Source organism: Marinactinospora thermotolerans DSM 45154 (assembly GCF_900167435.1).
GTDB classification, from domain to species: domain Bacteria; phylum Actinomycetota; class Actinomycetes; order Streptosporangiales; family Streptosporangiaceae; genus Marinactinospora; species Marinactinospora thermotolerans.
In genome coordinates this window covers 1-453422 of the sequence record NZ_FUWS01000004.1, presented here as the reverse complement: position 1 = coordinate 453422, position 453422 = coordinate 1, and the positions used below count along the sequence as shown (strand labels likewise).

The 453422-nt window shown below is 72.0% G+C and carries 427 protein-coding genes and 11 pseudogenes (1 of these 438 running past the window's edge); 207 read left to right on the top strand and 231 right to left on the bottom strand.

Features of this window, described 5'->3' with window-relative positions; all coding sequences use genetic code 11:
* Positions 1–570 carry the 5' portion of an AAA family ATPase gene (locus tag B5D66_RS09915; protein ID WP_078761344.1) on the bottom strand. It extends 477 nt beyond the left edge of the window, so the window shows 570 of its 1047 coding nt (coding positions 1–570); it begins with the start codon at positions 568–570; its stop codon lies off the left edge, out of view.
* Positions 571–719: 149 nt separating this feature from the next.
* Here B5D66_RS09915 and B5D66_RS09910 point away from each other — a divergent pair, with 149 nt between their 5' ends.
* Entirely contained in the window at positions 720–1520 is an 801-nt protein-coding gene (locus B5D66_RS09910) for a hypothetical protein (protein ID WP_235000897.1), read from the top strand.
* A gap of 89 nt (positions 1521–1609) precedes the next feature.
* A complete protein-coding gene (locus B5D66_RS09905; protein WP_078761343.1) occupies positions 1610–1966 on the top strand; it encodes a hypothetical protein in 357 nt (118 codons plus the stop codon).
* A gap of 447 nt (positions 1967–2413) precedes the next feature.
* Here the strand turns inward: B5D66_RS09905 and B5D66_RS09900 are convergent, their stop codons facing one another.
* Both B5D66_RS09900 and B5D66_RS09895 read right to left on the bottom strand, forming a co-directional pair.
* A complete protein-coding gene (locus B5D66_RS09900) occupies positions 2414–2605 on the bottom strand; it encodes a hypothetical protein (protein WP_200813589.1) in 192 nt (63 codons plus the stop codon).
* Between the two features lie 319 nt (positions 2606–2924).
* Positions 2925–3608, bottom strand: coding sequence for a DsbA family oxidoreductase (locus tag B5D66_RS09895; protein WP_078761341.1), 684 nt, complete (start codon positions 3606–3608; stop codon positions 2925–2927).
* A 163-nt stretch (positions 3609–3771) separates the two neighbouring features.
* On the opposite strand from B5D66_RS09895, the gene B5D66_RS09890 reads away from it, so the two are divergent.
* A complete protein-coding gene (locus B5D66_RS09890) occupies positions 3772–4059 on the top strand; it encodes a 4a-hydroxytetrahydrobiopterin dehydratase (RefSeq protein WP_078761340.1) in 288 nt (95 codons plus the stop codon).
* Positions 4060–4072: 13 nt separating this feature from the next.
* Here B5D66_RS09890 and B5D66_RS09885 read toward each other — a convergent pair whose 3' ends face one another.
* Positions 4073–5677: an AMP-binding protein gene (locus tag B5D66_RS09885; protein WP_078761339.1), complete on the bottom strand. Its 1605-nt coding sequence runs from the start codon at positions 5675–5677 to the stop codon at positions 4073–4075.
* Positions 5678–5852: 175 nt separating this feature from the next.
* On the opposite strand from B5D66_RS09885, the gene B5D66_RS09880 reads away from it, so the two are divergent.
* Entirely contained in the window at positions 5853–6863 is a 1011-nt protein-coding gene (locus tag B5D66_RS09880; protein ID WP_078761338.1) for an acyltransferase domain-containing protein, read from the top strand.
* Positions 6864–7133: 270 nt separating this feature from the next.
* Here the strand turns inward: B5D66_RS09880 and B5D66_RS09875 are convergent, their stop codons facing one another.
* Complete coding sequence (locus B5D66_RS09875; RefSeq protein ID WP_078761337.1) at positions 7134–7544, bottom strand: SMI1/KNR4 family protein; 411 nt, start codon at positions 7542–7544, stop codon at positions 7134–7136.
* Positions 7545–8209: 665 nt separating this feature from the next.
* The gene (locus B5D66_RS09870) at positions 8210–9589 is read right to left on the bottom strand and encodes an FAD-binding oxidoreductase (protein ID WP_200813588.1); all 1380 of its coding nucleotides are present in this window, start codon (positions 9587–9589) and stop codon (positions 8210–8212) included.
* A gap of 189 nt (positions 9590–9778) precedes the next feature.
* Between B5D66_RS09870 and B5D66_RS09865 the strand changes: the two genes are divergently transcribed.
* A complete protein-coding gene (locus B5D66_RS09865) occupies positions 9779–10930 on the top strand; it encodes an MFS transporter (protein WP_159457248.1) in 1152 nt (383 codons plus the stop codon).
* 102 nt (positions 10931–11032) lie between these two features.
* Here B5D66_RS09865 and B5D66_RS09860 read toward each other — a convergent pair whose 3' ends face one another.
* Both B5D66_RS09860 and B5D66_RS09855 read right to left on the bottom strand, forming a co-directional pair.
* Entirely contained in the window at positions 11033–11860 is an 828-nt protein-coding gene (locus B5D66_RS09860; RefSeq protein WP_078761336.1) for an arginase family protein, read from the bottom strand.
* Between the two features lie 165 nt (positions 11861–12025).
* Entirely contained in the window at positions 12026–12586 is a 561-nt protein-coding gene (locus B5D66_RS09855) for a hypothetical protein (RefSeq protein ID WP_078761335.1), read from the bottom strand.
* Positions 12587–13330: 744 nt separating this feature from the next.
* Between B5D66_RS09855 and B5D66_RS09850 the strand changes: the two genes are divergently transcribed.
* The 5 genes from B5D66_RS09850 to B5D66_RS09830 all read left to right on the top strand — a co-directional run bounded on the left by B5D66_RS09850 (position 13331) and on the right by B5D66_RS09830 (position 18259).
* Positions 13331–14653 carry a DUF418 domain-containing protein gene (locus B5D66_RS09850; protein WP_235000896.1) on the top strand — a complete coding sequence of 441 codons (1323 nt, stop codon included), beginning with the start codon at positions 13331–13333 and terminating at the stop codon, positions 14651–14653.
* 107 nt (positions 14654–14760) lie between these two features.
* Complete coding sequence (locus tag B5D66_RS09845; protein WP_235000895.1) at positions 14761–15783, top strand: tyrosine-type recombinase/integrase; 1023 nt, start codon at positions 14761–14763, stop codon at positions 15781–15783.
* A gap of 176 nt (positions 15784–15959) precedes the next feature.
* On the top strand, positions 15960–16760 hold the full coding sequence (locus B5D66_RS09840) for an exodeoxyribonuclease III (RefSeq protein WP_235000894.1): 801 nt from the start codon (positions 15960–15962) through the stop codon (positions 16758–16760).
* 55 nt (positions 16761–16815) lie between these two features.
* Positions 16816–17568, top strand: coding sequence for an alpha/beta fold hydrolase (locus tag B5D66_RS09835; protein WP_078761332.1), 753 nt, complete (start codon positions 16816–16818; stop codon positions 17566–17568).
* A 34-nt stretch (positions 17569–17602) separates the two neighbouring features.
* Positions 17603–18259, top strand: a complete 657-nt coding sequence (locus tag B5D66_RS09830) for an HAD-IA family hydrolase (RefSeq protein ID WP_078761392.1) — start codon at positions 17603–17605, stop codon at positions 18257–18259.
* Positions 18260–18399: 140 nt separating this feature from the next.
* On the opposite strand, the gene B5D66_RS09825 is transcribed toward B5D66_RS09830, so the two are convergent.
* Positions 18400–19353 (bottom strand): MBL fold metallo-hydrolase, encoded by a 954-nt coding sequence (locus B5D66_RS09825; protein WP_078761331.1) that lies wholly within the window; start codon positions 19351–19353, stop codon positions 18400–18402.
* Between the two features lie 374 nt (positions 19354–19727).
* On the opposite strand from B5D66_RS09825, the gene B5D66_RS09820 reads away from it, so the two are divergent.
* Positions 19728–20417, top strand: a complete 690-nt coding sequence (locus B5D66_RS09820; protein ID WP_327308243.1) for a helix-turn-helix domain-containing protein — start codon at positions 19728–19730, stop codon at positions 20415–20417.
* A 227-nt stretch (positions 20418–20644) separates the two neighbouring features.
* Entirely contained in the window at positions 20645–21991 is a 1347-nt protein-coding gene (locus B5D66_RS09815) for an amino acid permease (RefSeq protein WP_078761330.1), read from the top strand.
* A 13-nt stretch (positions 21992–22004) separates the two neighbouring features.
* Here the strand turns inward: B5D66_RS09815 and B5D66_RS09810 are convergent, their stop codons facing one another.
* Complete coding sequence (locus tag B5D66_RS09810) at positions 22005–22970, bottom strand: EamA family transporter (RefSeq protein WP_078761329.1); 966 nt, start codon at positions 22968–22970, stop codon at positions 22005–22007.
* Positions 22971–23221: 251 nt separating this feature from the next.
* Between B5D66_RS09810 and B5D66_RS09805 the strand changes: the two genes are divergently transcribed.
* The gene (locus B5D66_RS09805; protein WP_078761328.1) at positions 23222–23713 is read left to right on the top strand and encodes an NUDIX domain-containing protein; all 492 of its coding nucleotides are present in this window, start codon (positions 23222–23224) and stop codon (positions 23711–23713) included.
* Between the two features lie 573 nt (positions 23714–24286).
* Here B5D66_RS09805 and B5D66_RS09800 read toward each other — a convergent pair.
* Complete coding sequence (locus B5D66_RS09800; RefSeq protein WP_078761327.1) at positions 24287–24706, bottom strand: ankyrin repeat domain-containing protein; 420 nt, start codon at positions 24704–24706, stop codon at positions 24287–24289.
* A 240-nt stretch (positions 24707–24946) separates the two neighbouring features.
* Here B5D66_RS09800 and B5D66_RS09795 point away from each other — a divergent pair, with 240 nt between their 5' ends.
* From B5D66_RS09795 to B5D66_RS09785, 3 genes are all read left to right on the top strand, one after another.
* Positions 24947–25399 carry a hypothetical protein gene (locus B5D66_RS09795; protein WP_144390056.1) on the top strand — a complete coding sequence of 151 codons (453 nt, stop codon included), beginning with the start codon at positions 24947–24949 and terminating at the stop codon, positions 25397–25399.
* Between the two features lie 501 nt (positions 25400–25900).
* Positions 25901–26581 carry a DUF4166 domain-containing protein gene (locus B5D66_RS09790; protein WP_078761325.1) on the top strand — a complete coding sequence of 227 codons (681 nt, stop codon included), beginning with the start codon at positions 25901–25903 and terminating at the stop codon, positions 26579–26581.
* Positions 26578–27222 carry a TetR/AcrR family transcriptional regulator gene (locus tag B5D66_RS09785; RefSeq protein ID WP_078761324.1) on the top strand — a complete coding sequence of 215 codons (645 nt, stop codon included), beginning with the start codon at positions 26578–26580 and terminating at the stop codon, positions 27220–27222. The genes B5D66_RS09790 and B5D66_RS09785 overlap by 4 nt, the downstream gene beginning before the upstream one ends.
* Here B5D66_RS09785 and B5D66_RS09780 read toward each other — a convergent pair.
* Positions 27219–27869, bottom strand: coding sequence for a winged helix-turn-helix transcriptional regulator (locus B5D66_RS09780; RefSeq protein ID WP_078761323.1), 651 nt, complete (start codon positions 27867–27869; stop codon positions 27219–27221). The two genes, B5D66_RS09785 and B5D66_RS09780, sit on opposite strands and share 4 nt — an antisense overlap.
* A 103-nt stretch (positions 27870–27972) precedes the next feature.
* Here B5D66_RS09780 and B5D66_RS09775 point away from each other — a divergent pair, with 103 nt between their 5' ends.
* On the top strand, positions 27973–29190 hold the full coding sequence (locus B5D66_RS09775; RefSeq protein ID WP_078761322.1) for a pyridoxal phosphate-dependent aminotransferase: 1218 nt from the start codon (positions 27973–27975) through the stop codon (positions 29188–29190).
* A 51-nt stretch (positions 29191–29241) separates the two neighbouring features.
* Here the strand turns inward: B5D66_RS09775 and B5D66_RS09770 are convergent, their stop codons facing one another.
* The 9 genes from B5D66_RS09770 to B5D66_RS09730 form a co-directional block, all read right to left on the bottom strand.
* Positions 29242–30687 carry a hypothetical protein gene (locus tag B5D66_RS09770; RefSeq protein ID WP_078761321.1) on the bottom strand — a complete coding sequence of 482 codons (1446 nt, stop codon included), beginning with the start codon at positions 30685–30687 and terminating at the stop codon, positions 29242–29244.
* 35 nt (positions 30688–30722) lie between these two features.
* Positions 30723–31952, bottom strand: coding sequence for a site-specific integrase (locus tag B5D66_RS09765; RefSeq protein ID WP_078761320.1), 1230 nt, complete (start codon positions 31950–31952; stop codon positions 30723–30725).
* Positions 31949–32416 (bottom strand): hypothetical protein, encoded by a 468-nt coding sequence (locus tag B5D66_RS09760; protein WP_078761319.1) that lies wholly within the window; start codon positions 32414–32416, stop codon positions 31949–31951. The genes B5D66_RS09765 and B5D66_RS09760 overlap by 4 nt, the downstream gene beginning before the upstream one ends.
* 414 nt (positions 32417–32830) lie before the next feature.
* Positions 32831–33151 carry a hypothetical protein gene (locus B5D66_RS09755; protein WP_078761318.1) on the bottom strand — a complete coding sequence of 107 codons (321 nt, stop codon included), beginning with the start codon at positions 33149–33151 and terminating at the stop codon, positions 32831–32833.
* Positions 33152–33194: 43 nt separating this feature from the next.
* Positions 33195–33836: a hypothetical protein gene (locus tag B5D66_RS09750; protein WP_200813586.1), complete on the bottom strand. Its 642-nt coding sequence runs from the start codon at positions 33834–33836 to the stop codon at positions 33195–33197.
* 185 nt (positions 33837–34021) lie between these two features.
* Positions 34022–37585, bottom strand: a complete 3564-nt coding sequence (locus B5D66_RS09745; protein WP_078761389.1) for a TM0106 family RecB-like putative nuclease — start codon at positions 37583–37585, stop codon at positions 34022–34024.
* A 101-nt stretch (positions 37586–37686) separates the two neighbouring features.
* On the bottom strand, positions 37687–38358 hold the full coding sequence (locus B5D66_RS26455; protein ID WP_078761317.1) for a septal ring lytic transglycosylase RlpA family protein: 672 nt from the start codon (positions 38356–38358) through the stop codon (positions 37687–37689).
* 415 nt (positions 38359–38773) lie between these two features.
* On the bottom strand, positions 38774–39703 hold the full coding sequence (locus B5D66_RS09735; RefSeq protein WP_078761388.1) for a ribonuclease Z: 930 nt from the start codon (positions 39701–39703) through the stop codon (positions 38774–38776).
* A 518-nt stretch (positions 39704–40221) separates the two neighbouring features.
* The gene (locus tag B5D66_RS09730; RefSeq protein WP_235000893.1) at positions 40222–41379 is read right to left on the bottom strand and encodes a protein-tyrosine phosphatase family protein; all 1158 of its coding nucleotides are present in this window, start codon (positions 41377–41379) and stop codon (positions 40222–40224) included.
* A gap of 205 nt (positions 41380–41584) precedes the next feature.
* On the opposite strand from B5D66_RS09730, the gene B5D66_RS25445 reads away from it, so the two are divergent.
* A complete protein-coding gene (locus tag B5D66_RS25445; RefSeq protein ID WP_078761316.1) occupies positions 41585–41773 on the top strand; it encodes a hypothetical protein in 189 nt (62 codons plus the stop codon).
* Positions 41774–41890: 117 nt separating this feature from the next.
* Here the strand turns inward: B5D66_RS25445 and B5D66_RS09720 are convergent, their stop codons facing one another.
* Positions 41891–43609: a SpoIIE family protein phosphatase gene (locus B5D66_RS09720; protein ID WP_078761315.1), complete on the bottom strand. Its 1719-nt coding sequence runs from the start codon at positions 43607–43609 to the stop codon at positions 41891–41893.
* A 559-nt stretch (positions 43610–44168) separates the two neighbouring features.
* On the opposite strand from B5D66_RS09720, the gene nirB reads away from it, so the two are divergent.
* From nirB to B5D66_RS09700, 4 genes are all read left to right on the top strand, one after another.
* Entirely contained in the window at positions 44169–46676 is a 2508-nt protein-coding gene (gene nirB / locus B5D66_RS09715; RefSeq protein WP_078761314.1) for a nitrite reductase large subunit NirB, read from the top strand.
* A 3-nt stretch (positions 46677–46679) separates the two neighbouring features.
* Positions 46680–47051 (top strand): nitrite reductase small subunit NirD, encoded by a 372-nt coding sequence (gene nirD, locus B5D66_RS09710; RefSeq protein WP_078761313.1) that lies wholly within the window; start codon positions 46680–46682, stop codon positions 47049–47051.
* Positions 47048–48211: a uroporphyrinogen-III synthase gene (locus tag B5D66_RS09705; RefSeq protein WP_078761312.1), complete on the top strand. Its 1164-nt coding sequence runs from the start codon at positions 47048–47050 to the stop codon at positions 48209–48211. The genes nirD and B5D66_RS09705 overlap by 4 nt, the downstream gene beginning before the upstream one ends.
* 62 nt (positions 48212–48273) lie before the next feature.
* Complete coding sequence (locus tag B5D66_RS09700) at positions 48274–48960, top strand: sirohydrochlorin chelatase (RefSeq protein ID WP_235000892.1); 687 nt, start codon at positions 48274–48276, stop codon at positions 48958–48960.
* Between the two features lie 28 nt (positions 48961–48988).
* On the opposite strand, the gene B5D66_RS09695 is transcribed toward B5D66_RS09700, so the two are convergent.
* Entirely contained in the window at positions 48989–49531 is a 543-nt protein-coding gene (locus tag B5D66_RS09695) for an SDR family NAD(P)-dependent oxidoreductase (RefSeq protein ID WP_268805292.1), read from the bottom strand.
* Entirely contained in the window at positions 49456–49761 is a 306-nt protein-coding gene (locus B5D66_RS26315; RefSeq protein WP_268805289.1) for an SDR family NAD(P)-dependent oxidoreductase, read from the bottom strand. The genes B5D66_RS09695 and B5D66_RS26315 overlap by 76 nt, the downstream gene beginning before the upstream one ends.
* Before the next feature lie 158 nt (positions 49762–49919).
* Here B5D66_RS26315 and B5D66_RS26055 point away from each other — a divergent pair, with 158 nt between their 5' ends.
* On the top strand, positions 49920–50798 hold the full coding sequence (locus B5D66_RS26055) for a hypothetical protein (protein WP_235000891.1): 879 nt from the start codon (positions 49920–49922) through the stop codon (positions 50796–50798).
* A 105-nt stretch (positions 50799–50903) separates the two neighbouring features.
* On the opposite strand, the gene B5D66_RS09685 is transcribed toward B5D66_RS26055, so the two are convergent.
* Both B5D66_RS09685 and B5D66_RS09680 read right to left on the bottom strand, forming a co-directional pair.
* Positions 50904–51173 carry a hypothetical protein gene (locus B5D66_RS09685; protein ID WP_144390054.1) on the bottom strand — a complete coding sequence of 90 codons (270 nt, stop codon included), beginning with the start codon at positions 51171–51173 and terminating at the stop codon, positions 50904–50906.
* Entirely contained in the window at positions 51109–51351 is a 243-nt protein-coding gene (locus B5D66_RS09680) for a hypothetical protein (protein WP_078761310.1), read from the bottom strand. Before B5D66_RS09680 ends, B5D66_RS09685 begins: the two co-directional genes overlap by 65 nt.
* 210 nt (positions 51352–51561) lie before the next feature.
* Between B5D66_RS09680 and B5D66_RS09675 the strand changes: the two genes are divergently transcribed.
* From B5D66_RS09675 to B5D66_RS09670, 3 genes are all read left to right on the top strand, one after another.
* Entirely contained in the window at positions 51562–52035 is a 474-nt protein-coding gene (locus B5D66_RS09675) for a carboxymuconolactone decarboxylase family protein (RefSeq protein WP_078761309.1), read from the top strand.
* 424 nt (positions 52036–52459) lie between these two features.
* Complete coding sequence (locus B5D66_RS25440; protein WP_159457247.1) at positions 52460–52627, top strand: hypothetical protein; 168 nt, start codon at positions 52460–52462, stop codon at positions 52625–52627.
* A 53-nt stretch (positions 52628–52680) separates the two neighbouring features.
* Positions 52681–53580, top strand: coding sequence for an alpha/beta fold hydrolase (locus B5D66_RS09670; RefSeq protein ID WP_078761308.1), 900 nt, complete (start codon positions 52681–52683; stop codon positions 53578–53580).
* A 463-nt stretch (positions 53581–54043) separates the two neighbouring features.
* Here the strand turns inward: B5D66_RS09670 and B5D66_RS09665 are convergent, their stop codons facing one another.
* Positions 54044–54709 carry a DUF5701 family protein gene (locus B5D66_RS09665; protein WP_078761307.1) on the bottom strand — a complete coding sequence of 222 codons (666 nt, stop codon included), beginning with the start codon at positions 54707–54709 and terminating at the stop codon, positions 54044–54046.
* 98 nt (positions 54710–54807) lie between these two features.
* Between B5D66_RS09665 and B5D66_RS09660 the strand changes: the two genes are divergently transcribed.
* A complete protein-coding gene (locus tag B5D66_RS09660) occupies positions 54808–55527 on the top strand; it encodes a TetR/AcrR family transcriptional regulator (RefSeq protein ID WP_078761306.1) in 720 nt (239 codons plus the stop codon).
* Positions 55528–55792: 265 nt separating this feature from the next.
* Complete coding sequence (locus tag B5D66_RS09655) at positions 55793–57037, top strand: cytochrome P450 family protein (protein WP_078761305.1); 1245 nt, start codon at positions 55793–55795, stop codon at positions 57035–57037.
* Between the two features lie 16 nt (positions 57038–57053).
* On the opposite strand, the gene B5D66_RS09650 is transcribed toward B5D66_RS09655, so the two are convergent.
* From B5D66_RS09650 to B5D66_RS09615, 8 genes are all read right to left on the bottom strand, one after another.
* The gene (locus B5D66_RS09650; RefSeq protein WP_078761304.1) at positions 57054–58487 is read right to left on the bottom strand and encodes an FAD-dependent oxidoreductase; all 1434 of its coding nucleotides are present in this window, start codon (positions 58485–58487) and stop codon (positions 57054–57056) included.
* Entirely contained in the window at positions 58484–60571 is a 2088-nt protein-coding gene (locus B5D66_RS09645; protein ID WP_078761303.1) for a molybdopterin oxidoreductase family protein, read from the bottom strand. Before B5D66_RS09645 ends, B5D66_RS09650 begins: the two co-directional genes overlap by 4 nt.
* Positions 60568–61935, bottom strand: coding sequence for an MFS transporter (locus B5D66_RS09640; protein ID WP_078761302.1), 1368 nt, complete (start codon positions 61933–61935; stop codon positions 60568–60570). The genes B5D66_RS09645 and B5D66_RS09640 overlap by 4 nt, the downstream gene beginning before the upstream one ends.
* Positions 61936–62309: 374 nt before the next feature.
* Positions 62310–62849, bottom strand: a complete 540-nt coding sequence (locus tag B5D66_RS09635; RefSeq protein ID WP_078761301.1) for a GNAT family N-acetyltransferase — start codon at positions 62847–62849, stop codon at positions 62310–62312.
* 333 nt (positions 62850–63182) lie between these two features.
* Positions 63183–64076, bottom strand: coding sequence for a metal ABC transporter permease (locus tag B5D66_RS09630; protein WP_078761300.1), 894 nt, complete (start codon positions 64074–64076; stop codon positions 63183–63185).
* Positions 64076–64843, bottom strand: a complete 768-nt coding sequence (locus B5D66_RS09625) for a metal ABC transporter ATP-binding protein (RefSeq protein ID WP_078761299.1) — start codon at positions 64841–64843, stop codon at positions 64076–64078. The genes B5D66_RS09630 and B5D66_RS09625 overlap by 1 nt, the downstream gene beginning before the upstream one ends.
* Positions 64840–65796, bottom strand: coding sequence for a metal ABC transporter substrate-binding protein (locus tag B5D66_RS09620; protein ID WP_078761298.1), 957 nt, complete (start codon positions 65794–65796; stop codon positions 64840–64842). The genes B5D66_RS09625 and B5D66_RS09620 overlap by 4 nt, the downstream gene beginning before the upstream one ends.
* Before the next feature lie 101 nt (positions 65797–65897).
* A complete protein-coding gene (locus B5D66_RS09615) occupies positions 65898–66587 on the bottom strand; it encodes a metal-dependent transcriptional regulator (protein WP_078761297.1) in 690 nt (229 codons plus the stop codon).
* A 372-nt stretch (positions 66588–66959) separates the two neighbouring features.
* On the opposite strand from B5D66_RS09615, the gene B5D66_RS09610 reads away from it, so the two are divergent.
* Together B5D66_RS09610 and B5D66_RS09605 are read left to right on the top strand one after the other, a co-directional pair.
* Positions 66960–67517: a hypothetical protein gene (locus tag B5D66_RS09610; RefSeq protein ID WP_078761296.1), complete on the top strand. Its 558-nt coding sequence runs from the start codon at positions 66960–66962 to the stop codon at positions 67515–67517.
* A complete protein-coding gene (locus B5D66_RS09605) occupies positions 67514–67774 on the top strand; it encodes a hypothetical protein (RefSeq protein ID WP_078761295.1) in 261 nt (86 codons plus the stop codon). The genes B5D66_RS09610 and B5D66_RS09605 overlap by 4 nt, the downstream gene beginning before the upstream one ends.
* 36 nt (positions 67775–67810) lie before the next feature.
* Here B5D66_RS09605 and B5D66_RS09600 read toward each other — a convergent pair whose 3' ends face one another.
* Positions 67811–69466, bottom strand: a complete 1656-nt coding sequence (locus B5D66_RS09600; RefSeq protein ID WP_078761294.1) for an FUSC family protein — start codon at positions 69464–69466, stop codon at positions 67811–67813.
* Positions 69467–69508: 42 nt separating this feature from the next.
* Between B5D66_RS09600 and B5D66_RS09595 the strand changes: the two genes are divergently transcribed.
* Positions 69509–70003, top strand: a complete 495-nt coding sequence (locus B5D66_RS09595) for a MarR family winged helix-turn-helix transcriptional regulator (RefSeq protein WP_078761293.1) — start codon at positions 69509–69511, stop codon at positions 70001–70003.
* A 22-nt stretch (positions 70004–70025) separates the two neighbouring features.
* Here B5D66_RS09595 and pabB read toward each other — a convergent pair whose 3' ends face one another.
* Positions 70026–72185 (bottom strand): aminodeoxychorismate synthase component I, encoded by a 2160-nt coding sequence (gene pabB, locus B5D66_RS09590; RefSeq protein WP_078761292.1) that lies wholly within the window; start codon positions 72183–72185, stop codon positions 70026–70028.
* A 144-nt stretch (positions 72186–72329) separates the two neighbouring features.
* Here pabB and B5D66_RS09585 point away from each other — a divergent pair, with 144 nt between their 5' ends.
* A complete protein-coding gene (locus B5D66_RS09585; RefSeq protein WP_327308224.1) occupies positions 72330–72947 on the top strand; it encodes a DsbA family protein in 618 nt (205 codons plus the stop codon).
* 42 nt (positions 72948–72989) lie between these two features.
* Here B5D66_RS09585 and B5D66_RS09580 read toward each other — a convergent pair whose 3' ends face one another.
* A complete protein-coding gene (locus tag B5D66_RS09580; RefSeq protein WP_078761291.1) occupies positions 72990–73493 on the bottom strand; it encodes a hypothetical protein in 504 nt (167 codons plus the stop codon).
* Positions 73494–73580: 87 nt separating this feature from the next.
* The gene (locus tag B5D66_RS09575) at positions 73581–74246 is read right to left on the bottom strand and encodes an excalibur calcium-binding domain-containing protein (RefSeq protein ID WP_078761290.1); all 666 of its coding nucleotides are present in this window, start codon (positions 74244–74246) and stop codon (positions 73581–73583) included.
* Positions 74247–74432: 186 nt separating this feature from the next.
* Here B5D66_RS09575 and B5D66_RS09570 point away from each other — a divergent pair, with 186 nt between their 5' ends.
* Together B5D66_RS09570 and B5D66_RS09565 are read left to right on the top strand one after the other, a co-directional pair.
* Positions 74433–75068, top strand: a complete 636-nt coding sequence (locus B5D66_RS09570) for a VOC family protein (RefSeq protein ID WP_078761289.1) — start codon at positions 74433–74435, stop codon at positions 75066–75068.
* 249 nt (positions 75069–75317) lie between these two features.
* Complete coding sequence (locus tag B5D66_RS09565) at positions 75318–75533, top strand: hypothetical protein (protein WP_078761288.1); 216 nt, start codon at positions 75318–75320, stop codon at positions 75531–75533.
* 481 nt (positions 75534–76014) lie between these two features.
* On the opposite strand, the gene B5D66_RS09560 is transcribed toward B5D66_RS09565, so the two are convergent.
* Positions 76015–76731 (bottom strand): Atu4866 domain-containing protein, encoded by a 717-nt coding sequence (locus B5D66_RS09560; protein WP_078761287.1) that lies wholly within the window; start codon positions 76729–76731, stop codon positions 76015–76017.
* A gap of 137 nt (positions 76732–76868) precedes the next feature.
* On the opposite strand from B5D66_RS09560, the gene B5D66_RS09555 reads away from it, so the two are divergent.
* On the top strand, positions 76869–77717 hold the full coding sequence (locus B5D66_RS09555; RefSeq protein WP_078761286.1) for a helix-turn-helix domain-containing protein: 849 nt from the start codon (positions 76869–76871) through the stop codon (positions 77715–77717).
* A 178-nt stretch (positions 77718–77895) separates the two neighbouring features.
* On the opposite strand, the gene B5D66_RS09550 is transcribed toward B5D66_RS09555, so the two are convergent.
* A complete protein-coding gene (locus tag B5D66_RS09550) occupies positions 77896–78414 on the bottom strand; it encodes a DUF4291 domain-containing protein (RefSeq protein WP_078761285.1) in 519 nt (172 codons plus the stop codon).
* A gap of 52 nt (positions 78415–78466) precedes the next feature.
* Between B5D66_RS09550 and B5D66_RS25010 the strand changes: the two genes are divergently transcribed.
* Entirely contained in the window at positions 78467–78649 is a 183-nt protein-coding gene (locus tag B5D66_RS25010; RefSeq protein ID WP_144390052.1) for a hypothetical protein, read from the top strand.
* Between the two features lie 561 nt (positions 78650–79210).
* Here the strand turns inward: B5D66_RS25010 and B5D66_RS09545 are convergent.
* Positions 79211–80101 carry an aminoglycoside phosphotransferase family protein gene (locus B5D66_RS09545; RefSeq protein WP_078761284.1) on the bottom strand — a complete coding sequence of 297 codons (891 nt, stop codon included), beginning with the start codon at positions 80099–80101 and terminating at the stop codon, positions 79211–79213.
* A gap of 482 nt (positions 80102–80583) precedes the next feature.
* On the opposite strand from B5D66_RS09545, the gene argG reads away from it, so the two are divergent.
* A complete protein-coding gene (gene argG / locus B5D66_RS09540; RefSeq protein ID WP_078761283.1) occupies positions 80584–82032 on the top strand; it encodes an argininosuccinate synthase in 1449 nt (482 codons plus the stop codon).
* 321 nt (positions 82033–82353) lie between these two features.
* On the opposite strand, the gene B5D66_RS09535 is transcribed toward argG, so the two are convergent.
* Positions 82354–82578, bottom strand: a complete 225-nt coding sequence (locus B5D66_RS09535) for a DUF397 domain-containing protein (protein WP_078761282.1) — start codon at positions 82576–82578, stop codon at positions 82354–82356.
* A 702-nt stretch (positions 82579–83280) separates the two neighbouring features.
* Between B5D66_RS09535 and B5D66_RS09530 the strand changes: the two genes are divergently transcribed.
* Together B5D66_RS09530 and B5D66_RS09525 are read left to right on the top strand one after the other, a co-directional pair.
* The gene (locus tag B5D66_RS09530; protein ID WP_159457246.1) at positions 83281–83622 is read left to right on the top strand and encodes an STAS domain-containing protein; all 342 of its coding nucleotides are present in this window, start codon (positions 83281–83283) and stop codon (positions 83620–83622) included.
* 827 nt (positions 83623–84449) lie between these two features.
* A complete protein-coding gene (locus B5D66_RS09525; RefSeq protein WP_078761280.1) occupies positions 84450–85418 on the top strand; it encodes an ArsR/SmtB family transcription factor in 969 nt (322 codons plus the stop codon).
* A 139-nt stretch (positions 85419–85557) separates the two neighbouring features.
* Here B5D66_RS09525 and B5D66_RS09520 read toward each other — a convergent pair whose 3' ends face one another.
* Both B5D66_RS09520 and B5D66_RS09515 read right to left on the bottom strand, forming a co-directional pair.
* Positions 85558–85998: an NUDIX domain-containing protein gene (locus B5D66_RS09520; protein WP_235000890.1), complete on the bottom strand. Its 441-nt coding sequence runs from the start codon at positions 85996–85998 to the stop codon at positions 85558–85560.
* Positions 85999–86243: 245 nt separating this feature from the next.
* Positions 86244–87518, bottom strand: coding sequence for a cytochrome P450 family protein (locus B5D66_RS09515; RefSeq protein ID WP_078761279.1), 1275 nt, complete (start codon positions 87516–87518; stop codon positions 86244–86246).
* A 1217-nt stretch (positions 87519–88735) separates the two neighbouring features.
* On the opposite strand from B5D66_RS09515, the gene B5D66_RS09510 reads away from it, so the two are divergent.
* The 3 genes and pseudogenes from B5D66_RS09510 (at position 88736) to B5D66_RS09500 (ending at position 90461) form a co-directional block, all read left to right on the top strand.
* Positions 88736–88984, top strand: coding sequence for a hypothetical protein (locus B5D66_RS09510; RefSeq protein WP_078761278.1), 249 nt, complete (start codon positions 88736–88738; stop codon positions 88982–88984).
* A gap of 492 nt (positions 88985–89476) precedes the next feature.
* Positions 89477–89980, top strand: a pseudogene (locus B5D66_RS09505) (flavoprotein); the annotation flags it as partial.
* A gap of 148 nt (positions 89981–90128) precedes the next feature.
* Positions 90129–90461, top strand: coding sequence for a hypothetical protein (locus B5D66_RS09500; RefSeq protein WP_078761276.1), 333 nt, complete (start codon positions 90129–90131; stop codon positions 90459–90461).
* An 81-nt stretch (positions 90462–90542) separates the two neighbouring features.
* On the opposite strand, the gene B5D66_RS09495 is transcribed toward B5D66_RS09500, so the two are convergent.
* Positions 90543–91916: a sugar porter family MFS transporter gene (locus B5D66_RS09495; protein WP_078761275.1), complete on the bottom strand. Its 1374-nt coding sequence runs from the start codon at positions 91914–91916 to the stop codon at positions 90543–90545.
* 292 nt (positions 91917–92208) lie between these two features.
* Between B5D66_RS09495 and B5D66_RS09490 the strand changes: the two genes are divergently transcribed.
* The 3 genes from B5D66_RS09490 (at position 92209) to B5D66_RS09480 (ending at position 94587) form a co-directional block, all read left to right on the top strand.
* The gene (locus B5D66_RS09490; protein WP_078761274.1) at positions 92209–92769 is read left to right on the top strand and encodes a TIGR03086 family metal-binding protein; all 561 of its coding nucleotides are present in this window, start codon (positions 92209–92211) and stop codon (positions 92767–92769) included.
* A 79-nt stretch (positions 92770–92848) separates the two neighbouring features.
* Positions 92849–93811 (top strand): TIGR03557 family F420-dependent LLM class oxidoreductase, encoded by a 963-nt coding sequence (locus tag B5D66_RS09485; RefSeq protein ID WP_078761273.1) that lies wholly within the window; start codon positions 92849–92851, stop codon positions 93809–93811.
* A 527-nt stretch (positions 93812–94338) separates the two neighbouring features.
* The gene (locus B5D66_RS09480; protein ID WP_200813585.1) at positions 94339–94587 is read left to right on the top strand and encodes an Lrp/AsnC ligand binding domain-containing protein; all 249 of its coding nucleotides are present in this window, start codon (positions 94339–94341) and stop codon (positions 94585–94587) included.
* An 85-nt stretch (positions 94588–94672) separates the two neighbouring features.
* Here the strand turns inward: B5D66_RS09480 and B5D66_RS09475 are convergent, their stop codons facing one another.
* Positions 94673–95446 (bottom strand): APH(3') family aminoglycoside O-phosphotransferase, encoded by a 774-nt coding sequence (locus B5D66_RS09475; RefSeq protein WP_394330047.1) that lies wholly within the window; start codon positions 95444–95446, stop codon positions 94673–94675.
* A 380-nt stretch (positions 95447–95826) separates the two neighbouring features.
* Between B5D66_RS09475 and B5D66_RS09470 the strand changes: the two genes are divergently transcribed.
* From B5D66_RS09470 to B5D66_RS09460, 3 genes are read left to right on the top strand one after another with little or no spacing between them, the layout of a single operon-like run.
* Positions 95827–96648, top strand: a complete 822-nt coding sequence (locus B5D66_RS09470; RefSeq protein WP_078761271.1) for a DUF742 domain-containing protein — start codon at positions 95827–95829, stop codon at positions 96646–96648.
* 13 nt (positions 96649–96661) lie between these two features.
* Positions 96662–97927 (top strand): styrene monooxygenase/indole monooxygenase family protein, encoded by a 1266-nt coding sequence (locus B5D66_RS09465; protein ID WP_078761270.1) that lies wholly within the window; start codon positions 96662–96664, stop codon positions 97925–97927.
* A 26-nt stretch (positions 97928–97953) separates the two neighbouring features.
* Positions 97954–98655 carry a methyltransferase domain-containing protein gene (locus tag B5D66_RS09460; protein WP_078761269.1) on the top strand — a complete coding sequence of 234 codons (702 nt, stop codon included), beginning with the start codon at positions 97954–97956 and terminating at the stop codon, positions 98653–98655.
* A gap of 82 nt (positions 98656–98737) precedes the next feature.
* Here B5D66_RS09460 and B5D66_RS09455 read toward each other — a convergent pair whose 3' ends face one another.
* The 3 genes from B5D66_RS09455 to B5D66_RS09445 all read right to left on the bottom strand — a co-directional run bounded on the left by B5D66_RS09455 (position 98738) and on the right by B5D66_RS09445 (position 105516).
* Positions 98738–101689 (bottom strand): type I polyketide synthase, encoded by a 2952-nt coding sequence (locus B5D66_RS09455; RefSeq protein ID WP_159457245.1) that lies wholly within the window; start codon positions 101687–101689, stop codon positions 98738–98740.
* A gap of 486 nt (positions 101690–102175) precedes the next feature.
* Positions 102176–104242 (bottom strand): acyltransferase family protein, encoded by a 2067-nt coding sequence (locus B5D66_RS09450; RefSeq protein WP_268805287.1) that lies wholly within the window; start codon positions 104240–104242, stop codon positions 102176–102178.
* Positions 104243–104478: 236 nt separating this feature from the next.
* Positions 104479–105516 (bottom strand): Lrp/AsnC family transcriptional regulator, encoded by a 1038-nt coding sequence (locus B5D66_RS09445; RefSeq protein WP_394330045.1) that lies wholly within the window; start codon positions 105514–105516, stop codon positions 104479–104481.
* 194 nt (positions 105517–105710) lie between these two features.
* Here B5D66_RS09445 and B5D66_RS09440 point away from each other — a divergent pair, with 194 nt between their 5' ends.
* The 5 genes from B5D66_RS09440 to B5D66_RS09420 all read left to right on the top strand — a co-directional run bounded on the left by B5D66_RS09440 (position 105711) and on the right by B5D66_RS09420 (position 111817).
* On the top strand, positions 105711–107219 hold the full coding sequence (locus B5D66_RS09440; RefSeq protein ID WP_078761382.1) for an AbgT family transporter: 1509 nt from the start codon (positions 105711–105713) through the stop codon (positions 107217–107219).
* 55 nt (positions 107220–107274) lie between these two features.
* The gene (locus B5D66_RS09435; protein ID WP_078761266.1) at positions 107275–108441 is read left to right on the top strand and encodes a M20 family metallopeptidase; all 1167 of its coding nucleotides are present in this window, start codon (positions 107275–107277) and stop codon (positions 108439–108441) included.
* A 52-nt stretch (positions 108442–108493) separates the two neighbouring features.
* On the top strand, positions 108494–109786 hold the full coding sequence (locus B5D66_RS09430; RefSeq protein ID WP_078761265.1) for an alpha/beta fold hydrolase: 1293 nt from the start codon (positions 108494–108496) through the stop codon (positions 109784–109786).
* A 90-nt stretch (positions 109787–109876) separates the two neighbouring features.
* Positions 109877–110794 (top strand): alpha/beta fold hydrolase, encoded by a 918-nt coding sequence (locus B5D66_RS09425; RefSeq protein ID WP_078761264.1) that lies wholly within the window; start codon positions 109877–109879, stop codon positions 110792–110794.
* Between the two features lie 126 nt (positions 110795–110920).
* Entirely contained in the window at positions 110921–111817 is an 897-nt protein-coding gene (locus B5D66_RS09420; protein WP_078761263.1) for a Vgb family protein, read from the top strand.
* 32 nt (positions 111818–111849) lie between these two features.
* On the opposite strand, the gene B5D66_RS09415 is transcribed toward B5D66_RS09420, so the two are convergent.
* Together B5D66_RS09415 and B5D66_RS09410 are read right to left on the bottom strand one after the other, a co-directional pair.
* Positions 111850–112440 (bottom strand): GNAT family N-acetyltransferase, encoded by a 591-nt coding sequence (locus B5D66_RS09415; RefSeq protein ID WP_159457244.1) that lies wholly within the window; start codon positions 112438–112440, stop codon positions 111850–111852.
* A gap of 419 nt (positions 112441–112859) precedes the next feature.
* Positions 112860–113522 carry a TetR/AcrR family transcriptional regulator gene (locus B5D66_RS09410; protein ID WP_078761261.1) on the bottom strand — a complete coding sequence of 221 codons (663 nt, stop codon included), beginning with the start codon at positions 113520–113522 and terminating at the stop codon, positions 112860–112862.
* A gap of 274 nt (positions 113523–113796) precedes the next feature.
* Between B5D66_RS09410 and B5D66_RS09405 the strand changes: the two genes are divergently transcribed.
* The 3 genes from B5D66_RS09405 to B5D66_RS09395 all read left to right on the top strand — a co-directional run bounded on the left by B5D66_RS09405 (position 113797) and on the right by B5D66_RS09395 (position 117044).
* Positions 113797–115392: an MDR family MFS transporter gene (locus B5D66_RS09405; protein ID WP_235000888.1), complete on the top strand. Its 1596-nt coding sequence runs from the start codon at positions 113797–113799 to the stop codon at positions 115390–115392.
* Between the two features lie 138 nt (positions 115393–115530).
* Positions 115531–116283 carry a class I SAM-dependent methyltransferase gene (locus B5D66_RS09400; RefSeq protein WP_078761259.1) on the top strand — a complete coding sequence of 251 codons (753 nt, stop codon included), beginning with the start codon at positions 115531–115533 and terminating at the stop codon, positions 116281–116283.
* Between the two features lie 299 nt (positions 116284–116582).
* Complete coding sequence (locus B5D66_RS09395; protein WP_078761381.1) at positions 116583–117044, top strand: DUF5946 family protein; 462 nt, start codon at positions 116583–116585, stop codon at positions 117042–117044.
* 463 nt (positions 117045–117507) lie between these two features.
* Here the strand turns inward: B5D66_RS09395 and B5D66_RS09390 are convergent, their stop codons facing one another.
* The 15 genes and pseudogenes from B5D66_RS09390 to B5D66_RS25695 form a co-directional block, all read right to left on the bottom strand.
* Entirely contained in the window at positions 117508–118332 is an 825-nt protein-coding gene (locus B5D66_RS09390; RefSeq protein WP_078761258.1) for a hypothetical protein, read from the bottom strand.
* 2 nt (positions 118333–118334) lie between these two features.
* Positions 118335–118991 (bottom strand): ABC transporter ATP-binding protein, encoded by a 657-nt coding sequence (locus tag B5D66_RS09385; RefSeq protein WP_078761257.1) that lies wholly within the window; start codon positions 118989–118991, stop codon positions 118335–118337.
* Positions 118992–119024: 33 nt separating this feature from the next.
* Entirely contained in the window at positions 119025–121226 is a 2202-nt protein-coding gene (locus tag B5D66_RS09380; RefSeq protein ID WP_078761256.1) for a polyprenyl synthetase family protein, read from the bottom strand.
* A gap of 362 nt (positions 121227–121588) precedes the next feature.
* Entirely contained in the window at positions 121589–121945 is a 357-nt protein-coding gene (locus tag B5D66_RS25705; protein WP_200813584.1) for a hypothetical protein, read from the bottom strand.
* A gap of 723 nt (positions 121946–122668) precedes the next feature.
* On the bottom strand, positions 122669–123193 hold the full coding sequence (locus B5D66_RS26050; protein WP_235000887.1) for a WD40/YVTN/BNR-like repeat-containing protein: 525 nt from the start codon (positions 123191–123193) through the stop codon (positions 122669–122671).
* Between the two features lie 64 nt (positions 123194–123257).
* On the bottom strand, positions 123258–123509 hold the full coding sequence (locus B5D66_RS26045; RefSeq protein ID WP_235000886.1) for a hypothetical protein: 252 nt from the start codon (positions 123507–123509) through the stop codon (positions 123258–123260).
* Positions 123510–123588: 79 nt separating this feature from the next.
* Positions 123589–124230 carry a DUF305 domain-containing protein gene (locus B5D66_RS09365; protein ID WP_078761255.1) on the bottom strand — a complete coding sequence of 214 codons (642 nt, stop codon included), beginning with the start codon at positions 124228–124230 and terminating at the stop codon, positions 123589–123591.
* Positions 124231–124351: 121 nt separating this feature from the next.
* Positions 124352–124759, bottom strand: a complete 408-nt coding sequence (locus B5D66_RS26040) for a hypothetical protein (protein WP_144390051.1) — start codon at positions 124757–124759, stop codon at positions 124352–124354.
* Positions 124760–124969: 210 nt separating this feature from the next.
* Positions 124970–126350 (bottom strand): annotated as a pseudogene (locus tag B5D66_RS09355) (MFS transporter).
* A 1762-nt stretch (positions 126351–128112) separates the two neighbouring features.
* Positions 128113–128757, bottom strand: a complete 645-nt coding sequence (locus tag B5D66_RS09350) for a sensor domain-containing protein (RefSeq protein WP_144390050.1) — start codon at positions 128755–128757, stop codon at positions 128113–128115.
* 91 nt (positions 128758–128848) lie between these two features.
* Positions 128849–130072, bottom strand: a complete 1224-nt coding sequence (locus B5D66_RS09345) for a hypothetical protein (protein ID WP_078761252.1) — start codon at positions 130070–130072, stop codon at positions 128849–128851.
* Entirely contained in the window at positions 130069–132876 is a 2808-nt protein-coding gene (locus tag B5D66_RS09340) for a DEAD/DEAH box helicase (protein WP_144390049.1), read from the bottom strand. Before B5D66_RS09340 ends, B5D66_RS09345 begins: the two co-directional genes overlap by 4 nt.
* A gap of 582 nt (positions 132877–133458) precedes the next feature.
* Positions 133459–133740 carry a DUF6510 family protein gene (locus B5D66_RS09335; RefSeq protein ID WP_078761250.1) on the bottom strand — a complete coding sequence of 94 codons (282 nt, stop codon included), beginning with the start codon at positions 133738–133740 and terminating at the stop codon, positions 133459–133461.
* A complete protein-coding gene (locus B5D66_RS25700) occupies positions 133737–134474 on the bottom strand; it encodes a ferredoxin reductase (RefSeq protein WP_200813583.1) in 738 nt (245 codons plus the stop codon). The genes B5D66_RS09335 and B5D66_RS25700 overlap by 4 nt, the downstream gene beginning before the upstream one ends.
* A 127-nt stretch (positions 134475–134601) precedes the next feature.
* Positions 134602–135073 (bottom strand): annotated as a pseudogene (locus tag B5D66_RS25695) (molybdopterin-dependent oxidoreductase); the annotation flags it as partial.
* 247 nt (positions 135074–135320) lie between these two features.
* Between B5D66_RS25695 and B5D66_RS09320 the strand changes: the two are divergent.
* Positions 135321–136340: an alpha/beta hydrolase gene (locus B5D66_RS09320; RefSeq protein ID WP_078761248.1), complete on the top strand. Its 1020-nt coding sequence runs from the start codon at positions 135321–135323 to the stop codon at positions 136338–136340.
* 845 nt (positions 136341–137185) lie between these two features.
* Here B5D66_RS09320 and add read toward each other — a convergent pair.
* The 3 genes from add to B5D66_RS09305 all read right to left on the bottom strand — a co-directional run bounded on the left by add (position 137186) and on the right by B5D66_RS09305 (position 139619).
* On the bottom strand, positions 137186–138211 hold the full coding sequence (gene add / locus B5D66_RS09315) for an adenosine deaminase (protein ID WP_078761247.1): 1026 nt from the start codon (positions 138209–138211) through the stop codon (positions 137186–137188).
* A gap of 57 nt (positions 138212–138268) precedes the next feature.
* Positions 138269–138802: a DinB family protein gene (locus B5D66_RS09310; RefSeq protein ID WP_078761246.1), complete on the bottom strand. Its 534-nt coding sequence runs from the start codon at positions 138800–138802 to the stop codon at positions 138269–138271.
* 442 nt (positions 138803–139244) lie between these two features.
* Positions 139245–139619 carry a VOC family protein gene (locus B5D66_RS09305; RefSeq protein WP_078761245.1) on the bottom strand — a complete coding sequence of 125 codons (375 nt, stop codon included), beginning with the start codon at positions 139617–139619 and terminating at the stop codon, positions 139245–139247.
* Positions 139620–140556: 937 nt separating this feature from the next.
* Here B5D66_RS09305 and helR point away from each other — a divergent pair.
* Together helR and B5D66_RS09295 are read left to right on the top strand one after the other, a co-directional pair.
* Positions 140557–142719 carry an RNA polymerase recycling motor ATPase HelR gene (gene helR / locus B5D66_RS09300; RefSeq protein ID WP_078761244.1) on the top strand — a complete coding sequence of 721 codons (2163 nt, stop codon included), beginning with the start codon at positions 140557–140559 and terminating at the stop codon, positions 142717–142719.
* Positions 142720–142793: 74 nt separating this feature from the next.
* Positions 142794–143672, top strand: coding sequence for an alpha/beta fold hydrolase (locus tag B5D66_RS09295; protein WP_078761243.1), 879 nt, complete (start codon positions 142794–142796; stop codon positions 143670–143672).
* 203 nt (positions 143673–143875) lie between these two features.
* On the opposite strand, the gene B5D66_RS09290 is transcribed toward B5D66_RS09295, so the two are convergent.
* Positions 143876–144076 (bottom strand): hypothetical protein, encoded by a 201-nt coding sequence (locus B5D66_RS09290; RefSeq protein ID WP_235000885.1) that lies wholly within the window; start codon positions 144074–144076, stop codon positions 143876–143878.
* Between the two features lie 99 nt (positions 144077–144175).
* Between B5D66_RS09290 and B5D66_RS25690 the strand changes: the two are divergent.
* From B5D66_RS25690 to B5D66_RS09280, 3 genes and pseudogenes are all read left to right on the top strand, one after another.
* A pseudogene (locus B5D66_RS25690) lies at positions 144176–144498 on the top strand (IS5/IS1182 family transposase); the annotation flags it as partial.
* Positions 144499–144597: 99 nt separating this feature from the next.
* The gene (locus B5D66_RS09285) at positions 144598–145008 is read left to right on the top strand and encodes a MerR family transcriptional regulator (protein ID WP_078761242.1); all 411 of its coding nucleotides are present in this window, start codon (positions 144598–144600) and stop codon (positions 145006–145008) included.
* A 114-nt stretch (positions 145009–145122) separates the two neighbouring features.
* Positions 145123–145776, top strand: coding sequence for a nitroreductase (locus B5D66_RS09280; protein ID WP_235000884.1), 654 nt, complete (start codon positions 145123–145125; stop codon positions 145774–145776).
* A 425-nt stretch (positions 145777–146201) separates the two neighbouring features.
* Here B5D66_RS09280 and B5D66_RS09275 read toward each other — a convergent pair whose 3' ends face one another.
* Positions 146202–146882 (bottom strand): TetR/AcrR family transcriptional regulator, encoded by a 681-nt coding sequence (locus B5D66_RS09275; RefSeq protein WP_078761240.1) that lies wholly within the window; start codon positions 146880–146882, stop codon positions 146202–146204.
* Between the two features lie 135 nt (positions 146883–147017).
* Between B5D66_RS09275 and B5D66_RS09270 the strand changes: the two genes are divergently transcribed.
* Together B5D66_RS09270 and B5D66_RS09265 are read left to right on the top strand one after the other, a co-directional pair.
* Positions 147018–147965, top strand: a complete 948-nt coding sequence (locus B5D66_RS09270; RefSeq protein WP_078761380.1) for an NAD(P)-dependent alcohol dehydrogenase — start codon at positions 147018–147020, stop codon at positions 147963–147965.
* Between the two features lie 199 nt (positions 147966–148164).
* Positions 148165–148347: a hypothetical protein gene (locus tag B5D66_RS09265; protein ID WP_078761239.1), complete on the top strand. Its 183-nt coding sequence runs from the start codon at positions 148165–148167 to the stop codon at positions 148345–148347.
* A 347-nt stretch (positions 148348–148694) separates the two neighbouring features.
* Here the strand turns inward: B5D66_RS09265 and B5D66_RS09260 are convergent, their stop codons facing one another.
* Positions 148695–149666, bottom strand: a complete 972-nt coding sequence (locus B5D66_RS09260) for a Gfo/Idh/MocA family protein (protein WP_235000883.1) — start codon at positions 149664–149666, stop codon at positions 148695–148697.
* Between the two features lie 238 nt (positions 149667–149904).
* Between B5D66_RS09260 and B5D66_RS09255 the strand changes: the two genes are divergently transcribed.
* Positions 149905–150381: a nucleoside deaminase gene (locus B5D66_RS09255; protein ID WP_078761238.1), complete on the top strand. Its 477-nt coding sequence runs from the start codon at positions 149905–149907 to the stop codon at positions 150379–150381.
* A gap of 8 nt (positions 150382–150389) precedes the next feature.
* On the opposite strand, the gene B5D66_RS25435 is transcribed toward B5D66_RS09255, so the two are convergent.
* The 5 genes from B5D66_RS25435 to B5D66_RS09230 all read right to left on the bottom strand — a co-directional run bounded on the left by B5D66_RS25435 (position 150390) and on the right by B5D66_RS09230 (position 156029).
* Positions 150390–150779 carry a hypothetical protein gene (locus B5D66_RS25435; RefSeq protein ID WP_078761237.1) on the bottom strand — a complete coding sequence of 130 codons (390 nt, stop codon included), beginning with the start codon at positions 150777–150779 and terminating at the stop codon, positions 150390–150392.
* Positions 150780–150839: 60 nt separating this feature from the next.
* Entirely contained in the window at positions 150840–151418 is a 579-nt protein-coding gene (locus B5D66_RS09245) for a DUF4334 domain-containing protein (RefSeq protein WP_078761236.1), read from the bottom strand.
* A gap of 484 nt (positions 151419–151902) precedes the next feature.
* Positions 151903–152907 carry an NAD-dependent epimerase/dehydratase family protein gene (locus B5D66_RS09240; protein WP_078761235.1) on the bottom strand — a complete coding sequence of 335 codons (1005 nt, stop codon included), beginning with the start codon at positions 152905–152907 and terminating at the stop codon, positions 151903–151905.
* Entirely contained in the window at positions 152904–154859 is a 1956-nt protein-coding gene (locus B5D66_RS09235) for an ABC transporter ATP-binding protein (RefSeq protein WP_078761234.1), read from the bottom strand. The genes B5D66_RS09240 and B5D66_RS09235 overlap by 4 nt, the downstream gene beginning before the upstream one ends.
* Before the next feature lie 162 nt (positions 154860–155021).
* The gene (locus B5D66_RS09230; RefSeq protein WP_235000882.1) at positions 155022–156029 is read right to left on the bottom strand and encodes an ArsR/SmtB family transcription factor; all 1008 of its coding nucleotides are present in this window, start codon (positions 156027–156029) and stop codon (positions 155022–155024) included.
* A gap of 95 nt (positions 156030–156124) precedes the next feature.
* Here B5D66_RS09230 and B5D66_RS09225 point away from each other — a divergent pair, with 95 nt between their 5' ends.
* A complete protein-coding gene (locus B5D66_RS09225) occupies positions 156125–157342 on the top strand; it encodes an MFS transporter (protein ID WP_078761233.1) in 1218 nt (405 codons plus the stop codon).
* 148 nt (positions 157343–157490) lie between these two features.
* Here the strand turns inward: B5D66_RS09225 and B5D66_RS09220 are convergent, their stop codons facing one another.
* Entirely contained in the window at positions 157491–157715 is a 225-nt protein-coding gene (locus tag B5D66_RS09220) for a hypothetical protein (RefSeq protein ID WP_078761232.1), read from the bottom strand.
* 177 nt (positions 157716–157892) lie between these two features.
* On the opposite strand from B5D66_RS09220, the gene B5D66_RS09215 reads away from it, so the two are divergent.
* The 3 genes from B5D66_RS09215 to B5D66_RS09205 all read left to right on the top strand — a co-directional run bounded on the left by B5D66_RS09215 (position 157893) and on the right by B5D66_RS09205 (position 161038).
* Positions 157893–159059, top strand: a complete 1167-nt coding sequence (locus B5D66_RS09215) for a sensor histidine kinase (RefSeq protein ID WP_078761231.1) — start codon at positions 157893–157895, stop codon at positions 159057–159059.
* On the top strand, positions 159056–159742 hold the full coding sequence (locus B5D66_RS09210) for a response regulator transcription factor (protein WP_078761230.1): 687 nt from the start codon (positions 159056–159058) through the stop codon (positions 159740–159742). Before B5D66_RS09215 ends, B5D66_RS09210 begins: the two co-directional genes overlap by 4 nt.
* A 393-nt stretch (positions 159743–160135) precedes the next feature.
* Positions 160136–161038: a DUF4158 domain-containing protein gene (locus B5D66_RS09205; RefSeq protein ID WP_078761229.1), complete on the top strand. Its 903-nt coding sequence runs from the start codon at positions 160136–160138 to the stop codon at positions 161036–161038.
* Here B5D66_RS09205 and B5D66_RS09200 read toward each other — a convergent pair.
* Positions 160972–161589, bottom strand: a complete 618-nt coding sequence (locus tag B5D66_RS09200; protein WP_078761228.1) for a TetR/AcrR family transcriptional regulator — start codon at positions 161587–161589, stop codon at positions 160972–160974. The two genes, B5D66_RS09205 and B5D66_RS09200, sit on opposite strands and share 67 nt — an antisense overlap.
* 143 nt (positions 161590–161732) lie before the next feature.
* Between B5D66_RS09200 and B5D66_RS09195 the strand changes: the two genes are divergently transcribed.
* Positions 161733–162929, top strand: coding sequence for a DUF418 domain-containing protein (locus B5D66_RS09195; protein ID WP_078761227.1), 1197 nt, complete (start codon positions 161733–161735; stop codon positions 162927–162929).
* On the opposite strand, the gene B5D66_RS09190 is transcribed toward B5D66_RS09195, so the two are convergent.
* The gene (locus B5D66_RS09190; RefSeq protein WP_078761226.1) at positions 162908–163225 is read right to left on the bottom strand and encodes a dihydrofolate reductase family protein; all 318 of its coding nucleotides are present in this window, start codon (positions 163223–163225) and stop codon (positions 162908–162910) included. The two genes, B5D66_RS09195 and B5D66_RS09190, sit on opposite strands and share 22 nt — an antisense overlap.
* On the opposite strand from B5D66_RS09190, the pseudogene B5D66_RS26600 reads away from it, so the two are divergent.
* Positions 163194–163490 (top strand): annotated as a pseudogene (locus B5D66_RS26600) (hypothetical protein); the annotation flags it as partial. The gene B5D66_RS09190 and the pseudogene B5D66_RS26600 sit on opposite strands and share 32 nt — an antisense overlap.
* 8 nt (positions 163491–163498) lie before the next feature.
* Here the strand turns inward: B5D66_RS26600 and B5D66_RS09180 are convergent.
* Positions 163499–164266 (bottom strand): GOLPH3/VPS74 family protein, encoded by a 768-nt coding sequence (locus B5D66_RS09180; RefSeq protein ID WP_235000881.1) that lies wholly within the window; start codon positions 164264–164266, stop codon positions 163499–163501.
* Between the two features lie 668 nt (positions 164267–164934).
* Between B5D66_RS09180 and B5D66_RS09175 the strand changes: the two genes are divergently transcribed.
* Both B5D66_RS09175 and B5D66_RS09170 read left to right on the top strand, forming a co-directional pair.
* Complete coding sequence (locus B5D66_RS09175; RefSeq protein ID WP_078761225.1) at positions 164935–165729, top strand: SDR family oxidoreductase; 795 nt, start codon at positions 164935–164937, stop codon at positions 165727–165729.
* Positions 165730–165796: 67 nt separating this feature from the next.
* Positions 165797–166477 (top strand): pentapeptide repeat-containing protein, encoded by a 681-nt coding sequence (locus B5D66_RS09170; RefSeq protein WP_078761224.1) that lies wholly within the window; start codon positions 165797–165799, stop codon positions 166475–166477.
* Positions 166478–167622: 1145 nt separating this feature from the next.
* Here B5D66_RS09170 and B5D66_RS09165 read toward each other — a convergent pair.
* The 6 genes from B5D66_RS09165 to B5D66_RS09135 form a co-directional block, all read right to left on the bottom strand.
* Positions 167623–168318 carry a YwqG family protein gene (locus tag B5D66_RS09165; protein WP_235000880.1) on the bottom strand — a complete coding sequence of 232 codons (696 nt, stop codon included), beginning with the start codon at positions 168316–168318 and terminating at the stop codon, positions 167623–167625.
* Positions 168315–169637, bottom strand: coding sequence for a DUF6924 domain-containing protein (locus B5D66_RS09155; RefSeq protein WP_235000879.1), 1323 nt, complete (start codon positions 169635–169637; stop codon positions 168315–168317). Before B5D66_RS09155 ends, B5D66_RS09165 begins: the two co-directional genes overlap by 4 nt.
* 713 nt (positions 169638–170350) lie before the next feature.
* Entirely contained in the window at positions 170351–170896 is a 546-nt protein-coding gene (locus B5D66_RS09150; RefSeq protein ID WP_078761222.1) for a hypothetical protein, read from the bottom strand.
* A gap of 32 nt (positions 170897–170928) precedes the next feature.
* Complete coding sequence (locus B5D66_RS09145; protein WP_078761221.1) at positions 170929–171201, bottom strand: hypothetical protein; 273 nt, start codon at positions 171199–171201, stop codon at positions 170929–170931.
* Between the two features lie 35 nt (positions 171202–171236).
* Positions 171237–171548, bottom strand: a complete 312-nt coding sequence (locus tag B5D66_RS09140) for a VOC family protein (protein WP_078761220.1) — start codon at positions 171546–171548, stop codon at positions 171237–171239.
* 890 nt (positions 171549–172438) lie between these two features.
* Positions 172439–173428 carry a pectate lyase family protein gene (locus B5D66_RS09135; RefSeq protein ID WP_078761219.1) on the bottom strand — a complete coding sequence of 330 codons (990 nt, stop codon included), beginning with the start codon at positions 173426–173428 and terminating at the stop codon, positions 172439–172441.
* Between the two features lie 717 nt (positions 173429–174145).
* On the opposite strand from B5D66_RS09135, the gene B5D66_RS26035 reads away from it, so the two are divergent.
* The gene (locus B5D66_RS26035) at positions 174146–174316 is read left to right on the top strand and encodes a hypothetical protein (RefSeq protein ID WP_235000878.1); all 171 of its coding nucleotides are present in this window, start codon (positions 174146–174148) and stop codon (positions 174314–174316) included.
* A gap of 203 nt (positions 174317–174519) precedes the next feature.
* Here the strand turns inward: B5D66_RS26035 and B5D66_RS09125 are convergent, their stop codons facing one another.
* The 3 genes from B5D66_RS09125 to B5D66_RS09115 all read right to left on the bottom strand — a co-directional run bounded on the left by B5D66_RS09125 (position 174520) and on the right by B5D66_RS09115 (position 176808).
* Positions 174520–175755 carry a serine hydrolase domain-containing protein gene (locus tag B5D66_RS09125; RefSeq protein ID WP_078761218.1) on the bottom strand — a complete coding sequence of 412 codons (1236 nt, stop codon included), beginning with the start codon at positions 175753–175755 and terminating at the stop codon, positions 174520–174522.
* A 349-nt stretch (positions 175756–176104) separates the two neighbouring features.
* Complete coding sequence (locus tag B5D66_RS09120; RefSeq protein ID WP_078761217.1) at positions 176105–176476, bottom strand: DUF1048 domain-containing protein; 372 nt, start codon at positions 176474–176476, stop codon at positions 176105–176107.
* A 2-nt stretch (positions 176477–176478) separates the two neighbouring features.
* Entirely contained in the window at positions 176479–176808 is a 330-nt protein-coding gene (locus B5D66_RS09115; protein WP_078761216.1) for a PadR family transcriptional regulator, read from the bottom strand.
* A gap of 854 nt (positions 176809–177662) precedes the next feature.
* Between B5D66_RS09115 and B5D66_RS09110 the strand changes: the two genes are divergently transcribed.
* Entirely contained in the window at positions 177663–177848 is a 186-nt protein-coding gene (locus B5D66_RS09110; RefSeq protein ID WP_078761215.1) for a hypothetical protein, read from the top strand.
* 265 nt (positions 177849–178113) lie between these two features.
* Here B5D66_RS09110 and B5D66_RS09105 read toward each other — a convergent pair whose 3' ends face one another.
* Together B5D66_RS09105 and B5D66_RS09100 are read right to left on the bottom strand one after the other, a co-directional pair.
* Positions 178114–178941 (bottom strand): alpha/beta fold hydrolase, encoded by an 828-nt coding sequence (locus B5D66_RS09105; RefSeq protein ID WP_078761376.1) that lies wholly within the window; start codon positions 178939–178941, stop codon positions 178114–178116.
* A 177-nt stretch (positions 178942–179118) separates the two neighbouring features.
* A complete protein-coding gene (locus tag B5D66_RS09100; protein WP_200813582.1) occupies positions 179119–179625 on the bottom strand; it encodes an anthrone oxygenase family protein in 507 nt (168 codons plus the stop codon).
* A gap of 1025 nt (positions 179626–180650) precedes the next feature.
* Here B5D66_RS09100 and B5D66_RS09095 point away from each other — a divergent pair.
* A complete protein-coding gene (locus tag B5D66_RS09095; RefSeq protein ID WP_078761213.1) occupies positions 180651–182780 on the top strand; it encodes a prolyl oligopeptidase family serine peptidase in 2130 nt (709 codons plus the stop codon).
* A gap of 186 nt (positions 182781–182966) precedes the next feature.
* Entirely contained in the window at positions 182967–183818 is an 852-nt protein-coding gene (locus B5D66_RS09090) for an SDR family oxidoreductase (protein ID WP_078761212.1), read from the top strand.
* 12 nt (positions 183819–183830) lie between these two features.
* Here B5D66_RS09090 and B5D66_RS09085 read toward each other — a convergent pair whose 3' ends face one another.
* From B5D66_RS09085 to B5D66_RS09070, 4 genes are read right to left on the bottom strand one after another with little or no spacing between them, the layout of a single operon-like run.
* Positions 183831–185201: a glycoside hydrolase family 1 protein gene (locus B5D66_RS09085; RefSeq protein WP_159457243.1), complete on the bottom strand. Its 1371-nt coding sequence runs from the start codon at positions 185199–185201 to the stop codon at positions 183831–183833.
* On the bottom strand, positions 185194–186018 hold the full coding sequence (locus B5D66_RS09080; protein WP_235000877.1) for an alpha/beta fold hydrolase: 825 nt from the start codon (positions 186016–186018) through the stop codon (positions 185194–185196). Before B5D66_RS09080 ends, B5D66_RS09085 begins: the two co-directional genes overlap by 8 nt.
* A gap of 45 nt (positions 186019–186063) precedes the next feature.
* On the bottom strand, positions 186064–186522 hold the full coding sequence (locus tag B5D66_RS09075; protein ID WP_235000876.1) for a Clp protease N-terminal domain-containing protein: 459 nt from the start codon (positions 186520–186522) through the stop codon (positions 186064–186066).
* A 7-nt stretch (positions 186523–186529) separates the two neighbouring features.
* On the bottom strand, positions 186530–186703 hold the full coding sequence (locus B5D66_RS09070) for a hypothetical protein (protein WP_394330044.1): 174 nt from the start codon (positions 186701–186703) through the stop codon (positions 186530–186532).
* A gap of 620 nt (positions 186704–187323) precedes the next feature.
* Between B5D66_RS09070 and B5D66_RS09065 the strand changes: the two genes are divergently transcribed.
* From B5D66_RS09065 to pip, 5 genes are all read left to right on the top strand, one after another.
* A complete protein-coding gene (locus tag B5D66_RS09065) occupies positions 187324–187740 on the top strand; it encodes a winged helix-turn-helix transcriptional regulator (protein WP_078761208.1) in 417 nt (138 codons plus the stop codon).
* A gap of 356 nt (positions 187741–188096) precedes the next feature.
* Positions 188097–188699 carry a TetR/AcrR family transcriptional regulator gene (locus B5D66_RS09060; RefSeq protein WP_078761207.1) on the top strand — a complete coding sequence of 201 codons (603 nt, stop codon included), beginning with the start codon at positions 188097–188099 and terminating at the stop codon, positions 188697–188699.
* Positions 188696–189250 carry a hypothetical protein gene (locus tag B5D66_RS09055; RefSeq protein WP_078761206.1) on the top strand — a complete coding sequence of 185 codons (555 nt, stop codon included), beginning with the start codon at positions 188696–188698 and terminating at the stop codon, positions 189248–189250. Before B5D66_RS09060 ends, B5D66_RS09055 begins: the two co-directional genes overlap by 4 nt.
* Positions 189247–189729, top strand: a complete 483-nt coding sequence (locus B5D66_RS09050; protein WP_078761205.1) for a nitroreductase family deazaflavin-dependent oxidoreductase — start codon at positions 189247–189249, stop codon at positions 189727–189729. Before B5D66_RS09055 ends, B5D66_RS09050 begins: the two co-directional genes overlap by 4 nt.
* 177 nt (positions 189730–189906) lie before the next feature.
* Entirely contained in the window at positions 189907–190869 is a 963-nt protein-coding gene (gene pip, locus B5D66_RS09045) for a prolyl aminopeptidase (RefSeq protein WP_078761204.1), read from the top strand.
* Positions 190870–190985: 116 nt separating this feature from the next.
* On the opposite strand, the gene B5D66_RS25430 is transcribed toward pip, so the two are convergent.
* The 3 genes from B5D66_RS25430 to B5D66_RS09035 all read right to left on the bottom strand — a co-directional run bounded on the left by B5D66_RS25430 (position 190986) and on the right by B5D66_RS09035 (position 192105).
* The gene (locus tag B5D66_RS25430; protein ID WP_159457242.1) at positions 190986–191156 is read right to left on the bottom strand and encodes a hypothetical protein; all 171 of its coding nucleotides are present in this window, start codon (positions 191154–191156) and stop codon (positions 190986–190988) included.
* A complete protein-coding gene (locus tag B5D66_RS09040; protein WP_078761203.1) occupies positions 191098–191673 on the bottom strand; it encodes an RNA polymerase sigma factor in 576 nt (191 codons plus the stop codon). The genes B5D66_RS25430 and B5D66_RS09040 overlap by 59 nt, the downstream gene beginning before the upstream one ends.
* 207 nt (positions 191674–191880) lie before the next feature.
* Positions 191881–192105 (bottom strand): hypothetical protein, encoded by a 225-nt coding sequence (locus tag B5D66_RS09035; RefSeq protein ID WP_078761202.1) that lies wholly within the window; start codon positions 192103–192105, stop codon positions 191881–191883.
* Positions 192106–192387: 282 nt separating this feature from the next.
* Between B5D66_RS09035 and B5D66_RS09030 the strand changes: the two genes are divergently transcribed.
* A complete protein-coding gene (locus B5D66_RS09030) occupies positions 192388–193041 on the top strand; it encodes a class I SAM-dependent methyltransferase (protein WP_078761201.1) in 654 nt (217 codons plus the stop codon).
* 45 nt (positions 193042–193086) lie between these two features.
* Here the strand turns inward: B5D66_RS09030 and B5D66_RS09025 are convergent, their stop codons facing one another.
* The gene (locus tag B5D66_RS09025; RefSeq protein WP_159457241.1) at positions 193087–194631 is read right to left on the bottom strand and encodes a serine hydrolase domain-containing protein; all 1545 of its coding nucleotides are present in this window, start codon (positions 194629–194631) and stop codon (positions 193087–193089) included.
* Between the two features lie 167 nt (positions 194632–194798).
* Between B5D66_RS09025 and B5D66_RS09020 the strand changes: the two genes are divergently transcribed.
* On the top strand, positions 194799–196016 hold the full coding sequence (locus B5D66_RS09020; RefSeq protein WP_078761200.1) for a sensor histidine kinase: 1218 nt from the start codon (positions 194799–194801) through the stop codon (positions 196014–196016).
* A complete protein-coding gene (locus B5D66_RS09015; RefSeq protein WP_078761199.1) occupies positions 196013–196678 on the top strand; it encodes a response regulator in 666 nt (221 codons plus the stop codon). Before B5D66_RS09020 ends, B5D66_RS09015 begins: the two co-directional genes overlap by 4 nt.
* Before the next feature lie 259 nt (positions 196679–196937).
* Here the strand turns inward: B5D66_RS09015 and B5D66_RS09010 are convergent, their stop codons facing one another.
* Complete coding sequence (locus tag B5D66_RS09010) at positions 196938–197612, bottom strand: TetR/AcrR family transcriptional regulator (RefSeq protein WP_078761198.1); 675 nt, start codon at positions 197610–197612, stop codon at positions 196938–196940.
* A gap of 568 nt (positions 197613–198180) precedes the next feature.
* Here B5D66_RS09010 and B5D66_RS09005 point away from each other — a divergent pair.
* From B5D66_RS09005 to B5D66_RS08995, 3 genes are all read left to right on the top strand, one after another.
* Positions 198181–199107, top strand: coding sequence for an oxidoreductase (locus tag B5D66_RS09005; RefSeq protein ID WP_078761197.1), 927 nt, complete (start codon positions 198181–198183; stop codon positions 199105–199107).
* Positions 199108–199675: 568 nt separating this feature from the next.
* Entirely contained in the window at positions 199676–200275 is a 600-nt protein-coding gene (locus tag B5D66_RS09000) for a class I SAM-dependent methyltransferase (protein WP_235000875.1), read from the top strand.
* Positions 200276–200599: 324 nt separating this feature from the next.
* Complete coding sequence (locus B5D66_RS08995; RefSeq protein ID WP_078761195.1) at positions 200600–201103, top strand: cupin domain-containing protein; 504 nt, start codon at positions 200600–200602, stop codon at positions 201101–201103.
* A 61-nt stretch (positions 201104–201164) separates the two neighbouring features.
* Here B5D66_RS08995 and B5D66_RS25425 read toward each other — a convergent pair whose 3' ends face one another.
* The 4 genes from B5D66_RS25425 to B5D66_RS08975 form a co-directional block, all read right to left on the bottom strand.
* On the bottom strand, positions 201165–201656 hold the full coding sequence (locus B5D66_RS25425; RefSeq protein ID WP_159457240.1) for a MarR family winged helix-turn-helix transcriptional regulator: 492 nt from the start codon (positions 201654–201656) through the stop codon (positions 201165–201167).
* A 468-nt stretch (positions 201657–202124) separates the two neighbouring features.
* Positions 202125–202664 (bottom strand): DinB family protein, encoded by a 540-nt coding sequence (locus B5D66_RS08985; protein ID WP_078761194.1) that lies wholly within the window; start codon positions 202662–202664, stop codon positions 202125–202127.
* Between the two features lie 57 nt (positions 202665–202721).
* Positions 202722–203396: a TetR/AcrR family transcriptional regulator gene (locus B5D66_RS08980; RefSeq protein ID WP_078761193.1), complete on the bottom strand. Its 675-nt coding sequence runs from the start codon at positions 203394–203396 to the stop codon at positions 202722–202724.
* A gap of 467 nt (positions 203397–203863) precedes the next feature.
* Positions 203864–204526, bottom strand: coding sequence for a TetR/AcrR family transcriptional regulator (locus tag B5D66_RS08975; protein ID WP_078761373.1), 663 nt, complete (start codon positions 204524–204526; stop codon positions 203864–203866).
* Positions 204527–204641: 115 nt separating this feature from the next.
* Between B5D66_RS08975 and B5D66_RS08970 the strand changes: the two genes are divergently transcribed.
* Both B5D66_RS08970 and B5D66_RS08965 read left to right on the top strand, forming a co-directional pair.
* Positions 204642–205871: a winged helix DNA-binding domain-containing protein gene (locus B5D66_RS08970; RefSeq protein WP_078761192.1), complete on the top strand. Its 1230-nt coding sequence runs from the start codon at positions 204642–204644 to the stop codon at positions 205869–205871.
* Positions 205855–206681 (top strand): annotated as a pseudogene (locus tag B5D66_RS08965) (IS5 family transposase). Before B5D66_RS08970 ends, B5D66_RS08965 begins: the two are co-directional and overlap by 17 nt.
* A gap of 172 nt (positions 206682–206853) precedes the next feature.
* Here B5D66_RS08965 and B5D66_RS08960 read toward each other — a convergent pair.
* Complete coding sequence (locus B5D66_RS08960) at positions 206854–207324, bottom strand: nuclear transport factor 2 family protein (RefSeq protein ID WP_078761191.1); 471 nt, start codon at positions 207322–207324, stop codon at positions 206854–206856.
* A gap of 160 nt (positions 207325–207484) precedes the next feature.
* On the opposite strand from B5D66_RS08960, the gene B5D66_RS08955 reads away from it, so the two are divergent.
* Complete coding sequence (locus tag B5D66_RS08955; RefSeq protein ID WP_078761190.1) at positions 207485–207928, top strand: Rrf2 family transcriptional regulator; 444 nt, start codon at positions 207485–207487, stop codon at positions 207926–207928.
* A gap of 918 nt (positions 207929–208846) precedes the next feature.
* Here the strand turns inward: B5D66_RS08955 and B5D66_RS08945 are convergent.
* Together B5D66_RS08945 and B5D66_RS08940 are read right to left on the bottom strand one after the other, a co-directional pair.
* Positions 208847–209464, bottom strand: a complete 618-nt coding sequence (locus B5D66_RS08945; RefSeq protein WP_159457239.1) for a YcaO-like family protein — start codon at positions 209462–209464, stop codon at positions 208847–208849.
* A gap of 566 nt (positions 209465–210030) precedes the next feature.
* Complete coding sequence (locus B5D66_RS08940) at positions 210031–210564, bottom strand: SRPBCC family protein (RefSeq protein WP_078761188.1); 534 nt, start codon at positions 210562–210564, stop codon at positions 210031–210033.
* 311 nt (positions 210565–210875) lie between these two features.
* Between B5D66_RS08940 and B5D66_RS08935 the strand changes: the two genes are divergently transcribed.
* The 10 genes from B5D66_RS08935 (at position 210876) to vph (ending at position 219699) form a co-directional block, all read left to right on the top strand.
* On the top strand, positions 210876–211289 hold the full coding sequence (locus B5D66_RS08935) for a hypothetical protein (protein ID WP_078761187.1): 414 nt from the start codon (positions 210876–210878) through the stop codon (positions 211287–211289).
* Between the two features lie 989 nt (positions 211290–212278).
* Entirely contained in the window at positions 212279–213331 is a 1053-nt protein-coding gene (locus tag B5D66_RS08930; protein ID WP_078761186.1) for a threonine aldolase family protein, read from the top strand.
* Between the two features lie 113 nt (positions 213332–213444).
* Complete coding sequence (locus tag B5D66_RS08925; protein WP_078761185.1) at positions 213445–213936, top strand: GNAT family N-acetyltransferase; 492 nt, start codon at positions 213445–213447, stop codon at positions 213934–213936.
* 104 nt (positions 213937–214040) lie between these two features.
* A complete protein-coding gene (locus B5D66_RS08920) occupies positions 214041–214592 on the top strand; it encodes a TetR/AcrR family transcriptional regulator (protein ID WP_078761184.1) in 552 nt (183 codons plus the stop codon).
* Positions 214586–214924 (top strand): DMT family transporter, encoded by a 339-nt coding sequence (locus tag B5D66_RS08915; protein WP_078761183.1) that lies wholly within the window; start codon positions 214586–214588, stop codon positions 214922–214924. The genes B5D66_RS08920 and B5D66_RS08915 overlap by 7 nt, the downstream gene beginning before the upstream one ends.
* Positions 214924–215247: a DMT family transporter gene (locus B5D66_RS08910; protein WP_078761182.1), complete on the top strand. Its 324-nt coding sequence runs from the start codon at positions 214924–214926 to the stop codon at positions 215245–215247. The genes B5D66_RS08915 and B5D66_RS08910 overlap by 1 nt, the downstream gene beginning before the upstream one ends.
* A 295-nt stretch (positions 215248–215542) precedes the next feature.
* Positions 215543–216571: a DUF6924 domain-containing protein gene (locus tag B5D66_RS08905; RefSeq protein WP_078761181.1), complete on the top strand. Its 1029-nt coding sequence runs from the start codon at positions 215543–215545 to the stop codon at positions 216569–216571.
* Between the two features lie 201 nt (positions 216572–216772).
* A complete protein-coding gene (locus B5D66_RS08900) occupies positions 216773–217225 on the top strand; it encodes a VOC family protein (RefSeq protein WP_078761180.1) in 453 nt (150 codons plus the stop codon).
* Between the two features lie 406 nt (positions 217226–217631).
* The gene (locus tag B5D66_RS08895; RefSeq protein ID WP_078761372.1) at positions 217632–218510 is read left to right on the top strand and encodes an LLM class flavin-dependent oxidoreductase; all 879 of its coding nucleotides are present in this window, start codon (positions 217632–217634) and stop codon (positions 218508–218510) included.
* A 325-nt stretch (positions 218511–218835) separates the two neighbouring features.
* The gene (gene vph / locus B5D66_RS08890; protein WP_078761179.1) at positions 218836–219699 is read left to right on the top strand and encodes a viomycin phosphotransferase; all 864 of its coding nucleotides are present in this window, start codon (positions 218836–218838) and stop codon (positions 219697–219699) included.
* A 163-nt stretch (positions 219700–219862) separates the two neighbouring features.
* Here vph and B5D66_RS25420 read toward each other — a convergent pair whose 3' ends face one another.
* Positions 219863–220009: a hypothetical protein gene (locus B5D66_RS25420; protein WP_159457238.1), complete on the bottom strand. Its 147-nt coding sequence runs from the start codon at positions 220007–220009 to the stop codon at positions 219863–219865.
* Between B5D66_RS25420 and B5D66_RS08885 the strand changes: the two genes are divergently transcribed.
* On the top strand, positions 219996–220259 hold the full coding sequence (locus tag B5D66_RS08885) for a Tn3 family transposase (RefSeq protein WP_078761178.1): 264 nt from the start codon (positions 219996–219998) through the stop codon (positions 220257–220259). The genes B5D66_RS25420 and B5D66_RS08885 overlap by 14 nt on opposite strands.
* A gap of 96 nt (positions 220260–220355) precedes the next feature.
* On the opposite strand, the gene B5D66_RS08880 is transcribed toward B5D66_RS08885, so the two are convergent.
* The gene (locus B5D66_RS08880) at positions 220356–220952 is read right to left on the bottom strand and encodes a helix-turn-helix domain-containing protein (RefSeq protein WP_078761371.1); all 597 of its coding nucleotides are present in this window, start codon (positions 220950–220952) and stop codon (positions 220356–220358) included.
* Positions 220953–221054: 102 nt separating this feature from the next.
* Between B5D66_RS08880 and B5D66_RS08875 the strand changes: the two genes are divergently transcribed.
* From B5D66_RS08875 to B5D66_RS08865, 3 genes are read left to right on the top strand one after another with little or no spacing between them, the layout of a single operon-like run.
* Entirely contained in the window at positions 221055–221675 is a 621-nt protein-coding gene (locus B5D66_RS08875) for a class I SAM-dependent methyltransferase (RefSeq protein ID WP_078761177.1), read from the top strand.
* Positions 221676–221704: 29 nt separating this feature from the next.
* A complete protein-coding gene (locus B5D66_RS08870) occupies positions 221705–222193 on the top strand; it encodes a DinB family protein (RefSeq protein ID WP_078761176.1) in 489 nt (162 codons plus the stop codon).
* A gap of 30 nt (positions 222194–222223) precedes the next feature.
* A complete protein-coding gene (locus B5D66_RS08865; RefSeq protein WP_078761175.1) occupies positions 222224–223258 on the top strand; it encodes an alpha/beta fold hydrolase in 1035 nt (344 codons plus the stop codon).
* Positions 223259–223649: 391 nt separating this feature from the next.
* Here the strand turns inward: B5D66_RS08865 and B5D66_RS25415 are convergent, their stop codons facing one another.
* From B5D66_RS25415 to B5D66_RS08845, 4 genes are all read right to left on the bottom strand, one after another.
* Entirely contained in the window at positions 223650–223826 is a 177-nt protein-coding gene (locus B5D66_RS25415) for a hypothetical protein (RefSeq protein ID WP_159457237.1), read from the bottom strand.
* A 42-nt stretch (positions 223827–223868) separates the two neighbouring features.
* Positions 223869–224204 (bottom strand): DUF4158 domain-containing protein, encoded by a 336-nt coding sequence (locus B5D66_RS08855; RefSeq protein ID WP_078761174.1) that lies wholly within the window; start codon positions 224202–224204, stop codon positions 223869–223871.
* 259 nt (positions 224205–224463) lie between these two features.
* Positions 224464–225234 (bottom strand): MerR family transcriptional regulator, encoded by a 771-nt coding sequence (locus tag B5D66_RS08850; RefSeq protein ID WP_235000874.1) that lies wholly within the window; start codon positions 225232–225234, stop codon positions 224464–224466.
* Between the two features lie 250 nt (positions 225235–225484).
* Positions 225485–226240, bottom strand: a complete 756-nt coding sequence (locus tag B5D66_RS08845) for a MarR family transcriptional regulator (RefSeq protein WP_078761369.1) — start codon at positions 226238–226240, stop codon at positions 225485–225487.
* A gap of 240 nt (positions 226241–226480) precedes the next feature.
* Here B5D66_RS08845 and B5D66_RS08840 point away from each other — a divergent pair, with 240 nt between their 5' ends.
* From B5D66_RS08840 to B5D66_RS08830, 3 genes are all read left to right on the top strand, one after another.
* On the top strand, positions 226481–227152 hold the full coding sequence (locus B5D66_RS08840; protein WP_078761173.1) for a DUF4097 family beta strand repeat-containing protein: 672 nt from the start codon (positions 226481–226483) through the stop codon (positions 227150–227152).
* 61 nt (positions 227153–227213) lie between these two features.
* Positions 227214–228344, top strand: a complete 1131-nt coding sequence (locus B5D66_RS08835) for a serine hydrolase domain-containing protein (RefSeq protein WP_078761172.1) — start codon at positions 227214–227216, stop codon at positions 228342–228344.
* A gap of 440 nt (positions 228345–228784) precedes the next feature.
* Positions 228785–229840, top strand: coding sequence for an alpha/beta fold hydrolase (locus B5D66_RS08830; protein WP_159457236.1), 1056 nt, complete (start codon positions 228785–228787; stop codon positions 229838–229840).
* Between the two features lie 499 nt (positions 229841–230339).
* On the opposite strand, the gene B5D66_RS08825 is transcribed toward B5D66_RS08830, so the two are convergent.
* The gene (locus B5D66_RS08825; protein WP_078761170.1) at positions 230340–230537 is read right to left on the bottom strand and encodes a DUF1918 domain-containing protein; all 198 of its coding nucleotides are present in this window, start codon (positions 230535–230537) and stop codon (positions 230340–230342) included.
* Between the two features lie 140 nt (positions 230538–230677).
* Entirely contained in the window at positions 230678–231118 is a 441-nt protein-coding gene (locus B5D66_RS08820) for a GNAT family N-acetyltransferase (protein ID WP_200813580.1), read from the bottom strand.
* Between the two features lie 747 nt (positions 231119–231865).
* On the opposite strand from B5D66_RS08820, the gene B5D66_RS08815 reads away from it, so the two are divergent.
* Genes B5D66_RS08815 through B5D66_RS08800 form a run of 3 tightly spaced genes read left to right on the top strand, consistent with a single transcriptional unit; the run spans position 231866 to position 235677 of the window.
* Positions 231866–233143, top strand: a complete 1278-nt coding sequence (locus B5D66_RS08815; protein ID WP_078761169.1) for an MFS transporter — start codon at positions 231866–231868, stop codon at positions 233141–233143.
* Between the two features lie 53 nt (positions 233144–233196).
* On the top strand, positions 233197–234519 hold the full coding sequence (locus B5D66_RS08810; protein WP_078761168.1) for a preATP grasp domain-containing protein: 1323 nt from the start codon (positions 233197–233199) through the stop codon (positions 234517–234519).
* A gap of 36 nt (positions 234520–234555) precedes the next feature.
* Positions 234556–235677: a scyllo-inosamine-4-phosphate amidinotransferase gene (locus tag B5D66_RS08800; protein ID WP_144390040.1), complete on the top strand. Its 1122-nt coding sequence runs from the start codon at positions 234556–234558 to the stop codon at positions 235675–235677.
* A gap of 121 nt (positions 235678–235798) precedes the next feature.
* On the opposite strand, the gene B5D66_RS26450 is transcribed toward B5D66_RS08800, so the two are convergent.
* Positions 235799–237352 (bottom strand): LLM class flavin-dependent oxidoreductase, encoded by a 1554-nt coding sequence (locus B5D66_RS26450; RefSeq protein WP_078761165.1) that lies wholly within the window; start codon positions 237350–237352, stop codon positions 235799–235801.
* A 151-nt stretch (positions 237353–237503) separates the two neighbouring features.
* Between B5D66_RS26450 and B5D66_RS08790 the strand changes: the two genes are divergently transcribed.
* Together B5D66_RS08790 and B5D66_RS08785 are read left to right on the top strand one after the other, a co-directional pair.
* Positions 237504–238070: a MarR family winged helix-turn-helix transcriptional regulator gene (locus tag B5D66_RS08790; protein WP_078761164.1), complete on the top strand. Its 567-nt coding sequence runs from the start codon at positions 237504–237506 to the stop codon at positions 238068–238070.
* 651 nt (positions 238071–238721) lie between these two features.
* Positions 238722–239261 (top strand): DUF1062 domain-containing protein, encoded by a 540-nt coding sequence (locus tag B5D66_RS08785; RefSeq protein ID WP_235000873.1) that lies wholly within the window; start codon positions 238722–238724, stop codon positions 239259–239261.
* Positions 239262–239753: 492 nt separating this feature from the next.
* On the opposite strand, the gene B5D66_RS08780 is transcribed toward B5D66_RS08785, so the two are convergent.
* Positions 239754–240224, bottom strand: coding sequence for a MarR family winged helix-turn-helix transcriptional regulator (locus tag B5D66_RS08780; RefSeq protein ID WP_078761162.1), 471 nt, complete (start codon positions 240222–240224; stop codon positions 239754–239756).
* Between the two features lie 119 nt (positions 240225–240343).
* On the opposite strand from B5D66_RS08780, the gene B5D66_RS08775 reads away from it, so the two are divergent.
* The 4 genes from B5D66_RS08775 (at position 240344) to B5D66_RS24985 (ending at position 244037) form a co-directional block, all read left to right on the top strand.
* Positions 240344–241225 carry a DODA-type extradiol aromatic ring-opening family dioxygenase gene (locus tag B5D66_RS08775; protein ID WP_078761161.1) on the top strand — a complete coding sequence of 294 codons (882 nt, stop codon included), beginning with the start codon at positions 240344–240346 and terminating at the stop codon, positions 241223–241225.
* Between the two features lie 78 nt (positions 241226–241303).
* On the top strand, positions 241304–242239 hold the full coding sequence (locus B5D66_RS08770; RefSeq protein WP_078761160.1) for an NADP-dependent oxidoreductase: 936 nt from the start codon (positions 241304–241306) through the stop codon (positions 242237–242239).
* A gap of 761 nt (positions 242240–243000) precedes the next feature.
* Positions 243001–243426, top strand: a complete 426-nt coding sequence (locus B5D66_RS08765) for a VOC family protein (RefSeq protein WP_200813597.1) — start codon at positions 243001–243003, stop codon at positions 243424–243426.
* A gap of 329 nt (positions 243427–243755) precedes the next feature.
* Positions 243756–244037: a TetR family transcriptional regulator C-terminal domain-containing protein gene (locus B5D66_RS24985; protein ID WP_200813578.1), complete on the top strand. Its 282-nt coding sequence runs from the start codon at positions 243756–243758 to the stop codon at positions 244035–244037.
* A gap of 514 nt (positions 244038–244551) precedes the next feature.
* On the opposite strand, the gene B5D66_RS08755 is transcribed toward B5D66_RS24985, so the two are convergent.
* Positions 244552–245943: a DEAD/DEAH box helicase gene (locus B5D66_RS08755; protein ID WP_078761157.1), complete on the bottom strand. Its 1392-nt coding sequence runs from the start codon at positions 245941–245943 to the stop codon at positions 244552–244554.
* Positions 245944–246181: 238 nt separating this feature from the next.
* Complete coding sequence (locus tag B5D66_RS08750; RefSeq protein WP_078761156.1) at positions 246182–246385, bottom strand: cold-shock protein; 204 nt, start codon at positions 246383–246385, stop codon at positions 246182–246184.
* A 488-nt stretch (positions 246386–246873) separates the two neighbouring features.
* Between B5D66_RS08750 and B5D66_RS08745 the strand changes: the two genes are divergently transcribed.
* The gene (locus B5D66_RS08745; RefSeq protein ID WP_078761367.1) at positions 246874–247266 is read left to right on the top strand and encodes a MerR family transcriptional regulator; all 393 of its coding nucleotides are present in this window, start codon (positions 246874–246876) and stop codon (positions 247264–247266) included.
* A gap of 323 nt (positions 247267–247589) precedes the next feature.
* Positions 247590–249086: a SulP family inorganic anion transporter gene (locus B5D66_RS08740; protein ID WP_078761155.1), complete on the top strand. Its 1497-nt coding sequence runs from the start codon at positions 247590–247592 to the stop codon at positions 249084–249086.
* A gap of 224 nt (positions 249087–249310) precedes the next feature.
* Here B5D66_RS08740 and B5D66_RS26310 read toward each other — a convergent pair.
* The 3 genes and pseudogenes from B5D66_RS26310 to B5D66_RS08725 all read right to left on the bottom strand — a co-directional run.
* Positions 249311–249460: pseudogene (locus tag B5D66_RS26310) on the bottom strand (helix-turn-helix domain-containing protein); the annotation flags it as partial.
* A gap of 541 nt (positions 249461–250001) precedes the next feature.
* Complete coding sequence (locus tag B5D66_RS08730) at positions 250002–251309, bottom strand: RNA polymerase sigma factor (protein ID WP_327308171.1); 1308 nt, start codon at positions 251307–251309, stop codon at positions 250002–250004.
* 5 nt (positions 251310–251314) lie between these two features.
* Positions 251315–251665, bottom strand: a complete 351-nt coding sequence (locus tag B5D66_RS08725; RefSeq protein ID WP_078761154.1) for a YciI family protein — start codon at positions 251663–251665, stop codon at positions 251315–251317.
* Between the two features lie 333 nt (positions 251666–251998).
* Between B5D66_RS08725 and B5D66_RS08720 the strand changes: the two genes are divergently transcribed.
* The gene (locus B5D66_RS08720; protein ID WP_078761153.1) at positions 251999–252805 is read left to right on the top strand and encodes a MerR family transcriptional regulator; all 807 of its coding nucleotides are present in this window, start codon (positions 251999–252001) and stop codon (positions 252803–252805) included.
* A complete protein-coding gene (locus B5D66_RS08715; protein ID WP_078761152.1) occupies positions 252802–253791 on the top strand; it encodes a BtrH N-terminal domain-containing protein in 990 nt (329 codons plus the stop codon). Before B5D66_RS08720 ends, B5D66_RS08715 begins: the two co-directional genes overlap by 4 nt.
* A 114-nt stretch (positions 253792–253905) precedes the next feature.
* Here the strand turns inward: B5D66_RS08715 and B5D66_RS08710 are convergent, their stop codons facing one another.
* Entirely contained in the window at positions 253906–254124 is a 219-nt protein-coding gene (locus tag B5D66_RS08710) for a hypothetical protein (RefSeq protein WP_235000872.1), read from the bottom strand.
* Positions 254125–254387: 263 nt separating this feature from the next.
* Here B5D66_RS08710 and B5D66_RS26305 point away from each other — a divergent pair, with 263 nt between their 5' ends.
* Positions 254388–255398: a DUF4158 domain-containing protein gene (locus tag B5D66_RS26305; RefSeq protein WP_144390039.1), complete on the top strand. Its 1011-nt coding sequence runs from the start codon at positions 254388–254390 to the stop codon at positions 255396–255398.
* A 98-nt stretch (positions 255399–255496) separates the two neighbouring features.
* On the opposite strand, the gene B5D66_RS08700 is transcribed toward B5D66_RS26305, so the two are convergent.
* From B5D66_RS08700 to B5D66_RS08690, 3 genes are all read right to left on the bottom strand, one after another.
* A complete protein-coding gene (locus B5D66_RS08700) occupies positions 255497–256225 on the bottom strand; it encodes a TetR/AcrR family transcriptional regulator (RefSeq protein WP_078761151.1) in 729 nt (242 codons plus the stop codon).
* Positions 256226–256268: 43 nt separating this feature from the next.
* Positions 256269–257489 (bottom strand): FAD-dependent monooxygenase, encoded by a 1221-nt coding sequence (locus B5D66_RS08695; RefSeq protein WP_078761150.1) that lies wholly within the window; start codon positions 257487–257489, stop codon positions 256269–256271.
* 753 nt (positions 257490–258242) lie between these two features.
* A complete protein-coding gene (locus tag B5D66_RS08690; RefSeq protein ID WP_078761149.1) occupies positions 258243–258848 on the bottom strand; it encodes a TetR/AcrR family transcriptional regulator in 606 nt (201 codons plus the stop codon).
* Positions 258849–258912: 64 nt separating this feature from the next.
* On the opposite strand from B5D66_RS08690, the gene B5D66_RS08685 reads away from it, so the two are divergent.
* Positions 258913–259803, top strand: coding sequence for an oxidoreductase (locus B5D66_RS08685; RefSeq protein WP_078761148.1), 891 nt, complete (start codon positions 258913–258915; stop codon positions 259801–259803).
* A 15-nt stretch (positions 259804–259818) separates the two neighbouring features.
* Here the strand turns inward: B5D66_RS08685 and B5D66_RS08680 are convergent, their stop codons facing one another.
* Complete coding sequence (locus B5D66_RS08680; RefSeq protein WP_078761147.1) at positions 259819–260142, bottom strand: hypothetical protein; 324 nt, start codon at positions 260140–260142, stop codon at positions 259819–259821.
* A gap of 238 nt (positions 260143–260380) precedes the next feature.
* On the opposite strand from B5D66_RS08680, the gene B5D66_RS08675 reads away from it, so the two are divergent.
* Entirely contained in the window at positions 260381–260962 is a 582-nt protein-coding gene (locus tag B5D66_RS08675) for a TetR/AcrR family transcriptional regulator (RefSeq protein WP_078761146.1), read from the top strand.
* 132 nt (positions 260963–261094) lie between these two features.
* The gene (locus B5D66_RS08670) at positions 261095–261721 is read left to right on the top strand and encodes an NAD(P)-dependent oxidoreductase (protein ID WP_078761145.1); all 627 of its coding nucleotides are present in this window, start codon (positions 261095–261097) and stop codon (positions 261719–261721) included.
* 1719 nt (positions 261722–263440) lie between these two features.
* Here B5D66_RS08670 and B5D66_RS08665 read toward each other — a convergent pair.
* From B5D66_RS08665 to B5D66_RS25410, 6 genes and pseudogenes are all read right to left on the bottom strand, one after another.
* Positions 263441–263686, bottom strand: a complete 246-nt coding sequence (locus B5D66_RS08665) for an MFS transporter (RefSeq protein ID WP_144390038.1) — start codon at positions 263684–263686, stop codon at positions 263441–263443.
* A 174-nt stretch (positions 263687–263860) separates the two neighbouring features.
* A pseudogene (locus B5D66_RS08660) lies at positions 263861–264624 on the bottom strand (class I SAM-dependent methyltransferase).
* Between the two features lie 694 nt (positions 264625–265318).
* The gene (locus B5D66_RS08655) at positions 265319–266203 is read right to left on the bottom strand and encodes a DUF2268 domain-containing putative Zn-dependent protease (protein WP_078761143.1); all 885 of its coding nucleotides are present in this window, start codon (positions 266201–266203) and stop codon (positions 265319–265321) included.
* A 222-nt stretch (positions 266204–266425) separates the two neighbouring features.
* Complete coding sequence (locus tag B5D66_RS08650; protein WP_078761142.1) at positions 266426–267685, bottom strand: amidohydrolase; 1260 nt, start codon at positions 267683–267685, stop codon at positions 266426–266428.
* 447 nt (positions 267686–268132) lie between these two features.
* Positions 268133–269206: a protein kinase family protein gene (locus tag B5D66_RS08645; RefSeq protein WP_078761141.1), complete on the bottom strand. Its 1074-nt coding sequence runs from the start codon at positions 269204–269206 to the stop codon at positions 268133–268135.
* A gap of 39 nt (positions 269207–269245) precedes the next feature.
* Positions 269246–269392 carry a hypothetical protein gene (locus B5D66_RS25410; protein ID WP_159457235.1) on the bottom strand — a complete coding sequence of 49 codons (147 nt, stop codon included), beginning with the start codon at positions 269390–269392 and terminating at the stop codon, positions 269246–269248.
* A 689-nt stretch (positions 269393–270081) separates the two neighbouring features.
* Between B5D66_RS25410 and B5D66_RS08640 the strand changes: the two genes are divergently transcribed.
* The 3 genes from B5D66_RS08640 (at position 270082) to B5D66_RS08630 (ending at position 273092) form a co-directional block, all read left to right on the top strand.
* Positions 270082–270384, top strand: coding sequence for a hypothetical protein (locus B5D66_RS08640; protein ID WP_144390037.1), 303 nt, complete (start codon positions 270082–270084; stop codon positions 270382–270384).
* A 742-nt stretch (positions 270385–271126) separates the two neighbouring features.
* Positions 271127–271933 (top strand): APH(3'') family aminoglycoside O-phosphotransferase, encoded by an 807-nt coding sequence (locus tag B5D66_RS08635; protein WP_078761139.1) that lies wholly within the window; start codon positions 271127–271129, stop codon positions 271931–271933.
* 199 nt (positions 271934–272132) lie between these two features.
* The gene (locus tag B5D66_RS08630; protein WP_078761138.1) at positions 272133–273092 is read left to right on the top strand and encodes a phosphotransferase; all 960 of its coding nucleotides are present in this window, start codon (positions 272133–272135) and stop codon (positions 273090–273092) included.
* A 415-nt stretch (positions 273093–273507) separates the two neighbouring features.
* Here B5D66_RS08630 and B5D66_RS08625 read toward each other — a convergent pair whose 3' ends face one another.
* The 4 genes from B5D66_RS08625 to B5D66_RS08610 form a co-directional block, all read right to left on the bottom strand.
* Entirely contained in the window at positions 273508–274668 is a 1161-nt protein-coding gene (locus tag B5D66_RS08625) for a GDSL-type esterase/lipase family protein (RefSeq protein ID WP_078761137.1), read from the bottom strand.
* Between the two features lie 81 nt (positions 274669–274749).
* Positions 274750–275319 (bottom strand): TetR/AcrR family transcriptional regulator, encoded by a 570-nt coding sequence (locus B5D66_RS08620; protein ID WP_078761136.1) that lies wholly within the window; start codon positions 275317–275319, stop codon positions 274750–274752.
* A gap of 61 nt (positions 275320–275380) precedes the next feature.
* Entirely contained in the window at positions 275381–275821 is a 441-nt protein-coding gene (locus B5D66_RS08615; protein WP_268805291.1) for a DUF4158 domain-containing protein, read from the bottom strand.
* Between the two features lie 490 nt (positions 275822–276311).
* Positions 276312–277004, bottom strand: coding sequence for a GntR family transcriptional regulator (locus tag B5D66_RS08610; RefSeq protein WP_078761365.1), 693 nt, complete (start codon positions 277002–277004; stop codon positions 276312–276314).
* 138 nt (positions 277005–277142) lie between these two features.
* Here B5D66_RS08610 and B5D66_RS08605 point away from each other — a divergent pair, with 138 nt between their 5' ends.
* Both B5D66_RS08605 and B5D66_RS08600 read left to right on the top strand, forming a co-directional pair.
* On the top strand, positions 277143–277667 hold the full coding sequence (locus B5D66_RS08605; RefSeq protein WP_078761134.1) for a YbhB/YbcL family Raf kinase inhibitor-like protein: 525 nt from the start codon (positions 277143–277145) through the stop codon (positions 277665–277667).
* A gap of 2 nt (positions 277668–277669) precedes the next feature.
* Complete coding sequence (locus tag B5D66_RS08600) at positions 277670–278062, top strand: cupin (RefSeq protein ID WP_200813577.1); 393 nt, start codon at positions 277670–277672, stop codon at positions 278060–278062.
* Between the two features lie 328 nt (positions 278063–278390).
* Here the strand turns inward: B5D66_RS08600 and B5D66_RS26300 are convergent, their stop codons facing one another.
* Together B5D66_RS26300 and B5D66_RS08590 are read right to left on the bottom strand one after the other, a co-directional pair.
* Complete coding sequence (locus tag B5D66_RS26300; protein ID WP_268805286.1) at positions 278391–278525, bottom strand: hypothetical protein; 135 nt, start codon at positions 278523–278525, stop codon at positions 278391–278393.
* A 51-nt stretch (positions 278526–278576) separates the two neighbouring features.
* On the bottom strand, positions 278577–279278 hold the full coding sequence (locus B5D66_RS08590; RefSeq protein ID WP_078761132.1) for a MerR family transcriptional regulator: 702 nt from the start codon (positions 279276–279278) through the stop codon (positions 278577–278579).
* A 96-nt stretch (positions 279279–279374) separates the two neighbouring features.
* Between B5D66_RS08590 and B5D66_RS26445 the strand changes: the two are divergent.
* Both B5D66_RS26445 and B5D66_RS26010 read left to right on the top strand, forming a co-directional pair.
* Positions 279375–279578: pseudogene (locus tag B5D66_RS26445) on the top strand (putative immunity protein); the annotation flags it as partial.
* Between the two features lie 103 nt (positions 279579–279681).
* Positions 279682–279912, top strand: coding sequence for a hypothetical protein (locus B5D66_RS26010; protein WP_235000871.1), 231 nt, complete (start codon positions 279682–279684; stop codon positions 279910–279912).
* A gap of 234 nt (positions 279913–280146) precedes the next feature.
* Here B5D66_RS26010 and B5D66_RS26005 read toward each other — a convergent pair whose 3' ends face one another.
* Together B5D66_RS26005 and B5D66_RS08570 are read right to left on the bottom strand one after the other, a co-directional pair.
* The gene (locus B5D66_RS26005; RefSeq protein WP_235000870.1) at positions 280147–280299 is read right to left on the bottom strand and encodes a hypothetical protein; all 153 of its coding nucleotides are present in this window, start codon (positions 280297–280299) and stop codon (positions 280147–280149) included.
* Positions 280300–280820: 521 nt separating this feature from the next.
* On the bottom strand, positions 280821–281426 hold the full coding sequence (locus B5D66_RS08570; RefSeq protein WP_078761129.1) for a helix-turn-helix domain-containing protein: 606 nt from the start codon (positions 281424–281426) through the stop codon (positions 280821–280823).
* Between the two features lie 93 nt (positions 281427–281519).
* Between B5D66_RS08570 and B5D66_RS08565 the strand changes: the two genes are divergently transcribed.
* The 4 genes from B5D66_RS08565 to B5D66_RS08550 all read left to right on the top strand — a co-directional run bounded on the left by B5D66_RS08565 (position 281520) and on the right by B5D66_RS08550 (position 285299).
* The gene (locus B5D66_RS08565) at positions 281520–282527 is read left to right on the top strand and encodes an NAD(P)/FAD-dependent oxidoreductase (RefSeq protein WP_200813596.1); all 1008 of its coding nucleotides are present in this window, start codon (positions 281520–281522) and stop codon (positions 282525–282527) included.
* A 359-nt stretch (positions 282528–282886) separates the two neighbouring features.
* The gene (locus B5D66_RS26000) at positions 282887–283174 is read left to right on the top strand and encodes a hypothetical protein (protein WP_235000869.1); all 288 of its coding nucleotides are present in this window, start codon (positions 282887–282889) and stop codon (positions 283172–283174) included.
* A gap of 299 nt (positions 283175–283473) precedes the next feature.
* A complete protein-coding gene (locus B5D66_RS08555) occupies positions 283474–284091 on the top strand; it encodes a TetR/AcrR family transcriptional regulator (RefSeq protein ID WP_078761127.1) in 618 nt (205 codons plus the stop codon).
* A complete protein-coding gene (locus B5D66_RS08550) occupies positions 284088–285299 on the top strand; it encodes an MFS transporter (RefSeq protein WP_078761126.1) in 1212 nt (403 codons plus the stop codon). Before B5D66_RS08555 ends, B5D66_RS08550 begins: the two co-directional genes overlap by 4 nt.
* Before the next feature lie 655 nt (positions 285300–285954).
* Here B5D66_RS08550 and B5D66_RS08545 read toward each other — a convergent pair.
* The 7 genes from B5D66_RS08545 to B5D66_RS08510 all read right to left on the bottom strand — a co-directional run bounded on the left by B5D66_RS08545 (position 285955) and on the right by B5D66_RS08510 (position 294432).
* Complete coding sequence (locus tag B5D66_RS08545) at positions 285955–287616, bottom strand: ATP-binding cassette domain-containing protein (RefSeq protein ID WP_078761125.1); 1662 nt, start codon at positions 287614–287616, stop codon at positions 285955–285957.
* Positions 287617–287984: 368 nt separating this feature from the next.
* Positions 287985–288392: a hypothetical protein gene (locus tag B5D66_RS08535; RefSeq protein ID WP_078761123.1), complete on the bottom strand. Its 408-nt coding sequence runs from the start codon at positions 288390–288392 to the stop codon at positions 287985–287987.
* A 53-nt stretch (positions 288393–288445) separates the two neighbouring features.
* Complete coding sequence (locus B5D66_RS08530) at positions 288446–289099, bottom strand: response regulator (RefSeq protein ID WP_078761122.1); 654 nt, start codon at positions 289097–289099, stop codon at positions 288446–288448.
* Positions 289096–290547 carry a sensor histidine kinase gene (locus B5D66_RS08525; protein WP_078761121.1) on the bottom strand — a complete coding sequence of 484 codons (1452 nt, stop codon included), beginning with the start codon at positions 290545–290547 and terminating at the stop codon, positions 289096–289098. Before B5D66_RS08525 ends, B5D66_RS08530 begins: the two co-directional genes overlap by 4 nt.
* A 98-nt stretch (positions 290548–290645) precedes the next feature.
* Positions 290646–292652 (bottom strand): serine hydrolase domain-containing protein, encoded by a 2007-nt coding sequence (locus B5D66_RS08520; protein WP_235000868.1) that lies wholly within the window; start codon positions 292650–292652, stop codon positions 290646–290648.
* Positions 292653–293293: 641 nt separating this feature from the next.
* Positions 293294–293812 carry a hypothetical protein gene (locus B5D66_RS08515; RefSeq protein ID WP_144390035.1) on the bottom strand — a complete coding sequence of 173 codons (519 nt, stop codon included), beginning with the start codon at positions 293810–293812 and terminating at the stop codon, positions 293294–293296.
* A gap of 2 nt (positions 293813–293814) precedes the next feature.
* The gene (locus B5D66_RS08510) at positions 293815–294432 is read right to left on the bottom strand and encodes a hypothetical protein (protein WP_078761118.1); all 618 of its coding nucleotides are present in this window, start codon (positions 294430–294432) and stop codon (positions 293815–293817) included.
* 144 nt (positions 294433–294576) lie between these two features.
* On the opposite strand from B5D66_RS08510, the gene B5D66_RS08505 reads away from it, so the two are divergent.
* From B5D66_RS08505 to B5D66_RS08495, 3 genes are all read left to right on the top strand, one after another.
* Positions 294577–295389: an alpha/beta fold hydrolase gene (locus tag B5D66_RS08505; protein WP_078761117.1), complete on the top strand. Its 813-nt coding sequence runs from the start codon at positions 294577–294579 to the stop codon at positions 295387–295389.
* Positions 295390–296229: 840 nt separating this feature from the next.
* The gene (locus B5D66_RS08500) at positions 296230–297156 is read left to right on the top strand and encodes an STAS domain-containing protein (RefSeq protein ID WP_078761116.1); all 927 of its coding nucleotides are present in this window, start codon (positions 296230–296232) and stop codon (positions 297154–297156) included.
* 64 nt (positions 297157–297220) lie between these two features.
* Positions 297221–298159, top strand: coding sequence for an LLM class flavin-dependent oxidoreductase (locus B5D66_RS08495; RefSeq protein ID WP_200813576.1), 939 nt, complete (start codon positions 297221–297223; stop codon positions 298157–298159).
* Positions 298160–298418: 259 nt separating this feature from the next.
* Here the strand turns inward: B5D66_RS08495 and B5D66_RS08490 are convergent, their stop codons facing one another.
* The 12 genes from B5D66_RS08490 to B5D66_RS08445 all read right to left on the bottom strand — a co-directional run bounded on the left by B5D66_RS08490 (position 298419) and on the right by B5D66_RS08445 (position 309136).
* Positions 298419–299249: a GNAT family N-acetyltransferase gene (locus tag B5D66_RS08490; protein WP_078761114.1), complete on the bottom strand. Its 831-nt coding sequence runs from the start codon at positions 299247–299249 to the stop codon at positions 298419–298421.
* An 85-nt stretch (positions 299250–299334) separates the two neighbouring features.
* On the bottom strand, positions 299335–300078 hold the full coding sequence (locus tag B5D66_RS08485; protein ID WP_078761113.1) for a Clp protease N-terminal domain-containing protein: 744 nt from the start codon (positions 300076–300078) through the stop codon (positions 299335–299337).
* A gap of 144 nt (positions 300079–300222) precedes the next feature.
* Positions 300223–301701, bottom strand: a complete 1479-nt coding sequence (locus tag B5D66_RS08480; RefSeq protein ID WP_078761112.1) for a hypothetical protein — start codon at positions 301699–301701, stop codon at positions 300223–300225.
* Positions 301698–302033, bottom strand: coding sequence for a helix-turn-helix domain-containing protein (locus B5D66_RS08475; RefSeq protein WP_078761111.1), 336 nt, complete (start codon positions 302031–302033; stop codon positions 301698–301700). The genes B5D66_RS08480 and B5D66_RS08475 overlap by 4 nt, the downstream gene beginning before the upstream one ends.
* A complete protein-coding gene (locus tag B5D66_RS08470; RefSeq protein WP_235000866.1) occupies positions 302030–303175 on the bottom strand; it encodes a tyrosine-type recombinase/integrase in 1146 nt (381 codons plus the stop codon). The genes B5D66_RS08475 and B5D66_RS08470 overlap by 4 nt, the downstream gene beginning before the upstream one ends.
* Before the next feature lie 195 nt (positions 303176–303370).
* Positions 303371–303829 carry a methyltransferase domain-containing protein gene (locus B5D66_RS26550; RefSeq protein WP_394330043.1) on the bottom strand — a complete coding sequence of 153 codons (459 nt, stop codon included), beginning with the start codon at positions 303827–303829 and terminating at the stop codon, positions 303371–303373.
* A gap of 36 nt (positions 303830–303865) precedes the next feature.
* Positions 303866–303988, bottom strand: coding sequence for a hypothetical protein (locus B5D66_RS26295; protein WP_268805285.1), 123 nt, complete (start codon positions 303986–303988; stop codon positions 303866–303868).
* A gap of 286 nt (positions 303989–304274) precedes the next feature.
* The gene (locus B5D66_RS08465) at positions 304275–305504 is read right to left on the bottom strand and encodes a zeta toxin family protein (protein ID WP_078761110.1); all 1230 of its coding nucleotides are present in this window, start codon (positions 305502–305504) and stop codon (positions 304275–304277) included.
* A gap of 4 nt (positions 305505–305508) precedes the next feature.
* Positions 305509–306237, bottom strand: a complete 729-nt coding sequence (locus tag B5D66_RS08460) for a hypothetical protein (protein WP_144390034.1) — start codon at positions 306235–306237, stop codon at positions 305509–305511.
* A gap of 207 nt (positions 306238–306444) precedes the next feature.
* Entirely contained in the window at positions 306445–306708 is a 264-nt protein-coding gene (locus B5D66_RS08455; protein WP_078761108.1) for a hypothetical protein, read from the bottom strand.
* Between the two features lie 501 nt (positions 306709–307209).
* Positions 307210–307917, bottom strand: a complete 708-nt coding sequence (locus B5D66_RS08450; RefSeq protein ID WP_078761107.1) for an ArsR/SmtB family transcription factor — start codon at positions 307915–307917, stop codon at positions 307210–307212.
* A gap of 319 nt (positions 307918–308236) precedes the next feature.
* Positions 308237–309136 carry an aminoglycoside phosphotransferase family protein gene (locus tag B5D66_RS08445; RefSeq protein WP_144390033.1) on the bottom strand — a complete coding sequence of 300 codons (900 nt, stop codon included), beginning with the start codon at positions 309134–309136 and terminating at the stop codon, positions 308237–308239.
* A gap of 239 nt (positions 309137–309375) precedes the next feature.
* On the opposite strand from B5D66_RS08445, the gene B5D66_RS08440 reads away from it, so the two are divergent.
* Together B5D66_RS08440 and B5D66_RS08435 are read left to right on the top strand one after the other, a co-directional pair.
* Complete coding sequence (locus B5D66_RS08440; RefSeq protein ID WP_078761105.1) at positions 309376–309954, top strand: TetR/AcrR family transcriptional regulator; 579 nt, start codon at positions 309376–309378, stop codon at positions 309952–309954.
* Positions 309955–310254: 300 nt separating this feature from the next.
* On the top strand, positions 310255–310962 hold the full coding sequence (locus B5D66_RS08435) for an RraA family protein (protein WP_078761104.1): 708 nt from the start codon (positions 310255–310257) through the stop codon (positions 310960–310962).
* Between the two features lie 63 nt (positions 310963–311025).
* Here the strand turns inward: B5D66_RS08435 and B5D66_RS08430 are convergent, their stop codons facing one another.
* Complete coding sequence (locus tag B5D66_RS08430) at positions 311026–311859, bottom strand: nitroreductase/quinone reductase family protein (protein WP_078761103.1); 834 nt, start codon at positions 311857–311859, stop codon at positions 311026–311028.
* A gap of 587 nt (positions 311860–312446) precedes the next feature.
* On the opposite strand from B5D66_RS08430, the pseudogene B5D66_RS26545 reads away from it, so the two are divergent.
* A pseudogene (locus B5D66_RS26545) lies at positions 312447–313097 on the top strand (CatB-related O-acetyltransferase).
* Positions 313098–313211: 114 nt separating this feature from the next.
* Positions 313212–314423, top strand: a complete 1212-nt coding sequence (locus tag B5D66_RS08420; protein WP_394330042.1) for a macrolide family glycosyltransferase — start codon at positions 313212–313214, stop codon at positions 314421–314423.
* Positions 314424–315430: 1007 nt separating this feature from the next.
* Here the strand turns inward: B5D66_RS08420 and B5D66_RS08415 are convergent.
* The 3 genes from B5D66_RS08415 to B5D66_RS08405 form a co-directional block, all read right to left on the bottom strand.
* Positions 315431–315874: a VOC family protein gene (locus tag B5D66_RS08415; RefSeq protein WP_078761102.1), complete on the bottom strand. Its 444-nt coding sequence runs from the start codon at positions 315872–315874 to the stop codon at positions 315431–315433.
* 25 nt (positions 315875–315899) lie between these two features.
* Positions 315900–316892: a helix-turn-helix transcriptional regulator gene (locus B5D66_RS08410; RefSeq protein WP_078761101.1), complete on the bottom strand. Its 993-nt coding sequence runs from the start codon at positions 316890–316892 to the stop codon at positions 315900–315902.
* A gap of 308 nt (positions 316893–317200) precedes the next feature.
* On the bottom strand, positions 317201–317560 hold the full coding sequence (locus B5D66_RS08405) for a hypothetical protein (protein WP_078761100.1): 360 nt from the start codon (positions 317558–317560) through the stop codon (positions 317201–317203).
* A gap of 432 nt (positions 317561–317992) precedes the next feature.
* On the opposite strand from B5D66_RS08405, the gene B5D66_RS08395 reads away from it, so the two are divergent.
* A complete protein-coding gene (locus B5D66_RS08395; protein WP_078761098.1) occupies positions 317993–318808 on the top strand; it encodes a helix-turn-helix domain-containing protein in 816 nt (271 codons plus the stop codon).
* On the top strand, positions 318805–319002 hold the full coding sequence (locus B5D66_RS08390) for a DUF397 domain-containing protein (RefSeq protein WP_078761097.1): 198 nt from the start codon (positions 318805–318807) through the stop codon (positions 319000–319002). Before B5D66_RS08395 ends, B5D66_RS08390 begins: the two co-directional genes overlap by 4 nt.
* Positions 319003–319473: 471 nt before the next feature.
* On the opposite strand, the gene B5D66_RS08385 is transcribed toward B5D66_RS08390, so the two are convergent.
* Positions 319474–320259: a MerR family transcriptional regulator gene (locus tag B5D66_RS08385; protein ID WP_078761096.1), complete on the bottom strand. Its 786-nt coding sequence runs from the start codon at positions 320257–320259 to the stop codon at positions 319474–319476.
* Positions 320260–320559: 300 nt separating this feature from the next.
* On the opposite strand from B5D66_RS08385, the gene B5D66_RS08380 reads away from it, so the two are divergent.
* The 3 genes from B5D66_RS08380 to B5D66_RS08370 all read left to right on the top strand — a co-directional run bounded on the left by B5D66_RS08380 (position 320560) and on the right by B5D66_RS08370 (position 323896).
* Positions 320560–321738 carry a serine hydrolase domain-containing protein gene (locus B5D66_RS08380; RefSeq protein ID WP_078761095.1) on the top strand — a complete coding sequence of 393 codons (1179 nt, stop codon included), beginning with the start codon at positions 320560–320562 and terminating at the stop codon, positions 321736–321738.
* Between the two features lie 410 nt (positions 321739–322148).
* Positions 322149–323144 (top strand): ATP-binding cassette domain-containing protein, encoded by a 996-nt coding sequence (locus tag B5D66_RS08375; protein ID WP_078761094.1) that lies wholly within the window; start codon positions 322149–322151, stop codon positions 323142–323144.
* Positions 323141–323896, top strand: a complete 756-nt coding sequence (locus tag B5D66_RS08370; RefSeq protein ID WP_078761093.1) for an ABC transporter permease — start codon at positions 323141–323143, stop codon at positions 323894–323896. The genes B5D66_RS08375 and B5D66_RS08370 overlap by 4 nt, the downstream gene beginning before the upstream one ends.
* Before the next feature lie 224 nt (positions 323897–324120).
* Here B5D66_RS08370 and B5D66_RS08365 read toward each other — a convergent pair whose 3' ends face one another.
* Positions 324121–324720, bottom strand: coding sequence for a hypothetical protein (locus tag B5D66_RS08365; RefSeq protein WP_078761092.1), 600 nt, complete (start codon positions 324718–324720; stop codon positions 324121–324123).
* Between the two features lie 284 nt (positions 324721–325004).
* On the opposite strand from B5D66_RS08365, the gene B5D66_RS08360 reads away from it, so the two are divergent.
* The 3 genes from B5D66_RS08360 (at position 325005) to soxR (ending at position 327054) form a co-directional block, all read left to right on the top strand.
* Positions 325005–325355 (top strand): hypothetical protein, encoded by a 351-nt coding sequence (locus B5D66_RS08360; RefSeq protein ID WP_078761091.1) that lies wholly within the window; start codon positions 325005–325007, stop codon positions 325353–325355.
* A gap of 365 nt (positions 325356–325720) precedes the next feature.
* Positions 325721–326320 carry a helix-turn-helix domain-containing protein gene (locus tag B5D66_RS08355; RefSeq protein ID WP_078761090.1) on the top strand — a complete coding sequence of 200 codons (600 nt, stop codon included), beginning with the start codon at positions 325721–325723 and terminating at the stop codon, positions 326318–326320.
* A 239-nt stretch (positions 326321–326559) separates the two neighbouring features.
* Positions 326560–327054, top strand: coding sequence for a redox-sensitive transcriptional activator SoxR (soxR, locus tag B5D66_RS08350; RefSeq protein ID WP_394330041.1), 495 nt, complete (start codon positions 326560–326562; stop codon positions 327052–327054).
* Between the two features lie 9 nt (positions 327055–327063).
* Here the strand turns inward: soxR and B5D66_RS08345 are convergent, their stop codons facing one another.
* Entirely contained in the window at positions 327064–327603 is a 540-nt protein-coding gene (locus tag B5D66_RS08345) for a hypothetical protein (RefSeq protein WP_078761089.1), read from the bottom strand.
* Positions 327604–327673: 70 nt separating this feature from the next.
* Positions 327674–328447 carry a MerR family transcriptional regulator gene (locus B5D66_RS08340; protein WP_078761088.1) on the bottom strand — a complete coding sequence of 258 codons (774 nt, stop codon included), beginning with the start codon at positions 328445–328447 and terminating at the stop codon, positions 327674–327676.
* 258 nt (positions 328448–328705) lie between these two features.
* Here B5D66_RS08340 and B5D66_RS08335 point away from each other — a divergent pair, with 258 nt between their 5' ends.
* The 3 genes from B5D66_RS08335 (at position 328706) to B5D66_RS08325 (ending at position 332260) form a co-directional block, all read left to right on the top strand.
* Positions 328706–330316: a flavin-containing monooxygenase gene (locus B5D66_RS08335; RefSeq protein WP_078761087.1), complete on the top strand. Its 1611-nt coding sequence runs from the start codon at positions 328706–328708 to the stop codon at positions 330314–330316.
* Positions 330313–331242, top strand: a complete 930-nt coding sequence (locus B5D66_RS08330; RefSeq protein WP_078761086.1) for an alpha/beta fold hydrolase — start codon at positions 330313–330315, stop codon at positions 331240–331242. Before B5D66_RS08335 ends, B5D66_RS08330 begins: the two co-directional genes overlap by 4 nt.
* Before the next feature lie 112 nt (positions 331243–331354).
* Entirely contained in the window at positions 331355–332260 is a 906-nt protein-coding gene (locus B5D66_RS08325) for an SDR family oxidoreductase (RefSeq protein ID WP_078761085.1), read from the top strand.
* Positions 332261–332487: 227 nt separating this feature from the next.
* Here the strand turns inward: B5D66_RS08325 and B5D66_RS08320 are convergent, their stop codons facing one another.
* Together B5D66_RS08320 and B5D66_RS08315 are read right to left on the bottom strand one after the other, a co-directional pair.
* A complete protein-coding gene (locus tag B5D66_RS08320; protein ID WP_235000863.1) occupies positions 332488–333240 on the bottom strand; it encodes a cytochrome c oxidase assembly protein in 753 nt (250 codons plus the stop codon).
* Positions 333241–333283: 43 nt separating this feature from the next.
* Complete coding sequence (locus tag B5D66_RS08315) at positions 333284–333775, bottom strand: DUF2243 domain-containing protein (protein WP_235000862.1); 492 nt, start codon at positions 333773–333775, stop codon at positions 333284–333286.
* 230 nt (positions 333776–334005) lie between these two features.
* Here B5D66_RS08315 and B5D66_RS08310 point away from each other — a divergent pair, with 230 nt between their 5' ends.
* On the top strand, positions 334006–335151 hold the full coding sequence (locus B5D66_RS08310; RefSeq protein ID WP_200813573.1) for a carboxylate-amine ligase: 1146 nt from the start codon (positions 334006–334008) through the stop codon (positions 335149–335151).
* Between the two features lie 40 nt (positions 335152–335191).
* Here the strand turns inward: B5D66_RS08310 and B5D66_RS08305 are convergent, their stop codons facing one another.
* On the bottom strand, positions 335192–335662 hold the full coding sequence (locus B5D66_RS08305; RefSeq protein ID WP_078761083.1) for a DUF4383 domain-containing protein: 471 nt from the start codon (positions 335660–335662) through the stop codon (positions 335192–335194).
* Between the two features lie 377 nt (positions 335663–336039).
* A complete protein-coding gene (gene def, locus B5D66_RS08300; RefSeq protein ID WP_078761082.1) occupies positions 336040–336720 on the bottom strand; it encodes a peptide deformylase in 681 nt (226 codons plus the stop codon).
* Positions 336721–336806: 86 nt separating this feature from the next.
* Between def and B5D66_RS08295 the strand changes: the two genes are divergently transcribed.
* Entirely contained in the window at positions 336807–337385 is a 579-nt protein-coding gene (locus tag B5D66_RS08295) for a winged helix-turn-helix domain-containing protein (protein WP_078761081.1), read from the top strand.
* Positions 337386–337637: 252 nt separating this feature from the next.
* Here the strand turns inward: B5D66_RS08295 and B5D66_RS08290 are convergent, their stop codons facing one another.
* Positions 337638–338201 carry a TetR/AcrR family transcriptional regulator gene (locus B5D66_RS08290; protein ID WP_078761080.1) on the bottom strand — a complete coding sequence of 188 codons (564 nt, stop codon included), beginning with the start codon at positions 338199–338201 and terminating at the stop codon, positions 337638–337640.
* A gap of 131 nt (positions 338202–338332) precedes the next feature.
* On the opposite strand from B5D66_RS08290, the gene B5D66_RS08285 reads away from it, so the two are divergent.
* From B5D66_RS08285 to B5D66_RS08270, 3 genes are all read left to right on the top strand, one after another.
* On the top strand, positions 338333–339286 hold the full coding sequence (locus tag B5D66_RS08285; protein ID WP_078761079.1) for an NmrA family NAD(P)-binding protein: 954 nt from the start codon (positions 338333–338335) through the stop codon (positions 339284–339286).
* A 177-nt stretch (positions 339287–339463) separates the two neighbouring features.
* The gene (locus tag B5D66_RS08280) at positions 339464–340093 is read left to right on the top strand and encodes a class I SAM-dependent methyltransferase (RefSeq protein ID WP_078761078.1); all 630 of its coding nucleotides are present in this window, start codon (positions 339464–339466) and stop codon (positions 340091–340093) included.
* Between the two features lie 989 nt (positions 340094–341082).
* Positions 341083–341526 carry an SMI1/KNR4 family protein gene (locus tag B5D66_RS08270; RefSeq protein ID WP_078761076.1) on the top strand — a complete coding sequence of 148 codons (444 nt, stop codon included), beginning with the start codon at positions 341083–341085 and terminating at the stop codon, positions 341524–341526.
* A 57-nt stretch (positions 341527–341583) separates the two neighbouring features.
* On the opposite strand, the gene B5D66_RS08265 is transcribed toward B5D66_RS08270, so the two are convergent.
* Positions 341584–342042: a nuclear transport factor 2 family protein gene (locus B5D66_RS08265; protein ID WP_078761075.1), complete on the bottom strand. Its 459-nt coding sequence runs from the start codon at positions 342040–342042 to the stop codon at positions 341584–341586.
* Positions 342043–342134: 92 nt separating this feature from the next.
* Here B5D66_RS08265 and B5D66_RS08260 point away from each other — a divergent pair, with 92 nt between their 5' ends.
* Positions 342135–342692: a TetR/AcrR family transcriptional regulator gene (locus B5D66_RS08260; protein ID WP_078761074.1), complete on the top strand. Its 558-nt coding sequence runs from the start codon at positions 342135–342137 to the stop codon at positions 342690–342692.
* Here B5D66_RS08260 and B5D66_RS08255 read toward each other — a convergent pair.
* The gene (locus B5D66_RS08255; protein WP_078761073.1) at positions 342581–343420 is read right to left on the bottom strand and encodes a Crp/Fnr family transcriptional regulator; all 840 of its coding nucleotides are present in this window, start codon (positions 343418–343420) and stop codon (positions 342581–342583) included. The two genes, B5D66_RS08260 and B5D66_RS08255, sit on opposite strands and share 112 nt — an antisense overlap.
* Positions 343413–343595 carry a hypothetical protein gene (locus B5D66_RS08250; protein ID WP_078761072.1) on the bottom strand — a complete coding sequence of 61 codons (183 nt, stop codon included), beginning with the start codon at positions 343593–343595 and terminating at the stop codon, positions 343413–343415. The genes B5D66_RS08255 and B5D66_RS08250 overlap by 8 nt, the downstream gene beginning before the upstream one ends.
* A gap of 745 nt (positions 343596–344340) precedes the next feature.
* On the opposite strand from B5D66_RS08250, the gene B5D66_RS08245 reads away from it, so the two are divergent.
* Positions 344341–345219 carry a DMT family transporter gene (locus B5D66_RS08245; protein ID WP_078761071.1) on the top strand — a complete coding sequence of 293 codons (879 nt, stop codon included), beginning with the start codon at positions 344341–344343 and terminating at the stop codon, positions 345217–345219.
* An 18-nt stretch (positions 345220–345237) separates the two neighbouring features.
* On the opposite strand, the gene B5D66_RS08240 is transcribed toward B5D66_RS08245, so the two are convergent.
* Complete coding sequence (locus B5D66_RS08240; protein WP_078761070.1) at positions 345238–345942, bottom strand: response regulator; 705 nt, start codon at positions 345940–345942, stop codon at positions 345238–345240.
* Complete coding sequence (locus B5D66_RS08235; protein WP_078761069.1) at positions 345939–347096, bottom strand: sensor histidine kinase; 1158 nt, start codon at positions 347094–347096, stop codon at positions 345939–345941. Before B5D66_RS08235 ends, B5D66_RS08240 begins: the two co-directional genes overlap by 4 nt.
* 239 nt (positions 347097–347335) lie before the next feature.
* Between B5D66_RS08235 and B5D66_RS08230 the strand changes: the two genes are divergently transcribed.
* Positions 347336–348298, top strand: a complete 963-nt coding sequence (locus B5D66_RS08230; protein ID WP_235000861.1) for a hypothetical protein — start codon at positions 347336–347338, stop codon at positions 348296–348298.
* Positions 348299–348343: 45 nt separating this feature from the next.
* Here the strand turns inward: B5D66_RS08230 and B5D66_RS08225 are convergent, their stop codons facing one another.
* Both B5D66_RS08225 and B5D66_RS08220 read right to left on the bottom strand, forming a co-directional pair.
* Positions 348344–348877, bottom strand: a complete 534-nt coding sequence (locus tag B5D66_RS08225) for a cysteine hydrolase family protein (protein ID WP_078761068.1) — start codon at positions 348875–348877, stop codon at positions 348344–348346.
* 886 nt (positions 348878–349763) lie between these two features.
* The gene (locus B5D66_RS08220) at positions 349764–350765 is read right to left on the bottom strand and encodes a helix-turn-helix transcriptional regulator (protein WP_078761067.1); all 1002 of its coding nucleotides are present in this window, start codon (positions 350763–350765) and stop codon (positions 349764–349766) included.
* 181 nt (positions 350766–350946) lie between these two features.
* On the opposite strand from B5D66_RS08220, the gene B5D66_RS08215 reads away from it, so the two are divergent.
* Entirely contained in the window at positions 350947–351372 is a 426-nt protein-coding gene (locus B5D66_RS08215; RefSeq protein ID WP_078761358.1) for a VOC family protein, read from the top strand.
* A gap of 136 nt (positions 351373–351508) precedes the next feature.
* On the opposite strand, the gene B5D66_RS08210 is transcribed toward B5D66_RS08215, so the two are convergent.
* Positions 351509–351997: a GNAT family N-acetyltransferase gene (locus B5D66_RS08210; protein ID WP_078761066.1), complete on the bottom strand. Its 489-nt coding sequence runs from the start codon at positions 351995–351997 to the stop codon at positions 351509–351511.
* A 266-nt stretch (positions 351998–352263) separates the two neighbouring features.
* Between B5D66_RS08210 and B5D66_RS08205 the strand changes: the two genes are divergently transcribed.
* Together B5D66_RS08205 and B5D66_RS08200 are read left to right on the top strand one after the other, a co-directional pair.
* Positions 352264–353535 carry a sensor histidine kinase gene (locus B5D66_RS08205; RefSeq protein WP_078761065.1) on the top strand — a complete coding sequence of 424 codons (1272 nt, stop codon included), beginning with the start codon at positions 352264–352266 and terminating at the stop codon, positions 353533–353535.
* Positions 353536–353656: 121 nt separating this feature from the next.
* Positions 353657–354301 (top strand): LuxR C-terminal-related transcriptional regulator, encoded by a 645-nt coding sequence (locus B5D66_RS08200; protein ID WP_078761064.1) that lies wholly within the window; start codon positions 353657–353659, stop codon positions 354299–354301.
* A gap of 58 nt (positions 354302–354359) precedes the next feature.
* Here the strand turns inward: B5D66_RS08200 and B5D66_RS08195 are convergent, their stop codons facing one another.
* The 3 genes from B5D66_RS08195 to B5D66_RS08185 form a co-directional block, all read right to left on the bottom strand.
* Entirely contained in the window at positions 354360–354935 is a 576-nt protein-coding gene (locus B5D66_RS08195; RefSeq protein WP_078761063.1) for an SRPBCC family protein, read from the bottom strand.
* Between the two features lie 154 nt (positions 354936–355089).
* On the bottom strand, positions 355090–356847 hold the full coding sequence (locus B5D66_RS08190; RefSeq protein WP_078761062.1) for an AMP-binding protein: 1758 nt from the start codon (positions 356845–356847) through the stop codon (positions 355090–355092).
* 470 nt (positions 356848–357317) lie between these two features.
* Entirely contained in the window at positions 357318–358589 is a 1272-nt protein-coding gene (locus B5D66_RS08185; protein ID WP_078761061.1) for a multidrug effflux MFS transporter, read from the bottom strand.
* Between the two features lie 743 nt (positions 358590–359332).
* Between B5D66_RS08185 and B5D66_RS08180 the strand changes: the two genes are divergently transcribed.
* A complete protein-coding gene (locus B5D66_RS08180; protein WP_394330040.1) occupies positions 359333–360610 on the top strand; it encodes a multidrug effflux MFS transporter in 1278 nt (425 codons plus the stop codon).
* Positions 360611–360698: 88 nt separating this feature from the next.
* On the opposite strand, the gene B5D66_RS08175 is transcribed toward B5D66_RS08180, so the two are convergent.
* Complete coding sequence (locus B5D66_RS08175; RefSeq protein WP_078761059.1) at positions 360699–361577, bottom strand: alpha/beta fold hydrolase; 879 nt, start codon at positions 361575–361577, stop codon at positions 360699–360701.
* Between the two features lie 128 nt (positions 361578–361705).
* Between B5D66_RS08175 and B5D66_RS08170 the strand changes: the two genes are divergently transcribed.
* A complete protein-coding gene (locus B5D66_RS08170; RefSeq protein WP_078761058.1) occupies positions 361706–364906 on the top strand; it encodes an ATP-binding protein in 3201 nt (1066 codons plus the stop codon).
* 37 nt (positions 364907–364943) lie between these two features.
* Here the strand turns inward: B5D66_RS08170 and B5D66_RS08165 are convergent, their stop codons facing one another.
* Together B5D66_RS08165 and B5D66_RS08160 are read right to left on the bottom strand one after the other, a co-directional pair.
* The gene (locus B5D66_RS08165; protein ID WP_078761057.1) at positions 364944–366155 is read right to left on the bottom strand and encodes an MFS transporter; all 1212 of its coding nucleotides are present in this window, start codon (positions 366153–366155) and stop codon (positions 364944–364946) included.
* Positions 366156–366201: 46 nt separating this feature from the next.
* The gene (locus B5D66_RS08160) at positions 366202–366627 is read right to left on the bottom strand and encodes a MarR family winged helix-turn-helix transcriptional regulator (protein ID WP_078761056.1); all 426 of its coding nucleotides are present in this window, start codon (positions 366625–366627) and stop codon (positions 366202–366204) included.
* Positions 366628–367415: 788 nt separating this feature from the next.
* On the opposite strand from B5D66_RS08160, the gene B5D66_RS08155 reads away from it, so the two are divergent.
* The 3 genes and pseudogenes from B5D66_RS08155 to B5D66_RS26435 all read left to right on the top strand — a co-directional run bounded on the left by B5D66_RS08155 (position 367416) and on the right by B5D66_RS26435 (position 369863).
* Positions 367416–368171, top strand: coding sequence for a HipA family kinase (locus tag B5D66_RS08155; protein ID WP_200813571.1), 756 nt, complete (start codon positions 367416–367418; stop codon positions 368169–368171).
* Positions 368168–368548, top strand: a complete 381-nt coding sequence (locus B5D66_RS08150) for a DUF3037 domain-containing protein (protein WP_078761055.1) — start codon at positions 368168–368170, stop codon at positions 368546–368548. Before B5D66_RS08155 ends, B5D66_RS08150 begins: the two co-directional genes overlap by 4 nt.
* 119 nt (positions 368549–368667) lie before the next feature.
* Positions 368668–369863, top strand: a pseudogene (locus B5D66_RS26435) (PP2C family protein-serine/threonine phosphatase).
* A gap of 55 nt (positions 369864–369918) precedes the next feature.
* Here the strand turns inward: B5D66_RS26435 and B5D66_RS08140 are convergent.
* Positions 369919–370959, bottom strand: coding sequence for an NAD(P)-dependent alcohol dehydrogenase (locus tag B5D66_RS08140; protein ID WP_078761054.1), 1041 nt, complete (start codon positions 370957–370959; stop codon positions 369919–369921).
* Between the two features lie 200 nt (positions 370960–371159).
* Here B5D66_RS08140 and B5D66_RS08135 point away from each other — a divergent pair, with 200 nt between their 5' ends.
* A complete protein-coding gene (locus tag B5D66_RS08135) occupies positions 371160–371741 on the top strand; it encodes a YdeI/OmpD-associated family protein (protein WP_078761053.1) in 582 nt (193 codons plus the stop codon).
* Between the two features lie 379 nt (positions 371742–372120).
* Here the strand turns inward: B5D66_RS08135 and B5D66_RS08130 are convergent, their stop codons facing one another.
* Positions 372121–372345 (bottom strand): hypothetical protein, encoded by a 225-nt coding sequence (locus tag B5D66_RS08130; RefSeq protein ID WP_078761052.1) that lies wholly within the window; start codon positions 372343–372345, stop codon positions 372121–372123.
* Between the two features lie 523 nt (positions 372346–372868).
* Between B5D66_RS08130 and erm the strand changes: the two genes are divergently transcribed.
* Complete coding sequence (gene erm, locus B5D66_RS08125; RefSeq protein WP_078761051.1) at positions 372869–373702, top strand: ErmE/ErmH/ErmO/ErmR family 23S rRNA (adenine(2058)-N(6))-methyltransferase; 834 nt, start codon at positions 372869–372871, stop codon at positions 373700–373702.
* Between the two features lie 241 nt (positions 373703–373943).
* Here erm and rox read toward each other — a convergent pair whose 3' ends face one another.
* Positions 373944–375371: a rifampin monooxygenase gene (rox, locus tag B5D66_RS08120; RefSeq protein ID WP_078761050.1), complete on the bottom strand. Its 1428-nt coding sequence runs from the start codon at positions 375369–375371 to the stop codon at positions 373944–373946.
* A gap of 510 nt (positions 375372–375881) precedes the next feature.
* Between rox and B5D66_RS25975 the strand changes: the two genes are divergently transcribed.
* The gene (locus tag B5D66_RS25975; RefSeq protein WP_235000859.1) at positions 375882–376352 is read left to right on the top strand and encodes a DUF4158 domain-containing protein; all 471 of its coding nucleotides are present in this window, start codon (positions 375882–375884) and stop codon (positions 376350–376352) included.
* A gap of 319 nt (positions 376353–376671) precedes the next feature.
* On the opposite strand, the gene B5D66_RS25970 is transcribed toward B5D66_RS25975, so the two are convergent.
* The gene (locus tag B5D66_RS25970) at positions 376672–376830 is read right to left on the bottom strand and encodes a hypothetical protein (protein ID WP_235000858.1); all 159 of its coding nucleotides are present in this window, start codon (positions 376828–376830) and stop codon (positions 376672–376674) included.
* A 41-nt stretch (positions 376831–376871) separates the two neighbouring features.
* On the opposite strand from B5D66_RS25970, the gene B5D66_RS25965 reads away from it, so the two are divergent.
* Both B5D66_RS25965 and B5D66_RS25960 read left to right on the top strand, forming a co-directional pair.
* A complete protein-coding gene (locus B5D66_RS25965) occupies positions 376872–377729 on the top strand; it encodes a hypothetical protein (protein ID WP_235000857.1) in 858 nt (285 codons plus the stop codon).
* Complete coding sequence (locus tag B5D66_RS25960; RefSeq protein ID WP_235000856.1) at positions 377681–378862, top strand: transposase; 1182 nt, start codon at positions 377681–377683, stop codon at positions 378860–378862. Before B5D66_RS25965 ends, B5D66_RS25960 begins: the two co-directional genes overlap by 49 nt.
* 105 nt (positions 378863–378967) lie before the next feature.
* Here B5D66_RS25960 and B5D66_RS08105 read toward each other — a convergent pair whose 3' ends face one another.
* Entirely contained in the window at positions 378968–380206 is a 1239-nt protein-coding gene (locus tag B5D66_RS08105; RefSeq protein ID WP_078761048.1) for an MFS transporter, read from the bottom strand.
* Positions 380203–380973 (bottom strand): MBL fold metallo-hydrolase, encoded by a 771-nt coding sequence (locus tag B5D66_RS08100; RefSeq protein ID WP_078761047.1) that lies wholly within the window; start codon positions 380971–380973, stop codon positions 380203–380205. Before B5D66_RS08100 ends, B5D66_RS08105 begins: the two co-directional genes overlap by 4 nt.
* A gap of 117 nt (positions 380974–381090) precedes the next feature.
* On the opposite strand from B5D66_RS08100, the gene B5D66_RS08095 reads away from it, so the two are divergent.
* Positions 381091–381672, top strand: coding sequence for a CGNR zinc finger domain-containing protein (locus B5D66_RS08095; RefSeq protein ID WP_078761356.1), 582 nt, complete (start codon positions 381091–381093; stop codon positions 381670–381672).
* Here B5D66_RS08095 and B5D66_RS24980 read toward each other — a convergent pair.
* Positions 381645–381812, bottom strand: a complete 168-nt coding sequence (locus tag B5D66_RS24980; protein WP_200813570.1) for a hypothetical protein — start codon at positions 381810–381812, stop codon at positions 381645–381647. The genes B5D66_RS08095 and B5D66_RS24980 overlap by 28 nt on opposite strands.
* Before the next feature lie 267 nt (positions 381813–382079).
* On the opposite strand from B5D66_RS24980, the gene B5D66_RS25685 reads away from it, so the two are divergent.
* A complete protein-coding gene (locus B5D66_RS25685; protein ID WP_078761046.1) occupies positions 382080–382646 on the top strand; it encodes a hypothetical protein in 567 nt (188 codons plus the stop codon).
* A 307-nt stretch (positions 382647–382953) separates the two neighbouring features.
* Here B5D66_RS25685 and B5D66_RS08085 read toward each other — a convergent pair whose 3' ends face one another.
* Positions 382954–383199 carry a hypothetical protein gene (locus tag B5D66_RS08085; RefSeq protein WP_078761045.1) on the bottom strand — a complete coding sequence of 82 codons (246 nt, stop codon included), beginning with the start codon at positions 383197–383199 and terminating at the stop codon, positions 382954–382956.
* On the opposite strand from B5D66_RS08085, the gene B5D66_RS26290 reads away from it, so the two are divergent.
* Entirely contained in the window at positions 383185–383604 is a 420-nt protein-coding gene (locus B5D66_RS26290; RefSeq protein WP_078761044.1) for an endonuclease domain-containing protein, read from the top strand. The two genes, B5D66_RS08085 and B5D66_RS26290, sit on opposite strands and share 15 nt — an antisense overlap.
* Positions 383605–384925: 1321 nt before the next feature.
* On the opposite strand, the gene B5D66_RS08075 is transcribed toward B5D66_RS26290, so the two are convergent.
* Positions 384926–385177 carry a hypothetical protein gene (locus tag B5D66_RS08075; RefSeq protein ID WP_078761043.1) on the bottom strand — a complete coding sequence of 84 codons (252 nt, stop codon included), beginning with the start codon at positions 385175–385177 and terminating at the stop codon, positions 384926–384928.
* Between B5D66_RS08075 and B5D66_RS08070 the strand changes: the two genes are divergently transcribed.
* From B5D66_RS08070 to B5D66_RS08040, 7 genes are all read left to right on the top strand, one after another.
* Positions 385178–385363, top strand: a complete 186-nt coding sequence (locus B5D66_RS08070) for a tyrosine-type recombinase/integrase (protein ID WP_078761042.1) — start codon at positions 385178–385180, stop codon at positions 385361–385363.
* A 358-nt stretch (positions 385364–385721) separates the two neighbouring features.
* The gene (locus B5D66_RS08065; protein ID WP_078761041.1) at positions 385722–388733 is read left to right on the top strand and encodes a DEAD/DEAH box helicase; all 3012 of its coding nucleotides are present in this window, start codon (positions 385722–385724) and stop codon (positions 388731–388733) included.
* A complete protein-coding gene (locus B5D66_RS08060) occupies positions 388730–389533 on the top strand; it encodes an SWIM zinc finger family protein (protein WP_200813568.1) in 804 nt (267 codons plus the stop codon). The genes B5D66_RS08065 and B5D66_RS08060 overlap by 4 nt, the downstream gene beginning before the upstream one ends.
* A 69-nt stretch (positions 389534–389602) precedes the next feature.
* Positions 389603–390433, top strand: a complete 831-nt coding sequence (locus tag B5D66_RS08055; RefSeq protein ID WP_235000855.1) for an SAM-dependent methyltransferase — start codon at positions 389603–389605, stop codon at positions 390431–390433.
* 65 nt (positions 390434–390498) lie between these two features.
* The gene (locus B5D66_RS08050; RefSeq protein WP_078761039.1) at positions 390499–391095 is read left to right on the top strand and encodes a TetR/AcrR family transcriptional regulator; all 597 of its coding nucleotides are present in this window, start codon (positions 390499–390501) and stop codon (positions 391093–391095) included.
* A gap of 141 nt (positions 391096–391236) precedes the next feature.
* Entirely contained in the window at positions 391237–391485 is a 249-nt protein-coding gene (locus B5D66_RS08045; RefSeq protein ID WP_078761038.1) for a P-loop NTPase family protein, read from the top strand.
* Between the two features lie 406 nt (positions 391486–391891).
* Positions 391892–392902 (top strand): glycoside hydrolase family 5 protein, encoded by a 1011-nt coding sequence (locus B5D66_RS08040; protein WP_078761037.1) that lies wholly within the window; start codon positions 391892–391894, stop codon positions 392900–392902.
* A 919-nt stretch (positions 392903–393821) separates the two neighbouring features.
* Here the strand turns inward: B5D66_RS08040 and B5D66_RS08035 are convergent.
* Positions 393822–394664 carry a SigB/SigF/SigG family RNA polymerase sigma factor gene (locus B5D66_RS08035; protein WP_078761036.1) on the bottom strand — a complete coding sequence of 281 codons (843 nt, stop codon included), beginning with the start codon at positions 394662–394664 and terminating at the stop codon, positions 393822–393824.
* A 718-nt stretch (positions 394665–395382) separates the two neighbouring features.
* On the opposite strand from B5D66_RS08035, the gene B5D66_RS08030 reads away from it, so the two are divergent.
* Entirely contained in the window at positions 395383–396621 is a 1239-nt protein-coding gene (locus B5D66_RS08030; RefSeq protein ID WP_078761355.1) for a carboxylate-amine ligase, read from the top strand.
* On the opposite strand, the gene B5D66_RS08025 is transcribed toward B5D66_RS08030, so the two are convergent.
* Positions 396532–397176: a TetR/AcrR family transcriptional regulator gene (locus B5D66_RS08025; RefSeq protein WP_078761035.1), complete on the bottom strand. Its 645-nt coding sequence runs from the start codon at positions 397174–397176 to the stop codon at positions 396532–396534. The genes B5D66_RS08030 and B5D66_RS08025 overlap by 90 nt on opposite strands.
* A gap of 99 nt (positions 397177–397275) precedes the next feature.
* On the opposite strand from B5D66_RS08025, the gene B5D66_RS08020 reads away from it, so the two are divergent.
* Together B5D66_RS08020 and B5D66_RS08015 are read left to right on the top strand one after the other, a co-directional pair.
* Positions 397276–399840, top strand: coding sequence for a molybdopterin-dependent oxidoreductase (locus B5D66_RS08020; RefSeq protein ID WP_078761034.1), 2565 nt, complete (start codon positions 397276–397278; stop codon positions 399838–399840).
* The gene (locus B5D66_RS08015) at positions 399837–400826 is read left to right on the top strand and encodes an FAD binding domain-containing protein (RefSeq protein WP_078761033.1); all 990 of its coding nucleotides are present in this window, start codon (positions 399837–399839) and stop codon (positions 400824–400826) included. Before B5D66_RS08020 ends, B5D66_RS08015 begins: the two co-directional genes overlap by 4 nt.
* Positions 400827–400999: 173 nt before the next feature.
* Here B5D66_RS08015 and B5D66_RS08010 read toward each other — a convergent pair whose 3' ends face one another.
* Positions 401000–401941: a LysR family transcriptional regulator gene (locus tag B5D66_RS08010; RefSeq protein ID WP_078761032.1), complete on the bottom strand. Its 942-nt coding sequence runs from the start codon at positions 401939–401941 to the stop codon at positions 401000–401002.
* A 115-nt stretch (positions 401942–402056) separates the two neighbouring features.
* On the opposite strand from B5D66_RS08010, the gene B5D66_RS08005 reads away from it, so the two are divergent.
* From B5D66_RS08005 to B5D66_RS07995, 3 genes are read left to right on the top strand one after another with little or no spacing between them, the layout of a single operon-like run.
* On the top strand, positions 402057–403391 hold the full coding sequence (locus B5D66_RS08005; RefSeq protein WP_078761354.1) for a CitMHS family transporter: 1335 nt from the start codon (positions 402057–402059) through the stop codon (positions 403389–403391).
* A gap of 43 nt (positions 403392–403434) precedes the next feature.
* Positions 403435–404787, top strand: a complete 1353-nt coding sequence (locus tag B5D66_RS08000; protein ID WP_235000854.1) for an acyclic terpene utilization AtuA family protein — start codon at positions 403435–403437, stop codon at positions 404785–404787.
* Positions 404784–405110: an AtuA-related protein gene (locus B5D66_RS07995; protein WP_078761030.1), complete on the top strand. Its 327-nt coding sequence runs from the start codon at positions 404784–404786 to the stop codon at positions 405108–405110. The genes B5D66_RS08000 and B5D66_RS07995 overlap by 4 nt, the downstream gene beginning before the upstream one ends.
* A 297-nt stretch (positions 405111–405407) precedes the next feature.
* On the opposite strand, the gene B5D66_RS07985 is transcribed toward B5D66_RS07995, so the two are convergent.
* Together B5D66_RS07985 and B5D66_RS07980 are read right to left on the bottom strand one after the other, a co-directional pair.
* A complete protein-coding gene (locus B5D66_RS07985) occupies positions 405408–407966 on the bottom strand; it encodes a M48 family metalloprotease (RefSeq protein WP_078761028.1) in 2559 nt (852 codons plus the stop codon).
* A complete protein-coding gene (locus B5D66_RS07980) occupies positions 407944–408447 on the bottom strand; it encodes a hypothetical protein (RefSeq protein ID WP_078761027.1) in 504 nt (167 codons plus the stop codon). The genes B5D66_RS07985 and B5D66_RS07980 overlap by 23 nt, the downstream gene beginning before the upstream one ends.
* Positions 408448–409263: 816 nt before the next feature.
* Here B5D66_RS07980 and rpmG point away from each other — a divergent pair.
* The 3 genes from rpmG to rpmF are packed head-to-tail and all read left to right on the top strand — an operon-like array spanning position 409264 to position 409894.
* Complete coding sequence (gene rpmG / locus B5D66_RS07975) at positions 409264–409428, top strand: 50S ribosomal protein L33 (protein ID WP_078761026.1); 165 nt, start codon at positions 409264–409266, stop codon at positions 409426–409428.
* A gap of 22 nt (positions 409429–409450) precedes the next feature.
* The gene (locus tag B5D66_RS07970) at positions 409451–409696 is read left to right on the top strand and encodes a type B 50S ribosomal protein L31 (protein ID WP_078761025.1); all 246 of its coding nucleotides are present in this window, start codon (positions 409451–409453) and stop codon (positions 409694–409696) included.
* Positions 409697–409723: 27 nt separating this feature from the next.
* Positions 409724–409894, top strand: a complete 171-nt coding sequence (rpmF, locus tag B5D66_RS07965) for a 50S ribosomal protein L32 (RefSeq protein ID WP_078761024.1) — start codon at positions 409724–409726, stop codon at positions 409892–409894.
* A 45-nt stretch (positions 409895–409939) separates the two neighbouring features.
* Here rpmF and B5D66_RS07960 read toward each other — a convergent pair whose 3' ends face one another.
* The 3 genes from B5D66_RS07960 to B5D66_RS07950 are packed head-to-tail and all read right to left on the bottom strand — an operon-like array spanning position 409940 to position 412772.
* Positions 409940–410770, bottom strand: coding sequence for a citryl-CoA lyase (locus B5D66_RS07960; protein WP_078761023.1), 831 nt, complete (start codon positions 410768–410770; stop codon positions 409940–409942).
* Positions 410767–411987, bottom strand: a complete 1221-nt coding sequence (locus B5D66_RS07955) for a CaiB/BaiF CoA transferase family protein (RefSeq protein WP_078761022.1) — start codon at positions 411985–411987, stop codon at positions 410767–410769. The genes B5D66_RS07960 and B5D66_RS07955 overlap by 4 nt, the downstream gene beginning before the upstream one ends.
* Positions 411984–412772, bottom strand: a complete 789-nt coding sequence (locus B5D66_RS07950) for an IclR family transcriptional regulator (protein WP_078761021.1) — start codon at positions 412770–412772, stop codon at positions 411984–411986. Before B5D66_RS07950 ends, B5D66_RS07955 begins: the two co-directional genes overlap by 4 nt.
* Before the next feature lie 346 nt (positions 412773–413118).
* Here B5D66_RS07950 and B5D66_RS07945 point away from each other — a divergent pair, with 346 nt between their 5' ends.
* The 3 genes from B5D66_RS07945 to B5D66_RS07935 are packed head-to-tail and all read left to right on the top strand — an operon-like array spanning position 413119 to position 416246.
* Positions 413119–414111, top strand: a complete 993-nt coding sequence (locus B5D66_RS07945; RefSeq protein WP_235000853.1) for a Bug family tripartite tricarboxylate transporter substrate binding protein — start codon at positions 413119–413121, stop codon at positions 414109–414111.
* Positions 414108–414695 carry a tripartite tricarboxylate transporter TctB family protein gene (locus B5D66_RS07940; protein WP_078761019.1) on the top strand — a complete coding sequence of 196 codons (588 nt, stop codon included), beginning with the start codon at positions 414108–414110 and terminating at the stop codon, positions 414693–414695. The genes B5D66_RS07945 and B5D66_RS07940 overlap by 4 nt, the downstream gene beginning before the upstream one ends.
* Positions 414696–416246 carry a tripartite tricarboxylate transporter permease gene (locus B5D66_RS07935; RefSeq protein ID WP_078761018.1) on the top strand — a complete coding sequence of 517 codons (1551 nt, stop codon included), beginning with the start codon at positions 414696–414698 and terminating at the stop codon, positions 416244–416246.
* Between the two features lie 271 nt (positions 416247–416517).
* Here the strand turns inward: B5D66_RS07935 and B5D66_RS07930 are convergent, their stop codons facing one another.
* The 6 genes from B5D66_RS07930 to B5D66_RS07900 form a co-directional block, all read right to left on the bottom strand.
* The gene (locus B5D66_RS07930; RefSeq protein ID WP_200813567.1) at positions 416518–417168 is read right to left on the bottom strand and encodes a fasciclin domain-containing protein; all 651 of its coding nucleotides are present in this window, start codon (positions 417166–417168) and stop codon (positions 416518–416520) included.
* Positions 417169–418294: 1126 nt separating this feature from the next.
* Positions 418295–419722: a xylulokinase gene (locus B5D66_RS07920; RefSeq protein ID WP_078761015.1), complete on the bottom strand. Its 1428-nt coding sequence runs from the start codon at positions 419720–419722 to the stop codon at positions 418295–418297.
* Entirely contained in the window at positions 419722–422112 is a 2391-nt protein-coding gene (locus B5D66_RS07915; RefSeq protein WP_327308120.1) for a lysylphosphatidylglycerol synthase transmembrane domain-containing protein, read from the bottom strand. The genes B5D66_RS07920 and B5D66_RS07915 overlap by 1 nt, the downstream gene beginning before the upstream one ends.
* 127 nt (positions 422113–422239) lie before the next feature.
* Positions 422240–423049, bottom strand: coding sequence for an ABC transporter permease (locus B5D66_RS07910; protein ID WP_235000852.1), 810 nt, complete (start codon positions 423047–423049; stop codon positions 422240–422242).
* Complete coding sequence (locus B5D66_RS07905; protein WP_078761014.1) at positions 423046–424017, bottom strand: ATP-binding cassette domain-containing protein; 972 nt, start codon at positions 424015–424017, stop codon at positions 423046–423048. The genes B5D66_RS07910 and B5D66_RS07905 overlap by 4 nt, the downstream gene beginning before the upstream one ends.
* 143 nt (positions 424018–424160) lie before the next feature.
* Positions 424161–424739: a PadR family transcriptional regulator gene (locus B5D66_RS07900; RefSeq protein WP_078761013.1), complete on the bottom strand. Its 579-nt coding sequence runs from the start codon at positions 424737–424739 to the stop codon at positions 424161–424163.
* Between the two features lie 535 nt (positions 424740–425274).
* On the opposite strand from B5D66_RS07900, the gene B5D66_RS07895 reads away from it, so the two are divergent.
* On the top strand, positions 425275–425493 hold the full coding sequence (locus tag B5D66_RS07895; RefSeq protein WP_078761012.1) for a hypothetical protein: 219 nt from the start codon (positions 425275–425277) through the stop codon (positions 425491–425493).
* A 54-nt stretch (positions 425494–425547) separates the two neighbouring features.
* Here B5D66_RS07895 and B5D66_RS07890 read toward each other — a convergent pair whose 3' ends face one another.
* From B5D66_RS07890 to B5D66_RS07880, 4 genes are all read right to left on the bottom strand, one after another.
* A complete protein-coding gene (locus B5D66_RS07890) occupies positions 425548–426171 on the bottom strand; it encodes a sigma-70 family RNA polymerase sigma factor (RefSeq protein WP_078761011.1) in 624 nt (207 codons plus the stop codon).
* A 652-nt stretch (positions 426172–426823) separates the two neighbouring features.
* Complete coding sequence (locus tag B5D66_RS07885) at positions 426824–427012, bottom strand: hypothetical protein (protein WP_078761010.1); 189 nt, start codon at positions 427010–427012, stop codon at positions 426824–426826.
* 115 nt (positions 427013–427127) lie between these two features.
* The gene (locus tag B5D66_RS24970; RefSeq protein ID WP_144390030.1) at positions 427128–427616 is read right to left on the bottom strand and encodes a hypothetical protein; all 489 of its coding nucleotides are present in this window, start codon (positions 427614–427616) and stop codon (positions 427128–427130) included.
* Positions 427617–428300: 684 nt separating this feature from the next.
* Positions 428301–429047 (bottom strand): peptidoglycan recognition protein family protein, encoded by a 747-nt coding sequence (locus B5D66_RS07880; protein ID WP_078761351.1) that lies wholly within the window; start codon positions 429045–429047, stop codon positions 428301–428303.
* A 491-nt stretch (positions 429048–429538) separates the two neighbouring features.
* On the opposite strand from B5D66_RS07880, the gene B5D66_RS07875 reads away from it, so the two are divergent.
* From B5D66_RS07875 to B5D66_RS07865, 3 genes are all read left to right on the top strand, one after another.
* On the top strand, positions 429539–431101 hold the full coding sequence (locus B5D66_RS07875) for an aldehyde dehydrogenase family protein (RefSeq protein WP_235000851.1): 1563 nt from the start codon (positions 429539–429541) through the stop codon (positions 431099–431101).
* 48 nt (positions 431102–431149) lie between these two features.
* Complete coding sequence (locus B5D66_RS07870; protein WP_078761008.1) at positions 431150–432397, top strand: hypothetical protein; 1248 nt, start codon at positions 431150–431152, stop codon at positions 432395–432397.
* A gap of 80 nt (positions 432398–432477) precedes the next feature.
* On the top strand, positions 432478–433221 hold the full coding sequence (locus B5D66_RS07865) for an N-acetyltransferase (RefSeq protein WP_235000850.1): 744 nt from the start codon (positions 432478–432480) through the stop codon (positions 433219–433221).
* Positions 433222–433282: 61 nt separating this feature from the next.
* On the opposite strand, the gene B5D66_RS07860 is transcribed toward B5D66_RS07865, so the two are convergent.
* Together B5D66_RS07860 and B5D66_RS07850 are read right to left on the bottom strand one after the other, a co-directional pair.
* Positions 433283–433531, bottom strand: a complete 249-nt coding sequence (locus tag B5D66_RS07860; RefSeq protein WP_078761006.1) for a hypothetical protein — start codon at positions 433529–433531, stop codon at positions 433283–433285.
* 660 nt (positions 433532–434191) lie between these two features.
* Positions 434192–435184 carry an NAD-dependent epimerase/dehydratase family protein gene (locus tag B5D66_RS07850; protein WP_078761004.1) on the bottom strand — a complete coding sequence of 331 codons (993 nt, stop codon included), beginning with the start codon at positions 435182–435184 and terminating at the stop codon, positions 434192–434194.
* A gap of 367 nt (positions 435185–435551) precedes the next feature.
* Here B5D66_RS07850 and B5D66_RS07845 point away from each other — a divergent pair, with 367 nt between their 5' ends.
* Positions 435552–437078 carry a polysaccharide deacetylase family protein gene (locus B5D66_RS07845; protein WP_235000849.1) on the top strand — a complete coding sequence of 509 codons (1527 nt, stop codon included), beginning with the start codon at positions 435552–435554 and terminating at the stop codon, positions 437076–437078.
* 80 nt (positions 437079–437158) lie between these two features.
* On the opposite strand, the gene B5D66_RS07840 is transcribed toward B5D66_RS07845, so the two are convergent.
* The 3 genes from B5D66_RS07840 to B5D66_RS07830 all read right to left on the bottom strand — a co-directional run bounded on the left by B5D66_RS07840 (position 437159) and on the right by B5D66_RS07830 (position 439957).
* Complete coding sequence (locus B5D66_RS07840; RefSeq protein WP_078761349.1) at positions 437159–437761, bottom strand: DedA family protein; 603 nt, start codon at positions 437759–437761, stop codon at positions 437159–437161.
* 182 nt (positions 437762–437943) lie between these two features.
* Complete coding sequence (locus tag B5D66_RS07835; protein ID WP_078761003.1) at positions 437944–438627, bottom strand: GntR family transcriptional regulator; 684 nt, start codon at positions 438625–438627, stop codon at positions 437944–437946.
* A 112-nt stretch (positions 438628–438739) separates the two neighbouring features.
* The gene (locus B5D66_RS07830; RefSeq protein WP_078761002.1) at positions 438740–439957 is read right to left on the bottom strand and encodes a molybdopterin molybdotransferase MoeA; all 1218 of its coding nucleotides are present in this window, start codon (positions 439955–439957) and stop codon (positions 438740–438742) included.
* 171 nt (positions 439958–440128) lie between these two features.
* Between B5D66_RS07830 and B5D66_RS07825 the strand changes: the two genes are divergently transcribed.
* From B5D66_RS07825 to fdhD, 5 genes are all read left to right on the top strand, one after another.
* A complete protein-coding gene (locus B5D66_RS07825; RefSeq protein WP_078761001.1) occupies positions 440129–441115 on the top strand; it encodes a 2-dehydropantoate 2-reductase in 987 nt (328 codons plus the stop codon).
* 103 nt (positions 441116–441218) lie between these two features.
* Positions 441219–443183, top strand: coding sequence for a molybdopterin oxidoreductase family protein (locus B5D66_RS07820; protein WP_078761000.1), 1965 nt, complete (start codon positions 441219–441221; stop codon positions 443181–443183).
* A 214-nt stretch (positions 443184–443397) separates the two neighbouring features.
* Positions 443398–445344, top strand: a complete 1947-nt coding sequence (locus B5D66_RS07815; protein ID WP_078760999.1) for an NAD(P)H-dependent oxidoreductase subunit E — start codon at positions 443398–443400, stop codon at positions 445342–445344.
* Positions 445341–446282 (top strand): 2Fe-2S iron-sulfur cluster-binding protein, encoded by a 942-nt coding sequence (locus B5D66_RS07810; RefSeq protein ID WP_078760998.1) that lies wholly within the window; start codon positions 445341–445343, stop codon positions 446280–446282. The genes B5D66_RS07815 and B5D66_RS07810 overlap by 4 nt, the downstream gene beginning before the upstream one ends.
* Positions 446283–446363: 81 nt before the next feature.
* On the top strand, positions 446364–447224 hold the full coding sequence (gene fdhD / locus B5D66_RS07805) for a formate dehydrogenase accessory sulfurtransferase FdhD (protein WP_078760997.1): 861 nt from the start codon (positions 446364–446366) through the stop codon (positions 447222–447224).
* Positions 447225–447326: 102 nt separating this feature from the next.
* Here the strand turns inward: fdhD and B5D66_RS07800 are convergent, their stop codons facing one another.
* The 10 genes from B5D66_RS07800 to gvpO all read right to left on the bottom strand — a co-directional run bounded on the left by B5D66_RS07800 (position 447327) and on the right by gvpO (position 452962).
* Positions 447327–447740: a gas vesicle protein K gene (locus B5D66_RS07800; RefSeq protein WP_235000848.1), complete on the bottom strand. Its 414-nt coding sequence runs from the start codon at positions 447738–447740 to the stop codon at positions 447327–447329.
* A gap of 30 nt (positions 447741–447770) precedes the next feature.
* The gene (locus B5D66_RS07795) at positions 447771–448112 is read right to left on the bottom strand and encodes a gas vesicle protein (protein ID WP_144390029.1); all 342 of its coding nucleotides are present in this window, start codon (positions 448110–448112) and stop codon (positions 447771–447773) included.
* Positions 448109–448942 carry a GvpL/GvpF family gas vesicle protein gene (locus tag B5D66_RS07790; RefSeq protein ID WP_078760996.1) on the bottom strand — a complete coding sequence of 278 codons (834 nt, stop codon included), beginning with the start codon at positions 448940–448942 and terminating at the stop codon, positions 448109–448111. Before B5D66_RS07790 ends, B5D66_RS07795 begins: the two co-directional genes overlap by 4 nt.
* A complete protein-coding gene (locus B5D66_RS07785; RefSeq protein WP_078760995.1) occupies positions 448939–449349 on the bottom strand; it encodes a gas vesicle protein in 411 nt (136 codons plus the stop codon). The genes B5D66_RS07790 and B5D66_RS07785 overlap by 4 nt, the downstream gene beginning before the upstream one ends.
* A 75-nt stretch (positions 449350–449424) precedes the next feature.
* Positions 449425–450531: an SRPBCC family protein gene (locus tag B5D66_RS07780; protein ID WP_078761347.1), complete on the bottom strand. Its 1107-nt coding sequence runs from the start codon at positions 450529–450531 to the stop codon at positions 449425–449427.
* Positions 450532–450536: 5 nt separating this feature from the next.
* Entirely contained in the window at positions 450537–451100 is a 564-nt protein-coding gene (locus B5D66_RS07775; protein WP_078760994.1) for a hypothetical protein, read from the bottom strand.
* A 25-nt stretch (positions 451101–451125) separates the two neighbouring features.
* Positions 451126–451371 carry a gas vesicle protein GvpG gene (locus tag B5D66_RS07770; protein ID WP_078760993.1) on the bottom strand — a complete coding sequence of 82 codons (246 nt, stop codon included), beginning with the start codon at positions 451369–451371 and terminating at the stop codon, positions 451126–451128.
* Positions 451372–451382: 11 nt separating this feature from the next.
* Positions 451383–452123 carry a GvpL/GvpF family gas vesicle protein gene (locus B5D66_RS07765; protein ID WP_078760992.1) on the bottom strand — a complete coding sequence of 247 codons (741 nt, stop codon included), beginning with the start codon at positions 452121–452123 and terminating at the stop codon, positions 451383–451385.
* Positions 452120–452560 carry a gas vesicle structural protein GvpA gene (locus B5D66_RS07760; RefSeq protein WP_078760991.1) on the bottom strand — a complete coding sequence of 147 codons (441 nt, stop codon included), beginning with the start codon at positions 452558–452560 and terminating at the stop codon, positions 452120–452122. Before B5D66_RS07760 ends, B5D66_RS07765 begins: the two co-directional genes overlap by 4 nt.
* Before the next feature lie 96 nt (positions 452561–452656).
* A complete protein-coding gene (gene gvpO / locus B5D66_RS07755; RefSeq protein WP_078760990.1) occupies positions 452657–452962 on the bottom strand; it encodes a gas vesicle protein GvpO in 306 nt (101 codons plus the stop codon).
* Positions 452963–453422: the final 460 nt, after the last annotated feature.

Genomic DNA, 453422 nt, shown 5'->3' with positions numbered 1-453422 from the left:
GCGCGGGTGGGGGACGACGACCTTCATGAGGAACCGGTCGCGTTGGGCCTCGGGCAGCGGGTAGACGCCTTCGGACTCGACGGGGTTTTGGGTGGCGATGACGATGAAGGGGTCGGGCAGCGGGTGGGTGGTGCCGCCCAGGGAGACCTGTCGTTCGGCCATGACCTCCAGCAGGGAGGACTGGACCTTGGCGGGGGCCCGGTTGATCTCGTCGGCGAGGACGAAGTTGGCGAAGACGGGGCCCAGCTCGACGTCGAACTGTTCGGTGGAGGGGTGGTAGATGCGGGTGCCGACGATGTCGGAGGGGACGAGGTCGGGGGTGAACTGGATGCGGGTGAAGGTGCCGCCGGTGACGGTGGCCAGGGTGGACACGGCCAGGGTCTTGGCGACGCCGGGGACGCCTTCGAGCAGGCAGTGGCCTTGGGCGATGAGCGCGATGAGGGTGCGTTCGACCATGTGGTCTTGACCGACGATGACCGTGGAGACCTCGTGCAGGGCGGCGCGCAGCAGGCGGGTGGCGTCACCGGGCGGCGGGGATGCGGGCGAGCGGGGCGTGGCGGGCTCGGGCATGGGCGTTCTCCTGGCTGGGCGCTCCCCGGTGCCGGCGGCGGCCGGGTACGTTGGTGGTCACGCAACGGCGAGACTACCCGCTGTGGACGCGGCCGGACGGGTGGCTGGGGTGGGTGTGCCGCGCGGGTTGCACGGGAGGTGGCCTCGGGGTGGCTGATGGGGTGCGGGACGTGGCCGCTTTGCGTGACGCCGATCCGCGACAGTTGGGCGCGTTCCGGCTGCAAGGGCGGCTGGCCGACAGTCCGGTGGGCGTGGTCTACCTGGCGCGTGACCGGCGCGGCCGGGCGGTGAGCGTGGCGATGCTGAGCCGGGGGGCGGCGGCCGATGCGGCGGCGCGCGACCGGTTCGTCGCGGCGGTGACCAAGGGGGCCGGCGTGGCGAGCCCGCCGCGGGTGGTGGCCGCGGCCACCTCATCGTTGTCGGCTCCGTGGGTGGCGGTGCCCTATGCGGAGGGCGGGCGCGGCGCGGAGGTGTTCTTGGAGCCGGTCGGCGCGGGGGGAGCCTCGGCCGGCGGGGTGAGGTTGGCGCCGTATTGGGCGGGCGAGGGCGGTGGGGGCGCGCCGCGGTGGGGCCGGCTTCCCGGCCGCGCGGGTTCGGGGGTGGTGCACGCCGAACCGGACCGGCGGGTGGTGGCGGGCCTGGTGGTGCTGCTGCTGTTGTTCCTGGTGCTGTTGGTGTTGTTGTACCTCTACCTGTCGGCCCTGGGCGGCCGGGAGCCGGGCCGGGAGCAGACGCCCCAAGGGGGAGGCACGGAGTCGGCCGAGCCGTCGCCGTCGCCGAGCTCCTCCCCGGGGGACAGCGGCGAGCCCTCCCCGGGCCGGCCCCAGGAGGAGGGGACGCAGGAGCCGCGGGTCTCGCCGGGGCCTTCCGAGGTGCCGTCGGTGCCGTTGGACGACGAGGACGTCGAGGGGATGCCGGTGGAGCCGACCGATCCGCAGGACCTCGCCTAAGGGACGCCCCGCAACCGGGGGCCGCTGTGCCCGGGGGAGAGCCCGATACCCGCGAGACTCCGCTCCGGCCACTATGGCAGCCCGCTGACATGCCATGGGAGCTGCGGGAACACGAAGGTCGTCACTACGCCGTCCTCTTCCACTACGCCTCGCCCGAGGACGCCTGGGCCGTGGAGCTGAGCGAGACCGTGCCGGCGCCGGCCACGGGGGCCGAGGAGCCCGCGGTGGCCCACGTGCCCGGCCCGGCCTTCCTGGTCGCGCTTGTCGCGGACGAGGACCCGGATCTGGAGCCGGCCGTCCGCGTCCACAGCCCGGCCGAGCGCGTCGTCCCCTACGAGATCATGCGCTGGTTCATGGAACAGGTGGCCGACCAGGTCGAACGCTGCCGCATCGCGTTGGAGCGGGAAGAAGGGGCTGGGGCGGCGGGAGGACCGCGCGGTGACTGATCACGGCGTCGGAGACCTCCTGGGCGGCCCTGGTCAGCGGACCGGGCTCACGGCGGTGTCGCGACGCGAGGGCGCGGCCCCGGTTCACCGGGCCGGTCAGGGAACGTGGCTGTTCGCGGACCGGGGGTGCTGGTTGCCGCGTACGGGCGGACGGTCCTGACGCCACGGCGGCGCGCCGCGTTCTCCGGGGTCTCGAATTCACGGCCCGCCGCGTCGCCGCGGCCCCAGACGAACCCCAGGTGCCCTCCGCCTTCCGGGCGAACCGCTGCGGGACACCCCGCAGCGGCCCCTGCCTTTCCGGGAGATCACGCCAGCAGACCCCGGTCCGCGGCTACCACGGCACACCGTCGACCACCTGCCGCCGTGGACGGTCACGCCCGTCCACGTGGGGCGGCAAGGGCCCTACGCGCCCCCATGCCGCGCCCCTCACCCCGGCCCGTCCCAAGATCAACCATCCGCGTGCTCCTCGCCGGAGCCGGACGCGGGGCCCGTCACGAACCGGCTCAGGCGGTACTGGGACGGATACTCCAGGCGGCCACAGAGCGTGTCGATCCGGATCAGCGAGGCGTCCCATCCCGCCTCCTGAAGACGCCGCACGTGGGCGCGCAGTTGCGCGCCGTCCCCGGTCTCCAGGACCACTTCCCACCGTCCGGCCTCCGGGACGCCGCGAGCGGCAAGCCGCCGACTCGCGGCCTCCTGCCGCCGCCTTCTCTTCCTCTGCCCTGGCATCTCCCCAGGATCACCGGCCGGCGCCACAACGGCAAGGCGAACGGAGCGCGCCTCGCTCCCACCCGGTGATCACCTGTCGGACAGGGCCTAGGAGGCAAGGACGGGCCTGTGGGCGCTTGCCGGGGCGGAGTCTTTCGAGCGCGGCGCCGTGTCGCGGCGCGGGAAGCAGCCCCTGGCCACGGACGCTTAAGGCCCCGCCCCGGCGCGGCTGGCCGGGGCGGGGCGCCGATCAGCCGCCGGAGGGCACGGCGCAGGTGCCATCGGCGCAGCCGGCCTCGGGGGTGTGGCCGTGCTCGCCGCCGATCTGCTCCAGCGCCTGCAGGAACGTCTCAACGGGCTGGGCGCCCTGCAAAGCGTGGGTGGAGGCGAAGACGAAGGTGGGGACCGCGCGCACCCCGATGCGGCGGGCCTGGTCGATGTCCTCGGTCACCTCGGCCAGGCCCGCACCGCCGGCCAGGTAGGCCTCGGCGCGCTCGCGGTCCATGCCGGCCTCGCCGGCCAGCGCGGCCAGGGCGGCGTGGTCGGCGACGTTGACGCCGTCGGTGAAGTAGGCGCGCAACAGGGCCTCCTTGAGGCGGGCCTGGGTGGGGCGGCCGTAGTCGGTGAGCGCGTGGTGCAGCAACCGGTGGGCGGTGAGGGTGTTGACCGCCTGGGCGCGCTCCATACGAAAGTCGATGCCCTCGGCCGCGCCCAGGGAGGTGAGGCGCTCGTTCATCTGCGTGGCGGCCTCACCGAAGCGTTCCCGCAGGTAGTCGCTGAGCGGGCGGGGGCGCAGGGGCGCGGTGGGGTCGAGCTGGAAAGGCCGGTAGGTGACCTCGGCCTGGTGGCCCCAGGTCTGCAGGGCGCGGTGCAGACGGCGGGTGCCGACATAGCACCACGGGCAGGCGATGTCGGAGTAGACGTCGATCTTCACAGGGGTCCTTTCACAATGGGCATGGTGGGCTGCGATCGGGGACAACATGCGGGAGGGCGAGGCTGTTCCTGGGTGGGAGGAAGTGGCCGGGGCCGGGTATCACGGTGGACATGGAGGGACCCGGGCGGCGGCCCGGGCGAGGTGAGATTGAGGAGTGGTCGTCATGGCGGTCATGGACGACGCCGAGATCACCGCGGCCCTGGCGGGCCTGGACGGGTGGGAGCGGGTGGGCGATGAGATCCGCCGCACCGTGCACGCCCCCGACTTCCCCGGCGGGATCGAGTGGGTCAACGCGGTGGCCCACGCCGCCCAGGAGGCGGGCCACCATCCCGACATCGACATCCGCTACAACCAGGTGACCTTCGCGTTGACGACGCACGCGGTGGGGGCGATCACCGAACGCGACATCGACCTGGCGGCGCGCATCGACCGCATCGTCGCGCAGCGGTGAGGCCCCCGCGAGCCTAGGCCCGCAACCGCAGCCGTTGGATCTTGCCGCTGGGGGTCTTGGGCAGGGCGTCGACGAAGATGATGCGGTGGGGGCGGGCGTGGGCGGCGAACCGGGTCTCGACGGTGTCTTGGAGGCGGGCGGCCAACTCGTCGCTGGGGGAGAACCCGTCGTTGAGGACGACGCGGGCGGCGATGATCCGCCCGCGCAGCTCGTCGGGTTCGCCGTGCACGGCGACCTCGGCGACGGCCGGATGGTGCAACAGCGCCGATTCGACGTCGTAGGGGCCCACCCGGTAGCCGGAGGTGAGGATGACGTCGTCGTCGCGGGAGAACAGCGACAGCCCCGCGGCCTGGTCACGGGTGCCGGTGTCGCCGGTGAGGTACCAGCGCCCATCAGGGCTGAACCTGCGCGAGCTGGGGAGGGGGCCCTCGTGGTAGCCGGTGAACCACATGGCGGGGCTGGTGTCCACGCGCACGGCCAGGCGGCCGAAGGCGCCGGGGGCGGCCTCGCTGTCGGACAAGGGGTCCAAGACGCGCACGTCGAACCCCGGTAGCGCGGTCATGGCCGGGCCGGCCCCGGCCAGGTCGGGGTGGTTGTGCACGCCGGCGCACATGCCGATCTCGGTCTGGCCGTAGTGGTCGTGGACGGCGACCCCGAAAGTGTCGTGGGCCCAGGCGGTGATCTCGGGGGTGAGGGGTTCGCCGGTGCTGGACAGGTGCCGCACGACGATGCCGGGCGGCAGGGTCTTCACGGTGGAACGCAGCGCCCGGTAGACGGTGGGGGCCGCGGTGAAGTTGGTGACGGCGAAGGTCTCCAAGACCTCCAGGGTCAGCTCGGGGTCGAACCCGGCGCGCAGGTGCAGGCTGCGCTGCCCGGTGAGCAGGGGCGAGACCAGCCCGTAGTAGAGGCCATAGGCCCAGCCGGGGTCGGTGGCGTTCCAGTAGACGTCGTCGGGGCGGGCGTCCAGACCGTAGTGGTGGTAGGCGTGGAAGGCGGCCAGGGCGCGCACGGGCACGTCGACGCTGGTGGGCGGGCCGGCGCTGCCGGAGGTGTGGATCTGGATGAAAGGGGCGTGGCCGCCGGTGGCGGCCGGGGCGAGCAGGCCGGTGTGGCCGTGGGAGAGCTCGGCGGTGGTGGTGTCGCCGGGGCGCAGCGGGGCGGGCCCGGTGGTGACGACCCGCCAGGGGGCGGCGGCGGGGATGTCCTCACCCGGGTCGAGCTTGGGACGCTGGTCGTCGTCGGCGATGACGACGGTGGCGGCCGAGCCGCGTAGGCGCAGCGCGATCGCGGAGGGGGCGAAGCCGGTGAACAGGGGGACCATGACCGCGCCCAGCCGCCAGATGGCCAGGGCGGCGACGGCCAGGTCGTGGCCTTTGCCCACGAGGGTGGCGACGCGGTCGCCGGGGCCCACCCCCAGGCCGGCCAGCCCCTGGGCCAGGGCGCTGGAGCGGTGGGCCAGTTCGCCGTAGGTGAGGTCGCGGCCGACCAGGTCGGGGCCGATCTCGGTGAGCGCGACGCTGTCGCCGTCGTGGCGGTCGCACAGCAGGTGGGCCACTGACGCTTCGGCGGTGTCGTAGGCGGCGAGCCATTGGGCTACCCGCCGCGCCGGATCGGCCATCGGTGTCCGTCCCCTTTTCTTAAGGCGTGAGGCGAATCGGTGTAGCCCATACAGACTATGCCCCGCGTGTGAGCGGCCCCTCACCGGTGAGGGCCTGGGCTCACACCGTGGACGCGGCGCAACGCGGCGGATCAAGACGTGGCGCCGCCGCGGCGCACAGGCCAGGATGAGGCCCATGGACGCCGAAACGATCGCGATGCGCCTGGGACTGGGCGCCGATGTGACCCCGTGGCTCAAGGAGATCGCCGAACTGCCCGACACCGGCCTGCGCCTGCCCGCACCGCAGGACGCGGCCGAGGCGTTGCAGCCCTTCGCGCCCCTGCCCCAAGACGCCGCCGAGCTGGCCGCGCTGTGGCCTGACGACTCCTGGCCGCGGGAGGCGCTGTGGCTGGTGGAGCGCATGTACGCGCGCATCGTCGCCGACGTCGACAACGACCCGTGGATGTGGCGGGACTGGCCGCGCCTGGACCACGTCGACGACGCGAGGGTGCGCTGCGCGCCGGTGTTCGCCTTCGCCGCGGCCGTGCCCCTGCTGCGCGCCCGCCACGCCCGCCACGGGGTGCCCGCCGAGGTCACCGCGGCGACGCTGGCCGACATGGGCCGCCACCTCGCCCAGACCCGGACGATGCTGGGCCGCTGCGGGTTGGAGACGTCCACGTGGATGGCGTTGCACTACCGCGGCGGCCTGTATGAGCTGGGCCGGTTGCAGTACGAGCCGGGTCGGCTCGGCCCGATCGGGGCCGTCACCTGGTACGGGCCCGGCCAGGACGAGGACCTCGCCCCCGAGCTGCGCCCGGGGCAGCCGACGCTGCGCCTGCACATCCCCCAAGACGGCCCCTTGGACCCCGCGGCGGTGCAGGACTCGCTGCGCCGGGCCCGGCCCTTCTTCGCCGAGCACTTCGACACCGACGTCGCGGTGGCCACCTGCACCTCTTGGCTGCTGGACCCCACCTTGGCCCGCTACCTGCCCGCCGACTCCAACATTCTCGCCTTCCAACGCCTTTTCACCCTCATCGACGATGACGGCGCCGATGGTGACGGTGACGTGTTCCGGTTCGTCTTCCGCCACCCCCGCGTGGACCTCGACGCGGTGCCCCAGCGCACCCGCCTGGAACGCGCGGTGGTCGCCCACCTGCGCGGCGGCGGCCACTGGCGGGTGCGCACCGGCTGGTTGCGCCTGCCCTGACCGGCTGCGGCCCGGCGGGTGCGCGCCGGGCCACAGGCGCGGCCGGCCGAAAAGCAGGACGGGGGAGCCCCCGCAGCGGGGCTCGTCCAGGTCACGACGCTCCCCCTGAACCCCGTTGTGGTCCTCCTCGACCCGCGAGAGCCCGTCGCAGGCCGGCCGCATCAGCGCGGCGACGTCGTCGTTGCGCTCGAAGCCGCCCCCTCACCGGGCCGCCACTCACACGCCCTGCACGCGCCGTCCGCGCCCACGCTGCCGGCGTGCGGCAAGCCGTTACCCGCCGCCGTCGTCTGTCCGGTCGGCAGGCAGCGCCGGAGCGGCGCGGGGACCTGGGGGAGGGGCGCCTGCACCCACGCCTGGTAGGGCGTCGGGAAACCAGCCCACCTGCTCGACGGGCAGCAGCGCGACCCGTCCGATCCCGGTGAAGCCGTTGGTGGCCCATAGGAAGTCGCGGTAGGAGGGCGACAGGCGACCCCCTGACCGTTCCTCGACGGCCGCGATCTCCTCCTCGCTCGCGGGGGCGCCGCCCAGCCACCCCGACGCGCGCTGGGCCTCGCTCGGCACGAGGTGGGCCACCCCGGTGCGCTCAAGGTTCCGCAAAGCGGTGGAGGTCCAGTACCGGGAGCTGTAGTCCCGGAGGAACGCGCGCCACCGGGGAACGGTCAACGGGGAGAGCGCCGCCACGCCGGACTCCTGGAGCGGGGCGACCAATGGTCACGGAAGGCTTCACCCGGGCGCGCGGCCGCTCTGCACCGCCTCGGCCGCGCGCCCCCGCACTCGTGCACCCGTCGGCGACAACCGCGTGTTGCCGCCGCTAAGGGCCGCCGCCCCTGCTCCCTGGGCGCCGGGGGCGGCGGTCTGGTACGGCCGGGGGCCGCGAAGCAAGACGGAGGAGTCCGGGGCGAGAAAGAGGGGAGCACGGAATTGGGCGGTAGAGCCGTGACCTGGGCGCGGTTTGCCAACGAAGCCGTTGTAGCGTGTTCGGTCCCCTGCAGCAGGAGCACCTCTCGACCAGATCGCCCGCTAGGGCCGCTTCCCCGGCGAGCTGTCGGTCACCGGCCGGGAACCGTGCTTCCACCCGCCTCCACACGCCCGCGGCGAACGCACCCCCGCCACTCGATCGGGAGGCGGTGCAGCGGGGCGCCAAGCGCATGCTCGGCGTCTTCCAGACCGCCCCCGGCGGGGCCGCCGAAGAACCGGCCACGCGCGCGGCGGCGCCGGCGCGGGGATGGCCCTTCCCTCGGCGGCCCGCCCGTGCGGACAGGACGGACTCCGATACGGCCAACGCCCCAGGAGAGCTGCCCGACCGGCGCCGTGCTCCCCGCCGCGCGGGGCGGCGGAGGGAGGGCTCAGCCGAACACCTTGCCCGGGTTGAAGATGCCCAACGGGTCCAGCGCCGACTTGACCGCCTGGTGCATCTCCAGCACCCGCGGCCCCAGCTCCGCCGCCGCCCCGCGCTTCTTCAGCACCCCCACGCCGTGCTCCCCGGTGACCGTGCCGCCCAACGCGATCGCCTCGTCCACGATCACCTCGAACGCCTCCTGGGCCCGCGCCTTGGCCGCCTCGTCCCCGGCCGGGACGATGAACAGTGGATGCAGGTTGCCGTCACCGGCGTGGGCGATGTTGCCGATACGGGTGTCGAAACGGCGGCCGGCCGCCTCGATGCGCTCCAGCATCTGTGGCACCTGCGCCCGGGGCACGCACACATCCTCGGTCAACAGCGGCCCCAGCCGCTCCAACGCGGGGTAGGCCAGCCTGCGCGCCGCGAACAGCGCCTCGGCCTCCTGGGAGTCGGTCGAACGTGTCGCGAACGTCGCCCCCGCCCCCTCGAAGCACGCCAGGATCTGCTGGGCCTCGGCGATTCCCGCCTCGCCCGGCGCGTCGCTGCGCCCCAGCAGCAGCCCCGCGCCCTCGGCCGCCAGCCCCATGTTCTTCCACTCGTCCACCGCGCGCAGGCAGAACTCGTCGATCAGCTCCAACGCCGAGGGCACCACGCCGGCCGCCGCCACCGCGGCCACCGCCGCACCGGCCTGGGCCAGGGTGTCGAAGTAGCCCACCACCGTGTGCTGGGGGCCCTGGCGCAACGGGCGCAGTCGCAGCGTCACCTCGGTGACCAGGCCGAGCGTTCCCTCGGCCCCCACCATCAGCCCGCACAGGTCATAGCCGGTCACCCCCTTGGCGGTGCGCCGGCCCAGCCGCACCACGTCACCGGAGCCCACCACCGCCTCCAGGCCCAGCACGTAGTCGCGGGTCACCCCGTACTTGACGCAGCACAGTCCTCCGGCGTTGGTGGAGACGTTGCCCCCGATCGTCGACCACGGGGAGCTGGCCGGGTCCGGCGGGTACCACAGGCCCTTCTCGGCCGCCGCCGCGCGCAGGTCGTCGTTGACCACCCCGGGCTGTACCGTCGCGGTCGCCTCGGCGGGGTCGATCTCCACGATCGCGTTCATCCGCTCGAACGACACCACCACCCAGCCCTCGCCGGAGTTGGCCGCCCCCGACAGGCCCGTGCCCGCGCCGCGCCCCACCAGCGGCACGCCCAGCCGCGCGCACACCGCCACCGTCGCGGCGACCTCCTGGGTGGAGCGGGGCCGCACCACCGCGGCCGGCGTGCCGCACGGCGCCCATTCGGCTTCGTCATGGGCGTAGGAGGCCGCCACGTGGGGGTCGCTCACCACCTGGTGCGCGCCCAGTTCCGCCACGAGCGCCGCCACGACGTCCTCAGCCACCACTGCACCTCCGCAAAAGACCGATCCGATGTCCGAACCCTAGAGGGCGGCCCTGCGGGCGGGGGAGTGGAGCCGCCGGTTTGCCAGTCCGCACCGGAAAATGGTAGGACCTTTCCGACGATTCGCTTAGTTAGGCTAACGAACTCCGACGGGGTCGCAACGGCCCACACGAAAGGTCGGCACACCACAGTGGGCTGGTTCGTCCGCGTCATCATCCACGGAACCCTGTTCCACGGGGCGCTGTCCACCCTGCGCCCCGTCATCTCCTACCGCTCCATCGAAGCCGGCCTGGACCCCGCCTGGATCGGCGTCTTCAGCGCGGCACTGTCCCTCGTCCCCCTCTTCGTCGCCATCCCCATCGGCCGATGGGTCGACCTCCACGACGAACGCCCCGCCTACCTGCTCGGCAGCGCCTTCCTCACCGCCTCCGCCCTCGCCCTGGCCTGGGCCCACACCCCCGCCGCCATCATCGCCTGCTCCATCAGCGCCGGCATCGGCCTCATCCTCGCCATGGTCGCCGCCCAGGCCATGGTCGCCAACCGCTCTCCCCGCGACCGCTTCGACTCCCGCTTCGGCCTCTTCGCCCTCGCCGGCTCCGCCGGCCAGCTCCTGGGCCCCCTCCTGCTGTCGGCGCTGGCCGCCACCGAACCCGCCGACCTGACCACCCAGGCCTTCCTGGGAACCGGCATCGCCGCGGCCGCCTCCCTGCTCGCCCTCATCGGCATGCCCGCCGCCCCACCCCACGCCGCCACCACGCCGACCGACGCGCCCGCCCGCCACCGCGCCATCGACGTCCTGCGCGCCCCCGGCGTCACCCCCGCCATCCTCTCCAGCCTCATGGTGCTCGCCGCCATCGACATGATCATCGTCTACCTGCCGGTCCTGGGAGAAGAACGCGGCATCGGCGCCGCCACCGTCAGCCTGCTCCTGGCCACGCGCGCCGGCGCCTCCGTCGTCTCCCGCGCCTTCCTCGGCGTGGCCGTCGCCCGAAAGGGACGCCACAGCGTCCTGGTGACCAGCCTCATCGTCTCGGCGCTCTCCGTCGCCGCGCTCACCCTGCCCCAGCCCACCTGGACACTGGCCATCGCCCTGGCGATCGCCGGCCTGGGACTGGGCATCGGCCAACCCCTCACCATGGCCTGGGTCGCCGACGCCGCGGCCCCCTCCGCCCGCGGCACCGCCATGGCCCTGCGCATGTCGGGCAACCAGCTCGGCCAGACCACCCTGCCCCTGCTCGCCGGAGCGCTCGCCGGCGGTCTCGGCGTCTCCGCGATCTTCGTGGCCTTCGGCGGGGGACTGGCCGCCGTCGCCGCGGGCCTGCGCCGCCCACGCCCCACCTGACCCCTCGGGACACGCCCGGTCACCGCCCGCCCCGACGGCCCGCCCCAAAAGCCACGGCGCGGGCGAAGCGCCCCGCTCAGCACAGCCCGCTCGCGTCAGGGATCACGCCTGCGGCGACAGACCCAGCGCCTCCAACAGGGCGCGCGGCCCCGCCGCGTCATGCTCGATCACCGGCACGTACTCGCACACCCCCACCCCCACCACCTCATGGTGGGACGCGATCGCGGCCAGCGCCTCGGCCACCGTCCCCACCAACGGCCCCTGCGGCACCGGGCAGGCCACCGCCGGAAAGTCCACGGGATCACACAGATCCACATCCAGATGGACATAGGCCGGCGACCCCGCCGCCCGCCCCGCCACCACCCGGCCGGGATCGGCGATCAGCTCCACCGTCCCCACCCGCTCCAGCCCCACCGCCCGCGCGAACTCCTCCTCGCCCACGTCGAGGTCGCGGCCCCCCACCAACCTCACCTGCCACGGCGCCACCACGCCGCCACCCCCCAGCAGGCGGGGATGCCCCTCGCCCAGCAGCAGCCGCAACGCCATCCCGTGCGCCAGGCCACTGGGGGAGGAGGCCGCGGTGTTGAGATCGGCGTGCGCGTCCAGCCAGTACACCGCCATCCCCGGATGGCGCGCCGCCAGGTGCCCGGCGACCGGAAGATCGGAGAGACAGTCGCCGCCCAGCGTCAACGCCCGCGCGGGATCGCGCCGGGCCAGGTGCTCGCGCAACCGCCGCAACGTCGCCTCCAGCACTTCCAGGTTGCGGACCCCCTCGACCATCTCGCGCGGCCCGTCGGAGACCGACACGTGCAGCCGGCTACCGTCGGGAGGCACCAGCCGGGCCAGCGCGGCGGCCCCCGCGGCCACCCGCACATCGTCGCCGCCCTGCCACAACGGCACCACCAGGTCAACGTCACGCTGCCACACCATGGGCACACCCTAGGCGCGCCGGCCGCCGGCCACACGCGGGAACGAGACGTCCGGCGCGTCCGGCTATGGCCAGCGCGAGCCTCACCGGGCACCGGCTCCACGGCCCGGCGGGCAGGCACGATACCACCCCGTAGTCACGCAGAGTAAAAGCAATGCAACACAAGGTTATCGAACGGCGAGATCATCAGAGGCGGTGGGGGAGGGGCGCGCCTCGGCCCACCCCAGGGCCAGGACCATCCGCCACCACGCGCTGTCACGTCCGACCGGCGCGACCGTGCCGTACCAGGAGCCGCACAGCAGACGCAGGAAGAAGACGTCGAAGGAGGGACACAACGGCGCGAAGGCGTGCGGCGCGGTGAACCAGACGGCGTCCAGGTCGCCGAACCACCACACGCGCCCGGTGGCGCGTTCCAGGCACAAAGGATTGCCGGCCACCTCGCCGAAACGGAACCAGCGCGCGTCGCCGCCGGGCAGCAGGTCCTCGCCGTCGCCGAACACCCGCATCGACGCCGCCGCGGGGCCCAGCAGCCGCACCGTGCCGGTGTCGGTCACCAGCCCGCCGCACAGGCGCAGGAAGGCGGCGTAGGGGCGCGGGATCGTGGCGGGCGGCGCGGCGGCGGACCCCAGGCCCGGCGCCAGGGCCGCCGGAGTGAACGGCTGGGGCCGTCCCAGGCAGGCCAGGCGGATCAGGCGCAGGGCGGCGGGGATCGAGGACGGCGAAGGCATGGCGGCAACCCTAGGAGAACGTGACGACAGGCCGGCCGGTGTGGCCGTTTCCCCTCTTCCGGAGTTCGCCGATAATGCACATTATGTCAAGTAGAGGGTTCTCGCGCTCCCCGAGCGGAGCGAAAACCCCGACACGGCAAGGGTTCGAGCCGTCTGGAGACGGACGGTGCGCGGCCGGGGCCTCGTGGGTGCGCCGGCCGACGCCGCCGGAGAGCCGGGCGAACGGCCGGGCGGCGATGGGCGCTTTCGCCGGAACGGCCCGTGGCGACGAGGACCTCCCGGCGCCCGGGCCCCGCGGAGATCGGATCGCGGGAGGCAAACGGCTCGCAGGCGCATCGCCTCTGTCGAGATGGGAAGGACCGTGGCGGCGAGGTGGCGCCGGGTCCACCCTCCCCCGGATCGGGGGCGGGTCGCGGCGATTTTTGCTGCATAATTAAATTTATGCAGCAATCGGGTTCTCCTCCCCGGTTGTCGACAGCGGCCCGAGCCCGCCTCCCCGTTTCCCTCCCCGGTACGCGCCCGGACGCGTCCTCCTCGCGCCCCTTCCCTTCCGGCGCGGGCGTCCACGCGGAGGGCTCCCCCGCTTCCTCCTCTCATCCCCCTCCCCTGGCGTGATCACGGGGAACACCCCGTCGCCCGCTGTAGCGATACGCTCACAAAGAGCGAAAGGGATGATCGACCACAAGCGGCCATAAACGACAGATGACCTGCGGACACCCCCCACCACAGGGAATGCTCGTGTGTGTGTCGAACAGTTCCAAACAGTTCTCCGAACACGCCACCGGACACGACCACGACCCCGGCAGGCAGCAGGAGCACGGGGACACCACACGGGCGAACGCGCTGGCCACCCGCGTGCGACGACTCTCCACCGGCGGCACCGGCCGCCTGGCCGGCGTGGACGTCGCGCGCGGACTGGCGGTGCTGGGGATGTTCGTCGTGCACGTCGGCGTGGGGTGGACGCTGGCCGACGGCTCCAACGCCCTGTATCCGATCGCCGCGGGACGCTCCGCTGTGCTGTTCGCCCTGCTGGCCGGGGTCTCCATCGCGCTGTTGTCCGGAGGCGCGCGCCCCAAGACCGGCAAGGACATGGGGGTGGCGCTGTGGCGGGTGGTCATCCGTGGCCTGATCATGCTGCCGTTGGGAACCGCCCTGACCATGATGGGCACACCGGTCTCGGTGATCCTCGCCTACTACGCGGTGTTCTTCGTGCTCGCGGCGCCCCTGATGGACGAACGCTGGCGCATCGTCGCCGGGGTGGCCGCGGTGCTGGGGATCCTCGGCCCCATCCTGTCCTTCCACCTGCGCCGGCTCATCGCCGATGAGGGGCCGCTGGCCGCCCCCGTCCAGACGATCAACTCCTACGATCCCTTCGTGCGTCTCTCGGGCGAGGGGCTCGTCGACTTCCTGCTGACCGGGGCCTATCCGGCGATCACCTGGATGCCGTTCGTGCTGGCGGGCCTGGCGATCGGCCGGCTGGACCTGCGCTCGACGCGCGTGCGCTGGGGGCTGGTGGGTGTGGGCACCGGGCTGGCGGTGCTGGCCTACGGCGTTTCGTGGCTGGCCCTGGACGTGTTCGGCGGGAGGCAGCGGCTGGCCGGCGCCTTCGACCCGACGATGGGCGCCCCCTACGGCACCGAGGGGGTGCGCCAGGCGCTGTACGAGGGGTTCCCCGGTACCGTCCCGCTGTCGGATTGGATGTGGTTGCTGACCGCGGCCCCCCACAGCGGCACGCCGGTGGAGGTCTATGGTTCCGGTGGCGTGGCCATCGCGGTGCTGGGGGCGTGCCTGCTGGCCGCGCCCCACCTGAAGTGGGCGGTCTACCCGTTGGCGTCGGTGGGGGCGCTGGCGTTGACGGTGTATGTGGGGCACATCCTGGTGATCAAGGTGGCCGAGACCGGGGTGTTGGAGGGCACTCCCCTGGCCTTTGTGACCTGGGACCTGTCGGTTTCGGTGCTGCTGGGCTCCCTGGTGTTCGCCACGCTGTGGCGGTCGCTGGTGGGGCGCGGGCCGTTGGAGGGGCCGTTGCACGTGGTGTCGTCCTGGGCGGCGCGGCGGATCCCCTGAGCCGGTGGGCGAGAGGGGGGCGGGGCGCATGCCCCGCCCCCCTCTCGCCGTTCCGTGTCCATGGGGCGGTGGCGTTTTCGGCGCCGTGGGAGGGGATGGTTGAGGGCATGGACGTTGCGGAGGAGGGTCGGGTGTCGTCGATGCGGGTGGTCGAGGCGGTCGAGGAGTTCCTGGTGGCGCGGCGGGCCGGCAAGCCCTCCCCCCACACCGTCGCCGCCTACCGTCGCGACCTGCTGGGGGTGGTGGGGTGCGCGGCGCGGGCGCTGCGGGTGGATCCCGGGGCGGTGGGGGTCGCGGAGCTGTCGGGTGGGGTGATGCGGCAGGCGTTCGCGGAGTTCGCCGCGGAGCGGGCCGCCTCCAGTGTGACGCGGGCCTGGTCGACGTGGAACCAGTTCTTCACCTTCCTGGTGGCCGAGGGGATCGTCGAGGGCAATCCGATGCCGGCGGTGCGCCGTCCCCGCGCGCCGGTGCGCGAGCCCAAGCCGTTGATGGGTGAGGACACCCCCGAGCGGCTGCTGGAGGCGTTGGCGCAGGGGGCGCGTAAGGCGCGGGACCCCTGGCCGCAGCGTGACCTGGCGGTGTTGGCGCTGGCGCTGCTGACGGGGTTGCGCTCGGCGGAGATGTTGGCGTTGCGGTTGGACTCTTTCAGCGGGCGTCCGGGTGAGCGGCGGATCCGGGTGGTGGGCAAGGGCGGGCGGACCCGGTCGCTGCCCATCGAGCCGCCGTTGGAGGCGTTGATCGAGGAGTACCTGCGGACTCGCGCGGAGCGGTTCGGGAAGCGCCCGGCCGGGGCCGACCCGTTGCTGGTGGACAACCGGGGGCAGGCGCTGCGGCGGGGTGGGTTGCAGTATCTGGTGCGCCAGTGCTACCGGCACGCCGGGGTCTATGACCGGGTGGCGCGCGGGACCCTGGTGCACGCGCTGCGGCACACCTTTGCCACGCGGCTGGCCGAGGACGGCGCGTCGGTGACGGAGATCATGCGCCTGTTGGGGCACACCTCGATCACCTCGTCGCAGTCCTACATCGATGTGACGGCGTCGGCGCAGCGCGAGGCGGCGCGGGCGAACCGTACCTATGGGGTGGTGTGCAGGCTCGGTGGTGGTGTGGCCGCGGGTGAGCCTGTGGGGTGAGCGGGGTGCGCCTGGGGCGGGACGGTCCGGTGGCGGGCCGGTGTGTCGTACTGTGATGCCGTCTTGCCGTCGCCGCGTGCCCCCGCTCTCGCCCCGCGCGTCCGCCGGATGGCTGTGGACGTCGTGGTGGGGTCGGGCCGTCGGTGGGGGTGCCGTGTTCGACGAGGGGGGTTTGCGTGATCATCTCGACGGTCAACGTCAATGGGTTGCGGGCGGCCGCGCGCAAGGAGGAGGGGTTCTTGCGGTGGTTGGCCGCGACGGACGCCGATGTGGTGTGCCTGCAGGAGACGCGGGCCGAGCGCGCGCAGCTTCCCGAGGAGGTGATCGCGCCGCCGGGGTGGCATGTGACGTTGGCGCCGGCGCGGGACAAGGGGCGCGCGGGGGTGGCGTTGTACAGCAGGATCCGGCCCGACGCCGTGCGGGTGGGGTTCGGGGTGGAGGAGTTCGCCGACGCGGGCCGCTACGTGGAGGCCGATGTGGCGGGGGTGACGGTGGCCAGCCTGTATCTGCCTTCGGGTGAGGTGGGGACGCCGCGCCAGGAGGAGAAGGAGCGGTTCATGGCGGCGTTCCTGCCCTATCTGGTGGGGTTGCGTGAGCGGGCGGGGGCCGAGGGGCGTGAGGTGGTGGTGTGCGGTGACTGGAACATCGCGCACCGGGAGGCGGACCTGCGCAACTGGAAGGCCAACACGCGCAAGTCGGGGTTTTTGCCGGAGGAGCGCGCCTGGCTGTCGCGGGTCTTCGACGAGGCGGGATACGTCGATGTGGTGCGGTCGTTGTTCCCGGATTCGGAGGGGCCGTACTCATGGTGGTCCTATCGGGGTAAGGCTTTCGACAACGACGCCGGTTGGCGGATCGACTACCACGTCGCGTCGCCGGGGCTGGCGGCGCAGGCGAAGGAGGCTCGGGTCGAGCGGGCCGCGGAGTATGGGCTGCGGTGGTCGGACCACGCGCCGGTGACGGTGCACTACGACGTCTAGGGCGTTGTGGGTGTGAGGGTCGTGCGGTTGGGTTGCGTGTGGGTTGGGAGCGGTTATGCGGGTGCCGATCGTGTTGGTCCACGGGCTTCGGACTTCGGGGAGCATGTGGAGGCCGCAACTGGACGCGCTGCGCGCGCAGGGGCGCACGGTGGTGGCTCCGGACCTTCCCGGGCACGGTCATCGGCGGGGTGAGGAGGGGTTCACCCTGGAGGCGGCGGTGGAGACGGTGCGTGAGGCGATCGACGAGGTCGGTGGTCGGGCGCTGGTCGTGGGGCTGTCGCTGGGCGGGTTCGTGTCGATCGCGACGGCGGCGATCTATCCCGAGCGGGTGGCGGGGTTGGTGGCGGCGAGCTGTTCGGCGCGGCCGGTCAACGCGTTGGCGCACATGTACCGGATTCCCACGGTGCTGTTGGAGCGGCTGCCGGACAAGGGGCTGGCGGTCAATGAGCGGTTCCACCGGTTGATGCTGGACGCGGCGGGCGCCGAGGCGGTGTTGGACGGCGGGTTGGCGATGGAGGCGGCGCGTGGGGTGATCGACGCGATCTCCGACATGGACGTGCTGGGCTTCCTGGGGTCTTATCCGGGGACGGTGTGGTTGATCAACGGGACCCGGGACCATTTCCGTATCCACGAGAAGCTGTTCTTGAACGCGTGTGTGGACGGGCGGTTGTTGGCGGTTCCGCGCGCGGGGCACATGGTGAACCTGGACCAGCCGGAGGTGTTCACCAAGATCGTGGCCGATGCGGCCGATGCGGTGACGGCGCGGATCATCGAGCCGCGTGAGGAGCCGCGGTCGCCGGCGTCGTGAGGCGGGGTGGCGGGGGTGCTTAGACTCGGTGCCCATGATGATCCCGGCCGAGGCCTTGTTGTTCGACATGGACGGAACGCTCATCGATTCGACCCCCGCGGCGGTGCGGTGCTGGCTGAGGTGGGCCGAGGAGTGGGGGGTGAGCCCGCGGCGGTTGGCCGAGGTCCACATGCATGGGCGGCCGGCGGCCGACATCGTGGCGGAGCTGGTGGAGCCGGGGCGGGTGGCCGCCGCGGTGGCGCGTATCGATGAGTTGGAGATCGCCGAGACCGACGGGTTGGTGATGTTGCCGGGGACGGCCGAGCTGTTGGAGTCGTTGCCGCGGGAGCGGTGGGCGGTGGTGACGTCGGCGACGCGGGCGTTGGCGGAGGCGAGGTTGAAGGCGGTGGGGATCGAGGCGCCGCTGGTGGTGACGGCCGATGACATCACCCGGGGCAAGCCGGATCCGGAGCCGTTCGTGGTGGGGGCGCGGTCGCTGGGGGTGGCCGCGTCGCGGTGTGTGGTGTTCGAGGACGCGCCGGTGGGGGTGGCCGCGGGGCGGGCCGCGGGGGCGCGGGTGGTGGCGGTGACGACCACGCACGGGGCGCGGGAGTTGGCGGCCGATGTGGTGGTGGCGGATCTGTCGGCGGTGAGCGTGGTGGAGGCCGACGGGGCGTTGGCGGTGCGGGCCGGGGCGCGGGAGGCCCGGTGAGGTCTGTCGGCCGGTGAGGGCCGGGCCGTGTCGTCTTCGGCTCGGCCCGGGGCCGTGCGGGGTTGCGCTGTGGGGTCGTATACCGGGTGGGTGTGCGGGGTCCGCGGTGGAGGTCGAGGCGTTTTCGGCGCGGGGTGTGGTCATACGGAGGTGTGCAGGGGGCCTCCGTTGTAGACGAGCGTGTCGGCCAGGGCGTGTCGGGTGTCGTAGGGGCTGCGGGTCAGCTCGGTGTAGACGCGGTGCAGGTTGATGACGATGCGTTCGCTGTCGGTCCAGGTGGCGAATTCGGCGAGGTCGCAGTCGAGGGCGGCTTGGAGGGGGGTCAGTCCGCGGCGCACTCCGTTGTGGGCGGTGTGCAGGACGAGGCGGTAGTAGCGTTCGTGGTCGGCGATCACGCGGGGGAGGTCGGCGGCGTCGATGGGGCGGCCGTGGCCGGGGATGACGTGGCGGGCGGGGAAGGTGGACAGCCAGTTCAGGCCGCGTAGTGCCCCGGTGGCCGTGCCCGAGGCGATCATCGGGGTGACCCGGTGGAAGAGCAGGTCACCGGTGAACAGGACGCGCTGGCGGGGAAGCCACACGACGAGGTCGCCGCCGGTGTGGACGGAGGCGCCGGGGTGGTGGAGTTCGACGCGGGTGCGGCCGGCGGTGAGGACCAGTTCGTCGCGGATGGTGCGCGTCGGGGGGCGCAGGGTGAGGTCGCCCCATGAGGGGGCGGGCTGCCAGTAGGGCGAGGGGTGGGCCAGGAAGGTGTCGGCGAGCAGGGAGCGGCGCATGTGTTCGTGGCCGATGATCGTGGTGGTGGCGGGGAGCAGGCTGTTGCCGTAGGTGTGGTCGCCGTGGTGGTGGGTGTTGACGGCGGTGTGGAGGGGGGCGCCGCCGGTGGCGGTGGTGAGCGTGGTGAGGAAGCGTCGGGTGCGTTCCTCGGTGGCGCAGGTGTCGATGACGATGGTGCCGGTGGTGTCGGTGACGGCGCCGGCGTTGTTGATCCACCAGGATCCGTCGGGTTGGATCCAGGCGTGGACGCCGGGGGTGATCTCCTCCAGGCGGGCGGCGTGGGGCGAGGCGTCGTCGGGGGTGGCGGGGGGTGTTGCCATGGGTGCTCTCCGGGGGTTCGTGCGGGGGTGGGGCTGCCTCTCCCCCGTTGTGTCGTCGGGTGTGTAAACGGCTCTGACCTGCTGAGTCGTCGATTCCCCTGGTGGTCGTGGGGCGACGTGGCCGGTGTGGCCTGAAGTGGTCGTGGGGCCGGTGGTGTGGGGTTTGTGGCGTTTCGCGCGTCTTCGGTGCCGGTGCTGTCCCGCCCGGCCGTCTGCGTGAGGTGCTGGTCGCGCGTGTTCTCGTCCGCACGGCGGGGCCGTCGCGTGTCGGTGTCGAGGAGCGGCGGATCGGGGGCGGGGCCAAGGGGCGTGGAGGGGGTGAATGGGGGTGCCGGTTCGGGTAGCGGGTCAGGGCGTGGTGGCGGTGCCGATCGGTGAGGGAGGTGGCCGTGGACGGGGACGGGTGGAACACGGCGGGCGATCTGGGACGTCGGGTGGCTCACCGCCGTGCCCAGCTGGGGATCAGCCTGGAGGAGTTGGCGGTGCGCGCGGACATGGACCCCGGGTATGTGGCCTACCTGGAGGAGAGTCCGGCCAATCCGAGCAGTCAGGCGGTGGAGCGGCTGGCGCGCGCGTTGGACACGACACCGGAGGATCTGCGGGGGGCGTACTCCGAGGCGCCGCCGGGGGCGGCCAGTACGGCGGCGGCCGATCCGGTGCTGTGCGAGCTGGACCGCTCCCAGTGCATGGAGCTGATCGCGCAGGGCGGGGTGGGCCGGGTCGCGTTCTGCGTGCCGGGTGAGCGTTCGCCAATGGTCCTTCCGGTCAACTTCGCGGTCGTGGGCGGGGCGGTGGTGTTTCGGACGCTTTCCGACGGGCTGATCTCCCGGCATCTGGGAGAGGAGGTGACCTTCGAGGTGGATCGGCTGGACACGGTGTCCAGTACGGGGTGGAGTGTTGTGGTGCGTGGTCCGGCGCGGCGGTTGACCGACCCCGGCCGGGTGGAGCGGGTGCGTTCGCAGGTGCAGTTGCGCAGCTGGGCGGGTGGGCGGCGTGAGGCCTACGTCGAGATCACCGCCGAGCGTGTCACGGGGCGGCGCGTCGAGGACCGCGCGGCGCGCTGAGGGGTGATGGGGCGGTCCTCTCCCCCGGCGCGGCCGGGGTTGTACGGAGTTGCCTTCCTCACTTTCGGGGCCGTGCGGGGTGTTCGCGGCCTGTCCGTGGCGGTTCCCGTCGTGGCGGGGGCGTAGCCTCGATGGCCGTGACCTCGCACGATTCTCCATCAGCAGGGACGGCCGGCGCCGGTAGCGGATCGGGCCTCGGCCTGGCCCGTGGTCTGCGCCGCCGCCACATGACCATGATCGCCGTCGGCGGTTCCGTCGGTGCCGGACTGTTCATCGGTTCGGGGGCCGTCATCCACGCGGCGGGGCCCGCCGCGGTGCTGTCCTACGCCCTGGCCGGCGCGTTGGTGCTGTTGACGTTGCGCGCGCTGGGCGAGATGGTGGTCGCCCAGCCCGCGGCCGGTTCCTTCTCCGACTATGCGCGTCTGGCGTTGGGGCCGCGCGCGGGGTTCGCGATCGGCTGGCTGTACTGGTGGTTGTATTGCGTGCTGGTCGCCGCGGAGTCGGTGGCGGGGGCGGCGACGCTGGCGCAGTGGGTTCCCGCGCCGGCGTGGTTGTTGTCGTTGGGGCTGCTGCTGGTGATGACCGGGGCGAACCTGATCTCGGTGCGCGTGTTCGGTGAGACCGAGTCGCTGTTCTCGATGATCAAGATCGCCACGATCGTGGCCTTTTTGATCCTGGGCGGGTTGTTCGCGTTGGGGTTGTGGCCGGGCGCTGAGGGGGCGACCGTCGACAACCTGTGGGCGCACGGCGGGTTCGCGCCCAATGGGTGGTCGGCGGTGCTGGCGGCGACCGTCATCGTGCTGTTCTCCTTCGGCGGGGTGGAGATCGTCACGATCGCGGCCGGGGAGAGTGACGAGCCGGAGACGGGGGTGGCGCGGGCCACCACCAACATCTTGTGGCGTATCGCGCTGTTCTACATCGCCTCCATCGTGGTCATCGTGACGGTGCTGCCGTGGAACGACGCTGATGTGACGACCAGCCCGTTCGTGTCGGTGATGGAGACGGTGGGGGTTGCGGCCGCGCCGTTGATCATGGAGATCGTCGTGTTCGTCGCGGTTCTCAGCGTTCTCAACGCGGCGATGTACACCTCTTCGCGGATGCTGTACGTGTTGACCCGTCAGGGGGACGCGCCCAAGGCGTTGGTGCGGGTGAACCGGCGTGGTGTCCCGGTGCGCGCGATCATGTTGGGCACCGTGGTCGGCTATGCGTCGGTGCTGGCCAACTATCTGTGGCCCGACACGGTGTTCCCGTTCCTGGTGGCCTCGATCGGGGCGATCCTGCTCATCCTGTTCATCACGATCGTGGTGTCCCAGCTGGTCCTGGGTACCCGGTTGCGTCGTGAGGAGCCGGAGCGGTTGACCCTGCGGATGTGGGGGTTTCCGTACCTGACCTGGGTGACCCTGGCCGGGATGGTGGCGATTCTGGTCGCGATGGCGTTCCTGCCCGACCAGCGCATGCCGTTGGCCGCGTCGCTGGGCAGTTCGGCGGTGGTCCTGGTCGCCTATGAGTTGCGCAGGAGGTTGGGTCGCACGCCGCCCAGCGACCGGCCCTTGGCGCAAGGCCCGCGCGGCTGAGGCGGGCGCGTCCTCAGGCGCGCACGGGGGGTTCGTGGCCGTCTCGGGTCTGCGCGTTCGCCGTGGCGGGGGCGGTGTCGGGGATGGAGCGTTGGGCGGCGAACGCGCCGGCCAAGACGATGACCGCGCCGATGAGCTGTGGGGTGGTCAGGGACTCGCCCAGCAGGAGCCAGGCCGCCACGATCGCGGTGACCACCTCCAGGTAGGCCACCGCGCCGGCCACCGTGGGTGTCAGCCGGCGGATCGCCGCGACCCCGGTGATGTAGGCCAGGACGGTGGCGACCGCGACGAGCCAGGCCAGCAGCAGTGGTGCCGGGGCCGTGCTCCCCGCGACCTCCACGGGGCCGATCAGCACGTTCCAGGGCAGTGTCCAGGGGCGGGCGAGCAGGGTCATCAGCGCGGTGGCGGTCAACGCGCCGTAGGAGATGACGGCCAGGGGATCGACGGTGTCGCCCTCGGCGTCGGAGAGCAGGAAGTAGCCGGCCTGGCAGGCGGCGGCGCCCAGGGCCAGGGCCAGTCCCAGCGCGTCCAGGCGGATGCCGACCCAGATCTCCACCAGGCAGGCCAGGCCCGCCACGGCCAGGACCACGCCGATGGCGGAGCCGCGCGACACCGGCCGGCGGCGGACCAGCCGGACCCACAGCAGTACCAGGACCGGGCCCAGGAACTCGATGAGCAGGGCCACGCCGACGGGGATGCGGGCGATCGAGGCGAAGTACAGCGCCTGGACGCCCGCCATGGGGAAGGCGCCGTAGGCCAGCAGGAGCCAGGGGCGGGCGCGCAACGCGCTGCGGTGGCGTAGCGCCACGGGCAGGAGCAGCAGGGCGGCGCCGGCCAGGCGCAGCCAGGTGACGTGGAGCGGGTCGAGCCCGGCGTCGATGAGAGGGCGGGCGACGGCGCCGGAGCCGCCGAAGGCCAGGGCGGAGAGGATGGCCAGGCCCAGTCCTTGGGCCCGTCGGGACGTGCGGAACTCAGCCACGATGCTGCCTCGCGGAAAGGCGGGGGAAGATCACGCCGTGATCGTAGCGGGTGGGGTGGGGCGGGAGGTGAGCTGGTGGTCCAGGTCGGGTAGGGCGGGTTCCCCGCGTGTTCTGCCTGGTCGGCGCGGTGGTGCCGGGTGTGAGGCGCTGTGGCGGACTGCCCGCGTGGGCCGTTGTCGGCGTTGTCCGCGCCCTTCCCGGGGCGCGGGCGGGCGGGGATGTGAGGGGCGGGCGGCGTAGGGTCGGGTCCATGACCCAAGGCGTGAGCGATCTGGAGTTCTTCGAGAGCCTGCCGCGCACCCGCGGCGCCGCCACCGCGTTGCTGCGTGACGAGGAGGGGCGGACCCTCTTGGTCAAGCCCACCTACAAGCCCGGTTGGAGTCTGCCGGGCGGGGTCATCGAGATGGGTGAGTCGCCGTTGGCGGCCTGTCGCCGGGAGTGCGCCGAGGAGATCGGGTTCGTCCCGGCGCTGTCGGGACTGGTGTGCGTGGACTGGTTGCCGCGGCACTCCTTCCCCGATGGTCGCCCCGCGACGATCTTCGTGTTCGCCGGGGCGGTGTCCCGTGACGTCTTGGAGCGGGTCCGGTTGCCGGCGGAGGAGCTGTCGGCGGCGGTCATGGCCACCCCCGCTGAGGTGGGGCGGCTGCTGCCCGAGGCGATGGCCCGGCGTATCGGACGGTGTTTGCAGGCCGCCACGACGCTGTACCTGGAGGACGGGCGCGAGGTGTCGTGGGAGGGCTGAGGCGGGGCCGGCCGGCGTCTTCTCGCTGAGCGCGGGATCGCGCGGTGACCACGGATCGGCGCGTTCCGCCTCCCCGTGCCGCCGTGTCCCGGACGTACCCGTAGGGGCCTGGCTGCACCATGGCGGCCTCGGCGCTTACCGGAAGGCGGCCATCCGACGTGATCGCAGGCGCGCGGGATCGGTCACGTCGGTGGGGAGAGGCGGGGCCGGGGCGGGGGCGTCGTGGTGTGGCGGTCGGTGTGGAGTCCCGGGTCCCGGTGGCAGCGCTGCCGGCCGCCGCGGGGAACCGTGTGCCGGCGTGGGGTGGCGTTCTCGTGGCGGGGAGCCGGTCGAGCCGTGGAGCGGCGCCGCGACCGGTCCGCTGCTACCCCGCGCCGGCGGGCCGTGGTGTGCGGCGGTGTCCGTCCCCGTGCCGCACCGTGGCCGGCCTGGCCGGCCACGGTGCGCCCCTCGGTCCCCGTCGATCCTTTACGGAGCCGCCGAACGCGGGGGCGCCTGTTTCGGCCCGCTGCCGTTGTTGTCGCGGCGCGGGGCGGCCGGTCCCGGGTCGTCGAGGAGACCCGGGACGCGCGCTTACTGTTGCCCGGCGCCGAAGAGGTCGAGGTAGTGGGTCTTGGCGAACATGCGCGCGGTGTCGACCGCGGAGGGGGTGCCGGCCCGTGGGTCGGCCCCGTTCTCGACGAGGGTGCGCACGACCTCGTCCTCGCCCTTGAAGACGGCGCCGGCCAGGGGGGACTGCCCGCGGTCGTTGAGCCGGTCGAGGTCGGCGCCGCGTTCGCACAGCAGCGCGACCGTCTCGGCGTGGCCGTGGTAGGCGGCCAGCATGACCAGGGTGTCGCCCTTGTCGTTGGTGAGGTTGGCCGGGACGCCGGCGTCCAGGTAGGAACGCAGGGCCTGGGTGTCGCCGCTGCGGGCGAGGTTGAAGACCCGGCCGGCCAGCTCGATGACTCCGGGGTCCTGGGCGGGGTCGGTGGGGTTGTCTGCGTCGTTCACGTGGTCAAGCCTAGTGCGCGCTGCTTCCCGGGCAGGTCAGGACGCGGCCCTGACCGGTGTGGAGGTGTCCGGTTCTGGCGAGCCGGTCTCGTCGCGGGGACGCGGCGTAGGATCGGCGGTGGGGGTCCGCTCCGCCGCAAGGCGCCGGCGGGGGCTTTGGCGGTCGGGGTGGGCCGTGACGCCGGGCCGCCGGTGGCGGCCCCTCCGAGGGGAGGATCCGTGCGCCACATCGTGGGATGTGTGACCGGCGTGGTCATGGCCCTGTTCATCCTGGTGGTCACCGGCTGGTCGGCGCCTCGTCTGGGGGAGCTGGTCGAGACGGGCGGCTCCCTGTTCTCGGGCGAGGCCGTCGTGGTGGTGGGCGTGCTCGGCGTGGTGGCGCTGCTGGTGGCCTGTGTCCTGGTGGCTCCCCGGCTCACGCCGCTCCTGCCGGGTGGGGCCGGTCTGGTCCTGGCCGCCGTCACTGTCGCCTTCCTGCTCCGTCCGGGGCTGGCCGCCGGCCTGTCGTGGCTTCCCGGCCTGGAGGGGGCGCGGCGGCTGGCCGAGCTGGGGCTGTACCTGCCGTTGGCGCTCGCGTTGGCCGTTCCGCTGTTCCTGCCCCTGCGCTGGCGCAGTTACCGGCCGCGCGGCCTGCACGCCGCCGCGGTCGAGCCGCCGGGCGGGGCCGGGGAGGCGGGCCGCCGTCTGGATTGAGACCTCCCCGCGGCGGTGGGCAGGCGGGTTCCGTGAGGGGGCCGCGGCCGTAAGCGGCCAGGGGCCCGGTCTTGAGCGTCTGCTCAAGAAGGTCTAGGTTCACGATCGTGTTTGAGCGAACGCTCAAACCGTCTCTGTTTCCGTGGAGGCCGCCATGGGCCTGTACGCCGAGATGTGGACCCGAGCCGACCTCCGCTCCATCGGGGAGCGCGCCCGAGATCCCCGGACCCGCCACTGCCACGCCCCTCTCCCCCGCCTGTGGTGTCGCGCTGCTTCGGCTCCGCCGGGGCAGGGCGTCGTGGCGATGGCGCCGCGTCGTCGCGCCCCCCTCCGCGCGTACCCCGGCCGCCCTGCCGGAAGGCGCGGTGGTCATCGGCGGCGCGTCTTTGACCACCCGGTGACGGGGCTCCTGGCGGGTCGGGGCGCCGCCGGTTTCCCCGGCCGGGCGCACTCGCCTGGTCGTGGCGTCGCCACCGCGCTCCTTCGACGTCTGGAGACCCGATGACCTCGATCTTCCAACGGGCGCTCGGCCCCGACTTCGCCCGGCTCCACCCTCGATTGCAACGGCGCTTCTCCGTCGGGTTGGACAGCGGGGAGGCGTGCGTGGGATTCGGCACCATGGAGCGGGTCTGGCACGGTGGGGCGTTCGTGCGGCCGTTCCTGGCCCTGGGGGCGACGCGCAACATCCTGGTCCCCGACACCGGACGCGGTGTTCCCTTCACCATCGTCAACTTCCCCTACCTCGACTCGCACGGCAGGGAGACCGTCACCTTCGCGCACTCCTTCTTCTTCCCCGCCCGCCGGCGCCGCTTCGACGCGACCATGGTGTTCGACCCGCGGCGCGGGGGCGTCGTCGACTACCTCGGCACCCACCAGCACCTCGCCAGTGACCTGGAGCTGCGGGCCGGGGAGGACGGTTCGCTGCTGATCCGCTCCGGCGAGCACCGGTTCCGGGAGGGCGTCGTGGACGTCCGCGTCCCCTCGTTGGTCGGTGGTGACGCCGAGGTGTGTGAGTCCTACGACGAACGGGCCGGGTGCTTCCGGGTGCGGGTGAGGGTCGTCAACCGTCGGTTCGGGCCGTTGTTCGGGTACGAGGGGTCCTTCAGCGTCGACTACGTCCCCACCGCGGGGCGGCCGGTGCGCTCGGATCTGCGTCCCCGGCGCGAGGAGGTCCGTCTGTGAGCGAGCAGACCAGGACCCGGCTGCTGGAGGGGGCGTTGCGGTCGCTGGGGCGCGAGGGCATCGCCGCGACCTCGGCCCGTTCCATCGCGGCCGCCGCGGGCGTGAACCAGGCCCTCGTCTTCTACCACTTCGGCAGTGTCGAGGAGCTTCTCGTGGCGGCCTGTCACCATGGCGCCCGCCAGCGGGTGGCGCGCTACCGCGGCGGTTTCGCCGAGGTCACGACGTTGGGTGGGCTGCTGGAGCTGGGACGCCGGTTGCACGCCCAGGAGCGGGAGCTGGGCCACGTCGCCGTCATGGCCCAGTTGCTGGCCGGCGCCCGGACCCATCCGCGTCTGGCCGCGGCGACCGCGGCCGGGCTGGAGCTGTGGGTCGGTGAGATCGAGGGCGTGCTGGAGCGGATCCTGGCCGGGAGCGCGGTGGAGGGGATCGTGGACGTGCCCGGCCTGGCCCGCGCCGTGGCGGCCTCCTTCACGGGCCTGGAGCTTTATGAGGGCGTGGACGAACAGGGCGCGCAACGCGCCCTGGACGCCTTGGCGCAGCTCGCCGCGTTGGCGGCGGTCCTGGAGGAGCTGGGGCCGTTGGCCCAGCGGGCGCTGCGTGCCCGGCTGCGTCGGGCGGCGGAGGGCCGGGGCGGGGGCTAGGCGCCGGCCGTGACGCCGCGCAGCGCGTCGGCGAGTGGCCCCGCGCCCTCGACCGAGACCCGTCCCTGCCCCACGGCCTCGGCGAAGGAGACGCGGCGTCCGGCCAGGTCGGTGGCGGTGGCGGTGTCCATGGCCAGGCGGGCGGCGGGGACGGTGGGGGCGGGGTCCTTGCGCGCCGGCGCGGGGGCGTGCGGGTCGGCGCCGACCTCCAGGTGGAACGTCCCCTCGTCCAGGTGGACCTCGACGGTTCCGGCCAGGCCGGCCGTGGCGGTGCCGATGTGTTCCAGCAGGGGAAGCGCGAACCAGTGGGCGCGTAGCGCGTCGGTGGGGCCTCGGTCGCCGAGCAGGTCGGCGCCCCATCGGGCCAGGGCGGTGAGGACGGGGGCCAGGCCCTGGCCGCGCGGGGTCAGCGCGTAGACGTGGGCGCCGACGGGCAGGCGGCGCCGTTCGACCAGGCCGTCGCGTTCCATCTCTTTGAGGCGGGCGGCCAGCACGTCGGTGCTGACGCCGGGCAGGTCGGCGTGCAGGTCGGTGTAGCGGCGCGGCCCGGCGAGCAGTTCGCGGACGATCAGCAGTGTCCAGCGTTCCCCGACGGCGTCCAGGGCACGGGCGGCGGCGCAGTAGTGGGCGTAGCTTCGGCGCGGCATGGCAAGCAGTCTAACCACACGGTTGGACTTTCCAAGCGTTGACTTGGTAGAACCAAGTAGCATCGTCGTGTCACGGGGACGCGAGGAGCTGAAAGGCCGCCCAATGGAGTTCAAGCAATCGGGGAAACTCGCCGGAGTCTGCTACGAGATCCGGGGACCGGTGATCGAGCACGCCAACGCCCTGGAGGAGGCCGGACACAGCGTCCTGCGCCTCAACACCGGCAACCCGGCCCTGTTCGGCTTCGAGGCCCCCCAGGCCCTCCTCGACGACATCACCCGCAACCTCTCCCGCGCCCACGGCTACAGCGACTCGCGCGGCATCCTGCCCGCGCGCCAGGCCGTGGTCGACCACTACCGCGCCCGCGGGTTCGACGATGTCGGCGTGGAGGACGTGTTCCTCGGCAACGGCGTCTCCGAGCTGGTCACCATGGCGGTACAGGCGTTGGTGGACGACGGTGACGAGGTGCTCATCCCCGCCCCCGACTTCCCGCTGTGGACCGCGGTCACCCGCCTGGCCGGCGGCACCGCCGTCCACTACACCTGTGACGAGTCGGCCAACTGGTGGCCCGACCTCGACGACATCGCCGCGAAGATCACCGACCGCACCAAGGCGATCGTCGTCATCAACCCCAACAACCCCACCGGCGCGGTCTACCCCCGCGAGCTGCTGGAGGGCATCCTCGACCTCGCCCGCCGCCACCACCTCGTCGTCTTCGCCGACGAGATCTACGACCAGATCCTCTACGACGGTCTGGTCCACCACCACCTCGCCCCCTTGGCCCCCGACGTGCTGTGCCTGACCTTCAGCGGGCTCTCCAAGGCCTACCGGGTCGCCGGCTTCCGCGCCGGATGGCTGGTGGTCACCGGCCCGCGCCGCCACGCCAAGGACTACCTGGAGGGGCTGACCATGCTCGCCGGCATGCGGCTGTGCCCCAACGTGCCCGCCCAGTACGCGATCCCGGCCGCGCTGGGAGGCGAGCGCAGCATCCAGGGCCTGGTCTTGGACGGGGGCCGGCTGGCCGAGCAGCGCGACCGCGCCTGGGCCGCGCTCAACGCGATCCCCGGCGTCTCCTGCGTCAAGCCCCAGGGGGCGCTGTACGCCTTCCCCCGTCTGGACCCCGAGGTCTACCCCATCCGCGACGACGAGCGTTTCGTCTTGGACCTGCTGCTGCAGGAGAAGATCCACGTCGTCCAGGGCACCGGCTTCAACTGGCCGCGGCCGGACCACTTCCGGGTTCTCACCCTGCCCCACGCCGACGACCTGGAGGTCGCGATCAGCCGCATCGGCCGCTTCCTCGCCGGCTACCGGCAGGAGGGCTGAGCCGGGCCGTCCGGTTCGCGCCCTGGGGGAGGACGCGAACCGGATGGAGGGTCACAGGTGGCGCGGTGACCAGGCCGCGCTGTCGGAGACGCCCGGCGGCAGCGGCGGCAAGAACCCCGCCCCCGGGACCCGGCGCTCCTCGTCGCTTCCCGCCCGGGCCTCCGCCCCGTCCGCGCCGGCCGGGGCGGGCCGCATCGCGGGCATCTCCTGGGTCGGCGGGACGGGGGCGGTCCCCGGCCGCGCCGCCTCGGGGGCGACCTCGGGAGCGGTGGGCGTCTGCGCCTGTTCCCGCGGCACCGCCTCGGGCTCCGGCGCAGGGGCCGTCTCGGGGGGCGCGACCTCCTCCTGGTCCTGGCGTGCGGCCTCGACGTCGGGCCGGGGCTCGGCCACCACGGGGGTGTCCGCCTCGGGCGCTGGCACAGCGGCCGGCTCGGCGGCGAACGCCTCGCGCATGGAGGCGCCGGGCGGGATCCGCTGCCACCAGGCCGCGGCCTCCTGCGCGCCGATCTCCTCCACGACCTCCAGCCACCCTTGGACGTGGGGGTGGCGGCGCACCGAGTTCCAGGTGCGCCGGTAGGGCGGCTCGTCCAGGACGATCACGCGCTCGCCGTCGGCTTCGGGGATGTCCGCGGGCACCCCCTCGTTCCAGATCCACGACCCGTCGGCGGCCGTCAGGTTCCACCAGCCGGTGACGATCTCCTCGGGACGGATCTCCCCGCCCGAGGCCGCCGCCACCCAGCTGGGAGCCGGCCGCTCCCCCGCCAGGCCACGTCCCTCGGCTCCGATGAGGGCGTCGGCCAGCAGCGTGTGGAGCTGGAAGTTGTCGCCGATGCCATCGAAACGGACCCGGAAACCACGCCCCGAGGCGCGGTCGAGGACCAGCGCCGATGCCGCCTCGGACATGCGCGCCAACGCGCCGACCTCGTCGAACTCCGGCAGGAACGCGGCCAGGTGGGCGGCGACGGCGGTGAGGTCGTCGCGCAGGACGGTGTCCTCGCGCACCGCCGCGCGCACCGCGGCCTCACCCAGCATCGTCTTGGCCGACAGGCCGTAGCGCCGTGCCGTCCACCAGCACATGGTGGCGGCGGGGGCGTTCTCGCCCAGGGCCGCGGCGACCCGCTCCTCATCGGCGGAGGTGACCTGTTCGGGCTCGGGCGGTGTGCCGCCGCCCGTCTTCTCCCAGCTCTGGAGGAACAGCGCGGCGCCCTTGCCGCTGTCGGCGGCACGGCGCAGGATCTCCACCGCGGTGGGTCCGGGGTCGGTCCCCATCTCCACCAGCGCGCCCGCGACCACCGCCAGGTCCGCGGACACGCCGGGCCCGGCGTGGTGGCCGGAGAATATGGGGGCGAGCGCCTCCAGGGCGATCGCTCGCTCCTCGGTGGGCACCTGGGAGGCGAGGCCGTGCACGTTGCGCACGGCGGGCCCGAACCGGTGGGGGTCACCGGCCAGGGCGGCGTCGATCAGTTCCTGGAAGGCGGCACGAAACGCATCGATCACCCGGGCATCCTTCCACAAATCCGGGCATGGTCGGCTCACAGCCCTAGGCGTGTCACCGCGTTGTCGTCCAAGGGGTTGGCGGTGCGGATGTAGCCGTGCACGGTGCGGGCGTTGGTCCAACGGCCCTGGCGCATGATCTCGCGGTCACCGGCTCCCCCCAGCGCGGCCTGCGTGGCAAACCCCGAACGCAGCGAATGCCCGCCAAACGCGGAGGGGTCCAGCCCCGCCCGCTCGGCGTAGCGCTTGACCAGCTCGGCCACCGCCCGGCCGGAGATCGCCCGCTGTCCGATACGCCCGTGGCGGTCGATCGCGGGAAACACCGCCCGGCCGGTCCCATCGGCCAGGTCGGTTCCGGGGTAGACGTGGCAGCGGTGGACCCGCGGGTCCTGCCCGTCGGACTCGGCCTCCAAGAGGGCGCGCACCGCAGCAGGGCCGCCGTCGCGCTGGGCCTCCACCAGGTCGGCCCAGGCCGCGAAGGCGCACACCGGGCAGGTGTGGGGCCGCCGGCCTCGGGGCAGGGCCACCTGCTGGGCGTGGCGGGCCTCCTGGTCGGTCTTGGTGACGGCCAGGCGCACGAGGAGCAGCGGTTCACCGGTCTTGGGGTCGGTGTCCACCGCCACGTCGTCGAAGGACAGGGCGGCCAGCTCGCTACGGCGCAGCGCCCCGGCGAACCCGGTGAGCAGCAGTAGCGCGTCACGGCGCCGCGCGGCTCCGGTGGGGTGGCCGGGAGCCGGACGCTCCTCCAACAACGCCTCCAGGGTGTGCAGGAGCACCGGCCGCTTGCGGGCGGGCCGGGCGCGCCGCCGTCGCCGGATGCCCCGCAGGGTCATGCGCACCACATCGGCGCGGGTGGGCGAGGCCAGGCCGTGGGCGGCGTGCACCGCGGCGATCGCCGCGGCCTTGCGTTCCAGGGTCGAGGGCGACAGCGCCCAGCGGTGCGGGTCGTCCTCGCGCACGGTGTCGGCGGCGGCCGCGAGGTAGACCGCGACGTCCACCGGGTCGGCCGGCAGCGACCGGCGCCCCTCCGCCAGGCACCAGGCGGTGAAGGCCACCCAGTCGGAGCGGTAGGCGCGCAACGTGTTGGGCGACTGGGCCGCGGCGAGGTAGCGGCCGAGCGCGCCGGCCTGCTCCTCGTCGAAGCGCCGGCGGACCGCCTCCAGCGCCGCGACGTCGATCAGCACGCTGTGGGCCACGTGGTCCAGGCCCGTGCGAACTTCGGCGGGCAGGACCTCGCCGATCTCCTCGGGGTCTTCGGCGGAGGTCACGACGCTCCCGTGAAGGCGGTGGTCATGGCGGACAGGAGTTCGGCCGGCGGGGCCAGCCACAGCAGCGCGGCACCCGACAGCAGCGCCGCGATGGCGAACATGGCGGCGGCGACCCGGCGGCGCAGCCGGAGCGCGAGGGCCACCCCGCACAGCGGGACGATCAGGGCGCAGACCACCAACAAGACGAGGTACCAGGCGGCGTTGCGCCGGGCGCCCGCGCCGACCTCGCCGGCCCCCAGCATCGCGAACGCCTCGGCCAGGTAGAACACGAAGAAGAGGGCCGAGCCGCCCGCCCATATCAGGGTCAGCGCGCTCCACACCAGCAGCGGCCAGCGCGCGGGGATGTCGACCACGACCGGATCGCGCTTGACCGTCCGCGTCGGTGTGGGGGCCGCCCGCCCGCCCTGCTCCCGCGTGGGCGTCGCGCCACGGGGCCTGCGGGTCTTCCTCTTCTTGGGTGACACACGTCCCTCCGCACTGGTTTCCCGGCGGCCGGCCGGCCGCCCCGCATCACCCTAGGACCTCGCGCGGGTGCATCGGACGGCCCGCCGGGGCCGGGCGAGCGGGGAAGGGGGACGGCCGGGGAGGCTCGGCCTCCCTGCGGCCGCGCAGGCTGGGCGGGCACGGCCCAGGTGGTCTGTGTGGGGATCGGGCGTGACCGGCTTCACGGCGCAGACCAGGGCCCCATCAGGCGAGGCCGGACCCGGGTAACGGAAGGAGCCGTCCGGGCAGGCGAGGCGCCGGCCACGGAAGGAGCCGTCCGGGCAGGCGGGGCGCCGGCCACGGTGGCGCCGTCTCGCCCCGTGCCTCCAGGGGCGGGTCAGGGCGCCGCGGCGGTCATGACCGACAGCGCGCGCCGCACCCCGGGGCGCGGGGGGTCATCCGGGCAGGAGCAGCGTCCCCGAGGCGAACACCACCGGCCACAGGAGAAGGACCAGGGACAGCCGCGCGGTGAGCGGGTCGTCGGCCACCGTCGCGATCGCCGCACACAGCAGCGGCAGGCCGACGGCCGCGCCGACACCGAGCGTGTACCATTCGGCGGCCGAGCGCACCCCCTCCCCCGACTGGGTCGCGGCGATTCCGTTGAGACAGCCCACCGGGCCCAGCAGCATGCAGAGCAGGGCGAGCACCCCCACGGTCACGCGCACGCCCCGCTGGCGCCGTTGCGGTGCGCCGGGACCGCCTTCGGGCGTTGACATCGTTCTTCCCTTCCAAGGTCGTGGCCGCTATGGGCGCCGTGGTTCAGGCGGGAAGGCGGAGCAGGTCGCGCTCGTCGAGGAAGTCGGCGACGGCGTCGGCGAGCTCGGGGATCCCCCGATCCGCCACCTCCAGTTCCAGCACGGGCAGACGCGAGGAGGCCGCGGCGGCGCGCAGCTCCTCCTGTTCGCGGACGAACGTCGACAGGTCGTCGTACTGGGAGGGGTTTCCCGACACCTTCAACCGCTCGGCGCGCGCCGCCGGGAAGGTGGCGGGCGCGCGCGTGCACAACACCACCACGAAGCCCAACGGGGCCAGGCGCTCCTCCAGCCAGCCGAAGTCGTAGTGGCGGCCCAGGCGGGCCTGGTGCACCCGGGTCGACAGGTGGAAGCGGTCGACGATCCAGGAGTAGTAGCGCTGGAGCTCAAACATCCGCACCCAGGTGCGGTAGGTCTCCAACGCCGGGTCCGCCAGCTCGGGGCCGAAGTCGATCAGGCTGGGCCCCCACGCCTGGTTGGACAGTCCGCTCCACTCGGCCGAGACCAGCGGCGAGTGGTAGCGGTAGCGGCGCGGGCCCACGATACGGGGGTGCTCGTTCAGCGCGAACGCCAGATCGGTCTTGCCGGTCAGGCGGGTGCCCTCCAGGATGATCTTGGGGCACAGCGGAGTGGTGGGGATCGAGGTCACAGCGTAATCCAACGCGGTCGCGGCGCCGTGATCAAGACCGTGGGCGTGTGGCGATGGCCGGTCGCGGACTGCGGGGGCGGACACGGGCAGCGCGCCGCCGTGGTGGTCGGCCTCCCCGGCGTCCATGCGTGCCGTCCCCGCCGGTCCGGGCCGTGGTGACGAGACGACGGTCGGGCGGGGCCGTCTCAGGGGCGCGGGGTCCAGCGCGTTTCCCCGGCGGGCGGCCAGGGGCGGGCCCGGGCGCACAGGTCGGCGAAGCCCGCCAGCACCCGCAGCTCGCCCACCGAGCGGGGCGCCGCGGTGACCAGTCCCGGGGAGTAGACCAGCGCGGCGAGCACCTGCGCCCGGGACAACGCGACGTTGAGCCGGTTGCGCGAGAGAACGAAGTCCAGCCCCCGGGTGGCCTCGGCCGCGCTGGAGACCGTCATCGAACAGACCACCACCGGCGCCTCCTGCCCCTGGAAGCGGTCCACGGTGCCCACCCTGACCTGCTCCAGGCCGGCCTCCTCCAGCGCCCGCCGCAGCGCGCGGACCTGGAGGTTGTAGGGCGCCACCACGAGGATGTCGGCGCCGGTCAGCTCGCGCGGCGGTGCGCCCGGTTCGCTGAAGCCCGTCCCGACCAGGCGGGTGACCAGGTCGAGGACGGCCGTGACCTCCTCGGGGCTGTGGGTGGCCCGCCCGGCGTGTTCCACCTCCACCCGGTACAGCCCGGGTTCGGCGGCCTGTAGATCGCGCAGCGCCGCGGAGGGGTGGGCGTGCAGCAGCCCCCGGTAGGACAGGTGCGACACCGGGGCGCACACCGCCGGATGCATCCGGCGGGTCTGGTCCAGGAAGTAGCCCATGGAGGGGGCGATGATCTCGTCGTCGCCGACCAGGTGTTCCAGCGCGGAGGCGTCGGCGCCCTCGCCGTGAGTGCCCTGGACGACCTGCGGTAGCTGCTGGGGGTCGCCGAGCAGGACCAGGTTGTGGGCGGCGGCGGAGACGGCGAGGGTGTCGGCCAGGGCGAACTGGCCGGCCTCATCGACGATGAGCACGTCGAAGGGGTCGGCCAGGATCGTCTCGTTGGCGAAGTTCCAGGCGGTGCCGCCGACCAGGTAACCGCCCTCCTGTCCCGAACGCCACCCCGCCAGTGCCTTGACGTCGCGCGGCTGGTGCCAGGGCAGGTCGGGGTCGGCCTTCTTCGCCGGGCGCTTGGCGCAGGGCAGGTCCGCGCCGGCCGCCCGCACCGCGGCCGACAAGACGTTCTCCACCGCCTTGTGGCTGGTCGAGCAGACGCCCACGCTGCGCCCCTGGGCGACCAGGTGGGTGATGAGCCGCGCGGCCAGGTAGGTCTTGCCGGCCCCCGGCGGCCCCTGCACCGCGAGGTAGGAGGAGTCGAGCCGTTCCACCGCCGCGATCACCGTGGCGACGAGATCACCGTCGTAGTGGGCGGGGTCGGGCAGCTCGCCGCCGTCGCGCAACCGGGGCGGGCGGCGGCGCAGCACGTCCAGCCCGGCGCCCTCGCGCGGTTCGGGCAGCGCGGCGACGGCCTGTTCGGCCACCCCGTGCAGCGCGGTGTCCTTGGGCGCCGAGCGCACCGGCGGGCCGGGCAGCACCGCGATCGGCGCGCGGGCGTAGGTGTCGCCGGGGTCGGCGGTCTCCACCAGCGTGACCCGGTCGGGGCCGGCGCTGTGGACGCGGGCGGTGACCGCGGTGGCGGGCTGGCCGGGCGGCCCCGCGTACAGCAGCCGCACGTCGTCGCCTGCGCTGTAGGGGTGGGGGCGGGCCGGGTCGGCGCGCACCTCCAGCTCGCGTCGGGACTTGCGCCGGCGGCCGGTGGGCTCCTGCCACTCCCCCGCGCGCACCCGCACCGGGACCAGGCAGTCGTTGTCGGCCTCCAGCTCCTCGACCGGCGCGGACAGGCGGCGGAAGTAGTCCCACCACGACGGGTTCTCCTCGCGCCGGTAGTAGCCGACGAGGGCGGCGAGCAGGGCGCGGGCCTGCTGGTCGGCGTCGCGTGCGGCGGGGTCGGCGGGGACCCCCTCCAGCAGCGGGTCGGTGAGGGCGCGCAGGCGGGCCTCCACTTCGGCGCGCAGGCGGGCCCGCTCCGCCGCCGCCTCGGGGTCCTCCTCGATCAGCTCGGACTGGCGCAGCGGTCGCACGGTGATGCCGTGCTCGTCGCGCCGTTCCTCCAGCCAGTCGCGCAGCCGGGCCGTGGACACGCAGTCGTCGCGGTTGTAGGCGGCGATGTCGGCCAGGATCTTCTCGGCGCGTTCGGACTCCCCGGCCTCGCGGGCGGCGAGGTAGTCGGCGTAGGCGTCGATGCTGGAGGTGGCGGTGGTGACCTCGCCCGAGCGTCCGCCTCCCAGGTAGAGCGGCTCCAGGTACTTGATGGAGTAGGAACGCTGTGACACGCGCAGGCTCTTCTTCACCACGGTGTACAGGTCGACGAGCCGTCCGCCGCGCAGGAGTTCATCGACCTCGGTCTCGCGGGTGGCGAACGCGGCGGCGAGCAGTTTGAGCCGGTCGGCCTCGTAGGAGGCGTAGTGGTAGATGTGGGCGTCGGGGTCGGCGTCCATGCGGGCGACGGCGAAGTCCACGAACTCCTCGAAGGCGCGTTTCTCGCCGGCGCGGTCGTGGGCCCAGAAGGGGTGGAAGAGGGTCTGTCCCTCCTCCTCGGTCACCGCGCCGAACAGGTACTCCAGGCCGCGTTCGCCCGCGTCCCCGTAGTAGGGGTAGCCCTCCATGTCGAAGAACACGTCGCCGGGGCTGGGCGCGGGCAGGGAGGCCAGCCCCTCCTCGGCGTAGACCTCGGCGATGACGGTGCCGACGGGGTCGTCGACGGTGCGGGTGGCGTCCTGGCGGACCTGGAGCGCGGCCTGTTCGCGCAGGCGGGTGTAGGAGTGGCGGGGCAGGGCGGCGGGGCGGTCCTCCTCGGTGGCGGCGGCCAGCGCGTCGATCGTGGTGATGCCCACGTCGTGCAGCTTGCGCACCTGGTCGGTGCGGATCCCGGCGACCAGGGACAGGTGGCGGGCCCGGGAGCGGCCTTCGGCGCACATGGCCGCGTAGCCGCAGCGTTCGCAGGTGTGCCGGGGCTCGCCCCACAGTGGCCGGGGCAGTGAGGCGGGCGTGTCCAGCCGGCGCACGAGGCGGTCGCGTACGGGGGCGAGGAAGGGGATGAACTCGGCGACCCGGTGGGAGCGGATGGCGCGGTCGCCGGTGAGCAGGTGCATCTGCTCGGGTGGGCGTGGCGCGACCCGGGACAGGGCGTCGGCGTAGGCGGCCAGCTGGAGGACCGCTCCGGGGCCGGGGTCGCGGGCGAGTTTGGTGTCCCAGGGCTCGTAGGAGCCGTCACCGGGGCGCCGTTCGCCGGTGGCGGGGTCCACGCGGGTGCTGATGAGGAAGTCCGCGCGGCCGTGGAAGGCGACGTGGGGGGCGATCGGCTGGTAGAAGACGCCCTGGTAGATCACCGGGGCGCCGGCCGCCATGGCCTCCGTGGTGGCGCGTGCCGCCGCGGTCATCGCGGCCTCGGTGGGTTCTGGGTCGTCGATGGCGACGACGCCGTCGCCGAACAGTTCCCGCAGGCGCTCCAGTTCGGCCTGCTCGTGGGCGGCTCCATGGCGGGCGACGAGGGGGTCGATGTCGGCGGGGACCGGCGCGCCGGGGACCCGGGCGGCCAGCGCGGCCTTGAGCGCGCTGCGGTGGTCGCACTCCATCGCGTCGACGAGATCGGTGGGGGAGATCACCCAACCCGACACGGTGCGAAACACCGGCACGCCCCTTCCCGGCAGTGGAACTCCCGGGGAATTGTGTCACGGCCCCGCCGTGGCGGGGCCGTGACACGGGCGGGCGGTGGCGTCGGGGCGGCGGGTTACTCGACGACCTGCCATTCGACGTCGACGACGCCCTGGCTGGCCGAGGCGATGGTCTCGAAGGCGGCCGTGGACAGGTCCAGGCAGCGGCCGTCGATGTAGGGGCCGCGGTCGTTGATGCGTACCGTGACGCTCTTGCCGTTGGCGGGGTTGGTGACCTCGACCATCGTGTGCATCGGCAGGGTCTTGTGCGCCGCGGTCATCGCGGAGGGATCGAAGGTCTCGCCGCTGGCGGTGGGCTGGGGGTCGCTGTACATCGACGCCTCGCAGCTGCCGCCCTGGCCGGTGGGGGCCGGCGAGGCGCCGGAGTCGCCCGAGGTGCCGGTGGAGGAGGTCTCCCCGGTGTCCTGGGTCTCCGCGCGGGGTTCCTCCTTCTCGGCCTGGCGGGCCGAGCCGTTGAAGGCCTGGACGGCCTGGTCGGTGGCCTCGGCGCGCAGCCGCTCGGCCGTCTGGGGGTCCGGGGAGGAGACGGCGCCCTCGGAGAGCGGGGCCAGGGCCGCGGTGCGGGCCTGGGGGATGGCGGCGGCCTCAGGCGTGGTGGCGGGGGCGTCCAATGCGGCGGCGCCCGCGGTGGCGCCGGCGACGACGACGGCGCCGGCGGCCGCGGTGGCGACGATCAGGCGCTTGGACTTGGTGAACGGCGCGGGGCGAGAGGGCCGGTGAGTGCCCACGGCGAAGATCCTTTGATCGGGAGCAAGGGATGTGGCCGCGCGGGGTTCCACGAAGAGTGGGGAGAGCGGCGACGGCCACCGGCCACCCAGAGCACGGGGTGGCGACGTAGGGAGCGCCGGGATCGGTGTGACCTCGGGGGCGCCGTGTTCGAGCGTATGGGTAACGGGAGGGTAACGGAACCCGAAAGGCAGAGTTTGTGGGCCAAGTCACGTATTTTGACATGTTTTGCCCGTTTTGTCCGTCCGGTCATGCGCACACCGCCCTCCTCCCCTCACCCACGGTGCCGACCCGGCGCCATTCCGCGCTTCGGCGCGCTGGGCACGTGTCTACCGGCGAGAGGAAAGCGGGGTCAACGATCTGCGGCGATTTTGCCGAGACGGGACAACCCCTCCCGCCGGCCCACCGGCTCCGGGCTCACCCACGGCGTGGCGGCACCAAAACCCGCTCCAGGTCGGCGGCCAGCACGATCTCGCCCCCGAAGTGCCGCGCGGCCTGCTCCACGAACCGCTCGTCCGCGTCCTGCTCATAGCGTTCGGAGATGTGGGTGAGCACCAGCCGACGCACCCCCGCCTCGGCCGCGATCCGCCCCGCCTGGCCCGCCGTCAGGTGCCGGTAGGCCACGGCCAGCTCCTCCTCGGCGTCCAGATAGGTGGACTCGATCACCAGCAGGTCGGCCCCCTCGGCCAGCCGCACCGCGTTGTCGCACATCCCGGTGTCCATCACGAAGGCGAACACCTGCCCGCGGCGGACCTCACTGTGGTCGGCCAGGTACACCCGCTCCCCCGCGGCGTCCAGTACCGACCCCTCCGCCTTGAGACGGCCCACCGCCGGCCCGCTCACCCCGCGCGCGGCCAGCCCCTCGGCGCGGATGCGCACACCGTCGGGTTCGGCCAGGCGGTACCCGTAGGTCGGGATCCGGTGCTCCAGCGGCAGAGCGGTCAAGGTGAAGTCGGCCTCTCCCGGCAGCTCGGCCGCCGGCCCCTCCACGGGCTGGGCCACGACCGAATCGGTGTCGGCGAACTCGGTGGCGTGGCGCAGCCGGCGCCAGTACCGCTCCCCCGCCGCGGGAAACGCCACCCGCACCTCATGGGCCACCTGATCCCGCGCGATCCGCTGCACCACCCCGGGCAGCCCCAGACTGTGGTCGCCGTGGAAGTGGGTCACGCAGATCCGGGTCAGGTCGTGCGCGGCCAGCCCGGCCAGCCGGAGCTGGCGCTGGGTCCCCTCCCCCGGGTCGAACAGCAGACCGTGGGAGTCCCAGCGCAGGAAGTAGCCGTTGTGGTTGCGCCGTCGGGTCGGCACGGCGCTGGAGGTCCCCAAGACGACGAGTTCACGCATCGACATGCAGGGGATCATCCCAGCTTCGCCATGGGGCGGCGATGGAATATCCCGCGCACCCGGTACAGGAGAACCGCGTTCCAGCGCCACCGCTCAGCAGCCAAGCGCGGATCCGGCGCGCCGGGCCAGGGAGGTCCCCGCCCCCGGCCTCCCCGCCTCCAGCGTGGGCCGTCTCGGCCCCCGGCACCTCCCCGGGGTGAGCGCCCGCCATGACAGCCCCACGGCGATCCGGGGCCCGCCCAGGTCGGCCGGCTCCAGGCGGGGCACCGGTGGCCAAGACGGCCGCGCGCAACCGCCGCGCCGGCATCGTGTCGCCCTCGACACCCGGGTGGGGGCTCCTCGGCCGGCCCGCGCTCAGCGGATCCGGATCGGCCGCGGCGAGCCGCGGGGACGGCCGCCGCGCCGGGGCCGAGGGCGAGGCGGCGCTCGGGGACACCGCCCGGTGGAAGGGCATCGGTGTCCGTCCCCGCCGCCCCGGGGCGCCGGGCACAGGCCCGCGCGGGCCGATGGCCTCCCCCGAAAAGTCAGCCCAGACGGTGGCGGGTCACCTCCGGCATGCCATCGGGGAACAGCGCCGCAGCGGGGTCGGTCAGTTCGACCCCGTTGAGAACGGCGACGGTCCGCGCCAGCTCGGCGTTGTTCAGATGCCCGCCCACCGCGCGAATGGCCTCACGTAGCGCCGTCACCACCTCGACACCGCGTGCCAACACCGCATAGTGCGCCGCAACAGCGGGCGTCCGCGACTGGCAGGCCGCGCAGTGCAACAGCACCCGCTTGCCCTCGGCCCGCAGCGTCGCGACGGCGCGCGCCGCCTGGTCCAGCACGAAGTGCAGATTGGAGTTGAGCCCGGTGGTATCGGCCAGCCACACCTCGACGGTGTCGCGTGCCGGTAAATGAGCGGGCATGTCCCCGGCACCGACCTGGCACAGCGACACCACGGCCTGGGCATCGGTGGCGGTGGGAACGTAGGGGAGGCTGCACAGGATCACGCCGGGGTCATGGGGGTGGGGCACCTGGAAGGGGGCGTAACGGTTGAAGGGCAGGGAGGAGGCGCATTCGACCTCGGGCCACTGATCCGGCCGGGGTCCGCGAACGGCCACCACCGCGCCGATGACGAGACGGCGCAGCGGCAGGATGTCGGCGAGCCTGCGCTGGATCTCCAGCGGGACCGCGGAGACGCCCCAGCGCGCCCCCGCCAGGGCACCGGCGTACAACGCTGCCTCCGGCCCCCCGGAGGCGTGGGCCGACCGGATCGCGTCGACCAGGTGGCGGCAGGGGAACGTCCGGCGGGCCGGATCCAGCCGGGGCACCGGTGTCGTGGTCACCGCCCGCCAGGCCGCGGAGATCGGACCGTAGGCCGACGTGGACGCGGCCGGTATGAGCACCCCCTCCTCGACCGCCTGGCGCAAAGCCAGCGCCCAGGCGAGCTCGGCTTCGGTGTCGACGGCCTTGGCGACGGCCCGCGGGTCGTCCAGGTGCCGCAGCGCGGTCATGACCAGCCAGGCCAGGTAGGAGGAACCCGTCCCGTCGGCGTCGGGCCGCTCCAGCGCGCCGATCTCCGAGTCGGGGAGCCGGGCCAGGCAGGCCGCCATCGCCGCCCCGGCCAGGGCGCCGGCGGCACGATCCAGCCGGGGATACTCCAGGCGCCAGTCGTCCGCTCGCCCAGGGATCGTCGTTTTCACGGGAAACCTCCCACTCCTCGCCTGAACGGCCGTTGCGGATATTCCCACGCGCCGATCAAGTAGCACCGCGCCGCCGCTTCCGGCCAGGCCGTTTTCCCCAGGGGAGGAACATGGGAAGGCCGTGGGGAAGGGATCAGCGACCGCGGAGGGAATCGTAGAGGAGACGCCGCGTCAGGGCCTCGGCCGGCCCCGGAGGTCCCGCCCGGTGCAGGACGTGGGCGCCCACGACCGTGACCAGCCAGACCGCCGTGGCCGGCGCGACCACGGAGGCGCTGCGCCGGAGCGCGGCCGAACGCGGGGCCCCGAGATCGAGGGCGGGCTGAGCTACGCGCTGGAGGAGGTCGAACGACTGCGCAGGGAGCACCTGGGCAAGGGCATCGACTCGGCCCCCTGACCAGGCCCTTCCGCGGCCCGGGCCACCGCGATCCGCCCGGGCCCCCGTGTGACGCCGGGCCCGGCCCGCTCGACGGGACCGGGCTCGCCCCACACCGTCGCCCGGCCGCACCCCTCCTCAGGAGGCCGGAATGCGCACGGCGATGAGGGTGATGTCGTCGCGCGGGTCGCCGAGCTCACCGGCCAGTCCGGCGCACAACTCGTCCAACGGCCACTCGTGGTGGAGGGCGGCGTACCCGCGCAGCCGGGTCATCCCGGTGTCGAGGTCCTGGACGCGCGACTCCACCAGTCCGTCGGTGTAGAGCAGGAGGGTCGAGCCGGGCGCCAGCACCATCTCGGCGGTGGGCCGAGGAGCCTCGGGCAGCGCGCCGAGGAGCGGGGCGTGCCCGCCGGAGAGGTGGCGGGCACGGCCGTTGCCGGAAACGAGCAGGGGCGGTGGATGCCCGGCCACCGACCACGACAGCCGCCAGGCCCCCTCGGCGGCGGGCCGCAACCGGGCGAAGACGGCGGTGGCCGAGTCCGCCAGCGCAAGATGGTCCTGGGCGCGGTCCAAGCGTCTCAGGATGGTGCCGGGATCGTCGTGGGGACGGTCGACGGCCAGAGCCCGCAACATGCTGCGCAGTTCGCTCATGCGCGAGGCCGCCTGGATGTCGTGTCCCGTGACGTCCCCGATGATCAGAGCCAGGTCGCCGCCGGGCAGGGGGAAGGCGTCATACCAGTCGCCGCCGACCTCGGCGGCGTGGCTGGCGGGCCGGTAGTGCGCGCTCAGCTCCAGCCCTGGATGGGCGGGCAGGTCGGTGAGCAGCGCGCGTTGCAGGGTGGCGGCGATGTCGGCCTGCCCCGCGTGCAGGCGGGCGTTGTCCAGGCCGAGCGTGGCGCGGCGGGCGATCTCCTCGGCCAGGGAGAGGTCGGCCTCGTCGAAGGGGCGCTCCCCCGGGGCGCGGGTCAACGTCAACGTCCCGAGCGTCGCCAGGCGCGTCCTCAGCGGCACGACCAGTGCCTGGCCCGCGCCCAGCCCGGTCAGCATCGCGGCGGTGGCCCGCTCCAGCGCGTCGGCGTCCGGTGGGGGGACGAAGGGGGCGGCCAGGTGGCGGGTGGGTCCTCCGGCCAGCACCTGCGCCACGACGGCCTTGGAGACCGGCCCGTGCCGCGGCAGATCGTCCTCCAACGCGCCGGCGGGCACCCGGTCCGGGGCGCGGTGGGCCCAGGCCACACGGTGCAGCCGGCCCGCGCTCGCGGCGAGGTCGACCAGCGCGGCGTCGGCGATCCGGGGGACCAGCAACCGGACCAGCCTGCGCAGCCCCTCCTCGGCGTCCAGGGTGCTGCTCAAGGCCACGGTCAGCTCGCCGAGCCAACTGGTCTCGGCCAGGTCGGACTCGGCCCGCTCCCGCAGGGCCTCGCTGTGGGCGTAGCGGTGCGCGCGCTGCTCCTCCCAGTCCCGCCGTGCGGCGTCGTCGTGGAAGAGCACCACGGCTCCCCCGCCCGAGGGCAGCGGCGTGGCCGTCCACCACACGGCCGACGTGGTGCCGTCGGAGCGCAGTAGCACGGCGCGGTCACCGCTGACGCCGTGGCCGTCGGCGAGCTCCTCCAGGATCGGTCGCTGTTCCGGCAGCCCGTGGTCACCCCCGGGAAGGGGGTTGAGGAGACGGTGGGCGTCCTTTCCCAGCAGCGCGCCAGGGGGGTAGCCCAGGTGACGTTCCGCCCACGGATTGCAGGCGATGATCTTCCCCGCGGCATCGACGACGTAGACCCCGGCCCCCAGTTCGGTGAACAACACCGACAGTAGGTGCGCGTCCACCGGCGGAAGCGGGCCGCCGCCCGTCTGATCGCCCCCCATGTGCCCTATTCTGCCCGGAGGGCGAGGAGGGATGTACCGAGGCCGCGCGCTCGCGGCCGTCCCCGCTCAGCTCGATCCGCACCGTCGTGTCCGCCGCCACGGTGACGAGACGCATCGCGCGCACCGGCACGGTCCACGTGTTCCGCCCCCGGATGAGCCGCAACCGCTCCCCGTCGAAACGCGCGGTGAAGCCGCGCCCGGAAACCACGATCTCGGGTTCGTCGGCCACCGGCCGATCATGTGACATGCCGGGATCGTAGCGATGGAGGCGGCCGGTGCGAAGACGTCGAGGCCGGCCGGGCGGCCCGGCCGGGGCGTGCCGGTCGCGCACGGCTCCACCCCCGAGGCGGGACCCCCGTCGCCGGCGCGGGACCACCGTTGTCTCCGGCCCCGCCGGATCACACCCCCCTCAACTGCGGTGACAGGACAACGAAACGTGGCCGTCACGGAAGGCTGACGGCGGTGAAACACCGACCCGCTTCCCTGGACCCACCGAAACCTGTTCGGGACGCGGCGTCGCGGCCCCCGAGTCGAGCACCGCTAGGAGAACCATCCGGCTATGAGACAACTCGTCGTCATCGGAAACGGCATGGTCGGCCACCGTCTCGTCGAGGCGGTGCGCGACCGGGACACCGACGGCACCTGGCACATCACCGTGCTGGCCGAGGAGTCCCGTCCCGCCTACGACCGGGTGGCCCTGTCGTCGTACTTCGACGGCGCCTGCGAGGAGGACCTGCGCCTGCCCGACCTGGTCCGCCGGGGAGGTGTGGACCTGAGGCTCGGCGAACCCGCCACGGCCATCGACCGGGCCGGACGGACCGTCACCACCCGCACCGGCGCCGTGGTCGGCTACGACGCGCTCGTCCTGGCCACGGGCTCCTCGGCGTTCGTACCACCGGTCCCCGGCCACGACCTGCCCGGTTGCCACGTCTACCGGACCCTGGACGACCTCGACGCGATCACCGCCTCCGCGCGAGACGCCCGTACCGGTGTCGTCATCGGCGGCGGCCTGCTGGGGCTGGAGGCGGCCAACGCGCTGCGCCTGCTCGGCGTGCGGGCCCACGTCGTCGAGCTGGCCCCCTGGTTGATGCCCGCCCAGATCGACGAAGGAGGCGGCGCCCTGCTGGGTGGCCTGATCGCCGAGACGGGGGTCACCGTGCACACCGGTGTCGGGGTCGAGGCGGTCGAGGCCGGCGCCGACGGCCGGGTCGCCCGGGTCAGGTTGGGCGAGCGTGAACTCGCCGCCGACATCGTGGTGTTCGCCGTGGGGATCCGGCCGCGCGACGAGCTGGCCCGCGCCGCCGGCCTGGAGGTCGGCCCGCGCGGCGGCGTCGTCGTCGACGAGGCGTGCCGCACCCTCGACGAGGCGATCTACGCGGTCGGCGAGTGCGCCCAGGCCGGTGGGACCGTCTACGGTCTGATCGCTCCCGGCAACGCGATGGCCGAGGTCGTCGCCGACCGCCTGCTCGGCGGCACCGCCGCGTTCACCGGCGCCGACACCTCCACCAAGCTCAAGCTGCTGGGCGTCGACGTCGCGAGCTTCGGCGACGCCCACGGCCGGACGCCGGGCGCGCTGGAGGTCGTGCTCAACGACGCGCCCGGCCGCCGTTACGCCAAGCTCGTGGTCTCCGACGACGCCCGCACGCTGCTGGGCGGCGTCCTCGTCGGCGACGCCACCGCCTACGCGGGGTTGCGCCCCCTCGTGGGACGCGAACTGCCCGGTGACCCGCTCGACCTCATCGCCCCGGGGCGCGAGGGCGGGGGGATCGGGGTGGGCGCGCTCCCCGACGACGCCCAGGTCTGCTCCTGCAACGCCGTCACCAAGGGCGCCCTGGTCACCGCCATCCACGACGGGGCCTGCGACGTGGCCGTGCTGAAGGGCTGCACCGGGGCCGGCACCAGCTGCGGCAGCTGCGTCCCCATGCTCAAGACGCTGCTGGCCGAGGCCGGGGTGGAACAGTCGCGGGCCCTGTGCGAGCACTTCGAGCAGTCCCGCGCCGAGTTGGTCGAGATCGTCACCGCGACCGGTGTCGCCACCTTCTCCGAGCTGATCGCCCGCTATGGCCGCGGCCGGGGCTGCGACGTCTGCAAACCGGCGGTCGCCTCGATCCTGGCCTCCCTCAACGGCGGCCACATCCTCGACGGCGAGCAGGCGGCCCTCCAGGACACCAACGACCACTTCCTCGCCAACATCCAGCGCAACGGCACCTACTCGGTGGTGCCGCGCATCCCCGGCGGGGAGATCACCCCCGACAAGCTCATCGTCATCGGGGAGGTCGCCCGCGACTTCGGGCTCTACACCAAGATCACCGGCGGTCAGCGCATCGACCTGCTCGGGGCCCGGGTCGAACAGCTCCCGGCGATCTGGCGGCGCCTGGTCGACGCCGGATTCGAGTCGGGGCACGCCTACGGCAAGTCCCTGCGCACGGTGAAGTCGTGTGTCGGCTCCACGTGGTGCCGCTACGGGGTGCAGGACTCCGTCGGGCTGGCGATCGAGCTGGAGCTGCGCTACCGGGGGCTGCGCGCCCCGCACAAGATCAAGGCCGGGGTGTCGGGGTGCGCGCGCGAATGCGCCGAGGCGCGCGGCAAGGACATCGGCGTCATCGCGACCGAGAAGGGGTGGAACCTCTACGTCGGCGGCAACGGCGGCTTCCGGCCCCGCCACGCCGACCTGCTCGTCTCCGACGTCGACCACGACACCCTCATCCGCTACATCGACCGGTTCCTGATGTTCTACGTGCGCACCGCCGACCGGTTGCAGCGCACCGCGGCCTGGATCGAGGCCATGGACGGAGGACTGGACCACCTGCGCGCCGTCGTCGTCGACGACGCGCTGGGCATCGCCGCGGACCTGGAGGCCGCCATGGCGCGCCACGTCACCGGATACGCCGACGAATGGCGCGGGGTCCTCGACGACCCCGACAAGCTGGCCCGGTTCGTCTCCTTCGCCAACGCCCCCGACGTCCCCGACCCGACGATCGCGTTCGAAACCGAGCGGGAGCAGCCCGTTCCCGCAGGACCCGTCACGCTGGGCATGCCCGTCCGGCGCCCGCACGCGGAGGTGTGACAGATGACCGTTTTGGCCCTGGACTCCGGTCTCACCTGGATCCCCGCCTGTCCCGCCGACCGGCTCACCCCCGAACGCGGCGTGGCCATCCTCCTGCCCGACGGCGGCCAGGTCGCGCTGTTCCGCACGTTCGACGGCGCGCTGTACGCCATCGACAACATCGACCCCTTCAGCCACGCCGCGGTGATGGCGCGCGGGATCGTCGGCGACCGCGATGGAGAGCCGACCGTGGCCTCGCCCATGCTCAAGCAGGTGTTCTCGCTGCGCACCGGGGTGTGCCTGGATGATCCATCGGTGCGCCAGGCCGTCCACACCGTCCGCGAGCGCGACGGGGTCGTCGAGGTCACCGTCCGGCCCAGCGGCGGGACGGCATGAGCCGCGCCCCGGCCTCCACGCCGGCGGCCCCCGTGCCCGAGGCGGGGACCGCCGGCGTCGAACCGCTGTCGGGGTACACCGTGGCGGTGACCGCCGCGCGTCGCGCCGAGGAGTTGAGCGCGCTGCTGCGACGCAAGGGCGCCGAGGTGGTGTGCGCGCCGGCCCTGCGCATCGTCCCGCTCAGCGACGACCGGCGGCTGATGGACGTCTCGCGCGAACTCGCCCACCGGCCCCCCGACGTCGTCGTGGCGACCACCGGTATCGGCTTTCGCGGCTGGGTGGAGGCGTGCGAGACGTGGGGACTGGCCGAACCGCTGCTGGCGGGGATGCGCGGCTCGCGGCTGCTGGCACGCGGTCCCAAGGCCAAGGGGGCGATCCGCGCGGCCGGCCTCACCGAGGAGTGGTCGCCCCCCTCGGAGTCCTCCGCCGAGGTGCTGGACCACCTGCTCGCCACCGGTGTGGCGGGCCTGCGCATCGCGGTGCAGCTCCACGGCGAGCCTCTGCCCGACTTCTGCGCCACGCTGCGTCTGGCCGGCGCGGACGTCGTCGAGGTGCCCGTCTACCGTTGGACCACGCCCGACGACGTCGCGCCGTTGGACCGGCTCATCGACGCCGTCCTCACCGGCCAGGTCGACGCCGTGACGTTCACCAGCGCCCCGGCCGCTGCGGGGCTACTGCAACGGTCCCGGGCCAACGGCACCGAGGAGCGGCTGGTCGGCGCGTTGCGGGGTGAGGTGCTGGCCATGTGCGTCGGCCCGGTCACCGCGCGCCCGCTGATGATCCGGGGGATCCCCACCGTGTGGCCGGCGCGGGCCCGTATCGGCGCGCTGGTCAAACGGCTCGCGGACGAGCTCCCCGACGCCTCCCCGTCCCTGCCCGTGGCCGGCCACCTGGTGCGCTTGCGCGGACACGCGGTGTTGGTCGACGAGGAGCTACGGCCGGTCTCGCCCGCGCCGATGCGGGTGCTGCGCGAACTGGCCCGCCGTCCCGGCGAGGTCCGCGACCGCGCCGACCTGCTCGCCTCGCTGGGCGGCGACGCCGACGCGCACGCGGTGGAGACCGCGGTGGCCCGGTTGCGTTCGGCCCTGGGCGATCCCCGCATCATCCAGACCGTGGTCAAGCGCGGTTACCGGCTGGCGCTGGACCCGGGCGCGTGCTGACCGCCCCCGTCACCGGTTCGCGCCGCGGGGCCCGGACCGGCCAGGAACGTGAGGAGGGCCTTGTGCGCCCCACCCTGCTGCTCGCCGTGCACGGTACCCGTGATCCGGACGGCCTCGACGTCACCAGGGCCCTGGCCCGAGGTGTCCGGGAACGCGCCGGCGTCCCGGTGCGGCTGGCCTTCGCCGACGTGCGGGATCCGGACGTGGGCGACGTCGCCGCGACGATCAGCGGGCCGATCGTCGTCGTCCCCGCCTTCCTGGCCGCCGGCTACCACGTGCGGGTCGACATCCCCGGCCAACTCGCCCGGGTCGGACGCTTCGACGCGCGGATCACCGGCGCGCTGGGCGGCGACCCGCGGCTGGTGGCCGCGGCCGCGCGGCGGCTGCGCGAGGCCGGATGGCGCGCCCCCGACGCGGTGGTGCTGGCCGCCGCGGGATCGTCCGACCCCGGCGCGCTGGCCGAGGTGGCCGACGCGGCCGGGCGGCTGGCCGAGACGCTGGGGAGCCCCGTGCGCACCGGCTACATCGCCACCGGGACGCCGACCGTCGCGCAGACCGTCGCGGCCCTGCGGGCCGAGGGGCACCGGCGTGTGGCGATCGCCTCCTGGCTCCTCGCCCCCGGCCTGTTCCATCAGCGCCTGGCCGGTGCCGGGGCCGACCTGGTCGCCGGGCCGCTGTGCCCCGACAGTGGCGTGGCCGCCGCCGTCGTGGCCCGCTACCGGGAGGCGGTGGCCCCGGCCCGGGTGTGATCCGCCGCCGGCCGCAGCATCCAGGGCGTCACAGGGCGTGGCCGCCGGCGACCTGGAGCACCTGGCCGGTGACCCAGCGGGCCTGACGTGAGGCGAGGAAGACCACGGCGTCGGCGATGTCGTCGGGTTCGCCGACACGTCCCAGGGGGACGATCGCGCGGACCTCCTCGATCGCCTCCGGTCCGATCCAACCGGTCTGGACCGGGCCGGGGGCGACCGCGTTGACCCTGATCCCCGAGGAAGCCAGGTCCAGTGCCGCGGCGCGGGTGAACGCCTCCAGGGCCGCCTTGGAGGTGCCGTAGCCGATCTGGCCGGGGAAGGCCCGGGCGGCGTCGGTGGACACGTTGACCACGCACGCCCCCTCCTCGGGGGCGCGTCGGGCGAGCTCGGCGGTGAGCAGCGCGGGGGCGATGGCGTTGACCCGGTAGTGGCGCTCCAGACCGTCCGCGGTGAGCGCGTCCACGGTGTCGGGGCTCTCGCAGTGGGCGGCGTTGTTCACCAGCACCCGCACCGGTCCCAGCCGCTCCCCGACCGCCTCGAACAGCCGGCGGGGCGCGTCGGCCTCGGACAGGTCGGCCGCGACCGCGATCCCGCCCAGTTCGGCGGCCAGCGCGTGGGCGTCCTCCGCCTCGGGGAAGACGTGCTCCCAGCGAACCCCGCGCGGGGGCGCGGGGGCGTGGCCAGGTGGTGGACGGCGACCTTGGCCCCTTGGGCGGCGAAGGCCCGCGCGATGGCCGCGCCGATCCCTCCGGCGGCTCCGGTCACCAAGACGACGCTTCCCGAAAGTCCCGTGTCGATCATGGCCGCAGCCTGGCGCATCCGACCGGCGAGGGGCAACGGGATAACCGGGTGGGCCCGGAGGGAGAAAACGGGTGGGCCGTGTCGGAGTCGGGCACTACCGTCGGGGTCGTCCCGTGTGGCACACGGTGCCGCGCCGCCCCCCGGAGGGAGAGAGACAGATGGCCTTCGAGAACGGTCTCGCCGCGGCCCGCCCGCTACGAGGTGTGCACGTCGACCACGAGCGGCGTTCCCCGGCGGGGTGGGCTCGGATCGAGTTCGTCATCGACTTCGATCCCCTGCCCTCGGGCGAGGACGAGCGGCTGCACCTTCGGATGGGCGCGGACTCCGCAGGCGGGCACCCGCTCGCGGACAGGCTGGCCACGGCCCTGAAACGGGAGATGTACGACATCTGGTGGAACGAGGTCCTGCCCTGCCCCGTCCACGCCGTGCTGCGGCACTGCGCGTGGGAGGAGGAGGGGGCCGACCGCGCCTTCCTCGGCACCCTCACCGACATCGCGGCCCGGCTCGCCGTGGAGGAGGCGGTGCGGGCGCTACGCGAGGAGCGGCCACCGCGTCCGGTGGGACGCCGTCGGGTGGCACCGCCCCCGCCGTTGCCCCGGGCCGTCCACGGCGTGCACGTCCGCCATGTCATTCAGACGGCCTGCCCCGCGGAGGTCGCCCTGGCCTGGGCCGACATGCTCCCCTTGGCGGCCGGGGCCGACAGCGAGTACCAGTTCGTCGTGGACCTGCCGGAGGGGCGACGGTCCAGGGGCGGCCCGCTCCCCGCCGAGTTCGCCGAGGCGTTCGGAGCGGGCGTGTTCGAGGCGTGGGAGCGGGTCGGGGCCGGCCGGCCCCCCTACGCGGCCCGGGTGGTGTTGCGCGACGCCGCCTGGCACGAGTACGACTCCCACACGCGCTCCTTCCACCGGGCCGGGGCCATGGCCGGGATGGAGACGCTGCGCTGTATCGAGGAGGGGCGGGAACCGCGCCCGGTCGGACGCGGCGCGCGCAGGCGGCTCAGCGGGGGCGATTCCGGATCGGGGACGTCGCCCCGCTGAGCCGCCCGCGCGGCCGGCCGCGTCCCCGGCCCGACCGCGCGGTGCGCGGGCGGCAGGTCGTCTCGGGGAGCCCGCCCAACGCCCCTCCGCTTCGCCCCGGCGCGCTCACGGGAGGGGGCAGTGGCGGGGGCGTACGGCGACCACCCGCACGTGGTCGAGGTAGAGGGTCACCACCGCCTCGGCCGAGTCGGTGAGCACCACACCGTGGAAGGGCAGCGGGCCGATACCGCCGGGCAGGTAGGGGTCGACGACCGTCATCGGATCGGCGGCCCCGGCCAGGTCCAAGAGCACCTCCGACAGCGCGGCCCGGTCAGGGGGCGCCAGCGCCCGGATCTGCCTCTGGGCCAGAGGCTCGAACGTGACCGGCCGTATCACCCTCGTCCTCTCCGTCGTCGAACAGGGCCGACCACTGTCGCCGCCACTCCTCGGGGTCGGTGGCGTGGATCGTGACCGACCCGGCGGGCGCGGAGGCGCCGCGGACCAGCCGGCCGTAGGAGGCGTCCACGGCCTGGGCCAGCTCGGCGTCGCTGATGCGGTGTTCGGATGCGCTCATGTGCGGCCTCCTCACGCTGCGTTGCTCCCCCACTGTACGCACTCCCGCCCGGCGCCGCCGAGTCCTCCTCGGTCATCGATTCCCCCGAATCCGTCCGGGCGGATTCGGGGAGAAGGGCGGTGAGACGCGCGTCACTTTCACCCCTGTCACATCTCACCGGGCTACGTCGTCATCGGTATGTCATCACCGGCAAGGGCAGAGGAGCCCACCATGAAAGCTCGCTTGAACCTCTTCGACAACCCGAACTCGGCCAAGATCACGAAGTACCTCTCCTCGGCGAACAGGGTGCTCTCGGAGTCGACCCTGCCGGCCTCGACGCAGGAACTGGTGAAGATCCGCGCCAGCCAGATCAACGGCTGCGGATTCTGCACCGACATGCACACCAAGGAGGCCGCGCACGCCGGGGAGACCTCGCTACGTCTCAACCTGGTCGCGGCCTGGCGGGAGGCCGAGGTCTTCACCGACGCCGAACGCGCCGCCCTGGAGCTGGTGGAGCAGGGCACCCGCATCGCCGACGCCGCCGGTGGCGTCACGGACGAGGCGTGGGCTGATGCCGCCGCGCACTACGACGAGGACCAGCTCGCCGCCCTGGTGGCGCTCATCGCCCTCATCAACGCCTTCAACCGCCTGAACGTCATCGTCCGGCAGCCCGCCGGCGACTACCAGATCGGGCAGTTCGGGTAGCGGACACGGCCGGGCGGCACAGCGGACACCGCCCCGTGACCGGCCGGGAGGCGGCGGGGCGCCAGGGGCGTCCCGCCGCCTCCCGGCGCGCTCGGCCGGCGCCCCGGCCAAGCGCGCCGAGACGCCGCGGCGAGGGCGGGGCGCGAAGAAACCCGGGCGAGGGGGCCGCAGGGTCAGGCGCTTCACCCGGGCCCGCCTCTCCCCTTCCCCGGCAGGCGGGCGACGGGACACCGCCCGAGGAGGACGTCGCCGTCACGGCGCGCTCATGGGGCCGCGGCACGCGGGGGCGGACTCCGCCGTTGCCGCGATCCGGTGGGGCGCGGCCGGAAGACGAGGATGGCCGGATCCCGCCACATCGTGGTCACCTCCCGTCCCCTCTGCTATGGCAGGGTGTGAGGCGTCATCTCCGCCTGAAAGGGGCGTCATGTTCGACATCGCGGTCACGGCCGTCATCGTGGTGCTCCTCGTGGGCTTCCTCGTGGTTCTCATCGGGGGCCTGCGCGGCCGGAGCCGGAACGCCGGCGACGGCGTTCCCGTCTTCGGTGCCGACCACGGCGGCTCCGACGGGAGCGGGGGAGGCGACGCCTCCTAAAGCCGTGTCCGGCCCGTGGTCTCACCCCGGGAACAGGAAGGGAAGAGGAGAGGATGAGCGAGGCGCGCACGTGTCGTGTCGTCGCCGGTGACGGCCTGCCGCTCCACGTCCGCTGTCAGGGGGACCCGCAGGCTCCCACGGTCGTCTGCGTCCACGGATACCCCGACGACTCCACGCTGTGGGACGGCGTGGCCGGGCTCCTGCGCGACCGCTACCACGTCGTCGCCTACGACGTCCGGGGAGCGGGCCGCTCCCCGGCCCCACGCGAGCGCAACGGATACCACCTGGACCGCCTCGCCGAGGACCTGCTCCGAGTCGCCGACACGGTGAGCCCCGACCGGCCCGTCCACGTCCTGGCGCACGATTGGGGATCGATCCAGTCCTGGCACGCCGTGACCGAGGAGCACGCCCACCACCGGTTCGCCTCGTTCACCTCGGTGTCGGGGCCCTGCCTGGACCATGTCGCCCACTGGATGCGCGCGCAAGCGCGCGGGGGGCTCCACGCCCGATGGGAGCTGGCCGTGCAGCGGCTCCTGTCCGGCTACATCGTCTTTTTCCACCTGAGGCCGTTGCCCGAACTCGCCTGGCTGACCGGGATCGGCGGCCCGGTCCTGTCCCTGCTGGAGCGGGTCGGCGAGCACGAGGCCCCCTCGCACGGGCGGGCGCTGCGCGACCTGCTCAATGGGCTGGGGTTGTACCGCGCGAACGTGCGCGAGCGCCTGCGCGCCCCGCAGGAACGGCGTACCCCCGTCCTGGTCCAGGTGCTCGCCCCGGCGCACGACGTCTTCGTCACCGCCGCGATGCAGGGCGCCGTGCGGCGGTGGGCGCCGAACTCCCGTGTCGTGCGCGTCCCCGGAGGCCATTGGATGCCGCGCGCCCGTCCCGAGGTCGTCGCCCGCCACACGATCGACCTCGTCTCCTCCGTCGAGGCGGGCAGGGGCGTGGGCGGCTGAGCCCGCTCTTTCCGGGGCCGGCCGTGGGGCGGGGCGGCCGTCCCGATCGATGCCGGCTGCGCACCGGTGGGGGCGCTGCCCCCTCGGACGGGCCTCAACATCCCGCCCGTCGCCGGTGTGAGCGCCATGGCGCGGGGGCCGTGACGCGGGCCGGCGCCGCGATCCGGCGGGCGGCGGCGAAGGCCACCGTCTGGACCTCCCTGTTCGGTATCGGCTTCATCGTGACGGCCACCTGCACGCTCCCGGCCCGTGGCCCGACACGCCTGAGACGCCGCCTCCGCGCTGCTGGGCGGGAGGTTCCTGCTTCGGGTGCCCTGGTGTCGCCGCTGACGGGACCTTCGGCGCGAAGGGCGGCCCCAGGGCCGTCATCATGCCGGTCGCCCCGCCCCCGGCGGAAGGACATCCGCCCGCTGAGGGGGTTCCGCCGCGCCCCGGCTCCCCGGCCGGGGCGCGGAAGAGCGCCTCAGGCCGCGGCGCGCCGCGCGGCCGATGCCATGCCGAGCCAGGTGTGCGGGTTGCCCGCCCAGCACCAGCCCAGCTTGGGCGCCCGTTGACTGATCCAGATCGCGGGTACCCGACGGTCGCCGCACCGGGATCCGGCCAGGGAGAAGCAGCGGTTCTTCTCCAGGGCGTCGGGATGGTGGGTGACCAGGGCGATGCCCTCTTCGATGGTCAGCGTGCTGCGGCCCCGCTGGGCGATGGTGGCCATGGCGTCCTCGGGAACGGCGCCGCAGAACTCCTCGCCGCGCTCCACGTCGAACAGCAGGTAGGCGCGCTCGTCCGGTGGCCGCGTCGCGTCGGTGGGGACGAACCGTTCGATGGCACCGGGTTCGTAGAGGCGGTCGACGAAGCCGGCCTTGGAGCCGCGGGCCAGCGTGGTGCGCGACATCGCCCACTCGATGGGCGCGAGGGCGCGGGTGAGGACCACGACGAACGGCGCGCGTCCCGGGGCGGGCGGGCGCAGGGACGCGCCGTGGGCGACGGCGGTGGCGCGCAGGGGGGCGAGCAGGGCGGTGAACGCCTCCGTGTCGAGCCCCGCGGCCTCGGGGTATCCCTTGGCGATGAGCGTGTCCACCTGACGGTCGAATTCGGCGCCGGCGTCGAACTCCGACGGGGGTCGTTCTTGCATGGTCGGTCCTCCCTCTCGTCTCCGGTCGCGAAGGCGTCCGCCTCGCTCTCGGCCGGCGAAACCTAGCCTCGGTACATATTTCGTGTCAACATATTTTTATGTCCGACCCAGGAAAACGCGATGGGGGGCGCGGCGGTTCCCGGCCCGGCGCAACGGCCGGCCTGCGCGAACAGAAGAAGAGGCAGACCCGGCAGGCCATCTCCGATACCGCCACCCGCATGTTCGTCGAACGGGGCTTCGAGAACGTGACGATCGCCGAGATCGCCGCCGCGGCCCAGGTCGCCAAGATGACGGTCACCAACTACTTCCCGCGCAAGGAGGATCTGGCCCTCGACCTGGGCGAGCAGTTCACCTCGGGGCTCGCCCGCGCCGTCGCCGAACGCGCTCCCGGCGAGTCCGCGCTGGACGCGCTGCACCGGTCCTTCCTCGCCGCCGTCGCCCGCCGCGACCCGGTCATCGGTTTCGCCGGCCCCGAGTTCACCCGCATGGTCGTCGACAGCCCCACCCTCATGGCGCGGCTGCGCGACTTCCACGACATCCGGGAGAACGCCCTGGCCGAGGCCCTGGCCGCCACGACGGGCACCGCCGGCGACGTCACCCCGCGCGCCGCGGCGGCCTTGCTGGCGGCGGCCCATCGGGTGCTGTTCGAGGAGACCGTCCGGCTCACCCTGCAAGGCCGCGGAGCCGACCGGATCGCCGCCGAGCTCACCAACGCGGCAGAGCGGATATTCGGTCTGCTGCGTCCCGCCCTGGGCGACTACGCCGTTCTCGACGGGGCGCGGGAGCGGCCGGGCCAGGGCGACGAACGCCGGTCCTGACGGGAATGTAACCGTCAGGGGCGCGGCTTCCTGTTCCTCCTCGTTTCTCCGCTTCGCCCACAACCGGGGTTCGGGATCCGTCCCAACCGGTCCACCAGCGGCCTCCCGCCCGTCCCCGCTTCCCGACCGCGCGCCATTGCCCCGGACCTGTGCCCGACGTAGAAACGGGGAAGCGTGCCGTCGGCACGGCCGTCCCTCCCGGCGAGGCGCGGCCGGCCACGCGCGCGTTCCACGGCACACGAGAACACCCCCTCCGGAGGCTCCGATGGACGCCGTCCCCCTCTCCCGCTGTCCCGTACTCGACCCCACCGCCACCGCGCCGCACGAGGAGGCCGCCGGGCTCCGCGCGCGGGGCCCGGCCGTACGGGTGGAGCTGCCCGGAGGGGTCATCGCCTGGTCGGTCACCCGGTACGACGTCATCAGGGCGCTCACCGCCGACCCCCGGGTCTCCCGCGACCCCTACCGGCACTGGCCCGGGCGGGCTCATGTGCCCGAGGGCTGGGCGCTGAGGACGGTCGCCCTGCAACGCAGCTTCGTCAACGCCTACGGCTCACAGCACCACGAGCGGCGTCGCCGCGTCTCCGTCTCCTTCTCGCCGCGAAGGGTCGAGGCGATGCGCCCACGCGTCCAGGCCACGTCCGAGGCCCTGGTCGACGGGATGGCCCGGCTCGCGCCGGGCGAGCGGACCGATCTGCGCCAGGCGCTGTCCCGCCCGCTCACCGTCACCGTCATCTGCGACCTGTTCGGCGTTCCCGAGGCGATGCGCGAACGCATCGCCGGCGGCGTCGACGCCATCCTCGACACCGCCGCCTCCCCCGAGCGCGCCCGGGCCAACCACGCCGAGCTCCAGGCCGGACTCATCGAGCTGCTGCGCCACAAGCGTCGCCACCCGGGCCCCGACCTCGTCGGCGACCTCCTCGCGCCGCACGGGGACGCCGGTCCCCTGCCGGAGCAGGAGGTGATCGACACCCTCTTCCTCATGCTCGGCGCCGGGTTCGAGACCGCGGTCAACCTCATCACCAGCGCCGTCCACGCCCTGCTGGCCCACCCCCGCCACGTGGACCTGGTGCGCGGGGGCGTCATCGGCTGGAACGACGTCATCGAGGAGACCCTGCGCCACGAGGGACCGGTGATGCACCTGCCGCTGCGCTACGCGGTGGAGGACATCGACCTGGGCGAGGGCGTCCTCATCCGCGGGGGCGACCCGATCCTCCTCGCCTTCGCCGCGGCGGGACGCGACCCGGCCGTGCACCCCACCGCCCCCGACGAGTTCGACCCCACCCGCGCCGACAAGCGGCACCTGGCCTTCGGCCACGGGACGCACTTCTGCCTGGGCGCCCACCTCGCCCGGTTGGAGACCGACATCGCCCTTCGGACGCTCTTCGGCCGCCTGCCCGCCGTCGCGCTCGCCGACCCCGGCCGACCGCCGGCCCGGGTCGCCTCCTTCATGGTCAACGGCCCCGACGAGCTGATCGTGGTCCCCCACCCGGTCACGGACAGGGCGGGGTGAGCGCGCCCGGCCCCCGCTACACCGCCGCGGGACTGCCCTGGTTCCAGGCCGCCAACAGCGCGTCGACGTCACGGGTACAGCCCCCGCAGCCGGTGGTGGCGCGGGTCCGCTCGGCGACGGCCTCGCGGGTGCGCGCGCCGTCGAGCCAGGCCCCTTCCAACCGGTCACGGTCGACCCCGTTGCACCGGCACACCAGGGCCGGGCCGGCGCCGTCGGGGCCCGGTTCGGGCGCGGTGCGGCCCAGCAGCAGTGAAATCCGGTCGGCGGGCACCGGGGCGCCCTGGTCGTAGAGCTGGATGATCGCCGCCGCGGCGTCGGGGAAGCCGAGCAGGATCGCGCCGGCCACCCGCTCGTCGCGCACGACGAGCTTGGCGTAGCGGCCCGCGTGGGCGTCGCAGATCGTGACGGTGTGGGTGGTGTCGTTCTCCTCCGCGGTGGCCTCCCCCAGGCAGGCCAGCTCGATCCCCTCGGCCTTGAGCCGGGTGACCGGGCGCGTCCCCCGGTAGCGGGCCTCGGGCGCGGTCCCGGTGAGCAGGTCGGCCAGGACCGCGGCCTGCTCCCAGCCGGGCTGGACCAGTCCCCCGCCGCCCGAGGGGTGGCGGGCGCAGTCCCCGATGGCGTGGACGCGCGGATCGCTGGTGGTCAGCAGGTCGTCGACGACGACGCCGTGGTCCACGGCGATCCCCGCGGCTTCGGCCAGGCCCGTGCGCGGCCGCACCCCGGCGGTGACGACCAGCGCGTCGCCGGGCAGCACCCGCCCGTCGTCCAGCTCCAGCCCGGTTCCCGGGATCCACCGCGCGGCGACGCGCCAGGAGTGCACGCTCACCCCCAACGCGGTGAACCGCGCGCCGAGGATCCGCGCCGCCGCCCGATCCAGTTGGCGGCGCATCAACCACGGGGAGGACTCCACCAGCGAGACCCGAACCCCCCGCTCGGTCAGGGCGCGGGCGGCCTCCAGCCCGAGCACGCCTCCGCCCAGGACGACGACGGGCGACCCGGGACCGGTCAGCTCCATCAACCGGCGGCAGTCGGCCAGGTCGCGCAGCGCGGTCACCCCCGCGGCCGGTGTCCCGTCGTCCCGGGTCAGACCCGACACCGGTGGGAAGGCGGCCTGGGCGCCGGTGGCCAGCACCAGCTCGTCGTAGCCCAGCGTGGAACCGTCGTCGAGACGGACGCTGCGGCCGGCGGTGTCGAGCGCGGTGGCCGACACGCCGGACCGCGCCTCCACCGCCGTGGAGGCGACCGAGGCGAGGGCCAGGTCCGCCTCCTCCAGCCTGCCGTTGAGCAGGTCGGGGAGCAGGATCCGGTTGTAGGGGACCCCGGGCTCGGCCCCCACGACGGTCAGCCGGACTCGTTCGCCGTCGGGATCGCGGCGCGCCACCTCCTCCACGAATCGGGCCCCTACCATCCCGTGTCCGACGACGACGATGTGGCGCGGTTGCCGGTTCATCGGCTGACCTCCTCCTGGAACGGCGCCTCCGGCTCCAGCCGGACCGCGCACACCTTGAACTCCGGCATCCTGCTCGTCGGGTCCAACGCCGGGTTGGTCACCAGGTTGGCGCGCTGGTCACCGGCGAAGTGAAAGGGCAGGAAGACGGTGTCGAGACGGGCGTCGGGACGGCAGCGCACGCGGGCGACCGCGCTACCGCGCCGGGACCTGACACGCGCCCAGTCCCCCTCGGCCAGGCCGCTGCGCGCGGCGGTGTCGGGGTGCACCTCGACGTAGGACTCGGGTTCGGCCGCGGCCAGTTCGCCGACGCGGCGCGTCTGGGCCCCCGACTGGTAGTGGGCGAGCAGCCGTCCGGTCGTGGCGACGAGGGGGTAGTCGGTGTCGGTGGTCTCGGCCGGATCGCGGTGGGCGACCGCGACGAAGCGGGCCCGGCCGTCGGGGTGGGCGAAGGAGTCCAGGAACAGCCGTGGCGCGGTGGAACCGTCCTCGGGGCAGGGCCAGTGCAGGGCCTCTCCCGCCTCCAGCCGCTCGGGCGTGACGCCGGAGTAGTCGGCCGCGCCGCCCGCGGATGCGGCGCGTAGTTCGGCGAGCACCGCGTCGGGGTCCGTGGGAAACGCCTCGGCCGGGCGGCCCAGGCGCACCGCCAGGCCGTGCAGTACCTCGAGGTCGCTGCGCACCCCCGGGGGAGGGGGAACGGCCCGGCGTCGGCGCAGGACCCGCCCCTCCAGGTTCGTCATCGTGCCGCTCTCCTCGGCCCACTGGGTGACCGGAAAGACCACATCGGCCATCGCCGCGGTTTCGGACAATACGAAGTCGGCTACGACCAGCAGTTCCAGGCCGGAGAGCCGGTTTCGGACACGGCCGGCATCGGGGGCCGATACCACCGGGTTGGATCCGAACAGCAGCAACGCGCGCGGTCCGTCGGCGCCGCCCAGCGCGTCCAGCAGCTCGAAGGCGCTGCGTCCCGGGCCGGGCAGGTCCGCGGCCTCCACGCCCCACACGCCCGCGACGTGCTCGCGCGCCGCCGGATCGTCGATCCGGCGGTAGCCGGGAAGCTGGTCGGCCTTCTGCCCGTGTTCGCGCCCGCCCTGGCCGTTGCCCTGTCCGGTGAGACAGCCGTACCCGGATCCGCGCCGGCCGGGCAGGCCCAGCGCGAGCGCCAGGTTGATCCAGGCCGAGACGGTGTCGGTGCCCTTGGCGTGCTGCTCGGTGCCGCGCCCGGACAGGATGTAGGCGCCGGAGGCGGCGCCCAGCAGCCGGGCCGCGGCGCGGATGTCGGCCGCGGGCACACCGGTGGCGCGCTCGGCCTGTTCGGGCCACCAGGCCGCCGCGTGCGCCCACGTCTCGGCGAAGCCGGTGGTGCGTTCGGCGATGTAGTCGTCGTCGAGCAGCCCCTGCTCGCGGGCGGCGTGCAACAGGCCCAGCGCCAGCGCGAGATCGGTGCCCGGCCGTGGCGCCAGGTGGAGGCCGCCGTTGGCGAGCGCGTGTTCGGCGGTGGCGCTGCGCCGCGGATCGACGACGACGAGCCGGGCGCCGCTGAGGTGGCCCATCAGGGGCGGCATCGTCTCGGCGACGTTCGCGCCGGCCAGCAGGATCGTCTCGGCCCCGGCGAGGTCGGTGACCGGGAACGGCAGTCCCCGGTCCAGGCCGAAGGCGCGCATCCCCGCGGCGGCGGCGGAGGACATGCAGAACCGGCCGTTGTAGTCGATCTGCGAGGTGCCCAGCGCGGTCCGGGCGAACTTTCCGAGCAGGTAGCTCTTCTCGTTGGTCAGGCCGCCCCCGCCGAACACCGCCACCGCGTCGGCGCCGTGGCTCCCGCGCAGCCCGCGCAGGCGGGAGGCCACGTGGTCCAGCGCGGTCCCCCAGTCCACCGGCCGCAGCTCCGCGTCCTTGCGCGGCCGCAGCAACGGCGAGGTGAGGCGGTCGGGGGCGCTCAACAGCTCGCCGGCGCTCCACCCCTTGCGGCACAGCCCGCCCCGGTTCGTGGGGAAGGGCGCGGGACGGGTCGTGTATCCGCCGTCGGGCGTGGGCTCCACCCGCATGGCGCACTGGAGGGCGCAGTAGGGGCAGTGGGTGGCGGTCACGACGCGGCCCGCTCGGTCGTGCGCGCCGGGCGGCGCAGGTAGACCAGGGAGGTGACGAGGATGCAGACGAGGTAGAACCCGAGGAAGGCGACGAAGGCCGGGGTGGCGCTGCCGGCCGAGGCGAACGCCTCGCGGAACACCAGGTTGATCGCGACCCCGCCCAACGCCCCGACCGCGCCGGCGATCCCCAGCAGCGCCCCCGACAGCCGCTTGGCCTCGGCCATGGCGGTCTCGCGCTCCTCGCCCTCGGCGATACGGTCCTCGGCGCGCGCGGCGAAGATCGACGGGATCATCTTGTAGGTCGACCCGTTGCCGATCCCGGTGAGCAGGAACAGCGGGATGAAGCCCAACAGGAACAACGGCAGGGACTGCTGCACCGAGGCCATGATGATCAGGCCGGTGCCCAGCGCCATCGCGACGAACGTCCACAGGGTGATGCGCCCTCCCCCGAAGCGGTCGGCCAGCCGGCCTCCCACCGGGCGCGACAACGAACCCAGCAACGGGCCCAGGAAGGTGATCGCGGCGGCCTCCAGCGGGGTGCGGTCGAACTGGTTCTGCAACACCAGGCCGAAGGCGAACCCATAACCGATGAAGGAGCCGAACGTACCGATGTAGAGGAAGGACATGATCCAGGCGTGGCGGTTGCGGCACACCGCGATCTGGGCCGAGACATCGGAGCGCGCCCCGGCCAGGTTGTCCATGAAACGCCAGGACATCCAGCAGGCCAGCAGGATCAGGGGGAGGTAGAGCAGGGGGACGTAGGCGCCGTTGGCGACGGTGAACAGGCCGATCACGGCCAGTCCCACGAGCTGGATGGCGGGAACGCCGATGTTGCCGCCGCCGGCGTTGAGCCCCAGCGCCCACCCCTTGTGGCGCTCGGGGAAGAAGAAGTTGATGTTGGCCATGGAGGAGGCGAAGTTACCGCCGCCCAGGCCGGCGGTCGCGGCCAACAGCGCGAACACCGCGAAGGGGGTCTCGGGACGCTGGATCAGCACCACCGCCAGGACCGTCGGCAAGAGCAGCGCCGCCACCGACACCAGCGTCCAGTTGCGTCCGCCGAACCTGGCCACCGCCAGCGTGTAGGGCACGCGCAGCACCGCGCCGACGAGGGTCACGAGGGAGACCAACAGGAACTTCTGCTCGGCGGAGTAGGCGAACCCGTTCTCCGGCGTCATGAACAGGACGAGCACCGACCACAGGCTCCACACGGAGAAGCCCAGGTGCTCGGCGAAGATCGACACCCACAGGTTGCGGTTGGCCACGCGGCGCCCGCCGGCCTGCCAGAACCCTTCGTCCTCGGGGTCCCAGTGGGTGATCCAGCGTCCGCCCGAGCGGGGTGGGTCCGTCACGGTTTCGGGGGCCACGTTCGAGCCTTCCTGCTCAACGGGAGGGGTTCCGTCGAGAAGACTAGAGACTGCTGGTTGCCGTGATGTGACCTCTCGTAACACCCGTGAAACAGCGCTCTCACACGAAGGGGCGGGCCGCGGTGAGGACGGTCGTGGAAGGGCCAGGTCAGCCCCGTCGGGGGGCGGACCTCCCCGCCGCCCTCACGGCGTGGGCCGCCACCCCGACCAGCTTTACCGGTGATCTACGTCACATCGACGGGTTCGCTGTGGGGTCCACCGTCGGGGCGGGAACGAAAGGGCATCGAAGCGGTCCGGCGCACCATGTGCCGGTGTGGGGCACGCCGAACGGGGCGGCGGCTTCTCCAGGACCGCGGCAAAGCGCCGCCGTGGGCTCAGGTGGCCTCGGTCCACACCAGTTCGCCGTCGGCGTGGCGGTCGGTGCGGCGCAGTCCGCAGTTGCGGGCCACCGCCTCCGAAGCCAGGTTGTCGGGGTGGATGTGCGCGGTGACGGGACGGACCCCGCGCGCGTGCAGCCAGGCGATCAGGCCCCGCGCGGCTTCGGAGGCGAACCCGCGTCCCTGCCAGGGGACGCCCACCATCCAGGCGATGACCGCGCCGAGCCCGCCGGGCACCGGCCCGATGGTGGCCTGCACGGTCCCCACGGCCGTGCCGGTACCGTCGCGGACCACCCAGTTGCACCAGGAGATCCCCGGCTCCGCGGAACCGGCCACCAACCGTTCGTAACGCTGTCGCAGCTCCACGGGGCTCGGCGGTCGCCCACCGATGTGCTCGTACAGAGCGGGATCGGCGAGCGCGCCCGCCATTTCCTCGGCGTCCTCGACCCGCAACGGCTCCATCCGCAGCCGCCGGGTCGTGAACGGCTCCGTCCGCACGATGGTGACGCGCCTGCGCGGGCCGGGTCGTGTCTCCATGCCGGTAACTGTGACGCAGGAGCGGCCCCGCGGACAAGGGACCCGCCCGGTGGGGCCGGGATGCCTCCTGCGCCGATCGCGGGGAACGGCCTGCGGTGGGGGCAAGGTGCCAGGCGGCGAGCCGCGGCCCGGGTCCGAGGAAGGCGACTCGCCGTAGGCGAGGTCATACGGGAGACAACGGTCCCGTCCGCCGTCCGGACAGCGCGTCACCCGGCGATCGACCGGTCCGCTGCCGCGTTGGCGGGACATCTCCCGCCCTCACCAGCGTGGCCCGGTCCATCGGCGGACCGGGCCACACGCCTTTCCGGCGGGGTGGCGCTTCGCGGGTGGTGCTCAGGAGGGCGCGCCGGCCCGGGGCGCCTCACCGCGCGCCACCACGGCGCGCGTGCGCAGCCGGCGCCCCAGCACCCCGTGCCGCGGCGCGAACAGGTAGGCCAGGCCGAACGCGGCGGCCTGGGTCACGACGATCGCGCCGCCGGTGGCGACGTTGAAATGGAAGCTGGCGTAGGTGCCCAGCACCGACGCGGCCACCGACACCGCGACCGAGATCGCCAGCATCCGTTCGAAGCGGTCGGTGAGCAGATAGGCGGTCGCGCCGGGGATGATGACCATGGCGACCACCAGGATCACGCCCACGGCCTGCAACGCGATGACGACCGTCACCGACAGCAGCCCCAGCAACAGCGCCTCCAAGCGGCGCGGGCTGAGCCCGATCGCGTGGGCGTGCACCCGGTCGAACGCGAACAGCGTCAGGTCGCGGTGCTTGACCGCCACGACGACCAGCGTCACCAGCGCCATGACCAGGATCTGGGCGATCTCGGCGTCGGAGACCCCGAGCACGTTGCCGAAGAGGATGTGCATCAGGTCGGTCTCGCTGGGGATCTTCGAGATGAGCACCACCCCGGCCCCGAACATCGCGGTGAACACGATTCCGATCACCGCGTCCTCCTTGACCCGCGAGGTCCTGTTGACGACGCCGATCAGCGCCACCGAGCCCGCCCCGAACACCAGCGCGCCCGCCGCGAAGGGGAGACCGAACAGGTAGGACAGCACCACCCCGGGCAGCACCGCGTGGGACACGGCGTCACCGAGCAGGGACCAGCCGATCAGGGTCAGCCAGCACGACAGCACCGCGCACACCCCGCCGGCCACCACGGCGACCAGCAGGGCCCGCCGCATGAACTCGAACTGGAAGGGGACGGTGAACCAGTCCAGCAACGCCTCCATCACGCGACCTCCCGCACCGGACGGCCCTCGATGCCGAACGTCTCCAGCAGCCGTTGCGGGGTCAGCACCTCCTCGGGGGAGCCGTGGGCGACCACGCGGCGTTGCAGCAGCGCCACCTCGTCGCACAGCTCCGGGACCCCGGCCAGGTCGTGGGTGGACACCACCAGGGTGTGCCCCGCGTCGCGCATGGCGCGCAGCACCTCCACGATGGTGGCCTCCGAGCGCTTGTCCACGCCGGCGAACGGTTCGTCGAGCAGGAAGACCCGCGCCCCCTGGGCGATGCCGCGGGCGACGAAGGCGCGTTTGCGCTGCCCACCCGACAGGGCGCCGATCTGGCGGTCGGCGAGGTCGGACAGGTGGGTGCGTTCCAGCGCGTCGGCGACCGCCGCCCGGTCGGCGGCGCGGGGCCGGCGGGTGATGCCCATGTGGCCGTAGCGGCCCATCATCACCACGTCGGCCACGCGCACGGGGAAGGCCCAGTCGACCTGTTCGGACTGAGGGACGTAGCCGATCAGGCCGCGCTTGCGGGCGGCGGTCGGCGTCAACCCGTGCACCAGGACCCGCCCGCGGGCCGGCGTGATCATCCCGGTCACCGTTTTGAACAGGGTGGACTTGCCCGACCCGTTGGCGCCGACCAGACCGCAGACACGTCCCTGCGCGATGGCGAGGTCTACACCGTCCAGGGCGAGCACGTCGCCGTAGCCGACGCCGACGCCCTCCACCCGTACCGCGGGCTCCCGGTCGAGCTCGGCCCCTTCCTGGCTCATGCGGTCTCCTCCGTGCTCTCCGAGGCGGTCAGGCCGGCCACGATCGTCTCGGCGTCGTGGCGCAGCAGGTCGAGGTAGGTCGGTACCGGCCCGTCGGCGTCCGACAGCGAGTCGACGTAGAGGGAGCCCCCGAATTCCGCGCCGGTCTCGCGGGCGACCTGGCGCTGCGCGCCGTCGTTGACCGTGCTCTCGCAGAAGACCGCGGGGACCTCGTTGTCCCTGACGAAGGAGACGACCGCGGCGATCTGCTGCGGGGTCCCCTCGGAGTCGGCGTTGACCGGCCAGAGGTAGCGCTCTTGGAGACCGGCGTCGCGGGCGAGGTAGGAGAACGCGCCCTCGCAGGTCACCAGGGCGCGCCGGTGGTGCGGCAGGGCGGAGAGCTCCTCGGTGAGGAAGGTGTCGATCTCGCCGATCTCGGCCTTGTAGGTCTCGGCGTTGGCCGTGTAGGTCTCGGCGTTGGCCGGGTCGATCTCGCCGAGCGCCGTGGCGATGTTGTCGACGTAGATCAGGGCGTTGGCGGGTGACATCCAGGCGTGTGGATTGGCCTGCCCCCGGTAGGAGCCGGATGAGATGGGGATGGTCTCGACGCCGTCGCTGAGCGTGGCGGAGGGGGCGTCCACCTGGTCGGTGAACTGCTCGAACCATCGTTCCAGGCCGAGGCCGTTGTCCAGGATGAGGTCGGCCCCCTGGCCGCGTACGAGGTCGTCGGGGGTGGGTTCGTACTCGTGGATCTCGGCGCCGGGGCGGGTGATCGACTCGACCGTGACCCCCTCCCCCGCGACGTTGCGGGCCATGTCGGCCAGGACGGTGAAAGTGGTGAGGACCTTGAGCTCGCCGTCGTCGGCGCTGTCGGAGGAGGCGCCGGAGCACGCGGCGCAGGAGAGGAGCGCGGAGGCGAGGGAGGTGGCGGCCGCGACGCGGGTGAAGGCCGGCCAATCTCTGATGTTCGGCACGCCTAACTAATTACCACATGGGTCCCCAACAAACGTTTCTGACCGTTTTTGCACCTTCTAGGGGGATACTCGCTTACCGCGGGAGGGGGCGGGCCGCGCGCTCAGGAGAAGGGGGTGATCCACAGCGCCTCGGCCGCGCCCAGCCCCAGCGACTGGTCACGGGTGTCCCCCGGCTGGCCCAGACGGACGATCAACGGCCCCCCGAAGGGCTGACGTTCGACCACCTCGATGCGCAACCCGATGCCGATGCCCTGCTCGGCGAGGAAGCGCAGCAGCTCGGGGTCGGAGTCGTTGACCCGGACGATCACGCCGGAGGTGCCGCTTTGGGCCTGGGACAACAGTCGGACCTCGCGCTCGACGACCTGACCGTCGCGGGTGGGGATGGGATCCCCGTGCGGGTCCACCGTCGGATCGCCGAGACGGTCGGCGACGCGGTCCACGAACTGGTCGGAGACGACGTGCTCCAGGATCTCGGCCTCGTCGTGGACCTCGTCCCAGGAGTAGCCGAGCGCCTCGACGAGGTACAGCTCGATCAGCCGGTGGCGGCGCAGCACCGCCAGCGCGAGCTTGTCGCCGGTGGGGGTGAGCCGGACGTCACCGTAGCGCTGGTGGTCGACCAGGCCGAGGTCGCCGAGCTTGCGCAGCATGCCCGAGACGGAGGAGTTGGACACGGTCAGCCGTTCGGCCACGCGCGAGATGGTCACCGGTCCCGAACCGCGCTCCTGAAGGTCATAGATGGCCTTCACATAGTCCTCGACCGAGGTGGAAGGCCGGTCGGATGCTGTCCCCATGAGCGATACCGTACGCCACCACGCCGACCGAAGCGGATTCCGTCGTCTTTCCGGCCAGGATCCGTCGGAGGAACACCGAGCGGGGATTCCCGCCCCGTCGGGGCCGCCCCTCACGTCGTGAAGTCCGCCACTTCGAAGGCGCGGGGAGGCGTGCCCGGGGACCTCTTCCGCCTCAGGTTCGGGGGAGGTACGCCATCTGGACGGCGGGAGTGGGAAAATCTGCTGTTTGTGACTCAAGCCATCCGCCGCTCGCCCTCCCCGGCGCCCGCTGTCGCCCCCCGCGTCCCCCGGGCGAACACGCGCGTCGAGTGTGGTCCGCATCCGCCCGGGGTCATCCCCATCCCCAACGACGGACGTCGTCACCTGGGCCGTATGGAGCGGGTGCTGCACCGTCAGTGGCCGGAGGGGACGATCCCCTCGCAGACCGTCCTCGACAACATCAACGCGCTGGCCAACCTGCCCTTCCACATCGCCGACCGGGTGATCGACGAGGTCGAGGCGATCTACGTCGGCGAGGGGTCGATCGTCGAACTGGACGGCATGGGCGTGCTGCGGGGACGGCTCACCTACCCCGAGGGGCCCCACTCGCGGCCTTTCGAGCGCCTGGCCGGGATCTACCGCTACGGTGTGGTCGCGTTGGGCAGCCTGCCGCACGAGTCCATCTCCCTTGTCCTGCACGAGGTGGGGCACGTGCTCGACATCGCCGACCGGATGATGTCGGAGACGCGCGAATGGCGCGACCTGCACCGGGCGTGCGTCGCCCGGCTGTGCGAGCCCTACTGGCACATCCGCCACGAGTGGTGGGCCGAGGCGTTCGCGCTGACCGCCGGCGACGGCTTCGAGGTCCTCACCGACCTACTGGCCGGGGACACCCGGCTCGCCTACGATGTGACCAGCTACTTCCAGGACCACTACGGGGTGATGCAGTGACACCGGTCGTCGCGATCCGCTATCCCGACGGGACGATCCGCGTTCCGGTCAGCCACTCCGACGCCGCCGGGCCGGTGTTCGCCTGCGGCACCGACGTGCTCAGACCCGGCGACGACGGATACGACTACTACGCCGCGCGCGCGGTTCCCGCCGGCGACCACGACGAACGCCGCCGCCGCGACCCGGCCCGGGCCGCCCGGCTGAAGGCGGAGTTCAAACGGCGCTACGCGCGCGAGCACGCCCGCCGTTCGGCCTGACCCGCCCGCCGACACGGCACCGGCGGGCGGCCGGGATCAGCGCGCGGGGAACTCCGAGGGGACCCGCGCGGGCACGGCCAGCAGTTCGTAGGCGGCGTGTTCGGCGGCGGTGACCTCCTCGGCGGAGAAGCCCGCGGTCCACGGCTCTCCGCCGGCGACCATGTGCGCCTCGCGCAGCGCGATGACCGCGCGCGCCAGCCGGTCCAGGGCCGGACCTGCCTCCCGGGGCGTCCGTTCCAGGGCCAGGCGGGCTCGCGCCTCCGCGGCCCGGCACTCCACCAGCGCGGCGCGCAGCCGTCGCGTGGTGCCCGGATCCACCAGGACGATGCTGACGACCACCCCGATCAGCGCGCCGACCACCGTCGCCAGGACGCGCTCGGTCACCGCGCCGTCGGCGGGGTGGGCGAGCTGGGTGATGGCGAGGGTGAGCGGGGTGGCGAAGAGGATCGCGAACGCGTAGTTGGTGAGGATGAGCAGCTCCGCCCCGAGCTGGCAGAGCACGATCACCGCGAGCAGGGCCGCCGGTCCGGGGTCGAAGCCGAAGATCACCACGGCGAGCCCGGCGCCGAGCAGGGTGCCGGCGACCCGCTGGATCGTGCGGTGCCAGGTCGTGGTGACGTTCACGGTCTGGAGTACGGCGCTGGCCGAGACCAGCGCCCAGTAGGCGTGGTCGAAGCCCAGGGCGATGCCGGCGAGGCCGGCGACCAGGGACGCCGCGCCCACCCGGGTGGCGCCGGGCAGGAACTGGGAGAGCCGGTGCGCGGGGCCGCCCGCGGCCGGTCCCGCGGCCACCTGCTGGGCGCGGGAACGCAGTTCGGCGTGCTCGGTATCGGTGCTGGTGACCTCGGGGACGCGGCGCAGCCGGGTACGCCAGGCGAGGTCGCGCAGCTCGGCGGCCGTGTCCGTGGGCACCTGCTCCGCGGGGACGTGCAGCAGCGTCTCGGCCCGCGCGGTGAGCGCCTCCAGCCCGCGGACCGTCTCCGATCCCGCCGCGACCGAGCCGTCCCCCAGCACCAGCCAGGAACGCTGTACCGCCAGGTGCGCCTGGTGGCGGGCGGCGGGCCGGGCCGTGTCCGAGGCGGTGAGAAGGGTCGCGACGGCGACGAGCGCGCGGGCGGTGGCCAGGCGCTGGGGCGCGGTCCGGTGCAGCAGCCGTCCCGCCATCGACACGCACCAGCACAGCAGGGCCGAGGCCGCGGTGGTGCCGACCACCAGCGGAAGGGCCGCCCAGGTCTGCGGCGCGTAGGCCGCCGCCCCCGCGGCGAACACGAACATCAGCCCGGCGGGCGGACCGAAGGAGAGGGTGTCGGCGGCGAACTTGGCGAGCGCGGCCACCAGGGCGATGACGGCGATCTTGGCGATCCCGTTGGCGGTGAGCAGGGAGGTCAGCGCCCCGACCAGCACGCACAGGGTCAGGCCGGCGCCGACCGTCGCCAGGACACGGGCCCGCCGGCCGTAGGGGGTGTCGCGGCAGTACAGTGCGGTGAATGAACCGAGGGGCGCATAGGGGGCGAGGTCGAGACGGCCCAGCGCGAACGTCACCGCGAGCGGGATCGCCACGCACAGCCCGATGCGTAACGACGGGACGACGACGCCGCCGAAGACCACGCGCAGCCGTAGCGCGTCGCGGGGGCTCAGGGAACGCAGCAGGCGGGTCAGGGGGCCGGGGCGCTTCGACGGTAAGTCATTCATAGATAAACTATTTTAAAGTGATTTACGAGTGAAGGAATCGTGATGAGCGACACCGTGGCACGCTTCTCGGCGCAGTGGCGTGAGCGGCGCCCCGACCTCGACTACTCCGGCATGGAGGTGGTCGGCCGGGTCATCCGGTTGACCGCGCTCATCTCCCAGATCATCGACGGTCCCCTCGCCGAGGCCGGGCTCTCCCGACCGGAGTTCGAGGTCCTCAGCGCGTTGCGCCGGACCGGCCAGGGGCTGCGCCCCAGCCAGCTCACCCGCGAGACGCTCTCCTCTGGCGCGGCCACCACCAAGCGCCTGGCCCGCCTGGAGGGCGAGGGCCTGGTCACCCGCACCACCTCCACCCGCGACCGTCGCGAGGTCGACGTCCACCTCACCGACGCGGGACGCGCGCTGGTGGACCGCCTCCTCCCCCAGCGCCTGCGCGCCGAGGCGGAGCTGCTGGAATCGCTCTCCCCCGAGGAACGCCGCCACCTCGGCGCCCTGCTGGCCAAGGTCCTCTCCCCCTTGGAGGGCGCCCCCAGGGCCTGACCCGCCACAGGGAGCGCCGGGCTCAGGCCGGCGCGCGCCCGGCGTCCGCCCCGCCGGGAACTCCACGCAACGGGACCGCGGCCTTGAGCAGCATCTCGGCGTACTCCTGCGCCGGATCGGAGTCCAGTACGATCGCGCCCCCCGCGCCGATCTCCAACTCCCCTCCCCGGCGCACCGCGGAGCGGATGACGACGGACAGGTCGGCGGTGCCGTTGTGGGACAGGTAGCCCAGCGCACCCGAGTACACGCCGCGCGCCGAGGACTCCAGCGCGTCGATGATCTCCATCGTGCGCTCCTTCGGCGCCCCCGTCATCGACCCGGCGGGGAAGCAGGCGCGCACCGCGTCGACGGGGTGAACGTCGTCGCGCAACCGGCCCCGGATCGTGGAGATCAACTGGTGCACGGTCGCGAAGGAGCGGGTGTACATGAACTCCGGGACCTCGACGCTGCCCACCTCGCACACCCGCCCCAGGTCGTTGCGGAGCAGGTCCACGATCATCAGGTTCTCGGCGCGGGTCTTCGGGTCGGTGCGCAGGGCGTCGCGTGTCCGCGCGTCCGTCGCCGGGTCGTCGTGACGTGGCGCCGTCCCCTTGATGGGACGGCTGTCGGCGACGCCGTCGGGGCCGATACGCAGGAAGCGCTCCGGCGAGGCGCTGTACACGCTCACCTCGCCCAGGCGCAGCAGCGCCGCGTAGGGGGCGGGGCTGTGCCGGCGCAACCTCCGATAAAAGTCCAGGTCCCCGTCGGGTGCGGGCAGCCGCAACCGGTTGGTCAGGCAGATCTCGTAGCTCTCCCCCGCCGCGAGCCGGGCCTGGCACTCCTTGACATCGACCAGGTATCCCTCGCGGTCGCGTTCCAGCAGCGCCTGGGGATCGAGGGGCGCGTCGGGGGCGGGCGCCGCGGGAACGGACGGCAGGGCCGCGATCGCGGCGGCGGTGCGCTCGATCCAGGCGGTGGCGCCCGGCCCGCGCGCGACCAGGTGGGTACGGCCCTCCACGTGGTCCACGACGACGAGGCGGTCGCAGCGCAGCCACACCGCGTCGGGCACCGCCGAGCGATGGGCGAGGACCCCACCGCAGTGGGCCTTCAGCTCGTAACCGAAATAGCCGACGTAGCCGCCGGCGAAGTCGAAGGGGAGCCCCGGCACCGGCTGAGGGCGGCGGGCGACGCGCCGGCGCAGCGCGTCGAAGATCGTCCCCTCCTCTTCGTGTTCGGCGCCGTCGCCCGCGCGCACGCGCACCACGCCCTCGTCCACCCGGTAGGTCAGCACCTCGCCCTCGGGGCCGCTCGCGTCGCCGAGGAAGGAGAAACGCGCGGTCTCTCCGAGCAGACCACTGTCGAGCCAGAAGGCGTGTTCCCGTTCGGCGTAGAGGTGGCCGAAAACCGCCTCGGGGTCCACCGCGGCCAGAAGGCGGTGTGCCACGGGTTGCGGACGCGCGGCGGCTGCCCTGGTTTCGGACCGACGTGTCGGTGATTTCCGCAGGTCAAGAGGGGTGGAGAGAGGGGTGAGGAGAGGAGAACGGGTTTCGGACAGGTGGGTCTCTGCGGCGTCGTCCCGGGTTTCGGTCACCCGAGCCCGGCCGGTTCCACGGCCATCCCGCCGGGCCGCCGACGCGAGGTCCCGGAAGTTGGCGACCAGCGCGCGGCCGTACTCGCCGTCCACCGACTCCGGATGGAACTGCACCCCCCACCGTGGGAGCGATCGGTGGCGCAGGCCCATGACGACCCCGTCCTCGGCCCGGGCCGTCACCGCCAGGACCGGCGGCGGAGGTTCGGACACGCACAGGGAGTGGTAGCGCACAACGGTGAAGTCCTGGGGCAGGCCGGCGAACAGGTCCGTGCCGTCGTGGCGCACCCGGCTGCGATGGCCGTGGCGCGGCGTGGGGGCCGCCGTCACCTCGGCGCCCGCGGCGTGCGCGATGGCCTGGTGTCCCAGGCACACCCCCAGCAGCGGAAGGGACGGGTCGGCCAGCAGGCGGGGGATCCGGCCGACGTCACGGGCGTTGCGGGGATGCCCCGGCCCCGGCGAGATCACCGCCGCGTCGAAGGAATCGAGCGCGAGATCCGGCCAGCGGGGATCGTCGTTGGACACCACGACCGGAGGCGCGCCGACGACCTCGGCGATCAGGTGGAACAGGTTGAAGGTGTAGGAGTCGTGGTTGTCCACGAGCAGGACGCGCATGCACCTCTCGTTTCCGGCCAGAGGGGAAGTTCCAGGTTATGGCGCACCAAAACTCCTCGAACAACGGCTTCCTCCGTGAAGGCCGTCTCATGCCATACTCCGCGGCACAAGGCGCGCCGTTTCGGCGCGCGCAGAGGAGGACGGATGCCGACGTGGCCGGCGGACTTCTGGTTCGACCCCTCCTGCCCCTACACCTGGATCACCTCCCGCTGGCTCGTGGAGGTCACCCGGGTACGGCCGGTGAAGATCGTCTGGCGGGTGATGAGCCTGTCGGTTCTCAACGAGGGGCGCGACGACGATCCCGAGGGCGACCCCGAGGGCTACCTGTGGGTTCCCGCGCGCATCTGCGCCGCCGTGCGGACCGAATACGGACACGAGCGCTGGGGCGCCTCTACACGGCGATGTGGGCGCCTGAGAACACCGGCGACGACTGGCTCGGCGATCTGCACCGGGCCCTGGACACGGCCGGACTGCCCCGGGAGCTCGCCGGTCGGCGTGGGCACCGCCTACGACCCGGCGCTGCGCGCCTCCCACGAGGAGGGCGTCACGCTGCTGGGAGGGCGCTCGGGCACCCCGATCACCGCCGCGACCTCGCCCGAGGGAGAGCGCACCGTGTTCTTCGGTCCGATCCTCTCCCGCGTCCCCCGGGGCGAGGACGCCGCCAGGCTGTGGGACGGGACGCTGCTGGTGGCCGCGACCGCGGGATTCCACCGGTTGAAAGGTCTCCCGCGCGAGGATCCCGACATCGCCGGCACAGGCTGAGCCGGCGGAGGGCCCGTCCGCACGACTCCCGCGGCGCCCCGGTCACGAGGCGAGATAGTCCAACGCGAAGCCGAGGAAGAACAACGGGACGGCGACCGCTCGCATGACCTGCTCCGCCTGCCGGGTGGACAACAGGCGCCCCAGCCCGGCGATCACCGGCCCGATGAACAGCACGAACCCCGATGCCAGCACGATCAGGACGAGCAGGAACCCCACCCACACCGCGACCCGGACACCCAAGGGCAGCCCCTCCAGGGACTGGGAGATGGGACGCATCAACGCCGCGGTGAGCAGGGCGAAACCCGCCGATGAGATGGTCATGCCCAGGACGGCGCTGTTGTCCTCGTCCTGGTCGCGCATCCGATCTCCCCAGGCGACGAGGCGCTCCGGCCCGATCAGGTCCAAGATGATGGTGCAGCCCGCCACGAACGACAGCAGCTTTCCGATCCGGCCCAACCAGATCACGGATACCCCGTGCAGGGAGTGGTCGGTGAGCTGACGCCCCGACCACCACAACTCCCACGCCTCGACGAGGGGCAGATCCATGACGGCACCGTAGGAGGCGGCAGAGGGCCCCGGGACGACCGCCCCCGACCGCCAGGCAGCTCCCGGGCTCTGACGGCCCGACGGGGGTCAGCTGTCACAGCCGACACCGTCGCCGTCCCGGTCCAGGTGGGGGGCGTAGCCCGGCTCGCCCGCGTGGACGGGGGCGGCGCCCGCGGCACGGGCCGCCGCGCAGTTCTCGTAGTACACCGCCGCGGGCTCCGGCTCCGTTTCCCGGGCGGGCGGCGGTTCGGGCGCCCGCGTGGTCTCCACTGTCACCGGCTCCGCCGGCTCCTCGGCCGGCGCGGGTTCGCGGTCGCGCTCCTCTTCCTCGGGGGCGGGCCGTGGCTGTGCGCCGTCCTCGGCCGGCCGCGAGGGCGCGGGGTCGCTCGGTGAGGCGGAGGGGGTCGGCGACGGGCTGGACGCCGACGCCGGTTCCCGCGCGGCCCGCTCCTCCTCCGCCTCGGGCGAGGAGGCGACCAAGGCCAGCACGGACAGGGCCGCGAGCAGCGCGAAGAACCCGTTGAGGCCGATCCCGGTCCAGGCCAGCCCGCCGCCGGAACGCTCGCCCCGCCGGACCTGGGCGAGCCCCAGGAAGCCGAGGATCAGCCCCACGAAGGGCGGGACGATCAGCGCGAACAGGCACAGGACGTTCGCCGCGCCGACGATGACCGAGGCGATCGCCGGCCCACTGCGCCGCCGCGGCGGTGGGAAGGGCGGGGCGGGCGGAGGAGGGAACGGGGAGGGAGATGCCACGTGATGCTCCTGAACATGAGAACGCCGTGGAACATTAGACCCTTTCGTCGCGACAAGATGCGGCTTGGCCGATATGGGACAAGAGGTGAGCCTGAGACATCATCACGCCGTGAAAGGCCCCTCACGGGTCCGAGGGCACCGGTACCGGACTCCCCGGCACAATGGACGTCTTGGAAAGGAAGGCCCATGCACTCCACCGCGGCGCCCGTGCTCGACCACCTCGTCTACGCCACCCCTGACCTGCCCGCGACGGTCGCGCAGTTCACCCGCGCCACCGGCGTCGTCCCGGCCGAGGGCGGGGCCCACCCGGGCTGGGGCACCCGTAACCACCTGGTGGCCCTGGACGACGGCGCCTACCTGGAGATCGTCGGCCCCGATCCGCGCCAGCCCGACCCCGAACACGCCCGGCCCTTCCGGGTCGACCGGCTCACGGCTCCCGCCGTCGTCACCTGGGCCGTACGCACCACCGACATCGACGCGGCCGTGCGGCGGGCGGAGGAACACGGCTACGCCCCCGGGCCGGTCCTGCCCATGAGCCGCACCACCCCCGACGGGAGGCTGCTGGAGTGGCGCCTGACCTCTCCTGAGGCCGCCCACCCCTCGGGGCTCGTGCCGTTCCTCATCGACTGGGGCACCACCCCGCATCCCGTCACCCTCGGACTGCCGCGGGTCGGACTGGCCGGTGTGGAACTGCGCGCCCCCGACCCCGCCGAGGTCGCGCCGCTGCTCGCCGCCCTGGACCTCGCGGTGCGGCCGGTGGTCGGCGAGACGGGGATCTCCGTCACCCTGGACACCCTCAACGGTCCGGTCGTGCTGTCCTGAGCCCGCCCCTTCCAAGGTGACGGCGCCCCGGTCGCTTCGGCGTGGAGGCGACGCGGTAGGGTCCGTTGCCGAGCGGTGCGCGCGCGGAGGGGCGCCGGCCGCCCTCTCCTGCCTGTTTCTGCCTGTTTCGCCGTCTCCCACGGCTGTCCATCGTCAGTGAGGCAGGGCACAATAGATCATCCACAATGACGAAATCCCCCCTGAGAGGCGCCTGTGCCCGAAATCCTTCCTTGGCACGTTCTCGTGCTCATGCACGCACCCGCGGACGCCGTCATCGCCGTCCGCCCCGACGGGTGGGTGCGCGTGACCCGGCGAGCCGACATCACGGCCGGTGAGGCCGTCGTGTACTCCCGGACCCGCTTCATCGCCGAGGGCATCGTGCCCGTTCCGTCGGCGTTGGAAGCCCTCACCGACCGGCTCACCAGCCGCGCCGCGCGGCTGGCCGAGCTGGAACTGGTCGCCTGAGGCCCCGGCCTCCTCACCTCCACGCCGACGCGCACCCGTCGGCCGACATCCCGCCGGACCCCACCCGCTCCGGCTCCTTCGGAGCCGAGCCCGGTGCCGGCCTGATCCCCACGCGAAGACGGGACCCCCTCCCGCCCGAACGTGGGAGACGTTCCCACCGTCCACGAGCGGCAGGCCGCGACCGCCGGCTTCGGCGCCGCTCGTGAACAGGACGGTCCCGATCCGCCCTTCTAGGGCCTCCCCACGGGTCGCCCCTGCGTCGTCACACCGAGGGTTCTCCCGTCACCCGGCCATGTCGTCACCGGGCGCCCGTCGCGGCTTTCGCCGGACGGTGCCGGCGGTGGCCAGGGGACGCCGGTGGACGGCTCCGCCGCCCCGGTCGAGGGAGCCCGGTCACGGGTTCGGCCCCGAAGCCGCGCCTATCGGATCGGCGCCGCCGGTGACCGGTCCGGTGTTTCGCGGCCCATGGCGGCCGGGGCGCTCAGCGTCGGTGGAAGACGTAGCCGGCGTGGTGGAGCACGCCGTCCACGAAATCGCCGTAGGCCCAGAATCCCAGGTCGTCGTGGTAGACGATCCGGTCCCCCTCGATCCAGAACGACCCCTGGTAGGCGTGCGGGCGTCCGCCCCGGGTCTCGTCGTAGCGGCCGTCGGCGGTCAGCTCCTGGTGGATGAACCCCGTCTCGTCGATCCACATGCCGAGGTGGGGGCTGTCCACGGGCGTCCGCCGCGCGAACCGCTCCTCCCGGGGTTCGACGAGACGGCGCCCGTTGAGGAGGGTGATCTCGCCGTCGACGACGATGGCGGCGGCCTGCTCGGGACGCCAGACCACCCGTTGCAGGGCCGGGGTCGTGGCGTGGCCTCCGGAGATCACGGCGAAGGTCGCCGGGTTGCCGGGCGCCAGCGTGCCCACTCTTTCGGAGGGGCGTCGGCGCAGTCCGGCGACGGCGTCGTCCTCCACGATGCCCGGGACGATGGTCAGTCCCGCGCAGTCCACGACGATCGCACCGTCGTCTTCGGCGGCGGTGTGCAGGCCGGTGCCGACGCCGACGATCACCTTCCCGCCCAGGAGCAGGTCGGCGTCGGACAGGTCGCCGATCATCGGGTCGAGCGTGTGTATGGTGGCGCCGACGAACAGCAACGGGCGGTGCGGCTCAGCGGCGATGGTCGTCAACAGGTCCTCGTCGAATCGGATGCTCATGGCCCACTTCCGCAGGGAGAGAGAGGTGTCAGGGACGCCTCCCACCCTGGGCGCCGGGCGGGCGGACAGCCAGGCCGGGGCGTCCCAGGGTGCGACACACCCTGGGAAGGCCCGGCCCCGCCGCCTAGGCTGACGGCATGTCCCGCACCGAACTCGGAGCCTTCCTCGTTGCCAGGCGCGCCCGCCTCGCCCCGGACGACGTCGGACTGGCCTCCAGCGGCACGCGCCGGGTGGCCGGATTGCGTCGCGAGGAGGTCGCGATCCTGGCCGGGGTGAGCGTCGACTACTACACCCGGCTGGAACAGGGCAGGGAGCGCCACCCCTCAGCCTCGGTCCTGGACGCCGTCGCCCGCGCCCTGCGTCTGGAACCCGACGCCCGCGACCACCTGTTCCGGCTGGCCCGGGTCTCGCCCGAGCACCTGGCCGCGCCCGCCCGGCCCCACGTCGACCCCCACCTGCGCGCGCTGCTCGACGCCTGGCCGGACACCCCCGCGCTGCTCATGGACCGGCGGTTGGACCTGCTGGCGGCCAACGCGCTGGGAGACGCGCTCTACGCCGACTTCACCGAGACCGACAACCTGCTGCGGATGACCTTCCTGGACCCTGTGGGAGAGGTCTTCTTCGCCGACTGGCACCGGGCCGCGCGGGCCTGCGTGGCCAACCTGCGCCTGGCGTTGGGCCACGATCCGCACGACCGGCGGGTGCTGGCCCTCGTCGAGGAGGCGGATCGCGGCAATCCCCGGTTCCGGGAGCTGTGGGAGGAACACGAGGTGCGCGGCAAGACCCACGAGGCCAAGACGTTCAGGCACGGCGCCGTGGGCGAGCTGACCCTCTCCTCGCACACGTTCGACGTGCGCGGACAGGACGGACTCCAGTTGGTCGTGTACCGGGCCGAACCCGGTAGTCCCGACCAGCAGGCGCTGCGGTTGCTGGGCTCCCTGTCCGCCGTGCCGCTCGGCCGGACGGCGGGCGGCCACACCGGGTGAGGGCCGCCGGCCCGTCCCCGGTCGGGGAGGAGGCCCGCGCCGGGATGTCGATGGTCCGGACCGGGGCGTCACGTCGCCGCGCGTCTCCCTCCCACTACGCGCCCTTCCCGATGGCGTCCGGCAGCGCCGCGAGAGCACGGTCGGTGCCGTGGCGTGCCGCCCCCGGGGAGGCCGGCGGTCACCCGCCGGGGAGAAGGCGGCCCGCCAGATCCGGGGGCAGCGGGTAGACGCGCTCCGGGGGCAGCAGCCGCCGGAACCTCGCGGCGTGGCCCGTCCGAATGGAGGAGGCGGCCCTGCGCACCTGCGGGGTGAGATCGGTGAGGCCGACGGTCCAGTCATCGGCGAAGGCGCGGATCAGGTGGCGGCCGATGCCGACCTGGATGCTGTAGTGGTTGAGGGCCGCCCCGCGCGGCGAGCGCTCCGGATCCCACTGGACGTGCACGGGCGCCTGGGCCACGGCCGACGGGTCCGCGGTGGTGAGCACGGCTCGGGACAGGGCCTCCTCCCAGCCGTCCCGGGTCATCCGGACCGCGAGCACCCGTTCCTGGCCGGGCTTGCGACCCCAGTTGCCGCGGTGCATCAGCCACGTGAACGACGGCTTGATCCACGTCATCCGGTGGAAGGAGAACGGCGCGACGAAGCGGCCCGCCCGCAACGCCGCGTCGGACGGGATCCAGGTCCAGAGTGTGAAGATCACGGCCTACCGGGCCGCTCCCGTGCGTACCACGCCGTACGCGGACGCCCACCGGGTGAGAACGATCCAGCCTGGGGGGTGCATCTACGTGGACTGCTTCGTCTGGAACAGCCACGGCAACCGCTGGTACCGCACCGGCGCGGGACACTACACCTACGCGCCGCAACTACCTCTCCTACCCCAACATCTACGAGTGCTGACACATCTGGTCGCCGGCTTCGGCGGGACCGGCAGGTAGTGGTTCCCTGAGCCCATCGGCGCTGTCCGGGACCTCCACGGTCCATCGCGGGCGCACAGCCTCGATACCTGAGGAGAAGGACCTGGTGGCGGTGCAGGGACGCGCGTGGGAACACCGCGCGCGTCCCGACCGGTTCTCGCGACGCGCTCTCACGCCGGTCGAAACCGTGGGGCGGGGCGGTTGTCGCCCGCCCCGCTCGCGTGGCCGTCGGTCCCGTGGCACGGTGACCGCGCCCGCGTCCCGACGAGCCGGAACGGTGGGTGTCGACGATCTCGGTGCGTGGATCCGCCAGAGGCGGCCGAGGGCGGCTGTCAGCGGCGGGAGCCTCAGACTGCTGTGGCCCGGCTGTCCCTCCGCTGGCGGTTCCCTCCGGGCGCCGCCACCCGCCCTCCCTCCCCGACCGTCGTGGCAACGCCGCTGGGACCTACGGTGGCTTCCCGGATCGGCGCCGTCGATGGCAGTCGTCACGCGATGTCGGGGCGGACAGGGCGCCCTGCCCCTCGCCTCGGTCGGCCACAGCGGACGGTACGGCGAGTCGGCCGGCGACGATGCCGGCGGAGGTCAGGATGGGTCGGCGAGGACCTCGCCGATCACGTGGCGGGCGTTGGCCGCCAGCACCGGATTGGTGTGCCGGTAGTAGGGGAGCTGGATGAGCGCGATCGACAGCGCCCAACCGCGGCCCCTGATCCAGGTGGCCTCGTCGACGTCCAGCCTCTCCCGGAAGACGCCGCGGGCTGAGGCCGGCAGCAGGTTCCAGGCGACGATCAGGTCCACCGTGGGGTCGCCCGTGCCCGCGGCGGCGAAGTCGATGACGGCGCCGAGCCTGCCGTCCACGGTCAGCAGGTTGCCCGGGGACAGATCCGCGTGCATCCACACGGCCGGCCCTCGCCGTTCGGGGACGCGCAGGGCCTCCTCCCACACCGCGGTCGCCGCCGCGACGTCGATCTCCCCTTCCAGCTGCGCGAGCGCCGCGCGCGTGGGCGCGTCCCGTTCGGCCAGGGGCACGCCGCGCTCCGCGGCCGGGCCACCGATGGGGTCGACCGCGCGCAGTGCCGCGACGAACTCCGCCAGGTCCTCGGCCAGTCCGTCCGGATCGGCGAGGGAGTCCACCCGCGGGTTGGTCCCCTCCAGCCACTGATAGACCGACCAGGGCCAGGGGTAGGCCGGGGTGGGACGTCCCTCCCTCAGTGGCCGGGGAACGGGGACGGGGAGGTGCGCGGCCAGCCGGGGAAGCCAGCGCAGTTCGTGCGCGACACCGTTCACGGCTCCGGGGATGCGCGGCAGCCGTACGACCATCTCCTCCCCCAGCCGGTACATGGCGTTGTCGGTCCCGCTGGACTCCACCGGTTCGACCGATAGGCCCGACCAGTCGGGGAACTGCTCGGCGACCAGCCGGTGCACGAGGGTTTCGTCGATATCGGCCTCGTCCGCGTGCATCCTCACAGCGCGCATCCACCACCTTCGTCACGGCCTCGGGTCCATCCACCGAAGCGGTGGCGTTCATCGAACCCTCGTTCGTCTCGGACGGCAACACGTTTTCCCGTGTCTCCCTCTCGGCGCAGGGGACCGGGCCTTTCGCGGTCCGTCCACGCCGCCGTTCCCGCGCGGCGCCGCGGCCGTCGCTTCGGGAGTTCGTCGAGGGCCACGCCGCGCGCCCCCGTCCTCCGCGCCCGGCCTTCCCGCCTCTTCGCGCCGCCTTTTGAAGCGAGGGGCCCCTTCGTCACGTCCCGGGACGGTGGACGAACGCGGCCCGCCGATCCCGGGGCGCGCAACGCTCCGGCCGGTCGGCGGGGCGGGATCGTCTCGCAGGCGCGCACCACGGCGGGGCCCGCCGGTCGGCAACGGGTGGGGAAGGGGGAGGCCCTCGTCGCTGGTGGCGCGTCACATCCACAACGGGATTGCATGCTCATGCGTTAACGTGCATACTTTTACTCATGTCCAAGGTCCTCTCCTCCCTGCCTGTCGGCGAGCGCGTCGGGATCGCCTTCTCCGGCGGCCTCGACACCTCCGTAGCGGTCGCGTGGATGCGCGAAAAGGGCGCCGTTCCCTGCACCTACACCGCCGACATCGGCCAGTACGACGAACCCGACATCGCCTCGGTGCCCGGCCGCGCCGCGCAGTACGGCGCCGAGGTCGCCCGGTTGGTCGACTGCCGGGCGGCCCTCGTGGAGGAGGGACTCGCGGCCCTGGCCTGCGGGGCGTTCCACATCCGATCCGGCGGCCGTTCCTACTTCAACACCACCCCGCTCGGCCGAGCCGTCACGGGCACCATGCTGGTGCGCGCGATGCTCGAGGACGACGTGCAGATCTGGGGCGACGGCTCCACCTTCAAGGGCAACGACATCGAGCGGTTCTACCGTTACGGTCTGCTCGCCAACCCCTCCCTGCGGATCTACAAGCCGTGGCTGGACGCCGAGTTCGTCGGCGAGCTCGGCGGGCGCAAGGAGATGTCGGAGTGGTTGCTGGCCCGCGGCCTGCCCTACCGGGACAGCGTGGAGAAGGCCTACTCCACCGACGCCAACATCTGGGGCGCCACCCACGAGGCCAAGTCCCTGGAGCACCTCGACACCGGCATCGAGATCGTCGAGCCGATCATGGGCGTCCGCTTCTGGGACCCCGACGTCGAGATCCACGCCGAGGACGTCACGATCGGCTTCGAACAGGGGCGTCCGGTCACCATCAACGGCAAGGAGTTCGGCTCCGCCGTCGAACTGGTGCTGGAGGCCAACGCGATCGGCGGCCGGCACGGCCTCGGCATGTCCGACCAGATCGAGAACCGGATCATCGAGGCCAAGAGCCGCGGCATCTACGAGGCGCCGGGCATGGCGCTGCTGCACGCGGCCTACGAGCGTCTGGTCAACGCGATCCACAACGAGGACACCATCGCCACCTACCACAACGAGGGCCGGCGGCTGGGCAGGCTCATGTACGAGGGGCGCTGGCTGGACCCGCAGGCGCTGATGCTGCGCGAGTCGCTCCAGCGCTGGGTCGGGATGGCCGTCACCGGCGAGGTGACCCTGCGGCTGCGGCGTGGCGAGGACTACTCCATCCTGGACACCTCCGGCCCGGCTCTCAGCTACCACCCGGACAAGCTCTCCATGGAGCGGACCCAGGACTCCGCCTTCGGCCCGGTCGACCGCATCGGCCAGCTGACCATGCGCAACCTCGACATCGCCGACTCCCGGGCCAAGCTGGAGCACTACGCCGGGATCGGCATGGTCGGCGGCCGGCAGTCGACGTCCGTCGGCGCGGCGCAGGCGGCCTCGACCGGCCTGATCGGCGCGATGCAGGAGGGCGGCGCCGAGGCGATCGCCTCCCGGGGCGAGGCGCCCGGTGGCGACGAACTGCTTGACCAGGCGGCGATGGAGTCCGGCACCGACTGACGACGAGGACGAGGGCCGCCGTCGTCCTGCGGCCCGCTCTGTCCCTGGACATGCCCCTCCCCTCGGCCGGGAGGGGCACGTCCGGATCTGTGCGCCGTCCTCGGGGCCGGCGGCGGTGCCAGGCATCGCCTGGGGGCTCGGTGCCACCTCCGGTGCTGGAACCCGTGTCCTGGTGTGCGCCGCCCACGCCGATGCGCCGTCCCGAGGACGGGACGGCGATCCGCCGGAGTTCTCACCGTTGGACGGGCACCACGCCGGCCCGGCGAAGCGCGCCGGCCGTCCTGTTGGAGGCCGCGACCGCGCCGCCGGACCGGTCCGGTGTCACAGGAGTTCGCCGCGGACGTCGCGCAGGAAGACGGCCCACTCGGCGGGGACGACGGCGGGACGGCCGCGCCCGAAACCCTCGGAGTCGCGGACCGGCGCGCTATGGCGGGACTTTGCCGGGGCCTCCGGACGGGTGGAGCGACCGGAGCCGGGGAAGGCGGCCTCGACGCGGTTGTCGACGTTCGCGCTGTGGCTGGACGTGAGGAAGAGGGGATCGCTCATACCGGGTGGTGTACCCACATCCCGGTCTTCTCGTCATGTCCACCTCCGGCACCGGCCCACCTCACCCTGAGGCGCAGCCCGAGCCACGCGGTCTTCCCGCGTGCGAGGCGTGTCCGATGCCGGGAAGGGCCGGCGCGGGATGGTGGTACGGCCGCGACCCGGGCGACGGCCCGGCAGCGTCGTGCCCGGTTCTCGCCCCTGCCCCGAGGCCCCGCCGCGGGGACGGACGCCTGTCATCAGCCCTGGATCGGGGCGTGCCGGTGCGCGGGCCGCGCACGGCCACACCGTCGAGAGGGACGAGCCCGGTCACCGTGAGCGTCGCGATGTCACCCGCCCGGGACAGGACGGAGAGGATCCGCCGCGCCCGGCCGAAGCGAGCCCGCCCGGCAACGGCGTGGTATCGGTGCGCAGGCCCTGGGAAAACGCAACGAGGTCGGCCCCGGGCGGCGATGCCGGGGTGGCCGTCCTCCCGCACCCGATCCCGCCGGGCCGGCCGAACCGGTCCGTCCGTCCGCGGAGGCTCCGGCCGTTCTCGTCCGCCCCGGACGGCCGGAACCAGAGGCCACAGCCGGGACGCGTCCGGTCGGTCCCCGGATCGTCCAGTCACGTTGCCCCTGCTCGGGTCGGGATGCGACGATGGTCCACCACGTTTCGGCGCTCTCGCCGTCATGTGTCTCCTGGAGATGGAAGGTCTCCGCTGCCATGCACGCCCCCTGCGCACGCGACGCCCCCCTCGTGGTCCCCGCCCCGGTCGAGATCGACATGACCGTCGCCGACGACTTCGCCGAAGCCCTGAGCGACGCGGTCGCCACGGGCCCGGCCTGTGTCGTCGTGGACATGTCCCGCACGGTCTTCTGTGACTCCTCCGGCATCGCCGCGATCATGGCCGCGCTCGGCCAGGCGGGCCCGGAGGGGCCGGCCCTGGTGCTGGCCGTCCCTGATGCGCAGGTCCGTCGCGTCCTCTCGCTGGTCGGCCTGGACCTGCTCGTTCCCATCCACCACGACCTCGACACCGCCCTGCGTGGAGGCTCCGCCGCCACGTAGCCGAGGGGATCGGCACGGCGACAGCCCCTCGGGAAAAGAGGGGCCGTCCCCGCGAGGTGCCCTTAGCGCGCTCGTGTCGGACCGGCTTCACGTGGGGTGTTGCATCCTCGTCGGGGAGGGGAAGGGGGCTCAACCCTCCCCGACGGGGGCAGGCGGGGCCTACGCGCCGGGACGCTGCGTCGCCGGACCGGGCTGTTCCCGGATGGCTGCGGGAAAGCGGCGTAGGCCATATGGGGGTTTCGGACGTCCCTTCACGCTGAGGGCCGGTCCGGCGCGAGATCGGGCCGTGGTGCCGCACCGTCCACGGCGCCGCGGCCCGACCCGCGTGGTGGCGGTCGCTGGAGGCACCGGGCGCGACATCGGGCGATCACGCCGACGAGGATCTCGCCGTCGACGCCTCCTGCTCCGTTGTCCCGTCCCGCCGCGGGCGTCCGCCGTCGTCGCCCCGCCCGCCGACATCACCCCCGTGACAAGCGTCGCGGCGCCGGTCTCCACCCTGTCTTCCTCGACCGTTTCGTGTGGATCCCCCGTCGATCGCGTCGCCAACGCTAGCCGCCCCCACCGGCCCGGTACAGACCCGCGCGCTACCTTTCGGTGTCCGCCGAAACCACCAGGTCGGTGTGGTGCGCCCCGAGACCGGCCACCCGCGGCGGGAATGCTCGGGGCCGCAACCGCGTGGAACCGCCGGCGGGGCGCCCTGCGGGGGTTCCCTACTCTGGGCGGTGTCGGGGAGGCCGACTCGGCCGACGGAGGATATTTCCGCGCCGGCGCGGCCTCCCGACCTGTCCTGTACTCGCGCCGTTCGAGAAACAGCGGAACGGATCCCGATGTTGCGCATCCATTTCTCTTCCACCGACTGGGAGAAGGTGCGGGTCCTCCCCCGACCCGACCCCATGTGGGAGATCCTGCTCAGCCTGTACATGCTGGCCGAGGCGTCCGACGAACTGGTCTTCGGACCATGGCGACGGCGTGTCCTCACCCGGCTGCCCCCCGCCGGTCGCGCGCTGCTCGACCTCGTGCCGGCCCAGGGCTACGCCCCGGACTTCCTCAGCCCCGTCGCGGGGCCGGACCTGTCCGACGGCCTCGAAGCGCTCCTCGCCACCCCACGCCGGCAGATCGCCCGTGACCTCGACCTGAGGTTCGCGGGTGGTCCACGTCCGGCCTGGACCAGCGGCCTCGTCCGCAAGGAGGCGGGCGCCATGCGCCTGCTGTCGCGTGCGGTGACCTGCTATTTCGAGATCGCCCTGCGCCCCTACTGGGACTACATCTCTCACAAGGCCCAGCACGGCGCGCGAGAGGCCGCCGCCCCCGGCGGGGCGGTGGCGCCGATCACGCGCGCGGCGAAGACGCCGCCGAGCCGGATGAGCACGATCGAGCTCGACTACGGTGTCGACCAGGACATGCACCTGGGAGGCCGTGGCCTGCTCCTGATTCCGGCGTTCTTCTGTGCGACCAACCCGGTGACCTTCCTGGACCCCGCCCTGCCGCCGGTGCTGCTCTACCCGGTGCGCCACGAGCCGCTGTCCTTCCTGGCCAGGGCCTCCGAGAGGCAACGGCCGGCGGGGGACACGCTGGCCCGGCTGCTCGGACGCACCCGCGCCGCGGTCCTGCGCGCGCTCACCAGCGAGCACACCACCGGCGAACTCGCGCGCAGTCTGGACATCTCGCTGTCCTCGGCCAGCGAGCACACCTCGCTGCTGCGCGACGCCGGCCTGGTGGCCAGCGAACGACACGGGGCCACGGTCCGTCACGTCCTCACCCCACTGGGGTTGGACCTGCTCCACCCACCCTCCTGACACTCCCCACCTCTGCGGCGTGGGCCGCCCGCACGCGGGCGGCCCACGCGAGGCGGTGACCTCCGACGGGAGAGGCGGTCCCGGGGCCGCCGGCGTGCCGGGCACCGGCGCGGGGTGGGAGCGGCCGGGGAGCGCGGGCTCACAGTCCGAGAGCGGACTTGGGACCCGCGTAGCGCCCGGCGCCGGGGAACCCTTCCGCCACGAGCTCGACGAACCGCTCACCGAACCCGCGTTCGCCCAGTTCATGGAACGGCACGAACTCCACGCCGAGGATCGGCCGGAAGTCGGCGCCGGGCGCGATGTCGCCGAGGCGCCCGCCCAGCCGGCGCACCTCGAAGGTGATGTGGAGGACGTGCAGGCCCTCGGCCGGCACGAGGTGGTCGCACAGGTACAGCAGCCTGACGACCTCCACCCGGAGTCCGGTCTCCTCGCGCATCTCGCGCGTCATGGAGTCGGCGAGGGACTCCCCCTCCTCGACCTTCCCGCCGGGCAGGTGCCACCGGCGGGCTCCACCGCCCTCCTGCTCCACCAGCAGAAGGCGGTCGTCCTCGACGAGGACGCCTGTCACACGGGTCAGCACACGAGGACCCTAGGGCAGGCCGGGGACGGTTCGAGCGGGTTTCCCCGAGAATCCGCGTCCCCGTGGACGGCACGGCCGCCCGCCTCGGCGGGAGCCCGGCACGCTCTCGCTGGCCCGCCCGGGCCGGGGGCCGCGGCGGTGGGCGCCATGGACCTCGCGCGTTCACCGCCCGCCGGAACGGGAGGGGACGCGGCCCGCCCGCGGCGTCGAGGTCCACGGCCACGCGCAGCGCCCCTCGTCCGCCCTCAGTGGCACCACCAGCGTGTCAGCCAGGCCCTCCCCTTTCCCCTACGGCGTGGCCTCGGCCGTGCGGGCCGGCCGGGGCCCAGAGCCCGGGTGGCGGAGGCGGGACGGCCGGGGACGAAGCGCACGGGCAGCGCGTCGAAGGCGTTGAGGAGGGGCCCCGGCCGGGGCCGGAGTTCCTCCACCCGCAGGGCCAGGCGGGGTTCTCGCAGGCGGCGCAGCACGGCGGTGACGCCCTGCTCGGTGATCTCCCACGCGAGGGAGCGGGCCGGGCAGGTGTGCGTTCCCGCCCCCCAGGTCAGAAGGGTGTGTTCGGCGTCCTCGACGTGGTGGGCGAGGGCCGGGTCCTCGTGGGCGGGTTCGAAACCGATGGCCACCCCCTCGCCCGCGCCTATGCGAACCCCGGCGATGTCGGTGTCCTGGATGGCGTAGCGCGCCGGCCACACCCGCAACGGGGGGCGCACCCGGCACGCGCGCCGGACCGCCCTTCCGACGTCGACGTGCGAGAGGACCGGACCCCGCTCGGGAGCGGGGTCCGCCAGCAGCTCGACCAGGGTGTTGGCGATGAGATGGGCCGTGAGATCGTTTCCGGCGGCGATGTAGGACATCAGGCCGTGCCGGATCTCGGTCTCGCTGAGCCGCGAGGGATGGGTGATCATCCAGCTCGCCAGGTCCTCGCCGGGCCAGCGTCGGGCGCGGGCGGTCAGTTCCGCGAAGAACGCCTCCAGTTCGGCGGCGGCCGGGTCCGCCGTGGCGGGGTCGCAGTCCCAGAACCGGGAGGCGAGTTCGGCCAGACGCAGCCCGTTCCCGTCCGAGAGCCCATAGGCGCGACTGAGCACGAGGATCGGCAGGCGCGTGGCGAACTCGCCGATCAGGTCGGCGTGACCGCGTTCGATGAAGGAGTCGATGAGGCGGTCGGTGATGGCGGTGATCTCCTGGCCCATCCCCCGCGCGGTGAGCTTGGCGAGTCCGTCCACGAGGGGCGCGCGGCGCCGCCGGTGGGTCTCCCCGTCCGAGGTCAGGGCGTTGTCGCGCGGTGCCGTGAGCGGAAGCAGACCGGCTTCGCCCACCCGTCCGGAGTGGAACTCCTCCCAGTGCCGGGGGTCGTTGGACAACGTGGGACTGCACAGGGCCTGCGCGGTGGCCTCGTAGGTGAGGGTGAGCCAGACACGGACACCGGGGGCGATCTCGACGGGGGCGAGGGGGCCGTGGAGACGGCGTAACCACTCCCAGGGGGAATTCCGGCCTGGCGTGTGTTGTGGATCCGGCCGGGGCAACGGCTCTGCCTCGGTGGAGCGCAGCGGACATCTTCTTGTCGCGTTCCTTGGTTCCGGGGGGAACATCACATCGCTTTCATTCGTCGTTTTCACCGCCTGTCGTATCCATGGCCGGGTGTTTTCGGTCACAGTAAACCTAAGGTCTCGGTAACCGGCTCCACCGCCCGTGTCCGAATCTCGGTACGACCGGCAAGAGTTCCGTATTCGTCGTGGCTATGGAAACGGGAACCGGCGCCGGCTGGACGCATACCGACGCGTTCGCGCAAACGCTCGATCGGGATGCCGCGCGGCGCGGGAACGATCCGTTGAGAGACCGAGGAGATGTCCTCACCTCTGGAGGTGGGCAACGCGATCCATCGTTTCCCGAAAGAGGAGGGCGAGACCCCGGTCCGGTAGGCCGCCATTCGTGTTTCCCGGCGGGCCGGCTGGAGAACCCTGACGGCCTCAAGGCCGCGTTCGGGGAAGGCGACCGCTCCCTCTCGGGAGACGGCGGGCCACCGCGTCCGCGCGCTGCGCTCCGCCGGCAGGGACCAGAGGGGGAACTCGGCCGGGAGAAGACGGTGGAGCGTCATCCGCGACACGCCCGCCCCGCTGGTGACGGCCTCCGTCGGCGGTCCGGCGGGTGGGTTTTCACGCCGTCCGTTGGCACACGGCCGGCACGGTCCCAGAGGCTGGAGCCGTACTCCCGCCGCAGGTCGTGAAATTCCTTGAGTGCGTTCACTGAATCGCCCCCTTTCACGGTGATCGCGTCGGAACAATACAGCAGACAGTTGGAAAGTTACAGTTGCAACTATTGTGATAACAGATGTCCTCTGACGGTGCTGTCCGAGGTGCCCGGCGTGGTCATGGAACCTTTTCTAACGTTTGAAAAGAACGTCAGGTGATGTCCGTGTATGTCCGTGGGGCCGGTATCGGCCAGGAGAATACGGTTCGGGAAACCGGCGCGCCCCGGTGTTACTTCTCCGTCATATCCATCTCCGGACTTGGAATCGGTCATTCCGCTCGAGAAGCGACGTTCCAGTCGAGAGGCGCCAAGGTGTCATCCGGGACCGGGGCGCTCGCGGCCCGATGTCCGCGGCTGGTATTCCACCCCCACCGTCCTCACCGGACCAGGCGGAATAAACCCCTGGTCCGGGGTAGGGCATGAGCCTCCGCCCCGGCCGCTTCGAAACGGCGGGCGGAACGGTCCCGAACCTCCCGACGAGAAGGTCCGTCCCGTGTGCGACATCCTGCCCCGGCACATTCTCGCGCTGATGCACGCCCCCACTGACGCCATCATCACGGTGCGCCCCGAGGGGCGGGTGCGTATCGTCCGCAGGCACGAGGCCGCGGGCGATACGGTCGTCTACTCCCAGGCCCGGCTTCTCGCCGAAGGGGTCGTGTTCACCCCGGCCGCGCTGGAGGAGCTGGCGCGCCGGCTCACGGCCGGCGTCCGGAGGCGCGGGAAGGCCTCCCTCGTCGCCTGAAGGAGCGTTCCCCGACGTCACCACGCTGGCGCGGAGCCGCTGGCATTCCAACCGTTCTCATTTCGGGCCGTGCCTTCCCGGCACGCGGGTGCCTGCCTGCCGCCAGGGCGGACACGACCCCCGGCCGGATCCACCGCGTCGCTCCAAAGGACGGGCGCGAGTCGGTGCCCGGCCTATCACGAGGTCGACAGGTCGCTCACCCCACCGTGGAAACCCCGTCCGGCCCCTCACAAACCCGGCGTGGGGACGCCAACATGCTGCTCCCCCACGCGCGTGGGGACGACCGGTCGCCAAGTGGCGTCCTACGGGCACCTGCGCGGGCTGCTGCTGTTGGTCGACGGACGGCACGGTGTAAGGAAGCGGCGGAATCCGCCGGGGCCGTGCATGCACGACGGCGGGTGCACGGCCTGTCCTGGCGACGGCGCAGAACCTGTTGTGCCCGTGCCGGTAGAGGTCCGCCTCCTACACTGACCCCATGGCGAACCCCCGACGCTCTACCTCGTCCTCTCCGGCGTCCCCGCTCCCGAGGGTGTCCCGGAGCTGGTGGAGTTGCTCCAAGACGATGGCTGGCGGGTCGCCGCGTCGTCCACTCCCAACGGCGCCCGATTCCACGACCTGGGGCGGCTTGCCGAGCTGACCGGCGAGCGGGTCCGGGTGGAGTACCGGATGCCGGGTACCGGCGCGCCCCTGCCGCCCGCGGACGCGGTGCTGGCCTGCCCGCTCACCTTCAACTCCACCAACAAGTTCGCCCAGGGCATCGCGGACTGCTTCGCGATCGGCCTGCTGTGCGAGATGGTCGGCTACGGGGTGCCCACGGTCGTGGTGCCGCATTGCAAACCCCAGCTTGCGAGCCACCCGGCCTTCCATCGGAGCCTGGAGACACTGGAGTCGATGCCGGCCGTCACCTTGCTGCACGATCCCGACGCCCCCTACGAACGGCGCATGCCCTCTTGGGGGGAGATCGCCACCGCTTTGCGCTCCGTCGTCCCCCACTGATGAGGAGGAGGCCGTCGTGGACGCCACCACGCGGGGCCAGATCATCCGCCGCAGCCGCAAGCGCCGCGGCTACTCCCAATCCGTTCTCACCGGCCACCTCGGCCGCTCGGAGTCATGACTGTCCCAGGTCGAGCGAGGTAAGCGCGACGTGGACTCCCATGCCGTCCTCACCCGGCTGGCCGAAGTCCCACGGGTGAGCATCACCGACCTGACCGGGGACGACAGCCCCGAGGAGGCCGATATGAAGTACGCGGCCGCCCGCGAGATCGAGCGCGCCATGATGCGTTACACCAGCCTGGAGACCATCATCGAGGACGCCGGGGAGGGCCTTGCCGTAGACATCTCCCGGTTGCGCGCCGAGGTCGACCGCGCCTACGCGGCTTATCAGGCGACCCGCTACAACGAGGCCGGCCGTCATCTTCCCCGCCTCATCCAAGCGGTGGAGGCCGCCGCGCGCGGTCGTGGTTCCGACCGGCCATAGAGGGGGCGCGTGCCCCCCATTCGCCCCCCGGTCGGGGGCTGGACAACCCGACCGGGAGGCGGAAAAGGGCGCCTGAGCCGGCTATGTCCCCATCGACTCCAGGGTGCGCCCCTTCGTCTCGCTGATGAAGCGCCACACGAAGAGCAGCGACAGCACCGCGAACGCCGTGTAGATCAGGTAGGTGCCGGTCAGGTTCCAGTCGCGCAGAGCCGGGAACGTGATGGTGACCAGCCAGTTGGCGATCCACTGTGTGGCCGTCGCGACCGCCATGGCGGCGGCGCGGATGCGCAGCGGGAACATCTCCCCCAGCAGCACCCATGTCACCACACCCCACGACAGGGCGAAGAACAGCACGAAGGCGCTGGCCGAGGTGAGCGCGACCGCGCCCCACATGAACGGGAGGTTCGCCTGCTCGCCGACGACCTCGGCGTGGCTGAAGGCGAACGCGGTCGCCGCCAGCGACACGGCCATGCCGATGGAGCCGGTCAGCAGCAGCGGCTTGCGGCCGATGCGGTCCACCAGGCCGATCGCGATGAAGGTGCCGATGATGTTGACGATCGAGGTGAACAGCGACAACAGCAGCGAGTCGCTCTCCTGGATGCCCACCGACTGCCACAGCGACGCCGAGTAGTAGAAGATCACGTTGATGCCGACGAGCTGCTGGAACGCCGACAGCGCCATGCCGATCCACACGATCGGCAGCAGTCCGAAGCGGCCCCCGCGCAGGTCGCTCAGCTTCGGCTTGACCTCGGAGCCGAGCGCCCGCCTGATCTCGCGGATACGCTCGTCGACGTCTCCGCCCTCGACCTCGTTCAGGACCCGGCGGGCGCGTTCGGTCTTGCCCACGCGCACCAGGTAGCGCGGTGACTCCGGGATCGACAGGGTCAGCAGGAAGTAGATGACGGCCGGCACCAGCGCGGCGCCGAGCATCCACTGCCACGCCTGCAACGGGCCGAGCTGGTCCAGCGCGCTCCCCCCGGCCACGGAGGCCAGCGCGTAGTTGACGAGCTGGGAGACCGCGATGCCCAGGACGATCGCGAGCTGTTGCAGCGAGGCCAGCCGTCCCCGGTAGGCGGGAGGTGAGACCTCCGCGATGTAGGTGGGCGCGATGACCGAGGCGATGCCGATGGCGATACCGCCGACGACCCGCCAGAGAGCGAGGTCCCAGATGGCGAACGGCAGTGCCGAACCGATGGCGCTGATCCCGAACAGGACCGCGGCGACCTGCATCACGCGGATACGGCCGAACCGGTCGGCCAGTCCGCCGGCGATGGCGGCACCGACCGCGGAGCCGAGCAGCGCGGCGGCGACCGTGAACCCGGTCTCGGTCGCGCCGACCTGGAAGTGCTCCTCGATCGCGGCGACGGCGCCGTTGATCACCGAGCTGTCATAGCCGAAGAGGAAGCCGCCCATGGCGGCGGCGCCGGCGATCATCGCCACGTGGACGATGTTCATCTCCCCGCTCGCCCGCGCCCGCTCCGGGTCTGCTGTTGACACGAATCACTCCTAGCCGGACCCGCCCCCCGGATCCGTGCCGCCCGGATCGGGCCCGTGTCGTTGTGCTGGCCTTTCCAATGATCGTCACCATGGGTGAGGGCCGTGGTGCGGCCTCGCCGTGACATCGGTTTCCTTCCGGGAAATCCGGTCTTTACACTTCCGCCGATTCGGATCGCCGGCCGTGTTGCGAGCGCGTCGCATCGGGTAGGGATGGGCAGTCATGCCGACGATCACGACGGAAGGGGCTTCGATGTCCGACCTTCTCGACCTTCACGGCCAGGCGATGGGCGAGTTCGACCGCCGGGTCCGCGAGGTCCGGCTCGACCAGTGGGCGCTGCCCACACCCTGCTCCGACTGGGACGTCCACGACCTGGTCAACCACCTGGTGAGCGAGCAGCTGTGGGTCCCGCACCTGCTCGCCGGCGGCACGATCGAGGACGCGGACGGGCGTTTCGACGGAGACCGCCTGGGAGAAGAACCCATCGCCACCTGGGAGATCGCCGCTCGGGAGGCCCGCACGGCGTGGCTGCAACCGGGAGCGACGCAGAGCGTCGTGCACCTGTCGTTCGGGGACACCCCCGCCTCGGTGTACCTGTGGCAGATGACGTTCGACCTGACCGTGCACGCCTGGGACCTCGCCCGCGCGATCGGCGCGGACACCGAACTCGCCCCCGACCTGACCGGCGCCGTCCTGGAGTGGGCGCGCGACCAGGACTTCTCCGGGGGCGCCCTGTTCGACCCGCCGGTGGAGACGCCGGCGGACGCCGACGCCCAGACCCGGCTGCTCGCGCTCACCGGACGACGCCCCTAGGACCGGGGGTTAGACCCGCGCCACGGGGGTTAGGCGGAGGGGCGTACCGCGTTTCGACACCGGAGGAGAGTGCTGCTTCGTGGCGCGTATCGGTTACTTCCTGTCCTGCGAGGAGCACGGTCCCCGCGAGCTCGTCCGCCAGGCGCGCCGGGCCGAGGAGGCCGGCTTCGAGGCGCTGTGGATCTCCGACCACTACCACCCCTGGTTGGACGTGCAGGGGGAGAGCCCGTTCGTCTGGTCGGTGATCGGCGCGATCGGCGAGGCCACCTCCCTGCCGATCACCACCGCGGTGACCTGCCCGATGGTGCGCACCCATCCGGCGATCGTCGCGCAGGCCACGGCGACCTCGGCGGCGCTGGCGCGCGGCGGGTTCACGCTGGGCGTGGGCACCGGGGAGGCCCTCAACGAGCACATCCTCGGCGACCGCTGGCCGCCGGCGGCCGAACGGCGGGAGATGCTGGAGGAGGCCGTCGAGGTGATGCGCAAGCTGTGGACCGGCAAGCTCGTCACCCACAACGGCCCCCACTACACGGTGGACACCGCGCGACTGTACACGCTGCCCGAACGCACCCCCGAGGTGTACGTCTCGGCGTTCGGGCGCAAGGCCGCGGAACTTGCCGGACGCATCGGGGACGGTCTGGTCATGATGGGCCCCGAGGCCTCGACCATCCAGACCTTCCGCGAGAACGGCGGCGAGGGCAAGCCCGTCCAGGCCGGCCTGAAGGTCAGCTGGGGGCGCGACGCCGACGAGGCGGCCCGCTACGCCTGCGAGAGGTGGCCCAACGACGCGCTGCCGGGTGAGGCGGCCCAGCTGCTGCCGCTCCCTCGCCACTTCGAGCAGCTCGCCGAGCTGATCACCCCGGAGCGCGTCGGCTCGATGATGCCGTGCGGTCCCGACCCCGACGTGCACCTCGACGCGATCCGGGAGTACCTGGAGGCCGGCGTCGACGAGGTCTACGTCTCCCAGGTGGGCCACCGCCAGGACGAGTTCTTCGACTTCTACGCCGCCGAGGTGTTGCCGGAGCTGAGGAAGGGGAACTGACCCCGCAGGGGGAACGGCGCCGTCACCGTTCCCCTCCCCCGGCTTCCCCGACCGGTCCCAGGGGCGAGCCTGTCCGGCAGGACGTCGAGGGCCGCGGGGACCTCGCCGCGCCGCGCAGCGTCCCCTCTGTCAGGGCTCGCCGGGACCGTATGGGGCCGTCCCGGCAGGGCCGCTGCGGCCGGGGACCGGTGACGGCCCGCACCGCGCGGAGGCGGGCCGGCCGCTTGGAGCGCGGGAACGTGGATGGGGCCCGCGGCCCGCCCATCCGGACCGACGCCGGGTCACCGCGCGGATCGCCGGTGCCGGCCGGTCGCGGAATCCGCCCCACCGTGTCGGGCGCCGCGCTGTACAGCGCCGCCCGGGCCGGCCGCGGGAGGGCAGGCGAACGCGGCGATGGTGATGGCGGCGGATCCCCCTGCCCCGGGGGCGCTGCCACCGCCGCCGGCAGAACGGCCCTCAGCCTCCCCCCAGGGGCAGCGGGCGGGCCGGCACGACTGGGGCCGAGGGGCGTCCGCGGTTCCTTCGCGGTGCTGATCGACCTGACCCTGGAGGCCCAGGACGCGCGGAGCGTCGAGACCTTCGAACAGGCCCTCGGCCGAGCGCCGGAGGTCGTCGAACCGCGTCGCCTCTCCGGCGGCCCCGACTACTTCGCCCGTGTGGCGGTGGCCGACCTGGCCGCTGACGAGACCTTCCCGAGCCGGCACGTCATGACCATCCCGCGGATTCGGAGCATCACGTCGCACTTCACGATGAAGCACATCGAACCCGCCCTCTAGCTCCCCGTCGGGTTCCAGGAGCGGGCATCCCGGGACCGGGAGGGATCCCTCCCCCGCGGCGATCGACCCGGCCGATGGGACCGGCTCAGAAGAACTCGTCGAGCAGCCGGTAGTAGTCGAGCCGGTCGGGATCGACCAGGTGGGAACCGTAGTGTTCCAGGAAGGCCCGGACGAAGGGCGGGCCGAACCGGCCGGCGGCGTCCGCGGCCAGCTCCCGGCAGGCCAGGGCGAGGTCTTGGTGACGGTCGGCCACGCCCAGCCGGCCCACGTCCACGACACCGCTCCAGTCGAGCGTGACCGGATCGACGAGGACGTTGTCGAGGGTCAGGTCGCCGTGGCAGATCACGGCGTCCTCCCCTTCGGGGGCGCCCTCCTCCAGCAGGGGCAACAGCTCCCCGGCGGTGCGACCGCGACGTTCGGCGTCGAAGTCCGCCGCGTCGACCAGCCCGGCCTCGACCCGTTGCCGGGCCAGTGGAAGGGTGATGGACAGCCGACGGTCGAAGGGGCAGTCGGCGACGGGCAGGTCGTGCAGGTGGCGGGTGAACCGGGCGAGGGCGGCGACGATGGGGGCCCTGTGGTGGGCGGGCCATTCCCCGCTCAGGGGGCGGCCGGGGACCTCGGTCGTCACCAGCCACGCCCGCTCCCCGTCGTCGTCCAGGTCGACGACCTCGGGCGCGCCGATCCCTGCCCGTCCCAACCAGGCGCAGCGGTCGGCCTCGGCGGTCAGCTCGTCGCGGTCGGCCAGTTTCACATACAGCGAGGTCCGCCCGGACAGGCGCCACACCCCGGCACCGGAGGCCCCGGTCCGCACCCGCCGCCATTCGTGCCGCCGGTAGCGGCGGCGCAGGGGCGCGGGCAGGGTCGCGGGAGCCGAGGAGAACACGAGGTCAAGGCTAGCGCCGGGATCTCCTTCCGCGGGGCGCGGGGGCGGCATGGTCCGTCGTCCCGTCGCAGCGGTCGACGTCACTCGGGATATCGGAGTCCGGGGGCCGCGCATCATGATCATCTTCGTGGCATAATGACCGTCCGAAAGCGCGTGGAAACTGTAATTGGGCCCGAAGTACGGCTAAATCCACCACGGGAATCCGGGCAATGATCCTGTCCAGTCACGCAAAGCTCCGGCACCCTCCCCCGGGTCGGTTCCCCGGAACGGAGCGCGGTCCTCTTCGGTTGCTGCGAAGATGGCCGCCGGTCCGGGGGTGGCCACGCACCCCCACAACGGGCACGTGAACAGGAGTAATGGTGCTTTCCCCTGATTTCCCCCTCGATGCCACTGAAATGACGTGGCGATGGGGAGCCCGGCCGCTTCTCGCCCACGCGGTGGTCGTGGCGACTCACGCGGACGGGCCTGCGGCCGAAGTGGCGGTACCGGATCCCTGCACGCGCGCCATCCTCAAGGGCGCCGTGGCACCGGTCACCGTGGCCGAACTCGCCGCCCGCGTCGGCGCTCCGGTCAGCGCGGTGCGCTGCGTCGTACAGCGCCTGATATCGGCGGGCTTCATGCGCGTGGACAGCCATGGGGACGAGGGGATCGCCTCGGGGACGGTCAAGGTGGTCGTCGCGGCCGCCACGCTTGAGACGGAGCGGTCCTTCATTGCCGCCGTCGGGGAACCGATTCCCATGCGGGTCCGGATTCCGGTGGCGCCCAGGGAGACCGCGACCATTGAATCCTTTTTCGGGCGGACGATTATTCGCGGCGAGGGCCTGTCCATATTCATGGCCGGATCGCCGAAACACTGGAATTTCCGCCCCTTGTGGGACGACGAGATCCGCGGTGCGCTCGGAATGGTGATCCTCGCGGATCCCCGTTTCCCCGACGCGGCCGAAGTCGCCCTGGCCTCCTGTCACCAGCACGGACTACCGCACGTGTTGGTGGCCGAACACGGACCGGGCCTGCGTGTGGTCACGTCGGCGGCGCGGCACTGGGCGCGGTATGCGCTCCAGATCACGCCGGGGACCCCTGTCCTGGCGTGTGATGTCCGTGATCATGATTCCGTCACCGGGGTGCTGCGCGCCCTGGTCGGTCACGCCCGGACCCTGACCTCTGAAGCGACCAGTTGAGAGAAGAGAGACGTTGCGTAAGATCCTGATCGTCGGTGCCGGGCAGAGCGGATTGTGCCTGGCGAACGGGCTGCTCGCCCACGGGGGTTACGATGTCACCCTGGTGACGGGGAAATCCTCGCCGGAGATCCGGGCGAACCGTCCGAATGTGACCCAGTTCACCATGCCCCGGGCTCTGGAGATGGAGCGCCGGCTGAGTCTGGACTGGTGGTCGGCGCGGGCACCGCACCTGGAGGGTGTGCGCCAGCCCCTGTACCTTCCGGGCACCTCTGACCCGCTGGTCATCGAGGGCCGGTTCCAGGGATACGGCATCGCGGTGGACCCGCGCCTGAAGATGGCCGACTGGCTGGAGTACTTCGAGGACAAGGGCGGCCGGGTGACCATCGCCGGGCTGTCGGTGTCCGACCTCGACTGGTTCTCCCGCAACTACGACCTCGTCGTCGTGGCGGTGGGCAGTGGTGAGCTGGGGGCCCTCTTCGACCCCGACCCCACCCGGTTCAGTGGCGCGCACCCCCGTGTCATCACCCAGTCCATCGTCTACGGCGTCGAGGACGGCCCCAGTGGCCCCGGGTTCGCCGACGCCATCTCGGCGCCGGCCGGCCGCGTCATCATCGCCCCGGTCCTCACCGCCGACGGGCCGGCCAACGCCATCTGCGTCCTGGACGAGCCGGGCGGGGCCCTGGACGGCTCCCACCTCCAGCCCAGCAGCCGGCACCGGGCGACGGCCCAGGAGGTCACCGACTGGATCGTCAGCTCCATCGCCGGCCGTTTCCCCGACTACGCCGCCCGCCTGAAGGAGGTGGAGCCGGTCGACGGCAACGCCGCGGTGATCTCCCACCTCACCCCGCAGGTCCGCAAGCCGGTGGCCGTCCTGCCCTCGGGCGGGTCTGTTCTGGGCAGCTCCGACGTGGTCGTGACGACCGACCCGATCTCCGGACAGGGGTGGAACGTCTCGACGCTGTGCGCCGCCACCTACCTGCAGCGCATCATCGAGCACGGAGACAAGCCGTTCGACGACGCTTGGATGCGCGAGACCTTCGACACCTTCTACGCCGAGGAGGGGGTGCACAGCGCCGCGCTCAGCGCGATGCTGCACTCTCTGTGGGACAACGAGCTCCCCGCCTACTTCCAGGAGATCGTCGGCGCCGCGCTGACCTTCCCCGAGGTCGCCGACCGCTGGGTGCACGGACTGGACGACCCCAAGGACTACCGAGCCTGGTTCCTTGACGAGTACGGAGCCCGCGCCTACCTCGAACAGGTGGCGGCGGCTCACGGCTGAACCCATCAAGAAAGGTATCCCCCTCGATGACCTCCCCTCACCATCCCCCCGGTGTCCCGGACAACTCCTCCGCACCGGTCGCCACCCCCCGGCCGCGCCTGTGGAGCGAGCGCAACATGGCCGCTCTCTACGACCTGCTGGTCGTGCACGGTACCTACTGGGCCATGTGGGGGGTGCGCTGGCCGGTCATCGCGGAGCTGTACCGGGCCAATGTCAGCGGTAACCACCTGGAACTCGCTCCCGGGACCGGTTACCTGCTCAACCGCGTCGGCATGCCCAGCGAGACGCCGCGGCTGCACCTGCTCGACCTGCACGAGGGTCCCTTGGAGGTGAGCGCGCGGCGTCTGGCCCGGTTCCAGCCGGTCAAGCTCCAAGGGGACGTCTTCCAGCCCTTCCCCTTGGCGGAGGACAGCGTCGACTCGGTGGCCGCGGGGATGATGTTGCACTGCCTCCCCGGTGACAGCATCACCGCCAAGGCCGTGGTCTTCGACAACGTCGCCCGGGTCCTCACACCCGGTGGGAGGTTCTTCGGCTGCACCGTTTTGGCGCGTGATGTGCCCATGAACTGGTTCGGACGGCTCAGTCTGCGCAAGGTCAACGACAAGCAGGTCTTCTGCAACCTGGGTGACTCCCTGGCCGATCTGCGGTCTGAGCTGGAGAAGCGTTTCGACGACGTCTCCGTGACCGTACACGGATCCGTCGGGCTCTGGCAGGCCAGCGCCCGCTAGTCCAAGCCCCGCACACACCGCGCCCCCTCTCCCGAGGACCCGGGAGAGGGGGCGCGGTGTTATGGGGCTGACCTTCCCTGTCTCACAGGGCCTGCGCGGCCAGGTGCCGTTCGATCTCCTCGGAGATACGGTCGATGGTCGGCTCGGCGTGGATGATCGCCACGGGCAGCCCGATGAGGGAGGGGTGGGCCTGCTGGAGCCGGTTGCGGATCTCGATCAGCGCGACCGAGGTGACTCCGAGGAAGCCCAGCTCCTCGTCCAGCGGGAGGTCCGCCGGATCGGTCCGGGTGATCTCGCCGACCATGACCCGCAGGACCTCCACGATGGCGGCCCGCCGCTCCTGCGGACCGTTCGCCGCCGCCAGCAGGCTGCCCAGCTCCGTGGGGGCCGCATGGGGCTCGGAGCCCGGCCCACGGTCCCAGGCAGCGGCAGGAAGGGCGACCGGCGTCAGACCGGAGGGCACCAGCCCCGAGGCGATGTGACCGTGAGTCGAGAGACGTGCCACCGCGGCGAGCAGTTCCCCGGTCTCGTCCCGCTCCGGAAGGCCTGCGGGAACGACGTCGAGGGGAACGCCGCGTGCCTCCAGCGTGGCCGAGATGGCGTGCGCCAGCACGGAACGGGGCGCGATCTCGACGAACACGCTGTGCTTCTCACCGGCGACGGCCGTGAGAGTGTCGTACAGCTGCACGGTGGAACGCATCTGGCGAGCCCAGTAGTCGCCGTCCAGATCCGTTCCCGCCGCCAGCGTGGCGGACAGGGTCGAGTAGAAGGGGATCCGGCCCTCCCGCGGTTCCAGACCGGCCAGAGCCGTGCGCATACGCGGCACCAGCGGGTCCAGGATCGGGCTGTGGCCGGGAACACCGCTGTCGACCCGACGGGTCCAGGCCCCCGCCGCGTCCAGCTCGGCCTGCAACCTGTCCAGGGCCTCGTTCTCCCCCGAGATGACCGTGGACGAGGGACCGTTGACGACGGCCACGGCCAACCTCCCCTCCCGGCCGTCGAGTATGAGACGAGCGTGCTCGGCGTCCAGGTCGGTGGCCAGCAGCCCGCCCGTTCCCTCGGTCTCGTTCAGCAACTCCGAGCGGACCCGCACCAGCAGGGCGGCGTCCTCCAGAGAGAGCGCCCCGGCGATGTGCGCGGCGGCCGCCTCGCCCAGGCTGTGCCCGATCACCGCCTCGGGGGTGATGCCCCATGACTCCCAGGTCCGGGCAAGGGCGACCTGTACTGTGAAGATCGCGTGCTGGGCGGAGACGAAGTCGTCGACCGGATCACCCGGCGCCCACGGCGCCCGGTCCATTCCGGCGCCCAGGACGGCGCGGACCTCGTCGACGGCCGCGGCGAACGCCGGAATCCGGGCGTAGAGGTCCCGGCCCATGCCCGCCCACTGGGAACCATGGCCGGAGAAGACCCACACACGGCGCGGCGGACGGGCCGGCGCGCTGCCCGGACCGAACAGGGCCGGATGGGGCCGGCCCTCGCCCAGCGCCTCCAGGGCGGCGGCGGCCTCCTCACGGGTGGCGGCCAGGACCGCGGCGTGCTGTCGGGTACGGGTTCCGTACAGGGGGCCGTTGTGGTCGCGGCGGTGCACGGCGGTGGAGGCGACCGCCGTCAGGTCCTCAGCGGAGGCGACGACCGGCGCCCAGCGGGCGGCGGTGGCCCGCAGTGAGGTCTCGGAGTGCGCGGACAGCGGGATGAAGGTCGGGAGCGGTTCGGCGGGGACCTCCTCGACCCCTTGGAGGAGGGCGTGGGCGTTCGTCCCGCCGAAACCGAATCCGCTCACCCCGGCGAGGCGGGCCCGGCCACGGGCCCGCTCGGGCCAGGGCTCGGCGGTGGTGGGGACGCGGATGGGGAACCTGACGAGGTTCGGGCGCATCCGGTCGTGGTGGATGGTGCCCGGGATGATCCCGTGGTGGAGGGCGAGCGCGGCGGTGATGACACCGGCCACCCCGGCGCCCCCCTCCAGATGCCCGATGTTGGCCTTGACCGAGCCGACCAGGACGGGGTCATCGGAGTCACGTCCGGCTCCGAGCACCTCCGACAGGGCCTTGGCCTCGATCCGGTCGCCCGCGGCGGTGCCGGTGCCGTGGGCCTGGATGTAGTCGACGTCGCGAGGGTCGACCCCGGCCCGCGCGCACGCGGTGCGCAGCATGTCGGCCTGGGCCTGGGAGCTGGGAGCGAACATCCCATGGGTGCGACCGTCGGAGTTGACCGCGGTCGAGCGCACCAGGGCGTAGATCCGGTCGCCCGCGGCCTGCGCGTCGGCGTGGCGCCTGAGGACGACGACCCCCGCTCCCTCGCCGCGGACATAGCCGTCTCCGTCGGCGTCGAAGGGGCGGGTGGCTCCGGTCGCCCCCAGCACGCCGCCCTCGTGGAAGGCGGCCATCATGGCGCCGTTGAGCAGGATGTTGACGCCGCCCACGATCGCGGTGTCGATCTCGCCGTTCTCCAGGGCCTGACGGGCGTAGTGCAGCGCGGTCAGGGAGGAGGAACAGGCGGTGTCGATGGTCAGCGACGGGCCGCGCAGGTCGAGGAAGTAGGAGACCCGGTTGGCGAGGATGGACAGAGCCGTGCCCGACAGGTTGCTCATCGTGGTGCGCCGGCCGGGGGTGAACGCGAGGGTCGCCTGGTCGAAGCAGACCGCGCCGACGTAGACGCCGGTGGCGGTGCCGCCCAGGGAACCCGGGGCGATGCCGGCGTCGGTGAGAGCCTCCACGACCGTCTCCAGCAGCATGCGCTGCTGGGGGTCCATCTCGGCCGCCTCGGTGGCGGTGATCCCGAAGAACTCGTGGTCGAATGCGTCGATGTCCTCGACCACGCCGGCCCGGTAGGGCTGTTGTGGCCGCTGTTCCTCCGCGATCTGGTCGACCATGGTCTTCCAGCGCTGTTCGGGGATCTCGACGGTGGCATCGCGGCGTTCCAGCAGGGCCTGCCAGAACGTGTCGGGACCGTGGAGGCCGCCGGGGAAACGGGTTCCGATGCCGACGATCGCGACGGTCCTGTCGGGGACCACCGAGGCTGCGGGGGGAAACGTCATAGGAAGGTGCTCACTCTCTGTCCGGCCGTCTTGGGGGGACGCGTGCATGGGATTGCTCCTCATCCGGCCGTTACGAGGTCAAGGGAACGGACAACACGGACCAAACGGTCATTACCCGAATCCTCCTTGAGTGATTCATCTATCTACAAGCAATAGACAGGCGATCCGGTGTGATTTCTATCGGTTCGCGGAGTGAAGAGAGGTGCGCTGGAGGGAGAGGGGGTGTCATATCGCGGGATCGTAGTGGCGTCACCCCTGTTCCGAGGGCTTCATGACATGAAGGGTGGGGAAAGATGAGATGGATCGCCCCTCGCTGTCGGTATCAAGGGGAAACGGAACCGGGAATGCCGGAAAGGGGAATTGGGCAACCAGATATCCCCCGTTTTCAGGCGGCCGAAATGGAAGCAGTCCGCGCTTGAACCTGTTTACTCCGGTTATGCAAAAGCGGCCCGGACGTCGTTCTTCCGGGCCGCGGTGTCCCCGTCGTCACCCCCGGATCCGGTCCTCGTCCAGCAGCTCGGCGAAGTAGGGCGCGAGCAGCCGCGCGTAGGTCGCGGTGATGTGGTGACCGTCGCGGTAGACCAGCACGTTGCCCACCACCGGAGGACACTGCTCCGACGTGCAGAAGAGATCGCTCAGGTCCACCACCCGGGCCCGGCCGCCCACCAGCTCGGCCGCGGCGAACTGGGGGTCGGGGTCCAGCGCGTCCTCCCGGGTCCGGGTGCACGCGGTGAGCACGCCGGCGCCCCGCTCGACGCATTCGGCGATCCCGGGGCGTGACTGCGGGGTGTCCCGGATCGCGACGACCTCGGCCCCGCCCGCCTCCAGCTCGGTCCACAACCGGGCCATCCCCTCGGCGATCAGATCCCGCCCCTCCCCCCGCGAACCCGCGCCGTGCGCCTCGGCGATGGTGTTGGAGGAGGTGAACACCATGTCCGGCCGGATCCGCCCGGACAGCTCGGACACCACCGCCTCGCCCCACTCCCGGCACTGGTGGTAGGGGCGCCCCTGAGGATCCTCGATGAGCGTCGCGGTGAACACGCACGACGCCTTCGTGAACACGTGAACCCGCCAGCCGCGCTCTCCGGCCAGCTCCTGCACGGTCGGCAGCCAGTGCGCGGCGTGGGAGTCGCCGACCAGGGCCACCTCGGTCGCCGCCCCCTCCGGGCCGTAGACGCAGTGGCGTGGCACGCTCTCGATGGCCGAGGTCTGGCAGTCGTCGGCGTAGAGGTCGGGCAGGTCGTCCGTCGCCGCCAATGGCGCGGGGAAGATCGGCTCGGTGACCCGCTGCGGAGTGTCCCCCGCCTCCAGCGCGCGGGGCCCCGTGTGCACGGACGGGTCGAACTCCACCGCGCGCAACCGCTGGGCGTGGGCGAGCTGCCCGCCGCCGATCACGCCCACCGTCAGGGCACCCGCCACGGCGAACGCCAGGCCCGGACGCAGCCGGCGCAGCGCGCCCCCGGTGCGTATCGGATCCTCCACCGCGACCTTGGTCGCCCACGCCAGGGCGAACGACAGCGCCAGCACCGCGGCGGCCGACACGGGGGTGAGCGAGCGTCCGCTCCAGCCGACCGCGATCACGATGATCGGCCAGTGCCACAGGTACAGCGCGTAGGAGAGGTCGCCGACGAGACGGGCCGGCGCGCTCGCCAACAGCGCCCCGACGGAACGGCGCGAACCGTCGTGCCCGGCGGCGATGATCGCACAGGCGCCCAGCACGGGCAGCGCCGCCGCGTGGCCCGGGAAGGAGGTCGCGTCGTCGTACCCCAGCGCCGCGGCCAGGATCGCGGCGAGCCCCAGCACGCCGAGCGCGCCGCGCGCCCGCTCGGGCACCTCCGCGCGCAGCAGGAGCAGCGCCAGCAGCCCGCCCGCGGCCAGCTCCCACATCCGCGTGTGCGGCAGGAAGTAGGCCCGTGCCGTGTCGGTGGCCGTCAGCCACAGGGAGCAACCGAACGACGCCACCACGATCACGGCCACCGCGGCCACGAGCAGGCGGCCGGCGCGACGTGTCCGCCGGCCCCACCCCGCCCAGGCGAGGAACAGCAGCGGCCACACCAGGTAGAACTGCTCCTCCACGGCCAGCGACCAGAAGTGCTGGACGGGTGAGGGGACGGTCTCGGCCGCCAGGTAGTCCACGGCCTGCCCGGCCAGGTACAGGTTCTCGACGTACAGCGCGCTCGCGATGAGCTGGCGGGCGGTGTCCTCCAGCCGGGTGGCGGGCAACAGGAGGACCGCGGCCACCCCGGTCACGACCAGCACCAGCGTGGCCGCAGGCAGGATCCGGCGGATGCGCCGCGCGTAGAAGCCGGCCAGGGAGATCCGGCCCTCACGCTCGGCCTCGCGTACCAGCAACGTGGTGATGAGGAAGCCGGATATCACGAAGAACACGTCCACGCCGACGTAACCGCCCGGCATCAGGTCGGCGTCGAGGTGGTACACGACCACGAGCAGGACGGCGAGGGCGCGTAGTCCCTGCACCTCGGGGCGGAAGCGGTGAACACCGGTGGCCGCGGTGGCGGGGACGGCCGACACGGAGGCGGTGGGGGTCGTCACGGGAACCAGTCCAGGCGGGTCGGGGCGGCGGAGGGGCCAGGCCGCTCGGGATCCCCATGCTGGTGCCCCGCGCCGTCGCGACCGCTCGCGCGCGGCCGATGTCACCGAGGATTCACCGGGAGACCGCCGTCCGGCCGGATGGGGTTCGCCCGGCTCTTCCGATTCCTTCCGGTCCCTCCCCCGCGGTGACGCGCCGGTCCCCGTCTCGCGGCCCCGGGGTGCTCCGCGGGCCGGCGTCAGCCGGTGGCGCCCTCCTCGCTCCCATAGGGCAGCGGCAGCCGGGGGTCGCCCAGGAACACCCCGTCACGCCGTATCCAGTAGCGGCGCAACACGTCGAGCACCACCGACACCCGCAGGTCGGTGACGCCGGAGCCGCGGGCGAGGTCGACGGAGAGGAAGTCGGCGAGCGCGGCCTCGTCGCGGAACACGCCGTGGTGGATGATCGAGGCCCCGCCCGCCACGACCGAGACGTAGCGGGCCGAGGGGTGGGCGCCCAGCAGCCCGGCGACGTCGGCGATCGCGCCCGGCGTCACCCCCAGCGACACGACCGCCTCCAGGCCCATGCCCAGCAGGGCGGGTTCCACCTCGACCCGGGGGCGCACGATCCGGCGTTCCAGCAGCGACTGGATGAGCCGGTAGGCCGTGGACTGGCTCACCCCGAGTTCCCGGGCCACCTCGCTGGAGCCGGTCCTGGCGTTGTGGTGCAGCAGCCGCACCGCCGCCATCTCCTGGGGGGTCGGCACCGCCCACCCGCTCCCCTCCTCCCCGTCGTCACGGTGGGAGCCGAGCGCGGCGAGCCGGTCGGGGGGCAGCCGGTCCAGTCGCCAGGCGTCGGCCCGGATCACCGGGCGCAACACCAGGTCCGACTGGGTGGAGACGACGCCCGGGACCGACGGGATCTCGTGGGTGAGCAGGTCGCGCACATGGTCCCGGCCCGCCGGCAGGACGACGCAGTAGATGTCGGCGTGGCCGGCGGTCATCGCCACGAACTGGGTCTCGGGGCGTTCGGCGAGGGCGCGGGCGACCTCCTGGAGCCGGCCGGGGACGGTGGTGATCCAGACGTGACGGGGGTGGGCCCCGGAGAACAGGGGCCAGTCGACCTGTCCGATGACGCGCACCAGCCGGTCGTCGTGCAGGCGCTGCAACCGCCGTCCGACCGTGCTGGGCGAACTGCCCAGCGCCTCGGCCAGGACGTTGACCGGGGCCCGGGGCGCCTGTTGGAGGGCGGCGATGAGATCGAGGTCGAGATCGTCCAGATTCGTCTGTACCGTCACGCCCTGATGGTAGCCGTCATCCAACCGTAACTTCGTGAATGATTCGCCCATTTCAATCTTAGCTATTGACATATCCGCCCACGACGTCTGAGATGTACGAATCGGGAGCGGGCAGGGAGGCGATCCGCTCGAAGCAGGCAGCCGAGCGAGGAGCGACGGTGACCACGTCCGAAACCATGCGTCCCAAGCGGTCGATGAGGGTCCTTCTAGGGGTCCTCCAAGCGGTGGAACGGGCGGGCAACAAACTGCCCCACCCGTTCTGGCTGTTCACGATCATGGCCGGGATCGTCATCGCGCTCAGCGTGCTCCTCCAGGCGCTCGGCGCGTTCGCGATCTCCCCCGCCGATGGTGAGCGCATCGAGGCCCGCAGCCTGCTGTCCGCCGAGGGCGTGCAGGTCATCGTCGGCGACGCCATCGACAACTTCGCCACCTTCCCGCCCCTCGCGCTGATCATCGCGGTCATGCTGGGCGTCTCCGTCGCCGAGCGCAGCGGCCTGCTCAACGCCATGCTGCGCGGCAGCGTCACCCGGGTCCCGGCGCGTTGGCTCACCTTCGTCCTCGCGCTGGCCGGCATCACCGGCAGCGTCGCCTCCGACGCCGCCTACGTCGTGCTGATCCCCCTGGGGGCGCTCGTCTTCAAGGCCGTCGGCCGCAGCCCGATCCTCGGCCTGGTCGTCGCCTTCGCGTCGATCTCCGCCGGCTACGACGCCTCGCTGTTGATCACGCCCACCGACGCGATCCTCGCCGGCCTCACCACCAGCGCGGCCCAGTTCATCGACCCCGGCTACGTGGTCACCCCGCTGTCCAACTACTTCTTCTCCGCGGCCTCCGCGGTCTTCCTGGCCGCGTTGATCACCGTCGTCACCGAGTTCGTGCTCACCCGGCGCACCGCGGGCATGGTCGCCGACGGGGAGGACGCCGAGAACGAGCTCGGCGCGATGGAGCTGAGCGCCGACGAGCGGCGCGGCCTGCGCAACGCCGGCCTGGTCGTGCTCGCGGCCATCGCCGTGATCGCGCTGGCGCTGGCCCCCTCCGGATCCCCGCTGCGCGGCCCCGAGGGCGGCATCCTCGACTCCCCCGTCATCACCGGCGTCGCCTACGTCCTGGGCATCCTGTTCCTGCTGGCCGGTGTCGTCTACGGCCGGGCGGTCGGGACGATCCGCGCGCCCCGCGACGTCCCCCCGGCGATGGCGGCCGGCGTGCGCGACCTGGCCCCCGTCATCGTCCTCTTCTTCGCCGCCTCGCAGTTCCTCGCCTACTTCAAGTGGACCGGGATCGGCGAGATCATCGCGATCCGTGGCGCCGACCTGTTGGACGCCGCGGGGGTCCACCCGGTCGCCCTGTTCGTCGGCTTCCTCGTCGTGGTCGCCATCATGAACCTGCTCATCACGAGCGGATCGGCGCAGTGGACGCTCATCGCCCCGATCTTCGTGCCCATGTTCATGCTGCTGGAGGTGCCGCCGGAGACCACCCAGGCGCTCTTCCGGATCGCCGACTCCACCACCAACGTCATCAGCCCGATGAGCCCCTACTTCGTCATGGCGCTCGGCCTGCTCCAGCGCTACCGCAAGGACGCCGGCATCGGCACGCTCATGTCCCTCACCCTGCCGCTCTCCATCACCCTGCTCATCGGCTGGTCGCTGTTCTTCATCGCCTGGTGGGCGCTGGGCATCCCGCTCGGCCCCGGTGTGCCGGTGCGCTGACCCCGACGCCGGCCCGGTCCCGGGCCGGCTCCCGACGATTCCGAGAAGGTGTCACGTGAACGCCCCTGCGCCGTCCCCCCTCAACGCCCTCGCCGACCTGGCCCGTCGCGATCTGCCCGACGTCCTGGCCGACCTGCGTCGCCTGGTGGAGCTGGAGACCCCCAGCAACGACAAGGAACTGCTGGACCTGGGGCTCGACGGCATCGAGACGTGGCTGGGGGAACGCCTCGGCGTGCCCGCCACGCGCGTCCGCCACGACGGTGGGGCCTTCGGCGACGTCCTCGACGTCGCCTACCCCGGCACCATGGCGCGCGAGGTCGTGCTGCTGTGCCACTACGACACGGTGTGGCCGCGTGGCACCCTCGCCTGGTGGCCGGTCACCGTCGACGGCGAGCGGTTCAGCGGCCCCGGCTGCTTCGACATGAAGGCCGGCATCGTCCAAGGGGTGTGGGCACTGCGCGCCCTGCGCGAACTCGACCTGCCCCGGCCCACCGTGCGCCTGCTGCTCACCGGCGACGAGGAGATCGGCAGCCCCGCCTCACGCCCCCACATCGAGCGCGCCGGCACCGGCGCCGCGGCGACGCTCGTGCTGGAGCCGAGCCGGGACGGCGCCGCCAAGGACCGGCGCAAGGGCATGGGCCTGTTCGACGTCACCGTGCACGGGGTCGAGGCCCACGCCGGGCTCGACCCCGAGGCGGGGGCGAGCGCCATCCACGCGCTGGCCCTGCTCGTTCCCGAGATCACCGCCCTGGCCGCGCCCGAGCGCGGCACCACCGTCAACGTCGGCGTCATCGCCGGGGGGACCGGCCGCAACGTCGTCGCCGGCCGCGCCACCTGCGAGGTCGACGTGCGGGTCCAAGACCCCGCCGAGATGCCGCGCGTCGACGCGGGCCTGGCCGCGCTGGTCGCCGCCGATCCCAGGGTCAAGATCGAGATCACCGGCGGCTGGAACCGCCCTCCGATGAACCCCGGCCCCGCCTCACGGGAGCTGCTGGGGCTCGCCCGGGAGGTCGCCGAGGGGCTGGGCTCCTCCCTGGACGCGGTCGCGGTGGGCGGCGCCAGCGACGCCAACTTCCTGTCGGCGCTGGGCCTGCCCGTCCTGGACGGGCTGGGCGCCGTCGGCGCCGGACCGCACTCACGTGACGAGCACGTCCGGATCGACGGCACCCCCCACCAGGTCGCGCTGGTCGCCGGCTTGATGGAACGGATCGCGCGCGGCTGACCTTGGGGGCGCCGCCGCGGCGGCGCCCCTCCCGGCCCGGTACGGTCGCCGCATGAGCACCTACCGCCAACCCGGCACCGTCCTGACCGACCACGTCTTCTCCGTCCCCCTCGACCACGGGGCACCCGACGGCGAGCGGATCGAGCTCTACGCCCGGGAGGTCGTCGCGGCGGAGCGGGCCGAGGACGACCTGCCGTGGCTGCTGTACTTCCAGGGTGGTCCGGGGATCGGCTCGCCCCGCCCCATCGGCCGCCAGGACTGGCTGGACCGGGCCCTGCGCGACTACCGGGTCCTGCTGCTGGACCAGCGGGGAACCGGTCGCTCCACACCGGCCAACCGCGCCACGCTCGCCCGCTTCGCCGACCCTCGGGACCAGGCGGCCTACCTGGCGCACTTTCGCGCGGACTCGATCGTGCTCGACGCCGAGCTCATCCGCCGGGAGCTGATCGGCGACGCCCCGTGGAGCGTGCTGGGGCAGAGCTTCGGCGGGTTCTGCGCGGTGACCTACCTGTCCTTCGCCCCCGAGGGACTGCGTGAGGTGTTCATCACCGGCGGGCTTCCGGGCCTGTCCGCCACCCCCGACGACGTCTACCGCGCCACCTACCGCCGCGTCGAGGAGAAGAACGACGCGCACTACCGCCGCTACCCCCACGACGTCGAACGTGTCCGGGAGCTGGCGGCCCACCTGCGCGACCACGACGTCCGGCTGCCGAACGGCGCGAGGTTCACGGTGGAGGCGCTCCAGGCCCTGGGGCGGATGCTGGGCAGCGGCTCGGGCAGCCACGCGCTGCACTACCTGATCGAGGACGCCTCCGCCGACGGCACGTCCCGTCCCTCGGACGGCTTCCTCGCCCAGGCCGAGGCCCACCTGTCGTTCGCCGCGACGCCCCTGTACGCGCTCCTGCACGAGCCGTGCTACGCGCAGGGCCACGGTGCCACGGCCTGGTCGGCGCAGCGGATCCGGGCGGAGTTCCCGCGCTTCGACGCCGACACGGCCCTGGCGCAGGGCGAACCGGTGCTGTTCACCGGGGAGATGATCTACCCGTGGATGTTCGAGGCCGACCCCGTCCTGCGTCCCCTGCGCGAGGCCGCCGAGCTCATCGCCGCCCGTGAGACCTGGCCGCGGCTCTACGACCCGGCCCGGTTGCGCGCCAACGAGGTGCCGGTCGCCGCCGCCGTCTACCACGACGACATGTACGTCGACCGTGACCTGTCCCTGGAGACCGCCCGCACCGTCAACGGCCTGCGCGCCTGGGTCACCAACGAGTACGAGCACGACGGCCTGCGGGTCAGCGGCGGCGCGGTCCTGGACCGGTTGATGGCCATGGTCCACGGCCGGGTCTGAGCGCTCGCGCCGGGCGGGGGCGGCGCCGCAGCGGGCCACGGCGCCGAAAATCCGTTGTGCTCACGAGACCCATGGGCCACAGTGTCACCAGTGAGCACACGGGAGTTCGAGGTCGCCGTCGAAGGCGGCGTCCTGGCGGGAGTGGACTTCGGCGGCGACGGGCCGCCGGTCCTGCTCGTCCACGGCAGCGGGCACAACGCCGCGGCCTGGCGGGACGCCGCGGCACACCTGGTGGCGCACTGCCATCCGGTCGCCTTCGACCTGCGCGGACACGGCCAGAGCACGGCCGCCTCCACCTCCCCCGACCAGTACTGGCGGGATATCGCCGCCGTCGTCGCCCGGCTGGGGTGGGAGCGGCCCGTCCTCGTCGGCCACTCCACGGGCGGCTACGCGATGACGGCGGTGACCGCGAGCGGACTGGTCGAGCCCGCCGCGCTGTGCGTGGTCGACGGAGTGGTGCTGGACGACCGCGTGACATCGGCGGCCGCCCACGCGGTGTGGCGCACCCCCGAATCCGCGCGACGGCTGCGCGCCACCTTCGGCTACGGCCTGGTGACCGACGACGAGGGAGTGCGCGCCGAGGTCGAGCGGAGGGTCCGCACGGCCCCGGAGGACCCCTTGGACGCCGGCGCGCGCCCGGACCTGGTCCGCGAGGTCGCGCGGCGCTCCTTCGCCCGTCACGACGGGAACCGGTGGCGCAGGCCCTCGACCGAGGAGATCGCCGTCGTCAGCGACATCTCGCCGGACGATTCCGTCCTTCCCAGCGTCGACGTCTACGAGCGGATCCGGGTGCCGCTGACGATCGTGCTCGCCGACGCCGGGTTCTACGCCGAGCGGCGCTTTGAGGTGCAGGCCGTGGTCGACGCCGCCCCCGGACGCCGGCTGGTGGAGATCGACTCGGGGCACAACGTGCCCATGACCCGTCCGGCCGAGCTCGCCGCGATCCTCCTCGACGTCGTCCACGCCGCCCACCGCGCAGGACGGCGCGGATACCCGGGAGGGGACTGAGAAACGGTACGTGCGCGGAGACGGGAGGAGACGGGTGGACGCCCGTGGCCGACCGTCCACCTGCGCCCCTCCCCCGATCCGCGAGATCGGACCCTTGCCCCCCACCAGCCGATGCGAAGGACCGACATGCCCACCATTCCCCCGTCCTCCCTCCACGAATTCGCGGTCGCGGGCCCGGAGGCCGGCCCCTACGGGATCACGGCCGGCCCCGACGGGGCCATGTGGCTCACCCTGGTCAACTCCGGGGAGATCGCGCGGCTCTCCCTGGACGGCCGGATCGACGTCCACTCCCTTGACGCGCCCGGCTGCGGGCCGACGGTCATCACCCCCGGCCCCGACGGGGCGCTGTGGTTCACCCGGTTCCGCGACCACCGGATCGGCCGGATCGCGACCGACGGGTCGGCGCTTCTGTTCGAGACGCCCACGCCCGATAGCGGTCCCTACGGGATCGCGGCCGGCCCCGACGGGGCCATCTGGTTCACCGAACCCAACGTCGACCGGATCGGCCGGATCTCCCCCGCGGGGGAGACGGTCGACTTCCCGCTTCCCGTCGAGAGGGCCTTCCCCTCGGCGATCACCGAGGGCCCGGACGGGGCGATGTGGTTCACGCTGCACCAGGCGAACGCCCTGGGACGCATCAGCCTCGACGGAGCGGTGACGGTGCACCCGTTGCCGACCGCCGATGCCGGTCCCGTGGGCATCACCCGCGGCGGTGACGGAGCCGTGTGGTTCGTCGAGATCGCGGCCGGGCAGGTGGGACGGATCGACCCCGACGGTCGCATCCGCGAGTTCCCGCTGCCCGATCGCGCGGCCCGACCGCACGCCATCACCGCCGCCTCCGACGGGGGGTGCTGGTTCAGCGAGTGGGGGGCGGGCCGGATCGGCCACATTGCTCCCGACGGCGAGATCACCCGGTACGCGCTGCCACGGCCCGCCTCGGAACCCCACGGGATCGCCGTGGGGCCTGACGGGGCCGTGTGGACGGCGCTGGAGGCGGGCGGCGTCGTCCGCCTGGTCCCCTGAGCCGCCGTCCCGTGTCCGAGGTCGCCGGTGTCCTAGGCCGGGGTGGCGAGGAGGCCCGCGTCCTCGTCCTGGCGGGTGCGCCACTCGTGGTCGAGCAGGCCGAAGATCTCGGCGTCGCGCCAGGTTCCGTCCAGGTTCACGAACTCGCGGATCGTGCCCTCGCGACGCGCCCCGTAACGCAGCACGCCTTTTTGGGCGGGGAGGTTGTCGGTGAGACAGGCGCACCAGAGCCGGTGCAACCCGAGATCCTCGAAGACCAGGCACGAGACCAGGTGGAACGCCTCCAGGCCCAGGCGCTGCCTGCGGGCCGAGGGCGCGATGGCGGCGGCGCGCACGTAGGCGCCGGAGTAGCGTTCCAGCTCGACGGTGATGGTCCCGACCAGGGTGTCGTCCTGCCGGCGCACGATCCCCATCCGGTAGACCCTGCGCGGACGTTCGGCCGCCTCGCGCCTGGCCCTGGCGAGCATGTCGGCGCACTCCTGCGGCGTCCACGCCTGCTCGTAGACGTTGCGCATCACATCGGGGTCGCTCCAGATGTGGACGAGGGGGGTGAGGTCGGTGGGACGGAGTTCGCGCAGCAGCACGGCGTGCCCCACGCGCAGCACGTCGGTTTCGTTGTTCACGAACAGCAACGATAGCCCAACGTAATCATTCGGTCACGGAAAAAGACGCAGATGAGGAGATGGCAGGTCGGAATCGGGGTCATCGCCCCATCAGGCGGAAGTGGTGGACCGTGCGCACCGCACCGGGCGGGGTGGGCGGAGCCGGGCGGAACTGTGACGAAATCCCGGAGAAGGGATCGCCGCCGCGTGGTTCCTCCTCGGGCGCGGTGTCGGACGGAGGAGCGGTGTCCCCTTGTTTCGGGACGTTTTCCCCCTCTTCCGCGGCGATCGCGGAAACGGTGACCGGGAGAACGCGCGGGACCGTCGTGGGAAACGGGCCGGACGGAGCCCGGACGCGGCGCGCCGCCCTTCCTGGAGGGGCCCCTCCCGGGTCGTCCGCCTGTCCGGTCATCAGCGGGCGGACCGGCGAGGGCGCGCGGTCAGCCCTTGCGGTGCCGGGCGGCGTGGATGAGCCGGTCCACCTCCTGCCCGCTCAACGGCTCGGGCAGCGGACTGGGGACGGGGGAACGCAGGCCGTCGAGGATGATCAGGAGGTAGCGCCGCCACAGGTCGGGCCGGAGCGCGTGGGCGTACTCTCCGGCGGTGCCGAGCATCAGCCCGATGACCGGCAGGTCGGTCGGGGTGACGTCGGGGCGCATCCGGCCGCTCTCCTGGGCCCGTTCCATCATGCGGCTGATGGTGGGAAGGAAGCGGTCACGGGCGGACGCCGTGATATCGCCGAAGGTGCCCATCAACGTGACCTCGCGCAGGCCGCGGTCACGGACGAAGAGCTCGCTGATGCCCATGACGTAGTGGACGAACCCCTCCCAGGGGTCCTCGCAGGCCAGCGAGCGCGCCTCCACCGCCGCGAGGTCCTCGACCTGTTCCCGCAACAGCGTCTCGATCAGCTCCCGCTTGCCCGAGAAGCGCCGGTAGACGGTGCCGACGCCGACCCCGGCGTGCCGCGCGATGTCGTCCAGACTCACCTCCACCCCCCGTTCGGCGAACACCTCGCGGGCGGAGCGCAGGATGCGCAGCCGGTTCTCCTCGGCGTCCCTGCGCAGCGGACGGCAGTCCGGCGACGACGGTGTAGCGGAGCTCATACGAGCAGTCTAAACGTAAGTGGAGGTGAATCCTCCGCTTCTGCTAGGGTCGTTGCCTGGAGGGGCGTCTCCGGATTCCCGGTCCGCCCCCCGCCGCACCCCGGCACCCATCCCCCGCCGCGCGCCGCCCATCTCCCCCCTCCCACCACGGGCCCTCGGTCCCGTGACGTCCACATCGGGCGTGGAGGACATGCTCATCGGCGGGCCGCGCAGTCCACCCCATCCGCCCGACGCGATCCGCGAACCGGGCGCCCCACCTCGGCGAGAAGGAAACGTGAGCGCTCCGACGACAGTGCACAAGGACGGACCGGCGGCGGAGCCGGCCGATCGGCGTACGATCTACGCCGTTTTCGCGGCCCTCATGGTCGCCATGCTTCTAGGGTCGCTGGACCAGACCATCCTGAGCACGGCCCTGCCGACCATCGTCGGCGAGCTCGGCGGGGTCAACCACATGCTGTGGGTCACCACCGCCTACATCCTCGCGGCCACGATCACGATGCCGGTCTACGGCAAGCTCGGTGACCTCGTCGGCCGCAAGAACCTCTTCATCCTCTCCCTCCTGCTGTTCCTCGCCGGTTCGGTCATCGGCGGGGCGGCCTCGGGCATGACCGGCCTGATCGCCGGGCGCGCGGTGCAGGGGCTGGGGGGCGGCGGACTGATGATCCTGTCCCAGGCGATCATCGCCGACATCATCCCGGCCAGGGAGCGCGGCCGCTACATGGGGGTCATGGGATCGGTGTTCGCGGTCTCCTCCGTCCTCGGCCCGATCCTGGGAGGCTGGTTCACCGAGGGCATCGGCTGGCGCTGGGCCTTTTGGATCAACATCCCCCTGGGCGCGCTCGCGGTTTTGGCGGCCGTGGTCTTCCTGCGCCCCTCCCCCGCCCCCGAGGAGCGTCCCCGCCTCGACGTCGCCGGCCTGGTGACCATGGCGATCGCGGTGACCTCGGTCGTCCTCTTCACCTCCTGGGGAGGCACGGAGTACGAGTGGGACTCCCCGGTCATCATCGGCCTGGGGGTGGCCTTCGTCGTCGCCGGCGCGGCCTTCGTCCTGGTCGAGCGCCGTGCGGCGGAGCCCATCATCCCGCTGCACCTGTTCGCCGACCGCAACTTCAACCTCTCCACCATCGCGGGCCTGTTCATCGCGCTGGCCATGTTCGGCGCGGTCGGCTACCTGCCGACCTACCTCCAGATGGTGTCGGGCCTGGACGCGACCAACGCCGGTTTCCTCATGCTGCCCATGATGGCCGCGGTCCTCATCACCTCCACGGGTTCCGGCTTCCTGGTGAGCGCCACCGGCCGGTACAAGTGGCTGCCGATCGTCGGCATGCTCGTCGTGACCGGCGGTCTGCTGCTGATGTCGACGATGACCGTCGACACCTCGCTGCCGGTCATCTGCCTGTACCTGGCGGTCGTGGGCGCGGGCATCGGCATGGGGATGCAGATCCTGGTCCTGGTGGTGCAGAACGCCTTCCCCGCCTCCGAGGTCGGTACCGCCACCGCCGCCAACAACTTCTTCCGCGAGATCGGCGCCTCCCTGGGGTCCGCGGTGGTGGGCGCGCTCTTCACCAGCAGGCTGACCTCCCTCCTCGGCGGGCACGGGGAGGCGGTTTCGGTCGGTGGCGCGCACGGCGCGGTCGACCAGAACTCGCTCACCCCCGCCGCGGTGAACGCGATGGACGCCCCCGTGAAGGAGTTCATCGTGAGCTCCTACAACGAGGCGCTCACTCCGGTCTTCCTCTACATCGCGCCACTGATGGTGCTCAGCGCGGTCATCCTGTGCTTCATCAAGGAGAAGCCGTTGGCGACCACCGTCGGATCGCGAACGGAGCCGGCGGACGAGTCCGAGCCGGCGACGGCCGAACAGTCCTGACGGACGGATCCGGGGGTGTCGCCCGATCGGGCGACACCCCCGGCCCCCTTCTCCCCGTCGGCGTGGACCGGAACGGCCCATGTCTCGCAATGCAAGACGTCCATTTCATTGAACGAGACGGTCGGTTAGGGTCGGTCCATGGCCACTCAGCACTGGGACGCCGCGCTCTACGACGACCGTCACTCCTTCGTCGCCGGCTACGGGGCCGAACTGCTCCGCCTGCTGGCCCCACGACCCGGCGAACGGATCCTCGACGCCGGCTGCGGCACCGGCGACCACGTCGCCGCCCTACGCGACGCGGGCGCCATCGCCGTGGGAGTGGACGCCGCCCCCGAGATGGTCGCCCGGGCCCGCGCGCGTTTTCCCGGCATCGACGTCCGCCTCGCCGACCTGCGCGACCTGGGGATGCGCGAGGAGTTCGACGCGGTGCTCAGCAACGCGGTGCTGCACTGGATACCGGAGGCCGACCGCGCCGCCGCGTCACTGGCCGCGGCACTGCGTCCCGGCGGCCGGCTCGTCGCCGAACTCGGCGGGACCGGAAACGTCGCCACCCTGCTCGCCGGGGTCCAGGCGGCCCGCCGCGCCCGCGGGCTGCCCGAACCCGCGCAGCCGTGGTACTACCCCGGCGTCGCCGAGTACGCGACGGTCCTGGAACAGGCCGGTTTCGAGGTCACCGAGGCCCGGCTGTTCGACCGTCCCACCCGCCTCCAGGGGAGCGACGCGATCGCCAACTGGGTGCGGATGTTCGGCTCCCACCTGCTGACGGACGTCGCCGACCCCGCCGCCCTCCTCGCCGAGGTCGAGCAACGGCTACGCCCCACCCTGCACCGGGACGGCGACTGGTGGGCCGACTACCGGAGGCTGCGGATCACCGCCGTACGACGTGGCTGAGACCGGGCGGGCCGCGGACGCGGGCGGGAGCGCAGTGCCGGGACCGGGTTGCCACTCCAGTCCCTGGAGCCTTTAGTGTCGCAAGGAGGCATGGCTCCCGCCCGGAGCGAAGCCCGGGAACACGTCCCGGCCGCCGCGGTCCGGGGCGAGCGGATCGTCGCCGGCCCGCCCGACGCCGGAAGGGCTGTGGTCCTGGACCGGTGGAACGGCCGCTGGTGGATGAGCCGCGGATCCCCCACCGGGTACGGGCCGCGTTCGCTCCGGCGCGACCGACCGCCCGGTCCGTCACGGAGGTGACCATGCAACGCTGTCCCGAATGCGGAGCGCCCGCCCGTCCCTACTCGTGCGAGGAGCTGTTCGGCACGGTCCTGGCGCTCGATCATTCCCGGCGCCCGCCCTGGGGCCCCTTGCACGGTGTCACGGTCGCCTGCTTCCTGCTCCAGCATCCCAGCCGCCTGCCCCAGGGAGACCTGGCCCGCCCCTGGGCGATCCTGCACGCCTACCTCGGCCAAGGTCTCCCCGCGGTCATCCGGCTCACCGAAGGGGCCCGCCACGCCAACAGCCACCGCAATCGCGACGTTCACCTGCCCGGGACCGTCCCCGGTGCGCCGCCCGCACCGCCGGCTCCACCCCCCGTGGCCTTCGGTGTCACCATCAACGACGTCGCCCGGGACGGCGCGTTTCCCGCTGACGGCTTTCCCGAACGCGTCACCGCCTGGGCGCAAGCGACCGTTACCGCCTGGATCGGCGAACGGCGGTGATGAGCACTCGCCCGTACGGCCCGGCACCCGCACGGTTGACCGCCGTCTTCTGTATTCCGGGGCTGGGGAACGCCGGCCACGTCGGCAACGCTGGGATCGTCCCCGCCCGACCGAAGGCGACGTGGTCAGAGCAGGGAATGCGGGTGGTCGCCGCGCGATCGGATCGTTCGGCCGGCTGCCCGGAGCGGACGCTCGCCGGTCACCACCCCGAGGCGGTGAACGATGCCCGGCGCCGGCCGGCCGAGCGGTCGCCACCCGAGTTCCCCGGATCCCGAAGTCCCCACATCCCTGGGGTGAGGCTGGTGTGAGGACCGCCGGACCGGAAGGGCACGCTTACCTGAAGGAGGACTTCGAGTTCCCGACCGGCGGCGTCGATGTCCCAGACGCCCGGGTACGGCCAGGAGGCACCCGCCGTCCTCCCGGGAACGCCTCGCCGGGGCGGCCGGAGTGCGCCCGAGACGGCTCACGTCCCCAGCGGTGGATCCCGGGGTGTCCTCCGCCGACCGCCGAAGCCGGGCGCCGGCAGGCCGATCCGCCGGTCGCGGGTGCGCAACCGGAACGCGGTGCCCGCCACCACGACCGCGCAGAGGAACCACAACGGTCCCAGGAACAGGTGGAGCACCGGGGTGGTGTCGAGGAAGCCGGCGGTCACCCCGGACTGCATGGCCCCGTAGGTCGGCAGATAGCGGACGATGTCGCTGTCAGAGGCCGGATTGGACACCGGGTTCTGCAACCCCATGTCGATGATGCTGAGCATGATGATGGCGAACATCCCCTCCAGTTCGCCGCGCAGGACCGCGGCCAGGGCCACCCCGAGCCCCCCGAACGCCAGCGCCGCCCCGAGCAGCGCGGTCCACAGCAGCACCGGCTGCTCGGGCACCCAGTAGACGCAGATGACGGCCACCGCGTAGGCGCAGACCAGGGCCGAGGCGACGAGCAGCGCGGTGAGCTTGGCCAGGAGCAGGTGCAGGCGTGGATAGCCGGCCATGGCCAGACGCTGGTCGAACCCGGTGGAACGGAAGGTGACGATGAACATCATGAACCCGACGATCAGGGTGACGGCGTTGACGGCGCCGGAGATCTTGCTGACGTCGTTGCCGTCCACCGTGATCTGCTGTTCCGAGGCCCGAAGGTAGAAGCGCACATCGACGTCGGTGATCACCAGGTAGACCAGGGTGATCCAGACGGGCACGAAGAACACGACGAGAACGAGCGCCAACCGGTTGCGCAGGTGCTCGGTGAGCGCGTAGAGGGTCGCCGTGGAGTAGCGGGTCCAGGCACGTCGCATGGTCAACGGCCCTCCGCCCGTACCGCGCCGCCGGCGTCCACGGGCACCTCGACACGGGCCAGCCGGCCCTCCACCAGGCGCCACAGGACGTCGAAGCGGGTGGTGTCGAAGGCGATGTGGGAGACCACGAGAACCGAACATCCCCGGTCGCGCAGGCTGGCGGCCAGCTCCCAGAACCGCTCGTAGGTCTCCCAGTCGAACCCCTGGTAGGGCTCGTCCAGCAGGAGCAGGGGCGGATCGTGCATCAGGGCGAGGGTGAGGTTGAGCTTCTGCCGGGTGCCCCCGCTGAGCGCGGAGACACGGTGTCCTCCGTAGCCGGTGAACCCCAGGATCTCGGTCAGCTCGCGCGCGCGGTCGAGTGTGGGCAGGTCGTAGGCGACCTGGAAGAAGCGCAGGTGCTGGTCGACGGTGAAGGCGGGGTTGAGGATCGGGTGCTGGGGGCAGTACCCCAGGCCGCCCGGGTAGCCGACCCGGCCCCGGTCGGGGGCGAGCTGCCCGGCGAGGATCCGCAGCAGCGTGGTCTTGCCGGAACCGTTCTCGCCGACCACCCCGGCCAGGCGGCCCGGGGGAAGGGAGAGGTCGGCTCCCCGCAGCACGGGGCGGTTCCCGTAGGACTTGTGGACGTCGTGGACTTCGAGGGTGGGGCCGGAGAGGGACACCGCAGAGCCTTTCCGAAGGGGATGGGGAGGGGTTCACTCGCGTTCGCGTCGGACCGCGTAGCGGCCCAGGGCGCGGATCATCACGGCCAGGTGGTTGCCGGGCAGCAGGTCGTGGAAAGGCCCCCACGCCTGGTCGACCATCCGCTCGGCCTCGTCGAGGCAGGCGTCGATGACGCCGTGCCCCTCCAGCAGGGTCACGATCTCGGCGGCGGTCGCGGCGTCGACCCCACCACCGCGTACGGTCGCCCACACCTCCCGCATGAGCGGTCCCGGCAGGAGGGCGACGGCGTGCCCCAGGGGCATGGTGACCTTGCCCGCCCGCAGGTCCTCGGCGACGTGCTTGGTCGCCACGGTCTCGCCGGTTTCGTCGCGCGCGGACAGCCCGCGCAGGTCCATGACGTCGTCGCTGACCTGGTAGGCCATTCCAACCGCCTCGAAGTAGTCGCGCAACGCCGCGAGCTGACGTTCCTCCGCGCGGGCGACGATCCCGCCGATCTCGGCGAGGCCCCGGACAGGGACGGCCGTCTTGAGCCGGTGGGTGACGCGGACGCGGCGCAGCACCGCCTCGGCGTCCCCGCCGGCCACCGCCGCGTCCATCGCCTCCCGGTGGCCGGCGATGTCGAGCGCCTGACCCGCGTGGGCGGCCCGCATCACGCCGAGGTAGACCTCATAGATCCGCCGCCGTAGCCGGTCATCGTCGGGCAGGACGCGGCGCAGGACCCCGTCCAGCACGAAGTAGGCGGCGGTCCCCGCGTTGATGGCCGTCGCCTCGCCGAAGACCGTGTGGACGGCCGGGCGCCCGCGCCGCATGGGCGAGCGGTCCTCGACGTCGTCCACGGTGAGGTTGCCCGAGTGCAGGATCTCGACGGCTCCCAGAAGGGAGCGGTACGGCTCGCTGTCGACGCCGAACAGTTCGATGGTCGCGGCGGTGACGTAGGAGCGCATGCTCTTGCCCAGGCCGTCGGTGATGTGTCGTATCGGCCGCACCAGTGATTCGTGCAGCGTCTGGACCACCAGCTCGTCCAGGACGTCGGGGCGCTCCTCCAGGCCCGCGACGGTGACGAGTTCGCGACGCCGCGGTTCGTCGGGGAACAGCCGGCGGATCTCCTGGCTCGTGGTGTCGCGGATCCGGGTGATGTGCTCCTCGAAGTCGTCGAACCGGCCGAGGGGGAGGACGTCGACGGTGCCCCACCCCCGTACCGGCTCTCCGCCGAAGGCGCCCTCGACGTCGGCCCACGCCTCCAGCGTGCCCGGCAGGACGAGCGAGGACCGGTTCTCCTGCTTCGGGAACCACACCCGCGCGCGCAGGTCCAGGGCGGTGCGCGGCACCGTCAGCTCATAGACCGTGGCGTAGGTGTTGAGGGTGGCCAGTGAGGTCCAGGGAGAGGATCCGCGCAGGGTCATGGGCGCCTCGATCACCTCCCCCTGGGGTGTGCGCAGGAGGGCGCGGCCGGCCCGGCCGTCGCTTCCGCCGGTGGCGCAAGCGTGGACCTCCCAGCCGTTGTCCAGGTGCAATCGGACCCGTGTGCGCCCGGCGCGCAGGGCCTGGTCGGTGGCGGGGTCCTGGTGCCAGGAGCGGCTGTGGAAGTGCTCGTACCAGCCCTGTCCGCGCACGGCCGTGTGAGCGCCGTCCTGGCGCAGAACCCCGGTGACCTCCAGGCGCGGGACCGGCCCGCCCTCCCGCTGTTCCGGTGAGGCCGACCCGAGATCGCCGACGGCGAACCGCAGGGAGAGACCGCTCCCCTCGGTTCCCGCCTCGACGAGGTGGGAGCCGTCGTCCTCCTCGCGCAGCACGCCGACACCGCCGAAATCCAGGTCCAGTCCTGTCGCGCCGGCCCGGACCGGTCCGGGGAGGGGGCGGTCGGGGCCCAGCGGCCTTCCCTGTGCCAGCGCCTCGCCGAAGGCGTCGCGTACCCGCGGGTCCATGTGCCGGTCACCCGCGACGGTACGTCGGATGAGCTCCACCGCGGCCGGGTCCATCCATGATTCCCCGACGCGGGTCCGCGTTGCCGCGTCGGCGCGGGCCCAGACGAGGGCGTGGGCGCTTTGGGGAACGCCCGTGTCGGTGGCGGGACCGTGGTGGCGCAGGAACAGGCAGGTGACGCCGAAGGGGCCGCCCTCGCCGTACAACAGGGCGGCGAACCGCCACCATCGGGTGCCTTCGGGCCGTGGGAGGTCGCACGCGTCCGGGGCGGACCGCGCCCGTGGGACCTCCGTCCCCGTTCCACCTGTCATGCTCTGTCTCCCTCCACGGTGCCCGGCACCGGTTTGCGCGCTCCGCGGAGCGTCCGGTCGAGGTCGTTGGTATGTACGGCTCGGCGTGGTTGATGGCGTAAGTACCGGCCGCGGGGGCGGGCGCGCCGCCCCGGCCTCACGGGGGGCGGCTGAGGGGACGGCGAGCCCGGTCGGAGGGTCGGCCGCGGGGGCGGCCGACCGATCACGACGACGTGAAGCTATCAGCGTCGATCACGAAGAGTAGGGGTAATGTCGCACTCTGTCCAAGATCGGCCAATCGGTGGCATGGGACCCCGACGTCCGTTTTCCCAGGTCGTTTCAGGGGAAGCCGCGCCCCGATCGCCGCCGCCTCGGACATCCGCTCACACCGAGGACGCCCCCGCCCGGACCGCACCTCCCCGCCTTCCCGATGAACGGGCGAGGGCCACCACCGCGGCGGCCACGGCCGTCAACGCGAAGCAGGTGGGCAGGGGGAGCCGATCCGTCAGGGCTCCCGCCACCGCGCCTCCCCCCGAGTCGCCGGCGTTGACCGCGGTGTTCACCCGGACACCCGCCTGGACGCGCCGTTCCGGCGGCGCCGTCTCATCCGCCAGAAGACAGGCGCTGGTCAGCGTCGGCGGGATGAAGAGCCCCGCGACGGAGGACAGTACGGCCAGGACCAGCACGCTGGGCGCCGGTCCGGCCGCGGCCATCGCCGTTCCGAGCAGCAGGGCGAGCACGCACAGTCGTGCCCGCAGCGAGGCCCGCCACGGGATGGCGCCAGGCCGCCCACGACGCTGCCGACCGCCTCCGCCGCCTCGATCCAGGCCGCCGCTTCGGGCCTGCCCTGTTGCTCGGTGAAGGCGGCCATGAGCAGGCTCGGCGCGCAGCCGACGGCCATCGGGGGCAGCGCCCGGAGTGGGCCGTGCCGGTCGATCAGGGCGGCCCGCGCGGGCGCGAGCCCACAGAGCGTCAGGCCGAACAGTGCCATAGCGGCTCCGGCGGTGGTGTAGGAGCCGGTGGCGTCGCTGACGGAGAGGAGAAGGGAACGACATGACCCCGTAGGCCAGCCGGCCCGGCAGGACCGCGCCGAATGCCCGGAACGCGCCAGGAATGTGGAGAACAGACAGGTATGAGGGAACGCGCGAACGCGAAGACATGGAGGTTCCGCGGGAATGAGGGCGGCGCGGATCGACGCGCCGCTCACGTGCATGGACGCCGGAATGCCGCGGCTCGGTGACGGTCGCGGTCGGCTCGGCGGTCTACGCGTGGGGGAGGAACACGCGAAAACGGTGGCACCGGGATCGCCGCCCCAGGAGGGGCGAGGCGCCGGTGGCCCGCGCGCGTCCGCTGCGGGACCACCGGCGCGCAGACCCCTCGTGGCCGGCTCCACCGCGGATCCGGACGCGAGGCGGACGGGCGACGGGGTGCCCGGTTGTGCGAGGCGGACACCCCGTCCAGGGTCACCAGCCCGCGGAGGAGACGCCGCCGTCGGTGGAGCGGCTGACGTGGTGGTCGGCCACCACGACGAGCTGGTCCGCGTCAGCGTGCAGCGCCACGGGCTCCCCGCTGATCGCGCCGGTCGGCGTCCACGAGGTCCCACCGTCGTCGCTGCGGTGGACCTTCCCCTCCGGTGTCACGCCGTGGCCGGTCTCGGTCCCCGCCACCTGGTCGACCAGCAGGAGGAGGGGCGCGTCCGCCACCGGGGTGGAGGAGGCCCCGCCGTCGGTGGAGCGCATGACCCCGCTTTGCGTCGTGGCGACGACCGTGCGCCCGTCGTCGCTCATGGTCAGGGTCAGGGGGTGGACGGTCGGGTCCAGGTCGTCCCACCGCCTCCCGTCCTCGGAGGCGCGCGGACCGCCGTCGAAGCCGATCACCCGCTCCCCCGCGGCGTCCAGGGCGTGGAAGTCGGTCTTCCCGGCTAGGGACAGCGCGCGCCAGGTGGCGCCGCCGTCGCGGGTCTCGATCAACCCGACCGGGTCGGGCATGTCGGTTCCCGGCCCCGGATGCCCGCTGACGACGAAACGCCCGGGGCCGGCCACCGCGAACCCATCAGGTCGATGACCGGCCCGGTGCCGGGAGGACGTAGAGACCCGCGTGGGTGGCGACGAGGATCTCGCCGCTTCCGGGGTCCACGCCCACGCCGTGGACGTGTGTCGCCTCCGGGGGAAGGGGGATTCCCGTCGCCTCGGTCTTCCCGAGGCCGGGCTCCGTGGCCCCGCCGGGGCCGCACGCCGCCGACAGGAGCAGCAGGAGGGCCGCTCCCGCGAGTCCGACCGGCCCGCGCGTCTTTCCGTTCCGCATGGTTCTCACTGTTCCCTCGCCCTGTGCCTGCGTCGTACCGGTGGGACGGGCCGCCACCGTGGCGGCCCGTCGGGACCGGTCAGTGATCCCCGTGGGACGCCTCATCGCCGGTGGCCGGACCGCCGTCCCGGCCGCTGTCTTCGCCGAGCATCCGGCTCATCTGGGCGATCTCGCCTTCCTGGGTGTCCACGATCTCCCGGGCGAGCCGTGTCGCCTCGGGGTCGACCCCCTCCGCCAGCTGTCCCTCGGCCATGTCGACCGCGCCCTCGTGGTGCTCGATCATCAACCGCAGGAACAACGTGTCGAAGTCGTCACCGGACGCCTGTTCGAGATCGGCCATCTGCTCCTTTGACAGCATCCCGTCCATGCCGCCGTGGTCCATGTGGCCGGGCTGCGCCGTCGGGTCCTCCCCCCAGGACTCCAGGAGCCGGTTCATGTGCTCGATCTCGGGTCCCTGGGCGGCCTCGATCTGCGCGGCCAGTTCCCGGACCTCCCCGCCCGCGCGCTCCTCCGCGAGCCGGGACATCTCCACGGCCTGCTCGTGGTGGGGGATCATCATCCGCGCGAACATGACATCGGCGTCGTTGAATTCGGCGACGGTCTGCTGCGACGCCTCGGGGGCCGGCGGGGGCGCACCCTGGTCGGCGCCTCCGCACGAGGCGAGCGACAGCGCCGCGACCAGCGCGGACGGCAGCATCAGGACACGCTTGTACTCGAACATGGTCGTCCATTCCCTCGAAAAGGTCGGTGACATCGCCGCGGCCCCGGGCGGGGCGCGGCCGACGGTCATGCCATGCCGGTGATCCGCGTCCAGAACGCGACGCGGTCACGGCCGAGGGAATCTAGATCCGCAGCACCTGGAGTTGGGCCAGCGAAGGAGGCGAGGCGGGTGTCAGGTCCTCCGCGTCCCGAAGGCACAGGAGCCGCGCCGGAGGTGGCAGGTGGCCATCGGGCGCGGGTGTGAGGGCGGCGAGGGCCGGCCCCGGCGACGTCGTGGAGGGGCCGCGGTCGGTCAGGCAGGTCGAACTCGGGTCGAGGTCGGGGAGCTGTGGACCGAGAGAGGCCGGCTCGGTGTCCTGGGGCGCCGCGTGGGAGATCGTCGCGCTCCCCGCGGAACCGTGATGACCGCCCTCGCCGAGGTGGCCGAGCGTGTGCATCAGCCCGAGGCCGAGCACCGCCATCAACAGCAGCGCGACGTTCACCCGGGCGATGGCCGGGTGAAGACGGGAACGCACTGCCGGGAGACTCATACCCCCACAGGGTAACGCCCGCGTCGGAGGGGACGGTCCCGGGGTGCTCTTCCACGGCGGAGCGTGCCGGCCCCACGGCCGTTCTCCCAGAGATATCACCCGCGGGCTCCCCGCAACGCGGCCCGGCCACGTTGCGGGAAGCCCGGAGGGGGACCGCCGCCCCACCGCCCCCGGGCGTCTCCACCGCGCCGGAACCCCGGTGTGAGCCGGTCAGCTCACCGGTTCGGTCTCCGCGCCGGCCGGGCCGGACACGTCCTGGCTCGTGTTCGGGCGGGCGTCGAGCGTGGTCAGGGCGAGTGCCGCCGCGGCGACGAGGAGCCCTGCTGCCGCCGCCAGAGCGGTGCCGTACCCGGAGGCCAGGGCTTCGCCGGCGGCCAGGACCGTGTTCCCGGGCTGGGCGGTGACGCTGGCGGCGATCCCCGCCAGGATGGCCAGGCCGAGCGCGACACCGATCTGCTGGGCGGAGTTGAGCAGGGCCGATGCGATCCCGGCCTTGTCCGGATCGACACGGTAGACCGCGGCCTGGGTGAGCGCGAGGATACCCAGGCCGAAACCCAGCCCCAGGACGAACATCGCCGGGGCCAGGTGTGTCCAGTAGCCCGTGTCCACGGTGATCGTGGAGAACCAGAACGCCGCCGCGGCGCTGAGCAGCGCTCCCAGCGTGGCGACGAACCGCGGCGCGAGGCGCAGCAGGAGCCTGGGAGCGGTCCCGGCGCCCAGGACGAGACCCGCGGCGAACGGCAGCCACGCCGTACCCGTCTGCAGTGGACTGAAGTGCTGAACCTGCTGCAGGTAGAGGGTGATGACGTAGAAGGAGCCCATGGGGCCGACGGCCAGCAGCAGCATGGTCGCATAGGCGCCGGCCCGGTTGCGGTCGCCGAACAGGGCCAGCGGTACCAGGGGACTGGAGCTGCGGGCCTGGAAGGTGACGAACACGAGGAGCAGCGCGACGGCCCCGCCCAGCAGGAGCAACGCGGCCGGGTCGGTGAGCCCGTCCTCGCCGAACCTGGTGATCGCGTACACGAGCGCGACCATGCCGCCGGTGCCCAACGTCGCTCCCAGGGTGTCGAGTCGGCCCCGGCCGCGGTCGGCGGTGACCAGAGTGCGGCTGCCCCATAGCACGAGCAGGCCGATGGGGACGTTGATGAAGAACACCCATCGCCAGTCCAGGACGTCGGTGAGCACTCCCCCCAGGAGCAGGCCCACGACGATGCCCAGGCCGGACATCGCACCGTAGAGCGACAGCGCGGTGTCGCGCGTCTTGCGGTCGGAGAACGTCGTGGCGATCAACGCCAGGGCGTTGGGTGCGGTGAGCGCCGCTCCGAGCCCCTGTGCGGCGCGCGGTGATGAGCATGGCGGCGTTCTGTCCGAGACCGCCGACCAGGGAGGCGATCACGAAGATCGCGATGCCTAGCTGCAGCGTGCGGCGGCGTCCCCACAGGTCGCCGATCCGTCCGCCGAGTAGCAGCAACGCCCCGAACGCGAGGATATAGGCGTTGACGACCCAGGGCAGGTGTACCGCGTCCACGCCGAGCTCCTGTTGGATGCTCGGCAGCGCGATGTTCACGATCGAGTCGTCGAGCACCAGCATCAACTGCGCGGTCGCGATCACTAGCAGCGGTACCACGCCGCCACGCCGTCTCGCTGTCACGTCTTCTCCCTCTCGTCGCCGTTCGGTGGGTCCGCGATGGTCGCCGGGGGTTCGGGAGGCCGTCTCCGGCCGCGAATGCGTCTTCGATACCCCGGGCAGGTATACCGGCGTATACCCCGGGAGGGTATAAAGGGCAACTCGGTCCGAACATCACCGGCGCCGACCACGAGCCGTGGGAGAGGGCTGTGTCGTGCCGTTTCCTTGACGGCCGACGGTGGCCGCCGGCCATACCGGTCTCGGCGAGCGGTGTCGACGCCGGCGTGACCGACCGCCCGGCCGGCGGCACGCCACCGCCGATCGCGGGTGAGCGGCTCGGTGAGGGGGACGCGCTGGTCCGGCGCTGGGAGAGATCCCTGGCACACGACCGGGCCTTTCCGGCCGCGTCGGGAAGGGAGAGCCGGTTCCGGCGGTGGGAGGGCGGCCACCCCGCCCGTACCGTCCTCGGACCGCGCGGGGCGTCGCGCCGCTCCCCCACTCCTCTCCTCCCGGTGTGGCCGGCCGCGCTCCCCAGAGCGCGGGAGATGGGGAAGGACGGCAGGGAAGGGGCGCCACCCCGGCCCTGGGCCTGCACGTCGAGGTGCCTCCAGCGCACCGGATCCCAGGCGTTGGGCAGGCCGGCCGGCGAACGCCACCGCGGCAGCGCGCGGCGGACCGCGCACTCCAGGACCAACATCTCGTCGGCGCCGGGCTCGTAGTCGTGGTGCCAGGGTTTTCCGCCCGTGTGCGGACCGTGCCGGTCGCTGTGCGTGTGGTGGAAGACGAAGGAGGATGCCACCAGCTGGGAGAGCAGTCCCATCAGGGGCGGAAAGGTGAGCAGTTCACCGTGGGCAGGCAGCTCCAGTTCCAGGGGCGGGGGCGGGCCGTGGAGGCCGGGATCGACGCAGGCGGCGATCGACCGCGCGCAGTCCCTCGTCCACCCAGTGGTCCACCTCGGGTTCGAGCCGCCGTAGAAGGCTTTCGGGAAGGACCAGGTAGCCCGATTCCGTGAACCGTTTCCGCCACGAGGCTGAGATGCCGCTTTCTTTAGGGAACGGTCGCATCGAACATCACCACCCCTTTTGCCAGATGACGATGACACCCGTTTGTGGAACTCACGTGGGCGTCCACGCGCCCACCGAAAACAGGGACGGGAGCGGGGACGGCCTTGGCCCGGCGCGTGCTCGGCGATCGGGGGCACGGGCGGTACAACCGGCTACTCGGCGGCTCGTCCGCCGATGACGGCAGGGGTCGGATCGGTCATGGCAGACGACACCGGTCGATGCGTGGCCGGCCCGTCGGGGAACGGCCGTGTCCCGGGGCGCCCTTCGAGACGACGAGTCGGGGCGGCCACGTCGAAGGGGTACGGCGTGACCGGCGTTTCGACGCGCTCGGCGCGAGCACGTCGGCATGGACGCTAACCACGATCCCCGTATGAGTCCAGAGGGTGAAGAAGCGGTGACCGGATGTGGAAGAAGCGCTGGACAGGAGTGGATCTTGCGCGGTCCACGCCTCGTCGGGCCTTCCCGCTCCGGGAGGGGCCGCCGGTGCCGTCGCGTTCCCGGTCGTCGCCTCCGAGTCGCGGCCGCCTTCTCCCCCGTGCTCCCCGTGGGGTCGCGGGACCGCCTCCGCGAGCCGTCCCGCCGCCCTGTCCGACGCGCGGGTGGGTCCGGCCTCCCACCCGGGGCGTGCCGGTGCCCGCCGACCTGTAGAGCGGGCGTCCGGCTCAGACGGTGGCGCGGGGCCCCGCGACGTCGGCCACCGGCTGCGGGGAGAGCAGGGCCATCCCCAGGCCCGCGTTGAGCAGCGCGCAGGCGCGCGTCACGAAGGGCAGGGTCAGCGCGAACGCCGCGCTGAGCGCCAGGTGGAACAGCAGCGAGGTCGTGGCCCCGCTCCCCAGGCCGATCAGTTCGCTGAGGTCCTGGTAACCGGGGATCCCCACCAGGCTCCAGCGGTAGAAGGGGAAGGCCAGCCCGTGCAGGGTCACCGCCCACCAGGACACCACGACCGAGAACGTGAGCACGGCGAGGGGAAGGCGCGTGACGGCGTGCAGCAGGTCCATCCAGCTCTGGGCGCAGGCCAGCGGGGCGGTCATCACGCGCCAGGTCCCCGCCCCGGGCGCGGCACGGCGGTAGCGCGGCGGTGGGAAGCGGCGGCCGAGTATGTCGGTCATGAGGCTGCGCTCCGCGGTGGCGAACCCACGCGCCATGAGCAGGGTCAAGGCCAGGATGGGCACGCCGACGACGGTGACGGCGGTTCCCACACCCAGCGCCAACCCGGTCACCGACAGCACGAAGGAGACGAGGGAAAGGGGAAAGCCCAACAAGACGCAACGAGTGTCGGTGCCGAGGCGGCGCAGCAGGTCTGTCATGGAGTCGAAGTTACGGAACGGCACGTGGAAGGGCACTACCCCGGGGATGAGGACCGGGGGTGGTGCCCCCACCACCCCCGCCTTCGGGCGCTCACCCGTCGAGCAGTCCGGCGAGCGCCTCCGCGGGGTCGTGCGACGGCGGCCCCGCGGGCCACCAGAGCCCGTCCCGCTCGTGGTAGGGGTACCAGCGCCCGTCACGTCCGTAGCGGACCTGGATCCCGTGTTCGACCAGCGTCCAGTGATTGTGCCGGACGTCCGCCCGCGGCGCCCGCTCGCCCTCCCAGGTCATGGACAGCGCGTCTCCCATCCGGGCCGACACGTGCTCCGGCGGGTCCCAAGGGGACTCCAGGACCTCCAGTCCTTGCGGGCCACCGTACTCCCACGCCCGTGCGGCGCGCTCCAGTTCCTCGCCGCGGCCGCTCGCCCGACCCAACCGTTCCCGGGCCCTCCCGTGGTAGGCCGCGGCCAGCCGCACGGTGTCGCGCCACAGGTCGAGCCGTGGCGGCGGCGCGCCGGTGACGAGGAGGTCGCGCGCCCGGGCCGCGGCGTCGGCGACGAGGAGATCCAGCGCGTCGGGTTCACCTCCGGGAAGGGGGGTCAGGGCGGGCAGGGCGTCGAGCGTGCCGGGGGGCGGTGTCTCCTCGGGCAGCGGGCCGAGAACGCGGGCGTAGGCCTCCTCGGCGGAGGTCCCCCGCGCCGCCGTGGCCTCCCGGCCGCGGGCCGCGCTCCTCCCCGGAGCCGCGTGGTGCCGCAGCTCGTCCAACAGCTCGCTCCTGCCCCGGCCGCGCATCAGCAGCAGCACGAACGGGTCGTCGTCCAGCAGCCAGGCGGCCTGGTAGCACAGGGCCGCGGCGTGCATGCAGGGAAGTTCCCAGTCGTCGCAGTCGCATTCGGGTTCCAGATCGCCGATGCCCGGAAGCAGCCGCACGCCGGCCTCCTCGGCCGCGTCCACCAGGGCGTGCGGCATCTCGCCTTCGAGCAGTGCCGCGATGTGCCCCGATTCGGCGGCCACCTGGTCGAGCAGGCGCGCCCACTCGGCGTCGGACAGCTCCTCGACGAACACGGCGGTGTGGTGGAGCGAGGCGTGCCCGGGACCGTAGACCGGCGCGGCGATCCGGCCGGGGCTGACGGTGATCGTGCCGACGTGTCCGGTACGGGCGTGGGCGCGCCCCTTGGCCAACGGCTCGCGGTCGAGCGAGTTCTCCTCCATCGCCGTGGTCCAGGCCCGCGCCCACCAGGAGCGTCCGCGTCCTCGCCCCTTCTGTGGCGAGAACGCGGGAAAGCCGCGGACGCGGTCGTCGTGTCCCGTGGTCATCGCTCGCTCCTCAACTCGACGAGTTCCGCCAGCTCGGTGTCGGACAGTTCGGTCAGCGCCGCCTCACCGGAGGTGAGAACCGCGTCGGCGAGCTCCCGCTTGGCGCGCAGCATCGCGTCGATGCGGTCCTCGATCGTTCCCTCGGTGACCAGGCGGTGGACCTGCACCGACCGGGTCTGGCCGATGCGGTGGGCGCGGTCGGTGGCCTGTTCCTCGACAGCGGGGTTCCACCAGCGGTCGTAGTGGACGACATGGTCGGCGCGGGTGAGGTTGAGCCCGGTCCCGGCGGCTTTCAACGACAGCAGGAACACCGGGACGCTCCCCTCCTGGAAGGCGCGCACCATCTCCTCACGCCGTCGGATCGGCGTGCCGCCGTGCAGCAGCAGGCTGGGGACGCCGCGTTCGGTCAGACGGCCCTCGATGAGCCGGGCCATGGCCACGTACTGGGTGAACACGAGCACGGCACCGTCCTCGGCGGTGATGGTGGTGACCAGCTCGTCGAGCAGGTCGAGCTTGCCCGACCGTCCCGGAAGCCACGGACGCTCCTCCTTGAGGTAGTGCGCGGGGTGGTTGCAGATCTGCTTGAGACCGGTCAGCAGCCTCATGACCAGTCCGCGCCGGGCCATCCCGTCGCTCGCCGCGATCTGCTCCATGACCTCGCGGACCAGCGCCTCGTACAGCGCGGCCTGTTCCCGGGTGAGCGCGGTCGGGTGGGTGGACTCGATCTTGGCGGGCAGTTCGGGGGCGATGCCGGGGTCGGTCTTTCGGCGACGCAGCAGGAAGGGACGGAGCAGCCGTGACAGCCGTTCGGCGGCCTCGGGGTCGCGCCCGCCCTCGACCGTCTCGGCCCAGCGCCGGCGGAACGCGGTGAGCGTGCCGAGCAGGCCGGGCGTCGTCCAGTCGAGGATCGCCCACAACTCGGTCAGGTTGTTCTCGATGGGGGTGCCGGTGAGGGCGACACGCGCGGGCGCGGGGATGGTCCGCAGCGCTCTGGCGGTTCCCGACCGGGGGTTCTTCACGTGCTGGGCCTCGTCGGCGACGACGAGGCGCCATCCCACCTCGGCGAGCCGTCCGGCGTCCAACCGCATCGTGCCGTAGGTGGTGAGCACGAATCCGTCGGTGACACCGTCGAGCGCGCGTCCGGCGCCATGGAAACGGCGCACGGGGGTGCCGGGGGCGAAGCGGGTGATCTCGCGCTCCCAGTTGCCGAGCAGCGAGGCGGGGCAGACGACGAGGGTCGGTCCGGCGGTCGCGGGGTCGGCCTGCCGGCGCAGGTGCAGCGCGATGAGCGTGATCGTCTTGCCCAGTCCCATGTCGTCGGCGAGACAACCCCCCAACCCCAGTGAGGTCATGCGGTGGAGCCAGCCCAGGCCGCGCAGCTGATAGTCGCGCAGGGTCGCGGTCAGACCGGCGGGGGTTCGCACCTGTTCGTGGCCGGTGATGGGGTCGGCGATGCGGTCCCGAAGCGTCTTCAGCCACCCGTCGGCGAGGACCGTGACCCGCTCCCCGTCGATCTCGGTGCTCCCGGTGAGCGCCGCGGTCAGCGCGTCGAACGCCGGCAGGGGTTTCATCGGCCGGTCGCGGGCCTTGCGGGCCAGGGCGGGCGGTACGAGCGTCCACTGGTCGCGCAGCCGCACCACGGGCCGGTGGGCCTCCGCGAGCAGGTCCATCTCCTTCTCGCTCAACGGAGCGCCGGCCAGGGCGATCCGCCAGTCGAGGGAGAACGACTGGTCGCCGCCGAGGAACGCCGGGCCGCCGAAGGGCGGTGGGTCGCCGGCGCCCACGACGGCGCCGGCGGTCATCTCGTGGACGAGCCCCTTGGGCCAGTGGACGTCCACGCCCGCGGTCGCCAGTGGCGCGGCGGCCCCGTCCAGCAGCTCCTCGACCTCGCCGTCGGTGAGGGTGATCGCGTCGGGGACGGCCACGTCCAGGAGCCGCCCCAGCGGTTCCCACACCCGGGCGGCCCGTCGCACCGCGAGGACGGCGTCGAAGCGGGCACGGTCGTCGAATCCGCTCCTCGCCCCCTCCCACAGGTCGGCCGCGTCGACGACCAGGGCCGGGTCGGCCACGCTGTGGACTTGCAGGACGGCCCTGAACACGCCGTCCTCGAAGTCCCCGTCGGCGACCTCGACCCGCAACGACACCCGTACGCCGGAGTCGATCCCGGCGGACACCTCATGGGCCCACGCCCGCAGCTCGGGGACCTGTTGGGGCGCGGTCGCGGCGAACGGAGCGCCACCGCTCGCCGCGACCGCCGCGGGGGTACGCGGCATCGTGTCGGCCACCGCGTCCATGAAGGCCCGGATCAGGTCTTCGGGAGCGGGAAGTTCGAGAGGGTCCGTGCCGGGCAGCGGGACAGCTCTGGCCTCGGCCGGCATGGCGGCGGCCAGGGCGTGGATCCGGTCGACGGTCCCGGCGTCCAACGGACCGATCCGCCAGGCGTCGAACCCCTCGGGGGAGACACCTGGCAGCAGCCGCCCACGTGCCACCGAGGTCAGTGCCTCGATCGCGACCGCGCCCCAGAAGGACGCGGCGGGATGGGCGCCCCCGTCGCGCCGGATCCGGACCAGGTCGGCCAGGGCCGCGCCCACCGGGGTGCGCGCCACCGGCAGGATCCTGGGCCGCACCGCCGTGCCGTCCCGGACGGCGATCGTCAGCGTTCCCGGTTGGCCCAGATGCGCCGGCGGCTTCGAGCCGTCGACACACCACCAGGCCAGGTGTCCCGTCCGTGGCGGGTCGGCCGGTTCGAACACGACCGCGCACCCCGTGAGTTCCCGCGGTCGGGAACCGGACGTCTCCGTCATCGACTTCTCCCCCATCGTCCTGCCCGTGGCGTACGCGGCTCCAACGCCCGTGGCCGGCCACGGGTTCCCATCGGTGTTCCGGGAGTGTTTCAGGACATCTGGGGCGTGGCGCAAGGGGATTTCGGCGGCGCTGGCGGGATTTCGGCCCGCTGTGCGCCCACCACCGATACGGGAACGCGGAGAGGGCTGCCCCCGGACCTATGCTCCGCCGGAGGTGGTCGACGCCCGGCGCTTTCCTCCGCCCCACGGGGCGGAGGAAAGCGTGCGGACGGTGACCTCGGCGGGCGGCGGTGTCGCCGGGCTGAGCCCGCGGGAGCCACAACGGGGCGTGGGACCAGGGGTTTCCAACCGGATCGACGGAAGAGCGGATTCCCGGTTCTTCCCGGCCGGAAGGGCGACATCCTCCCCGGCCCCGAACGGCTTCAGGCCCGGCTCACATCCCAAAGGCGGCGCCGTCTCGCACGCGGAACCGGACCGACCGGTGGGAGGGGCCGCGGACGCCCGTCGGACTGCGCCCGGGCGCGACCGGGCCTCGCGCGCCCCGGCGTCACCCCGTCGTCGCGGAGGACGCGAAGACCGGCGTCACTTCACCCGCAGCCGCAGGCAGCCGGTTCCGCCCAGGTCGAGCCAGAGGACACCGCCCTCGTGGACCAGGCGCAACACCACCGTGTCGCATCCGGGACAGCGCACCACCAGCCCCGGACATTCGGCGTAGACCCGAAGCTCGGCGAAGGCCCCGGTGATCCCGCACACCGCGCAGCGGCGTGTCGCACCGGTCAGATCCACCCGGAACACCTCCGACAGTGGGCCGGCCAGCGCGTTGCCGTCGAGGTGGCTGGGCTCGGAGACAGAGGGTGTCGTCATGGTCGTCCTCCACTGGGACCGAAGCGTTCGGTCTTGATCCTGCGCGGGTCGTGTCCCAGTGCGACCAGCGCGTTGGCAGCGCTCTCCACGAACCCGGTGGGGCCGCAGACGAAGCAGGTCGGCGCGGAGTCCGGCGGTAGGCCGTGGGTGTTGATCTCCGACAGGGCCAGGCGCTGTGGCGGGCGTGTCACCCCCTCGGGTGCTTCCCGCGTGTAGGCGAGGAAGACGTCCAGACCTCCGTCACCCGCCTGGTGGGAGCCCAGCTCCGTGGAGTAGTAGCGCTCCGCCGGCGAACGCAGCGAGTACAGCAACCGGAACAGCGCCTTGGCGCGCGCCATCCGCCGGGTCCGCACCATCGACATCAGCGGCACGATCCCCGCGCCGCCGGCCACCAGCACCACCGGGGCCGGGTCGTCGGGCCTCCAGACGAACCAGCCGCCGAGAGGGCCGCGGATCTCGATCTGGTCGCCGACGTCGGCCACCTCGACGAGGTAGGGCGATACCTCCCCGTCGGGGACGCGCTGCACGGTCACCTCGATGAGGTCGCCGACGGCGGGCGCGGCCAGCGAGTAACTGCGCTGGGCGGTGTAGCCGTCCTCGGCGGTGAGCCGGACGTCGACGTGCTGGCCCGCCAGGTGCCCGGGCCAGTCGGGAACCCGCAGGACCAGGGTGCGCGCCGTGGGGGTCTCGGGACGGTGCGCGGCGACCGTGGCCGCCCTCCAGCGGCCGGCCATCCCTCAGTCCCCCCCGATAGCGCTGCTCGCGCCAGGGGTCGCCGTAGTCGTGGTAGCCGGCCTGTTCCCAGAAGCCGGGTTCGTCGTGGTCGAGCAGCCGGATGCCGCGGACCCATTTGGCCGACTTCCAGAAGTACAGGTGGGGGACGAACAGCCGGGCCGCCGTGCTCGGCGGGCAACGGTTCCCCCTCGAACTCGTGCACGACCCACGCCCGGCCCTCCTGGAGGTCCTGGAGCGGCAGGTTGGTGCTGTAGCCGCCGTAGCAGTAGGCCAGTGCGTAGTCGGCGGAGGTGTCGACGTCGGCCAGGAGCGTGTCCAGCGACACCCCCGTCCAGTCGGTGTCGAACTTCGACCAGCGGGTCACACAGTGGATGTCGGTGTGCGGATGCTCCTGGGGCAGATTCTGGAACTCCCGCCATGACCAGGTCCGCGACTCGCCGGTCTCGGTGGTGATCGTGAACGTCCACTCGCCGGTGTCCACGCGCGGGGTGGGACCCGCGGTCAGGACGGGGAAACCGTCGGTGAGGTACTGCCCCGGCGGGAGGCGTTCGCTGTCGCCGCCACGACGGCCCTGGAATCCCCTCGACACGATGCCCATGAGCGCCCTGTCCTCTCACTGATGTGGAGCACGTCGGCGGCGGCCCTACCCCCGATCCGGTCAAGCGACGGCAGGGCCAGGGCCAACATCGACCTGGCCCGCCCGTATCGTCCGCAGATGGAGCAATTTAGGTCTTCTGTCTTGGTAAATCCGGTTTCTCTGACTCGTCCTCAGGTCAGCGGCCCAGGGGAACATCGGCGTCCCTGTGGACGCCGCTGAACAGTCTCGATGCGAAGGAGTCACAACCGTGGCACAGAACAAGCCCGCGGTCGTCCTGGAGAAGGCCGCCCAAGAGTTCGCCGACGCCAACTCCAAGCGGCCGTTCATCTACGAGCTCCCCCCGGAACAGGGACGCCAGATCCTCGAGGACCTTCAATCGGGAGAGGGCGTCGAGAAGCCCGATGTGGACGACGAGTGGATCACCGTCCAGGGCGGGCCCACCGGCAGCGTCCCCGTGCGCATCGTCCGCCCCAAGGGGGCGAGCGGGACGCTTCCCGTCATCTTCTACATCCACGGTGCCGGATGGGTGTTCGGCAGCGCCGCGACCCACGACCGGCTCGTCCGGGAGCTCGCGACACGCGCCAACGCGGCCGTCGTCTTCCCCGAGTACGGCCGCTCCCCCGAGGCGAAGTACCCCACCGCCATCGAACAGAACTACGCCGCCGCCCAGTGGGTGATGCGCGAGGGGCGGGGCAGGGGACTGGACGCCTCGCGCATGGCGGTCTGCGGTGACTCGGTCGGCGGGAACATGTCCATCGCGTTGACGCTGATGGCCAAGGAGCGCGGCGACGTGACCCTGAAGGGGCAGGCGCTGTTCTACCCGGTGACCGACGCCGGCTTCGACACCGAGTCCTACCACCAGTTCGCCGAGGGGTACTACCTCAACCGCGACGGCATGATCTGGTTCTGGGACCAGTACACCACCGACGAGAACCAGCGGGCGGAGATCACCGCCTCGCCGCTGCGGGCCTCGGTCGACCAGCTTCGCGACCTTCCGCCGGCGCTGGTCATCACCGACGAGGCCGACGTGCTGCGCGACGAGGGCGAGGCCTACGCGGCCAAGCTGCGCCAGGCGGGCGTCCCGGTCACGGCGGTGCGTGTCGGGGGCATGGTGCACGACTTCCTCATGGTCGACCTGTTGCGCGAGACCTGCGCCAACAAGGTCGCGCTGGAAACGGCCTGCGGCTTCCTGAGCCGCTCGCTCGAAACGGCGCGGGGCGGGGTGCCCCGCCAGGCGTCCGCCGCCCAGCCGGCCCGGACCGGCTGACCAGGCCCGCTTCGGGTCGCGTCCTGCCCGTCGCCGGCCCCGATGTGGGACCGCGCCCTGGAGGTGCGGCGGTGGGAGGCGGGCTCGCCCCGCGTGGGACGGGCGCAGATCGAGGCGGTTCCCGGAGACGGGGGCCGCCCCGCGCGTGATCAGACGCCGCGGCCATGACCCGGGGGGACGCGGTCGACCGGGGAGCCGGGGCGCGGGCTCGTGGAAGCCTTCCGGCCGGTGACACCTCCCCTGATCGTCACCGATGTCTTCGGCGCCATCGCCGAGCCGAAGTCGGGCAGGGGCGAGAAACCGCCGTCGACCTGTGGGCACGGCCCGTCCTCTTCGGGAACAGGTCAGGGGAGGGACTTTCGAGTGTTCTCCGGACGGTGACGGCGGCCGGAGCCGCGCTGTGGAAGCCCGGGGAGGCGGAAGCGTCCGGGATGCTCTCGCAGAGGCACGGCGGCAGACAGCCCGGTACCGGGAACTCCAGGCAGTAGCACTACCGTGCGATCGGACACCGCAAGTGATCGGGAAGACGGGGCTTCTTCGAGTGTCCCCTCCCGGACAAGTCGCACAAGTCGTCTTACAGCGGCGCGTCGCCCGAATGCGTCGAGGTGGCGCGCGTCGAGGTGAGAAGCGCACGGCTTCGTCCGCGGCACCAGGCACGGGAGAGCGGCGCCGCCCTCCCCACAGAAGCCCGGACCACCGCCCTGGACACGGTGGAGAGGGAGAGGCCCTGTTCTCAGCCCACCACGTCGGACGTCCCCTGCCGGCGGCGCGCGGTCTCTCACCGGCCAGGCTGGAGCATGGGCCACCGGAAATCCCCAGCTCACAGGAGTGGAGCGGGGAAACGATCACCTCCCCGTGTGCGACGGTCTCCCCTCCGCCGGGGCCAGCCAGGCGTCCACCTCGCGGCGCAGGCGCCCCTTGACGTCCGCGGGGGCGAAGGAGGCCTCGATCGAGGCCCGCGCGAATTCGGCCAGGACGGTGTCGTCGTAGCCGAAAGCGTCACGCACCCGCGCGTACTCCCCGGCCAGACCGCTGCCGGTGGCCGAGGGGACGTCGGTGTTGAGGGTCAGGGCCAGTCCCGCGGCGCGCAACCGCGGCAACGGATGGGCCGCAAGGGAATCGGCGAAGCCGAGGGCGACGTTGGAGGACGGGCACACCTCCAGCGGGATGCCGCGCTCCCGCACCTCGGCGACCAGTTCGTCGTCGTCCAGGATCCTGATGCCATGGCCGATCCGCCGGGTCCGGCCCACCTCGACCGCCTCACGGATGCTCGCCGGCCCGCAGGCCTCACCTGCGTGGTGGACGAGCCGTATCCCCGCGTCGTGGGCCGCGTCGATGACGGGCGCGAAGGGAGCGAGGGGGTAGGACTCCTCCCCCGCCATCCCGATGGCGACCACCCCGTGGGAGGCGTAACGGGCCGCCAGCCTCATCGTGCGCCAGGCCCGTTCCACGGAGCGCCGCCGTGAGTGGTCGAGGATGACCCCGTACTCCAGCCCATGGGCCGCCGCGCCCTCGGCGAGCCCGTCCAGGACGGCTTCCAGCGGCATTTCGAGCCGGCCCAACCGCTCCCCGTGGGAGGCCGCGGTGAACGTCACCTCGACGTAGCGGGTGCCCTGCGCGGCCTCGTCCGCGCAGAACTCGACGGCGATCCGGTGGAAGTCCTCGGGCCGGCGCAGGCACGACCGCACCAGGGAGCCGTGGTCGGCGAAGGCGCGGAAGCCGGTGAACAGGGGACCCGCGCCGGCCGGGGCGTGGAGGCGCGGCAGGGGGACGCCGTTGGCCGCGGCGATCTCGCGCAACGTGCCGGGGCGGATGGTGCTCTCCAGGTGGACGTGGAGGTGGGCCTTCGGCAGTCGGAGGAGATCACGCATGCGGCCGAGGGTAGGGGGCGGAGCCCGCCGACAACACCGGTTTTCCGGCGGTCGGGGTCAGCGTGCGGCGTTCCAGGTGTACAGGTGGCGCAGCAGACCGATCTCGGCGACGTTCTTGGTCAGTTCGACGCTGACCCAGCCCGCCACGTCGACGAGCGGAAGTCCCTCCCCCCAGGGAAGGCCGGCCGTGCGCGAGGTGGAGTCCAGATCGGCGTCGTCGAGCCGCGCGAGTTCGGCCTGCCAGGCCCGCTTCAGTTCGGCCAGCCGCGCGATCGCCGCCTCGGCGCTGCCGGGCCAGACGATCTCCTCGCGCGCGGGCGCCCCGGAGCCGAAGCAGTGCTCGAGGGTGGTCGTCCACCAGTAGTCGACGTGCCAGGTCACCCAGCCGATCGTGACGGCGGGAACGGGCTGCGGTTCGGGGACCCGCCAGTCGGCGACCCAGCGCCCATGGCCGTCCGGCCGCACGTTCCAGGACACGGGCGCCGGCTCCCACAGGCACATCGCGTCGTCGAGGTCCTGCGTGTGGTGCTCCAGCAGCGCCCAGGCGATGTCGAGTTGCCGGTTCACCAGGGAGATTCGGGATGAGCTCATCCCGGAAGTGTGCCAGCCCCCGGGCCGCGGGGCGAGGGATTATGTCCCGACGCCCCGGCGAGAGGGCGGATGACCGGCGGACGGCCCTGGCCGCCGGCTCCGCCTCTCCTTCCCGGAGCGCGGCGCCCCGGCTCCGCGCTCTTCGAACCGCCTCGCAAGGAGCGCTCGGGGCCGGCCCCAGGGAAAGACGCGGGCTCCCCCTCCGGGCGCGGCGCTCGACGGCGTCCGACCCCGCCCCGGCCGGGGCCGGCCGACCGTGACCGGAACGGCCGCGTGGGCCGTCCCGCGTCCCCGCGGCCTGTCTGCCGCCGCGCGGCGCGGTCGCCACCCCTTGGCTCCTACCGCTCCCGCCGTCGTGGCGCCGGGCCGCACCCGGCCGCGGTGGGCGTCAAGGTCCCGCCCGGCCGGCGACCTCCGACGCCGTTTCGGCGGCGCGGCCGCCTCAGTGGAGGCAGAGGCAGAAGGGATGGCCCGCCGGATCCGCGTAGACCCGCCAGTTGGCCTCCGGACGCACCTGGTCGGCCCGTTCCAGCACGGTCGCGCCGAGCTCCAGCACCCGCTTCTCGGCCGCCTCGATGTCGTCCACCTCGAAGTCCAGGTGCACCTGCTGGGGCGTCTGCTGTCCCGGCCACTCCGGTGGGCGGTAGTCCCGCACCCGTTGGAAGGCCAGCGGCGTTCCCTCGAAGCCGTGCACCTCGACCCAGGCCGGATCCTCCGGGTCCGCCACGACCTGCCCGCCGAGCAGTTCCGCGTAGAACTCCGCGAGCCGCCTGGGGTCCGAGCAGTCCAACGCGACCGCCTGAAGCCTGCGAATCATCCCCGGCTCTCCTCCCTCTCGATCCCTCACGTCCGTCGGTCCGCCCCGCTGTGGCCCCGCCTTGCGCGGGAGCCAGGGGGACGGACTCCGCGTAATCTACTCGCAGTGATCCCGGCGATCCTCTGGATTTCGCGAGTGATCGCGGGGCCGGCCCGGGGGCGAGCGACCGAACCCGCCCGAGGCGCCGCCCCCGTCCTCCGACCTCGCACTCCTGGCGTGCGGGAGGGACGGCGTGTCGACTGCGAGCACGGGGGCGCACCGACGACGGACGCGCGGCGCGTCGGCTGCGCGCCGCCCCTGTGGCAGGACGAGTCCCGCTCCGTCCCCGGTGTACGGTTCGTGTCCCCTCCCGGTGTCCCACGCGACGCGCGTCTCTCCACGCCGCGGGGTGCCCTGTGGAGCCGGGGTGTTTGCGCCCGCGTCGAGTCGAGGAGAGCGCCGGGGACCTGTGCCGCCCGGTCGTCCTCCGCATCGGCGCCTGGCGAGGCCGTGAGCGGGCCGGTCCCGCCCCGTCGGACCGTCCATCCGGTGATCGAGGCCGGTGTGAAGGCGGTGCCCGAGCCCGTCAGCGTCCACGGCCCCGGCGCGGGAGCGACATCCCGGTGGCCACCCGGCGGATCCCCCACGCTCACACCGAAGCGGCTGAAGGAGCGGGTCCGCGACGGCGGGGCGGCGCCCACCGCGCGCACATCCGAAGGGGCGCCACACGTGCCTCCACCAGGAGGCGAGCGCGTTCGAAACGGGGCAGGTAGAGGGGCCGCGGGTCGGTGTCGCCCTACGTGGCGCGCTGTCAGCTGACGAAGATCAAAGACCATGAACGACCGGAGCGGAGGGGGACGGTCACTCCCCTCCACTCTTAACGTATAGCGCACCCCCGGGCTTGCGGCAAGACCCGGGTCATGCCGCAGAATCGTCGTCCGTGACCGGAACCCACGACATGGGAGACGACGTGAAACACCTGGTGACCAGCGCGTTCGACCTCCCCGAACACCTCTCCCCCAAGGCCGACCCGAAGTTGATCGCCGACGACGAGCGGCACTTCGCGACCATCGAGAGAACCCTTGAGCGGACGATCGCCGACCTGACCGACCGCCTCGACGCCGCGCGCAGGGCGCCCGGCGGGCTGGGCCGGGCGGCGATGGACCGGGACATGGAGGTCCACCGGCTGTCCGCCCGCCTGCGCACCCTGCGCCGCTTCGGTCTGGACCTGTGCCTCGGACGCATCGTCAGCGCGGACGACCCCGAGCCCGTGTACATCGGCCGGCTCGGCCTCACCGACGACGAGGGGCGTCGGCTGCTGATCGACTGGCGCTCCCCCGCGGCCGAGCCGTTCTTCGCGGCGACCCACGCCAACCCGATGGGCCTGGTGAGCCGACGCAGGTACCGCTGGACCCGGGGTCGGATCAGCGACTACTGGGACGAGGTGTTCACCGCGGACGGGGTCGAGGGGCACGCCGCGCTCGACGACCAGTCCGCCTTCATCGCCAGCCTGGGCGCCAACCGGTCGGCCCGGATGCGAGATGTGCTCGGCACCATCCAGGCCGACCAGGACGCCATCATCCGCGCGGGGTCCCGTGGCGCCCTCGTCGTCGACGGCGGCCCGGGAACGGGGAAGACCGTCGTCGCCCTGCACCGCACCGCCCATCTCCTCTACTCCGACCCTCGCCTCGGGCACCGTCGGGGCGGCGTGCTGTTCGTCGGCCCGCACCAGCCCTACCTCGCCTACGTCTCCGACGTCCTGCCCAGCCTCGGCGAGGAGGGCGTGCGGATCTGCACCCTGCGGGACCTCGTTCCCGAGGGGGCCACGGCGAGGACCGAGACCGATCCGGAGGTGGCCCGCCTGAAGTCGTCCGCGGACCTGGTGAAGGCGGTCGACGAGGCCGTCAAGTTCTACGAACAGCCCCCCACCCGGGGGATGACGGTCACGACCGACTGGGCCGACATCCGGGTGAGCGCCGACGACTGGGCCGAGGCGTTCGACGCGCTGGAACCCGGGACCCCGCACAACGAGGCACGCGAGCAGCTTCTGGAGGAACTGGTCACGATCCTGGTGGAGCGCAACGACGATGACGACGTTCCCCCCGCCCTGCTCCGCAGGTCGCTGCTGCGCAACGCGGAACTGGTCAGGGCCCTGGGCCGGGCGTGGCCGCTGCTTGAGGCGACCGACATCGTCGCCGACCTGTGGACGGTCCCCGCCTACCTGCGCAAGTGCGCCCCCTGGCTCGCCATCGACGACATCCGCAAGCTCCAGCGCGAGGACGCCCACGCCTGGACGGTCTGCGACCTGCCGCTCCTGGACGCGGCGCGGCGGCGGCTGGGTGACCCCGAGGCGGCACGGCGCAGGCGCCGGCGCAGGGCCGCCGTCGCCGTGGAACGCGAGCGCATGTCCCACGTCATCCACGACATCCTGGAGGCCGACGACGACGGCGAGGGCGCGGTGACGATGCTGCGCGGGCGCGACCTGCAGGACAGCCTGATCGACGACGCCGCGCTGCCCGGAACCGAGGCGGACCCGCTCGCCGGCCCGTTCGCGCACATCGTCGTGGACGAGGCCCAGGAACTGACCGACGCGGAGTGGCAGATGCTGCTGCTGCGCTGCCCCTCCCGGAGCTTCACCATCGTCGGGGACCGCGCCCAGGCCAGGCACGGGTTCACCGAGTCGTGGCGGGACCGGCTCGAACGGGTCGGGTTCGACCAGGTCGCCCTGGCCTCATTGAGCATCAACTACCGGACACCGGAGGAGGTCATGGCGGAGGCCGAGCCCGTCATCCGGGCCGCGCTGCCAGACGCCAACGTGCCGACCTCCATCCGCGCCAGCGGTGTTCCCGTGGTCCACGGGTCCGTCTCGGAGCTGGACGCGATCCTCGACGCCTGGCTCGCCGAGCACGCGGACGGCGTCGCCTGCGTCATCGGCGGTCCCGCGCTGCCGGCGACGCCCCGCGTCCGGTCGCTGACCCCGCAACTGGCCAAGGGACTCGAGTTCGACCTGGTCGTCCTCGTCGACCCCGAGAGGTTCGGTACGGGAATCGAGGGAGCGGTCGACCGCTATGTCGCGATGACCCGGGCGACCCAGCGCCTCGTCGTCCTCACGAGCACCTGACGACGGCCAGGACGGGGCGACTCCACCGGAAAACCACTGGCCGGGCCGCGCGACTCGTCCTAGGGTGACCGGTTGTGCGACGACAGGCGATCACCCGGCCACGGGACTCCGGCGTGGTGCGGACACCGGATGGGCGGGCACTCGGCTGGGCGCAGTGGGGTCCCGTCCAGGGACGACCGGTCGTGTTCTGCTCCGGCGCGGGCATGGGACGCGACCTGGGGTTCGGCGCCGACGTGCTCGACCGGCTGGACACGCGCCTTATCTGCGTGGACCGCCCGGGGGTGGGCGCTTCGGACCCGGCTCCGGGGCGCACCCTGAACGACTGGGCGGCCGACGTCGACGCGCTCGCCGCGCAACTGGGACTGTCCGGGTTCGGCGTGGTCGGCTTCTCCAACGGAGGGCCGTTCGCCTTGGCGTGCGCGGCGCTCGGCGGTGCCGACGCGGTGGCGGTGGTGTCGGGAACGGACGAGCTCGCCCACCCGCGCTTCACCGGCCTCCTCGACCCCGACGTGCTCGCGCTGGTGCGTCACGCGGCGACCGACCCCGACGGTTTCGAGGATGCGTTCACCGGGACGGACGCGGACACGATGTGGCGGGTCGTCATGGAGACGGCCTCCGAGATCGACCGCGCGCTCTACGCCGACCCGCTGTTCGAGCGTCCCTACCGCAGGGCGCTGGCCGAGGGTTTCACCCAGGGAGGGGCCGGCTACGCGCGCGACCTGGTACTGGCCTTCCGCCGCTGGACCTTCGACCCGGGAGAGATCACCGTCCCGGTCGACCTGTGGTACGGCGGCCGTGACACCAGCGCCGTCCACTCCCCCGACCACGGCGCGGGACTGGCGGAGATCATCCCCACAGCGCGCCGCCACCTGCTTCCCCAGGCGGGGGCGGCGCTGCCGTGGACCCACGCCGAGGAGATCCTGGCGGCGCTGGCGCGCCGTTCCCGCCCCTAGGCGGGGCACCGCGGACGCGCGGCGCGGACGTGGGCCGGTGCGCGGCGGACGGTCACACGACCCGGTTCTCCCCAAGCCATGGCGATCCGCCACGTGTCTCCTGATCGGCTACGCGGTCGGGGTTTCCCGCTCAGCCCCGCGATGGCGCGGGTGACCGTCGTAGGGCCACCGCGCCATCGCCACGGCCACCCATCGGCGGTCGGTCAGGGCTGGACCCTCGGGCTCCTGCGTCCGTCCATGTCCCGGTACCCGGCGGGGACAGCGGACAGGTCGGTGGTGGCGTCGAAGACCTTGCCCGGCTCGATGGCGTCGTCCAGGATGTCGGGCGACAGGCCGTCGATGTGGGCGCGTACCGGGGCGGGTCCGCCCGCCAGCCGGATGTTGTGGCGGAACAGGCTGCCCATACCGATCGGGGCCTGTTCGCACCGCGGGACCCCACGCGGCTGATCACCCCGCCGGGGCGCACGACGCCCAGGGCCGGCCCTTGGCGGCATCTCCGCCGTCTCCACGACAGCCAGGCTCTCGTTCCCCTGGTCCGCGGCATTCCACCCATCCGTTCCCGCGGCGGTCCGCGACGCCGACGGCCCGGTAAGCCCCACGGCGACAAAGGCCACGACCATTCTCGCCTGCGGCGCCGGCTCGCTTTCCACGGCATCCGGTGCCGCCTCGCTGGCAAGGGCCTCGAGTCGCCCCGATACCCGGGCCGACATCGCCGGACCGTGTTCTGGCCGTCCGGCTGCCGACGCCTTCACCACCTCTACGAGCGCAAGCCGGAACAGTTCTCGCCTTTACCGCACCCCTCACATGCCACCGCAAACCGACCAGTGAATCGGCCTCTACAGTTGAGACGATCTTCGGTCACGTCGCGGTCGGCCCGGGGTCCCGGCGCTTGCCGCGAAGTCCAAGGCGGCGAATAGGGAGCGGTATGCGCATCGGTGAGCTGGCGAAGCGGGCTCAGGTTCCGCCTCGGATGCTGCGGTACTACGAGGAGCAGGGGCTGATCGCGCCGCGGCGGCTGGACAACGGTTACCGGGACTACGACGAGTACCTGGTGGACCGGGTACGTCAGATTCGCGGATTGCTCGATGCCGGGCTTCCGACGCGGATCATCCGCGATTTGTTGCCCTGCATCGACCACACGGAGGACATCGTGGTCGCGGATCCCGATTCGGAGCTGCGCGCCCTACTGGAGCGCGAGCGCGACCGGATGACGGAGAGGATCGAGTGCCTCACCCGGAACCGCGACGCGATCTCGCGCTACATCGAGGCGCTGGGCCGCGCGGAGGACCGCGCGTCGGATCCGGCTCCCAAGGAGAGTCCGGTCACATCACATTGACCCTCACATATATGTGAAGGTTGCACGGTGAGGGGCATGAACCAGCGGATCGCCCATTCCACAGGGGCAAGCGAGGTCACATCGCCGACCACGGCATTGTCTTTCAGTGACGTGATGAGGTCCCGGCACTCGGTGCGGGAGTTCCTGCCCGATCCCGTGCCGCCCGAGGTCATTCGCGGCGTGCTCGAAGACGCGCAGAGCGCGCCCTCGCACAGCAACACCCAGCCCTGGCTGGTCCACGTCGTCTCCGGGGCCGCGCGTGACGAGCTCAGCGCCGAATTGCTCGCCGCCTACGACGAGCAGCGGTTCTCCTCCGACTTCACCGACACCTACGGCGATGGGGTGTACCAGGAACGCGCGCGGTCCCAGGGCGCGAAGATCTACGGCAAGCTCGGCATCGCACGCGATGACCAGGAGGGCCGCAACGAGGTGATACGCGACAACCTGCGGTTCTACGGTGCGCCGCACGTGGCGATGCTGTTCGTGCCACAGCTCGGCGACGGGGTGCGCGCCGCCAGTGACGTGGGCATGTACGGGCAGAACTTCCTGCTCTCCCTGCACGCGCGGGGTTTTCACGGGGTTCCGCAGGCCGTGCACGGATTGTTCGCCGACACGGTACGCAAGAAGCTGGGTGTCTCAGACGAGTTCAAACTGCTCTTCGGTATCGCTTTCGGCACCGGTAAGCCCGACTCGCCGGTGTTCAACCTCGCCCTCGGCCGGATCCCCCTCGAAGAGAGCGTGGTGCTGCACGACACCACGCTCGGCTGAGGCCGGGGTTCCAGGTCGGCGCCTTCGCCGGCGTGGCCTGCCGGCGGGGCGTTCGAACCGTACGGAGTGAACATGAGGGCCGGAGAGCCGGGGCCGGGCGCATCGGCGCACCCCTGGTGACGCGGCTGAGCGCTGCTGAGCACGAGGTGTGAGAGGCCGATTCACGCGGTCCCGGAACCATCGCACCTGAGCCACTCGCTCGTGGAGCGCATGCCACAACCGCGCAAGAGCCGGAGCCGCTGGCGGGGTCTCGCCTCCCGTTCCCCCATGGGCCGGGACGGGAGGCGCCTCCCAGCGCCTCCCCCGCGATCTTTGGCGGCCCCGTCCGGGAACCGCCCGCTGCCCACGACGGGTCACCCCGCCGTCCGCGTCGCGGTCTGTTCCGGCATCGCGGCGCGACCGCCGCGCCGGACCGTTGCGCGTGCTCAGGAGGCGGAGGGAGCGTAGACCCGGCGTAGCTCCAGCGGGGCGGGCCGGGGCAGTGGGGTGCCGTGGTCGGCCTGGAAGGACTGGAGAAGGTAGGCGACCAGGCGCCGGGAGGCGGCCGGGGCGTCGTCTCCCGCTCCCCCGATGACACCGCAGTTGGCCAGGAGCACCAGGGCGATGTCGCCGAGGTGGAAATCCGCGCGCAGCTTCCCCGCGTCCTTGGCGCGCTGCACCAGCCGGGCGAGGAGCTCCTCGATGTGCCCGTGGTCGTGGCCTGCGGCGTCGGGGAAGTGGGAGAGGAGAGCGCTGGTGAGGCCGCGATCGGTGGTCTGCATCGCGCCGACCTTCTCGACGAAGGACCGGAATCCGTTCCAGGGGTCGGGGTCCTGCAACGCCTTGTGGAGCTCCGCGGTGCACTGGGCGAGCTGTTCGCCGAACACCTCGGCCATCAGGGCGGCACGGGTCGGGAAGCGTCGGTACAGGGTGGCGATCCCGACGCCGGCCCGTCGGGCGATCGTCGTGAGGGGCACGTCGATCCCCTGTGCGGCGTAGGCCTCGCGGGCGGCCCGGAGGATACGTTCGCGGTTCTCCCGGGCGTCGGAACGCAGTCCGTTCGCCGTGCCCCCCGGGTCGAGGCGGGCGGGACCGTCGGGTGGGTTCTGAGGGGAACGGACGCTCATGTCTCTCACTTTAGGAGAAATGGAAGAAGCTCTCCGGTTGGCCCGTTAGGTTGGAGACAAGTGGAGACCCCACTATCACTTGGACCGTCGCCCTGACGTGGCGCGGAGGAAAGGTGGGACCGGTACATGGACGAGATGCGCGCGGCGTTGTACGACCGCTATGGCCCGCCCGAGGTTCTCTACGAGGGCAGGCTCCCCGTGCCCTCGCCCGAGCGTGACGAAGTGCTGGTCCGGGTCCACGCGACCAGCGTCAACGGAGTCGAGCTGCACGTCCGCTCCGGACGGCTGCGTCTGCCGGCCGGCCGCCGCTTCCCCAAGCGGGTGGGAATTGACTTCGCCGGCGAGATCGTCCGGACCGGCGCCGGGGTGCGCGGGTTCGGGGAGGGCGACCGGATCTGGGGCATCCTGCCGCGCGGCCGGTTCGGCAGCGCGGCCGAGTACGTGGCCGTCCGTCCGCGACAGTTCTCTCTCGCCCCTCGCAACCTCGCCCTCGTGGAGGCCGCGTCCCTGCCCGCGGGCACGACCGCGATCACCGCCCTGCGCGACAAGGCGCGGCTGAAGCCGGGGGAACGCCTGCTGGTACGCGGTGCCGCGGGCGGGGTGGGCAGCGTCGCCGTCCAGTTCGGCAGGGCGCTCGGGGCCCACGTCACCGCGCTCGCCGGGGCCGCCAACCTCGACTTCGTCCGCGGACTGGGCGCCGACGAGGCCTTTGACTACCGCACGACGCGGCCGGCCGATCTGGCCCCCTTCGACGTGGTCATGGACACCGCCGGCACCGAGCAGTCCCACTACCGAGGGCTGCTGACCCGGGGCGGACGCATGGTCGCCATCGCCTTCGACACCCGGAACATCCCCTCCGGCGCCTTCGCCGTGCTGGCCTCCGCGGTCCACGGCACGCGCAGGATCCGCTTCTTCAGTGGCGATCCCGACCAGGGGCTGTTCGCCGACCTGGCCGCTCGCGTGGAGAACGGGGACATCCGCCACGTCGTGGACACCGTCCATTCCCTCTCCGACATCGCCGCCGCGCACCGGGCGCTGGAGGTCGGTGGCGTGCGTGGAAAGCACGTCGTGCGGATCGGGTGACCGGCGTCCGCGCACCCGAGTCCTCCCCGGCGGTCGGTTCCCGCGGACCGTCGGCCCTCCCGTTCGGGGCTGAGGGACATCGGAACGGAGAACCGCTCTCAGCGGTAGCCCCGGGGCGACCCGACGGTTGAGGATCGCCGCTCATGGGAACCGGTCTCTCAGCCTCAGCCGGCGCCCCGGAGAGCAGTAGGATCCCGGCATGAGTGACGATGAGTGGAATCACATCATCCGTTCGGCGAAGCAGGGCGAGTCCGGCCCTTGGGCGTGCCCTGAGTGCGACGAGTGCGCCGTCGAGTCGGGCCAGCGGTTCGAGCAGGGCCACGTGGTGGAGCACACGCTGATGTGCTTCGCCTGCGAGGCGGAGGTCGTCGCCCCTGCCTGAACTCGACCGTACAAGGACACGGCGTCCCTACCAGCCATCACGTGATGGCTGCTCGCCCCCTCCCGCCGCGTAGGGGCACCGGGTCACGCCGGCTTGCCACCGGGCCAGGCCCTCGGGCGAGACCCGGACATGGTGCAGTCCACCGACGTGTCCGCCCCCGTCGACGAGCTTCCCGACCGGGTGCGGGCGGTCGCCGCGACACCTCTCACCTACGTCATCGACGCCGGGCCGTGGCGGACGCGCTCGTCGCCCGGGCCGCCCCCGGCCTCGCGCTCGACCGCGCGCGGGGAACCCGTGGTCGCCGGTTCCGTCTCCCGCGCGGACCACTCACGCGCCCGGCGACCCGCTCAGCCGGTGAGGGAGCGGATCCGGTCCAAGACGTCCGCGACGCGCAGGCTCTCGGCCCAGGGCATCCTCGGGCTCTCCTGGGCCCCGGCACGCACCAGTTCGGTGACGGCCGCCGCCTCGTACTCGAACCCGTTGGCCCGTCGAGGAAAGGACAGCACGCGGGGCTCGCCGCCGCGCGGGACCAGGGTGAGGGAGGTGGGGTTGAACCACTCCTCGATCTCGATGCGTCCCTCGGTGCCGGAGATCACCGCCCGCGCGGGCAGGTCGGTCTCGATGGAGGCCAACAGCAACGCGACCTCTCCCCCGTTCCCGGTCAGGGTGATCGCGACCTGGGAGTCCACGCCGGTGGGCGCGAACTCGGCGCGCGCGTCGATCCCGGCCGGCTCCCCCAGGAACGCGGAGGCGAGGGCGACCGGATAGACGCCGAGGTCCAGTAGCGCGCCGCCGCCCAGGGCCGGCGAGAACAGGCGCGAGGCGGGATCGTAGTCGGCCCGCCAGCCGATGTCGGCGGTGAGGGTGCGCACCCGGCCGATCGCACCGGAGCCGACCAGCCGGACGGCCTCGATCATGGCGGGGGCGAACCGGGTCCACATCCCCTCCATGAGGAACCGGCCGTTGCGCCGGGCGGTCTCGACCATCGCGCCGGCCTGGGCCGCGTCGAGGGCGAGCGGCTTCTCGCACAGTACGCCGCGCCCCGCCTCCAGGCACATCACCGTGGCGTCGTGGTGGGCCGAGTGCGGGGTGGCGACGTAGACGACGTCGACGTCGTCGTCCTCGGCCAGGGCCTGGTAGGAGCCGTGTCTGCGGGGGATGTCCCAGCGGTCGGCGAAACGGTCGGCGGTGGACTGGTCGCGGGATCCCACGGCGACGGCCTCGGCGTCGGGGACCGCCCGCAATCCATGGAGGAAGCGTTCGGCGATCGCGCCGGTACCGAGGATGCCCCAGCGGACCTTGGAGGAGCCGGATGTCACGCCGTCATGGTAGTGCCCACGCCACTTTTTGGGAACGCTCCCATAAGAATGTCCCCTGGTGGAGGCGGTGCCGTCCGACCCGCGACGGGTCCCGGCCGGCGCCCAAGGGGGCGGAGCGCCGGCCGGGACCGACCGTCGCTCCCTTCCGATTCCCCGCCCAGGAGAACTGAACCGGTCACCCGGCAAGAAGTCACCGGCGCGTCCTGGTATACCTCGGTGGACATTCGAGGAGGTCCACATGGTCGACGAGAACGACAGGAAGCACCTGCGCCGCTGCGTGGAGCTGGCCACCGAGGCGCTGGAGGCCGGAGACGAGCCGTTCGGGTCCGTGCTGGTCGGGGCGGACGGCGCCGTCGTGGCCGAGGACCGCAACCGGGTCGCCCTCGGCGACCGCACCCGACACCCCGAGTTCGAGCTGGCGCGCTGGGCCGCCGCGAACATGACCCCCGAGGAGCGCGCCGCGGCGACCGTCTACACCTCGGGAGAGCACTGCCCGATGTGCGCCGCCGCACACGCCTGGGTGGGCCTGGGACGCATCGTCTACGCCACCTCCTCCGCGCAGTTGACGGCCTGGCTCGCCGACATGGGGATCTCCGGCCCGCCGGTCCGCCCCCTGCCCATCACCGAGGTCGCTCCCGGGATTCCCGTGGAGGGACCGGTCGCCGAGTTCGCCGAGGAGATCCACCGCTTGCACCGGCGCCTGCACGCCCGCTGAGCCCGCCCTCAGCGCACCGGCGGCCACCCTCGGGCGGGACCACTCAGGACACGCAGCGCGTGGCCGAGTGTCCCGATGTCGGCGTCGTCGAGCTCGACCACGACGAATCCGGCTCCGGAGAGGATCTGGGCGAGCGCGACGCGCATCACCGAACGGACGCGGCGCCCCGGCGAGGGGGCCTCCGACTCAAGGCGGTGCCGCTCCTCGGTGGAGGCCACCGCCAGCAGCTCGGGGCGCGGCCACCACTCCAACCGGACCCCGTCGGGGGCCGCGTCCGCGGAGAACCCCGCGCGGTCCTCCCCCTTCCGACGGGGCAGGCCCGCGGCCTCCAGGCAGGTGACGACCCTGCCGGCCAGGCCGGGGTCCCCCAAGGACGGAAACGCATCCGGATCGGTCATGGGAGTGCCCTATCCACTCGGGGGTCCCGTCCACCCCACGAAGCGGGAAAAGCCGGGTCGTCAGCGCGCGCCTTCGGCGGCGACGCGCTCAAGGAAGAACGCGAAGGGGTGGTCGGAGGAGCCGCGGGCGTCCATGAGGCCGATCAGGGTGTTCTCGTCGACGAGGCGGAAGTGGTCGTTGATCGGCTGCGTGTCGTAGGACATGGTCGCGGTGGGCACGCCACGGTACTCGACCATCCGAAGACGCGCGCGCGGACGGGAGGTCCGGCGCAGCCGCAGCACCGGACGCGCCAGGCGGGCCACCTCCGGGCGCCGTAGGAGGTCGCCGTACCTGAGCAGCGGCGACAACGGAAGGCACGACGGGTCGACGCTGAAGCGCCCACGACGGTCCCGAAACACCAGGGGATGGACCTCGTCTGGGCTACGGAAGATCTTCCCGTACCAGCCGAGCGGCTCCAACACCCCGTCGAGGGGATGTCCCGTCGGCAGGTCGCCGCCGCGCCATTCCCCGATGACGTCCTCGATCCTCGCCGGGGCGAGACCGTCGTAGAACCCGAGCACCGCCTCCAGCCCCGGTCCCGCGTCGCGGAGTTCGGGTAGCCGGGCGGCGGCCGTGCCACCGCCGAACCGCTGGGACATCCTCCGTCCTCCTGCCGGAACGGTCCGGTCCCGACCGATGTGACGTCCGACGCGCCTGGGACCGGGATGGACGCGAGCGGACCATGACACGGTTGCCCCCAGAACGGCACGTGAAACGGGCGCCGGCCCTTGAACCGGCCGCGGTGGGCGCGGACGGTGAGGCGGTGCCGCTCGGGCACGCCGGTGGCGCGGTGGACCGTTTCACGACGGCCCTGCGCCGCGCCCTGTGCTCACCCGGCGGTCCCAGCGGGCCCGCGCGGGCGGCGTGGCCGCTCCCCGTCGGGCTGAGCGGGGCGATCTCCCCGGGCTCTCCCGCCACCGCCGAACGATCCGGCCTCCCCAACGGTGCGGGCGACCGTCCCCGTCCCGTGGTGGCCCTCGGCCCGCTGTCTTCCGGCCGGTGGGCTTCGCTGTCGACCGCGCGTGGGGGCCGGACCCGCGTCCGGCCCCTCCCCGCCTCCCACCCGCGACCGGGCACCGTCCCTCAGCTGCTCTGGCGCTCCTCCCAGCGACGGAGCAGCCGCTCCTCGGCCCGCGCGTCCAATCCGACCCGCGGCCGGTCGGACCGCTGCGGAACGGGGCCGTCAAGGTCGCGCAGCCACGCCCAGGTGTCGGCCACGGTCTCGGCGACGGGACGACAGCGCAGCCCTTCGGCCAGCGCCCGGGACACGTCGCCGCGGTGCATCCCGTCGTGGAACTTCCCCGGCGGCATCCAGATGGGCAGCTGGGTCCACGGCTCGACGCCGGAGTCGAGGACGTCCTGCGGTTCCAGCCAGCACAGCCGCGCCTGTGCCCCGGTGACCTGGACGCACGTCTCCAGGAGTTCCCCGATCGTCGTGTGGTCGGGTGGTCCCACCAGGTTGTAGGCGCCGCCCAGCCCGCGCCCGGCCGCCTCCAGCAGCCAGGCGGCCAGGTCGCGGACGTCGACGTACTGCACCCCCAGGTCGCGCGGGCCGGGGGTGGGCACCCGGCCGCCCCGCGCGATCCGCGACAACCACCACGGAAGCCGGCCCACGTTCTCGCGTGGGCCGAGGATCAGCCCCGCGCGCGCCGATAGCGCCCGCTCCCCGAAGAAGCGCTCGACGGCCAGTTCCCCGCCCCGCTTGGCGTGCGCGTAGTCCACCTCGCCGGCGTCGGGGGAGGAGTCCACGACCGGGGCGTCCTCGGCGGCGCCGGCCGGAGGCGGGAAGGGGTGCACCGAGCGGCTGGAGACGTAGACGTAATGCCCCACCCGGTCGCTCAGCAGGCGGGCCGTGTCACGCACCGCCGACGGCGCCCCCGACCAGGTGTCCACGGCCACGTCCCAGCCACCGGTCGACAGGGCGGTGAGACCGCCCTCGACGGTCCGGTCGCCGCGCAGCACCTCGACACCCGGCGGCGGGGCCTGGCGTCCGCGGTGGAACACCGTCACCTCGTGTCCGCGGGCCAGCGCCTCCTCCACGACGGCCGGGCCGAGGAAATCCGTTCCGCCCAGGATCAGAACTCTCATGCCGGCGATTGTGCCCGGGCCCTTCCGTCAGCAGAAGGGTTTCCTGCTGTCGGCAGAATCGCGGGGCCGGACGCCTCACCGGAGGCCCTCCCCTCCTGGGCGAACTGGGTCCGGTGCAGCTGGGCGTACCTGCCGTCCGCGGCGAGCAGGGTCTCGTGGGTGCCGCGCTCCACGATCCGGCCCCCCTCGACCACGAGGATCAGGTCGGCGGATCGGACGGTCGAGAGCCGGTGGGCGATCACCAGCGCGGTACGCCCCGCCAGCGCCTCCCCCAGCGCCTCCTGGACGGCCGCCTCCGACGTGGAGTCCAGGTGCGCGGTGGCCTCGTCGAGGACGACCACGCGCGGCCGGGCCAGCAGCAGCCGGGCGATCGTCAGGCGCTGGCGCTCCCCTCCGGACAGCCGGTAGCCGCGTTCGCCCACGACGGTGTCCAGCCCGTCGGGCAGCGAGGCGACGAGGTCGTCGAGGCGGGCGCGGCGCAGCACCTCCCACACCTCCTCCTCCCGCGCCCCGGGGCGGGCCAGCAGCAGGTTCTCCCGGATCGTGTCGTGGAAGAGGTGGCCGTCCTGGGTGACCATCCCGACGGTGGCGCGCATGGACTCGGCCGTCACGTCGCGCACGTCCACACCGCCGAGGCGCACGGCGCCGGCGTCGACGTCGTACAGCCGGGCCAGTAGTTGCGCGATCGTCGACTTCCCCGCCCCCGAGGAGCCCACCAGCGCCACCATCCGGCCCGGTTCGACGCGGAACGACACGTCGTGCAGGATTTCCTCACCGCCGCGCGCGTCCAGTGTGGCGACCTCCTCGAGCGAGGCGAGGGAGACCTTGTCGGCCGAGGGGTAGCCGAACCGGACCGCGTCGAACTCCACCGACACCGCACCGTCGGGGACCGGGCGCGCGTCGGGCCGCTCCCGGACCAGTGGTTCGAGGTCGAGGACCTCGAAGACCCGCTCGAAGCTCACCACCGCGCTCATCACCTCCATCCGGGCCCCGGCCAGCTCGGTCAGCGGCGCGTACAACCGGGTGAGCAGCAGGGCCAGGGAGACCACCGCCCCGGCGTCCAGGCCCCCGCCCAGGGCGTAGAAGCCGCCCAGCCCATAGACGCAGGCCAGGGCCAACGACGACACCAGCGTCAACGCGGTGACGAACTTCGTCTGCGCCATCGCCGTGCGCACCCCGATGTCGCGGACCCGTCGGGCGCGCTCCGCGAAGGCGGCGGACTCCTCCTCGGGACGGCCGAACAGCTTGACCAGGGTGGCTCCGGGGGCCGAGAAGCGCTCGGTCATCCGCGTGCCCATCCGCGCGTTGTGCTCGGCGGCCTCGCGTTCCAGGGCGGCCAGCCGCCTGCCCATCCGCCGCGCGGGCAGGACGAACAGGGGGAGCAGCAACAGCGCGAGCAGGGTGATCCGCCAGGACAGCCCGAGCATGACGACCAGGGTGAGGGCCAGGGTGACGATGTTGGCGACCACGCCGGACAGCAGGTCGCTGAACGCCCGTTGCGCGCCGATGACGTCGTTGTTCAACCGGCTGACCAGCGCGCCGGTGCGGGTCCGGGTGAAGAAGGCGACGGGCATGCGCTGCACATGGTCGAAGACCGCGATGCGCAGGTCCAGGATGAGCCCTTCGCCCAGACCGGCCGACAGGCGGCGGGTGAGCAGCGTGAGGCCGGCCTCGGCGAGCGCGATCAGCGCGATGAGGGCCGCCAGGGCCAGGACCAGGCGTGCCGGCCCGCCGCTGACGATCACGTCGACCACCCGCCCCGCGAGCAACGGGGTCGCGACGGTCAGCACCGCGGTCACGACGCTGAGCAGGAGGAACCAGGACAGCAGTCGGCGGTGCGGCCGGGCGAACCCGGCGATGCGCCGCAGGGTGGCCCGCGAGAAGGGGCGCCGGTCCTGTTGGGCGTGCATCGCGCCGTACATGGCGTTCCAGGCGGTCACTTCCATGCTCATCGGTCTCACCGGACTTCCCCGTGTCGGCGGCGCCGTGGCGGCGCCACCGCCGGCCCCGGTGGCCGGCGGTACGCGAGGACGATAAGACCTCAACTTAGGTCGAGGTCAAGGAGCGCGGTCCGACCCGGCCGCCAGGGGGCCTCGGCGCCGCGACAGGCGCCTTCAGGGGCGAACGCCGGTATCGCCACCGGCGGAGCCGCCGTTCAGCAGGGCCTGGCCCAAGGGGGTGCGCGCGTAGAACACGCGGCGCCCCACGCGCCGGGTCTCCAGCAGTCCGGCGTCGCGCAACGCGGTCAGATGTCCCGACACCGCCGCGGGGCTGAGCCCGTGGGCGTGGGCCAGCGCCGTCGTCGTGGCGGGCTCATCCAGCGCCGTCAGCAGCCGGGCCCGGGAGCGGCCGATGAGCCGGGCCAACGTCCCCGGCGGCGGGTCGGCCTCCTCCCCCCACAGCCGTCCCACCCCGCGCGCGGGATAGGCCAATGCCGGCTGCCAGGGCGGCGCCATGATGGGGGTGAGCTCGGGCCATAGGAAGGCGCTGGGCATCAGCACCAGCCCCTCTCCGGCGAGGATCCGCTCGGTGTGCTCGGGCCCCTCCACCAGCAGCGCCTCCCCCTCGCGCCGGACGTCTGGATGCAGGTCGGCGAAGAGCCGGTCCAGCCCCCCTTCGGCCAGCGCCCGGGATCGCACCACGATGTCGTCTTCCAGCAGCGACCGGACCCGCCCCCACCAGGGCCGGACCAGCCGCTGCCAGCAGGCGGCCAACAGGTCGGCGAGCCGGTCGCGGGTCGCCGCGGGATCGGCCAGCAGTGGACCGCTGACCCGCGCGGCCAGTCCGCGCCGCGGATCCAGCAGGCAGGCGCGCAGCTCCTTGTCGACCTGCTCCGGCGGGGTGGCGCGCACTCGGGCGATCTCGTCGGCGATGTCGGCGACGGGCTCTTCGGGCACGGGGGTCAGGAAGTCGGGGACGAAACCGGGCCGGGGCAGCAGCAGTCGCAACGGGGCGAGGTCGGATCCGGCGTGGGCCTCGACGGCCCGGGCCCAGGGAAGATGGTAGGAGCGCCGCTGTGGCGTGCCGAGCGTGTGGACGGCGGCCAGCGTCTCCCACAACGGGGAGACCGCGAAACGGATCCGCATCAGGTCCTCGGTGCCGGGAAGGAAGCGGCCGGCCACTGCTCTCCCATCTCTGGACGGTCCGGCGTGTCGGACGATTCGAGCATAAGCGAATCAATGGTGGGATTCGGGATGTTCCAGTCACGCTCGGCGGCATGAACGCTCCCCCGTCCACCCCCACCCCACCACCCGCCTCCTACCGGAGCGTGCTCGCCGTCGGCGAGTTCCGGGCCGTCTTCGCCGCCGAGATCCTCGCCGTGCTCGGCCAGGTCGCAGCACAGCTCACCCTGTCGGTGCTGGTCTACGGGCGGACCGGCTCGCCCCTGCTGTCCGCGCTCGTCTTCGCCCTGGGGTTCCTGCCCCACCTGTTCGGCGCGGCGCTGTTCTCGTCGATCACCGACCGCCTTCCGGCCCGACCCCTCCTCGCCGTCACCGCGCTGGTCCAATCGGCCACGTTGGCGGCCATGGCGATCCCCGGTCTGCCCATCCCGATCTTGCTGCTGTTGCTGCTGCTCAGCGGGACCATCGCGCCCCTGTACCAGGGAACCCGCGCCGCGATGCTGCCCGACGTGCTGCCCGGTGACGGTTATCCCCTGGGCCGCTCCCTGTTGCGCATGGCCGGCCAGACCGCCCAGATCGCGGGCTTCGCCTTCGGGGGCGCCCTCCTGGCCCTCGTCGGCCCGGCCACGGCCCTGCTCATCGGGGGCGGGGCGCTCGCGGTGTCGGCGCTGCTGATGTGGACCGGCGTCCGGCACCGGCCCGCCCGCGGGAGCGGAGCGGGACGCTCGCTCACACGCGAATCGCTGGCGGGCGGCGCCCGGGTGCTGCGCTCCCCCGAGTTGCGCCGCCTGCTCGCGCTGTCATGCCTGCCGCCCGCCCTGGCGGTCACACCGGAGGCCTTGGCGGTGCCCCTCACCGACGCCTCCGGCGGCGGTCCGGCCCAGGCGGGGATGCTGCTGGCGGCCCTACCGGTGGGGATGATCGTCGGCGAGCTCACGGCGGGCTCCCTGCTGTCGGCCCGGACCCGGGCGCGTCTTGCCGTGCCGATGGCCTTCGGCGTGTTCGCGACGATGCCGCTCTTCCTGTTCGCGCCGGGCACCACGGCCACGGTGCTGCTGCTTCTACCGTGCGGGCTGGGCTTCGCCTACACCCTCGGTCTGGACCGGCTCGTCCTGGACGCCACCCCCGATGAGGCGCGGGGCGCCGTGCTGACCCTGTTCTCGGCCACCACCATGGTGGCCCAGGGACTGGGCTACGCGGCGGCGGGCGCCCTGGCGGAACTGCTGCCCTCGCACATGGTGGTCGCCGTGGCCGGCGTGTGCGGAATCGCGGTGGTGGCCCTGGCCGGACGGCGCCCACGCCGCGCGGGCTGAACAGCCGGATTCCGGCCGTGGCCGGCGATCGGGGCGACGGGGACGCGCGGGCTCGCCGACACGGCCGTCGCCTCCCGCGTCCCGGCCGCCCCCGGAAAGGGCGGCCGGCCGCCGGCGGCCAGAGCCCGACACGTCCGCCCGCGACCCCTCAACGCCCCGCCCGTCCGCCCAGCACCATCACCACCGCCCCCAGCAGGGCCAGGCCCAGGTTGGCGTAGAGCGCGTGGTCGGCGAGCACCTCCACGCGAGGGACGACGAGACGGTTGAACACGTTGAGGAAGCCGAGGAACGGCTGGACGGCGAGGTGGTCGATCGTCCCGCTGATCCCCATGAGAACAAGGACGAACCCCGCGGCCTCGATGACTTTGCGCATGCTGCGACGGTAGGCGACGCCCTCGGGGGAACGGATCGGTCGTCAGGCTCCCCCGACAGGAGGATGGTGTCCGTCCCGCCGCCCGCATCGTGACGGAAGTACCGGGCGCGCCGACTTCGGTACCGGACCCGCGCCCATCGGCCCTCCACCGGCGGGGGACGCGGATAGCTTCGGGACATGGACGGTTCCGCGCCTGGGGCCGCGCTGAGGCGCCGCGGCCCGCGAGAGTGGTGGGTGGACACCTGCCTGTTCCTCTTCGCCCTGCTGTGGGGGCTGGTCATGTCCGCGATACGGCTGGACCAGGAGGACGTGCCCACGGTCGTGCCGGGGTGGCTGTTCAACCTCGACCAGCTCACCGGGGTGGTGGGCTGCGCGCTGGTGTGGCTGCGACGTCGCCACCCGGTCGGGGTCCCCGTGATCCTGGTGGTGCTGTCGTCCTACTCCGAGACGGTGGCCGGCGTGATGCTGGTCGGCCTGTTCGCCGTGGCCGTCCACCGTCCGCCGCGCACCAGCCTTCTCGTCTTCGGGTTGAGCCTGCTGGCCGCGGTCGTCTACGTCGTGGTGCGCCCCGAACCCGGCCAACCCCCGTTCCTCCTGCTGTGCTTCGGAGCCGCGCTGCAGGGCGCGGCCTTCGCCTGGGGGCTGGCCGTCCACCATCGACGCCGGCTGGTGCTGTCACTGCGCGAACGCGCCGAACGCGCCGAGGCCGAGGCGTGGCTGCGCGCGGAACGCGCCCAGCGCCGGGCCCGCGACGAGATCGCCCGCGAGATCCACGACGTGCTCGGCCACCGCCTGTCCCTGCTCAGCGTGCACGCCGGAGCCCTGGAATACCGGCCCGACGCCCCGGCCGAGGACATCTCCCGCGCCGCCGGGGTCATCCGGGAGAACGCCCACCAGGCGTTGCAGGACCTGCGCGAGGTGATCGGGGTGCTACGCGCGCCGGTCGGGGGCCTGCCCCAACCCACCGCCGAGAGCATCGAGGAGCTGGTGGAGGAGTCACGGCGCGCCGGCATGGAGGTCGGGCTGCGCGGGCGACCGCCGAGGGAGGTCCCCGAACGGCTGGGCCGCACCGCCTACCGGATCGTGCAGGAGGCGCTGACCAACGCCCGCAAGCACGCCCCCGGGAGCCGGGTGGAGGTGGGCGTGGCGGGCACGCCGCGGACCGGTCTCACCGTCGAGGTGGTCAACACCGCGCCCGCCACCGTCCCGGACCCCGGCGACGGGCGGGGACAAGGGCTGATCGGACTGGCCGAACGGGTCCGCCTGGCCGGAGGCGACCTGTCCCACGGCCCCACCGCGCAGGGGGGATGGAAGATCACCGCCCGGCTACCCTGGCCGTCATGACCGGCGAACCGCCTCCGACGCCCATCGACGTGCTCATCGTCGACGACGACCCGCTGGTGCGCGCGGGACTGACCATGATGCTGGGCGGCGCGCCCGACATCCGCGTCGTCGCCGAGGCCGGCGACGGCACCGACGTGGTACCGCTGGTCGACCGGCACTCCCCCGCTGTCGTGCTGATGGACATCCGCATGCCCCGGATGGACGGGCTGGCCGCGACCGAGGCGCTGCGCGGCCGTCCCCACGCTCCCGAGGTCATCGTGTTGACCACCTTCGACGCCGACGCCCACGTCCTGCGCGCGCTGCGGGCCGGCGCGGCCGGGTTCCTGCTCAAGGACACCCCTCCGGCCGAGATCGTGGCCGCCGTGCGCCAAGTGGCCCGCAACAACCCCGTGCTGTCCCCGGCCGTGACCCGTCGCCTCATCGCCCGCGTCGCCGAATCGGACACGGACCGGCGCCGCTCCCGCGCCCTGGACCGCCTGTCCCTGCTCGGGGAGCGTGAACGGGCGGTCGCGGTCGAGGTGGGCCGGGGGCGCTCCAACGCCGAGATCGCGGCGGAACTGCACTTCAGCGTCTCCACGGTCAAGACGCACGTCTCCGCCGTCCTGACCAGGCTGGGGCTCAACAACCGCGTCCAGATCGCGCTGCTGGTCCACGACGCGGGACTGCTGGAGGACCGGGAGTGAGCTTACGGCCGGAGCGGGCGTCAGGGGCAGCGGTCGTCTGCCGGCACAGCGGTCTGCGGCCCCGTTCCGCCCTGGCCTCCATCGACCGGCCCGCGCCCCCGCGATGGGGGTCGAGGAGGATTGCCACAGGATTTAGCGGTAGAGCCGTGACCTGGGCGACGGTTCGGTGACGAGGCCGGTTTGTCCTGTTCGCGGCCCCTACGTTCGTGGCCATGCCGCATGAACACCTCTCCGAAGACCAGATCGCCCGCTACGGCCGCTTCCCCGACGAGCTGTCGGCGGCCGACCTGGAACAGTGCTTCCGCCTGACCTCGATGCGCTGGCCCTGGCCTCCCGCAAGCCCACCCCCCGCCACCCGGCTGGGGTGGGCCGTGCAGCGGGGGCACCGTGCGCATGCTCGGCGCCTTCCAGGCCGACCATCCCACCCGCGTGCCCGAACGCGCCGTGGCCTTCGTCGTCGACCAGCTCGACGTCGACCCGGGCCGCCTGGAGGAGTACCGCACCCGGGTCCAGACCGCCTACGAGCACGCCTGGCAGATCCGCGACACCTTCGGCTACCGCGAGTTCTCCGCCGGGGAGGAGGACCTGCGCGCCTACCTCGCGGCCCGGGTCTGGGCCGGCGAGGAAGGCCCCCGGGCCCTGTTCGGCCGGGCCGTGCTCTACCTGCTCGAACACCGAATCCTGCTGTCCGGCCTGACCGTGCTCTCCCGCCTGGTCAGCCAGGTGCGCAAGGCGGAGAACGCCCGCCTGGTGGCGGCCCTGGAGGCCGGCCCCACCCTGACCCTCCGCGAACGCGCCGCCCGGCCGGCGAGCACCGCGTGCGAGTACCTCGGTGAACCCGCCCACGCGGGACGTCCCGGTGTGGCCACGGGTGGTCGGCAGCGCGCCCACCTCGACCAGCTCGTGGCGCGCCTGCCCGACCTGGCCGCGCACCTGGAGAACAGCAGGTGTGGACCGACGCCCACACCGAGGCCGCCCGCCACCGCGTGGCCGAACGGTTGCCGTCCGCCCCTCAGACCCTCCAGCACATCGCCGAGGCGCTGCGCGCGCCCGCCACCTGCGGCCCCCGGCCGACGCCATCACCACCCCCGACCACGACGCCGGGGCCGAGCCGGAGCCGCCGCGCTGCCAGCCCCCCGGTTGTGGTGCCCCGCTGCCCCCCGCCCGAGCCCGGCCGGGTGCGCCGCTACTGCTGCGCGGCCTGCCGCCGGCGCGCCCGGCGCGGCGGGTCAGTCGCCCCCGGGCGGCGGGCCCAGCGCGGGCAGGATCGCATGGTCCACGACGGCGTCGATGTAGGCGTCGTCGGGCAGCTCGGAGTGGTCCATGCGGTACTTGACGACCAGCGCTTCCCCGATGTCGAGGACGACCGGGGTGAGCCGCGCGGGGGCGATGGCCCCGTGCGCCACGTAGTGGCGCAGGACGGTCTGGGTGAACCCGCCGCCGCGCTTGCCGAAGACCCGGGCGTACACGGCCTCGACGAGTCCGGGGTTGCGGTCGCGCGCGGTGACGACCTCGGCGACCGCGCGCGCCCCGACGGTGGTCATCCAGTCGCGCATCATCCGCAGCGCCCGCACCAAGTCGCCACGCAGGTCGTCGGACGACGGCGAGGGCTCCTCCTGCGGGAACACCCGGAGGAAGGCGTCGATGAGGATCTCCTCCGTCGAGGACCAGCGCCGGTAGAGGGAGGTCTTGGCCGTGGCCGCCCGGCGGGCGATGCCCTCCATCGTCATCCGGTCGACGCCGACCGCCAGCAGCTCCTCGATCGCCGCCTCGTGGATGGCGCGCACCAGCTCCTCGCCGCGCCGCCGCGTCGCACCGGGCCGCCGTTCCCTGCCGTCGTCACTCACTCGTCCGCCACCCTTAGGATACGTTTCCGTTTCTTATGATGCCATCTTGAGATACGCGCCCGTTTCTTATGGTGCTATCTTAGCTACGCAAGCGTTTCTTATTCCCGTCCGCCGTCCCGCGGACCCCGGAAAGGTACCCCCGCATGCCTCCCACATCCGTCGCGGCCCCGCCCGGCGCCGTGACCGCCGCCGAGCGATCCCTCGCCCCCGACCTCGCCCGCGGCGTCATGCTGTTGGTCATCGCAGTCGTCCACGCCCACATCCTGCACACCCTCGCCCACGGCGGCGCCGCCCCGTCGGGCGTGGCCGACACCGTGACCACCGTCGTCGTCCTCGCGTTCGGCGAGGGCCGCGGCTACCCGATGTTCGCCGCCCTCTTCGGCTACGGACTCGCCAGCGTGTACGCGCGCCGGACGGCCCGGGGCGACACCTGGCCGGCCACCCGCTCGCTGATCCGCCGCCGCGGGCGCTGGCTCTTCGTGTTCGGCATCCTGCACACCCTGCTGCTGTTCTTCGGCGACATCCTCGCCGTCTACGGCCTCATCGCGCTGTTGTTCGCCGGGATGCTGGTCCGCAGCGACCGCCGCCTCCTCGTCTGGGGCGCCGTATGGGCGGTCGCCGGAACGGGCGTCTACGCGCTGGTCAACAACCTGCTGGTGGCCGACGTCGAGGGCGCCACCCAGGTCCTGGCGCACCCCCTGACCGACATCGCCACCCGGGCGATGACCTGGCCGGCCATGGCCCCGCTGCTGCTCATCACGTCGGTGTTCCCGTTCCTCGTGGGCGTCTGGGCGGCACGCCGTGACGTCCTCACCGCGCCGGAACGGAACCGCGCGCTGCTCGCGCGGACGGCCGCCGTCGGCATCCCCGTCGGCGTCGTCGGCGGCCTGCCCTACGCGCTCGTCTCGGCCGGTGTGTGGGCCGCCGGACCCGGGACGGCGACGGCCACCGGGTGGGTGTTCATGCTCACCGGCTACGCGGGCGGGTTCGGCTACGCCGCCCTCATCGCCCTCGTCGCGGCCCGGATGGGCGCGCGGCGCGGCCCGGTGGCGACCGCGCTCGCCGCGTGCGGGGAGCGGTCGATGACCTCCTACCTGCTCCAGTCGGTCGCCTGGATCGTGCTCTTCGCCCCCTACATGCTCGACCTCGCGGTGCGCGTCAACGGGACGGCGGCGGTCGCGATGGGCGTCGGCGTCTGGGCGGCGACGGTCGTCCTCGCCGACGTGCTGCGCCGGGCCGGGATCCGCGGTCCCGCGGAGTCGGCGCTGCGCCGCCTCACCTACGGCCCGCGGCACAGCGCCCGCGGGGCGGCGGCCGGTCAGCCGGCGGCGCGCCGGTAGGCCAGGTACACCACACCGGACCCGAACACCCGGGTCTCCCGGAGGTCCAGCCCGTACCCGCGCTCCAGCGGCGGGAAGAGCGGGGTGCCGCCGCCCAGCACCACGGGGTGCACGAACAGCCGGAACTCGCCGACCAGGCCGAGCCGGAGGAACGACGCCGCCAGCCTCGGCCCGCCGAGGTCCATGTCGCCCCCCGGCTCGGCCTTGAGCCGGGCGACCTCGCCCAGCAGGTCGCCCCGGACCAGCCGCGCGTCCCAGCGCAGGGCCGGGGAGGCCGCCGCCCAGGACGTCGACACGCTCTCGCGCTACGGCGATGCCAAGCGGCTGGCGCTGGTGGCGTGCCTGCTGCACACCGCGCGGATGCGCGCCCGCGACGACCTCGCCGAGATGTGCAAGCGGGTCGCGGCCAACCTCAAGCGCGCCAAGGCCGAGCCGGAGGACATCCGCGTCCGCCGGCGCGAGGTCTCCGAGCGGCTGGTCGGCACCTACCGTGGGGTGCTGGAGCACCTGGACCCCCACGTGGCGGGCGGCGCGGGCGCGGAGCCGGCCGCGCGACGCGCGGGCCGGGGCTACTCACCGCCGCCGCCATCGCCGCCGTCCCCGCCACCGGCACCACTCCGCTTCCTGGAGGGGATGCTCATGGAGAGCACGGTGCTGGTGTCCCTCACATCCTCCGGCAGGGCCGTCACCGCCCCGACCCCCCGGGCGCGGTCGAGTCGTTGGCGCGTGCTCAGGGACAAGCCCAGGTCCTCGTTCAGCTCGGCCTCGTCCACGAGGTCCAACAGGAGCAGCGTGCGCTCGTCCAAGGGGATCCGTTCGCCGGTGGCGGCCCTGAGCCGGCTGACCAACATGGCGCGCACGGCGACGTCCGGATAGTGGTGTCCGTCTTCCCCGGGGACGAAGCCGGGATGGTGGAACAGCAGGTTGCGTTCGACCAGCACCCTCCGATGCAGGCGGAGCGCTTCGCCGCCGCGCTGCCGAAGCCATGTGCGCAGGCGTATCGGCCCGTTCCGGGAGGAGGCCGCAAGGCGCTCCAGTTCGGCCAGGAGGCCATCGGCCCAGGCAAGGCCGGTGGGGGCGAGGTCCAGCAGATGGATCCGGCCTAACGTCCTGCCGGTCGTGAAGTAGACCTCGAAGCCGAACAGCCGGCCCTTCCTCTGGGGAGCCACCCGCAGTCTGCGGCGCAACGCGAGTTCGCCGAGTTCGGCGGCCGCGCAGCCGATCGCGGTCTGGTGGGGGTCGTGGACGTCCCCGTGGCGGTGATGGGAGAGAAGGAGGAACTCCTCGGGCAGGGAGAGCTGAGGTGGGGCGGGCATGGGCATCGGACTGTTCGGCATCGTCTCGTCCTCGCTGGTCTGTGGTTCCCATCGCCGTCGCCGTTCCGGGGTCACGTAGTGGGCCACAGCAGTACCATCCAAGCCGTCCGGCCCCCAGGAATACAGAGCCGAACCGGCCTTGGGAGCATTGCCGTTGCGGAGAAGGAATGTCCCGCCGATGAACAGGTCCGGCGTCGTCGGCGCCAGGGGGAATAAGGACGAGCACGGCGCGGGACGCGAACAGCGCGGTGCCCTTGACCGGCCCCGCCGCGTTCCTGCCCTCCGGGCGGCCCGTCCGTACAGCGGGTGGGGTGTGTCGGCGCGAGACGCCTGTCGTCGAAGGGGAAAGGAGCCCGGAGGCGTCTAGGGCCGCGACGAGTCCGCTTCGCCGGCGTCCGGGGACGGCGGACTCACCAGGTGGAACCGGCCGCGAGGCGGTCGACGCCCGCGCGGGAACGATGGCCGTTCGCCACGCCCTCCGACAGGCCGTGCGCAGGCGGTCGACGCCCGCGCGGGAACGATCCCGCCGAAGGCTCCTTGACCACCGAGGTCTCATCGGCCTGGACAGATCGCCGTCACGGCCGTGGGATCGGTGACGGCGCGGCGGCTCTGGGAACACGGCGGGGAGTCCCGCCCCGCGCCGGCAAAATCGGTTGCCTCGCGCAACCGGGCGCTGCACGATCACGGGCATGACCGCTGATCACGAATCGACGGTGGCCGCACCGTCCACCACCGCCCGTCCTCTCGCGTTGGTCACCGGCGTGGGACGCACCGTCGGCATCGGGGCGGCCATCGCCCGCCGCCTCGCCGCCTCGGGCTGGAACATCGCCTTCAGCCACTGGGCGCCCTACGACGCGCGCATGGCCTGGGGCGCCGAGGCCGGCGCGACCGAGGCGATCGGGGCGGGGCTCGCCGCGCACGGCGCGGCCTTCTCCACGATCGAAGGCGACCTGTCCGACCCGGACACCCCCGAACGGATCTTCGACGAGGCCGAGCAGCGCCTGGGCACGGTCAGCGCCCTGGTGATGTGCCACTGCGAGTCGGTCGACTCCGGCCTGCTCGACACCACCGTCGAGAGCTTCGACCGTCACTTCGCCGTCAACGCGCGCGCCACCTGGCTGCTGGTACGCGAGTATGGACGGCGCTTCCGCGGTCCCTTCGGCAGCGGCCGGATCGTCGCCTTGACCAGCGACCACACGGTGGGCAACCTCCCCTACGGGGCGAGCAAGGCGGCCCTGGACCGCATCACCCTGGCCGCCGCCCACGAGCTCGCCCACCTCGGTGTCACCGCCAACGTCGTCAACCCGGGCCCCGTCGACACCGGGTGGATGACGGAGGAGGTGCGTGCCGCCTGTCTCGAGGGAACGCCGCTGGGCCGCCTGGGCACGCCGGAGGACACCGCCCACCTCGTGGACTTCCTCTGTTCCCCCGAGGGAGCGTGGGTCAACGGCCAGCTTCTGAAGAGCAACGGCGGGTTGGACTAGGCCCCCCACCGGGGCCGTTTTCTGCGCCCTGCCGGTTCCCGGTGGGACGCGCCGTTAGGGTGACGCCATGCAGGCCCCATCGACGCGGAGTTCCGCACCGCTCCGCCACCCCGCGCGCCCCAGGATCCCCTCTCGGCTCGCCCAGGCCCTCCTTCCCCGTGACGGCCTGGGAAACGAGAGCAGCGCGTCGTCCTTGGAGTACGGACCGGTGGACCTCTCGGGACGACAGGCGTGGGCGGCCGAGTTCGAGGCGTGCCGCTTCGACAGGACCGATCTGTCCGGAAGTGTTCTGCGCGGCGCGCGGCTGGTCGACGTCGAGATGCGCGGCGTCGACCTGGCGGGGGCGGATCTGCACGACGGCGCGCTCACCCGTGCCGCGGTCCGCAACTGTCGTCTGACCGGCGCGTCGTGGGCGGGAGGCGGGTTCCGCGAGGTGGTGTTCGACGGGTGCCGGGGTGACCTGGCCTCGTTCCGGTTCGCCCGCCTCACCGGCGTGCTGTTCCGTGACTGCGATCTCCGCGAGGTGGATTTCCAGGGGGCCCGCCTCTCCCGTGTCCGCTTCGAGGACTGCGACCTGAAGGGCGCCCGCTTCGACGCGGTCGAGGCGGCCGGAAGCCGCTTCTCCCGTTGTGACCTATGGGGGCTCTCCGGCGCCGTGAGCCTCAAGGGCGTCGTCGTGGACGACACGAGCGCGCCGGCGTTACTGCACGCACTGGCGTCGGCCATGGGGATCACCGTCGAGGGGTGAGGGACCCCGCCACGGCCGTCCCCGGTCTCGCCTCCATCGAAAGTGCCAGGCGTTTCTCCAGCTCAGGAGGGATGTACCAGAGGCAGGGAGGCGAGATCCTGAAGGTGGCTCTTGGGGCCGGACGACAGAACGGGGGAAGGACATGCGCAGGACCATCGCGGGAGTGCTGCTGGCCGTCGCGGCCACGGTGACGGTCACCGGTACCGCCGGGGCCGGTGACCGGATCAGCGGCCTCTCCCAGTTCGACAGCCGTTAGGCGTCAGGAGCGCGGCCTCGGAGGGGATCCGGGGCCGCGCTCCTCTGCCGTGCGGCCGGGGCGTGGACGCCGACGGGTTCCGCGAGCCGGCGTGTCCTGCCCGGCGCAGGCCTGTGCCCTGTGGAACCGCGGCGGGAGGTGGGGAACCGGGGTTTCCCAGAGGGGGCATGCTTCCCTGTTCGGGGAGTCGAGGCGCGCGAGACCGCCTCGAACCCGTCCACCTCGGCGTGCAGGGGATGGCTCCCGCGCCACGGACGCGCGTCGGGGCCGCTCCCCGGCCCCGACACCTGAGCGGATCCGCCACGCCCGCGCCTTCCTCGCCCACCCGCTCGGCGTGAACCGCTCCCCCTGGACGAGCGCGTCCCCGAACTGTCCGGGCCACGCCGTCCCTCCCTCGCCAAGGTGACGATGCCCGGACTTCTCAAGAGGGGCCGGTCGGCGCGGGTGTGGAGATCGCGGTGCTCGTCGAACCCGGTCGAGCCGGGCCCGGCGACCTGGAACGCGGCGGCCAGGGCCGTACCGACCCTCTACGACCACCAGTGCGGACACGTGGCCGTGCCTACCGGAGGCCGCGTCGAACCATCAGACGGTGGTCGCGCCATGGAACCCGGCCACCACGGCGCGCGGTAGACCCGGGCCATGGCCCACCCGGGGTTCGGGGACCACTCGACAACGGCTCACTGGATCAGGTCGGTGTGCGGATGCCCCTCGCCAGGGAAAGGATGGTCCGCGCCCGGGAAATTCGGGCAGACGTAGAGCTGTAGGCGGTCGCCCCTGGAGACCTGGACCCCGGGCGGGTTCGATTCGCCGCTGCTGTCGAGCGCGGCGGCGCGATCCCCGTAGGGGACCCAACTCTTGTTGCCGGCGTTCCACTCGTCCGAAGCGATGGTCAGCAGCGGGCTCGTCGCGGCGCCGCAGGCGATGCAGAACCGGGCGATGGGATCGGTGCGGCCCCACGGGGCCAGCCGCCGACCTTCCAACCGGGGGCCACGGACAGCTCGTCCTTGTAGAACTCCTGCGGGGCGATCTCATAGGAGTCGTCCACCACGACGTCGGCCGCCTGCCACGTGCCCCAGTCCGCCAACCGCTGTTGCAGCTCCTCACCCAACTCGAGAAAGTGGGGGTACTCGGTGATGTGCTCCGGCGCGAGCACACACGGCTTCGGCACGTACCCGTCGTACTCCACCTCGGTCGGCTCGGGCGGCGCGACGAGAACGTCGGTGACGTCGGCGGCGTTTCGCCAGAACAGCGCCGTCGCAGGCTTGTACTCCGGCGGGTGTTCGAAGGGGCACCACAGCACCTGGAGCAGGTCGGCCCGGCCGAGCGACCGCAGCAGGGCAACGTCGCGCGCGTACAACTGGGCCACGGGCAGCAAGGGGGCGGCCGGCCCCTCATGCCACTTGTCGCAGTATGGCCAGGGCTGGTCGGCGGGCCACAGCAGGGGCCCGCCGACCGAACTCTCGTACGGCGACGGAGAACCGGGGCGGGGATGCAACCGGATCGCCGGGCGTGCCAACGGACCCAGTTGTGGGAGGACCGCGGCCACGTCGAGCCGCCGCGGTGGAGTGGTACGGGTGGCGTTCATGGCGGCGATACTGCCAGCCGCCTCCGACTGTCGGCGTGCCGAGCCCGTACAGTCGGCAGCGGGGGCGGGGAGAACCGCGACAGGATTTGACCAACCGGTTCGGGACCATGCCGCACGAGTACCTCTCCGGCGAGGAGAGCGCCCGCTACGGCCGCTTCCCCGGTGACGGGGATTTCGGCTTCACCGGAGACGTCTTCGAGGGAGGCGACCTGTCCGACGCCCACTTCACCGGCGGCACAGTGCCGTCCCCAGAGGGCGGGTTCGCCTGCGGGGTGGTGGCCTTCAGGGGCTGACCGATCACCACGTCCGCTTCGGATCGATGGCTCTCTGGGTCGCGCCGTCCATGTAGTCCTCGACATCCTGGTTGCCGATCGACAGGTTGACCAGCATGGTCCCGACCAGGTCGGGGGCCAGCCGGAAGGCGCACCCGATGCGGGCCTCCAGGGGACGACCAGGACGTGATGCCCGGAGTCGCGCATGGCAGCCCCGTCCGCGATCACCACGGCCTCCCCCCATTCGCGCAGCACCGCCATCACCTGCTCCGGGGTAGCGCCATCGAACACCGGGTCGTCCACGACGTCGATGTAGTCCCCGAAATCGTGGATGGGGCCGCGGTCTCCTGGCCGGTACACCGTGTCGAGGAGTGTGTGCCAGGCGGCGTCGTCGCTGAAGTCGGTGCGAACGATCAGGTCGGTGTGATCATCCTGGGTGAGCAGGGGCAGCGCCGGGGTCGACGGCGTGTAACGAGGGAGGGGGTCCAGCCTCTCCAGGTAGGCGCCCACGGGGTCGGGCAGGCCGGCCTCCCATTCGTCGAGGTCCTCGCCCTCCTCGGGCTCCCATTCGGGTGGGAGGGGCGACCACTCCTCGAAGTATTCGAAGGTGGTGTCCAGGTTGTGGTGCATTACCAGGTAGGCCAGGGCGGCCTGCCGGGGCGTGATCCGGAACAGGTAGACGTCTCCGTCACTCCGGAACGCCCGCAACGGGCGCAGGTGCGGGGTGGCCGCGGTTCGCTCGGTGGCCATCAGGACCAGGTCGGGGACCCACGTTCCGTCCCTGCCCAGGGCCTCGTTCACCTCCTCGGGGGTGGCGCCCCGCCAGGCCGGATCGTCCACCACCACCAGCCGCCGGGGGATGCCTCCCTCCTCCTGGGCGGGAACGTGGGCGTCGTCGCCCGGGCGCGGGGTGACCAGGCCGGGCAGCTCGCCCATGCGGTGGAGCACGTCGCGCCAAGCGTCATCGTCGTGGTCGGTGCGGATCAGTAACATGCCGGGCACTCGGGTGCCCTCATCGACCGGGGGCAGGGGCAGGGCGGGACGCATGAGGGGACCTCGCAGCGGGGGGGCGGGCAGGTCGTCTGTTTCTATCCGTCCCGGCTGACAGAAAGCCGCTCCGCGCTGCCGAGCCGTCCGCCATGGGGAAAGGCGGTCCACCTCGGCTCCCGCCCGGCCCACGACGAACCCCAAGGCCGCGCCCCGCTTTGGTCTTCAAGTAAGGACACCACCGGTCAAGAGACCGTGCATGGCCGGCGCCGGCCGAAGCACGTAAGAGTGGTGTGGGCTGAGGCGGTGCCGCCGCTGGCGGCCCACACGCTCAGCGGATGCGCCAGCACGGGCACCCCGGCCTCCGAGCCCACCGTCACCTCCGCGACGGCGAACACCTCGTCCACGACAAGCGAGGAGAAGAACAGGCCACCGAGAACGAGCCCATGGCGACATCGCGGCCGGACAGCGTGAACGACCGGCCCACGTCTACGACGGCGAACCCGACACCACTGACGTGGTGAACCTCCCGGTCACGTTCGTCTCGCGGACCGGGGTGAGCCGGGACGGCGGGCCGTGGACCGCGGCCAAGTTGGGGATCTCGCGAGAGGACGCCGAACTCCCTCTCGGGTGGGCACAGGACCCGGGAGGGCGGCAGGCGATGTGCGCCTCCGGCGAGGATAGGGGGTCGGCATCTGGAGCCCAATGAGCGGGACCCTCCCGGTCTGCCATTGACCAGAAGGGTGAGGCATCACTGGAACGGTGAGCTGGGTTCAGCGTTCAGGTCCGCGGTCATTGCCGCGCTGCGGTGTATCACGGCGTTGCGTTCGAGCTTCGCTTTGGTTGCGGGGGCGTTTGCCGGGCGGGACCATCCCTTGTTGGGCGCGGCGCACAGCTTCGAACGCCTCAGCGATCGCCGGGTTCTCCACTTTGAGTTCAGGTCCACTACCGCGGGTGAGAGGCTGTCCTGCGCCCTGGCGATGGTAGACCGGCTTTCCGGTCTTACGACTGCTGACGGTCAATGTCCCATCGGGATGGGCCTCGATGGTGTTGCCCTTTGTTACGGCCAGAATGCGACCGTCGGCGGTGCGCTCGGTGAAGTCCTCCCTTGGTGGGTACATGCGGCCGTCGAACTTCAGCCCAGGATTGGGGTTCTTTGGGACCCCACTGTGTTCGTCCTCAACCTGGTCCAGAACAGCGTTGAGGCGGTCAAACGACTCTTGTGCCGAGGTGGGCGGTGGCATCTGATCTAGGCGCTCGTAGACGAGTGTGAGGCGTTCACTGAGCTTGAGGGGGCCAGGGGTTCCCTGCTCGGGCACGGGGACCTCTCCAGTCGTCGATTCAGGGTTACTCAAGAGGCGGGCAGTGCGCTGCGGGCGATGTCGAGTGCCTTGGAGAAGGAGTCGGTGACCGTGTCGTGTCCAGCCATGGCGGCGGCATCATCAGGATCGATGGACACGCCCCATTGGCCATCGGAGGTGCCGTCGATAATGACGGCATGGCCATGAGTGCGTATGGAGATGGACACAGCCCCGGAGCTGAAGGTGTGCACTTCCCGTTCGGCGGCCGAACCGAAGGCAGTGTTGATGGAGAGGTTGATGTCCTGGGGTGCTGGTGTAGTCATAAGGTCCTCCAGTGCGGTGGGACAGGACGGGTAGCTTAGGCCACTTGGACGTCGACCTTGCGGCCATCAGGGTCTGTGAGCACGTGGCGTCCCGCTCCCAAGGGCGGGTGAGCCAGAGTTCCGTCAATACTCAAGCCGAGCCGGACCGCACCGGTGCGCCGGTCGGCGGCCGGATAGATCTCGAACACGGAACCATCGTCGAGTACAGCGGCGTAGTGCTGCGGTCCCCGGCCATGCTGTTCACGCTCGAAGTGCAGCCCCAAGGCGGTGTAGAAGGTGCGGCACTCCTCCACGCGGTCGCTGTAGATGACCAGGAGGGTGATGCGTGCGCTGCTCGACGTCGCCATGGGCGGCTCCTTTTGCGTTGGCTGGCGGCCTGGCGACAGTCAACCTATCCCCATCCGACAGGGGGCTGAACTGGCGCTGGTCGAAGGCCGAGGAATGAGGAGCGCTCCGGCAACATGCTGCGGGACGGCCGGTCCGCCGCGACCGATCTGCGGCTGGTCGGTGAGGAGCCGCCTGGGCACGCCAAGATCAAGGAGGTGACCAAGAAGGCCCACCGGACCGCCCAGAACACTGCGTGGGACGCGAAAACAGCTCGGCTGTCTGTTCTTGAAGGGAGAAAGACCGAAAAGAGTCGACGGCCACCAAGCAAGCCCCGAGGGAAGCGTTCGCACAGGATGATACGCGGCGGGATGGCGAGGGGCCCGAACAAGCATCGGCTGGCGAGGCGGTCGAGCGACCGCTAGAAGGCGCCGCGCCGTACAAGATCGGCTCCTACGACGATGCTCAGATGGTCTGGCTGTGAAGAGCACAATCTTGTTCTGCTCTCACCGGATGCCTACCCGGTGCCGCAGCCCGGCCATGGCCACGGGCCGCGATCGATATTTCCGAGGTGGATCCTTAGCGGGACCGCGCCGCGGCCGAGCGTGCGAGGGCGGCTCGGCATAGCAGCCGTAGTGGGTCGCCTGCTCATCGGTGAGGAACTCAACCGGCATGCCTCCAGACGGCTATGAGCAGGGTTTCACTCCGATGCTCCTCGCCCCTCTCCCCGGCGGCTTCCCGGTTCTCGCCGCCGCTTCTGGTCCGTGGCAGGGGACTGTCCGAGGAGGCGCCCGTCTGGTCGGTCCGCACGCGACCCTCCCCGCTCGGGCCCATCGGGCGGCCGGCGGGGAGGGCGACAGAAGGTAAGCGCTTACCCGTGGGGCGTGATGGACCACGCCCCACGGGCCGCTCATCAGATGTTGCCGGGACCGGCGCCCTGGCTGACCAGGGACGGGATGTTCTGGGCCGGGTCGGCCGTGTAGCCGTAGGGGACCGGGCTCACACTGCCTGCGGCCTCGGGCGCACCGGAGTTGTCGTAGATGTTGTTCCGCTCGACCAGACGTCCGGGGTCGGAGTCGGCGTAGCCCACGTGGGTCGGGTTGTCCACGTTCTCGAAGTAGTTGGCCTCGACGATCACCCCGGCGTCCATCGTCGATGCGACGCCGTACTCGGAGTTGTCACGGAAGTAGTTGTTGTAGACGTGCACCTGGTCGCCGAAGCGCACCCGGGGGTGCCGGGAGTCGGTGCCGTCGAAGTAGTTGTGGTGGTAGGTCACCCGCAGGTGGCCGATGTCCTCGGTGTGACCGTCGGAGTGGCCGAGAAGGGCCGTCTTGCTGTGGTCGTAGTAGTGGTTCCAGGAGATGGTCACGTAGTCCGACTCGCGCTTGACGTCGGTCGCTCCGTCGTCGCCGCCGGTGAAGCTGTTGTGATCGATCCACACGTTGGTGGAGCCGTCCTGGACGTTGATCGCGTCGTCGTCCCAGTCCTCGAAGTGCAGGTTGCGGATGATGACGTTGTGCGCGGAGTCGACGTCGAGTCCGCCGCCGGTGATGGTGGCGTTGGAACCGACTCCGATGATCGTCTTGTCCGAGGTGACGTCGTTCATCCCGGACAGGTCGATGGTGCCTTCCACCTCGATGACCAGGGGGCCGTCACTGGACATGGCCTCCGTGAGCTCGTCGGCGTCGGACACCCGGACGGTGGTACCACCGGCACCGCCGGTGGTACCACCGTTCTGGCTCGCCCAGCCGGTGGGGGTGTCGGCGAGGGCGGTGGGCGCGGCTCCGGCCGTGCCGGGGAGGGCTGCGATGAGGGCGACGCCGCTCAGGACGGCGGCCGCTCCTGCACCGGCGGCGGTGCGGAACCGATGGGGTGAGCTGTGCGTCTTCCGGTTCTCCCGCATGGTGGGATCTCCTTGGAGGGAAGGGAGTGCCCGGCTGTGTGCGGGCGGGAAACAGGGGCGGGACACGGGTGTCCCCGCCAGGGCGTCCGCAGGGCGGCGCCATGCCCCACGAACTCGGGAAGCGCTTTCCGGACTTCAAAAAGTACGGGAATGTAACAGGCATGTCAACAGAGTGTCATCGCCGAGTTTCGTGGTGTTCGTGGGCGAGGTGCCACCGGGATCGTCCGGCGTGGCCGCCGGGGAACCCCTCGACGGGGTTGACGGGCACACCGCGGCACACGTCGTCTGGAAGGGGTGGCCCCGCTTCCCCCGACCCCCAGGAGTTCTGGGCGCGGACCGGGGAAGGCCGCGCCGCGCGGTGTCGCCGGCAGGGTGCAGATGTGGTGGCGGCACGTCCCCTCCCCCGGAATGAAGGCCCCCAGAGGAAGAGAACCCTGCTCTGCGCGCCTCCCATCGTCGTGATGCTCTCCGTGTGCGGTGACGGCACGACCGCAGGGGAGGAGCCCTCCGAGCCCGCGCCCGAGGAGGCCGCGCCCTCCTCGCCCCTGACGGCCGCCGAGGGGGAGGGCTCGGCGGAGGCGCGTGCCGTGGCGGAGGACTTCCTCGCCGCGGTACGCGACGGTGACGGCGAGGTCGGCTGCGCGATCATCGAGGAGGCGGCGCACGCCTCGGTCACGCCCACCACCATGTCCTCGGGAACCCTCGGAGACCGAGTGCGTGCCGGCGTTCCCCACCTACGCCGAGGGCTTCACCGGCGCCGACGTCGCGGAGATCGAGTCGGTCGAGATGGGCACCGACACCAGCGGCGAGACCCCGATCGCCACCGTCAACCTCGCCTACCCCGAAGGACCGAGGAAGAGCTGGCCGAGGACCTGCTCCTGTGGCTGATGGACGACGGCCAGTGGCGCATCCGCACGGCCCCCTTCGCCGGACTCACCTCCTGAGCCCCGGGCCGCCGCCCGGTCGGCTGCCCGATCGAACCTGTCCCGAGGTCTGGTGCCGACACGATGGTGAGGTGCGGTCCCGTCGATGCCCGGGGCCAGGGATCCCGGTCGCCCGGGTGAACAGGACCGAGACGGTGCGGTTCGTCGTCAGTCGTCGATCGCCTGGTAGAGGGTGGTCCAGAAGTCGTGGATGGCCCGCATCGAATCCGGGGTGGACATCCCGACCTGGGTGAGCAGGATCCCGACGAGCCGGTTCTCCGGATCGGCGTAGGTGGAGGTGCCGGCTCCACCGTCCCAGCCGAACTGGCCGATGGGCGCGAAGTCGCCACGGTAGGTGCGCACCGCCATCCCGAAACCCCAGCCGCCGTGCTGACCCTGCCCGTGCGCCAGATGGACGACGGCGCGGGCCCAGACGTCCCGGGCGGCCAGCTGCTCGCGCGTGAGGCGGTTGGTGGTCATCAGCTCGACGGCGGGCCGGGACAGGATCCGCTGGGTCCCGTGCATCCCGCGGTTCAGCAGCATCCGGAAGTAGGCGTGGTAGTCGTCGACGGTCGAGTCCAGTCCGCCGCCGCCCGACTGGAACGCCGGAGGTCTGCTGTGGTGTCCCCCCGTGGCCTCGTCCGCCACGATGAACTCCCCGGTCCGCGGATCGGGGGCGTAGAGGGGCGGCAATCGGTCGATCTTGGCGGCGGGCACGTGGAAACCGGTGTCCCTCATGCCCAGCGGGTCGAGGACGCGCTCGCGTAGGAACGACTCGAACGACTGGCCGGTGACCCTGGCGACCAGCACGCCGAGCACGTCGTCGGCGACGTTGTACTGCCACCGTTCCCCGGGCTGGTAGCTCAACGGGAGCGTTCCCAGGCGGCGCATCCACTCATCCGGCTCCACCGCGGGCAACAGCCATTCCTGGCCGTAGATCCCCCGTTCGAAGAGCGCGGCCTGGATCGGGGAGCCCATCGACGTGGTATCCAGTCCGAGCCCGAACGTGGAGGTCAGCAGGTCGCGCACGGTGATCGGCCGCCGCGCCGGCACGGTGTCGTCCAGCGGGCCGTCGGCCCGCGTGAGCACCTGCCGGTCGGCGAGTTCGGGCAGCCACTCGTCGACCGGCTCGTCCAGCCGCAATCTGCACTCGTCGAGCAGGATCATCGTCGCCGCGACCGCGAGCGGCTTGGACGTCGAGGCCATCCGGAAGATGGTGTCGCGACGCATCGGCGCGCCACCGTCGTGGCGCATCGTCCCGACCGCTTCGACGTGCGTCTCACCATCCCGGCTGACCAGGGCGACGAGTCCGGGGATCTTCCCGGACTCCACGTGCCGTTCCAGCACGTCGCGCAGTCCGCGAAGCCCTTTTCTGGAGAAACCGCCGGTGTTGTGGCCCATCATGGATCTCCTTGCGTGGATGTTCGGTCTGTGGCCCTGACCCGGCGTGGCACGCGTGGCTTGGCGAGTGCCGTAGGGGGGCAGGAGGGGAGGCTGGTCCGGCCGGCCTTGGCCCCGGCGGTGGCCGCGCGAACCGGGGCCGGCAGGCGGCGTCGGGGCGGCGGTGATCTCGTGCCGTCAGAGGGTCGGGCGCGTGCCGGCGGGAAGGGGGCACTTCGACGGCGACGATGACGACCGCCGAAGTCGTCGGCCTCGGCCGGGGCGGGCCGGTGGGGTGAAGCCGACGAGTTCGGCGGCGGACCCGCGTGTCGGGGTCAGGTCCGTGGGATACGTGGCGAGCGGGTGCGCGCGATCAGTGGGGACGTTCCTCCTCGGCGCGCGCGATGGCGTCGGTCAGCCGCTTGCGTTCGCGGGCGGGGGCGTAGCCGCCCTCCGAGTAGTTCTGGACGAACGCCTCGGCGAACTCCACCGGGTCCTCCCCGACGATCTTGCGGATCGGGGTCCCGTCCGCCACGGCCTGTTCGAACAGGCCGGCGAGGTCCTCGAACATCGAGGCGCTGCTGTCGCCGTCGGTCGGCACGAAATGCATCAGGTACCGCTCGATCGCGTCGACCGCCGTGCGGTAGTTCGACGGAAGCCGCCTCACGCGCGCCTTGTACTCCCGCCATCGCCGCTTGGGGCCGATCACCTTGGAGAGGAAGCCGCTCTTTTCGACGTCGGACATGGTCACCTGCCTCCTGTGCGGAGCTGTTCGATCCGTTCCGCGAGGAAGCTCCAGGTCCTCCAGAACTCTTCGAGGTACTCCCGTCCCTGAGCGTTGAGGGAGTACACCTTGCGCGGCGGCCCCTTCTCGGACGGGACCTTCTCCACGTCGACGAGGCCGCGCTTTTCGATCCTGACCAGCAACGCGTAGACGGTGCCCTCGGCGATGTCGGAGAAGCCCTGATCGCGTAGCCACGCCGTGATCTCGTAGCCGTACGCGGACCGGCCGGACAGGATCGCGAGGACGATGCCCTCCAGCGTGCCCTTGAGCATCTCCGTCATCTGCTTGCCCACGGAACACCTCCTCAGCTACTTGGTGACGCTGACTACTGGTACATAGTAACACTGAATACTTGCCGCGCAAGCGGGGGTCGCGGATGTGCGGATGCGGTGAGCCGCCGCCCCCCTCGGGGAAATGGCGAGCCGCGGCGGCCCGCGTGAAGTCCCGGTCCTCGCTCTCGCGGACGCGGCGAGAGCGTCGGCGACCGCGAGCGCGTCCGTGAACGCCCGGGTCCCGAGGCGAAGACGGCCGGGGTGACCTGCGTTCCGGCGCGACCCGGCTGCGCCCGACCCGCCGCCCGGCCGGTGTCCCGTGTCGAGAACGGCCGGGGTCCGCCCCGTGTGATTCCGGCCGCCACGGTCCCGGGCGGACGTCAGGTCATCCGCGCTCTCGCCGTACCGCGGAGCCCGACTGCGAGCCGGCCGTGAAGAGCCCTCATGGTGAACGGCGTTGCGGATCGATCCGTGGGGGCCTCGGCCATGGGCCACGGAACTACCAAGGTAAATATTGCCGAAAACCGGCCATATTGTGCTATATCGCGCCAGCTGCGGCGATGTGAAAGCCTCTCGCTTTCATGGCCACCGAACATGCTCGGCCCTGGGGAGGGATCGCTGTCCTCGAGGGGACGGCGACCGTAGGCCGTCGTGGCCGCGTTCGGCCTGGTGAGGACGTTCCCACCGGCGGACTTTCGTACTCCAGGCGCTTCTGGATGTCAACCTCCTTCTTCCCGCGTGTTTTTGTGTAGCGCTCACCTTTCCCCTGTTGGGTATTGGGGTGCCCCGCGAGAAACATGGGGGGTAGCTCCGGATCCGTTGGAGCCCGGTCCGGCCCACAGCCGGCCCGGATAGCTGAGAGGAAGCGGTTGCTTATGAAGAAGACCCTGAGCAGGATCCTGTTTGCCGGTGTCGTCGCCCCTACGCTGGCGCTCGGCGCTCCCGCCGTGGCAATGGCGGACACCTTCTACGGGTCCTCCTGGTCCTACGCCGGTCCCTACGGAGCCGGATACAGCAGTGTGTACTCCTCCACTTGGGGCTGGGGCGGCTGGTACTGGTAGACAGACCGCTGACACGAACTTCCACACCAACGGAAACGGCCGGGCCCGTCCATCTCTGCCGGGATGGACGGGCCCGGTGTATGCGCCCGGCAAAAGCGCATGAAACGGCCCGCGCCGATGGATCCGGGGCCGCGCCCCAGCCCGTCATCCGGGCGGGAGCGGAGGAACACGGCACGCGCCCGCCCCCGACACGATTCCGAAGCCGTCGGACACCGCTACTCGTCCAACCGCCACCGGCGCTCCCCCGGACGGCGCGCGGGCCGGCTCACCGGACCACCCCGCCCTCGCGCAGGAACCGACGGATCGCCTCCGCCGACTCCTTCGGCCTCCGCAGGTGGACCCAGTGATCGGCCTCCAGTTCGACCAGGACGGTGCCGCGGCGTCGGGCGGCCATCTCGCGTGCCTGGGCGGTGGGCAGGACGGTGCTCGCGGTGCCGTGCAGGAGCAGCGCAGGGCAGTCGGAGGCCAGCCATCGGTGCCAGTGGTCGCCGAGCAGGCGGGTGTCCGAGTCGACCATGTCCTCGGGGTGGCAGCCGAGCCGCCAACCGTCGCGATGCGGCCGCAGTCCCCCCTCCAGCAGGGGGGCCAGGGGGCCGCAGGCGGCGAGGAGATCCCCGCGTGTGCGGGCGGTGTAGGGCAGACCGAGCAGGAAGGACAGTGGAGCGGGGTCCACCACGGGCAGATACGCGGGCCCGTCGATATTGATCAGGGCGCTCACGATGTCGGGCCGGTCCGCGGCCAGGTGATAGCCGTTGACCGCGCCGAGGGAGTGTCCCAGGACGGGCAGAGGGCGATCGTCGAGGCCCAGGTGGGCGAGCAGGACACGGAGGTCGTCGAGATACCCGTCCCGGTCGTAGCGCTCCGCCCGGTCGGAGTCGCCGTGTCCCCGCTGATCGGGTGCGATCACCCGCCACCCGTCGGCCCCCAGGGCCGCGGCCAGCTCCGCGAAATCGGCGCCTTCGCCGAGGTGACCGTGGAGCGCGAGCAGGGGGCGGCCCCCGTGCGGTCCGAAGTCGAGATGGGAGAGGCGCCGGCCGTCGGGGAGGGTGAGGTGGCCACGCGTGGGCCGGGCCGGGAGGGGACTGCTCGACATGCCCCCACCGTAGGCCCGCGCGCAGCCACGCGCCATCGCGGGAGAGGACGGGCGTCCACGGTGGTGCGCGCCGCTCCCCGTGAGCGCGACACGTGGGAACGGTCTACCGCGACGACCGGCCGCGGACCCCGGCGACCCGCGTCGCCCCACGATGGCGCGCTGGAGCGGCAGACCCCGTCACGCGCCCGTGGACGCCGCCCCATGGAGGATCAACGCCCAGGCCAGGCAGGCGAACGCGGCGACCGAGGTCATCGTACGGGCGACATTCCACCGCACCCACGCCCTCTCGAAGGACCTGCGGGCCCGCGCCGGGGCGTCGTCCCCGCCCATCGACTCCGACGCGGCGAGCGCGTTGTTGAGGGGAACGTTGGCGGCTGCGGTGATCAGGAACGTCGCGACGGACAGGAGGAGGGCGGCCAGCGTCCACACCGCCGCCGGCGAACCGTCCCGGAACAGCAGGACGGCGGCGACCAGCGACGACACCGGCGAGCCGAACAGGACGAGGAAGAGCCAGGGGTTGATGATCGCCTCGTTGATCCGGCGCATCGCCTCGACGAAGGTCCGGTCCGAGGAACGGGCGAGCCCCGGCATCACCGACATCACGAAGGATTGGAACAGACCCGCCAAGAGGCCCGTGGTCAGTGTGGCGATCAGTAGCGAGGCGGTCATCAACGCTCCAGGCATCACGTGCTTCCTCGATTCTCGTCCGTGGCCGGCCCAAGGTTCCCAGAACACGGGCGCCGTGGTCCACGGGATAAGGAGGGGACGACACGACGGCCATGGGGAAGTCCGTTGTCGGGAGACGGTCTCCCCGCGGTGGACGTGCCGCCTGCCGGGACCGGGAAAGAGGTAGGAGCCTCCCCGTGGTCTCTGCCGGATCCGGTCACACGCCGATGAGCGGGGCGGCCGGCCGGGACAGGGTTCCCCGGGGCCGCCACCCCGTCGACGCCGACACCGCGGCCCCACATCACCGCCGTCGCGGTGATGCGAGAAGACGCCGTCCTGAACCGTTTCGATGCTTCCGGGGTCGTCGACAGGGAAAAGGGAAGGTTATCCCTTTGAAGGGAATCGCGACCGGGTCGGGCGCTTTCTCGGAGTTCCATGCTGTTTCCGCGTCGGAGGCCGCGCCGGCGGTCTTCTCGCGTGCCCTGTCGGCCGAGAGGCGGGGAACAGGAGTCAACGGGAAAAGGGCCGTCTTCTGGACCCCTTTTCGGCCGTGCGGGCCGAGAAGCGCGGGCGCCCGTGGGTGGAAGTGAGGGGCGACCTCGACGTGCCCCTGGTGAAGGGGGCAAGAAGGACTCGCGGTGTCGATGTCTGTCATAATTCACGAATTGCTCTGCGGTTTCACGGCGTTCGTCGCGACGGAATGTCGATGACGCAACTACTTGTGTCGCATACTGCATTTGGCGAAGCTTTTCGGGAGGTGGGATGTATGCCCTATTCAAAGGGGCCGAATATGTCAGACGGGCTTGCTCCGACCTCCTTGAGTTCTGCATACTTGCAGCTCCGGAATTTTCCGTCCCAATGAATGGAGTTTGTCATGAGCGAACTTCCCGGTCTTATCGCGGGCCTTCTCTCCGACGAGGTCATCGAGCTGGAGGCCTGGCGCCTGGAGCTGTCCGAAGGCGACCAGGACTGACCCCGCGGCACGAGCGGGAGGGCTTCCGGACCCTTCGGGAGCCCTCCTCCACGACAGGGAGCTCCCCCCCATGACCCACGCCCCATCGCGGCCGTCCGCCGTCGCACGCCGCGACACCGTCACCGAGCTCCTGCACGGCCACACCGTGGCCGACCCCTACCGATGGCTGGAGGACGGTCACAGCCCCGAGTGCGCGGCCTGGCTGGAGAACCAGGAGCGGCTGTTCGCCGAGGCCGCTCCCACGTGGCCGCATCGCGCGGCCTGGCGAAGGCTCCTTCGCGACGCGGCGGGGGTGGGGAGCAGCCTCTCGCCGGTGAGCTCGCCGCCCCTGTGGCGCCGCGGGCGCCGCTTCCTCCTCAGGCACGAGCCGGGGCGCCGGCTGCCCGCCCTGATGGTCGCCGATCCCGGCCGGCCGTCCCGGGTCCTGCTGGACCCCCTCGACTTCGACGCCGACGGAACGACGACCCTTGACGCCTGGCGCCCCTCCCCGGGGGGCGACCTGGTGGCCTACCAGACGACCCGCAAAGGCGACGAACGGCCACGTCTGCGGGTGCTCGACGTCGCCACGGGGACACCCGTGGGCGCCTCCCTGTCCCCGGGGCGCTCGACCCCCGTGGCCTGGCTGGCGGACGGCACCGGCTTCTTCTACGTGTCGACCCCCGAGGACGGGGCCGGGCGGCGGTTGCGCCTGCACCGCATCGGCGCCGACCCCCGCCACGATCCGATCCTGTTCGCCACCGACCTCCCCCAGTTCTCCGTCACCACCAGCCCCGACGGACGTCACCTGATGCTGTCGGCAGCCCCGGGCGCCACCTCGGGAAACCTCCTGTGGCTGGTCCGCCTGCCCGACCACCCCGAAGAGGGGTTGGAACCGGTCCCGGTCTTCGACGGCATGTCCGAGGGCACTCGCGCGGCGCTGAAGTTCGCCCCCGACGGCGGGATGTACGCCATCACCGACGCCGAGGCGCCTTTCGGGCGGATGTGCGCCGTCGCCGCCACGGACCCCCACCACCGGGCGTGGCGGACCGTTGTCGAGGAGAGGGCGGGCAGCGTCCTGGCGGCCTGCGTGACGCTCACCGACCCCGCGACGGCCCAGACGCGCCTCCTCGTCTCCCACCACCGTCACGGCTTGAGCGAACTCCGGCTGTACACGGCCGAGGGAACCCTCCTCGCCGACATCGCCCCGCCCGGGGCGGGGCACGTCTCCCGGTTGACCGCGCCGCCCGAAGGGGGCGCCAGCGCCTGGTTCAGCTACACCGACTTCACCACCCCGCCCGCCGTCCACCGTTTCGACCTGCCCGAGCGACGCTGCGTCCCCGAACCCCCGGAGGGCTTCCCCGTCCCCCCCGACGTGGCCGGGGACACGGCAACGGTCCGCCGGGGCGCGACCGGTCACCGGCCCGTGGTCGAGCAGATCGTCTACGCCTCCCACGACGGGACCCCGGTCCGCATGCACCTGCTCCGTCCCCCAGGAGGGGGTGGACCGCGGCCGACCCTGCTCACCGCCTACGGTGGATTCGGCGCCTCCACCCCTCCCGCCTACTCCCCCGCCGTCACCGCCTGGGTGAGGGCCGGCGGGGCGTATGCGACCGCGGCCGTGCGAGGCGGCGGTGAGGAGGGAACCGACTGGCACGCCGCGGGCAGCGGCGTCAACAAGCCCAACGCCATCGCCGACTTCCTCTCCGCCGCGCGCTGGCTGATCGACCACGGTCGGACCACCCCCGGGCGTCTCGCGATCAGGGGCGCCTCCCACAGCGGGTTCATGGTCGCCGCGGCCATCACCCAGGCCCCCGACCTGTTCGCGGCTGCGGTGTGCTCCGACGCGGTCACCGACATGGCCCGCTACCAGCACTTCGGGCTCGGTCACCTGTGGACGGCCGAGTTCGGCACCGTCGAGGATCCCGAGCAGTGCGCCGCCCTGCTGTCCTATTCGCCCTACCACCGGGTCCGCCCCGGGACGCCCTATCCGGCGGTACTGCTCACCTGCCCCCGGCACGACCCTCGGGTGGACTCCCTGCACACCCGCAAGATGACCGCCGCCCTTCAGCACGCCACCGGCTCCGGGCGGCCCGTGCTCCTGCGCTGCGAGCCCGATGTCGGTCACGGGGCGCGTTCGCTGGACCGCTGGCTCGGCCTGCAGGAGGACGTGCTCGCCTTCTGCGCCGCCCACACCGGTCTGGTTCCCCCCGAACGTCCCTGAGGAGGACGCCCGGCGCGGCCACGGGACGGACCGCCATGGCCCGGGCGCTCCTGGCCGCGCCGGGGCCGTCATGGGGCCGGTGTCCGGCGGGGCGCGGGGACGGAGCGGTGGTGCCCCGGAGAGGGAGGGACGGTCACGGAGAATAAGGTGTTGCCCAGTGGCGGGCGCCCCTGTGAGGGTGGCCGGATGAGCGAACGACCACGCACTCCGAAGGGGCGCGAACCCCACCCGCTGCGTGGCAGGACCGCGCTGGTCACCGGTGTGAGCAGGCGGGCCGGCATCGGCTACGCCATCGCCTGCCGCCTGGCGGCCTACGGGGCGAACGTGCTCCTCCACCACTACCGGCCCCACGACCTGGACCAGGAATGGGGCGCCGACGACCTCGACGCGGTGGTAGCGGGCGTGCGGGCGCACGCGGACGCGAATGGGGTCGGCGTGGCCGACGCCCACGCCGACCTGAGCGATCCGGACGCGCCGCAGCGGATCGTCGACATGGCGGTGGCGGAGTTCGGCCGGCTGGACGTCCTCGTCTGCAACCACGCGCTCAGCGGCGACGACGCCGCGTTGGGGGGCCTGGAGGCGGCCGTGCTGGACCGGCACTGGGCCGTGGACGCCCGCTCGTGCATCCTGCTGGCACAGGCGTTCGCCTCCCGGCACGACGGCCGTCCCGGAGGCGCGATCGTCTTCATGACCTCTGGTCAGCACCTGGGACCGCTGCCCGGCGAGGTGGCCTACGCGGCGGCCAAGGCCGCCCTCGCCGGTGTCACGGTCACCCTCGCCGACCAGCTCGCCGATCAGGGGATCCGCCTCAACACGGTCAATCCCGGACCGGTCGACACCGGCTACCTCACGGAGGAGATGTGGGAGCTGGTCGCGCCGATGTTCCCGTTCGGACGCTACGGGCGGCCGGACGACGCGGCGCGGCTCATCGCCTGGCTGGTCACCGACGAGGCGGGCTGGATCACCGGCCAGGTCATCGACAGCGAGGGCGGGTTCGGACGCTGGCGGCCCCGTGGCCCCGCCGGACCGGGAGGGTGAGGGGCGGCGGGGTCATCCCCATCCGTTGCGGGCGATCGTTCGGCGATACCAGCGCCCGGATCTCTTCACGGTCCGGCGCTGGGTTCGGTAGTCGACGTGGACGAGTCCGTACCGCTCTGACAGCCCCTTGCCGAACTCCCATCCGTCGAGCAGGGACCAGACGAAGCTTCCGCGGACATCGACGCCGTCCTGTATCGCCTGGTGGGTTCCGGCCAGCATGTCGTGAAGGTGAAGCTGTCGGGCGACGTCATCGACCTCGTCGCCGTTCACGGTGTCGTGGCCTGCTTGGCCGACCTCCAAGAGCAGGATGGGGGGATTGCGGTAGTGATCGCGGGCCCAGTTGAGAGCGGTGCGCAACCCGTCCGCGTCGGTTCGGCCGGCGACCGGGGCCATCTGGAGGCCGGCGTTGAAGAGCCCCGTCGGATCGGACACGGAGTGTCGGACGGTCAGGCTCAGGTAATAGTCCACGCCCAGGAAGTCCACTGGCGCGGCGATGGTCTCCAGGTCGTGATCGCCTACCCCGTCAGCCGGCCAGGCGGCGCCATACCAATCGATGAGCACCTGAGGATAGGCGCCCCGCCATTGCGGATCGAGCGCGCTGAGGTTGAGATAGGCGTCGACCCGCTCGGCCGCGGCGATGTCACGCTCGTCGTCCGAGGCGGCGGCGACCGGGATGAGGAGATGCTGGCCGCCGATCCGGCCCTTGGCCCCGCCGGCCCGAAACGCCTGGACCGCGTGGCCCTGACCGAGCAGGAGATGGTGCAGGACGCGCAGACCACCGGTGATATCGGTCTTCTCCGGCGGGTGCGAGCCGACGACATGGCCGACATGGCTGAGAAAACGCGGCTCGCACATGGTCGTCCAGTACTGGACCCGATCGCCCAGCCGCTCGTAGACGACGGAGGCGTAGTCGCTGAACCATCGGGCCATGTCCCGATTGAGCCAACCGCCCCGATCCTCCAGCTCGGCCGGATGATCGAAGACGTACAGGTTGCACAAGGGCGCGATTTCGGCTTCCAGCAGCGTGTCGACCAGCGCGTCATAGAAGTCGAGTCCGCGCGGGTTGATCCGCCCCCTGCCGTCAGGGACTATTCGTGACCAGGCCGTCGAGAAGTTGTAGGCGCGCAGCCCGATCTGGCGCATGAGCCGGACGTCGTCGCGGAAGCGGCGGTAGAAGTCGGCCGAGACGTCGAAGTCCTGGCCGGCGGGCACCCGCCCCGGGGTGTGCGCCCAGCGGTACATGATCGACTGCCCCGCCCCGTCCGCGAGGGGGGAGCCTTCGTGTTGCAGCGCCGACGTCCCGGCACCCCAGAGGTAGCCCTCCGGGAAACCACGGCGGGGCCGTACCGGTTCGGCCGTTCGGCCCGGTCCGGCCTCAGCCATGGAAGAAGCACCGCAACCGTTGCGCGACGAGCTCCGGCCGGCCGCCATTGTCGGCGGCCAGGTGGCCCAGGCGGGGCAGTTCCACCCGCTGGGCGGACGGGATGGCGGCGTGCAGGGCGCCCAGCGCGTCCTTGAAGGGCCGCGCGCTCCTGCCACCGCCGAGCAGAAGGACCTCGGCCCGTACGGTGGTGGCCGCGGAGATCAGGTCGGTGGCGTCGAGAACGAGACGGGCTTCCTGACGCATGGTGGGGATGAGGTCGATAAGGGGCACCTCGCCGTCGGGTCGCCGGGCTTGAGCGCGCATTCCCAGGCTCATGAGCGGTACCAGGACGGCCCGGGGCAGCATCCGGATCATCCACGCGTCGTCGTTGGTGCCCTTGGCGACGGTCACCAGCGCGGCCCCCGGCCGCCCTTGGGCCATCTCCCGCTCGTAGCGGGCGAGCCACGCCACCGGAGAGTGGTCGCCGACCGGCAGTGGCGGCTCGTAGAGGGCGATTCTGTGTTCTTCGGGGCAGGTCAGCGCCCACCGCAGGATCGGGATCGCGCCGGCGCTGAGGCCGAAGACGTTGCGCGCCCCGGTCTGCTCCATCAGGGCCCGCACGTCCTCGGCGGCATGCCGCAGCGTGAAGTCCGGTCCGTACGGGTCGCTCATTCCCCGGCCCCGGCGGTCAGGCAGATAGACGGTGAAATCGCCGCTGAGCGCCGCGCCCAGCCGCATGAAGTTGTGGGAGGACATCATCGACCCGTGCATCAGCACGACCCCGGGCCCCGTCCCGAATCGGCGATAGCCGATGACGGTGCCGTCGTGGGAGGTCACCGTCCCGGTCTGGCAGGAGGATTCCGCCGCGGCGCCCATCGCGTCTCAGCCCCGGCCCAATCGCGCGCGGACGGCGGTGCGGTCCACTCCGAGCGCGTCCAGCAGGACCGCCGCGGGGTCAGGGCGCCGACGCGACAGCAGACCGAGCAGCACATGCTGGAGACCGATCCGCTCCCGGCCCGCCTGTTCGCCCAGGCCGGTGAAGACCGCCTTGGCCGCCGGGGTCAGCGGGAGACGGTCGCGTTCCCGGCCGGGAAAGACCGGGCCGGCGGATGCCGCGTGGACCCCTGCCGACGCCAGCGCATCCCGGTCCAGGTTCTCCAGCGCCTCGCGCGCGGCGTCCAGGCTCACTCCTAGAGCCCGGGCGGTGGCCGAACCGGGGTCGGTCAGCAGCGCCAGGAGCACGTGCTCGGTGCTCACCTTGCGGTCGCCTCTGCGCAGGGCCTCGGTGTTGGCGTCCAAATACACCTGGCCCATGCCGGACTGCGGTTTTGTTCTCACCATGGCCGCCTCACTTCCCGTACTTGTTGTGAATGGACTGGCGGGTGACGCCCAGGGCGTCACCGATCTGCTGCCAGGACCAGCCCGCCCGTCGAGCGGCGGCCACGTGATTGGCCTCCATGCGTTCGGCGAGCCGCCGCAGGGCCAGCACCGCCCACAGGCCCTTCGCGGGATCTTCTGACATCGATATGGAAGACGGACGATTCGCGGACATGATGTCAGTTTGAATTGACATCCATGGAAATGTCAAATCAAACTGACATCCAGGGCGAGGCGGGAACGGGTGGTAGCCGTTGACGGGGTGCAACACGAACGGCGGCGGTCTCGCGTCGGGCGTCCCTTGATGGGAAGGGCGAAGCGCCGTCGGCAGGGCGGCTCGGGACCGCCGCTCACGAACCGCCTGGCGAGATGGACGACGGCGTTGCCGAGGGGCACGCCCAGTCGGCGCGGAGAACGCCCAACGCGCGGGCCGTGGGCGGCTGCGCGGCCAAGCCGAGTCGGTCGGCGTCGCAACGGTCCAGGTGAGCGCGCGAGGGGGCTCGGCCGCGACGGGTGTCCCGCTCCTCGGCGGGGAGCTCGATCGATCCGCCCCGGACGGTAGGAGTGGGGGAATGCTCGAAACGGGGGTTTCGCGCAGGTGTTCCCCGGGCGGGCGGCGCGTCCGGCGGCTCCGGTGACGACGCTCATCGACCCCTTCCCGATGCGGGAGACGACGGGAACACGCACGTCGTGAGGGGGTTTGAACTTTCGAAAAGAAAACGCGGTCTTTTATGCAGCACTGGCTGATTCACTAGTATCGATGGCATGAACGCACCGATCACGTCGTCGGAGACCGGGGAGGAACGGTACGCCGGCGACCTGGAGTTCGACGTGTTCGCCCGGGCCTGCCCTTCGCGCACCGTCCTGGAGCACCTCACCGGCCGCTGGGGGGTCCTGGTGATGGCCGGGCTCCACCAGGGTCCGGCCCGTTTCAACGCCCTGCGCCGTCGGGTGGACGGCGTGAGCGAGAAGATGCTGGCCCAGACCCTCCAGGCCCTGGAGCGCGATGGTTTCGTCCGCCGCGACGTCCACGCGGTCATGCCTCCGCGGGTCGAGTACAGCCTGACCGGGCTCGGGCACGTCACCGCCGCCAAGCTGATCGACCTCATCGACCATCTGGAGGCCAGCATGCCCGCGGTCCTGACCGCTCAGGGCGAGCACGACCGCCGTCGCGAGGGGTGACCCCCGCGCGCGTGATCGCGGGAAGAGGCCGGTGAGCGCGGGCGACGCACAACAGGGACCGTGGACGGTTCGGCGCGGGCCGTCCACGGTCGTCCGCTGCGGCGTCAGCGTCGTCCTGGGCGGACGTCCTCACGCCGGGGACGTCTCCCCGGCCGACCCCGGCGCCTGGGAGAACCCCGCGGGCGCGCGGTCGGGGTCCGACGGGCATGGCCACCAGGGCACCCGCCGAGCCGCCCGGTAGCCCGGGAACCTCGTTGTCCCGCGGCTCGCCGGAGCCGCGGGACAACGAGGCTTCTTGGCCGGCCGAGAAGATGTCCGGTATTATGACTGACCAGTCAGTCATAAATGGAGGGGTCATGCCCAGAAGAGTCGATCGGGAGGCGCGCCGGGAGGAGATCCTCACGGCGGCCGTCCGCGTGTTCGCGGCCAAGGGATTCGCCGCCACGCGCGTCGAGGACGTGGCCCGGGCCGCGGGCATCGGCAAGGGCGCCGTCTACCTCTACTTCGACAGCCGGGACGCGCTGCTGGAGGCCGCCTTCGAGGCGTTCGCCGCCGATTCGGCGCGCCTACTGGGACAGGCGAGGGACGGCGAGGGGCGCGCGCTGGACCGGCTCGTCGGGCTGCTCCGTTCGGTCCTGGCCACCCTGGCCGAACGCCCCGAACTCGCCCGGGTCCTCCTCGACCTGTGGGCGGCGGGACGCGACACCGCGCGGCCGGCCTTCGACATGGCCGCGCTCTACCGCGAGTACCGCGCGCTGATCGCCGACCTCCTCCGCCAGGCCCAGGCCCAGGGGGACGTGGGGCCGAACGTCGGGGACGGGCACGCGGCCGTCGTGGTCGGCGCGGTGGAGGGATGCGTGTTGCAGTGGCTGGTGGACCCCGAGGTGGCCCTGGAAGAACTCGTCGAGCCGGTGATCGAGGTGTGCCTGGACGGGCTGCGTTCCCAGGAGGGACGATGACGAGCCGGTCCGAAACCGGCCGGTGGTGGGGCGACCGTCTCGTCGGCCCCGGGGCCACCGGGGCCGAGTACCTGCTGTGCGCCTTCGCGGTGGCCGCCGGGACCCTGTTCGCACTCGTCGCCGGGATCCGTGCCGGTCTGCCGGCGATCCCGCTCGCGGTGACCGCCCTCCTGGCCGTCGATCTCTACGGCGGCGCCGTCGCCAACGCCACCCGGGCGGCCAAGCGCCACTGGCATCGGCCGGGGCGCACCGCCCGCCACCACCTCGCCTTCGTCGCCGCCCACCTCCACCCGTTCGTCCTGGCCTGGGCCGTCCCCGGTGTCGGCTGGGCCACGGCCACGCTGGTCTACGGCATGATCGTGGCGGGAGCCCTGGCCGTCCTCATCGCGCCGCCCGCGCTGCGCCGTCCGGTCGCCTTCGCCGCGGCCGTCCTCGTACCGGTGGCGGTGGCGGCCCTGGCCCCACCACCCGCGGAACTGGCCTGGTTCGCCCCGGTCCTGGCGGTCAAACTCCTGCCGGGACACCTCCTAGCGGAGGAGGCGGGGACGTGACCCCGTCCGGCCCACCGCGCACGCCGTTGCGACGCGCGCTCTTTCGCGCCCCGATCCTGCTCTACCGGGTGGGACTCGGCCGGCTTCTCGGCCGCCGTCTGGTCCTGGTGACCCACATCGGCAGGGTGAGCGGGCGCCCTCGCCGGGTCGTGCTGGAGGTGGTGGGACGCGAACCCGAAACCGGCGGGCTCCTGGTCGCCTCGGGTTATGGCGCGCGCTCCCAGTGGCTGCGCAACATCACCCGCGAACCCCGGATCCGCTTCCAGGTGGGTCACCGGGTCCACGAGGGGCGGGCCGTCCCCCTCTCCCCCGAGGAGTCCGGACGCCGGCTCGCCGAGTACGCCCGCGCGCGGCCCCGTACCGCCGCGGCGCTCATGCGCGCGATCGGCCACGAGGTCGACGGGACGGCGGCCGGCTACGAGCGCCTCGGCGCCGACCGCGAACACGGTGTGCCGATCGTCGCGCTGCGTCCGAGGTGACGACGCCGGAGCCCCGTGGACGGGCGGGTTCGGCCCATGCGCTCCCCGACGACGCAGGACGCCGGTAGCGTCCCTCCGGGGGCGTCACCGGATCCACGCCCTCGAGACGCTCCGCCGCGAACAGGGCCGCGTGGGGACTCCCGCGCCGGTCCCGCCCCCCCCCGAGGAGAACTCCGCATGCCACTCCCCCACCCTCCCGCCCTCCCCGGCGACTCGGGCGTGCTGGACGTCGGTGACGGCCATCGCGTCCACTGGGAGGCCTACGGCGACCTCGCGGGCAAGCCGGCCCTCGTCGTCCACGGCGGTCCGGGCTCGGGCCGCTCGGCGACGGCCCACCGCCTGTTCGACCCCGCCCGCTACCGGGTCGTCCTGTTCGACCAGCGCGGCTGCGGCCGGAGCACCCCCCACGCCGGAGAATCCGCCTCCCGGGGGCTGAGGGACAACACCACCCACCACCTCGTCGCGGACATGGAACTGCTCCGCGAACACCTGGGCGTCCAGCGGTGGCTGCTCTTCGGCGGCTCCTGGGGTTCCACGCTGATCCTGGCCTACGCCCAACGCCACCCCGAGCGGGTGTCGGAGATCGTCATCACCGGCGTCACCACGACCCGCCGCTCCGAGATCGACTGGCTCTACCGCGGGGCCGGTCGGTTCTTCCCCGAACAGTGGGACAGGTTCCGTGCCGGGGCGTTCGGCGAGGCGGGCGACGGCGACGTGGTCGCCGCCTACTCCCGGCTCCTCAACGACCCCGACCCGCGGGTACACGAGAAGGCCGCGGCCGACTGGTGCGCCTGGGAGGACGCCGTGCTGTCCCTGGAGCCGGCCGGTTCGCCCGGTTTCTACACCGGCCGGCCGGACAAGGCGCGGCTCGCCCTGACCCGGATCTGCGCACACTACTTCTCCCACGGCGCCTGGCTGGAGGAGGGGGAGCTGATCCGCGAGGCCCACCGGCTGGCGGGGATCCCCGGCGTCCTCGTCCACGGCCGCCTCGACCTGGGCAGCCCGCTCACCACCGCCTGGGAGCTGGCGCGGGCCTGGCCGGGGGTCCGCCTCATCGTCGAGGACGAGGCGGGACACCTGGGGGGCGGCGCGATGCACGCCCACATCCGCGACGCGCTCGACCGCTTCGCCGCCCTCTGAGCCCTCCCACCGCGCCGGGGCGCGGGCGGAGGGCGGGTCTCCCCGCTTCTGCCGTTCCCGTCGACCCCCGCGCCCCTGTCACCGGGAAGGGAGGCGGCCGGCTCACGCCGATGGCGTCACGGCTCCAGTCGAAGGGCCGCCACGATCTCCCGTGCCGTGGGGTCGCCCTGCTCGGCCTCGGAGACGAGCCGGCGGGTCAGCCGCTCCCGCCACTGTGCCTTCAGCTCCTCACGGGCCCGGGTGAAGACGGCCTCCAGTTCGTCGTCCTGCGGCGGCTCGCCGGTCATCGCGAACGCCTCCCTCCTTGAGAATCCTCTTGAGCCCGCGGTGTCCGCGGCTCAGCCGGGCACGCACCGCCTCCTCGCTGATCCGCAGCGCCTCGGCGATCTCGTGGGTTTCCAGATCGGCGAAGTGCCGCAGGGCCACCGCGGCCCGTTCGCCCGGCGGCAGCGCGGCCACCAGTTCTCGCGCTCGGCGCGTGGACTCCTCGCGGGCGTGCACGGCCTCGGGGCGGGTCTCCTCGTGGTCGGGTGGCTCGGGAAGCCGCTCGACGGCCAGCTCGGCGCGGGCCTTCTCCAGGGCGCGGCGCAGATGGCGTCGGGCCGCCTGCCACATCCAGGCCCGGTGATGCCGGATCGAACCGGGCTCCTCGCGTTCGCGCCTCCACAGTTCGGTCACCGCGTAGAAGACCGCGTTCTCGGCGTCCTGGTGGGTGCCTCCCTCGCTGATGTGCAGTGGGCCGGCCATGCTCGCCGCCATGTCAAGGTGGTCCGTCGTGATGCCGTTGGGCAGATCGTCGGCCATGGGGGTTCCCTTCCGGTCGCGGGCAGCGCGAGGTCTTCGCTCTCCCCAGAGGTTGCGGAGACTCCCCGTGCGTCTCCGTACGGCACGGCCCCGCCGTGCCGTTCCTGTACCGACCCCCCACACGATTCCTTTCTTTTACGATCCGCTCCTTCACCCCTATTGGGACGCTGTCTCGCTGATCCGTGACGCCGTTTCCTGTGACGCGTGTCACTTTCTCTGGTCGAGGGTCCGGACCTCGATCACGACCTTGCGGCCGCCGTCCGGGTAGTACTCGGTGACCCGTCCCCCGCGGGCCACCACCTGCGCGACGTCCACCCTGGCCGTGCTGTCGTGGCGGCGGGTCCGTTCCCGCGATTCCAGCCGCGCCCACAGGGCCACCAGTCCGGCCACTTCGATGATCAGTCCGGCCACCAGCACCGACCATGGATCCACCGTGTCCTCCTCGCTCTCTGGGGCGCCGCCCGTTGCGGCCTCACCCCTTAGGGGGACGGTGCGCCGGGAGGCGTGACGTCAGCGCGGTTTGCCGTTTCGGCAATTGAAATGGCCGGGATCGCGCGGAAGACGCACCATGTGGATACGAGCCGGGACACGGGCCTCCGTAGCGCCCGACCGAGGCGTACGGCGCCGGAACCCGTCTCGTTCGACCACCCGACCCGTGGTGGTGGCCGTCCCACCTCGCCCGGCCACCCACCGAACAGAAGAAACGGAAAGCCGATGCACCACCACCAGTCACATGAGCACCACGGCACGTCGGGAGCGGAGTACTGGGACGGGCGCTACGGGGAGAACGCCCGGATGTGGAGCGGGAAGCCCAACGCCGCGCTCGTCCGTGAGGTCGCCGACCTGGCGCCGGGCAGCGCCCTGGACCTGGGGTGCGGTGAGGGGGCCGACGCCATATGGCTGGCCGGACGGGGGTGGCGGGTCACCGCCACCGACATCTCCGCCGTCGCCCTGGGACGCGCGGCCGACCACGCCGGGTCCGCGGGCGTCGCCGACCGGATCGACTGGCAGCGCCACGACCTCGAACAGACCTTCCCCGAGGGGACCTTCGACCTGGTCTCCTCCTGCTTCCTGCACTCCCCCTGGGACATGCCGCGCGAGCTGATCCTGCGCCGGGCCGCCGCCGCCGTCGCCCCCGGTGGAACGCTCCTGGTGGTGGGCCACTCGGGCCCCGCCCCCTGGGCGGACGGCCACGCCCAGGAGGTCCACCTGCCCGGTCCGCGGGAGGTGCTCGACTCCCTGGAACTGGCCGAAGGGCAGTGGGAGGTGCTGGTGTGCGAGGAGCACGAGCGCGTCCAGACCGGACCCGACGGACAGCAGTTCACCCGCACGGACAACACCGTGCGGGTCCGCCGACTGCCGGCCTGAACCGGCCGGGGCGCCGTCCGCGCGTGGCGGCGCGGACGGCACCGGTCAGGGCAGTTGCGCGAACACCGTGACCTCCACCCCCAGCAGGGCGCCGGCCGGGACCACCACCACGGCGAAGAGGAGACCGCGCGCCCAGGCGCGCCCGCCCCGGGCCCAGGGGGCCCGCCCCCAACGGCCCGCGGCCACGACCATGGCCGCGGCGAGCAGTCCTGCGCCGACGGCGCACACTCCGACGGGCAGCACCCCCCATTCACCGATGCGCAGGGCCGCCAACCACAGGGCGGTGCCGACGAGCAGGGAGGAGACAATCCCCAAACGGTCCAATCCGCGTCCCGGCCGGGAGCCGCGGGGACGCCAGGACAACCGCAGGAGCACGGCGGCGGGAGTCCCCACCGCGAGGACCAGGGACACCAGGATCGGGAGCGGGGCGACGGCGCCGTCCTCGGCGAACTCGGGGACCTCCAGACCGAGAAGGGCGAAACCGACCTGTTCGACGGGGACGCGGGTGGAGTTGGCGAGCACCACGACCGAACGGCCGTCACCGGTGTGCGCGACGAAGCTCCTGGTTCCGCTGTTCAGCCCGTTGTGCCAGGCGATCTCGACGCCGTCGACCCGCCAGAGCATCCACCCCAGCCCCACGTGACCGTCGTAGGCCCGGTAGTCGTCGACCTCGACGCGGGGGGCGTGGGTCAGCTCGGTCAGCGCCGTGGCCTCCCCCATCGAGGCCGCCAGGAACGCCGTCAGATCCGAGGCCGTGGTCCACGTCCCGGTTCCCACCGGGGCGTAGCCGGGGTTGGACCAGACGGCGACGGGCTGGGACGGGGCCCGATAGGGCAGGGCCGCGCCGTCGGGAGCGCCGGAGGGGGACACGATGGTGTGCTCCATGCCCAAGGGGTCCAGCACGCGCTCGGTCAGCAGGTCCGCGTAGTCCTGCCCGGCGACGCGCGCCAGAGACCGGCCGAGGAGGGCGTAGCCGAGGTTGGAGTATCCGTACTCCTCCCCGGGGGAGACGCCGGTGATCCGCGCGGCGGTCGCGACGGGGTCGTCGAGCCAGGCGTAGGCGTCACCGCCGAGCGCGTACTCGGGCAGGGCCGCGTACAGGCCCGGGTCGCTCCCCAACGGGATGGAGGGCAGACCGGAGGTGTGGGTCGCCAACTGCTCCAGGGTGATGCCGGCGACCGCCTCGTCGGCGAAGTCGGTGGCCGGCCACAGTTCCCCGAGGGTGGCGGAGAGGCCGACCTCACCGGATTCCACCATGTCGGCCAGCAGGGTCGCGGTGAGGAGCTTTTGCATCGAGGCGCTTTCGAACACGGTGTCCGGGCCGACCGGGGCGGCGCCGTCACGGGTTCCCAGACCCGCCTCGCGGGTCCGGCCGTCCTCGGTGAGGGCCACCGAGACCCCCACCGCGGTGTCGTCGGGCAGCAGCCGGCGCAGGTCCGCGGCGAGGGCGGCGTCACCGCTGTGCGCGGCGGTCGCGGGCGGTGTGCGGGGAAGGACCGCGAACACGACCAGGGCGGTCGCGAGCGCGGCGAGACAGGCCAGGGGCACGAGCACACGTGCCGGGCGGGCGGATCCGGGGACCGGGGACACGAGGGTTCTCCAAAGGGTCGGTCGGACGGGTCGTGCCGGTGGAACCGGCACGACCCACGGTGGAGCCTGGGCTCGGGCGCGCGCGTCGCCCGTTCGGCTCGTTCTGGCGCGGCATATGGGCCGAACGGATGATCCGCAACGCGCACGGGCGCCCGTAACCTGCCGGTATGCCTGGAGAACCGAGAGCACGCGCCGCAACGGGGCCACGGTGGGGGCCGTCGGTCCCGGCGACCGTCGCGGTCGCCGGGGCCGCGGCGGTCCTGGCCGCGGCCTGGGCGATCGACCTGGTCCACGCCGTGGACCGGTCCGCTCTGCCGCACGTCGGGGGATGGTGGGCGTACCCGCCGGTGGTGTCGGGCGCGGTGATGGCGCTGCTGACGCTCGGGGCGCTCCCCCCGGGCGCCTCTCCCCGGCGTACCGGGCTCCTGGGGATCTGCGCGCTGCTGACCACGTCACTGGTCTCCCTCGCCTACCACCTCGCCCCGGGGGACACGCCGGGCCACCCCGACGGCCTGGCCGAGGTGCTGGCGATGGTGGGAGCGGTCTCCCTCATCGCCTACCGCTGCCGTCCGTGGGTGGTGGCCGTCGCGGCGGCGCTGACGCTGGCCGCGCCGCTGCTGTCGGAGACGCTGCGCGCGGGCCGGCCCGCCGACCTGGACGCGGCCCTGGTCCTGCTGTTCCTACTGGCTCCCGGCCTCTACCTGCGCTGGCGCGTCGAGCGGCGCCGATGGCAGGTGGAGCGGGTACGCCAGGAGGAACGCGACACGTTGGCCCGCGACCTGCACGACGTGGTCGCCCACCACGTCACCGGGATCGTGGTGCAGGCCCAGGCCCTGCGCTACGTCGACGACCCGCACCTGGCCCGGGCGGCGCTGCCCGACATCGAACGGGCGGGACTGGACGCCCTGGAGGCGATGCAGCGGCTGGTCACCGCTCTACGCGGTGGCCACCCGGTCTCCGCCGACCTGCCGGACGCGGCCGAAGGGCTGCGTGCGCTGTGCCGTCCGGGCGGCGGCTCGCGGGCCCGGGTCGAGGTGCGCATCACCGGGGACCCCGGGCTCCTGCCCCGCGAGGTCGCCTCGGCGGTGGTCCGCATGGCCCAGGAGGCACTGACCAACGCCGACCGTCACGCCCACGGGGCCGGCCTCATCACCGTCGTGCTCGACGTCACGGCCGGCAGGGCGCGCCTGGAGGTGCGCGACGACGGCCGGGGCGGCCCCGTGGGTCCGGGCAGCGGCGGGTATGGGCTGGTCGGCATGGCCGAACGCGCCGCGCTCCTGGGCGGATCCCTCGACGCGGGCCCGGCCCCCGAGGGGACGGGATGGCGTGTCGTCGCCGTCCTGCCGACCGGCCGCGCCCCGGTGGCGGGAAGGAGCGGCGGGTGAGCATCACCGTTCTGCTGGCCGACGACCAGCGGATGGTGCGCACGGGGTTCCGCTACATCCTGCAGGCCCAGCCCGACATCGAGGTGGTGGCCGAGGCGGCGGACGGCGGCGAGGCCCTGCGACTCGCCCAGGAGCTACGCCCCGACGTCAGCCTGCTCGACATCCGGATGCCCGGGCTCAGCGGCTTGGAGGTGGTCCGCCGCCTGTCGGGGCCGGGGGTCGCCGACCCACTGCGCGTGGTCATGGTCACCACCTTCGACATCGACGAGTACGTCGACGACGCCCTGGAGAACGGGGCGTCCGGGTTCGTGCTGAAGTCCGCGGGGCCGGCCCTGCTGGTCGAGGCGGTGCGCGCGGCCGCCCGCGGTGACGCGCTGGTGTCCCCGGCGATCACCGTCCGGTTGCTCGAACGGCTCGCCCGGTCGCGTGGCCCCGGTTCCGGCGGCCGTCGGGTCGCCTCCGACACCCGCGGTCTGACCCCGCGGGAGCTCGACGTCGTGCGCGCCGTGGCCCAGGGGCTGACCAACGCCGAGATCGCCGACCGGTTGTACCTGTCACTGGGAACGGTCAAACGGCACCTGACCAACGTCCAGACCAAGCTCCGCGCCCGCAACCGGGTGGAGATCGCCGCCTGGGCCTACCGCAACGGGATCGTGGAGTGACCCGCGGCCGTGCGACGCCCGGCGCAGACGCCACGCATGGTCGACGGTGGTCTTGGGATCGTCCCCGATGGCGGCGGCGCCGTCCCACGTGATGCGGGCGTGCTCCTCGGACGGGGACACGTCGCGTAGGGCGCCGTAGCGCCCGGGCCGGTGGGCGAACCCCGTCCCGTTGTAACCGGCGCGGGAGCCGATGAGGAACACCCTCGGCAGCGGCTCGCAGAGGTCCATCTCGGGGTCGCCGCGCAGGCCGAAGAGCGGGTCAACAGGAGGAGCGGGCGATGGTGCCCGCGGTGAGGGTGGCCAGCATGTCGTGCAGGGCGGTGACGAAGTCCGGCTTGAACGCGGTGAGTGACGGGTCGGCCTGGTAGGCGGCGAGCATCGCCTCGGAGGGGTGGGCGTGCGTCCATACGGCACCGATGGCCATGATCATGGCTGCGGTGAGCTGCGGGGCGTCCTCGCCCAGTTCGGGCAGGTAGCGGCCGGCCAGCGTGGCGGTGGCGGCGACGTTGGCCACGGCCGCGCGCTTGTAGCGGGCGGCTACCTCGGCGGAGACGTTGTGCTCCAGCACGCCCGCCTGAGAGCTCAGCAGGTCGCACAGAATCCGGCGCTCGGCGAGGGAGCGGGCGACGGCGGCGGCGAACTGCTCCGTGCGCCGCTCCACGGACGCCGCCTGATCGATGCCGGCGTCGAGGAGGGCGGGCAGGTCGGCGATCCACTGCCGCCAGGCGCGGTCCAGCAGCTCCAGCAGGATCGCTTCGCGGGATTCGAAGTAGCGCAGCACGTTGGACTTCGCCAGCCCGACCCGGCGGCTCAGTTCATTGAGGCTGACGGCGCCGGCGGGCATCTCCTCGAGCATGGTCGCGGTGGTGTCCAGTACCGCCTGGCGCCGGATCTCGCGCTGCTCCTCACTGCGGGCCCGCTGGAAGTTCGTCATGCCCCCATATTACAGACTGCCGGTCTTTTGACATCAGACCATCGGTCTCTTATGTTGAAGGTGCGCCACAGAAGACCTCCTGGGCCAGGTGGCCGGTCACCGTCCGGGCCGCTTCACGCGCCGATGTACGTAGCTTTCTCCTGACGTAAGGGGGCTGCCACAGCACCCCTGAAAGCGAGAACACCATGGGCCCCGCCGCAAGCGCCGAAGCGGACATCGCGGTCGTCAGTCGCCTCGTCGACGAAGTCGTCAACGGAGGCGACCTCGACACGATCGACGAGCTCTGGGCCGGCGACATGATCTGAGGCTGCGGCAGCCCGGGCGAGCACCACGGCGTCGACGCCTACAAGAACGTCATGGCGGCCCACGCCGCCGGCGCCTTCGTGGGCGCCGCCCCCGCACGCCCCATAGCCGGGCACCGCCGTGTACCGCGTCAAGAACCACGGGATCGGCGAAGGCGCCTTCGCCGAGGGCATCCTCGGACTGCTTCTCCAGCTCGACTCACGACCCTTCCGAGCGCTGGATGACGCGCGCACAGCACACAACGAACCGACGGAGAGGCACAGAGATGAACCACTGGACGCCTGACGACATCCCCGACCAGAGCGGCCGCACCGCGCTGATCACCGGCGGGAGCAGCGGGATCGGACTGGAGACCGCGCGCGTCCTGGCCCGGCACGGCGCCCGCGTCATCCTGGCGGGACGCGGCCAGACCAGACTGGATCAGGCCGCCGAGACCGTGCGCGCCGTCGCATCCGGGGTCCGGACCGGCACACTGGTACTCGACCTCGCCGACCTCTCCTCCATCCGCGACGCCGCCACGCGAATCGCCGAGACCGAGACGATCGACCTGCTGTTCAACAACGCCGGCGTGATGAACCTGCCCGAGCGGCAGCTGACACGCGACGGTTTCGAGATGACGGTCGGCACCAACCACCTCGGCCACTTCGCCTTCGACGCCCAGGTCTGGCCCGCCGTACGCCGCTCCCCCACACCACGCGTGGTCACCGTCAGCGCCATCGCCGCACGATGGCCGATGGGCAGACTCGACGACCTGATGAGCGAGAAGAGCTACCGAGCCATGGGCGCCTACGCGAAGTCCAAGCGCGCCAACATCGTCTACACCCTCGAACTCGCCCGCCGGACCGCACTCAGCCGCCTCGCAGCACTCGTCGTCCACCCGGGTTCGGCGATGACCGGACTCCAGCAGCACGGCACCGGGATGCTCTCCCGCATCGTCACGCCGGTCGCCGCGCGCCTGTTCATGGGATCGGCCGACGGTGCCGCCTGGCCCTCCCTGTACGCAGCGACCAGTAGGCACGTCAGCTCCGGACAGTTCATCGGCCCGGCCGGCCGCGACCAGACCTCCGACACCCCCAAACCCGCCAAGCTCCCCACAGGGGCAAACGACATCGATGCGGCCAGGCGGCTGTGGACGGCGAACGAACAGCTCACCGGCGTCCCCTTCGACCCCGGGACCGAAACAGCCCCCTAGACCCCCAACGGTCGGCACCTGGGGAGCGCCCGCCCTCGACCACCACCACCCCACCCGCGCAAGGGGCCGGACTCGAACACCGGACTGTTCCTCGGCGGAGGCGGCTGGGCCGACATCGCCTGGGAGACGGTGTACTCGCCGCCTGAGCGAGCACGCGGGACTTCCCCTCTCGGTCTGCTCGGTCCGCCGTTGGCACATCGGCCGGCGCTCACGTCGCGACGATGGCCATGGGCGGAGTCGGCCTGGGCGAGCGCGTCCGCGCCGAACAGAGCCGCGCCCCGCTCACGTCACTGGCGCCGCTACCCGACCCCACCAGCACCGACACCGGTGGTGACACCGGCGCTGTTCCACCGGAGATCATGCGCTTGCCGCTCCCCCCGAAGGACCGAGCATCGAGCGAGCACGCGCCATCGGTCATCTCGCCGGGGCCGGCCCCGGCGCCCTTCGGTCCGGCGCCGTCCCCTCTTCGACGGCGCATCGCCGCCTCCCGGACCCGCCGAGGACCGCTCCGGTGCCGGATGGCAGGGGTCGAAAGGAGGGTCCCGAGAGGCGGATCTACGTTGAGGCCATGACGAAATACAGGTGGATGTACCGTCTCGGTTTCACTCCGTGGGAGCGCTACGGGGCCGCGGGCGGGGCACAGCTCGGCGTCCTGCTCGACCGTGAGGCGGCCGGGCGGCCGAACGGCCCCGGACGGGCGTTGGACGTGGGGTGCGGACGCGGGCAGTTCACCCCCGAGCTGGCCCGGCGCGGGTGGGAGGCGGTGGGCGTCGACATCGTGCCGGAGGCGATCGAGGCCGCCCGGCGTAAAGGACCGGCGGGGATCACCTACGTCGTGGGCGACGTGACCGACCTCGATCCGGCCGGGCTGGGCACCTTCGACCTCTTCCTCGACATCGGCTGCTTCCAGGGCCTCGACACGGGGCAGCGGGCCGCGGAGGGACGGGGTGTGACGGCGCTCGCCACGCCGGGGGCCACCCTGCTGCTGCTCGCCTTCGGCCCCTCGCGGTATCAGCGGCTCGTCGAGGGCGTCGCGCGGGCGGAGGTCGAGGCCGCGTTCCCGGGGTGGGAGCTTCTCGAGGTCGAGGACGCGGACACCGCCGGCCTGGGGTGGCCGATGAACCGGACCTCGCCGAAGTGGTACCGGTTCCGCCGCGCCGCCGGGTAAGGCGGATCGGGCGCGTCTGGTCGAGACCCGGGCCTGCGCCGTGGGGAGGCCCGTGGCCCGAGGTCTCGGCCCCCGTGCCGCCTGGGGGGCCGGAGCGCGGCTCCCCCTCCACGAGGCGGGACGCGGTGGCGGTGACCGAGCGTCTCCTCAACATGAGGCGAGGGCGGGGCGCCACCTCGCTCACCCCGATTCGTCTTCCCCCATGCTCCCTCCCCGCCGCGCCGACGATCGCGAAGGCCGGGCGGGCCTTGCGGGAGGACCCACCCGGAAATAATATTTGTCTGCGCAGACAAATATTTGTGGAACGGTCGAGGAGTGAGCCCTGTGGACGTCAAGGACGGCGCTGAGACCCCTTTCGGAATCCCCGTCGTGTCACCGCCCGAGAAGGTGGAGCACCACGCCTACTACACCACCGACCTTGAGGTGATCCTCCGGGCGGAGATGACGGGAGGCAGGTACTTCATGACCCGCCAGCGGGCGATACGGCCCGAGGACGCACCCCCCTTCCACCTGCACACCCAGGAGGACGAGATCTGGATCATCAACGGCGGAAGGTTCCGCTTCTGGATCGGAGGCGAGTCCCTGGCGACCGCGACCACCCACGACGTCGGGCCGGGAGCGGTCGTCTACGGGCCGCGCAACGTCGCCCACACCTTCCAGAGCCTCGATGACGTCGGGGACGTCACCCTCCTGTGGAGCCCGGGTCAGAGCCAGAGCTACTTCCTGGAGGTCGGTGCGGCCGAGGCGCGTGAGGACTTCGAGCACCTCGACCGCCTTGCGGCCATCGGCGTGCACGTGCTGGACCGGGCCCCGGTCAACGGCGCCTGATCCTCCTCTCCCCCGACCCGGGCGGCTCCGGGGCGGCCGGCGAAGGGAACGGAGCGGCGCGCTAGGAGGAGACCGCCGCTCCGTTCCCGCGCGCCGCCTCGGTGTCGGCGTCGCTGTCGGGGTCGAGAAGGGCCCAGACCTCGGCGAGACCACGGAGATGGTCGTCGTCGAGCCGGCTGAAGAAGAGCTCGCGCAGGTCACTGTGGTGCTGACGCCGTGCCCGGCGTATCAGCGCCCGTCCGTCCTCGGTCAGGGTCACGTCGAAGCCGCGGCCGTCGACGGCCGACCGCCGGCGTTCGATCAGCCCGCGGTTCTCAAGGCGATCGGCGAGGCGGGTGAATCCGCCGCTGGACATCAGGTGGCGCTGAGCGAGGGTGGACATGCGCATGCCGTCCGGTCCGGCCTCGTGGAGCAGGCTCAACACGCTGTACTCGGCCATGCTCACGTTCAGCGGGGCCAGCCCCGCCGCCAGCGCGCGCCAGAGGCGGTCGTGGGTCACCAGGAACCCTCGCCACGCTTCCTGTTCGAGATCCGTCAGACCTTCGGTCGCCATGGCGGCACGGTATCCGGATCGCACCTCGGCGACCAACTCGGCCTGCCTGCGCGAACAGTCATCGAGCGGTCGCGCGGCCCGGGCGACAGCGGCCCCATCGTGGGAGGCGTCCGGCGCGACCGGCGGCGGGGGCTCGGCGACGGCACCCCCAGCGCGGGCGCGACGTCCGCGGCGGCGTCTTCGTCCCTCGGCGAAGCGGGCGGGATCCGTTCGTCCGTGAGGGCCGCGACGAGCACCGTCGGACCTGTCGGAAGGTGACGTCGCGCGGAGTCCGAGGCGGGCGATCCGCCCGTTCAAGCGTCCACCTCGGGGGCGGACCCGCATCGGCCGGTTCCGGACGGGCCGTGGTGCGGATCGGCCCGGTGCGTGTCTGCCCCCTCGGAGAGGAGACCCGGCGCGCCCGGACCGCCTCCAACCGGGCGGGAAGGGGGCGGAGGCGAACGGGCGCGTGGGCGTCCCGGCTACCTCTCAGATCCCCGTCGCGCCGTCGATCTTCTCCCGGAGGATGTCGGCGTGCCCCGCGTGACGCGCGGTCTCTCCGATCATGTGGATCAGGATCCAGCGCAGGGAGGCCGGGCCGAGGAGCTCGTGTGTCCCGATGTCGTCCAGGGCGTAACCGACGGAGATGGCCCGCGACTGCGCGCACGTCTGTTCGTACTCCGCCACCAGTTCGGCGACGGTGGTGGACTCGGGCACCTCCCAGACCGTGTCCGCGCCGTCCAGGTCGATACCGGCCTCCTCGGCGGTCCGGTTCGGGAGGACGCGCTGGAACCAGTTCCGTTCGACCAGGCAGAGGTGGGCGAGCAGGCCCGCCAGGCTCGTGGCCGAGGGCAACGGACGTCGACGGGCGTCGGCCTCGCTCACCCCGACGACCTTGCGGATGATCGCGCCCCGGTAGAAGTCGAGGAAGGCTTCGAGGGTTTCACGTTCGGAGTTGGTGGCCACGTGGAAGACCCGTCGTTCGGAGTCGTCCAGGTGCGCGAGCGGATCGCGGGGAGGGGACGCCATGGACGCACCCTAACGCGCCCCGCCTCCCCGCGGGAAACGGTTTTCGCGTCCCCACGCTCACCCGGCGGCGGGAAGCGGCTCCCAACGGTCACGGAGCAACCCGGCATCGGGCGGACGCCCGGGCAACGGGGTGACCGTCCCCGCCCGCAGCCCCTCAAGGGCGATGGCGACGACGCGGGCCCTGGCCTCGGTGGCGGCGCCGAGCAGCTCGTCGCGTCCCTGGTCGGCGATCTGCCAGGGCAGGGGGGATCTGCCGAGCTGTTCCACTAGTAGATACAGGTCGGTGGCGGTGACATCGGGCCGCAGGACCCCTGCGGCGTGGGCGCGGGAGACCAGCGCCCGCGTGACCTCGTCGCAGCGGTCCGCCCTGGCCGCCATCTCCTCGGTGACCTCGATGGTGCCCGCGATCGGCGCCATCGTTCCCGGACCGAAGTCCACGCAGGCGCTGACGTGGTGGACGATCCCCGCCCAGGGATCCTCGTGGGCCAGTCCCTGCTCGGCCGCGTCGATCCAGTGGTCCAGGGCCAGGACGCACAGCCGCTGGAACAGCTCCTCCTTGGTGCGGTACCTGCGGTAGAGGCTGCCGATGCCCACGCCGGCCCGGGAGGCGATCGCGGCCACCGAGGCGTGGGCGCCGTCCAGCGCGAGCGCGCGTCTGGCGGCCTCCAGCAGGGCCCGGTCGTTGCGTTCGGCCTCGGCCTGACGTGGGGCTGTCCGGGTGCGCTCGGTCATGGCGCGATCCTAGTGCCAAACGGAGTGCTTCGCTCCGTTTTTCCCGCAGATGGTTTCCACCGTGACGACGGCGGAGCGTCGGCCTGGACGCCGCTTCGGGCGGGGCGCGCACGGCCGGGTCGCCGGAATCCGATGGCCTCCCGGCACGACAGGCGGATCGGCAGATCCGGGGGCCGGTCGCTCACCGCCACCTGGAAGCCGCGTCACCGGGTGACGATCCACCCCTTCCAGGCCACCCGGTTCCCGTGCCTCCCGAGGCGAGGAGGCCGGCCGGCGGACGCCCGCTCCCGGACGGTCTTCCCGTCCCCTCCCCCGGCGGATGGAGATCCCTCGGCGGACGCGGTGCGGCCGGGGCGGGGACGGATCCCCGACCCGGCCCCACGTCGCGCGCGAGGAGAGGTCGTGGGCCGTGGCCGAAGGCCGTCGCTGTCCACGCCCACGCGCGGCTCGGCCGGGAGGCGGGCCTCTCAGGGCGCGTGGCCGGCCGCGAGGGGCGGCGCGTTGCGCAGCGCCGGCAGCACGACACCGTCGACCATCGAGACGAGGAAGTCCCGGTCGAACGGCTTGCGCTGGACGAGCGCCCGGTAGGCAGCCAACGAGGGGATGACCTGCGAGAGCGTGTCGATGTCGGCCGTGGCGGGGATCTCCCCCCGATCGGCCGCCCGCCGCATGAGAACGCGGTGGGCCTCGACCCACGGCTGGACGATCGCGGCAACGCCGGCGTCGGCGAGCGCCCGGTCCTGGGCGAGCAGCGAGGCCAGTCCCGCCATGACCTTGAGCCTGCGCTCGTCCTCCTCGGCCGACTGTGGTGTGAACAGCCCGAGCAGGTCGTCGCGGAGGGAGCCGGTGTCGGGCAGTCGCCCCAGGTCGACCTGACCGCGCTTCATGTGCGCCACCGCGTCGATGACCAGCTCCGATTTGGAGGGCCAGCGCCGGTACAGCGTGGCCTTGCCCGCCTTGGCCCGGGCGGCGACCATGTCCATGGTCAGCCGGGCGAAGCCGACATCGACGAGGACCGCGAGTGTCGCGTCGAGAATGTCGGCGTCGCGGGAGCGGTCCAGCCTGCGTCCGGGGCGCGCGGGCTCGCCGCCCGGGGGCGCGCAGTCGCGGGTGTCACCGTCCCTCGGCACGGCCGCCACCTCCTGATCTCGCCGTTCGACGAAACGGTACCAGGACGTACCGGAACCCTGTGGTACCGGAACGTACCGGTTTCGATATGGGGGCGCGGTGTGGAACGATGGGCCGATGCACCACGTGACCGACGACGAACGGCGCGCCCGGCTGGCCGTTCGGCACGCCCTGGCACCGCGATCGCGTGTCGACTCCCCCGAGGCGGTCACCCGGGCGATGACCGCGCTGCACGCGACCGAGCCGGCCACGGTCTACCTGTCCTGTCGGGCGCGCATGACCTCACCGACCCTCGCCGACATCGACCGGGCGCTCTATGAGGACCGTCACCTGGTCAAACAGCTCGCGATGCGGCGCACCCTCTTCGTGTTCGAACGCGAGCTCCTGCCGGCCGTGTGGCCGAGCGCGTCGGCCCGCGTCGCCGGGACCGAGCGCGCCCGCATGAGCGGGGACCTGGTCAGGGCGGGGATCGCCCGGGACGGGGTGGGCTGGCTCGAGGAGGCCAGGGCCGAGGTCCTCGCCCTGCTCGCCGAGGTTCCGGAGGGGTTGACGGCGGCCGACGTGCGCCGGGCCGTGCCGAGGATCGACGTGAAGGTCGCGGGAACGGCGGGCGAGACGTGGTCGGCGCCGCGGGTCCTCACCTATCTCGGCGCCACCGCGGACATCGTGCGCGGACTCAGCACGGGCCGGTTCCTGGCCCCACGGCCGCGCTGGACCCTGACGAGGCACTGGCTCGACGACGTTCCCGCGCCGCGAAGCGCCCAGGCCGGGTACCGGGAACTCGTCCGCCGCTGGCTCTACAGCTTCGGACCGGGAACCGAGGACGACATCGTCTGGTGGTTGGGAGCGACCAAGAAGGTCGTTCGCGCGGCGCTGGGCGAGCTGGAGGCCGTCGCGGTCCGCCTCGACGACGGCGCCACCGGGTGGCTCCTCCCCGACGACCTCGCCGAGGTGCCCGACCCGGGCGCGTGGGTCGCGCTGCTGCCGGTGCTGGATCCGACCGTCATGGGCTGGCGCGGGCGGGACTTCTACCTCGGCCCCCACCGAGACCAGCTCTTCGACCGTCGCGGTAACGCGGGCACCACGGTGTGGGTCAACGGCCGGGCGATCGGCTCGTGGGTGCAGGACACGGCGGGGACCGTCCGAGTGGACCTGCTCGAACCCGTCCCGGTCTCGACGCGGCGGGCCGTCGAGGAGGAGGCGGAACGGCTGACCGCCTGGCTCGACGGTGTCCGCGTGGGTACCGGTTACGTGTCACCGTCGATGAGGCGTGGATCGGAGGCGGGCCAGGGCCTGTCGTCAATGATCCTCGATCGGGGATCGTGGTCGGGTGGTACGCCGCCGTGAACCGTCCGATGCCGAGTGGGCCTTCGTGCAGCCGCTGCTGCCCCGGTCCGGGCGGGGCAGCAGACGGCTGGACGACCGGACGGTCCTGAACGGGATCGTGTGGAGGTTCCGGACCGGCACGGCCTGGCGGGACGTGCCCGAGCGATACGGCTCCTGGGCGACGCTGCACACCCGCTTCCGCCGATGGGCCAAGGACGGCACCTTCGAGCGGACGCTCCGAGCCGCCCAGGCCAGGGCCGACGCGGCCGGGGACACCGAGTGGCTGGTGTCGGTCGACTCCACGATCGTCCGGGCCCACCAGCACGCGGCCGGAGCACGAAGAGGGGGCTTTGCGCCCCGGGACTCGGCCGGTCCAGAGGCGGCCTGACCAGCAAAATCCACCTGGCCTGCGACGGCGCCGGCCGCCCGCTCGCCTTCACCGGCGGGAACACCAACGACTGCACCCAGTTCACCGCCGTGATGGAGGCGTTCTGGGTGCCCCGGCCGGGTCCAGGACGGCCCCGGGTCCGGCCCGGCCACGTCATCGGCGACAAGGGCTACAGCTCCAAGGCCATACGCACCTGGCTGCGGCGACGCAACATCCGGCACACCATCCCGGAACGGTCCGACCAGGTCCGCAACCGGCTCCGACGCGGCAGCCGTGGCGGACGCCCACCGGACTTCGACAAGCAGGTCTACAAGCGGCGTAACGTCGTCGAGCGGTGCTTCAACCGCCTCAAGCAGTGGCGCGGCATCGCCACCCGCCACGACAAGACCGCCGAGTCCTATCAAGCAGCCGTCACCCTCGCATCGCCGCTGATGTGGGCGTGACATTCGACGACACCGCCCACCTGCCGGCCAGGGCTGCCGATACTCGATGAGTCTGCCTGCCGGGTCGTGTCGGCGGTTGGGCGCGAACAACAACTTTGTTCGAGAAGCAACGCCGGGTATGCGGCCCGAAGAAGGGAGTGTCTTGTCGCATACTCGGCGCTGACCGGCAGAGTTACGCCGTCGTGGCTGCTGTCTCGGTGGCTTCGACTGCGGACTTGAAGTCAGGGTGGACCCCGATTTGATCAAGCCACACGCTCATCGAGTTGTAGCAGTTGAACCTTTCGATCTTTCCGTCACGGAGGTACCAGAGGTCCGCCGCCGGCACGTCGATCCGGTTCCCGGTCGGTGGGATCTCGCCGACCGGAGTCGGAAACCCTCCGAGATGCGTGCCCTGGATCCGCAACTCGACGGCGACGACATCACCGAACGCATGTACCTCGAGCAGCTCACGGTGTACATCGGGGAACGAGCGGGCGAGGCCCGCGATCACCTGAGGAATCTGCTCTCCGCGGAAACTCTGCGAGGTCGACATGTCGTTGAACGACCCGTCCTTGGTGAACAAGGCCAGGAAACCGTCACCGTCGAGAACGTTCCCTTCCGCGAGCCGGTAAGCCTCGCGAATGGTCTTTTCGTTACTTTCCATTCCTGTTCTCCTTTGAGTTCGCAACGCGCTCACGGTCCGCGCTTGTCTTTGATGGACCCTCCCGGCTGTCGTAACGATAATCGTTACAACGGATTGTCGCAACCTTCACTGTTGCGACTGCGCTGTCGTAACATGGAGCGTTGCGACCAGAGGAGGGGTCATGAGCGCCAACAGCAGGCTGACCATTGCCGCCCATGCGCTGGCCTGGATCGGTCTCTACCAACGCCAGGGCCACGAGGTCGCCACCTCCGAGAAGATCGCAGCCAGCGCGAACACCAACCCCGTGGTGATCAGGCGGCTGCTCGGCGAGCTGCGCAGGGCCGGGCTCGTGGAGTCCCGGCGGGGCGCGGGCGCGGGCTGGTCGCTGGCGCGCGAGCTGGGGTCGATCACCCTGCTCGACGTGTACGAGGCAGTGGAAGCCGGCCCGCTGTTCGCGATGCACCGCACCACCCCGGACCAGGGATGCGTGGTGGGTCACGGCATCCAGCCGGCAATGCGGGGCATCTACCAGGACATCGAGGAGACCCTGAGACACAAACTGGCCCGCGTCACGCTCGAGAAGGTACTCAGGGACGTACTCGCGGCACCCCGCCAGCCTCTCTGATCAGCTGGGCGGCCCCGTGCGAACCGTAGGGTTCGGCGTGGGTTCTGCCCACCGGGGCGGAGTGACGTGAGCGTGGAGATGGAATCCCGCGCCGAACGCGTTGGATCCGCCGCCGGAACAGACGGCTGGCGCAGGCCGAGCTCACCGCGGACCAGGCCGTGCTCGTCCAGCGGCTCTACGACGACGAGCGGGAGAAGACCGTCCAGCAGATCCCCGACAGATTCGGCGTGCCCCGTTTCACGGTGCACGGGCACCTCGACAACCCCGCCAGGCCCAGAAGGCTGCGACCGCCCACCACAAGGCCGCCAAGGAGAGGGCCCATGACGCCGCCTGGCCGGCGGGACCGGGGACGGAGTCGAGTACCGTGCTCGCTGCTCACGCGCCCCACCCTAGTCGGGGAGCGGCCGCCCGCTTCCTGATCACCAGCTGAGAAGACGCGGTCGCACGCCTGTCGGCGGCCCCACCGGGCACATGTGAGAGGTCCTCGCCGAGTCCCTCGGCCCCCATAGCGGGAGTGCCACTCGGTGAACAGGTTCTGGTCCCGGGTCCGAAAGTGCGTGGAGTCAAAGACCACCACGGTGGAGGAAGCACCCCACAGCCCGCTGTCACGGGCGGCGAAAGCGGCGTTGGCGTTCCGCCGGCCACCTCGGGGGTGAGGTGGCGGCGCCGCGCGTAGCGGATGTCCTCCTCGGTGTGGCCGTGCGTGCCGCCCACCCCCGCGCACCTGGTCCGGGAAGACGCGCAGGCGGAGTCCGGATGCTGAGGGCACCTGCCGGTTCCCAGGGCCCGACCCCCACACCGCTGGCGATCCGCCCAGAAGGGCGTGAGCGCGCGGGCCGGGCACCACCACGCTCACCGTGCATACACCGGTGGGGGCGGTGTGCACGACAGCGGCATAGGGGGTGTGGCCGCGCGCGGTCACGGCGGCCGTGAGCCCGCGCAGGTGGCCACCGGGGTGGCCGGCGCGGCGGTGTCGTGGAAGTCCACCGGCCGGGCCGCGGCCAGGTGCGGGCCGAAGTCGGCCCGGCCCGCCGCCAGCAGTACGGGATAGGCCCGCAGCGCGCGCAGATCGGGCGTGATGGCCTCCTGGCCGTCGTGGTCGGCCACGGCGGCGCACTGGACGAGTTCGCTCAGGGCGCGACCAGTGCCAGGCGGGCCGACAGCGATGCTCCTTGCCCTGCACCGGGACGCCCTCGCCGGACAGGGCGTACGCGCAGAACGCGGGTCCCCCAGGTCGGTGGTCATCTCCAGAAGGTGCACGGGACCACGCACCTTGCGCTGGGCCAGATCGTGCCACCGGGCGAGGTCATCGGGGAGGGACTCGGGTCGTAAGACGCGAGCCACGCGCCCACCAGGGCCGAGGAAGACCGTGGCCAGCAACAGCGAGTAGGCGCCGCGCTCCATCGCCTCGGCCAGGGCGTGGACCAGGGCCTCGGGGCGGGAGGCACCGATGGCGCTGCCGCTGTTGGCGCTGTAGCGGGCCGCGGACGTGTGGTCGTGGGTGTCGCCCAGGTGGGAGCGGAGCGGCGCCGGCACCGAGGTAGGAGGGGCAGGTGAGGAAGAGTGGAACGTCGACGGCGGGCGCGCGGCCGTCGAGCGCGGCGTGGACACGACATGCCGGCGGAGCCTCGGACCCTGGATCCAGGGCGAGGATGGCGGGGTCGGTCCCCCACACGCCGGCGGTGAGGGTCTGGACAGAGCGTAAGACGACGTGGTCGGGGCGCAACCTGCTCGCATGGGTGAGGGTGTGCTCCAGTGCCTCGAACACCGCGCCCACCCGGGCGGCGGCAGAGGTCCTCCTGGCCAACGCTGTGCCGGGTACGAGCTGACGAGGACGGCTCCACGGTTTCCAGGCCCGAGGAGAAGACCATCTCGGACCGCCGCCCCGATGAATGATGCAGACGGCCTGGAGGGGCGCGCCCTGTGCGGGGAGTGGCCGGAGGAGCGCGGGCCTGGCCGGCGCGGTCAGCGGTGGACCCCCATCACTCCCGCGCCGTCGCCCACGCCCTGACTTCGAGCGGCGAGGACCCGGCCTGTCGTGCCCAGACGACAAGCCCCCGTTCCCCGGGGCGGGCAGGCCCCCGTCTCCGATCGGGACCGGGCTATGAGCCCGGACGTTCGCACCGCTCCTTGACCGCGCGCAGGGTGGCCTCGATCCCGGCGCGCAGTTCCCGCAGGCGCCCGGCCACTATGTCCTGGGCCTTGTCGGGGAACCGTTCGACCGTCATGACCAGGCCCGAGCGGCCCGGACCGATCCGCACGCAGTACCGCAGCCGGGTACCGTCCCCTTCGGGGACCAGCTCGAACCGCCAAGTGGCCAGCCGTTCCGCCACGTCCGCCGCGGGAGGCCCGAACCGTCCGTCGGCATCCATGACGGCCCAGGCGAACACGCGCGGAGGGGTGAACTCCACGATCTGGGAGACGGTCCGCCACTCGCCGATGGCGGGATGGTGGTTGTGGCCGGCAAAGCGCGCGCCCTCTTCCGGCCGGGTGGCGCCGCCGAGCCATTCGACCCCGCGCAGTTCGGGACTGACCCCGGCGGGCAGGGCGATGTCGGTCACCGCGTCCCAGACCCGCCCGGGCGCCGCCGCGACGTGGATCTCGGATTGACTGCTACGGCCTTCGACGTCGAACACGCGGACCCCCTGAACCAAGGCGTGATTGGTCGATTATGTCGCGGGGACCGAAGGAGGTCCCTTTCGCCCCCGAGGACGTGCCGAGGAGGGTGGCAGACTGGTCGGCGGACACGTCGCCCTTGAGAGAACAGACGGGCGGGGCCGGCGCGCGGCGGGAGACGACGCCCGGGCGCGCGAATCCGGTCCGCGCGTTCCGGCCGGGGCAGCTCCGTGACGGCTCCGCCCTCCCCGATGGCCGCACCGCGCGCGGGCGCGCGCAGGCAGGAGGAGCCATGCGACGTAGGTGGCGCAGGAGACCGGGTCGTGGGCTGATGGCGGTGGGAACCGCCCTGGCGTGGTTGGTCGCGGCCACCATGGTGATCCACGGGGTGTCGATCCTCCTCTTCGGGGTCCTCGACTCGTTCGGGCCGGTGGAGTGCGGCGGTGTCCCGATGAGCCGCGAAGACGTCTGCCGGACGAGCTACAACGGCGACCACCTCGGTGAGGCGGGGTACGAGGAGATGGCGCAGGCCCACGCCCGATCCCTGGCGAACGCGGTGGGAGTCGGCGCCCCCCTGGCCGTCGGAGGGACGGTGCTGTTCTTCGCGAGCCGACATCTCTTCCAGGCCGAGCTGCGGGCCCATGACACCCCCGCGCTGGCCTTCCAGTACGCGCATTGGCGGGCCGAACGATGCCCGAGGTGCGGCGGCTGCGTCCGGTGCGAGGTCTCCTGCTTCTGCGACTGACCGGCCGAGTCCGCCTCCTCTTCCCCGAAGGGACGGCCCGGACCCCGCCGGCCTGGGGCGGCCCCGCCGGGACGGGAGGGCGGGGGCGCGCCGGTGGCGCTGCCGCGTGGGATCTCCTCGCGATCCGCGCGCCGCTTCGGGCGGGGAGCCCACGGACATGGGCGTCGGATCGTCCGGGCGCGGCCGATGGGGACGGGCCCACCGCCCCTCCCCCGCTGGCGGATCTCTTCCCCAAAGCGTTGAGAATCCATGGCCACGCGCCCGCCCCCCGACAGGGCCGGCGGCCCGCCGTCGTCATCCGATGAGCCGGCCCCCAGTGGATCCTCGCCCTGGTCGGCCCGGGGCGCGTCGCCGAGAAGGCGGAGCCCCTCAAAGAAACCGACAAATGCCACGTTCTATACACTGAATGTGCTGTTCGGTGAAATAAGCCTCGAAATAGACGAGTGTGTGCCTGTCGTGCTCCCGGCCGGCGGGGCGGACCGCGCAGCGGCACGGGAACGCCCCGCGGGAACGTGGTGGCATGACCGGGGGAACGGGAGCGGGTCGGTGGGAAGACGTGATCCGGGGCCGGGCGCGGCCGGCGCCTCCCGGACGCCCGTCAAGGCCGTCCCGCCTTCTCCGTCCCGGCACGATCCCGGCTCACTCGGGGGAGCCGCCTGGTGGCGGGGATATCGGTCGAACGACGGCGGACCGACGACACCGCCATCGCGGACGGAAGGACCGGACCCGCGATGGGGACGCTCGACGCGATCCCGGTCCGGTGTCCGTCGCGGCGACCACCACGACCTCCGGCCGGCAACGGCCGCGTCGGCTCAACGGAGGCGAACCGACCGGTGCCCCGCACGCGGCCGGACGGGGCGATCATCTGCCGGCCGGCCCGCTCACCGTTGCAGGGGACGCTTCCACCATCCACCGGACCGGTTCCCAACAGGGGGTGTCACCGCAGGCATCGCCTCCCCGTCATCGACCAGAAGGACAGGTTCCTCGCCATGAGCTCCACCACTCCCGTTGCTCGCGCGTTCACCAGCGACAACGTCGCCGGCGCCGCACCGGAGATCCTCGAAGCCGTGGTCGCGGCGGCCGGCGGCCAGGCCCCGCCCTACGGCGCGGACCGGATCAGCGCCAGCGCCCGCGACCGGTTCGACGAGCTCTTCGAACGCGAGGTCGATGTCCTGTTCGTCTCCACCGGTTCGGCCGCCAACGCCCTGGGGCTGGCGGCCCTGACCCCGCCGTGGGGCAGCGTGCTCTGCCACCACGACAGCCACATCAACAACGACGAGTGCGGTGCGCCGGAGTTCTTCACGGGCGGAGCCAAGCTCGTCCCCCTGCCCGGGGACGACGCCAAGATCGACCCCGACCGGCTGCGCGTGGCCGCGCGCCGCAAGGCCGGTGACGTGCACAGCGTGCAACCCTCCGCGGTGAGCATCACCCAGGCCACCGAGACCGGCGCCGTCTACACGCTCGACGAGATCCGCGCCCTCACCTCCTGCGCCCGGGAGGCGGGGCTGCGCGTCCACATGGACGGCGCCCGCTTCGCCAACGCCGTCGCCGCGCTCGGCTGCTCCCCCGCCGAGATGACCTGGCGGGCCGGGGTCGACGTGCTCTCCTTCGGGGGGACCAAGAACGGCACCCTGACAGTCGATGCAATCGTTATTTTTGACCGCTCGCTCACCGGCGAACTCACCTTCCGGGCCAAGCGCGCGGGGCAGCTCTCCTCCAAGATGCGCTTCCACACCGCCCAGTTCGACGCCTACCTGACCGATGACCTGTGGCTGCGCAACGCGCGCAACGCCAACGCGATGGCCGCGCGCCTGGAAGAGGGGCTCAAGGCCGTCCCCGGGGTCGCGCTCCTGGGCGCGGCCGAGGCGAACATCCTCTTCTGCCGGCTTCCCCAGCAGGTCATCGACGGGCTCTTGAGTAAGGGATACGGCTTCTACCACGACCGCTGGGAGCCGGGGGTCGTCCGTTTCGTCACCTCCTTCGCCACCACGCGAGCGGAGGTGGACGGGTTGGTCGACGCGGTTCGCCGGCTCGCCGCCTGATCGGCCGGGGCGGCGCTCCCACCGCTCCGGCCGCGGGCCGCACGGGGACCTCACGGTCCATCGGAGGCGGACCGGCTCGGAGGGTCCGGCACGGCCGACGCTACCTTGGGTGCGTGCAGATCGTTCCTCGCCCCTATGACCACCCCGACGTCCAGGAGCTGGTCGGACGGCTCCAGGCCGAGTACATCCGGATCTACGGGAGCCCTGACGCGGGGCCGGTATCACCGGGACAGTTCTCCCCGCCGCGCGGGGTCTTCGCCGTGGGCTACCACGGTGGCGTTCCCGTGGGCATGGGCGGCTGGCGGCTGCGGGAGGACGGGCGGGCCGAGCTCAAGCGTCTCTACGTCGTCGACGAGCACAGGGGGAAGGGATACGCCCGTTCCCTTCTGGCCTGGTTGGAGGAGTCCGCGGCCGGGGCGGGGGCCGCTGAGATCGTCTTGGAGACGCACGAGAAACAGCCGGCGGCGGTCGGCCTGTACCGCTCCTGTGGTTACACCGACGTGCCGCCCTTCGGCCACTACGCCGACGACCCGCTCACGGTCTCTCTCGGGCGCGCGCTGCCGCATCGTTCCCGGGGCGTCGAGGGGCGGAGAGTGCGCGGATGATCGGAATCCGCTGTGGACGCCGGTCGGGGACGAGCGGCGTCCTGTCGCGTCATCCGTGAAGGACATCGCTCTTTTCTTTACCTTACGTACGGTAAAGTGCGGCGGTGCGCCCCAGTTCCAAGACCGCGATCCTGGACGCCGCCCTGCGCGTGGTCGACCGCGAGGGCGGCGCCGACATCTCCTACGAGGCCGTCGCCTCCGAGTCCGGACTCACCAAGGCCGGGGTGATGTACCACTTCCCCACCCGCGACGCGCTGATGCTCGCCGTCGTCGAGCACGCCGCCCTGCGGTGGGAGCGGGCGCTGCTGGAGGTCCTGGACGTCCCGTTCGAACAGGCCGGCGCCCGCGAGCGCATCCGCGCCTACGCCACCGTGGCCGCCCGCCCGGACGCCCTGTCCCCCGCCGACTTCTTCGTCTACTTCGAGGCCCTGTACCACCCGGCCCTCGCCGAACCCTGGAAACGGGTCTTCTCCCGTTGGTTCGCCTTCGACCCCCAGGCCTCCGCCGACGAACGGGCGCGGCTCACCCTGGCCCGTCTGGCCGCCGACGGCCTGTGGGTCGCCACGACCACCGACGTGCTCGCCCCCGAGGAGCGGGACCGCCAGGCCGTGATCGACCTGCTCCTGAGACTGACCGAGGAGGACTCCCCGTGCTGAAGTGGGCGTTGCTGGCGGGCGCCATCGTCTCCGAGGTGACCGCCACCCTCTCCCTGCGCGCGGCCATCGACGCCCCCTGGTGGTACGCCGTGGTCGTCGTGGGCTACGGCGCCGCGTTCACCCTGCTGGCGCTGGTCCTGGCACGTGGCATGCCCGTGGGGGTGGCCTACGGCATCTGGGCGGCGGCCGGCGTGGCGTTGACCGCGCTCCTGGCCACCCTGCTGTTCGACGATCCCTTCACCTGGCCCATGGCCGCCGGCATCGCCCTGATCATCGGAGGCGTGCTGCTGGTGGAGACCGGATCCCACACCGCCGAGAAGGAGACCGTGTGATGGGGTGGGCCTACCTGTTCGGGGCCATTCTCAGCGAGGTCGCCGGGACCATGGCGCTGCGCCTGACCGACGGGTTTCGCGCCAAGGTCTGGATCGCGCCGATGCTGGCGGCCTACCTGCTGGCCTTCACCCTGCTCTCCCTCTCCCTGCGGACGGGCATGCCGGTGGGGGTGGCCTACGGCATCTGGGCCGCCGTCGGGGTGGCGTTGACGGCCCTCCTCGCCCGGCTGCTGTTCAAGGACCCGCTGACCTGGCGGATGGGTCTGGGCATCGTGGCCATCATCGGGGGTGTCCTGCTCGTCGAGACCGGCGCCCACGCCTGATCCGGCCACGCGGCTCCCGCGGGCGGTGCTCGCGGCTCCCGACCGGGGCGGCCGAGGACCTTCGCCGCGCGAACAGGCGGTTGCCGGCGGTGGAAGCGGCGGACGGTCCCGGGGGGCGACGTCGCCGCGCCGGTGGCCGCCCCGGACGGCCACCGACCCCGACCCGATGACCAGGCGATCCGGGCGACGAGGCCACGGCCGTGCCCAAGGAGCGGACGCGGCCGGCGGAATTCTGTCCGTCCCCACGGATACAACGGGGAGACCTGCGTTCCACGGCGATGACGAGGTGTTCCCGATGTCCCGTTCCGCTCTGCCCCTGCCCTCGGCCGACGACGGCCCGCGCGTTCCCGGCATGCTGCTGGTCCGCGCCGGCCACGACGACGAGGCCTGGCAGGACGTGCTCTCCCGCATGGGCGACCTGCCCGGCCTGGTCACACCGGGCCGCGCCCGCCAGGACCACGTCACGGCTTCACAGGAGCCCATCCCCCGACGCCTGCTCGTGGTGGACGACCCCGCGTGGCGGGGTGCCACCCCCGATGAGGTGCGTGACGCCCTCGGCGGAGAGGGGAGATGGGTTCCCGATCTGGTCCTGCTCGCCACCGGCGGGACCGAGGCCGATCCCCGCCTGCGTCCGTTGCTGGCGTTCCGCGGCACCGATGGAGACCTGTTCTGGATCACGCCCCGGCAAGCCGCCCTCACCCACCTGGTGCTGCATCACCCCTACCTCCACCTCACCCTGGAGGACTTCGAGCAGTGGGCTCCCGCCGACCCCGAGGGGGAGATCGAAGGCGATGAGACCGCCGAGGAGGAGGAGTGGGAGGCGGGGCCTTCCGGCCCCGTGGGCGCCTATCTGGAGACACGGCCCTCTTCACCGCGCTATGAGCGCCCGACCAGGCCGCTGCCTCTGCTCACGCCGGACAAGGACGGCCTGCTCGTGCGCACGGACTTCAGCGATGACGCCGCCTGGACGTCGTTCCTGAGCGCCGTACGCCACCCGGCGGAGCACAACGACGTCATCGACGACTTCGGCGACTACATCGACATCGTGGACGACCCGGCGTTCGAGGGAGCCACGCCGGAACAGGTGATGGCGTCGGTCCACCACCACACCGACCAGTCGAGTCTGGACACCGTGGTGATCGCGGACGCGGACGCCATGCGCGGCCCCGACCACTGTGCCCTGATCGTGCCGCTGCTGGATCGCATCGGGTGGAATTTCAGGCTGGTTCCCGAAGAGGTCGGGTCCCTGGTGGTCAACCTGGCCCTCAGCAACATGGACATCGAGGACTACATGGACGATGAGACCAGGGCGGCCCTCTGGTGACCACCACGCGGCCGCGGGGGCGTGCGGGACGGGGAAGCCCCTGAAACCCGACAGGCATGTCCCGCCAGGAAACGACGTCGGGATCGCCCGTGGTCGGCGCTTCCAGGCAGAGGGCGCCCGGGGCGAAGCGGTAGACGGCCACGGGAGCGTCGGTATGCCGTGGTTTGCGACCGGACTCAGGTGACCAGTATGAGTGGCTCCATGGCATTGCACTGGAAGCTCGTCATCGACGCCCACAACGCTCCCGCTCTCGCGGACTTCTGGGCCGCGGCGCTGGAGTACGAGGTCGAGGACCCTGGCGCGCTCATCGAGCGGTTGCTGGCCGCCGGCCACATCGGCGCGGAGGCGGTGGCCGAGCACAACGGGCGTCGGATCTTCCGCGGCTACGCCGCCGTCCGTCACCCCGACGACCCCTATGACGAGGTCAGCGGCGTCGGGCACGGCCGGCGCCTGCTCTTCCAGGAGGTGCCCGAGGACAAGCCCGGCAAGAACCGCCTGCACATCGACGTGCACGCGGGCTCCGGCGGCCTCGACGATCTGGTGGCCCGGCTGGAGTCACTGGGGGCCACCCGCGTCCGCGAGGTCGACAACGGCCCCGCTGGGCACTGGTGGATCATGCTCGACCCCGAGGGCAACGAGTTCTGCGCCGCCTAGGGCCGGGCCGCGAACGACCACGGTGAGGCGCGTGGACGTCGAAGGACGAGGAGCACCGTGGAATTCGGCGACGCTCCCTCGCCCGCCGGTCGATGGCGCGTCCTTCCAAGGCGCGGAACCGTCGGCGTCGGTGGGCGGGGCACGGCCGTGGGTGCTGTCGGCGCGGCCCAGCAGGGGCGTACCGGCGATGGGGGCGACGCCCTGAAGGCGTGCCGCCGGGCACGCGGGCGGAGGCGTGGCTCGACGGCCCGCCGGGCGCCCCATGCCCCCCGGCTTCCCGAACGCGGCCCGCCCCGGCTCTTCCGGGAGGCCCGTGACCGGGGTGCTCCTCGGCGCCCGGCCCCGCTTCGTTCCCCCCGATTCCCGGATTGACCTCAATCTAAGTTGAGGTTCTAGCGTCGTGGCCATGAGGATCAGCACCACGCTTCCCACGAACGAGGCGGGCGTCCCCGATGTCGCCATGGCACGACACCTTGAGGAGCTGGGCTACGACGCCGTGTCGATGCCCGACGTCGTCGCCGGTGACGGCACGCCGGCGTTCGACGCCACGCTCGTCCTGGCCGCCGCCGCGGCGGCCACCGACCGGATCGGGCTCGAATTCGGCGTGCTCAGCCTGCCGACGCGGCCGACGGCCTGGGTCGCCACGCAGGTACAGACACTCCAGCACCTGTCGGGTGGCCGCGTCGTCCTCGGCGTCGGGATCGGCGGCTTCCCCGACGCGCCGTTCTGGCGCGCCGTGGGCGTGCCGGTCCAGGCCCGCGGCCGCAGGACCGACGCCGCGCTCGATGTTCTGCCCGGCCTCATCAGGGGCGAGCGCGTCGTGGTCGAGGGGGCGGAGATCACGCTGGCGCCGGGCGCGCCGGTGCCGCCCATCCTGATCGGCGGTAACTCCGAGGCCGCGATGCGCCGCGCCGTACTGTACGGAGACGGCTGGGCGCCCTCCCTCATCAGTCCGGAGGATCTGGCCGCCAAGGCCGTCCGGCTACGCGAGATCGCCGACGAGCTGGGGCGCCCCGTGCCCCGTGTCTCCGTGGGCGGCCACGCGTTCCTCACGGACGATCCGGCCGCCGTCGCCTCCTTTGTCAGGTCCCTGGTCGATGTGCACGGGATGGCCCCGGACGCGGCGGCGAACATTCCGGTCACCGGAAGCCCGGCGCGGGTCGCCGAACGGCTCGCCGCCTACGCCGAGGCCGGGGCCGAATCGATCGGACTCGGACTCGACGGCGGTGACTGGCGGCGCCAGGCCGAACGCCTCTCCGAGGCCAGGCGGGCCATGACCGCTTAGCCGTCTGGTACCGCAAGACCGGGCGCACGGGTGGAGGGGGGCCGAGGGCGAGCTGCGCTTCACCTCGGCCCCCCTCCCGGGCCGGCCCGGCCAAGGCGCACGTCGGTCGGCCGTGGCGTTCCTCAGGCCGTCCCGCGGCCCCGAGCCCCGCACCGGTGTCCGCGCCGCCGCCCGCCTCCCCGATACCCTGGCCGCTCGACGCCGGGAACGGGCCCGCCCACCGTGAGAAGGGCGTCCGCCCAGCGGACGTCCATTCGCCGACGCGGTCCACCAGCGCGTCGCGCACATCGTCTCCGCCCCACCGAAGGATCCAGAGGCCGCCCCCGTGAGCATCCGTACGACGCATCGCGCTCTGCTGAGCCGTCTGCTGCCCGATGACGAAACCGACGGTCTCGTCGTACGTCAGGGGCAGTTCCACATCGTGGTCATCGGCTCAGACCGCGTCGTGTGCCTGCCCCGCACCCGGGCAGCGGCCGCCCGGTTGCCCGAGCGGGTGGCCGCACTGCGCACCCTCGCCCGCCTCGACCTCGGCTTCCGCACACCCGAGCCGCTGTCCCAGAGCGGCGCCCACGACATCGACGGGACACCGTTCCTGGTACTCGATCGCATCCCCGGGGAACCACTGGAAACCGACGCGCTCGACGATGAACGGGTGCTCGACACCGTGGCGGCGCAGTACGCCACGCTGCTGTGCAGCCTGGCCCGTGCCGGCACCGACGAGACGGTACGAGCGGTTCTCCCCCAGGCACCGGAAGACCGGTGGCGGCGGTTCGCCGAGGACGTGCGCGCGGAACTGTTCCAGCTCATGTCCGACAGCGGGCGCCTACGGGCCGAGCGGGAACTCGCGGCGCTCGACGGGCTGCCCCATGTCACCCGAGCGGTGGTGCATGGCGATCTCGGCGCCGAGAACGTCCTGTGGGAGTGGACGCACGGCCTGCCGCGCCTTTCCGGAGTACTCGACTGGGACGAGGTCGCGCTCGGGGACCCGGCCGAGGACCTCGCGGCCATCGGTGCCGGCTACGGTCGTGAGCTGCTGGGGCGGCTGCTCGCCCTGGGAGACTGGTCAGACCACGGACTCCCCGCCCGCATCACCGCGATCCGTGGCACATTCGCCCTGCAGCAGGCCCTCTCCGCCATCCGTGACGGCGACGAGGAAGAGCTCGCGGACGGCCTGGCCGACTACCGCTGAGGCGCGCCGGCACATCCGCGTCGTCGAACACTCCGTATCAGCGGCCATCCGGCGGCCCCACACGGTCATGGTGCGGCCCGTCGGTGACGTTCCAGGTCACCGCCCATACGCGGGTGCCAGCAACGACCGTGTCACCAGCCCCGGACGGGGACGGACGCGCTGATCAGCGCCGGTCGGCGCCAGGCGCGAGGGCGGTGACGCGGTTTTCGTACTCGCGGCGGGCCTTGCGCTGTGCCGGGACCGCCGGGGCGCCGCCCTGGCCGCCGGCGAAGCGGCTGGAGCAGGAGAGCAAGGCGATGAAGTTCAACACGGTGATCTTCCACAACGCCCTGGACACCGCGGAGGTCGGGCGGCAGCTGCTGGAGGAGGGATGGGAGATCGTCCCGGAAGACCTGGCGCGCATCTCGCCGTACCTGACCGAGCACATCAACCGGTTCGGCGAGTACAGCACCCACGAACTCGGTATTCAGCCCGGCGCGTACGACCCGAGAATCGACGTCGACTTCACCCCGCTGCGCGAGCAGGGCCTGACCGCCGCCGGTCTCGGTCAGGCCGCTTGACCGATCACGCGCCTTCTTGGATCGGCCGGTCGGTCGACCCAAGTCCGAGCTCACCGCCGGCTGTCGCACGGGAGCGCGGCGGCGCCGGCCCCTGGTTCAATCCCTCTGCGGTGCCCGGCCGGGACCGGCGCGCAGGTGCGCACGCGTCCCCTGCGGACCGAACAGGACAAGGAGTTCGACCGCGCCGCCGTCCGCGCTGCCCAGCCAGTGGGGCAGCGCCGTGTCGAATTCAGCCGCCTCACCGGACGACAGGACCAGGTCGCGCTCACCGACCAGCAGCCGCAGCCGCCCGTTGAGCACGTACAGCCATTCGGAGCCCTCGTGGGTCTGCGGCGTCGGCACCAGCGGTTCCGGGCTCGCCGGAATGATCATCTTGAAGGCCTGGGTGCCTCCCGGCCGGCGGGACAGAGGCACGAACACCATACCGAACCGCCGGATCGGCTTCAGGTGGATACGGGGATCACCGGTACGCGGGGCGCCGACGAGGTCGTCCAGGGGGACGCCGTAGGTACGGGCCAGCGGGAGCAGCAGCTCCAGGGTCACCCGGCGTCGTCCGCTCTCCAGCCGGGACAGCGTGCTCTCCGAGACCCCGGTCACCGCCGCGAGCGCGGCCAGGGTGATGCCGCGTTCGCGGCGCAGCGCCCGCAGCCGGGGCCCCACGGAGCCGAGCGCGTCCTTCGGTTCACCGTTCACCACGCCATCTTGCAGGAACTGCAAGACGGCGTGCAATTCGCGACGGTCCGGGCAAGAGTGGGCCGCGTCCCCCGGCAACGGCAAGAACAAGGAGGGTCATCGATGAGCACCACTGATGCGGCCGCGTTCTGGAACGACCTGTACGCGAACCGCCCGGCACCCGCCGATCCGCAGCCGAACGCGACGCTCACCGAGACGGTAGCGGGCCTGCCGCCCGGCACCGCGCTGGACCTGGGGTGCGGCGATGGCGGTGACGCGCTCTGGCTCGCCCGTCAGGGGTGGCAGGTCACCGCCGTCGACGTGTCGGCCGTGGCGGTCAGGCGCCTTGCCGGACTCGCCGCCTCGTACGGCCTGGCCGGGCGCATCGCGGCCGAGCGGCACGACCTGCGCGAGACCTTCCCCGGCGGCGCGTTCGACCTCGTCTGCGCCCACTATCTGCACACCCCCTTCGACCTGGACCGGACGGCCGTGCTGCGTGCGGCCGCGCACGCCCTGCGCCCGGGCGGGCGGCTGCTGGTCGTCGACCACGGTTCGGCCGCTCCCTGGTCATGGGAGCAGGACGCCCACTTCCCGTCCCCGCAGGAGGTCGCCGCCGACATCGCCCTGGACGCGGGGACGTGGGTGGTCGAGCGTGCCGCCGCACCCCGCCGGACCGCTACCGGTCCGGGAGGGCGTACGGCCGAGGTCACCGACCACGTACTGGTCATCCACCGCGCCGGCTGAACCCGCCCGGCCCACCGAGAGAAGACACGATGCCCGCCGCCCACCGCCGCGACACCCCGCCGCCCCGTACCGGAAGCAGTGAGACCGAGGTCCTGCGCGGATTTCTCGGCTACCTGCGCGAATCGATCGCCGCAAAGGTCGAGGGCACCCCCGAACCGCAGGTCCGCACGTATAGAACGCCTTCGGGTACGAATCTGCTCGGCCTGCTCCACCATCTCACCGCCGTCGAGCGGGCCACCTTCCTCGGGGAGGAGGTCGCCGACTGGCAGGCGACCTTCGACGCCTCGCCCGCGGACAGCGTGGCCGGCGTCGTCGCCCGCTACCGGGAGACCGTCGCGCGCGCCGACGCCGTCCTGGACGGATGCACCGGCCTCGGCGCACCCGTGCCCCGCCCGCGGACGGGCGAACCCGCTCCCAGCATCCGCTGGGCCCTCGCGCACATGATCGAGGAGACCGGCCGCCACGCCGGGCACGCGGACATCCTGCGCGAACTGATCGACGGCACCACCGGACGCTGACCCCACCACCGCACCAGAGACACAGGACACATGACAATCGCAAAACGACGCTTCGACCGCCGCTCATCCCGCCTCACACGCCCCTTGGCCGCCACCGCGCTCGCCTTCGCCCTGACGACCGGTGCCACCGCCTGCGCCGCACAGGCCCCCGAAGTACCCGCGCACACCACCATCACCCACGACGACTCGGAGTTCACCGGCACCTTCCAGCACGAGTTCGCCGACGTCGAAGGCGTCCGCATGCACTACGTCAAGGGCGGCAGCGGCTCGCCGGTGGTACTGCTGCACGGCTGGCCGCAGACCTGGTACAGCTGGTGGGAGATCATGCCGGAGCTCGCCGAGCACCACACCGTCTACGCCGTCGACCTCCCCGGGCTCGGCGACAGCACTGGCTCGCCGACCGGCTACGACAAGGCCACCCTGGCACGATACGTCCACACTCTGATCGCCGAGCAGCTTGGCGTGCGTGACGCCCGGGTCGTGGGACACGACCTGGGCGCCGCGGTCGCCTTCCAGTACGCCGCCCAGTTCCCCGAGGACACCGAACTCCTCGGCTACCTCGACCTGCCGCTGCCCGGACCCGCGATGGACGGCGCCGCGTACCGCTCACTGAGCTGGCACATCGCCTTCCACTCCCAGCCCCGCGTCCCCGAGGCGGTCGTCGGGAACGACGTCCGCGACTACCTGGAACTGTTCTACCCGCAGGTCGCCTTCGAGGGATCGTCGTTCGGCGGCACCGCGCAACGGTCCCCATTCAGCGACGAGGAGATCGACGAATACGCGCGCACCTACAGCCGGCCCGAGGTGCTGAAGGGCGGCTTCGAGCTCTACCGCAGTCTCGACAAGGACGCCGCCGACACCGAGGCGGCAGCTCCGGTGGAGGTCCCGACCCTGATCATGACGGCGCAGGGGCAGCTCGAGGGGGTGCGCTCCACCGTGGAGCCGCACATGACCGACATCGTGCGGGCAGTGGATGTGCCCCGGGCGGGCCACTGGCTGGTCGAGGAGAACCCTGAATTCGTCACGGAGGAGTTGCTGCGCTTCCTCGGCCGCTCCCGATCGTAGGCCCTGTTCTCGTACAGCTGCGACGAAGGGACAGGTGAGGATCGGGTCTGCGTCCGCCGTGAAGGTCGGCGGTGCAGCGGTCGGCGTAGCGGCGGTTCCGATTCGAGGCCGGCTTATCGGACTTCCGTTGCCTGATGGTGCGTCAGGATGATGCCGCAGTAAACGCCGCATTGCGGCAGAGCCGGAGGGGCCGGGACAGTCATGACGATCGAACCAGTGACCGGTCTCAAGAACAGGGGCGCACTTCGGTTGCCGCGCGCTCGGGGCGTACCTCTGCCCGCCCCGAGCGCGTCGTACACCGCGGCGGTCGAGCGCTACCTCACCGGCGCGGGCATCGCGAAGTCCTCCGCCCGGGTCTGCCGGATCTCCCCCGCGGCGTGGGGATGGATGCTCACCGGCGAACCGGCGTCGACCGGATTCCCGAGTTCGTCCCGTAGGCATGGACGGCGGGCATCAGCCGCTCGGCGAGCACCTCCGGCGCCAGCCGGGCGGCGATGCGCGCGATCCGGTCCGGCGTCGGCGGCTCGATGAACTCCTCGCGGCGGTGCTTCAGCAACTCCTCGCGCACCCGGTCGGCGCTCCGCTGCGCGTGTGCGACCTTCGTGACCGGTCAGGCCGTCAGCTTCTCGGCGTCCTGCGCCGAGCACCCCCGGAAGCCTAAGTGCTCGCGTATCCGGGTGCGGTGGTACTCGATCGTGCTACCGGTCCACTGGTAGGAATCGAACTCGGCCGCCGGCACCTTCATCTGCCGGGCGACGAAGGCGACCACCTCGTCCGGGAACTCCGCCCGGCCCCGAGGAAACCGCCCGTGCCGCGTGTAGTGCTTCAGCGGCAGCGCGAAGCCCAGCCGCGTCCCGCCCCGCTTCCCCGCCACCAGCTCCAGCTCGTCATCGAGCACCGTCCAGTGCTCGACCAACTCGTCCATGCCCACCGGCCGCCGACTCATGACCGCACATCATGCCGGAGACTCCCAGGTCACAACCGCCGAACGGCTGAAGATCCACCCGATTTGGGGCTGGTGACACGGTCGTTAACGGCACCCGATACGGAGACGGCCACATCGGGACAGCCGTCCCGAACCGGGGCGAGGCCGGCCCGCTCGTGGATGGGGGCGGTCGCGCAGTCCGGCCACGGATCCGGGCCGGGACGCCGGCTCACCGCCGTCAGCGCTCCGGCGGCGCGCCGACCGGCCCCGCGATCCGGATTCAGCCCTCCGCCGCCCCGACCTCTGTCCGCGTGTGCGGAGCAGGCCCGTGCAACGCGAGGTAGCGGTGCAGCAGGCCGGCCCCCTCCAACATCGCCACCGCCCGTCGCGTGATCCCGTCCAGGCGCCGGGCGATCGCCGCGCGCAGGGCGTCGCTGTCGCCGGTACGGCGCAGACCGTCGAGCACGGGCCTGATCTGGTCCAGCAGGTAGCGGCTCTGCCGCAGCACGGCGATCATCCGCGCGTCGCGGATGTCGGCGGGACCGTACCTGCGATACCCCGTGGCGGCGTCACGCTCGGGGTGCAGCAGGCCGGCCTCCTCCCAGACGCGCAGCGCCGACGGCCGCACCCCGAGCAGCCTGGCGACCTCCCCCACCCGCATGTCCCGCCGTGCCGCAGGCGGGAGGTCGGGGAGCGCCTGCCGCGCCATCACCTCCAGCGCCTCACCCGCGGCCCGTAGTGAGCGCCGCTGTTCGTGCAGGGCGGCGTGGGCGGCGTCCACCCGTTCCACCGCCCCGGCGACGTCCCCGGCGTGGACCGCCCGCATCACCTCCCCGGCGACGATCGGCCCGTACCCCGCGACCAGTCCCCGGTAGGCGAGCAGCGCGTCGCGGTGCCGGCAGGTGTAGCGGCGGTGGTCGCCGGGGGTTCGCCGGGCGGGCGGCAGGACGCCGGCGTCCTCGTAGTTGCGGATCTGCTGGGAGGAGACCCCGGCCAGCCGCGCCAGGTCGACGGGGCGCAGCTCCTCGCCTTCGCGGATTTGAGGTTTCACCGTGCGTTACCCCCGGGCTGTTCCCCCGGTTGGGGGAAAATCCTCAACAGGCTACTTCACTACGGAACTTGAAGCCGTGGACGTCGCCCAGGTACGCGCCCCAAGCACGCGCCTACAGCGGCCGGGCACGCACCCGGTGCCGCCTCGCCCGGCCATCGGGGACGTCTCGGGGAAACGCCTCGGCGGCACGGACCGGCGGAGCCCGGTCGGATGGCGGTCGGTCCGGGGCCGCGACCGTCGGGACGGCCGGCTATCCACGGTCCGGGGCGGGACCGGCGGTATCACCCGAGGTCGGCCCGGGTTCCGTGGAGAGGATTTCGCGGGCCTGCTCGGCCGCGCGAGCCATGCTCTCACGGACGAAATCGACGAACCGGGCGATGCCCTCCAGCCGTGCGGCGGCCGGGGTGCCCGGGCCCAGGATGTTGACGCCCTGCCGCGCGGTCTCCACGAGCTGGGCGTGGGCGCGGACGCTGGCGAGCATCGACTGGTACCAGACCTCGTTGTCGACGGCGTAGCGCTCGCGGCGGCCTTCGGCGCGCTCCCTGCGGACCAGGCCCTGGCTTTCGAGGAACGCGATCGCCTTGGAGATGGTCGCCGGGCTGACCTGGAGGTGCCGGACGAGTTCGCCGGCGGTCAGGCTGCCCGCGTCGGTGGTGTAGAGCGACACCAGCACCCGGGCCGTCATCTTGGGCAGGCCCGACTGCATGAAGACGGTGGTGAGGACCTCCTCGTACTCGCGTACCGCCTCGGCGTCGCGCCCCTGGACCTGCGAAGACGCCTCGTGGCCCCGGGGCGCGGTCTGCCTGCGGCGGCGGGCGCGGTGTTCGGTGGCGCGGTGGGCGATGTCGGGGCGGTAGGCGGTGGGGCCGCCGTTGCGCATCACCTCGCGCGTGACCGTCGAGGTGGGACGGTCCAGACGTCTGGCGATCTCCGCGTAGGCCAGCCCTTCGGCCAGCCCCGAGGCGATCTGCTGACGTTCCTGCTGGGTGAGCCTGCCTCCCGGCATCGCGGTCTCCTTCGTGGTGTGCGGTGGGGTCAGCATAGCGTTCGATTTCCATTCATTGCAACGAATGACATCAAAGCTGTTGCGTTAGATTTCCACTCATCGCAACGATTATTGCCTGTTTAACTGGGCAAACACGATTCAATCGCAACGAAGACGTTGCGCTATATGTAAAGGCAACGTAGCGTTTCTCTTGTCGGAAACAGCGGGCCGAAAAGGCCCGGGATACAGAAGGAGCCCACGATGCACACGTTCGACACCCCCGCCCCCATCTCGGCCGTCCTGGACATCCCCGCCGGACGCATCCAGTTCATCGCCGCCGACCGGACCGACACCACGGTCGAGGTCCTGCCCGCCGGCGCCGCCAAGGGCCGCGACGTCAAGGCCGCCGAGCAGACCACCGTCGCCTACGCCGACGGCGTCCTGCACATCCACACCGCCGAGCCCAAGAACCAGCTCTTCGGCCCCTCCGGGGCCGTCGAGGTCACCGTCCAGCTGCCCGCCGGCTCGCGCGTCGAGGCCAAGGCGTCCGCCGCCGAGCTGCGGGGCGTGGGGCGGCTCGGCGACGTCGCGTTCGAGGGCGCTCAGGGCACGGTCAAGCTCGACGAGACCGCTGACGCCCGCCTGAGCCTCCAGGACGGTGACATCCTGGTCGGACGCCTGGGCGGCCCCGCCCGGATCAGCACCCAAAAGGGCGACATCACCGTCACCGAGGCCACGCGCGGCACGGTCGAGCTGCGCACCGAGTCCGGCCAGATCTCGGTCGGCGCCGCCCGCGGGGTCTCCGCCTCCCTGGACGCGGGCACCGGCCACGGGCGCATCCACAACGCGCTCACCAACGCCGAGGGCGCGGACGCCGGTCTGAACATCCACGCGACCACCGTCTACGGCGACATCACCGCCCGCAGCATCTGACCCGCGGCACAGGCCCCCACCCGACCGATTGCCCCCACCGGTTCCAAAGGAGCACACGGCCATGTCCGCCACCCTGACCACGCAGGAACGCCCGCGGTTGCACAAGACCCTCCAGGAGATCGCCGAATCCGGTTTCGTCGGGATACAGATGCGCGTGCACGACGAGCGGGGCACGTGGACCGGCAGCGCCGGGGCCGCAGAGCTGGGCGGGACCGCCAGACCGCCGACGGACGGGCGGTTCCGGATCGGCAGCAGCACCAAGACCTTCATCGCGGTCCTGACACTGCAACTGGTGGCCGAGGGCGAGATCGGGTTGGACATCCCGGTGGCGGAGCGCCTGCCCGGATTCGGGCTGGACGGGCGGATCACGGTGCGGATGCTGCTCCAGCACACCAGCGGGGTGTTCAACCTGACCGGTGAGGTCGACGAGGACGGAACGGTCACGCCGGGGGTCCCCTGGGCGGGCCGGGAGTGGGTGGACAACCGGTTCGCGACCTACCGGCCGGAGGAACTGGTGCGGCTGGCACTGTCCAAGCCGGCGCGGTTCGAACCGGGAACGCGCTGGAGCTACTCCAACACCAACTACGTGCTGGCCCGGCTGCTGATCGAGAAGGTCACCGGCCGCCCGCTCGCCCAGGAGATGGGACGGCGGATCCTGGACCCGCTCGGGCTGTCGGGCACCGTGGTGCCGGACGCCTCACCGGAGATCCCCGGACCGCACGCCCACGCCTACTACCGGTACGAGGACGCCGGTCAGGAGAAGACGGTGGACGTCACCCGGCACAACCCCTCCTGGATCTCCAGCGGCGGGGACATGATCTCGACCACCCAGGACCTGGCCACGTTCGTCTCCGCGCTGACGGACGGCCGGCTCCTGCCGGCCGATCTGGTGGCCGAGATGTGCGCGCCGCGCTCGACGGGCATCCCGGAGATGGGCTACGGCCTGGGGGTGTTCGTGCAGGAGATGGGTTCGAACGGCGGCACCCTCATCACCCACAACGGCGGTGTCGCGGGCTACGCGACGCTGATGTACGGCACGCCCGACGGGAGCACGATCCTGACCGCCTCGCTGAACTATGTGGACGACGCCGCGATGTCCCTGGCGGAGACGTTCCAGAAGACGTCGCGAAGGCTCGTCGAGGAGGTGTTCGGCGACGGGTCGGCCGACGAGACGACGCAACCGGCGGACTGACCGCCGCCACCTACCGGGCCGGCCCAGCTCCCCGAGCTGGGCCGGCCCGGTCGCATGGGCGCCGCCGACCGCTCATCAGAGGCCGATCCGACCGGCGCCCGCCCCTTCCCCCAGGACCCGGGCGGAACCGGGAAACACTCCCCACCGGTTCCCCGCGCCGTTCGCATGGTTTCTCGGTGGACGTGATGAAACGGCGTTCCGTTTCATCCGGCCATGGATTCTCCCCCGCCGTCCTCGAAGCGCCGCGTACCAGTGCGGTGGCCGTTACCGACAGGGACGGTTTTCCATTGGAGAATGGTGGTCGACCGCGTGCGCCGCCCACTCGCCCATGCTGAAGGATTGGGACCGGTGGGGCCGCCTGGAGAAAAGGGCCGGTGATCTCGATGTCACAGCAGGAAACGCCGGGAATCCCGAGGCGAGGGAGAGCGCGAAGAATCGCGGTGTGGTCCCTGGCCGTGTTCCTCGCCATCGCCTCCTTCCTCGCCGTCGGATATGTCAACCAGAACCTGACGTACTACGAGAAGGGGATGGAGGAGGTGACCGAAGCCGGATTCGTCGAGAAACAGATCGAGGTCGAGGGGCACTGGGCGAATTACGCGGAAGGGCCGGACAACGGCGTCCCCCTGCTCCTCATCCACGGACAGGGGGCCAAGTGGCAGGACTACATGCGGGTCCTGCCCGACCTCGCGACCACCTACCACGTGTACGCCGTCGACGTCTACGGGCACGGGAATTCGGCGAGCATCCCCGCCGAGGATTACACCAACGTCCGTATCGGGACGCTGATCGCGCGGTTCATGGAGGAGGCGATCGGAGAGCCCGCGGTCGTGTCCGGGCACTCGTCCGGCGGGCTGATCGCCACATGGATCGCCGCGAACCGGCCGGAACTCGTCCGGGGCCTGGTTCTGGAGGATCCGCCGTTCTTCTCGTCGATCATGCCCCGGGCCGAAAAGACGGCGGGCGGCGATCTCGCGAGGATCACCCACGATTTCGTCTCGCAGGAGGAGGAGTCGGACTTCCAGCGGTACTACGTCCAGCGGAGCAACTACTTCTCGTTCTTCGGCGGTCTTGAACAGGCCATCGTCGACTACTCGATCGGTTACATCGAGGACCACCCGCGCGAACCGCTGGAGATCTTCTTTCTCCCGCCGAACGTGAACATCTATTTCCAGGGGCTGGCCGTCTACGACCCCAGGTTCGGCGCCGCCTGGTACGACAACTCCTGGTACGAGGGATTCGACACCGAGGAGAACCTCGCGGCCATCACGGTCCCGACGGTGCTCATCCACGCCGACTACTGGTACGAGCACCACGGCTCCTACTACAACGAGGAGGGCGTGCTGATGGCGGCGACCGACGGTGAGGACCTGGCCCGGGTACGTTCCCTCCTCGACGGCGTGGAGGTCGTCGAGATCGACTCGGGACACCTCGTGCACTTCGAGAGGCCGGAGGAGTACACGAGGGTCCTCCTCGACTTCGCCTCCAGGGTGGCGTGAGCCCGTCGGACGGCCTCGACCGTCACCGGTCGGCGGAGCGGGACCGCTCCTCGGCGGAGGGCACCGCTACCGCGGAACCCGGCCGAACGAGGGGGCGGCCCGCCTGGCCCGGCCCCGGACGATCCGCGGTCTCCCCGGCGGGCGGATGAACGCGGCAGCCGCGCCCGCCGCACTGACCAGCCCGCGAGGGGGCTGTCCGTCCCTTTCGCCGGATATCCGGCCGCCGGCAGGATGTCCTCCGGGCGCGGACACGGTGGCGCGTCCGCGCGCCATCCGCCTGGTGGCCGGTCCACGCGCGTACCGTCCTGTCCCGCCCGGCGGCACCGGCGGGTCTGCGGGGAGGAAGGTCACGCGCCCCCGGCCTCGGTCAGGAACCGACTGGGCTCCTTGCGTCAGGAGACGTGCGGCCGGGCCACAGCGCGGGGAGGCCGTGCGCCGGGGCGTGCCCGAAGGGGGCGTGTCCGGTCCACGGCGGGCGCGGCCCCGGCGAGGAAACCGGTCACTCCCCCCGCTCGTCCCCCGGCTCGATCCGGCAGTCGGGGTCCGGGTAGAGGAGGGCCTCGCGGCCGTCACCGAACCACACCACGTAGGGTGGCGTCCCCTCCTCGCCCCAGACCTCGACGATCTCGCCCTCCGCGTCCCGGCCTCCCGCCACCCGAGTGGGCACGTGAATGGTGTCGCCGACGTTCGCGCGCATGCCTGCTCCCTCGCAGCCGTCCGGTCGGGCGGGGTCGCCCGACCGGTCAGCAGCATAGGGTGACCGAATGGTCGCCGCGCGTCTTCCCTGGGAGGTGGTGGACGGCCCCGGCCGGCCGATGAGGAGCGGGCGGCGGAGAGTCAGGAGAGGTCCTTGGCGAAGTGGTGCGCGGTGATGTCCATGCGTTCGCGCAGGTAGAAGCGGTGGGCCTGGTGACGTTGGACGCCGGAGTCCAGGTCGAGAACGCGGCAGCCGAGGTCGCGGGCGCGCTCCTCCAGATGGGCCAGCAGACGGTGTCCCACACCGGTCGAACGCGCCGTGTCCGCGGTCACCAGATCGTCGACGTAGAGCTTGCGCAGGGCGGCGGTGGTGTCCATGACCCGCCAGCCCGCGACCCCGACACAGACGCCGTCCAGGTAGGCGCCGGTGAACCGTAGCCCCTGGCCGTACCCCTCGGAGTAGACCCCGACGAGCAGGTCGCCGGTCAGGTGCGGTCGTAGTTGCCGGAGGACCGGCAGGAGATCGGTCGTGAGACGTCCGTCCGCGGGGGCCACGTCGACGAAATCGATGTCCGTTGTCATGATGAGGGAATGATCGCACGCCGAAAGGACGCCGCCGCGTAGACGGCCCGGCGTCCCGCGAAACGCCGGCGTGCGGGGCGGGCGCTGACGCGCGGCACGTCCGGGACCTCTTCGACGAACCCCGCCCCGCCCGTCGGATCGGCGCGTCGGGGCGCGCCCGGACACCGGACACCTCGAGGGCCCCCGCCCGGGCCGCCGGTCGTGGCGTCCCCTCCCCCCGGTGTCACGAAGCGCCGGATCCGATGAGACGGGGAACATCCCGCATTCCGGTATCAAGGACGGAGGGAATGACGGCACCTCCATACTTCCGCCTCGGAATTCACTCCAGCAACAAAAGGGAACTGATTTATCCCCGTCCCCGCCATGAACTTCGCCCCCTGGGAGCAGCGCGATCAATTCCCTTTCTCTCGACCGGACAAGCCGCTCCCTGTTCTCCGGTCCCGGCCACGTCAGGGCGATGAGCTGCCACAACGCGGCCGACCTCCCGGACATTTCCGCCTATCGCCGAAAAAGTCCTTGTCTTTTTCGGGAATCCGAGGTTAACGTTCGGGGGGCGTCGGTTGATCGTCGCCCTGGTCGGGCCTCTTGGAGGTGGACACGATGAAGATGCCCTTCTAACCCATCGCATGACGGAGAGCGGGGCCGGAAACGGCGACCCTCCGGTCCCGCGCCGGCCTTTCAGGGAGCCCCCGGCTCTCCCATAAGCACACAGGGCGCAGGCTCCCCTCCACGGAAAGCGTTCACGCGATGCTCAGGAATTCGGCGCTGGCGCGAGCCGCCGAACGAACACCGTACTGGCCGGTCCTCACCCACCCCCTGCTCCGGCGGATCCTGCCCGGCATCGGCGTGTCCGCCCTCGGCGGCGGGATGAGCTCCGTCGCGGTGAGCTGGCTGGCCATCTCCCTGGCCCCCGCCGACCAACGGGCCGTCTGGGTCACCGCGGCGGTCACCGCCTACGTCCTTCCCGGAACGCTCGGCGTGCTCGTCTTCGGGCGTCTCCTCAACGGACGCAGCGGCGCCCAGCTCGCCGGCTGGGACGCGATCCTGCGGGCCGTCGCGCTCGCGGCGATCCCCCTGCTGCACATGGCGGGGGCGCTGGACGTCCTGCTGTACGTGGTCCTGCTCGGGGTCTCCTCTCTGTTCAGCGCCTGGGGCAAGGCCGGCCGCTACACGATGCTCTCCGAGCTGCTGCCACGGGAACACCATCTCGCGGGCAACGCGGTCGTCAACGTCATGCTGGAACTGTCCACCGTGGTCGGGCCGCTCCTGGCCGCCCTGGTCATCGAGCACGGCGGCCCCGAACACGTCCTGGGCCTGGTCGCCCTGTCCTTCGCGGTCCTCGCCGCGACCTACCGGTTCGCCGTCCCCGCCGACCACCGGACGAGCAGGGTGGAGGCGGGAGCGTCCAGGAGCGAGGGGCTGCGCGCGATCGTCCGGGACCCCGCCCTGCTCGGTCTCCTCCTGCTCTCCTTCGGTTTCTTCCTGTTCTTCGGCCCCTCCACCGTGGCCATCCCGATCCACGTGGTGGAGGACCTGGGCGCCCCCGCCTCCGTCCTCGCCGGGTTCTACACCGCCTTCGGCGTCGGCGCGGTGGCCGGCGCCCTCCTCGCGGGCTACCTGCGCCGGGTGCCCCTGCTGCCCGCCACCACGGTGATCATCCTCGGCTTCGGCGGCGCGCTGGCGGGGATCGGCCTGGGACCGCCGGTCATCGTGTCCTGGGTCTGCTTCGGTCTGTGCGGTCTCTTCTGGGGGCCGTTCCCCGCGACGACGACCGCCCTGTTCCAGCGTTCGGCGGATCCCGGTTCGCTGCCGCAGGTCCTCGCCGCGCGGGGTGCGCTCACCGGGATGGCCTCTCCGCTGGGGGCCATGGCCGCGACGCCGCTGCTCATCGCCCTCGGCGCCCAAGGGGTACTGCTCGTCTCCGGTCTGACGCTCCTCGGCCTGGGGGTCACGGCGCTCACGTGGGCGGCCCTGACCCGGACCGGACGCGCCCCCTCCACCGATCCGGCCCGCCGGGAACGCTGACCCCTCGGCCCCGCCCCGAGTCCCATCCCCGTCCCGACCGTGGAGGCGCCGTCGTGACAACGCTGCTCATCGCCAACTTCCCCGAGGAGATCGTCGGCGACCTCACCCGGGTGTCGCCGGAACGCCTGCGGGCCTTCGGGCAGGGTGCCCACCGCCTGCTGTGGTACGCGCGCACCGGCGACGTCCTCGTCCTGCCCTCACGGCCCGATCCGGTCTACCTCGACTACGTGACCACGGTGACCGACACCGACCCGGAGACACTGCGCGTCCTGGTCCCCCCGCCCGGCTCGCTCGGCCCCGACGTACTCAGCGCCGACCGCCTGTACGCGCCCTCCTTCCGGGCGGAACTCGCCTCGGTGCTCGCCGACCGTCCGGCGCGGCGGGTGGTGTGCTTCTACACCGACCTGGCCGTCACCGACCTGGCCTCGGCGCTGGGTTTCGAGGCCGCAGTCCCCGGCCACGCCTTCAGCTCCCACGAGGGCGACGCGCTGGCCAACAACAAGGCGGTGTTCCGCGCGGTCGCCGCCGCGGCGGGGGTCCCCGTGGCCCCCGGCGTCTCCACCGACCGGCGCGAACGCGCGGAGACGGCGATCAGGACGCTCCTGGACTCCGGCCACCCCGTCATGGTGAAACAGCAGGTGGCGGCCGGTGGCCTGGGCAACGAGATCCTCAGCCGCGACGGCCGGGTCCGGGCGGCCGGGGCCCTGGAGGTCGTCACGCTGCCCGACGACGAGTCCCTGCGCGACTACCTGGACCGCCGCTGGGAGTGGCTGACCGGCCACCGGGGTCACCGGGTCGTCATCGAGCGCTACCTCACCGACGCGGTGACCGTCTACGCCGAGTTCGAGGTCGACGACAATGGCTGCGAACTGCGGGGCACCGGCGAGATCCTGATGGAGCCCGTCGCCGCCGGCGAGGTGATCCCGCCCGTCTCGATCACCCGGGACGAGGAGGCGCGCCTGGTCGAGCAGGCCCGCCGGCTGTGCGACGCCTTCCGGGCCATGGGCTACCGCGGCAACCTGTGCGCCGACGCCATCCGCACCCCCGCCGGGGAGCTGTTCTTCAGCGAGGTCAACGGCAGGGTCACCGCGTCCACCCAGATCCACGTGAACGTGATCGGCCGCGTCGTCGGCGAATACCACCGCCGACGTCGGATCTTCCTGGAACGCGCCGCCCACTGGGAGGTGACCTCCCTGCCCGCCGCGCTCGCGGCGCTCGCCGAGGAAGGGATCGCCTACGACCCCTCCTCGCGGACGGGGGTGCTGATCACCGCCGACTACGCGGCCAGTCGCGGCCGGGTCACCTACTGTGTCGTGGCCAAGGACCTGGAAACCGCCCGGGCCTACGAGAAGCGCGTCTCCGCCCTGTCCCCCTGACCCCATCCCAGCCGGCACGTCACGACGGGAAGCAGCATGTCCGCCCCAGGTTCCCTCTCCTCCCCACGACCTCCGGCCGCCGCCGCGGCCCCACGTCCCGCGGTCCACTCGTGGGACGAGTTCACCACGTTGCGCGAGGTGATCGTCGGTGACGCCACCCATTCGCGCATCCCCGACCAGCGCGACCCCTCGGCCTGGCTCAACTGCTATCCCGACCTCGGCCCCGCCGAGCTGGAACGCATCGAGACCGGCCTGTTCCCGGCACGGGTCATCGAGGAGTCCAACGAGGACCTGGAGGAGCTGGCGGCGGCGCTGCGCGGGCTCGGGGTCACCGTGCACCGGCCACCGGCGGTCGACCACGCGGACGAGTACGGCGCGCCGGGGTGGCGCTCGCGCGGGCGCAGCTCCTACTGTCCCCGCGACCTCGCCCTGGTCGTGGGGACGACCATCATCGAGACCCCCAGCCCCATGCGGGCCCGCTACAACGAGCTGTTCGGGCTCCGCGACCTGTTCCAGGACTACCTGCTGCGCGGAGCGCACTGGCTGGCGGCGCCCAAGCCCCGGCTCCGTGACGAGCTTTACGAGTACGACGAGCGGGGAAGGCCCGTGCTGGGCGAGGCCGAGCCGGCCTTCGAGGCGGCCAACTGTCTGCGGCTGGGGCGTGACGTCTTCTACCAGGTCTCGCGCAGCGGCAACCGGATGGGGTTCCGCTGGCTGGAGTCCACGTTGCGCCTGCTGGGCGAGATCCGGCTGCACCCGCTGGTGGGCCTCTACGAGGGGACCCACATCGACAGCACGATCGCGCTGCTGCGTCCCGGGCTGGTCCTCCTCAACCCCGAACGGGTCACCCCCGAGACCGTTCCGGCCCCGCTGCGCGGCTGGGACGTCATCTGGTGTCCGCCGATGCGCACCGGGCCGACGGTGCTGCCGCACACCCTGAGCACCCCGTGGGTCGGGATGAACCTGCTCATGGTCGATCCGCGGACCGCCGTGGTCGACGCCGACCAGACCGAGCTGATCGCGGCCCTGGAACGGCATGGGATCGACGTCCTGCCGCACCGGCTGCGGCACGCGCGTGTCCTGGGCGGGGGATTCCACTGCGTCACCCTCGACACCGTCCGGGACGGAGGGGCGGAGGACTACCTGGGCGGGGTCTGAGCCGCGCCCGTCCGGTTCCGCGCGGGTCCGGGGAACACCCCGGCGGGGATCCCCGCGGTCGATGCCGTCCCCTTTCCGCCCGTCGGGACGACCCATCGGACGGAAAGGGGAGGCGCAACGCTCAGTGCATCCCGAGCCGGGCGATCGGCTCGACGAGCTCCCGCTCCTCGTAGGCCAGGTGCGACAGCAGGGTGTCGGTGAGCAGGTCCACCGCGGCGCGGAGTTCGGCCATGCCGTCCGGCCTGGACACGAAGGCCACCAGCGCCCGGTCGACCCCTTCGAGCACGTCGTGGATGGCCCGGTGCTCCTCCTCCAGCCGGTCGATCACCGGGGCGAGGCGGGGGTCGCGACGCCGCAGGTGGGGGAACATCGACTGGTCCTCGATCGTGTGGTGGGTGGTGACGACCCGGCAGTAGGACTCGCAGTAGGTGCCCAGCGTCCAGTTGTTCTGGCGCATGGTCATCGTGTTGATGTGCGAACGCGCGGTGCCGACGTCCATCGCCCCGGCGGCCACCTGGTCGATGAGGTCGTGGATCTGGGCGAGTTCGGCGCGCAGCGCGTCGTGGACGTCGACCAGGTGCTGTCCGGCGGCCTGCTCGCGCGCGGTGTAGGTGCGCTCGGGGTCCGGCGCCGGCCCGGTGGGCCGGGTCGACTCGTCCCACACCCGCCTGTCACTGCGGCGGACGCCGTCGTCCGGCGTGGGGAGGACGGCGAAGGGGCCGCGCGCCTCGCCGGTCCGGGTGACCGACGCGGCCCTGGGCCGGGAGGCGGCCGCGGGGGCGGAGGGGGAGCGTTCGGCGGCCACCAGCTCGCGTACGGCCGGGGCCACCTCGGCGGCGAAGCGGCGCAGGTCGTCCGGGTCGTCGCTGCCGAGGATGAACACGCTCACGCCCTCGTCCAGGGCCAGTTCGGCGAGTTCCTCGACCCACTGCCCGACCGGGCCGTCCAGCGGGCCGCGCGAGGCCGGGGCGAAGCGGCCGGTGATGTTGAGCAGCCGGCGCACCTGCGAGGGGGACCGGCCCGCCTCCTGCGCGGCCTCGTCGACGATCGTGTTGCCGGCGGTGAGGTCTCCGGGTTTCAGGTAGGGCATCGACGGCAGCCAACCGTCGGCCGCGCGCCCGGTCAGGGCCAGCATGCGCGGCTTGTAGGCGCCGAGCCAGATCTCGGCGCGGTGGGCCGGCGCCGGGCCGCGCTTGGCGCCCCACACCCGGTGAAACTCGCCGTCGACGCGGACGCCGCCGCGCGCCTGAACGTCCCACATCTGTCGGATGACGTCGATGGCCTCCTCCAGGGAACGCACGGCCTGCCCGCCGGTGAGCCGGCGTCCGCCCATGGCCTCGATCGCGTCCCAGAACCCTCCGGCGCCCAGGCCGAGTTCCACCCGGCCGCCGCTGAGCAGGTCCAGGCTGGCCACGCTGCGGGCCAGCACCGCCGGTGGCCGCAAGGGCAGGTTGGTGACGTTGGCGGCCAGGCGCACACGCTGGGTGCGGGCCGCGACGTAGCTCAACAGGGTCCAGGTGTCGAGGAAGGCCGGCTGGTAGGGATGGTCCTGGAAGCTCACCAGGTCCAGTCCGACCTGTTCGGAGAGGACGGCGAGGTCGACCGTCCGTGCGGGGTCGGCGTTGGCCGGGGTGATGAAGGCCCCGAAGGACAGCGGGTGGCCGTAGTCCGTCATCGCCGGTCGCTCCTGGGCGTGTGCGCGGTCATCGTCGTCTCCTGTGATCGGTCCGGGCGGGCCTCATCGTGGGAACCGCCGGCTCCAATATGTTCTGTTTGACAGAATATCTGCCGCCTCCAATATCTGTGACATGGCCTAGCATTGGGGCATGACGGACGGGCACAGGGACGGCGGCCACCCCAGGCGACTCGACGACGACCTCGGGTGGATGCTGGGCGTCCTTTTCCGCGCCTACGCCAAGGCCGCCGAGCACGCCCTCCACGATCTGCCGGGCGGCCCCCGCGGCTACCAGGTCCTCACTGCCGCCGTCGCCGAACCTCCCCGCAACCAGGGGGCCATCTCCGAGGAACTGGGTGTCGACCGGACCGTCCTCACCTACCTCATCGACGATCTCGCGGAGCGCGGCCTGGTGACCCGCCGCCCCGATCCGGCCGATCGGCGTAGCCGGCTGATCGTCGCCACCGACGAGGGCGCAGCGATGTGGCGGCGGTGCCGGGAGGAGCTCCGGCACGTCGAGGCGCACCTGCTCGGCCCGCTCGACCCCGCGAACGCCACGGCGTTCCGCTCGTCGCTGCGGCGGCTCGCCTGTGAGGCGCAGACCCGCGACCCGCTCCGTGACCTGTGTACGGTGGTGCGCCAGGCACGCTCCCAGGAGGACGGGAACGCGTTCCCCGACGGAGAGGACCGGTCCAGGACCGGCCCCCCGAAGAGGTAGGACCTTCCGCTCCCCCGGCGGCGGCCGGCGCGCACGGAGCCGGGCGACGCGCCCCGGTCCCGCGGGATGATGTCAGAACATCGGGCGCTTCCGAGGGCGGTGTTCCGCCACGGCGCCGCTGTCAGGGTGCTGGGGGCGCGCCCCCTGCTCTCCGGCCCGGCCTCGCCGGAGGATCGCCGCCACGCCCCGCCCGCCGTCAGGGCGGGGAGTCCGGCCGTGCCGCCGCAATCGCGGGCCGTCTCGGCGGCGTCCACACGCCCCTGGCACAAGCCCGGCGAGAGGCCCGGTGGGACCGGCGGCCCCGCCGCTCAGACCTGTCCGCCACCCCTTACCCCGGGCTCACGACTATGGCCGCGGTCGCACCGGGGTGTGGGTTCAGGCGACAGGGGCCAGCGCCGCAAAAAACGGTTGAGCCCTTCCTCCGCGTTCCCGTAGGTTGCCCAAGACCCCGTCGCAGTGAGAACAGAGGACCAACCGCGTGACCCCGCCTGCTCTTCGGATCTGACACCTTCTCTCGCTCACTTCAAGCCGACCTTTCTTCCGTCGGCGCCGCCGGGCCGCCCATACGCGCCCGGTCCCACAGCGTTTGAGGCCGCGCTCGATCGGCTTCGTGTCAGGTCTAGAGAGATCATGTCCTCACAACCTCATACTGTGCTGCCCTGGGTCATCCGCCGGACCAGGCTGCCCCTGCTGTCGATGCGGTGCCTGGACTGCCGCTCGGAGACGGCCACCACCGGCGCGGGCAGGTTCCGCGTCAACGCCAACGGCAGACGGCTGGACGTGTGGCTGCTGGTTCGCTGCGTGTCCTGTGATCGGACGAGCAAGCTCACCGTGTACGAGCGAGCGCCGGTCAGGTCCGTCGACCCGGCCGAGCTCGACGGCTACCGGGCCAACGATCCGGAATTGGTGGCGTCCAGGCTGGTGGATCCGCTGCTCGCCCGGCGCAACCGCTTCACCCTGGACTGGAAGGGGGCCTGGCGGCTGGACACCCCGTCGGTGCGGCTCGACGAGGCGTGGCCGGTCCGGATAAAGGTCGTCTTCGCGGATCCGGTGCCGGTGCGTCCGGAGCGGCTCATCGCGCAGGGACTCGGCCTCAGCAGGAACGAGGTGCTGCGCCGGATCAAGTGCGACGTCTCGCTGCGCCGTCCGACGAGCGCGGGGTTCGCCTTCACCGTGCTGGCCGAGGGCTAGCGGGAGGGAGGCCGGCGGCGGTCCTCGCCCAGGCCGAGGACCGCCGCATCCGCCTGAAGCCGATCCGACCGACGGTTCGGCGTGGTCGTCGTCCCGCTGTCGCGGCGTCCGGGCGGAACGGCGGAGGCGCCGCGAAACCGCGGATCTCCCGGCGCCACGTGGATGTGCTGCTTGAGCGGTGGCGCGCGGACGAGGGAGTGGGCTCAGACCTGCTTCCGGTCCGTTCCAGTGGAGGCCGGACGGCAGGCCGCCGGAGGAGGTCGGGGTCATCGTCCGGAGGGTGCTGCACTCCAGCTCCCTGGCCCACCGCCGTCGCCGGGGCGGTGCTCCCCCTGGCGCGCCGCCCCGTGCGTCCGGCAGGCGGCCCGCCCCCGGTGCGCTGTCCCGCACCCCCGCCGTGCCCCTCGCCCTGCTCCAGACGGCCGTATCTTCCCCATGTACCGCATCACTGGCGCCGCAGAGCCGACGGAAGAACTCGCCTGAGGACGGCGCTCAGCCTCCTTCGAGTTCCCGGCGCACGGTAGCGGCGATGCGGGTGAGTGCGGTCCCGAGGTGGCGGCGCTGAGCGGCGCTGAGCGGATCGAACACGAGCCGCTTCACCTGCGCGACGTGTTCCGGTGCGCTCTCGGCGAGCTTCTGCCGGCCGGCGCCGGTCAGGGTGGCGAGGGTGTATCGACCGTCGCCGGGGTCGGGGCGGCGGACGACCCAGTCACGGGCTTCGAACCGGTCCATCACCTTCGACAGGCGGGGCAGGGTGCTGTCGCAGACCCGGGCCAGGTCGCTGAGCCGCATGGTGGCCTCGTCGGCCATGGACAACCGCGCCAAGACCCCGTACTCGAAGTTGGAGATACCTGCCTCTCGCTGCAGCTGGCGGTCGAGGGCCGCTGGGAGGGCGATGACGACCGTGAGCAGCGCCTGCCACAGCTCCTGCTGGTCGTCGTCGAGCCAGGGTTGAGTGTCCATGAGCTTCATCATACTTGCCCGGGCAACTCGCATCACTTGCCCAGGCAACTCTTAATGGGCTACCTTTCACTTGCCTCGGCAAGTGAAAATACTTGCTGAGGCAAGTGAAGGAGCTGGTTTTGACGACCACCACGAGCAGTCCGAATTCCCCCTTTCCGGCGCGCGCACCAGCCGCGGCCTACGACGACCTCCTTGCCCGGGTCCTGCCACAGGCGCGCGAGCAGCGGGTGTGGGACCCCTCCGACGGGCCCCTGCCCAGCCTCTTCGTCAGCCACGGCGCGCCGTTCACCCTCGACGATCCGCAGTGGCTCGGCGACCTCTTCGACTGGGCCCGGTCGATGCCCAAACCCCGGGCCATCGTCGTCGTCTCGGCCCACTGGGAACAGGCGCCGGTCGCGATATCCGGAGCCGCGGCCGGCGTCCCGCTCTACTACGACTTCAGCGGCTTCCACCCCCGCTACAAGACCCTTCCCTACGCGACCCCGGACGCCACCGACCTGGCTCGGCGACTCACGGGCCTGCTGGGCCCGACACCGGTGCACGAGTTCGCCGACCGCGGCCTCGACCACGGGGCCTTCATCCCGCTCATGGCCATGTATCCCGCCGCCGACGTCCCGGTCGTGCAGTTATCGATGCCCAGCCTGGACCCCAGCGCTCTGCTCGGGCTCGGAACACGCCTGCGGCCCCTGCGCGAAGAAGGCATCCTCGTCCTCGGCTCGGGCTTCATGACGCACAGCTTCACCGTCTTCCGCAGGCCGGAGCTCGCCGCCGCCACCGCGGCCTTCGACGAATGGGCCGTTGACGCCCTCTCCCGGGGCGACGCCGATGCCCTCATCGACTACCGCACCAAGGCACCCGACGCCGCGGTCGCCCATCCGACGGCCGACCATTTCGTCCCGCTGCTGTTCACCGTCGGCGCCGCCGATGACCCCGGCAGCGCCGTGAGCGCCATCGACCGCATGGTGATGGGCAACTCCATCCGGTCGGTGCAACTGACCTGAGCGCCTCGACGCGCTTCAGCTTCGCGCCTGTTCGCCCATCCCTCGGCGACGACATCAATACACCCTGGAGGAAAGTTCATGAAGGCAATCCGTTTCCACGAGTTCGGCGGCAGCGAGGTCCTGCGCTACGAGGACGTCGACCGTCCGGTCCCCGGCACCGGGCAGGTGCTGGTGCGGGTGGCGGCCACGTCGTTCAATCCGGTCGACGACCACATCCGCGCCGGCGCCCTGGCCGAGATGATGCCGATCACTCTTCCGTACGTGACGGGGATCGACCTGGCGGGCACCGTCGTTGAACTCGGCGCGGAGGTGACGGGCCTGGACGTCGGCGACCGAGTCGTGGCGATGCTGCCCCTCGACTCCGCCGGCGGGGCCGCCGAGTACGCACTCGCCCCGGCCGAGTCCCTGGCCCCGGCACCTCAGACGATCGAGCTGGTCGACGCCGCGGCACTGCCGCTGACCGGCCTGGCGGCCTGGCAGACGGCCTTCGAACTCGCCGAGCTGAAGCCCGGTCAGACCGTCCTGGTCAACGGGGCGGGGGGTGCGGTGGGCAGCCTCGTGGTGCAGCTCGCGGTCGACGCGGGAGCGCATGTGACCGCGGTGGACGCGCCGCAGCACGCCGACCGCCTTCGGGGCTACGGCGCGGACCGGGTCGTCGGCCCCCTCGACCTCGCCGCGGGCCCGGCCGCCGTGGGCGGTCCGTTCCAGGTCGTGGTGAACCATGTGCGCCTCTCCCCGGAGGAACTCGCCCAGCTGACGAACTACGTCGCCGACGGCGGGGTCGCCGCCAGCACGGCCGGCCCGATTCCCGAGAACCCCGACCGGAAGGTGCGCAGCGCGAGCCTGTGGGTCCGCAGTGACGGAGCCCAGCTGACCGATCTCGTCGCCAAGGTGGATGCCGGCAGGATCCGGCTCCACGTCGCCGCTCACCGCCCATTGGGCGAGCTGGCCGCCGTGCACGAGGAGGCCGCCGCCGGGCGGCTGCCCGGCAAGACCGTCGTGCTCGTCGACTGATCCCCCTGACCGCGCCCGACCGGGCCTCCGGCCGATCGCTCTCCCACCGGTGGGCGGTCCGGAGGTTCGGCGCGGCGGCCGCACCCGCGGCCCGCACCGGCCTCCGGGTCGGGCCCGTTCCTTTCAGCAGCCCGGCGCTGTGGCACAGGGCTCACGATGGGCGGTGGCACACGAGACCGCTTTGCCGCCGGACCTACTGCACCGGGTCCATGGGCGGGGCGGTGGAGTACGTGCACTGAGCCACCGCCCGCCGTCCCGGCTGCTGTCCGGGCGCGCCCCGGGTCTGGTGCTTCCGTCCGACCGGCGTCGGGCAGAGGGACCGCGTGCTGGCCGGCGCCGCCCCGGCGAGCGGGCGGGGCCGGTCGTCCTCCCCCCGGCGGAGTGGTGTTCAAGCAGGTCGGCATCGCCCACGACCCGCACACGGACAGATGGACGCTGCACCGGCTGCGCCATTCCGCGCTCACCCGCCTCGCAGCGGCCGGGCCCCGGCGACGTCGCGCCACGTCCGTCTGTCGCCTTGGGCAGGCACGTCCGCCTGGGCGAGGAGACCGCGGCGCGCATCACCGCCGAGCACGCTCCCTCCCGCCGCCGGGTCGCCGTCCCAGGCGGGGGCGCCCCAGCGCGGTGGCGGCCGGATGCGGGTCCCTGGAACTCGGCACGTTCCGGATGCCGAGAACGTGGCGCCGGCTCCGCCCCAGGGACACCAGCGGCCACGACAGGCCGCTCGACGGGGAAGGAGCACCACCATGACGATTCAACGGATGGACAACGTCGGCATTGTCGTCGCCGACCTTGAGGCTGCTATCGCGTTCTTCGTGGAACTCGGCATGGAACTGGAGGGCGAAGCGCGGATCGAGGGCCTCTGGGCGGACCGCACCGTCGGACTCGACGGCGTCCGCTGTGACATCGCGATGTTGCGGACCCCGGACGGACACGGCCGAATCGAACTGGCGAAATACCTCGCCCCCGCGGCGATCGGCGCCGGTTCGCATAACCCGCCCCACAACACGCTGGGCATGCATCGCGTCATGTTCGCCGTCCACGACATCGAGGACGTCGTTGCCCGCCTGCGCACTCACGGCGCCGAACTCGTCGGTGAGCTGGCCCAGTACGAGGACAGCTACCGGCTCTGCTACGTCCGCGGCCCCGAGGGGATCATCGTCGCGCTGGCCGAGCAGCTCAGCTGACAGCTCCTCGCGGCCGACCAGAAAGGTTCGCCGTACAGACCAGGAAAACGACAGGAAGAGGCGTACTCGGCCGGGCGGGCCGGATCGGCGGCACCGAGCTGCTCGGCGAGGGAGCCGACCGCCTCCTCGGGGACCGCGGTGCGCGGCTGGAGCGCGAAGCGCGGCCGATTCGCGTCGCGGTGCTTGGGGCGATCAGCTCCCTGGCGGCGTCGTCGAGGACGAAGAGGTCCAGTCGGCCCGCGGTAGCGGCTCGCCCGGCGTTTCCCCTTCTGCCGGCCCTCCGGGAGATCCCGACCCACCCGGCCCGCCTGGACGAGCTGGTCTCCGACGTGGGCATCCCGCACGGTTGCCTGGTCGGCAACACCACCGCCGAGCTCGTCCCCCATGACAGCGAGGCGACGGAGATCGTCACCCGCTCCTACCGGCGCTTCACCGACATCGTCGCCGACGCCCTTCGCCGCGCCCAGGCCGCTGGAGAAGTCACCGACACCGCCACCCCCGAGGCTCAGGCCCGGCTCCTGCTCTACCTCGTCCAAGGCCTCTCACCCGGCTCCAGGGCCGGTCTCGACAGGACGGCGGCTCTGGCCGCGATCGACGCGCTACGGGCGTGACCGGGACCATCGCCGCCGGCGCTTCACGACATGGGGGCGGCCGCAGATCTTCGGCCCGCCTACGGTGCCCCCTCCAGGCGAGGGCGCGCTCAACGGCGATGTGGTCGGAGGAGTGCCGGTGATGGCCACAGCCTGACATCCTCGACCTGGGAATATGGCGAGACGTCCTCCGCCAAGGGCCTACCGGTTCCGCCTTCGGGGAAGCCGGACGCCACCTTGCGGGTCCCGCGGACAACGGGTGCGCCACGGACACTCTCGCGTCGTTCCCGGCGTGGCCGGAATCCGTCTGGGGACGGACCCGGCGGCCGGCTTCCGCTGACGCTGCCGTCCCCCGAGCCCCGCACCGGGCACGTGATGGTGCCCGTGGTCCTCTCGTGAGGGCTCCCTCTGGGGAAAGGGCGAGGTCCCGTCGGTGAATCCCGTATTCGGCACCCGGACGGGAGAGGTCCCGCGCGTCGGCGGACGGACGGCCGGGGGCCGAGAGCGTTCCGCTCTCGGCCCCCGGCGCGTTCGGTCAGCGGCGCGGTCGACGCGCGACGGCGCCACGGCGCCGCCCCGCCCGCGGGGCCGCGACGGGCAGGCGGACCGGTACGCCCGAGGGTTCGCGTGCCCCGGTCACCCTGCTCAGCTCCGGATCCTCGTCATCGGCCCTCAGCGTGTGCGGTTCGATCCGGGCCCGGCTCATCAGCCGGGTCATGTCGCGCCGCTGGGTGGGCAGCACGAGGGTGACCACGCTTCCGGACTCCCCGGCCCGGGCGGTGCGCCCGCCCCGATGCAGGTAGTCCTTGTGGTCGGTGGGCGGATCGATGTTGACCACCAGGTCCAGGCCGTCCACGTGGATGCCGCGCGCCGCCACGTTGGTGGCGATCAGCGCGGTGACGTCCCCCCGCTTGAACTGGTCGAGAGTGCGCGTGCGCTGCGGTTGGCTTCGGCCGCCGTGCAGGGGCGCGGCGAGGACACCGTTGGCCAGCAGGTGCTCGGCCATGCGGTCCACGGCGCGCTTGGTGTCGAGGAACATGATCACCCGGCCGTCACGGGCCGCGATCCGGGTCGCGACGTCCCTCTTGTGCGTCTGCGTCACGTGGACGACATGGTGTTCCATGGTGGAGACCGCGCCCTCGGACCGGTCGACCGAGTGGACCACCGGGTCGCTCAGGAAGCGGCGGACCAACGCGTCGACGTTGCGGTCGAGGGTCGCCGAGAACAGCATGCGCCGGCCGCCGGCCGGAATCTGCCGGAGGATCGCGGTCACCTGCGGCATGAATCCCATGTCGGTCATCTGGTCGGCCTCGTCCAGGACGGCGCACTCCACCCGGTCCACGACGCAGTCGCCGCGTTCCATCAGGTCGCGCAGGCGTCCCGGGGTGGCCACGACCAGGTGGACGCCTTCGCTCAGGACGCGCGCTTGACGGCCGATGGGCATGCCACCCACGACCGTCGCCGTGCGCGCCCCCACCGAGCGCGCGTAGGGAGCCAACGACTCGGTCACCTGCTGGGCCAGCTCCCGGGTGGGGGCGAGTACCAGGGCCAAGGGCCGTCGGGGCTGGGCGTCGCGCCCCTCCAGCCGGGCGAGCAGGGCCAGCCCGAAGGCCAGGGTCTTGCCCGACCCGGTTCGACTGCGGCCCAGCACGTCGCGCCCGGCCAGGGAGTTGGGCAGGGTCGCCGCCTGGATCGCGGACGGGACGGTCAGGCCGTGGCGGGCCAGGGTCCGCTTCAACGGCGCGGGCATGTCCAGCGCCTCGAAGGAGTCCACCGGCGGAAGCGCCGGGGTGGCGGTGTCCGGGAGGGCGAACTCACCGGAGGGACCCGCCCCGCCTCGGGGACGCTCCGGGGTGCGGGGGCGCTGCCGGCCGTCCCCTCGGGAGGGCCGGCCACGGCTCGTGCCGGTGCGGTGTGGATGACTCATGTGGGGCCTTTCGCCAACGGCGTTCGCCGGGCGTGAGGCCGTGCGACCTCGCGGAGAGAACCGGGTACGCCGAAAAAGTGATGGGGTGACCGCGTTTCGACGCGAGAAATCCCGGGAGTGGTGGACGCCGGTGCCGGTCGGAGAACGACGGCTGCAGAATCCGGCGGAGAAAAAGAGAAAAGCGGCGGGGCCGGCGCCCAGAGGGCGGGCCCCTGCCGCTGGAGGAGCGTCGGCTCCCCTAGATCAGGGTGATGTTCTCGGCCTGGGGCCCCTTGGCCCCCGCGACGGCGTCGAACTGCACGGCCTGGCCCTCGGCCAGCTCGCGATAGCCCGTGGCCTGGATGTTCGAGTAGTGGGCGAAGACGTCGGGGCCGCCGCCGTCCTGCTCGATGAAGCCGAAGCCCTTGCTGCCGTTGAACCACTTGACCGTACCGGTCGCCATATGGATGCCTCTCGTTCGGAACATAAAGAAAACCGCGGATGACGATTTTCCGGTCACCGCGGTGATCGCCCGAAGAGATGGAAATTCAGCGGGTATCACGACTGCAACTTCCTCGAACCTAACACATGAAAGTCCTCCTGTCCCGAAAAACCGGTGTGGTGAAAGACATCGGTGTGTTCGGTATCGAAACGGGGGGAGAAAACGTTGGCCTCGGGGAGATCCTCCCGGACCGCCCCACGGTCGGGCGCGGCACCGGCTCGCCCCGACCGCTTCCGCGAAGGCGGCGGTGCCTCTGTCGTCACCGGGACGGACTCGTCCGGGGATACGGCCTCGGACGGGAGGAGCGCGGCCCGCGCGAGGCGGGGCGCCGGGCATGGCACCCTTGTTCCTGTTCCTCCGGGACGGCCCCGGACGGACGCCGCCGGCCGAGGGGCCTCCCCGGTGACGGGGATGGGTGTCATGGAGGTGCCCCAGTGGGTGAGGAGCGCATGCAGATCGGCGAGGTCGCCGAACGGACCGGGCTGTCGCTGCGGACGATCCGCTACTACGGCGAGGTGGGACTGGTGGAACCGTCCGCCCGCTCCAAGGGCGGGTTCCGTCTCTACACCACCTCCGATGTCGAGCGGCTGCTGCTCATCAAGCGCATGAAGCCCCTGGAGTTCAGCCTGGAGGAGATGCGCGACCTGCTGGCCACCCTCGACGAGCTGGCGGCGGGAGACGTCGACGAGTCCCGGCACGCCGAGTTGCTGGCCCGGCTGGACGTGTTCGCCCAGGCCACCGAGGAGCGGTGCCGGGTGCTGCGCGAGCGGATCGCGATGGCCGAGGAGTTCGGCGGTCGGTTGCAGGCCCAGCGCGCCAAGTACGAGCACCCGTCCGGCTGAGGGGCTCCCCCGGCCGTCGGGGGCCGCCGCTGCGGCCCGGCCGGACCCGCCAGCGCGACCGTGACGACCGTCTCACGACTCCGGCCGCAACTCTACCCTTACGTAAGAGTAGAGTTGCGGGTCGATGGCCCGTGGAAGCGCCACGGCGCCTCTCCGGTGCTCCCCTCCTGATCGCCCCCTCCGGGATCAGGGCCGCGGCAGCGTCGCCGCACCACCGGGAGGTCCACGCCCGCCGCTCCACCTCACAGGACGGTGCCCACCGGCCCTCGTCCCCGACGTTTCGCGGTCCGAAAGAGCGGGCCGCCCGGCATGAGATCGGACCCATGAGCTCACCCGCGGCGCCCACACGCCGACGTTTCTCCCTCCCGCCCCTCCCCTCCCCGGCGACGCTGCGCACCGAGGTGCTGGCCGGCCTGGTGGTGGCCCTCGCCCTGATCCCCGAGGCGATCTCCTTCTCGATCATCGCCGGGGTCGACCCGAGCGTGGGGCTGTTCGCCTCCTTCACCATGGCCGTGGTCATCTCCGTCGTCGGCGGGCGAAGGGCGATGATCTCGGCGGCCACCGGCGCGATCGCGCTGGTCGTGGCGCCGTTGTCCATCAACCACGGCCTGGGCCATCTCGTCGCCGCCGTCATCCTGGGCGGCGTCTTCCAGGTGGTGCTGGGCGCGCTGGGGGTGGCCCGGCTGATGCGGTTCGTCCCCCGGTCGGTGATGGTGGGCTTCGTCAACGCCCTGGCCATCCTCATCTTCATGGCCCAGGTGCCCGAGCTGCGCGACGTTCCCTGGATCGTCTACCCGCTGGTCGTGGCGGCGCTGGTCATCATGGTCCTGTTCCCGAGGCTGACCCGGGTGGTGCCCGCCCCGCTGGTGTCCATCGTCGCGCTGACCGCGCTGACCATCGGTGCCGGGCTCGCGGTGCCCACCGTGGGCGACAAGGGCGAACTGCCCTCCTCCCTACCGGTGCCCGGCATCCCCGATGTGCCGTTCACCCTGGACACCCTCACCCTCGTCGCTCCCTACGCGCTGGCCTTCGCGCTGGTGGGGCTGATGGAGTCGCTGATGACGGCCAAGCTCGTCGACGACATCACCGACACCCTCTCCAACAAGACGCGCGAGTCCATCGGCCAGGGCGTCGCCAACATCGTCACCGGCCTCTTCGGCGGCATGGGCGGCTGCGCGATGATCGGCCAGACCATGATCAACGTCAAGACCTCGGGCGCGCGCACCCGGCTGTCGACCTTCCTGGCCGGGGTGTTCCTGATGGTCCTGTGCATCGTGTTCGGACCATGGGTCTCCCAGATCCCCATGGCCGCCCTGGTCGCCGTCATGATCATCGTGTCGGTGTCGACCTTCGACTGGCACTCGGTCGCGCCGGCCACGCTCAGGCGCATGCCGCTGGGCGAGACCGTGGTCATGGTCGTCACCGTCGCCGTGGTGGTCGCCACCCACAACCTGGCCATCGGGGTCATCGTCGGTGTCATCACGGCGATGGTGATCTTCGCCCGCCGGGTCGCCCACCTGGTCGAGGTGTCCTCGGTGGTCGACCCCGACGGCGGCCAGGTCGTCTACGTCGTCACCGGTGAATTGTTCTTCGCCTCCAGCAACGACCTGGTCCACCACTTCGACTACGCCGGCGACCCCGACCACGTCGTCATCGACCTGACCCGCGCCCACATCTGGGACGCCTCCACCGTCGCCGCCCTGGACGCGATCACCACCAAGTACGCGGCCCGGCGCAAGACCGTGGAGATCGTGGGCCTCAACGAGCACAGCGCCCGCATCCACACCACCCTCACCGGGGAACTCACCGGCAACCACTGACCGGCCGGCGGCCCGGTCCGGCTCCGAAGGGGCTCTCCTGCGCGGCCGGGCGCCCTGCGGCGCGCGGGCGTGCCCGGCCGGATCGGTGAGGGGGCGTCAGGCCCGCTCGCGGCGGCAGCGCCCCGGCGGTCGCCGGATCGCCGCGGGGCCGCCACCGCCGCCCACAACCGGTCGTGCTCCCGCGCGTACCGCGCCGGCTGGTGCCGGATCCGCGTCCGCGTCCGCGTCTTCTGCGTGGCATCGGACAGGTGGTTGTGGACGGTCCCCTCCGCCAGGTGGAACCGGGCGGCGATCTCGGCGATCGAATACCCCTCGCTCGTCTCCCGCAGCACGTCGACCTCGCGGCCGGTGAGCGGGTGGTCGTCGCCGGCGATCTCGCCGCGGCCGTGCGGCGGCTCAAGGACGAGTCCGGTGGGACGTCATCCCCTACGGGGGTGGGACGCCCGTGCCGAGCCTCATCACCCAGGACCTGCTCGACGAACTCCACCTGTTCGTCAACCTCGTCGCGCTCGGCGCGGGCGTGCCGGTGTTCCCCCGTCTCGACGCCTACCGGCGTCTCCGGCTCGTCACGGCCCGGCCGTTCGAGTGCGGCGTCACCGCGTTGCGCCTCGAACCGGAACGGTTCTGCCCCTCGGCCGGGACGCCACCGAGGCGGCGTCCCGGCCGTCGAGGGCGCGAGGAGACAGCGGTCCCGCAAGAAAGTCCGGCCCTCCCCCGGAAAGGACCGGCGATCCCGGGTACGGCCGTCCCGCTCCGGGTACATGACGGTCGTCCCACCGGACGGATTCCAGCGGCGGAACCGCTTCGCGGGCCCCGACCATCAGGTGAGCCAATCGGGTCGAATCGGCCCTTCTCGCCACATGAGAACAGGGCCACCCGCTCTCCACGGACCTCCCCGATCTCCGCGCTCGTCGCTCATCCTCCCTGTTCGGAGCCCGAATCCTCGGGAGCGCCCGCGGCGTCCCCACTGGCCTGCCCGGTGGCGCGCAACCTGCGCCACAGATACCTGCGCTCGGGCTCGGTGCCCACCAGTTCCAGCGCCCGCTGGTAGGCCGCGGCGGCCTCGGGCAGACGGCCGAGCCGGTGCAACAGCTCCGCCCTCGCCGCCGCGTAGGGATGGTGGTGGCGCAACCGTTCCTCATCGGCCAGCTCGTCCAACAGGACCAGACCGGCCTCGGGGCCGTCGCGCATCGCCACGGCCACGGCCCGGTTGAGGCGGACCACCGGGGACGGCGCCAGCGCCAGCAGCACGTCATAGAGGGCCACGATCTGCGCCCAGTCGGTGCTCGCCACGTCCACCGCCTCGTCGTGCAGCGCGGCGATCGCCGCCTGCACCCCGTAGACGCCCGCGCGTCCTTCGGTCAGGGCCTCGGTCACCAGGACACGGCCCTCCTCGATGAGATCCCGGTCCCACAGCCCGCGGTCCTGCGCCTCCAGCAGGACGAGTTCCCCGTCCGGCCCGGTGCGGGCCGCGCGACGCGCGTGGACCAGCAGCATCAAGGCCAGCAACCCCGCCACCTCATGCTCGGAGGGCAGGAGGCGGCGCAGGATCCGCGTGAGCCGGATGGACTCCTCGGCCAGGTCCGGCCGCTGGAGCTCCTCCCCCGAACTGGCCGCGTACCCCTCGGTGAAGAGCGAGTAGAGGACCTGGAGGACGTCGGGAAGGCGCCGGGGCAGCTCGTCGGCATCGGGCACCCGGAAGGGGATGCGGGCCTCCCGGATCTTCCGCTTCGCCCGCACGATCCGCTGGGCCATCGTCGCCGTGGGGACGAGGAAGGCCCGCGCGACCTCGGCCGTGGTCAACCCGGCCAGGTAACGCAGGGTCAGTGCCCCACGCGCCGGCGCGGGCAGGGCCGGATGAGCGCAGGTGAAGAACAGTTGCAGCCGCTCGTCGGGGAACTCCGCTCCGGTGCCCTCGGCCGGGGTGGAGGCGGCCCGGCCCGCCTCCACGTACATGACGGCGAGCCGGGCGGCATACGCCTGGTCCCGGCGTAACCGGTCGACGGCCTTACGGCGGGCCGTCGTCAGCAACCAGGCGCCGGGCCGGGACGGGACCCCGTGCGCGGGCCAGTGGGCCAGGGCCGCCTCGATCGCCTCGGAAGCGGCCTCCTCGGCCAGGTCGAGGTCGCCGAACCCCCGGGTGAGGGAGGCGAGGAGCCGCCCGCGCTCCTCGCGGAACAGCGCCTCCATCGCCGCCCCCGTGTCGATCGCCCGTCCCTCCACGGCGGTCAGGCGCCGAAGTCGGCGACCGGCCGCACCACCACCGCTCCCCCGCCGCGCGCCCCCGGGCAGCGTGCGGCCCAGTCCAGCGCGGCGTCCAGGTCGGGGACGTCGATGACATAGAAGCCCCCGAGGAGTTCGCGGCTCTCCGCGAAGGGGCCGTCCACCACCGTTCGCTCCCCGTCGGGACCGACCTGGACGGTGGTGGCGGTGACCAGGTCGGCGAGGGATTCCGCCGACACCAGGATCCCCGCGTCGCGGACCGACGCGTCGTAGTCCATCCAGTCCTGGACGGTGCATCCGACGGCCGTGCCGTCGGCGTCCGCGCTTCCGGCGTTGATCAGCAGCATGTACTTCATGTTCTGGGCTCCTGTCGGCTTCGTGATCTGGGTGCGGTGAAGCGTCGCGCACCATGACGACGAACGGGATACGGCCGGATCGACATCCTCTCCGAGATTTTTCCGAACGATTTCGCGGCCCCTTTCGGGGCGGGCCGTCACGACGGTGTCCGGCGGGCCGCGCACCGTCGGCATCGCGGTACCGACCTCCCCGAACGGTCGGCCCGCCGACCGTGCCCGCCGCCCGGTCCGAACACGTCAAGCGAGGGCGACGGAGCGGGAGAGCGGCGCCGCTCCGCAACCGCCGACACCGCGGGTGGACTCTCCCATCGTGGGAGGGTCCACCATGGTGGGGTGCGAGATGGACTCCTCACCATCGGGCGCTTCGCCCGCCTGTGCCGGCTCAGCGTCAAACAGCTGCGGCACTATGACGAGATCGGGCTGTTGGCCCCGATCCACGTGGACGTCGACTCCGGCTACCGCTACTACGCCCCCGCGCAGGCCGGCGACGCCCTGACCATCGCCCTGCTCCGGGAGATGGACCTTCCCCTCGCCGTGATCGCCCGGACACTGGCCGCCGACCCCGGGGACAGGGCGCGGATCCTGCTTGCCGAGCGGGACCGGCTGGCCGAGCGGATCCGCAGGGATCAGGCCCGACTGGAGATGCTGGAACGGTTGGCCGAGGACGGCCTGTCCGGCTACGAGGTGAAGATGGGCAGGGAACCGCGGCGGCGGCTGGCGGTGGCGCGGACCGTCTGCTCACCCTCGGGGATCGGCGCGGGGGTCGAGGAGTGCGCGGGCCGGCTGCTGCCCGCCCTCGGCCGGGCGGGAGTTGCCTGGGAGCAGCCACTGTGGGGGCTGTACCCGCTGGACGTGGGCGAGCCGATGGAGATCGCCCTCGCGGCGCAGACGCCGCCGGGGTGGGAGGCGCCCGGTCTGGAGTTCGAGGTGCTTCCCGGTGGACCCGTGGTCGAGACCGTGCACATCGGGTCCTACGCCCGGCTGCCCCTGGCCTACAACGCGCTCTTCACCGCCATCCACGAACGCGGTCTGCGCCCGTGGGCCCCCGCGCGCGAGGCCTATGTCGTCGGGCCGGCGAAGACGCTACACGAGGAACAGGTGACCCGGGTGGTCATCCCCGTCCGAGAGGACATGACATGACGAGGGTGAGGGGCGTCGTCGCCCGAGGCGCGCGCCATTGCGAGACGAACACCCTGGGGGTGCTGTTGCGGCACGAAGGGATCGACCTGTCCGAGCCCATGCTCTTCGGCCTCGGCTCGGGTCTGTCCTTCCTCTACTGGGACAGCAGGAACATGGGCTTCCCCTTCCTCGGAGGTCGGGTCAAGCCCTTCGAGCTCACCAGGAACCTGGCGACCAGGCTGGGACTGGAGCTCGCGGTCAAGGAGACCACCTCTCCCCGCAGGGCCTGGGAGAACGTGACGGCCCCCATCGACGCCGGACGCCCCGTCGGGCTGCAACTCGACAGCTACCACCTGGAGTACTTCACGGCGAAGGTGCACTTCGGCGGCCATATCGTCGCCATGTGCGGTTACGACGACCACGACGCCCACCTGGTGGACACCGGACGGCAGGGTGAACCGGTGTCCACGAGTCGGGTCAGCCTCGCCCGGGCCAGGGCCGCGCGCGGCCCGATGACCGCCCGGCATCGTTCCTTCACCCTCACCGTTGCGGGGAAACCGCCCCGCCCCCGGGAGCACGTCGTCCCCGCCATCACGGCCTGTGCCGCCGCCTTTCTCGACCCGCCCATCGCCAACCTCGGCTACCGGGGCATCGAGAAGGCCGCCAGGCTGGTGCCCACGTGGTTCCAGCGGACCGACGACCCGCGGCGGGACCTGTCGCAGGTCGCCTTCCTGATGGAGGAGGGCGGCACCGGTGGCGCCCTGTTCCGCAACCTCTACCGCGACTTCCTCGCCGAGTGCGCCGAACTCCTCGACGACAGCCGCCTGCGCACCGGCCACGGGCTCTACGCCGAGGCCGCGTCCCTGTGGACCGAGGTCGCGGCGCTGATCGCGCGGGCCGGTGGAACGGGTGACGCGCGGTGCCTCGAAGAGGCCGGCACGGTCCTGCGTGACGTTTCGCGCCTGGAACGGGAGGCCATGCGGACGTTGCGCCGCCTCGGGGAGTGAGGTCCGACGGAGATCCCGGGCGTCCCAGCGCGGTGGTCTTCGGAAAGACCCGGAGATCACCGCGCGGGACGTGAGGGGGACGCCGGTGTCCGGCCTGCTTCGAATGCGGGCCGGTCAGTCCAGGTCGGACATGTCGAGCACGAAGCGATAGCGGACGTCGTTGCGCCCCAGGCGGTCAAGGGCCGTGTTCACCTGGGACGATGGCAGCAGTTCGATGTCGGCGGTGATGCCGTGCTCGGGGCAGAAGCGCAACATGGCGGCGGTGGACGGGCGGCCGCCACTGCCGGCGGAGCCGAGCCTCTTGCGGCCGATGAGCAGGTCGGTGGTGTTCACCCGGCCCCAGGTGGCCGAGGTGGCTGAGGGTGCCGGCCACGGCGACCACGCGTGGGTGGGGCCAGGTCGTGGGGGGCGGAGATGGTGTCGATGACCACGTCGAACCGGTCTCGGCCCTCTTCTCCCGAAGCTGCCGCGAAGTGACAAGGAGCTCTCTGTAGCGGATCAGGGGTGGGCTTGTCAGGGGTTTGGATCTTCTGGGCCTGTCGGGGGGTCGTGCTCGGAGAGGTTGGTCCGGTCATGACGACCGGAAGGAGACCGGAGTGCGGCAGGAGTGGGAGCCGGAGGACCTGATCGAGGCCTGGACGCTGCTGGAGGAGGACCAGGAGCGGCTGCGGAACAAGTCGGGGACGAACCGGTCGGGGTTCGCGCTGTTACTGAAGTTCTTCGAGGTGGAGGCCCGGTTTCCGGAGGACGCCGGGGAGATCCCGGTGCCGGCGGTGTCCTACGTCGCCCAGCAGGTGAAGGTGCCCGTGGAGGAGTGGGCCGCGTACGACTGGGCAGGGCGGGCGATCAAGCGGCACCGGATGGAGATCCGGGGCGCGTTCGGCTTCCGTGAGTGCAGCGAGGAGGACCAGGCCCAGCTCGCCGATTGGCCGGCGGTCGAGCTGTGCGGGGTGGAGCTGAACCGGGACCGGCTGGCGGAAGCGATGGTCGCCCGCTGCCGCAAGAACCGGCTGGAGCCGCCGACGCCGGGGCGTATCGCCCGGCTGGTGGGGTCGGCGGTCAGCACCTTCGAGGAACGGTTCTGCGCGGCCACCGTGGGGCGGCTGTCGGCGGCGACCCGGTCCCGGCTGGACGATCTGATCGCTGAGGACACCGGCGCGGGCGAGGAGAGCGCGGGCGGCGGGGGCACCTTCTTCGCTGAGCTGAAGGCAGACCCGGGCGCGCTGGGGCTGGACAGCCTCCTGGCGGAGGTGAACAAGCTCCAGCGGGTGCGGGCGCTGGAGTTGCCGCCGGAGCTGTTCGGGGACATGTCGGAGAAGCTGGTCGCGGCCTGGCGGGCACGGACGGCGAAGGAGTACCCCTCGGACCTGCGGGCGGTGGCAGGTCCGGTGCGGTACACGCTGCTGGCCACGTTGTGCCATGTGCGGGAGACGGAGATCACCGACTCGCCGGTGGAGCTGTTCGTCCAGCTCGCCAGCATCTACCGGGCACTCGCCGAGCACGAGAAGCGGGTGGCGTACCCGGAAGCCATCGAGGCCGCGCACGCCGACTTCGCCGCCCTTCAGGCCGAGGAGGTCCCCGGGCCCCGCCTCGCCGCTCCTGCCTGAGCCTCACTCTGATTGCACAATGTTACTCGTCACTCCGTGGCAGCTTCGGGAGAACAGGGCCCTCTAGACAGACCTGAACCCAGGAGGCGTGGGCGTGATCAACCCCGGGGCGCTCCCACGGCCAGCGACCGCAGGTGCTCGACGATGTCGGCGCACACCCGGTCGAAGACGGCCAGGACCTCCTCGGCGGCCGCGCCCAGCACCGCCTCCCCGGGCTCGGAGTCGCCCTCCAACAGCGTGGTGACCGTCTCGGCCAGGACCAGACCGGGGTCGCGGTCGAGGGGCGGTCCGGTGAAAACGGCGGTGGTCTGCACCGCGAAGAACCCTTTCAGCAGCGCGTGCAGCGCGTAGGCCTGGTCGCTCAGGGCCCGGTCCTTGCGGACAAGACCGTGCTGGCGCAGGACATCGAGCACCGCTGTGCACAGGGCTTCGGGCGCGGCCCGGGCGAAGACGTCCCTGCTGTCGGTGTGGTAAGCCATCAACCGCAGGGCGTCCTCGTCGCCGGCCTGCAGGCGCTGGTTCAACAGCGGGACGAGCATGGTGTGCAGCAGCAGAGCTGTCAGGCGTCCGGGCCGCACCAGGCCGGGATCGGCCTCCAGGGCTCGACGGACCTGGTTCAGGCCCTCCACCAGCTCGCGGCCTACCAGGTCCAGCAGCAGGTCCTCCTTAGTGGCCCAGTACAGGTACACGGTGCCCTTGCCCACCCCGGCGGCACGAGCGATCTCGGCGATGGTGACCTTGCGGATCCCATGGTCGAACACCAGCTCGCGGGTGGCGCTGAGGATCCGGGCGGCCTTGGGTGAGTCGTGCTCGACCGGCTGGGGCATGGGGATCGTCCTTCCTGGACCGCGGGCAGGGCCCGAAGAGCTGTCAGGGTGCGGCGATGTCCAGGGCCTTCATCCGGAAGTCCTCGCTCCTGGACATCTGTTTCTGCAGGACCGTGCCGATCAGCGGCGCGTTCCTCAGTCGCATCATCGCAGCCCGCCGACGCTGCTGGGACCGGTCGCCGGGGGTGAAGAGCTGGCGCATCTGCATACCGCTCTTGAGCTGGTAGGCGATGAAGGGCGACAGGCGCTTGTGCCAGGAGTCCAGGGCCCGGCCCAGGTCGTCGGGGTGGCGGTCGAGCATGGTGCCCAGCAGTTCGGCCCCGGCCATGGCGGTGGAGGCTCCCATGCCCGAGTACAGGGTCAGGCACCAGGCGGCATCGCCCAGCAGCACGACGCGGCCGTGGTGCCACTGCCTCATCCGCACCTGGTGGACGGAGTCGAAGAGGAAGTCGTCGGCCTGCTCGAGCTCCTCCATCAACTGGCCCAGGATCGGGCCGGGGGGCTCGGGGCCGAAGGCGGCGCGCACCGATTCCACGGCCGGACGGGCGAACTCGGCGTCCACGTCGCCAGTGCGCCAGGAGAAGAGCAGGCCCGGGGCGTGGTCGCCGAAGGCGAAGGTCCAGGCGGAGCGGCCCGGTTCGGCCAGCACCACGGCGTCCTGGGCGCGGAAGCCCTCCAACGGTCCGCGCATGAGTGTGGCAGCGATCATGTAGTTCAGGGCGTGCAGGTGGTTGGCGTCAGGGCCGAAGACCAGGCGGCGCACGGTCGAGCGCATCCCGTCTGCGCCCACGACCAGGTCGAATGCCTCGGTGGTCTCGGTGCCCGCAGCGGTGTCGTGCAGGGTCACGTGCGCGGCCGCGGTGTCCTGGCGGATGTGCACGGGCACGGTGGCATAGCGGATCTGCACGTCCTGGGGCAGGGCCTCGAACAGGGCGCTCTCGATGTCGCCGCGCAGTACCAGCCGCGGGTGTCCGGGCAGTTCGTCGTACGACATCCCCCTGCTGCGTCTGCCGGCGCGGTCGACCTCGTAGCCGACGGTGTCAGGGGCGGTGCGGTCACCGATCTGCTCCAGGACCCCCAGGCGCCGGGCCGTGGCGACGCCGGTGCCGAACACACCGACGAAGTAGCCGCCCGACCGCCGCCCTGGGGCGCGTTCGACCACGACCGGCTCCCAGCCGATCTGGTGCAGCCGCAGCGCCGCAGCGGCCCCGGCGATACCCAGCCCGACTACCAGCGCCCGCGGTTTGCCACTCGTGCCCGTCATGTCTTGCGTCCCTTCCTCGGAGTCTGCCCATCCCACAGTAGAACCAACTGACCAAAATGCCCAGATGGTCAGTCAGTGGCGTGGGACACAGTCAGACAGCGGAACCTCTCACCTGGACCGGGGCCGAGATCGGGAGGACCGCCGTCGCCCCCGAGGGGCCGGTCAGGGTTGTGCCGGTAACGCCCTCCGTGATGTCAGTGACTGAGCGCGAAGCCCTGTGCGTGTCCGAATGTCGATCATTCGTTGAACACTCCCCCTCGACCGCCCTGGAAGGGGCCTGGGCAGGGGCTGGAGTGTCGAGAAGGCCAGGCGTACGACAACGTGACCAGGACCGTTCTCCGTACGCTCGGGGCGTGGACTCCTCTCCCGTGCTGCTCGACGACCCGCTCGCGCCCGCCCGGGGGCGCGGCCGGTCACGGGTGTCCCGGTGAAGATCTCCCGTTCCTCCCGGGAGATCCGGTATCGCCTGCCGGCCCGTGACGCCTTGAGCCCTCCTTACCCGCAGGGGGCCGGCCGGTGGTGACGCGGAGGCCCGCCGAGGTCGCCACCGGCCCCACCCGGTGGAACCACGGCGTCGACGTCTCCGTCCCGGCCTCCCGGACCCCCAACGGGAAACCGGCACGCCGAAACGGCGCCGGGGGAGAGTAGCTCCAACGGCGCGCGTGGGCGGCGGCCCGCGGGACAACGGTGGCGGAGCGCGCGCTAGGGCCCTCGCCCTGACGACGCCCGGCCGCGGCACTGCGCGGGCGGGTTCTACGGAAGCGGGCGGGTGCCCCGCAAGAACTGGTCGACCGCGGCCTCCACGAGTCCGTCGCGCAGTTCCGGTTTGACGATATTGCCGTTGATGATCGAGGCGATGCCCTGAAGGGTCGCGAACAGGACGATCCCGATCCGCTCGGGGTCGCCCGCCTGGAGCTCCCCTCGCTCCTGCCCCTGCACGATCAGCGCGTTCAACAGCCCGAATGGCGCTTCGGCCGCCTTGACGATCCGTGTCGCACCCGGCCGGTGCTTGCTGGTGTACATCAGCTCCAGGAGCGCGGCGTTCTCGGTGGCGAAGCGGGTGTAGGCCGTCGCGGCGGCACGCGCACGAGCCGGGAAGTCGTCGCCGGCGTTCGCCAGCGCGCTACGCAACGCGGTGTCGAGCTGGGCGAATCCGGCCTCGGCGAGCGCGTCCAGCAGTGCCTGGCGATCCGGGAAGTGCCGGCGCGGCGCGGCGTGACTGACGCCCGTCTCCTTGGCCAGCTCGCGCAGCGACAACTGGTCCACGCCGCGCTCCCGTAGGACGCGCTCGGCCGCGTCGAGCAGCGCGGCCCGGAGGTTTCCGTGGTGGTAGGGCCGCCCTTGGGTCACGTCTGCCATGGGATCTACGATAGCAGTCATGTTTGCATTGACTACTTTGTTTTCGCTGACTACTTTGTAGTCCATGACAACATTCTCCGTTTCCGACATCCCCTCCCTGGCGGGACGCACCGTCGTCATCACCGGCGCGAACAGCGGGATCGGCCGCGTGACCGCCCGTGTCCTCGCCGCCAGGGAGGCGCGCGTCGTGCTCGCCGTGCGCAGCCCCGAGAAGGGCCGCGCGGCCGCCGCCACGATGACCGGCCACGTCGAGGTCCGGCCGCTCGCCCTCGCCGACCTCTCCTCGGTCCGCGCGTTCGCCGAGAACTTCACCGAGCCCGTCGACGTGCTGATCAACAACGCGGGGGTCATGATCCCGCCGCTCTCCCGCACGGCCGACGGCTTCGAGCTACAGTTCGGGACCAACCACCTGGGACACTTCGCGCTCACCAACCTGCTCCTGCCACGGATCCGGGAGCGGGTCGTCACCGTCTCCTCCAACGGGCACAGGGTGGGCGCGATCGATTTCGGCGACCTCAACTGGGAGCACAGGCCCTACCGCGCGATAGCCGCCTACGCACAATCCAAGCTGGCCAATTTGCTGTTCACGACCGAACTCCAACGACGGCTCGCCCGCGTCGGCTCACCGGTGATCGCGACCGCCGCGCACCCCGGCGTAGCGGCCACGAACCTGCTGAGACCCGACGGCCGGCGACGCGCGGTCCACCTCGCGCAGAAGGCGGCGATCGCGCTTTTCACGCAGAGCGACGAGGACGGGGCCCTTCCGACGCTCTACGCGGCCGTGGCGGAGATGCCGGGCGACGGTTACGTGGGCCCGGGGGGCTTCCTGGAGGGACGCGGCGCCCCGAAGCCGGTCGGCCGCTCGGCGCGGGCGCGCGACACCGAGGTGGCGCGCCGCCTGTGGGAGGTCTCCGAAGAGCTGACGAAGGTCACCTTCCCCGAGCGTTCCCTCTGAGCGTCTGCCCCGCGCTCATCGCCTCTCGATCCCGGGATGCTCGACCGGCCGACCTCGCGGAACACCTGGTGGACGCGGTTCCCGCGGGAGCCGGAGCGTGGCCACCCCGGCCGGTGGGCGGGCCGCACCCTCCACCACCGGCGCGGGAGCCCGTGGAGCGGACGCGTCCCCGATCAGCGTGCCGATGCTCCTCAGCACCTCCGACATGGCGCCGAACGCCCCCAGCACGATGATCTTGAGGATGGCGCGTTCCTCGTCGTAGACGGCCTCGACGCGCAGGCGGTCCTCGGGGGCGTGGCCCTGGACCGAGGTCAGGAGTGTGTTGGATAGCCGGATCACCGCCTCGCGGTCGATCGCGTCAACCCCTCTCCGCCTCGGCCAGGACGATCCCTACCACGGTGGACGGCACGGCCGCGGCCGACCATGTGGTCCCACCGGCCCCGCATGGTCACAGCGCCGGCCGTCTCCTACGAGACCGGGGTCTCCAGGTGCGGCCAGGCAGATCGCCTCCTTCACTCTCCGGCGTGGGCGTACAGTACAAACGGAGAGCCGTCCGCTTGTACCGGGAGGATGAGACATGACCCGAGCCGGCGAAGCGGTGCAGCGCGCTGACGCGCAGCGCAACAGGGAGCGCATTCTCAAGGCCGCCGTCGTGGAGCTCGCACGCGACGCGGACGTGTCACTGAGCGCGATCGGCAAACGCGCCGGGGTCGGCCAGGGCACCCTGTACCGCCACTTCCCCGACCGGGAAGCCCTTCTCTGGGCGGTCCACCAGCGCGAAGTCGAAGGGCTCGTCGGCTCCGCCCACGAACTGACCGAGGCGACCGAGCCCGACCGCGCGCTGCGGGCGTGGATGTCACAGCTGGCCCGCTTCGCGCTCACCAAGGCCGGCCTGGGCGGCGTGACACGTCAGACGGACGGCGCCGAGGACACATCCGCCCGCCCGGGGTACGCCCTGGTCATCGGGGCCATCGAGACCCTCCTCGCCGCGAATCGGCGAGCCGGCACCATCCGGCCGGACATCACGGTCGAGGACTTCGTCATCCTGGTCTCCGGCCTGTGGCAGATCGCCCCCGATGAGCGGTGGGAGGCCCGCGCCGAGCGGCTCCTCGATCTGGTCATGGCAGCGCTCCAGGCGGGACCCCGCGCCCTCCGGTAACGTCGTCCCTCTGGGCGTCCTTGTCAGGCGGACAGTCGTCCGCTACGCTCCGGTCAGCCGGACAGCTGTCCGCTTGGCGGGTGTCGCCTTCCTGGAAGGCCGCGATGCTCGGGCGCAGAGAGGGACACGGGTATGAAGCTGCTGATCCTGGGGGCGACCGGCCACACAGGGAAGCATGTCGTCGAACGCGCGCTCGAACACGGCGACACGGTCACCGTCCTCGCCCGCCGGCCGGAGAGGCTCGCTCCCCTGGCGGGGCGCGTCACCGTCGTCGCGGGAGACGCGACGTCGGCCGACGACCTGGCGAAGGCGATGGCCGACCAGGACGCGGTCATCTCCACCATCGGCCGCGGCACCTCCATCCGCGCCAATGATCTCTTCACGCGAGCGGCGAGTGCGGTGGACGCGGTGGCGAAGAAGACCGGGGTCTCCCGCCTCGTCTGGATGTCGTCGTACGGGGTGGGCGCCACATACGAATCGGCAGCGCCCCTTCAGAAGGCCATGTACAAGACGTTCCTGCGCGACATCTACGCCAACAAGGCCCTCTCCGAGAAGACCATCCGCGCGAGCGGACTGGACTGGACGATCGTCTACCCCACCGCCCTCACCAACGGTCCGGCCAAGGGCGCCTACCGCGTGGGCGATCACATCGAGATGAAGGGGGTTCCCCGGATCAGCCGCGCCGACGTCGGGCACTTCATGCACGACGCGGTCCACGATCCCGCCTGGATCCACCGCGAGGTCATCATCACCGACTGACGTGCGCGCGCCATGACCAGCGCGGTCACCTTCCTCCTCGACGGAGCCCGTCCGATTCGCCGCCTCGGCTCCGGCGGTCCGCGTCCGCCGGATTCACCGGCCCGTCCGGCCCCGAGAAGGCGCGGACAGATAAGCCGGAATCCACGAGTGCGCGCAGGGCGCTGCTGACATGCCAGAGCGGACCTCATTCGTGTCCTTTCATGACGCTCCGGTAGCCCAGCGTCGGTTGTCCCACGGTGGAGGGATCGCGGATGAAGCCGTGTCTGCGCTGAAGACATGGCATGCGAATGACGGAGGGTGTCGAGCGGGTCGAGCAGCACGGTCACGTCCGGATCCGGTTCTCCCGAAGGGCCGGGACAGGGCGGGGAATCCGTGGACTGTTACGCGGTCGGGTACGAATCACCGGCTGGTGATTCACGGGGAGGATTCCTTCGGTACGGCGGCAACCCGAGGTGTGGTGGTCCGGGATGGAGAGCATCGCGGGCTCCTCCACCCGGGGCGGCGCCCCTGGTCCGGCACCATCCCCGATCACGTGGCGGCGCCCAAGCACCGGGGAAACCGCCGGGCGGAGCAATCCCCTTCCCCGGGAGCCGGACCGAAGGGGCTTCGAGGCGGGAGAGAGCATCCTGTCCGTCGCCGGCCCCCGTTCCCCAGGCCCCCTGCCGACCAGGAGGGACGTCGGAGTCACCGTCGCGGCGCCGTCCCCTCCGCCAACTTCTTGTCCGTTAAGTACGTTTTGCGTAATTTTCACGACAGGTTGTACCGAAAATTGACGCCACAGAATCGACGCTGACGGCTTTTCTTGCACGGACCGGTGTCATAGATCCTGACGAGACGACACTCCCTCCAACTCGCCCTCAGGGCCATATAGAAGCATTGTCACCGTCCGTGTCCATTCATTGCTCAGTGTAGTTGAACGGATGTCCAATGCTCCCCTTTCGGGGAGGCCTCCTCGTTTCTCGTGGAGCGCGTCGCGCGGAGCGTCCCACCGGACACCCCCTCTCTGAGGTGCCGCACCCGCCCCACCCTCGCGGGGATGGGCCCCGCAAACGTAATCCCCTTCCGCTGGCCATTTTGTATTAATACTCGTTCTAAGCCTCCGATAAGGTTCACTTATCGGAGGCCAGAAATCCCATGCCTTCGGAGGTGTTAACGTTTGAGGTTAACGTATTAAGTAGCTTCATTACGTTGTTAACGAAACGAAATTGGCGGGGGGTGTCCGCTCGCGCGACGAGGTGGTCGCAGCAGCGCTCGGCCCCCCGCCCATGGGAAGGCCGAGCGCGGGAGGAATCAGCGGTGGAGAGCCGGGCTTCGGTTCGGCGATGAGCAGGGCCCCGCCACGACCTGTTCCCACGGGAGCCACCCGCGGTGGAACTTCCCGTGCGCCCCATCGGCCACGGCGCCCTCCCGCACCTCGACCGCGATCCCCCGCTGGAGCAGGTCACTGAAGACGATCAGCCCCTCCGATGGGTTGCGGCCCGGGCGATCGACTCGTGGACGGTCAGCATGTCCCCTCACGGATGCGCGACAGCGCGGACCGGTCCGCGACGCGGCGAGCTCGCCGCTGGTCTTCTTCTCGAACGATCTGGCCCAAGCCGCATGCCGCCGTTGGTCTCTCTTCTCGTCGGTGCTGACCCGGACCAGGCCGATGAACGCCAGACGGACCGGCTCCCGTTCATCGGACGTAGCCTGCGCGGAAGAGGCACGACGCCGAGAGCCTCAACACACCTGTTCGATGACCGGATGTCGCTGTCCGCTGAGAGACTTCTTGGATGGCAGCCGGATGAGGGGGTCGACCATGAGGGCGCCGAACGCGAGCGGCCCTCCGGCGAGGTTGGGGCTGCTGTCGCCGAGTCCCGCGCTGATGACGTAGCCGCCGAACCGGGCACCGATGGCGTTGCCGAGGTTGAACATGCCGATGTTCATCGAGGAGGCGAGGTTGGGGCCCCGGCGCGTTCGGCTCACTCCGTCACCAAACGCTGGATAGGGGAAACGGTGGCGAATCCAGCGGCCGCCATGAGGGAGCCGGAGGCGTCATCGGAACCCCGCGGGCGCTGAACGGGCTCGTCGCCCGTCTCACCTCACCGTCGCCTCGCCGGACCTCCGGCTCCGCTCATGATCTGCGACCGGCTCGTCGTTCTAAGGCGTGGGCGACGGCGGCACCTCAAGGACGAAGAAGAGGAAACCGATCCCGGTCGACAGGGCGTGGAAGTCGTCGGGGAACAGCTCGCGGGCGGCCGGATCGGGCTGCGGCTCGCTGACGACGGCAAGGCGGAAACCGGCGGCCGTGAAGGCATCGGTCATCGCGTGCAACGGCCTGCGCCACAGCTTCAGCGTGACGGGCTGTCCGCTGAACGTGAAATCCTCGATATAGCTGGTGGTCGCGAAATAGTCGGGCCGGGGGCTTGGATCGCGTAGTCCACGAACGGGTGGTGCACCGAGGCGATCAGCCGGCCGCCGGGCCTGAGCACGCGCCGCATCTCGGCCAGCGTCGGCCCCCAGTCCTCCAGGTAGTGCAGGACCAGTGACGCGACCACGTCGTCGAACGCCCCGTCGGGGAAGGGGAGGGGGTCGCTCAGGTCGCATACGCGCAGGTCCACATCATCGCCGAGCCGCCGCCTGGCCAACGCCAGCATTCCGGCACTGGCGTCGATGCCGGTGACGTCGGCACCGCGGTCGCGCAGAGCAGCGGACAGGGGGCCCGCGCCGCAGCCGGCGTCCAGGATCCGGCGGCCGGCCACCTCACCGGCGAGGGCCAGCATCGCGGGCCGCTCGTAGTAGGCGTTCTGGAGGTTGTTCTCGTTGTCCGCCATATAGGCCTCGGCGAAGCCGTCGTAGTCGTTCGCCTGGCCCGGACGCGCGGCCCGGGCGGGAGTCCCAGGCATGTCGGTGACTCGGTCCATTCCCGGAGCCTAGTGATCACGTGATCCGCCGGGTAGTCCCTGGACCCGGTTCGGGAAGGGGGGCCGCCCGGATGGAAGGCCGGCCGCCGACCGGGGCGAGGTCTCGCCCGAACCGGTGTCTCCGCAGCTCGGCTGGGCGGATCGAGCGAGTCGGCACAGCGGGTCCCGGGCCGGGCCTGCGGTGGCGGGGCCGCCTCGGGTGGCCGAGGTCGGCCGCGCCGGCCCGTCAGGGCCTGGCCTCCAAGACGCCGACACCCCGGATCCGAAAGGAGGATCGGCGGGCGGCCACACCACGCCACCGCGGCACGGTCTCCTCGGCCGACGACGCCCTCGACGCGCCGAGCTCGCTCACCACCTCGAACCTTCCGGCGCGGGCGGGCGGCGCCGAGCGATCGCGGACGGCTACGGCGCCGTCATCGCCGATTCGTGGATCCCGGGACCTTGCCGCCGGGCGGCACTGTGAGCACAGCGCCCTTGGTGCCCCCCTGTCGGCCAGGCCCTCGGTGATGGCCGCACACCCATGCCGAGCCGGTGCACGGCCAGGTCCGATTGTTGCCGGGCGACCGCCGTGGGGTCGGACCAGGAGCCGTTCTCGGCACCCCGGGGACAGTCCAGGAAGCCCGAAGCGATCCTGGTGGCGCGACTGCCCGCCGTCGTCACGGGCTCCTGGACCGTCCGCTCCACCGCTCCGGCGTCACCTGCGGCGGAGCGTGGCCGCGATGATCTCCGAGCTGTCGGCGTGCAGGGCCTGCGCCGCCGTCTGCCCGGTCACCGCCAGGTAGGTGTCGACCAACCGGTTGCCCGCGGCGTACCCGGCGCCCATCGGCAGTCCCACCGGGGTGAGGCCGAAGCGCTCGGCGCTGGGGTCGCCGTGCACCCAGGCGGTGAAGTTCTGCATGCCTGTCACGTCGAGCCCGGTGAGTACCTTGGCGAAGACCTCGTCGTCGCGCAGGTGCGGTACACCGATGCGGGTGGGGCCGAGCTCGTCGCCGTAGAGCTGTCGGGCGAAGGCGTCGGCCAGCCCCTCGGAGACGATGTGTTCGCCGACCGTGACGGACATCGGGTCCCACACGACCCCGCCGGGGCCGAACCGCAGGTTGTGGTGGAGCTCGTGCACGCAGGTGGCCTCCAGCCGCTCCACGTTCTCGGGGTAGGGCCACAGCGTGATCGCGATGTGGCCCGAGATGCCGCCGAACCCGGTCACGCCTTGGCAGGGACCCATGAAGTGTTCGTCCCCCGGATCGCCGAGCACGAACAGCACGGTGATGTCCGGATCCTCCAGCCCCGGTGTCGCCTCCAGCAGTACGGCGAGAGCGTCGTCGAAGGCGCGTTGCATCCGCTCCCAGGCCCCGGCCGCCGCCAGGGTTTCGAGCGCGTCGAGGCAACGCTCCTCGTCCCGGTCGATGGGGAACCCGGACGTCTCGACGTGCACGGCCGGCAGGTCGACCTCACCGGGCTGGTAGCGGTACATCCCCCTGCTGGGCTCCAGCATCGAACGCAGCAGGTCGACGCGGTCTGCGGCCGGGGCCAGCAGGATCCGCCTCATGACGGAGTAGGTGTCGAGAACAGTGATCGGCATGGGCCCGATGCTAGAAACTGACGTAGCGTCAGGGTCAAACCGGCGGCGCGCTTCGTCGAGGTACGGGCGGAACGCCATCGTCCGGTCCCGTCGTGGCCGGTGCTTCGCGGCTGTCCCGCCATCCCGTCGGGCCGGCCTTTCCGGAGTCCTCGGGGGCGTCCGCCCACGATGACGCCCGCCGCCCGGGGCCGATGGTCCGCTCCCATCGCGCCCGTGGGGACGTCACGGAGCACGGGTGAGCCACTGCGCGGCGGCGACCACGATGGCCCGCACGCCGGTGTCGATGGTGGGCTGGACCACCGGGGCGAACCGGGCGCTGTGGTTGACCGGGACGTCGCTGTCGAGGGTGCCGTTCTTCACCGCCCGAGCGTACTGGTCGGGGTCGGTGCCACCGATGCCCCAGTAGGTGTAGGGCACGCCGAACGCTTTCGGGATCTCGCTGAAGTCCTCGCTGGCGGTCTGTAGGTCGAGGGTGGTGGCCCGGTCGCCGAAGTGCCGGGCGAACGCGCGGGCGACCTTCCCGGTGGTCGCCTCGTCGTTGACGGTCGGCGGGAAGCCGCCGAACCGCTCGATGTCCGGCGGTTTCGGCGTGTCCGCCGCCGCGCACTCGGCCTTGGCGATCCGTTCGATGGCCGCGCGCACCTTCGCCCGGGTGTCCTCGTCGTAGGTGCGGACGTTGATCTCCATCCTGGCGGACTCGGGGACGTTGTTGGGGTTGGTGCCGGCGTGCACGCTGCCCACGGTCACCACGGCGGGGGTGAGCATGCCGATCTCGCGGGAGACGATGGTCTGCAACCGCACGACGATCATCGACGCGATCACCACCGGGTCGACGCTCGCCTGTGGTTGTGAGCCGTGGGCGCCTCGCCCGTGTACGGTGATCCGGTAGTTGTCGGCCGCCGACAGGACCGGGCCGGATCGGGTGCCGACACGGCCCGCCGGCATGGGCAGGACGTGCTGGGCCAGGCACACCTCGGGACGGGGAACGCGGTCGGTCAGGCCGTCGGCGACCATGGCGTCGGCGCCGTCGCCGGTTTCCTCTGCGCACTGGAACAGCGCGACGAGGGTGCCGTTCCAGGCGTCGCGGGACTCGGCCATGAGCCGGGCGGCGCCGAGCAGGCAGGTGACGTGGACGTCGTGCCCGCAGGCGTGCATGACCGGCTGTGGCGTGCCTCCCTCCCCGGGCGCGGTGGTGGCGCTGGCATAGGACAGGCCGGTCCGCTCCTCGATCGGGAGGGCGTCCATGTCCGCCCGGACCAGTACCACCGGCCCGTCGCCGTTGGCGAGCACACCCGCCACTCCGGTGTCGCCGATCCCGTCGCGCACGTCGTAGCCGCAGTCGGTCAGCAGCCGCGCGACCCGGTTGGATGTGCGATGCTCGGCGTGGCCGAGTTCGGGATGGGAGTGCAGGTCCCTGTACAACGCCTCCAGCTCGGGTCCGATCCGGCTCAGACCCGCGAGGATGTCCGTGCTGCCCGGCATGCCCGTGCCCCCTTCCACCACGACAGGCGACATGCCTGGTCGTTCCCTGCGGCCCCGTCGGCCCATGCCAAGCCGGGGGCAAACTCCCCGCCAACCTGGGGGTGCGCGAGCAACGGAACGAAATCCCGCGCCAAGGCCGGGCCTGGGCGTGCGACAGCGGCCCGCTCTCCTCGCGGCCGACGTTCCCCCGCCCGACCATCACCGGAGGGCAGCGGCCCGCCCGACACCGCCGCCTCGAACCCCTGCACCGCGTCCTCGATGAGACGGTGGGCTACCGCGCGCTCAGGCCGCGGCATGCCCGGCGCCGCCCTCCGCCTGATCCGCATCACCCCACTGGCCGGCGACGACATCGTTCAAGACGACGGCCGTGTCCTCATCCGCCTCGGCGATCCGTCGGCCCCGGTCCCCGGCCTCCTCACCTCTCAGGAGGAGGGAGATCCGGATCCCTCAACCGCGTGCTGCCCCGGCGGCCGCGGCACGGTCGAGCTCGGCGGCCGGAAAGGGTGTCTGCTTGCTCTCCGTGAGCAGCCGGCGGTGGAAGTCGTCCAGGACAACGGTGCTTCGGACATGCCGCTCGATGATCGCCGCGGTCTCCGGTGGAACACCGCCGGGCCTGCGCCCCGCGCTCCACTTGTGCAGGAACACGTCTCTTTCCACATCGCCCCGAAGGCGGTCGACGAGGTGGTGGAGCAGATGGCTCGCGATGTAGTGGCGGTCGTAGGCGAGATGATCCGAAAGGAACCGCCTCTCGGCTGCTGAGAGCTCGAAGTCCGAGCTCAGCGCCAGTCCGAAGTCCGCGAAGCAGATCAGTTGTCCGTCGGTCAGGAGGTTGTTGAAATGGGCGTCGAAGTGCACGAGCCCGTGAGAGCTCATGAACGCCGCTCCCCGCGCCAAGGCGTCCTCCACCCGCGGACAGGGAGAGCCGGCACCGGCCGGCGCCGCGTTCTCCCGGTGTTCGCTCAGCCACGCGCCGAGGGTCTGCGGCACGTGCTCAAGGAAAAGCACCAGGCTGTGGGAGGAACGGCCGATGGCCTCCAGCCGTTCGCGCACGGCCGGTGAGCCCTCCCAGTGGGCGACCGCGCCGTCGATGCCGCCGAACTCGTCCACGAAACCCTCGGGAGGGGAATCGGGCAGGACACGCCAGTGGTACATCAGGGGGAACCCCTCGTGCTCCCCGTCCAGGACCCAGGCGCTGGTCATGGTATGGACCGCCAGCTCCCGCCAGGCACCGAACCCGGCCGACCCCACTCCGTACTGGTAGAACAACGGCAGGCCGAAGAGGTTCGCCGTGGACCGGACGTTTTCCGGCCGGGCCTCGACGTCGGTCAACGGCACCCTCTTGACGAAGACCCGCGTCCCGTCGATGTCCACTTCCGCGGACCTGCCGCCGATGCCGGATCCGACCGCGGCGGCCGACGCCACGACGTCACCGAGCCGCCGGTCGCTCGACAACGACAGACGAGCGGCCACGGTCTCATAGGCGGCGAGCCGCGCCGCGTACGTGGAATCGAAGCGGCGCATTGACGGCTCCTCGGCGCACCGACCCCAAGGCGTCGGTGATCACATGGACGGATCGACTCTATCCTGCCCGGGTTTCCCGAAGCCTCGGCGATCCGCGAAGCAGCCCGTGACGCGCGCTTGGGCCGGCGGCTGGTGGAAGAACCGCTCTTCGCCCTCGGAAACGATCGACGCGGGCAGGTCGAGCATCGGCAAAGCGTCGAGAAAACGTGGCCGGAAACCCCGGGTGTCCGACAAGCGGGGGCGGCGTTTCTCCCGCGCTCTCCGGTTGGACGCCGTCCTCGTCCCACCCGATGACCCGCTCGCCCCGGCCGTCGGCGGGGCGCTGATCGGGCACGCCCGGCTCTCCCCAGGGTCAGCGCTCGACGTCGGCTCGCCCCCTCCCTGCGGCCGGGGACACCCGTGTCTTCGCCGGCAAGGCCTGCGGTCACGCCCCCGAGCCCCCTGACCTCCCCGCCTGCTCATCTGCGCGGAACCCCACCGCCATGCCCCAGATGCCGCGGGCAGAGGCGAACCCCTTGGAACGGGGTTCCGTTGATGGTCCGCCCCCAGGCCCAACGGGGCCGCGCCCGCCTCACGCGGGGCGGGGAGGCCACCGCCAAGAGCCCGGACCGGTCCTCGACGGCAGGGGGACCCGAGATCACCGGACCGACGTCGGCGCACCTCGCGTCCGCCATGTGCTCGCCCGGCCACGATCCGCGCCGACTCGGATTCCTGTCCCCTGAATCCGGCCGCCACCCGGTGGCCGGCCAGGCGATCGGCGGTCACACCCCGGCCCGCCCCCTTCATCGGCCCCGCTCCCGCTCACCGGCCGGGATCGGCCAGCCTCGTTGCCGGGAACGCCTGCGGACCAACGTCGAGCGCGGCAGGATCGCTTCATGGCAGACATGACCGACGACTACGTGAGCATCCGCCTGCGTGGCGGTCCGCCCTACTGGGCCGGGAAAAGCCTGGACAAGGTCTACAACCGCAATGAGATCGAGGGCGTCCCGCTGGACGAGCTGGGTGTCATGCTGTTGGTGCCGGACGGGGTGGGAGTGCCCGAGCAGCCCGAGGGCGAGGACGAGAACCCCCGCGCGCTCTACGGCCCCGAGAGCGAGGACGACCGCTACACGTGGGTCTTCCAGGGCTTCCTCCCCACCTCGGCGTCGGATCCGGGAGCGGCCTTCCAGGGCGGTTGACCGGGATGCCCCTCCTGGTCCCGGCAGGGAGGTTCCCACGTGAGAAGGCCCGCCTCGAAGATGGGCGCTGCCCGGGCCCGGGGGCGAACGGCCACGGTGAGGGCATTGCGCGCGGATGGGCGGGCCGCGTGGGCGCTTCCCCAAACCGGGCACCGACACCAACTCGATCGCTGGTCGAGGTGGCCCCGCAGGAGACGGACGGCAGGTCGGCGGCGCAGCCCCGGCCTGGGGCCGTCCAGGGCGCGGCCCCAGGACACCGCTTCAGCGGTGGGCGAGGAGACCCTCCCGAACACGGTGCGGACACCGACCACGCCGTGGAAACGCGGCGGTGCCGGCCCGACAGGCGTGTAAGCGCTGTTCCACTCGCGTCGCCTTGGACCGCCGGCCGGGTAGGGCCGCGCCCGTCCCGCCGCGACGGCTCCGGTACTCCAGGCGGCCACCGCGGCGCCGGCGTGGGTCTGAGACCGGGCCGATCGGTGAGCGGGGGCGAGACCGCTCGAACACGCCCGCTCCGCCTGGCCGGTGCTGTGAGGGGGACGCTCGGGCGGTGTTCTCCCCAAAGCGGAGGAACCCGGGAGTCCTTGCGTCATCGGGACCGGGCGGGAAACGTCGGCACGCGGACGTCAAGGGTTCGCCTCACCACGGTCGAGGCCGACCGGACGACCGCTCCCCCTTGTCGAGGGGGTCGCGGGTTCCCACGTCGACCGTCGAGGCGGGACGCTTGGGCGCTAGGCTGACGGCCATGGTCGAATCGGTCCCTCCCCCGTGGGCGCGGTTGCCCGGCGACGGCTGGACGGCGGTGACGGTGGGCGAGTCGGGGGCCGCCGTCTTCCGCTCCGCTGACGGGTCGCGGTACGCCAAGTGCGTCCGGGGCGACCAGGCGGTCTCGTTGGAGGCGGAGCGCGATCGGGTCGAGTGGCTGAGCGCGCAGGCGGTTCCCGGACCACGCGTGCTCGACTGGCGGGCCACCGACGAAGGGGCCTGCCTGGTCACCAGCGCCGTCCGGGGAGTGGGCGCCGACACCCTCTCCGCTTCGAGGCTCCGGGCGGCGTGGGGGACGATCACGGACGCCGTACGCCGGCTGCACGACCTTCCCCCGTCCCGCTGTCCGTTCTCCCGGGACCTCACCCGCATGTTCGCCGCGGCCCGTGACGTTGTGGCGCGGGGCGCGGTCAACCCGGAGTTCCTGCCCGTGGAACAGCAGCGGACCCCACCCGAGCGGCTGCTCGCGCGGTTGGAGCCACAGCTCGGACACCGCCTGGAGCAGGAGGCCGACGAGAGTGTCGTCTGCCACGGGGACCTGTGCCTGCCCAACATCATCCTCGATCCGGAGACCCTGGACGTGGCCGGCTTCATCGACCTGGGGCGGCTCGGACGGGCCGACCCCTACGCCGACATCGCGCTCCTCCTCGCCACCGCCCGGGAGAGGTGGGACGACGAACGGCAGGCGGAGGCGGCCGAGAAGGACTTCGCCGATCGGTACGGCCTCGTCCTCGACCGTGACCGGGAACGGTTCTACCTCCACCTCGATCCCCTCACCTGGGGGTGAGGGGATCGAGGTGTCGGCCGGGGTGGACCCGGCGGTGTCCTCCGGCCGTCCGAGCCCGCCGAGACGGCCGGGACAACACGCCCCGGGATTCGCCCCCGGCGTTCGACGGCTCGTCGGGGCGCCGAGGAACCCGAACCGGTGAGTACCGCGCCCCGGGAGCCGCCGTCACTCCCGCGCCGCGGCATGGAACGATCACCCCATGACCGATTCCGTGACACCATCGCAGATCGCCCGCCGCACCTCCGCCGCGGTCGACGCCGCGGTCGGGGCGGGGCGTGATCTCGGGCTCGCCGTGACCGACGCCGTGGTGCTCCATGATCTCTTCTCCGTCGTCGTCCACCTCGCCCCCTCACCGGTCGTGGCCCGGGTGCCCACCGTCCTGCCGCACTGCACGGACCTCGCCTCCCTGGCGCACCGCCAGCGGGCGGAACTGGACGTGACGCGGTGGCTCGCGGCGCGGGGAACTCCCGTGATCCCTCCCAGCCCCCTCGTGCCCCGAGAACCTGTTCAGCGCGACGGGTTCTCGATGACGTTCTGGCGGTTCGTCGAGGAGAGGCGGGAGGGGGAGCCCGACTACGAGGCGAACTCCGAGAGCGTCGCCGACCTGCACGCCGCGATGCGCGACTACCCCGGCCGGCTGTCGTTCCTGTCGTCGGCCGAACCCGAGTTCGTCGCGGAAAGCCTCACCCTGCTCGACAAGCGTCGCGACCTCATCGGCCCGGATGATCTGGACCGCGCGCGCCGAGAGTGGCAGGTTCTGGAACCCCTCGTCCGCTCGCGCGCGGCGTTCGAGGAGGCGTTTCCGGGGATCGACGTCCAGCCCGTCCACGGCGACTCTCCGCCCGCGAACATCTTCCCCGGGGTGGACGGGGACCTCTACTCCGACTTCGAGCTGGTCACGTTGGGTCCCGTCGAATGGGACCTGGCCGCGCTCGGCCCCGCCCTCGAATCCGCCTACGACCGTGGCGCGCGGCGCAACGGCATGAGGACGTTGAACGGCGACGTCCTGGGTTTCGTGAACGCCGTGGGGATGCTGCGGGTCATCGCCTGTCTCACGCTCACTTCGCAGCTTCCCTCGTTGCTGGGATACCTGGAACCGTCCATCGAGCAGTGGCGGGCGATGCCGTTCGCCGGCGGCGTGGTCGGCCGACACGGGTGAGCCCCGCCCCCGCCCTCCGGCACCTGCCGGGGCGGGGGCGTGACCGTGGCGACGGGGTTCTCGCGCCTTCGGTGCCAGCACCACCGGTGCCGGCGGCCTGCACCCCGGGACGACGCTCCGTGGACGGGTCCGGGGCAGCGGTGACGGCATCGCGCCGTGGCGGGAGGCCACCGGGCGTCGAGGAGAAGGGGATTCCCGGCCACGGCCGTGGAGCCGGCGGCAGGCGCCTTCGCCCCGTGGGGCGTCGCAGACCACCGCGGTCCCCTTCTGCCCACCCCGTCCACCGGACCGCGCTTGGCCGGGGCAGACGGCTTCGAACGGGACGCGCGGGGGCGCCCATCGGCCGGTCGCGCCGTCGGGCGGGAAGGGGCGGCGCCTTCGAAACGCCGCTCCCCCGGATTTCGCGGTGCTCCCCTCAGGGGTGCCGGGGGGCGAACGGACCGCCGGCGCCGAAAGCGAGGTCGGCGAAGCGTTCGCCGATGCGGCGGTGGGTGGCCGCGTCCGGGTGGAGCCCGTCGGGGAGCGGCAGCTCGGCGAAGTCCGCCTCGCCGTAGAGGTCACGGCCGTCGAGGTAGTACAGGTTCGGATCGTCGGCGGCCCGCTGCTCGACGATGCGGGCGAGTTCCCCGCGGATGACGGTGAGCGTCAGCTTGCCCGCGGCGCGCTCCGCCGGGTCGCCCACGGCCCGGAACTCCACCTTCCCGTCGGTGAAGACCGGGGCGCCGGGGCCTGGGGTGTCCTCGTGGGTGGGGCAGTGGATCGGAGAGACGACCAGCAGGGGCGTGGTGGGGTGCCCCTCGCGGACGGTGTCGAGGAAACCGTGGACCGCGGGGGTGAAGGCGCGCAGCCTCATCAGGTCCACGTTGACGATGTTGATACCGATTTTGAGGCTGATCAGGTCGGCGGGGACGTCCCGTATGGTGCGCGCGGTGAAGGGGTCGAGCAGGGCGCTGCCGCCCAGACCGAGGTTGACCAGTTCCACGGAGCCGAGGGACGCGGCGAGTGCGGGCCAGGTGGTGGTGGGACTGGCGGCGTCGGAGCCGTGACTGATCGAACTGCCATGGTGCAGCCACACCCGCCGCCCCCGGTCCGGCACGGGCGCGACGGGGGCATCGGTGCGCAGGGCGAGGAGCTCGGTGGTCTCGTTGTGCGGGAGCCAGACCTCGACGTCCTTGACGCGGTCGGGCAGACCGGCGAACCGCACGGTGCCGGCCGGCCCGGGCCGTTTCTCGACGCTGCCGGTGACCATGTCGATGGACAGGGTGTTTCCGCCGTCCACGACGGCCTGGTCGCTGAGACGGCCGTCGATGACCAGGTCGTATACGCCGTCCGGGCGGGGAGGGGCGCCCACGTAGGCGCGTTTGGTGGCAAGCGTGTCGAGTTCCACGACGGTGGCCCTGGTGCGGAAGGCCAGGCGCACCCCCGAGGGCTGGGACTCCGCCATGGCCAGTTGCGGGTCGGCGCACTGGGCCCGGGCCCAGGAGGGCAACCGGTGTGGGAGCACACCGCGTTCGGTGTGCTCCAGGTCGAGCGCGCCGCGGAGGAGATCGGTGGTGACGGGTGTGGTGATGTGCATCGTGTCGCCTGCTGTTCGAGATCGTTCGGGTCGCTCTGGTTCGCCACGTCGGCACGGGGCCGTGCCGGGCGCGCGTCACGGTCAGGCAGCGGGCCAGTTCCGCAACAGGGTGTCGAGGGCGTCCAGGGTCCGTGTCCACGTCTCCTGGGTGTCGGGCGCGCTGTGGCTGAACCCTCCCCCCATCTCCAGGGACACGTAACCGTGGAAGACGCTGCCCAGGAGCCGGACCGCGTGGGTCTGCTCCGGTTCGGCCAGGTCGTAGCCGCGCAGGATCGCCCGGGTCATCTGGGCGTGCCTGACCCCGGCGCTGGCGGCCGCCGTCTCCGGGTCCAGGCGGAACTGGGCCGCGGCGTAGCGTCCGGGGTGTTCGCGGGCGTAGTCGCGGTAGACGTTCGCGAGGGCCGTCAGGGCGTCCTTGCCGGCCCGGCCGGCCAGGGCCTCGGCGGCGCGATCGGCGAGTTCCTCCAGGGCGAGCAGGGCGATCCTGGTCCTGAGGTCCTGAGAGTTCCTCAGGTGTGAGTACAGGCTCGCGACCTTGACGTCGAACCGCCTGGCCAGCGCCGAGACGGTGACCTGGTCGAAACCGACCTCGTCGGCCAGCTCCGCCCCCGCTCTGGTCAGTCGTTCCGTGGTGAGTCCCGCTCGTGGCATAACACTTCCCTCAACTTCCATAAACGACTATACAGAAGGCTAATGCTTTTAGGAAAATGATCTAGTGCTTCAGGATGGGCTGGCCGGATGGGGCGGGGCGGTCCACCCGGGAGGCACGGCGCGAGGTCCGCCGGGGAAACCAGGCCGCGACGGCGCTCCCCACTCCACGCTCGCCGGGCCGCGGAATCGCCCCGCCCTCGTATGGCCGGGGACGGAGGTCGACCGGCATCGGAGCGAAAAGGCGCGTCGGGCGGCCGCGCCGTCCCCGGTGTCCCGTATCCACCCACGCCGCGAACTCGGCCTCGGCGAAGTGCCGCAGCCCATGGGCCTTCCCGACCTCCTCCTGATGGTCGAACGGCGTCTGCCGCTGCTCGGCGTCGACCTTGGCCGCCGAGGCATCGGCGATCTGCAGTCGGGTCGCCAGGTAGTCCACCACCTCGGTCGGCACATCCACCGGATCGAACAGGAAGCGGCCCACGAACCGCGCCGTGGTCACCTGCAGCGCGGACCCCGGCAGGCGGCGTCCAGAAAGAACGGCTTCTCCAGCTCCGCCCGCGACGGCGACCCGGCGTACCGACCGTGGACGGCGGCCTCCTCACCACTCGAGGACACAACCGGCGCGGCCCCGGAAAGGAGGACCCGCCCGGAGGACGAACCCCACCAAAGACCAGACCGTTACCGAGCTACACCCGATACAGCGGGCTGGTCAGTCCAAACACGCGGCTCAGGCGCATCGGAACGACCATCCGCGCTGCGCCGCCCCCTCCAGGTCCACCAACGGGACCTTTCGTTCTGATGCCGGTCGCCCATCGTCTCCCCCCCCAGGGAGGCGGGCATACGCGGCATCTCTCGTTCCACTTTGTCACCGACTTCCGGGGCGAGGCGAACGAGGTCATGTGGGCCGCGGTGGTTGTCGGCGGCACGGCCGTCAAGGGACGGCGGCGTTGAGCGGGCCGGCTACTTCGGCTTCCCCAACCGCTGCCCGTGGAAGGTCACGACCGTCGCCCGACCTGGTCGGGCGCGGATGTGAGGGCGGCGACGGTCAGCGTCAGGTGCTGGACCAGCACCTCGGTGGCGGTGTCGGCGTCACGGGCCAGCGCAGCTTCCTCCAGGCGACGGTGCTCCGCGACGCCGTCGCGGTCGGGCGTGCGCTGCGCCGACCAGCGGCGGGCCAGCTCGCCGGCCGTCCACAGCCTGTCGAACGTGTCCAGCAGCACGGGGTTGCCGCACCCCTCCAGCAGCGTCCGGTGGAAGAGGCGGTGCGCCTCCGACCACGCGCTGGTGTAGTACTCGCCTTCCTCCGGCGCGTACGGCCGTGTGCGGGCCAGGCGGTGGTGGGCCGCGCGCACCCGCGCCTCCCAGTCGAGGTCACCGCGCTCGATCGCCAGGCGCAGCATGACCGGCTCGATCGTACGGCGGGCCTCCGCAATCTGTTGCCATCGCCGGTCGGAGAAGTCGGGGACGGCGAAGCCGCGGTTGGGCAGCCGCACCGCGATGCCCTCGCCGACCAGCAGCACCAGGGCCTCGCGCACGACGGCCAGGCTGACCTGGTGCTGCTGGGCCAGTTGCTGCGGCTTGAGCGCCTCACCGGGGGCGTACTCGCCCCTCAGGATCGCTTCCCGAAGCCGGGTGTGAACACGCTCGGAGAGCATCTGTTTCGTCGAGGGATCGACCGTCCGCGTCATGCCCTCATGATAGACCATCCGCAAAATAATCGATTATTCGTGTTAGAGTCGATGATGTCTGGACGGTGCTTCCGATGGCGCTGTCCACGTATGCCGGCTCATCGGCCGGCCCTTCGCCACCTCTATGAAGGAACAGACATGAACAACCCCTTCGCCCGTCTCCCCCAAGTGCCCTCCTTCACCGTCACCAGCACCACGCTGGCCGACGGCGCTCCCTGGCCCGCCGAGCAGATGTCCGCAGGCGTCCCGGGCGGCAAGGACATCTCGCCACAGCTGTCATGGAGCGGCGCCCCCGAAGGGACGAAGAGCTACGCCGTCACGGTGTACGACCCGGACGCGCCGACCGGCTCCGGGTTCTGGCACTGGGCCGTGGCCGACATCCCCGCCACCGTCACCGAGCTGCCCGAAGGCGCGGGCGACGACACCGGCTCCGGCCTCCCCGACGGTGCCTACCAGCTGCCCAACGACGCCCGGGTGGCGCGTTACCTCGGCGCGGCCCCGCCGGCGGGGCACGGCCCGCACCGCTACTTCATCGTGGTGCACGCCCTCGACACCGAGACCATCGGCGTCCCGGCCAGTGCCACCCCCGCGTACCTCGGCTTCACCATCGCCGGCCACCTCCTCGGCCGCGCGGTCCTGACCGCCACCGCCGAAACCCCGTGACCGTGACCCCGATCGAGCTCTCCGTGTCCGGCATCCACCTGGCCCGGGGCGGCAGGATCCACGCCGGCGCCCGGTCGGCGGACGCCGAGCGAGATGGCTGGCACCTGAAGGCGTTCCACGCCAGGACCGATGCCGACGTCCACGCCGACCACTGGCAGGTGAACACCGAGGCCGACGGGATCGTGTTCTGCATCATCGGCATGATCCGCCTCTACCTGCGTCCAGAATGGCCGGGACGGCAGGGGGAAGAGGAAGAGATCAGACTGACGGCCGGCACCGCCGCCATCGTCCCGCGCGGACAGTGGCACCGGATCCAGCTCGACACCCCCAGCACCATCATGACCATCGCTCAGTCATGTGGCGGCCATTCGGAGAGACGCGCCGCCCCTCTCTGACGGCGCCCGCTCTTCGAGGGCGCACCTTCTGGTGACCGGCGCCCTCCCACGGCACCCGCCCCCGGCTTCGCGTACGCGGCCGAGCGGGGAATCTCGAGGGGAACGGCCACCGCGCGTCGCTCCGAGCACGACCGGTGCCCGGAGATGTGCGGTGGCCGTCCCTACCTGTCCCTGGTCGACCCGACCCCCGCGGACCGACCGCTCACGACGAAGCGAACGTCGTCATTCGCGCCGATCGATCAGATGGTCGCCTGGTCCCCTCAACACCGCACGCTTCCCTGCGGTGCCGTGCCGGCCGCGGTTGCCTCCGGCCGGCACGGCACCACGCTCAGATGACCTGCTCGGTCGGTAGAACGGTGGTCTCGGCGAGGTTGACGTGTTCGGGCACCGCCGCCACGAACGCCACCGTCTCGGCGATGTCCTCCGAGCGCAGTGCGTCGATCTGCTTGATGAGGTCGGCCATCAGCTGGCCGGCGCCGAGGAACAGAGCACCGCCGTCTCCGCGCGGGTCGCGCTACGGCGTCCCCAGATAGGTGTCGAGCGCGGCCGCGCCCGCCAGCATCGCCAGGCCCCGCGCCGTCAGCCGGTCGCGCCACTCCCCCAGCGTCGCCTGGAGCGGGTATGGCCCGCCGGCCGCCCGCACCCGCTCCAACACCAGCGCGATCCGCTCCACCCCGTACCCGCCCCGCCGTAGCTGGTGGGCCAGCAGTACGTCGCGCACCTCGGCGGAGGTGTAGATCCGGTACCCGGTTCGCGGATCGCGGCGGGGCGTGACCAGTCCGGCCCGCTCCCAGGCGCGCAGCGTCGCCGGGCGGACACCGATCCTGCGCGCCAACGGCCCGATGAACGTCACCCCCGGCTCCGCCGGTTCGCGTGGCGGCATCGGATCGTCCAGCGCCCGTTCCACGGCCTCCAGCGTGCGCCGATCCTCGGCCAGTTGCGCGTGGCTGTCGTCGATGAGCCGCAACGCCTCCTCGACGGCGCCGCCGTTCGCGGCCCGCATGATCGCCCCCGCGGTCGCGTGACCGTGCGCGGGGATCAAGGCCAGAAACGCCCGCAGCGCCGCCGCGTGGCGCGGAGTGTAGCGACGATAGCCGTGCGGTGAACGCTCGGCCGGAGGCAGGAATCCGGCCTCCTCGTAGTTGCGCACCGCCTGCGTGGACAGGCCGTGCTCACGCGCCAGATCGACAGGCCGCAACCGTGTTTTAAGGTTCATCCTCACCTACGAGGGAAAACGCCTCAGAAGTTTACACCGAGGTTTCAAAGATACCGTTGAAGTGAATTCAGCCCCCCCACTTGGAAGGACCGCGCCATGACGGATGGCTCCCCGGCCATCGAGCTCAGCCGCTGCGAACTCCACGAGATCACCGGCTACGCGGTGGCGTGCGCGCGGCCCGCGCTGGCGATCTTCGAACGTGAACGCCCCGACGACCGGCGTCCACGGGCCGCGATCGACGCCGCGCAGGCGTTCGCGGACGGAGCCGAGCGGACCAGGGTGCTGCGTGACAACGCCTGGGCGGCGCATCGGGCGGCTCAGGAGACCCGCGACGCGGGACAGGCCGCGGCGAGTGACGCCGCGCGCGGCCGCCAACGCGTGCGGCGCGGCGTTCCTCCATCCCTTGGCGAAGGCCACGCAGGTCAAGCACATCCTCGGGTCGGCGGCCCATGCCGCGCGGGCGTTCGAGCTGTCCGTCGGGGACGATCCCGCCGTCGCGGCCGAGCACATCGCGCGGGCACGGGCTCACGCGCGTCCCATCGTGGTGGACGTCTTGCGGCGCTATCCACCCGCCCCGGCCGGTGGCGGGCGGGTCGGGGAGCTGATCCGTCGGTTGGACGTGTCACTGCGCTGATCCCCCGCGCCGTGCCCGTGGACGGGGCGCGTGGGCAACCGGCGTGGGCTCGCGGCGTCCGCCGGCCCGAGGTTCTACGAGCCGGGACCGCACCCGGGAGGAGGCGCGTCGGTTCCTTCGGCGTCTTGCCCACCCCGCCCGCCGGGGCCGAGCGCGCGGTCATGGCGGAGACCGGAAAGAGGCCCGTCCCCTTCCTTGGGGAACGGGCCGGGCCACGATGGACGTGGGGAGAGGTCAGTCGTCGATCTCTCCGGTGAGATGACGGTGGGCCTCGCGCCGGCCCGCGTAACGCTCCCGGCGATTGTCGGCCCTGGTCATCCGCTGCCACTCCTTCACGCAGGAGCGCACGTTACACCCCGAACAGCAGGTGTGGCCGAACAGCAGCACGCCGGGGTGCTCCCACCGACAACGCGTGTCCGGTTCCTCCCGTGTCGGCCTCGGCGGCAGGTCGCAGGGGCCGTAACGGTGATCGTGAACCGGCCGAGGGCGGTGCTCCGCGTGGCGGACCCACAGCGGCTTCGTCTTGTCCGTACGAGACATCTCGTTCCTTCTGGAACCGCCGCCCGAACTCCCGGACCCTCCGGGCGGGCGGCTAGGTTCGCAGCTTCACGGCGACACCCCTTTTCTCGGCTCTGGCGCCGATCGGTCCGTCCGCCCCACGGACGGGACGGTCGTCGACGTCCCGATGTTCCCCACACCGGTTCCCCCGCGTCAAGGCGTCCCGGCGCCTCCGGAGGTCGGCTCCGCGGCCGCCAGGCCGTCCGTCCGCGTGTTCCGTCCCTGGTGGAGGCGGGTGGGCGCCACCCCGCGGTCGCCGCGGAGCCCGCCTCCGGCGCCGAACCGGTTCAGCGGGAGAAACGTGGGGGCCTCGGCGGCGCGCGGGCCGACCACCACCGCCCGGGGACGCCTCAGTCGAGACGGTCGGAGGAACGGTCCGTCTTGGGACGGGCGCGCAGGTGCGCGCGTTCGCCCTGCCGGCCGAACAGGCTGAGGATCTCGACCGCATCCTCGGCGGCGGGGCCGAACCAGTGCGGCACGCGGGTGTCGAACTCGGCCGCTTCACCGGGGGAGAGCACGAGGTCGTGGTCGCCGAGGATGATCCTGAGGCGACCGTTGAGGACGTAGAGCCATTCGTATCCCTCGTGGCTCTGCGGATCGGGTTCGCCCGTCCGGTCGGCGGCCTGGATCACGAGCTTGTAGGCCTGGATGCCCCCGGCCCGGCGGGTCAGGGGCAGCATGGTCATGCCGTTGCGGGTGACCGGCCGCAGATGGACGCGCGGGTCGCCGGTGAGCGGGGCGTCGACCAGTTCGTCGAGGGTGACCCCGTGCGCCTTGGCGAGGGGGAGCAGGAGTTCGAGGGTCGGCCGACGGCTACCGGACTCCAGCCGGGACAGGGTGCTCACCGAGATGCCGGTCGCCGCGGACAGCTCCGCCAGCGTGATCTCGCGTTGCCGGCGCAGCGCGCGCAGCCGGGGGCCGACCGCGTCGAGTGCCTGGTTCAGGTCGTCGCCCATACCGCCAGTTTGCCATAGCGGCAAAGAACTTTGCGATATTCACCGCAGGTCCGCATATTCGTCGTGGAGGTGGTCGAAGTGACCAATGACCAGATGAGAGACCACTACGACGTGGTGGTGGTCGGCGGCGGGGCCGCGGGACTGAACGGAGCGCTGATGCTCGCCCGGGCACGACGATCGGTGGTGGTGATCGACGCGGACGCCCCGCGCAACCGTCCGGCCTCGGGCGTGCACGGACTGCTGGCCCTGGACGGGACTCCCCCCGCCGAGCTGCTGGAGCGCGGTCGCGCCGAGGTCCGTCGCTACGGCGGCCACGTGGTGTCCGGAGAGGTCGCGACGGCATCCCGCGACGCCGACGGGTTCACCGTGACACTGGCGGGCGGCGGCTCGGTCCGGGCCCGCAGGCTGCTGGTGACCAGCGGGCTGGTCGACGAACTGCCGGACGTGCCCGGGCTCGGGGACCGCTGGGGCCGAGACGTGCTGCACTGCCCCTACTGCCACGGCTGGGAGGTCCGCGACCAGGCCATCGGGGTGCTGGCGAGCGGTCCCATGTCCGTCCACCAGGCGTTGTTGTTCCGGCAGTGGAGCGACGACGTCACCTTCTTCTCCCACACCCGGCCGGCGCCCTCCGCCGAGGAGGCGGAGAAGCTGGCGGCCCGGGGGATCCGGGTGGTGACCGGCGAGGTGGCCCGCCTGGAGGTCGTCGAGGATCGGCTCGTGGGGGTGCGGATGGCCGACGGCACGACGGTCGGCCGCGAGGCGCTGGCGGTCTCCCCGCGGATGGTGGCGCGCGCGGGCTTCCTGTCGACGCTCGGTCTCCATCCGGTCGAGCACCCGGCGGGGGTCGGAGAGCACATTCCCACCGACCCGACCGGCCGCACGGAGGTGCCCGGGGTGTGGGCCGCCGGCAACGTCACCGACCTGATGGCGCAGGTGGGCGCCTCGGCCGCGGCCGGTGCCGCCGCCGGCGCCCAGATCAACGCCGACCTGGTCGAGGAGGAGACCCGACAGGCCGTCACCTCCTACCGGACCCCTTTCTCGGCCGAGGCGGAGGCGCGGGTCGGCGAGCTCGCGATGGGCGAGCGCGGTCACGGGCTGTGAGACTGGAGGAGGACGGCATGACCGGGAAATCCGCCCGAGAGTGCTGGGAGGAGCGGTACCGCGGCCACCACGGTGCCCCCGGCACCGGCGACCCCGGTCCGCACCTGGTGGCCGAAACCGTGGACCTCCCCCCGGCACGGCCCTGGAGGCGGGCCGCGGCGAGGGGGCCGACGCCGTCTGGCCGGCCACGCGCGGCTGGAGGGTGACGGCGGTGGACATCGCCGACGCCGCGTTGCGTCGCGCGCGAACGCGTCGCGGTCCAGGGGGACGACGTCGCGGGACGGATCGACTGGGCGCGGGCCGGCCTGGCGGAGTGGACCCCGCCCGAGGAGCGCCTCGACCTCGTCTCCTCGCACTACGTGCACCCGGCGACGTCGCGCGACTCCCTGTTCCGCGGGTTGGCGGCGGTGGTCGCCCCGGGCGGCACGTTGCTCATCGCCGGCCACCATCCCGCACATCCGCGGACGGGCGTGGCACACGCCGCGGTGGCGCACATGCGCTTCACCCCCGAGAAGGTGGCGGCCGGCCCGCCCTCCAATGAATGGGAGATCGTCGTCGCCGAGGCCCGGCCTCGAACGATCACCGACCCCCACGGCCGCGAGGTGATCATGCGTGACACGGTCCTGCGCGCCCGCAGGCGGTCTTGACCCCGGGGCCGCCCGGTAGAGGGCGCCTGCGGCCCCGACCGCTCGCCCGCTCCTCTGTCAGCAGGTACGGGAACGGCCGAGACTCGGGGCGGGGAGGAGCGCGGGGCCACGGTGCGGACCGCCGTTCCGGGGCAGGTGCCGCCGGGGACCGGCCCCCTCCTTTCTCGCCCCGCCTGTCGTCAGGGACGAGGAGCGGGTCACGCCCCATACTCGGGGAGCCGTCCCGGCATCCCGGGGCGGCTCCCCTCCTCGTTCCGGATGGCGGTTGCGCAATTTTACATACGTGTCAGCATGTATCCATGAAACGCACCGCTGAAGAAGCCGCGGCCACCCGTGCCCGCGTCTTGGAGGCCGCCATCCTGGTGTTCGCGGAGAAGGGCTGGAAGGAGGCGACCTACGAGGCCATCGGCGCACGGGCCGGCGTCACCCGTGGAGCCGTCCACCACCACTTCCGGGACAAGACCCGGTTGCTGGAAGAGGCGATCGCCACCGGATGGCGGCGGCACGCCGCACCCGCCCTGGAGGAACTGACCCGCGAGGACCAGCCCCCCGCCCGGCGGCTCACCGGATTCCTCTCCACCTACCTTCGGCTGCTCGCCCAGGACGACGCGTTCCGGGCGCTGGCGGTCACCTCCGTCCTGGTGGCCCCCCAGGTCCTGGAGGTGGGCGCGGGGATCGAGGAGAAGAGCCGGCAGACCGACCGGTGGGCGGACCTGATCCTCCCGCTGCTCGGCTCCAAGGCCCAAGAGCGCCGGGGCCTGGAGAGCCGGGACGCCCTGTTCGCCGTGATGGCCTTCCTGCACGGCGTCACCGTCGCCGCGGCCACCGCCCCCCACGACCTCCCCTCCCCCGGCGCGGCGTCGGGCATCGCCCACGCCGTCGTATCCGGCCTGATCCCCGGCCAGGAGGAGGCATGACGCCCCCGGCACCCCGCCACTCCTCCGGGGCCGCCGTCACCGTGGCCTGCCTCGCCCTGTTCACCGACATGCTGGTGTACGGCCTCGCGGTTCCCGTCCTCCCGCTGCTCCCCTCGGTGACGGCGGCGGGACCGGCGGCCGGCGGCGCCCTGTTCGCGGCCTACGCGGTGGCGATGGTCGCCGTCACCCCGCTGGCCGGATGGCTGACCGACCGCAAAGGGGCGCGCACGCCCCTGCTGGTCGGCCTGCTCGGGCTGGCCGCCGCGACCCTGTTGTTCGCCGTCGCCGAACCGGTCTGGCTCCTCATGACGGCCCGCGCGCTCCAGGGGCTCGCCGGAGGGATGTCCTGGGTGGCCGCCCTGTCGCTGATCGCGGCCTCCACACCGATGAGCACCCGCGCGCGTTCGATGGGGATCGCGTTGAGCGCCATCTCCCTGGGCACGCTCATCGGCCCGCCGCTGGCCGGGATCATGGTCGAGCACGTCGGGGTCCGCTCCCCCTTCATCCTGGCGGCCGTCCTCGCACTCGCCGACGGTCTGGCCCGGATCCTGCTGGTCAAAGATCCCGGCCGGGTGACCGACGACACCTCCGGCCCCATGGCGGTCCTGCGGGTACCGGGGTCGGCCGCGCTCGTGACCGTGGTCGCCCTCGGCTCGGCGGTCATGGCGGCGATCGAACCCGTGCTGCCCGTGCGATTGCGGGACGAGCTCGGCGTCGGCCCGACCGGGATCGGGCTGCTGTTCGCGCTGACCGTGCTCACCGCCGCCGTCGCCAACCCGGCCGCCGGGGCGCTGTCGGTGAAGGTCCCCGCCCGCCGGCTCGTCACCGCCGGCGCCCTGGTGGGCGCGGCGAGCCTGGCCGGGCTGGGCTGGGCGGCGACGGTGTGGCAGGCCGCCGTGGCCATGGCGGGCCTCGGGATCGCGATCGCCCTGCTGCTAGCCCCGACCACCGCCCTGATCGGCTACCAGGGGCAGCGCTGTGACCCGCCGACCCTGGGCGGCACCTACGCCCTGTACAACCTGGCTTACGCGGGTGGGCTGGCCCTGGGCCCGCTGCTGAGCGGCGCGGCCACGGGTGTGGCGGGATTCGGCCCGGCGATGGGCGTCATCGCGGTGGCCGTCGTGGTGACGGGCCTGTTCTCGGCCCGGCGGCTACCGCGCCCGGCCCCCTCCCCCATATCGCCGGCCGTCTCCCCAGGGGACAGATGAGGTAGGGCCGGACCCGGAATCCCCGCCGGTGGCAGGCACGACCTCGGGGAAGGAGCGTGGCCGCGCACACCGAGAAGGACGTGGGCGCGGCCACGCGGCCACAACGAGGAATCCCCACGGCGGCATCGCGGTCAGCGGGTCCGGTTCCCGCGCTGACCGTCCGGCGGCTCATGACGCCCCGCCCATCGAGGTCCTGAAGGTGATCGGGGCCGGGGAAACGGGCACCCGTGAATGGGCCCGGCCCTGGACAGGCCCCGAACCGGGGAGCGTGGGAGAGCGAGAAGATCCCCGCCGAGCCGCCCCGGCCGGGTGGGCGCGCGTCACCCACCCGTGGGCCGAGGGTGGGCGACGCGCGCGATCACGTCGTTGTTCGGCGAGGCGCCGACCGGCACGGCCGCCTAGCCGCGATCGCCTGGAGGACCGGATGACCGGAGAGCCCGGGCCGAGGGCCATATCGGGTCTTTTTCATCCCGCGAGAACACCGTGGCCTTTCCGAACGGGCTGGCCGCCGGCGCCCGCATAACCGATCCGATGACGATGAGCGCGATCGGGTGCGGCCACCACGAGAACTCCATGGCCATCAGCACCGCGATGGCGAAGCCCCGAGGCCGGGGCGGCCGCACGGGCCACGGCGCCCCGCGCCCCTCTTTTCGGATCAGTCGGCGTCCACCCCCTGGAGCAGCCCGCGCACCTGCTCCGCGTCGGTCTCCTGGAGCTCCTCCCCCAGGAACAGCCACCGGGAGACCCCCACCGATTCGAGGAAGGCCAGATCGTGGCCGGCGATCAGCAGCGCCCCCTCGTAGGACTCCAACGCCCCGGTCAGCTGGCGCATGCTGGCCAGGTCGAGGTTGTTGGTGGGCTCGTCCAGCATCAGCAGCTGGGGGGCCGGGGTGGCCAGCAGCAGTGCCGCGAGGGTGGCGCGGAAGCGCTCGCCCCCTGAGAGGGTGCCCACGGGCTGTTCGGCACGCGCGCCCCGGAACAGGAAGCGCGCGAGCTGGGCGCGGACGTGGTTGTCGGTGGCGTCCGGGGCCATACGCGCCACGTTGTGCGCGATGCTCGACCCCTCGTCCAGCACGTTCAGACGCTGGGGCAGGAACCGGGTCGGCACGAACGTCTCGGCCGAGCCGGCCACGGGGGCGAGCTCCCCGGCGATGGTCCGCAGCAGCGTGGTCTTCCCGGCCCCGTTGCGCCCGACCAGGGCGATGCGCTCGGGGCCTCGAACGTCGAGGTCGGCGTCACGCAACCGGGCGTGGGGCAGGCTCAGCCCGCGAACGGTCAGGACGGTCCGCCCCGCGGGCACCTCGGTGTGGGGAAGGCTCACCTTGATCTCGGCGTCGTCGCGGATCGCGTCGGCGGCCTCCTCCCGTCGCTCGCGGGCCTCGGTGAGACGTTCCTCATGGAGGCCGCGCAGTTTGCCCGCCGACTCCTGCGCCGAACGCTTGCGCGCGCCGGCGACGATCCTGGGCACCCGCCGTTGGACGTCCATCTTCTTGCTGTGCCGCTGGCGGCGGGCCAGTTTGGTCTGGGTCTCCTCCAGTTCCCGCCTTTGACGGCGGACGTCGGCTTCGGCGGCGCGCAGCATGCGCTCGGCCGCCTCCTGCTGGGTGGCGACGGCCTCCTCGTAGGCGGACCAGCCGCCCCCATACCAGTTCACCGTCCCCGCCCGCAGCTCGGCGATACGGTCCACCCGTTCCAGCAGGTCACGGTCGTGGCTGACGATGATCATGACGCCGGAACGCCAGGAGTCGACGGCGTCGTAGAGCCTGCGCCGAGCGAACAGGTCGAGGTTGTTGGTGGGCTCGTCGAGCAGCAGGACGTCGGGGCGTTGCAGGAGCAGCGCCGCCAGGCGCAGCAGGACGGTCTCCCCTCCTGACATCCGGCCCACGGTGCGGTCCAGGTCGAGACCGCCGAGTCCGAGCGAACCCAGCGTGGCCTGGGCGCGCTCCTCGACGTCCCAATCGTCGCCGACGGTCTCGAAGTGCTGCTCGGCCACGTCGCCGGACTCGATGGCGCGCAGGGCCGCGCGCCGTTCGGCGATGCCGAGGGCCTGGTCGACTCGCAGCTCCGTGTCCAAGGTGATGTCCTGGGGCAGGTAGGCGATCGCGCCGGTCACGGTCACCGACCCCCGGGAGGGGCGTAGCCGTCCGGCGAGCAGGCGCAACAGGGTGGACTTGCCCGTGCCGTTGGCCCCGATGAGGCCGGTACGGCCCCGGCCGACGGTCAGGGACAGCCCGTCGAGGACGGGGGTGCCGTCCGACCATTGGAAGGACAGGTCGGAGCAGGAGACGGTCACGCCGGACGTGGTGGACTCTGTCATGGTGATCCTCGCGTTCGAAGTGAGTCAGGTGACTTCGTGTGCGAGCACCACGCGGTGGTCGGCCGTAAGGCGGAGGAGACCCTCCGGGAAGAAGGACGGCTCATGCACCGAGGTTGCGTCCACGCGGGCCACGGGAGACTGAGAAGCCTGCTACGTCGTGGCGGGGATACGGCCGGCGCCGTACCGCGCGGTGATCGCGAACCTCAGATGCGCAACGTCCACCTCTATCGGAGACGACAAGGACGTGTGTGACTGTACCCCATCGCTCTGCCGGACGCTCCTGAATAAACCGCGCCTCGACGGGGCGTTCGCGTTGGGCGCCGGTCTCTCCTCCACGGCGGTGGGGAGAACCGGGTACCGCTCGCGCCTCACCCCTCCTCCCCGGCCCTCTCCTCCGCGCGCAACGACCACTCCCTGACCGAGGGGACGCGGTCCAACAGTCCGCTGACCCGCATCCCCTCTTCACGCGAGGTCACCCGCGGTAGCGGGGCGAAGGCGTCGGGGAGCATGTCGAGCAGGCTCATCACGTACCCTCCCGTACGCAGCGAGAGCAGCAGCTCGCACCTCAACTGACGCGGGAGGTCCGGCCGGTGGTAGGCGGTGTTCCACAGGGCGGGCCACAGGTAGTGGGCCCCGTCGGGCGCCGCGTGGGCCCTCACCCAGGCGGGGTCCAACCGCTGGTTGAGGTCGAGGTCGTGTGCCTGTTCCTCCAGGCCGAGCAGCGACGCCGCATCGATGACCTTGACCTCACGCGGCAGTGGCGGATCCGAGTCCATCGGATCATGATGCCCGACACTGCCCCGGCCGCCCCTACCGCGACAGGGGCGGCCTAGACCTCGGCCACGCCGTTCCGGTACGCCCAGACCACGGTCTGTACGCGGTCGCGGGTGCCGATCTTGGCCATGGCCCGCCCCAGGTGGGACTTGACCGTGCTCGCCTCGATGAACAGTGCCCGGCCGATCTCGGCGTTGGACATGCCCTGGGCGAGGAGCCGGACGATGTCGGCCTCGCGCGCGGTCAGCAGGTCCAGGGCCTCGGGGCGGGGGCGCGCGGCCGGCCTGCGGCGCGCGAACTCCGCCATCACCCGTCGGGTCACGGCCTGGTCCACCAGCCCGTACCCCCTGGCGAGCCTGCGCACGGCGTCGATCAGCTCGTCGGGCTCGGTGTCCTTGAGGGCGAATCCGCTCGCCCCTGCCTCCAACGCGCCGAAGACGTACTCGTCCAGGTCGAAGGTGGTCACGATGAGGATGGCGGGCGGCTCGGAGGAGGATTCCAGGATCCGCCGGGTGGCCGACAGTCCGTCACCGCCGGGCATGCGCACGTCCATGCAGATCACGTCCGGTCGGAGACGCGCGGCGAGGGTGACGGCCGTGGGGCCGTCACCGCACTCTCCGACGACCTCGATGTCCTCTGCGAGGTTGAGGATGACGCGAAAGCCCGCCCGGACGACGGACTGGTCGTCCACTAAAAGCACCCGGATCACACGCCGCTCCCCTCAGCCGCCTCCCGGCCCGCGGCCGCGGAGATCTCCCTGTCAACGGGCAGGGACAGCCTCACCCGCCACCCGCCCCCGTCCATCGGTCCCGTCTCCAACGTCGCGCCGACCAGGTGGGCCCGTTCCCTCATGCCGAGCAGTCCCAGCCCCCGCGGGGCCCCTGCGGTCTGCCCGGTCCGCTCCGCCCTGCCGGCGCCCTCCTCGTTGTCGACCTGGAGGACCAGGCGTGAGGTGCCGTAGTGCAGGAGCAGGCGCACCTCGGCGCCCGCCGCGTGCTCGCGCGCGTTGGACAGCGCCTCCTGGGCCACACGGTAGACCGTGACGTCGGCGACGGGGGGAAGCGGGTAGACCGCTCCCTCACGTCCGAAGGAGATCTGGGCGCCCAGTTCGCGTTCGATGCGCACCAGCGTCTCCACCTCGCCGGCCCCGGGGACGGGAGCGCCCCTGGCGCTCGGGTCCCCGCTGTGCATGAGGTCGGTGCCGGCCGGGGCGGGGTCCTCCCCGGGATCGCGCAGGGCGCCCACGACCAGGCGCAGGCTGTCGAGCGTTCTCCGTCCCTGCGCGCGCACCCACGCCGTCGCCTCGCGGGCCGCCTGGTCGTCGCGGCCGATGAGGCGTTCCGCGGCGGCCGCCTGCACCACCATGCCGGACAGGTGGTGGGCCGCGATGTCGTGGAGTTCGCGCGCCATGCGCGTCCGTTCGGCCTTGATCGCGGCCTCGGCCCTCTCGTGCTGCCTTTGGATCGCGTCGGCCGCGCGGGCGCGGAGCAGGTCCGTGTAGCGTCGCCGGGTTCCCGCGTAGGCCCCCAGGAACGCCGGCCCCGCGTAGACGGGCACGGTCGACACCAGCAGCCCCGCGGCCAATACCAGGTACTCCCCCGAAGTCGAGGGCCGGACGGACGGGAGGGCCTCCAGCCACAGGGCCGGATCCGACAGTGTGCCGGTCACCAGCGTCGCGAGGGCGGTGTGCAGGAGGATGACGGCGGCGAGCAGCCGCACCAACCGGTTCTGCGGCACGAGGATCCCGCAGGTGTAGGCGGCGATGAGCGGCGCGACGCCCTGCGCCGCCACATGAGGCGGCAGGAACGCCGCGATCGCCACCTGGGCGAGCGCGGTGGCGGCCAGGCACAGGACCGGGTTGCTGCGCCGGACGCACAGCATCAACGACTGCGCGCAGGCCGCGACGGTGACCGCGGTCGCGGCGGAGGAGGGGATCTCGATGCCCTCCGCGCTTCCCAGGAAGTCCATCGCCAACCGGAGCAGAACGCCGGAGGCCACCGCCATGACCACCGCGAGAAGGCAGTCGCGGGCGAGCGCGGAGCGCAATCCCAGACGGTTGAGCGTCGCGTCGAAGGCGCCCGTCCACGGTGGCCCGGCCGCGCCGCCGGATCCGAGGATGTCCCCGGGGGCGCCGGTAGAAGGGCTGCTCTCGGTCATCGCGTCCACCGATTCCTTGATCTGTGCTGGATTGCGAGCGTAACGCCGTGAGAGGAGTGGACCGGTGGGAGTCCGCCCACCGGCCCAGTCGTGACGGATCAGTAGGACATGTCCGGGGAGAGCAGGCCGAAGAGGGCGGCGAACCCGGCCACGCCGATCAGCGCCGACAACACGAGCAGGCCGCCCAGGCAGCGCCGCCAACCCGCGCGGCGGCGGATGTCGCCGACCAGCGCCACGGCGGCCGGGATGATGGCGGCGACGCCGGCCCACTGGGCGCCCAGCAGGGCGTACAGGACTCCCTTGGGCACCTCCTGGAAACCCATGACCAGGCTGACGACCACGGTCCAGCCCGCGAGCGCGGCCAGGGCGCAGGCCACGCCCGCCCGGGCCAGGATCCGGGCCGGACGCCCGGCCGGCTGGGGGGCCGGCAGGGACCGTCCGCGGCGCATCAGCGCGCCGAGAGGCCATGACAGCGCGGCGGCGAGCAGGATCGCGACGGAGACGGCGACCACCGGGAGCGCCAGGGACGCCGTGCGCACGGTGTCGACGGGCAGCAGGGTGAAGGCCGAGCCGAAACCGATCGCCTCCACCTGGTCACCGGCCACGCGCATCGCCAGCAGGCGCTGACCGCCGACCTCGCGCCACACCCACGGCTCGACCTCCTCATAGACCGTGGGCTCCATGGTCTCGGGTCCCGGGGTGACCAGGATCGTGCCGTCCTCGCGGGCGATGACCCGGGTCTGTCCGCCGGCCACGCCCAGGACGGACAGGAAGGTGCTGTACATCGACCGCGAGCTCTCATAGACGCCCTCGGCCATGGCGGCGTGTTCGACCGCCGTCGGCTCGGCCTTGGATGCGGGGGCGTCTTCGGCGGGGAAGTAACGGTCGGCGAAGCCGAACAGGATCTCCTCGCGCAGCCGGAGGCTCTCGATCCCCCCGTGGCCGCCGCCGTTGAGGGCCACGAAGACGCCGGTGCCCTCGTCCGGGTAGATCTGCAGGTGGGAGTGGAAGTACTGGGTGTCCCCACCGTGCCCGAGGATGCGCCGCCCGTTGCGGTCCTCCTCGAAGAAGCCCAGGGCCATGCGCGGTCCCTGGGCCAGCGTTCCCAGGGTCTCCTCGTCCAGCCCCGGCGCGTGCATGAGATCGAGCGTCTGGGGCTCCAGCAGGGGCCGGTCCGCCTGCCCCAGGTGGGCGAGCATGAAGTGGGCCATGTCGGTCGCCGAGGCGGTCAGCGACCCCGCGGGGGCGCCCGCGACGACCTCGAAGGGGCCGGCCGCGGCGGTGTCGACGGTGTAGCCCTCGGCGACGCGCTGCGCGAGGCCGTCGGGCAGGGGCTGGGCGAAGGTGGAGGAGTCCATGCCCAGCGGTTCGAGCACGTTCTCCTGGACGTATTCCTCGAACGGGACGCCGCTGACCCGCTCGACGACGTACCCGGCGAGGGCGTTGCCGTAGTTGGAGTAGGCGGGGACCGTACCGGGTGGGAACACCTGCTCCGGGGGGTCGGTGACCAGGTGCGCGCGCAGGTCGTCCTCGGCGTCTGGGGGGAGGATCATCCCGGCGACCCGCTCTTCGAAACCGGGGGTGTGGGTCAGCAGGTGACGGAGGGTCACGGGCTCGTCGAAGGAGGTCGGCACGGTGAAGTCGATGTACTCGTGGACGTCGGCGTCGAGGTCGACCCGGCCCTCCTCGACGAGCCGCATCACCGCGGTGGCGGTGAACAGCTTGGAGACCGACCCGACCCGGAAGAGCGTCTCCTGTGGATCGACCGGGACCGGTTCGGACCCGTCCGCGCCGGTGTCGGCGTAGCCGTAACCGCGCGCGGTGAGGAGTTCTCCATCGTGGACGACACTGACCGCCGCTCCCGGAATCCCCGTCTGGTCCAGGGCGGCCGGAACCAGCCCGTCCAGCCAGGTCTCCAGGTCCTCTCGGGTGAGGTCCGCGGTGGCGCCGGAGGGGGTCGGCGGGGGTGCGACCGTGTCGGTCGCCGGGACGGCGCAGCCGGTGGCGAGCACACCGGTGGCGACGATGGCGGCCAGGCCCCCCGGGAACACTCGTGGTCGCCGATCGGGCGGGGTGCTGACGCGGGGTGGGGCGGGGGCGGTCACGAGACCTCTCCTGTCTGTGGTCGTACCGGATGCTCGGGGCCTGCCCGTGTGTGGCATCCGGTGGTGTGCTCACCACCCTGCCGGGGAGGGCACTTCCGGCACATCTCGCCGAGGTCCACACTCGATCTACGACCTTTGGCGGAGGCGGCCTCTCCTTCCGGCGGAGGCCGGGGAAGACGGCGGCCGTGCCCGCCCATCCCCGCGGTCACCACCCGGGGTCCCGCCGGCCGTGTCGCGTAGGGAGCCGGTGAGGGGAGGAGGTCACCCGGAGCCCGGCCGCCGCATCCTCACACCTCTGTCATCCCGCGCTGATGTGGGTGCGTCCTCGGTGCGCCGGGACCGACCGGTGAGCATGTCGGCGCCGGCGACCGGTGCCCTCGCCCCCGGCCGCGCGAATCTGCCCGGTCTCACCCGGCCAGGCCGGCCCGATCCCGGTCCCTACGCCCTTGGGGCGGGTGTTCTCGGCGTGGCCTTCGGCGTCTCGCCGCCCTTGGTCGACGCCGCCCGGCCAAAACGGCGCCGTCCAAGGGACGTTGTCTCGGCCCCGCCCGCCCTGACGGGCCATCCTTCGGGAACGGGATCCGCCCCTCGCTCACCGGGAGGCCGGCCGGTCCTCCCCTGGGGCCGGTCCGGTTCCGCCATCACGTGGGCGACGGAGACCGACCGCTCTGCCCGCCTCCGGCGCACCCCAGCAGCGCGGTGGCGGCGTGGCGTGTGCCGTCCTGACCGAACCGGTCGGTCAGCTTCCGAGCCCTCCCGGGAGCAGGTCCCAGGCCGTCCGCGAGCGCCCTCAGCCGCGCCGTCAACAGGTCCCTGGCGCACCGCCGCTTCGAAACCTGGCGCACCACACGGGTGACCGCCGCCAGGATGTCGGGGATCGGGGCGTCGTAGTCGACGGGGTGGCCGATGTGCGCCCAATCCAGGTGCGCGTCACAGCAGCCGTGGTCGCGGAGCAGGCCCACCTGGCGGGGGTGGGTGTCGTTGACCGGCGGCAGCCACAGGGTGGGCACATCGGTCGCCGCGGCGTCGTAGATGTTGCCCAGCCCAGGGGTCATGCAGGCGTAGACGGCACCGCTCATGAGGTCGAGCACGGTCTCGTGGTCGTAGGTGGCGACCGCGGGATCGTCGAGCGCGGCGGCGACATCCTGGCTCGCCGTCACGATCAGGGGTGGCCCTGCGGGGTGCGCCGCGCGGACCGTCGCCACCATGAGGCGCGCGTAGGCGACCGCGTCTGCCGGCCGCCAGAACGGGTTTTGCAGGCCCCCAGGTTGACCAGGACGTGGTCGCCGGCCGTTCGGGCGCGTCGCGGTGGGATGAGCGGGGGGACGACGACGGCGCGCCCCTCCAGTCCGGGTTCCGCCGCGATCCGTTCCCGGACTCCGAAGAAGTCCTGCGCGAGGTACAGCACCGCCTCGAAGGCCACCGGCGGGACGGCGGGCCAGTACCAGGCGAGCGCGTCGTAGACCGCCACGTCCAGGCCCGCGCGCCGGGCCAGCGCGGCCATCTCGAAATCCATGGCCGTGACGAACAGGTCGTAGTGGGGCGCCAGCCGGCGCAGGAGGGACAGCCGTTGCCCGTCGGGCAGGCCCGTTGTCGCGTGGATGGTGTCGTAGGGGGGACTGTGTTGCAGGTCGAGGGTGTGGCCGCCGCCGAAATAACCCAGCCCCGCGCAGAAGGGGGACAGTTCCCCGGCGAGGATCGCCGTCGCCGCCGCGGGTCCGAACCCGAACGGTTCGGCGTTCAGGAGGAGGCGTGGCCCGGTGGCGGTCTCGTCCGCCATGTCGATCACTCCTCCGATGAGGATGGACGCTGAGGCGAGATGCACGTTCTCCGCCGTTTCCATCACGCATGTTACACAGGTCGACTACCTTGGGTAACAACAAAAGGGCGATCTGTCACGACATCGATCGTGTTCTGGAGGAGCATGGACGGGGTAGAGACCGGCGCGCTGGCGGTGCCCGGGGCGACGCTGCACTATGAGACGCGTGGCCGGGGCCCGCTCCTCCTCCTGATCGCGGGCGCCAACTCGGACGCGGTCATCTTCGAACGGCTCGCGGCCGTCCTCGCCGCCGATCACCGGGTCGTCTCCTTCGATCCGCGCGGCAACTCACGCAGTCCGCTGCGGGGACCGTTGGTCGACCAGCGCGTCGAGGAACACTCCGACGACGTCCGCCGCCTGCTCGACCACCTGGATCCGTCCGGTGCCGCGGTCCGGGTGTTCGGCAGTTGCTCGGGCGGGCTCGTCGCGCTGCATTTCGCCGCCCGATACCCGGAGCGGATCGCGGCGCTCGTCGTCCACGAACCGCCCGCGTTCCGACTGCTTCCCGACGCCGAGGAGCATCTGGCCTTCCTCGACACCGTCCGCGCGGCCTTCCAGAACGAGGGGGCCGCGGCGGCGTTGGAGCGGCTCGGCGCGGTCTTCGGGGGGCGCCCCGCGCCGGTGCTGCCCGAGGCGCGGGACAACACGGCCTTCTTCCTGGCCCACGTGATCCACCCCTTTGTCCGCTTCACCCCCGACCTGGCGGCGCTCGCCCCCGTGGCGGATCGCGTCGTGGTGGCCGGCGGACGCGATTCGCGCGCGCAGATCGTGCGCCGCCCGGCCGTCGTCCTCGCCGAGCACCTGTCTCGGGACCTGGTGGAGTTCCCGGGCGGGCACGTCGGTTACGCCAAGTGGCCCGAGGAGTTCGGCGGGCTGCTGCGCGAGGTCCTGTCCTCGGCGGCCTCTCCCTTCTCCTGACCCCGCGCCCCACGACGGGCGCCCCCGTTTCCGGGTTCAGGACCGTCCTTCGGCTCCTGTCCTGGGAGGAGGCCCCTTCGACTCGGGTCTGCGGGAGTCCCAGGGGCAGGAGTGGCGGGTGCGACCGGTGCCGATGCGTCAGGGCGCCCACCGACCTCACCGTCCCCCGGCTTCGTCGTCCGGCTCGGCCGGGTCGTGGTGCCGGCCGATCCGCGGGGACGGCGGTGGCGGGTTCCTCGGCGCCCACCGTGTAGCGCTGCCGGCACGAGGCGACGTGCCGGGAAGCGGTGTCGGACACTCTGCCGACCGCGCCCGGGTATTGGAAGAGACTCCCAGAGGGATCGGCCTTCGGGGATCGGTCCGGTTTCCTGTGGTACCGCTCTCCCCGGCCGGAGGCGGCAACCTCTGACTCCCAAACCGACAGGGCTGCCCGTCGCCTCGATCGAACACGCGGCCTGTCCATAGTTCGCTGGAGGCCAACCTCGGCGCGGCCGCTGCACGTGCCCTCACCGTCGCAGGGGCGTCTTCTGGAAACCCGCCCCTCGAAACTTGCACCTTCCGTGGCCCTGCCATGGCCTTTGCCGGCATACCGTGGGGGAGGACAGAAGTGGCTCTGCGGAGCCGCCGGCACCCGACATGGTGGTGCCGGGAAACCCGGTGGGTGGAGGGATCGCCTCCGTCGTCGGCTTCTGCCGAATCAGCGGCAGGCACGCGGTCCTGTCCCCTATCCGAAGGCGGGTTCCCCATTTCCTGTAAAAACAGCAGGAAGATCGCCCATCCATCTCTCGCCTGGAAGTGTGTCCAGGGCACGGCTTCCCGGAGTTACGGACGCACTGACCCATGCCACGCTTCACTTCATATCCGCCCGCCGTTTCCGCCACACCCCCATCGGTTCCCCGACTGCGCCTGCACCCGGTTCCGGGCCACAGCAGCGTGCTCGACGGAGGATGGTGGCCCCGATCCGGGAACCCCGTCGCGGAGTTGCCAGGTCTGGTCCTCGCACTCGACGAGTACCGGGGAACCGTCCAAAGGCTTGAACTTAGTGCGACCGGTTGGAGGAGCCGACCTGAACTCCTGGAGGTCGCCGGGCGCGCGATCAGACTCTCCTGGTCGCTTTCAACCCCCTCCGACCTGCTCGTCGCCATCGGGAGTACTGGAGCGCGCACGAGATTGCTCGTGGTGCCTCCCGGTGTGAACGACTTTGTGGCCCACTCGGCCATGGAGATCGCCGCACAGACGACGAACACCGACCAGGCCGCACAGATCATGGACACCGCGAGCCTGGCCCCCCGTCCTCCTCTGTCATCTCCCGAGACGGACTGGGAGTCGGAGGGAGGCCCCCTCTACGCCGCGGGCGCCCGGAATTTGGGCCCGGCCTCATCACAGAGGCATAGTCACCGCACCTCGAACCGGCCCAGAGGTGTGGAGCCGACCCCCACGGTCGTCAGACTGTCGGGCGAGGTGGACCTGTACACCGTCCCGCAGCTCCGAAAGCGCCTGTTCGAAGCTCTCCGTCCCGGAGCGGGCCTGGTGGCTGTGGACCTGTCCGACGTCACCTTCTTCGGTGCGGCCGGCATCGCCCTCCTGGTGGCAGGACAGTCCCAGGCCGACCGGCTGGGCATCGACTTCAGGCTGGCCGCCCCCAGCCCCCAGACCCGAAAGGTCCTGGACATCACGGGCATGCACGCTTGCCTGCCGACCCATGAGACCCTTGCGGAAGCCTTGGTCGTGGGCGGGTCACTGAGGAGGCCGAGGCCCCACTCCTGAACAAACCCCCTTCAGGGAGCTTGAGTTCTAGAGGTCGTTGCAACACCCCGTCTCTGAAGGGGTGTTGCAACGACCCCTCGAATTCACCCTGGACTTCTTCGGGGTGGGCGAGCACCACCTGCGCGCCATGCCGCTGTCCTCGCCCACCGCCGTGATCAACGCCGCCGCCGCGTCCACGAACCGGATCAAGCTGAGCACCGCGGTCACCGTCCTGTCGACCGACGATCCGATCCGGGTGTTCCAGCAGCTGGCCACCGCCTCGGCCCTGGCCCCCGGACGCATCGAGCTGGTCGCCGGACGCGGGTCCTCGACGATCACGTTCCCGCTCTTCGACTACGACGAGCGCGACTATGACATGCTCTACGCCTCCAAGCTCGCCCTGCTCATGGCCGTCAACACCGACGAGAGCCCCACCTTTGATGGCCCGCACCGGAATCGGCCGCTGCGGGACCTCACCATCGTCCCGCGGCCCGAGGAGCCGCTGAAGATCTGGCTAGGCACCGGCGGCAGCCCGAACTCGGTCCACCGCGCCGCCGAATTGGGGCTGCCGATGTTCCTGGGCATCCTGGGCGGCACCCCCGAGTACTGGGCGCGGTACGGGCACGTCTACCGCGACGCCTGGGCCCAGGCCGGGCACCCTGCCGAGAAGGCCGATATCGCCGTGGCCGTGCACGGGTTCGTCGCCGAGTCCGGGGACCGGGCGCGGGCTACCTATCTGGACTACGAGCACCGGATGATGGCCGACGGTGCCGCCGAACTCGGTCGCCCCGTCCCGGCGCGCACCGACCGCGCCGCGGCCTTGGGAGCCGGCGGCATGGTCTTCGTCGGCGACCCGAACGAGATCGCCGACCGGATCCTGCATCTGCACGGGTTGCTTGGCCACACCCGCCAGATCCTGCAGATGGACGTCGGTGGTATGCCCCAACGTGACTTCCTGCGCGGTATCGAACTGCTCGGCACCAAAGTGCTCCCGCAGATCCGCGCCGAACTGGGAACGCCGTAGGCGCGGGCAACGCGGGCAACGCGACAAAGTACCGCCCTGGGCTTCGGTGCTCGGACCGGCGCAAGGCCGCGTGAAGAACGCCGAGGGCTTTGCGCGGCGACTCGTCGCGCAAAGCCCTCGAGTACGCGGGTCCGGGTCCGGCCACGGTGTCGAGGGTGGTGTTACGCGGGCGGCGGCCACCGGGCCGGATGGGCGTTCCCAGCGACGGTTCGTCCCCCTGCCCGCGGCGTATCCGGGGGTGTTCGGGGCGACGCCGTGCTCAGCCGAGCGCCTGCATCAAGGGGACGAACCAGCGTTCGCGGTCGCCGGGCAGCGGGCGTCCGTCGTGGACCATGACGTCCGTCGTGAACCACTCGGTGACCCCGTGTTGTGTCGCCCAGGCGCGCAGTTGCGGGTGGCGGCCGTCGAGGTCGAGCCGCAGGGGCCCGTCGGTCTCACGGGCCAGGCCGACGATCAACGCGATGGCGTCGTCGGTGTCGTCCGCGATGACCGGGCCGACGACGGCGTGGTCCGGGTTGCGCCACACGCCGGCGTAGCCGGTGACGCGCCCGTGGCGTTCGAGGACGTGTAGCCGCTCGGCGAAGTCCGGCAGGCGGTCCAGCACGTCGGTGCGGTCGGCGCCGTTGGCCTGCGCGTCGAGCCGGCGGATCGCGGGAAGGTCGTCGGGTCGCGCCGGCCGGGTGGACGGCTCGACCCGGGTGGGGGCGAGGTGGCCGGTGTGGGTGTGGGTCACGCCCACCTGGACGAAGCCCAGCTTCTCGTAGAGGGGGCGGCCGTAGCCGGTGGCGTTGAGGAAGACGGTCGCGTCTCCGGCCTGTGCCAGCACGTGGGTCATGAGGGCGCGGCCGATTCCCCGACCGCCGTGGCGGCGCGCGACCAGGACCATGCTGACGGCCGCCGCCTCGGTGCCGTAGCGGGTCAGGACCGCGCTGCCGATCAGCTCGCCGGCGTCGTCGCGCACCCCATAGCCGGTGCCGACCTCGAACAGGAGCCGCCACTTGTCCTCTTCCCGCGACCACTCGCGGTCCTGCGCGAGTCGCAGGCAGCCGGGAAGGTCGCGTGGGGACAGGACGGTGATCGCGTGGGACACGGGCCGATGGTGACAGGTCCGGCGGTCCGCCCGCCACCGGTTTTCGGGCGGGCGGACCGCGAGGAGCTCCCGAAGGGGCGGGGTCCTACTCCTGGTCGTCGTCCTTCATGCTGGCGGTGAAGGCGGCCAGGGCCTCGACGACGTAGGCTTCGGCCGCGGCCTTGGACAGCCCCAGTCCCGAGAGGGGGCCGGTCCCGTTCTCCAGCTCCAACAGCGCGAGCAGGACGTGTTCGGTGCCGATGTAGTTGTGCCCCAGCCGCAGGGCCTCCCGGAAGGTCAGCTCCAGGGCCTTGCGCGCCCGCTGGTCGTAGGGGATGAGGTCGGGGACGTCCTTCGCGGCGGGCGGGAGGACACCGGTCACTGCCTCGCGGACGGCCTCGGGGGTGACCCCCTGCGCCGCGATCGCCTTGGCCGCGAACGCCTCGGGCTCGCTCAGCAGTCCCAGCATCAGGTGTTCGGGGCCGATCTCGTTGTTGCCGGCCGCGCGCGCCTCGTTCTGGGAGGCCATCACGACGTTCTTCGCCCGCGGGGTGAACCGGCTGAACCCCTGGGAGGGGTCGAGGTCGGGTGCCGCCCCCTTGGCGACGAAGCGCTTCTGGGCCGCCTGCTTGCTGACCCCCATACTCCGGCCGATCTCGGTCCAGGAGGCGCCGGAACGCCGTGCCTGGTCCACGAAGTGGCCGATCAGGTGGTCGGCCACCTCGCCGAGGTGGTCCGCGGCGATGACGGCGCTGGAGAGCTGTTCCAGGGCGTCGGGGTTGCTCTTCTTGATGGCCTCGATCAGGTCGTCGAGACGGATCTGTCCTGTTGGGGTGACGGGCTTCTCCATGCGTCAACCATAAGTTGACGCCCTTCCTGCGTCAACCCCAAGTTGACGATCATCGCCGGCCGCGAGCGCAGGGGGTTCGGGGCTGTGACTGGCAGGAGTCGTTGATCCAGTGATCTGTGTTCTCCATGGTTCCCCCAGCTCCGGTCACTGTGCGTGGTCGCTGGGGGCGTAGCGGTTCCAGGTCCCTCCCGCCTGGGCAACGACCCGGGTGGTGGTCTTGTCGTGGAACCCCAGCGCCCGGGCGATGACCGGAGCGGGAGCTTGGAGAACGAGTTGGCGCAGCGCGGAGGTGCGCACCGCCGTTCCGGGGATGCCGATATCGCGAATCAGGTCGGCAAGGCTGTGCGGGTGCATGGGGCGCCCGGCCCTGCGGCCGGGGAACAACCAGGCCGCATCCCGGTTGGTGGTGTTCATGTTGGTCCGCTGGTCCCTGGCTTGGAGCAGCAGGTCGGCGAAGGGTTCGGGGACCGGAGCCGGTGGGTCGCCGAGACGGATGAGCACCTGGCCGCCGGTGTCCTGGGAGATGTCGTCGGTGGTCAGCAGGACGATGCGGCTCGCGGGTTGAGCGAAGAGCAGCATCAGGCAGGCCGCTGCCCGGGAGCGCAGCGGCCCCGCGCTCTCGTCCAGGACCCGGCGCAGGAGTTCGAGGCGTCGGTGCTGGGTGAGCTGCGGCCCTTCGGTGATGGCCAGGCGGGGGAAGGCCGGCCGCGAGGGGAGTCGGCCGGTGTCGCGTGCCCAGGTCAGGAATGCCCGGAGGGCGCGCTGTTCGTGAGGTTTGTGGATGGCGTGCCAGCGGTCGATTCCGGCTTGGCCCACCTTCTCCAGGGTCGTGCCCTGCCCGTTCAGCCAGGTGAGGAACTCGTGGGCTCGGTTGAACTGCTGGGCGGCGTGGCTGCTCGCACTGGGGGTCAAGGGTCGGCGCTCAGCTCGTGTGCGGAGCTTGGGGAGCTGGTGCCAGGTGGCGAACTGTTCCAGGGTCGGCAGGTGCGCCTGGTCGTGGAGTTCACCGAGGCGGCGGTGCAGCCAGCTCTCGTGGTGCAACAGGTACTTGTCGGCCTGAGGTAGGAGCCCGCAGGTCATGAGCAGGTCGCGCAGGTGCGCGGCGGCCCGCCACTCGGGGTGCCGGCGGAAGGCGTCGTGGGTGAGCGGCAAGCTCCCAGTGGCCAGTTCCCGGAGGAGGAGACGGGCCTTGGGCCTGTGTAGCCAGGCCAGAGCGCTCTTGGGTCGGGGCATGGCCAGAACCGTTTCCCGAAGCAGTCCCAACTGTGGGTTCGGGTGCCCGGTGCCGTCGTCGAGGAACTCATCGAGCCGGTCGGCCAGGGTGCAGCGTTCGCAGAGACGTCCGCCGAGCAGGTGGGCTTCGGTGCCGCAGCGATCGCAGTGGAAGTCGCGGGTGATGCCGGCGCAGTCCCGGCAGATCGCCGTCCGGTCGTGACGGCCGGGCAGAAGCCGGTCGGCTCCGCATTCGGGGCAGGTGCCGTGAGTGTTGGCGGCCTTCTCGTAGCAGGTCCGGCAGATCAGGCCTTCCCAGAACGCGGCCCTGCTTGCTCCCTTCCGGCCGCAGCGAACGCAGGTGCCCATGTGCCAGCGCTCGTATTGCTCCCGGGTGCGGTAGGCGCTCACCGGTCGGGGTCGATCCGGGCGCGTTTGGGACGCAGCGGAGCGACTCCGGACGTGGATCCTCCGGTCTCACCAGTGGCAGTGCGCCGCGGGGCGGCGTTCTCGGCCCGGGTCGCGATGAGGTCGGCGGGGGTGCACTCGAAGATGTCGCAGAGCGCGGCCAGGACTGGTAGGGAGAGTCGTTCGGGGCTTTGGGTGACCAGGCGCCAGACCTGGACGGAGGAGAGCTCGATGCCCCGTTCGACCAGGGGGCGGGCGAGGTCGGTGGCGGTGAACATACCGTGTTCGGCCATGACCTCCCGCAACCGCCATTGGTAGCTGACCTGCCGCTTCATCGCTTCGTCCTTCCGGTGTCCAAGGCCGCTCTCATCGTGGCATCCATCGCCTTGCGCAAGGTCCGGGTGCGAAAGTCCGAGGAGACGCAGGTGTAGAGGGAGGTGGTGGAGGCGTGTTCATGGCCGACCTGTTCCTGGACGAACCGGGGGTCCCAGCCGTCCTCGATCAGGTGCGTGACGTAGGAGCGCCGGAAGGAGTGCAGGTCCAGGCCCTTGTCGAGTCCGATGGCGTCGCGGTAGGAGGCGAAGCGGGTGTTCATCTGGGAGAACCCGATGCGCGGCCCGCGCTCAGAAGGCCAGAGCGCCGGGGAGCCGGCGTGGGCGCAGGCCGGGCGGGCTTCCTCGATCCACTGGGCCAGCACGTCCACGATCCAGTCCATCCCGCCGATGCCCTCGCGCGGGCCAACGGTCAGGACGCTGCGGCGCTTGGGCGGTGAGCCCTTCATGGCCTTGCCCCAGCGCACGTAGCAGACGCCGTAGGCACCGAACTCGCGGGCATGAGGGTTGGGGCCGAAGTCGGCCAGGTCGAGCATCCGCGTCTCGCGGCGACGGAGCCCGTAGGCGTAGGCGGTCTTGAACAGGGCGGCGTCGCGGAAGGCGGGCAGCCAGCCCTTGCGGCCGGCCCCACGCACCCGGTGGACCTGGTCGTCGGCGTAGTCGAAGAAGGCCTGCAACTCGGCGCGGGTGAACGCCCTCTTCGAAGGGTCGGCTTCGGATTCTTGCAGGTGGTGGGCAGTGTTCCACTCGTGGCAGACCTGGATGGGGTGGGTGCCGAACCTCTTCTCGCACTCGGCGGCCCACCCATAGGCGGGGTCGGTGAGGAAGGCACAGAAGGAGCGGACGGCCTCGGCGTAGTTGCGCAGGGTGGACTGTTTCAGGTGGTGGACGGCCCGCAGGTCCCCGAGCCACTCGTCGACCATTTGCGGTGCCCAGTCCCAGGGGAAGGCGTCGGCATGGCGGGTGAAGGCCTTCACCGCGTTGAGGCGGCCCTCGATCGTGGACAGGGCCAGGTTGCGGGCCAGTTGCTGGTTGCGCCAGCCCTCCAGCATCGCCTCGGCGACCTGCTCCTGAGGGCGCAACAGCGCGGTCCCTCCGACCAGATGCAGCCCCGCTGCCCCGGGCACCGTCCCGTCTCGGGTCACGCTCCGCCACCTTCCACCGATTACATCAAACGAAAGGATCTTTCATTAGATGTAATCGATTGGCAAACGTGCAGGCGAGAAGGGCCTTCATGGGGGTCTCACGGGGGCGCTACGCTGGCTGTCCTTCTCCTGGAGCAGCGCGGGAAGCCCTCCAGATCAGCGCATCCCCGTGGATGTGTCAGGTGGTCGCTGACTTCATCCGATGAAATAGCGGTTCCTTGGAACAACGGAACCGGATCCGGCGCTAAGCATTGCCCTGGCCGTGGGCTTCGAGGAACCTTGATCTGCCCCTGGAGTCAACGTGTCGGCCGGTCGCCGGCTCGGCGTGCGGGCGATTCGAGCAGCGGGGACCGCTGTGCTCTGCCGTCCCGCTCGTGTGTTTCCGCTGGAGATGAAGTGGTTGTGGATGGACTCCTGGGAAGGGTTGTAGAGCCAGTAGTCCCCGAAGGGGACGTTGCCGACCGCGGCGTCGAAGGCATGATCGGGAGCGGCGGCCGTGAACGACTCGGTGGGGATCTGAGCGTCGGGGTATAGGTGGCGGGCAATCGCCGCGCTGGTCGGATCGAGCTCGACCCCGACTATGCGGGTCGGGGGCGAGGTGTCGGTGGGAGCGGCGCCGATGAAGTTCCCGCTGCCGCACCCGGGTTCCAGCATGTTGCCGCCCTCGAAGCCCAGGCCGCGCCTCCCCTCTCAGATCCCTTCCAGCAGGGAGAAGCGGGTGTAGTGCGCGTTGAGCGTGTTGATTTCGGCAGCCTCGTACTCCTCGGGGCTGAGCAGCTCAGCGGCGAAGTCGCTTGTGCGGGCGTCGGACACTTTCGGCGCCGCCCCGCCTCGTCCAGCGGGTCAGAACCTGCTCCTCGACCGTGGCTGGACGCTGTTCGTCCTCCAGGACACAGAGCAGGTGGAACATCGCGATGTTGTTGCGGATATGCCGCCGCTCCCCGGACTGGGCCAGATCGGCTTGGGATGAAGGACGGCGATCGCGTCGAAATCCAGTGCCTGCTGCCCCTCGTCTCCCATGAGACAGAGCCAATCAAAGCCCCCATGACCACTGTTCTGGTCATGGGGGTGACCGTGCCCAAAACCGCCCTCATGGCCACTAACGTTCGATGTCAGGACCTTTTCCTCTTCCCTGGCGGTGCTCAGAAGAAGCCGGAGAGGACAACGAGGGCGACGCGTGGATCGTCGGCGGGGCCACACCCTGCTGCGCGCGCTTCACCGCTTCCACAACATCCTTCGGCAGGCCTGGTGCGGGTTTCTCTACAGACCGCAGTGCCGTCATGAACCGGGCTTTCTCCACGGCATCGGCGTTGAGGAACTTCTCCGGGTGGTGCGGCAGTTCGGAGTTCAGCGCACCCCGATTGGCCGCCATGAACACCACCTTCTGTACCTTCTGCCACTGCGCGTGCTGGGCGAGCCGGTCCGTATCACCCGCGTAAGCGACCTGCGCCACCCGGTCGGCGCGCTCGTGCAGGGCCAGCATCGTGGGCACGGTTACCGGCCCTAACTCGCCGCGCTTGAGGAGCTTCTCAGCATGCTTCCAGTAGGAGGACAGCCACGCAGCCGCCTCCTGCTGGTCGAAAGGCACACGTCCTTCGCCGCGCGTGTCCCGCAGGACCTGGCTTGCTCGGGGCTCCTGAGCCCACTGGCCATCGGCGCCGCGGGAGTTGTCGTAGTGGACGGTGCCGGAGCGGTCAATGACGATTACCCGGTGAATGTGCGGGCTGGCCTCCAGAGCCTCCACCGACAACGGCAGTTGCTCGTAGGAGGCGTCATGTCCTGGCGCATCAGCCCACCGGCCCTCCCCAGGGGGGTCGGCCAGATAACGCCCGACCATGTCCAGGCAGCTGCGGTCCCCGGGAGTCGCGACCACGACTACCTCGTTGACGAACCCCGGGTGCACGCCCTCCATCGGCTGCGCCATCTCCTCGGCGTACTCCAATAGGTAGTCAACCTCACGGAAGGTGCCCTCCGTCACGAGTCCGTAGCCGTTGGCGTGGGCATACTCGCGGACCATGTCGGACCAGGCGTACATCGCCTGGTTGGTCAGCGCCACCTTCTCCTGGGGGTGCTCGCGCATGATCTCATCGATCTTGGTGTGGTAGTCGCGGAAGTCGTCGGGGCTGACCCGGGCGACCCGGTCACCGTGGCGGCTGATGATGGCTTTGAGAGCTCGGGTCTTGCCCGCGGCAAGCTGACCTCCCAACTGCACCATCACTGGCCGCTCCCCGCGCGGGGTCGGGGTGACACCGCCGAAGACCAGTCCCTTGATGTACTCATCGAAGATGTCTTGAAGCTCTCCCTTGGGGACCTCATAGGGGTCGGCCAATGTTTCAGGCCTCTCTCATCTCGGCAAGCACGTCCTGGAGGCGCTGGATTTCGGCGACCATCGCGTCGCGGCCCATATCCAGGTCGTTCTTGACCTCCCACATCTGCCGCATCTTCGCCTTGGCCTCCTCCTTGGCCTCCGGAGTGGTGGCGGCCTGAGCCGCCCGCATGTATGCGCCCACGAGGCGGTTGGCGATTCCGGTCAGCGTCTCGCGGATGACCTCATCGGGGGTCTCCGGGTCGAACAGGGTGGTTTCGTTCACTGCCGTCTCCTCCGGTTGTTGGGGGGCGTGGATACGCAGGACCCGCCCGTCATGCACCGCGTAGTCCCCGGGCGGCACCGGTACACCGTCGGCCAGAGCGAAGCCGGTGCTGGTCAGCTCGAGTTCCTCGAACGCCAGCACGGGCAGGCCCCGCATGAGCGCGGTCAGGGTGGGGTGATCGACCAGGACCGCGGTCAGGGCGCCGTGGTAGGTCATGCCCTGCGGGCCGTCGGTCGCGGCACTGGTGCGCACCGTGCCCCACAGGGCGCGTGCGTCGCGCACGCCGTGGACTGCGACTACCTCCAGCCCGGCCCGGGTGATCAGATCGGGGTGCACGAGCGCGCCGTCCGGGGCGCCGTCATCGGTGATGGCCACCACTCCAGCGGTACTGGATACCCAGGTGACATGTGCGCCGAGCGCATCCCGGACCTGTTCTGAGGCCAGGTACCGGATGTTGGTATCCGGTTCCATGACCCCTCCCGGATGTGTGCGCCTCCGTACACATAAAAGAGTACGCCTCCGCACACATTCGATCTAGTAGTTCCTTATGCGATCGCCGTTCCGGTTCCGGCGAGACATTCGATCCTGGCGACCACGTCGGCCTCCTGGTCCCCGACGTCTGCCCCCGCGCCCCATTTCGGACCTGCGCATCGCCTGCCGCGCTCCCAGGTCCAGCGTCTACTCGGGAAGCCGCTCGGCGTCCTCACGCGAGATCCCCCAGCTCCACCGCAGCCCGTAGCGCGCGTTGTTCGTGTGCGGCCCGCCGGGCACCCACCTGTTCGGCGCAGGCCTGAGCCACGTCGGCCTCGACCGCCTCTTGGTACACGCGCGCGCCACCGACTCGGCCCGCTCCTGCCAGGTGAGGGCGTCGACCAGCTCCGCGCTGGCGCAGACCCACTGCTGCTCGGCCTCCCAACGGCTGGTGCCCTGGCGCAGCAACACTCACCGAGATTCCTTCCGCTCCCGCCCAGCGCCTCCAGCTCCTGGCGTAGCTCCTGCACGCGCTGGGTGGCCTCGCGCCCAGAACCGGTACTGCTCGACCTTCTCCACCGCGGCGGCCGCCGGTCCGTGTCCGGCGCGGGCCTGCTTCTCACTGAGCGCCGTCACGGGCCCCGGCTCCGGAGCCGGGGCCCGGTGGGTGCTGGCGTGCTCAGGGACCGGCGTGGGCTCAGCCGCCATGATCGTGGACTTGCCCGCGCCCGCCACGCCGATGCCCGCGTCGATCCCGTGGCCGCCCACCAGTATCCGCGCCAGTGTGTGGCGCTGCTCCTGGCTGGGGAAACCCGCGCTCGGCCTGGAAAGCGCGCACCGCGCTCCGGGGCGAGGCCCCTCGATGACCACCGCACCAGGCGCGGGAGGAGCGGGGTGGAACCGCCTTCGACTCGGACGACGGGGCCTCTCCGCACCCATCGTCCCGAGGCCGAGTGGTGGGAGAGAGGGCGGTCACCCAAGCGCCTCGGCGTCGATTCCCAACAGCTCCCGCCAGGCCGTCTCCCCCTGCTCGGTGACGCGCAGTGCCCGGCCCGACCCCGACCGCACGCACCATCCCGCGGCGAGCGCGTGGCGGCACAGGGCGGCACCGGCCACCCCGGCCAGATGCTGCCGGCGCTCGGTCCAGTCCAGACAGGCCCGCACCAGCGGGCGTCTGCCCCGCTGTTCCAGTCCCACCCCGTGTTCGGCGAACCAGGCCAGGCCCGCATCGGTGAGCGCGAACCCGGTCTCCCGCGTGAGCAGTCCCCGCCGGATCATGGCCTCGGTGACGGCACAGCCGAGCCGTCCGGCCAGGTGGTCGTAACAGGTGCGGGCCCGGGCCAGGGCCTGTCCGGCGCGCACGGCGCGCAGGGTGCGGGGACGTTCGCCGTCCGGGACGGGGGCGGCGTGTGCGGCCAGGGACTCCACCAGCTGCGCCGCCGTCTCGTCGGCCAGGCGGACGTAGCGGTGGCGTCCCTGCCGTTCCTGGGCGAGCAGTCCCCCTTCGACCAGGCGGGTCAGGTGCTCACTGACGGTGGGGGCGCCCACCCCGGTGTGCCGGGCGAGTTCGCCGGCGGTCCAGGCACGCCCGTCCAAGAGGGCCAGGCACATCCCGGCCCGGGTGGGGTCGGCCAGCAGTGAGGCCAGGGTGGCCAGGCGTGTCGCTTCGGGAACGTGCATTCCTCCAGGATGGGGCACGTATCGTACGGCGGTGGCCGAAGTGTCGGCCGGGCCTTGCCCGTCCAGCGGCGCGAAGACGCGCGGCACCCCGTTTCGCCGGCGCCGACGGAACCCTCCACGCGGCTTCCGCGCGCCGAGTGACGCGCGAGGCTCCAGGGCGTCTCCCCGGCCATCGACAGGCAGGCGAAACCGTTTCCCTCCTGTCGGGGCCGGAGTCAGGAGAGGACCGGGAGGTCGGAGCCGCGAGAGGAACCGGCCGAAGACGCGGATGGCGCACCAGCGGTCCGGGCCTCCCCGTCCATCGGGAAGGCCCGGCGGCCTAGCCGGCGAGGGCCTGGACGATCTGTCGGGTGGTCTGCGCGGCGACCCGGGGGTGGGTGGCGGCGTAGGAGGTGTAGGCGTTGAGGCCCGTGCTCAGCGCCCAGCCACGCCCCCGTAGCCAGGTGGCCTCGTCCACACCGAGCTCGGAGCGGAAGACGGCCCGGCTCTCGGCCGACATCAGGGTGAAGGCGACGATGAGATCACACGCGGGGTCGCCGATGCCGAGCCCACCGAAGTCGATGACCGCGCTGAGGCGTCCCCCCACGGTCAGGAGGTTGCCGGTGTGGAAGTCGCCGTGGAACCAGACCGGCTCCCGGTCCCATGCGGGAGCCTCCAGCGCCGCCTCCCACAGTTCGGTCATGGCCCCGGCGTCGAACACGTCGCCGGTCAGCGCGATGTCGGCCCGCGTCGACCGGTCTCGTTGGGACAGGGAGGGGGCGTCCAGGCCGTCATGGGCCTCCGCCCTCCTCATCTCCTCGGGGAGGGACCGTTGCAGGGCGGACAGGAACCCGGCCAGCCGGATCGCGGTGTCGGCGCACTCCGACAGCCCCTCGACGGTCGCGGTCGCGCCGTCAAGCCAGCGGGACACCGCCCAGGGCCATGGGTAACCGAAGTCCGGTCTGCCCACGCCCACCGGCTCCGGCACGGCCAGCGGCAGGTGGGGGGCGAGTCGGGGCAACCACCGGTACTCCTTCTCGGCCTGACTGATGGCTCCCGCGTGGCGGGGAAGCCGGACGGACAGGTCGCGTCCGAGCCGGAAGATCGCGTGGTCCGACCCTCCGGGCAGGACCGGCTCCAGGGGCAGTCCCGCCCACTGCGGAAACTGGGACTCGATGAGCCTCCTGGCCAGCGTGGTGGAGACGTCGGGGCGTCCACTCGTGTTCTCCTCGTCAGACACCACCGTCTCCTCGTATTCGACCCGCCCTGACTGGGATCGCTCCCATCACAGCGCGCCGCAGGGTCCGTGTCGAGCGGTTTTCCGCTCGCCCACTCTCCGCCCGACCAAGGTGCCCCTCCTCCCTCACCTCCCATGGGAGAGGGAGGTTCCTCCGCTCCGGCCACCCGCTCCTCCCCGACCACGGGAAACGTAGTACTACGGGTAACGTGGAAAGAGGTGAGGCCAGGAGAGGGGGACGGATGCGGCGAAATCCCGAGCGGCGGGCGGCCCTGCTCGACGCCGCCATCGAGGTCCTCGCGCGCGACGGGGCGCGCGGGCTGACCTTCCGCGCGGTGGACACCGAGGCGGGGGTCCCCACGGGCACGGCCTCCAACTACTTCAACAACCGTGACGACCTGTTCACCCAGGTCGGGCACCGCTTCTACGAACGGCTGGAACCCGACCCCGCCGTGATCGCCGCCTCGTTGGACGGCCCTCGCGACCGCGACAGGGTCACCGAACTGATGCGCGAGGTGGTGGGCCGGGTGACCCGGTTCCGGTCCGGGTACCTGGCGTTGCTGGAGCTGCGTCTGGAGGCCACCCGCCGCCCGGAGCTGCGACGCCTGCTCACCGAACGCATCCGCGCCGACGTCGACTTCAACATCTCCCACCACACGCGCTCGGGCCTGCCGGGTGACGCGACCAGTGTGGTCGTGCTCTACCTGGCCCTGAACTGGCTGATCCTGGAACGGCTCACCCTGCCCGACGTCTTCCCCGAGGAGCAGTTCGACTCCCTCGTCGCCGAAGTGGTCGAGCGCGTCCTGGCGGGTTCCTCCTGACGCCCTCCCGCCCCGCTCCCTCCCTACGGGACGGGGCGAGCGAAGCCCCGGCCGGGCGATCACCCCGGCGCCGAAAAGCGCGGCGCCCCGCCGCGCTGCTCCCGCGGTTGCCTGGGCGTGGGACGCTCCCGCGACGAGGAGGCGCCTTCCACGTCGAAGGACCTCGCGCCCAGGGGGCCACGCGGTTAGGGTCGAAGACCGGGCCGTCCAGGGCACCCCGAGGACCAGGGCTCTTGCGCCGCGCGGCCCGGCCCCTCGCTCGAACGACGCCCGGCCCCGCGGCCGGTAAGGAGGCAGAAGGTGGACCAGCAGGAACTCGTGGCCCGCTTCTCGACACTGACCACCGCGCATCTGGCCGACGCCTGCATCCGCGCGGGGGTTCCGGTGCGCTGCGCCCCCGCGGGCACGAACGCCGTGGTCTCGGGAGGCCGGCTGGTCGGGCGGGTGTGCCCGGCCCGTCACGCCGGCAGCGTCGACGTCTTCCTTGAGGCGTTCGAGACGGCCGGCCCCGGTGACGTCCTGGTGGTCGACAACGGCGGACGCCGTGACGAGAGCTGCGTGGGCGACCTGGTGGTGCTGGAGGCCCAGGCCGCGGGGATGGCGGGCGTGGTGATCTGGGGACTGCACCGCGACACGGCCGACATACGCGAGATCGGACTTCCGGTCTTCAGCCTGGGGTCGCTTCCCACCGGTCCGCAACGACTGGACCCTCGCCCCGGGGACGCGCTGGAGCGCGCCGCCCTGGGCGAGTGGGTGACCGGACGCGACGACCTGATCGCGGGCGACGACGACGGCGTCCTCCTGCTGCCGGCCGCCCACGCCGAAGAGCTGTTCGGCCTCGCCGAGACGATCCGCGACACCGAACGCCGCCAGGCCGAGCTGATCCGCGCCGGGGTCTCCCTCCGCTCCCAGGTGCGCTTCGCCGACTACCTGGAGCAGCGGCGGGAGACGCCCTCCCTGTCCTTCCGCGACCACCTGCGGGCCGTGGGCGGGGCCATCGAGGAGTGAGGACCCTTCGCCGGGCCGCCGCCCGCGCGGTGCGCGAACGGCGGCCTAGCGGGGGCACGCGGTTCAGGCGGTGGCGTCGAGGATCGGGATCAGCTGTTCCTCCTCGTAGTCCAGGTGGCGTTCGAGCTGCTCGGTGAGCCGTTCGACCTCGGCGAGCACGTCGTCCGGGTCGGCGCCCTCGGCGGAGACGACCTTCTGGAGCTCCTCCAGGAGCACCGCGATGCTCTGGTGCTCCCGGTCCAGCCGTTCCAGGACCGGCGCGAGGTGGGGGTGCTGTTCGGCGAGGGCGGGGAACATCCCGGTGTCCTCGCTGGTGTGGTGGTAGTGCAGTCCCCGGCAGACGGTCAGGCAGTTGATTTTGAGCTGGGCGCCGAGCCGGGGCCCCGCTGTGGCCGCCTCGGCGCGGATGAGGGCGAGTTCACGCCGGAAGACACCGTGGATCATCTTGAGGGCGGCTCCCCACGACGACGCCTGGGGAGGTCCGCCGGCGACCTGCTGGAGGGCGACCACGGGGATGAGGCGCCCGGCCTTGGCCTGGTACTCGGCCCAACCCGGATCGGCCTCGACCGCGCGGGCGAAGGCGTCGTCGCGTTCCCTCCCCTCCAGGACGATGGCCTTGGCCTCGTAGGTGAAGACGCCGTCCTCGACGGTGACACGGGGGTTGGCGACCAGATTGTGGTACCAGGCCGGATGCCTGGGCGCGCCACCGGCCGAGGCGATGACCAGGACGCGGTCTCCCTCGTCGTGGAGGTATCCGAGAGGGGTGGTGTGCGGGGAGCCGGAGCGGGCGCCGGTGGTGGTCAACAGGAGCAGGCGGGCTCCTTCGAAGGGACCTCCGACCCGGCCGTTGTTGGCTCGGAACTCCTCGATGACCTGCTGGTTGAAGGGGGTGGGCATGTGTCGGTCTCTCTTCTGCGTGGTCGTGCTCGCGCGGACCGTCCCGGAGGCGGGCGGGGGCCGGAGACCTGGGAAGGGTTCGGCCACGGGCGCGGTGAGCGGCATGGGGAAAGGGCGCGTCATGGCGCACGGCGTTCAACGCCGTCGGTGGAGATATCGCGATGGGACACGCGGAGAAGAGAGGGCGGACCTCTGGCCCGCCGGTCGCTCACGGCGTGGCCGGGCGCCTCACTCGTTTCTGGCCCATGGCCGACCCGGCAGTCACGGAATGACCTTAGCGGCCGGTTCTTCACCGCAGCAAAGCATTTTCCGCCCTCATTTGCCCGGATCCCGTCTTCTCGGCGGGGCACCGGGCCGGGAGTCGATCCCGCGGTGGGAGGGGGTCGTACCGAGGAGAAGCGGGAGACGGACCTCGACGGTGGTGACGGGATCCGTCACCGCCCCGCGCGCGGCCACCTACGCCCCTGACCCGCGCCGATGTCTCGGCCGACCGCGTTCGCGCAGGTGATAAACGAGTGTCCTGAAACGCTTCGAGTCGCGATCATGGACCGGACAGCGACCCGCCAGCGACAAGGAATCCTCGCCCCATGCCCCTACCCGCCGACCCGACCATCCTCCACCCGATGCCCGGACAGCCCCGGGTGGTGCTCCTCAAACCCCTGGTGCGGTCCCCACTGATCGAGGTCGGGGAGTACTCCTACTACGACGACCCGGACGACGCGACCGCGTTCGAGACCCGCAACGTGCTCTACCACTACGGACCGGAGAAGCTGGTCATCGGCAGGTTCTGAGCGCTGGGCACGGGGGTGCGGTTCATCATGAACGGCGCCAACCACCGCATGGACGGCCCCTCGACCTTCCCCTTCCCCAGCATGGGAGGCTCCTGGGCCGAACACTTCGACCTGCTCACCGGCCTGCCCAACCGAGGCGACACCGTCGTCGGCAACGACGTCTGGTTCGGCTACGGCGCGACGATCCTGCCCGGTGTGCGGATCGGACACGGCGCGATCATCGGCGCCGGCTCCGTGGTGACCCGCGACGTACCCGACTACGGCATCGTCGGGGGCAATCCGGCCCGCCTCATCCGCACCCGCTACAACGACCGGGACATCGCCCGGCTGTTGGCCGTGGCCTGGTGGGACTGGCCCGCGGAGCACATCACCGAACACGTGCGGACGATCATGTCGGGCAGCATCGCCGACCTGGAGGCCGCCGCCCCGGACGGCCCGCGCACCTGACACCCCGGCCGGGCACCCGTCCGTCCGCGGCGCCGCCCTGGCGCTCGAGGCGAGACGCGGTGCCCGGCCCGCCACGCGCGTCACAGCCTCCCCGAAGGGGCCAACCGGCCCGCCATGTCCCCTCCCCTCTCCCGAAACGAGCGAACTCCCATGGCCCGTCGCCGCGCCCACATCGCAATGGTCGGCATCCCCGCCGTCAGCCACGTCCTGCCCAGCATCGCGATCATCCGCGAGCTGGTGGCCCGCGGTCACCGGGTGACCTACGCCAACGATCCGGCGGTGGCCGACCTGATCACGGCCACCGGCGCCGATCTGCTCCCCTGCCCCTCCCAACTACCGGTCGCCGACAACGACTGGCCCGACGACCCCATCGCCGCGATGGAGCTCTTCCTCGACGACGCCATCCAGGCGCTCCCCCGGCTGCGCGCGGCCTACGACCACGACCCGGCGGATGTGTACCTGTACGACATCGGGGCTTATGCCGCACGCGCCCTCGCCGAGTCACAGGGCCGCCCCCTCCTCCAGCTCTCGCCGACGTTCGTGGCCTGGGACGGCTACGACCAGGACGTCGCGGCACACCTGCGCCGGCTACCGGGCGCCGACGCCTACCGGGCGAAGTTCGCGCGGTGGCTCGCCGACTGCGGGGCGTCCACCACCGACGTGGACGCCTTCTCCGGTCCTCCCGCGCGGGCCCTGGCGCTCATCCCCCGAGCGATGCAGCCGCACGCCGACCGCGTCGACACCGACGCGGTCACCTTCGTGGGTCCTTGTCTGGACGCGGAGGCGAACGCGGACGGGTGGGTCCGCCCGGCGGACGCGGAGAACGTGCTGCTGATCTCCCTGGGCTCGGCCTACACCCGCCAGCCGGAGTTCTACCGCCGCTGCCTGGCGGCCTACGGCGACCTGCCCGGCTGGCACGTCGTGCTCCAGATCGGTAAGTACACCGACCCGCGGGAACTCGGCGACATCCCGGCCAACTTCGAGGTGCACTCCTGGGTGCCGCAACGGGCGATCCTGGAGCAGGCCGACGCCTTCGTCACCCATGCCGGTATGGGCGGTTGCGGCGAGGGCCTGCTGGCCGGCGTCCCGATGATCGCCGTACCGCAGGCCGCCGAACAGTTCACGAACGCCGACCGGCTCGTGCACCTGGGCGTGGCCCGCCGCATCGACACCGCGCAGGCCACGCCCGAGGCCCTCCGGGCGGCCCTGAACGACCTGGTCACCGACGCGGAGGTCGCCCACCGTTCGGCACGGTTGCGTGCCGACGCGCGGGCCGAGGGCGGCACGCGGCGCGCCGCCGACCTCATCGAGGACATGCTGGCCTGAACTCCCGCCGCAGCCGGCGCCACGTGCCCGCCGGTCAAGGATGATTCCGGCGTCGGCACGGACCGCGCGACGGGGCGGCGTCTTCGGGGCAGGCCCCGCCGTGGGGCGGCCCGGCCGGGCACCGTTTACGGGCGGGAAGGGGGCGGCCGTGAAGGGCGCTGGGGAAGGCGCGTTTCTCCCCGCGCCCTGCTTCCTCCATTGCGGACCGGACCTATCCCGCGGCTCCCCGGTACCGGGCTGGCGCAAGGGCCCGCGAGGGGCTATACCTGTACCGCTGACCCCCCATAGGAGGACGAAATGGACCCTGATTTCGAGGACCTGGGCGAGTTCGCCGAAGCCGTCGTCGAAGGCGACGCCGAGGAAATGGTCGAAGAGGCCCTGGAGATGACCTTCGGCATCGACCTGTGAGACGGCCCGCCGTCCACGAGGCGTGACTTCACCGAAGGCTCCCTCCCTGCTAGCCCCGGGGAGGGGACGCTCGGGGAGTTCGCCTCCGACGATGACGTCGAACGCCCCCCGCGACGCGGTGGGGCGTTTTCCGTGTCCTGCGCCGGTACGCTCCACCAGCGCCTCCGGGCCGACCCCTCCCCGTTGGCCGGGCGGGGACCGCTCGCTCCGTCCCCTTGGGCACACCACCGCGTCCGATGCCGTCCTCGCCCGGGTGGTCGACGTCATCCGCTCCCCCGTGCGCGGCGGCGATGCCGTTGGAGACCGTCTGCGCGACGTGGTGACCGTCGGTGCCCCGTCTTCCCAAGGGCTATGGTTCCGGCCGAGCCGGCCGGTGGCCGGGTATAACGGGGCCGCCGGCCACGGCCGGCCGGAACCTGCGGGCGGAGACAACGGCCGTGCGACCTCCACCGCGCAGCGTCCAGTGCGGGGAGGGAGGTCGGCGGCTTCACCGGAAGCGTGACCGTCCCCCGGGGAAGACCACGGAGCACGCCGGAGAGCGACGACGCCCGCCCGGTGGGCGTGGCCTCGGGGTTCTCCTCGACCACGCCCAGCGAAGATCAGTCCTGATCCCACTCCCCCGAGACCGGCTCGCCGGGCCGGTGGACACCGAAGGTCCACTCGTACCCCTCGATGTCGGCCACCCGGCAACGGTAGTTGCCCCACTCGGTGTCGGTGGGCTCCCAGATCACCTCGGCGCCGGCCGCCACCGCCGCGGCGAACACCTCGTCCGCCTCGGCCGGGCTCGCGAGAACGAGATAGGTGCCCTGCCCGCAGGTGGGCCCCTTGCGAGGAGCGCGTTCATAGCCCTCGTCGTCGGAGAACACCATGATCGCCGCGTCGCCACGCCGCAGCTCGGCGTGCATGACGCCACCGTTGTCGTCGGGGAACTCCAGGGTCGTGACGAACCCGAAGGCCTTTTCGAGCCAGCGCAGGGCGGCGGGCGCGTCACGGTAGCCGAAGTAGGCGTGCAGCGTCGCGGTCTGTTCGTTGAGCTGTGTCATGGCAGAACCGTGGCCGATAAAGCGGTCACTTTCCGTCCGTTATCGCGGAAGAGGGGGTTTCCGTCGACTCGACGGAACGCAGGAACAGTCTTCCCGTGTCGCGCAGCCGGTCGCGCAGCTCGCAAGGCTCGACCACGGAGAACTCCGCCTCCAGGGCGGCCAGGATCAGTATCGGCCAGTGCAGTTCGTCGACGCTCATCCGCAGCCGGCAGCTCTGCTCGCCGGTCGCCTCGACCTCGCCCCATTCCGCCACGACCCGCTTCACCTCCTCGGCGGGCGCCTGCACCTCCACCACGACGCGGTGACGTGTGGGGATCGCCGCGATCCTTTGTCGCAGGAAGGCGGCGGCGTCGCCCCCGGGAACCTCGCGCGCGGGGAAGCGCACGCCGGTCGCGCGCGGCTCCGAGAGACGGTCCGTCCGGAAGGTGCGCCAGTCGTCGCGCTCGACGTCCCAGGCGAGCAGGTACCAGTGCCGTCCTCGCGCGACCAGCCAGTGCGGTTCGACAAGGCGCGAACTGCGCTCACCGCCGCGGGCGGTGTAGGTGAACCTCAGCCGCTCCCCGTCCCGGCAGGCCTGGGCGATCCTGGTCAGGGCCTCCGCGTCGACCGCCGGCCCCTCGTTCCCCGGGTCGGGCACGGTGAAGGAGCGCAGCGCGTCGACACGGCGCCGCAGTCGCGCCGGCATGACCTGGACGACCTTGGCCAGCGCCCGCACCGCGCTCTCCCCGATCCCGCCCACCGCGCCACCGGCCGCCGCGCGCAGGCCGACGGCGATCGCGACCGCCTCGTCGTCGTCGAGCAGCAGCGGCGGCATCGCCGTGCCCGGCCGCAGCTGGTAGCCACCGGCCACACCACGGTTGGCGTCGACCGGGTACCCCAGTTCGCGCAGCCGATCGACGTCACGGCGCAGTGTCCGCTGGCTCACCCCCAGACGCCCGGCCAGTTCGGTGCCGGGCCAGTACCGGTGGGTCTGGAGCAGGGAGAGCAACCGCAGCATCCGCGCACTCGTGTTCGCCATGACGACAGCATCCCCGACATTGCGGACGGAAATTGACCTGAAGGCACCCTAGTTGCATCGGTCTAGTACCTGTCTGGTACCTGGACAGGGAAGAGCCCCGACGCCGGATGGCGGTCGGGGCTCGGTGGAGCCGTGCCGTCCCCTCTTACGGCGCGCCCCTTTCCTGGTTGGTCTCCGGTGTCGCTCGTGGCGGCTCAGAGGGCGGCTCCGGCTGCGCTGCGCCCTCCTTGGGGCGCTGGTGAACCCGGTGCGCGTCCTTCGCAGTGAACGTGCGGAGCAGCGGAAGCACGTCCAGTACCGCACCCCGGTCACACCTGGATCTGCGCCAGCTCCAAGACCTTCAGGAGCCGACCGGCTAGCACCTGCTCCTGGCCGATGGGAAGGATCGGCTCGATCTCGGGAGCCTCCTCGGCGCGGAAGGGCTCCCACACCATGCACCACCGGACGTCGCCCGACTCACCGCGGAGCACCACGGCTTGCGACGCTCCGTTGAGGTGAGCCGTCACAGACAGCCGCTTGCCGTCCGCGGTCGCCCTCATTCCCTTCGCGGTGATCGCTTTGACCAGGTTCGCGGCGGCCTGCTTCCGCCTGGACGGCTCCCTGTCGGACGCGGCGTTGTCGTTGGCGACGGCCGTGCCGGCCGTGTTCCGCGGGATCGTGGTGTCCATGGTCATTCTCCAGAAGGGGTTGAGACAGCGCGGTCAATCCAAACCAGGGTGAGAGGGCGAGCGAGGCTCAACATGTTGAGCGTCCGCTCCGCGCTTGCGCAGCGGGCGTAGGCGCCCCCGGCGTTGGCGCAGATGGCGCCGCCCCCGGGAAACTCCAAGCCCCAATAGAGGGGATCGGTGAAGTCGCCGTTCTCGGAGACGCCCCACAGGACGAATCGACGGGGTGCCTCGGCACGGCTCCGCTGAACGAGTCGCCATAGGGCGGGAGTCAGACCGTTCTCGCAGTCCTCGATTTCTGTGATCATACTTACAGCGTCGAGGTCTGGCCGTATCGTTGCTAGTCAAAGCCCCGTTCTGTTGGGGGCTGCTTATCCCTGGTTATGAGGCGCCACGTTTCTCGTTGGCCCAGTTGAGAACATCGGAGCTCCCGCTATGAGCGGCCTACCCCCGCCCTCTTCTCCGGTCGTCGCCTACTTCGGGTCCCAATTGAAGAGGTTCCGCAACGAAAAGGACCTCACCCAAGACCAGCTCGGTGCCAAGATCGGCTATACAGGCGCGATGGTCGGGTATGTCGAGAATGCCCGACGAATTCCCTCCAAGAAGTTCATCATGGCGTGCGAGGAGCACCTGGATGCCGCTGGCGCGCTCATGGACCTGTGGCCTCTCATCAACCGGGAGAGCTATCCGGATTGGTTCCGGCCATTCGTGGAGTTGGAGGGCGACGCGGTCAGCATTCGGGAATTCGAGGTTCAGTCGGTCCCCGGCTTATTCCAGACCGAAGACTACGCGCGCGCCGTTCTCGGAGCCAACTGGCCTCCGCCGGACCCTGACGAGGTAGAGCGGCAACTGTCGGCCCGGTTGGAGCGACAGAAGATCATGGACCGCCCACAGCCGCCCCTGCTGTGGGTTGTTCTGGAGGAATCGGTCATCCGTCGCCCGGTCGGCGGCAGGGACGTGATGGTCGACCAGCTCAGGCACCTCATCAAGATGGCGGAGCGCCCCCGTGTTCGCCTACAAGTCCTCCCGTTCAGTAAGGGGGCGCACGCGGCCATGGACGGGGGCTTCACCGTCCTTGAACTGAGCACCCGTGAAAAGGTGCTTTACACAGAGCGTCCCGGAAGCGGCCATGTCACCGCCGATGGAGATGAAGTGGCAAAATGCGACCAACGGATGAGTGCGCTGATTGGTCTGGCACTGTCGCCGGAAGAGTCCGCCGACCTCATCGTCACCACGATAGGAGTCCTATGAACACCCCACCGCTCGGCTTGCGCTGGCACAAGTCCACCTACAGTGGCAACCAGGGAGGCCAGTGTGTCGAGGTGGCCGAGACGCCGAAGACGGTCTACGTGCGCGACACGCAGAACCGTGACCTGGGCGCCCTCGGGTTCACCCCGGCCGCGTTCGCGGCGTTCGTGGAGGACGTCAAGGCCGACCGCCTGTAGCCCCGGATCGCTTCGAAGAAGCCCCGGCCCCTCACTGGTCCATCGGCCGGGGCTTCGGTATATCCGGGACGGGGCACAACCCTGGCGGCCAGGCCCGCGTATGCGCGCCAAGGTTTCGGGGAAAGTCGGGACAGAGCCCGGAAAGAGTTCCCGACGCCCAGCGCGCGACGACCCCGAACGGCTGCGCGCGCTGTCCCGGTTCAATCCGCTGACCCACGTCGTCGAGGCGGAACAGACACGTTCGACGGCCGGCTGCTGACGCCGGACGTCGCCGCAGGGGGCGGCCATGTTTTCCTCAAGGAGCGCGCCGGCTTCCTGCGCGAGAACACCTGACCGTCCACCCCGATCGGTGAACTGGTCGAGCGCGTATGCGCAACGTGTTCGCGTCGGCCTCGGTCTTGGCGGCGTCGATGGCCACGTGGACGCTCGGCCCCCGCCTCTGTAGGTCGCCGTGTCGCCTTCAGCCGACCGTCAATGGTGCGGGATGGGGACACCCGCGGATCGGAGTTTGGTTTCGACCAGCGCGTTGAGCCGGGCCCAGGCCGGCGATTGATCTTCGCGGTGGTGGTCGATCAGCCCGTACCGGGTGGCGACGTCGGGCCCGATCCTGATGCCTGCCGGTACTACCAGCAGCTCGCGATGGGTCAGCAGGTTGGCGGCAAAGGCTGTGGCGAGTTCCTCGATCCGGGGGTCGTCGGGTTCCCAGGACGCTGCCGCCACGCTGCGCTTGATCAGGTCGACGTACTCGGGGTCGGCCAACCGGTGTTCGAGGTTGGTCAGGAAATGGTCCAACCCCTCCGGCGTCAGCGCTCGGAACAGCACCAGGGCCTCACGTTGGGTGGCCACATAGTCGGGACTGAAACCGAGGCCGGTCATCCGGTCCAGGACCGCGAGGGCGCGGTCGGGCAGTAGGGCCCGGTCGTCGGCGACCCGATGCAGTCTGTCCCGCCGGGCGATCAGATCCGTGATCTGATCGGTCAGACGCCGTTCGACGTCGGTGAGGGCGGCAGCGAACTGCTCGGGGCCGGCGTCGAGCAGGGGCGCGATCTCCGACAGCGGTACGCCTGCGGTGGCCAGCGTCCGGACCTGGACCAGCCGCAACAGGTCGGCCGATCCGTACCGGCGGTAGCCGGAGCTGTCACGCCGCGGTTCGGCGAGAAGGCCGCGCCGGTGGTAGTGCCGCACGGTCTTGACCGTGACATCTGCGAATGCCGCCGCCTGCCCGATCGTGAGGCCGCCGGCCCGGCTCCCTGTCATCGGCTCGGCCCGAGCGTGTTATCGCAATCGGCCGGTTCGCCTATGGCCTCGGCCGGCGTGTCGTTATTCAGCGCCATGCTCCAGGTTGAATCGGAAGATCTCTCCGGATGGACCGGGTTTGCCGTGACCACATGGTGATTGTGCACCCTGCCCTTAGGGCAGGGTCAACCTGCGCGACTGCGGAGCGAAGGGCGCGCACGGACCCGCGACCCACCGCGTCGCTCTTCGCTCATGAGCCGCCGAGGTGATGCGAAGATCGCGATTTGACCTTGCCCCGAGGTCAGGGTGAACGCTCAGGCCATGAGCAGAACGAACAGCGTCAACCAGAACAATTCCGCCGCCAGCGGGCAGGATCGTCCGGAATTGCAGACGGCCATCCAGGAGATCGTCGATTCCGGATTTGCCGGGATGCAGCTGCGGGTGAACGAACAGGGGCGCGAGTGGGTCGGCAGCGCCGGGGTGCGCAAGCTGGGCGAGACCGCCAAACCACCGACCAATGGGCATTTCCGGATCGGCAGCACGACCAAGACCCTGGTCGCGACCGTGGTCCTGCGACTGGTGGCCGAGGGCAGGATCGGACTGGACGACCCGGTGGCCGACTCCCTGCCCGGATTCGGGCTGGACGGGCGGATCACGGTGCGCATGCTGTTGCAGCACACCAGCGGGGTGTTCAACTTCACCGGCGAGTTCGACCCCGATGGGACCCTCCTGCCGGGGATCCCGGTGCAGGGCCAGGAGTACGTGGACGGCCTGTCCCGCACCTACCAGCCGCAGGAGCTGGTCCGGCTGGCGTTGTCCAAGCCGGCCCGATTCGAGCCCGGAACGGACTGGAGCTACTCCAACACCAACTACGTGCTGGCCAGGCTACTGATCGAGCAGGTCACCGGCCGATCGCTGGCCGCCGAGATGCGGCGACTGATCCTGCAACCGCTGGGGCTGTCGAACACCGTGCTGCCGGAGGCCTCATCGGAGATCCCCGAACCGCACGCCCACGGTTATTACCGCTACGAGGACGCTGGCCGACCGAAGGTGGCCGACGTGACCCGCATGAACCCCTCCTGGGTCTCCAGCGCCGGTGACATGATCTCGACCACCAAGGACCTCCACACGTTCATCTCCGCGCTCATGGGCGGCCGGCTCCTGCCGGCCCCACTGCTGGCCGAAATGCGCACGCCCCACCCCAAGAGCCGCGACTTCCGCTACGGCCTGGGGCTGTTTGTTGAGGACACCGCCTGCGGTGGCACGGTCTTCCACCACAACGGCGGCTTCCCCGGCTGGGCGGCGCTGATGTACAGCACGCCCGACGGCGGCACGACCCTCACCGCGTCGCTGACCGTCGGGGACGCCGAGCTCGACTTCGCCGCCGCGGCCCAGGCGTTCGAGAAGGCGAAGCAGCGGCTCGTCACGGAGGTCTTCTGTGGCGGGCAGGCCCAGTCGGCCAACGCGGCGTCCGCGCCGGCGGCTCACCCGCCGGCCTGAGCACTCCGGCCCCGCACGCCCTTGAGGAATTCCTGGGCGAGCCCGGCCGACCCGGCTCGGCGCCGCTGATCCGCACCCACGACGGCGGGCGGCTGTCCGCCCGGGCCGCCGACACCGCCGTCTCCGCCCTCGGCACCACGGCGGGGTCGGCCCGGCCAGCGACGGCGAGGCGTCCGGTCCGCACGTGCTTCGCACACCTTCGACGCCGACCCCGCGCGCGGCCACGCCGACAAGGCCGCCACAACGGCCAGGATCACCACCGACCGGCGAGGAACCACCGCCGAATCCTTTGGCGATCCTCCTCGACCTCCGTATCCGCGCACTCGTGTTCGCCGTGGTGACGGCATCCCCGACATTGCGGACGGGAACTGACCTGAAAGCGCCCTAGCGTTTCGCCGGTGAGCACCACAATGATCGAAACACAGAACCTGACCAGGCATTTCACGGTCAATAAGAAGACAGTGGAGGCGGTCCGCGGAATCGACCTGCGGGTCGAGGCCGGCGAGATGGTCGCATTATTGGGTCCTAACGGCGCCGGGAAATCCACCACCCTGCGCATGCTCACCACCCTCCTCCCCCCGACCTCGGGCACCGCGCGGGTCGCCGGATTCGACGTGACGACCCAGGACCGCGAGGTGCGCCGGCGGATCGGCTACATCGGACAGGGCAACGGGGCCGGGCACAGCCAGCGGGGCCGCGACGAGCTGATCACCCAGGGCCGCGCCTACGGGCTGAGCGCCGCCGCGGCGCGTGAGCGGGCCGGCGAGCTCATCGCCTCCCTCGGCCTGACGGAGGTCGCCGACCGGATCGTGTCCTCACTGTCGGGAGGCCAGCGGCGGCGGCTGGACATCGCGATGGGGCTGATCCACGCGCCCGGCCTGCTCTTCCTGGACGAGCCCTCCACCGGACTGGATCCGCAGAACAGGGCCAACCTCCAGGAGCACATCCGCCGGCTACGGGCCGAACACGGCACCACGATCGTGCTGACCACCCACTACCTCGACGAGGCCGACCACCTCGCCGAGCGGGTGGTCGTCATCGACCACGGGCGGATCATCGCCGACGCCTCCCCGGAACGTCTCAGATCCGAGCACGCCGGCGACCGCATCACCCTGACCTTCGACCACGCGGAGGAGGCCCGCCGCGTCGCCGCCCACCCCCCGGGCCTTATCGAGGGAGCCCGCATCGAACACGACGGCACCCGGGTCGTCATCGAGGCCACCGGCGGCGCCCGGCTCGTCCCCGAACTGCTGCGGATCCTGGAGAAGGAGAACAGCGCGGTGGTCTCGGTCGAGGTCGTCCGCCCGACCCTCGACGACGTGTTCCTCAACCTGACCGGGCGCAGCCTGCGCGAGGACGGCGCGGACCTGCCCGGCACCACCGGCGGAAAGGACGAAGTGGCGTGAACACCACCCTCATCGGCGATACCCTCATCGTCTTCGGCCGCGAACTGCGGCCCGTGCTGCGCGACCCGTTCTCGGTGGTCTTCTCCCTGGCGCAACCGCTGTTCTTCCTCGCCCTGTTCGCGCCGCTGATCCCCGCGGCCGGAGGGACCGCTGAGACCCTGCAATGGTTCGTCCCCGGCCTGATCGTGATGTCGTGCCTGTTCGCGACGTCGAGCACCGGGTCCAACCTGCAATTCGAGATGCAGACCGGGGCGCACGAGCGGATGCTCGTCTCCCCGTTGCGCCGTCCGGCGCTGATCATCGGCCGGGCGCTAAAAGAGATCGTGCCGACGTTCGCCCAGGCGGCGCTGCTCATCGCGGTCACCATCCCGTTCGGGTTCCGGCCCGACCCCGTGGGCGCGATCCTCGGTCTGCTGCTCCTGTGCGTGTTCTGTGTCGGGCTCGGCGCGCTTTCCTACACCCTGGCGCTGGCGTCACGGAACCAGGAGTGGGTGTTCTGGGGGGTGCAGCAGACCCTGCTGTTCCCGCTTCTGCTGCTGGCCGGGATGCTGCTGCCGGTCGACAACGGCCCCGAATGGCTGCGCGTGCTGTCCCGGTTCAATCCGCTGACCCACGTCGTCGAGGCGGAACGGGCGCTGTTCGACGGCCGGCTGTTGGCACCAGAGGTCGCCGCGGGGGTGGTGGCGGCCGTCGCGGTGGCGGCGGTGGGCCTGTTCATCGGCACCCGTGCCATGCGCCGCGCCACGGGGTGACCCCACGGCCCGGGTGGTGCGGCGGGCAGGGGCACCTCGGCCCGCCGCACCACCCGGTTCCACCCGATCGGCCTCTCTGAGCGCCGGCCGAGGTCATCACCGACCGGTCGGCCATCACCGGTCCGCCCGAGCCGTACTGAGTCACATCCACCCCGTGCCTGCCAGGAGGGCCCATGCTGCGGGAGAGGGGAGACAGCGGTTGCGGCCCCGTCCGCGAACGCGCGTCACAGGCGCGGATCGGGCAGGTGATGGGCGTAGCCCTCGCCCCGCGTGACGGTCGCGACCCCGACCGCCACCGCCACCAACGCGCGGACCAGTCGGGGGGCCACGGCCTCCTCCCGAGAGGGGTCGAGATCGGCGACGGGGCCGTTCTCGAAGCACAGCGCCATGTGCACGCGGCCGTCGATCGCCGCGACGAGTCCGGCCCGGGCCGAACGGTGCCGTTCCAGCTCCTGGATGGGAGCGACACTGCCGCCCACCGCCCTGCGCCGCTCGCGCTCGGCGAAGGCCGGGTCGTCCACGGTCAGCACGGCGGCCGGGTAACTCAACCCGACGGCGGTGATCCGATCGCCCCCGGCCTCGGCCAGCAACGCCCGTGTCGCCGCCGAGGGGCGGACCAGGTGTTCGGCGAACCCCTGGACGGCGAGGGCGATCTCCTCGGTGGACCACGCGCCCCACCCCGGATCGGGGAGTTCCACCGGTGTCGTGGCGGAGGCCCCCGAGGCGTTCTGCCGCACGCAGCACAGGCGGGGTGGCGTCGCGGCGCCGATCCGGGTGAGTCCGTGCACGACTCCGGTGAGCCCCGCGTGATCCGGTGTGATCACCGCTCGCTCCCTCCACCTGGTTCCCGTGACGGGCTTGCCCCGCGCGTCCACCGGCCGGGCCGGCCCTCCTCCTCCCACCAGTCTCCCGCCACACGGTGGTTCCGGCCACTGGAGAGCCATGGCGGTTCGAGGGGTCCTGGACGGGGACGGTCGGAAGCCGGAACCGGTTCCATGGGAAACACCACGTCAGAGGATGACCCGACGCCCTACCGTGGCCCCGATCCCCTCATTAGGGTGAGGAGTCATATCGCGATCGACCGAACACGTGGGGATGTGAACGCCGCATGACCAGCGGGGCGCTGGCCGGACTCCGTCAACTGCACGACGACCTCGCCCTCTTCGATCACCCGGACAGCATCCGGCGCGTGGACGAACTGGGCCGCATCGCCGCCACGCTCCCCCGGTGCGCGGCGGAGCTGGAGGCCGAAGGGGCACCCGATGACGTCCGCGAACGGCTGGCGATGGCCTTCCACGCGGTGCGCAGGGCGGAGAGGGCCGCGCTGGGCTACCGCGACCGTCCGCTGACCCGCCCGCTGTCCCAGGCCAAGTTCGCGCTGGCCAGTGGACAGGCGCGAGGCTGGGTTCTCAACACGATCGGCCGCGTCGAGGGCGACGCGACGGGCGAGGAACGGTAGGACCTTCGCGCCGGCGGGGCCGGGCGACGCCGAACAGGTGTCGCCCGGCCCCGCTCGTCCGCGCGCGAACAGGCGCCCACGCGAGGAGAGACGGCAGCGGCGCGGGGCCGCTGACCACGGTTGCGCGAAAGGTCGTCCAGCCCGTTCGGCAGCTCCGGCCGGCCCCGGGTCCGGTGCCGCCCGCAGGACCGGCACCGGGGCCGCGTCACCCGACGCCTCGCGCCCCCTGTCGCGCCCCGCGGGCCGCGACACCGCGGAGGTCCGAGGGCGCGACAATGTGCGCCGTCAGGCACACGGCCCCACAGGGCCTGCTCCGCGCGACACCACGGTTGACATCCCCCCACGCTGTTTCTGCAATGGGGGGCATGGAGCATTCAGCAGCCACCGACCGTCTCCTCGCCGAGATCGGTCCGCGCCTCAGGCGCGTCCGCGTCCGGCGGGACGTCACCCTGGCGTCGTTGTCGCAGGCCACCGGGATCTCGACCAGCACCCTGTCCCGCCTGGAGTCCGGGCGACGCCGGCCCAGCCTGGAACTGCTCCTGCCCATCGCCCGCGCCCACCAGATCCCCCTGGACGAGCTGGTCGGCGCCGCCGAGACCGAGGATCCCCGGGTCAGGGTCTCCCCCCGCAGTGTGAACGGGATGACCGTGCTCCCCCTGTCCCGCCGGCCGGACCGTCAGCATGCCTACCGGATGGTGATCCCCTCCTCCCGGTTCGTTCCGGAGCCGAGCGCCCACGAGGGGCACGAGTGGCTGTATGTCCTGTCGGGCCGGCTGCGCCTGCTGCTGGCCGAGCAGGACGTGGTCATGAACCCCGGCGAGGCGGCGGAGTTCGACACCCGGCTGCCGCACTGGTTCGGCAGCACCGGCGAGGGCGCGGTGGAGATCCTGAGCCTCTTCGGCAGCCACGGCGAGCGCGTCCACCTACGCGGGCGCGCTCGGGGTGATCGCGAGCGGCCGGCCTGAGGGGCGGCGCCGCGCCGTGCCGAGCCGGGAAGCCGCGTGGGCGGCCGGCCCGGCGCCGTCCCCGAGGCGTACGGGGAGGCGGCCTACCAGTCGGCGCGTCACCGGCCCGCCCCGGCCACGAGCCCGTCTTGACACCCGGGGAGGGGCGGCAACGGCGCCTTCCCGGCGCCGTCGTCGTGGTCCCGGCGGGCGCGTCTTCGGCCGCCTGACATCCGGGAGGACGGGGCTAGGATCGCCGGGTGGCCTCGATCTCATGGAAGTCCAAGGAGCTCTCGGTCGGTCAGGTCGCCGAACGCAGCGGCGTCGCGGTCTCCGCACTGCACTTCTACGAGCGGCAGGGACTGATCTCCAGCCGTCGCACGGCCGGAAACCAGCGCCGCTACCACCGTGACGTGCTGCGCAGGCTGGCCTTCATCCGCGTCTCCCAGCGGGTGGGCATCCCCTTGAGCCGGATCCGCGCGGCGCTCGCCACGCTGCCCGAGGGCCGTACCCCCACGCGGGAGGACTGGGCGCGGCTGTCGCGGGCCTGGCGCGGGGACCTGGACGCGCGCATCCTGCAGTTGCAGCGGCTCCGCGACGACCTCACCGACTGCATCGGCTGCGGCTGCCTGTCGTTGGAGCACTGCGTGCTGTCCAACCCCTATGACGTCCTCGGCTCGGAGGGGCCCGGTCCTCGCCGCCTGCTGGTCTCCCCCATGCCCGAGGGAGGGGCCGCCGAGTCCGTGGAGGAGTGAGGCGCGGCTTCAGGGCCGTCCGCGCATCGGCTCCAGCCGGGCCTCGGTGGTGATGCGGCTCAGGGAGACGAGATCCGGCCGGGGCGCGGTGGCGAAGACGCGCAGCAGGAACGGTCCGGGCAGTTCCGTGCCGGCCACCCAGGAGAAGGGGGTGGTCAGCACGGTGAAGACGCGGGCCGTCCCGTCGACCTGGATCTCCTGGCGGGACCAGGCGGAGCCCTCGGGCAGCGGGAGGGGAAGGGCGCCGGGGTCGCCGTTCATCCGGCGCTGCATGTAGTCGCGTTCGACGCAGAAGGCCCGGACGGACTGTTCGCCCGCGCTGGGGCCGTCCTCCCAACGTCGGGTGGCGATCTCGAGGTGACCGCCGGCGGCGCCCTCGAACTCCACGACGATCTTGACCGGCCGGTCCTCTCCCGGGCGGACCGTGGTGGCGGTGATGCGCCCCTTGGCCTCCTCGCGGGCCGGACCGTATGCGGGGATCGCCGTGAGCAGGTCGGTGGGCCGCGCGAAGTCGCCGTCCCCTCTCGGCTCCGTCGTACCGTCGTCCACGTCGGGCTCCCCGCCTTCGAGGTCTATCAGGGCTTTCTCCTGGTGACGCTAGCGCATGCCGGGGCCGGGATCATCGCGTGTGCGGGTCGTCCTCCTGGTCGCCGGCCGCGCGTTCGCGCAGTTCGGCCAGGAGCGAGCCGAGCTCCGCGCCGACGCGGCGGTCCATGGCGCGGGCGAATTCGGCCAGGACGGTGGCCTGGGCCAGAGGACGCAGCCGTTCCACCCGCCGGGCGAGGTCCTTGAGCCCCTCCCCCGGCCTGGGCGTCAGGTGGCGCCGTACCAGGTCGACGAACAGCCCGGCGAGGTCGTCGGCGTGACGCTGCACCTCCGGGCTGGCCGCCAGGACCGCCTCCAGGGGGATCCCCTCGCGCACCAGTCCGGACGAGGAGTGCAGGATGGCGCGGTCGACGTGGACGGTGCCGTCCTCGCCGTCCTCGAGGTATCCGAGCTCCTGCGCGCTGCGCACGGTGTCGGCGTCGACCTGGCCGGCGTAGGTCCGGGCGAGCTCGGCCCAGGTCATGGTGACCGGGGTGGGGTCCGACCATGGGGCGGCGAGGGCGGATTCCAGTCCGAGCAGGTCGGCGACGTCGCGTCCCCTCTCCCAGGCCGCGAGGAGTTCGGCCACACCCTCCAGGGTGTGGCCGCGCTCCAGCAGGCGGGTGATGACGCGCAGCCGGGCCAGGTGGGCGTCGGAGTACCAGCCGATCCTGCCCTCGCGCCGTGGTGGCGGGAGCAGGCGGCGTTCCCGGTAGTAGCGGACGGTCCGGTTGGGCAGTCCGGCCGCTTCGGCCAGCTCGTCGATACGGTATTCACGGTGCGGCTGGGGTGCGTCGTCGTCGACCACGCCGCTCAGCTTAGGTCGTGGGCGCCTGCGCTGCCCGACCGCGCACGTTGTGGCCGCGGCTCCCCGTCCCGGCTGGACGCCGGCCTCCCCCGGTGTGACCGGGGGCGGTATCCGGGAAGGACGCCCGAAACACCGCTTCGCCACGGCCTGATCACCGTCCGCAATGTGACCTATCTCTTCCAATGAGCATTGTCATGGTTTACTCTCTCATTACGCCAGTGAACACTGGCTCAATGTTCCGTGATGAGAGGCGGTGCCATGAGCCCGGGACAGGACCCCCTCACTCCCCCGCGTGCCGACACACCGGCGCCTACCCCAAACCCCGAACCCGACGAGGGCACACGACGGCACGTCCGCATCGCGATCATCGGCGCCGGATTCGGCGGGATCGGCCTGGGCATCCGGCTGCGCCAGGCCGGTGAGACCGACTTCGTCATCCTCGAACGCGCCGAGGACGTCGGCGGCACCTGGCGCGACAACACCTACCCCGGGTGCGCCTGCGACGTCCCCTCCCACCTGTACTCCTTCTCCTTCGCCCCCAAGGCCGACTGGCCGCGCAGCTTCTCCGGACAGCCGCACATCCGCGCCTACCTGGAGGAGGTCACCGACCGGTTCGGGGTCCGCCCCCATGTCGAGACCGGCAACGAGGTGCTGGAGGCCAGATGGCAGGCGCAGCACGCCCGCTGGCTGGTACGCACCAGCAGGACCGAACTGACCTGCGACGTGCTCGTCAGCGCCGCGGGCGCGCTGGCCGACCCCTCGATCCCCGACATCCCGGGCCTGGACTCCTTCACCGGCCGGGTGTTCCACTCCGCCCGTTGGGACCACGACTACGACCTGGCCGGCAAGCGCGTCGCGATGGTCGGCACCGGGGCCTCGGCCATCCAGATCGTCCCCAGCATCCAACCCGAGGTGGAACGCCTGACGCTGTTCCAGCGCACGCCCGCCTGGGTGATACCGCGCGCCGACCGCGCGATCAGCGCCACGGAGAGATGGCTGTACCGCAACCTTCCGCTGACCCGCAGGGCTGCCCGAGCCGGGATCTACCTGACCCGCGAGGCCATGGTGGGAGCGTTCGTGCGCCACCCCGCCCTCCTGCGCCTGGCCTCGGTGGCGGCCCGGACCCACCTGCGACGCGCCATCGAGGACCCCCGACTACGCGCGAAGCTGACACCTGACTACGTCATGGGCTGCAAGCGGATCCTGCTGTCCAACGACTACTATCCGGCGCTCACCCGCCCCAACGCGGAGGTCATCGCCTCGGGGCTGGCGGAGGTGCGCGCGAACACCGTCATCGCCGCCGACGGGACCGAGCGCGAGGTCGACGCCATCATCTTCGGTACCGGCTTCCACACCACCGACATGCCGATCGCCACCCGTCTCCACGGCTCCCGCGGCACCACCCTCGCCGAGGAGTGGCGCGAGGCGGGCATGCGGGCGCTGCGCGGCACGACGGTGGCCGGCTTCCCCAACCTGTTCTTGATCGTCGGCCCCAACACGGGACTGGGCCACTCGTCGATGATCTTCATGATCGAATCACAGCTCAACTACGTCATGAGCGCCCTGGAGCACCTCTCCTCCCCCGGGGTGGCGGCACTGGATCCCCGTCCCGACGCCCAGCGGGCCTGGAACGAGACGCTCCAGCGGCGTATGGGACGCACCGTGTGGTCGCTGGGTGGATGCGCCAGCTGGTACCTCGACCCCAAGGGGCGTAACACGACGCTGTGGCCCGCCTCCACCCTGCGCTTTCGCGCCGAGACCCGCCGCCTGGATCCGGCGGAATACCACCTGCTCCCCTCCCGACCGCGGCCCGAGCCGGCCGCCCTCCCCCCGGCCGTTCCCACCCCCACCGTGGAGGTGTCACGATGAGCTCCCCCCTCCGAGAAAAGCGTGTCCGCTCCAGCGGCGGCGCCCTGCTGCACGTCGAGGTCCACGGTCCCGACGACGGACCCACCGTCGTTCTCAGCCACGGCTGGACCTGCTCGACCCGCTTCTGGGAGCCGGTGCTGCGCGAGCTTCCCCCCGGCCTTCGCGTCGTCACCTACGACCAGCGGGGCCACGGCCGCAGCTCGGTCACCGGCCCCATGGGCTACAGCACGACGGCGCTCGCCGACGACCTGTGCGCGGTGCTGGAGGCGTGCGTGCCGGCCGGAAGCCGGGCCGTCCTGGCCGGACACAGCATGGGCGGGATGACCATCATGGCCGCCGCGGACCGCCCCGTGGTGCGCGAACGCGCCGCCGCGGCGCTGTTGGCCAGCACCGGAGCCTCCCGGCTCATGCCCGAACTGCTGGTGCTGCCCGGCGCGGGCAGGGCGGCCCGGCTACGCGAGTTCGGCCACCGCGTGCTGCTGTCGGCCCCCCTGCCGCTGGGGCCGGTCACCCCTTTGAGCAGGGCCCTGCTGCGTTACGGAACGATGGGGCGCGGGTGCTCCCCCGAGGCCGCCGACCTGTGCGCCCGCATCGTCCAGGCCTGTCCCCCACGGGTGCGATCGCGTTGGGCTCACGTGCTGGGCACGCTCGACGTCGAACGGACCGCCCGCCAGCTCGATCTGCCCACCGTGGTCCTGGTGGGAACCGCCGACCGGCTCACCCCTCCCGTGCACTCCCGACGGCTGGCCGAACTGCTGCCCCGGGGCGGCGAACCGATCGCGCTCCCCGGCATCGGGCACATGACGCCGCTGGAGGCCCCCGACCGCGTGGCCGGGATCATCGCCGACCTGGTCACCCACCACCTGCGGGACGAGGATCCCCACGACCCCGACCTCGGCGCCCAGCGGACGGAGAACGCGGCGTGAGGCCGGTCGCGCAGAACCCGCCGCGCGACGGCGCGCGACCCACGGCGACGGCGTCCGGCACCGCGCCGGAGGCCATCGCGTCACCAGTACACGAGGAGAGGGGCAGCAGGTCATGAGCGGTCGTCGCCGGAGTCTGGAAGGGCGGGTCGCGGTCGTCACCGGTGCGGCCCGCGGCGTGGGCGCGTTGATGGCGCGCGGACTGGCGGAACGGGGCGCGCAGGTCGCCCTGGTCGGTCTCGAACCCGAGGAACTGGAGAAGAACGCCGCCGCCTGCGGGGCCGATGCCTCCTCCTGGGAGGCCGACGTCACCGACCGGGTGGGCCTGGCCGAGGTGGCCCGCGCGGTGGAGGAGCGCCACGGGCGCGTCGACATCGTCGTCGCCAACGCCGGGATCGCGATCGGGGGCCCCTTCGTCGACTCCGATCCGGTCGCCTTCAACCGGGTGATCGAGGTCAACCTGCTCGGCAGTATCGCCACGGCGCGCGCCTTCCTGCCGGCGCTGCTGCGCACCAAGGGCTACCTGCTCCAGGTCGCCTCCCTGGCGGCGATCACCCCAGCCCCGCTGATGGCGGCCTACTGCACCAGCAAGTCCGGGGTGGAGGCGTTCGCGCACGTCCTGCGCTCCGAGGTGGCCCACCACGGGGTCGGTGTGGGAGTGGGCTACCTGAGCTGGACCGACACCGACATGGTGCGGGGCGCGGACGAGGACGACGAGCTGCGTGAGCTGCGTTCCCGGCTGCCGTGGCCGCTGAACCGCACCAACCCCCTGGAGCCCGCCGTGGACGCGCTGGTCGAGGGGGTCCTGCGGCGCTCCCCGCACGTCTACGGGCAGCGGTGGCTGCGCGCGATGCAGTTCGTCCGCGGCGCCCTGCCCTCGGTGATCGGGGTGATGGGGCCTCGGGAGGTCCGCAAACTGGACGCGCGGCTGAAGGCCACCGCGCAGCGCCGCACCAACCCCGTCGGCCGGGGCGGCGCGGCCGACACCTCGGCCCGGGTCTCGCGTTCCTTGGACGGGTGAGACGTCCGCTCGCGCGCCGGCTTCCCTGCGGCGCGCGAGCGGGCGGGGCCGCCGCCGTTTCGAAACCGCGGAGATCGCCGCGGCCGGCCCCGTGACCGGCGCCGCCACGGTGTCCGCGGCCCCTCCCTCCTCCCCGGGGGGATGGGGCGTTCCCGTGATCCGGCCGGGTCCGGGTGGACGCCGGCGCCGCCACGGCGGACAGCCTCGAAACCTAGGGGCGCGGCGGGTCAGCCGCGCGCCATGACCCGCCCGGCGGCCCGCGACCGGGCCGCCGGGCCCAGCCAGCGGTGGCACAGCACCACGATGAGCGCGATCTCCACGGGCGCGCCGGCGTAGTACATCACCAGGCCCCCCTCACGCGCCTGGTCCACGGGGACCCCGGTGGGCGGGAAGGCGTAGACGGTCTTGGCCAAGACGTTGTGCGCGGCCACCGCCAAGACGAGCACCACGGCCCGCGTCGGCGGGCCGGGGCGGTGCGGCGCCGGATCGGGCCCGACGATCGCGTAGGAGAAGAGGTAGCCGGCCGCGAGCACGTGGAAGTGGACGAGCAGGTGCGCGCCCGGGTGAACGAGGGTGAGGGCGTACAGGTCGCTGCGGTAGAGCAGCCACAGCCCGCCGACGTTGAGCACCGCGGCGGTGACCGGATGCGCGAGCACCCCCATGGGGGTCGACCCCAGCAACCGTCCCAGGGGGCGGGCCGCGCGGGTGGGCAGCGCGCGCAACGCCAACGTCGCCGGCGCGGCCAGCACCAGCAGGAGCGGGCCGAGCATCCCCAACAGGACGTGAGCGGCCATGTGGGCGGCGAAGTCGTGATGGGCCGCATCGGCCGCCGGCCCCACCAGGGCCGCCCCGACGGCGGCCACCCCCATCACCCATGACAGGAACCGGCCGACGGGCCAGGGCACACCACGCCGCCACAGCCGTAGCAGCCCCACCGTGTAGCCCGCCAGCGCGACGGCCAGCAGGAGCGTGATCACCACGTCGGCCCATCCGGGCCCGGTCGGCGGATGATGCATGGCCGCCTCAGCCCGCGCCGGACCGGCGCGGGCGGCGCCGCCCCACCGCCCACAGGGCGATCCCCGCCGCCAGCACCAGCACCGCGACGATGTTCCACACCAGGTCATAGGGCAGGATGTCGACGCCGTAGCGGATCTGGTGCAGCCGCAGGATCTTGTGGTTGACGATGCCGTCGTAGAGCTGGAAGCCCCCCACCCCCACGAGCAGGCCCGCCCAGAAACGCCGGGCGTCGAAGGCCCGCTCCCGCCACGTGCGCGCCATGAGGTACAGTCCGGCGACCGTGGCGAACCAGCTGAAGGCGTGGAACAGGCCGTCGGAGACCAGCCCCGCGGCGGTGCTCGCCCGATCGTAGAAATGGTGCCAGTGCAAGATCTGGTGGAAGACCGCCTCGTCGACGAACGCCACCGCGCCCACACCCAACAGCACGCCGGCGAGCAGGGGCGGGCCACGCGGACGCGACGGCGCCCTCGCCGCCCTCGCGTGGGTCTCCTCCGCCACGGGACCGCCTCCTTCGTCCTCGGCTGTCCGGCCGCTACCCGGGGGCCGATGCCGGAAACCGGGTGTGTTCCGCGCGGCCGGCGGCCCGCCGTTCGTCACATCCGCCGCTCGTTTCCCCCCTGATCCCCCGGGTACCTGGGGACCGACGACCAACGGGGCGCAGCCCCCACACTGCGTCACCGGCGAATTCGGCCCCGTGGCGACGGGGCCCCGAGGACGGGACGGAACAGATGGGCGAGGACGGCCGCACGGACGTGCCGACGATGGGGGTCGAGGAGGAGTTCCTCCTCCTCGACGACAACGGAGACCTCGCCGAGCTCGGTCCGGAGGTGCTGACCCAGGCGACCGAGGGCAGCGGCGAGGTCCAGCAGGAACTGGGGCGCTGCCAGGTGGAGAGCGCCTCACCGGTGAGCCACGACGCCGACGAACTGCTGGGGGAGCTGCGAGGGCTGCGCCGACGGCTGGCCGCCTCCGCGCGGGGACGCGGCCTGCGGCTCGCCGCCGTGGGGGCGCCCCTTCGAGGGGAGAGCGACCGCGACCTGGTCAGCGTGGGTCCCCGCTACGAGCGGATGCGCGACAACCTGGGACCGCTGCTCACCGCGGGCTACACCTGTGGCTGCCACGTCCACGTCGCGATCCCCGACCGTGAGACCGGCGTCCAGGTGCTCAACCACCTGCGGCCCTGGCTGCCGGTTCTGCTGGCCCTGACCGCCAACTCCCCCTTCGGGGACGGCGCCGACACCACCTACGCCAGCTGGCGCCACGTGCGCTGGTCGACGCTGCCCTCGGCCGCGCCACCGCCGTTCTTCCACTCGGTGCAGCACTACGAGGAGAGCGTCGACGCGCTGCTGAGCACCGGGGCGGCCCTGGACCGCAACATGGTCCACTGGGACGCGCGGCTGTCGGATCGCCATCCCACGCTGGAAGTGCGTATCTGCGACGTGTCGGCCACCGCGGAGGAGGCCACGCTCGTCGCGGTGCTGATCCGCGGACTGGTCACGACCTTCCTCGACGCGGCCGCCGCCGGCCGCCCCGCCCCCGACCTGAGCTCGGCGGTGTTGCGCGCGCAACTGTGGCGGGCCGCCCGCGACGGCCTGGAAGGCGACTGCGTGAACCCGGCCACCGGCGAGCTCACACCGGTGCACACCGCGCTGCGCACCCTGGTCAACACCACCCGCCCCGCCCTGGTCGCGGCCGGTGACCTGGACTTCGCCGAGGACGTCTTGGCGACGCTACGCCGCACCGGTGGCGCCGCCCGGCGCCAGCGCGCCGCGTTCGCCCGTCGGGGCCGCCTCCAAGACGTGGTGCAGGAACTCGCGCGGGTGACCGTCGGCGGCCTGAGCGCGGTGGGGGGCGATGATCGGGTGTCGGCCTGAACGGGTGTGGTGGGCGGCGGTAACCCGCCGCCCACAGGTCTCAGGCGCGCACGTCGCGAGCGGGCCGCGCGAGATACCACAGGGCGATCATGCCCAGGCCCAGGATGAGGTGCAGCCAGTTGTCGGCGTTGTTGAGCGGGACGAAGTTGGCCGCGCTCTCGTGGTCGATGGCCAGCCCGTACAGCCACAGCAGCAGGTAGATGATGCCGCCGATGAGCAGGTACATCCGCGCGGCGGCGGCGCCGACCGCCGCGGTGGCCAGGCCCACGATGCCGAACAGCAGGTGGACGATGTTGTGCAACACCGACACCTGGAACAGACCGAGCAGCTTGGCCTCGGAGTGGTGACCGGCTATCTCCATCATGTCGTAGTTCGTGGTGATTCCTGGGATGAAGCCGAGGATCCCCACGAGAAGGAACACCGCTCCCACGATCGCGGCGAAGGTCTGAGCGAGACTTCGGCGCGTCCGACCGATTCCGCTTCCCCTACCCGTTCCGATGCGATCCGCCATGACGTCCTCCGAAGAAGAGACGTAAGTGCAAGGAGGCCTTCTACCCCTTCGCATGGAGGTGAACCATGGTGGACCGCCGATCTCACCCGCCCGGCGCGGCATCGAGGCGCGCGGCGCCGTGATGCCCCGGGGGTCCGGGAAGGCGGAGGGGCCGTGCCGGCCGGACCGGTCGAGCCCGTCACCGGCTTCGAGCGGTCGCGGCGCGTCGCTTCGACGCGGAAAGCCCTCGATGTGCCGGGAAGCGGGCCGACCGCCCTCTCCCTCCCAGCGGCCCCGGCCGGCCGTGCCCTGGACGCCTGGTGCAGCTCCACACAGCGCGGCGCTGTGTCGCCCCGTCCCGAGCCGGTGCCGGTCCGCGGGCGTCTCGCCCGCGGCGGCTAGCTCGGATTGGTCTCCCCCGAGGCCAGGGCCTGCGCGTTGGCCTCGCGGCGCGCGAAGACGTCGTTCTTCATCTCGTTCATCTGCTTGAGCACCTTCTTGCGCTCGCGCTTGGGCAGCCGGTCGATGTAGAGGCGGCCGAGGGTGTGGTCGGTCTCGTGCTGAAGGCAGCGCGCGAAGTACCCGGTTCCCTCCACCACGATGGGCGTTCCGTCCTTGTCGAAGCCGCGGACCACGGCCCGCCCGGCGCGGGCCAGCTCGGCGTGCGGTCCCGGGACCGAGAGGCACCCCTCGTTCTCTACCTCCAGTCCGCCCTCGTCGGGGTCACGCTCGTCCAGGACCGGGTTGACGACGTGCCCGACGTGGCGGACTCCCTCGTCGTCGGGGCAGTCGTAGACGAACACCCGCAGGTCCACACCGACCTGGTTGGCGGCCAGCCCCACGCCCTCGGCCACATACATCGTCAGGAACATGTCGTCGATCAGCTTGGACAGCTCGGGCGTCCCGAACTCGGTGACGTCGGCGTTGCGCCGGTGCAGCACCTCCTCCCCCACCACGGTGACCCGGCGGACCTCGCCGCGCGCGGCTTCCGGCGCCATCTCGGGGTAGGAGTCCACGGGTTCGCCCTGCACCCGGACCTGGGGCTCGGCCGGCTGGTCGGACACGTGCTGCTCGGACATCGCTTCGCTCGTCTTTCGAAGAATCTCGGCCGCCGCGGACGCGGCCCCGCTTGACACGACCTTTGGAAGGTATCACCCTTTGCAAAGTGAGCGAGGATGAAAAGACCTCCCGCGCCCGTGCCGGGCTGGCCCGGCACCCGGTGCGCGCCGCCCTGCTGGAACTGCTGGAGGAGGCGGGGACCGTCACGGCCACCGAGGCGGCCCGGCGCATCGGGGCCAGTTCGGGACTGTGCTCGTTCCACCTCCGCAGGCTGGCCGAGCACGGCGTGGTCGAGGAGGTGCCCAACGCGCCGGGGCGCTCCCGGCCGTGGCGGCTCCGCGCCGGGCGGCACACCACCCCCGCCCCCGGCGAGGAGTTCGGGTCGCTGGAACGCGGGCTGGAGGACGCCAGTTGGCGCCATTGGCTGGCCCACCGCGACCAGGCCCCCCATGGGTGGGGCGAGGAGGCCTTCAGTGCCGTGGTCTACCTGACCCCTGAGGAGATGGGCGAGGTCGCCACCGCGGTGCGCGCGCTGCTGGCCCGCTACCAGGATCGCGAATGGCGTCCCTCGGCCCGCCCCGAGGGTGCCGCCCCGGTGGCCGCGATCACCCGGATCTTTCCACTGCTGTCCTCCGGCGACACCGCCCGCCGCCACTCCGACACCTCGCCCGGACCCGCCGCCTGACCTCATTTCCTCTCGCGCCGTCTTCGCATCGGCCTCCCGCGCGGCTCGCCGTCTCGCGCCGTCTTCGCATCGGCCTCCCGCGCGGCTCGCCGTCCCCGGGATCGGGGCAGCGGCCGACGACGAGATGTGAGCACCCGGGCCCGACCAGGGGCCGGGGTGGCCACGGGCGTGAGGGCGTCCGACTCCTGCTCAACGACCCCAAGGTATGCCCGAGGTCCGGGAACGGACGGACTCCGGGGAGCCGCAATCCGGTCAGGCCGGGGTCTGGATCCCCGCCAGGGTCAGCCGCAGCAGCCGCCGCGCCTCCCCGGCGGCGTCCGCACGGCCCTCGGTCGCCAGGGCTATCCCGGTCACCAGGGTCACCAGGTCCGCCGGGGTCGCTTCCGGGGCCGCCGCACCGTCCCGTGCGGCGCGGTGCAGCAGCGGGGCGACGGCGGCCGTGAGCCTGGCCGAACAGGCCTCCGTGTCGTCGGTGTCCACGAGCCCCTCCGCCACCAGGGCCTCGGCCATCCCCCGCGCCGAGGACGCGTAGTCGGTGAACGCCTCCAGCCACCGCGTCAGGGCCGCGCGCGCGTCGGCGGTGTCGGCGAGTTCCGCGGCCAGGGCCGCCAGCGCCTCGATCCGCCGCGCGAAGACCGCCTGGAGCAGTTCGCGGCGGCCGGGGAAGTGCCTGCGCACGGTGGCCGATCCCACGCCGGCCACCCGGGCGATCTGTTCCAGCGAGGCGTTCGCCCCGTGCTCGGCGACCTCCGCCTCGGCGACTTCGAGGATGCGCGCGTGGTTGCGCCGGGCGTCGGCCCGTTTGGTCACCGCCATGTCGACTCCTTTCGTGCCGCCCGCCGGCCCGGTGCGATCCGGACCCGTTGCCAAACGGCGGACCCCGCCGTTATGTTAGCGGCACAAAACGGCGGGCCCCGCCGTTTATAGGTTCCTGTTCTGGAGGCACGATGCCGGAGATCCCCGGACCCCGCCCGCTCAGCACCGATGACCGGCCGGTCCTGGTCACCGGGGCGACCGGACAGCAGGGCGGCGCCGCCGCCCGCGCCCTGCTCGCGGCCGGGGTGCCCGTTCGGGCCCTGGTCCGTGATCCCGGATCCGCCCCGGCCAGGGCGATCGCGGCACTGGGCGCCGAAACGGTGGTCGGAGACCTTGATGACCGCGACTCCCTGGTCCGGGCCGCCCGGGGCGCCCGGGCGGTGTTCTCGGTGCAGCGGCCCGACCCGGCGTCCGGAGGGGTCGAGGGGGAGGTGGTGCAGGGCACGAACCTGATCGCGGCGGCGCGGACCGCCGGGGTCCCGCAGTTCGTGCACACCTCCATCTCCGGCGCCGACGCCCGCACCCTGGCCCCGGGGTGGGCCGAGGGGCGGTGGGACGCGACGGTGGGACCGGTGCTCACCGCCAAGGCGGCGATCCAGGCACGGGTGCGTGAGGCGGGCTTCCCCCGGTGGACGATCATCTGCCCCGGGACCTTCATGGAGAACTTCCTGCCCGCCAACAGGTTCCTGTTCCCCCGGGGGATCGAGGGGGGACTCGTCACCGTCATCAAGCCCGCGACGCGCCTGGCGCTCGTGGCGGTGGCCGACATCGGCGCGACCGCGGCAGCCGCCATCGCCGACCCCGAGCGGTTCCATCGCCTGGAGCTGGAACTGGCCGGCGACCACCTGTCGATGGCCGAGATCACCCGGACCTTGTCGGAGGTGCTGGGCCTGCGCCTGGAGGTGCCGGACATGACCTTGGAGGAGGCCCACGCCGCAGGCCTGCACCCGGCGGGCGTCGGCCACGACTGGATGAACGCGGTCCCCCAGGTGGGACGCCCCGAACACGCCCGGGCCCTGGGGCTCGACGTCACCTCGTTCGAGAAGTGGACCCGGGAGCACGCGGACGCCTTCGCGGGTGCCTGAGTCCGGTGCGCGGCCCTCACCGGTGTCGATCCTCTGGTCGGTCCTCGCCGGTTCCTCCAGGAATCGGCCGGCCGGTGGCCGGCCGTGCTCACGGCGGCCTATCGGCTCCCGCCGCCATCGGTCTCGGCGCGGGGCCGCAGAAACAGGGGAGGTGTGCGGGTGCTAGCTTCCTTTCCCGTGGCGGAGTACCAGGACGAGACCCGGACGGCCTACGACGGGGTCGTCGAACTGTATGCGTCGTTGTTCGCCGACCGGCTGGAGACGCAGCCGTTCTCGCGGAACATGATCGGCATCTTCGCTGAGCTGGTGCGCGGGACAGGCAATCTGCGGACGGCCGACGTCGGCTGTGGCCCCGGGCACCTGACGGCCATGCTGCGCGACCTGGGGCTGGACGCCTTCGGGCTCGACCTCTCCCCGGCCATGGTCGACCACGCCCGGCGGGCCCATCCGGCGCTGCGGTTCGACGAGGCGCGGATGGAGGCCCTGCCCATCCACGACAACGCGCTCGGCGGCGTGCTGGCCCACTACTCGATGATCCACACCCCGCCGGAGGAGCTGCCCGCGCTGCTCGCCGAGCAGGCGCGTGTCCTGGCGCCGGGCGGTCTGCTCCTGACCTCGTTCTTCGCGACCGACGGACCGGAGCCGGTCCGCTTCGACCACAAGGTGGCGCCCGCCTACAGCTGGCCGGTGGACCGGTTCGTCGAATTGCTGGCCGGGGTCGGGCTGGTCACCTTCGCCCGGCTGCTCCACGACCCGGCCTCCGAGCGGGGCTTCCTCGACGCCCACGTGCTGACCCGCCTCCACTAGGGCACGGCCTTTGGTACCGACCGGCTCGCCTCCCCACCGCCGCCGCTTCCTCCGAGGAACCCGTGCGCCGGTGACCTTGCGTGCCCTGCCGGGCGGATCCGCCTCGTCGCCCTGGACGCGCACCGCGGTGTTCCCCTCGCCTGGAAGCGGACGGGGGTTGGACCGTTCTTGGTGTGGCCGTTCCCCTGGAGCGGATCAGCGCCGAGGTGGCGGAAGGCCCGCGCACTTCCCGGGGACGGACGGAGCGCGCGGCGCCACGCGGGCGGCTCATCGACCGCCGGCCTCCAGAACCGGGGGTCGGCGTCCAGGCCGGCCTCGAACACCTTGGCCATGTTCCCCCGGCCCTCGGTGGTCATCTGGCCGGACCACGGGAGAGCCGCCGGCCGGTGAACCCGGTCGACGTCGCCGCGAAGACCCGCTCCCCGACCGCGGCGACGCGACTTCGGCGACCTGATACGGCCCGGCGCTCCTAAAGCCGCCCTCGTCCCTGCCGCCCTGCACGACTCGATAATCAGACGCCAAGACCGCTTCCGCGCGTCGTCGGCGGAGTCCCAGGCCCGCCCCCGGCGCTGATCACGGCGAGCCCCTGGGGCGGGGGCTGTCGCCACCGCCGGAAACCGCGCTCTCCTCCGCAGGCGCCGGGCCGGACGCGCGGGCTGCGCGAGTCCGCGTCCGATTGCGATCGGCGTCGCCCGACGCACCGGGACGGCCGTTGGCGCCGGGCGGCCCGTGCCCCGGTGATGGCCGCGAGGGCGCTGACCCTTGTTGGCGCCCGCGCACGGCCCTGCGCCGGGCCGGGACGACCGAGGGGGCGGCGAGAGCGCGCGGCCCCGGCCGCGCTCACCTCTCGAAGCACCTCGCCGCTTCCCCTCCCCAAGGGTGGCGGAGGGCGAAAGCCGCAGACCACGGCGGTGTTTCCGGCTCACGGCCGCAGTGCCCACCGCCGGGGGCGTGAGCCCGCCGATTTCCCGTGCCTTGGACGAGCTGTGATGATTCACCATGTGTGGCGTGAACTGATCGGTGAACTGTATCCCGAAACGGATCTGCCCGAGCCCGCCGACGCGGCGGTGCTCGACCGGATCGAGGAGGCGCTCGGCCTGCCCGTCCCCTCGGAACTACGTGGGCTGTTGGGAGAGGTCGACGGGGTGGTCAACGGCTACGGCGACGCGGTGGTGTGGCCGGCGGCGCGCATCGTCGAGGACAACCTCGCCATGCGCGCCGAGCCGGACTACCGGGAGCTGTACGCCCCCTTCGACACGCTGATGTTCTTCGGCGACAGCGACATGGGACCCCAGTTCGCCTATGCCTACACCGATTACGGTCCGGCCGTCATCGTGTGGGACCACGAGACCGATCAGCGACGCCTGGTCGCCGTCTCGCTCCGCGACTACCTGCTCCGCTGCTCCGCCGAGGGCAACGGTTGGTTCCGTTAGAGCCGGGGCGCGGGGAGGGGCGGACCGATGGCCCGCCCCCTCCCCGCCCGCGTCTTCTCAGCGAAGCGGCAGGGCCAGTCCGCGCTCGGAGTCGGGACGGGGCCCGTGGATGCGCCGCTGCTCCGGCCGGATGGGCACGTCGTTGATGCTCGCCTCGCGTCGGCGCATCAGGCCGTGGTCGTTGAACTCCCACAGCTCGTTGCCGTAGCTGCGCCAGGCCTGTCCCGACTCGTCGTGCCACTCGTACTGGAAGCGCACGGCGATGCGGTTGCCGCGGAAGCTCCACAGCTCCTTGCGGAGCGCGTAGTCGAGCTCTCGCTTCCACTTGCGGGTCAAAAAGTCCAGGATCTCGGCGCGCCCCTGGATGAACTCCCCTCGATTGCGCCAGAGGGAGTCCTCGGTGTAGGCGAGCGCCACACGTTCGGGATCACGGGTGTTCCAGGCGTCCTCGGCCGCCTGCACCTTGCGGAGGGCGCCGGCCTCGTCAAAGGGCGGAAGCGGCGGACGTGCTGTCATGTTTCCTCCCGAAGAATGGAGAACGGGCGTTCTCGCACCCGTCCGGTAGTCTAGAGAACGCTCGTTCTCCCCGGCAAGGAAGCAGAGGCCCGGTGGACGCCGACCCGATCCGTGAACGTGTGCTCGATGCCGCCGACGCCCTCTTCTACCAGCAGGGCATCCAGGCCGTGGGCATGGACGCCATCCGGGCACGGGCCGAGGTCTCCCTCAAACGGCTCTACCAGTGCTTTCCCGCCAAGGAAGCGCTCGTCGCCGCCTATCTGCGACGCCGCGACGAACGCTGGATCACGGCCCTGACCGACTTCGTGGAGAACACCCCCGCGACCACCCCCCGTGTCTGCGCGGTGTTCGACTTCCTCGCCGCGTGGTTCGCCACCCCCGGTTTTCGGGGGTGCGCCTTCGTCAACGCCTTCGGCGAGCTCGGCGCGGTCTCGCCGCTGGCCGTCCAGGCCCTGCGGTCGCACAAGGAGCGCCTGCGGACCCGGCTGGTCGCGCTGGCGCGGCGTGATGGCGTGGCCGATCCGGAGTCGGCCGCCGCTCACCTCCTGTTCCTGGTCGATGGTGCGATCGTCGCCGCTTCGGCCGGCACCGTCGCCGATCCCGCGGGCACGGCCCGGGAGGCGGCCCTGCGCGTGGTGACAGCGGGCTGAACCGGTGCCACCGCCGGCGTTCCGGGAACCGCCACGCGGCGCAGGGCAGGGAGGTCGAGGACGACGATCCTGCGGTATCCCGGCTCGACGATGCCGCGGCGGCGCAGGAAACCCAGCTCGCGGTGGACCGTCGGTTCCGACGCCGCGATGAGCGAGGCGAGTTCGCCCTGGGTCAGGTCGACGTCGATGCGCACCCGCCCGCCTTCGACCCGGCCGTACTGGTCGGCCAGGTCCGACAGCACACGACTCAGGCGCTGCCGGGCGGAATGGGTGGCCGCCTCGATGAAACGCTGCTCGGACTCGCGTAGGAGCCGGGCGAGGTAGCCGCTGACGGCCAGGGCGGTCTCGGAGTCGCGTTCGACGAAACGGCGGAGCCGCTCCGCGCCGATCGCCACGGCCTGCACCGCGTCGACGGAGACGACGTTGTGCTGCCAGGTGTGTGGACGGAGCAGTTCCAGCACGCCCAGAAGGTCTCCGGAACCACGGATCGCGAGGAGGACCGAACGGCCCTCCTCGGTGGCGGCGCTGATTTTGGCGTGGCCGCGCAGAAGCAGGTAGACGATGTCGCCGACCTCCCCCTGCCGGGCGATGGGGTCGCCTGGACCGTAGGTGCGCAACCGGCCCAGGCCGAGAATCCGACGGCGGGTTTCACGGCGCAGCTGGCCCAGGAACCGCTGTGACGGCGGATTTCCCGGGCCCGGCTGCACCGCGGTGAGATGCTCAACCATAGAAAGCCGTGACAATAGCCGGAATCGCGCCGCACAGTATGGCGACTGCGGTGATGATCGACGCGATCGAACGGACGGTGGCGGGTTTCCGGCTGAGCCGGGCGACGATGAAGCCGACAAGGAAGATTACCGCGAGGGAGACGACCCCCGCTATGACGATGGGAACATGTTCCATAGGGTTCTCCGTTTTCTCCGCCGAGCCCACGATTGGCCATCCTGTCCCCGCGGAAGGCGATTGGCCCTGGTAGATGGGGCCGCCGTTCCGTGTGACAAGTTGAGGAAAGATTAAAAGGCATGATCCGGATGGTCCAGTCACCTGGAATTCCATCCATACCCGGAAACGGAGAAAGGCAGGATCCCGCGGGCTACCACCTCCGCGAAATCCTGCCTGAAGCCGGAGACCGGGCTCGGCGAAGAACTCGGCTCAGCAGACATACTGTCCCCCGAGGCGTTGCCGGAGACATCCTCAAATGAGGAAAAGCCTGAAAATGCCCGTGTCCGGATCGGGCACTTCCCCGCAGGGCGGGTATCACCTGGGGAATGCGGACGACCGTTTCCAGATTTCCGTGACAGTCACCTCTTCCCCACCCGTCTCAGGACCCTCCCCCGACCGCCGCCGCCCCGCGCTCCCCCCTCCGGCGGCGGTCTTCCCGACCGGCGATGACGAAATTCCGCCCCGTCCCTCAACCGGAAAGGACCGCCCCTTCCCGCGTCCTTTCCGGAAAACGACGTCGGTGGGACGGGACAGCGCCGTACGTCACCGGTCGCCCCCCGTACTGCGAACGCAGTAGAGAGAAAGCCTCGTTTGAGATGACGACAACCCGTCCCGCGACCGGGCAGAGTTCTTCCATGCCCACCGCACGCCTTCGCCCGACTCCCCCTCCCCGCGCCCGGCACCCGCGGGAGAGGTTCCTGGCGGCATGAACGACTTTTGGATCGCCGTCGCCCTTTCGGTCGTCTCCGCACTGTGCTACGGCGGTGGCGCGGTGGCACAACGGCGTCTGGCCTCCCTGCTCAACGGGCGCTCCCGCACCCGCTCGGCCCTGCGCGCGCTGTTGGAGCAACGTCTGTGGTGGCTGTCGGTGGCGTTGAACGCCCTCGGCGCGCTCCTCCACGCGGTCGCGCTCGTCTACGGAGCGCTGATCGTGGTGCAGCCCCTGGGCACCTTGACCCTGGTGTTCGCGCTGCCCTGGTCGGCCTGGCTGGCCGGCCGCAGGGTCGGCCCCCGCGAGTGGCATGGCGCGGTTCTGACCGTGCTCGCCCTGGCCGTCATGCTCGCCACCACCTCCCAGGACAGCTCCGGACACCCGCTGCGGGACGACTCCGTTCCCCTGGTCCTGCTCCTCACGCTCGCCGTCCTGGCGGTCATGGGCCTGGCCGCCTCACGCACCGCCCACCCCGTCCGGCGCAGCCTGCTGTTCGCGGCCGCCTCGGGCGTGGCCTTCGGGGTCGCCTCGGCGCTGACCAAGACGGTGCTGACCCAGTTCTCCCTCTCCGGCCCCATGGGCCTGGTGGACTGGTCCCCCGTCGGGCTCGCGCTGCTGGCCTGCGCGGGCCTGCTGCTGTCCCAGGCCGCCTACCGGGACATGGGCGTGGGCGCTCCCCTGGCCACGATGACGCTGGCCAACCCGGCCACCGCGGTCGTCGTGGGAGTGGTGTTCATGGACGAGACCTACCTGGCCGGCGTCTGGGGCGCCGGGGTGAGCCTGCTCGCCGGGATCGTGGCGGTGCGCGGAATCGTGCTGCTGTCCACCCCCGAGCCCGCCGCCCCGGCCCCCTCCCTGACGTCCCGTCGCTGAAGGCCACCTGCCGGCACGCTAACGGCCTTCAGCGACGGGGCCCGCCCTCAAAGGGGGAACCCGCGGCCGGGCCAGTCCGGTCTGGTAGGCCATGACCACCAGTTGGGCGCGGTCACGCGCCCCGAGTTTGACCATGGCCCGGTTGGCGTGGGTCTTGACCGTGAGCGGGGCGACGACAAGCCGCTCGGCGATCTCGTCGTTGGACAGCCCTTCGGCGACGAGCCCGACCACCTCGCGTTCTCGCGCGGTCAGCGCCGATACGCGCTCGGGGGCGATGCCCGGGCCCGGTTCGGGCTGGTCCAGGAAGTGCTCGATGAGGCTCCGGGTGGCCTTGGGGGACAGCAGCGCATCCCCCCGCTCGACCTGGCGGATGGCCGCCAGCAGCTCGGCCGGTTCCACGCTCTTGCCGAGAAAGCCACTGGCCCCCGCCCGTAGCGCCTGGAACACGTACTCGTCGATCTCGAAGGTGGTGAGGATGAGTATGCGTACCCCTGCCAGGCTCTCATCTGCGGTGATGGCCCGGGTCGCGGCCAGGCCGTCGCCCCCCGGCATGCGGATGTCCATGAGGATCACGTCGCACCGGCAGCGGCGGGCCAGGTCGATCGCCTCACCGCCACTGGCGGCCTCGCCGACGACCTCCATGTCGGGCGCGGAGTCGATGAGTACCCGAAACCCGGCGCGGATCAGCGTCTGGTCGTCGACCAGCAGGACCCGTATCGTCACGTCCGCGCCCCCGTCTCCGCCGCCGGGAGCACCGCGCGGACCAAGAACCCGCCCGTCTCCAGCGGCCCGGCGTGCAGCGTCCCGCCCACGGCCGTCACCCGCTCGCGCATCCCCACCAGCCCCAGCCCCGTGCCACGCGCCTCCTCCCCTCGACCGGCCGCCCCGGCGTGGTCGTTGCGCACCTCCACGGTCAGGGTGTCACCGGTGTAGTCCAACAGGAGCCGTGCGGGCGATCCACCACCGTGCTTGTGGACGTTGGTCAACGACTCCTGGAGGACACGGTAGGCGACGAGGTCCACCCCCAGGGACACCGCCCGTGGCTCACCGCGCACCTCGCAGTCGACCCGCAGCCCCGTTGAGGCGAACGTCTCCAGTAGCGCGGCGAACTGGGACAGGCCGGGCGCCGGCTCGGTAGGCGCGTCCGGCTCGCCGGATTGACGCAACACCCCCAACAGCACCCCCAGCTCTTCCAGCACCTCCCGGCCCGAATGGCGGACGTGCGCCAGCGCCTGCTCGGCCGCCGCGGGATCGCTACGCAACAGATGCGCGGCCACCCCCGACTGCACGTTGACCAACGCGATGTGGTGGGCGATGACGTCGTGCAGCTCCCGGGCGATGCGCAACCGTTCCTCGGCCACCCGGCGCCGCGCCTCCTCCTCCCGCGTCTGCTCGGCCCGGCGCGCCCGCTCGACCATCTCGGCGACATAGGCGCGCCTGCTCCGGGTGGCGTCCCCCAGCGCCAACGCCATCCCCAGCCACACCAGCCAGACCAGCCTCTCCGGCCCCCACAGCGGTCCCGGGCTCCACAGGGCCTGGCCGAGCAGCGCCCCGGCCGCGGCGACGCACCCGACGGCCAGCCCGGGGCCGCGCGCGCACCGAAGACCGGCCGTGAACACCACCACCCCCTGGGCCAGCAGGAAGGGGAGCCGTGGAAGGGACAACACCCCCAACGACAGCAGTACCCCCCCGGTCACCACCAGGGCCGCGGTGACCGGGTGGCGCCGGCGCAGCAGCAACGGCGGAAACGTCATCGCCACCGCGACCACGGCCAGCGGCGGGAGAACGGGAGTGATACCGGGGTGCGGCCCGACCAGGCACGGCGAGGCCAAGAAGACCACCAGCACGAGGTCACCCACCCACCGCACCACCGACATGGCCCCTTGCGACGGGGATCGAGAAAGCAGCACGTAGGGAAAGCTATCCGCCCGGTAGCAGGAACCGTGTTCCAGGTGGGGAAGGAACCCCTGTACCCGTGGCCCCTCCCACCCCCGAACTGTCCGTCTTGCCCGGGAAACTCCCGCGGTCGATGTGGTTCACCTCTTCCCTCACTCCACACGGCTGAATGAGAAACCGGGCGTACGCCCTCGTCCGCAGCCGAACCGGAGGAATCCACATGCGTTTCAACCGTCGCCGCGCGGCACTGCTCGCCACCATCCCACTGGCCGCACTCTCACTCACCGCCCTCCCGGCCACCGCCGCCAGCGCCCCGGCGGCGACCGTGAGCCGCTACGTCCCCCTCGCCGGCACCTCCGCCGACGCCACAGCCGCACGCAACGCCGGATGCGAAGAGGGCAAGACCGGACGCGGCGGAGTGCGCATCCTGTTCTTCGGCACCCAGGAGAAGAACAACGTGCTGCGCCACCCCGGCACACGCGCCGACAGCTCCACACCCCGCGTCCCCGCCGCGCAGGCCGCCGCCTTCGCCGCCCAGTGGGCCGAAGGGTTCACCTCCTGCCGGACCGGCACGGCACAGGCCATCCTCGCCCTGGGGGTCAACAACAAGTCCGACGGAGGCGTGGGGGGTGCCGATGCGGGCCGCGCCTGGGCCCGCGTGGTGGAGGACGCCGCCAAGACGGTCCCGGCGGGACCGGTCTCCATCGCCGCGGCCTTCGACGCCGAACCCGTCTGGTCGGACCGGGCCTGGGCCCGCGGCTGGGTCGACGCCTTCACCGGCGCCACCTCGCGCAGCCTGTACGCGGCCAACTCCGCCGACGGCTGCCCCGGCTACGGCTCGTCGTCGACCTCGTGCAGCAACGGCTGGAGCCTGGCCGACCTCCACTACGTCGCCACCGGCGCCGCCCCCTCGATCCGCGCGATCCCCCAGATCTACCGGACCGACGGCATCCAGGCCCGCCAGTGGGCGGCGATCAGCGCCTGGGGGGCCAGGTCCGGCAAGGGCAACGTCCGCTTCGTCGGCGCGATGTCCCAGCGCAAGGCCTGCGAACAGCGAGGCGGCTGTTCCACCACGAACAACACCCCACAGGCCGCCTGGACCCAGCTCTATGAGGAGCTCAACTCCCACTCCGACACCAAGGTGGCCGAGCTGCCCTACTCCACGGACATGCGCTGGCCCTGAGGCACCACGCGGGTGTGGACGTTTCGACGTCCGCACCCGCGCCGGTTAGACCGGAAGGTCCACGGCGTCGACCAGCCGGTGCGCGCCGATGAACATCGAGGCGACGAGCAGCCCGGCCCGGTGCGCCTCGGCCCCACGGTGACTCGCGGTGGCGTCGCGCACGATCCAGGGGCCGTAACCGTGCTCGAAGGCGTCCACCGCCGACTTCAGCACGCAGTTCTCGGTGGCGATACCGCAGAACACCAGGTCGCTCCACCCTCCTCGGGCGAAGATCCTCGCACCGCCGTCGGCAAAGGCGCTGTAGACGGTCTTGTCGATGACCGCGCACGCCTCGTCCAGGTAGGGCACGAGCTCGTCGACGATGTCGGTTTCGGGCGCCCGCCGCAGCCGCGACCAGTTCAGCAGGCGCTCATGGGGGCTGCCCTCGGGGTTGCTGTAGCGCACGAACACGGTGGCGCCGCCGGCCCTGCGCCAACGGCCGACCAGGTCGGCGACCACCGGCACGACATGGCGGCTCGCGCTCGTCACGAAGCCGTTCTGCATGTCGATGACGACCAGAGCGGTCACGGCCGGGTCCACTCCCTCATTTTAGAGGGGCCGGCCCGGGCGGAGGCGGCCCGCTGCGCCGCGCGCCGACGCCGGCCGGCAGATCGATGAACCCGTTCCGCGCGGGCCCGACCGGCCGCATCCCGTCTCCGGCCCGGCCCTTTGTGACCAGGCCGACCACAACGAAGTCCCCTGTGGATCCCAGGGGGCGCAACCCGCATAGGTCGACCGCGGCCAAGAGTCGGGCGAGGTCGGCCGGCTCCACCCCGGCCCAATGTGTTGTGGAGGGCTGTCGAGGTCGGCGGCCACGACACCGAGAGGCGGTGCGGGCCTGGGCCGTGCGGCCGGCGCCCTTGGGAAGGCACCGGCGTGGCAGGACGCCGGTGTTCTCGCGAGGACGGGGAGCCGTGGACGGTCGTCCCGAAGCCCTGGTTCCAGGTCGGCGAGCGCACCAGGTGGACGGAGGGCGTCTTGGGACGGTGGCGAGCGGACCGCACAGGCGTGCTCGACAGCGCCGGCGCGCTCGGAGCGGCCGGGGCCGACGGTGCCCCGCCGCCCACGCGCGGCAGGCCGGATTCGGTGGAGATGCCCTTCCCAGGCATGGAACACCGCCCGGCGCGCGCCCTGTCCACGCTGGCGCGCACGGCATCGGGAACGCGCGGAGCCGGACCGGGAGGTCGAAGACTACGCGGGGACGGCTCGCCCACCGCGCGGCGCCCCTTCTGCCGGTTCCGTCGGCCACGGCGCGCCGCCCGGGCTCCCACAGGCGACGGCGCCGCCACCGGGATCGGCCCCACAAGACGTGGCCGGCGGCCAGCGCGCCCTCCCGCCCTGGCCGGCAAGCGTGGACCCCGGGTGGATCTCCCGCGCCGTCGCATGCCGCTCACTCCCGGCCTTCGCGGCCGGTTCCCGTCCGGCTTCACTGGGGCGGGGGTGGCGCGGCGGCCGCGGCGTAGCGGCGGGCCAGACGCGCGAAGGCCCGTTCCAGCTCCACCGGGCCGACGACCTCGATGTCGGCGTCGAACCTGCCGATGGTGGCGGCCAGCGCGGTCCACGACCACGAGCCCAGGACGAGCCGGCAGCGGCCGGGACCGGCCTCCTCGACGGTTCCGTCGAAGACATAGGGGGACACTTCGGCGGCGGGCAGGTCGAGGATCACCTCGCCCCGGCAGGGCCACCCGCCGGTGCCGTCGAAACCCTGGAACCTGCCGGCCACGAAGGCGGCCACATCCGCCGCGGGCAGCTCACGCGGGGTGAAGCGGGGCCCGGTGGGGGCGCGCGTGACGACACGGTCGGCGCGAAAGACGCGCCAATCCGCGCGGTCGAGGTCCCAGGCGACGAGGTACCACCGCCCGCCCCAGGCGACGAGGTGGTGCGGCTCCACCCTCCGCGGCGGGGGGTCGGCGCGGGTCTCGCCGGCGGCGCCCCGCGGGCTCGTGTAGTCGAAGCGGAGCACCTCGCGAGCGTGGACGGCGGCGCCGATCGTCGCGAGCACGTCGCCGCCGGCCTGCGAGACAGGCCGGGCCGTGGGTTGTTGGACCGCGGTGACCTGGAGGGTGTCGATCCGGTGGCGTAGCCGTGCGGGCATGACCTGCCGGACGGTGTCCAGGGCGCGTGCCGCGGCCTCCTGGATACCGGCACCGGTCGTGGTGGCGGCGATCTGTAGCGCGATGGCCAGGGCGACGGCCTGCTCGTCGTCGAACAGCAGCGGAGGCAGTCGCGCACCGGCGTCGAGCCGGTAGCCGCCGTGGGGTCCCTTGAAGGCCGTAATGGGGTAGCCGAGTTCACGCAGGCGGTCGACATCGCGGCGCAGGGTGCGCTGGCTGACCTCCAACCGCTCGGCCAGCAGCGCCCCGGGCCAGTCCTGGCGCGCCTGCAACAGCGAGAGCAACAGCAGCAGTCGTGTCGAGGTCTTCTGCACGGTTCCACGATGCCCCAAGTAGCGGACACAACCTGACCTCTTCCACTGTCACGGTGGTCACCGAGCGGGGCCGGCGAACCGATCGACACGATCGTCGTCGCCCACGGGCGCCTTGGCGCCCCACGGCCCGGCCCCGCGGAAGTGAACAGGAACGATGACCCCGAAGGCCGAGGAGCCGAGCATGTCCATCAACGTTGTGACCCACCTGAACTTCCGGGGCGAGGCCCGCGCGGCGCTCACCTTCTACCAGTCGGTGTTCGGCGGGGAGATGGCCGTGGTCACCTACAAGGACGCCGGGAACGTCCAGGACCCCTCCCAGGCGGACCAGGTGATGTGGGGCCAGGTGAGCGCGGACAACGGGTTCCAGGTGATGGCCTACGACGTGCCCGGGCAGATGCCGTGGAACCAGGGCGAGAACGCGTTCTTCGTCTCGGTCCGCGGTGAGCGGGCCGAGGAGATCAACGCCTACTGGGAGAAGCTGACCGAGGGCTCGACCGTCGTGGTGCCGATGGGGCCCGCGCAGTGGGCGAGCCGGTACGGGATGCTGACGGACCGGTTCGGCGTCACCTGGGTGCTGGACGTCTTGGGTGGAGACGACGCGTCCTGACCCCGTGTCCGGGTGGCGGGCACCCGCCACCCGGACGGTACCCCGGCGGCCGCGCGCCGGACGCGTCATTTCCCAGGTGGCGCGCGCAAAGCCGGGGACGCGGCCAAAGCGCGGCGCCGTGGCAGGAGGAGGCTGTTCACAGCCTCCGCTCAAAACACAGGGAACGCGGCGCGTCGGCGTAGGGCCCGTAACAGGGGATGGGGTGGTAGCCCGAAGCGGTGTAAAGACCGATCGCCTCGTGCTGGGCGTCACCGGTCTCCAGCCGCAACACCTCCCAGCCCAGCCCGCGCGCCCGTTCCTCCAGGGCGGACAGGACCAGCCGCGACAGGCCGCGCCCCCGCCGGTCGGGGCGCACGTACATGCGTTTGACCTCGCCGACGGCGCCGCCCAGGTGGCGCAGCGCGCCACAGGCCACGGCCGTGCCGTCACCGGCGCGGGCCACCAGCATCACGGTGACATCGGCCGCGCTGGGTTTGGGGCCCGGTTCGCTGTCGGCCACCCCGTAGCGGGCGGAGATCTCGCGCTGCTGGGCTTGGCGCAACGCGCCCGCCTCGGGGTCGTCCCAGGCGACGGGGAGGATGGTGACGCTGGGGGCGGGGTCCTTGGCGTTGCGGAGCCTGGTCATGCCACGACGCTATACCGACGGCCGTCCTCACCATGAGGCTCCTACCAGGCCGAACCCCATGATCTCAGGCACCTTTCCCGCAGAACACATGTCGGACGCGGTGAACGCCGGGGACGCGGCGGTGCTCTTCTCCCACCCCCAGGCCGGCGACGCCCCTTCCTCACCATATGAGTGGGACTGGCACCACTGCGTCCCACCGCGACGGTCCAGCACAATGGAATCCCCACCCCACCGTTTGGGCTGACCGTTTCAGCGAGAGGATCCCCATGGCCGCCAAGGACGATCGGGCCGACCGCGTACGCCTGACCGGCCTGGGACTCAACCTCGTCCCCCTGGCCGTCACCGGCCTGATCCTGGCCGTGCTGGTCCTCGTCTCGGTCCTTTCGATGGTGGTGTGGATCGGCCTGCCGCTGCTGCTGGTAAGCCTCACCCTGACGCGGGGTCTGGCCGACGTCCACCGCACCATCGCCGGACAGCTGTTGGGCGAGCCGATCCCGCGCCCCTACCTGCCCACCCCCGCCTCCCAAGGCGTCAGCGGCATCACCAGACGGGTCGCGGTCGTACTCCGCGATCCCGCCACCTGGCGCGACTTCGCCTGGCTGTGGCTCAACGGCGTCTTCGGCCTTCTACTGGCACTGCTGCCGGCCGCTCTGTTCCTCGGCGGCCTCTTCACCCTCGCCATGCCCCTGCAACTGCCGTTCCTGCCCGACGACGCCACACTGCACGTGGGACTGGTCCCGGTCTCCACCCCCACCACGGCTGTGGCCGCCGCCCTCCAGGGATTCCTCCTACTGGCGGCGTTCTGGGTGGGGACTCCCCACCTCATCCGCGCCCACGCCCACCTGGCCCGCTGGCTGCTGACCCCCGCCGAGAAGGCCCGCCTGGCCGCGCGCGTCGCCCACCTGTCGGCCTCCCGCGCCGACACCGTCGACGCCCAGGCCTCAGAGATACGCCGGATCGAACGCGACCTGCACGACGGCGCGCAGGCCCGCCTGGTCGCGCTGGGCATGAGCCTGGGCATGGCCGAGGAGGCGCTCACACGCGACCCCGTCCAAGCCCGGCGCATGCTCGCCGAGGCGCGCGAATCCACCCGGATGGCGCTCACCGAGCTACGCGACCTCGTCCGCGGCATCCACCCGCCGGTGCTCGTGGAGCGTGGCCTGGAAGGCGCGGTGCAGGCCCTGGCCATCACCCAGCACCTACCGATCGACGTCGACATCCACCTGCCGGGCCGGCTTCCCGATCCGCTGGAATCGGCCGCCTACTTCGCGGTGGCCGAGTTCCTCGCCAACACCGCCAAGCACTCCGGGGCACAGCGGGCCTGGGTGCGCGTCAACCACGGCAACGGCCGGCTGGTGATGGTGGTCGGCGATGACGGCAAGGGCGGGGCGCAGGCGACCGCCGGCGGCGGCCTGGCCGGAATCCGACGCCGCCTGTCGGCGTTCGACGGCAGCATGCATCTGCTCAGCCCGCAGGGCGGCCCCACCATCGTCACCGTCACCCTGCCGCTGCCCCCCACCCCGGCGGGCGGCGCCTGAGCGATCCTCCGAGCAGACGCGACGGCCCGCATCGGCCCGATCACCGCCCCCTAGCATGGTCCCGGTGCGTTTCCGCTCGAACCGGCAGCCGGCCGGTCGCGCCCCCTGAACGGAGTCACGCGTGCGCGTCGTCATCGCCGAGGACCTCGCCCTACTACGCGACGGCCTGATCCGCCTCCTACAGGCCCATGACTGCGAGGTCGTCTCGGCCGTGGACAACGGCCCCGACCTGCTGGCCGCGCTGCTGGAGCAACGTCCCGACGTCGCCGTGGTCGACGTCCGCCTGCCCCCCACCTTCACCGACGAGGGACTCCAGGCCGCGATCACCGCCCGCCGCCGGGTGCCCGGGCTTCCCGTACTGGTGCTCTCCCAGCACGTCGAACAGCTCTACGCCCGCGAGCTGCTGTCCGGCGGCCAGGGCGGCGTGGGCTACCTGCTCAAAGACCGGGTCTTCGACGTGGGCCAGTTCGTCGACGCGGTACGCCGTGTCGCCGCCGGCGGCACCGCCATGGACCCCGAGGTCATCTCCCAGCTCCTGGCCAAACAGGCCCCCTCCGGCCCGTTGGCCACCCTCACCTCCCGCGAACGCGAGGTGTTGGGGGAGATGGCCGAGGGACGGTCCAACTCCGCGATCGCCGCCCGCCTGTTCATCACCGACAAGGCCGTCAGCAAGCACATCAACAACATCTTCGCCAAACTCGACCTTCCTCCCTCCCCCGATGACAGCCGCCGCGTCCTGGCCGTCTTGACCTACCTCAACGGGTGAGAACACGCCGGAGCCGGCGCGGGGACGGTCCGCGCCGGCTCCGTGGAGGTGAGGTCTGCTACGACGAACGCCCGGGGGGAAACGCCCCGCCCGGGGGCACCGGGCCGGGCCGGCCCGTCCCACCCGGCGACGGCCGGCCGGGTTCACCCGGCGGGACCGCGCCAGGACGTCCGGTGTCCTGCCCCTGGGGGACCGAACCGCGGTAGGCGCCGGTGGCGACCCCACGCGACTCGATGAACTCCTTGAACTTCTTCATGTCGCCCTTGGTGCGCGTCTTGACGATGCCGAGCTTGTCCCCGAGCTTTTCGACGATCCCCTCGGGGACCGTCTCCAGCTGCAGCGTCACCCGGCTGCGGGTGTCGTCGAGCCGGTGGAAGGTCACCACGCCGGCGTGGGTGGCACCGTCGGTGCTGCGCCAGGCGATGCGCTCGTCGGGAATCTGCTCGGTGATGACGGCGTCGAACTCGCGCCGCTGGCCGCCGATGTCGATGACCCAGTGGGTGTGCGTGTCGTCCTGCTGGCGGACCTGTGACACGCCCTCCATGAACTGCGGGAACGACTCGAACTGGGTCCACTGGTCATAGGCGACTCGTACGGGTACGTCGACCTCAACGGTTTCGATGACCTCGGACACGATCTCTCTTCCCTGTCTCGGCTGCTCGTGTCCGCCGCGTCGCCGCCGGCGCGCTGTGGCCGGCTCGACGGGTTTGCTCAGACGGCGGACCCTTTCGCCGCCTCCGCTACCCCGCCCGCGACGCGGTTAACTCCCCGACGCCCAAGCGGCCTCCTCACTGTTCCTCCCGCACCGTCTCCACCTGGTACATCGCCGCGATCTCCTCGGCGAAGGCCCGCAGGACCGCGTCGCGCCGCAACCGTCCCGAGGCCAGCACCAGGCCGCTGTGGAGGCTGAAGGGTTCGGGCAGCACGTGGAAGGAGCGGATCGCCGAACGCGGGTCCACCTCGGCGTTGGCGGCGCGCACCGCCTGGTCGATCTCCTCGCGCAGCAGCGGGTCGGCGGCCAGCTCGGCCGGTGTCGCCGACAGCGACCGCCCGTTGACCAGCCGCCAGTACTCCAGCTGGTCGCGGTCCAAGGTGAGCAGCGCGCCGGTGTGCGCGAAACCCCGGTCCATCACCATCGCCTGTCCGATCAGGGGATGCTCCAGCAGCGCCGCCTCCAGGCGGAGGGCCACCCCGTCCTCGGCTTGTGGCCCGCCCCGGGTTGGGGAGAGCGCTCCCCGCACGCTCAGCCGTCCCTCGCCGTCGACCTCGCCGCGGACCCCCGTGGCCAGCCAGCCCTCCTCGCGGCCGTCGTCCCCGGACTCGCCCCACCAGCCGGGGGAGACCAGCGGGCCGCGCACCAGCACCTCCCCCTCGGCCGACACCCGCACCTGCGCGCCGGGCAGCGCGCGGCCTCCCGTTCCCGCGCCGTCCACGGCGGTGTCCAGGAGGAAGGGGCCGCTGGTGGTGGCCAGCCCGAACCCGTGCACCACCGCGATCCCCGCCTCGGCGTAGCGGCGCGCCACCGGCTCCGGCGGCCTTTCCCCCGCACACACCACCACGGTGGCGCGCCCGCCCAGCGCCTCGCGTAGCCGCGTGTGGGGCCGCTCCTGGCGTGAGCGGGCCACCAGCCGCCAGGCGCCGCGTCGCCTCTCCCCCGCGGCCGGGGTCTCCCGGCCGGGACCGACCGGCTCGCCCCCGCCGATCCGCTCCAGGACGCGCGGGTGGGTGAGGACCACCTCGGGAGACGTCTCGCGGGCGTCGCGTTCCACGCTCCGGCCCGGTCCGGCCAGCACCGCGCGCGCCCGCGCCAGGACGCATCCCGTGATCGCGACCAGCCACAGCGGGGCGGCGGGCGGCAGGTGCACCAGCGCGCCGGCCTGGCCGTCTCCGCCGCGCAGGGGGCCCACCACCTCCACGACGCCCTGCGCGGCGGCCAGCAGGTTGCCGTGGGTCACGACCACGCCGCGCACCCGCGGCCGGGTGCTCGCCGGATAGACGATCGCCGCGGGGTCGGCTCTCCTGGTCTCCTCCCGGCGGAACCGCACCGCGGAGGGGTCGATGTAGGCGCCGGGGCGGGTGATCGCCTCGATTCCTTCACGGTCCAGCCGCCAGATGCGGCCCAGGTCGTGCAGTTCGCGTTGGAGGGCGGCCACCTCACCGGCGTGGCGGCCATCGGGCAGCACCACCGCCGCGGGGCGGCAGTCGCGCACGAGGTGGGCCAGGCGCGTGGCGGGGCAGGCCGGGTGCACCGGGACCACCACCGCGCGCACCGCCCACAGCGCGAACGCCAGGAGCGGCCAGGCGTAACCGCCGACGCCCACCACCACGACCCGGTCCCCCGAGCCGACGCCGGCGGCGATGAGCCCTTTGGCCACGGCGGTGACGTCACGCAGGAACCCGGTGGTGGTGACGTCGACCCACTGCTCATGGACGCGGTGGGTGAACGCCGGCGCGCGCGGCGCCTCGTGCGCGTTGCGGTAGACCAGGTCGGCCAGCCCACTGGGGGTGACCGATGGGTCGTTACGCTCCGCCCGTGCCTGCCCCATCCCTGCCACTCCTCACACACGGTGGGTCACCGGGGTGAGCGGCCCGTCGAATACGCGTCATCGCCTGGAGGTGACCCGCCGTGCGCGCCCCCCGTCACGTTCCAGCAAGGCGGATTGTATAGAGACCGCCGCGATCAGTGCACGTCCATACATAAATGGAGAAAACCAGACAAGGTGCTCTGCTGTTCTGGGCTGTCCGGAAACACTCACCACAGGTGACGGCCCCGGCGGCTCCCCTCCGACCACCAGCCCGGCCACCGCGAAGCCCCGGCGCACCCCACGGCGAACAAGCCCGCCGCCAACCAGCCCACGCCCCCAGCGGCGCTTCCCAAGACACGACTGCGGCCCCGGGCCCCCACACGCCCTTGGACACGACGAAGGCGCGGGGGGAAGCGCCGTTGCTCCCACCCGCGCCTTCACTGGTGCCTACCGCGCCTCGTCCCCCTGCGACGAGACCCTTCGGGCCCAGGTCACACCGCGCGCGCCTGGCCCCGCACCATCGCGCGCGCGAACAGCGCCAACGAGGCCACCGCCGTCAACAACATGACCAGCGACATGCTCACCAGCGACGCCTCCCCCGTGGGGGTCAGCCCCGCGGTGGCGGCCAGCCCGCCACCGATGGCGAACTGCAACGTGCCCAGCAGGGCCGAGGCCGACCCGCCGTCGGCCGCCGACTGGCTGGAGATCGCCATGCTGGTGGCGTTGGGCGAAATGAACCCGGTGAAGAACATCATCACGAACAGGATCGCGGTGACCGACAACAACCCGGCATGCCCGCTCATCCCCAGCGCGACCAGCGCCACGATCGCGGCGAGGCTGCCGACCAGACCGCCCAGCAGCCGACGCGAGGTGTGCACCTTGCCGATGAGGGCGACGTTGACCTGGTTCCCGATGATCATGCCCAGGGTGTTCACCCCGAAGATCAGGCTGAACTGCTGCGCGGTGGCCCCCAGCTCGTTTTGTGACACGAAGGAGAACGCGGAGATGTAGGTGAACGTCATCCCAAAGCTCAGCGACAGCGTCAACGTGGGCGCGATGAAACGCGGGTCACGCAACTGCCGGCCGAAGGTGCGCACCATCGAGGAGACGTCCAACGCGCGCCGCTCTCCCGCGGGCAGGCTCTCGGGCAGCGCGGCCAGCACCAAGACGAAGCTGACCAGACCCGACAGGCCCAGCGCCACGAACATCATCTGCCAGGGACCCACCAGCAGCAGCTGGCCGCCCAGGACAGGGCCGAGCATCGGCGCCAGACCCGTCACCAACGCCAGCTTGGAGAAGAAACGCGCCGCGGCGTCACCGTCGAACATGTCGCGCACGATCGCCCGGGAGATGACCGCGCCGGCGGCACCGGCCAGCCCCTGCACGAACCGGATGACGATGAACGCCTCGGCCGAGGGCACCAGCGCGCAGGCGAAGGAGGTGAGCGTGAACACCGCCACGCCGACCAGCAGCGGAACCCGCCGCCCCCACACGTCACTGAGCGGCCCGATCACCAGCTGGCCCAGTGCCATGCCGACCATGATCGCGGTCAACGTCAACTGGATCCGCGACTCCGGCGCACCCAGATCCGCGGCGATCTGCGGAAACGCCGGCAGATACAAGTCCGTGGCCAACGGCCCGGTCGCCGCCAGAACTCCCAGGACGAACACCAACAGCGCCACCGAACGGCGCGGGCGCGGCCCACCCGGGACCACGCCATCGTGACGTGGACGCAGACGTGGACGTGTGAGGACATGCGTCATTGAATCTCCACAACGAAGCAGGGGTGAAGTAATTAGGAAGAAAAGGGAGAGGAATCGGACCCGACCGCGTGATAGTCCACGCTTCGAATGGGCGCGTCCGCACTCTCCCCGAAACGGGATCCGCCGTGTGCACCACGGCTTCACGGGATGTGTAGTCCTGCGCTTCCCGCCGGATCCACGTGATCTGCGCTATGGGCCGAAGATATCCGCCGCGCACTTCCGTGACCGGAAAGGCACGCCCTGACCAGGGCTTTTTACGTGTCTTAGACCAAGACACCGCGTCCTAGAGCAGGACACGTCGCGTGCAACACGACGCTACCCGCGAAGTAGTCCGGGTTTGCACGCCAAACCGGGGTGATCTGCGCTACGCCGCACACCTCTTGACGGTCACGCGCGCGTAAGCGACGGTGAACGCCTTCACCATGCGACGCCCCGGACACAGCGATAGCGTGCGACGGACCGAAGACATTCCCACCCCGCGCGAAGAACCCATGCGACGCCCCGGACACCACCACCCCCTCGCGCGCCGCGCCCGCGGGGACCGGCCCGCCGCACCCCGGCAGGCCAGGCGCTCCCCCACCACAGCCCCCGCCACGGCCACCCGCCCGCGGGCGAGTAATCCACATCACGTGACTAAGTCCGGCCAATACGGATTGCCGGGGACATAGGACGTGTTGGCGATGGTGCCGGCCCGCGCCGCCGGACGGCCCATCCTGCCCCCATCTCGTTCCCGAGGAGCCTTTGTGACGTCATCCACGTCATCCCCGCCCGCCACGGACCTGGCCTCCCCACAGGCGCGGCAGCCACGCCCGCGCCGCTCGGTGGCGCTACTCGTGCTGGTCCTGGGAACCCTCACCGCGACCGGGCCGTTGGCCACGGACTTGTATCTGCCGGCGTTTCCGCAGATCGCCGCGGATCTGGGTGCGCCGGAGTCGCGGATCCAGTTGACGTTGACCGCGATCATGGTCGGCATGGCACTGGGCCAGCTCGCCATCGGCCCGATGAGCGACGCCTGGGGCCGACGCGTCCCCCTGCTGGTCGGCGTGGCGGTGTTCACGCTCACCTCCTTCGCCTGCGCGCTGGTGACCTCCGCCGAGGCGTTCATCGCCATCCGGTTCCTCCAAGGCGTCGCAGGCGCGGCCGGCGCGGTCATCTCCCGGGCGATCGTGCGCGACATGTTCGACGGCGACACCGCCGCCCGCTTCTTCTCCCGGCTCATGCTCGTCAGCGGCCTGGCGCCGATGCTCGGCCCCATCCTGGGCGGCCAGCTGCTGCTGGTGGGCCCCTGGCAGATGCTGTTCGTCGTGCTGGGCGCCGTCAGCGCGCTGAGCATGGCCGTGGTCTTCTTCGGCCTGCCCGAGAGCCTGCCCGTCCACCAACGGCGCCGCCAAGGCCCCAAGGCGCTCCTGGGCACCCTGGCCGGCCTGCTCGGCGACGTCCGGTTCATCGGCCCGACCCTGACCCTGTCGCTGAGCTTCGCGATGATGTTCACCTACATCTCCGCCTTCTCCTTCGTGTCGCAGAACGAATTGGGCGTCAGCGCCCAGGGCTACAGCCTCATGTTCGCGGTCAACACGATCGGCCTGATCGCCGGAACCCAGGTCAACGCCGCCCTCATCGGCAAGGTCACCACCTCACGGCTGCTGCTGTTCGGCCTGGTGGGCGCCCTGGGCGCGGTCGCGGTGGTGGGCGCGTTGACCGCCACGGGACTGGCCTCCCCCGTGACGTTGACCGCCGCGTTGTTCGTGATGATGTTCGGCGTGGGACTGGTGTTCCCCAACGCGACCACGCTGGCGATCTCCAGCCAGCCGGCCGCCGTGGCCGGCAGCGCCTCGGCCCTGGTGGGATCGCTGCAGTTCGCACTGGGCGGCGGCCTGTCCTCACTGGCCGGGCTGACCTCCACCGGCGAGGCGTCACTGGCGAGCATGAGCGCCGTCATGGCCGGCACCGGCCTGCTCGCGCTCGCGGTCTTCGTCGCCTCGGCCCTGCTGGGCCGCCGCAAGGCGCGCGCCACCGCCTGACCCCGCCACGACGCGACGAAAACAGCGGACGTCCCCCGCGTGGTGCGGGGGACGTCCGCTTCACCGAGCCACGGCGACCACGCCCCGCCTACCCGGCCAGCAACTCCCGCAGCGCCTTGGCCACCGCGGCCGGGTCCTCCTCGGCCATGAAATGGCCACACTCCACCGTGACATGGCGCAGATCCGGCGCCCAGGCCCGCCACACCCCGGCAGCGTCATAGCCCAACGCCGCCCCCCAATCCTGCTGGAGCACCAGCACCGGCATGCCCAGCCGGTTCCCCGCAGCCCGGTCGGCCTGGTCGTCCTCCACATCGACACCGGCCGAGGCCCGGTAGTCGGCGACGATGGAGTCGACGGCGCCACGCGACGCCCTCAGATAGGCGGCGCGCACCTCGGCGGGGATCGCCCGCGGGTCACGCGCCCACAGGTCGAGGAAATGCCCGAAGAACACGTCGGGCTCGGCCCCGATCAACCGCTCGGGCAGCCCCGGCGGCTGGGCCATCAAATACAGGTGGAAGCCCACCGCCGCCGACACCCCGCTCATCACCTCCCACGTGTCCACGGTCGGCACCACGTCGAGCAGGGCGAGACGGGTAATGGCGTCGGGATGGTCCAGGCCCGCCCGGAAGGCGACCAGGGCACCCCGGTCATGGCCGGCCAACGCGAAACGCTCATGGCCCAAGGCGCGCGCCAACGCCACAACGTCAGCCGCCATGTTCCGCTTGGAATAGACCCGCCCATCGACGTCGGCCGGCTTGTCACTGTCGCCATACCCGCGCAGGTCCGGGCAGATGACCCGGTACTCGCCGGCCAGGTCGGCCGCCACATGCCGCCACATCAGATGGGTCTGGGGAAACCCGTGCAAGAGCACGACCGGCTCCCCCGCGCCGCCAACAGCGACGTTGAGCTCCACCCCCGGCGCGACCTGAACACGCCGATAGTCAAATCCATCAATGATCGGTTCCACGGTGATGCCTTTCCGAATCGAAGGTCCACCCGAAACCCTGCCGCACCCACCTCAGCCACCAATGAGCAACCGATGAGTGCCCAGGCCACGAGGGTCGCACCACACCCGCGAGCCGATAGATTGGCGACATGGGAGGGGAAGGAACGGGCACACACCTCTCCTTCGCCGTGCTAGGCCCACTGGAAGTCCACGACGGCAACGGGCCACTCGCCCTCAAAGGACCACGCCACCGCGAGGTCCTGGCCCGACTCATCGCCGCCGAAGGCCGCGTCGTCCCCCTCGACCAGCTCATCGACGACCTGTGGGACGTCCCCCCACCCGGCGCGACGGCCGCGATACGCACCTTCGTCTCCGCCCTGCGCCGCACCCTGGAACCCCACCGCCCCCCACGCCGGCCCGCCCGCCTCCTGGTGACCGCCCCACCCGGCTACGCCCTGCGGACCACCCCCCACACCGTCGACGCCCAACGCTTCGAAACCGCCACCGCGGACAGCGGCACCCTCCTCGAAGAAGCAGACCCCGCCCGCGCGCTGTCCATCCTGGAGGAGGCCCTCGCCCTGTGGAGGGGCCCCGCCTACGCCGAGTTCGCCGACCGGCCATGGGCCCGCGGCATCGCCGAACGGCTGGAGGAGACACGCCTGGTGGCCGTGGAACGACGCGCCGAGGCGCTGCTGAACCTCGGCCGCCACAACGAAGCCGTCCCCCTCCTCCACGCCCACACCCTCGCCCACCCGCTACGCGAGGACGCCTGGCGACAGCTCGCCCTGGCCCTGTACCGCAGCGGCCAACAGGCCCAAGCCCTCACCGCGCTACGCCGCGCCCGCGACATCCTCGCCGACGAACTCGGCGTGGACCCCGGTCCCCGGCTGCGCCGCGTCCACGACGACATCCTCGCCCACGCCCCCCACCTCGCCCCACCCCGCCCGCCCGCACCCCCCTCCCACCTCCTCCTCGGCCGAGACCGCGAACTGCGCTGCCTGGAACAGGCCGCCGCCACCGCCACGCGCACCACAACGCCCACAACGGTCCTGATCAGCGGCGACCCCGGGACCGGCAAGACCGCCCTGGCCGAAGCGTTCACCCACCGAATGGCGACACGGGGATGGACCACCGCCTGGGGCCGCGCACCCGAACACGACGGAGCGCCCGGCACCTGGCCCTGGACACAGATCGCCACCACACTGACCGCAACCGCCCCCACCACCCCACCCCCCGACCCCGACCCCGTGACAACCCGCTTCCACGCCCTGCGCGCCGCCACCGACCTCATCGCCCACACCACCCGGCGCGGCCCCCTCCTCCTCGTCTTCGACGACCTGCACCAGGCGGGCGAGGAGACCCTCGAACTGTTCACCACCCTGGCCGCCCACACCCCACCCGGCCCCCTCCTCCTGGTCGGCACCCACCACCCCGGCACGAACCGGCCCCCGCTGACCGCCGCCCTCGCCCGCCTCGCCCCCCACGAACCAGACCGCATCCACCTGCGGGGCCTGACCCGACCGGCCACCGACGACCTCGTACGCGCCATCACCGGCCACGACGTCACCCCGCACCACCTCGCGCTGATCCACCGGCGCAGCGACGGCAACCCCTTCTTCGCCCGCGAACTCGCCCGCCTCCTACGCAGCCGAGGAGCCGACGCCCTAGACGCGATCCCCGCCGGAGTGGGCGATATCATCCACCACCGCCTCGCCACACTGCCCCGCCCCGCCCGGCGACTCCTGGACCAGGCCGCCGTGATCGGCCGCGACGTCGACCCCGCCATCCTGGCCGCCCTCGCCGACGACGAGGAGGAACTCCTCGACACCCTGGACACCGTCCTGCTCGCCGGCTTCCTCACCGAAGAGGGCGCCACCGGACTGCGCTTCACCCACCTCCTGGTACGCGACGCCATCTACGACGCGATGTCACACGCCCGCCGGACACGCCGGCACGCCGCCGTCGCCGCGGCCCTGGAGACCCTGCGCCCCGACGACAACGCCGCCCTCGCCCACCACTACGGCCGCGCCGGCACCCCCGCCGCCGCCCGACGCGCCGCACACCACGCCCGCCTCGCGGCGCTCCACGCCCAACGCCACTTCGCCCCCTACGAGGCCGCCCGACTGTGGCGGGCCGCCGCCACCGCCCACGACCGCTCGGCAACCACCGACCTGCGCGGCCGACTGGAGGCGACCATGGGCATGGCGCGGGCACTGGCGGTGACCGGCCGCCTGGACGAGGCCCGCCGGCAACGCTCACACGCCCTCACCACAGCCGCGCAGCTCGGCGACCCCCACCTCACCGCGCAGGTCCTCACCACCTTCGACGTCCCCGCCGTCTGGACCCGCGGCGACGACCCCGAACTGGCCCAACGCATCGCCGACACCGCCCGCACCACCCTGGACGCCCTCCCCCGCAACGACGCACACCAGCGCGCCCGCCTGTTGAGCACCATCGCCCTGGAGCTGCGCGCCACCCCCCACGGCCGCCGCGCCGCCCTCCAGGCCGAGACCATCGCCCGCGGCCTCGACGACCCCGGCCTGCTCGCCCTGGCCCTCAACGCCCGCTTCCTCCAGTCCTTCGACCGCACCGGGCTCGCCCCGCAACGCGCCGAGATCGGCACCGAACTACTCGACCTGGCCACCCGACACGACCTGGTGACCTTCGAGATCCTGGGCCACCTCATCCTCCTGCAGGCCCACAGCGCCCGTGCCGACCTCGCCTCCGCCGACACCCACGCCACGGCCCTGGACAGGCTGGGCGACCGCCACGAGATCCCGCTCATCGGCGTGTTCACCCAGGGCTACACGGCGCTACGGCTGGCCATCGCGGGCAAGCGGGACGAGGCCGCATCCGCCTACCACGCCACCGACGCCCTGCTCGCCACATCCGGCATGCCCGGCATGCGCCACGGCCTGCTTTCCCTGGCCCTGGCCAGCCTGCACCTGCCCGGCCCCGCCCCCACCACCACGCCACACGACTCTCCCTACGCGCCATGGCTCCTCGCGCTGACCACCCCGCAGGCTCCCACCCCGCCCCCGCCGCCCCGCGGCCACCTCGACGAAGCACTCACCTGCCTGGCCGCCCAAGCCGCGATCACCGCGAACGACCACGCCGCCATGGACCGCGCCTACCGGCGCCTCCTGCCCGCGGCGCCGGAGCTGGCCGGCGCGGGCAGCGGCCTGCTGACCATGGGACCCGTCGCCCACCACCTCGGCGACCTGGCCGCCGCCCAGGGACGCCCGGCCGACGCCGCGGCCCACTACCGTCAGGCCAGGCGCGTCGCCCTCACGGCGGGATCCGCCCTCTGGGCCGACGCCGCGCGCACGGCAACGCGCGCCCTGCGCTGATCCGAAAACCGGCCTGCGCCCCGGGGGCGCAGGCCGCTCACCGCACCGCGTCCAGCCGCCGCAGATGCCCACGGCGCGCCACCAGAACCAGCATCCCCGCCAGACAGCACAACGCCCCCACCAGGTAGGGCAGCGACGGATGCACCTTCTCCCCCAGCTCCGTGGCCACGAACGGCGCCAACGCGCCCCCCATCCAACGCACGAAGTTGTACCCGGCCGAGGCCACCGGCCGCGGCGCCTGCGACACCTCCATCGCCGCCTCGGTGAACACCGTGTTGTTCAACCCGATCGGCACACCGGTCAAGACCACGAACACCACGACCTCCACCCGGCCGCCCAACGCGATCGCCACCTGCAACACCAGCAACAACCCCAACGCCAGGTGCAACGTCGCCACCGTGCCGATACGCCGCTGCACGCGCGGAGCCACCACCACCGACGACACCGCCACCAGCACGCCCCAGGCGAAGAACACCGCGCCGATCCCATAGGGCGACATGCCCAACACGAACGGCGTGAACGCCAACACGGTGAAGAACGCGAAGTTGTAGAACAAGGCCGTCACCGAGGTCGTCGCCAACCCTCCGTGCGCCAACGCCCGCAACGGATCCGACAACCGCGTCCGCGTCGCCGGCCGCGGCGGCGCCGTCAGCAGGACCAGGATCGACACGAAACCCGCCGCCATGAGCGCCGCCGTCCCAAAGAACGGCATCCGCCAATGCCATCCGCCCAACAGCGCCCCCAACAGCGGCCCCGAGGCGATCCCGACCCCCAACGCGGCCTCATACAGCACGATCGCCGCGGAGGCCCCACCGCTGGAGGCGCCCACGATGACCGCCAGCGCCGTCGCCACGAACAGGGCGTTGCCCAGCCCCCAGCCCGCGCGAAACCCGATCAGCTCCCCCACCGACTGCGAGGAGCCCGACAGCGCCGCGAACACCACCACGATGGCCAGCCCCACCAGCAGGGTCGCCTTACCGCCGATACGGCTGGAGACGAACCCGGTGACCAGCATCGCCACCGCCGTGACCAGGAAGTAACTGGTGAACAGCAACGAGACCTGACTGGGCGAGGCCGCCAGCCCCTGGGCGATCGAGGGCAGGATCGGATCAACCAGGCCGATCCCCACAAAGGCGACTACCGCCGCGAACGCTGTCGCCCACACCGCGCGGGGCTGACGCCACGGACTCGCCCGAAACGACCCTGGGGACGGGGAACCGGATAACTCGGTGTCGGCACGGGTGGACATGACCTTCGCACTACCTCTTCGAACGAGACGAGACCGGCCGCCGGCCTCAACCGCCGGCGCAGATCCTGGACAGCACCGGCAGCGCCGCCGCCAGCGCGGCACGCTCCGACTCCCCCAACGCCTCCAGTCGCTCCGCCAGGAAGGCGGTCCGCGCGGCCCTGCCCGCGGCCAGCAGGTCACGGCCGCGCGAGGTCAACCCCACCGTCACCACCCGGGCGTCATCGGTGTCGACCCCACGAGAGACCGCCTCGGCCTCCTCCAACCGCGACACGTGCGCGGTCATCGTGGGCGCGCGCACACCGTGCTCGCGGGCCAGTTCGGTCACCCTGCGCGGGCCGGCCTCCAACGACCCCAGGATTCCCAGCTGCTGGGCGGAGACCGGCTGTTCCGCCGTCACCTGACGAAGAAGGAGGACGAGATCGCGAAGGACGAGGGAGAACCCCTCGGCCAGTTCACGGGGATCGGATCGCACGCCCCGACTATAACTTAGATAGGCTAACTAAACAAATGGGTGAGGGGCACTCCCACCACCCACAACAGCCACACCCCTCCCCGAACCACCCCCCACCATCCCGGGCACCACTCACCCCCAGAAAGCCACCACCCCCCACCTCATCGACCTCCACGCCAACCGCGCCTGGCCCACCCCCACCACCCGCCACCACCACGGCTGGCTCCTACGGCCACCCCCCGGCGTCACCCGCAACCGCCCCGGCTCCGCCCTCCCACCACATCCCCAGCACCGCCCCCACCACATCGACGCCACCGAAACCTTCCACACCCAACGCGACCTCACCCCCGCACACCAACACACCGAACTCGACACCCACCTCACCCAACGCGGCTACACCACCACCCCCACACACAGCCACCACCAACTCACCGGCCACGACGACACCCCCGTCCTCACCCGCATCCACACCCCACCGCCTTCGCCCACCTCGACATCGACGGCCCCACCGCGGGCACCGCCCTATTCACCACCGCCGCACCGGCGTCGCCTGGACCACCCGCACCGGCACCCACCGGCTCCACCTCCAAGTCGAGCGCGACAACCACGCCGCCCGCCACCTCTACGCCACCACCGAATCGCCCCCCGCCCCTGACCCCACCGCCCCGCCACCCACACCGACGACCACGGACACCCCAAGGAGACAGAGCCCACCACCCACACCCCCGCAGGCGCCCAGCCCCCGCCAGCCGAAACACCCCCGACGCGACGGTCACCCACCCCACCGAACACGCCCTAAGCTGGCGCGCGTGCTCGAAGAGATAACCGCCACCAGATACGTCACGCCCCTACGCGAAGGCGGATCACTCCCCGGCCTGGTCGAAGCCGACAACCTCGGCATGTACGTCGCCAAATTCATCGGCGCCGGCCAAGGCCGCAAAACCCTCATCGCCGAGATCGTCGCCGGAGAACTCGCCCGCCGCCTCGGACTCCCCGTCCCCGACCTCGCCCTCCTCCACATCGACCCCCTCATCGGACGCGGCGAACCCGACGAAGAAGTCCAAGACCTCCTCAAAGCCAGCGGCGGCCTCAACCTCGGCATGGACTATCTCCCCGGCGCCCTCGGCTTCGACCCCCTCGTCTACCCCATCGACCCCGGCCTCGCCGGCCGCATCCTGTGGTTCGACGCCCTCGTCGGCAACGTCGACCGCAGCTGGCGCAACCCCAACATGCTCGTCTGGCACGGCCGCCCCTACCTCATCGACCACGGCGCGACCCTGATCTTCCACCACAACTGGCCCGGCGCAGCCAAAGCCGCCACCCGCCCCTACAACGCCACCGACCACGTCCTCATCCACACCCACCCCGACCTCACCGCAGCCGACAACGACCTCGCCCCCCGCATCACCGAACCCCTCCTCCGCGAGATCACCGCCCTCATCCCCGACCCATGGCTCCACGACGAACCCGGATTCCCCACACCCGACGACGTCCGCGACGCCTACACCACCCACCTGCTCACCCGAGCCACCGACCGCACCTGGCTGCCGGAGCTGCCCCGATGAACCGCGACGTCTTCGAATACGCCCTCATCCGGGTCGTCCCCCGCCTCGAACGCGGCGAACTCGTCAACGCCGGCGTCATCGTCTACTGCCAAGCACGCTCCTACCTCGCAGCACACTGCCACCTCGACCCCGACCGACTCCGCGCCCTCGACCCCGACGTCGACATCGACGGCGTCCACCGAGCCCTCCGCGCCACCCAACTCATCTGCACCGGAGGCCCCGACGCCGGCCCCGCCGGCCACGACGACCCCGGCCGACGCTTCCGCTGGCTCACCGCCCCCCGCAGCACCATCGTCCAACCCGGCCCCATCCACACCGGACTCACCACCGATCCCGCGGCCGAAGCCACCCGCCTCCTCGACCTCCTCGTACGCTGACCACCACGCCGGGGCCCCACCACAGGCCCCGGCCAACCCCCCACACCCGAACCGCGACACGGCACCCAACACCCCCCGCCACACCGCGCCCAATGTGAGACTGGTGAACGGGGGGACACATGACTGACGACGAACTCCGGATCAGCCCAGGCGAACACCTGCTCCAACGCCTCATCGAGCACACCCACACCTGCGGCCCCAACGACGTCCCCCGCGTCATCGACGACTACGCCGCCAGCATCGGCCTCGAACACGCCTCCGCCTACCTCGTCGACCTCCAGCAGAACCACCTCATCCCCCTCGACGAGAAACTCCCCACCCTCCCCGTCGAAACCTCCCCCGCAGGAGCCGCCTACCGCGCCCAATCCCTGCGCATCACCGAGAACGACAGCGGCACCCTCACCGCCTGGCTCCCCCTCATCGACGGCGCCGAACGCCTCGGCGTCCTCGGCATCCACACCACCACCCTCGACAGCACCACCCTGCGCCGCTGCCGCTCCCTCGCCGCCCTCCTCGCCATGACCATCACCTCCAAACGCACCTACAGCGACACCTACACCCAGCACACCCGCACCGCCCCCATGCGGCTCCCCTCAGAAATGCTGCGCGCCTTCCTCCCACCCCGCACCATCGGCACCGAACGCGTCATCACCACCGCCGTACTCGAACCCGCCTACAACCTCGGAGGCGACGCCTTCGACCACGCCCTCACCTCCGACACCCTGCACGCGGCCATCCTCGACTCCATGGGCCACGACCTCGCCTCCGGCCTGGCCACCTCCGTCGCCATGGCCGCCTGCCGCAACGCCCGCCGCACCGGAAACGGCCTCGACAAACTCACCGCCCGCATCGACCAGGCCCTCTCCACCTGGCTCCCCGACCAGTTCTGCACCGGCATCTTCCTCCAACTCCACCTCACCACCGGCACCCTGGACTGGACCAACTGCGGCCACCCCCACCCCTGCTCATCCGCGACCAGCGCGTCATCGACAACGCCCTCGAAGGAACCCCCGAACCCCCCCTCGGCCTGCCCAGCCTCTTCGACACACCCCTCGAACGCAGCGTCCAGCGACTCCGGCTCCAACCCGGCGACCGCATCCTGCTCTACACCGACGGCGTCACCGAAGCCCGCGACGCCAACGGCGCCCTCTTCGGACTCGAACGCTTCACCGACTTCATCATCCGCGCCACCGCCGTCGGCGACCCCGCCCCCGAAGCACTCCGCCGCCTCATCCACGCCATCCTCGACCACCAGCACTGCAAACTCAGCGACGACGCCACCATCCTGCTCATCGAATGGATGCCCCACCCATAAGAAAACGCCGCCCGACGGGAACCCCCACCGGACGGCGTCCACAACCGTCGATCGCCTACCGCTGCGGCACGATCACCGCGCGCCCCTGGATCCGCCCCTCGTGCAGCCGCTCGTACACCTGCGGGGCCTCCGCCAGCTCGTAACGCTCCACGTGCGCGCTCACCGAGCCCGCGCGCGCCAGATCGATCAGCTCGATCAGCTCGCTACGCGTCCCCCAGTAGGTCACACCCGCACGGACCCCATAGGGAACCGAAGCGAAGGACACCGGAAGCACACCGCCACCGATCCCCACGACGGTCACGTCACCGTCCATGCCCACCAGCTTCGCCGCCAGGTCGACCGTCGCCTGAGCGCCGACGAAGTCCAGCACCACCGAGGCGCCCTCCCCGTTGCTGAGCTCACGGACCTTGTCCACCGCGGACGCGTCCGACTTGAAAACGTGGTGGGCCCCACTGCGCTCCGCCAACTCCAGGCTCTCCGGCCGGACGTCGAGCGCCACCACCGTCGCCGCGCTCATCGCCCGCAGCAACTGCACGCCGATGTGCCCCAGACCGCCCACACCGATCACCACGACCGTGCTGCCCGCGTACATCTTGTCCAGTGAACGCCGGATCGCGTGGTAGGGGGTCAACCCGGCGTCGGTCAACGGCACCGTCTGCACCGGGTCGAGGTCACCGATCGGAACCACGTGCCGCTCGGAATCCACCAGCATGTAGTCGGCCAGGGCACCGGGCCGGCCCAGCCCCGGCGGCATGATCCCCATGCCCGCCGCGCGCGGGCAGTAGTTCTCCGCCCCCTTCGCGCACGCGTGACAGACACCGCACCCCCACGGGCCGTACACCACCACGGAATCGCCGACGGAAACGGAACGCACCTCCGCCCCCACCGCGGCGACACGGCCGGCTCCCTCGTGGCCCAGCGTCAACGGCAACGGATAGGGGAACTCGTCAGCGGACCACCCCATGACCGCGAGGTCCGAGTGGCAGACCCCCGCGGCGGTCACCTCAAGCAGGATCTGTCCCGGCCCCGGCTCGGGGACCGCGACCTCGTTCACGACCGGGGGACGACCTACCTCGGTGTACTGGACGGCTCGCATGAGAACTCCTTTCGCTCCTTTGTGAGGACGTCCCACGAGGGAACATCCTTTGCTACTTTCCCACCACAACCCTCACGAAATGCCCCTCCCCCCACGCCCACCTGCGGCGTCGTTACCGAGCCGCGTTTTTCCCGCGGTATCCTCCGCCGCCTCTTCGACTAGATTCAGGACACGGGACCCGCGACGTCCGGAGGGCTCTCATGCGCCCCACCTTCTTCTCCACCGTCGCCGAACTCCGCGCCTGGCTGACGGCCAACCACGCGAGCGCCACCGAGGTGTGGGTCGGTCTCCCCGACCACGACCACGTCGGGGAACAGGCTCCGAGCTGGGCCGAAACGCTCGACCAGGCACTGTGCTTCGGCTGGGTCGACACCGCGCGCGTGCGCGTCGACGCCCACCACCACGCGGTCCGGCTCGCCCCCTGCCCGCCCGGCGACCGTTTCCAGGAACTACGCGCGGCCCGGGTGGCCGAGCTTGCCGAGCGAGGGCTCGTCCATCCCGCCGGGCACGCCGCCTTCGGCCCGTCCGCGTCCGCCCAGGCCGGCCCCTGCCCACATGGCCCGGGGGACGAGCTGTGCGACAGCTATCTGGCGCTCTTCCAGGCCAACCCCCCGGCTTGGGCCTTCTTCCGCGCTCAGGATCTCCCCTACCGACGCGCCGCGACGTCGTGGGTGATGGACGCCGAGGACGAGGAGACGAGCGCCCGTCGCCTGTCCGCCCTCGTGGCGGCCTCGGCCCGCGCCCGCCGCCTTCCTCTTCGGCCCCTCTCCCGGCCCGTGTGAGGCCCTGACCGGTCGCGGAGCGTCTTCTGAGCTGGGCGGCGTAGCCGCCTCCTATTTTGTTTAATTTTTCACTTTTTGTTTTTTTAGAGACCACTACCTTTACGTTGTAGATTCATAACTCCTGTGTGAGGACGGGAAACGGGACACGGGTAGGACTCCGAGGATCCGCCCGAGCATCGGGACGACGCCGCGTCCCGTCCCATCGGGAACGGTTCCCCGGCCCCTCGGCTCCAGGGGACACGGGGGCGTCCTATGCCTCCCGCCGGCGCCTGCCTCCCCGAGCGGTTCGCGGCGCGAGCGGGCAGGCCCCTCCCCCAGCACAGAGGTCCCGCGCCTGAGCGCGGGACCTCTGGAAGCGCCTATCGGCCGCGGGGCGACCTCACCTGAGAAAGCGCTGTTCCTCCAACTTCAGCGCGACCCCCAGCGCGAAGAACGTCGGAGCCCACTCTCCGACGAACAGCCCCCAGCGGTCCGCCCGGTCGATGCCGGCGTCCTCGCCCTTCTTGGAGGCCAGCCAGATCAGTACGGTCAACCCGATCGACCCGAAACCAGCCGTGTAGGCCATCTCGGACGTGACACCCATCTCGTGGAGCTTGCGAATCATCTTCCCCCCTCGGTCACAACGGCGGGGCAGCTACCCAAGGGTCGGCTGGGTATTCGGGAAAACAAACCAGGTAATCCCCCAATCCGGACAGGGAAAAAACCTGTTGTCCCCGCCACGGGGGCGGCCTAGGGTGATCCCACCATGAGTGCTTCTTCCGCCGCGGCCTGCTGCGCGGTGACCGGCTTCGGCTCCCGGTGGGGGGCCGACCTCGTGATCCGTCCCCGTCACCGGTCCGCCGTCCCGGTTCCACCAGGACGCGCCGGCGACTGACACGCCCGTCCGGCTCCCCGACCACCGTCTCGGGGAGCCCGTCCGGCCGGGTGCTCTAGGTCCCCGTCCCCTGCCGCGCGGCCTCGCCGTGCCCTGAGGCGTCCTGTTCCCCACTCCTGGGACCGGGCGGCATGCGCAGTCCATGACCGCCCTCGGACGGGCCCGTGTCCCATCACCGCGTCGCCCCAGGCGCACGCGCTCCACGGCCCCGTCCGCCTCCGCCACCTCTCCGTGTGGCAGGAACGGACCTCTCATGTCCCACCACCGTGGCACCCCCGCAGGCTCCGCCCCCGGCACCCGTGTCCCCTCCCGGGGGAGACGGGCGAACCGGCGCCGAGCCCTCTCCCAGAACTTCCTGACCGACCCCTCCGTCGCCCGTTGGCTGGTGCGCCTTGCCGCCCCCGGCCGTGACGATCTCGTCATCGAGGTCGGTCCGGGCGATGGCGCGCTGACCCGCTTCCTCGCGCCGGTCTGCGGGACACTGCTGTGCTACGAGATCGACCCCGGTTTCGCCGCCCGGCTCGCGAAGCGCTACCGGGCCGTCCCCTCCGTCCGGGTGATCAGCGGGGACTTCCTGGATTCCAGAACGCCCCGCGCCCCGTTCTCCGTCGTCGCGAACATCCCCTACTCGATCACCTCGGACATCGTCGACTGGTGTCTGCGGGCTCCCACCCTGACCAGCGCGACCCTGATCACCCAGGTGGAGTACGCCCGCAAGCGCACCGGCGGGTTCGGGAGGTGGAGCAGGTTGACGGTGCGAACCTGGCCCTGGTTCGAGTGGACCCTGGCGGGCCGCGTTCCCCGTGACAGGTTCTTCCCGGTCCCCCGCGTCGACGCGGGGGTACTGCGGTTGCGTCGCCGCCCGGTCCCGCTGGTCCCCGACCATCTGGCCGGCGCCTACCGCCACTTCGTCGACACGGGATTCAGCGGGGTCGGCGGCTGCCTGCACGCCTCGTTGCGCCGGGACCATCCGCGGCGGCGGCTGGACGCCGCGTTCCGCGCGGCGGGGGTGGACCCCCGCCGGGTGGTCGCCTTCGTCCCCCCTGACCGGTGGGTGGACCTCTTCCTCCATCTGCACGGAACCTGAGTTGCCCGAGGGTGACGGATGGCCCGGCCGGCCCGCCCAGGCCCGGCCGGGCCGCCTCGGCCACGGAGAGGCTCTGTGCGCCTCTCCGGCCCGCGACTGGAGGGGACGCGCGACGGTTCGGCCACGGCCGGCGGACTCCGCGGCGAGCGGGGCGACCACCGCCCTGCCCTGACCTGCGCGCTTCCGGGCGGGGATCGCCCAAGTCCGCCACGGGGTGTGTGTCCCCTCCGGGAGGCATGGCTCAGCTGGTGGGGGCGCCGAACCACGTGGCCAGCCGGCCGAGCAGCTCCTGCTGGTCCTCACCGACCCACGCCACGTGGCCGTCGGGCCGCAGCAGCGCCGCGGGCACGTCCAGTCCATCGCCGACGTCGACGACATGGTCGACCCGATCCGCCCAGCCCGCCACCGAGAGCCGGCCGGTCCGGTCGAGCAGCAGCCCGCGGCCGCCACGCATCAGCTCGTAGAGGCGCCCCTGCGTGAGCCGTACGTCGCGCATCCGCCGGCCGAGCAGGTCATGTCCGTCGCCGAGGTCGTAGCGGACCCCGATCGCGGTGATCTTCTCGATCAGGTACCGGTTCACCTCCTCGAAGTCCATCAGTTCCGACACCAGCCGGCGCACCGCCCGGGGGCCCGGTTCGAGCGACAGCAGCTCGATCTGCGCACGCGTGTTGACCAGCACGTCGGCGGCCACCGGGCGCCGTTCGGCGTGGTAGCTGTCCAGCAGCCCCTCCGGCGCCCACCCGTGGACCTCGGCGGCCAGTTTCCAGCCGAGGTTGAACGCTTCCTGGACGCCGAGGTTGAGCCCCTGCCCACCGGTCGGCGGGTGGATGTGCGCCGCGTCGCCGGCCAACAGCACCCGGCCGACCCGGTACCGCTCGGCCAGCCGGGTGGCGTCACCGAAGCGGGAGAGGCAGCGCGGCGAGTGCACGCCGAAGTCGGTGCCGGCGAACACCCGCAACCGCTGCCTGAACTCCTCCAGCGTCACCGGGGCCGCGCGGTCCTTGGTCACCCCCTCGGCCGGCACGATGAGGCGGTAGACCTCGCCCCCGAGGGGAACCGCGCCGAAGCGGAGATGGGTCTTGCGGATCTCGGCCACCACGGAGGCCAGCGTCTCCGGCGACGCGGTCACCTCCATCTCACCCAGCAGTGTCTCGACCCGGGAGGGCTCGCCGGGAAAGCCGACGCCGAGCAGCTTGCGCACCGTGCTGCGACCTCCGTCGCAGCCGACGAGGTAGCGCGAGCGCAGCCGCGTGCCGTCGGCCAGCTCGGCGCTCACCCCGTGTTCGTCCTGGGCCAGTCCGACCAGTTCGCACCCGCGCCGGATCTCGACACCGAGCTCGGCGGCGTGCTCGGCCAGCAGGCGCTCGGTACTGCTCTGCGGGATGGCGAGGACGTAGGCGTGCGCGGTGTCCAAGCGGTCGGGCCACGGTTTGTCGATGCCGGCGAAGAAACCGCCGACCGTGAACCGCTCGCCGAGCGCGAGGAAACGCTCCAGCAGGCCGCGCTGGTCCATCACCTCGATGCTGCGCACATGCAACCCGAGCGCCCGGGCCTGTCCGGTCGGCTCGGTCTCCTTCTCCAGCACGAGAACGCGCACGCCGCGCAATCGCAGCTCACCGGCCAGCATCAGGCCGGTCGGTCCGCCGCCGGCAACGATCACGTCGATCATGAGGGCCCCATTCAGCAAGGTTGGCCTTCGGCCGGACCCGGCACGGTCCGATGGCGCGCGCACCCCTTCGCGCCGCGGGTGCCGGCGGCGGTTGCGTCCTTTGGCGTGCGTGTTCGTGGACAGGGCACACCGGCTTCGCGCGTCCCCGGTCTCCGCCGGTTCCGGCTTCGGCTGGAGATTGTCCGGCACGACCCGGGTCTTGCCGCAAGCCCCCGGGTGCGCTATAGATTAAGAGTGGCAAGGAGTGACCAGACCTCCTTGCCTTTGGTTTTTCTCCGCCCCTCCTGGACGGACACGCGCCCGGGAGGGCGTCGCCGCGGCGCGCCCGATCCGGACGGGGCGGGTCCGCCCCCACCGGCAAGCGTCCTGGGCGCCCCTACGGCTCGTCCGGGTCGAGACCGGCCCCCGTCCACGATGGGGTGCCGTTAACGAACGTGTCACCAGCCGCAAACGTGACCAGTTTCGGTGATCGACCACCCTGAACCAGGGTCTTTCGGCATGATGCGGTCCATGAGTCGGCAGCCGGTGAGCATGGACGAACTTGTCGAGCATTGGACCGTGCTGGACGACGAACAGGACCTGGTGACGGGCAAGCGCGGCGCGACGAAGCTGGGGTTCGCGCTGCTGCTGAAGTACTACACGCGGCACGGCCGCTTCCCCCGCGGTCGAGCGGACTTCCCTGACGAGGTCGTCGGCTTCGTCGCCCGCCAGGTGAAGGTGCCCGCCGCCGACTTCGGCTTCTATGAGTGGTCCGGGCGCACGATCGAGTACCACCGCAAGCAGATCCGCGACCACCTGGGATTTCGGGTGTGCGGGGTGGCCGACGCCGACAAGCTCACCGACTGGTTGGCCGCCAACGTCGCTCACGCCGAGCGCAGCACCGACCGGGTGCGCGAGGAGTTGCTCAAGCACTGCTTCGCCGAGCGCATCGAGCCCCCCCCACCGCTGACCGCGTCATGCGGATGGTGCGCTCGGCCCTGAGCACTGCCGAGGAGACGTGGTTCACCGCGATCGAATCCCGCCTGGCGCCTGAGTTGCGCGCACGGGTGCTGGGCCTGGTGGAGCACAACCCAGAGACCGAGGCCGACGACGAAGACGCCGAGTCGGTGCTGTCCCTGGTCAAGGCAATGCCGGGAAACATCAGCCTGGAGTCGATGCTGCGGGAGATCCGCAAGCTCAACGCGATCCGCTCCATCGGCCTGCCGCCGCACCTGTTCGCCGACGTTGCGCCCAAGGTGCTGGCCTCCTGGCGGCAGCGGGCGGCGGTGGAGTCGCCCTCCCACCTGCGCCGCCGCTCCCCTCAGGCCGCCGTGACCCTGCTGTCGGCGTTGCTGGTCGAGCGGGAGCGGGAGGTCACCGACTCACTGGTGGACCTGCTGATCGCGACCGTGCACCGCATCGGGGCCCGTGCCGAGCGCAAGGTGACCAACGAGCTGATCAACGCCTTCAAGCGGGTCACCGGGCAAGGAGAACATCCTGTTCCACATCGCCGAGGCCTCCGTGGCCGACCCGGACGGCCAGGTGCGCGAGGTGCGCGAGGTGGTGTTCGGCGCGGTGAGCGGCGGGGAGCAGACGCTCAAGGAGCTGGTGCACGAGTACCGGACCAAGGGGCCTGTGTACCGGCGCACGGTGCAGACCACGCTCAAGGCCTCCTACACCAACCACTACCGGCGCGGCCTGATCGAACTGCTCCAGGTGTTGGAGTTTCGGTTCAACAACTCCGCGCATCGGCCGGTCATCGAGGCCCTGGAGTTGGTGGAGCGCTACGCCAAGGTAGGCAACACCACCTACTACCCGCTGGGCGAGCACATCCCCGAGCACCGGGGCACCTCAGGCCAGTGGGCCGAGGTGGTGCGCCGCGACGACAAGCGCGGCCGCACCCGGACGGTGCGCATGGTCTACGAAGTCGCCACCTTCCAGGCGCTGCGCGAACAGTTGCGCTGCAAGGAGGTGTGGGTCCTCGGGGCCGGGCGGTGGCGCAACCCGGACGAGGACCTGCCCGCCGACTTCGCCTCGCGCCGCGCCGAGCACTACACCGAGCTGCGCAAACCCCGCGACCCCAAGGCCTTCACCCGCGCGCTGCGCACTGAGATGGAGGCCGAGCTCGGCGCGCTGGACGCCGCCCTGCCTGATCTGGAGTGGGTCGACATCACTGAGCGCAAGGCGGGGGCGATCCGGTTCACCGCGCCGGAGGCCTCACCCGAGCCGCGCAACCTGCGCCGGATCAAGGGCGAGGTCCGACGCAGGTGGGACGGGGTGCCGCTGATCGACATGCTCAAGGAGGCGATCCTGCGCAACAGGTCACCGCGGTGGCCGACGGCGGGAGCATGCCGCCCGAGGTGCTGGCCGAGAAGCTGATGCTGTCCATCTACGGATATGGCACCAACACCGGGATCCGTGCCGTGGCGGGCGGCACGCATGGCCACACCGAGGAGGACATCCGCTACGTGCGGCGCCGCTACCTCACCCCCGAGGCGGCCCGGCAGATCGCCGTGGAGATCGCCAACGCCACCTTCACCGCCCGCGACACCGGCCTGTGGGGCGCCTCTTCCACAGCGGTGGCCTCCGACTCCACGCACTTTCGGGCCTGGGAGCAGAACCTGTTCACCGAGTGGCACTCCCGCTACGGCGGCCGGGGGATCCTGGTGTACTGGCACGTCGAGCGCGGCTCGGTGGTGGTGCACTCCCAGACACTGCGGGCCTCAGCCTCCGAAGTCGCGGCCATGGTGGAGGGCGCCATCCGCCACGGCACGACGATGAAGGTGGAAGGCAACTACGTCGACTCCCACGGCCAGTCCGAGATCGGGTTCGGCATCACCCGGTTGCTGAACGTGGACCTTCTGCCGCGCATCAAGCAGATCAACCACGTCCGGCTCTACCGCCCAAACGTCGGCGAGCCGGACGCCTACCCCAACCTGGTGGCGGCCATGACGCGGCCGATCCGCTGGGACGTCATCGAGAACAACTACGACCAGGTTATCAAGTACGCCACCGCGATCCACTCGGGAACCGCCTCCACCGAGGCGATCCTGTCCCGCTTCACCCGCGCCGCCTCCCACCCGGCCTACCAGGCGATGCTGGAGATCGGTCGCGCCCAACGCACCTGCTTCGTGGCCCGCTACCTGCGAGAACGCGAGTTGCAGCGCGAGATCGAGGAGGGCCTCAACGTGGTGGAGTCCTGGAACGCCGCAAACGCGGTCATCTACTACGGCAAGGGCGGGGAGATCTCCACCAACCGGCGCGAGGAGGTGGAGATGGCCGCTTTGTGCCTGCGGATCCTCCAGGCGTCCCTGGTCTACGTCAACACCCTCATGCTCCAGGACGTGCTCGCCGAACCCGCGTGGGCGGACAAGCTCACCCCGGCCGACCGACGCGGGCTGACGCCGCTGTTCTGGTCCCACGTGCGCCCCTACGGCGAGGTCAACCTGGACCTGGGCGCGCGCCTGGACCTCGGCGCGGGTGTGGCACCCGAAGGTCCCGCACCCGCGTGAGCGGTCGGCTTCGGCCGCCCGGTCGCGGACCAGGGACTTTCAGGCCGCCGAACCGCGAGCCGCGGGCGTCCTCCAACAGGAGGACTGACCCGCGACGCGCAGCAGTCAGTCGGCACGTCGGAGCTGCATCACCACGACGATCGCGACGGGGACCAGCAGGACGGCGGCCAGGCCGTGGAAGGCAATCACCGCCAGGACAGGCCCCGCGGCCGCGCTGCCGATCGCGCCCGCGAGGTTCATCAGGGTGTCCGAAGCCCCCTGGACCCGCGGGCGTTCGGCAGGCGCGACGGACTCGGTCACGAGCGTCGACCCGGCGACCGTGGAAGCCGACCAGCCCAGCCCCAGCAGGATCAGTGCGCTCATCACGCCTGCCTCGGAGTCCGAGCCGAGCACCCCGGCGACCAGTGCGAGCGCCGACAGCCCCTGCCCGCCGAGAATGACGGCGCGGGCCCCCCAGCGGTCGGTGAGCCAACCGAAAACGGGCGCGAGGGCGTACATGCCAGCCATGTGGAGACTGATCGTCAGCCCCACGATCGCCATGGCCGAGCCGTGCCCGGTCATGTGCACCGACGTCATACTCATGAGCGAGACCATGACGGCGTGCGAGAGCGCGATCGTGACGACCGCACGCAGGGCGAGCCGGTTGTGGCGAAGCGTCCGCAGGGCTCCCGTGGGTCGGGGAGCGACAGGGTCGTCGCCGCGCGTTGCCAGCGCCGCCGCGGTGAGAAGCGGATCCGGGCGCAGGAACACCAGGAACAGCACGATCCCGACGAGCTGCGCCGCCATGCTGATCGCGAACCCGCCCGACATCTCCGGCAGTCCGAGCCAGGCGCCGAGCGCCTCACCCGGTTCGAACAGGTTGGGTCCCAAGACCACGCCGATGGTCGTGGACCAGACAACGAGCGAGAGATCACGCCCGCGCGTCCGGTCCGCCGCGAGGTCGGCCGCGGCGAACCGGGCCTGCAGGTTGAGCGCCTGCGCCGCGCCCATCAGTGTGAGGCCGACGAGCAACAGCGGCAGGCTCATGAGCCCGGCCGACGCGATCACGAGGAGTCCGCCGAGCGCGGCCAGGATCGCACCCGTGGTGAGAGAAACGCGCCGCCCCCGCGACTGCGCCAGGCGCGCGAGGGGGATCGCGAGGACGGCCGCACCGAGCGTTCCCGTTGTCGCGGCCAGGCCCGAGAGGCCCTCGGAGCCGGCGGTGACCACGATCAGCAGCGGTCCGAGACTGATCGTCGCGCCCGTCCCGATGCCGCCGAGCACCTGTCCTGCGGAGAGCGCCCAGACGATGCGGCGCTGGAGACGTGCGATCCGGACGGTGTCCGGTGTCGTCGTGGCCGTCATGCGAAGGTCATCTTCTCTCCGTCCTCGGGAACGTGAACGAGGTTCGTGATCCCGTGCTCGGCGGCGAGGGCTCGCACCTGGTCACGGGTGACGACGCAGTGGTTGAGCGCCTCCATGTGCACGGCGACGATCTGCGCGTCCGGCAGGGCGCGGTGCGCGCGGAGCACATCGTCGGCGCCCATGATGATCGCGTCCCCCGTGATCCAGGTGGCCTCGCCGGTGTTCAGGACGACGATGTCGGGCGTGTGGTCCGCAAGGGCGGCGGCCACGTCGTCGGTCCAGACGGTGTCTCCGGCGACGTACACGACCGGCTCTCCCGGCGCGTCGAGAACGAACCCGCTGACCTCGCCCATCGCGGGATTGGCCGCGAGGAACTCCTTCGACCCGTGTCGGCCCTCCGTGCGGGTGACGGTCGCTCCGAGCAGGTCGAGCGACGTCTGGAGTACCCGGACGTCGGAGAAGCCGATCTCCCGCATCTTCATCGCGTCCTCTTCGTGCTGCACGACGAGGGGGAGCTCGCGGGGCAGCAGGGCTGCGGCTGCTTCGTCCCAGTGGTCGGGGTGAGTGTGGGTGACGATCACGGCGTCGACGTCGAGGAGTTCGGCGAGCGGTGTCGTGAGGTCGACCAGGGGGTTGCGCCGGTGGTTGTCGACCACCGTCGGCGCGGCGATGGAGGATCCCTTCGCGCCGAGCATCGGATCCACGAGGATCCGGCTGCCGGCGGTCTCGATGAGCATCGTCGCGTTGCGCACGTGGGTGAGCTGCATGGGTGTCCTTCGATCTCGATGGGATCATGGCAAACAGAATTATTTACCGTGAGAAAGAGTAGAGCCTTTCTCACGGCTTACGCAACCCGGTAGCATGAGATCACCATGACGAGGACGATGAGAATCGCTGATCTCCCGCCGGCTCCCGGCGAGGAGGCGCACCCGAGCCTCGCGCTCGCCAACAGCGGCGGCTGGGAGATGGGCGCCGGGGCGGTGGACCTGCTCGGCGACCCGCGGCGCACGACCGACTGGATGATCGCGCGAGGGCTGGCCGCGCCCGATGCCGACGTGCAGGTGTACTGCAGCAACCGTCTGCGTGACTTCCGTGGGAGCGTGCGTGAGGTCTTCGACGCGGCGGTCACACGCGATCGGCCACCTGCACCGGCAGTCGATGCCGTCAACACCGCGATGAAGTTGGCGCCTGCGGTTGAGCGCCTCGTATGGAGCGAGTCCGAGGGTTTCCTCTCGGTGTCCGAGCATCCGGCGACGCAGGCCGTCGAGTACGCGATGTCGGCCGTCGCGACGGACGTGCTCGCCCTTCTCTCCAGTGAGGACACCGCGATGCTCGCCCGCTGCGCAGCACCTTCGTGCGGCCGTTTCCTGTTGCGCACACACGCCAGGCGCCACTGGTGCTCGACTCGCTGTGGCGACCGGGTCAGGGCCGCGCGTGCCTACGCGCGCAAGGCGGGACGCGAGTAGAAGCGACCCAGCACGGACTCGAAGGGGTAGCGGGCGGCCTGCTCCAGCGGCAGGCGCTCCTCGGTGCCGTCGGGGGCGAGGAGGACGACCTCGAACCTCACCGATGCCCCGGTCTCCCGCACCCCATGCCCAGGCTGCATCCGTACCGCTTTCAGGCGCTCACTTTCGGTGTGGAGCAACCCTGCTGGCGCAAGCCCGGCCTGGGGGCAAAACGGCTGACGCAGCAGATCAACTGCCTGCCAACGGAACAAGTTCACTGACACTGGACACTTCTGGAAACGAGCACCCGAGTACGATTCCTCTGCCAAGCGCTGGGAGTGGGAGTGGAGCGACAGCCCTGCCCCGGCCACCGTGGCCGCAGTGCTTGGCGAGGCCGCTGGCCCAGCCCCCGCACCACCGCCCTTGCCGTGATCACCTCCTCCATCACCGGGCAGCCCGCCCACGAGCTACAGGTCGACGACGCCGCGGTCGATAAGCGCATCGCCGCCATGGCCGAGGCCCTGGCCACCGCGTTGAACGACGCCCTCGACGCGGCCGAGCCCTACCGGGTGCGTGAGCGCCTGGAGGGCCTGGGCGGGCTGCCTGCCCTGCTGCACCCCTACACCGGCCCCGCCCCATCCATGACTCCGATCGAGCACCTAACCCACCGCTACGCGGTGCGGGTCGGCGGGCTCGCCGCCGTCGAGGCGTGGCGCCAGCGCCTGGCCGTCCTGGATCCGCCGGCGGCCGTGGAGGCCGCCCTGGCCGACGCGGACGCCGACCGGGCCACCCGTCTGGCCGTGGTGGCGTTGCTGGGGGACCTACGCCGTGCCCTGGAAGCACAAGAGCGCGCCGCGATGGACCGCGCCATGGAACTCGACGACGTCTCCTACACCGATCTGGGACGCGCGCTGGGGGTGGCCCGCCAGGTCGCCCACCGCCGCCACCAAGCGCGCGCGGCCGATCGCCCCGTCCGTCTGTCACCACAAAGGTGACAGACGGAGTGTCCCTCCCCTCGCGGGGAGGGACACTCCGTCTGTCCTGATTGTTCAGGTTTACGGCCTCCGATCAGTGAACCTTATCGACACTTAGAACAATCCGTGGCACAAAAACCGGCCCCCGCGCAACGCTCCGCTGCACGGGGGCTCGTGACTTTGCTGTGACCTCAGGTGGGGGGCTGCCGCCAGAACCTGAAGCGATCCTCCTCGCTCCCCTGGTAGGGCAGGACGATCACGGTGGGTCCATCTCGTTCGCGGCTGGTACCACGTTCGTTAATGGCCCCCGATTTTGACGCCCTTCGCTCTAGGAGTAGTGGAACCACCAGAGACCAAAGAGAGGCGGATACTGGAAGCAGTAACTGTCGATGTCGTAGTAGCGGTTGTACTCGTTTCGGGCAATCAGGCAGTCCCCTTCGGTGTCGTAGGGGCCAGCGGTGCTGGCGATACTGACATCGCTGGGGGCGCTGGCGGCGCTGGCAGGTGCCCCGGCGGTGAAGACCACCGCCCCTGCGAAGAAGGCAGCGGCCAGCCCCAGATGCAAGCGCTTCATCACGTTCTCCTGCGTCCGACTGTTTCTCGTATTCGGCGTGCTCTCCGACACCGGGAGGACCCTATGCCTCCCCGGTGGACGTTTGGGTCGCATGGCCGGAACTGGCCGTGCACACCAGTGCCGCATCGCAGTCGCGCAACCCGTGCCGAGCGGATCCGCAGGACCTGGCCAAAGGCGTCACAGTTCATGTGCGCGGGCTGTCTCACCGAACGGGCGCAGGTGTGGGACCACTGCCACACCCACGGCTACGTCCGTGCTCCGCTGTGCACGCGCTACAACACCCGCCACTGGCGCGGATGGCAACCACACCACGGCCGGGCCACTGCGACCCACAACATCGACCCCACCTACTACCGCCGCTGTCCTGACTACGGCAACACCGACAAGGGCTCCCGCTCCACCTGACCCAGGCTTACCGTCCGTAGTGATCCTTCTCGACCCCCGATTACCAGCAGCCGCGACAAAGGGGGGAGTGTTGTCAAGTCGTTAGCATGCCAGCGTTGTAGAACGATTCGTTGCCACGTACCGAATTGCACCAGCGATGTGCCAAACGAAGGTTGCTCGGAGAATGGTCAGGATTCTCAGTCCAGGAGCGACACACAATGTGATCGAGAGTTGCCGACCAATTGTCAAGGAAGTTCAGGTCTGGATCAACCGGTTTGAAACAGAGCTGGCAGACCCATCCGTCACGCTCATAGGTCGCATACCGGGTTGCGTCATCGATCCATTTTCCCTTGCTTCGATGCTGTTGTCGACGACGTTCTACTCGGCACTTCGTGGAGCAAGTCCGCGCATCAGGGAACTGACTAGAGAAGAGCTCGCCGCACTCTGAGCAGGCGCCAGTCACCCACGGAGTACGTCCATGCGAGCCGTGAGCTGCACGTTCCAACCGACGTATAGCTGAGGCTCGCCGCCGTTCAGCGCGAGGCGTTTTCCTAGTTCGAGATTCTCCATGCTGATGGGCGGCCTGGCAGGAGAAGGAACAATACTTGACTGACCTTGATCGCGTCTCCCACTTCTTGCCGCACTGGATGCACTGCTGCTCGACCTTCCTGTGCCCGCTGTTGCCTCGCCTGTTGCGCCACCGCTTCAGGTAATCCCGAGCACGCTGATTCGCGTATTCACGCTTACATTCAGGAGACCCACATTGAACTCGCCGGGCAGCTATAGGGGTACCACAATGGGGGCATTTTTGGCGGCACGCTCCGATTTTTGGCGCGTGGACTTTTCTTGTGATCGCTTCCTATTCCGTTCAGCCACTCCATTATCCGCTTCGCGGCGGGAGCGAACTTCGGCCTTGCACCGCTTAGAACATTGACGCGGCAACGGGCCACGGGGCTTGGTTCTCACGATCAGCGAACCACAGTTGTCGCAGACGGAGGACGTGCTCATTCAGGTCTCTCCCGGGATGCAAGAGGCCCGAGCCTGGAGCCTCTGGCCTCTCCTGCCCGCGGGGATCAGCCGCAGGCGTCGAGCTTCATCACTTAAAGCTACATTTTCACCTGCCCTCAGATGAGGTCACACAAAGGCCTACGACCTTGACCTTTCGCCTACTTTTCATGACCCGCAGGACGACACCGGCGTCGTCGGCAGTCCGCTGACCTGGGGGATCGTCACGGAAGTAGGCCGGTAAAGGACGTAATCAACGCGAGGTCGGAGGAACGGCTTTGGACCGTTCCTCCGACCTACCTAGGTGACTAGCCACCTAGGTAGGCGCGCACGCGCGTCAGTAGCCGCGTTCGCGGAGCCAGGCGTCCAGCGCCGCGGCAACCTGGTCCTGGACATCGACGCGGTGGTCGAGCCGGTACAGTCCAGCACGCCGGTGCAGCATCAAGGACTCGGGCACCCCGATGTTGAGCTGGCGGCGCTGTGACGCCGGGGTCGCGGAGATCTCCCCCAGCGTCGGAGCCTCCCCGGGAACGGAGGGGCCGCGGCGGGGGTCGGGCCGGCCGACGGCGGCGAATCCTTCGGTCCGCACGTGCTGCGCCACACCTTCGGCACCGACCTCGTGCGAGGCCGCGGCGACCTCGCCAGCGAGCCGGTCGACCTGGTCACGGTCGTCGAATTGATGGGCCACGCCGACATCAACACCACCCGCCGCTACGCGCTACCGACCGAGGCAGACAAGATCCGCGCCCTGAAGGCTCTCACCACCGACCGGTGAGGTTCAGCTGCGTTTGCGGCTGGTGACACGTTCGTTAACGGCACCCCACGATGGCGAACCCCCCGGCCCGCCCCTGCCGTGTCACGCCTTCACCATCGACCCGGCACACGGCCCGCCACCGTGTCCTGTCCGGCGAGCCGACGAGGTCCGTACTTTTCGGGAGTCTTCCCTCGACCGGTGGACGTGTGAGGGGCCGTTCGCGAGGGAAGGGAGTTCTTCGACTCCTCTACTTTACGTTGTAGATCTCCTTTCGGTCGCCCTGGCAGGTGAACGGTCACCCCGGTCCGGCCCGGCCCGCGACCTCGCCATACTGGACGGGGCCGCCAAGGCGGCGACGCCCGAGGACAAGGAGGTTCGCGTGCTGGTGGTGCACGCCCTGTGGGACACGAAGGGCATGGCGCTATGGGCGGAAGACTCCGCCGCGCCCACGCGCACCGTCCCCCAGGCCGCCGTACGCCCCCACCCCTACGCGGCCTCCGCCAAAGCGCTCCGCGCCGCGCTGCGCACACTCGCCGGAGACGACGGCGCCCTGGCCGCCCGCATCGCCGACGCCCCCATCGGCGATCTCCCCCTCCTCCTCCCGGGGGCCGCTTCCCGCCCCCTCCCCTCCCCCGCCCTCGGCACACCGTCCGACCCGGCGACCGTACGGCGACCCGCCCTTCGGCCCTGGAAGGTGCCCGCCTGCCTCCTCCCGCCGGTCGACGCCGCCACCCTGCTCTCCGCCCCGCACGACGGCGCCTCCGACGGCCTCGCCCTCGGCCCGGGGCTGCGCCATCTCAGCGCGGTGGCCGCATTCGCCGCCCGCCTGACCTCGTCGGGACGTCTTCTCCCCCTCGTGGACGGTGAGCCCCCCAGCGCACGCTGGCGCCCCGTGCTCACCGGCCCCGACGCCGCCCACTTCACCGCCCTGGTGCGCGCCCTGCCCCCGTCGGCCCGCGCCCACCTCGACCCGGGCGACACCGGTGGTCAGGCGAGCGCCCTGGTCTTCGACGCGCTGTGCGCGCTCACCGACGCGATCGCGCGCGCCCGCCTCACCGTGGCGGGGCCGTTGTCCGCCCCCGCCTGGACACGTCCGCTGCGCCGCCCCGATCCCACATCCGGCGTCCCCGTGCACCTGGCCGGGCGGACACGCGCCTGGCAGCACGAGGCCCACCGCGCGGGCGCATCGGCCCGGCTGCTCTTCCGCCTCGCCGAACCGGAACAGGACGGCCCCGCCACCGGCGAGACGTGGCGGGTGGAGTTCTGGGTGCAGTCCGGAACCGAACCGAGCCTGCAACTGCCGCTGCGCTCCCTGTGGCTGGGCGAGGGGGCCGCGTGGCTGCCCGAAGGCGTCGAGACGGGACTGCTACGCGACCTCGCCCGCGCCGCGCGGTACTACCCCGCCCTCTCCCCGGTCCTGCGCGAACTCGCCCCCGAGGCCGTCGAGACGGGCACCGGCGGCGCGCACGCCTTCATCCGGGACGTCGCCCCTCGGCTCAGCGCCGCCGGATTCGGCGTGGTGCTGCCCCAGTGGGCCGGACGGCGCTCCCTGGGGCTGCGCCTGACCACCCGGGAGCGGGGTCCGGGCGGCAGCGGCGGCATCGGCACCGACGACCTGGTCGACTTCTCCCTCGACGCGGTCCTCGGCGAGGACACCATCGACCTCGACGAACTCGCCGAGCTGGCCCGCCTCAAACAACCCCTGGTCCGGGTACGCGGACGGTGGGTGGAGGTGGATCCCGCCCACCTGCGCACCGCATTGGAGTTCCTGCGCCGGCGCGGGCGCGGGCGGATGCGCCGGGAGGAGGCCCTGCGGCTGGCCGTCGCACCCGACCCCGGGACGCCGCTGCCGGTACGCGACGTCGACGCCGACGGGGCGCTCGGCGCGCTGCTGGACGGCAGCGCCGAACGTCACCTCGAACCGATGCCCACCCCCGCGGGCTTCACCGGGACGCTGCGCCCCTACCAGGAGCGGGGCGCGGCGTGGCTGCGTTTCCTCGGCGAGCTCGGTCTGGGCGCGGTCCTGGCCGACGACATGGGCCTGGGCAAGACCGTACAGCTGCTCGCGTTGATCGCCGACGAACACGACCGCGCCCCCGCCGGACCGACCCTGCTCGTCTGTCCGGTCTCCCTCGTGGGCAACTGGCAACGTGAGGCGGCCGCGTTCGCCCCGAACCTGCGCGTCCACGTCCACCACGGTCCCGGCCGGCCGCGCGGCAACGACCTGGCCCGTCTGCTGGGGCACACCGACCTGGTCGTGACCACCTACGGGGTGGTGGTGCGTGATCGCGCCGAACTCGCGGCGATGCCGTGGCGGCGCGTCGTCTGCGACGAGGCCCAGGCGATCAAGAACAGCGAGACCCGTCAGGCCCGCGCGGTGCGCGAGCTTCCCGCGACGTCCCGTATCGCGCTCACCGGGACGCCGGTGGAGAACAACCTCGGCGAGCTGTGGTCGATCATGGAGTTCGCCAATCCCGGACTGCTGGGGTCGGCCTTCGGTTTCCGTCAGGCGATCTCCGCCAAGATCGAGGCGGACGCCGACGGTGTGGCCGGCCGCGAGGCCACCGCTCTCCTCAAGCGGTTGACCGGCCCCTTCATCCTGCGCCGGGTCAAGACCGACCGCTCGATCATCTCCGACCTGCCCGACAAACTGGAGATGACGGCCTGGTGCACGCTCACCCCCGAACAGGCCTCCCTGTACAAGGCGACCGTGGACGACATGCTGGAGCGGGTCGAGGAGACCGAGGGCATCGAACGCAAGGGACTGGTGCTGGCGACGATGGCCCGCCTCAAACAGATCTGCAACCATCCCGCGCAGTTCCTCGCCGACGGCTCCGCCCTCACCGGCCGCTCGGGCAAACTGGAGCGCCTGGAGCTGCTGTTGGAGGAGGCGCTCGCCGAAGGGGACAAGGCCCTGTGCTTCACGCAGTACACCTCCTTCGGCGACCGGCTCGCGCCCTACCTGGCGGCGCGGCTGGGCCGTCGGGTGTTGTGGCTGCACGGCGGGACCCCGCGACACCGCCGCGAGGAGATGACGGCTCACTTCCAGGAGACGGCGGAGCCGATGGTGTTCCTGCTGTCCCTCAAGGCCGCGGGGACGGGACTGAACCTGACCGCCGCCAACCACGTCATCCACATCGACCGTTGGTGGAATCCCGCCGTCGAGGAGCAGGCGACCGATCGGGCGTTTCGCATCGGGCAGCGTCGCGACGTCCAGGTGCGCAAACTCGTCTGCGTGGGCACCCTGGAGGAACGGGTGGACGAGATGATCCAGCGCAAGAGGGCGTTGGCCGAGAGCGTGGTGGGAACCGGGGAGGAGTGGTTGACGGAACTGTCCACCGAGCAGTTGCGCGAGGTGGTACGGCTGTCTCCCGAGGCGGTGGCGCAGTGAGCCGGCACGCACGCTGGTCGCAGCGGTTCACCGAGGCGGTGACCGGCGCGGACCCGCTGGAACGGGGACGCTTCCACGCGGCCGGCGGCGCGGTCACCGAGCTACGGGTACGCGCGGGCGAGGTGGTGGCCAAGGTGGGCGGGACGGCCGGCCGCTCCCACCACGTCAGCCTGATCCGCGAGACACTCGACGACGGGACGTGGGACCGGATCTGCGCGGCGCTCGCCGGTCAGCCGCTGTTTCGGGCCAGGCTCCTCTCCGGCGAACTGCCCTTGGAGGTCGAGCGGGTCTTCGACCTGCTCGGCTCCGCCCTCCTGCCCCAAGGTCCGCTCGATCTCGTCACGACCTGCTCCTGCGCCGGCTGGGAGGACCCGTGCGGACACGTCACGGCCTGTCTGGGCGCGTTCGCCGCCCGGCTGGACGACGATCCGTTCCTCCTCCTGGCGTGGCTGGGGCGGGAACGCCGCGCCTTCCTCGGACAGGTGCGTCAACTCGGACCTGCCGCCGCCCCCGTGGGGGAGGCGCTCCCCGCCCCCGCGCCCGTGGAGATCGGTCCGCTGCCCGACGGCCCCGACTTCTGGACGGCCCCGGACCTGCCCCCGCTCCCGTCCACGCCCCCGCGTCCGCAACCGGCCGTCCACGCGCTGGCGGATCCGCAGGAGGCGGCGGAGGCGGCCGAGGCGCTGACTCCGCTGTACGAGGTGTTGATCAGCGGAAACCCATGCGGTGAAGGCGTGAGCGCGCGGGGGACGCGTCCGCGCGGGCCCCGCGGGGGTGAGACGAGAGGGCCGACAGGGTAGCGCAGTAGAGCCCTTGGGGGTCTAGGATTCCGGCAATCGCGTCATCATCCATGTACGCAGAATCGCGAGGTGCTTCCCCTGATGGCCGCCCAGGACGTCCGCACTGCCGGCTCCTTCCCTCCCGAGATCGACCCCACCACCCCCCAGGTCGCGCGGATCTACGACGCGCTGCTGTACGGCAAGGACAACTTCGGTCCCGACCGTGACGCGGCGGCTCAGCTCATGGAGAGCTTCCCCGAGATCCGCAGGGTCGCCCTGGACAACCGGGCCTGGCTGTCCAGGGTGGTGCGGCACCTCACCGCCGAAGCCGGGATCACCCAGTTCATCGACGTCGGCTCGGGTCTTCCCACCGCGGAGAACACCCACCAGGTGGCCCAGTCCATCGCCGCGGACGCCCGGGTCGTCTACATCGACAACGATCCGATCGTGCTCGCCCACGGCCGCGCGATCCTCGCCGACAATCCCAACACCACGGTCATCACGGCCGATGCGACCGATCCGCACTCCATCCTCGAACACCCCGACCTCACCGCCCTCATCGACTTCTCCAAGCCGGTGGGCCTGTTGTTCATCGCCCTGATGCACTGCATCCCCGACTCGGCGCGGCCCAAGGAGGCCCTCCAGACGATGTTGAGCGCGTTGGTGCCCGGCAGCCGGCTGGCGTTCTCACACCTGGTCAGCGACGACCCCGCCGCGGCGGCCGAGCTGACCGACTTCATGCTCAGCTCCACGAGGGGCAACTGGGGCCGGATCCGCACCGTCGAGGAGGCCCGAGCCTACGTGGAGGGGCTGGAGATGGTCGATCCCGGCTTCACCGACGTGCGCACCTGGCGCAACCCCGACGGTGCCACACCCGAGCAGTCGATCTGGGAGATCGGCGGTGTGGCCATCATCGACTGAGGTCTCTGGGCGTCTCAAGCGTCCGGTCCGCCCTCCCTGTCTCCGTGACATGGGATCATGAGGGCATGACCGGTGAGCCATCGAGAACCTCGGTCCGGGGACAGCGCGCCGACGCCTGCCGCAACCACGAACGGATCATCCGCGCGGCGGGCGTCCTGCTGGCCGAACACCCCGGCGCCACGATGGAGGAGCTGACGGCGGCCACCGGCCTGGGACGGACGACGGTCTACCGCCACTTCCACACCCGCGAGCAGCTGGTCGGCGAGGTCTACCAGGACGCCTTCACCGGGGCCCGTCAGGTGTTCGTCGCCGCACAGCTGACGGAGTGCCCTCTGGGGGAACTGGTGGAGCGCGCCGTGACCGCGACGATGGAGGCGGTGCAGGCCTATCCGGTCCTGGTCAACGGCCCCGGTCTGGACGTGGCCGTCGGCGGTGGCCTCCCCCACGACTACGCCGACTGCCTCGAACCGTTGCGCCTGGCCCTGGCCAGGGGGCAGGCCGCGGGGATCTTGAACCCGGCGTTGCCGTCGCGTTGGCTGGCCGGAACGCTGCTGGACGACTGCGCGGGCGCGGCCCGGTTCTCGACGGAACTGCGTGAGGCCGGCCAGGACCCCCGCCGCCTGGTGGGCGAGGCGTTCGTCCGCGCGTGGTCGGCGAGGTGATCCCGCAGTTCCCGCGCGGCCCGGTTCTCCTGTGGACCGGGCCGCGTCCCGTTCTCCTGGCCGCCTGGGCCGGGTCGGCTCCGCCGACACCCGGTTGACCGTGCTTCGGGGGGCTCCGGCGCGGGCAAGTCGGCCATCGCCATGGAGATCCGTCGGCGTCACGGTTCCCCGGTCGCGCTCGCCGGACAGGACGGCGTCCGCGGGCTCGTCCTCAAGGGGAGGGACGGCGCTGACGGCGTGCACATCGAGATGGTCCCGGTGGTGGCCGGCCTGGCCCTGGAGCGCGGTTACCACGTGGTGGTCGAGGGCGTCTTGGCGGCGGGAGGCTACGGAGGATGCTCACGGATCCGGCCGGACGCCACCGCGGCGTCACCCGCGTGTTCCACCTGAACGCGTCCTCCACCGAGACGCGTTCCCGGTACGTGGAGCATGACCTGTTCCCGGGCGGCGCGGAGCAGATCATCGGGGAGCGGAGCACCCTGCGGGAGAGCTCCAGACCATCATGCGCGACGCCGGCCTCGGCGCGTGCTGGACGGCCCGACGCGACGCCACCGCTCCTGGGCGCGGCGCCTTGCGCGCGGATCGGTTCCGTCGCGCCCGGAGAACCCGACATCGAAGCGGCCGGGGGTGGTTCCACAGGAACCCTCGCCCCATTGACCACACCACTACTGTTTGCTTATCGTTTGCGACGATACGTGAGAAGAGGTCGATCGATCCCGGTGCCCGGAACCGGACACGCTCATCGCCGTGTCCACCACGCGCCGTCCCCGTCCCAGCCCCTGACGTTGGAGAGACGATGACCCGCACCCCCCGTTTCCTCGGTGTGGCCGGCTTACTCGCCGCCGCCGCGGGCCTGGCCACCACCCTGCTGTCCGCCCCCGCCTCCGCCGCCGCCGCCACCCCCGTGGAGGAGCACGGACGGCTGGAGGTCTGCGGCACCCGCCTGTGCGGTGAGGACGGTACCCCCGTTCAGCTGCGCGGCATGAGCAGCCACGGTCTCCAGTGGTTCGACCACTGCCTCACCGACGGTTCACTGGACGCGCTCGCCCACGACTGGGGAGCCAACGTCCTTCGCATTTCGATGTACGTCCAGGAGGGCGGCTACGAGACCGACCCTCAGGGCTTCACCGACAAGGTCAGCGAGCTGATCGACGAGGCCACCGAGCGCGGCCTGTACGCCATTGTCGACTGGCACACGCTGACCCCGGGCGACCCCAACTACAACACCCAGGCCGCGAAGACCTTCTTCACCGAGATCACCCGCCGCCACGCGGACAAGGACAACGTCCTCTACGAGATCGCCAACGAGCCCAACGGGGTCAGCTGGTCCTCGATCAAGGGGTACGCCGAGGAGATGATCCCGGTGATCCGAGCGCAGGATCCCGACGCGGTCGTCCTGGTCGGCACACGCGCCTGGTCCTCGCTCGGGGTCTCGGAGGGCTCCAACGAGCAGGAGATCATCGCCAACCCGGTGAACGCCGAGAACATCATGTACACGTTCCACTTCTACGCGGCCTCCCACCGTGAGCCCTACCTCGCGGCCCTGGACCGCGCCTCCCAGCAGCTGCCGATCTTCGTCAGCGAGTTCGGCACCCAGGACTACTCCGGTGACGGCGCCAACGACTTCGCCATGGCGCAGCGCTACATCGACCTGATGGCCCAGCGGGGTATCGGCTGGACCAACTGGAACTACTCCGACGACCACCGCTCGGGCGCGGTCTTCCAACCGGGGACCTGCAACGCGGGCGGTCCGTGGAACGGCGGCGCGCTCAAGCCGGCCGGCGCGTGGATCCGCGACCGCATCTGACACTACGTGCCGGGGCCGTCCTCCTCTTCTGGGAGCGGTCCCGGCCGCTTTCTGGTGCTGTTTTCTCGCCTTTCGAATCAGGGTCCTCCCTCCATCACCTTTACGATGTAGATCACGAACGGAGCGGGCACCGGCGGGAGAGGTTCGGGGAACGTCTTCGCCCTCTCCCCACGCCGCGTAGGCCCGCCAAGCGGCCAAGGCGCCACGGCCAGGACGTTCGAGGAGTGACCGTCCCGGCGACGGCCCGGCCCGCCACCGCGCGCCTCCCCCACACCACCGCAACGGGGGCGACGACCACGCCCCCTCCCCACGACCGGACTGGAGCGTGACCATCACCCGAGCGGGCGCTCCCCGGTCGCCGACAGCCGCCTCGACGGCGGCGTATTCGACACCGCCGCGGCGGCATACCTCACCCCGTCACCACCGTGACCCGGCATCGCGGAGACCGTCCAGACGTCGGCCGGCGCCAGACCCAGCCACCTGCCGCCGTCGCTTGTCCCGCGGGGACTCGGGATCCACACGGATGTCCCGCCCGGCCTGCCGCGCGGCCGCGTCGCGATCCTCACCGTGACCCAAAGTCCCCGTGGAGTCTCCCGTCCTCACCCGGACGCTCCAGGGGGTGCCGGCCGGGTACCGACCGCCCCGTCACCCGGTGGCTACACGGTAGGCCGGCCCTCCGTCCGGCCGCGCTCCCCCGCTAGGCGGGCGCCGCCGGGCCCGTACCATCGCCTCCTGGCCGCCCACCGCCGACGCGGTCACGGTGCCGCTCGCGCCGCGCTCCTCTCGACCGGGAACAGGCCGCCGCGCTCCCGCAGGCCTTCTGCCGCCAGGGCCCGTCGCCCGGTCCGCCTCCCTATGGCCGGTTCGTCGAACCCACCGTCAACGCGGATACCGCGTCCGTCCTCTCACGTCGCACGCCCTAGTCGGCGAGCATCTCCTCGCGCAGTCGGCGCAGCGTCTTGGCCAGCAGACGCGAGACCTGCATCTGCGAGACGCCTATCAGGCCGGCGATCTCGGCCTGGGTCTTGTTGCCGAAGAAGCGCAGCAGCAGCACCCTGCGCTCCCGGGGTTCGATACGTTCCAAGGCCGCCTTGAGGGCCTCACGGTCGACCACGTTCTCCAGGTCGGCGTCGTCGGTGCCGATGCTCTCCCCCAGGGAGGCGCCGTCGTCCTCGCCGGCGTCCCCTCCGTGGGGGGCGTCCAGGGACAGGGCGCTGTAGGCGGCCGAGGCGTCGATCAGCTCCAGGGCCGCGTCCACGTCGAGGCCGAGCCCTTCGGCGATCTCCGGCACCGTCGGGCTGCGCCCGTGGCTCTGGGTGAACTCGCGGGTGAAGCGGTTGAGCTCGGACCGCTTCTCCTGGTGGCGCCTGGGCACCCGGATGGCCCAGGTGCTGTCCCGGAAGTGTCTTTTGAGCTCGCCGGTGACCATGGGCAGCAGGTAGGAGATGAAAGGACGCCCGTAGTCGGGGTCGAATCCCCGGATCGCCTTCATCAGACCCATCATGGCGACTTGGCGCAGGTCGTCCCGGGGTTCCCCACGGTCGCGGTAGTGGTCGGCCAGTCGCCGCACCATCGGCGTGTGCAACTGGACGAGCCGTTCGTTGATCTCCTCGCGCAGGATCGGATCGTGCGGATGCGCGGCTCGCTGGCGAAGCAGTTCCTCGGAGTCGGTCGTGTCGGCGATCCGGAGCGGGACTTCCTCCTCACGTTCGCCCCCCTCCACGCGGGGAGGGGGCAGCAGGGAGGTGGTGGAGGTGCGCATCGTGGATTCCCCTCGTCGCAGATTCGGTGGCCCTCCCGGCTGGAAGGGCCTCGCTTCCGCGGCTCGGCCGTCGCCTCACGGACGACACGCTGCTCGCACGTGTCCACGCGGATCCGCGTAGACGCGGGATCGGACACCGCGGCGGGGCAGATGTCCGAACGCGTGCCCCGTCCCCGGACCACGGCGCCGAACCTCGGGCCGCGCTTCTGGACCCACCCTCGGCCTGCCCTGGCCACCACAGGGCAAACACAATCGGGCGCATCGCCTCGTAATGGGCATCTCACCAGGCGTGACGCGCACAGGTGGGACGCCGGTGATCGGCCGTGTCGGATGGGGTGAGTGGGGTGGGGAATGTGGGGCCCGCGTTCGGCGCGAAAACGATGCGCGCCGCTCCGCGGGCCCCTGCGAGCGGTGGCCGGGCACGCGACGGTCCCCCAACCGTCGTCCGGCCCCCCTCCCGGAGAACTCACAGGAGGGCCGGTGCCGCCGGAACCCCCGATCCAAACGGCACTGCGTCACCGCTCATGCCTTGCCTACCCGCACGGGGAGCGGCAAACATAGAGAGTGCGAGTTGTTTTCCGATCGTCGTAGTCCGGCTCCCCGGAACGGTGTCCCGACCTGCTTGCCATGTGGCGCGGGCGGCCCTCACCGGCCAGCGGGGACGGACCTGACAGGGAGGACGGCCCCGGTGGCCGTGTCCCCGGGAATGGCGGCGGCCATGACGATTCGACACGCGCTCCCCGCGGTACCCACCGTGGGGGTGGAGGAGGAGTTCCTCCTGGTCCAGCCGTGCGGCCGGCTGTCCGCGCGCGCGCCCGAGGTCCTCGGCGCGGCCGGTGCGGGGCCCGGCGAGGTGCACCAGGAATTCCGCCGCTGCCAGGTCGAGGCGGTGAGCGCGGTGTGTTCGGGAGCCGGCGACCTGTTGGCGGGCCTGCGCTGCCTACGCCGACGGTTGGCCGATTCGGCCGCCCGAAGGGGGCTGCGCGTGGCGGCGACGGCGACGCCGGTCCTCGCCGAGCCCCGGTTGCCGCCTTTGTCCATCGGCCGGCGCTACGCGCGCATGGTACGGGAGTACGGCCCCTTGGCGAGCCGTTCGGTCACCTGCGGCTGTCACGTCCACGTGGCGATCCCCGACCGTGAGACCGGTGTGCTGGTGTGCAACCACCTGCGCCCCTGGCTGCCGCTGTTGCTCGCGTTGACCGCGAACTCCCCGTTCGGCCATGGGGCGGACGCCGGTTACGCGAGCCTGCGCTACGTCCTGTGGGGCCACTGGCCCTCGGCGTCGCCGCCGCCGTTCTTCCCCTCCCTCGACGACTACGAGGCGGGAGTTCGTGGCCTGTTGGCCTCGCGCGCCGCGTTGGACCGCAAGATGGTCTACTGGGATGTCCGCCTGTCGGAACGGCATCCGACCCTGGAGATGCGCGTCTGCGACGTGGCCCCCTCCGCCGAGGAGGCCGTCATGGTGGCCCTGCTCACGCGCGCCCTGGTGGTCATGGCCATGGCCCAGCTGGAGCGCGGCCGGGCGGCGCCGCGGCTGTCAGAGCACGACCTGCGCGCGCACATGTGGCGAGCCTCCAGGGACGGTTTCGAGGGGGCCTGTCTGGACCCTTCGACCGGCCGGCTCGCCCCGGCCGAGACAGTGCTGGGCCGGCTGTTGGCGTGGACGCGCCCGGCGTTGGCGCAGGCCGGGGATCTGGACCACGTCGAGACGGTGTCGGAAAGGCTACGACGTGGTGGCAGCGGGGCTCTTCGCCAGCGCCTGGCGTTCGCCCGGCGCGGGCGCCTTCCCGACGTCGTCGACGCGGTGTGCCTGCCCCCGACCGTACCGGAACAGGCCGGTCGCGTTCCGGCCGTCCGGTCGCGGGGCTCAGAGGGAGGGTCCGTGGAACCAACGGGTGGCCGCGCGGGCCGCGGCCTCCTCGACGCTGATGCCCTTCCGGGCGAAATGCCCCGATAGCGCGAGGTCGACGAGCCCGTGCAGCATGGCCCAGGTGAGGAAGGCGAACTCGACGGCGTCGCCGGAGCGGACGGCTCCGGCGCGTTGTCCCTCGGCCAGGACCTCGGCGAACTCGGCGAGTGAGGCCGAGGCGATCCCGTGGACGGTGTCGTCGTCGCATCCGGCCGCCGCCTCCCCGAACATCAGCCGGTAGTGGCGGGGGCGGGCCAGCCCCGCGCGGACGTAGGCGACGCATCCGGCCCGCAGCGCGGAGGCGATCGAGTCCAGCGAGCCGTCACGCCCCGCCATCACCTGGGCCGTCTCAGCGCGCAGCAGTTCGAAGCCGCGTGCGGCGACCGCCGCCAGCAGGTCGCTCTTGTCGCGGAAGTGACGGTAGGGGGCGGTACGCGATACCCCGACGCGCTCTCCCACGGCGCGTAGCGTGACCGCCTCGGGCCCGCCCTCGGCGACCAGGTCCCAGGCCGCCTCGACCAACCGGTCCCGGGTCTCACCACTCCCGCGACGGGAGTGGCCACCGTGGGCGGCATCGAGAACCCTGGTCTGATCTGCGGACATGGCGTGAGGGTACGAGTCGTGGTTGACAGCGTCAACCCGCCCTCCTATGTTGACATTGTCAACTTTCCCGCCGGGGCCTCTCCGCCCCGAGGAGAACACATGGACCTCAACGTCAACGGTGTTCCCGTCAGCACCGACAGCGATCCCGACGCCCCCGCGGTGGAACTCCTCCGCGACGGGCTCGGCCTCACCGGAACCAAACTGGCCTGCGGTAACGGCGTCTGCGGCGCCTGCACCGTCCTGATCGACGGCGCCCCCGGGGCCTCCTGCCTGCTGCCCACCGCCCACCTGGAGGGACGTTCGGTCACCACCGTCGAGGGCCTCGACGGCGCCCACCCCGTGCAACGGGCGTTCGCGGCGCACGACGCGATGCAGTGCGGCTACTGCACCCCCGGCTTCGTGGTGGAGGCGGCGGCCTTCGTCGACCGCTGGCGCGCCGAGCACGGGGACGTCGACCCGGGGCGGGCCGCCGTGGCCACGGCCATGGCCGGCCACCTGTGCCGATGCGGCGCCTACGAGGGCATCTACGCCGCCGTCCGAGCCGCCTGCGCCGGCGAACACGACGACCCGGCGTCCGCCCCCCGGCCCCGCGTCGAGGCCTTCGAGAAGGTCACCGGCCGGGCCCGCTACACCACCGACATCCTGCCCGCGAAGCGGCTTGAGGCCGTGATCGTGCGCTCCCCCCACGCCCATGCGCGCGTCGGCGCGATCGACGCCGGAGACGTCCCCCACGTCGACCTGCTCCCCGATGACAGGACCCTGCGCTACGTCGGCCAGCCCGTCCTCGCCGTGGCGGCCGCCACCCGTTCCCAGGCCCTGGCGGCGGCCGCGCGGGTGCGTATCGACTACTCCCCCCTCCCCGCTGTCACCCGCCCGGAACAGGCGCGGGCGGCGGGTTCCCCGTTGGTGTACGCCTCCCGGGACGAACGGCGCGCGGCGCCCCGCTCGGGTGAGGGTCCCGGCCTGCCCGGCCGCTGGCAGGGCAACGTGCGCGGGCCGTCCGGGTTCGGCCGTCGCCAGGCCACCGCGGTGCGCCGGCTGTCCCGGGCCGCCGAACGCGGCGACGACCGCCTGGTGACGGCCGTGTTCACCACGTCGGTCCAGGTGCACACCCCGCTTGAACCGCACGCCTGCGTCGCCCGTTGGGACGAACGGGGCGACCTCCACCTGCACGTGTCCACGCAGGCCGTCACCGACGTCGCCGAGCAGGCCGCGCGCCGTTGGGGGCTTCCCCCCGAACGGGTGCACGTCGTGGCCGAGCACGTGGGGGGCGGTTTCGGCGCCAAGGGACGGCTGGGAGTCGAGGCGATCGCCGCCGCCGAGCTCGCCCGGATCTGCGGGGTGCCCGTGCGGCTGGTGTTCGACAGGTCCGAGGAGCTCACCGACGCCGGCAGCCGCCCCGGCACCCGTACCGAGCTGGCCCTGCTCGCCGACGCCTCCGGCGATCTCGCCGCCCTGGCCGTGGACGCCCACGGTGACGGTGGCGTGTCGGTGGACACCCCCACCGCCCTGTTCGCCAACCTCGTCTACGGCACCGCGCCGCGGCGGCTACGCGACTTCGACGTCGTCACCAACCTGCCACCCGGCGCCCCGTTCCGAGGCCCCGGCGGGGCCCCACTGCTGTGGGCGCTGGAGCAGGGGGTGGACGAGATGGCGCTGCGGCTCAAGGAGGATCCGATCGCGCTGCGCCGGCGCTGGGACGGCAACCCCAAACGTCACGCGCTGTACGACCGCGCCGCTGCGCTGCCCATGTGGCAGCGGCGGAACCGGGGCGCCCAATCGGGCCGGATACGGCACGGCGTCGGGGTGGCCGCCGCGAACTGGCCCTACCTGCTGAACACGGGGGCGCAGGTCGAACTGGAGGTCCGAGAAGGCCGGGTGGTCGCCCGCGCGGCGATCCAGGACATCGGGACCGGATCGCGATCGGTGATCGCGGACGTGGTGGCGGCAGAACTCGGCCTGCCCGCCGATCGGGTGCGTGTCGAGATCGGCCACAACAACGGCCTGAAGGGTGCCTCGTCGACGGGTAGCAAGACCACCACCTCCATCGGCCCGGCCGCCCAGGACGCGGCGCGGCGGCTGCGCCGGCTCCTGGGCGACGCCCCGTCGGTGGCGCATCGCCTGGAGGCGTCCGAGGGAGCCCGCGTCGTCGGAGGACGCGGACGTGACCGTCATGGCTACCTCACCCCCGTCCCCCTCGGCGGCATGGCGGTGGGCCGCGGGTTCGCCGGCGCGGTGCACGTCGCCGAGGTCGAGGTCGACACCCGCCTGGGCCGGATCCGGGTGACGCGGATGTGGGCCGGGATCGCCGCCGGCCGGATCTACTCCGAACGTCTGGCGCGCAACCAGTGCGAAGGCGCCATCATCCAGGGCATCGGCTACGCGCTGTACGAGCAGCGCCACATCGACCCCGCGACCGGGGTGGTGCTCACCGACAACCTCGAGGACTACCGGATCCCCGGCATCGCCGACACCCCGGAGATCGAGGTGTACTTCCACCAGGAAGGCTGGGAGCACGTCAACGGCGGCGGCGTCGGCCTCGGCGAGGTCGCCGCGATCGGGGTGGCCGCCTCCATCGGCAACGCCGTGCGCGACGCGACCGGCTTCCGCCCGCTCGACCTGCCCATCCGTCCCGACCGACTTCTCGAGGGGATGCGCCCGTGAACCTGCCCTCCACCATCCGCGCGGCGGCCGACACACTACGCGACCACGGCGGCCAGGCCCGGGCCGGCGGCACCGACCTCACGGCGCGGGCCGGCATCGGACGGACGAGCGGGCCGTTCGTCGACCTGCGCGGTGTCGCGGAGCTGCGGGGGAGCGAGCGGCGGCCCGACGGCTCTGTGCGCATCGGTGCCATGACCACGATCGCCGAGATCGCCGCGGACCCCCTGGTGACGGCCGGCCACCCCGCCCTGGCTGCCGCGGCCGCCCGCCTGGCCACGCCGCAGATCCGCACCGTCGCGACGCTGGGCGGCAACCTGTTGCAGCGCAACCGCTGCTGGTACTACCGCAATCCGGCCTTCTCCTGCCACCAAAGCGGGGGGCAGGGCTGTCCGGCGCGCACCGGCGCCTCGTTGTACTCGGCGGTGATCGACCGGGGCCCGTGCGTCGCCCCGCACCCGTCGTCGCTGGCGGTGGCCCTGCTCGCCTACGACGCGACCGTCCGCACCCACCGGCTCGGCGTGGTGCCGGCGGCCCGGATCTACGGTGACGGCGACGACCCCACCCGCGATCACCTGCTGGAACCGGACGACGTCCTGATCGAGGTGACGCTTCCGCCGCCCGCTCCGAGCGAGGGCTGGGCCCACCACCGCGCCGCGGCGCGCGCCGCGGCCGAGTGGCCGCTGGTCGAGGCCGTGGCCCGGGTGGGCCGTGACGGCGGCCGGCTCACCTCGGTCGCGGTCGCGGTGGGCGGGGTGGCCCGGGTCCCGCTCCGGTTGCCCGAGGTGGAGCGGGCGGTGCTGCGGGACGGGGAGGCGCCGGAGAGCCTGTCGGCCGCGGCGGCGCGGGTGGCGGACTCCTGCTCGCCGCTGGCGGACAACGGCTACAAGGTGGAACTGTTGCGCGCGACGGTCCTGGAGGTGCTGGAACAGGCCCTGGCCGCCCCATCCGCGAAGGCCGACGTGGACACCCCCGCGCGGGAGGGGTGAGCGTCGGGCCGGCGGGGGCGGGTGGCCGGAAGGTTCAACCTCTGTCTCAGGGCACGGCCCATCCCTCTCGGGCGTCGCCCCGCCCGAGAGGGATGACCTTGACGGACGCCGCCCCGCCGGCCCTGGACCGTCCGCCTCGCAGATGAACCCCGCCGGCGGGAGGACCCTCACCTTTACGGACGGGGGAGGTCCCGGGCCCATTCGACGTCGTCGGGCAGTGGATGATCCGCGGCGGGCAGCTCCTCCACCAGGTCGAGGAAGCGCCGGGCCGCCGGCGTGGGGGTGGCCCCGTCGGGTACCAGAAGGTCGATCCCGCGCGCCGTCGCCGGCCCGTCCAGGAGACGGTGCTCGATCCGGGCGAAGCCCATCAGCACGCGCACCAGCGCCGGAAGCGCCGATACCCCGAGGCCCGCGGCGACGAGCCCGCCGACCGTGGAGACGTTGCCCGCCTCGACGGTCGTGGCGACCTCGACGCCCGCCGCCGCCATGGCGCGGTCGGTCAGCCGGCGGACGCTGGAGTCCACGCCCAGCGCGATGAAGGGGTGACCGCCGAAGTCGGCCCAGGCCAGCCTCCTTCGGGCGGTGAGCGGGTGGTCGGGTGGCAAGGCGGCGAAGAAGGTGTCGCGCACGAACGGACGCGCCCGCACGCCCGGGATCGCGCGGGCGGGGACCGCGATGGCCATATCGGCCCGACCGCGCGCCACGGCCTCCAGCGCCGTGTCGGACATGCCGTCGAGCACCCGCACCCCGATGCCGGGATGACGGGCCCGGAAGGCGGCGATCACCGGGGGCAACAGCACCGCGGCCACCGACGGCAGCGTGGCGATGGTGACGGTGCCCGTCTCCCCTTCGAGGAAGCGGCCCAGCCGGCTCATCTCGGCCCGGTGCGCGGCGAGGAGGCGTTCGGCGACCGCCAGCAGTTCCTCGCCCTCGGGGGTGCGCCGCACCCCGCGGCTGGTGCGTTCCAGCAGGCGCACCCGTAGCAGGCGTTCGATCTCTTGGACGGTCCGGCTCAGGGCGGACTGTGAGACGCGCAGCTCGCGCGCCGCCTCGCTGAATCCGGCCGCCCGCGCCACCGCGGCGTAGGCCTCCAGCTGTCGCAGGGAGAGATCCATGCGTCCAGATCATAGGTCCTTGCATTTTCGATGTTGGACACGCAACGCCGGCTCCCCCACGATGGTGACCGCCATCACCTTCGACGGAGACGCGGATCTCGCCGGGAGGGTTCCCATGTCGACCGTGCTGGGCTTCGCCACCATCGCGGCCCTCCTGGTCCTGCTGCTGTCCAACCGGGTGACCGCCGTGGTCCCCCTCATCGCCGTCCCGGTGGTCGCCGCGGCCGTCGCCGGCTTCTCCCCCGGCGAGATCGCCGGCTTCGTCACCACGGGCCTCAACGGGGTCGCGGCGACCGCGGCGATGTTCGTGTTCGCCATCTTGTACTTCGGCGTGATGCGCGACGCCGGCCTGTTCGACCCGGTGATCCGCCGCATCCTGCGGTTCGGCGGCGACGACCCGGTGACGGTCTGTCTGGCCACGCTGCTGCTGGCCTCGGTCGCCCACCTCGACGGCGCGGGGGCGACGACGTTCCTCATCACCGTCCCCGCCCTGCTGCCGTTGTACGACGCGCTGGGAATGCGTCGCTCCGTGCTGGCCGCCCTGACCGGCCTGGGCGCGGGGGTGATGAACCTGCTGCCCTGGGGCGGACCGACCGCGCGGGCCGCGGCGACCATCGGCGTCGACGCCAACCAGATCTGGACGCCCCTGATCCCCGCGCAGATCGCCGGCCTGCTCGCCTGCGGAGCGATCGCCTACTGGCTGGGGCTGCGTGAGCGGGCCCGGCTCGGCGCGGGCTCCAGGGTCACGGTCACCGTTCCCGTGGCGCCCGGTCGCCTCGGGGACGCCCCGGGAGGGGAAAGGGAGGACGCCGGCGGGCACCGGACGTGGCTGACGGCGGTCAACGCGGCGCTCACCCTGGCCCTGATCGGCGTACTGGTGTCGGGGGTGCTGCCGCCCCACCTGGTCTTCATGATCGCCACGGCCGTGGCCCTGCCGCTCAACCACCGGGGGATGAAGGCGCAGACCGACTGCGTCAACGCCCACGCCCAGGGCGCGATCCTGATGGCCAGCACCCTGCTCGCCGCGGGCGTGTTCCTCGGCGTCATGGAGGAGAGCGGGATGATCGAGGGGATGGCGGGGGCGTTGACCGGCGCGATCCCCGACCAGGTGGGACCCTTGCTGCCGGTGTTGGTCGGGTTGCTCGGCGTGCCGATGAGCCTGCTGTTCGGGCCCGACGCCTACTACTTCGCGGTCCTTCCCGTGATCAACGGGGTGGGCGCCGGATTCGGGATCGAACCCCTCGTGCTCGCCCAGGCCTCGGTGATCGGGCAGGAGACCGTCGGCTTCCCCATCAGCCCGTTGACCGGCTCCTTCTTCCTGCTCACCGGGCTGAGCGGCGTCTCCATCGGATCCCACATCAGATTCCTGCTCCCCCTGGCCTGGCTGGTGAGCGTGGTCATGCTCGCGGTGGCGGTGCTCACCGGGGTGGTGCCGTTGTGGGCGGGGTGAGCGGATACCGCCCGCTGCCGGCGGCGAAGACGAGAGAGGACGGATGATGACGGCCACCCGGATGCGTATCGGCTGCGGGGCGGGGTTCGCGGGTGACCGCGTCACCCCCGCGGTGGACCTGATCGAACGGGGCGGACTGGACGTCGTGGTGCTGGAGTGCCTGGGAGAGCGCACCGTGGCACTGGCCCAGGCCCGCCGGCTCACCGGGACGGGACCCGGATACGACCCGCTGCTCGCCCGGCGGATGAAGGCGCTGCTGGGGCCGCTGCACCGGCATGGGACGCGCCTGGTCACCAACGCCGGATCGGCCGATCCCTTGGGGGCGGCCCGCATGGTGGCCGGGCTGACCCGCGCCGCGGGCGTTCCCCTACGGGTCGCCGCGGTCCTCGGCGACGACGTCACCGACCTGATCGACCCCGCCTCCCCCGCCTGGGAGGACGGGCGCCCCCTGGAGGCCCACGGCGAGATCGTCTCGGCCGGCGCCTACATCGGGGCCGACGCGCTGCTGCCGGCCCTGGAGACCGACGCCCAGGTGATCCTCACCGGCCGGATGGCCGACCCCTCGTTGTTCCTGGGCCCCCTGATGCACGCCTTCGGCTGGGCGGACACCGACCTGGACCTGCTCGCCCGTGGGACCGTCGTGGGCCACCTGCTGGAGTGCGCCGGACAGGTGAGCGGCGGGTACTTCGCCGGCCCCGGCCCCACCTCGGTTCCCAGGCTGGCCGACCTGGGCTATCCGCTCGCCGAGGTGGATCCGGACGGCGGCGCGGTGCTCACCAAGACGCCGGGCACCGGCGGGCGGGTGGACCGGCACACCGTGGTCGAACAGCTCACCTACGAGGTGATCGACCCGCGCGCCTATCTCACCCCCGACGTCGCCGCCGACCTGACAACGGTCGGGGTGCACGATCTCGGCGGGGACCGGGTGCGCGTCAGTGGGGCCCGAGGCCGGCCGCGGCCCGCCGAACTGAAGGTCAGCGTCGGCTACCGGGCCGGATTTCGCGGTGAGGCCGAGATCGGCTATGCCGGCCGTGACGCGCGGGCCCGGGCCCGCCTGGCCGCCGAGGTGGTGCGGGAACGCCTGTCCGGGGTCGTGCCCCGGCTGCGCGCCGACCTCATCGGGGTGGACGCGCTGTACGGCGGTCCGGTGTCGGACGGGGAGGGACCGTATGAGTGCCGGCTGCGCGTGGCGGGGATCGGGCCGGACCGCGAGACCGCGGAGGCGGTGGCCGAGGAGGTCGGCGCGCTCTACACCTGCGGCCCCGCGGGCGGTGGCGGGGTGCGTTCCTCGGTCACCGAGGTGATCGGGGTGGTCTCGACGGGGGTGCCGCGCGAAGCGGTGACGACCCGCGTGGAGGTCGTCGGGGACGAGGGAAGGGACGTGGGGACGCGATGAGGGTCCGGCTGTACGACGTGGCACACTCTCGATCGGGCGACAAGGGCAACCTCACCACCCTGTCGCTGATCCCCTACGACCCCGCCTGGTATCCGGCGCTGTGCGCGTCGGTGACGGCGGAGGCCGTGGCCGAACACCTGTCCTGGCGGGTGACCGGGGAGGTCGTGCGGCACCGGATGGACAATGTGGGGGCGCTCGTGTTCGTGTGCCGCAGGGCGGACGAGGACACGGTCACCACGTCGCTGTACCTGGACGCCCACGGCAAGTCGCTGAGCTCGGCGCTGTTGGAGCTGTGCGTCCAGGTGGAACACCCCGCGGACTGAGGGCGGGCGGCTCCCCGACTTGTCGCGCCCCGCTCTCGCGAAGAGGGGATCGGCGCAGGTGGCGACGGGTTCCGCGGCGCCGGGAAGGGTTACCGGAGGGGCGTACGGGTACTCCGCCGTCATGGAGACGACTCTGACGATAGCCCTGAGCTCCCAGTTGCTGCTGTTCGCGAGCCTGGCGATCGGCATCCTGATCGTGGTCGGAGTGATCGCCTTCGTGGTACGCCGTAACCGCTGAGGCTCCCCGGCCGGGGCCGGACACGCGGCCGGGGCCTGGCCGCGTTCCGTCGGGCCCGCTCAGCCGGCGTCCAGGACCGCGCAGTAGTGCGACGCGGCACCGAAGGCCTGCGCCGCCTCGTCCCGCGAACCGCGCTCCAGCGCTCCCCGAGCGGCCTGCCCCAGCGCCGCGAGAACCGGGTCGTCGGAGGCCCCCAGGGCGTCGGCCCGCGCGGCCTGGTACCCCTCCCCCCGCTCCGTCGCGGTGAGGTAGGCCACCATCTGCCGCCCGCCCGTCGGAACGCCGCGTTCGCGACAGACCTCCTGCCAGGCGAGCGACCTCCCGGCCGGAGGCTCCCCCAGGGCCATCGGCGACACCGCGGTCGGCGCCTTCTCCGTCTCGAACGGGAGCAGGACGAGGAGGAACAGCACGGCCGGGAGGAGCGCGGAGGACCACGTCTGCACCGGGCCCGGACGACGCCGCCCCGCGGGCGGCGCGGCCGGCCGCGGGGGACGGCCCCGCAGCCACGCCCCGAGGAGCGCCACCGGGCCGCACACCGCGAACAGGCCCGCGAACACGAGGACGACGGCGCGGGCGAACAGCGGCGGTGTGAGAGCGCCGAAGAGGTCGGCGAACGTCACGGGCAGGCACAACGGGGCGGTGAGCCCGGCCCCGCCACACCGCACGAGGGCGAGGTGCAGCAGGAACGCCGGAAGCACCGCCGCGGCCGCGAACATCGTCATCACGGCGGTGGCGCACAGCAGCCCGCCACTCCCTCGCCGTCCTCCGACGAGCGCTCCCAGGACCAGGGCGGCCCCGACGACGAGGATGGCGGCGACCGCCCACCACAGAACGGGCAGCACGACCGCCCGATCCCGTGGTCCCGCGTCGGTCAGCACGCTCAGAAGAAGCGCCCCGATCGGGGCGACGGCGGCGTGGAGGAGGAGCGGCCCCCCGCCCAACAGCGCCGGCAGCAGTGGGTGGGGGAGGCCGCTCTCCTCCCGCGTCCCGGCCAGCGGCAGGACGGCGGCCACGGCCAGCAGCGCGGGAAGCGGAAGGGAGAAGACCGAGAACCCGGCGAGCAGCGCCAGGGTCGACCACGCCGCCGCCTCCCCGAGCAGGGCGATCCCGTGGAACCAGGTCGTGAGCCCCACCGCGGACAGTGGTGCGGCGAAGAGGAGACAGGTCCCCCATCGGCGTCGAGGACACTGCGGGTCGGCGAGCCGGCCACGCGCGCTCAGGATCACCCAGCGGATGAAACACCACGACGCCCCCCATAGCAGCAGCGCCATCGCGGCGGCGAGATCGGGGGCGTCGCGGAGCAGGGTCCCCCAGGTGGGGGCGGGCCAGGCGGGGGCGAGGAGCTGGCCGCCGAGCAGCCCCGCGGTCAACGCGGTCGCCGCGGGGAGGGCCCTCGGCCGAGGCCCGCGGAGGCGCGCCTCCCGCGAGCCCGCCCGCCAGACGCCGGAGACGATCACGAAGGCGGCGGGGACCCCGAAGAGGAACCCCACCAGGAGGTCGGCCGGATCGGCGGGGCCCAGCCACATGAGGTCGAGGAGGAAGGCGGCCGCGGTGAACCCGTAGCCGGTCACCGTCGCGACCAGGGCGAGGTCGAGGGCGCCCATGGTCAGGAGCCGGCCCGGGTCGGCGAGGATCCGGCGCCGCCGCCTCACGCTGGGATGGCTCCGAAACACCTCGCCCACGCGCTCGCGGATCCGCCGGTGGGCCCCCGCCCCACCGCCTTCCCCTTCGGCCTCCGCCAGAAGCCGGTCCAGCTCCGCGCCCGCCTGCGGGTCCTGCCCCGCGCGCACGTCGGCGTAGTGCTCACGGGTACGGAGCAGGCGGGCGCGCGCGACGTAGAGCAGCAACGGTGTCACCGCCATGGAGGTGATCGCCTGGAGGGACCCCGGACGCGCGGCCAGGAGCAGCAGGAGCGCCGGGACGATGACGAGGAGCAGGAAGGCCCACCAGCTCGCCACCGTCACATACGCGATGCCGACGTCGCGTCCAAGGATGTGCGCGGCCTCGTGGCGCACAACGGCCCTGAGCCGTTGCAGGCCCGAGGGGTTCCCCGCGATCAGCAGCAGCCGCCGATCGATCGCCACGTAGTGGCGCCCGAACGCCCCGAAGGCCCGGGCCCCACCGGCCGTCCCCGGGGTGACCAGCAGGGTCGCGCCCCTCCTCCCGGCGAGCAGCGACTCCAGCTCGGCGCGGGCGGGAGCGGCCCCCGGCTCCTCGTCGCCGACCTCGTGGGGGCGCAGCCCGCGCCTGATCAGGCACGGATGGACGAGGTGGAGCAGCAGGCTCGCGGCCAGGGGGACGAGGGCGGCCACGGCCAGGAGGAACGCCTCGCCCCGGTCGGCCTCGACGACGCACTGGGTGTAGGACCGGGCCAGTCCCGCCACATCGCCGCCGGCCACCCGGGCCCGGGCGGTCTGCGCGCAGGTGAGCCGGCCGTGCCTCTCCCAGAGTCCCGCCGAGCGCGCGGTGTCGAACACCCACTCGTAGACGAGGACGGCCCCGACGAACGAGGTGAGCAGCAGGACGGCGAACTGCGCGGTGGTCGCGGCGGGCAGCCGGAACGGGTCGGGGCGCGCCGGACCGGCCGTCCGGGGTTCACCCCCCGACTCGGTCGTCACGCGCTTCCCCGGCCGCAACGAGGACCCGGACGATCTCGGCCGCCAACCGGCCGGCCTTGTCCTGCGGCAACCGTTCGCGGACGGCGTAGGCCGTGATGGCCGCGACGACGGCGGCGGCCTGGTCGGGGGTGAGGCGGGGGACGGGAGCGTTCACCTCCACCCGGACCCGCTCGCCCCGCCCCAGGCGGGCGCGCACCCACGACCACAGCCGTCTCCACCAGGGCCGGGAGACCTCCACGAGGCTGCCGGTCACCAGGTCGTGCAGAACGGCCAGGACGATCCCGGTGACCGCGCCGGCGATGACATCGCCGATGCCCAGAGGGCTGGAGCGGCCGGGGCGTCGCCCGTGCGCCAGGAAGTCGTCACGCAGGGCCGGGTAGTGCTCCACCTCCTCCCGCGCGACCCGCTCGACCACGTGGCGCGCGACGACGTCGATGGTGGGACGGCCGGCCGGACACGGCGGTGTCGAGGGGGTGGGCATCGGGCCTCCGGCTTGCGGGGACGGTCGTAGGCCCGTGGACCGGGCGGCGCGGTTCGCACTCGCGTCCCGCCCCGCGGCTCGCGGGCCCGGGACCATGAGGAACCGTACCAACACGGAAAGTCGCGGCGAGGTCGTTCACCCGAAACGCGCATCGCCATCACCCTGCGACCCTCATCGCGTTCGAGACGGGGCCGGCCTCGACCGGCTCCGGATCCGCGGGTCGGACACTGGCGGCACCCGGCCGTCCGATGCCCGTCTCGGCCGGGGTGCCGGCCCACGCCGGTCCCCCACCGGAACCAGGGCCGCCGCTTTCCGGACCCCGGCCCCTACCCGCCCCGCGCGGAATGGGGCGAGACCGCCGCCCCCTTCGCCGTCCACGGCGTGGACGGGGAGCGCACGGCACGGGAAGGCGAGGGCTCCGGCGCGGATCCCACGGAGGGGTGCTCGTGGGGGGGCGTTGTCCTCCCGTGGAGCCGGGACGCGCTGACCCAGGGCACGCCGTGAACGCGGGAGCGTGATGTCCGGCCGCGGTGGGCGGGGGCGTGACAATCCGCGCGCCGGAGCGGGGCCGGATCGGCTCGGCGCCGTCGGCGCCCTCACGGACGCCCGGCCGCCTCGTCTCGGGCCTCCCCGCTGGTGGGCGACGGCGGGGAAGCCGGCCGCGCGCTCCCTCGGGTGCTGTGAGCGAGGACCTGGGCCACCGCGGCGAGGGGGCACCGAGCGGGTTCGGTGCCACGTCGGGAATGAAAACGGTTATCATTCTCTTTCATAGAGCGAGAGGCACGTCCTCCACCGAGAGCCCAGGAGGCGACACACATGGCCCGCAACGACACCCGGCCCGTCATCAAGCTGCGTTCCACCGCGAACACCGGTTACACCTACGTGACCCGCAAGAACCGGCGCAACACCCCCGACCGGCTCGTGTTGCGCAAGTACGACCCCGTGATCCGCGCCCACGTCGAGTTCCGCGAAGAGCGCTGACCACCTCCCAGGAAGGACCACCATGAAACCGGGCATCCACCCCGACTACCACCCCGTCGTCTTCCGTGACCGGGCCGGGAACTTCGCGTTCCTGACCCGCTCCACCATCACCAGCGACCGGACCATCGAATGGGAGGACGGCAACACCTATCCCGTGGTCGACGTCGACATCTCCGCGGCGAGCCACCCCTTCTACACGGGGCGGGGACGGGTCATCGACACCGCCGGTCGCGTGGAGCGCTTCCAGCGCCGCTACGGCCGTTCCTGACCAGCCGACCGACGACAAGGACAGACCATGGCCGTTCCCAAACGCAGGATGTCGCGCTCCAACACCCGCACGCGACGCTCACAGTGGCGGGCCCAGACCCCCGACCTGGTGCCCATCGTCATCGACGGGCGCCGGGCGCTGGTGCCACGTCACCTGGTCCCGGCCTACAAACGGGGCCTACTGCGCCTGGAACCGTGAGATCCGCGGGTCCGCGGCGGCGCGCACCGCGGACCCGCACGACCGTCACCGCGCGGGCAGGCGGCGCTGCTGGGGCCCGGTGTAGGCGGCGAGCAGCCGGCGCGGGATCGGCCCCTTGATCCGCGCGCCGCTCCCCCGCTCCTCCCAGGCGTGGGCGAGAATCCCCACCGAGCGCGACAGCACGAACAGCCCGCGCCCCAGTTCCGGGGCGAACCCCAGCTCGGAGTAGACGACGGCGGTCGCGCCGTCGATGTTCATCGGGACCGGGCGCTCGCGCCCCGCCGCGAGCGCCTGTTCCAGCGCCTGGGCGGCCCGCAGGTACTCTCCCGCGACCACGCCCTCCCCGGCCGCGTCGGCGACCAGGCCGAGGAGGGGGTCGCGGCGGGGATCGCGCGGGTGGAAACGGTGCCCGAACCCCGGCACGTGCTGTCGCCGCCGCCGGTACTCCGCCACCGTGTCGGCGGCCACCTCGTCCAGGTCCTCTCCCGCCCTCCAGCGTTCCCGGATCCGCGCGAGGAGGTCCATGCACTGTTGACCGGCGCCGCCGTGCACGTCGCCGAGCAGGTTGGCGCCGGTGGCCACGGCGTTGTTCAGTCCCAGCCCGCAGGTGACGGCCATACGCGCGGCCGCGATCGAGGGCGCCTGGGGGCCGTGGTCCACCGAGGCCACCAGCGCGGCCTCCAACAGCGCGGCCTGCCGGCGTTCGGGCAGCTCACCGCGGAGCAGCAACCAGACCACCTCGGCGAACGAGGCCCCGCCGATCAGGTCCTGCACCGGATAGCCGCGCAGGTCGATCTCTCCCGGGGAGATCCGGGTGATGGAGGTGCCCCACCACTGCTCGACGTCGGCGCGGGGGATCATCTCGTCGTCGCTCATGCCACTCCGTCCTCTCGCAGCGCGGCGATCTCGCCGGCGTCGTATCCCAACTCGGCCAGCACGTCCTCGGTGTGCTCGCCCAGCAGCGGCGCCGTGCCCTGCGGCGCGCTCCTCTGCCCGTCGACGTGGATTCCGTTGCCCAGCACCCGCAGCCGGCGTTCGGCGTCACCGGGGAAGGGAAGGTCGTGGACCAGTCCGCGCTGGGCGACGTGGTCCAGGTCGAGGGCCTCGGCGACGGTGAGCACGCGCGCGGCCGGCACCCCCTCCCCCGCCAACAGCTCCTCCCACTCGGCCGCGGAGCGGGCCGCCAGCGCCTCCTCCAGTTCCTCCTGGAGTGGCCCCCGGTTGGCCTTGCGCGCCTCGCGTTCGGCGAAACGGGGATCGGTCACCAGGTCGGGACGGCCGAGCAGGCGGCACAGGGCCACGAACTGCTCCTGTTTGTTGGCCGCGATGTTGAGTGCCCCCTCGCCGGTGCGGAAGGTGCCCGACGGGGCCGCGGTGGCGTTGTCGTTTCCCATCGGTCGCGGCTCGACCCCGGCGATCAGGTGGTTGGAGACGGCCCACCCCATGGCGGTGATCGCGGTCTCCAGCATCGACACGTCGAGCACGCCCCCCTCGCCGGTGCGGCCGCGGCGGACCAGGGCCGCGCAGATCGCGTAGGCCGCGGCGAGCCCGCCGAGCGTGTCGGCGACGGGATAACCGGCGCGCAGCGGGGCGGTGCCGGGGGTACCGGTGGTGCTCATCATCCCCGACAGCCCCTGGATGACCTGGTCGTAGGCCGGCCGGTCCCGCAACGGGCCGGTGGCGCCGAACCCGGAGATCGCGCAGTAGACGAGCCCGGGGTTGAGCCGGCGCAAGACGTCGGCGCCGAACCCGAGACGCTCCAGGACCCCGGGACGGAAGTTCTCCACCAGGACGTCGGCGGTGCGGACCAGGCGGCGCAGGACCTCCTTGCCCCTCTCGTCCTTGAGGTCCACGGTGATCGAGCGCTTGCCGGCGTTTTGCGCCAGGAAGGACGCGCCGAGCCGGGCCCGGTTGAGATCGGCGTCGGCGCCGAGCCTGCGGGCGAGGTCGCCGCCTCCCGGCGCCTCGACCTTGATGACCTCGGCGCCGTGGAGGGCGAGCTGGTAACCGGCGAACGGGCCGGCCAGCACGTTGGTCATGTCGATGACCCGCACCCCGGACAACAGCCCCGTACCGAAGGGGTGCTCGCTCATCCGGCCTCCTCCCCCGAGCGCGCTCTCCCGGCCGGATACAGGCCGATCTCGGAGATCCGGTGGGCCGCGCGGGTGACGGCGCCGGCGAACTCGGCGACCGCCTCGGAGGTGAAGCGCGCGGTGGGGCCGCCGAGAGCGATCGCGGCCACGACCCGTCCGGCGCCGTCCACGACGGGAGCGGCGACGCCCGACGCCCCGACCTCGCGCTCCCCGTGGCTGACGGCGTGGCCATCGGCGCGGGCCGCCGCGATCCGGATGCGCAGGGTCTCGGCGTGGCGGGCCCCGAAGGGCGAGGCGGCGGCGACGCGGCGCAGCAGCGCGTCGTCACATCCGATGAGCAGGACCCGGGCGGCGGCCCCGGCCCACAGGGGCAGTTCGTCGCCGACGGCGACGACGTGGCGCAGGTTCTGCGGCCCTTCCTGCTGGGCGACGCAGACGCGTGTGGCGTCGCCGCGGACGTAGAGGTTGGCGGTCTCCGCGGTCTCGGCCACGAGTTCGCGCATGACCTCGCGGACCGGTTCGGGCACCTGCCAGGCGGCGCGTGCCAGTCCCGCCCAGCGCAGCAGCCCGGGACCGGCTGCGATGAGACCGTCAGGCCGGCTCCACAGCAGGCCGCGCAGCTCCAGGGTGTGGACCAGGCGCAGCACCGTGGTCTTGGCCAGACCGCTGCCCTCGGTCAGCTCGCGGATCGACCGGCTCTGGTGCCGCTCGTCGAACAGCGCCAGCAGGTCCACGGCGCGCAGCACGCTGCGCACGCCGCCGTCGGTCTCGTCGTCGCCCGGCATGACCCTCCTTACTTTGGACCAACTAGTGGAACTTTTATACCACTAGGCGGTCCAACGGATATGGCGACGGTTGCCCACTCCCCCATCCCCTCGCCGTGCGTGATCCTCCCGTCACCCAGACACGAAACGGGAAACGCGACCATAAAGACATCCACGACCATAAAGACCAAAAGGTTTACCTCACGTTCCAGCTGCGCCATTCTCGCCAGACGGGCCGGACGGTGACCCGCGTCACCACACCGAGTGACCCCCGTCGTGGCGGCATATAGCGACGGCCACACCACGGCCCGAGCCGATGAACGGACTGGATAGACCACGGAATGGACCACATGGCAGGAGAGGCGCCTTGACGAGCAAACAGCGGACACTGCGAGCCCTTGGCGCGGCAGCCGCGGCGTTGATCATCGGCGCGGCCACCGTCAACGCCGCACAGAGCGGTGACGGCGCCTCGGAGGCCCGCTCCAAGCTGACCTTCATCGTCCCGGCCGACCCGGGCGGCGGCTGGGACCTGGTGGCCCGCGAAGGGCAGAACGCGCTGCGCGAGGGCGACGTCGTCGCCAACAGCCAGGTGGTGAACGTGCCCGGTGCGGGCGGGACGATCGGGCTGGCCCAGACCGTGCGCCAGGCCGAGACCTCCAACATGCTGATGGTGACCGGCACCGTGATGATCGGCGGCATCGTCGTCAACCGTTCCGCGCACACCCTGGAAGACGTCACCCCCATCGCCCGCCTCGCCGACGACTACGAGGTCATCGTGGTCCCCGCGGACTCGCCCTACAAGACGACCGCCGACCTCGTCGACGCCCTGCGCGAGGATCCGCGCGCGGTCGCGATCGGCGGTGGCTCCCTGGGCGGGACCGACCACCTGCTCGCGGCGATGATCGCCCGTGACGTCGGGGTGGACCCCCAGCAGGTCAACTACATCCCCTTCTCCGGCGGCGGTGAGGCGCTGACCTCGCTGCTGTCCCACAGCGTCGACGTGGGGATCAGCGGCTACAACGAGTTCAGCGACCAGATCGAGGCGGGCAACCTGCGCGCTCTCGCGGTCTCCGCGCACGAACCCGTGCCGGGGATCGACGTGCCGACGCTGGCCGAGCAGGGCATCGACGCGGTGCTGCCGAACTGGCGCGGTGTCATGGCCCCACCCGGCATCTCCGCCGAGGAGCGGGAGGAGCTCACCGAGATCGTCACGGAGATGACCCGCACCCCCGCCTGGCAGGACACCCTCGAACGCAACCGCTGGGACGACACCTTCCAAAGCGGCGCGGAGTTCGAGGAGTTCCTGAGCGCCGAGATCGACCGCATCACCACTATCACCGAGGAACTGGGACTCTCATGAGCACCGAGACGACGACCGGCGCCACCAGCGCGCCGGCCCCGACCCGTGAGCGCTCCTGGTGGAGCGGGCGCAGCGAGCTGTTCGTCGCCGCGCTGGTCATCGCGATCGCCGCCGTTCTCGGCGTGCAGACCGCGCTGATGGACGTCCCCCCGGGAACGGCCTCCCCCGGTCCACGGTTCTTCCCCACGATCGTCACCGTGATCATGGCCGGTGTCGGCGTGGCGCTGGCCGTGCAGGTCATCCGCCGCCCGGCCGACCGGCCCGGCCTCGACGAGACCGCTGCCGCGGACGCCGGCGACAGCGCCCCGGCCGAGGCGAGGACGGACGACTCCGGCGGGCGCACCCAGTGGCGGCCGGTCCTGACCGTCATCGGCTCGCTGGTCGTCTTCATCCTGCTGCTCCAGCCGGTGGGCTGGCTGCTGTCGGGGGCGCTGCTGTTCTTCGGCGTCGTCCACGCCATGGGAGGCCGACGCCCGCTGTTGGACGCCACGGTCGCGCTGGTGTTCTCCTCCTTCGTCCAGCTGGCCTTCGTCGCCGGCCTGGGCCTGAACCTGCCGGCGGGCATCCTCGGGGGCATCTTCTAAATGGACGCGCTCAACCACCTCATGACCGGGTTCGCCCACGCGCTGAGCCCGGAGAACCTGCTGTGGGCGCTGCTGGGCGTCCTGCTCGGCACGGCCGTCGGCGTGCTGCCTGGCCTCGGCTCGTCGATGGCCGTGGCCCTGCTCCTGCCGATCACCTTCCAGCTCGACCCCACCGCCGCCTTCATCATGTTCGCGGCCGTCTACTACGGCGGCCTGTTCGGCGACTCCACCGCCGCCATCCTGATGAACACCCCCGGTCAGAGCTCGGCGATCGCCACCGCGATCGAGGGGTATCAGATGGCACGGCGGGGCCGGGCCCCGCAGGCCCTGGCGACCTCGGCGATCGGCGCCTTCATCGGCGCCATCCTCTCGACGACCCTGGTGGCCTTCTTCTCCCCCGCGATCATCGACCTGGCGCTGCAGTTCGGTCCGGCCGAGTACTTCGCGCTGGCCGTGTTCGCCTTCCTCGCCACCTCCGCGGTGGTCTCCCAGTCGATGGTGCGCGGCCTGGTCGCGCTGTGCATCGGCCTGGTCATCAGCCTGGTCGGCATCGACGGCATCAGCGGTGCCGAGCGTTTCACCTTCGGCATGCCGCAACTGTTCGAGGGCTTCAGCATCGTGACGATCACGGTGGCGCTGCTGGCGATCGGTGAGGTGCTGCACGTGGCCGGCGGCCACGGGGGGACCGAGAGCGGCGCCCTGCGCCGCAGCGGCACCCCCTGGCTGGGGCGCAAGGACCTGCGGCGCACCCTGCCGGCCTGGATGCGCGGGACCCTGTTCGGCCTGCCGTTCGGTGTCATCCCCTCGGGCGGGTCGGAGATCCCCACGTTCCTCGCCTACGGCACCGAGCGCAAGCTCGCCCGCCGGCGCGCGGCGCGCGGCGGCGCCCCCGACGAGTTCGGCAACGGCGCGATCGAGGGGGTGGCCGCGCCCGAGGCCGCCGGCAGCGCGACGGCGGGCACCGCGATGGGCGCGCTGCTCGGGCTGGGCCTGCCCACGTCGGCGACCGCGGCGATCATGCTGGCCGCCTTCCAGCAGTACGGCATGCAACCGGGCCCGTTGCTGTTCGAGCGCAACGGTGACCTGGTGTGGGCGCTGCTGGCCAGCCTGTTCATCGGCAGCGTGATGCTGCTCGTGCTCAACCTGCCGTTCGCCCCCTTGTGGGCCCGGCTGCTGCTGATCCCCAAGCCCTACCTCTACGCCGGCATCACCACGTTCTCCGCGCTGGGCGTCTACGCCGCCGCGTCGGCGATGGCGGACCTGTGGCTGATGCTGCTCCTGGGACTGCTGGGGTTCATGATGCGGCGGTACGGGATCCCGCTCGCTCCCGTCCTGATCGCCGTCATCCTCGGCCCGGTCGCCGAGACCGAGCTGCGCCGGGCGCTGGCGGTCGGCCAGGGCGACGTCGCCGTGCTGTTCGACAGCGGGATCAGCCTCGCCCTGTACGCGCTGATCGTCATCGTGCTGGGCGTGGTCACGGTGAACCGGGCGCGCGCCGCGCGCGCGGCGCGCGCCCAGGTCTCGGCCCCGCATCCCGCCGAGAAGGTGTGAGCCCGGGCCCACCGTGATCCTGGGACCACGGTGGACCTCGACCCGGTCCGCGCCGGAGGGGCCCCCTCCGGCGCGCCGGTGGTGGAGCGAACCCGCGCTAAGACGTCGGGGCGCGTTCGGGTGCCCGGCCGCTCTCCGGTCGAGCCGGGGCGGCTTCTCGTGTCCGGGCCGGCCCCGTGTGCCCTCCTGGCCCATCCGCCTTTCCTTCGACCGGGCCGCTCCCGGACGGGTCCGCGGCACCGCTGGACCCGCCCGGGAGATCATCGCGGGATCACCGCGGCGTCAGCACGGCGTCGATGACATAGACCGTGGCGTTGGCCGTCCGGACATTCCCGCACACCACGTTGGCCTGATCATTGACCGTGAACTCCTCGCCGGAGCCGGAGGTGGTGACCGGATCGCCCTGGAGTGAGGTGAACTCACCGTTTTCCAGGTCCTGCGGGGTGTGGCGCCCCTCGACGACGTGGTAGTTCACCACGTCGGTGAGCCGCTCCTTGTCCTGCATCAGCGCGTCGCGCTCGTCTTCGGGGAACTTCTCGAACGCCTCATTGGTCGGGGCGAAGACGGTGACGTCCTCAGCGTCGTTGAGCGTGTCGACCAGGCCGGCCCGCGTGATGGCCTCGACCAGCGTGGACAGCTCGGGGTTGTTGGAGGCGGCCGTGGCCACCGGTTCCCGGGCCATCCCGGCGAAGCTGCCGGCCCCTTTCTGAGGAACGTCGGCGCAGGCCGGCCCGAACGGCTCGGACATCGCCCTTTCGGTTCCCACGCCCTCCTCGGGGGATGCCTGCGGATCGGAGGACTGGGGACCCGGGGAGTCGGAGGAGGCGGTGTCGCCCTCGATGTTGCCGCCGCCGGTGCAGGCGGTGACCGCGAACGCCAGCAGGGTCGTCGCGGAGATCGCCAGGAACGTGTTCTTACCCATAGAACACATCTTCTTACTCTGCGTGGCCGAACGCGGGATTGTCCCGTGCCGGTGTGGCGGCACGGGATCGTCGGCTCATCGAGCCGTCACCCGACGGAGTACCGGTCACCGGCACCGTCGGGACGGGATCGGCGCGTCGCAAGGCCGGGGGTGTGGCCGGCCGCGCCGGTCGCCCGGCCTCCAGGTCGTGGCGGCCGGGCGGCGTGGCGGCCGGGCGGCGTGGCGGTCCGTTCCCAGGACCGCTGTCGCCGGGCGCCCGGCACCTCCCCCTTTCACCATCGACCTTCACGCGGACCTCGGCCGTGTCCCCTCGGTGCCCCACGCCGCGTGGGCACCGGTATCCGCGCTGGAGGACCGTGCGGTGCCGGACCCCGTCCCCGGGAGACGTGCTCCACGGGCGGCGGCTCGCCGTCCACGGCGACAGCGGGCACGGTGGTGCACCCGCCCAGGACGCCCTGCGCCAAAGGCACGCGGGTCCGACGTCACGGAGGTACCGAGGCCGCGCGATATCGCGCGGCCGGGGCCGATCCCGCCCGGCCGGTGTGGTCGGGGCGACCGCCGCCGCCTCGGGTGGGGACGCGGGTCAGCGCGATGCCGTGCTCCCCGGTGGGGCGAAGCGGGAGAGCGGGATCTGCTCCCCGTGACCGGTGGATCGTTGCCTGCCCCTCCACCGGGCCGGCCCCGAAATCCACGGGTCAGCCCCCGTGGCCGGGAATGGTCGAGGAGGGGTCGCGGGCGCGCCGCGTCCTGGATGCCCCCGGCGGTCGTGGCACCGCCCCGGTGGGGGCGGCGCCGCGCGAACCGGGGCGGCCGGCTCCCGTTGCGGGCCGCACCCGCCGGCCGCTTCCGCTCCCCCGGGCCGTCCCCGCGACGGTGCCGTCACGAGCGCCGAACGCCGCCCTGATCGCCGTACCCGGGGAGACCACGGCGGACTCACCGGCGCTCAACGCGATCGCCGTGGTGGCGCTCCCCGCGCACGCCCCGGCTTGGCACGGCCGGACCGGGCGCGTGGTCCCCGCGCGGCATCGCGCCACGCCCGTGCCCCGGACGGCGCCGGAAGCGGGCTGCTCCCGTGGTCTGAGAGGTCTCTGCCGCGCGGCGAGCCGGGAGTGTCTGACGGCCCCCGTCACGGACGGGGGTCGGACCGGATGCGGGAGAGGTAGCGTTCGTAGGCCTCGGCATAGGCTGCGACGTTCGGCCCCGGTGTGATGACGGGTTCCTCCCGCGGAGCCACAGCTGGCTCGGGCACTGCGACGGCGCGGGCCGCGAGCAGGGCGGCGCCCAGCGCCGAGGCGCTGCGCAGGCGGATCGGCCGCAGCCCCACGCCCAGGACGTCGGCGAGGAGACGCCGGAACGCGGGCGAGCGGCTGCCGCCCCCGGCCAGGCGGACCTGTGGCGGCAGCCCGTCGGGAAGGGCGTCGGCGGCATGGCGCACCGAGAAGGCGACCCCCTCCACGGCGGCGCGCAACAGCGTGGCGCGGTCGGTGGACAGCCGCAGCCCGCTCAACGCGGCGGTGGCCGAGGGGTCCAGCACCGGTGTGCGCTCACCGGTCAGATGGGGAACGAAGGTGACACCGTGGGCACCGGGCTCTCCCCGATCCAGGGCCGCGTACACCTCGTCCCACTGCGCGCCGAGCAGGTTACGCATCCACTCCAGGGCGATCCCGGCGTTGTGGACCGCGGCCATGCGATACCACCCGGTCCGCTCGGCCGTGCGGTAGACGTGGAGGGCGGGGACCGGAAGCGGGCTGGTCACCGGCATGACGATCTGGGCGCCGCTGCCGACCGTGATCTGGGCCTGGCCCTTCTCCAGTCCCGTGGCGAGCAGGGCCGCGGGGGTGTCCCCTGCCCCGCCGGCCACCGGGGTCCCCCTCACCAGCCCCAGGTCCTCGGCGGCGGGACCGCCCAGCCCGCCGGCGATCCGATCGGAGGCCAGGACCGGGGGCAACAGGGCGGAGGGCGCGCCCGTCAGGGCGACAGCGGCGGGCGACCAGGTTCCCGTGGGCATGTCCCACAGCAGCGTCGCGGAGGCGTCGGAGGGATCGGTGCCCACGGCGCCGGTCATCCGCAGCCGTATCCAGTCCTTGGGGAGCAACGCCCAGCGCGCGCGACGCAGCGCCGCCGGCTCGTGCTCGGCCACCCAGGACAGCAGCGGCCCCGTCATACCGGGGACCAGCGGGTTGGCCAGTCGGTCCTGTTCCAGCGCGGCCAGGCCCCGCCAGCGCGCCATGACCGTGTCGGCCCGCTGGTCGGCCCACAGGATCGCGGGGCGGACGGGGGTCGCGTCCTCCTCCACGAGCACCAGGCCGTGCATCTGCCCGTCCAGGCCGATGGCGGCGACCTCGACCGGACCGGAACGCTCCACCCCCGCCCGCACCGCCCGCACGACGGCCCTCCACCACTCTCGCGGATCCGTCTCGGCCCATCCCGGCCGTCGCGTGTGAACCGGATAGGCGGCGTCGCCCTCCCCCAGCGTGGTCCCGTCGACGCCGAGGAGAGTGGCCTTGACCCCGCTGGTCCCCAGGTCGATGCCGAGCAGTGCCCGCCGGGCCATCAGATCGCCCTCTTCCGTTGGAGGTGGTGGAACGCCGCCCATCCGGGCAGCACCGGCAGCCAGAAGGTCAGCAGCCGAAACAGCAGCACGGCGGGCAGCGCGATCCCGCCGGGTACGCCCGCGACCGTGGTCAACCCGCCCAGGAGCGCGGCCTCCACCGCGCCCAGTCCGCCCGGTGAGGGGGCCGCCGAGCCGATCGCGTTACCCGCCAGGAACACGACCGCGACCGCCGCGATGCTGGCGTCACCGCCGAAGGCCAGCACCGAGAAGTGCAGGCACAGGACGAACCCCGCGGTGAGCAGGATCGTCCCGCCGATGCCGGTGGCGAGCTTGCGCGGGTGCTGGAGCAGGTCCAGCAGGCGGGGTAGGACGCCGTGCAGGTAGGGGCGCACGCGCGACACGACGGCGCGACGCAGCCGGGGCAGTGCCAGCACGGCGGCGACCACGACCGACAGCAGGCCGGCGACGACGATGAGCGTGCTCGAAGGAGAGAAGTCGGCGGGGTAGGCGGTACCCGTGAGGTAGGCGCACAGCAGCAGGAGCGGGACGTGCACGAGCAGCCCGACGAGCTGCGAGACGCCGACCGCCGAGACCGCCAACGCGGTGGAGGCCCCGGCCTTGGTGACGTACCGGGTGTTGAGGGCGAGGGAGCCCAGGCCGGCCGGCGCGGCGATGCGGATGAACGACGCCGCGAACTGCACGAGCACGGTCCGCCACAGGGGCAGGCGGATCGGCACGAACCCCATCAACGCGAGTGCCGCCGCCACCATGCACAGCAGCGACATGAGCAGCGCGGCACCGGCCCAGCCGAGATCGGCGTCGCGGATGGTCGTCAGGTCGACGTCGGCGAGCTGGGAGACCAGGACCACCCCGACGACCGTGGCGACCGCGACGCTGACGATGGTGCGGGGCCGCATCCGCTCCAGCTTGACCGGGGCCGCCGGCGCGTCGGGGGCGATGCGGGTGATCTCGGCGCGGATCTCCCCCAGTATCCCGGCGTGCCCTCGCAACCGTTGGCGCAGGGCCCGTGGCAGTCCCGCGGTCTGGAGGTAGGGCAGCGTCGCCGCCAGGTCCTCGGTTCCCAGCGCCCGGTGGGCGGAGCCCACCGCCCGGTCGACGCCGACGCGCAACGCCAGGGCGGCCAGGAGAGCGGCGACGTCCAGTGAGGCGGCGAACGCGCCAGCGGCGACGCTGCCCGAGGACATGCCGGTGAAGACGACCCGACCGTCCATGCGCACTCCGATGCTGTGCTCGCCGATGTTGCGGTGGGCGATGCGATGGCGGTGCAGTCGACGTAGTTCCGCCCAGATCTCGGCGAGCAATCCGTCGGTGACCCGTTCGTCGGGCAGGTCGGCCAGCCGTTCGGAGCGGCGGTGGTCGCGCACGAGCACCGCGGTGCCGGGTCCGAGCTCGCCGATGGCCTTCAGCCTGGGGGTGGCGGCTCCGGCCGCCGCGGCGGCGTAGTCGAGCAGCGCGATGTGCTCCACCCTGCGTTGCAGGCTGAACAGGACCGGCGGGGCGGCGGAATCGCGCAGGAGCAACCGGGAGGACAGCCGTTTCCACACTCCGGTGGTGACATCGGCGCGCAGGAGCAGGACGTCGAGACGGCGGTCGGTGGTGTCGACGGCGAAGCGCTCGTTGCCCTCGGGGTCGCTGCCCTCGGGGGTGATCGTCAAGGCGTCCAGGCCGAACCGTCGTAGCTCCCGCACCAGCCGGGCGGAATCGGGCCGGGGCGGCGCCAGGCCGATGGCGTAGCGGGCGACGGAGGCGCACGTCCAGCCGAGCAGGATCGTGAGGATCAGCGCGAGCGCGGTGGTGAACCCCGATAGGAGGACGGAGGCGCAGGTGATGGAGATCCCCACCCAGATCGCGGCGCGCACACGGGGCAGGTGGGCGATGCGCATCGCGCGGGTGTAGCCGATCGCGGCGGCGAGATAGCCGTGCAGTGGTTCGGTGAACGGCCCTTGCTGGAGGCCGCCCCCGGCCAGCAGCGCGGGTAACCCGTCGGATCCGGCCAATACGCCGGTGAGCGTGTTGATCCCCCCGGCGAGTCCATAACCGAGCACGGCGGCCAGCAGCGCGCGGGCGACCTGACGGAACTCCCGGTTGAACAGGCGCTCCACACCGACGGAACAGACGAGCACGATGACGGCGAGGTTGGCGATCCCGGCCCCCAGGGCGAGCAACCGGGGTGGCAGCAGGGCGCGCAGTTCCTCCGCCTCGTCTCCGGCCGCGCCCCCGGCGACGACGCTGATCAACACCAGCGTCAAAGCCAGGAGCACGACACCACCCAGCGCCAGCATGAGGTCCAGCGGACGCCGAGCGGTTCCTCGGATGCCCTCCAATACCACCTCGCCCGTCCGTTCCGAGGTGACTTCTCCCGTTTTCACGCTTTACAGACTGCCCGACCTGATGTCGTTCTCGCGTCAATATTCGCGCGTGTCCACAGCGAGACGACGCCTTCCGGCCCCGCCAGGCGCGTCCCGGGCGACGGGGCCGTGAACGGCACGTGAACGCTCAGACCGCGCGGCGCATGGCGCGGGTCGCCAGGAGAAGTCCCACCGCGGCCACCGCGACGGCCACCACGGCCCCGTACAGGACCGGTGGCGCGGCGAGCTCGCCGACGAACAGACGGCGTTGCGCCTCGACGACGTAGGTGACCGGGTTGAGGGCGGCGACGGCCCGCAACCATCCGGGGGCCGCCTCCAGCGGAAGCAGCACTCCCGAAAGGAGCATCAAGGGAAAGACCACCGTCTGGGTGACGAGATAGAACAGGGTGCCGCTGGGGCGGGAGAGGATCGCCAGGACGAACGACAACGCCCCCAATCCAGTGCCGAACACGACGAGCAGGGCGATCCCCACGATCACGCCGACGAGGTCGGGGCGCAGCCCCATGGGAATCGCCACCGCCACGATCAGCACCGCCTGTACCAACAGGATCAGCGACCCCTTCAGGGTGCGTCCCATCAGCATCGCGGTACGGCTGGCCGGGGTGACCAGCATCCGCTCCATGGCGCCCCCGATGAGCTCGGAGAGCAGGGAGTAGCCCGCCGACAGCGGCCCGAACAGGCACATCATGACCAAGACACCGGGGATGAACCACTGCCAGGTCTGCTCCCGCCCTCCGCCGCCCGCCAGGACCGGGCCGAACAGGACGAGGAACAGCAGCGGCTGGAGCATCGCGATGATGGTTCCCAGCAGGACCCCGCCGGGCTCGCGCAGCGCCGGCGTCATCTCCCGACGGAACGAGACCAGGGTGTCCCGCAGCAGGCCCTTCACCGGCCGCGTCCTTGCGCCCCGCCGCATCGAGGCCGTTTCGACCGTCACGCGGCCACCTCCTGTCGGTTGGTCTCCTCCAGGCTGCGCCCGGTGAGTGCCAGGAAGACGTCGTCCAGGGTGGGGCGGTGCCCCCGGGCCGCGCTGACCTCGATGCCCGCGGCCTCGAGTTCGCGGAGGTGGCGGGGCAGCGCCCGGTCGGCCCGGGGCACCCGCACGCGGATGTCGGAGCCGTCGATCTCGACCTCCCCCGTCCCTTCGATCCTCGCGGCGATCCCCGCGGCCCGCGCGCCCTGTTCCGGGTCGCTCAGGGTCACGGTGATGCGGTCGCCGGCGAGGTCGTCCTTGAGCCGTTCGGCGGTCCCGTCCGCGATGACCCGGCCGTGGTCGATGACGATGACGCGCTCGGCCATGTCGTCGGCCTCGTCCAGGTAGTGGGTGGTCAGCACGATGGTCGTGCCCCTCTCCCTCCTCAGGCGCAGGACGTGTCGCCACACGTCGGCGCGGCTCTGGGGATCCAGCCCGGTGGAGGGTTCGTCCAGGAACAGCAGTGGGGGGTGGTGGACCATCCCGAAGGCGATGTCGAGACGGCGGCGTTGGCCACCGGAGAGGGTGCCCGGCTTACGCCCGGCCACCTCCCCCAGGTCGAGCAGCTCCACGACCTCGTCGGCCCTGCGCCGCGCCGCGCTGCCGGACAGCCCGTACCAGAGCCCGTGGAGCACCAGCTCGTCGTGGACGCGCTGCTCCTCACCCGCCGCGTTGCGCTGGCCCACGTAACCGATCCGGGAGCGGACGCCCGCGGGATCGGTGACGATGTCATGTCCCGCCACGGTGGCGCTGCCCGCCGAGGGCGGCAGCAGTGTGGTGAGCATGCGCAGGAGTGTGGACTTGCCGGCTCCGTTCGGCCCGAGGAGGGCGACGAGTTCTCCCTGCGCCACGTCCAGGTCGACCTCCCTGACCGCTTCGATCTCCTTAGCCCTGTGGCGATAGCCGCGGCTGAGCCGCCGTGCGTGGATCAACGCCGTCCTCCCGGATGTGCCGCCGTCGAGCACCCTCGACTTCATTACTCAAATTTGAGTCAAAAGAACTGCAGTCCCATAGAGGGGGTGGCTCAACTTTGAGTACAGGAAGACAGGAGCGCCCGGAAAGACGCGAAGCAGGCTTACCTCGGCCTGGTCTCTCCCGTTAGCTCATCGGCCATGGTGTAGGCCCCCGCCCGCAGTCGCTCGATCAGGCCGCGCGTCCAGGTCAGCGCGTGATCGGCGTTGCTGTACCACAGATGAAACAACTCGGGGACGTGTTCGGTGCCGGGGGTCTCCCACCCGTCCGCCACGCCGACGACAGGGGCGATGTCGTCACGCTCCTTCTCCAGCGCCCCGCAACGGCGCTCCAGTAGCTCGATCACCTCGCTGCGGGGCAACGCCGCCATGAAGGCCAGACCGGCCGAGAGGAGGTCGGCGTGCGGTCCCGCACTACTGAGCGCGCCGCGCAGCAGCTCCAGGAACTCCGCACGCCCCTTGGGGGTGATCCGGTAGTCGGTCCGTCCCGTGGGATCCTCGCCGGAGACGGCTTCGAGCTTGCCCTCCTTGGTCAACTGACGCAGCGCGTGGTAGATCGACCCCCACTTGACGTTGGCCCACTCCTGGGCGTTCCAGGAGAGCAGCTCGTGGTGGATCGCATACCCGTGCGCCGTGTCTCGTCCGGCGACGACCCCGAGGACCAGCAACCTCGTCGTCGACACGTCCCCCGCCTTCGTCCAGATCCCCGATCCGGGCAAGTCTATGGCAGCCGTATCCCCCCTTCCGGGAGAGGCGATACGTCCGTGAGGCCGAAGGGATCGCCCGACCAATTGACGGAGTTTTACCCTCTGCGGGGTTTTTGTAGAGGTGCGTAGAGATAGTGTCGATGGGTCACGCGGCGTGTTCAGCCGCTCTTCTTCTCACCGGCGACCGCTCCCTCGTTACCCTCGGCGGTCATCTCGTCGGAAGGAACCCCGTGATGCTGTGGATCGTACTTGCGCTGTGCTCACTGCTCGCCTCGGCCGGAACGGCCGGCGTGTACCTGTCCACCCGACCGGACCGCCAACAGCGGGACAACGGGGGATCGACCTCCCGGCCCACGCCCCCCGCTTCCAGGCAATAGGCGACGAGCCTCCGGTCTCGGGGCGCGAACCCCGGTCAACGGCGGGGCTCCAAGGGTGTAGGTTTCCGCCTTGGCGCGCCGCGCCCGGTGGGTCGCCCGACCCGCCTTCCCCGTCATCGAGAGGAAACTCCCCGGTGGTTACCGAGGTCTTCACCCGTACCTACTGCGACGTCCACGACGTCCAAGGCGAGCGCGTCGACGCCGATGGCAACATCCAGTTCGCCTGGGAGTACGCCATCCGCGAGATCGACGCGTGCCAGGAGTGCATCGAGGAGTACAACACCCGTTTCGAGCCGCTGTTCGACCGCTCCCGGGTCGCCAAGAAGCCTCGCGCGCCGAAGAGCGCCGGATGACCTCCCGCGGGGCGCGGCGAGGCATCGTCCCGTCGCGCCCCGCGGCCCCTCGGGCTACGCCGCACCTTCCCCGGACGCCGGCGTCAGCTCGACGTGAAGCTCGCCTAGCGCCCGCCGCAGCATGTCCTCGACCTCCCTTTGGGTCGTCCCGACGCTCTCGGCGACCTCGGCGTGGGACCTACCGGCGAAGAAGTGGAGCAGGAGAACCCTGCGTCGCCGCGGCGGGATCCGCCGCAGCGCGGCTTTGAGCGCCTCGCGGTCCACGCCCGGTTCCCGGTGGAGGGCGACGGATTCCCGGGAGGACCGAGGGGAGGAGGGGGCGCTCCCCGCGGACGGGGAAGGGGCGACCGTCGTCCTGTTCGCGCCGGCCTGTTCCTTCCACCCCGTGGCACCGTCGTGGGTTTCCTTCGCTGTTTCGGGCCTCTGCCCCTCACCGCGCACCGCTCCTGGGCAGGGGTGCCGCCGTTCGGTGCCGTCCCCGGACCCGCCTTCCTCCTCCCTCGTCCCTTCCACCTCAGGCTCGTCCTCCTGCGCCGGGGAGAGGGGGCCCGACGCCTCCGGTGCCGCGACGTCACCGTGGCCCGAGGAGGGCGGTGCTTCGTAGCGACGGTCACGGGGGGCGGGGTGGACCGTGCGGACGCGCCGGCGCGCGGTGATGCGCGTATCAAGTGTGGTCATGCGGAGTTCCTTCTTTTCGCCAGCGGTTGGGGAGATGCGAGGGAAAAGTGGCGTGTTCTCCACCGTGGTGACCCGGACGAGCACGCCCCATGGGAGGCGTCGCGATGCGCGGGCGTGATCGTCGAGTTCGCTCTCGGCCGCGTTGTCGGACCGTACTCACGGCACTGCCCGTCAAGGAATCCGACAAACTCCCCGAGGGAGGAGCACCGCCCCTCAGACGTGTTGACCAGGGCTTCGTCCCGTGTGAGCCGTTCGGCCGCGAGGCCACCCTCGCCTCCCCACGGCCTCGGCCCGGCTCTGTTGTTACGACCGGCGCCCCAAAGGGCAGGGGCGATGGCCATGACAGCGCACACCGACTGGGCGGACCTGGATGACGAGCGCCTCCTCGAAGCGGCATGCGCGCTCATCGACCAAGGCCGGCTCCCGCCCCAGGTCCTCGCCTTGGTCACGGCGGTCCTCCTTACCCCGCCTGCTCCCCGTCCCCCCTCGTCAGCCTCCGATCCCTGACCCTGCCACGCACGTCACGGCGTCTGAAGGGGTGGGGCCGTCCGGCCAGGGATCCGCGGGGTACGGGCCCGCCCCTGGACCACGGACGGCCCCGGCCTCGGACAGCCCAAGACCCGCCACCGTGACACGCGCCCGTCGTGTTCCGCTAGCGGGGGACGTGGACGAACACCGCCGGATTGGTGATGTCACGCCGGTAGAGGTACTCCTCTCCCGGCGGGTCGGAGGGCTCAGCCGGGAGGTCACGCGACAGGACCACCTCGTCTTGGGCCTCCTCCACGATCTGGTGACGGCCGTCGAACGGCCCACCCACCAACACGACGTCTTGTGCGCTCATGTCTGCCTCCCGGAGTCACCGGCTCCGGCACCCCGTGGTGCCAGGGCCGCGGCGCCCCCACGGACGGGGCACCGGCGGTCCCCTGCCCACCATGGCCCGGCGGGAACATGACGGCTCAGCGTCGGCTGTCCTCGTAGACCAATCGGGGAGGACGGTGGGCGCGCGCGCCGGAGAGGGCCTGCGGCGCGCGGAGGGCACGGCCCGCACTGGAACGTGCCGGGTACCCGTGCGCCCGGGCCCGATTCCGGGAGGAACCCGCGGGACGGGTCCTGCGCGGCTCGGACACGAGACGGGGACGGACCGTGCGGCCGGAGCGGGGACCAGGGGCGCGGGACACCGAAGGGGAGCTCCGGGGAACAGCGCCGCGCTGCGCGGGCGGAGAAGAGGACCGCGAGGGGTGAGGCCCGCCGCCGGCGACCCCGCGCCAGATGATGCGCAACGCCCAGACCCACAGCCCTCCGGCGGCACCGAGCGGAACCAGCACCGACGCCCCCGGGCCCGCGAGGGCCGTGGTCAGCGTCATGGCGGGGTGGAGCAGCAGCCCCGAGGTCAGAACCAGCAGGATCCTGGGGGTCTGCCCGGCGGTGTTCCGATGACGGGTCACGCTCGGTTCCTTTCTGCCTCGGAGCCGGTCGGGGGGCCGGCCGGGGTCGGTGGCGCGTCGACGACTCCGCTCCTCGGAGCCGGTGCGTCGCTGACGCTCGTCCGCGCGATGCCGAGAGACTGCCAGAGGCGAGGGACATTTCCGCTGACCAGAGTCGGCGTGGCGAACGGCCGTTTCCGGCCGCGTGTCAAGGGAACCGGAACGAGGTCTCCCACTCCACGCCGATGCCGCCACGGCGAACCGGGACGGCGCCCTCCCGCGGTGGCGGCGATCGGCGCACGGGCGGGTATGGCGCCTCGGGGACCGCGGTGGGCCGCGACGGCGTCCCCGCGGGACGGCCCGCGGCGGCCGGCTGTCCGGCCGGCCGGCACGCCGTCCTGAATCTGCACGTGGTCGTCCCCCCGGTCCGGTGGCGGCCTGCCCCCGGTCCTCGCGAGCGCGCTCTCGGTCCCGCGCACCCGTGCCGCCGGTGCGGTGGAACACGTCCCCGGTGCCAGCGGCACCCCCCTCTTTCCCACGAGAACACGAGCGGAACATGAGGGCGGGGTTCGATCCGTCTGGTCGGGAGCGCATCCACTTTTCACTTGGATGCGTTACCGCAGGTGAGAGCGGATGGGCGGAACGATTCGGGACTCCAAAGCTGGAATTCCGGGATTTCGCCATCGGTGTCGCCGCGTCCGTCGCTCAGGTGATCGGCGCCGTCCAGGCCACCCGCCAGGTGTCGGGACCGACGATCCCGTCCACGGTGAGTCCCTTCTCGCGCTGGAACGCCGAACACACCGACCGCGACCTGGCGCCATAGGCGCCGTCCACCGTGAGAGACCAGCCGCGCTCCCGCATGCGCCCCTGCCAGGTGGAGACCGCGGGGTGGCGGGTTATGGGCGGGTAGGAGAGGTAGACGCCCGGCCAGGGCGGGACCTGTCCGCCTCCCCCGCTGCCTCCTCCACCGCCGTCGGCCTCACCGGCCCCATCAGCGGGCATGCCGTCGCGCACCCACGCGTACAAGTCGTCACCCGGGCAGTCCGTGGACCCCACGTCGCGGTGCCCCCGGATCTTGAGGGTGCGTCCGGCCTTGCGGTTGGCCTCGTCGTACAGGGCCCGGATCGCCTTGCGGGTGGCCGGGGTGGCGTCGCCGTTGCCGCCGATGAAGCAGGCGCCGATACCGGAGGTGTTGTGGCCGGTGGCGTGCGCGCCCACCACGAGCCATCCGCGCCCCTCGTAGATCTTGCCGTCGGTGTCGATGAGGAAGTTGTAGCCCACGTCGGACCAGCCGTTGGAGTCCATGTGGAACGCCTGGATCTGCCGCGGCGTCTGCGAGGGCGGCCCGGCGGAGTAGTGGACAATGAACTCGGTACGCGCCGACCAGGATGTGGTCTGGCGGGATCTGGGAGCGCGCGCGCCCCATTCGGAACGGGAGATGATGTCAACCATGCCTCTGAGCATGCGAAACAACATCAAGTAACGACAAGGGGGCGTAAAATCATCACCGCAGGTTAAGCGCGTCCTCTTCAAACCGAAACCAGGTGTCTTCCGGCGTTCTCCACGGCGTCGCCCGTCCGCCGGGCATCGCCTCCCTCTCCGCTTCTCCTGAGGCGCGGGGAAAGGGCGCCCGACCCCGCTTCTGGGCAGCGATCGGCGCCCCCTTTTCTCCCCGTCTTTTCGGTCCGCACGCCGATTGACCTCGGGGAGTCTCCGATTCCCTCGTCTGATCGGTTCGCTTTCCATCATTTGATCGGGTCACCGGCTGCGTACGCCTCGCCTGGAACGGATCCGTCGCTTCTTGAACGCGGGCCGACGACATGGCAGTGTCGGCGATCGGGGAGGGACGGCCCGACCTGGACACCCCTCCCCGGGGCAGGACCCCGCCGCGTGGCACAGCGTGGGACGGCCCCGCCCTTCGGCCCACGAGCAATGGAGCATCTGTGACAGCGACGCCCCTCGACCTGCGTTCCGTCATCGCGGGAAAACGGCTCCCCGCCGCAAAGACCCCCCTTGTCTCGGTCAACCCCGCAGACACCGCGCAGACCGTCGCCGAGGTGAGCCTGGCCGACCGCGCCGACTTCGTCTCGGCCTGTCGTGCCGCCAAGAACGCCCAACAGCAGTGGGCCCGAGTCCCCGCCCCGGTGCGGGGCCAGGTCATCGGCGCCATGGGCGACCTCGTCACGGCCAACAAGGAGGCGCTGGCCCGAATCGTCACCCGTGACATCGGCAAGACGCTCGCCGAAGCGCGTGGCGAGGTGCAGGAGATCATCGACACGTGCGAGTTCTTCCGCGGCGAGGGCCGCCGTCTCTACGGGCAGAGCGTGCCCTCGGAGATGCCGGACAAGCAGCTCTTCACCTTCCGCACGCCGGTGGGGGTCGCCGCGATCATCACCGCGGGCAACTTCCCCGTCGCCGTGCCGGCCTGGTACATCATCCCCGCCCTCCTCACCGGTAACGCGGTGGTCTGGAAGCCGGCCGAGTACTCCGCGGCCTGCGCGTGGGCGCTGTATGAGCTGCTGACCCGCGCGGGCCTGCCCGAGGGGGTGCTCAACCTGGTCTACGCCGACGGGGAGGAGACGTTCGCGGGGCTGTCGGCGGCCTTGGGGGAGGGTCTGGTCGACAAGGTGGGGTTCACCGGTTCCAGCGCGGTGGGCGTCCGCATCGGCGAGCTGTGCGGCCGGCACCTGCAGACACCGTGCCTGGAGCTGGGCGGCAAGAACCCGATGGTGATCACCGAGGACGCCGACCTGGAGGTGGCCGTGGAGGGCGCGCTGTTCTCCGGGTTCGGCACCGCGGGCCAGCGTTGCACCTCGTTGGGGACCGCCCTGGTCCACGAGTCCGTCCACGACCGCTTCGTCTCGATGCTCGCCGAGGCGACGGCCGCCGCACCGATCGGCGATCCCACCCGCGACGTGCTCTACGGTCCCATGATCGACCACCGCTTCGCCGAGCGCTACGAGTCCTTCCTCGGCTGGATCGGCGACCACCATCGCGTCCTCGGCTCCAGCGGGGTCGGCCGCATCACCCCGGCCAACCCCCGCGCGGGGTTCGTCGGCGATCCGCAGGCCGGACTGTTCTACCACCCGGTCATCCTGGACGGGGTGGTCCCCGAAGACCGGGTGTTCACCGAGGAGACCTTCGGACCGATCATCGGAGTCACTGCCTACCGCCACCTGGAGGAGGCCATCGAGCTGGCCAACCTGCCCGGGTACGGCCTGTCCTGCTCGATCTACACCACGGACGCGAAGAAGGCGTTCGCGTTCCGCTCCGGTATCGGCGCCGGCATGGTCAGCGTCAACAACTCCACCTCCGGCGCCGAAGCGCACCTGCCCTTCGGCGGAAACGGGCGCTCGGGCAACGGCAGCCGGCTCTCAGGGGTGTGGGTGCTCGACCAGTTCACCCGTTGGCAGTCGATGAACTGGGACTACTCCGGGCGGCTGCAGAAGGCGCAGATGGACGTCCAGACGACCCAGGCCGAGCCGGACTTCCGGCTGCCGGGCTGAGACGCGAGGGGGCGGAGTGCGCGGGGCCGGGAATCGAGGAGGGGCGCCATGACCATGGACGGGACCGCACCGGCCGCGGCGCCGCTCTGCCGCGCAGCGCCGGATCTGGCCCGGGCCCACGCCGCCGCGCTGGGCCGCCGCCTGGACCCCCACGCCCCGCTCACGGTCGAGGAGGCGCGTGCCGGTGAGGAGGCCGCCGACGAGATCCTGCGGCGTTCCGGTCTTGGACGCGGGGTCGAGGACTTCGCCGTGGAACTGGGCCGGGCCGAAGGGGCCGGGGCGGCCTATGAGGTGGTGCGCCGCCACGGTGTGCGGCTGTGGCGCGCGGCGACGCGCCGGGCCCAGGGCGCGGACCGGCGGCACGGGGACCTGCCGTCCTGCGACGACCGGCCACTGTATTGGGCGCGGTTGCGCATGATCGTGGCCCTGCGCCAGTGGCGCCCCGTGGCCGGGATCGACGCGGCCGAACAGGCCGGGCTGGTCACGGAGCTGGAACGCGGTTCCCGGGGGTGGACCTCGATCCGGCGGGCGCCTGCCCAGCGGCCCCAGGTGGTGGTGACCGGTTTCGACCCCTTCCGGCTTGACGTCGACATCTGCCGGGCCAACCCGTCGGGTGCCGCGGCTCTCGCCTTGGCGGGACAGGTCCTGGCCTGCGCGGACACGGAGGTAGAGGTCTGCGCGGCCCTGTTCCCGGTGCGTTGGCGTGACTTCACCGATGGCGTGGTCGAACAGGTGCTGGCGCCCCACCTGCTCGGTCCCCGGCCGGCCCGTGCCGTGATCACCGTGAGCCAGGGGCGGGCGGGGCGTTTCGACCTGGAGGCCTACAACGGCGCCTGGCGCGGTGGCGCGCCGGACAACGAGGGGGCCGGGCGAGCCGAACCGGTGCCCCCTCCTCCCGTGGGCCTGCCGGCCTTGTCCCCCTTGCCCCAGTGGACGGTCTCGACCCTGCCGAGGGCCACGATCGCGGCGGCCGAGACCGGCCGTTTCCCCGTCCTCGACAACACGAGGGTGGTCGAGATCCCCGCGGGCATGGACTCCCCCGTGGAACGTCCCCACGGTCCCACTCCGGGCTCCACCGCGCGGGAGGGAGGGGGCGGGGACTACCTGTCCAACGAGATCGCCTACCGCAACACCGTGCTCCGCGAGGTCTCGGGGCGCTCGATCCCCGCCGGGCACCTGCACACACCGATTCCCCGCGCCAGCGGGCCCGCGGTGATCTCGGCCGAGTTCATCCGCGACCTCGACGACATCGTGACGCAGGTCCGGCGGATCGTCGCCACGGTGGTCGCGGGGTGAACGCGAGGGGATAAGGGGAGCCGTGCGCACCGCGCCCCCACGGCGCATGCCAAGCTCCTTTTGTGCAAAAAACACCACTGTTGATCTACACTGTCGCCGAACGTCCGGATTTGCTGGAGCGGATGTACGAACTGGACGGGACCTTCGCGCCCTTCATGTCCGCTGACCCCGTCCTCTCCTCCCTCTTCGCCCACCGCGCGGTGTTCGCCGACTACACCCTGCTCGCCTTCGACCCCGCCGATCCCGACCGGATCGTGGGACGGGCGGTCAGCGTCCCCTTCCGGCTGTCCCGTGGCGACGACGAGACCGCCGAACTCCCCGAGTCCGGCTGGGACCAGGTGGTGTCGTGGGCGGTGGAGGACCACCACGCCGGTGTCCGCACCGACACGGTCTCGGCGCTGGAGATATCGCTGGCCCCCGACTACCTCGGCCGCGGCCTGTCCTCGGTGATGCTGCGGGCCATGCGGGACAACTGCCGACGACTCGGCTACGACACGCTTGTCGCGCCGGTGCGGCCGACCGCCAAACACCTCCACCCCCGTGTCCCGATGGAGGAGTACGTGACCTGGACACGCGAGGACGGACTGCCCCACGACCCCTGGCTCCGCGTGCACGCGCGGCTGGGCGCGACGATCGAGGGAGTGGCCCCGCTGTCGATGACGATCCCCGCGACCCTGGCGCAGTGGCGGGAGTGGACCGGACTGCCCTTCGACGCCTCGGGACCGGTGGAGGTCCCCGGCGCCCTGGTCCCCGTCGTGGCCGACATCGAGCACGGTTACGCCGTCTACGTGGAACCCAACGTCTGGATGCGCCACCGCCTGTGACCCCTGCGTCGAACACGGGTCGGGCCCGTGGGATGCGCTCCCACGGGCCCGACCCGACCGCTCAGTAGGAGCCGTCGGCCCCCAGGAAGAGGTAGGAGCCGCCCAAGGCGACGATGTAGATGAGGACGAACAGCACGAACAGCGCGACGCCCGCACCGAAGCAGATCCACGACCACAGTGTGAGCTTGCGCGCGGTCTCGGGCTGGGAACCGCTCTGGGCGAGGGCGATGATCGACAGGACCAGACCGATGATCGACAGCATCCAGCAGCCGCACAGGCCGAGGATGTTGAGGATGAGCGAGGCGATCATGTTGGCCTGCGAAGGTCCTCGCGCCGGCGGAGGCGGCGTCCCCCATCCACCTGGACCGTACGGAGGCTGACCCGGGTAGCTCATGTAGCGCTTTCCTGTCGTAATGGGATTATTCCCCCTGATAGTGCCAGAACAGCCTTATCAGCGCGCATCTCACGTCCCATCCGTCACAGAATCGAGAACCGGACCGGGCTGTTCTCGTCCGGTCCGCCCCTGCTCGCTCCCGCCCCGAACGAAACACCCCGCTCATCCGTTCACGTGGCGGTCCGAAGCCGGCCGGAGGCCGCCGGGTTCCTGGATCGCCATCCCCGCGCCGGCCCGTGAGCGCTGTTCTCACGCCCGCGCCAGCCGGGCCGGGGTGGGTGAAGGGCCCGGTCACGTCGGCGGCCCTCCGGCACGCCGGCGACGGCGATCGCCCGGAGCCGACGACGGGACACGGCCACGCCATCGCGGCCGGTGGGCGCCGCGGACGGCGGATCCGCCCCGCACCGACGAGGCCGGCCGGACGTCGTGGGACGAGCCGGGGCAGGGCGGTCGCGGGTGGTCATCGAGGTGCCCGGCCTGGCCGTCCCCACGGGGATGGAGGCTGATGGTCGGCTAACGGTTTCGGACCGCCGGCCGCAACGGGAACCGCGCCGACGACGGGCCGCTCCGTCCGCCTCAGGCCAGGAGGTCGGTGCCGATCAGGTCGGCGTCGACAGCGCGCGAGGCCGCGACCGCGCCGATGATCTCGTCGATTCCGGTCACCGCGTTCCAGCCGATCGCCTCGCGGGCCCGTGTCGTGTCGGGGATCCTGTGACCGGTCTCGGTGTACCCCGGCCCGTGGGCGACCTCCCACGGGATCATCACGAGGTCGCTGTCGGATCCCGTCAGGTCGCGGACCCGCCTGGCCAGGCCGAGGATGTCGATCTCCTCGGTTCCACCGATGTTGACGGTCTCACCGTGCAGCGTCGGCCGATCGATCAACGCGACGAGGGCGGGGACGACGTCGCCGACCGAGCAGAAACAGCGCCGTTGCCGGCCGTCGCCGTGGACCGTCAAGGGGCGTCCGCGCAGGGCCTGGTCGACGAAGGTGGGGATGACCGCGCCCTGACGGGCGCTCTGCCGGGGTCCCGCCACGTTGAACAGGCGGACGTTGAGGCCGCGCACCCCGTACTCGCGCCAGTGTCGGGTGGTGATGAGCTCGGCGAGGCCGGTGGCCGTCGGCGCACACCAGCGTGTGTCCAGCGGCGACCCCAGGACGCGGTCGTCGTCCTCGCGCAGCGGACGGCCGGTGCCGTGCCCGTAGACCTCTCCGGAGGAGACGTAGAGGAGCCGGCAGTCGATGTCCGCCGCGGCCTCCAAAACGGTTTCGGTCCCGCCGACGATCGTCCGCACCGCGTGGAGGGGACGTTCCCGGACCAGGCGGGCGCCGACCGGCGCGGCCAGGTGGAAGACGGTGTCGCAGCCGAGCATGGCGCGGCGTACGGCCACCGGGTCCAGGACCGATCCCTGGACGAACTCCAGTCCCGACCGCCGCAGGGCGGAGTCGAGGTTGCGCGGGGATCCGGTGGACAGGTCGTCCAGGACGACGACCCGATGGCCGGCGTCGAGGAGGTGGTCGACAAGGTGGGAGCCGATGAATCCGGCGCCCCCGGTGACTAGGGCCCTCATGTGTCTCGCAATCTGCCGACGTAACGGTCCGCCGCCGGCCCGGCCCGGAGGGGCACCGGTTCCTGCGGGGGCCGGACAAGCGGTCATCACTCCTTGTCGCCATACAACTACAAAATTTTCCCCCGATACCGCAGGAGGACGGGTGTGTCCGGCTCCGCTTACACACCGGAGGGGCTTTCGCCCCCCGGACGGATTAACGGTTTCCTCACGACGCCGGAAAAAGAGCCTTATTCGCTCCTATAAAGGGCGAGCCGTACCAGGACGTCTCTTCTCGACCGCCGTACGTTCGCCCTACGGCACCGTTTCAGGCTCTGACCTGGCCGGTCGGCCGCGTCCGCACGTCATCGACTGTTAGGACGTCCACATCGTGTTCTCCGTCACTTTCCTCGCCGGCACCGCACAAGGCCGGGCCTTCCGTTCCTTCTCCATCGTCATGGCGCTGTCGTGCGCGACGGCCTGTTCCGCGATCCCCGGTCTGGAAAAGCTCATGGGGAGCACCGGAAACACCCCCTCCGGACTCGTCACCGTCACCTCCGACCGGCTTCCCGGCCTGCGGGAGCAGCATCTGTCCACTCCCGGTGACGCGGCGACCAGCATGCGGCTTCCCGTCGTCCCCGGCGCCGACCCGTTCACCAGCGAACTGCGCACCACCATGGCCGAGCGGCAGACCGACTTCCTCACCGCCAAGGACGGGGCCGCGGGCGACTCTCCACGCGCGCTGGATCAGGAGGCCGTCCTGCTGGCCGCCTCCCCCCACGCCCTGGGGGCCCGTATCGTCAGCCGGATCCAGGCGGGGGGTGACACCTCGGTGACGGCGACCACACGCTGGTACGACGTTCGCAGTGGCGCGGTCCTGCCCTGGACGGCCCTGCTCCGGGGCGAACCCGCGATCGGGGTCCTGACCGCCCAGGTGGCCGACTCGCTGGAAGAGGGGGGCATCGCCCCGGAGCGGCTGCCCGGCGGGTTGCGCGAGGCCACGACGCAGGCCCCCGACTCCGAGGCCGTCTCCACCGCGCCCGCGCCCACCGACGCCGACGCGGCCTGGAAGCTGGCCCGCAGGCTGACCGGATCGCCGTTGGAGGACATCGGTTTCGACGCCGCGGGCAACGTCGTGGTCAGCTTCAGTCCCGGAGAACTGCCCACGGCCGACGGCACGGGCCTCCAGGTCGTCCTCGACCAGGACGACACCGAGCCCCTGCTATCGGAGTTCGGCGCGCTGGCGCGCACGGCGGCCACCACGGACCCGGCCCGGAAAGTGGAACCCGCCGCGGCCGATCCGGTTCCGGCGCTGGACTGCGACAGGGTCCCCTGCGTCGCCCTGACCTTCGACGACGGCCCGGGAGCCCATACCGCGCGGTTGCTGGAGTACCTGGAGGGCTACTCGGCGCGGGCGACCTTCTACGTTCTCGGCGAGCTGGTCGGCGACCACGCCGACCTGATGCGCGGCGCCGTCGGCGCGGGCCACGAGTACGGCGGCCACTCCTGGCGGCACGACGACCTGACCACGCTGTCGGGGGCCGAGGTCGCCGAGGACACCGAACGCACCTCACGGGCGATCGAGGAGATCATCGGGGCGCCGCCCCGCACGATGCGCCCGCCCTACGGCTCCTACAACGACTCCACGCGTGAACATGTCGGTCTTCCGATGATCATGTGGGACCTCGACACCCGTGACTGGCTGACCCAGGACACCGCCCAGACGGTCGACACCACGCTGTCGGACACCCGGCCCGGCAGCATCGTGCTGCTCCACGACGTGCACAAGTCGACCGTGGACGCCGTCCCCGAGATCCTGCGCGGCCTCACCGAGAAGGGCTACCACTTCGTCACCGTCTCGGAGTTGTTCGGTTCGGCCGAGCTGAGGCCGGGCGAGCTCTACTACCGCAGGGACTGACCCGGCCGGTCCGACGGTGGCGCCCTCACATCGGTTCGCCCAGGGGCGCCGTCGTCGTTTCGGCTACAGCGCCGGCCGGCTCAGCCGTCACCGGCACCCTCGGCCCGCCTCTCCCGACGCAGGCGCAGCAGCCGGGAGACGACGAAGTAGCCGACCGCGAGGACCACCACGGCGACGACGACCTTCTGGAACGCCCCGACGTAGCCCTCGACCAGGTGCCAGCTCTCGCCGAGCAGGTAACCGGCGACCACCAAGACGGTGTTCCAGATGAGACTGCCGAACGTGGTGAACAGCAGGAACAAGGGCATCGACATCCGGGTGACGCCCGCTGGAATGGAGATGAGGCTGCGGAATATCGGGATCATGCGACCGAAGAACACGGTCGCGCGCCCGTGCCGGTCGAACCATCGCTCGGTCCGCTCCACGTCCTCGACCTTGACCAGCGGCAGGCGCCGCGCGATCGCGCGGATACGCTCGCGGCCCAGCAGCGCGCCGAGATAGTACAGCAGCACCGCCCCGCTCACCGAGCCCAGCGTGGTCCACAGGATCGCCCCCACCAGGCTCATGTTCCCCTGGCTCGCGGTGAATCCGGCCAGGGGCAGGATCACCTCGCTGGGGATGGGCGGAAAGAGGTTCTCCAGCGCGACGATCAAGCCGGCGCCCGGCCCGCCCAGGGCCTCCATGACGCTGATGACCCAGCCGGTGAACCCCCCGGAGGCCTCCTGTGCGGCGGCGACCGTGGCGCTCACTTCATCCCTCCGAGACGCGGTGACGGGTGACGGCAGGCGTCGGTACGGACGACACTCATGCCGGTGACGCTACGCGACGGAGGGCGGGCGCGTCGATCGTCCCTGGCGGCGTCCCCTCATCCGGTGCCGTCGATCTGCCGGTGGTAGGTGCGGCGTGTCCGCTCCGTGTGCTCGCGCATGAGGCGGGCGGCCTCCTCGGCGTCGCCGGCCGCCACCGCCTCGATCATCCGCGCGTGCTCGTCCCAGGAGGCCCGGCCCCGGGAGCGGGCGACCGGGGCGTAATACCAGCGGACCCGGCGATCGACCTGCGCCGCGAGCTCGGCCAGCACCGTGTTGCCGGACAGTTCGGTGACACCGCGGTGGAAGTCGGCGTTGGCGGTGACGACGGCGTCGACGTCGCCACGGCCCAGCGCCGCGGTCCCGGCCCGCCACACCGCCCACAGTCGCTCGACGCCGTCCTCGTCGGCGTTGCGCGCGGCCAGGCGCGCGGACTCGGTCTCCAACAGGGCCCGCACCGCCAGCAGCTGATCGGCCTCGCTCTCGGTCGGCCGGTGCACGAACGCCCCATACCCGGGCCGCAGGTCCACCCACCCCTCGTTGCTCAACCGCTGCAACGCCTCACGCACCGGCTGACGCGACACCCCCAACTGGACCGCCAGCTCACTCTCCACCAGATGCCGCCCCGGCTCCAACTGACGCCGGGTGATCAGCTCCAACAGAGCCTCATACACCGCCTCACGCAACGGGACCGGACGCTGCACCTTCGCGGTGGGCGCGCTTTTCAGGGGCTGAGTGGTCATGGCCGGCTCCTCCGCGCGGCGGGGTCCGTCGACACGTCCCCCTGACGACGCCTAGGTGAATACTGTCCACAGTGTACGAAAAGCGCGCCGGGCACGTCGGCCCCTCCCCACGTCACCGGGGCAGGCGGAGCAGCTCGGCCAGGTCCCCGCTCCCCTGGGGCGGCACGACCGCGATCGCGTCGGCGACCGCGACGCCGCGCAGGTCCGCAGGCCCCACGTGCTCGACGGCCAGCGCGCCTTCCCCGCACAGCCGCACGCCGATCAACCGGGTGTCGACAGGATGGGGGCGGACGTCACCGGCCAGGCGCACCCGCCGCCCGGTGGGCGCGGGGTCGGGCCGGCCGGCGAGGCCGGCGATCACCGGTACGAGGAGCGTGAGCGCCGCGACCAGCGCGGCGCCGGGGTTGCCGGGCAGTCCGACGACCAACGGCCCCTCGGGCAACGCCGCGAGCAACTGCGGGTGACCGGGCCGGCAGGCCACCCCGTCGACGACGAAGCCGGCACCGAACCCGCCGAGAACCGCGCGCAGGTGATCGGCGGGCCCGGCCGAGGAGGCCCCGCACACGGCGACGATGTCGGCCTCTCCCACCGCGCGCTCCAGCGCCGCGGTGAGCTCGGCGGGGTCATCGCCCACGTGGGTGATGGCGGTGAGCACGCCACCGGCCCAGGAGACCGTGCCCGGCAGCATCGGCCCGATCGCGTCGCGGACCTGGCCCGGGGCGGGAGTGCCGTGGAGGCGGACCTCGTCCCCGGTGACCAGGGCGTGCACCGCGGGCCGTCGCACGCGCAGCGTGTCGTGTCCCAGACCGGCCGCCAGGGCCAGGAGGGCCGGGGTGACGGGGGACCCCGCGGGAGCGGCGACCGAGCCGAGGGGGGTCGTCTCACCGCGCCTGCGGATATGACGGCCGGGACGCACCCGCCCCGACACGGTGTGAGCGTTCCGCTCCGCCTCCTCGTGGGCCAGGACGGCGAGGGTCCCGGCGGGGACCGGCGCGCCGGTCGCGATCTCCACCGCCTGGCCGCAGGACAACGCGGCGTCTCGGGGTTCGGCTCCGGCCAGCAGGCGCCCCAGGACACGCCAGGGTCCGGAGCCGGCCACCGCGTAACCGTCCATGGCGGCGGTGTCGAGGGAGGGGACGGCGACCCGCGCCACGAGGTCCACGGCGAGGGTGGACCCCAACGCCTCTCCCAGCGCGACCTCGGTGACCGCTCCCCGCGGACGGGCGGTCGCGAGCTCACGGGCGGCAGCGCGAGCCCGCGGCCACGTCTGGGGGGCGCGACGGCGCGGGGAGGGCCGAGTGGAGACAGGAGCCGGCGGGGTGGTGTCCATCGTCTCTTCCTCCCCTGGGACGGACGGGGGTCCTGAGATCGGAAAGAAGCCGAGAACTTGCCGTCCGGCTCGGTTCCGCGGTCCTTTCGCGGTCCGGCCTCTGGTCACGTCCCCTCCACTTCTTTTTAGCATACTGTATACAAGTTCACCTTCCAGGAGAAGGGAGCGTCCATGCGAATCGCGGTCCTGGGCGCCGGGGCGATCGGCGCCTACGTGGGAGCGGCCCTGCACCACGGCGGCGCGGAGGTCCATCTCATCGCCCGTGGCGCGCACCTGGAGGCCATGCGCGCCACAGGGGTCCACGTGCTCAGCCCACGCGGGGACTTCACCGCCCACCCCGAGGTGACCGACGACCCCGGTGAGGTCGGCCCGGTCGACTACGTCTTCCTCGGCCTCAAGGCGCAGCACTACGCCGGCTGCGGGCCGCTGCTGCGCCCCCTGCTCGGCCCGGACACCGCGGTGATCGCCGCCCAGAACGGCATCCCCTGGTGGTACTTCCACGGCCTGCCCGGCCCCTACCGCGGACACCGCATCGCCAGCGTCGACCCCGACGGCGCGGTCAGTCGGGCGATCCCGGTGGAGCGCGCGATCGGCTGCGTGGTCTACGCCGCGACCGAGATCGCCGCTCCAGGGGTGGTACGCCACCTGGAGGGCACCCGCTTCTCCATCGGCGAACCCTGCGGCGAGGTGTCCCGACGCTGCCTGGACTTCAGCGCGGCGATGGTCGCCGGCGGACTGAAGTGCCCGGTGGAGTCCGATCTCCGCGAGGACATCTGGATCAAGCTCATGGGCAACGTCACCTTCAATCCGCTCAGCGCGCTGGCCCGTTCCACGATGGCGCAGATCTGCCGGCATCCCCCGACTCGCGAGCTGGCCGTGACGATGATGCGCGAGACCCTGGAGGTCGCGGCCCGGCTCGGCGTGCGCCCCGCGGTGTCGATCGAACGACGCATGGCCGGAGCCGAACGGGCCGGGGATCACCGCACCTCGACGTTGCACGACGTCGAGCGCTGCCGCCCCATGGAACTCGACGTCATCCTCACCGCGGTGGTCGAACTGGCCGACCTGACCGGCACGCCCGTGCCGGCCCTGCGGGCGATCGACGCCGCGGCGTCATTGCTCAACGAACGTCTGCGAGAGGGCCCCGTCGCACCCTGAACCGTTCGCGGGCCGCCCGCGCTCCTTCTTGTCTCACGTTCCAGGACGGAATACTGTAGACAGTATTTCACGCCATCGGCCACGACACTCCTGCGAGGTCCCGATGCGATCGGACTCCTTCACCGCCCCCTACCAGCGCCTCACCCGCCCGCTCGTCCGCGAGGACGGGCGACTGCGCCCAGCCTCCTGGGAGGAAGCCCTCGACCGCGCGGCCGAAGGGTTCACCCGCAACATCGAACGCCACGGCCCCGACTCCTTCGGAATGCTCTCCTGCGCCCGCGCCACCAACGAGATGAACTTCGTCGCCCAGAAGTTCACCCGGGCCGTGGTCGGCACCAACAACGTCGACTCCTGCAACCGCACCTGCCACGCCCCCAGCGTCGCCGGCCTGGCCGCGGCGTTCGGATCCGGTGGCGGGACCTCCTCCTACCAGGAGATCGAGGACACCGACCTGATCGTGCTGTGGGGCGGCAACCCGCGCTTCGCGCACCCGATCTTCTTCCAGCACGTCCTGAAGGGGGTGCACAACGGGGCCCGGTTGTTCGTCGTGGACCCGCGGCGCACCTCCTCGGCCCAATGGGCCGACCGCTGGCTGGGGCTCAACGTCGGCACCGACATCCCGTTGGCCCACGCGATCGGGCGCGAGATCATCGCCGCGGGTCTCACCAACGACACCTTCATCCGCCGCGCCACCACGGGCTTCGAGGACTACCGCGCGCTCGTCGAGCCCTGGACGCCGGCCGCGGCCGAGGCGGTGACCGGCGTGCCCGCCGAGGCCATCCGCGAGCTGGCGCACGCCTACGCGCTGGCGGAGCGCGCCCAACTGTGCTGGACGCTGGGCATCACCGAGCACCACAACGCGACCGACAACGTACGGGCGCTGATCAACCTGGCCCTGCTGACCGGGCATGTAGGCCGCTATGGATCGGGGCTCAACCCGCTGCGCGGCCAGAACAACGTCCAGGGCGGCGGCGACATGGGGGCGATCCCCAACCGCCTGCCCGGTTTCCAGGACCTGACCGACACCGTGGTGCGCGGCCGGTTCGAGGCGGTGTGGGGACGCGAGATCCAGCCCGTCCACGGCAAGACGCTGACCCAGATGTTCGAGGCGATGGACGAGGGGGAGCTGACGGCCCTCTACGTCATCGGGGAGAACCCGGTGCAGTCGGAGCCAGAGACGCAGAAGACGACGCGCCGGTTGCGGTCGCTGGACCACCTGGTCGTCCAGGACATCTTCCTGACCAAGACGGCCGAACTCGCCGACGTGGTGCTGCCGGCCAGCGCGTCGTGGTGCGAGTCCGACGGGACGTTCACCAACAGCGAGCGCCGTGTCCAGCTCGTGCGCAAGGCGCTGAACCCGCCCCCCGGCGCGCGCGACGACATCAACATCATCTGCGACATCGCCACCCGGATGGGACACCGCTGGCCCTACCCCAGCGCCGAGGAGGTCTGGGACGAGGTCCGCGCCCTGTCCCCGATGCACCGGGGCATGTCCTACCGCCGCCTGGAGGAGCACCAGGGCATCCAGTGGCCCTGCCCCTCCGAGGACTCCCTGGAGCCGAGTTACCTGCACGCGCGACTGTGGGCCGACGATCCCGCGGAGCGCGGCGAGCCCGCCCCCTTCGGCCTGGTCGGGCACTCGCCGCCGGTGGACCTGCTCGATGACGACTACCCCCTACGGCTGACCACCGGCCGCCGGCTGGACGACTACAACACGGGTGTGCAGACGAGCGGTTTCCCCTCTCCCCTGCGCCGCGGGGAGCTGCTGGACATCTCCCCCGAGGACGCCGCCCGTCTGGGCCTGGTCGACGGGGAGGTGGTGCGCGTCTCCTCGCGTCGGGGCTCGGTGCTCGTCCCGGTCTCCATCACCCCGTCGATGCGGGAAGGGCTGGTGTTCATGACCTTCCACTTCCCCCAGCAGGCCGACACCCAGCTGCTGACGTTGGACGCCACCGACCCGATCGCCGGGACCGCCGAGTACAAGGCGGCCGCGGTGCGTGTCGACAAGGTCGCCGCGGGGGCGCCCGCCGCTGAGCGGGAGCCGACCGCGGCCTCTCGGACGACCTGATCCCGGGGTGGGGCGCGCGGGCGAGGGCACCCCCGGCGTCGCGAGTGCGCCCACCTGCGTCGACGGGCCTCGTGGGCGGGGAGGGAACAGGGGGTTGCCCTCCCCCCAGTCGAGGCATACTGTAGCCCGTATACAAAATCGTGTGATCCAGATTACACACTCTCGGCGCACGGACGTGCGGCGACCGACACGACGAATTCGAGGTGACCGGGACGTGGACCTACGCTTCCTGGACGCTGTCCCCGATTCACTGGAACGTGAGGCCGTGGACGCCGTACTCGGACCCGCGGAGTCGGGTTGGGACGGCGGCGAGCGCCGAGCCGGTGACCTGCGCTACGCCCGCGGCGGACACGCCGCCCGCGCCCGCAGGGACCTGCTGCTGCCGGCGCTGCACGCGGTCAACGACCGCACGGGCTGGATCAGCCCGGCCGCCCTGGACTACATCTGCCGTCGGCTGACCGTTCCCCCCGCGGAGGCCTACGGGGTCGCGACCTTCTACGCCATGTTCTCCCTCCAAGCGCGCCCCGCCCGGGTCGTGCACGTGTGCACCGACATCGCCTGCGCCGCCAAGGGCGCCGACCGGATACGCGCCGAGCTCGCCGAGCGCCTGGGACCCCCCGGTGACGCCTCGGGGGAGCAGGCCGGCGCGATCTGGCACGAGAGCCCGTGCCTGGGCCTGTGCGAGCGCGCCCCGGCGGCCCTCGCCCTGGAGGCCGGGTCCCCGCCGCGCTTCGCCGTGGCCGCCCCGGCACGCGCCGAGGACATCGCCGCCCTGATGACCCCACCACCCGTCGACACCACCCCGTCCAACGGCCACCGCCCGGCCACGACCTTCGCCCCCTCCCCGCTCTCCGGCGGAACCGTGGAACCGGCTCCGAGCGCGGCCGTCCCCCAGGCCGGCGTCCCCGGGCTGGTCCTGTTGCGCCGTATCGGTGTGGTCGACCCCGAGAGCCTGGACGACTACCGCGCCCACGGGGGATACGCGGCGTTGCGCCAGGCCCTGCGCCTGGGACCGGCCGGAGTCATCCGGGAAGTGGTCGAATCAGGACTGGTCGGACGCGGCGGGGCCGCCTTCCCCACCGGCCGCAAGTGGGAGGCGACCGCCCGCCAGCCCGCCTCACCCCACTACCTGGTGTGCAACGCCGACGAGAGCGAACCCGGCACCTTCAAGGACCGGGTGCTGATGGAGGGGGACCCCTTCTCGGTCATCGAGGCCATGACGATCGCCGCCTACGCCACCGGTGCCGAGAAGGGCTACCTCTACATCCGCGGCGAATACCCCCGCGCGCTGTCCCGGCTGGAGAACGCGATCGCCCGGGCCCGTGGGCGCAACCTTCTGGGCCGCGACATCCTCGGATCGGGTTTCGACTTCGACGTGGAGATCCGGCGCGGCGCGGGCGCCTACATCTGCGGCGAGGAGACCGCCGTCTTCAACTCCATCGAGGGGCGGCGCGGCGAACCCCGTTCCAAGCCCCCCTTCCCGGTGGAACGCGGCCTGTTCGGCCGTCCCACGACGATCAACAACGTCGAGACCCTGGTCAACGTGCTTCCGATCATGCTCATGGGCGGTCCCGCCTACGCGCGGATCGGTACCGGGGGGTCCACCGGCCCCAAGCTGTTTTGCGTCTCCGGCACGGTGAGCCGGCCGGGCGTCTACGAACTTCCCTTCGGCGCGACACTGCGCGACCTGCTGGAACTGAGCGGCGGCGTGGCCGAGGGCCGCGAGATCCGGGCGGTGCTTCTCGGCGGGGCCGCCGGGGCGTTCGTGCGCGGCGACGAGCTGGACATTCCGTTGACCTTCGAAGGGGCGCGGGCCGCGGGGGCCACCCTGGGATCGGGTGTGGTCCTGGTGCTGGACGACACCGTGGACCTGGCCTCGATCCTGGTGCGCATCGCGGCCTTCTTCCGGGACGAATCCTGTGGCCAATGCGCGCCCTGCCGAGTCGGCACGGTACGCCAGGAGGAGGCGCTGCGCCGGCTGGCCGGCGGCTCGGCCTCCCGCCGCACCGAACTGAGGGTGCTGCGCGACGTGGGCGCCGCCATGCGCGACGCCTCCATCTGCGGACTGGGCCAGACCGCGTGGAACGCGGTGGAGTCGGCGATCGACCGGCTCGGCGTCTTCGCCGCCCCCACCACCGACACCACCGAGGAGGCCCGTTGAACACCCCCGTCCCCCTCGCCCCACCCCGGCGGCTGGTCGACGTCACCGTGGACGGTCAGGAGGTCCGCGTCCCCGAGGGGGCGACCATCATGCAGGCGTGCGCCCAGACGGGCGTCAGCTGCCCGACCCTGTGTTACGGGGACACCCTCACCCCCAAGAACGCCTGCCGGATCTGCGTGGTCGAGGTGGAGGGAGCGCGCACGCTCGCCCCCGCCTGTTCCCGCCCCGTGGAACCGGGGATGGCGGTGCGCACCGACTCCGACCGGGTCCGCCACGCGCGCCGGACGGTGCTGGAACTGCTCGGCTCCTCGGTGGACCTGTCCACCACGCCCCAGGCCCAGGAGTGGATGGAGCACTACGACGCCCGCCCCGAGCGCTTCGGCCCGCGCGCCGCGCCGGCTCCCATGGGCGAGCGGGACGCCCGCAGAGCCGGCGAGCACGAACCCCCCACCGGAGCGGTGGCCGAGACCGTGGAACAGCCCGCCAAGATCGACAACGACCTGTACGTGCGCGACTACGGCAAGTGCATCCTGTGCTACAAGTGCGTCGACGCCTGCGGGGAACAGTGGCAGAACACCTTCGCCATCGGGGTGGCCGGCCGGGGGTTCGACGCGCGCGTCTCCACCGAGCACGACGTGGCGCTCCCGGACTCGGCGTGCGTGTACTGCGGCAACTGCATCGAGGTCTGCCCCACCGGGGCGCTGTCGTTCAAGAGCGAGTTCGACATGCGCGCCGAGGGCACCTGGGACGAATCCCGGCAGCGACAGACCACGACGGTGTGCACCTACTGTGGTGTGGGCTGCAACGTGACCCTGCACGTCCAGGACAACGAGATCGTCAAAGTCACCTCACCACACGACAATCCGGTCACGCACGGCAACCTCTGCATCAAGGGTCGATTCGGTTTTCAGCACGTGCAACAGCGTCGGCACGACTAAAAAGGCGTCATACGGGGAATTCCCTCACGAGTCCGGGCGAAGATGCTCGGAGGGAGGCGACGCCGGAAAGGCACGGGACCCATGGGACGAGTCACGGTCAAGGAGAAGGTTCTGCGCATCCGGGACGGCGCGGTCGGTGGCCGTGTCGACACCCTGGTCGTGGAGGAACCACTGGAGATCCGCCTCAACGGCCGCCCCCTGACCATCACCATGCGCACCCCCGGCCACGACTTCGACCTGGCGGCCGGATTCCTGGTCGGCGAGGGGGTCATCACCAAGGCCGCCGACATCGTCTCCATCCGCTACTGCGCCGGCGCCACCCAGGACGGGTCCAACACCTACAACGTCTTGGACGTGGCGCTGACCCCCGGAGTGGCGGTGCCCGAGGCGACACTGGAACGCAACTTCTACACCACCTCCTCCTGCGGCCTGTGCGGCAAGGCCAGCCTGGACGCGGTGCGCTCCACCGCCCACTTCTCCGTCGCCGAGGACCAGGTGCGCTTTCCCGTGGCCACGCTGGCCGCGCTGCCCGACCGGCTGCGCGAGGCCCAGAGGGTGTTCGACCGGACCGGTGGGCTGCACGCGGCCGGGCTGTTCACCCCCGACGGTGAGATGCTGGCCATCCGCGAGGACGTGGGCCGGCACAACGCCGTCGACAAGCTGGTCGGCTGGGCGGTGCGCGAGGACCGGCTGCCGCTGCGCGAGACCGCGCTGCTGGTGTCGGGACGCGCCTCCTTCGAACTGGCGCAGAAGGCCGTCATGGCGGGGATCCCCCTGCTGGCGGCGGTCTCGGCCCCCTCCTCGCTCGCCGTCGACCTGGCCGCCGAAACGGGACTCGCCCTGGTCGGGTTCCTCCGCGGGTCATCGATGAACGTCTACACCGGCCGACAACGGGTCATTCTGGAGACGGCGTCCCCGACGCCGATGGCGGCCCCGGGGTGATCCGCGGCCCGGTGTAGGCGCGGGATCGGCCGGCGTCTTCTCAGCCCCCTGCGCCGGCCGATCCTGACGCGGACCCATTCGGACGCGCCCCATTCGACCTGCTCACGCCGGATTCTCCGGCAGTAGCGTCCCCAAAGGCCCCAGATCCAGATTGAGGTCGGCGACCGACAGGCCGTACCGCTCGCGCAGCTCGGTCATGCGGTCCTCCAACAGCATCAGGGTCATCCCGATGCGCTCCTCCTGCTCCTCGGTCAGGTCTCCCTGGTCCACGCGGCGCAGGGCCTGGCGTTCCATGAGCTGGCGGACCAGTTCCACCACGGTCAGCACGAGCTTGATGAGATCGCGCTCCACCGTGTCGGGGTCGGTGGCGATCCGGTTGACCGGTCCCGAGGCCGGTTTGTCCAGGGCGCGTTCCAGCTCGCCCAGCACGTCGCGCTGTTCCTCCACCTCGACCAGCTGAGGCGGTTCGTCCAGTTCGGGGGAGCGTTTCCGCCCCGCTTCGATGTCGCCGCTCATCTCTCCTCCGTTCCTTGGCGACCGACCGGCTCAGTCGGGGCGGATCCAACCGGCGAGCGGATGGCCGTGCTCCCAGGGGGAGGCCACCTGTTCGTTGATCGAGGAGACCAGCGCCCGCAGCGAGACCCGCACCAGGTCGACGTCGGCGATCGAGATCGTCAGGTCCCCGGTGATCATCACGCCCTTGGCCAGGACCCGGTCGAGCAGGTCCACCAGGGAGATCTCGCGGTTGGCCAGCGGGTGGTCCTCGTCGATCACCCGGGCCACCGAACCCTGGCCCTCGGGAAACCCGGTGAAGGACCCCTCCGTTTCGAGCGGCTCGGCCCATTCCGGTTCCCGGGTCACCGGCCGGGCCCGTTCCACCTCGCTCATCCCGTCCCCCCGTGCGCCGCCGCGGCCGTGGCGGCCTCCTCGGCGATCGCCGTGAACGAGTAGGGCGCCCACGGCCCCGACACCTCGATACGGGTCCCCGTCGGGGCGTTGGCCCGCAGCGCCTCGACGACCTCCAGGAAGCGGCGGGCCCCGCTGTCGGGAACCAGGTAGGCGGCGTTCAGCACGTTCTCCCCCGGCTCCCCGGACAACTTGGCGTCTTGCGGTCGGTGCTGTTGACAGGCGTCGGCCAGATCGGCCAGGGACTCCTCGACCCGGCGGACCAGGGCGGTCGCCGTCCGCCAGGTGTCGTCCCTGCTGCGCCGTTGCTCCTGACGCCGACGCAGGTAGGCCTTGCCCGGGCTCTCAGCGCCCCCTCCCGACCCCGCACCCGGCCGCGGCCGCTGCTCGGGGGCGGGCATGGCCGAGGGATCCGCGTAGATCTTGACCCCCCACTCGTGCCGGCCGGTCAGCCGGTCCAGGACCGCGCGGAACCGCCACCCCTCCTCCCGCAGCGCCTCGCGGGCGCGTTCCTCCCCGTGGTAGACGGTCGCCAGCCGTAGCGGGACGACCGCACCGGCCTGACCGACCGCGTCGACGACGGAGTGGTGGGCGCGGGCGATCGCCTCCAGCCAGTCCATGTCCTCCAGCCGGGCCTTGAGCGCCTGCTCGTCGAACTCGTGCAGGGGCACCGGGCTGACGGCGACCACCAGGTCGTCGTGTTCGACCAGCCGGACGGGGTAGCCCCCCACACCGCGCAATCCGTCGAGCCGCTCGGCCGGGAACGGACGTGCCACGGCGTAAGCGTAGGCGGCCTGGTCCATCGTGCTCATCGGCTCCGCTCCTCCTCTTGTCCAGCCTGCGAGGTCTCCTCGACGGAGGCCTGGGCCTGCGGTATCTGCGCCGGCGGCGCCGCGGCCTCCTCCAGGGCGGCGATACGCTCGCGCAGCCGCCGGTTCTCCTCCGCGAGCTCGTTGTCGTCGCGTGAGGCCTTCGAGGAGAGGGCGGGGTCGTGCTCCCACCAGTCGATGCCCATCTCCTTGGCCTTGTCGACGGAGGCGACGAGCAGCCGCAGCTTGATGGTCAGCAGCTCGATGTCGAGCAGGTTGATCTTGATGTCACCGGCGATGACGACGCCCTTGTCGAGTACCCGTTCCAAGACGTCGGCGAGGTTGGCCGACGACCCCCCTCGGGACCGGGCCGGGCGCGTCTCGCCCTGCCATGGTGTCGGCTCGGTCACGTCTAGCGCCTCCACTCCGCTTCGCTGGGCGGGGCGGCGCGGACGGGCGTCCGCGCCGCCCCGGAACCGGTCCGGTCAGCGCCGTGACCTTGCCGGTCTTTCTTCCTCTTCCCCTTCTTCCTCTTCGGGCAGAAGCCCTTCGTCCTCCACGGTGTCCTCGTCGTAGTCGTCCTCCTCCGCCACCGGCTCCGGCGCGGCGTCCTCCTCGTCGTCCTCGGGAAGGTCCTCCTCGCGGTCCTCCTCAAGGTCGTCGGGGCGTTCCCCGTCCTCGACGGGTTCCTCCCACGCCTCCTCGGAGTCGGGCCCGTCATGGCCCTCCCCTTCGTTCACGGCCTCGTCGTGGCGACGCTCCTCCTCCGCCAGGGCGTCCTCGTGGTCCACGACGACCTCGCCGTCCCGGATCTCGCCGCGCCAGCCCTCGACCTCCTCGAAGCGGCTGCGCATCATGACCTGGCGGCGGTAGTGCTTGAGGTCCAGGCGCAGGCGCCGCCCCTGGGCCCGCCAGATGTTGCCCGTGCGTTCGAACAGGCCCTTGGGGTGGTACTCCACGACCAGCAGGACCTTGGTCAGGTTCTCCTCCAACGGGTGGAAGGTCACCGCGCCCTTGGTGGTCCCCTTGGCCCCCTCGGAGGTCCAGGCGATGCGCTGATCGGGAATCTGCTCGGTGACGCGGGCCTGCCAGCTACGGGTGGACCACAGCACTCGGGCGGTCCAGTTGGAGGTCGTGTCGTCGGCCTTGTCGACGCTGCGCACCCCCTTGGTGAACGAGGCGAAGTCACCGAAGCGGGTCCACTGGTCGTAGGCGACCCGGACCGGGACGCCGACGTCGATGTCCTCGACGATCACGACCGCCTTCGGACCCGCGCCCCCGCGTCCACCGCCCGTGAGCCTGCCGAGCACGCCCTTGATCCTGTCCTTGACGCCGCCGGCGCCGATCTCCACGGCGGCGCGGGCCGGGCTCTTGCCCTCGGTGATCTTCTTGCCGCCCTTGACGACGGTTCCCAGCGATCCCCCGGTCCCGGCGCCCAGGCGTTCGGCTCCGCGCCCCAGCGCCTGCGCCGCCGAGCTGACGACGCTGGTGGCCTTGGCCGCGGTGTAGCGTTCCAGCTCCTCCATGAGACGCCCGGCGGCGGGGTTACGCTCGCGCAGCCGGCCCAGGGGTCCCGTGCTCTGCTCTGCCATCGCGGTCACTCCCCGGATTTCCCGCGAGTGGCGCGGGAGCGGCCGCCGGCCGCCTTGGCCGCGCGGCCACCGCCGTCCTTGGCCGCACGCGACGTGCCCTTCGCGGCCGTGGAGGCCCCCTTGGCGGCACGCTCCCCGCCAGAGGGGCGCTTCTTCCTGGGCCTGTCGCGCTCGGCTCCGTCGTCCCCGGCGCGTTCGGCGCGGTCCTCATCGGCGGGTTCGTCCTCGGCGCCGCGTTCCTCGTCGTCCTCGGCGCGAGCGGCACCGGTGAGGGCGTCGGTACGTCGGCTCAGCGAGTCGGCGAGCCCGTCGGCCCAGCGCGAGGCCACGGCGCCGGCGGCGTTGCGCCCCGCGGACAGCAGCTCGCCGCGTGCCTGATCGCGCAGTTCCCCCACGATCGGAAGCGAGCTCAGTTCCGCTCCCACCTCGGTGAGCAGCCGACGTGGGTCGATGTCGAGTTTCTTGGCGCCCAGCCACACTCCCAGGCCGAGCGCGAGCTTCAGTTTCTTACGGCGGCCGAGGACGTAGCCTCCGGCCACCGCCAACACGATCTTTCCGGTGTTGCCCATCTCGGTTCTCGCATCCGTGTTCGGCTCACTGTCCCGCCCGGTAGGCCATCGCCTCCTCCAGACGGTCCAGGAGCTCGTCCTCCATGCGGTCGAATTCGTCCTCGGTGAGCTCGCCGGCGTCGAGGCGTTCCGACAGCTCGGCCAGCTCGGCGCGGATGGCGTCGGGGTCGTAGTACTGACGCTCGGCCGCGTCGAGGACCTGCCGGGCGGTCCACCCGACGAAGCGGGCCGGAGCCAGGGGCGCGCCGAGAAGCGCGCTGAACAGTCCCATGACGCCCTCCTCTAGTGGACGGCTTCCTCTCGGGCCGCCACGAAGCTGTAGGGCGGTAGCGGTCCATGCATTCGGATGTCCATGAGCCAGCCCAGCGAGGAGCGCAGCTCCTGTACCGCCTGTTCGACCTCGGCCATCCGGGAGCGCTCCACCAGAAGCGACACGTTGGCCACGCAGCCGTCGACCTGCGGCCCCAGCGCGATCTCCTCGGCATGGGGACGCAGCTTCTCCACGACCCGGTCGGCGTCACGCCGGCGGTGCTCGTCGAGGACGAGGGCGACCCGCTCGCCGAACGCGACACGCTCGGCGGGGGTGCCCCCACCGGCGGCGCGCAACGCCTCGTTGGCCGAGCGCAGGCCCGCGTCCTCCCGCAGGACCTCGCGCAGTGCGGCGTCCTCGTTGTGGAAGGCCTTCACGTTGACCTCGGTGCGGCCGTCCAGGCGCGCCAGCAGGTCCTCGTAGTAGGCCGCCGCGCGGGTCAGCTCCTCCGTGACCGCGCCGTCGTCGGGGGCGACGGTACCGAAACGCATGGGCAGCACCGCCCCCTGTTCTCCCAGCAGGTCCAGTACCTCCTGGTGGGCGGTGAGGTCACGCCGCTTGGCGCGCAACCCCTCCGGCGCGTCGCTGACGACGGCCACCAGGTCACCCGCCTCGATCCTGCGCACCGGCGGCGCGGGGTCCCCCACGCCCGCGCGGCCGTCCAGCCGCAGGGGGTGCGAACTCCGGACGATCCCGTAGACGTAGGTGCTCATTCCTCGCCTTCCTTGTCCTTGGTCCGACGGCTGCGCGACGAGGAGGACGAGGAACGCGAACGCGCGGGCTGCCTGTCCTCGTCGTCGGAGCGGCCGTTCCTGATCGTGTCGGTGATGGCCTCGGCGGCGCCGGACAGCGCCCCCTTGCTCTTTCCGTGGGCGCCCTTCTCGGTCATGCTCCCGACCATTTCCGGCAGCGTCTGCGCCTTGGAGCTCGTGGTCAGGTCCAGGCGGTTGCACGCCTCGGCGAAGCGCAGGTAGGTGTCGACGCTGGCCACGACGATGCGTACGTCCACGGTGAGCAGCTCGATCCCCACCAGGGACACCCGCGCGAACACGTCGATGACCAACCCCTTGTCGAGAATGAGGTCGAGCACGTCGTAGAGGTTTCCGGAGGATCTGCCGCCTCCGCCCGAGGTCTGCTGAACGACGGTCATGTGATTGCTTCTCCTTTGCGTCGGAACCGGCGACGAATGACATCGGTGTCCCGTCCGCCGCGGCGGAGGGGGATCGGTTCGAAAGGAGCCGTGGTGTCAGGAGGCGTCGGCGCGTCCGCGGGTGTAGCGACGCAGCCTGCGGTACTCGATGAGGTCACCGTCGTCGTCGAGCTCGACGGTGTAGGTGGCGAGAAGACTGACGCTGTCGGGGACGCGCTCCAACTCCAGCGCCTCCAGCGTGACGGTCCACCCCTCGCCGCTGCGTTCCATCCCGGAGACGGCCTCCACACGGATGCCGGTCAGTTCCTCGAACTGCTCCCTGGCCTCGCGGACCCGCGCCAACGCGGACTTCTTCTTCCTGGTTCCGCGCTGCTCGCCGGCGGCCTCCCGATCCTCGCTCATGGAGCTCCCGTCGTCATCGAAGCCGTTTGGTCGGATGTGGGCCCTTGCTTGACCTCGCCCTACCGCCGACGTCCGCTTTAAAACATTCGCCATGGAAAGCCCAGTAGATGGACAAGGGGATGACCTGCGGCTTCGACGGTCCGCGGGTGCCCTCCTCCGTGGCCCGTCCCCGCCGACACGATCCGACGCGCCCCCGGCCCACGGGCCGGGACGACATCACGCGTCAACGTGGCGGGCCGCCCGCCGGCTCCTCCCCCGCCCTCTCGACGCCCCGGCCGTGGCGCCGACCTCACGGTCGGCGCCACGGCCGGGGCTGTGCGCGGCGACGGCTCACCCGGTCCCGGGAGCGAGAAGGGCCATGGCCGCCGCGTGCACCCGGCCGTTGCTGGCGAGGACGCTGGTGATGCCCGCGTCGCGCCGGCCGGAGAGGTCGGTGAAGTCTCCCCCCGCCTCCTCGACC

Bases quoted from the DNA above. Each gene is read 5' to 3' on its own strand.
- B5D66_RS09905 (WP_078761343.1), top strand. From the start codon at position 1,610: ATGCCATGGGAGCTGCGGGAACACGAAGGTCGTCACTACGCCGTCCTC.
- B5D66_RS09890 (WP_078761340.1), top strand. From the start codon at position 3,772: ATGGCGGTCATGGACGACGCCGAGATCACCGCGGCCCTGGCGGGCCTG.
- B5D66_RS09885 (WP_078761339.1), bottom strand. From the start codon at position 5,677: ATGGCCGATCCGGCGCGGCGGGTAGCCCAATGGCTCGCCGCCTACGAC.
- B5D66_RS09880 (WP_078761338.1), top strand. From the start codon at position 5,853: ATGGACGCCGAAACGATCGCGATGCGCCTGGGACTGGGCGCCGATGTG.
- B5D66_RS09860 (WP_078761336.1), bottom strand. From the start codon at position 11,860: ATGGTGTGGCAGCGTGACGTTGACCTGGTGGTGCCGTTGTGGCAGGGC.
- B5D66_RS09855 (WP_078761335.1), bottom strand. From the start codon at position 12,586: ATGCCTTCGCCGTCCTCGATCCCCGCCGCCCTGCGCCTGATCCGCCTG.
- B5D66_RS09845 (WP_235000895.1), top strand. From the start codon at position 14,761: ATGGACGTTGCGGAGGAGGGTCGGGTGTCGTCGATGCGGGTGGTCGAG.
- B5D66_RS09835 (WP_078761332.1), top strand. From the start codon at position 16,816: ATGCGGGTGCCGATCGTGTTGGTCCACGGGCTTCGGACTTCGGGGAGC.
- B5D66_RS09830 (WP_078761392.1), top strand. From the start codon at position 17,603: ATGATGATCCCGGCCGAGGCCTTGTTGTTCGACATGGACGGAACGCTC.
- B5D66_RS09825 (WP_078761331.1), bottom strand. From the start codon at position 19,353: ATGGCAACACCCCCCGCCACCCCCGACGACGCCTCGCCCCACGCCGCC.
- B5D66_RS09815 (WP_078761330.1), top strand. From the start codon at position 20,645: ATGACCATGATCGCCGTCGGCGGTTCCGTCGGTGCCGGACTGTTCATC.
- B5D66_RS09805 (WP_078761328.1), top strand. From the start codon at position 23,222: ATGACCCAAGGCGTGAGCGATCTGGAGTTCTTCGAGAGCCTGCCGCGC.
- B5D66_RS09790 (WP_078761325.1), top strand. From the start codon at position 25,901: ATGACCTCGATCTTCCAACGGGCGCTCGGCCCCGACTTCGCCCGGCTC.
- B5D66_RS09780 (WP_078761323.1), bottom strand. From the start codon at position 27,869: ATGCCGCGCCGAAGCTACGCCCACTACTGCGCCGCCGCCCGTGCCCTG.
- B5D66_RS09775 (WP_078761322.1), top strand. From the start codon at position 27,973: ATGGAGTTCAAGCAATCGGGGAAACTCGCCGGAGTCTGCTACGAGATC.
- B5D66_RS09755 (WP_078761318.1), bottom strand. From the start codon at position 33,151: ATGTCAACGCCCGAAGGCGGTCCCGGCGCACCGCAACGGCGCCAGCGG.
- B5D66_RS09735 (WP_078761388.1), bottom strand. From the start codon at position 39,703: ATGTCGATGCGTGAACTCGTCGTCTTGGGGACCTCCAGCGCCGTGCCG.
- B5D66_RS09720 (WP_078761315.1), bottom strand. From the start codon at position 43,609: ATGGGGGGCGATCAGACGGGCGGCGGCCCGCTTCCGCCGGTGGACGCG.
- nirB (WP_078761314.1), top strand. From the start codon at position 44,169: ATGAGACAACTCGTCGTCATCGGAAACGGCATGGTCGGCCACCGTCTC.
- nirD (WP_078761313.1), top strand. From the start codon at position 46,680: ATGACCGTTTTGGCCCTGGACTCCGGTCTCACCTGGATCCCCGCCTGT.
- B5D66_RS09705 (WP_078761312.1), top strand. From the start codon at position 47,048: ATGAGCCGCGCCCCGGCCTCCACGCCGGCGGCCCCCGTGCCCGAGGCG.
- B5D66_RS26315 (WP_268805289.1), bottom strand. From the start codon at position 49,761: ATGATCGACACGGGACTTTCGGGAAGCGTCGTCTTGGTGACCGGAGCC.
- B5D66_RS26055 (WP_235000891.1), top strand. From the start codon at position 49,920: ATGGCCTTCGAGAACGGTCTCGCCGCGGCCCGCCCGCTACGAGGTGTG.
- B5D66_RS09680 (WP_078761310.1), bottom strand. From the start codon at position 51,351: ATGAGCGCATCCGAACACCGCATCAGCGACGCCGAGCTGGCCCAGGCC.
- B5D66_RS09675 (WP_078761309.1), top strand. From the start codon at position 51,562: ATGAAAGCTCGCTTGAACCTCTTCGACAACCCGAACTCGGCCAAGATC.
- B5D66_RS25440 (WP_159457247.1), top strand. From the start codon at position 52,460: ATGTTCGACATCGCGGTCACGGCCGTCATCGTGGTGCTCCTCGTGGGC.
- B5D66_RS09670 (WP_078761308.1), top strand. From the start codon at position 52,681: ATGAGCGAGGCGCGCACGTGTCGTGTCGTCGCCGGTGACGGCCTGCCG.
- B5D66_RS09665 (WP_078761307.1), bottom strand. From the start codon at position 54,709: ATGCAAGAACGACCCCCGTCGGAGTTCGACGCCGGCGCCGAATTCGAC.
- B5D66_RS09660 (WP_078761306.1), top strand. From the start codon at position 54,808: ATGTCCGACCCAGGAAAACGCGATGGGGGGCGCGGCGGTTCCCGGCCC.
- B5D66_RS09655 (WP_078761305.1), top strand. From the start codon at position 55,793: ATGGACGCCGTCCCCCTCTCCCGCTGTCCCGTACTCGACCCCACCGCC.
- B5D66_RS09650 (WP_078761304.1), bottom strand. From the start codon at position 58,487: ATGAACCGGCAACCGCGCCACATCGTCGTCGTCGGACACGGGATGGTA.
- B5D66_RS09635 (WP_078761301.1), bottom strand. From the start codon at position 62,849: ATGGAGACACGACCCGGCCCGCGCAGGCGCGTCACCATCGTGCGGACG.
- B5D66_RS09630 (WP_078761300.1), bottom strand. From the start codon at position 64,076: ATGGAGGCGTTGCTGGACTGGTTCACCGTCCCCTTCCAGTTCGAGTTC.
- B5D66_RS09625 (WP_078761299.1), bottom strand. From the start codon at position 64,843: ATGAGCCAGGAAGGGGCCGAGCTCGACCGGGAGCCCGCGGTACGGGTG.
- B5D66_RS09615 (WP_078761297.1), bottom strand. From the start codon at position 66,587: ATGGGGACAGCATCCGACCGGCCTTCCACCTCGGTCGAGGACTATGTG.
- B5D66_RS09610 (WP_078761296.1), top strand. From the start codon at position 66,960: ATGGAGCGGGTGCTGCACCGTCAGTGGCCGGAGGGGACGATCCCCTCG.
- B5D66_RS09600 (WP_078761294.1), bottom strand. From the start codon at position 69,466: ATGAATGACTTACCGTCGAAGCGCCCCGGCCCCCTGACCCGCCTGCTG.
- B5D66_RS09595 (WP_078761293.1), top strand. From the start codon at position 69,509: ATGAGCGACACCGTGGCACGCTTCTCGGCGCAGTGGCGTGAGCGGCGC.
- pabB (WP_078761292.1), bottom strand. From the start codon at position 72,185: ATGCGCGTCCTGCTCGTGGACAACCACGACTCCTACACCTTCAACCTG.
- B5D66_RS09585 (WP_327308224.1), top strand. From the start codon at position 72,330: ATGCCGACGTGGCCGGCGGACTTCTGGTTCGACCCCTCCTGCCCCTAC.
- B5D66_RS09580 (WP_078761291.1), bottom strand. From the start codon at position 73,493: ATGGATCTGCCCCTCGTCGAGGCGTGGGAGTTGTGGTGGTCGGGGCGT.
- B5D66_RS09570 (WP_078761289.1), top strand. From the start codon at position 74,433: ATGCACTCCACCGCGGCGCCCGTGCTCGACCACCTCGTCTACGCCACC.
- B5D66_RS09565 (WP_078761288.1), top strand. From the start codon at position 75,318: ATGCACGCACCCGCGGACGCCGTCATCGCCGTCCGCCCCGACGGGTGG.
- B5D66_RS09560 (WP_078761287.1), bottom strand. From the start codon at position 76,731: ATGAGCATCCGATTCGACGAGGACCTGTTGACGACCATCGCCGCTGAG.
- B5D66_RS09555 (WP_078761286.1), top strand. From the start codon at position 76,869: ATGTCCCGCACCGAACTCGGAGCCTTCCTCGTTGCCAGGCGCGCCCGC.
- B5D66_RS09545 (WP_078761284.1), bottom strand. From the start codon at position 80,101: ATGCGCGCTGTGAGGATGCACGCGGACGAGGCCGATATCGACGAAACC.
- argG (WP_078761283.1), top strand. From the start codon at position 80,584: ATGTCCAAGGTCCTCTCCTCCCTGCCTGTCGGCGAGCGCGTCGGGATC.
- B5D66_RS09535 (WP_078761282.1), bottom strand. From the start codon at position 82,578: ATGAGCGATCCCCTCTTCCTCACGTCCAGCCACAGCGCGAACGTCGAC.
- B5D66_RS09530 (WP_159457246.1), top strand. From the start codon at position 83,281: ATGCACGCCCCCTGCGCACGCGACGCCCCCCTCGTGGTCCCCGCCCCG.
- B5D66_RS09525 (WP_078761280.1), top strand. From the start codon at position 84,450: ATGTTGCGCATCCATTTCTCTTCCACCGACTGGGAGAAGGTGCGGGTC.
- B5D66_RS09495 (WP_078761275.1), bottom strand. From the start codon at position 91,916: ATGAACATCGTCCACGTGGCGATGATCGCCGGCGCCGCCGCCATGGGC.
- B5D66_RS09490 (WP_078761274.1), top strand. From the start codon at position 92,209: ATGTCCGACCTTCTCGACCTTCACGGCCAGGCGATGGGCGAGTTCGAC.
- B5D66_RS09470 (WP_078761271.1), top strand. From the start codon at position 95,827: ATGGTGCTTTCCCCTGATTTCCCCCTCGATGCCACTGAAATGACGTGG.
- B5D66_RS09460 (WP_078761269.1), top strand. From the start codon at position 97,954: ATGACCTCCCCTCACCATCCCCCCGGTGTCCCGGACAACTCCTCCGCA.
- B5D66_RS09455 (WP_159457245.1), bottom strand. From the start codon at position 101,689: ATGACGTTTCCCCCCGCAGCCTCGGTGGTCCCCGACAGGACCGTCGCG.
- B5D66_RS09440 (WP_078761382.1), top strand. From the start codon at position 105,711: ATGAGGGTCCTTCTAGGGGTCCTCCAAGCGGTGGAACGGGCGGGCAAC.
- B5D66_RS09430 (WP_078761265.1), top strand. From the start codon at position 108,494: ATGAGCACCTACCGCCAACCCGGCACCGTCCTGACCGACCACGTCTTC.
- B5D66_RS09420 (WP_078761263.1), top strand. From the start codon at position 110,921: ATGCCCACCATTCCCCCGTCCTCCCTCCACGAATTCGCGGTCGCGGGC.
- B5D66_RS09410 (WP_078761261.1), bottom strand. From the start codon at position 113,522: ATGAGCTCCGCTACACCGTCGTCGCCGGACTGCCGTCCGCTGCGCAGG.
- B5D66_RS09400 (WP_078761259.1), top strand. From the start codon at position 115,531: ATGGCCACTCAGCACTGGGACGCCGCGCTCTACGACGACCGTCACTCC.
- B5D66_RS09395 (WP_078761381.1), top strand. From the start codon at position 116,583: ATGCAACGCTGTCCCGAATGCGGAGCGCCCGCCCGTCCCTACTCGTGC.
- B5D66_RS09390 (WP_078761258.1), bottom strand. From the start codon at position 118,332: ATGCGACGTGCCTGGACCCGCTACTCCACGGCGACCCTCTACGCGCTC.
- B5D66_RS09380 (WP_078761256.1), bottom strand. From the start codon at position 121,226: ATGACAGGTGGAACGGGGACGGAGGTCCCACGGGCGCGGTCCGCCCCG.
- B5D66_RS26050 (WP_235000887.1), bottom strand. From the start codon at position 123,193: ATGCCCGACCCGGTCGGGTTGATCGAGACCCGCGACGGCGGCGCCACC.
- B5D66_RS26045 (WP_235000886.1), bottom strand. From the start codon at position 123,509: ATGCGGAACGGAAAGACGCGCGGGCCGGTCGGACTCGCGGGAGCGGCC.
- B5D66_RS09365 (WP_078761255.1), bottom strand. From the start codon at position 124,230: ATGTTCGAGTACAAGCGTGTCCTGATGCTGCCGTCCGCGCTGGTCGCG.
- B5D66_RS26040 (WP_144390051.1), bottom strand. From the start codon at position 124,759: ATGAGTCTCCCGGCAGTGCGTTCCCGTCTTCACCCGGCCATCGCCCGG.
- B5D66_RS09350 (WP_144390050.1), bottom strand. From the start codon at position 128,757: ATGACAGACCTGCTGCGCCGCCTCGGCACCGACACTCGTTGCGTCTTG.
- B5D66_RS09345 (WP_078761252.1), bottom strand. From the start codon at position 130,072: ATGACCACGGGACACGACGACCGCGTCCGCGGCTTTCCCGCGTTCTCG.
- B5D66_RS09340 (WP_144390049.1), bottom strand. From the start codon at position 132,876: ATGACGGAGACGTCCGGTTCCCGACCGCGGGAACTCACGGGGTGCGCG.
- B5D66_RS09335 (WP_078761250.1), bottom strand. From the start codon at position 133,740: ATGACGACACCCTCTGTCTCCGAGCCCAGCCACCTCGACGGCAACGCG.
- B5D66_RS25700 (WP_200813583.1), bottom strand. From the start codon at position 134,474: ATGGCCGGCCGCTGGAGGGCGGCCACGGTCGCCGCGCACCGTCCCGAG.
- add (WP_078761247.1), bottom strand. From the start codon at position 138,211: ATGCGTGATCTCCTCCGACTGCCGAAGGCCCACCTCCACGTCCACCTG.
- B5D66_RS09310 (WP_078761246.1), bottom strand. From the start codon at position 138,802: ATGAGCTCATCCCGAATCTCCCTGGTGAACCGGCAACTCGACATCGCC.
- B5D66_RS09305 (WP_078761245.1), bottom strand. From the start codon at position 139,619: ATGATTCGCAGGCTTCAGGCGGTCGCGTTGGACTGCTCGGACCCCAGG.
- helR (WP_078761244.1), top strand. From the start codon at position 140,557: ATGGGAGACGACGTGAAACACCTGGTGACCAGCGCGTTCGACCTCCCC.
- B5D66_RS09290 (WP_235000885.1), bottom strand. From the start codon at position 144,076: ATGGGCAGCCTGTTCCGCCACAACATCCGGCTGGCGGGCGGACCCGCC.
- B5D66_RS09285 (WP_078761242.1), top strand. From the start codon at position 144,598: ATGCGCATCGGTGAGCTGGCGAAGCGGGCTCAGGTTCCGCCTCGGATG.
- B5D66_RS09280 (WP_235000884.1), top strand. From the start codon at position 145,123: ATGAGGTCCCGGCACTCGGTGCGGGAGTTCCTGCCCGATCCCGTGCCG.
- B5D66_RS09275 (WP_078761240.1), bottom strand. From the start codon at position 146,882: ATGAGCGTCCGTTCCCCTCAGAACCCACCCGACGGTCCCGCCCGCCTC.
- B5D66_RS09270 (WP_078761380.1), top strand. From the start codon at position 147,018: ATGCGCGCGGCGTTGTACGACCGCTATGGCCCGCCCGAGGTTCTCTAC.
- B5D66_RS09265 (WP_078761239.1), top strand. From the start codon at position 148,165: ATGAGTGACGATGAGTGGAATCACATCATCCGTTCGGCGAAGCAGGGC.
- B5D66_RS09255 (WP_078761238.1), top strand. From the start codon at position 149,905: ATGGTCGACGAGAACGACAGGAAGCACCTGCGCCGCTGCGTGGAGCTG.
- B5D66_RS25435 (WP_078761237.1), bottom strand. From the start codon at position 150,779: ATGACCGATCCGGATGCGTTTCCGTCCTTGGGGGACCCCGGCCTGGCC.
- B5D66_RS09245 (WP_078761236.1), bottom strand. From the start codon at position 151,418: ATGTCCCAGCGGTTCGGCGGTGGCACGGCCGCCGCCCGGCTACCCGAA.
- B5D66_RS09240 (WP_078761235.1), bottom strand. From the start codon at position 152,907: ATGAGAGTTCTGATCCTGGGCGGAACGGATTTCCTCGGCCCGGCCGTC.
- B5D66_RS09235 (WP_078761234.1), bottom strand. From the start codon at position 154,859: ATGAGCATGGAAGTGACCGCCTGGAACGCCATGTACGGCGCGATGCAC.
- B5D66_RS09225 (WP_078761233.1), top strand. From the start codon at position 156,125: ATGAACGCTCCCCCGTCCACCCCCACCCCACCACCCGCCTCCTACCGG.
- B5D66_RS09220 (WP_078761232.1), bottom strand. From the start codon at position 157,715: ATGCGCAAAGTCATCGAGGCCGCGGGGTTCGTCCTTGTTCTCATGGGG.
- B5D66_RS09215 (WP_078761231.1), top strand. From the start codon at position 157,893: ATGGACGGTTCCGCGCCTGGGGCCGCGCTGAGGCGCCGCGGCCCGCGA.
- B5D66_RS09210 (WP_078761230.1), top strand. From the start codon at position 159,056: ATGACCGGCGAACCGCCTCCGACGCCCATCGACGTGCTCATCGTCGAC.
- B5D66_RS09205 (WP_078761229.1), top strand. From the start codon at position 160,136: ATGCTCGGCGCCTTCCAGGCCGACCATCCCACCCGCGTGCCCGAACGC.
- B5D66_RS09195 (WP_078761227.1), top strand. From the start codon at position 161,733: ATGCCTCCCACATCCGTCGCGGCCCCGCCCGGCGCCGTGACCGCCGCC.
- B5D66_RS09180 (WP_235000881.1), bottom strand. From the start codon at position 164,266: ATGCCGAACAGTCCGATGCCCATGCCCGCCCCACCTCAGCTCTCCCTG.
- B5D66_RS09175 (WP_078761225.1), top strand. From the start codon at position 164,935: ATGACCGCTGATCACGAATCGACGGTGGCCGCACCGTCCACCACCGCC.
- B5D66_RS09170 (WP_078761224.1), top strand. From the start codon at position 165,797: ATGCAGGCCCCATCGACGCGGAGTTCCGCACCGCTCCGCCACCCCGCG.
- B5D66_RS09165 (WP_235000880.1), bottom strand. From the start codon at position 168,318: ATGAACGCCACCCGTACCACTCCACCGCGGCGGCTCGACGTGGCCGCG.
- B5D66_RS09155 (WP_235000879.1), bottom strand. From the start codon at position 169,637: ATGCGTCCCGCCCTGCCCCTGCCCCCGGTCGATGAGGGCACCCGAGTG.
- B5D66_RS09145 (WP_078761221.1), bottom strand. From the start codon at position 171,201: ATGACTACACCAGCACCCCAGGACATCAACCTCTCCATCAACACTGCC.
- B5D66_RS09140 (WP_078761220.1), bottom strand. From the start codon at position 171,548: ATGGCGACGTCGAGCAGCGCACGCATCACCCTCCTGGTCATCTACAGC.
- B5D66_RS09135 (WP_078761219.1), bottom strand. From the start codon at position 173,428: ATGCGGGAGAACCGGAAGACGCACAGCTCACCCCATCGGTTCCGCACC.
- B5D66_RS09125 (WP_078761218.1), bottom strand. From the start codon at position 175,755: ATGATGGGCCACAACACCGGCGGTTTCTCCAGAAAAGGGCTTCGCGGA.
- B5D66_RS09120 (WP_078761217.1), bottom strand. From the start codon at position 176,476: ATGTCCGACGTCGAAAAGAGCGGCTTCCTCTCCAAGGTGATCGGCCCC.
- B5D66_RS09110 (WP_078761215.1), top strand. From the start codon at position 177,663: ATGAAGAAGACCCTGAGCAGGATCCTGTTTGCCGGTGTCGTCGCCCCT.
- B5D66_RS09105 (WP_078761376.1), bottom strand. From the start codon at position 178,941: ATGTCGAGCAGTCCCCTCCCGGCCCGGCCCACGCGTGGCCACCTCACC.
- B5D66_RS09100 (WP_200813582.1), bottom strand. From the start codon at position 179,625: ATGCCTGGAGCGTTGATGACCGCCTCGCTACTGATCGCCACACTGACC.
- B5D66_RS09095 (WP_078761213.1), top strand. From the start codon at position 180,651: ATGACCCACGCCCCATCGCGGCCGTCCGCCGTCGCACGCCGCGACACC.
- B5D66_RS09090 (WP_078761212.1), top strand. From the start codon at position 182,967: ATGAGCGAACGACCACGCACTCCGAAGGGGCGCGAACCCCACCCGCTG.
- B5D66_RS09085 (WP_159457243.1), bottom strand. From the start codon at position 185,201: ATGGCTGAGGCCGGACCGGGCCGAACGGCCGAACCGGTACGGCCCCGC.
- B5D66_RS09075 (WP_235000876.1), bottom strand. From the start codon at position 186,522: ATGGTGAGAACAAAACCGCAGTCCGGCATGGGCCAGGTGTATTTGGAC.
- B5D66_RS09070 (WP_394330044.1), bottom strand. From the start codon at position 186,703: ATGTCAGAAGATCCCGCGAAGGGCCTGTGGGCGGTGCTGGCCCTGCGG.
- B5D66_RS09065 (WP_078761208.1), top strand. From the start codon at position 187,324: ATGAACGCACCGATCACGTCGTCGGAGACCGGGGAGGAACGGTACGCC.
- B5D66_RS09060 (WP_078761207.1), top strand. From the start codon at position 188,097: ATGCCCAGAAGAGTCGATCGGGAGGCGCGCCGGGAGGAGATCCTCACG.
- B5D66_RS09055 (WP_078761206.1), top strand. From the start codon at position 188,696: ATGACGAGCCGGTCCGAAACCGGCCGGTGGTGGGGCGACCGTCTCGTC.
- pip (WP_078761204.1), top strand. From the start codon at position 189,907: ATGCCACTCCCCCACCCTCCCGCCCTCCCCGGCGACTCGGGCGTGCTG.
- B5D66_RS25430 (WP_159457242.1), bottom strand. From the start codon at position 191,156: ATGACCGGCGAGCCGCCGCAGGACGACGAACTGGAGGCCGTCTTCACC.
- B5D66_RS09040 (WP_078761203.1), bottom strand. From the start codon at position 191,673: ATGGCCGACGATCTGCCCAACGGCATCACGACGGACCACCTTGACATG.
- B5D66_RS09030 (WP_078761201.1), top strand. From the start codon at position 192,388: ATGCACCACCACCAGTCACATGAGCACCACGGCACGTCGGGAGCGGAG.
- B5D66_RS09020 (WP_078761200.1), top strand. From the start codon at position 194,799: ATGCCTGGAGAACCGAGAGCACGCGCCGCAACGGGGCCACGGTGGGGG.
- B5D66_RS09010 (WP_078761198.1), bottom strand. From the start codon at position 197,612: ATGACGAACTTCCAGCGGGCCCGCAGTGAGGAGCAGCGCGAGATCCGG.
- B5D66_RS09005 (WP_078761197.1), top strand. From the start codon at position 198,181: ATGAACCACTGGACGCCTGACGACATCCCCGACCAGAGCGGCCGCACC.
- B5D66_RS09000 (WP_235000875.1), top strand. From the start codon at position 199,676: ATGACGAAATACAGGTGGATGTACCGTCTCGGTTTCACTCCGTGGGAG.
- B5D66_RS25425 (WP_159457240.1), bottom strand. From the start codon at position 201,656: ATGGCGACCGAAGGTCTGACGGATCTCGAACAGGAAGCGTGGCGAGGG.
- B5D66_RS08985 (WP_078761194.1), bottom strand. From the start codon at position 202,664: ATGGCGTCCCCTCCCCGCGATCCGCTCGCGCACCTGGACGACTCCGAA.
- B5D66_RS08980 (WP_078761193.1), bottom strand. From the start codon at position 203,396: ATGACCGAGCGCACCCGGACAGCCCCACGTCAGGCCGAGGCCGAACGC.
- B5D66_RS08970 (WP_078761192.1), top strand. From the start codon at position 204,642: ATGCACCACGTGACCGACGACGAACGGCGCGCCCGGCTGGCCGTTCGG.
- B5D66_RS08960 (WP_078761191.1), bottom strand. From the start codon at position 207,324: ATGGAAAGTAACGAAAAGACCATTCGCGAGGCTTACCGGCTCGCGGAA.
- B5D66_RS08955 (WP_078761190.1), top strand. From the start codon at position 207,485: ATGAGCGCCAACAGCAGGCTGACCATTGCCGCCCATGCGCTGGCCTGG.
- B5D66_RS08935 (WP_078761187.1), top strand. From the start codon at position 210,876: ATGGCGGTGGGAACCGCCCTGGCGTGGTTGGTCGCGGCCACCATGGTG.
- B5D66_RS08930 (WP_078761186.1), top strand. From the start codon at position 212,279: ATGAGCTCCACCACTCCCGTTGCTCGCGCGTTCACCAGCGACAACGTC.
- B5D66_RS08910 (WP_078761182.1), top strand. From the start codon at position 214,924: ATGGGGTGGGCCTACCTGTTCGGGGCCATTCTCAGCGAGGTCGCCGGG.
- B5D66_RS08905 (WP_078761181.1), top strand. From the start codon at position 215,543: ATGTCCCGTTCCGCTCTGCCCCTGCCCTCGGCCGACGACGGCCCGCGC.
- B5D66_RS08900 (WP_078761180.1), top strand. From the start codon at position 216,773: ATGGCATTGCACTGGAAGCTCGTCATCGACGCCCACAACGCTCCCGCT.
- B5D66_RS08895 (WP_078761372.1), top strand. From the start codon at position 217,632: ATGAGGATCAGCACCACGCTTCCCACGAACGAGGCGGGCGTCCCCGAT.
- B5D66_RS08885 (WP_078761178.1), top strand. From the start codon at position 219,996: ATGAAGTTCAACACGGTGATCTTCCACAACGCCCTGGACACCGCGGAG.
- B5D66_RS08875 (WP_078761177.1), top strand. From the start codon at position 221,055: ATGAGCACCACTGATGCGGCCGCGTTCTGGAACGACCTGTACGCGAAC.
- B5D66_RS08870 (WP_078761176.1), top strand. From the start codon at position 221,705: ATGCCCGCCGCCCACCGCCGCGACACCCCGCCGCCCCGTACCGGAAGC.
- B5D66_RS08865 (WP_078761175.1), top strand. From the start codon at position 222,224: ATGACAATCGCAAAACGACGCTTCGACCGCCGCTCATCCCGCCTCACA.
- B5D66_RS08855 (WP_078761174.1), bottom strand. From the start codon at position 224,204: ATGAGTCGGCGGCCGGTGGGCATGGACGAGTTGGTCGAGCACTGGACG.
- B5D66_RS08845 (WP_078761369.1), bottom strand. From the start codon at position 226,240: ATGCCGGGAGGCAGGCTCACCCAGCAGGAACGTCAGCAGATCGCCTCG.
- B5D66_RS08840 (WP_078761173.1), top strand. From the start codon at position 226,481: ATGCACACGTTCGACACCCCCGCCCCCATCTCGGCCGTCCTGGACATC.
- B5D66_RS08835 (WP_078761172.1), top strand. From the start codon at position 227,214: ATGTCCGCCACCCTGACCACGCAGGAACGCCCGCGGTTGCACAAGACC.
- B5D66_RS08825 (WP_078761170.1), bottom strand. From the start codon at position 230,537: ATGCGCGCGAACGTCGGCGACACCATTCACGTGCCCACTCGGGTGGCG.
- B5D66_RS08820 (WP_200813580.1), bottom strand. From the start codon at position 231,118: ATGACAACGGACATCGATTTCGTCGACGTGGCCCCCGCGGACGGACGT.
- B5D66_RS08815 (WP_078761169.1), top strand. From the start codon at position 231,866: ATGCTCAGGAATTCGGCGCTGGCGCGAGCCGCCGAACGAACACCGTAC.
- B5D66_RS08800 (WP_144390040.1), top strand. From the start codon at position 234,556: ATGTCCGCCCCAGGTTCCCTCTCCTCCCCACGACCTCCGGCCGCCGCC.
- B5D66_RS26450 (WP_078761165.1), bottom strand. From the start codon at position 237,352: ATGACGGACTACGGCCACCCGCTGTCCTTCGGGGCCTTCATCACCCCG.
- B5D66_RS08790 (WP_078761164.1), top strand. From the start codon at position 237,504: ATGACGGACGGGCACAGGGACGGCGGCCACCCCAGGCGACTCGACGAC.
- B5D66_RS08780 (WP_078761162.1), bottom strand. From the start codon at position 240,224: ATGGACACTCAACCCTGGCTCGACGACGACCAGCAGGAGCTGTGGCAG.
- B5D66_RS08770 (WP_078761160.1), top strand. From the start codon at position 241,304: ATGAAGGCAATCCGTTTCCACGAGTTCGGCGGCAGCGAGGTCCTGCGC.
- B5D66_RS08765 (WP_200813597.1), top strand. From the start codon at position 243,001: ATGGACAACGTCGGCATTGTCGTCGCCGACCTTGAGGCTGCTATCGCG.
- B5D66_RS08755 (WP_078761157.1), bottom strand. From the start codon at position 245,943: ATGAGTCATCCACACCGCACCGGCACGAGCCGTGGCCGGCCCTCCCGA.
- B5D66_RS08750 (WP_078761156.1), bottom strand. From the start codon at position 246,385: ATGGCGACCGGTACGGTCAAGTGGTTCAACGGCAGCAAGGGCTTCGGC.
- B5D66_RS08745 (WP_078761367.1), top strand. From the start codon at position 246,874: ATGCAGATCGGCGAGGTCGCCGAACGGACCGGGCTGTCGCTGCGGACG.
- B5D66_RS08740 (WP_078761155.1), top strand. From the start codon at position 247,590: ATGAGCTCACCCGCGGCGCCCACACGCCGACGTTTCTCCCTCCCGCCC.
- B5D66_RS08725 (WP_078761154.1), bottom strand. From the start codon at position 251,665: ATGAAGTACATGCTGCTGATCAACGCCGGAAGCGCGGACGCCGACGGC.
- B5D66_RS08715 (WP_078761152.1), top strand. From the start codon at position 252,802: ATGACGAGGGTGAGGGGCGTCGTCGCCCGAGGCGCGCGCCATTGCGAG.
- B5D66_RS08700 (WP_078761151.1), bottom strand. From the start codon at position 256,225: ATGCCCCAGCCGGTCGAGCACGACTCACCCAAGGCCGCCCGGATCCTC.
- B5D66_RS08695 (WP_078761150.1), bottom strand. From the start codon at position 257,489: ATGACGGGCACGAGTGGCAAACCGCGGGCGCTGGTAGTCGGGCTGGGT.
- B5D66_RS08690 (WP_078761149.1), bottom strand. From the start codon at position 258,848: ATGGCAGACGTGACCCAAGGGCGGCCCTACCACCACGGAAACCTCCGG.
- B5D66_RS08685 (WP_078761148.1), top strand. From the start codon at position 258,913: ATGACAACATTCTCCGTTTCCGACATCCCCTCCCTGGCGGGACGCACC.
- B5D66_RS08675 (WP_078761146.1), top strand. From the start codon at position 260,381: ATGACCCGAGCCGGCGAAGCGGTGCAGCGCGCTGACGCGCAGCGCAAC.
- B5D66_RS08670 (WP_078761145.1), top strand. From the start codon at position 261,095: ATGAAGCTGCTGATCCTGGGGGCGACCGGCCACACAGGGAAGCATGTC.
- B5D66_RS08655 (WP_078761143.1), bottom strand. From the start codon at position 266,203: ATGCCGATCACTGTTCTCGACACCTACTCCGTCATGAGGCGGATCCTG.
- B5D66_RS08650 (WP_078761142.1), bottom strand. From the start codon at position 267,685: ATGCCGGGCAGCACGGACATCCTCGCGGGTCTGAGCCGGATCGGACCC.
- B5D66_RS08645 (WP_078761141.1), bottom strand. From the start codon at position 269,206: ATGCGCCGCTTCGATTCCACGTACGCGGCGCGGCTCGCCGCCTATGAG.
- B5D66_RS25410 (WP_159457235.1), bottom strand. From the start codon at position 269,392: ATGCTCGACCTGCCCGCGTCGATCGTTTCCGAGGGCGAAGAGCGGTTC.
- B5D66_RS08640 (WP_144390037.1), top strand. From the start codon at position 270,082: ATGGCAGACATGACCGACGACTACGTGAGCATCCGCCTGCGTGGCGGT.
- B5D66_RS08635 (WP_078761139.1), top strand. From the start codon at position 271,127: ATGGTCGAATCGGTCCCTCCCCCGTGGGCGCGGTTGCCCGGCGACGGC.
- B5D66_RS08630 (WP_078761138.1), top strand. From the start codon at position 272,133: ATGACCGATTCCGTGACACCATCGCAGATCGCCCGCCGCACCTCCGCC.
- B5D66_RS08625 (WP_078761137.1), bottom strand. From the start codon at position 274,668: ATGCACATCACCACACCCGTCACCACCGATCTCCTCCGCGGCGCGCTC.
- B5D66_RS08620 (WP_078761136.1), bottom strand. From the start codon at position 275,319: ATGCCACGAGCGGGACTCACCACGGAACGACTGACCAGAGCGGGGGCG.
- B5D66_RS08610 (WP_078761365.1), bottom strand. From the start codon at position 277,004: ATGACGCGGACGGTCGATCCCTCGACGAAACAGATGCTCTCCGAGCGT.
- B5D66_RS08605 (WP_078761134.1), top strand. From the start codon at position 277,143: ATGAACAACCCCTTCGCCCGTCTCCCCCAAGTGCCCTCCTTCACCGTC.
- B5D66_RS26300 (WP_268805286.1), bottom strand. From the start codon at position 278,525: ATGGCCGACCTCATCAAGCAGATCGACGCACTGCGCTCGGAGGACATC.
- B5D66_RS08590 (WP_078761132.1), bottom strand. From the start codon at position 279,278: ATGAACCTTAAAACACGGTTGCGGCCTGTCGATCTGGCGCGTGAGCAC.
- B5D66_RS08570 (WP_078761129.1), bottom strand. From the start codon at position 281,426: ATGGGCGACGACCTGAACCAGGCACTCGACGCGGTCGGCCCCCGGCTG.
- B5D66_RS08565 (WP_200813596.1), top strand. From the start codon at position 281,520: ATGAGAGACCACTACGACGTGGTGGTGGTCGGCGGCGGGGCCGCGGGA.
- B5D66_RS08555 (WP_078761127.1), top strand. From the start codon at position 283,474: ATGAAACGCACCGCTGAAGAAGCCGCGGCCACCCGTGCCCGCGTCTTG.
- B5D66_RS08550 (WP_078761126.1), top strand. From the start codon at position 284,088: ATGACGCCCCCGGCACCCCGCCACTCCTCCGGGGCCGCCGTCACCGTG.
- B5D66_RS08545 (WP_078761125.1), bottom strand. From the start codon at position 287,616: ATGACAGAGTCCACCACGTCCGGCGTGACCGTCTCCTGCTCCGACCTG.
- B5D66_RS08535 (WP_078761123.1), bottom strand. From the start codon at position 288,392: ATGGACTCGGATCCGCCACTGCCGCGTGAGGTCAAGGTCATCGATGCG.
- B5D66_RS08525 (WP_078761121.1), bottom strand. From the start codon at position 290,547: ATGACCGAGAGCAGCCCTTCTACCGGCGCCCCCGGGGACATCCTCGGA.
- B5D66_RS08510 (WP_078761118.1), bottom strand. From the start codon at position 294,432: ATGGCGGACGAGACCGCCACCGGGCCACGCCTCCTCCTGAACGCCGAA.
- B5D66_RS08505 (WP_078761117.1), top strand. From the start codon at position 294,577: ATGGACGGGGTAGAGACCGGCGCGCTGGCGGTGCCCGGGGCGACGCTG.
- B5D66_RS08500 (WP_078761116.1), top strand. From the start codon at position 296,230: ATGCCACGCTTCACTTCATATCCGCCCGCCGTTTCCGCCACACCCCCA.
- B5D66_RS08485 (WP_078761113.1), bottom strand. From the start codon at position 300,078: ATGGAGAAGCCCGTCACCCCAACAGGACAGATCCGTCTCGACGACCTG.
- B5D66_RS08475 (WP_078761111.1), bottom strand. From the start codon at position 302,033: ATGAAGCGGCAGGTCAGCTACCAATGGCGGTTGCGGGAGGTCATGGCC.
- B5D66_RS26550 (WP_394330043.1), bottom strand. From the start codon at position 303,829: ATGCTGGAACCCGGGTGCGGCAGCGGGAACTTCATCGGCGCCGCTCCC.
- B5D66_RS08460 (WP_144390034.1), bottom strand. From the start codon at position 306,237: ATGGAACCGGATACCAACATCCGGTACCTGGCCTCAGAACAGGTCCGG.
- B5D66_RS08450 (WP_078761107.1), bottom strand. From the start codon at position 307,917: ATGCACGTTCCCGAAGCGACACGCCTGGCCACCCTGGCCTCACTGCTG.
- B5D66_RS08440 (WP_078761105.1), top strand. From the start codon at position 309,376: ATGCGGCGAAATCCCGAGCGGCGGGCGGCCCTGCTCGACGCCGCCATC.
- B5D66_RS08430 (WP_078761103.1), bottom strand. From the start codon at position 311,859: ATGCCCACCCCCTTCAACCAGCAGGTCATCGAGGAGTTCCGAGCCAAC.
- B5D66_RS08420 (WP_394330042.1), top strand. From the start codon at position 313,212: ATGTCCCCTCCCCTCTCCCGAAACGAGCGAACTCCCATGGCCCGTCGC.
- B5D66_RS08415 (WP_078761102.1), bottom strand. From the start codon at position 315,874: ATGACACAGCTCAACGAACAGACCGCGACGCTGCACGCCTACTTCGGC.
- B5D66_RS08410 (WP_078761101.1), bottom strand. From the start codon at position 316,892: ATGGCGAACACGAGTGCGCGGATGCTGCGGTTGCTCTCCCTGCTCCAG.
- B5D66_RS08405 (WP_078761100.1), bottom strand. From the start codon at position 317,560: ATGGACACCACGATCCCGCGGAACACGGCCGGCACGGCCGTCGCCAAC.
- B5D66_RS08395 (WP_078761098.1), top strand. From the start codon at position 317,993: ATGAGCGGCCTACCCCCGCCCTCTTCTCCGGTCGTCGCCTACTTCGGG.
- B5D66_RS08390 (WP_078761097.1), top strand. From the start codon at position 318,805: ATGAACACCCCACCGCTCGGCTTGCGCTGGCACAAGTCCACCTACAGT.
- B5D66_RS08385 (WP_078761096.1), bottom strand. From the start codon at position 320,259: ATGACAGGGAGCCGGGCCGGCGGCCTCACGATCGGGCAGGCGGCGGCA.
- B5D66_RS08380 (WP_078761095.1), top strand. From the start codon at position 320,560: ATGAGCAGAACGAACAGCGTCAACCAGAACAATTCCGCCGCCAGCGGG.
- B5D66_RS08375 (WP_078761094.1), top strand. From the start codon at position 322,149: ATGATCGAAACACAGAACCTGACCAGGCATTTCACGGTCAATAAGAAG.
- B5D66_RS08360 (WP_078761091.1), top strand. From the start codon at position 325,005: ATGACCAGCGGGGCGCTGGCCGGACTCCGTCAACTGCACGACGACCTC.
- B5D66_RS08355 (WP_078761090.1), top strand. From the start codon at position 325,721: ATGGAGCATTCAGCAGCCACCGACCGTCTCCTCGCCGAGATCGGTCCG.
- B5D66_RS08335 (WP_078761087.1), top strand. From the start codon at position 328,706: ATGAGCCCGGGACAGGACCCCCTCACTCCCCCGCGTGCCGACACACCG.
- B5D66_RS08330 (WP_078761086.1), top strand. From the start codon at position 330,313: ATGAGCTCCCCCCTCCGAGAAAAGCGTGTCCGCTCCAGCGGCGGCGCC.
- B5D66_RS08325 (WP_078761085.1), top strand. From the start codon at position 331,355: ATGAGCGGTCGTCGCCGGAGTCTGGAAGGGCGGGTCGCGGTCGTCACC.
- B5D66_RS08310 (WP_200813573.1), top strand. From the start codon at position 334,006: ATGGGCGAGGACGGCCGCACGGACGTGCCGACGATGGGGGTCGAGGAG.
- B5D66_RS08305 (WP_078761083.1), bottom strand. From the start codon at position 335,662: ATGGCGGATCGCATCGGAACGGGTAGGGGAAGCGGAATCGGTCGGACG.
- def (WP_078761082.1), bottom strand. From the start codon at position 336,720: ATGTCCGAGCAGCACGTGTCCGACCAGCCGGCCGAGCCCCAGGTCCGG.
- B5D66_RS08290 (WP_078761080.1), bottom strand. From the start codon at position 338,201: ATGGCGGTGACCAAACGGGCCGACGCCCGGCGCAACCACGCGCGCATC.
- B5D66_RS08285 (WP_078761079.1), top strand. From the start codon at position 338,333: ATGCCGGAGATCCCCGGACCCCGCCCGCTCAGCACCGATGACCGGCCG.
- B5D66_RS08270 (WP_078761076.1), top strand. From the start codon at position 341,083: ATGATTCACCATGTGTGGCGTGAACTGATCGGTGAACTGTATCCCGAA.
- B5D66_RS08265 (WP_078761075.1), bottom strand. From the start codon at position 342,042: ATGACAGCACGTCCGCCGCTTCCGCCCTTTGACGAGGCCGGCGCCCTC.
- B5D66_RS08255 (WP_078761073.1), bottom strand. From the start codon at position 343,420: ATGGTTGAGCATCTCACCGCGGTGCAGCCGGGCCCGGGAAATCCGCCG.
- B5D66_RS08250 (WP_078761072.1), bottom strand. From the start codon at position 343,595: ATGGAACATGTTCCCATCGTCATAGCGGGGGTCGTCTCCCTCGCGGTA.
- B5D66_RS08245 (WP_078761071.1), top strand. From the start codon at position 344,341: ATGAACGACTTTTGGATCGCCGTCGCCCTTTCGGTCGTCTCCGCACTG.
- B5D66_RS08235 (WP_078761069.1), bottom strand. From the start codon at position 347,096: ATGTCGGTGGTGCGGTGGGTGGGTGACCTCGTGCTGGTGGTCTTCTTG.
- B5D66_RS08230 (WP_235000861.1), top strand. From the start codon at position 347,336: ATGCGTTTCAACCGTCGCCGCGCGGCACTGCTCGCCACCATCCCACTG.
- B5D66_RS08215 (WP_078761358.1), top strand. From the start codon at position 350,947: ATGTCCATCAACGTTGTGACCCACCTGAACTTCCGGGGCGAGGCCCGC.
- B5D66_RS08210 (WP_078761066.1), bottom strand. From the start codon at position 351,997: ATGACCAGGCTCCGCAACGCCAAGGACCCCGCCCCCAGCGTCACCATC.
- B5D66_RS08205 (WP_078761065.1), top strand. From the start codon at position 352,264: ATGGCCGCCAAGGACGATCGGGCCGACCGCGTACGCCTGACCGGCCTG.
- B5D66_RS08190 (WP_078761062.1), bottom strand. From the start codon at position 356,847: ATGGGGCAGGCACGGGCGGAGCGTAACGACCCATCGGTCACCCCCAGT.
- B5D66_RS08185 (WP_078761061.1), bottom strand. From the start codon at position 358,589: ATGACGCATGTCCTCACACGTCCACGTCTGCGTCCACGTCACGATGGC.
- B5D66_RS08170 (WP_078761058.1), top strand. From the start codon at position 361,706: ATGGGAGGGGAAGGAACGGGCACACACCTCTCCTTCGCCGTGCTAGGC.
- B5D66_RS08165 (WP_078761057.1), bottom strand. From the start codon at position 366,155: ATGTCCACCCGTGCCGACACCGAGTTATCCGGTTCCCCGTCCCCAGGG.
- B5D66_RS08150 (WP_078761055.1), top strand. From the start codon at position 368,168: ATGAACCGCGACGTCTTCGAATACGCCCTCATCCGGGTCGTCCCCCGC.
- B5D66_RS08140 (WP_078761054.1), bottom strand. From the start codon at position 370,959: ATGCGAGCCGTCCAGTACACCGAGGTAGGTCGTCCCCCGGTCGTGAAC.
- B5D66_RS08135 (WP_078761053.1), top strand. From the start codon at position 371,160: ATGCGCCCCACCTTCTTCTCCACCGTCGCCGAACTCCGCGCCTGGCTG.
- B5D66_RS08130 (WP_078761052.1), bottom strand. From the start codon at position 372,345: ATGATTCGCAAGCTCCACGAGATGGGTGTCACGTCCGAGATGGCCTAC.
- erm (WP_078761051.1), top strand. From the start codon at position 372,869: ATGTCCCACCACCGTGGCACCCCCGCAGGCTCCGCCCCCGGCACCCGT.
- rox (WP_078761050.1), bottom strand. From the start codon at position 375,371: ATGATCGACGTGATCGTTGCCGGCGGCGGACCGACCGGCCTGATGCTG.
- B5D66_RS25975 (WP_235000859.1), top strand. From the start codon at position 375,882: ATGAGTCGGCAGCCGGTGAGCATGGACGAACTTGTCGAGCATTGGACC.
- B5D66_RS08105 (WP_078761048.1), bottom strand. From the start codon at position 380,206: ATGACGGCCACGACGACACCGGACACCGTCCGGATCGCACGTCTCCAG.
- B5D66_RS08100 (WP_078761047.1), bottom strand. From the start codon at position 380,973: ATGCAGCTCACCCACGTGCGCAACGCGACGATGCTCATCGAGACCGCC.
- B5D66_RS08095 (WP_078761356.1), top strand. From the start codon at position 381,091: ATGAGAATCGCTGATCTCCCGCCGGCTCCCGGCGAGGAGGCGCACCCG.
- B5D66_RS24980 (WP_200813570.1), bottom strand. From the start codon at position 381,812: ATGCAGCCTGGGCATGGGGTGCGGGAGACCGGGGCATCGGTGAGGTTC.
- B5D66_RS26290 (WP_078761044.1), top strand. From the start codon at position 383,185: ATGCAAGCGCTTCATCACGTTCTCCTGCGTCCGACTGTTTCTCGTATT.
- B5D66_RS08085 (WP_078761045.1), bottom strand. From the start codon at position 383,199: ATGAAGCGCTTGCATCTGGGGCTGGCCGCTGCCTTCTTCGCAGGGGCG.
- B5D66_RS08050 (WP_078761039.1), top strand. From the start codon at position 390,499: ATGACCGGTGAGCCATCGAGAACCTCGGTCCGGGGACAGCGCGCCGAC.
- B5D66_RS08045 (WP_078761038.1), top strand. From the start codon at position 391,237: ATGGAGATCCGTCGGCGTCACGGTTCCCCGGTCGCGCTCGCCGGACAG.
- B5D66_RS08040 (WP_078761037.1), top strand. From the start codon at position 391,892: ATGACCCGCACCCCCCGTTTCCTCGGTGTGGCCGGCTTACTCGCCGCC.
- B5D66_RS08035 (WP_078761036.1), bottom strand. From the start codon at position 394,664: ATGCGCACCTCCACCACCTCCCTGCTGCCCCCTCCCCGCGTGGAGGGG.
- B5D66_RS08030 (WP_078761355.1), top strand. From the start codon at position 395,383: ATGACGATTCGACACGCGCTCCCCGCGGTACCCACCGTGGGGGTGGAG.
- B5D66_RS08025 (WP_078761035.1), bottom strand. From the start codon at position 397,176: ATGTCCGCAGATCAGACCAGGGTTCTCGATGCCGCCCACGGTGGCCAC.
- B5D66_RS08020 (WP_078761034.1), top strand. From the start codon at position 397,276: ATGGACCTCAACGTCAACGGTGTTCCCGTCAGCACCGACAGCGATCCC.
- B5D66_RS08010 (WP_078761032.1), bottom strand. From the start codon at position 401,941: ATGGATCTCTCCCTGCGACAGCTGGAGGCCTACGCCGCGGTGGCGCGG.
- B5D66_RS08005 (WP_078761354.1), top strand. From the start codon at position 402,057: ATGTCGACCGTGCTGGGCTTCGCCACCATCGCGGCCCTCCTGGTCCTG.
- B5D66_RS08000 (WP_235000854.1), top strand. From the start codon at position 403,435: ATGATGACGGCCACCCGGATGCGTATCGGCTGCGGGGCGGGGTTCGCG.
- B5D66_RS07995 (WP_078761030.1), top strand. From the start codon at position 404,784: ATGAGGGTCCGGCTGTACGACGTGGCACACTCTCGATCGGGCGACAAG.
- B5D66_RS07980 (WP_078761027.1), bottom strand. From the start codon at position 408,447: ATGCCCACCCCCTCGACACCGCCGTGTCCGGCCGGCCGTCCCACCATC.
- rpmG (WP_078761026.1), top strand. From the start codon at position 409,264: ATGGCCCGCAACGACACCCGGCCCGTCATCAAGCTGCGTTCCACCGCG.
- B5D66_RS07970 (WP_078761025.1), top strand. From the start codon at position 409,451: ATGAAACCGGGCATCCACCCCGACTACCACCCCGTCGTCTTCCGTGAC.
- rpmF (WP_078761024.1), top strand. From the start codon at position 409,724: ATGGCCGTTCCCAAACGCAGGATGTCGCGCTCCAACACCCGCACGCGA.
- B5D66_RS07960 (WP_078761023.1), bottom strand. From the start codon at position 410,770: ATGAGCGACGACGAGATGATCCCCCGCGCCGACGTCGAGCAGTGGTGG.
- B5D66_RS07955 (WP_078761022.1), bottom strand. From the start codon at position 411,987: ATGAGCGAGCACCCCTTCGGTACGGGGCTGTTGTCCGGGGTGCGGGTC.
- B5D66_RS07950 (WP_078761021.1), bottom strand. From the start codon at position 412,772: ATGCCGGGCGACGACGAGACCGACGGCGGCGTGCGCAGCGTGCTGCGC.
- B5D66_RS07940 (WP_078761019.1), top strand. From the start codon at position 414,108: ATGAGCACCGAGACGACGACCGGCGCCACCAGCGCGCCGGCCCCGACC.
- B5D66_RS07935 (WP_078761018.1), top strand. From the start codon at position 414,696: ATGGACGCGCTCAACCACCTCATGACCGGGTTCGCCCACGCGCTGAGC.
- B5D66_RS07930 (WP_200813567.1), bottom strand. From the start codon at position 417,168: ATGGGTAAGAACACGTTCCTGGCGATCTCCGCGACGACCCTGCTGGCG.
- B5D66_RS07920 (WP_078761015.1), bottom strand. From the start codon at position 419,722: ATGGCCCGGCGGGCACTGCTCGGCATCGACCTGGGGACCAGCGGGGTC.
- B5D66_RS07890 (WP_078761011.1), bottom strand. From the start codon at position 426,171: ATGACCACACTTGATACGCGCATCACCGCGCGCCGGCGCGTCCGCACG.
- B5D66_RS07885 (WP_078761010.1), bottom strand. From the start codon at position 427,012: ATGAGCGCACAAGACGTCGTGTTGGTGGGTGGGCCGTTCGACGGCCGT.
- B5D66_RS07880 (WP_078761351.1), bottom strand. From the start codon at position 429,047: ATGGTTGACATCATCTCCCGTTCCGAATGGGGCGCGCGCGCTCCCAGA.
- B5D66_RS07870 (WP_078761008.1), top strand. From the start codon at position 431,150: ATGACCATGGACGGGACCGCACCGGCCGCGGCGCCGCTCTGCCGCGCA.
- B5D66_RS07860 (WP_078761006.1), bottom strand. From the start codon at position 433,531: ATGATCGCCTCGCTCATCCTCAACATCCTCGGCCTGTGCGGCTGCTGG.
- B5D66_RS07850 (WP_078761004.1), bottom strand. From the start codon at position 435,184: ATGAGGGCCCTAGTCACCGGGGGCGCCGGATTCATCGGCTCCCACCTT.
- B5D66_RS07840 (WP_078761349.1), bottom strand. From the start codon at position 437,761: ATGGAGGCCCTGGGCGGGCCGGGCGCCGGCTTGATCGTCGCGCTGGAG.
- B5D66_RS07835 (WP_078761003.1), bottom strand. From the start codon at position 438,627: ATGACCACTCAGCCCCTGAAAAGCGCGCCCACCGCGAAGGTGCAGCGT.
- B5D66_RS07830 (WP_078761002.1), bottom strand. From the start codon at position 439,957: ATGGACACCACCCCGCCGGCTCCTGTCTCCACTCGGCCCTCCCCGCGC.
- B5D66_RS07825 (WP_078761001.1), top strand. From the start codon at position 440,129: ATGCGAATCGCGGTCCTGGGCGCCGGGGCGATCGGCGCCTACGTGGGA.
- B5D66_RS07820 (WP_078761000.1), top strand. From the start codon at position 441,219: ATGCGATCGGACTCCTTCACCGCCCCCTACCAGCGCCTCACCCGCCCG.
- fdhD (WP_078760997.1), top strand. From the start codon at position 446,364: ATGGGACGAGTCACGGTCAAGGAGAAGGTTCTGCGCATCCGGGACGGC.
- B5D66_RS07800 (WP_235000848.1), bottom strand. From the start codon at position 447,740: ATGAGCGGCGACATCGAAGCGGGGCGGAAACGCTCCCCCGAACTGGAC.
- B5D66_RS07795 (WP_144390029.1), bottom strand. From the start codon at position 448,112: ATGAGCGAGGTGGAACGGGCCCGGCCGGTGACCCGGGAACCGGAATGG.
- B5D66_RS07790 (WP_078760996.1), bottom strand. From the start codon at position 448,942: ATGAGCACGATGGACCAGGCCGCCTACGCTTACGCCGTGGCACGTCCG.
- B5D66_RS07780 (WP_078761347.1), bottom strand. From the start codon at position 450,531: ATGGCAGAGCAGAGCACGGGACCCCTGGGCCGGCTGCGCGAGCGTAAC.
- B5D66_RS07775 (WP_078760994.1), bottom strand. From the start codon at position 451,100: ATGGGCAACACCGGAAAGATCGTGTTGGCGGTGGCCGGAGGCTACGTC.
- B5D66_RS07770 (WP_078760993.1), bottom strand. From the start codon at position 451,371: ATGGGACTGTTCAGCGCGCTTCTCGGCGCGCCCCTGGCTCCGGCCCGC.
- B5D66_RS07765 (WP_078760992.1), bottom strand. From the start codon at position 452,123: ATGAGCACCTACGTCTACGGGATCGTCCGGAGTTCGCACCCCCTGCGG.
- B5D66_RS07760 (WP_078760991.1), bottom strand. From the start codon at position 452,560: ATGACCGTCGTTCAGCAGACCTCGGGCGGAGGCGGCAGATCCTCCGGA.
- gvpO (WP_078760990.1), bottom strand. From the start codon at position 452,962: ATGAGCGAGGATCGGGAGGCCGCCGGCGAGCAGCGCGGAACCAGGAAG.